Origin of the sequence: Limnobacter sp., from assembly GCF_043511195.1 — a bacterium.
Lineage (GTDB): Bacteria > Pseudomonadota > Gammaproteobacteria > Burkholderiales > Burkholderiaceae_B > Limnobacter.
Map to the genome: position 1 here is coordinate 2,407,685 of NZ_CP121330.1, position 461,373 is coordinate 2,869,057.

General features: G+C 52.3%; 424 protein-coding genes, 6 tRNA genes and 5 pseudogenes (2 of these 435 only partly in view). 157 read left to right on the forward strand and 278 right to left on the reverse strand.

Annotated features, from left to right (window positions below; genetic code table 11):
- Window positions 1–610, forward strand: partial view of a diacylglycerol/lipid kinase family protein gene (locus P0D43_RS11455; RefSeq protein WP_394672467.1) — the 3' portion only. It extends 323 nt beyond the left edge of the window; only the last 610 of its 933 coding nucleotides appear in the window; its start codon lies beyond the left edge, outside the window; it ends in the stop codon at window positions 608–610.
- Window positions 611–645: 35 nt separating this feature from the next.
- Here the strand turns inward: P0D43_RS11455 and P0D43_RS11460 are convergent.
- The 22 genes and pseudogenes from P0D43_RS11460 to P0D43_RS11565 form a co-directional block, all read right to left on the reverse strand.
- Window positions 646–736 (reverse strand) — tRNA-Ser (locus tag P0D43_RS11460).
- Between the two features lie 99 nt (window positions 737–835).
- Window positions 836–2,092, reverse strand: a complete 1,257-nt coding sequence (locus P0D43_RS11465; protein ID WP_394672468.1) for an aspartate kinase — start codon at window positions 2,090–2,092, stop codon at window positions 836–838.
- Between the two features lie 91 nt (window positions 2,093–2,183).
- Window positions 2,184–3,698, reverse strand: a complete 1,515-nt coding sequence (purF, locus tag P0D43_RS11470; RefSeq protein ID WP_394672469.1) for an amidophosphoribosyltransferase — start codon at window positions 3,696–3,698, stop codon at window positions 2,184–2,186.
- A 9-nt stretch (window positions 3,699–3,707) separates the two neighbouring features.
- Window positions 3,708–4,199, reverse strand: a complete 492-nt coding sequence (locus P0D43_RS11475; RefSeq protein WP_159570600.1) for a CvpA family protein — start codon at window positions 4,197–4,199, stop codon at window positions 3,708–3,710.
- On the reverse strand, window positions 4,196–4,891 hold the full coding sequence (locus P0D43_RS11480) for an SPOR domain-containing protein (RefSeq protein ID WP_394672470.1): 696 nt from the start codon (window positions 4,889–4,891) through the stop codon (window positions 4,196–4,198). Before P0D43_RS11480 ends, P0D43_RS11475 begins: the two co-directional genes overlap by 4 nt.
- An 18-nt stretch (window positions 4,892–4,909) precedes the next feature.
- A pseudogene (folC, locus tag P0D43_RS11485) lies at window positions 4,910–6,307 on the reverse strand (bifunctional tetrahydrofolate synthase/dihydrofolate synthase).
- Between the two features lie 6 nt (window positions 6,308–6,313).
- Window positions 6,314–7,192 carry an acetyl-CoA carboxylase, carboxyltransferase subunit beta gene (gene accD / locus P0D43_RS11490; RefSeq protein ID WP_394672471.1) on the reverse strand — a complete coding sequence of 293 codons (879 nt, stop codon included), beginning with the start codon at window positions 7,190–7,192 and terminating at the stop codon, window positions 6,314–6,316.
- 24 nt (window positions 7,193–7,216) lie between these two features.
- On the reverse strand, window positions 7,217–8,029 hold the full coding sequence (trpA, locus tag P0D43_RS11495) for a tryptophan synthase subunit alpha (protein WP_394672472.1): 813 nt from the start codon (window positions 8,027–8,029) through the stop codon (window positions 7,217–7,219).
- Window positions 8,030–8,044: 15 nt separating this feature from the next.
- Window positions 8,045–9,298 (reverse strand): annotated as a pseudogene (gene trpB, locus P0D43_RS11500) (tryptophan synthase subunit beta).
- A 23-nt stretch (window positions 9,299–9,321) separates the two neighbouring features.
- A complete protein-coding gene (locus tag P0D43_RS11505; protein ID WP_394672473.1) occupies window positions 9,322–9,957 on the reverse strand; it encodes a phosphoribosylanthranilate isomerase in 636 nt (211 codons plus the stop codon).
- On the reverse strand, window positions 9,954–10,718 hold the full coding sequence (gene truA / locus P0D43_RS11510) for a tRNA pseudouridine(38-40) synthase TruA (protein ID WP_159570620.1): 765 nt from the start codon (window positions 10,716–10,718) through the stop codon (window positions 9,954–9,956). Before truA ends, P0D43_RS11505 begins: the two co-directional genes overlap by 4 nt.
- On the reverse strand, window positions 10,719–12,848 hold the full coding sequence (locus tag P0D43_RS11515; RefSeq protein ID WP_394672474.1) for a FimV/HubP family polar landmark protein: 2,130 nt from the start codon (window positions 12,846–12,848) through the stop codon (window positions 10,719–10,721).
- A gap of 114 nt (window positions 12,849–12,962) precedes the next feature.
- On the reverse strand, window positions 12,963–14,084 hold the full coding sequence (asd, locus tag P0D43_RS11520; RefSeq protein WP_394673722.1) for an aspartate-semialdehyde dehydrogenase: 1,122 nt from the start codon (window positions 14,082–14,084) through the stop codon (window positions 12,963–12,965).
- Between the two features lie 46 nt (window positions 14,085–14,130).
- Complete coding sequence (gene leuB, locus P0D43_RS11525; RefSeq protein ID WP_159570626.1) at window positions 14,131–15,225, reverse strand: 3-isopropylmalate dehydrogenase; 1,095 nt, start codon at window positions 15,223–15,225, stop codon at window positions 14,131–14,133.
- A gap of 23 nt (window positions 15,226–15,248) precedes the next feature.
- On the reverse strand, window positions 15,249–15,890 hold the full coding sequence (gene leuD, locus P0D43_RS11530) for a 3-isopropylmalate dehydratase small subunit (RefSeq protein ID WP_341236601.1): 642 nt from the start codon (window positions 15,888–15,890) through the stop codon (window positions 15,249–15,251).
- A gap of 91 nt (window positions 15,891–15,981) precedes the next feature.
- Entirely contained in the window at window positions 15,982–16,119 is a 138-nt protein-coding gene (locus P0D43_RS11535) for an entericidin A/B family lipoprotein (RefSeq protein WP_159570632.1), read from the reverse strand.
- A gap of 18 nt (window positions 16,120–16,137) precedes the next feature.
- Window positions 16,138–17,538: a 3-isopropylmalate dehydratase large subunit gene (gene leuC, locus P0D43_RS11540; protein WP_341236600.1), complete on the reverse strand. Its 1,401-nt coding sequence runs from the start codon at window positions 17,536–17,538 to the stop codon at window positions 16,138–16,140.
- A gap of 146 nt (window positions 17,539–17,684) precedes the next feature.
- Entirely contained in the window at window positions 17,685–18,518 is an 834-nt protein-coding gene (locus tag P0D43_RS11545; RefSeq protein ID WP_159570638.1) for a M48 family metallopeptidase, read from the reverse strand.
- Between the two features lie 90 nt (window positions 18,519–18,608).
- Window positions 18,609–19,790 (reverse strand): MFS transporter, encoded by a 1,182-nt coding sequence (locus P0D43_RS11550; RefSeq protein ID WP_394672475.1) that lies wholly within the window; start codon window positions 19,788–19,790, stop codon window positions 18,609–18,611.
- Between the two features lie 27 nt (window positions 19,791–19,817).
- On the reverse strand, window positions 19,818–20,924 hold the full coding sequence (aroC, locus tag P0D43_RS11555; protein WP_341236599.1) for a chorismate synthase: 1,107 nt from the start codon (window positions 20,922–20,924) through the stop codon (window positions 19,818–19,820).
- A 94-nt stretch (window positions 20,925–21,018) separates the two neighbouring features.
- On the reverse strand, window positions 21,019–22,047 hold the full coding sequence (locus P0D43_RS11560) for an NAD(P)/FAD-dependent oxidoreductase (protein ID WP_394672476.1): 1,029 nt from the start codon (window positions 22,045–22,047) through the stop codon (window positions 21,019–21,021).
- A gap of 32 nt (window positions 22,048–22,079) precedes the next feature.
- Complete coding sequence (locus P0D43_RS11565; protein ID WP_159570650.1) at window positions 22,080–22,553, reverse strand: CBS domain-containing protein; 474 nt, start codon at window positions 22,551–22,553, stop codon at window positions 22,080–22,082.
- A 145-nt stretch (window positions 22,554–22,698) separates the two neighbouring features.
- Between P0D43_RS11565 and P0D43_RS11570 the strand changes: the two genes are divergently transcribed.
- Window positions 22,699–23,019 (forward strand): Mpo1-like protein, encoded by a 321-nt coding sequence (locus P0D43_RS11570; protein WP_159570654.1) that lies wholly within the window; start codon window positions 22,699–22,701, stop codon window positions 23,017–23,019.
- Here P0D43_RS11570 and der read toward each other — a convergent pair.
- The 8 genes from der to ndk form a co-directional block, all read right to left on the reverse strand.
- Window positions 23,016–24,341 carry a ribosome biogenesis GTPase Der gene (gene der / locus P0D43_RS11575; protein ID WP_159570657.1) on the reverse strand — a complete coding sequence of 442 codons (1,326 nt, stop codon included), beginning with the start codon at window positions 24,339–24,341 and terminating at the stop codon, window positions 23,016–23,018. The two genes, P0D43_RS11570 and der, sit on opposite strands and share 4 nt — an antisense overlap.
- Before the next feature lie 8 nt (window positions 24,342–24,349).
- The gene (bamB, locus tag P0D43_RS11580) at window positions 24,350–25,528 is read right to left on the reverse strand and encodes an outer membrane protein assembly factor BamB (protein WP_394672477.1); all 1,179 of its coding nucleotides are present in this window, start codon (window positions 25,526–25,528) and stop codon (window positions 24,350–24,352) included.
- Window positions 25,528–26,169 carry a tetratricopeptide repeat protein gene (locus tag P0D43_RS11585; protein WP_159570663.1) on the reverse strand — a complete coding sequence of 214 codons (642 nt, stop codon included), beginning with the start codon at window positions 26,167–26,169 and terminating at the stop codon, window positions 25,528–25,530. Before P0D43_RS11585 ends, bamB begins: the two co-directional genes overlap by 1 nt.
- Window positions 26,166–27,491, reverse strand: a complete 1,326-nt coding sequence (gene hisS, locus P0D43_RS11590; RefSeq protein WP_394672478.1) for a histidine--tRNA ligase — start codon at window positions 27,489–27,491, stop codon at window positions 26,166–26,168. Before hisS ends, P0D43_RS11585 begins: the two co-directional genes overlap by 4 nt.
- Before the next feature lie 50 nt (window positions 27,492–27,541).
- Complete coding sequence (ispG, locus tag P0D43_RS11595) at window positions 27,542–28,789, reverse strand: flavodoxin-dependent (E)-4-hydroxy-3-methylbut-2-enyl-diphosphate synthase (RefSeq protein WP_341236595.1); 1,248 nt, start codon at window positions 28,787–28,789, stop codon at window positions 27,542–27,544.
- Between the two features lie 64 nt (window positions 28,790–28,853).
- Complete coding sequence (locus tag P0D43_RS11600) at window positions 28,854–29,948, reverse strand: helix-turn-helix domain-containing protein (RefSeq protein ID WP_394672479.1); 1,095 nt, start codon at window positions 29,946–29,948, stop codon at window positions 28,854–28,856.
- Window positions 29,949–30,214: 266 nt separating this feature from the next.
- Window positions 30,215–31,354, reverse strand: coding sequence for a 23S rRNA (adenine(2503)-C(2))-methyltransferase RlmN (rlmN, locus tag P0D43_RS11605; protein ID WP_159570676.1), 1,140 nt, complete (start codon window positions 31,352–31,354; stop codon window positions 30,215–30,217).
- Window positions 31,355–31,420: 66 nt separating this feature from the next.
- The gene (ndk, locus tag P0D43_RS11610; RefSeq protein ID WP_341236593.1) at window positions 31,421–31,846 is read right to left on the reverse strand and encodes a nucleoside-diphosphate kinase; all 426 of its coding nucleotides are present in this window, start codon (window positions 31,844–31,846) and stop codon (window positions 31,421–31,423) included.
- 172 nt (window positions 31,847–32,018) lie between these two features.
- On the opposite strand from ndk, the gene P0D43_RS11615 reads away from it, so the two are divergent.
- The gene (locus P0D43_RS11615; RefSeq protein WP_159570683.1) at window positions 32,019–32,723 is read left to right on the forward strand and encodes a Bax inhibitor-1/YccA family protein; all 705 of its coding nucleotides are present in this window, start codon (window positions 32,019–32,021) and stop codon (window positions 32,721–32,723) included.
- Window positions 32,724–32,944: 221 nt separating this feature from the next.
- Here P0D43_RS11615 and rlmD read toward each other — a convergent pair whose 3' ends face one another.
- From rlmD to yaaA, 5 genes are read right to left on the reverse strand one after another with little or no spacing between them, the layout of a single operon-like run.
- Complete coding sequence (gene rlmD / locus P0D43_RS11620) at window positions 32,945–34,318, reverse strand: 23S rRNA (uracil(1939)-C(5))-methyltransferase RlmD (RefSeq protein ID WP_341236592.1); 1,374 nt, start codon at window positions 34,316–34,318, stop codon at window positions 32,945–32,947.
- Between the two features lie 18 nt (window positions 34,319–34,336).
- A complete protein-coding gene (locus P0D43_RS11625) occupies window positions 34,337–35,146 on the reverse strand; it encodes a peptidoglycan DD-metalloendopeptidase family protein (RefSeq protein WP_341236591.1) in 810 nt (269 codons plus the stop codon).
- A complete protein-coding gene (locus tag P0D43_RS11630; RefSeq protein WP_159570692.1) occupies window positions 35,143–35,883 on the reverse strand; it encodes a protein-L-isoaspartate(D-aspartate) O-methyltransferase in 741 nt (246 codons plus the stop codon). The genes P0D43_RS11625 and P0D43_RS11630 overlap by 4 nt, the downstream gene beginning before the upstream one ends.
- 9 nt (window positions 35,884–35,892) lie before the next feature.
- Complete coding sequence (gene surE / locus P0D43_RS11635; protein WP_159570695.1) at window positions 35,893–36,654, reverse strand: 5'/3'-nucleotidase SurE; 762 nt, start codon at window positions 36,652–36,654, stop codon at window positions 35,893–35,895.
- Window positions 36,655–36,656: 2 nt separating this feature from the next.
- Window positions 36,657–37,427, reverse strand: coding sequence for a peroxide stress protein YaaA (yaaA, locus tag P0D43_RS11640; protein ID WP_159570698.1), 771 nt, complete (start codon window positions 37,425–37,427; stop codon window positions 36,657–36,659).
- A gap of 299 nt (window positions 37,428–37,726) precedes the next feature.
- On the opposite strand from yaaA, the gene lexA reads away from it, so the two are divergent.
- The 5 genes from lexA to P0D43_RS11665 all read left to right on the forward strand — a co-directional run bounded on the left by lexA (window position 37,727) and on the right by P0D43_RS11665 (window position 43,624).
- Complete coding sequence (lexA, locus tag P0D43_RS11645) at window positions 37,727–38,389, forward strand: transcriptional repressor LexA (protein ID WP_159570701.1); 663 nt, start codon at window positions 37,727–37,729, stop codon at window positions 38,387–38,389.
- A gap of 24 nt (window positions 38,390–38,413) precedes the next feature.
- Window positions 38,414–39,178, forward strand: coding sequence for a translesion DNA synthesis-associated protein ImuA (gene imuA / locus P0D43_RS11650; protein WP_394672480.1), 765 nt, complete (start codon window positions 38,414–38,416; stop codon window positions 39,176–39,178).
- Between the two features lie 19 nt (window positions 39,179–39,197).
- Entirely contained in the window at window positions 39,198–39,329 is a 132-nt protein-coding gene (locus P0D43_RS11655) for a hypothetical protein (RefSeq protein ID WP_394672481.1), read from the forward strand.
- Between the two features lie 114 nt (window positions 39,330–39,443).
- Window positions 39,444–40,475 carry a hypothetical protein gene (locus tag P0D43_RS11660; RefSeq protein ID WP_394672482.1) on the forward strand — a complete coding sequence of 344 codons (1,032 nt, stop codon included), beginning with the start codon at window positions 39,444–39,446 and terminating at the stop codon, window positions 40,473–40,475.
- Window positions 40,472–43,624, forward strand: a complete 3,153-nt coding sequence (locus P0D43_RS11665) for an error-prone DNA polymerase (protein ID WP_394672483.1) — start codon at window positions 40,472–40,474, stop codon at window positions 43,622–43,624. Before P0D43_RS11660 ends, P0D43_RS11665 begins: the two co-directional genes overlap by 4 nt.
- A gap of 7 nt (window positions 43,625–43,631) precedes the next feature.
- Here the strand turns inward: P0D43_RS11665 and P0D43_RS11670 are convergent, their stop codons facing one another.
- Entirely contained in the window at window positions 43,632–45,593 is a 1,962-nt protein-coding gene (locus tag P0D43_RS11670; protein WP_394672484.1) for a DNA topoisomerase IV subunit B, read from the reverse strand.
- 288 nt (window positions 45,594–45,881) lie between these two features.
- On the opposite strand from P0D43_RS11670, the gene P0D43_RS11675 reads away from it, so the two are divergent.
- Entirely contained in the window at window positions 45,882–46,457 is a 576-nt protein-coding gene (locus P0D43_RS11675; protein ID WP_159570716.1) for an RNA polymerase sigma factor, read from the forward strand.
- Between the two features lie 59 nt (window positions 46,458–46,516).
- The gene (locus P0D43_RS11680; protein ID WP_394672485.1) at window positions 46,517–46,888 is read left to right on the forward strand and encodes a hypothetical protein; all 372 of its coding nucleotides are present in this window, start codon (window positions 46,517–46,519) and stop codon (window positions 46,886–46,888) included.
- Between the two features lie 5 nt (window positions 46,889–46,893).
- Here P0D43_RS11680 and P0D43_RS11685 read toward each other — a convergent pair whose 3' ends face one another.
- The 4 genes from P0D43_RS11685 to P0D43_RS11700 form a co-directional block, all read right to left on the reverse strand.
- Window positions 46,894–47,202 carry a hypothetical protein gene (locus P0D43_RS11685; RefSeq protein ID WP_341236586.1) on the reverse strand — a complete coding sequence of 103 codons (309 nt, stop codon included), beginning with the start codon at window positions 47,200–47,202 and terminating at the stop codon, window positions 46,894–46,896.
- A gap of 44 nt (window positions 47,203–47,246) precedes the next feature.
- On the reverse strand, window positions 47,247–47,456 hold the full coding sequence (locus tag P0D43_RS11690; RefSeq protein WP_159570723.1) for a hypothetical protein: 210 nt from the start codon (window positions 47,454–47,456) through the stop codon (window positions 47,247–47,249).
- A 25-nt stretch (window positions 47,457–47,481) separates the two neighbouring features.
- Window positions 47,482–48,816, reverse strand: coding sequence for a sigma 54-interacting transcriptional regulator (locus P0D43_RS11695; RefSeq protein WP_394672486.1), 1,335 nt, complete (start codon window positions 48,814–48,816; stop codon window positions 47,482–47,484).
- 75 nt (window positions 48,817–48,891) lie between these two features.
- Window positions 48,892–49,500 carry an RNA polymerase sigma factor gene (locus P0D43_RS11700; RefSeq protein WP_394672487.1) on the reverse strand — a complete coding sequence of 203 codons (609 nt, stop codon included), beginning with the start codon at window positions 49,498–49,500 and terminating at the stop codon, window positions 48,892–48,894.
- 220 nt (window positions 49,501–49,720) lie between these two features.
- Here P0D43_RS11700 and P0D43_RS11705 point away from each other — a divergent pair.
- Window positions 49,721–49,795 (forward strand) — tRNA-Arg (locus P0D43_RS11705).
- A 56-nt stretch (window positions 49,796–49,851) separates the two neighbouring features.
- On the opposite strand, the gene P0D43_RS11710 is transcribed toward P0D43_RS11705, so the two are convergent.
- The 3 genes from P0D43_RS11710 to P0D43_RS11720 all read right to left on the reverse strand — a co-directional run bounded on the left by P0D43_RS11710 (window position 49,852) and on the right by P0D43_RS11720 (window position 54,863).
- Complete coding sequence (locus P0D43_RS11710; RefSeq protein WP_394672488.1) at window positions 49,852–52,578, reverse strand: TRAP transporter large permease subunit; 2,727 nt, start codon at window positions 52,576–52,578, stop codon at window positions 49,852–49,854.
- A 132-nt stretch (window positions 52,579–52,710) separates the two neighbouring features.
- Window positions 52,711–53,751: a putative solute-binding protein gene (locus P0D43_RS11715; RefSeq protein WP_341236582.1), complete on the reverse strand. Its 1,041-nt coding sequence runs from the start codon at window positions 53,749–53,751 to the stop codon at window positions 52,711–52,713.
- Between the two features lie 83 nt (window positions 53,752–53,834).
- On the reverse strand, window positions 53,835–54,863 hold the full coding sequence (locus P0D43_RS11720) for a hypothetical protein (RefSeq protein WP_341236581.1): 1,029 nt from the start codon (window positions 54,861–54,863) through the stop codon (window positions 53,835–53,837).
- Between the two features lie 260 nt (window positions 54,864–55,123).
- Here P0D43_RS11720 and P0D43_RS11725 point away from each other — a divergent pair, with 260 nt between their 5' ends.
- Entirely contained in the window at window positions 55,124–56,521 is a 1,398-nt protein-coding gene (locus P0D43_RS11725; RefSeq protein WP_341236580.1) for a response regulator, read from the forward strand.
- Window positions 56,522–56,530: 9 nt separating this feature from the next.
- Here P0D43_RS11725 and P0D43_RS11730 read toward each other — a convergent pair whose 3' ends face one another.
- The 9 genes from P0D43_RS11730 to P0D43_RS11770 form a co-directional block, all read right to left on the reverse strand.
- Window positions 56,531–56,974 carry a thioredoxin fold domain-containing protein gene (locus P0D43_RS11730; RefSeq protein WP_394672489.1) on the reverse strand — a complete coding sequence of 148 codons (444 nt, stop codon included), beginning with the start codon at window positions 56,972–56,974 and terminating at the stop codon, window positions 56,531–56,533.
- Window positions 56,975–56,979: 5 nt separating this feature from the next.
- A complete protein-coding gene (soxB, locus tag P0D43_RS11735) occupies window positions 56,980–58,701 on the reverse strand; it encodes a thiosulfohydrolase SoxB (protein WP_394673723.1) in 1,722 nt (573 codons plus the stop codon).
- Between the two features lie 77 nt (window positions 58,702–58,778).
- Entirely contained in the window at window positions 58,779–59,420 is a 642-nt protein-coding gene (gene soxX, locus P0D43_RS11740) for a sulfur oxidation c-type cytochrome SoxX (RefSeq protein ID WP_394672490.1), read from the reverse strand.
- Between the two features lie 17 nt (window positions 59,421–59,437).
- Window positions 59,438–60,274, reverse strand: a complete 837-nt coding sequence (gene soxA / locus P0D43_RS11745) for a sulfur oxidation c-type cytochrome SoxA (protein ID WP_201301477.1) — start codon at window positions 60,272–60,274, stop codon at window positions 59,438–59,440.
- Between the two features lie 37 nt (window positions 60,275–60,311).
- A complete protein-coding gene (soxZ, locus tag P0D43_RS11750; RefSeq protein ID WP_159570750.1) occupies window positions 60,312–60,623 on the reverse strand; it encodes a thiosulfate oxidation carrier complex protein SoxZ in 312 nt (103 codons plus the stop codon).
- A 21-nt stretch (window positions 60,624–60,644) separates the two neighbouring features.
- A complete protein-coding gene (gene soxY / locus P0D43_RS11755; RefSeq protein ID WP_159570753.1) occupies window positions 60,645–61,118 on the reverse strand; it encodes a thiosulfate oxidation carrier protein SoxY in 474 nt (157 codons plus the stop codon).
- A 29-nt stretch (window positions 61,119–61,147) separates the two neighbouring features.
- The gene (locus P0D43_RS11760; RefSeq protein WP_394672491.1) at window positions 61,148–62,170 is read right to left on the reverse strand and encodes a c-type cytochrome; all 1,023 of its coding nucleotides are present in this window, start codon (window positions 62,168–62,170) and stop codon (window positions 61,148–61,150) included.
- Between the two features lie 3 nt (window positions 62,171–62,173).
- Window positions 62,174–63,538 carry a sulfite dehydrogenase gene (gene soxC, locus P0D43_RS11765; RefSeq protein ID WP_394672492.1) on the reverse strand — a complete coding sequence of 455 codons (1,365 nt, stop codon included), beginning with the start codon at window positions 63,536–63,538 and terminating at the stop codon, window positions 62,174–62,176.
- Window positions 63,539–63,658: 120 nt separating this feature from the next.
- The gene (locus P0D43_RS11770; RefSeq protein WP_341238158.1) at window positions 63,659–64,024 is read right to left on the reverse strand and encodes a hypothetical protein; all 366 of its coding nucleotides are present in this window, start codon (window positions 64,022–64,024) and stop codon (window positions 63,659–63,661) included.
- 116 nt (window positions 64,025–64,140) lie between these two features.
- On the opposite strand from P0D43_RS11770, the gene P0D43_RS11775 reads away from it, so the two are divergent.
- A complete protein-coding gene (locus tag P0D43_RS11775; RefSeq protein WP_394672493.1) occupies window positions 64,141–64,623 on the forward strand; it encodes a DUF1178 family protein in 483 nt (160 codons plus the stop codon).
- Window positions 64,624–64,647: 24 nt separating this feature from the next.
- On the opposite strand, the gene P0D43_RS11780 is transcribed toward P0D43_RS11775, so the two are convergent.
- From P0D43_RS11780 to cyoA, 7 genes are read right to left on the reverse strand one after another with little or no spacing between them, the layout of a single operon-like run.
- Complete coding sequence (locus P0D43_RS11780; protein WP_394672494.1) at window positions 64,648–65,196, reverse strand: response regulator transcription factor; 549 nt, start codon at window positions 65,194–65,196, stop codon at window positions 64,648–64,650.
- A 2-nt stretch (window positions 65,197–65,198) separates the two neighbouring features.
- Window positions 65,199–66,530: an ATP-binding protein gene (locus P0D43_RS11785; protein ID WP_394672495.1), complete on the reverse strand. Its 1,332-nt coding sequence runs from the start codon at window positions 66,528–66,530 to the stop codon at window positions 65,199–65,201.
- Between the two features lie 53 nt (window positions 66,531–66,583).
- Window positions 66,584–67,318: an SURF1 family protein gene (locus P0D43_RS11790; RefSeq protein WP_159570772.1), complete on the reverse strand. Its 735-nt coding sequence runs from the start codon at window positions 67,316–67,318 to the stop codon at window positions 66,584–66,586.
- Window positions 67,315–67,716: a cytochrome o ubiquinol oxidase subunit IV gene (cyoD, locus tag P0D43_RS11795; protein ID WP_394672496.1), complete on the reverse strand. Its 402-nt coding sequence runs from the start codon at window positions 67,714–67,716 to the stop codon at window positions 67,315–67,317. The genes P0D43_RS11790 and cyoD overlap by 4 nt, the downstream gene beginning before the upstream one ends.
- Window positions 67,713–68,348, reverse strand: coding sequence for a cytochrome o ubiquinol oxidase subunit III (cyoC, locus tag P0D43_RS11800; RefSeq protein ID WP_394672497.1), 636 nt, complete (start codon window positions 68,346–68,348; stop codon window positions 67,713–67,715). The genes cyoD and cyoC overlap by 4 nt, the downstream gene beginning before the upstream one ends.
- On the reverse strand, window positions 68,341–70,344 hold the full coding sequence (cyoB, locus tag P0D43_RS11805) for a cytochrome o ubiquinol oxidase subunit I (RefSeq protein ID WP_394672498.1): 2,004 nt from the start codon (window positions 70,342–70,344) through the stop codon (window positions 68,341–68,343). The genes cyoC and cyoB overlap by 8 nt, the downstream gene beginning before the upstream one ends.
- Window positions 70,325–71,371, reverse strand: coding sequence for a ubiquinol oxidase subunit II (gene cyoA / locus P0D43_RS11810; protein ID WP_394672499.1), 1,047 nt, complete (start codon window positions 71,369–71,371; stop codon window positions 70,325–70,327). Before cyoA ends, cyoB begins: the two co-directional genes overlap by 20 nt.
- Before the next feature lie 144 nt (window positions 71,372–71,515).
- Between cyoA and P0D43_RS11815 the strand changes: the two genes are divergently transcribed.
- The 5 genes from P0D43_RS11815 to P0D43_RS11835 are packed head-to-tail and all read left to right on the forward strand — an operon-like array spanning window position 71,516 to window position 76,889.
- Window positions 71,516–72,835: an MFS transporter gene (locus P0D43_RS11815; RefSeq protein ID WP_394672500.1), complete on the forward strand. Its 1,320-nt coding sequence runs from the start codon at window positions 71,516–71,518 to the stop codon at window positions 72,833–72,835.
- A gap of 14 nt (window positions 72,836–72,849) precedes the next feature.
- Window positions 72,850–73,890 carry an NAD(P)H-dependent flavin oxidoreductase gene (locus tag P0D43_RS11820; RefSeq protein ID WP_394672501.1) on the forward strand — a complete coding sequence of 347 codons (1,041 nt, stop codon included), beginning with the start codon at window positions 72,850–72,852 and terminating at the stop codon, window positions 73,888–73,890.
- A 59-nt stretch (window positions 73,891–73,949) separates the two neighbouring features.
- Window positions 73,950–74,609 carry a DUF305 domain-containing protein gene (locus tag P0D43_RS11825; RefSeq protein ID WP_159570791.1) on the forward strand — a complete coding sequence of 220 codons (660 nt, stop codon included), beginning with the start codon at window positions 73,950–73,952 and terminating at the stop codon, window positions 74,607–74,609.
- A 19-nt stretch (window positions 74,610–74,628) separates the two neighbouring features.
- The gene (locus tag P0D43_RS11830) at window positions 74,629–76,095 is read left to right on the forward strand and encodes an LVIVD repeat-containing protein (RefSeq protein ID WP_394672502.1); all 1,467 of its coding nucleotides are present in this window, start codon (window positions 74,629–74,631) and stop codon (window positions 76,093–76,095) included.
- 20 nt (window positions 76,096–76,115) lie between these two features.
- Window positions 76,116–76,889, forward strand: a complete 774-nt coding sequence (locus tag P0D43_RS11835; protein ID WP_394672503.1) for an enoyl-CoA hydratase/isomerase family protein — start codon at window positions 76,116–76,118, stop codon at window positions 76,887–76,889.
- A gap of 7 nt (window positions 76,890–76,896) precedes the next feature.
- On the opposite strand, the gene P0D43_RS11840 is transcribed toward P0D43_RS11835, so the two are convergent.
- The gene (locus P0D43_RS11840) at window positions 76,897–77,724 is read right to left on the reverse strand and encodes an MBL fold metallo-hydrolase (RefSeq protein ID WP_394672504.1); all 828 of its coding nucleotides are present in this window, start codon (window positions 77,722–77,724) and stop codon (window positions 76,897–76,899) included.
- Between the two features lie 68 nt (window positions 77,725–77,792).
- Complete coding sequence (locus P0D43_RS11845) at window positions 77,793–78,644, reverse strand: LysR substrate-binding domain-containing protein (RefSeq protein ID WP_394672505.1); 852 nt, start codon at window positions 78,642–78,644, stop codon at window positions 77,793–77,795.
- Between the two features lie 104 nt (window positions 78,645–78,748).
- On the opposite strand from P0D43_RS11845, the gene P0D43_RS11850 reads away from it, so the two are divergent.
- From P0D43_RS11850 to P0D43_RS11860, 3 genes are all read left to right on the forward strand, one after another.
- Window positions 78,749–79,384, forward strand: coding sequence for a LysE family translocator (locus tag P0D43_RS11850; RefSeq protein ID WP_394672506.1), 636 nt, complete (start codon window positions 78,749–78,751; stop codon window positions 79,382–79,384).
- A 45-nt stretch (window positions 79,385–79,429) separates the two neighbouring features.
- On the forward strand, window positions 79,430–80,053 hold the full coding sequence (locus P0D43_RS11855) for an LON peptidase substrate-binding domain-containing protein (RefSeq protein ID WP_341237968.1): 624 nt from the start codon (window positions 79,430–79,432) through the stop codon (window positions 80,051–80,053).
- Between the two features lie 219 nt (window positions 80,054–80,272).
- Window positions 80,273–80,671 (forward strand): GreA/GreB family elongation factor, encoded by a 399-nt coding sequence (locus tag P0D43_RS11860; protein ID WP_394672507.1) that lies wholly within the window; start codon window positions 80,273–80,275, stop codon window positions 80,669–80,671.
- Between the two features lie 5 nt (window positions 80,672–80,676).
- Here the strand turns inward: P0D43_RS11860 and P0D43_RS11865 are convergent, their stop codons facing one another.
- Window positions 80,677–81,657 (reverse strand): NADPH:quinone oxidoreductase family protein, encoded by a 981-nt coding sequence (locus P0D43_RS11865; RefSeq protein ID WP_159570812.1) that lies wholly within the window; start codon window positions 81,655–81,657, stop codon window positions 80,677–80,679.
- A 15-nt stretch (window positions 81,658–81,672) separates the two neighbouring features.
- The gene (locus P0D43_RS11870) at window positions 81,673–82,512 is read right to left on the reverse strand and encodes an SDR family NAD(P)-dependent oxidoreductase (protein ID WP_341237970.1); all 840 of its coding nucleotides are present in this window, start codon (window positions 82,510–82,512) and stop codon (window positions 81,673–81,675) included.
- Between the two features lie 143 nt (window positions 82,513–82,655).
- On the opposite strand from P0D43_RS11870, the gene P0D43_RS11875 reads away from it, so the two are divergent.
- Window positions 82,656–83,387, forward strand: a complete 732-nt coding sequence (locus tag P0D43_RS11875) for an NYN domain-containing protein (RefSeq protein ID WP_394672508.1) — start codon at window positions 82,656–82,658, stop codon at window positions 83,385–83,387.
- A gap of 27 nt (window positions 83,388–83,414) precedes the next feature.
- Window positions 83,415–84,119 carry a class I SAM-dependent methyltransferase gene (locus P0D43_RS11880; RefSeq protein ID WP_394672509.1) on the forward strand — a complete coding sequence of 235 codons (705 nt, stop codon included), beginning with the start codon at window positions 83,415–83,417 and terminating at the stop codon, window positions 84,117–84,119.
- On the opposite strand, the gene P0D43_RS11885 is transcribed toward P0D43_RS11880, so the two are convergent.
- From P0D43_RS11885 to P0D43_RS11915, 7 genes are all read right to left on the reverse strand, one after another.
- Window positions 84,109–85,359, reverse strand: coding sequence for a TIGR03862 family flavoprotein (locus P0D43_RS11885; RefSeq protein WP_394672510.1), 1,251 nt, complete (start codon window positions 85,357–85,359; stop codon window positions 84,109–84,111). The genes P0D43_RS11880 and P0D43_RS11885 overlap by 11 nt on opposite strands.
- Window positions 85,360–85,383: 24 nt before the next feature.
- The gene (locus P0D43_RS11890) at window positions 85,384–85,593 is read right to left on the reverse strand and encodes a DUF3820 family protein (protein ID WP_138518445.1); all 210 of its coding nucleotides are present in this window, start codon (window positions 85,591–85,593) and stop codon (window positions 85,384–85,386) included.
- 53 nt (window positions 85,594–85,646) lie between these two features.
- On the reverse strand, window positions 85,647–87,536 hold the full coding sequence (locus tag P0D43_RS11895; RefSeq protein ID WP_341237999.1) for a potassium transporter Kup: 1,890 nt from the start codon (window positions 87,534–87,536) through the stop codon (window positions 85,647–85,649).
- Window positions 87,537–87,609: 73 nt separating this feature from the next.
- Window positions 87,610–88,311 (reverse strand): response regulator, encoded by a 702-nt coding sequence (locus P0D43_RS11900; protein ID WP_394672511.1) that lies wholly within the window; start codon window positions 88,309–88,311, stop codon window positions 87,610–87,612.
- Entirely contained in the window at window positions 88,308–89,759 is a 1,452-nt protein-coding gene (locus P0D43_RS11905; RefSeq protein ID WP_394672512.1) for an ATP-binding protein, read from the reverse strand. Before P0D43_RS11905 ends, P0D43_RS11900 begins: the two co-directional genes overlap by 4 nt.
- A 46-nt stretch (window positions 89,760–89,805) precedes the next feature.
- Entirely contained in the window at window positions 89,806–92,121 is a 2,316-nt protein-coding gene (locus P0D43_RS11910) for a TIM-barrel domain-containing protein (protein WP_394672513.1), read from the reverse strand.
- A 14-nt stretch (window positions 92,122–92,135) separates the two neighbouring features.
- The gene (locus P0D43_RS11915) at window positions 92,136–93,485 is read right to left on the reverse strand and encodes a GDSL-type esterase/lipase family protein (RefSeq protein ID WP_341238003.1); all 1,350 of its coding nucleotides are present in this window, start codon (window positions 93,483–93,485) and stop codon (window positions 92,136–92,138) included.
- Between the two features lie 93 nt (window positions 93,486–93,578).
- Between P0D43_RS11915 and P0D43_RS11920 the strand changes: the two genes are divergently transcribed.
- Together P0D43_RS11920 and P0D43_RS11925 are read left to right on the forward strand one after the other, a co-directional pair.
- Entirely contained in the window at window positions 93,579–94,247 is a 669-nt protein-coding gene (locus P0D43_RS11920; RefSeq protein WP_394672514.1) for a TetR/AcrR family transcriptional regulator, read from the forward strand.
- A 28-nt stretch (window positions 94,248–94,275) separates the two neighbouring features.
- A complete protein-coding gene (locus P0D43_RS11925) occupies window positions 94,276–94,848 on the forward strand; it encodes an exopolysaccharide biosynthesis protein (RefSeq protein ID WP_341238005.1) in 573 nt (190 codons plus the stop codon).
- 80 nt (window positions 94,849–94,928) lie between these two features.
- Here the strand turns inward: P0D43_RS11925 and P0D43_RS11930 are convergent.
- The 11 genes from P0D43_RS11930 to P0D43_RS11980 form a co-directional block, all read right to left on the reverse strand.
- A tRNA-Pro gene (locus P0D43_RS11930) sits at window positions 94,929–95,005 on the reverse strand.
- Window positions 95,006–95,032: 27 nt separating this feature from the next.
- Window positions 95,033–95,416 (reverse strand): MerR family transcriptional regulator, encoded by a 384-nt coding sequence (locus P0D43_RS11935; RefSeq protein WP_394672515.1) that lies wholly within the window; start codon window positions 95,414–95,416, stop codon window positions 95,033–95,035.
- A 37-nt stretch (window positions 95,417–95,453) separates the two neighbouring features.
- Entirely contained in the window at window positions 95,454–95,807 is a 354-nt protein-coding gene (locus P0D43_RS11940) for an integration host factor subunit alpha (RefSeq protein ID WP_371717251.1), read from the reverse strand.
- Window positions 95,808–95,853: 46 nt separating this feature from the next.
- On the reverse strand, window positions 95,854–98,286 hold the full coding sequence (gene pheT, locus P0D43_RS11945; protein ID WP_394672516.1) for a phenylalanine--tRNA ligase subunit beta: 2,433 nt from the start codon (window positions 98,284–98,286) through the stop codon (window positions 95,854–95,856).
- 31 nt (window positions 98,287–98,317) lie between these two features.
- Window positions 98,318–99,280 carry a phenylalanine--tRNA ligase subunit alpha gene (pheS, locus tag P0D43_RS11950; RefSeq protein ID WP_394673724.1) on the reverse strand — a complete coding sequence of 321 codons (963 nt, stop codon included), beginning with the start codon at window positions 99,278–99,280 and terminating at the stop codon, window positions 98,318–98,320.
- A gap of 211 nt (window positions 99,281–99,491) precedes the next feature.
- A complete protein-coding gene (gene rplT, locus P0D43_RS11955) occupies window positions 99,492–99,848 on the reverse strand; it encodes a 50S ribosomal protein L20 (protein ID WP_008249959.1) in 357 nt (118 codons plus the stop codon).
- Between the two features lie 16 nt (window positions 99,849–99,864).
- Window positions 99,865–100,062 carry a 50S ribosomal protein L35 gene (gene rpmI, locus P0D43_RS11960; protein WP_008249957.1) on the reverse strand — a complete coding sequence of 66 codons (198 nt, stop codon included), beginning with the start codon at window positions 100,060–100,062 and terminating at the stop codon, window positions 99,865–99,867.
- A gap of 171 nt (window positions 100,063–100,233) precedes the next feature.
- Window positions 100,234–100,755 (reverse strand): translation initiation factor IF-3, encoded by a 522-nt coding sequence (gene infC / locus P0D43_RS11965; protein WP_159571815.1) that lies wholly within the window; start codon window positions 100,753–100,755, stop codon window positions 100,234–100,236.
- Window positions 100,756–100,785: 30 nt separating this feature from the next.
- Window positions 100,786–102,693: a threonine--tRNA ligase gene (gene thrS, locus P0D43_RS11970; protein ID WP_394672517.1), complete on the reverse strand. Its 1,908-nt coding sequence runs from the start codon at window positions 102,691–102,693 to the stop codon at window positions 100,786–100,788.
- An 88-nt stretch (window positions 102,694–102,781) separates the two neighbouring features.
- Complete coding sequence (locus tag P0D43_RS11975; protein ID WP_159570850.1) at window positions 102,782–102,934, reverse strand: hypothetical protein; 153 nt, start codon at window positions 102,932–102,934, stop codon at window positions 102,782–102,784.
- 78 nt (window positions 102,935–103,012) lie between these two features.
- Window positions 103,013–103,089 (reverse strand) — tRNA-Val (locus P0D43_RS11980).
- A 128-nt stretch (window positions 103,090–103,217) separates the two neighbouring features.
- Here P0D43_RS11980 and P0D43_RS11985 point away from each other — a divergent pair.
- The 11 genes from P0D43_RS11985 (at window position 103,218) to P0D43_RS12035 (ending at window position 114,493) form a co-directional block, all read left to right on the forward strand.
- Window positions 103,218–103,487: a hypothetical protein gene (locus P0D43_RS11985; protein ID WP_008249951.1), complete on the forward strand. Its 270-nt coding sequence runs from the start codon at window positions 103,218–103,220 to the stop codon at window positions 103,485–103,487.
- 120 nt (window positions 103,488–103,607) lie between these two features.
- Window positions 103,608–104,540 (forward strand): UDP-2,3-diacylglucosamine diphosphatase, encoded by a 933-nt coding sequence (locus P0D43_RS11990; protein WP_394672518.1) that lies wholly within the window; start codon window positions 103,608–103,610, stop codon window positions 104,538–104,540.
- A gap of 6 nt (window positions 104,541–104,546) precedes the next feature.
- Window positions 104,547–105,686, forward strand: a complete 1,140-nt coding sequence (locus P0D43_RS11995) for a glycosyltransferase family 4 protein (protein ID WP_394672519.1) — start codon at window positions 104,547–104,549, stop codon at window positions 105,684–105,686.
- A gap of 75 nt (window positions 105,687–105,761) precedes the next feature.
- Window positions 105,762–106,547: an enoyl-ACP reductase FabI gene (gene fabI / locus P0D43_RS12000; RefSeq protein ID WP_159570859.1), complete on the forward strand. Its 786-nt coding sequence runs from the start codon at window positions 105,762–105,764 to the stop codon at window positions 106,545–106,547.
- 43 nt (window positions 106,548–106,590) lie between these two features.
- The gene (locus tag P0D43_RS12005) at window positions 106,591–107,262 is read left to right on the forward strand and encodes an ABC transporter ATP-binding protein (protein WP_341238170.1); all 672 of its coding nucleotides are present in this window, start codon (window positions 106,591–106,593) and stop codon (window positions 107,260–107,262) included.
- An 8-nt stretch (window positions 107,263–107,270) separates the two neighbouring features.
- Window positions 107,271–109,829 carry an FtsX-like permease family protein gene (locus P0D43_RS12010; RefSeq protein WP_394672520.1) on the forward strand — a complete coding sequence of 853 codons (2,559 nt, stop codon included), beginning with the start codon at window positions 107,271–107,273 and terminating at the stop codon, window positions 109,827–109,829.
- Window positions 109,826–110,944, forward strand: coding sequence for a lipocalin-like domain-containing protein (locus P0D43_RS12015; protein WP_394672521.1), 1,119 nt, complete (start codon window positions 109,826–109,828; stop codon window positions 110,942–110,944). The genes P0D43_RS12010 and P0D43_RS12015 overlap by 4 nt, the downstream gene beginning before the upstream one ends.
- 19 nt (window positions 110,945–110,963) lie before the next feature.
- Window positions 110,964–112,745, forward strand: coding sequence for an ABC transporter transmembrane domain-containing protein (locus tag P0D43_RS12020; protein ID WP_394672522.1), 1,782 nt, complete (start codon window positions 110,964–110,966; stop codon window positions 112,743–112,745).
- Between the two features lie 66 nt (window positions 112,746–112,811).
- On the forward strand, window positions 112,812–113,606 hold the full coding sequence (gene thyA / locus P0D43_RS12025; protein WP_394672523.1) for a thymidylate synthase: 795 nt from the start codon (window positions 112,812–112,814) through the stop codon (window positions 113,604–113,606).
- A gap of 3 nt (window positions 113,607–113,609) precedes the next feature.
- Complete coding sequence (locus tag P0D43_RS12030) at window positions 113,610–114,191, forward strand: dihydrofolate reductase (RefSeq protein WP_236550875.1); 582 nt, start codon at window positions 113,610–113,612, stop codon at window positions 114,189–114,191.
- Window positions 114,192–114,220: 29 nt separating this feature from the next.
- Window positions 114,221–114,493 carry an oxidative damage protection protein gene (locus P0D43_RS12035; protein WP_008249931.1) on the forward strand — a complete coding sequence of 91 codons (273 nt, stop codon included), beginning with the start codon at window positions 114,221–114,223 and terminating at the stop codon, window positions 114,491–114,493.
- Between the two features lie 89 nt (window positions 114,494–114,582).
- On the opposite strand, the gene phoU is transcribed toward P0D43_RS12035, so the two are convergent.
- The 5 genes from phoU to aceE all read right to left on the reverse strand — a co-directional run bounded on the left by phoU (window position 114,583) and on the right by aceE (window position 122,093).
- A complete protein-coding gene (phoU, locus tag P0D43_RS12040; protein WP_159570877.1) occupies window positions 114,583–115,284 on the reverse strand; it encodes a phosphate signaling complex protein PhoU in 702 nt (233 codons plus the stop codon).
- A gap of 145 nt (window positions 115,285–115,429) precedes the next feature.
- Window positions 115,430–116,083, reverse strand: coding sequence for a ribose-5-phosphate isomerase RpiA (gene rpiA, locus P0D43_RS12045; RefSeq protein WP_159570885.1), 654 nt, complete (start codon window positions 116,081–116,083; stop codon window positions 115,430–115,432).
- Between the two features lie 139 nt (window positions 116,084–116,222).
- Window positions 116,223–118,007, reverse strand: coding sequence for a dihydrolipoyl dehydrogenase (gene lpdA / locus P0D43_RS12050; protein WP_394672524.1), 1,785 nt, complete (start codon window positions 118,005–118,007; stop codon window positions 116,223–116,225).
- Between the two features lie 13 nt (window positions 118,008–118,020).
- Window positions 118,021–119,373 carry a dihydrolipoyllysine-residue acetyltransferase gene (aceF, locus tag P0D43_RS12055; protein WP_394672525.1) on the reverse strand — a complete coding sequence of 451 codons (1,353 nt, stop codon included), beginning with the start codon at window positions 119,371–119,373 and terminating at the stop codon, window positions 118,021–118,023.
- Window positions 119,374–119,387: 14 nt separating this feature from the next.
- Window positions 119,388–122,093 carry a pyruvate dehydrogenase (acetyl-transferring), homodimeric type gene (aceE, locus tag P0D43_RS12060; protein WP_394672526.1) on the reverse strand — a complete coding sequence of 902 codons (2,706 nt, stop codon included), beginning with the start codon at window positions 122,091–122,093 and terminating at the stop codon, window positions 119,388–119,390.
- A 231-nt stretch (window positions 122,094–122,324) separates the two neighbouring features.
- On the opposite strand from aceE, the gene P0D43_RS12065 reads away from it, so the two are divergent.
- The 6 genes from P0D43_RS12065 (at window position 122,325) to P0D43_RS12090 (ending at window position 131,357) form a co-directional block, all read left to right on the forward strand.
- Complete coding sequence (locus tag P0D43_RS12065) at window positions 122,325–124,658, forward strand: PAS domain S-box protein (RefSeq protein ID WP_394672527.1); 2,334 nt, start codon at window positions 122,325–122,327, stop codon at window positions 124,656–124,658.
- Window positions 124,659–124,663: 5 nt separating this feature from the next.
- Window positions 124,664–125,311, forward strand: a complete 648-nt coding sequence (locus tag P0D43_RS12070; protein ID WP_201301478.1) for a response regulator transcription factor — start codon at window positions 124,664–124,666, stop codon at window positions 125,309–125,311.
- Window positions 125,312–125,394: 83 nt separating this feature from the next.
- The gene (folD, locus tag P0D43_RS12075; RefSeq protein ID WP_159570900.1) at window positions 125,395–126,243 is read left to right on the forward strand and encodes a bifunctional methylenetetrahydrofolate dehydrogenase/methenyltetrahydrofolate cyclohydrolase FolD; all 849 of its coding nucleotides are present in this window, start codon (window positions 125,395–125,397) and stop codon (window positions 126,241–126,243) included.
- A gap of 51 nt (window positions 126,244–126,294) precedes the next feature.
- Window positions 126,295–128,340: a M3 family metallopeptidase gene (locus P0D43_RS12080; RefSeq protein WP_394672528.1), complete on the forward strand. Its 2,046-nt coding sequence runs from the start codon at window positions 126,295–126,297 to the stop codon at window positions 128,338–128,340.
- Window positions 128,341–128,348: 8 nt separating this feature from the next.
- A complete protein-coding gene (gene xth / locus P0D43_RS12085) occupies window positions 128,349–129,128 on the forward strand; it encodes an exodeoxyribonuclease III (RefSeq protein ID WP_394673725.1) in 780 nt (259 codons plus the stop codon).
- Between the two features lie 159 nt (window positions 129,129–129,287).
- Window positions 129,288–131,357, forward strand: coding sequence for a Cache 3/Cache 2 fusion domain-containing protein (locus P0D43_RS12090; protein WP_394672529.1), 2,070 nt, complete (start codon window positions 129,288–129,290; stop codon window positions 131,355–131,357).
- 70 nt (window positions 131,358–131,427) lie between these two features.
- Here the strand turns inward: P0D43_RS12090 and ntrC are convergent, their stop codons facing one another.
- The 4 genes from ntrC to glnA all read right to left on the reverse strand — a co-directional run bounded on the left by ntrC (window position 131,428) and on the right by glnA (window position 136,264).
- Complete coding sequence (ntrC, locus tag P0D43_RS12095) at window positions 131,428–133,011, reverse strand: nitrogen regulation protein NR(I) (RefSeq protein WP_341237424.1); 1,584 nt, start codon at window positions 133,009–133,011, stop codon at window positions 131,428–131,430.
- Window positions 133,012–133,034: 23 nt separating this feature from the next.
- Entirely contained in the window at window positions 133,035–134,141 is a 1,107-nt protein-coding gene (gene glnL / locus P0D43_RS12100) for a nitrogen regulation protein NR(II) (RefSeq protein WP_341237425.1), read from the reverse strand.
- Window positions 134,142–134,146: 5 nt separating this feature from the next.
- A complete protein-coding gene (locus tag P0D43_RS12105) occupies window positions 134,147–134,674 on the reverse strand; it encodes a DUF4124 domain-containing protein (protein WP_341237426.1) in 528 nt (175 codons plus the stop codon).
- Window positions 134,675–134,851: 177 nt separating this feature from the next.
- Window positions 134,852–136,264, reverse strand: coding sequence for a type I glutamate--ammonia ligase (gene glnA / locus P0D43_RS12110; protein WP_394672530.1), 1,413 nt, complete (start codon window positions 136,262–136,264; stop codon window positions 134,852–134,854).
- A gap of 336 nt (window positions 136,265–136,600) precedes the next feature.
- Between glnA and P0D43_RS12115 the strand changes: the two genes are divergently transcribed.
- On the forward strand, window positions 136,601–137,071 hold the full coding sequence (locus P0D43_RS12115; protein ID WP_159570919.1) for a rhodanese-like domain-containing protein: 471 nt from the start codon (window positions 136,601–136,603) through the stop codon (window positions 137,069–137,071).
- 16 nt (window positions 137,072–137,087) lie between these two features.
- On the opposite strand, the gene P0D43_RS12120 is transcribed toward P0D43_RS12115, so the two are convergent.
- The 10 genes from P0D43_RS12120 to P0D43_RS12165 form a co-directional block, all read right to left on the reverse strand.
- On the reverse strand, window positions 137,088–137,471 hold the full coding sequence (locus tag P0D43_RS12120; protein ID WP_394672531.1) for a fluoride efflux transporter FluC: 384 nt from the start codon (window positions 137,469–137,471) through the stop codon (window positions 137,088–137,090).
- The gene (gene moaE / locus P0D43_RS12125) at window positions 137,468–137,935 is read right to left on the reverse strand and encodes a molybdopterin synthase catalytic subunit MoaE (protein ID WP_159570922.1); all 468 of its coding nucleotides are present in this window, start codon (window positions 137,933–137,935) and stop codon (window positions 137,468–137,470) included. The genes P0D43_RS12120 and moaE overlap by 4 nt, the downstream gene beginning before the upstream one ends.
- A 1-nt stretch (window position 137,936) precedes the next feature.
- Window positions 137,937–138,194: a molybdopterin converting factor subunit 1 gene (gene moaD, locus P0D43_RS12130; RefSeq protein ID WP_159570925.1), complete on the reverse strand. Its 258-nt coding sequence runs from the start codon at window positions 138,192–138,194 to the stop codon at window positions 137,937–137,939.
- Entirely contained in the window at window positions 138,191–139,411 is a 1,221-nt protein-coding gene (glp, locus tag P0D43_RS12135) for a gephyrin-like molybdotransferase Glp (RefSeq protein ID WP_394672532.1), read from the reverse strand. Before glp ends, moaD begins: the two co-directional genes overlap by 4 nt.
- Window positions 139,404–139,904 (reverse strand): molybdopterin-guanine dinucleotide biosynthesis protein B, encoded by a 501-nt coding sequence (mobB, locus tag P0D43_RS12140; RefSeq protein WP_159570931.1) that lies wholly within the window; start codon window positions 139,902–139,904, stop codon window positions 139,404–139,406. Before mobB ends, glp begins: the two co-directional genes overlap by 8 nt.
- 1 nt (window position 139,905) lies before the next feature.
- Entirely contained in the window at window positions 139,906–142,068 is a 2,163-nt protein-coding gene (locus P0D43_RS12145) for a cache domain-containing protein (RefSeq protein ID WP_394672533.1), read from the reverse strand.
- Window positions 142,053–143,465, reverse strand: a complete 1,413-nt coding sequence (locus P0D43_RS12150; protein WP_394672534.1) for a sigma-54-dependent transcriptional regulator — start codon at window positions 143,463–143,465, stop codon at window positions 142,053–142,055. Before P0D43_RS12150 ends, P0D43_RS12145 begins: the two co-directional genes overlap by 16 nt.
- Window positions 143,466–143,589: 124 nt before the next feature.
- The gene (thrC, locus tag P0D43_RS12155) at window positions 143,590–145,005 is read right to left on the reverse strand and encodes a threonine synthase (RefSeq protein ID WP_394672535.1); all 1,416 of its coding nucleotides are present in this window, start codon (window positions 145,003–145,005) and stop codon (window positions 143,590–143,592) included.
- A gap of 1 nt (window position 145,006) precedes the next feature.
- On the reverse strand, window positions 145,007–146,320 hold the full coding sequence (locus P0D43_RS12160; RefSeq protein WP_159570943.1) for a homoserine dehydrogenase: 1,314 nt from the start codon (window positions 146,318–146,320) through the stop codon (window positions 145,007–145,009).
- Between the two features lie 7 nt (window positions 146,321–146,327).
- Window positions 146,328–147,554, reverse strand: a complete 1,227-nt coding sequence (locus tag P0D43_RS12165) for a pyridoxal phosphate-dependent aminotransferase (RefSeq protein WP_159570946.1) — start codon at window positions 147,552–147,554, stop codon at window positions 146,328–146,330.
- Between the two features lie 117 nt (window positions 147,555–147,671).
- Between P0D43_RS12165 and P0D43_RS12170 the strand changes: the two genes are divergently transcribed.
- The 4 genes from P0D43_RS12170 (at window position 147,672) to P0D43_RS12185 (ending at window position 150,692) form a co-directional block, all read left to right on the forward strand.
- Window positions 147,672–148,049 (forward strand): Mth938-like domain-containing protein, encoded by a 378-nt coding sequence (locus P0D43_RS12170; RefSeq protein ID WP_394672536.1) that lies wholly within the window; start codon window positions 147,672–147,674, stop codon window positions 148,047–148,049.
- Between the two features lie 14 nt (window positions 148,050–148,063).
- A complete protein-coding gene (locus P0D43_RS12175; protein WP_236550878.1) occupies window positions 148,064–148,417 on the forward strand; it encodes an SMR family transporter in 354 nt (117 codons plus the stop codon).
- A gap of 81 nt (window positions 148,418–148,498) precedes the next feature.
- A complete protein-coding gene (locus P0D43_RS12180) occupies window positions 148,499–148,969 on the forward strand; it encodes a peroxiredoxin (RefSeq protein ID WP_159570954.1) in 471 nt (156 codons plus the stop codon).
- Window positions 148,970–149,036: 67 nt separating this feature from the next.
- A complete protein-coding gene (locus P0D43_RS12185; RefSeq protein WP_341237433.1) occupies window positions 149,037–150,692 on the forward strand; it encodes a PhoH family protein in 1,656 nt (551 codons plus the stop codon).
- 62 nt (window positions 150,693–150,754) lie between these two features.
- Here the strand turns inward: P0D43_RS12185 and P0D43_RS12190 are convergent, their stop codons facing one another.
- From P0D43_RS12190 to P0D43_RS12220, 7 genes are all read right to left on the reverse strand, one after another.
- A complete protein-coding gene (locus P0D43_RS12190) occupies window positions 150,755–152,140 on the reverse strand; it encodes a replicative DNA helicase (RefSeq protein ID WP_159570960.1) in 1,386 nt (461 codons plus the stop codon).
- A 120-nt stretch (window positions 152,141–152,260) separates the two neighbouring features.
- Window positions 152,261–152,713 (reverse strand): 50S ribosomal protein L9, encoded by a 453-nt coding sequence (gene rplI / locus P0D43_RS12195; RefSeq protein WP_159570964.1) that lies wholly within the window; start codon window positions 152,711–152,713, stop codon window positions 152,261–152,263.
- 18 nt (window positions 152,714–152,731) lie between these two features.
- Complete coding sequence (gene rpsR / locus P0D43_RS12200) at window positions 152,732–153,001, reverse strand: 30S ribosomal protein S18 (RefSeq protein WP_008249877.1); 270 nt, start codon at window positions 152,999–153,001, stop codon at window positions 152,732–152,734.
- 25 nt (window positions 153,002–153,026) lie between these two features.
- Entirely contained in the window at window positions 153,027–153,377 is a 351-nt protein-coding gene (priB, locus tag P0D43_RS12205) for a primosomal replication protein N (RefSeq protein ID WP_159570969.1), read from the reverse strand.
- 26 nt (window positions 153,378–153,403) lie between these two features.
- Window positions 153,404–153,808 (reverse strand): 30S ribosomal protein S6, encoded by a 405-nt coding sequence (rpsF, locus tag P0D43_RS12210; RefSeq protein WP_138518387.1) that lies wholly within the window; start codon window positions 153,806–153,808, stop codon window positions 153,404–153,406.
- A gap of 138 nt (window positions 153,809–153,946) precedes the next feature.
- Window positions 153,947–155,638 (reverse strand): AMP-binding protein, encoded by a 1,692-nt coding sequence (locus P0D43_RS12215; RefSeq protein WP_159570974.1) that lies wholly within the window; start codon window positions 155,636–155,638, stop codon window positions 153,947–153,949.
- A gap of 132 nt (window positions 155,639–155,770) precedes the next feature.
- Entirely contained in the window at window positions 155,771–156,484 is a 714-nt protein-coding gene (locus tag P0D43_RS12220) for an FFLEELY motif protein (RefSeq protein ID WP_394672537.1), read from the reverse strand.
- A 122-nt stretch (window positions 156,485–156,606) separates the two neighbouring features.
- On the opposite strand from P0D43_RS12220, the gene P0D43_RS12225 reads away from it, so the two are divergent.
- The 4 genes and pseudogenes from P0D43_RS12225 to P0D43_RS12240 all read left to right on the forward strand — a co-directional run bounded on the left by P0D43_RS12225 (window position 156,607) and on the right by P0D43_RS12240 (window position 161,272).
- Window positions 156,607–158,061, forward strand: a complete 1,455-nt coding sequence (locus tag P0D43_RS12225) for a coniferyl aldehyde dehydrogenase (protein ID WP_341237435.1) — start codon at window positions 156,607–156,609, stop codon at window positions 158,059–158,061.
- Window positions 158,062–158,072: 11 nt separating this feature from the next.
- Window positions 158,073–158,588 carry a hypothetical protein gene (locus tag P0D43_RS12230; RefSeq protein ID WP_394672538.1) on the forward strand — a complete coding sequence of 172 codons (516 nt, stop codon included), beginning with the start codon at window positions 158,073–158,075 and terminating at the stop codon, window positions 158,586–158,588.
- A gap of 24 nt (window positions 158,589–158,612) precedes the next feature.
- Window positions 158,613–160,256 (forward strand): annotated as a pseudogene (locus P0D43_RS12235) (GMC family oxidoreductase).
- A 5-nt stretch (window positions 160,257–160,261) separates the two neighbouring features.
- Window positions 160,262–161,272 carry an esterase/lipase family protein gene (locus P0D43_RS12240; RefSeq protein WP_394672539.1) on the forward strand — a complete coding sequence of 337 codons (1,011 nt, stop codon included), beginning with the start codon at window positions 160,262–160,264 and terminating at the stop codon, window positions 161,270–161,272.
- Here the strand turns inward: P0D43_RS12240 and P0D43_RS12245 are convergent.
- Window positions 161,269–163,254: an SDR family oxidoreductase gene (locus tag P0D43_RS12245; RefSeq protein WP_394672540.1), complete on the reverse strand. Its 1,986-nt coding sequence runs from the start codon at window positions 163,252–163,254 to the stop codon at window positions 161,269–161,271. The genes P0D43_RS12240 and P0D43_RS12245 overlap by 4 nt on opposite strands.
- 245 nt (window positions 163,255–163,499) lie before the next feature.
- Between P0D43_RS12245 and P0D43_RS12250 the strand changes: the two genes are divergently transcribed.
- The 4 genes from P0D43_RS12250 (at window position 163,500) to P0D43_RS12265 (ending at window position 166,370) form a co-directional block, all read left to right on the forward strand.
- Window positions 163,500–163,949, forward strand: coding sequence for a phasin family protein (locus P0D43_RS12250; RefSeq protein ID WP_159570995.1), 450 nt, complete (start codon window positions 163,500–163,502; stop codon window positions 163,947–163,949).
- 71 nt (window positions 163,950–164,020) lie between these two features.
- On the forward strand, window positions 164,021–165,274 hold the full coding sequence (locus tag P0D43_RS12255; RefSeq protein ID WP_159570998.1) for a patatin family protein: 1,254 nt from the start codon (window positions 164,021–164,023) through the stop codon (window positions 165,272–165,274).
- A gap of 154 nt (window positions 165,275–165,428) precedes the next feature.
- Window positions 165,429–166,097 (forward strand): TetR/AcrR family transcriptional regulator, encoded by a 669-nt coding sequence (locus tag P0D43_RS12260; RefSeq protein ID WP_138518378.1) that lies wholly within the window; start codon window positions 165,429–165,431, stop codon window positions 166,095–166,097.
- An 18-nt stretch (window positions 166,098–166,115) separates the two neighbouring features.
- Entirely contained in the window at window positions 166,116–166,370 is a 255-nt protein-coding gene (locus P0D43_RS12265; RefSeq protein WP_159571001.1) for an acyl-CoA-binding protein, read from the forward strand.
- Between the two features lie 47 nt (window positions 166,371–166,417).
- Here P0D43_RS12265 and P0D43_RS12270 read toward each other — a convergent pair whose 3' ends face one another.
- Together P0D43_RS12270 and P0D43_RS12275 are read right to left on the reverse strand one after the other, a co-directional pair.
- Window positions 166,418–166,762 carry a helix-turn-helix transcriptional regulator gene (locus P0D43_RS12270; protein WP_159571004.1) on the reverse strand — a complete coding sequence of 115 codons (345 nt, stop codon included), beginning with the start codon at window positions 166,760–166,762 and terminating at the stop codon, window positions 166,418–166,420.
- Between the two features lie 65 nt (window positions 166,763–166,827).
- A complete protein-coding gene (locus tag P0D43_RS12275) occupies window positions 166,828–168,429 on the reverse strand; it encodes a peptide chain release factor 3 (protein WP_159571007.1) in 1,602 nt (533 codons plus the stop codon).
- 256 nt (window positions 168,430–168,685) lie between these two features.
- Here P0D43_RS12275 and P0D43_RS12280 point away from each other — a divergent pair, with 256 nt between their 5' ends.
- From P0D43_RS12280 to P0D43_RS12290, 3 genes are all read left to right on the forward strand, one after another.
- Window positions 168,686–169,666, forward strand: coding sequence for a TAXI family TRAP transporter solute-binding subunit (locus tag P0D43_RS12280; protein WP_159571010.1), 981 nt, complete (start codon window positions 168,686–168,688; stop codon window positions 169,664–169,666).
- A 105-nt stretch (window positions 169,667–169,771) separates the two neighbouring features.
- Complete coding sequence (locus P0D43_RS12285; protein WP_159571013.1) at window positions 169,772–171,961, forward strand: TRAP transporter permease; 2,190 nt, start codon at window positions 169,772–169,774, stop codon at window positions 171,959–171,961.
- A 137-nt stretch (window positions 171,962–172,098) separates the two neighbouring features.
- Window positions 172,099–172,674, forward strand: a complete 576-nt coding sequence (locus P0D43_RS12290; RefSeq protein WP_159571016.1) for a hypothetical protein — start codon at window positions 172,099–172,101, stop codon at window positions 172,672–172,674.
- Between the two features lie 98 nt (window positions 172,675–172,772).
- On the opposite strand, the gene P0D43_RS12295 is transcribed toward P0D43_RS12290, so the two are convergent.
- Window positions 172,773–172,898, reverse strand: coding sequence for a hypothetical protein (locus tag P0D43_RS12295; RefSeq protein WP_256366118.1), 126 nt, complete (start codon window positions 172,896–172,898; stop codon window positions 172,773–172,775).
- A 122-nt stretch (window positions 172,899–173,020) separates the two neighbouring features.
- On the opposite strand from P0D43_RS12295, the gene P0D43_RS12300 reads away from it, so the two are divergent.
- Both P0D43_RS12300 and P0D43_RS12305 read left to right on the forward strand, forming a co-directional pair.
- Window positions 173,021–173,485, forward strand: a complete 465-nt coding sequence (locus P0D43_RS12300; RefSeq protein WP_341237745.1) for a hypothetical protein — start codon at window positions 173,021–173,023, stop codon at window positions 173,483–173,485.
- Between the two features lie 34 nt (window positions 173,486–173,519).
- Window positions 173,520–174,392, forward strand: a complete 873-nt coding sequence (locus P0D43_RS12305; RefSeq protein WP_159571022.1) for an alpha/beta fold hydrolase — start codon at window positions 173,520–173,522, stop codon at window positions 174,390–174,392.
- On the opposite strand, the gene P0D43_RS12310 is transcribed toward P0D43_RS12305, so the two are convergent.
- On the reverse strand, window positions 174,384–176,153 hold the full coding sequence (locus P0D43_RS12310; RefSeq protein ID WP_394672541.1) for a long-chain-acyl-CoA synthetase: 1,770 nt from the start codon (window positions 176,151–176,153) through the stop codon (window positions 174,384–174,386). The two genes, P0D43_RS12305 and P0D43_RS12310, sit on opposite strands and share 9 nt — an antisense overlap.
- Window positions 176,154–176,281: 128 nt before the next feature.
- Here P0D43_RS12310 and P0D43_RS12315 point away from each other — a divergent pair, with 128 nt between their 5' ends.
- Complete coding sequence (locus tag P0D43_RS12315) at window positions 176,282–176,776, forward strand: hypothetical protein (RefSeq protein WP_159571028.1); 495 nt, start codon at window positions 176,282–176,284, stop codon at window positions 176,774–176,776.
- Between the two features lie 13 nt (window positions 176,777–176,789).
- On the opposite strand, the gene P0D43_RS12320 is transcribed toward P0D43_RS12315, so the two are convergent.
- Genes P0D43_RS12320 through cysS form a run of 6 tightly spaced genes read right to left on the reverse strand, consistent with a single transcriptional unit; the run spans window position 176,790 to window position 183,407 of the window.
- A complete protein-coding gene (locus tag P0D43_RS12320; protein ID WP_394672542.1) occupies window positions 176,790–178,469 on the reverse strand; it encodes an ATP-binding domain-containing protein in 1,680 nt (559 codons plus the stop codon).
- 3 nt (window positions 178,470–178,472) lie between these two features.
- Window positions 178,473–179,411: a 3'-5' exonuclease gene (locus P0D43_RS12325; RefSeq protein WP_341237748.1), complete on the reverse strand. Its 939-nt coding sequence runs from the start codon at window positions 179,409–179,411 to the stop codon at window positions 178,473–178,475.
- Window positions 179,412–179,421: 10 nt separating this feature from the next.
- Window positions 179,422–180,390, reverse strand: coding sequence for a tRNA lysidine(34) synthetase TilS (tilS, locus tag P0D43_RS12330; protein WP_394672543.1), 969 nt, complete (start codon window positions 180,388–180,390; stop codon window positions 179,422–179,424).
- Window positions 180,391–181,353: an acetyl-CoA carboxylase carboxyltransferase subunit alpha gene (locus P0D43_RS12335; protein WP_394672544.1), complete on the reverse strand. Its 963-nt coding sequence runs from the start codon at window positions 181,351–181,353 to the stop codon at window positions 180,391–180,393.
- A 9-nt stretch (window positions 181,354–181,362) separates the two neighbouring features.
- Window positions 181,363–182,016, reverse strand: a complete 654-nt coding sequence (locus P0D43_RS12340; protein ID WP_201301480.1) for a DNA-3-methyladenine glycosylase — start codon at window positions 182,014–182,016, stop codon at window positions 181,363–181,365.
- Window positions 182,001–183,407, reverse strand: a complete 1,407-nt coding sequence (gene cysS / locus P0D43_RS12345; RefSeq protein ID WP_394672545.1) for a cysteine--tRNA ligase — start codon at window positions 183,405–183,407, stop codon at window positions 182,001–182,003. The genes P0D43_RS12340 and cysS overlap by 16 nt, the downstream gene beginning before the upstream one ends.
- A gap of 190 nt (window positions 183,408–183,597) precedes the next feature.
- Between cysS and P0D43_RS12350 the strand changes: the two genes are divergently transcribed.
- The 4 genes from P0D43_RS12350 to P0D43_RS12365 all read left to right on the forward strand — a co-directional run bounded on the left by P0D43_RS12350 (window position 183,598) and on the right by P0D43_RS12365 (window position 187,501).
- Window positions 183,598–184,698 carry a tetratricopeptide repeat protein gene (locus tag P0D43_RS12350; protein ID WP_394672546.1) on the forward strand — a complete coding sequence of 367 codons (1,101 nt, stop codon included), beginning with the start codon at window positions 183,598–183,600 and terminating at the stop codon, window positions 184,696–184,698.
- Window positions 184,699–185,994, forward strand: a complete 1,296-nt coding sequence (locus P0D43_RS12355) for a murein L,D-transpeptidase family protein (protein WP_159571049.1) — start codon at window positions 184,699–184,701, stop codon at window positions 185,992–185,994.
- 122 nt (window positions 185,995–186,116) lie between these two features.
- Entirely contained in the window at window positions 186,117–186,608 is a 492-nt protein-coding gene (locus P0D43_RS12360) for a peptidylprolyl isomerase (RefSeq protein WP_159571836.1), read from the forward strand.
- Window positions 186,609–186,673: 65 nt separating this feature from the next.
- Window positions 186,674–187,501: a UDP-2,3-diacylglucosamine diphosphatase gene (locus P0D43_RS12365; RefSeq protein ID WP_341236982.1), complete on the forward strand. Its 828-nt coding sequence runs from the start codon at window positions 186,674–186,676 to the stop codon at window positions 187,499–187,501.
- Here P0D43_RS12365 and cysE read toward each other — a convergent pair.
- A complete protein-coding gene (gene cysE / locus P0D43_RS12370; RefSeq protein WP_394672547.1) occupies window positions 187,498–188,265 on the reverse strand; it encodes a serine O-acetyltransferase in 768 nt (255 codons plus the stop codon). The two genes, P0D43_RS12365 and cysE, sit on opposite strands and share 4 nt — an antisense overlap.
- A 125-nt stretch (window positions 188,266–188,390) precedes the next feature.
- The gene (locus P0D43_RS12375) at window positions 188,391–189,140 is read right to left on the reverse strand and encodes an RNA methyltransferase (RefSeq protein WP_394672548.1); all 750 of its coding nucleotides are present in this window, start codon (window positions 189,138–189,140) and stop codon (window positions 188,391–188,393) included.
- 43 nt (window positions 189,141–189,183) lie between these two features.
- On the opposite strand from P0D43_RS12375, the gene P0D43_RS12380 reads away from it, so the two are divergent.
- From P0D43_RS12380 to P0D43_RS12390, 3 genes are all read left to right on the forward strand, one after another.
- Window positions 189,184–189,951 (forward strand): inositol monophosphatase family protein, encoded by a 768-nt coding sequence (locus P0D43_RS12380; protein ID WP_201301482.1) that lies wholly within the window; start codon window positions 189,184–189,186, stop codon window positions 189,949–189,951.
- An 80-nt stretch (window positions 189,952–190,031) separates the two neighbouring features.
- Complete coding sequence (gene mutS / locus P0D43_RS12385; RefSeq protein ID WP_394673726.1) at window positions 190,032–192,596, forward strand: DNA mismatch repair protein MutS; 2,565 nt, start codon at window positions 190,032–190,034, stop codon at window positions 192,594–192,596.
- On the forward strand, window positions 192,593–193,612 hold the full coding sequence (locus P0D43_RS12390; RefSeq protein ID WP_394672549.1) for a hypothetical protein: 1,020 nt from the start codon (window positions 192,593–192,595) through the stop codon (window positions 193,610–193,612). The genes mutS and P0D43_RS12390 overlap by 4 nt, the downstream gene beginning before the upstream one ends.
- Here P0D43_RS12390 and P0D43_RS12395 read toward each other — a convergent pair.
- A complete protein-coding gene (locus tag P0D43_RS12395; protein ID WP_159571064.1) occupies window positions 193,609–194,157 on the reverse strand; it encodes a peptidylprolyl isomerase in 549 nt (182 codons plus the stop codon). The genes P0D43_RS12390 and P0D43_RS12395 overlap by 4 nt on opposite strands.
- 100 nt (window positions 194,158–194,257) lie before the next feature.
- On the opposite strand from P0D43_RS12395, the gene P0D43_RS12400 reads away from it, so the two are divergent.
- Window positions 194,258–195,409 carry a cupin domain-containing protein gene (locus P0D43_RS12400; RefSeq protein WP_159571067.1) on the forward strand — a complete coding sequence of 384 codons (1,152 nt, stop codon included), beginning with the start codon at window positions 194,258–194,260 and terminating at the stop codon, window positions 195,407–195,409.
- 238 nt (window positions 195,410–195,647) lie between these two features.
- Entirely contained in the window at window positions 195,648–195,872 is a 225-nt protein-coding gene (locus P0D43_RS12405) for a hypothetical protein (protein WP_159571070.1), read from the forward strand.
- An 84-nt stretch (window positions 195,873–195,956) separates the two neighbouring features.
- Here P0D43_RS12405 and P0D43_RS12410 read toward each other — a convergent pair whose 3' ends face one another.
- From P0D43_RS12410 to P0D43_RS12450, 9 genes are read right to left on the reverse strand one after another with little or no spacing between them, the layout of a single operon-like run.
- Complete coding sequence (locus tag P0D43_RS12410; protein ID WP_394672550.1) at window positions 195,957–196,775, reverse strand: MBL fold metallo-hydrolase; 819 nt, start codon at window positions 196,773–196,775, stop codon at window positions 195,957–195,959.
- 5 nt (window positions 196,776–196,780) lie between these two features.
- Window positions 196,781–197,938, reverse strand: coding sequence for an outer membrane protein assembly factor BamC (gene bamC / locus P0D43_RS12415; protein WP_159571073.1), 1,158 nt, complete (start codon window positions 197,936–197,938; stop codon window positions 196,781–196,783).
- Window positions 197,939–197,962: 24 nt separating this feature from the next.
- A complete protein-coding gene (dapA, locus tag P0D43_RS12420; RefSeq protein WP_159571076.1) occupies window positions 197,963–198,841 on the reverse strand; it encodes a 4-hydroxy-tetrahydrodipicolinate synthase in 879 nt (292 codons plus the stop codon).
- Window positions 198,842–199,429 (reverse strand): bifunctional 2-polyprenyl-6-hydroxyphenol methylase/3-demethylubiquinol 3-O-methyltransferase UbiG, encoded by a 588-nt coding sequence (locus P0D43_RS12425; protein ID WP_159571079.1) that lies wholly within the window; start codon window positions 199,427–199,429, stop codon window positions 198,842–198,844.
- A gap of 1 nt (window position 199,430) precedes the next feature.
- The gene (gene trpS, locus P0D43_RS12430) at window positions 199,431–200,468 is read right to left on the reverse strand and encodes a tryptophan--tRNA ligase (RefSeq protein ID WP_394672551.1); all 1,038 of its coding nucleotides are present in this window, start codon (window positions 200,466–200,468) and stop codon (window positions 199,431–199,433) included.
- 6 nt (window positions 200,469–200,474) lie between these two features.
- Window positions 200,475–201,131 (reverse strand): site-2 protease family protein, encoded by a 657-nt coding sequence (locus P0D43_RS12435; protein ID WP_341236987.1) that lies wholly within the window; start codon window positions 201,129–201,131, stop codon window positions 200,475–200,477.
- Window positions 201,131–201,787, reverse strand: coding sequence for an L-threonylcarbamoyladenylate synthase (locus tag P0D43_RS12440; protein WP_159571086.1), 657 nt, complete (start codon window positions 201,785–201,787; stop codon window positions 201,131–201,133). Before P0D43_RS12440 ends, P0D43_RS12435 begins: the two co-directional genes overlap by 1 nt.
- 11 nt (window positions 201,788–201,798) lie before the next feature.
- The gene (locus tag P0D43_RS12445) at window positions 201,799–202,683 is read right to left on the reverse strand and encodes a 3',5'-nucleoside bisphosphate phosphatase (protein WP_394672552.1); all 885 of its coding nucleotides are present in this window, start codon (window positions 202,681–202,683) and stop codon (window positions 201,799–201,801) included.
- Window positions 202,684–202,698: 15 nt separating this feature from the next.
- Entirely contained in the window at window positions 202,699–203,508 is an 810-nt protein-coding gene (locus P0D43_RS12450; RefSeq protein WP_341236989.1) for a ferritin-like domain-containing protein, read from the reverse strand.
- A 78-nt stretch (window positions 203,509–203,586) separates the two neighbouring features.
- On the opposite strand from P0D43_RS12450, the gene P0D43_RS12455 reads away from it, so the two are divergent.
- Both P0D43_RS12455 and P0D43_RS12460 read left to right on the forward strand, forming a co-directional pair.
- Entirely contained in the window at window positions 203,587–204,111 is a 525-nt protein-coding gene (locus P0D43_RS12455; protein ID WP_159571092.1) for a gamma carbonic anhydrase family protein, read from the forward strand.
- A gap of 24 nt (window positions 204,112–204,135) precedes the next feature.
- Window positions 204,136–205,065, forward strand: coding sequence for an Hsp33 family molecular chaperone HslO (locus tag P0D43_RS12460; protein ID WP_394672553.1), 930 nt, complete (start codon window positions 204,136–204,138; stop codon window positions 205,063–205,065).
- Here P0D43_RS12460 and ftsB read toward each other — a convergent pair.
- From ftsB to P0D43_RS12490, 6 genes are all read right to left on the reverse strand, one after another.
- On the reverse strand, window positions 205,062–205,391 hold the full coding sequence (gene ftsB / locus P0D43_RS12465; protein WP_394672554.1) for a cell division protein FtsB: 330 nt from the start codon (window positions 205,389–205,391) through the stop codon (window positions 205,062–205,064). The two genes, P0D43_RS12460 and ftsB, sit on opposite strands and share 4 nt — an antisense overlap.
- A 46-nt stretch (window positions 205,392–205,437) precedes the next feature.
- Complete coding sequence (gene eno, locus P0D43_RS12470) at window positions 205,438–206,721, reverse strand: phosphopyruvate hydratase (RefSeq protein ID WP_394672555.1); 1,284 nt, start codon at window positions 206,719–206,721, stop codon at window positions 205,438–205,440.
- A gap of 47 nt (window positions 206,722–206,768) precedes the next feature.
- Window positions 206,769–207,626: a 3-deoxy-8-phosphooctulonate synthase gene (kdsA, locus tag P0D43_RS12475; protein WP_394672556.1), complete on the reverse strand. Its 858-nt coding sequence runs from the start codon at window positions 207,624–207,626 to the stop codon at window positions 206,769–206,771.
- Window positions 207,627–207,651: 25 nt separating this feature from the next.
- Window positions 207,652–209,298, reverse strand: a complete 1,647-nt coding sequence (locus P0D43_RS12480; RefSeq protein ID WP_394672557.1) for a CTP synthase — start codon at window positions 209,296–209,298, stop codon at window positions 207,652–207,654.
- Window positions 209,299–209,409: 111 nt separating this feature from the next.
- Window positions 209,410–210,054 (reverse strand): 3-oxoacid CoA-transferase subunit B, encoded by a 645-nt coding sequence (locus P0D43_RS12485; RefSeq protein ID WP_394672558.1) that lies wholly within the window; start codon window positions 210,052–210,054, stop codon window positions 209,410–209,412.
- A 12-nt stretch (window positions 210,055–210,066) separates the two neighbouring features.
- Complete coding sequence (locus P0D43_RS12490) at window positions 210,067–210,771, reverse strand: CoA transferase subunit A (RefSeq protein WP_159571851.1); 705 nt, start codon at window positions 210,769–210,771, stop codon at window positions 210,067–210,069.
- A 209-nt stretch (window positions 210,772–210,980) separates the two neighbouring features.
- Between P0D43_RS12490 and P0D43_RS12495 the strand changes: the two genes are divergently transcribed.
- On the forward strand, window positions 210,981–212,633 hold the full coding sequence (locus tag P0D43_RS12495) for an electron transfer flavoprotein-ubiquinone oxidoreductase (RefSeq protein ID WP_341236991.1): 1,653 nt from the start codon (window positions 210,981–210,983) through the stop codon (window positions 212,631–212,633).
- 39 nt (window positions 212,634–212,672) lie between these two features.
- On the opposite strand, the gene P0D43_RS12500 is transcribed toward P0D43_RS12495, so the two are convergent.
- The 28 genes from P0D43_RS12500 to P0D43_RS12635 all read right to left on the reverse strand — a co-directional run bounded on the left by P0D43_RS12500 (window position 212,673) and on the right by P0D43_RS12635 (window position 239,567).
- Window positions 212,673–213,098, reverse strand: coding sequence for a hypothetical protein (locus P0D43_RS12500; RefSeq protein ID WP_394672559.1), 426 nt, complete (start codon window positions 213,096–213,098; stop codon window positions 212,673–212,675).
- A gap of 80 nt (window positions 213,099–213,178) precedes the next feature.
- Complete coding sequence (locus tag P0D43_RS12505; RefSeq protein ID WP_201301484.1) at window positions 213,179–213,481, reverse strand: DUF2818 family protein; 303 nt, start codon at window positions 213,479–213,481, stop codon at window positions 213,179–213,181.
- A gap of 32 nt (window positions 213,482–213,513) precedes the next feature.
- Window positions 213,514–214,983 (reverse strand): NADH-quinone oxidoreductase subunit NuoN, encoded by a 1,470-nt coding sequence (gene nuoN, locus P0D43_RS12510; RefSeq protein WP_394672560.1) that lies wholly within the window; start codon window positions 214,981–214,983, stop codon window positions 213,514–213,516.
- 22 nt (window positions 214,984–215,005) lie between these two features.
- Window positions 215,006–216,487, reverse strand: coding sequence for an NADH-quinone oxidoreductase subunit M (locus P0D43_RS12515; protein WP_159571122.1), 1,482 nt, complete (start codon window positions 216,485–216,487; stop codon window positions 215,006–215,008).
- 39 nt (window positions 216,488–216,526) lie between these two features.
- On the reverse strand, window positions 216,527–218,509 hold the full coding sequence (gene nuoL / locus P0D43_RS12520) for an NADH-quinone oxidoreductase subunit L (protein ID WP_394672561.1): 1,983 nt from the start codon (window positions 218,507–218,509) through the stop codon (window positions 216,527–216,529).
- A 6-nt stretch (window positions 218,510–218,515) separates the two neighbouring features.
- On the reverse strand, window positions 218,516–218,821 hold the full coding sequence (gene nuoK, locus P0D43_RS12525) for an NADH-quinone oxidoreductase subunit NuoK (protein WP_008251215.1): 306 nt from the start codon (window positions 218,819–218,821) through the stop codon (window positions 218,516–218,518).
- A gap of 16 nt (window positions 218,822–218,837) precedes the next feature.
- Complete coding sequence (locus tag P0D43_RS12530) at window positions 218,838–219,470, reverse strand: NADH-quinone oxidoreductase subunit J (RefSeq protein ID WP_159571145.1); 633 nt, start codon at window positions 219,468–219,470, stop codon at window positions 218,838–218,840.
- Window positions 219,471–219,500: 30 nt separating this feature from the next.
- Window positions 219,501–219,992 (reverse strand): NADH-quinone oxidoreductase subunit NuoI, encoded by a 492-nt coding sequence (gene nuoI / locus P0D43_RS12535; RefSeq protein ID WP_159571147.1) that lies wholly within the window; start codon window positions 219,990–219,992, stop codon window positions 219,501–219,503.
- Between the two features lie 13 nt (window positions 219,993–220,005).
- Window positions 220,006–221,055, reverse strand: a complete 1,050-nt coding sequence (nuoH, locus tag P0D43_RS12540; RefSeq protein WP_394673727.1) for an NADH-quinone oxidoreductase subunit NuoH — start codon at window positions 221,053–221,055, stop codon at window positions 220,006–220,008.
- 14 nt (window positions 221,056–221,069) lie between these two features.
- Window positions 221,070–223,346: an NADH-quinone oxidoreductase subunit NuoG gene (gene nuoG / locus P0D43_RS12545; protein ID WP_341236997.1), complete on the reverse strand. Its 2,277-nt coding sequence runs from the start codon at window positions 223,344–223,346 to the stop codon at window positions 221,070–221,072.
- A gap of 20 nt (window positions 223,347–223,366) precedes the next feature.
- Window positions 223,367–224,662, reverse strand: a complete 1,296-nt coding sequence (nuoF, locus tag P0D43_RS12550) for an NADH-quinone oxidoreductase subunit NuoF (protein WP_159571156.1) — start codon at window positions 224,660–224,662, stop codon at window positions 223,367–223,369.
- Window positions 224,659–225,138: an NADH-quinone oxidoreductase subunit NuoE gene (gene nuoE, locus P0D43_RS12555; RefSeq protein ID WP_394672562.1), complete on the reverse strand. Its 480-nt coding sequence runs from the start codon at window positions 225,136–225,138 to the stop codon at window positions 224,659–224,661. Before nuoE ends, nuoF begins: the two co-directional genes overlap by 4 nt.
- 15 nt (window positions 225,139–225,153) lie before the next feature.
- The gene (locus tag P0D43_RS12560) at window positions 225,154–226,407 is read right to left on the reverse strand and encodes an NADH-quinone oxidoreductase subunit D (RefSeq protein ID WP_159571162.1); all 1,254 of its coding nucleotides are present in this window, start codon (window positions 226,405–226,407) and stop codon (window positions 225,154–225,156) included.
- 2 nt (window positions 226,408–226,409) lie between these two features.
- The gene (locus P0D43_RS12565; protein WP_394672563.1) at window positions 226,410–227,021 is read right to left on the reverse strand and encodes an NADH-quinone oxidoreductase subunit C; all 612 of its coding nucleotides are present in this window, start codon (window positions 227,019–227,021) and stop codon (window positions 226,410–226,412) included.
- Between the two features lie 12 nt (window positions 227,022–227,033).
- Complete coding sequence (locus tag P0D43_RS12570) at window positions 227,034–227,510, reverse strand: NADH-quinone oxidoreductase subunit B family protein (protein WP_008251188.1); 477 nt, start codon at window positions 227,508–227,510, stop codon at window positions 227,034–227,036.
- 65 nt (window positions 227,511–227,575) lie between these two features.
- Window positions 227,576–227,935: an NADH-quinone oxidoreductase subunit A gene (locus P0D43_RS12575; protein WP_159571168.1), complete on the reverse strand. Its 360-nt coding sequence runs from the start codon at window positions 227,933–227,935 to the stop codon at window positions 227,576–227,578.
- 87 nt (window positions 227,936–228,022) lie between these two features.
- Window positions 228,023–228,108: transfer RNA gene (locus P0D43_RS12580), tRNA-Leu, on the reverse strand.
- Window positions 228,109–228,144: 36 nt separating this feature from the next.
- Window positions 228,145–228,507 (reverse strand): preprotein translocase subunit SecG, encoded by a 363-nt coding sequence (secG, locus tag P0D43_RS12585; protein ID WP_159571171.1) that lies wholly within the window; start codon window positions 228,505–228,507, stop codon window positions 228,145–228,147.
- Window positions 228,508–228,514: 7 nt separating this feature from the next.
- Window positions 228,515–229,300 (reverse strand): triose-phosphate isomerase, encoded by a 786-nt coding sequence (tpiA, locus tag P0D43_RS12590; RefSeq protein ID WP_394672564.1) that lies wholly within the window; start codon window positions 229,298–229,300, stop codon window positions 228,515–228,517.
- A complete protein-coding gene (locus tag P0D43_RS12595) occupies window positions 229,297–230,337 on the reverse strand; it encodes an NAD(P)H-quinone oxidoreductase (protein WP_394672565.1) in 1,041 nt (346 codons plus the stop codon). Before P0D43_RS12595 ends, tpiA begins: the two co-directional genes overlap by 4 nt.
- Window positions 230,337–232,481 (reverse strand): polyribonucleotide nucleotidyltransferase, encoded by a 2,145-nt coding sequence (gene pnp / locus P0D43_RS12600; protein WP_159571178.1) that lies wholly within the window; start codon window positions 232,479–232,481, stop codon window positions 230,337–230,339. Before pnp ends, P0D43_RS12595 begins: the two co-directional genes overlap by 1 nt.
- A gap of 132 nt (window positions 232,482–232,613) precedes the next feature.
- Window positions 232,614–232,877, reverse strand: a complete 264-nt coding sequence (rpsO, locus tag P0D43_RS12605) for a 30S ribosomal protein S15 (protein WP_008251166.1) — start codon at window positions 232,875–232,877, stop codon at window positions 232,614–232,616.
- 122 nt (window positions 232,878–232,999) lie between these two features.
- On the reverse strand, window positions 233,000–234,541 hold the full coding sequence (locus tag P0D43_RS12610; RefSeq protein WP_159571180.1) for a 2-isopropylmalate synthase: 1,542 nt from the start codon (window positions 234,539–234,541) through the stop codon (window positions 233,000–233,002).
- A gap of 108 nt (window positions 234,542–234,649) precedes the next feature.
- Window positions 234,650–235,468 carry a CDP-diacylglycerol--serine O-phosphatidyltransferase gene (gene pssA / locus P0D43_RS12615; protein WP_159571182.1) on the reverse strand — a complete coding sequence of 273 codons (819 nt, stop codon included), beginning with the start codon at window positions 235,466–235,468 and terminating at the stop codon, window positions 234,650–234,652.
- Window positions 235,469–235,470: 2 nt separating this feature from the next.
- Window positions 235,471–236,115, reverse strand: coding sequence for a phosphatidylserine decarboxylase (locus tag P0D43_RS12620; RefSeq protein ID WP_394672566.1), 645 nt, complete (start codon window positions 236,113–236,115; stop codon window positions 235,471–235,473).
- A gap of 176 nt (window positions 236,116–236,291) precedes the next feature.
- A complete protein-coding gene (ilvC, locus tag P0D43_RS12625; RefSeq protein WP_159571186.1) occupies window positions 236,292–237,308 on the reverse strand; it encodes a ketol-acid reductoisomerase in 1,017 nt (338 codons plus the stop codon).
- 38 nt (window positions 237,309–237,346) lie between these two features.
- Entirely contained in the window at window positions 237,347–237,838 is a 492-nt protein-coding gene (ilvN, locus tag P0D43_RS12630; RefSeq protein WP_159571189.1) for an acetolactate synthase small subunit, read from the reverse strand.
- Between the two features lie 16 nt (window positions 237,839–237,854).
- On the reverse strand, window positions 237,855–239,567 hold the full coding sequence (locus P0D43_RS12635) for an acetolactate synthase 3 catalytic subunit (RefSeq protein WP_341236998.1): 1,713 nt from the start codon (window positions 239,565–239,567) through the stop codon (window positions 237,855–237,857).
- 40 nt (window positions 239,568–239,607) lie between these two features.
- Between P0D43_RS12635 and P0D43_RS12640 the strand changes: the two genes are divergently transcribed.
- The 5 genes from P0D43_RS12640 (at window position 239,608) to P0D43_RS12660 (ending at window position 241,960) form a co-directional block, all read left to right on the forward strand.
- Complete coding sequence (locus P0D43_RS12640) at window positions 239,608–239,739, forward strand: hypothetical protein (protein WP_256366122.1); 132 nt, start codon at window positions 239,608–239,610, stop codon at window positions 239,737–239,739.
- Between the two features lie 219 nt (window positions 239,740–239,958).
- A complete protein-coding gene (locus tag P0D43_RS12645) occupies window positions 239,959–240,519 on the forward strand; it encodes an RNA polymerase sigma factor (protein ID WP_341236999.1) in 561 nt (186 codons plus the stop codon).
- The gene (locus P0D43_RS12650; RefSeq protein WP_341237000.1) at window positions 240,516–241,004 is read left to right on the forward strand and encodes a DUF3619 family protein; all 489 of its coding nucleotides are present in this window, start codon (window positions 240,516–240,518) and stop codon (window positions 241,002–241,004) included. The genes P0D43_RS12645 and P0D43_RS12650 overlap by 4 nt, the downstream gene beginning before the upstream one ends.
- A gap of 26 nt (window positions 241,005–241,030) precedes the next feature.
- The gene (locus P0D43_RS12655) at window positions 241,031–241,447 is read left to right on the forward strand and encodes a DUF3106 domain-containing protein (RefSeq protein WP_394672567.1); all 417 of its coding nucleotides are present in this window, start codon (window positions 241,031–241,033) and stop codon (window positions 241,445–241,447) included.
- 45 nt (window positions 241,448–241,492) lie between these two features.
- Complete coding sequence (locus tag P0D43_RS12660) at window positions 241,493–241,960, forward strand: RDD family protein (RefSeq protein WP_341237001.1); 468 nt, start codon at window positions 241,493–241,495, stop codon at window positions 241,958–241,960.
- On the opposite strand, the gene P0D43_RS12665 is transcribed toward P0D43_RS12660, so the two are convergent.
- From P0D43_RS12665 to P0D43_RS12690, 6 genes are all read right to left on the reverse strand, one after another.
- A complete protein-coding gene (locus tag P0D43_RS12665; RefSeq protein ID WP_394672568.1) occupies window positions 241,957–242,934 on the reverse strand; it encodes an aminotransferase class I/II-fold pyridoxal phosphate-dependent enzyme in 978 nt (325 codons plus the stop codon). The two genes, P0D43_RS12660 and P0D43_RS12665, sit on opposite strands and share 4 nt — an antisense overlap.
- Window positions 242,924–244,390, reverse strand: a complete 1,467-nt coding sequence (locus P0D43_RS12670) for a SpoVR family protein (RefSeq protein ID WP_159571210.1) — start codon at window positions 244,388–244,390, stop codon at window positions 242,924–242,926. Before P0D43_RS12670 ends, P0D43_RS12665 begins: the two co-directional genes overlap by 11 nt.
- A gap of 11 nt (window positions 244,391–244,401) precedes the next feature.
- The gene (locus P0D43_RS12675; RefSeq protein WP_341237003.1) at window positions 244,402–245,658 is read right to left on the reverse strand and encodes a YeaH/YhbH family protein; all 1,257 of its coding nucleotides are present in this window, start codon (window positions 245,656–245,658) and stop codon (window positions 244,402–244,404) included.
- A gap of 28 nt (window positions 245,659–245,686) precedes the next feature.
- Window positions 245,687–247,651, reverse strand: a complete 1,965-nt coding sequence (locus tag P0D43_RS12680; protein ID WP_341237004.1) for a PrkA family serine protein kinase — start codon at window positions 247,649–247,651, stop codon at window positions 245,687–245,689.
- Window positions 247,652–247,850: 199 nt separating this feature from the next.
- A complete protein-coding gene (locus tag P0D43_RS12685; protein ID WP_341237005.1) occupies window positions 247,851–249,650 on the reverse strand; it encodes an MFS transporter in 1,800 nt (599 codons plus the stop codon).
- A 116-nt stretch (window positions 249,651–249,766) separates the two neighbouring features.
- Window positions 249,767–252,262, reverse strand: coding sequence for an acyl-CoA dehydrogenase (locus tag P0D43_RS12690; RefSeq protein WP_394672569.1), 2,496 nt, complete (start codon window positions 252,260–252,262; stop codon window positions 249,767–249,769).
- Window positions 252,263–252,649: 387 nt separating this feature from the next.
- On the opposite strand from P0D43_RS12690, the gene P0D43_RS12695 reads away from it, so the two are divergent.
- Together P0D43_RS12695 and P0D43_RS12700 are read left to right on the forward strand one after the other, a co-directional pair.
- Window positions 252,650–253,114 (forward strand): SRPBCC family protein, encoded by a 465-nt coding sequence (locus P0D43_RS12695; protein WP_159571228.1) that lies wholly within the window; start codon window positions 252,650–252,652, stop codon window positions 253,112–253,114.
- A gap of 53 nt (window positions 253,115–253,167) precedes the next feature.
- Window positions 253,168–254,223, forward strand: a complete 1,056-nt coding sequence (locus P0D43_RS12700; RefSeq protein ID WP_394672570.1) for a saccharopine dehydrogenase family protein — start codon at window positions 253,168–253,170, stop codon at window positions 254,221–254,223.
- Between the two features lies 1 nt (window position 254,224).
- Here P0D43_RS12700 and P0D43_RS12705 read toward each other — a convergent pair whose 3' ends face one another.
- A complete protein-coding gene (locus P0D43_RS12705; protein ID WP_341237008.1) occupies window positions 254,225–254,977 on the reverse strand; it encodes a M48 family metallopeptidase in 753 nt (250 codons plus the stop codon).
- A gap of 166 nt (window positions 254,978–255,143) precedes the next feature.
- The gene (gene bamE / locus P0D43_RS12710) at window positions 255,144–255,983 is read right to left on the reverse strand and encodes an outer membrane protein assembly factor BamE (RefSeq protein WP_341237009.1); all 840 of its coding nucleotides are present in this window, start codon (window positions 255,981–255,983) and stop codon (window positions 255,144–255,146) included.
- Window positions 255,984–256,244: 261 nt separating this feature from the next.
- Here bamE and P0D43_RS12715 point away from each other — a divergent pair, with 261 nt between their 5' ends.
- Complete coding sequence (locus P0D43_RS12715; protein WP_394672571.1) at window positions 256,245–257,387, forward strand: NAD(P)/FAD-dependent oxidoreductase; 1,143 nt, start codon at window positions 256,245–256,247, stop codon at window positions 257,385–257,387.
- Between the two features lie 38 nt (window positions 257,388–257,425).
- Window positions 257,426–259,087: an energy-dependent translational throttle protein EttA gene (gene ettA, locus P0D43_RS12720; RefSeq protein WP_394672572.1), complete on the forward strand. Its 1,662-nt coding sequence runs from the start codon at window positions 257,426–257,428 to the stop codon at window positions 259,085–259,087.
- Between the two features lie 158 nt (window positions 259,088–259,245).
- Here ettA and P0D43_RS12725 read toward each other — a convergent pair whose 3' ends face one another.
- The 10 genes from P0D43_RS12725 to P0D43_RS12770 form a co-directional block, all read right to left on the reverse strand.
- A complete protein-coding gene (locus tag P0D43_RS12725) occupies window positions 259,246–259,614 on the reverse strand; it encodes a hypothetical protein (protein WP_394672573.1) in 369 nt (122 codons plus the stop codon).
- A gap of 287 nt (window positions 259,615–259,901) precedes the next feature.
- Window positions 259,902–260,372 (reverse strand): hypothetical protein, encoded by a 471-nt coding sequence (locus tag P0D43_RS12730; RefSeq protein ID WP_394672574.1) that lies wholly within the window; start codon window positions 260,370–260,372, stop codon window positions 259,902–259,904.
- Between the two features lie 99 nt (window positions 260,373–260,471).
- The gene (locus P0D43_RS12735; protein ID WP_394672575.1) at window positions 260,472–261,326 is read right to left on the reverse strand and encodes a DUF3883 domain-containing protein; all 855 of its coding nucleotides are present in this window, start codon (window positions 261,324–261,326) and stop codon (window positions 260,472–260,474) included.
- A gap of 105 nt (window positions 261,327–261,431) precedes the next feature.
- Complete coding sequence (locus P0D43_RS12740; protein WP_394672576.1) at window positions 261,432–262,106, reverse strand: hypothetical protein; 675 nt, start codon at window positions 262,104–262,106, stop codon at window positions 261,432–261,434.
- Window positions 262,107–262,187: 81 nt separating this feature from the next.
- The gene (locus P0D43_RS12745; RefSeq protein ID WP_394672577.1) at window positions 262,188–263,189 is read right to left on the reverse strand and encodes a hypothetical protein; all 1,002 of its coding nucleotides are present in this window, start codon (window positions 263,187–263,189) and stop codon (window positions 262,188–262,190) included.
- A gap of 89 nt (window positions 263,190–263,278) precedes the next feature.
- Window positions 263,279–264,589, reverse strand: coding sequence for a hypothetical protein (locus P0D43_RS12750; protein ID WP_394672578.1), 1,311 nt, complete (start codon window positions 264,587–264,589; stop codon window positions 263,279–263,281).
- Window positions 264,590–265,061: 472 nt separating this feature from the next.
- On the reverse strand, window positions 265,062–265,556 hold the full coding sequence (locus tag P0D43_RS12755; protein WP_394672579.1) for a hypothetical protein: 495 nt from the start codon (window positions 265,554–265,556) through the stop codon (window positions 265,062–265,064).
- Window positions 265,557–265,634: 78 nt separating this feature from the next.
- Window positions 265,635–266,291, reverse strand: coding sequence for a hypothetical protein (locus tag P0D43_RS12760; protein ID WP_394672580.1), 657 nt, complete (start codon window positions 266,289–266,291; stop codon window positions 265,635–265,637).
- Between the two features lie 48 nt (window positions 266,292–266,339).
- Window positions 266,340–266,600 carry a hypothetical protein gene (locus P0D43_RS12765; protein ID WP_394672581.1) on the reverse strand — a complete coding sequence of 87 codons (261 nt, stop codon included), beginning with the start codon at window positions 266,598–266,600 and terminating at the stop codon, window positions 266,340–266,342.
- Between the two features lie 192 nt (window positions 266,601–266,792).
- Window positions 266,793–267,077, reverse strand: a complete 285-nt coding sequence (locus P0D43_RS12770; RefSeq protein WP_394672582.1) for a hypothetical protein — start codon at window positions 267,075–267,077, stop codon at window positions 266,793–266,795.
- 695 nt (window positions 267,078–267,772) lie between these two features.
- On the opposite strand from P0D43_RS12770, the gene P0D43_RS12775 reads away from it, so the two are divergent.
- Both P0D43_RS12775 and P0D43_RS12780 read left to right on the forward strand, forming a co-directional pair.
- Entirely contained in the window at window positions 267,773–268,075 is a 303-nt protein-coding gene (locus P0D43_RS12775) for a helix-turn-helix domain-containing protein (RefSeq protein ID WP_212746476.1), read from the forward strand.
- Entirely contained in the window at window positions 268,072–269,400 is a 1,329-nt protein-coding gene (locus tag P0D43_RS12780; protein ID WP_394672583.1) for a type II toxin-antitoxin system HipA family toxin, read from the forward strand. Before P0D43_RS12775 ends, P0D43_RS12780 begins: the two co-directional genes overlap by 4 nt.
- Before the next feature lie 12 nt (window positions 269,401–269,412).
- On the opposite strand, the gene P0D43_RS12785 is transcribed toward P0D43_RS12780, so the two are convergent.
- From P0D43_RS12785 to P0D43_RS12820, 8 genes are read right to left on the reverse strand one after another with little or no spacing between them, the layout of a single operon-like run.
- On the reverse strand, window positions 269,413–269,805 hold the full coding sequence (locus P0D43_RS12785) for a cytochrome c-type biogenesis protein CcmH (RefSeq protein WP_394672584.1): 393 nt from the start codon (window positions 269,803–269,805) through the stop codon (window positions 269,413–269,415).
- A complete protein-coding gene (locus tag P0D43_RS12790) occupies window positions 269,802–270,371 on the reverse strand; it encodes a DsbE family thiol:disulfide interchange protein (RefSeq protein WP_394672585.1) in 570 nt (189 codons plus the stop codon). Before P0D43_RS12790 ends, P0D43_RS12785 begins: the two co-directional genes overlap by 4 nt.
- The gene (locus P0D43_RS12795; protein ID WP_394672586.1) at window positions 270,368–272,359 is read right to left on the reverse strand and encodes a heme lyase CcmF/NrfE family subunit; all 1,992 of its coding nucleotides are present in this window, start codon (window positions 272,357–272,359) and stop codon (window positions 270,368–270,370) included. The genes P0D43_RS12790 and P0D43_RS12795 overlap by 4 nt, the downstream gene beginning before the upstream one ends.
- Window positions 272,356–272,763 carry a cytochrome c maturation protein CcmE gene (gene ccmE / locus P0D43_RS12800; RefSeq protein WP_159571281.1) on the reverse strand — a complete coding sequence of 136 codons (408 nt, stop codon included), beginning with the start codon at window positions 272,761–272,763 and terminating at the stop codon, window positions 272,356–272,358. The genes P0D43_RS12795 and ccmE overlap by 4 nt, the downstream gene beginning before the upstream one ends.
- On the reverse strand, window positions 272,756–272,929 hold the full coding sequence (locus tag P0D43_RS12805; protein WP_341238211.1) for a hypothetical protein: 174 nt from the start codon (window positions 272,927–272,929) through the stop codon (window positions 272,756–272,758). The genes ccmE and P0D43_RS12805 overlap by 8 nt, the downstream gene beginning before the upstream one ends.
- Before the next feature lie 19 nt (window positions 272,930–272,948).
- Window positions 272,949–273,641 carry a heme ABC transporter permease CcmC gene (gene ccmC / locus P0D43_RS12810; protein ID WP_394672587.1) on the reverse strand — a complete coding sequence of 231 codons (693 nt, stop codon included), beginning with the start codon at window positions 273,639–273,641 and terminating at the stop codon, window positions 272,949–272,951.
- Between the two features lie 2 nt (window positions 273,642–273,643).
- Window positions 273,644–274,966, reverse strand: coding sequence for a heme exporter protein CcmB (locus tag P0D43_RS12815; RefSeq protein ID WP_394672588.1), 1,323 nt, complete (start codon window positions 274,964–274,966; stop codon window positions 273,644–273,646).
- Window positions 274,963–276,213: a tetratricopeptide repeat protein gene (locus tag P0D43_RS12820; RefSeq protein ID WP_394672589.1), complete on the reverse strand. Its 1,251-nt coding sequence runs from the start codon at window positions 276,211–276,213 to the stop codon at window positions 274,963–274,965. Before P0D43_RS12820 ends, P0D43_RS12815 begins: the two co-directional genes overlap by 4 nt.
- Window positions 276,214–276,342: 129 nt before the next feature.
- Here P0D43_RS12820 and P0D43_RS12825 point away from each other — a divergent pair, with 129 nt between their 5' ends.
- From P0D43_RS12825 to P0D43_RS12860, 8 genes are all read left to right on the forward strand, one after another.
- Complete coding sequence (locus tag P0D43_RS12825) at window positions 276,343–277,158, forward strand: hypothetical protein (protein WP_394672590.1); 816 nt, start codon at window positions 276,343–276,345, stop codon at window positions 277,156–277,158.
- A 6-nt stretch (window positions 277,159–277,164) separates the two neighbouring features.
- Entirely contained in the window at window positions 277,165–278,631 is a 1,467-nt protein-coding gene (locus tag P0D43_RS12830) for a cytochrome c3 family protein (RefSeq protein ID WP_394672591.1), read from the forward strand.
- Between the two features lie 105 nt (window positions 278,632–278,736).
- Window positions 278,737–279,636, forward strand: coding sequence for a heme-binding protein (locus tag P0D43_RS12835; protein ID WP_394672592.1), 900 nt, complete (start codon window positions 278,737–278,739; stop codon window positions 279,634–279,636).
- On the forward strand, window positions 279,633–280,277 hold the full coding sequence (locus tag P0D43_RS12840) for a heme-binding protein (protein ID WP_394672593.1): 645 nt from the start codon (window positions 279,633–279,635) through the stop codon (window positions 280,275–280,277). Before P0D43_RS12835 ends, P0D43_RS12840 begins: the two co-directional genes overlap by 4 nt.
- Window positions 280,274–282,514, forward strand: a complete 2,241-nt coding sequence (locus P0D43_RS12845) for an SH3 domain-containing protein (protein ID WP_394672594.1) — start codon at window positions 280,274–280,276, stop codon at window positions 282,512–282,514. The genes P0D43_RS12840 and P0D43_RS12845 overlap by 4 nt, the downstream gene beginning before the upstream one ends.
- A 16-nt stretch (window positions 282,515–282,530) precedes the next feature.
- Window positions 282,531–286,415, forward strand: coding sequence for a hypothetical protein (locus tag P0D43_RS12850; protein WP_394672595.1), 3,885 nt, complete (start codon window positions 282,531–282,533; stop codon window positions 286,413–286,415).
- A 3-nt stretch (window positions 286,416–286,418) separates the two neighbouring features.
- Complete coding sequence (locus tag P0D43_RS12855) at window positions 286,419–287,753, forward strand: multiheme c-type cytochrome (protein ID WP_394672596.1); 1,335 nt, start codon at window positions 286,419–286,421, stop codon at window positions 287,751–287,753.
- 4 nt (window positions 287,754–287,757) lie between these two features.
- A complete protein-coding gene (locus tag P0D43_RS12860) occupies window positions 287,758–290,235 on the forward strand; it encodes a cyclic nucleotide-binding domain-containing protein (RefSeq protein WP_394672597.1) in 2,478 nt (825 codons plus the stop codon).
- A 16-nt stretch (window positions 290,236–290,251) separates the two neighbouring features.
- Here the strand turns inward: P0D43_RS12860 and P0D43_RS12865 are convergent, their stop codons facing one another.
- The 10 genes from P0D43_RS12865 to P0D43_RS12910 all read right to left on the reverse strand — a co-directional run bounded on the left by P0D43_RS12865 (window position 290,252) and on the right by P0D43_RS12910 (window position 307,859).
- Window positions 290,252–292,516, reverse strand: coding sequence for a CHASE2 domain-containing protein (locus P0D43_RS12865; RefSeq protein ID WP_394672598.1), 2,265 nt, complete (start codon window positions 292,514–292,516; stop codon window positions 290,252–290,254).
- Between the two features lie 13 nt (window positions 292,517–292,529).
- Window positions 292,530–293,981 carry a FecR domain-containing protein gene (locus P0D43_RS12870; protein ID WP_394672599.1) on the reverse strand — a complete coding sequence of 484 codons (1,452 nt, stop codon included), beginning with the start codon at window positions 293,979–293,981 and terminating at the stop codon, window positions 292,530–292,532.
- Between the two features lie 11 nt (window positions 293,982–293,992).
- Window positions 293,993–299,212, reverse strand: a complete 5,220-nt coding sequence (locus tag P0D43_RS12875) for a filamentous hemagglutinin N-terminal domain-containing protein (RefSeq protein WP_394672600.1) — start codon at window positions 299,210–299,212, stop codon at window positions 293,993–293,995.
- Window positions 299,213–299,223: 11 nt separating this feature from the next.
- Window positions 299,224–300,876 (reverse strand): ShlB/FhaC/HecB family hemolysin secretion/activation protein, encoded by a 1,653-nt coding sequence (locus P0D43_RS12880; protein WP_341237466.1) that lies wholly within the window; start codon window positions 300,874–300,876, stop codon window positions 299,224–299,226.
- An 18-nt stretch (window positions 300,877–300,894) separates the two neighbouring features.
- Window positions 300,895–301,674 carry a 3',5'-cyclic-nucleotide phosphodiesterase gene (locus P0D43_RS12885; protein ID WP_159571326.1) on the reverse strand — a complete coding sequence of 260 codons (780 nt, stop codon included), beginning with the start codon at window positions 301,672–301,674 and terminating at the stop codon, window positions 300,895–300,897.
- A gap of 30 nt (window positions 301,675–301,704) precedes the next feature.
- The gene (locus P0D43_RS12890; protein WP_394672601.1) at window positions 301,705–303,444 is read right to left on the reverse strand and encodes a patatin-like phospholipase family protein; all 1,740 of its coding nucleotides are present in this window, start codon (window positions 303,442–303,444) and stop codon (window positions 301,705–301,707) included.
- 93 nt (window positions 303,445–303,537) lie between these two features.
- Window positions 303,538–305,835 (reverse strand): AsmA family protein, encoded by a 2,298-nt coding sequence (locus P0D43_RS12895; protein WP_394672602.1) that lies wholly within the window; start codon window positions 305,833–305,835, stop codon window positions 303,538–303,540.
- Window positions 305,836–305,847: 12 nt separating this feature from the next.
- Window positions 305,848–306,570 carry a DNA polymerase III subunit epsilon gene (gene dnaQ / locus P0D43_RS12900; RefSeq protein ID WP_159571334.1) on the reverse strand — a complete coding sequence of 241 codons (723 nt, stop codon included), beginning with the start codon at window positions 306,568–306,570 and terminating at the stop codon, window positions 305,848–305,850.
- A complete protein-coding gene (rnhA, locus tag P0D43_RS12905) occupies window positions 306,567–307,007 on the reverse strand; it encodes a ribonuclease HI (RefSeq protein WP_201301496.1) in 441 nt (146 codons plus the stop codon). Before rnhA ends, dnaQ begins: the two co-directional genes overlap by 4 nt.
- A gap of 33 nt (window positions 307,008–307,040) precedes the next feature.
- Window positions 307,041–307,859: a methyltransferase domain-containing protein gene (locus P0D43_RS12910; protein ID WP_341237469.1), complete on the reverse strand. Its 819-nt coding sequence runs from the start codon at window positions 307,857–307,859 to the stop codon at window positions 307,041–307,043.
- Here P0D43_RS12910 and gloB point away from each other — a divergent pair.
- From gloB to P0D43_RS12925, 3 genes are all read left to right on the forward strand, one after another.
- A complete protein-coding gene (gene gloB / locus P0D43_RS12915; protein WP_159571340.1) occupies window positions 307,850–308,623 on the forward strand; it encodes a hydroxyacylglutathione hydrolase in 774 nt (257 codons plus the stop codon). The two genes, P0D43_RS12910 and gloB, sit on opposite strands and share 10 nt — an antisense overlap.
- A gap of 119 nt (window positions 308,624–308,742) precedes the next feature.
- On the forward strand, window positions 308,743–309,606 hold the full coding sequence (locus P0D43_RS12920) for a transglycosylase SLT domain-containing protein (RefSeq protein WP_394672603.1): 864 nt from the start codon (window positions 308,743–308,745) through the stop codon (window positions 309,604–309,606).
- 24 nt (window positions 309,607–309,630) lie between these two features.
- A complete protein-coding gene (locus P0D43_RS12925) occupies window positions 309,631–310,035 on the forward strand; it encodes a LysM peptidoglycan-binding domain-containing protein (RefSeq protein WP_394672604.1) in 405 nt (134 codons plus the stop codon).
- A 4-nt stretch (window positions 310,036–310,039) separates the two neighbouring features.
- Here the strand turns inward: P0D43_RS12925 and P0D43_RS12930 are convergent, their stop codons facing one another.
- From P0D43_RS12930 to P0D43_RS12950, 5 genes are read right to left on the reverse strand one after another with little or no spacing between them, the layout of a single operon-like run.
- A complete protein-coding gene (locus P0D43_RS12930) occupies window positions 310,040–311,878 on the reverse strand; it encodes an ABC transporter ATP-binding protein (RefSeq protein WP_159571346.1) in 1,839 nt (612 codons plus the stop codon).
- Between the two features lie 4 nt (window positions 311,879–311,882).
- Entirely contained in the window at window positions 311,883–313,280 is a 1,398-nt protein-coding gene (locus tag P0D43_RS12935; RefSeq protein ID WP_159571349.1) for an ABC transporter permease, read from the reverse strand.
- 13 nt (window positions 313,281–313,293) lie between these two features.
- Window positions 313,294–314,271, reverse strand: a complete 978-nt coding sequence (locus P0D43_RS12940) for an ABC transporter permease (RefSeq protein WP_159571351.1) — start codon at window positions 314,269–314,271, stop codon at window positions 313,294–313,296.
- Window positions 314,271–316,559, reverse strand: a complete 2,289-nt coding sequence (locus tag P0D43_RS12945; protein ID WP_394672605.1) for an ABC transporter substrate-binding protein — start codon at window positions 316,557–316,559, stop codon at window positions 314,271–314,273. Before P0D43_RS12945 ends, P0D43_RS12940 begins: the two co-directional genes overlap by 1 nt.
- 40 nt (window positions 316,560–316,599) lie before the next feature.
- Window positions 316,600–317,235 carry a DUF882 domain-containing protein gene (locus P0D43_RS12950; RefSeq protein WP_159571355.1) on the reverse strand — a complete coding sequence of 212 codons (636 nt, stop codon included), beginning with the start codon at window positions 317,233–317,235 and terminating at the stop codon, window positions 316,600–316,602.
- 64 nt (window positions 317,236–317,299) lie between these two features.
- Here P0D43_RS12950 and gltX point away from each other — a divergent pair, with 64 nt between their 5' ends.
- A complete protein-coding gene (gene gltX, locus P0D43_RS12955; RefSeq protein ID WP_159571357.1) occupies window positions 317,300–318,721 on the forward strand; it encodes a glutamate--tRNA ligase in 1,422 nt (473 codons plus the stop codon).
- A complete protein-coding gene (locus tag P0D43_RS12960) occupies window positions 318,718–319,929 on the forward strand; it encodes an O-succinylhomoserine sulfhydrylase (protein ID WP_394672606.1) in 1,212 nt (403 codons plus the stop codon). Before gltX ends, P0D43_RS12960 begins: the two co-directional genes overlap by 4 nt.
- Before the next feature lie 77 nt (window positions 319,930–320,006).
- Here the strand turns inward: P0D43_RS12960 and P0D43_RS12965 are convergent, their stop codons facing one another.
- The 3 genes from P0D43_RS12965 to P0D43_RS12975 all read right to left on the reverse strand — a co-directional run bounded on the left by P0D43_RS12965 (window position 320,007) and on the right by P0D43_RS12975 (window position 321,832).
- Entirely contained in the window at window positions 320,007–320,336 is a 330-nt protein-coding gene (locus tag P0D43_RS12965) for an H-NS family nucleoid-associated regulatory protein (RefSeq protein WP_394672607.1), read from the reverse strand.
- Between the two features lie 79 nt (window positions 320,337–320,415).
- Window positions 320,416–321,009, reverse strand: coding sequence for an isochorismatase family protein (locus tag P0D43_RS12970; RefSeq protein ID WP_159571366.1), 594 nt, complete (start codon window positions 321,007–321,009; stop codon window positions 320,416–320,418).
- A 73-nt stretch (window positions 321,010–321,082) separates the two neighbouring features.
- Complete coding sequence (locus P0D43_RS12975; RefSeq protein WP_394672608.1) at window positions 321,083–321,832, reverse strand: MBL fold metallo-hydrolase; 750 nt, start codon at window positions 321,830–321,832, stop codon at window positions 321,083–321,085.
- Between the two features lie 151 nt (window positions 321,833–321,983).
- Here P0D43_RS12975 and P0D43_RS12980 point away from each other — a divergent pair, with 151 nt between their 5' ends.
- A complete protein-coding gene (locus P0D43_RS12980) occupies window positions 321,984–322,793 on the forward strand; it encodes a sulfite exporter TauE/SafE family protein (RefSeq protein ID WP_159571372.1) in 810 nt (269 codons plus the stop codon).
- Between the two features lie 15 nt (window positions 322,794–322,808).
- On the opposite strand, the gene P0D43_RS12985 is transcribed toward P0D43_RS12980, so the two are convergent.
- From P0D43_RS12985 to P0D43_RS13000, 4 genes are all read right to left on the reverse strand, one after another.
- The gene (locus tag P0D43_RS12985; protein WP_394672609.1) at window positions 322,809–324,275 is read right to left on the reverse strand and encodes an IS5 family transposase; all 1,467 of its coding nucleotides are present in this window, start codon (window positions 324,273–324,275) and stop codon (window positions 322,809–322,811) included.
- A gap of 133 nt (window positions 324,276–324,408) precedes the next feature.
- Window positions 324,409–325,101, reverse strand: a complete 693-nt coding sequence (locus P0D43_RS12990) for a hypothetical protein (protein WP_159571375.1) — start codon at window positions 325,099–325,101, stop codon at window positions 324,409–324,411.
- Window positions 325,102–325,272: 171 nt separating this feature from the next.
- Window positions 325,273–326,577: a hypothetical protein gene (locus P0D43_RS12995; RefSeq protein WP_159571378.1), complete on the reverse strand. Its 1,305-nt coding sequence runs from the start codon at window positions 326,575–326,577 to the stop codon at window positions 325,273–325,275.
- 179 nt (window positions 326,578–326,756) lie between these two features.
- Window positions 326,757–327,899: an acyl-CoA dehydrogenase family protein gene (locus P0D43_RS13000; protein WP_341237478.1), complete on the reverse strand. Its 1,143-nt coding sequence runs from the start codon at window positions 327,897–327,899 to the stop codon at window positions 326,757–326,759.
- A 104-nt stretch (window positions 327,900–328,003) separates the two neighbouring features.
- Here P0D43_RS13000 and P0D43_RS13005 point away from each other — a divergent pair, with 104 nt between their 5' ends.
- Complete coding sequence (locus P0D43_RS13005) at window positions 328,004–328,609, forward strand: TetR/AcrR family transcriptional regulator (protein WP_159571381.1); 606 nt, start codon at window positions 328,004–328,006, stop codon at window positions 328,607–328,609.
- Between the two features lie 19 nt (window positions 328,610–328,628).
- Here the strand turns inward: P0D43_RS13005 and P0D43_RS13010 are convergent, their stop codons facing one another.
- Entirely contained in the window at window positions 328,629–328,832 is a 204-nt protein-coding gene (locus P0D43_RS13010) for a YjfB family protein (protein ID WP_159571384.1), read from the reverse strand.
- Window positions 328,833–328,895: 63 nt separating this feature from the next.
- Window positions 328,896–329,219, reverse strand: coding sequence for a hypothetical protein (locus P0D43_RS13015; protein ID WP_159571387.1), 324 nt, complete (start codon window positions 329,217–329,219; stop codon window positions 328,896–328,898).
- Window positions 329,220–329,381: 162 nt separating this feature from the next.
- Here P0D43_RS13015 and P0D43_RS13020 point away from each other — a divergent pair, with 162 nt between their 5' ends.
- On the forward strand, window positions 329,382–331,085 hold the full coding sequence (locus P0D43_RS13020) for an acyl-CoA dehydrogenase family protein (RefSeq protein ID WP_394672610.1): 1,704 nt from the start codon (window positions 329,382–329,384) through the stop codon (window positions 331,083–331,085).
- Window positions 331,086–331,094: 9 nt separating this feature from the next.
- Here P0D43_RS13020 and P0D43_RS13025 read toward each other — a convergent pair whose 3' ends face one another.
- Complete coding sequence (locus P0D43_RS13025; RefSeq protein ID WP_394672611.1) at window positions 331,095–331,508, reverse strand: hypothetical protein; 414 nt, start codon at window positions 331,506–331,508, stop codon at window positions 331,095–331,097.
- 186 nt (window positions 331,509–331,694) lie between these two features.
- Here P0D43_RS13025 and P0D43_RS13030 point away from each other — a divergent pair, with 186 nt between their 5' ends.
- The 5 genes from P0D43_RS13030 to P0D43_RS13050 all read left to right on the forward strand — a co-directional run bounded on the left by P0D43_RS13030 (window position 331,695) and on the right by P0D43_RS13050 (window position 336,267).
- Entirely contained in the window at window positions 331,695–331,934 is a 240-nt protein-coding gene (locus tag P0D43_RS13030; RefSeq protein ID WP_159571396.1) for a DUF2798 domain-containing protein, read from the forward strand.
- A 105-nt stretch (window positions 331,935–332,039) separates the two neighbouring features.
- Entirely contained in the window at window positions 332,040–333,470 is a 1,431-nt protein-coding gene (locus tag P0D43_RS13035; protein ID WP_394672612.1) for a hypothetical protein, read from the forward strand.
- A gap of 80 nt (window positions 333,471–333,550) precedes the next feature.
- A complete protein-coding gene (locus P0D43_RS13040) occupies window positions 333,551–334,780 on the forward strand; it encodes an oxygenase MpaB family protein (protein ID WP_394672613.1) in 1,230 nt (409 codons plus the stop codon).
- Window positions 334,781–334,840: 60 nt separating this feature from the next.
- On the forward strand, window positions 334,841–335,671 hold the full coding sequence (locus P0D43_RS13045) for an SDR family oxidoreductase (RefSeq protein ID WP_394672614.1): 831 nt from the start codon (window positions 334,841–334,843) through the stop codon (window positions 335,669–335,671).
- A 5-nt stretch (window positions 335,672–335,676) separates the two neighbouring features.
- Window positions 335,677–336,267: a TetR/AcrR family transcriptional regulator gene (locus P0D43_RS13050; RefSeq protein WP_394672615.1), complete on the forward strand. Its 591-nt coding sequence runs from the start codon at window positions 335,677–335,679 to the stop codon at window positions 336,265–336,267.
- On the opposite strand, the gene P0D43_RS13055 is transcribed toward P0D43_RS13050, so the two are convergent.
- Window positions 336,264–337,139 (reverse strand): sterol desaturase family protein, encoded by an 876-nt coding sequence (locus P0D43_RS13055; protein WP_394672616.1) that lies wholly within the window; start codon window positions 337,137–337,139, stop codon window positions 336,264–336,266. The two genes, P0D43_RS13050 and P0D43_RS13055, sit on opposite strands and share 4 nt — an antisense overlap.
- A gap of 100 nt (window positions 337,140–337,239) precedes the next feature.
- Here P0D43_RS13055 and P0D43_RS13060 point away from each other — a divergent pair, with 100 nt between their 5' ends.
- The 4 genes from P0D43_RS13060 (at window position 337,240) to P0D43_RS13075 (ending at window position 339,629) form a co-directional block, all read left to right on the forward strand.
- A complete protein-coding gene (locus P0D43_RS13060) occupies window positions 337,240–338,157 on the forward strand; it encodes a LysR family transcriptional regulator (protein WP_394672617.1) in 918 nt (305 codons plus the stop codon).
- A gap of 78 nt (window positions 338,158–338,235) precedes the next feature.
- Window positions 338,236–338,664 carry a GFA family protein gene (locus P0D43_RS13065; RefSeq protein ID WP_394672618.1) on the forward strand — a complete coding sequence of 143 codons (429 nt, stop codon included), beginning with the start codon at window positions 338,236–338,238 and terminating at the stop codon, window positions 338,662–338,664.
- A gap of 104 nt (window positions 338,665–338,768) precedes the next feature.
- Window positions 338,769–339,065: an HU family DNA-binding protein gene (locus tag P0D43_RS13070; protein WP_159571466.1), complete on the forward strand. Its 297-nt coding sequence runs from the start codon at window positions 338,769–338,771 to the stop codon at window positions 339,063–339,065.
- Window positions 339,066–339,224: 159 nt separating this feature from the next.
- Window positions 339,225–339,629 (forward strand): FKBP-type peptidyl-prolyl cis-trans isomerase, encoded by a 405-nt coding sequence (locus P0D43_RS13075; protein WP_236550883.1) that lies wholly within the window; start codon window positions 339,225–339,227, stop codon window positions 339,627–339,629.
- Between the two features lie 81 nt (window positions 339,630–339,710).
- On the opposite strand, the gene P0D43_RS13080 is transcribed toward P0D43_RS13075, so the two are convergent.
- Together P0D43_RS13080 and P0D43_RS13085 are read right to left on the reverse strand one after the other, a co-directional pair.
- A tRNA-Asn gene (locus tag P0D43_RS13080) sits at window positions 339,711–339,787 on the reverse strand.
- A 122-nt stretch (window positions 339,788–339,909) separates the two neighbouring features.
- The gene (locus tag P0D43_RS13085; protein WP_159571469.1) at window positions 339,910–341,097 is read right to left on the reverse strand and encodes a pyridoxal phosphate-dependent aminotransferase; all 1,188 of its coding nucleotides are present in this window, start codon (window positions 341,095–341,097) and stop codon (window positions 339,910–339,912) included.
- 236 nt (window positions 341,098–341,333) lie between these two features.
- On the opposite strand from P0D43_RS13085, the gene uvrB reads away from it, so the two are divergent.
- The 10 genes from uvrB (at window position 341,334) to iscX (ending at window position 349,658) form a co-directional block, all read left to right on the forward strand.
- Window positions 341,334–343,397 (forward strand): excinuclease ABC subunit UvrB, encoded by a 2,064-nt coding sequence (uvrB, locus tag P0D43_RS13090; protein ID WP_394672619.1) that lies wholly within the window; start codon window positions 341,334–341,336, stop codon window positions 343,395–343,397.
- A 69-nt stretch (window positions 343,398–343,466) separates the two neighbouring features.
- The gene (locus P0D43_RS13095) at window positions 343,467–343,958 is read left to right on the forward strand and encodes a low molecular weight protein-tyrosine-phosphatase (RefSeq protein ID WP_159571475.1); all 492 of its coding nucleotides are present in this window, start codon (window positions 343,467–343,469) and stop codon (window positions 343,956–343,958) included.
- A 199-nt stretch (window positions 343,959–344,157) separates the two neighbouring features.
- On the forward strand, window positions 344,158–344,640 hold the full coding sequence (iscR, locus tag P0D43_RS13100; protein WP_341237752.1) for a Fe-S cluster assembly transcriptional regulator IscR: 483 nt from the start codon (window positions 344,158–344,160) through the stop codon (window positions 344,638–344,640).
- Between the two features lie 27 nt (window positions 344,641–344,667).
- Window positions 344,668–345,879 carry an IscS subfamily cysteine desulfurase gene (locus tag P0D43_RS13105; protein WP_159571481.1) on the forward strand — a complete coding sequence of 404 codons (1,212 nt, stop codon included), beginning with the start codon at window positions 344,668–344,670 and terminating at the stop codon, window positions 345,877–345,879.
- A gap of 27 nt (window positions 345,880–345,906) precedes the next feature.
- Window positions 345,907–346,287 (forward strand): Fe-S cluster assembly scaffold IscU, encoded by a 381-nt coding sequence (gene iscU / locus P0D43_RS13110; RefSeq protein ID WP_138519366.1) that lies wholly within the window; start codon window positions 345,907–345,909, stop codon window positions 346,285–346,287.
- Between the two features lie 34 nt (window positions 346,288–346,321).
- On the forward strand, window positions 346,322–346,645 hold the full coding sequence (iscA, locus tag P0D43_RS13115; protein ID WP_159571484.1) for an iron-sulfur cluster assembly protein IscA: 324 nt from the start codon (window positions 346,322–346,324) through the stop codon (window positions 346,643–346,645).
- Window positions 346,646–346,656: 11 nt separating this feature from the next.
- Window positions 346,657–347,193, forward strand: a complete 537-nt coding sequence (gene hscB / locus P0D43_RS13120; protein WP_394672620.1) for a Fe-S protein assembly co-chaperone HscB — start codon at window positions 346,657–346,659, stop codon at window positions 347,191–347,193.
- Window positions 347,193–349,076: a Fe-S protein assembly chaperone HscA gene (gene hscA / locus P0D43_RS13125; protein WP_394672621.1), complete on the forward strand. Its 1,884-nt coding sequence runs from the start codon at window positions 347,193–347,195 to the stop codon at window positions 349,074–349,076. Before hscB ends, hscA begins: the two co-directional genes overlap by 1 nt.
- A 32-nt stretch (window positions 349,077–349,108) precedes the next feature.
- Window positions 349,109–349,447: an ISC system 2Fe-2S type ferredoxin gene (gene fdx, locus P0D43_RS13130; protein WP_159571493.1), complete on the forward strand. Its 339-nt coding sequence runs from the start codon at window positions 349,109–349,111 to the stop codon at window positions 349,445–349,447.
- A 16-nt stretch (window positions 349,448–349,463) separates the two neighbouring features.
- Window positions 349,464–349,658 (forward strand): Fe-S cluster assembly protein IscX, encoded by a 195-nt coding sequence (iscX, locus tag P0D43_RS13135; protein ID WP_159571497.1) that lies wholly within the window; start codon window positions 349,464–349,466, stop codon window positions 349,656–349,658.
- Here the strand turns inward: iscX and P0D43_RS13140 are convergent, their stop codons facing one another.
- Genes P0D43_RS13140 through P0D43_RS13160 form a run of 5 tightly spaced genes read right to left on the reverse strand, consistent with a single transcriptional unit; the run spans window position 349,659 to window position 353,933 of the window.
- Window positions 349,659–351,206, reverse strand: coding sequence for a phospholipase D family protein (locus P0D43_RS13140; RefSeq protein ID WP_394672622.1), 1,548 nt, complete (start codon window positions 351,204–351,206; stop codon window positions 349,659–349,661).
- Window position 351,207: 1 nt separating this feature from the next.
- A complete protein-coding gene (gene blaOXA, locus P0D43_RS13145) occupies window positions 351,208–352,011 on the reverse strand; it encodes a class D beta-lactamase (RefSeq protein WP_394672623.1) in 804 nt (267 codons plus the stop codon).
- 18 nt (window positions 352,012–352,029) lie between these two features.
- Window positions 352,030–352,425, reverse strand: coding sequence for a hypothetical protein (locus P0D43_RS13150; protein WP_394672624.1), 396 nt, complete (start codon window positions 352,423–352,425; stop codon window positions 352,030–352,032).
- Window positions 352,426–352,481: 56 nt separating this feature from the next.
- The gene (gene yghU / locus P0D43_RS13155; RefSeq protein WP_159571506.1) at window positions 352,482–353,333 is read right to left on the reverse strand and encodes a glutathione-dependent disulfide-bond oxidoreductase; all 852 of its coding nucleotides are present in this window, start codon (window positions 353,331–353,333) and stop codon (window positions 352,482–352,484) included.
- A gap of 54 nt (window positions 353,334–353,387) precedes the next feature.
- Window positions 353,388–353,933, reverse strand: coding sequence for a pyridoxamine 5'-phosphate oxidase family protein (locus P0D43_RS13160; protein WP_341237758.1), 546 nt, complete (start codon window positions 353,931–353,933; stop codon window positions 353,388–353,390).
- A 59-nt stretch (window positions 353,934–353,992) separates the two neighbouring features.
- Between P0D43_RS13160 and P0D43_RS13165 the strand changes: the two genes are divergently transcribed.
- From P0D43_RS13165 to P0D43_RS13175, 3 genes are read left to right on the forward strand one after another with little or no spacing between them, the layout of a single operon-like run.
- The gene (locus P0D43_RS13165) at window positions 353,993–357,268 is read left to right on the forward strand and encodes a DUF2126 domain-containing protein (RefSeq protein WP_394672625.1); all 3,276 of its coding nucleotides are present in this window, start codon (window positions 353,993–353,995) and stop codon (window positions 357,266–357,268) included.
- A 31-nt stretch (window positions 357,269–357,299) separates the two neighbouring features.
- The gene (locus P0D43_RS13170; RefSeq protein WP_394672626.1) at window positions 357,300–359,873 is read left to right on the forward strand and encodes a circularly permuted type 2 ATP-grasp protein; all 2,574 of its coding nucleotides are present in this window, start codon (window positions 357,300–357,302) and stop codon (window positions 359,871–359,873) included.
- Between the two features lie 4 nt (window positions 359,874–359,877).
- Window positions 359,878–360,795, forward strand: a complete 918-nt coding sequence (locus P0D43_RS13175) for a transglutaminase N-terminal domain-containing protein (RefSeq protein ID WP_394672627.1) — start codon at window positions 359,878–359,880, stop codon at window positions 360,793–360,795.
- A gap of 1,084 nt (window positions 360,796–361,879) precedes the next feature.
- Here the strand turns inward: P0D43_RS13175 and lysS are convergent.
- The 4 genes from lysS to P0D43_RS13195 all read right to left on the reverse strand — a co-directional run bounded on the left by lysS (window position 361,880) and on the right by P0D43_RS13195 (window position 367,511).
- On the reverse strand, window positions 361,880–363,412 hold the full coding sequence (gene lysS, locus P0D43_RS13180; protein ID WP_394672628.1) for a lysine--tRNA ligase: 1,533 nt from the start codon (window positions 363,410–363,412) through the stop codon (window positions 361,880–361,882).
- A 3-nt stretch (window positions 363,413–363,415) separates the two neighbouring features.
- Window positions 363,416–364,520 (reverse strand): peptide chain release factor 2 gene (gene prfB, locus P0D43_RS13185; RefSeq protein ID WP_159571524.1). Its coding sequence is split into 2 segments (ribosomal slippage): window positions 363,416–364,438 and window positions 364,440–364,520, totalling 1,104 coding nucleotides; the frame shifts between segments, so codons are not numbered across the junction.
- A gap of 52 nt (window positions 364,521–364,572) precedes the next feature.
- A complete protein-coding gene (recJ, locus tag P0D43_RS13190) occupies window positions 364,573–366,321 on the reverse strand; it encodes a single-stranded-DNA-specific exonuclease RecJ (protein WP_394672629.1) in 1,749 nt (582 codons plus the stop codon).
- Entirely contained in the window at window positions 366,318–367,511 is a 1,194-nt protein-coding gene (locus P0D43_RS13195) for a hypothetical protein (RefSeq protein ID WP_394672630.1), read from the reverse strand. Before P0D43_RS13195 ends, recJ begins: the two co-directional genes overlap by 4 nt.
- A 73-nt stretch (window positions 367,512–367,584) precedes the next feature.
- On the opposite strand from P0D43_RS13195, the gene P0D43_RS13200 reads away from it, so the two are divergent.
- Together P0D43_RS13200 and P0D43_RS13205 are read left to right on the forward strand one after the other, a co-directional pair.
- Complete coding sequence (locus tag P0D43_RS13200) at window positions 367,585–368,838, forward strand: lipoprotein-releasing ABC transporter permease subunit (protein WP_394673728.1); 1,254 nt, start codon at window positions 367,585–367,587, stop codon at window positions 368,836–368,838.
- A complete protein-coding gene (locus P0D43_RS13205; RefSeq protein ID WP_394672631.1) occupies window positions 368,831–369,520 on the forward strand; it encodes an ABC transporter ATP-binding protein in 690 nt (229 codons plus the stop codon). Before P0D43_RS13200 ends, P0D43_RS13205 begins: the two co-directional genes overlap by 8 nt.
- 131 nt (window positions 369,521–369,651) lie before the next feature.
- On the opposite strand, the gene P0D43_RS13210 is transcribed toward P0D43_RS13205, so the two are convergent.
- The 7 genes from P0D43_RS13210 to P0D43_RS13240 form a co-directional block, all read right to left on the reverse strand.
- Window positions 369,652–370,275 carry a hypothetical protein gene (locus tag P0D43_RS13210; RefSeq protein WP_394672632.1) on the reverse strand — a complete coding sequence of 208 codons (624 nt, stop codon included), beginning with the start codon at window positions 370,273–370,275 and terminating at the stop codon, window positions 369,652–369,654.
- Between the two features lie 86 nt (window positions 370,276–370,361).
- A complete protein-coding gene (locus P0D43_RS13215) occupies window positions 370,362–371,030 on the reverse strand; it encodes a hypothetical protein (protein WP_394672633.1) in 669 nt (222 codons plus the stop codon).
- Window positions 371,027–371,305 carry a hypothetical protein gene (locus P0D43_RS13220; protein ID WP_394672634.1) on the reverse strand — a complete coding sequence of 93 codons (279 nt, stop codon included), beginning with the start codon at window positions 371,303–371,305 and terminating at the stop codon, window positions 371,027–371,029. The genes P0D43_RS13215 and P0D43_RS13220 overlap by 4 nt, the downstream gene beginning before the upstream one ends.
- Window positions 371,302–371,964 carry a hypothetical protein gene (locus P0D43_RS13225; RefSeq protein ID WP_394672635.1) on the reverse strand — a complete coding sequence of 221 codons (663 nt, stop codon included), beginning with the start codon at window positions 371,962–371,964 and terminating at the stop codon, window positions 371,302–371,304. The genes P0D43_RS13220 and P0D43_RS13225 overlap by 4 nt, the downstream gene beginning before the upstream one ends.
- Window positions 371,961–373,052, reverse strand: coding sequence for a DUF2515 family protein (locus tag P0D43_RS13230; RefSeq protein ID WP_394672636.1), 1,092 nt, complete (start codon window positions 373,050–373,052; stop codon window positions 371,961–371,963). The genes P0D43_RS13225 and P0D43_RS13230 overlap by 4 nt, the downstream gene beginning before the upstream one ends.
- Window positions 373,049–373,564, reverse strand: a complete 516-nt coding sequence (locus P0D43_RS13235; protein ID WP_394672637.1) for a PAAR domain-containing protein — start codon at window positions 373,562–373,564, stop codon at window positions 373,049–373,051. Before P0D43_RS13235 ends, P0D43_RS13230 begins: the two co-directional genes overlap by 4 nt.
- Window positions 373,565–373,663: 99 nt before the next feature.
- Window positions 373,664–374,209: a DUF2062 domain-containing protein gene (locus P0D43_RS13240; protein WP_159571551.1), complete on the reverse strand. Its 546-nt coding sequence runs from the start codon at window positions 374,207–374,209 to the stop codon at window positions 373,664–373,666.
- A gap of 15 nt (window positions 374,210–374,224) precedes the next feature.
- Here P0D43_RS13240 and P0D43_RS13245 point away from each other — a divergent pair, with 15 nt between their 5' ends.
- The 5 genes from P0D43_RS13245 to P0D43_RS13265 all read left to right on the forward strand — a co-directional run bounded on the left by P0D43_RS13245 (window position 374,225) and on the right by P0D43_RS13265 (window position 380,823).
- Entirely contained in the window at window positions 374,225–375,010 is a 786-nt protein-coding gene (locus P0D43_RS13245; protein ID WP_394672638.1) for a TatD family hydrolase, read from the forward strand.
- Between the two features lie 240 nt (window positions 375,011–375,250).
- Window positions 375,251–377,536 carry a DNA internalization-related competence protein ComEC/Rec2 gene (locus tag P0D43_RS13250; RefSeq protein WP_394672639.1) on the forward strand — a complete coding sequence of 762 codons (2,286 nt, stop codon included), beginning with the start codon at window positions 375,251–375,253 and terminating at the stop codon, window positions 377,534–377,536.
- Between the two features lie 99 nt (window positions 377,537–377,635).
- Window positions 377,636–379,051, forward strand: a complete 1,416-nt coding sequence (locus P0D43_RS13255; protein WP_341237394.1) for a circularly permuted type 2 ATP-grasp protein — start codon at window positions 377,636–377,638, stop codon at window positions 379,049–379,051.
- Between the two features lie 12 nt (window positions 379,052–379,063).
- Window positions 379,064–380,023 (forward strand): alpha-E domain-containing protein, encoded by a 960-nt coding sequence (locus P0D43_RS13260; RefSeq protein WP_394672640.1) that lies wholly within the window; start codon window positions 379,064–379,066, stop codon window positions 380,021–380,023.
- Entirely contained in the window at window positions 380,020–380,823 is an 804-nt protein-coding gene (locus P0D43_RS13265) for a transglutaminase N-terminal domain-containing protein (RefSeq protein WP_394672641.1), read from the forward strand. Before P0D43_RS13260 ends, P0D43_RS13265 begins: the two co-directional genes overlap by 4 nt.
- 368 nt (window positions 380,824–381,191) lie before the next feature.
- Here P0D43_RS13265 and P0D43_RS13270 read toward each other — a convergent pair whose 3' ends face one another.
- Window positions 381,192–381,959: a 3-hydroxybutyrate dehydrogenase gene (locus tag P0D43_RS13270; protein WP_341237414.1), complete on the reverse strand. Its 768-nt coding sequence runs from the start codon at window positions 381,957–381,959 to the stop codon at window positions 381,192–381,194.
- Window positions 381,960–382,043: 84 nt separating this feature from the next.
- Here P0D43_RS13270 and P0D43_RS13275 point away from each other — a divergent pair, with 84 nt between their 5' ends.
- On the forward strand, window positions 382,044–382,904 hold the full coding sequence (locus tag P0D43_RS13275) for an alpha/beta hydrolase (RefSeq protein WP_341237397.1): 861 nt from the start codon (window positions 382,044–382,046) through the stop codon (window positions 382,902–382,904).
- 30 nt (window positions 382,905–382,934) lie between these two features.
- On the forward strand, window positions 382,935–385,229 hold the full coding sequence (locus P0D43_RS13280) for a RelA/SpoT family protein (protein ID WP_394672642.1): 2,295 nt from the start codon (window positions 382,935–382,937) through the stop codon (window positions 385,227–385,229).
- 1 nt (window position 385,230) lies between these two features.
- Here the strand turns inward: P0D43_RS13280 and ppk1 are convergent, their stop codons facing one another.
- Window positions 385,231–387,372, reverse strand: coding sequence for a polyphosphate kinase 1 (gene ppk1 / locus P0D43_RS13285; protein ID WP_394672643.1), 2,142 nt, complete (start codon window positions 387,370–387,372; stop codon window positions 385,231–385,233).
- Window positions 387,373–387,516: 144 nt separating this feature from the next.
- Between ppk1 and ppx the strand changes: the two genes are divergently transcribed.
- Window positions 387,517–389,016 (forward strand): exopolyphosphatase, encoded by a 1,500-nt coding sequence (gene ppx, locus P0D43_RS13290; RefSeq protein ID WP_394672644.1) that lies wholly within the window; start codon window positions 387,517–387,519, stop codon window positions 389,014–389,016.
- Between the two features lie 21 nt (window positions 389,017–389,037).
- Here the strand turns inward: ppx and P0D43_RS13295 are convergent, their stop codons facing one another.
- The gene (locus P0D43_RS13295) at window positions 389,038–389,838 is read right to left on the reverse strand and encodes a GNAT family N-acetyltransferase (protein WP_201301489.1); all 801 of its coding nucleotides are present in this window, start codon (window positions 389,836–389,838) and stop codon (window positions 389,038–389,040) included.
- A 254-nt stretch (window positions 389,839–390,092) separates the two neighbouring features.
- On the opposite strand from P0D43_RS13295, the gene P0D43_RS13300 reads away from it, so the two are divergent.
- Window positions 390,093–390,302, forward strand: coding sequence for a cold-shock protein (locus P0D43_RS13300; RefSeq protein WP_008251850.1), 210 nt, complete (start codon window positions 390,093–390,095; stop codon window positions 390,300–390,302).
- A gap of 56 nt (window positions 390,303–390,358) precedes the next feature.
- Here P0D43_RS13300 and P0D43_RS13305 read toward each other — a convergent pair whose 3' ends face one another.
- Both P0D43_RS13305 and P0D43_RS13310 read right to left on the reverse strand, forming a co-directional pair.
- Window positions 390,359–392,212: a hypothetical protein gene (locus P0D43_RS13305; protein WP_394672645.1), complete on the reverse strand. Its 1,854-nt coding sequence runs from the start codon at window positions 392,210–392,212 to the stop codon at window positions 390,359–390,361.
- Between the two features lie 102 nt (window positions 392,213–392,314).
- Window positions 392,315–392,983 carry a haloacid dehalogenase type II gene (locus tag P0D43_RS13310; protein WP_159571583.1) on the reverse strand — a complete coding sequence of 223 codons (669 nt, stop codon included), beginning with the start codon at window positions 392,981–392,983 and terminating at the stop codon, window positions 392,315–392,317.
- 103 nt (window positions 392,984–393,086) lie between these two features.
- Here P0D43_RS13310 and P0D43_RS13315 point away from each other — a divergent pair, with 103 nt between their 5' ends.
- The 4 genes from P0D43_RS13315 (at window position 393,087) to P0D43_RS13330 (ending at window position 400,976) form a co-directional block, all read left to right on the forward strand.
- Window positions 393,087–393,989 (forward strand): LysR family transcriptional regulator, encoded by a 903-nt coding sequence (locus tag P0D43_RS13315; RefSeq protein ID WP_394672646.1) that lies wholly within the window; start codon window positions 393,087–393,089, stop codon window positions 393,987–393,989.
- A 136-nt stretch (window positions 393,990–394,125) separates the two neighbouring features.
- Window positions 394,126–397,452 (forward strand): PAS domain S-box protein, encoded by a 3,327-nt coding sequence (locus P0D43_RS13320; RefSeq protein WP_394672647.1) that lies wholly within the window; start codon window positions 394,126–394,128, stop codon window positions 397,450–397,452.
- A 109-nt stretch (window positions 397,453–397,561) separates the two neighbouring features.
- Entirely contained in the window at window positions 397,562–399,190 is a 1,629-nt protein-coding gene (locus P0D43_RS13325; RefSeq protein ID WP_394672648.1) for a methyl-accepting chemotaxis protein, read from the forward strand.
- A gap of 106 nt (window positions 399,191–399,296) precedes the next feature.
- On the forward strand, window positions 399,297–400,976 hold the full coding sequence (locus P0D43_RS13330) for a cation:proton antiporter (RefSeq protein ID WP_394672649.1): 1,680 nt from the start codon (window positions 399,297–399,299) through the stop codon (window positions 400,974–400,976).
- A gap of 194 nt (window positions 400,977–401,170) precedes the next feature.
- Here the strand turns inward: P0D43_RS13330 and aceA are convergent, their stop codons facing one another.
- From aceA to P0D43_RS13345, 3 genes are all read right to left on the reverse strand, one after another.
- A complete protein-coding gene (aceA, locus tag P0D43_RS13335; RefSeq protein WP_394672650.1) occupies window positions 401,171–402,487 on the reverse strand; it encodes an isocitrate lyase in 1,317 nt (438 codons plus the stop codon).
- Window positions 402,488–402,810: 323 nt separating this feature from the next.
- Window positions 402,811–403,302: a ribonuclease E activity regulator RraA gene (gene rraA, locus P0D43_RS13340; protein WP_341237404.1), complete on the reverse strand. Its 492-nt coding sequence runs from the start codon at window positions 403,300–403,302 to the stop codon at window positions 402,811–402,813.
- Window positions 403,303–403,383: 81 nt separating this feature from the next.
- Window positions 403,384–404,388, reverse strand: coding sequence for a helix-turn-helix domain-containing protein (locus P0D43_RS13345; protein ID WP_341237405.1), 1,005 nt, complete (start codon window positions 404,386–404,388; stop codon window positions 403,384–403,386).
- 124 nt (window positions 404,389–404,512) lie between these two features.
- Here P0D43_RS13345 and P0D43_RS13350 point away from each other — a divergent pair, with 124 nt between their 5' ends.
- Entirely contained in the window at window positions 404,513–405,391 is an 879-nt protein-coding gene (locus P0D43_RS13350) for a metal-dependent hydrolase (RefSeq protein WP_394672651.1), read from the forward strand.
- A gap of 259 nt (window positions 405,392–405,650) precedes the next feature.
- Complete coding sequence (locus P0D43_RS13355) at window positions 405,651–406,340, forward strand: hypothetical protein (protein WP_394672652.1); 690 nt, start codon at window positions 405,651–405,653, stop codon at window positions 406,338–406,340.
- Here P0D43_RS13355 and clpB read toward each other — a convergent pair.
- Window positions 406,315–408,903 carry an ATP-dependent chaperone ClpB gene (gene clpB, locus P0D43_RS13360; RefSeq protein WP_394672653.1) on the reverse strand — a complete coding sequence of 863 codons (2,589 nt, stop codon included), beginning with the start codon at window positions 408,901–408,903 and terminating at the stop codon, window positions 406,315–406,317. The two genes, P0D43_RS13355 and clpB, sit on opposite strands and share 26 nt — an antisense overlap.
- 123 nt (window positions 408,904–409,026) lie before the next feature.
- Between clpB and P0D43_RS13365 the strand changes: the two genes are divergently transcribed.
- Window positions 409,027–409,551: a hypothetical protein gene (locus P0D43_RS13365; RefSeq protein WP_394672654.1), complete on the forward strand. Its 525-nt coding sequence runs from the start codon at window positions 409,027–409,029 to the stop codon at window positions 409,549–409,551.
- A 1-nt stretch (window position 409,552) separates the two neighbouring features.
- On the opposite strand, the gene hemW is transcribed toward P0D43_RS13365, so the two are convergent.
- Genes hemW through dinB form a run of 4 tightly spaced genes read right to left on the reverse strand, consistent with a single transcriptional unit; the run spans window position 409,553 to window position 413,502 of the window.
- Entirely contained in the window at window positions 409,553–410,836 is a 1,284-nt protein-coding gene (gene hemW / locus P0D43_RS13370) for a radical SAM family heme chaperone HemW (RefSeq protein WP_394673729.1), read from the reverse strand.
- A 36-nt stretch (window positions 410,837–410,872) separates the two neighbouring features.
- Window positions 410,873–411,502, reverse strand: coding sequence for an RdgB/HAM1 family non-canonical purine NTP pyrophosphatase (gene rdgB / locus P0D43_RS13375; RefSeq protein ID WP_394672655.1), 630 nt, complete (start codon window positions 411,500–411,502; stop codon window positions 410,873–410,875).
- A gap of 21 nt (window positions 411,503–411,523) precedes the next feature.
- Window positions 411,524–412,255 (reverse strand): ribonuclease PH, encoded by a 732-nt coding sequence (rph, locus tag P0D43_RS13380; RefSeq protein WP_341237410.1) that lies wholly within the window; start codon window positions 412,253–412,255, stop codon window positions 411,524–411,526.
- A 38-nt stretch (window positions 412,256–412,293) separates the two neighbouring features.
- Window positions 412,294–413,502 carry a DNA polymerase IV gene (gene dinB / locus P0D43_RS13385; RefSeq protein ID WP_394673730.1) on the reverse strand — a complete coding sequence of 403 codons (1,209 nt, stop codon included), beginning with the start codon at window positions 413,500–413,502 and terminating at the stop codon, window positions 412,294–412,296.
- A 71-nt stretch (window positions 413,503–413,573) separates the two neighbouring features.
- Here dinB and P0D43_RS13390 point away from each other — a divergent pair, with 71 nt between their 5' ends.
- The 8 genes and pseudogenes from P0D43_RS13390 (at window position 413,574) to P0D43_RS13425 (ending at window position 420,730) form a co-directional block, all read left to right on the forward strand.
- Window positions 413,574–414,503: a YicC/YloC family endoribonuclease gene (locus tag P0D43_RS13390; protein WP_159571632.1), complete on the forward strand. Its 930-nt coding sequence runs from the start codon at window positions 413,574–413,576 to the stop codon at window positions 414,501–414,503.
- 81 nt (window positions 414,504–414,584) lie between these two features.
- Window positions 414,585–415,487, forward strand: a complete 903-nt coding sequence (locus tag P0D43_RS13395; RefSeq protein WP_394672656.1) for a hypothetical protein — start codon at window positions 414,585–414,587, stop codon at window positions 415,485–415,487.
- A 70-nt stretch (window positions 415,488–415,557) separates the two neighbouring features.
- On the forward strand, window positions 415,558–416,205 hold the full coding sequence (gene gmk, locus P0D43_RS13400) for a guanylate kinase (protein ID WP_159571638.1): 648 nt from the start codon (window positions 415,558–415,560) through the stop codon (window positions 416,203–416,205).
- 9 nt (window positions 416,206–416,214) lie between these two features.
- Window positions 416,215–416,421: a DNA-directed RNA polymerase subunit omega gene (gene rpoZ, locus P0D43_RS13405; RefSeq protein ID WP_008251793.1), complete on the forward strand. Its 207-nt coding sequence runs from the start codon at window positions 416,215–416,217 to the stop codon at window positions 416,419–416,421.
- A gap of 117 nt (window positions 416,422–416,538) precedes the next feature.
- Entirely contained in the window at window positions 416,539–417,360 is an 822-nt protein-coding gene (gene minC / locus P0D43_RS13410; RefSeq protein ID WP_394672657.1) for a septum site-determining protein MinC, read from the forward strand.
- Between the two features lie 10 nt (window positions 417,361–417,370).
- Entirely contained in the window at window positions 417,371–418,183 is an 813-nt protein-coding gene (gene minD / locus P0D43_RS13415; RefSeq protein ID WP_159571643.1) for a septum site-determining protein MinD, read from the forward strand.
- Window positions 418,184–418,187: 4 nt separating this feature from the next.
- Window positions 418,188–418,442: a cell division topological specificity factor MinE gene (gene minE / locus P0D43_RS13420; protein WP_159571646.1), complete on the forward strand. Its 255-nt coding sequence runs from the start codon at window positions 418,188–418,190 to the stop codon at window positions 418,440–418,442.
- A gap of 59 nt (window positions 418,443–418,501) precedes the next feature.
- A pseudogene (locus tag P0D43_RS13425) lies at window positions 418,502–420,730 on the forward strand (RelA/SpoT family protein).
- Between the two features lie 507 nt (window positions 420,731–421,237).
- Here P0D43_RS13425 and greB read toward each other — a convergent pair.
- Complete coding sequence (gene greB / locus P0D43_RS13430; protein WP_341237693.1) at window positions 421,238–421,795, reverse strand: transcription elongation factor GreB; 558 nt, start codon at window positions 421,793–421,795, stop codon at window positions 421,238–421,240.
- Window positions 421,796–421,897: 102 nt separating this feature from the next.
- On the opposite strand from greB, the gene P0D43_RS13435 reads away from it, so the two are divergent.
- The gene (locus P0D43_RS13435; protein WP_394672658.1) at window positions 421,898–423,622 is read left to right on the forward strand and encodes an EAL domain-containing protein; all 1,725 of its coding nucleotides are present in this window, start codon (window positions 421,898–421,900) and stop codon (window positions 423,620–423,622) included.
- Here the strand turns inward: P0D43_RS13435 and P0D43_RS13440 are convergent.
- The 3 genes from P0D43_RS13440 to P0D43_RS13450 are packed head-to-tail and all read right to left on the reverse strand — an operon-like array spanning window position 423,605 to window position 426,344.
- The gene (locus tag P0D43_RS13440; protein WP_341237695.1) at window positions 423,605–424,744 is read right to left on the reverse strand and encodes a chemotaxis response regulator protein-glutamate methylesterase; all 1,140 of its coding nucleotides are present in this window, start codon (window positions 424,742–424,744) and stop codon (window positions 423,605–423,607) included. The two genes, P0D43_RS13435 and P0D43_RS13440, sit on opposite strands and share 18 nt — an antisense overlap.
- Window positions 424,745–424,755: 11 nt before the next feature.
- Window positions 424,756–425,355: a chemoreceptor glutamine deamidase CheD gene (locus tag P0D43_RS13445; protein ID WP_341237696.1), complete on the reverse strand. Its 600-nt coding sequence runs from the start codon at window positions 425,353–425,355 to the stop codon at window positions 424,756–424,758.
- Entirely contained in the window at window positions 425,352–426,344 is a 993-nt protein-coding gene (locus tag P0D43_RS13450) for a CheR family methyltransferase (protein ID WP_394672659.1), read from the reverse strand. Before P0D43_RS13450 ends, P0D43_RS13445 begins: the two co-directional genes overlap by 4 nt.
- A gap of 180 nt (window positions 426,345–426,524) precedes the next feature.
- Here P0D43_RS13450 and P0D43_RS13455 point away from each other — a divergent pair, with 180 nt between their 5' ends.
- Complete coding sequence (locus tag P0D43_RS13455; RefSeq protein ID WP_159571664.1) at window positions 426,525–428,063, forward strand: ATP-binding protein; 1,539 nt, start codon at window positions 426,525–426,527, stop codon at window positions 428,061–428,063.
- Entirely contained in the window at window positions 428,056–428,685 is a 630-nt protein-coding gene (locus P0D43_RS13460) for a response regulator transcription factor (RefSeq protein WP_159571666.1), read from the forward strand. The genes P0D43_RS13455 and P0D43_RS13460 overlap by 8 nt, the downstream gene beginning before the upstream one ends.
- A 542-nt stretch (window positions 428,686–429,227) precedes the next feature.
- On the opposite strand, the gene flgL is transcribed toward P0D43_RS13460, so the two are convergent.
- The 11 genes from flgL to flgB form a co-directional block, all read right to left on the reverse strand.
- Complete coding sequence (flgL, locus tag P0D43_RS13465) at window positions 429,228–430,205, reverse strand: flagellar hook-associated protein FlgL (RefSeq protein ID WP_394672660.1); 978 nt, start codon at window positions 430,203–430,205, stop codon at window positions 429,228–429,230.
- Window positions 430,206–430,225: 20 nt separating this feature from the next.
- The gene (flgK, locus tag P0D43_RS13470) at window positions 430,226–431,959 is read right to left on the reverse strand and encodes a flagellar hook-associated protein FlgK (RefSeq protein WP_394672661.1); all 1,734 of its coding nucleotides are present in this window, start codon (window positions 431,957–431,959) and stop codon (window positions 430,226–430,228) included.
- A gap of 30 nt (window positions 431,960–431,989) precedes the next feature.
- Complete coding sequence (locus tag P0D43_RS13475; protein ID WP_394672662.1) at window positions 431,990–432,403, reverse strand: rod-binding protein; 414 nt, start codon at window positions 432,401–432,403, stop codon at window positions 431,990–431,992.
- Window positions 432,404–433,549: a flagellar basal body P-ring protein FlgI gene (locus tag P0D43_RS13480; protein ID WP_138519304.1), complete on the reverse strand. Its 1,146-nt coding sequence runs from the start codon at window positions 433,547–433,549 to the stop codon at window positions 432,404–432,406.
- 13 nt (window positions 433,550–433,562) lie between these two features.
- Window positions 433,563–434,168 (reverse strand): flagellar basal body L-ring protein FlgH, encoded by a 606-nt coding sequence (locus P0D43_RS13485; RefSeq protein WP_159571890.1) that lies wholly within the window; start codon window positions 434,166–434,168, stop codon window positions 433,563–433,565.
- Between the two features lie 132 nt (window positions 434,169–434,300).
- On the reverse strand, window positions 434,301–435,083 hold the full coding sequence (flgG, locus tag P0D43_RS13490; protein WP_138519303.1) for a flagellar basal-body rod protein FlgG: 783 nt from the start codon (window positions 435,081–435,083) through the stop codon (window positions 434,301–434,303).
- 13 nt (window positions 435,084–435,096) lie between these two features.
- The gene (gene flgF, locus P0D43_RS13495) at window positions 435,097–435,834 is read right to left on the reverse strand and encodes a flagellar basal-body rod protein FlgF (RefSeq protein ID WP_138519302.1); all 738 of its coding nucleotides are present in this window, start codon (window positions 435,832–435,834) and stop codon (window positions 435,097–435,099) included.
- A gap of 25 nt (window positions 435,835–435,859) precedes the next feature.
- On the reverse strand, window positions 435,860–437,173 hold the full coding sequence (gene flgE / locus P0D43_RS13500; RefSeq protein WP_341237699.1) for a flagellar hook protein FlgE: 1,314 nt from the start codon (window positions 437,171–437,173) through the stop codon (window positions 435,860–435,862).
- A 26-nt stretch (window positions 437,174–437,199) separates the two neighbouring features.
- Complete coding sequence (locus tag P0D43_RS13505; protein WP_341237700.1) at window positions 437,200–437,871, reverse strand: flagellar hook assembly protein FlgD; 672 nt, start codon at window positions 437,869–437,871, stop codon at window positions 437,200–437,202.
- A gap of 13 nt (window positions 437,872–437,884) precedes the next feature.
- Window positions 437,885–438,307, reverse strand: coding sequence for a flagellar basal body rod protein FlgC (gene flgC / locus P0D43_RS13510; protein WP_394672663.1), 423 nt, complete (start codon window positions 438,305–438,307; stop codon window positions 437,885–437,887).
- Window positions 438,308–438,323: 16 nt separating this feature from the next.
- Window positions 438,324–438,776: a flagellar basal body rod protein FlgB gene (flgB, locus tag P0D43_RS13515; RefSeq protein ID WP_394672664.1), complete on the reverse strand. Its 453-nt coding sequence runs from the start codon at window positions 438,774–438,776 to the stop codon at window positions 438,324–438,326.
- A gap of 191 nt (window positions 438,777–438,967) precedes the next feature.
- Here flgB and flgA point away from each other — a divergent pair, with 191 nt between their 5' ends.
- The 3 genes from flgA to flgN all read left to right on the forward strand — a co-directional run bounded on the left by flgA (window position 438,968) and on the right by flgN (window position 440,637).
- Window positions 438,968–439,672: a flagellar basal body P-ring formation chaperone FlgA gene (gene flgA / locus P0D43_RS13520; RefSeq protein WP_159571686.1), complete on the forward strand. Its 705-nt coding sequence runs from the start codon at window positions 438,968–438,970 to the stop codon at window positions 439,670–439,672.
- A gap of 114 nt (window positions 439,673–439,786) precedes the next feature.
- Entirely contained in the window at window positions 439,787–440,077 is a 291-nt protein-coding gene (gene flgM, locus P0D43_RS13525) for a flagellar biosynthesis anti-sigma factor FlgM (RefSeq protein WP_159571689.1), read from the forward strand.
- Between the two features lie 44 nt (window positions 440,078–440,121).
- The gene (flgN, locus tag P0D43_RS13530; protein WP_159571692.1) at window positions 440,122–440,637 is read left to right on the forward strand and encodes a flagellar protein FlgN; all 516 of its coding nucleotides are present in this window, start codon (window positions 440,122–440,124) and stop codon (window positions 440,635–440,637) included.
- Here flgN and P0D43_RS13535 read toward each other — a convergent pair.
- From P0D43_RS13535 to flhB, 7 genes are all read right to left on the reverse strand, one after another.
- The gene (locus P0D43_RS13535) at window positions 440,612–441,052 is read right to left on the reverse strand and encodes a response regulator (RefSeq protein ID WP_008251752.1); all 441 of its coding nucleotides are present in this window, start codon (window positions 441,050–441,052) and stop codon (window positions 440,612–440,614) included. The genes flgN and P0D43_RS13535 overlap by 26 nt on opposite strands.
- A 13-nt stretch (window positions 441,053–441,065) precedes the next feature.
- Window positions 441,066–442,964, reverse strand: a complete 1,899-nt coding sequence (locus tag P0D43_RS13540) for an ATP-binding protein (RefSeq protein WP_394672665.1) — start codon at window positions 442,962–442,964, stop codon at window positions 441,066–441,068.
- A gap of 6 nt (window positions 442,965–442,970) precedes the next feature.
- On the reverse strand, window positions 442,971–443,687 hold the full coding sequence (locus P0D43_RS13545) for an RNA polymerase sigma factor FliA (RefSeq protein WP_159571698.1): 717 nt from the start codon (window positions 443,685–443,687) through the stop codon (window positions 442,971–442,973).
- Between the two features lie 25 nt (window positions 443,688–443,712).
- Window positions 443,713–444,531 carry a hypothetical protein gene (locus tag P0D43_RS13550; protein ID WP_394672666.1) on the reverse strand — a complete coding sequence of 273 codons (819 nt, stop codon included), beginning with the start codon at window positions 444,529–444,531 and terminating at the stop codon, window positions 443,713–443,715.
- The gene (gene flhF, locus P0D43_RS13555) at window positions 444,495–445,832 is read right to left on the reverse strand and encodes a flagellar biosynthesis protein FlhF (protein WP_394672667.1); all 1,338 of its coding nucleotides are present in this window, start codon (window positions 445,830–445,832) and stop codon (window positions 444,495–444,497) included. Before flhF ends, P0D43_RS13550 begins: the two co-directional genes overlap by 37 nt.
- A complete protein-coding gene (gene flhA / locus P0D43_RS13560; protein WP_394672668.1) occupies window positions 445,829–447,949 on the reverse strand; it encodes a flagellar biosynthesis protein FlhA in 2,121 nt (706 codons plus the stop codon). The genes flhF and flhA overlap by 4 nt, the downstream gene beginning before the upstream one ends.
- A 613-nt stretch (window positions 447,950–448,562) precedes the next feature.
- Complete coding sequence (flhB, locus tag P0D43_RS13565; protein ID WP_159571710.1) at window positions 448,563–449,693, reverse strand: flagellar biosynthesis protein FlhB; 1,131 nt, start codon at window positions 449,691–449,693, stop codon at window positions 448,563–448,565.
- 109 nt (window positions 449,694–449,802) lie between these two features.
- Here flhB and P0D43_RS13570 point away from each other — a divergent pair, with 109 nt between their 5' ends.
- On the forward strand, window positions 449,803–450,156 hold the full coding sequence (locus P0D43_RS13570) for an Hpt domain-containing protein (RefSeq protein ID WP_159571713.1): 354 nt from the start codon (window positions 449,803–449,805) through the stop codon (window positions 450,154–450,156).
- A gap of 44 nt (window positions 450,157–450,200) precedes the next feature.
- On the opposite strand, the gene P0D43_RS13575 is transcribed toward P0D43_RS13570, so the two are convergent.
- The 9 genes and pseudogenes from P0D43_RS13575 to flhD all read right to left on the reverse strand — a co-directional run bounded on the left by P0D43_RS13575 (window position 450,201) and on the right by flhD (window position 459,177).
- Window positions 450,201–451,946: a methyl-accepting chemotaxis protein gene (locus tag P0D43_RS13575; protein ID WP_394672669.1), complete on the reverse strand. Its 1,746-nt coding sequence runs from the start codon at window positions 451,944–451,946 to the stop codon at window positions 450,201–450,203.
- A 141-nt stretch (window positions 451,947–452,087) separates the two neighbouring features.
- Window positions 452,088–453,926 carry a chemotaxis protein CheA gene (locus P0D43_RS13580; protein WP_394672670.1) on the reverse strand — a complete coding sequence of 613 codons (1,839 nt, stop codon included), beginning with the start codon at window positions 453,924–453,926 and terminating at the stop codon, window positions 452,088–452,090.
- 37 nt (window positions 453,927–453,963) lie between these two features.
- Window positions 453,964–454,673: pseudogene (locus tag P0D43_RS13585) on the reverse strand (protein phosphatase CheZ).
- 33 nt (window positions 454,674–454,706) lie between these two features.
- Complete coding sequence (cheY, locus tag P0D43_RS13590) at window positions 454,707–455,096, reverse strand: chemotaxis response regulator CheY (RefSeq protein WP_105028596.1); 390 nt, start codon at window positions 455,094–455,096, stop codon at window positions 454,707–454,709.
- A 9-nt stretch (window positions 455,097–455,105) separates the two neighbouring features.
- Window positions 455,106–456,038, reverse strand: coding sequence for a chemotaxis protein (locus P0D43_RS13595; protein ID WP_138519284.1), 933 nt, complete (start codon window positions 456,036–456,038; stop codon window positions 455,106–455,108).
- A gap of 28 nt (window positions 456,039–456,066) precedes the next feature.
- A complete protein-coding gene (gene motB / locus P0D43_RS13600) occupies window positions 456,067–457,035 on the reverse strand; it encodes a flagellar motor protein MotB (RefSeq protein ID WP_394672671.1) in 969 nt (322 codons plus the stop codon).
- Window positions 457,036–457,040: 5 nt separating this feature from the next.
- Entirely contained in the window at window positions 457,041–457,904 is an 864-nt protein-coding gene (gene motA, locus P0D43_RS13605; protein WP_394672672.1) for a flagellar motor stator protein MotA, read from the reverse strand.
- 309 nt (window positions 457,905–458,213) lie between these two features.
- Window positions 458,214–458,777 (reverse strand): flagellar transcriptional regulator FlhC, encoded by a 564-nt coding sequence (flhC, locus tag P0D43_RS13610; protein ID WP_394672673.1) that lies wholly within the window; start codon window positions 458,775–458,777, stop codon window positions 458,214–458,216.
- 82 nt (window positions 458,778–458,859) lie between these two features.
- Entirely contained in the window at window positions 458,860–459,177 is a 318-nt protein-coding gene (gene flhD / locus P0D43_RS13615; protein ID WP_159571734.1) for a flagellar transcriptional regulator FlhD, read from the reverse strand.
- Window positions 459,178–459,709: 532 nt separating this feature from the next.
- Here flhD and P0D43_RS13620 point away from each other — a divergent pair.
- Entirely contained in the window at window positions 459,710–460,573 is an 864-nt protein-coding gene (locus P0D43_RS13620) for a flagellin (RefSeq protein WP_394672674.1), read from the forward strand.
- A 372-nt stretch (window positions 460,574–460,945) separates the two neighbouring features.
- Window positions 460,946–461,373: the 5' portion of a flagellin gene (locus P0D43_RS13625; protein WP_394672675.1), read on the forward strand. Its footprint extends 193 nt past the window's final position; only the first 428 of its 621 coding nucleotides appear in the window; it begins with the start codon at window positions 460,946–460,948; the stop codon falls past the right edge of the window.

Here is a 461,373-nt window from a genome sequence, read left to right on the forward strand (position 1 = left end):
GCTAAAAGCACTGCGCTGGTTGGTTGAACACCAGGCAAACGCCCTTTTACACAGCACACCGCGCTACCCCGTTAAAACCTCGGGCGAACAGTACGGATTTGTATTTGGTTTCGGCGTCACGGTGAACTTCATGCACGCCTATTACAGCCTGGGCAGTGGCCCTGTTGCTGCCGCCAAACTCTTGGCCAAAATTGCCTGGGGAATTATTCGCCAAAGCGAATTTGTAGACAGGCTTTTTTCAACAGTTAAAGGGCAGCAAATCCGCAACGGCGCAGCGCCACAGCAATTTGCCTGGCAGGCCTGCCTTGCGCTGAGCATTCAGTGTTTGCCACTTCGATTTCGTGTATCCACCAGCGGCGGGCCACAGGCCCAACAAGACATGTGCCTGATCGCAGGCGTACCCAACAAACTTGCGCTTGTGTTGAACCTGTTGAGAATCTGGTTCGGGACCATGCCAGCCAGCGTCGGCGTCGAGCGCAGCACCATTTCCAGCATTGAATTTCAGTTTGACGCGCCAACAGCATGGCAACTCGACGGCGATGTGCACCCGCCTGTGAATTCAATTCAGATCAGCAGTGCCCCTGCTGTTCAATTTGTGGCCATGGAATAAAAAAAGGGATCCCAAGCGGGATCCCTTTTTCATTCTGGCGGAGACGAGAGGATTTGAACCTCCGATACCCTTTTGGGGTATGCTCCCTTAGCAGGGGAGTGCCTTCGACCACTCGGCCACGTCTCCAGAAGGCCGAATTATACACGGTTTCGGCCAAAATGTTGAATGCAGGCGCAAATCGCTTTCAAGCAAATTACGCCGTATTCAAACAACTCAAACTTCAGTTCAAGCCGCTTCTTTTTCAAGGCCAAAAGCCTTGTGAAGTGCACGAACCGCCAACTCCATGTACTTGTCATCGATCAACACCGACACCTTGATTTCCGAAGTAGAAATCATCTGGATGTTAATGCCCTCTTCTGACAAGGTTTTGAACATCAAGCTGGCCACGCCAACATGCGAGCGCATGCCAATGCCCACAACCGACACCTTGCACACATTCGTGTCGCCGGCCACTTCACGTGCACCCACGCTGCCTTGAATCTTGTTCTTCAACAAGTCCATGGTTTTGTTGAATTCATTGCGGTGTACGGTGAAGGTGAAATCGGTGGTGCCATCCGAACCCTGGTTCTGAATGATCATGTCCACATCGATATTGGCCTCAGCAACCTGACCCAGAATTTGGTAAGCCACACCGGGCTTGTCGGGCACGCCACGAATGGTCACTTTTGCTTCATCACGGTTGAAAGCGATACCGGAAACAACGGCCTGTTCCATATGTTCATCATCCTCAAAAGTAATCAGCGTGCCGGAAACCTTTTCTTCGTCCAGCGACATCATTGGATCGGTCAGGCTGGAAAGCACTCGGGTAGGCACACGGTACTTGCCGGCAAATTCCACTGAACGAATTTGCAGAACCTTGGAGCCCAAAGAGGCCATTTCCAGCATTTCTTCAAAAGACACCACACGCATGCGGCGCGCCTCAGGCACCACACGGGGGTCGGTGGTGTACACACCATCGACATCGGTGTAAATCAGGCACTCTGCCGCACCCATGGCTGCAGCAATGGCCACAGCCGACGTGTCTGAGCCACCACGGCCCAACGTGGTTTGGTTACCGGCATCATCAATACCCTGAAAGCCCGTGATGATCACAACCTTCCCGGCATTCAATGCCGCTTTCACGCGTGTGTCATCAATCGACTCAATGCGTGCCTTGGTGTGGCTGCTGTCGGTTTTGATGGGCACTTGCCAACCAGAGAAACTGATTGCATCCAGACCCTCTGCTTTCAAAGCCATGGCCAACAAAGCCACAGACGCCTGCTCACCAGTGCAACACAGCATGTCGAGTTCACGGGGATCAGGCTCAGCCTGAATTTCCTTGGCCAGGCCAATCAAGCGGTTGGTTTCGCCAGACATAGCCGACGGCACAACCACCATTTGAAAACCTGCGCGGTGCCATTTGGCGACACGCTTGGCTACATTCTTGATACGTTCTGTGGACCCCATGGAGGTGCCACCGTATTTATGTACTATCAGTGACATAGTCAGATCGCCCTGCACAAATAAAAAGCGCGAACCATTTCGCGCTTTTAAATCAATCAGTTGAATATTTTACCTGAAATTCCCGCTGCACTTATTGATTCGCGGAATAACCCAGGTTCATTTGCAAGCCTGCCGACTCCAGCACCTCCGGGTGCTTGCGCATGTACTCAAGCCGATCCAGATACTCTGTGGTGACGTCGCCGGTGATGTACGAGCCATCAAAACAACTTGCGTCAAAGGTTTGAATTTTGGGATTCAAATCACGCACAGCGCGTTTCATGTCGGCGATGTCTTGATAAAACAAGGCATCGGCACCAATCTCCGCACAAATTTCCTCATCGGTCCGGCCCGACGCAATCAGTTCATCACGCGTGGGCATGTCGATACCGTAAACGTTGGGGAAACGCACAGGGGGCGCAGCCGAAGCAAAAATCACCTTCTTGGCACCCGCTTCACGGGCCATTTGTACAATCTCGCGGCTTGTGGTGCCGCGCACAATCGAATCATCCACCAAAAGCACGGTTTTGCCTTTGAACTCAACGGAAATTGCGTTCAACTTCTGGCGCACGCTTTTCTTGCGAACCGCCTGGCCGGGCATGATAAAGGTACGACCGATATAGCGGTTCTTGATAAACCCTTCCCGGTAAGGCACACCCAATTGATTCGCCAACTCCAAAGCTGCGGGGCGGCTTGAATCAGGAATGGGCATGACTACATCAATTTCACCGGCAGGCATGCCTTTGCGAATTTGATCGGCCAGGTATTCACCCATTTTCACTCGGGCTTCGTACACGCTAATGCCGTCCATCACTGAATCGGGGCGCGCCAAATACACATACTCAAAAATACAGGGGTTCAGTGACGATTTCTCGGCACACTGCTGCGCATGAAGCTTGCCGTCGAGATCTACGAATACGGCCTCGCCCGGATCAATGTCGCGCACAAACTCAAAACCCATACCGACCAGCGCCACAGATTCCGATGCAAACATGTACTCGGTGCCCTGCTCTGTTTCAGCCTTGCCCAAAGCCAGCGGGCGAATACCAAACGGGTCACGGAAGGCCAGCAAACCGTAGCCTGCAATTTGAGCCACACAGGCATAGGCACCACGCGCACGGGCATGAACGCCAGCAACAGCACGGAAAATAGTGACTGGATCAAGCGAGTAGCCCGATGCATTCGATTGAAGCTCGTGGGCCAGTACATTCAACAGCACTTCGGAATCGGAATTTGTATTGATGTGGCGACGATCGTTCTTGAACAGCTCGGCTTTCAAACGCTCGCTGTTGGTCAAGTTGCCGTTGTGGGCCAACACCAAACCATAAGGCGCATTCACATAGAAAGGCTGTGCTTCATCGGAGCTGGCTGCAGAACCCGCAGTGGGGTAACGCACATGACCAATGCCCATATTGCCAGGCAATGACCGCATATTGCGGGTGCGGAATACATTGCGCACCAAGCCGTTACCTTTGGACATCGAGAACGAATTGCTGTGCGCCGTGGCAATACCTGCGGCATCTTGACCGCGGTGTTGCAACAACAGCAAGCTGTCGTAAAGAATTTGATTAACAGGAGAAAAACCGGCAATACCGACAATCCCGCACATTGAAAGCTCCTAGTAGCGCACCCATTTGCCCACACTTTCAGGCAAATGCGGCTTGATTTCTCTCATCGCATCTACCGCCAAGGGGGACAACATGGCGTTTCGCCAAAATGGCTGTTCCGGAAGCGAGGTAAACCCAGCCCCAGTAACCAGCACCAACACAATAAATAAACCACGCGCGAAGCCGAACGTAGCACCCAGGCCACGGTCCGCAAAACCCAAACCTGCTGCAGCAACAATTTTGCCCAACAGTGAAATCAGAATGGCACCCACCAACATGGTTGCAAAAAACGCAGCAGCGCAGCCAATAAGGGCTTTCATGGGGGGGCTCAGCGATTCCGCCCAGTCCATGTACACCGCCAAATCCGCGCCATAGCGGTTTGCAACCCAGAAAGCCAACACCCAGTTGGCCAGGGAAAGCACTTCTTTGACCATGCCCCTGAACACACCCAAAATGACCGACAGCACCACCACGGCAATGACGATGTAATCAAATATCGTCACTGCACCACTCTCCCGGAGGAGTAACCAGCAGCAGCCAGCTTGGCCTTGGTTTCATCCGCCTTGGTTTGACCCGCGATTGGGCCAACCCTGACCCGGTACACGGTGCCGTCGGCAGTGCTGGTGGACTCCACCTTGGCAGGAAAACCCTTGCCACTCAATTCTTTGCTCAATGCATCCGCACGAAGCTTGTCGCTGACCGCTGTCACCTGCACCCAAAACACCTCGGCTTTGGCAAAAGCCGCGATGGGGTCCTCAACCTTAGGTTCCACCTTAGGTTCCACTTTGGCCTCTGGCTTAGGTTCCACCTTAGGCTCTACCTTAGGTTCCACCTTTGGTGTTGGCTTTGGCGCTGCCTTGGGCTCGGATATGACGGGGGGTGGCTCTACAGCGGGTGCAACGGGCGCAATGGCCACGGCTTGCTCCTGAGTAGACTGAGGTGCTTCTATTTTGGGTGACTCGGGTACCTGGGCAGCTTGCGCAGGAATTTCAGCTGAGGGACGATCAGGTACCACCAGCTCAACGTCGCTGCTGGTTTGGGAAGGTTCATTTTCCACCAACGCGGGAACGATGATAATGGCCGCCAGAAAAAGTGCTATGGAGCCTACCAATCGCCTTCTTGATCTGCGTTTTAACTCATCAACTGGATCGTTGTTGACTTTGTTCCTGGCAGTAGAACGCGAATTTGAACTCACCTGCACTCCTGAAAAAAATTAACCGGGACGTTTTCGAAGCGCTTCTTTGGCTTGCATGGCTTGCGCCACAACCAGGAAGGATCCAAAAAACAGAATTCTATCATTGGGCGGCACTGCAGAAGTGACCACCGCATACGCTTGACTCACACTCTCGTAGCTCTGCACACTTTTTTCAGGTGGCTACTTCGCAATACCGCCTTTGGCCAATGCCTGGGAATTGGCCACCCAGTCAAAAGCCGCTGAATCCACACCAGCCAGTTCAAGCTGCTGCTTCAACTGCGCAGTGCTGCGACCACGATCGCCTTGCAGCGGCACCAAATGCCAATGGTCGACCCTGTCTTTCAACGCTTTGACCACCTCCACTGCATCTTTATCGGCCAGCATCCCGAAAATACAATGGGTGTAGGGGAAAAAACCCATGTTGTCGAGGCTTTCACGCAAATGCGCAGCTGCATGCGGATTGTGTCCAACGTCTAAAACAACAGTGGGTTGACCCGGCAACACTTGAAAACGCCCCGGCCATTCCACCAAAAGAAACCCCTGACGAATGGATTGCGCTGGAACCGGCAAGCGATCGCGAACCGACTCAAGCGCAGCCAGCGCAGCCGAGGCATTCAACAATTGATTGGTGCCACGCAATGCTGGATAAGCCAAAGCGGCACGGCGCATGCTGCGGCCACCATAGGCCCACTGCTGCTTGTCCCCGCCGTAGTTGTAATCGCGGGCAAACAACCACAAATCAGCACCGATTGCGTTGGCGTGGTCAATCACGCTTTGGGGCGGTTTGGGGTCGCCCACAATCGCGGGTTTGCCGGCACGGAAAATTCCCGCCTTCTCGCGACCAATGCTTTCGCGGTCTGGCCCCAGAAAGGCTTGGTGATCAATGTCAACGCTGGTACATATCGCGCAATCCGCATCAAAAATATTGACCGCATCAAGGCGCCCGCCCAAGCCCACTTCCAGAATTACAGCATCCAGCTCAAGGCGAGAAAACACCAGGGCGACCGCGAGCGTGGTGAATTCAAAGTAAGTCAGGGAAATGCCGGTTGCCGTGCGAGCCAGCTCCACCTGCTCAAAGGCTGAAATCAACTCGGGCTCAGCCACCTCTTGCCCATCGATTCGTGCCCGCTCGGTAAAGCGAATCAGGTGGGGCGAAGTGTACATGCCCACCTTGTAACCCGCCTGAATCAGAATACTTTCCAACATGGCACAAGTGGACCCTTTGCCATTGGTCCCCGCCACGGTGAACACGACCCCGTTCAACACAAAACCCATGTGCTGCTGAACCACCTTCAGGCGGTCCAGACCCATGTCGATCGGCTTGCTGTGTATCAATTCCAGATAGGCGAGCCACTCGGTAAGCGTGGCGTTGGCTGCTGGTTTTGCGGGTTTCTGTTCGGGTACTGCTTGAGTCATAAGTGTTCAGGCGGCCTGATCAATCTGTTTTTTCAACAACAGCGCCAAAAGGCTGGCCAAGGTTTTTTTCATTTCACGGCGATCCACGATGCAGTCTACTGCACCCTTTTCCATCAGGAATTCAGCGCGCTGAAAACCTTCCGGTAGTGTTTGGCGCACAGTTTGTTCAATCACGCGGGGCCCGGCAAAACCGATCAACGCTTTGGGTTCTGCAACCACCACATCGCCGAGAAAGGCGAAGCTTGCCGACACGCCACCCATGGTTGGGTCGGTCAACACGGAAATGTAAGGGAGTTTGGCTTGGCTAAGTTTGGCCAACATGGCTGAGGTTTTCGCCATTTGCATGAGCGAACCCAAACCTTCTTGCATGCGGGCACCACCAGAAGCAGCAATGCTGATGAACGGCACATTGGCATCTAGCGCAGCCTGTACGCCACGGCAGAAGCGCTCACCGACCACCGAACCCATCGAGCCGCCCATGAAATCAAATTCAAAGCAGGCAATCACCACCTCCATGCCGTTCATGGTGCCTTTCTGCACCACCAGGGCATCGGTTTCACTGGTAGATTCCTTGGCTTCATTCAAACGCGCTGTGTAGCTTTTGCTGTCCTTGAATTTCAAGGTGTCCATGGGCAGCACTTCCTGACCAATTTCCACACGCTCATCGTTGTCGAACAACAAATTCAAACGCTCACGCGAACCAATGCGCATGTGGTAGGTGCACGAGGGACACACCATGGCGTTGCTCACCAAGTCGTTTTGGTACAGCACCGCATCACAGCTTTTGCACTTCGCCCAAATGCCTTCCGGCACGCTTTTTTTGGCAGAGTCGCCGGGAGTTTTCGACGAAATGCGTGGTGGAATAATTTTGTCAAACCAACTCATACACTTTCCCTTGCTGAGGTATTTTTATTTTGAGCCGAACTTTGAATCAAGCGCGGCACGAATCGGGGCAATAAACTTGCCCGCCAAAGCGGCGGCCTCTTGTGGGCTGCCTGCTTCCAGAGTTTGTATCAAGGCTGAACCAATCACCACTGCATCGGCAGACTCGGCCACGCGGCATGCTGATTCAGCATCGCGAATGCCAAAGCCAACGCCCACAGGCACGTTGGTGAATTTGTGGATGATAGGCAATTTGGAGCTGACTTCAGCCGCATTCAGATTCTGCGCACCCGTCACACCCTTCAGTGAGACGTAATACACATAACCACTTGCCACTTTGGCCACTTTTTCAATGCGTTCATCCGACGAAGTGGGTGCCAGCAAAAAAATCGGATCCAGTTCAGCTGCCCGAAGAAACTTGGAGAACTCGATCGATTCTTCTGGTGGATAATCCACCACAAGCACACCGTCTACCCCAGCCTTTTTGGCTTCAGCCACATACTTTTCAACACCCATGCGTTCGATGGGGTTCGCATAACCCATCAACACAATGGGTGTGTGTTGGTTGGTTTGGCGAAACTCGGCCACGTAATCAAGAATTTTGCGTGAAGTAACGCCTTTTTCCAAGGCACGCTCGCTGGAACGCTGAATCACAGGGCCATCGGCCATGGGGTCAGAAAAAGGTACACCCAACTCAATAACGTCAGAACCTGCGTTGGCCAAGGCATGCAACATGGCCACGGTTTGACCAGGATCAGGATCACCACCGGTGACAAAGGGAATTAAACCCTTGCGCCCTTCTTCTTTTAACTTCGCGAAAACTGCTTTGATTCTTGACATGGTGTGTTGTAAAAATTATTTCTTGTTGCAGGCCATTTCTGCGCCTGTTTTGCAATCGGGGTGGCAGTAAAACTCGGCACCACTCAGGCGCGCCACGGTGTGCATATCTTTGTCGCCGCGGCCTGACAAATTCACCAGAATCACCTGGTCTTTCGGCAGGGTTTTGGCCAGTTTGGCAGCATGGGCAAGTGCGTGGCTGCTTTCCAGCGCGGGAATAATACCTTCAATGCGGCAGCACTGGTGGAAAGCCTCCAAGGCTTCTGCATCGGTAATTCGCACGTATTCTGCTCGGCCAGAATCTTTCAACCATGCATGTTCAGGACCCACGCCGGGCTAATCCAGACCAGCAGACACGGAATGAGTTTCAATAATTTGGCCGTCGTCACTTTGCAGCAAATAGGTGCGATTACCATGCAACACACCAGGTGTGCCAGCACTCAGTGATGCGGCATGCTTGCCGGTTTCAATGCCCTCGCCAGCAGCCTCAACACCCACCAGTTTCACACCATCCACGTTCAAGTAAGGGTGAAAAATACCCATGGCGTTTGACCCGCCACCCACACAAGCCAGTACGTAATCAGGCTGCTTGCCCACCATGGCTGGCATTTGCTGAATGCATTCGCTACCAATCACGCTTTGAAAATCACGAACCAACATGGGATAAGGATGCGGACCGGCCACTGTGCCAATGATGTAAAACGTGTCTTCCACGTTGGTAACCCAGTCGCGCATGGCTTCGTTCAATGCGTCTTTCAGGGTTTTGGAGCCTGAAGTAACCGGAATAACTTCAGCACCCAGCAACTTCATGCGAAACACGTTCTGTGCCTGTCGGGCTACATCTTCTTGCCCCATGTACACCACACACTTCATGCCGTAACGCGCTGCCACGGTGGCAGTGGCCACACCGTGCTGACCCGCGCCAGTCTCGGCGATTACGCGGGGCTTGCCCATGCGCTTAGCCAACATGGCCTGCCCAATGCAGTTGTTTACCTTGTGCGCACCCGTGTGGTTCAGGTCTTCGCGCTTGAAATAAATTTGCGCACCGCCAACCAGATCAGACCAGCGCTTGGCGTGGTAAATGGGGCTGGGGCGACCTACAAAATACTTCAACTCACTTTCAAATTCTGCCAAAAACTCTGGATCGTTTTGATAATGTGCGTAAACGCTTTTGAGTTCTTCAAGGGCGTGAACCAGGGTTTCAGATACGAAGGTGCCGCCGTAGGGGCCGAAATGGCCTGTAGCGTCTGGAAATTCATAGGGTTTGTTCATGATGCTGCTCTATCTGGGTTCACTTACAACAGCCCTGCATCGGCCTTCTGGACCGCTTTGCAGAACGTTTCAATTTTCTCGATACTCTTTACGCCACGCGTTGACTCAATCCCGCTGGACACATCGACGCCGTAAGGCCTCAGGCCATGAATGGCTTGTTCAACGTTGCTTGCATCCAACCCTCCGGATAATACCAAAGCCTGCTTCAGTTCATCCGCTTTGGGCAGCAAAGACCAGTCAAAAGTATGCCCTGTTCCACCATACGCCTCGCTCCACGAATCGACAAGGAGCGCCTGCGCTGAATGAAACCGGCTGCTCTCCAGCCTCAAATCCACTCCCGCTTTCATTCGAATCGCTTTGAGATAGGGTCGCTGAAAGCTGCCGCAAAATTCCGGGCTTTCATCACCGTGAAACTGCAACAGCACGTTGGGAATTTCAACAATCACAGAATTCACGAAATCAGCTTGCGGATTCACAAACAAGGCAACTGGCGTTTGCCAGGCACCCAAACAACGGGCAAGCTGGCCTGCCTGCTGCACCTCGACATGGCGTGGAGAGGGCGGATAAAACACAAACCCCACCGCATCAGCCCCAGCCCGAGTGGCCGCACGCACCGTGTCTTCGGTTTGAAAGCCGCACAATTTGATTCGGGTTCTCATGCAAACAATTCCTGTATTCCGTATTGCGCAGGGTATTCAATATTCCACAAGCTTAAACCTTGCGCGGGGTAAGTTTTAGCAGCAAGGCTTCTATTTTTGGATTCAAGAACCTCTTGCAGCCAACCCTCAGCTTGCCGGTGCAAACCCACTTCCATCAGGCTGCCCATCAAATTTCTAACCATGTGGTGCAAAAATGCATTGCCGTGAATTTCAAAATAACTGTGATCACTGGCTTCAATCAGGTTTAGGGCGTGCAAAGTGCGCACCGGGCTGGCTGCCTGGCATTGGGAAGCCCTGAAAGCGCTGAAATCATGGGTACCCAACAAACAGGCACTGGCATTTCGCATGGCTTGCAAATCAAGGGGGTAATGCACCCAGGTCATGAAGCGCTTGAACGGATCGCGAACAGGAGCGCTGTAAAAATAATAGCGATAGGTGCGGGACACTGCACTGAAACGTGCATGAAAACTGGAATCAATCTGCTTGGCGCCTTGAACCGAAATGGATGGCGGCAAGCTGTTATTGACGCCTTTTACCCAAGCGGTCAGTGGTCGGTCGGCCACGGTATCAAAATGCACCACCTGCTGACGGGCATGCACACCCGTGTCGGTTCGGCCTGCACAGGTTAATGCAACTGGTTCTTGGGCAATGGCCTGTATGGCTTTGGTCAAGTAGTCTTGAACGGTGCGGCCATGCGGTTGGGTTTGCCAACCTTCAAACTCATGACCGTCATAGCTCAGGCCCAAGGCCACTCTGTTCATTTAGTTCAACGTGGCCAAAAGCGCCTTGGCCTTGCGAACCTGATCAGCATCGCCCTTTTTCACGATTTCGTTCAACAACTCTTTGGCACCGTCTGCGTCACCAATTTCAACATAAGCGCCCGCCAAGTCCAACTTGGTGGCCACTTCCTGCCAGGTGGCATCGTCCACTTTGGGGTCTGGAACATCCACATCCAGATCAACCAGCGATTTATCAGCTGCCTCTTCAGGCACATCGTCAAGCGCAGCTGCGGTTGCGGAATCCGTGTTATCAGGGTCTTCCGGATCGCCCACCAAATCGTCAAAGGCTGCATCAATTTCACGCACACCCTCTTCCTGCGGCGTGGGTTGCTTGCGCAATTCGTCGAGTTCTTCCTGCGCAGCCAAAGTGCCCTTCTCGATTTCATCCAGATCGTCCAGAATCGAACCCGATTTGGCTTGAACCACATCTTCTTCCGGGAAATCCAGCGTGACTTCGCTGTCCAGCGATTCTTTGTGTTGCTGCGCCTCATCTGACGCTTCGTTCAACTCAGGAATATCTGCAGCAGCAGACTCAGCCGCCACCTCGCTGGAAGCAGCACGCAGTTGTGTTGTTTCCTCTGTGTCAGCTTGCTTGAGTCGATCATTGAGCACTTCATCCAGATCAAAGTCAGAATTCTCAGCCTGATTCAAACTGTTTTCACGTTCAGCCGCAATTCCTGCGCTGGCGGCCGCAATCGCTTCGTCAAACTCATTCACTTCGCTGAAAGAGGATTCATCCTCAGTATCCAGCTCCTCTTCCTGATTCTCGGCTTTGTTCTTGCGGGCACGGGCAATCAGCAGCAAAACAAGCAGTACCGCCAAACCACCTGCACCTGCCAAAATCCAGGGCAGCCAGTCAAAAGGCGTGTCTTCTACCGGGGGCTGCGCTACAGGCGCCTGCACGCCTTCCGTGGGCTCCGGGACCTGATCAGCAACAGGCGCGTCGTCAGTTGCCTCGGTGCCACCATCTCCCAGTGTTTCCGAAGGCACATCGACAGCAGCGGGTTCAGCGGCATCAAGCTGCCCGGCCTCATTCGCTGTTTCAGCTGGCACGGTGGGTTCAGCGCCCAAATCTTTCTGCATGTCGAGCAAACGTTGCAAGTCGCTTACGTTTTTCTCGAGCAGGGCAATTCGCTCGTTGGCCTCAGCAAGCGCTTTGTTTTTCGCCAACAACTCTTCAGCGTTGGTATCGGCGCTGCCTGCACCTTGAGCTGCACCGGGAGCAATCTGCAAACGATCCGCAGGAGCGGCTGCGCTGGCCTTGGGTGCCTGGTCTTGTGGAGTAATACTGCCTTGGCTACTTGTTGAGGCGGCCGCCGCCACCTGATTGTCAACAGTTAACAAGCCAATTTGACGGGCGTAGGCCGAGTAAACGTTTCGGTCATCGTTTTGGGCCAAAACCAGCAATGCCTCGTTGGCATTGCGGGATCGCAGGGCTGCGCGGTTGGGCACCTGAATTTGGGCGCCTTCACGAATCAGGTGCACACTGCCATTGATAAATGAATCTTTGTTGGCCTCGTAAATTGCTGCCATGGCCTGATTCAGCGACACTCCGTCGCCCACAAGCTGCAAAGCAAGCTCGGACAAGGTGTCACCGCGCTGAACATTCAAGGTGCCTTCCGGCGCTGCCGGCGGCGTCACGGCCGGGGCCGGGGCTGGCGCAGAAACAGCGGGGGACTTGGGTAGCGCCGCCACTGGCGGAGGTGTCATGGGTGGGCGAATTTCAGGAAGACTCGTTGCGGGTTCAGCAGCCTGAGCCACGCCAACAGGCACGGTCAAAGTGTATTCACGGGCAACGCGACCGCCCGCCCAGGTCAATTCAACCAAGGTGTCGATAAACCCTGCCGGCAAGGGCTGGGCAGACGTAATCTTCACCGTGGCCGTACCGGGCTTTGGACCATCCTTCACGGCAAACTGAAGGTTCTTCAGGTTTGGATCCATCGTCAGGCGAGCCGCCTTGAATGCCTCGGCAGAAGCAAGCTTGGCCTGCAAGGAAGCGCGTTCCTCTGGCAACACCAAATCAACCAGGATTTCCGCCAAGAAAGGCTCACCTGCACCCGACAAAACCTCGAGCTTACCGAGCTGTGCCGCTTGCGCGAAGGAACTTGCCAACAAACCTGATGCAAAAACAAAGGGCAGAATCTTCTTTTTGGTATGCCTCACCCGTTTACTCCATGAATGTTCAAGCCACCTTCGGCAGCTTATTGTGATCAATATTGGTGCTGCTTAGCGTTCGATCAGAATGCGCAACATACGACGCAATGGCTCGGCCGCACCCCACAACAACTGATCGCCCACCGTGAATGCGCTCAAATAACTACCACCCATGGCCATTTTTCTCAAACGCCCCACAGGCACGTGCATGCGACCTGTTACCGCGGCTGGAGTCAAATCGCGCATGGAAGCATCGCGTTCATTGGGAATCACTTTAACCCAATCATTGGCCTTGGCAAGCATGTCATTGATCTCATTCAACGGAATGTCTTGCTTCAACTTGATCGTCAACGCCTGCGAGTGGCAACGCATGGCGCCCACACGCACGCACAGACCGTCTACAGGCACGCAACCGGACGCGCCCATGGCAGGTTTGCCCAAAATTTTATTGGTCTCGGCACCGCCCTTCCATTCTTCTTTGGACTGGCCGTTGCCCAGGTCTTTGTCGATCCATGGAATCAGGCTTCCACCCAGTGGCACGCCAAAATTATCGCTAGGGTAGGCATCGGAATTGATGTGCTGAGCAACCTTGCGATCAATTTCCAGAATGGCAGACGCGGGGTCAGCCAAGAGGTCTTGGACCGAACCATGAATGCTGCCCATTTGCGAAATCAGTTCACGCATGTTTTGTGCGCCAGCACCCGAAGCCGCCTGGTAAGTCATGGAAGTGACCCACTCGATCTTGTCATTCTGGAACAGGCCGCCCAAAGCCATCAGCATCAGTGACACGGTACAGTTACCACCCACGTAATTCTTGACGCCTTTGGTCAGGCCGTCTTTGATCACGTTCATGTTCACGGGGTCAAGAATGATAATGGCGTCGTCTTTCATGCGCAGGCTGGAGGCCGCATCAATCCAGTAACCATTCCAACCCGCTTCGCGCAGCTTGGGGAACACCTCGTTGGTGTAATCACCACCCTGGCAAGTCAACACCACGTCCATTTGTTTCAGGGCGTCGATACTGTTTGCATCTTGCAAGGGGCCCGCATTGCCGGCGAAAGCCGGTGCCTTGCCACCCGCATTGGAAGTCGAGAAGAAAATCGGCTCGAAATGCGCGAAATCATTCTCTTCCTGCATGCGTTGCATGAGCACGGAACCCACCATGCCACGCCATCCAACCAAACCAACTTTCAACATAAAAAACTCCAGTACTTTTAAATTCTTGAATTGCGATTTCGCTTTAGCGCTGTTTGGCCAGCGCAGCCACAATCGCATCGCCCATGCCCACAGTGCCGGTACGCACCTTCCCATCGCGCCAGATATCGCCGGTACGCGGCCCCGTGGCCAGCACGGTTTTCACCGCATTCTCAATACGGATTGCATAGTCCTCAAGACCAAAGGTGTAACGCAGCATCATGGCCGCTGAAAGCACCGTGGCCATGGGGTTGGCCAAATCCTTGCCCGCAATGTCGGGTGCTGAGCCATGAATTGGCTCGTAAAGACCAAAGTTCGATTCGTTCAGCGAGGCCGAGGGCAACATGCCAATAGAACCGGTCAACATGGACGCTTCATCTGACAAAATATCACCGAACAGATTACCGGTCACGATCACGTCAAACTGCTTGGGGTTTTTCAGCAACTGCATGGCGGCATTGTCCACATACATGTGGCTCAGTTCGACATCGTTGTATTCCTTGCCCACTTCGGTCACGATATCGCGCCAAAACTGGGTTGTTTCCAGCACATTGGCCTTGTCGACAGAACACAGCTTGCCACCGCGCTTTTGCGCGGCCTGAAAGGCCACATGTGCAATTCTGCGAATCTCGGTTTCGGCGTAACGCATGGTGTCGAATGCCTCACGTTCGCCCTTGAATGGACCATCTTCGGCAATTCTGTTGCCACGCGGGGTGCCAAAGTAAATGTCGCCAGTCAATTCACGAACAATCAGAATATCCAGACCAGCCACCACTTCCGGGCGCAAGGTCGACGCATCGGCCAGCTCGTCGTACACCATGGCCGGGCGGAAATTGGCAAACAGGTTCAAAGCCTTGCGAATTCCCAGAATGGCCTGCTCGGGGCGCAGGTGGCGCGGCAGTGTATCCAGCGAAAAATCGCCAACGGCACCAAACAACACAGCGTCGGACGCCTTGGCCAAAGCCACAGTTTCCTCTGGTAGCGGCACACCTTTCTCGCGATAAGCCACACCTCCGATCAAGGCATGCTCGAACTCGATGTTCAAACCGTCAGTTTTCAGTGCTTCAAGCACCTTAACGGCCTGCGCTGTAATCTCTTGGCCAATGCCGTCACCGGGCATTACGGCGATTTTCAATGTCATTCTGATTCTCTGCTTGTTTTTATTTAGATGGTGTTTGCAAGCCAAGGCTGGTTTGCCAGGCGGTTTTTCTCGAACGCAACAATTTCGTCACGGTGCTGCAAAGTCAGGCCAATGTCATCGAAACCATTCACCAGGCAATGCTTGCGGAATGCATCCACGTTAAAACCATAGCTTTTGCCAGCAATACTCACGGTTTGGTGCTCAAGGCTGACTGTGATTTCAATGCCAGGCTTTGAGTCAATTGCCGTCAAAATCTCTTTCACCTCTTGTTCTTTTAAAACAATGGGTAAGAAACCATTCTTAAAGCAATTGTTGAAGAAAATATCGGCAAAACTACTGGAAATAACAGCCTTGAAACCATATTGCTGAAGTGCCCAAGGCGCGTGTTCGCGCGATGAACCACAACCAAAGTTGGGGCCAGCCACCAACACGGTGCCACCTTGAAACTCGGGTTTATTCAACTCGAAATCAGGATTCAAGGGGCGTGTGGTGCAATCCATGCCAGGCTCACCTTCGTCGAGATAACGCCAGCCATCAAACAAATGCTCCCCAAAACCTGTTCGCTTGATGCTTTTCAAAAACTGTTTGGGAATGATGGCGTCGGTGTCCACATTGGCGCGGTTCAACGCAACGGCGATACCAGTGTGGGTTACAAATTTGTCCATAATTAATCCGTGAATATTCCGGATTTACCGGAGTTCAAGCCGCGCTGGAAAAACAACATTGCCAGCGCCACTTCAGAATGCAAGTTAAAAATTACTTCTTGTTTTCATCGGCAGTGCGCTCAATGGCTTCACCACCGGCTTTGATGTCTTTGCCCATGCCTTCAATGGTGTTACAGGCAGACAATGACAAAGCTGACAAAGCGAGCAAAAGTGCGGAAACGATTTTCATATCAAACACTCCTTTGTTTTAAAAAGTTCTGGAATCAGTGAAATGGCCTGCAATCGCCGCCGCGGCCGCCATGGCCGGGCTAACAAGGTGTGTACGGCCGCCCGCACCTTGACGTCCTTCAAAGTTCCGGTTGCTGGTAGATGCACAACGTTCACCACTGCCCAGGCGGTCGGCGTTCATGGCCAAACACATGGAACAACCAGGCTCACGCCATTCAAATCCGGCATCCAGGAAAATTTTGTCCAGACCTTCTTTCTCAGCCTGCGCCTTCACCAGGCCAGAGCCTGGCACCACCATGGCCAACTTGACTGACTCGGCTTTTTTCTTGCCCTTCACCACCGCTGCGGCGTCGCGCAAATCCTCGATGCGTGAATTCGTGCAAGAACCGATAAACACGGTGTCTACATTAATTTCTTCGATTTTCTGCAAGGGTTTCAGGCCCATGTATTGCAAGGCGCGCTCGTAGCCCTGACGTTTCACAGGGTCTGCTACAGAAGCTGGATCTGGCACCACGCCGTGCACATCAGTCACCATCTCGGGTGAAGTACCCCAACTCACTTGCGGCTGAATATCTTCGGCGCGTAGTTCAACCACCTGGTCAAAATGTGCGCCATCATCCGTATTCAAGGTTTTCCAGTAAGCGACTGCTGGGTCCCACATTTCGCCTTTCGGGCTGAACGGACGCCCTTTCACGTATTCAATGGTTTTGTCATCCACAGCCACCATGCCGGAACGCGCCCCACCCTCGATGGCCATATTGCACATCGTCATGCGACCTTCGACGGACAAGCCACGAATTGCCGAACCGGCGAATTCAATCGCGTAGCCGGTACCACCAGCCGTACCAATTTTTCCAATGATGGCCAAGATGACATCTTTGGCAGACACGCCTTTGCCCAAGGTGCCCTCAACACGCACCAGCATGTTTTTGGCCTTCTTCATCAGCAAACACTGAGTGGCCATGACATGCTCAACTTCTGAGGTACCAATGCCAAACGCCAGCGCACCAATGGCTCCATGGGTACTGGTGTGCGAATCGCCACAAACCACGGTCATGCCAGGCAAGGTTGCGCCCTGCTCAGGTCCAATCACATGCACAATGCCTTGGCGCAGGTCTTTGATGTCAAAGTAGGTCAGGCCATGGGCTTTTGCATTTTTGTCCAGGGTTTCAACCTGCAAACGCGAAGTGGGGTCGGCAATGCCCTTGGAGCGATCGGTAGTTGGTACGTTGTGATCCACCACCGCCAGGTTGGCACTGTTGCGCCACAAGTCGCGGCCAGCCAACTCCAGGCCTTCGAATGCCTGGGGACTGGTGACTTCATGCAGCAAATGGCGGTCAATGTAAATCAGTGAGGTACCGTCTTCTTCGGTACGCACCACGTGACTTTCCCAGAGTTTGTCGTAAAGAGTTTTTGCCATTTTCAAGGACCTGCTTCGGGCTGAATCATTCAGATTCGTCGATCTGAATTGACCAGCAAATTGCGTAAAAAATAACCCCTTATTATGCCACAGCCAGCCTTGGGCTTACAGCGCAGCCGACAAGGCGGCACCTCAAATCAAGGCCTTTAACGCTTCTTGGCTTGCTCATACAAGGGTTGAACTCGGGCTGAGTAAACTTCGAGATCCTGAATTCGATTCTCAGGCGAAGGATGCGTAGACAACAACTCGGGAGGTGAACCACCACCAGCCCGGCTCATCTTTTGCCAAACACTGATCGCAGCACGGGGGTTATAACCCGCACGCGCCGCCAACTCCACGCCAATTCGATCCGACTCCACCTCATGAGAACGGCCATACGGCAGAGAAATAGCCACATTCGCTGCCATACCCGCCAAGTCTGATGCGCCGCGGGACAAACCCAAACCTGCAGAGATCAAATCAAGCCCCACCGATGTGGCCAACTGCTGCGAAATTCGCTCGCGACTGTGTTCCCGCAAAGCATGGGCAATTTCATGCCCCATGATGGCTGCGATTTCATCATCAGTCAGGGCGAGTTTTTCGATCAGGGCCGAATAAAACGCAATCTTTCCACCGGCCATACACCACGCATTGAGCTGGTCTGATTCGATCACATTGACTTCCCATTTCCACTGCGGCGCATCGGTTCGAAAGGCCGCTGTCTGGGGAATCAATCGATTGGCGATTGCCCGAATTCTGGCCACCTGCTTGGCGTCCTTATTCAATTTGCCTTCTTTCTGGGCTTTGGCGATCACATCGGCGTAGCCTTTGGCAGCAGCCGCATCGACTTCTGCCGAAGAAACAAGCACAAACTGGGAACGATCAACCCCAACCGCCCCACCTGAGGTGGTTTGAGTAGTTAAACACGCAGTCAACACACCGGTTGAAAACGCAAGGCTTAGTGCCAGGGCTGTGCGTCGCTTGAGTCCAGAAAATACCATTATTTTTCACCTGTAATTTTCAGTAAAACCGTTTCTTAAAAACAGCACACAATGCTGCAAAGTTGACATCAACTACCGACATGAGACAGTTTATCGCGACAAAAGTGCCGAAGGTGCCAGCTTGCTGGCAATCGTAAAACGCCACCCCAAAAGCAAAGCGATCAATCCGCTTAACGACGCCATCGCAAAAGCGCTGGAGGGCCCGCCCAGTTCCCAGGCAAAACGGCCCAGAAACGTACCCGCTGATCCACCAAGCCCATAGGCAATGGTGGCATACATCGCCTGGCCACGAACCACCAGTTTTACCGGCAAATTCTCGCGCAACCAGGAAATGGTGGCGGTGTGGTGCGCCGCAAATGTTAAAGCGTGCAAGCCTTGGGCAGACAACATGATCCAACCGTATTCGGGAAATGCCGCGGTGAGTGCAAAACGGAATGCACAAGCTGCAAAACTGACGCAAAGCCAGGTGTTGAGAGAGAAACGTTTAAAAAATCGTGTTTGAAGGGCAAAAAACACCACCTCATACATCACGCCAAAAGCCCACAAGCCGCCAATGCTCATTTCTGAATAATTGAATTCAAGCAAATAAAGCGAAAAGAAGGCGTAAAAAACCCCGTGGGCAAAAATCATGAAGAACGCAGCCAGCCAGAACAGCGGCATTGGACCGGGCAATAAAAGGCGTTTGAATCCGCTGCCTGTGAAGGCAATTGAGCTTTCAGTTGCGGGCACGCGGGCGGAATCCGGCGCAAACTTCAGCGCAGCAACAAACCCGAGCAACAACATGGCACAGGCCCACACCGGATAAGAAGCAAAACCGAAACGATCGGCCACTGCGCCAAAAACCAATACAGCTGCCACAAAGCCCAAGGAACCATACAAACGCACCTGGCCGTACCGGCCCGTACAGCCGGCACAACGCTCCATGGCGTAGGAGTCGGACATGGGAACCAACCCCGAAATGCTCAAATTCAACAGAAGGATCAGCACGATCAGATACGAGGGCGTTTGCTGATACCAAAATGCCAGGGCTGCAAAGCAAAAGCCCGCAAAAGTACCCAGCCGAATCCAGCGAACCCTGTTACCGGTGTGATCCGCGATCCAGCCCCACGCAAAGGGCCCTACGATTCGCATCAGTTGCATCATGCCCAAGGACAGGGCAATCACATCCAGGCTGTGGCCAATGGACTTTAAGTACGGCCCCAGGAAAGGCGAATACAGGCCAACAAATGCGAAATACGCTGCGTAAAAAAGCGCTAACCAGCCCAGTTGCAAATGCCTGCCCGTTTCGAGATTGACGATTTAATAGTTTGAAATACCTGGTGGAATCTGTGGCGTATCCACCTGCACATCCGCACACTGCGCACGGTGCATCAGCAAATGATCCATGATGACCAATGCCAGCATGGCTTCAGCAATCGGAGTTGCGCGAATTCCAACGCAGGGGTCATGACGACCGTAAGTTTCGACTTCGATCGGATTGCCTGATTTGTCTATCGACTTTCTCGGCAGTCGAATGCTCGATGTTGGCTTGATTGCCATTCGAACTTCAATATCTTGCCCGGTGGAAATGCCGCCCAGAACACCGCCCGCATGGTTGGAGCCAAAACCCTCGGGGGTCATTTCATCGCCATGCACCGAGCCTTTTTGTGAAATACAGGCAAAACCAGCACCAATCTCAACGCCCTTCACGGCATTGATACTCATCATGGCATGGGCAATGTCGGCATCCAGCTTGTCATACAAAGGAGAACCCAAACCCACGGGTACGCCAGTGGCTTGTACACGCAGCCCTGCACCACACGAATCGCCCGACTTTCTCAAGGCATCCATGTAAGCCTCAAGCTCAGCAATTTTTCCATTGTTTGGCGCGAAGAACGGGTTGGTGTGCACATCGTCCCAAGTGGAAAATGGAATGTCCACCTCACCAATTTGAGTCATGCAACCGCGAATCTCGATACCCAGCTTACCGGCCAACCATTTTTTTGCGATGGCACCCGCAGCCACCATGGGCGCGGTCATGCGGGCAGAAGAGCGACCGCCTCCGCGAAAATCGCGAATGCCGTATTTGTGCCAGTAGGTGTAATCAGCATGGCCTGGGCGAAAGGTGTCCATGATGTTGCCGTAGTCTTTGCTGCGTTGGTCCTGATTGCGAATCAGCAAGCCAATTGGTGCGCCCGTGGTAAGGCCTTCAAACACACCGGACAAAATTTCGACTTGGTCAGCTTCCTGGCGTTGCGTCACATGGCGGGAAGTCCCCGGCTTGCGTCGATCCAGGTCGGCCTGCAGATCTGCTTCGGTCAGTGGCAAACCGGGTGGGCAGCCGTCAACCACGCAACCAATGGCAGGCCCATGGCTTTCTCCAAAATTACTGACCACAAAAAGGCGACCCAAGCTGCTTCCAGACATGCGCGTTTACTCGAATAGGCAAAACGTTATTTTATCGGATTATCCCGCACCTGAACGGCGCGGGCGTTGAGCTTGCTCAATTGCAACCAAGTTGCTACTGAATCAAAGTGCTGTCAAATGCATTCGACAGCTGATGACCAAGGGTGTGACCACTCAAAAACGCGTCTTCAACACGCGCACCATTGAGCCAGTCACCGCAAGCACCCAACATGGATTCCTCGCTGAAATAACAGGGCATGCCCACCGGATTGCTGGGCAATGAATACAGCCAACGGTGTGCAGTCAAGGTCAAGGGTTCTTCAATCAATTGACCTGTCACATTGCAAAACACATCCAGCAGCATTTTGCCCACCTCATCGGCTGCATAATCTTGGTGCAAACGGGACCAGTCTGCGGTGGCCTGCAACATCCAGCGATCACCCACCGCCCTGCCCGGTTTGGATGAATCGCGACAAATCCAGCCCAAAGGACTGTCAACCACAAAAGCCCCATCGAAATCGACTTTGACCGCTTCGCGAGGAGTCAGCATAACCGACCACGTTACATTGGACTGAACACCGGAAGCCAGGCTTGCCAAAGGCTTGTGAATTTCATCGAACAGGGGAACAACCTGTTCTGCAGGCACCGCGCACACCACAGCATCAAAACCGGATTCAACCCGCACTGTGCCATCACCAAGGTGAATAGTCAGTTGATAGGCACCATCCGTGCGGGCCATTCCAGCCACTCTGCATTGCAGGCGAATATCCAACCCGTGAGCCATAAAACGCCCCAGGCTAGCCATGCCCGGCGTGCCAACCCATCGTGTTGTGGTGCTGTTGTGTGGAGAAGAAAACCCATAACCGAGATTGACGACCGTACCGGCCCAAGGCGCAACCGCTTGCGCTTTTTGAGCCTGCTCAACCAACTGAACAAAGGCTGGGGTCGATGCCTGAAAATATTGGGTTCCGTGATCAAAACCCAAGGGGGGTTCGACATCACGGTTCAACCAGCGCGTGGGCATGCGCCCGCCCGGACCACGACTTTTTTCAAATAAAGTAACTTCGTGGCCCTGCTGAACCAATTCTCTTGCGCATGCCAAACCCGACACACCCGAACCGATAATCGCAACTCTCTTCTTCAATTTAACACCACCTGTACTGCTTGGATTTCAACTCAGTTACTGCTTTCTTCCATTGGCCAATCGCGAATATAGCCTTTCAGCATTTTGTTCTCGAACCCTTGCTCTTCGAGTACGGCCTTGGCCACATCGTGGAAAGAAATTACGCCACACAGGGTGTTTCCATCCATCACCGGCAAATAACGCTGGTGGTTCTCAAGCATCAATTTTCGAAGACTGTCCACTTCCATATCCAGCGTGGCCACTGTGGGTTCTGTGTTCATCACTTCACGAACCACGATTTCCGCCACTGGCGGTGTGGGGCCTGTGCGGTGCTCTTTTTGCCGCTTGGCCAACACGCGAATTACTTCACGGAAGGTTACGATGCCAGCCAGCACGCCTTTGTCCATGACCACCAAAGAGCCCACGTCATGATCAGCCATGGTGACAACACAATCCGATAAATTGGTTTCGGGAGTGACCGTAAAAAGCGTGTTGCCCTTCACGCGCAGGACTTCTTTAACTTGCATCACAAACCTCCTAGAATATTCTTATGGTCGTTTTATTCATCCTACCCGAAATGCCACAGCTTTCAAGTCCAAATTTCTGGGCAAATACAGGCCTGAAGCGGCAAGGGATGTAAACTACAACGATTAAAAATAAATAAATGGAGACATGGGCATGCCAAAAACCGGAAACAGATTTCAAACTTTTGCTGATTTTTACCCGTTTTACCTGGCCGAGCACAACAACCTGATCTGCCGCAGACTGCATTTTGTGGGCTCAACACTGGCACTGGTGTGTTTGTTCAAACTGATCACCACCGGCCAACCAATGTGGCTGCTGTATGGTTTGTTGACCGGATATGCATTTGCATGGGTGGGGCACTTCTTTTTCGAGAAGAACCGCCCCGCCACATTCAAATATCCGTTGTATAGCTTGATGGGTGACTGGGTCATGTACAAAGACATTCTGACCCGCAAAATTCCGTTTTAATCCTTCTTGTCAAACGGGTTCACGTTGCTTCGGAATTCAACCCGAAGCGGCGTGCCATCGAGTTTGAAACGCTCACGAATGCGGGTTTCCAGGTAACGTTTGTAATTGTCTGGAATGGCATCCAGCGCTGTGCCATGCACAATAACAATGGGTGGATTTTGGCCGCCCTGGTGCGCATAACGCAATTTCGGCCGGAAAATACCCTTGCGCGGGGGTTGCTGGTGCTCAACACACTCTTGAATCAGGCGCGTCAACTTCGGTGTAGACAGTTTTGCGAAAGCGGCTGCGTGCGCCTCGTCCACTGACTTCATCATGGCGGCGATGCCGAAAGGCTTGGTCGCCGATACATAGTGAAACTTGGCATAGTTCAAAAAGGTCAACTTGCGGCCTACTTCTGCCTTGATACGTTCTTTGCGATAGTCGTCCAGACTGTCCCACTTGTTGACAGCCAGCACCAGCGAACGCCCTGCTTCTACAATAAAGCCTGCAATTGACGCATCCTGATCAGAAATATCCTGCTGCGCATCCAGCATCAGAATGACCACATTCGCGTCTTCGATCGCCTGCAGGGTTTTGATCACAGAAAACTTCTCAACCGATTCAAACACCTTGCCACGTTTACGCAAACCAGCAGTGTCAATCAGGGTGTAAGGCTTGTCGTTGCGTTCGAAATCAATGTAAATGCTGTCTCGGGTGGTGCCGGGCAAATCGAAGGCAATCACGCGCTCTTCACCCAGCAAAGTGTTTACCATCGTCGACTTGCCCACATTGGGACGACCGGCAATTGCAACTTTGATTCGTCGCCCGCCCTCATCATCTTCTGGCAACACCGGCAATTTTTCGCAGGCAATGTCCATCAATTGACGAACGCCATCCCCGTGACTGGCAGAAATGGTTTCCGGCTCGCCCAAACCCAGCTCGAAGAAATCGGCGGCAGCCATCGAGTGCGTGTAGCCCTCGGTTTTATTGACCACCAAAATCACTTCTCGCTTGGCTTTGCGCAGCTCTGCAGCAATCACGTGGTCATGAGGGGTTACACCCTGGCGACCATCCACAAGAAACAACACCAGATCAGACTCAACAATGGCCTGCCTGCTTTGCTTGGCCATTTCAGCGTAAATGCCCTCTTTGGCGACAGGCTCAAGACCACCGGTGTCGACTACAAGGTATTCACGCGGACCAATACGCCCCAGGCCATAGTGGCGATCACGGGTTAGGCCCGGCTGGTTGGCCACAAGGGCGTCTCTTGTTCGAGTCAAGCGATTGAACAATGTGGACTTACCCACGTTTGGGCGCCCAACCAGGGCAATGACAGGTTTCATGTTTTACTTTACTGGACAGATATCAGGGCCACACTGCCGCCACGCGATTGCGCAATCAGCGCATCGGTTTCAGCAGGCACCGGCTGGCTGGTCAAGGCGGTTGAACCCACTCTTGTTCGCGCAATGGTTTTGCCGGTGTCTCGATCAATGAAATGAACATAACCTTCGTAGTCACCCACGGCCACGGCACGGCCAATGACGGTCGGCGTGGTGGGCTGGCGGCGCTGGAAATTTTCAATTTTCCAAACCTGCTTGCCGCCACTGCGGGAGAATGCGAATAAATCGCCCAGTTCATTGGGGGCGATCAGATAACGGTCGTCTACGGAGGCACCGCTGGGTGCGGAAAAATCGCTTGTCCAGATAGGGCGTGCACTCACGGAATCCAGGCAACCTACCTTGCCTTGAAACGCAGCCGCACACACTTCGCGGAAGTTGTAGATTGGCGTGCCGGTCACATCAGTAATGCGTTCAATTTCAGTGGTGCCGCTGGGCGTGGCCAGCGTACCTTCCCAAACTACGGTGCCCGCGCTCAGGTCAAGTGCAACCAAACGACCACCCGGGAAACCGGCATACACGCGTGCATTGTTCACATCCACAGGCGTATTGACGCGCAGGGTCAGCGGTGGCAATTGGCGTGTGTACTTCCAGCGTTGTGCACCGTTCGACGCAGAATAAGCAATCACAGAGAAATCAATGCCGCGAACCAGGATAGTGCCGGCAGCACCCACGGGCACACTGCTTACATCGGCACCCACACCGACTTGCCATTTTTGTTTGCCGTTGGCATCAAACGCAACCAGGTTATTGTTCGCGTCGATCACAGCAATGGTGTCAAGCGTCGCGGCAACACCCGATTTCAGCTTCGTGCCTACTTTCACTTTCCATTTTGTTTTGCCCGTGGCCTTGTCAATGGCCACCAACAGACCTTCTTCCGACGCGGCATACACGGTGGAGTCGAGCAACACCGGTGTAAAACTGCCCTGCTCAGAATCACCAACATCCACAGACCAGGCATTTGCAACTTTCAGTTGTGAAGTAAAGGGCTGCAATTCAGCAGGCTTTACGGCGCTGTTACCAAATGGGTTCAGGCTGCTCATGGTCGAACTGATTGCAGCACAACCGCCCAGCAAGGCCAGAACCGTTACAAGGGATGAGACTTTGATGGCTTGCTTCATTGGCATACTCATTATTTGGTCTCCAGTTTGGGCAAGGCGCTAATTTTGCGCTCGATTACTTGCTTCCATGGGCTGTCTGCCTGAATGGTAGCAAGCGCCAACTCATACTCCTTGCGAGCTGTTGCCACATCTTTCTGGGCCAGGGCCAGATCGCCCAAGCGATCATGAAACAGGCCTTCAAAACCAGGGTAATTGTCACTTAAAGCGGCTTTGGCACCGTCGAAATCAGATTGTTCGATCAAAATGCCAGCCAGCATCAGTCGGGCAGTGGCCGCATATTCATCCAGCTTGGCTTCTTCAGAAGCCCACTTCAGTGATTCTTTGGCCTCATCGAGTTTGCCTTCGTCAAAAAAAGCCTTGGCTGCAATCAGGGCACCGCGTTGTGCGTAAGGTGAACCCGCGTGATCCTCGATCAAGGTTTTCTGAGTTTGCCCCACCAGGTCGATATTGCCCTCTCGCGAGGCCGCCTCCAAACGTTCGTAGACCACAACCGCTTCTGTGGACTGGCGCGTTTGCCACCATTTCCAACCGTTGTTCAAGGCAAAGGCACCGAACACAAGAATCAACACGGTCAGAATAAAACTGCCGTATTTGGACCAGAATGCCTTCAAACTGGCCAGTTGTTCTTGTTCTTCAAGGCTGTATCGACTCAAGACTCCTCTCCTTCTCCGTAAAGCAGACCGAAAATGGCTTCGGCCAATCCCTCTTGTTTGAATTCTTCCTGTTTGCTTTCACCACGCAGCAATTTGACTGCCGCAGTGCCTGCATTCAATTCGTTCTCACCCAGAATAACCGCCACAGCTGCGCCGCTGATATCGGCACGCTTCATCTGGCTTTTAAATCCGCCACCGCCTGCGTGCAATACCACCGCAAAACCTGCATCCCGAAGCTCTTCAGCCAGAGTAAATGCGCGGCGGGAGGTGCCCTCACCCTGGTGAACAACGTACACATCCAGATCTGCGGTGTCATCGGGCTGATTCACTTCGAGGTACAACTCGAGCAAACGTTCCAGGCCAATTGCAAATCCAATGGCAGGCGTGGGTTTTCCACCCAGAACTTCGATCAAACCATCGTATCGACCACCGCCACAGATAGTACCCTGTGTTCCCAATGCGTCGGTGATCCACTCGAACACGGTGAGGTTGTAGTAATCCAGACCACGAACCAAACGCGGATTCTCGACGTACTGCACACCTGCATCGTCGAGCAGACGTTTCACACCCTGATAGTGCGCCAGCGATTCTGCGCCCAGAAACTCGGACAGGCGCGGCGCTCCGTTAACCATGTCTTGCATGGCTGGATTTTTGGTATCCAGAATGCGCAATGGATTGCTGTGCAGGCGCCGTTTGGCATCTTCATCGAGCAATTCAGTGTGTGCTTCAAAATAAGTAATCAAAGCCTGGCGATGAGCCAAACGTTCTGGCGCTTCGCCCAGGCAGTTAATTTCAAGCCGCACGTCTTCAAGGCCCATTTCACGCCACAGGCGTGAAAGCATGACGATCAGTTCTGCATCAATATCGGGACCAGCGAAGCCCAAGGCTTCGACATCAAGCTGGTGAAATTGACGATAACGCCCGCGCTGGGGGCGCTCATGGCGGAACACTGGCCCCATGGAGTACACACGCTGGGGCGCTGCATAGGTCAAATTGTGCTGGATGGTGGCGCGTGCAATACCGGCCGTGAATTCTGGCCTCAGCGTGAGTTCATCGCCATTCAAGCGATCCACAAAGCTGAACATCTCTTTTTCAACAATGTCGGTGACTTCACCAATGCCACGGCGAAACAGCGACGTAGGTTCCAGTACAGGCGTTTTAATCAAACGGTAGCCATAGGAAGTCAACCATTCGCGCAGCATGACCTCAAGGTTTTCCCAGTGAATGCCCTCTACAGGCAATACATCGTTCATGCCCTTAACGGATTGAAGACGGGGTTGCTTCTTGGCTTTGGATTGTTCCGGCGACTCAGGATGACTCATTGACGCATTCAACTTAATTTCTCAACCCGGTATTGTCGCCTATTCTTGGGCTACTTGTTGCCGCCAGCGTACCTTTGCTCAACATAACGCTGCACAATTGCCTGAAATTCCTGGGCAATATTCTCACCCTTCAGTGTCACCGTGCGCTTTCCGTCCAAAAACACAGGTGCTGATGGTGCTTCGCCGGTACCAGGCAAGGAAATACCAATGTCGGCATGCTTGCTTTCACCGGGGCCATTCACCACGCAACCCATCACAGCAACTTTCATTTCTTCAACACCCACGTATTGATTTTTCCAAATGGGCATTTGGTCACGAAGATAGGTTTGAATTTGATCGGCCAACTCTTGAAATACAGTACTGGTGGTGCGGCCGCAGCCCGGGCAGGCAATAACTTGTGGCGTAAAGGCACGCAAGCCAAGGGACTGCAAAATTTCCTGACCAACCAGGACTTCCTTGCAGCGGTCGCCATTGGGCTCAGGGGTTAGCGACACTCGAATGGTGTCGCCAATTCCCTCTTGCAACAACACAGACAAAGCCGAGGTCGACGCCACAATTCCTTTGGTGCCCATACCCGCCTCGGTCAAACCAAGGTGCAAGGGAAACTCGCTTCGACCAGCCAATTCACGGTACACAGCAATCAGGTCTTGCACCTGACTTACCTTGCACGACAATATAATTTTATTGGCTGGCAAACCAAGCTCAACGGCTTTGTGGGCACTACTCACAGCCGACTCAATCAGGGCCTGGTACATCAGCTGTTGCGCTGGCAGTGGATCGGTTTTTTTACCGTTTTCATCCATCATCCGGGCCAACAGGTTTTGGTCCAGGCTGCCCCAGTTCACGCCAATGCGCACTGGCTTGTCGTGCTCGGCCGCAATCGCAATCATGGCGGCAAAATTGTCGTCTCGCGAACGGGATGAGCCCACGTTGCCAGGGTTAATTCGGTACTTCGACAAGGCCTTTGCGCAATCTGGATACTTTTGCAACAACAAATGGCCGTTGTAATGGAAATCACCCACCAAAGGTACAGGGATCCGCATTTTGTCCAACTGCTCACGAATGTAAGGCACGGCTTGTGCAGAGGCATCGTTGTTCACTGTAATTCGAACCATCTCGCTGCCGGCAAGATAAAGGGCCTTGATCTGCAAGGCAGTGTTCAAAGCATCTGCCGTGTCAGTGTTGGTCATCGACTGCACCAACACGGGCGCGCCGCCGCCAATGGACACGACGTGTTCTTTCCAGCGGACATCCACTTGATGGGTTTTGTGTCGCTTCAAGGGGGTATTTGGAATCACGATGAACTTCTGGCGAGATAAAAACAGGTTGCTGACAAAATGGGGGCACTACCCCCAAATGATTTTACTGAACAGTAATCCGCGCAACTTCACCGCGAATGGACGAAGTTAGATCAACTGGTTTTCCGTTGCTTGACACATTCACTGCCGTGGCATTGCCAACAATCAGCTTGAATGGAGCCAAGCCCTTCACTTCCAGGTTGCTGCCACCATCGTTAAGCTGGGAAATCAACACCTTGTCGTTTGCATCGCGCACGGTAACCCAGGATTGTTCCTGGAAATTAAAGCGCAACACACCTTCCGAACCGCTGGCCACCGGTGGCACCACAGCGGCAGACGCGGCAGCTTCAGCCGCTGGCGCAGAGACGGCGGGTGCAGGAGCTGCGGGCGCAGCTACCGCAGGCGCTGCAGGTTGACTTTCAGGGGCTGATGGCTGTTGAAGCGCAGGGAACACCGCAGTGCCACCTGCGGCTGCCGGTGCTTCCAGAGCCAATGGCAGTGAACCATCGGCCTGCACCGCACTGTCAGGCGATGGTGCAAGCGCAACAGGTGCCTCGTTGGGCTCAATGACCTCGGCATCGCCCACAGCAACTTCTTGACTCGACATGAACACCGGAATGTAAAACACAGCCATGACAACCACTGCTGCAAGCACAATGCCGTAGCTCAGCGATTTCTTGCCAGTTTTGCGGTCAAAGTTCAATGTGGACAAGCGCTTGGAGCTGTTGGGCATTTTAGGTTCAAACGGCTCTGGGCGACCGCCTTCGGCTTGCCCTGGCCTTGTGGCCTTCATCTGAACACTGCCCTCGGAAAACCCGAAAGACAGGATAACCGGGGCAGCATCCATCTTCAGGGCTTTGCAATAGCTCTTGATGAAAGCCTTGGCAAAGGTTTCAGGCGGCAAACGACCCACGTCTCCGCTTTCAATGGCTTCAAGTTGGCGCTCGTTGATTTTGGTTTGAGCGCTGATGTCGCTCAAGGTATAGCCGGCCTTCTCGCGGGCAGCGCGCAGAATTTCACCTGGGTTTTGACCAGATTCCAGCAGAGTCAAATTGGGGTGCTTTTCGGCCACGGAGCCCATGTTCTGCTCCGATTTAACATCTTGACCTGCACTGGCATCTGATGATTCAGTTTTGCTCATCGCACGATTTTCATTCATTTGGTCTTTCCAAGCGTCGGCAGGCACAACTGGCCCCGATTATTAATTGTAGTTCTTTACCGCCACCACCTTTGCAGCATAATCGATGCTGGCAGATGGATTCAAGCGATTTGTATGAAAATTCAATGTGTTGAGGAGTTTTTTGAGAAATTGCCACAAGTTTGGCAACAAAATATGATTTTCATAAATCAATCAATACAAACCTACACCGCCACAACACAGACAATCCTGTTTTCATTGTATGACAAAGCGTGCAGGGTGTTTGCCTAGCTCCTACGTTTGGAGGAACCCCTCAGTTCTTCAAGCGAAACCGTGCTAACCGATCTTTCCCGGACTTTTGTCCGATCCCGAACTTCGCCAGCCAATTGACCACACGCTGCGTCAATATCGTCTCCGCGAGTTTTGCGAACTGTGGTCACTACACCTGCACCAGCCAACACATCAACAAACGTTTTAATCGCAGGGGTGGTTGACTTGAACAAACCCGATTCCGGAAAAGGATTAAATGGAATCAGATTGAATTTGCAAGGCACAATTTTGGCAATTTCGAGCAGTTGTTGAGCATGCTCTGGTTTGTCATTGACGCCATCGAGCATCACATACTCAAAGGTAATGAAGTCGCGGGGGGCAAATTTCAGGTAACGCAGGCAGGCGTCCAGCAACTCGCGCAACGGATATTTTTTATTCAGTGGCACCAGTTGATCGCGAAGCGCGTCGTTGGGTGCATGAAGCGAAACGGCCAAGGCCACAGGACAGTCTTGAGAAAGCCTGTCCATGAATGGCACCACACCCGAAGTTGACACTGTAACCCTGCGGCGCGACAGGCCATAGGCTGTGTCATCCAGCATCAATTGCAAAGCGGGCACCAAGGCATCGTAGTTCAACAAAGGTTCGCCCATGCCCATCATGACCACATTGGTAACCGGGCGTTCTTGGGCGTAAACGCGATCGCCAGCCTCGCGAAGCAACACATTGGCTTTCCACAACTGGGCGACGATTTCAGCCGTGCTCAAATTGCGCGAAAAGCCTTGTTTGCCTGTGGAGCAAAAGCGGCAATTGACCGCACAACCAGCCTGCGAACTGACGCACAACGTTCCGCGGCGCTCTTCGGGAATAAATACAGTTTCAACCGCATCGCCATTGCCAACATCAAAGAGCCACTTGCGTGTGCCGTCTTTGGAGACATTGTCGGAAATGATGTTGGGGGCCTTGATACAGGCACGGCTATTCAAATTCTGGCGAAATGACTTCGCAAGATCAGTCATGGACTCAAAATTGTCCATGCCAGACTGGTGAATCCACTTGGCCAATTGTTTGGCACGAAATGGTTTTTCACCCAAATTGCCACACCACTGAATCAACTCGGGCACCGAGTAGTCCAGCAAATTGTCGAGTTGTTCACTCATGGTGTGTCCTTTCAAAACAAACGGGGACGCACGTGCGCCCCCGGAATTCAACGCAACCGATTCAGATTAACGTGAAAATACTTGTGACGCTGGGAAGAAATAGGCGATTTCGTTCGCAGCAGTTTCAGGAGCATCAGAGCCGTGAACGGCGTTGGCATCAATGCTTTCAGCGAAATCAGCACGAATGGTACCGGCGGCAGCTTCCTTGGGGTTTGTGGCACCCATCAATTCACGATTCGTGGCAATGGCGTTCTCGCCTTCCAGGGCTTGAATCATGACTGGGCCGGAAATCATGAACTCAACCAGGTCATTGAAGAACGGGCGTGCTTTGTGTACAGCATAGAAGCCTTCAGCTTCAGCGCGTGACAGGTGCGCCATGCGTGCAGCAACTACCTTCAGGCCAGCAGCTTCAAAGCGGCTGTAAATTTGACCAATTACGTTTTTTGCAACAGCATCAGGCTTGATGATGGACAGGGTGCGCTCGATTGCCATGGTGTAACCACTCCGAAAAAATTAGAAAAGCGTGAAAATTAACCCGCGATTATAGCTGGTTTATGTAAAAAACCCAATCACAGGACTGACCCACCCATTGAATTGAAACTTTTCGCCATTACCATTACTCTAAATCCATACAAATTCGCGTTTTACAAAGGAGCGAGTACACATGTCTGAATTCAGAACCGCACAATTTGGCCGCACGGCCGGTGGTGTATCTACCGTAGAAACCAACCGTGTTCTGCGAAACACCTACTTCTTGCTGGCCCTGTCGATGATTCCGACAGCCTTGGGCGCTTTTGCAGGTATTCAATTCGGCTTCTTCCGTTTGTTTGCTGGCAGCCCTATTCTTTCATTCGTGGTCATGCTTGCCGCCATGTTCGGTTTTATCTGGGGTATCCAGCGAAACCGCAACAACTCGTTTGGTGTGGTGCTCATGCTGGGCTTCACCTTTTTCATGGGTCTCATGCTGTCGGGTATTCTATCGGTCGCCCTGAGCCTGTCGAACGGTAGTTCCATCATCATGATGGCTGCGCTGGGTACAGCGGGTATTTTCTTCGGCCTGGCCAGTTACGCTGCGGTCACCAAACGTGATTTCACCAACATGGGCAAAGGTCTGTTGATTGGCTTGGTCATGGTGATTGTGGCTTCTGTGGCCAACATTTTCCTTCAAATGCCAGCACTGTCGCTGACCATTTCCACCATTTGTGTGGGCCTGTTCTCGCTGTTTATTCTGTATGACCTGCAGCGTGTAATGCGCGGTGGCGAAACCAACTACATTTCTGCAGCGCTGAGCATTTACCTGAGTTTGTACAATTTGTTTGTTAATTTGCTGCAACTGCTCATGGTGTTTGCAGGTGGCAGCCGCGAGTAAATACGCGAACCCTGGAAAAAGTTACTGCGAAGTAACTGATTTTTAAGCAGTTTTTTGACACTTTGCAGCATCGAAAGTTGTTGCAAAGTGAATTTCAAAAGCGCAGTATGAAGTTTCAGTGGGTCGGTATCTATACTGACCGCCGAGTTGGTGAGGCAAACGCACCAACGAAAACGGGGCCGCAACGGCCCCGTTTGTTATTTATACGCTCAGTAAAGTAATCACAAATAATCGCTGTAGGCCAACCGCTCAAACACCGCAATTGATTCAACATGCGCCGTGTGTGGAAACATGTTGACCACCCCTGCTTTCATGAGTTTGTATGAACCTAGATTGCACAACACGGCAGCGTCACGCGCCAAGGTGCCAGGATTACAACTCACATACACAATACGTTTGGGCTGAAATTCAGCACGCGCCCCCACAATGGCCTTACAAATTTCCAAAGCGCCATCACGCGGTGGATCGACCAACACTTTGTCGTACTGCCCCCAGCTTTCCCACTCGGGTGTTTCCACTTCGAACAGATTGCGTACATGAAATTCTGTTTTGTCTGCCAGGCCATTGAACTGCGCGTTTTCACCAGCCCGGTCAACCAGGTCCTGTGAACCTTCAAAGCCTTTCACGTAACTGCTTTTTGTAGCCAAAGGCAAAGAAAAATTGCCCAAACCACAAAACAGGTCAAGCACACGGTCTTCGGCCTTTAGGTCGAGCAATGAGACAGCACGGCTAATCATGGCGTCGTTGATCAGGTGGTTCACTTGCGTGAAGTCGGTGGGCCGAAATCGCATACGAATTCCAAAACTGGGAATTCGATAGGTCAGGTCCACTGGTTTGTCTGCTTCCAGACGATGCGCAGTGGCCGGGCCACCAGGTTGCAACCACCAGTCGATTCCCCACTCAAGGCCGAAGGCACGAAGTGTGTCCAAATCGGAGTCACTAAAAGGTTCGAGATGGCGCAACACCATTGCGGTAACGCCATCGCCCACGGCCAACTCAATTTGGGGCACACGCATGTAAATGCTGAGCGTAACCAACATATTGCCAAGCGGCACAATCATGTTGGAGACATGCTTGGGCAACACATGGCATTGCTGCATGTCGGCCACATACGAGGAAGCTTTCTCGTGAAAACCCACAAAAAAGCGATCTTTCTTGATCACGAAACGGGTGCTTAGGCGTGCACGGTGACGATAACCCCAAAACGAGCCGTAAATAGGCGGCATCATTTGTTCAGGGGTTTGGCGGCCAATCCGTTGCAACAGGTCTTCAAGGGCACGATTTTTGATGGCCACCTGGGCATTGGGTTCGATGTGCTGCATGGCACACCCGCCACACACGCCGTAATGCGGACACTTGGGTGTGGTTCGCGTGGACACGCTGTTGAGCACCTGAAGCGTTCTGCCCCTTGAATAACTCGGCTTGACGCGAGTAACTTCAGCAACAACAGTTTCGCCGGTGATGGCACCATCGATAAAATGCACCTTGCCATCGACATGACCAATACCATTGGCATCCAGATCAATCGACTCAATGGCAACTTGCACCTGTGGAAACACCACAGGTGTTCTTTCTTTTTTCTTTTTGCGGCCCATGGCTACTTTCGATAAAAATTAACGGGCTGGCAGGTAATCCATTGGGTCAACAGGTTTGCCCTGCTTGCGAACCTCAAAATGTAATTTGGGGCGATCGGAATCGGACTGCCCTGCTTCCGCAATTTTTTGGCCCTTGGTCACGGGTTCACCTTCTTTGACCAACAAGGTTTTGTTGTGCGCATAGGCTGTCAACAAATTGTTGTCGTGTTTCAAAATGATCAGGTTGCCATAACCACGCAAGGCGTTACCGGAATACACCACACGCCCGGCCTGAGAGGCCATTACGGGGTCACCCACTTTGGCAGCAAGGTCAATGCCCTTGTTCACACCTGCTTTGTACCCTTGAATAATTTCACCCGGGTGCGGCCAAATAAAGCCCAAAGTAACCGCCACTGGCGCAGGCGGCTTGATTTCGGGCGCTGGCGTGGCATCAACAGGTCTTGCGCCACCCGCTGGGGTAATCGGGGTCACTTCAACACCGCTGTCTTCAATGGTTGAGCCTGCCACGACGCCAGGCGCGCCTGTTACACGCAGTTTTTGACCAATACTCAGCTTGCTGGGATCGCTCAAGTTATTGGCTCGAGCCAGTTCACGCCAATCAAGACCAAAATCAAGGGCAATGCTGTACAGGGTATCGCCGGCCTTCACGGTGTAAACACCATCGGTGGCCACTGCAGTATCGGAGGATCTGGACGGCAAACGATCCACAACCGGGGCTTGATTCCCAGTTGTAGTACACGCGCCAAGAAAAATAAGGGTTGCAAACCCAACTGCCAATGCACGTGTGTGACCCAGCAATGGGGTTCTGGTTAATGCGCCACGTTTCATACGATGCGAGTTCCTTGTAACAGGGGTACGAATTTTACCAAGTCTTTTTTCTCACGATGCCATTTATCGACCTTCAAGCGATCAACAATGACCAGATTTTGCTGATTTTGATCAGCCACGGGCACAATAAGACGCCCGCCAATTTTGAGTTGCTTTAATAAAGCTTGCGGAATTTCCAAACCAGCTGCGGCCACAATGATGACATCAAAAGGTGCCTGTGCGGGCAAGCCAGCTAGCCCATCACCATGAATTACTTTGACTTTCGGAAAGTCTGCAAGCTTTAAATTACGCTGGGCCTTGTCATACAACGCCTCAATGCGCTCTATGCTGACCACTTGTTTTGCAATCTTGGCAAACACAGCGGCCTGATAGCCACAGCCCGCCCCCACTTCGAGCACATTGTCGAGCTCAGTCCGACCATCCAGCGCGTATTCCGCAAAACGCGCCACGGTGAACGGGCGCGAAATGGTTTGTTGGTGACCAATCGGTAGTGCTGCATCTTCATAGGCCCGCGAAGCAAAAGCTTCATCCACAAAAAGGTGGCGCGGTACTGTGCCAATCACATCCAGCACACGCTGGTTCGTGATGCCCAATGTTTTAAGCTTTTGAACCAGATGCCCGCGTGCGCGCTCAGAGGTCAGGCTTGACCCACCGAGGCGTTCCGGTATGCGATCCAGTTTGCGCGCAGACTGGGTAATCAGCGCAGGTGCTGGCTTGAAGCGAGGCTTTTGATCCATTTTTTTGTTTTACAGCCAATCGGCCAGGGTTTTCATTTGTTCAAGGTCAGTCAAATCAGCCTTCAATGGGCTGATTGAAATTTTACCCTGCTTCACCGCATAAAAATCGGTTCCAGGGCCAGCATCTTTCGCGCCACCGGGTGGGCCAATCCAGTAAACGGTTTCATCTTTGGGATTCTGGGTTGGAATAACTGGTTCAGCATGGTGCCGTTTGCCCAAGCGGGTGCATTCATAGCCCTGCATGTCGTCGTAAGGAATGGGAGGAATATTCACATTCAGCAAGCAGTGTTCAAGCCCCAGTGGATTGTTCAGAAAACGGTCCACGATTTCAGCAGCAACACGGGCCGCGCTGTCCAGGTGCGCATAACCCTTGCCGGCCAGCGAAAAAGCAATGGCAGGCAGACCACACTGGAAGCCTTCCATGGCTGCGGCCACGGTGCCCGAGTAAATGGTGTCGTCGCCCATATTGGCACCGTTGTTGATACCGGAAACGACAAGATCGGGGCGGCGTTCCAGCAAACCTGTTACTGCCACATGCACGCAATCGGTGGGGGTGCCATTCACATAGCGAAAACCGTTGGCCGCTTTGCGCACAGTAAGCGGGCGATCAAGCGTAAGGGCGTTTGATACACCTGATCGGTCTTGTTCGGGCGCCATGACTTCCAGGTGAACTGTGTTGCCGAATCGTTCTAGCAAGGCACCATGCAGGGCCAGAATGCCAGGGGCGCTGTAGCCATCGTCGTTGCTGATTAAAATATGGGGAATGGTCAAAATCAGGCTTCCTTGCGGCGAAACACCCAAGTGTTTTCAGTGGATTCTTTGGCTGCAAAAGAATAACCGGCGACCTTGAATTTTTTCAGTTGCTCTACATCAGTGATGCGTTGATCAACAATGTGACGGGCCATCAGGCCGCGGGCCTTTTTTGCAAAGAAGCTAATGATTTTGTACTGACCATTTTTATAGTCTTGAAAGGCAGGCTGTACCACACGTGCATTCAAAGCCTTGGTATCGACCGACTTGAAATATTCATCCGAAGCCAGGTTAACCAGCACCGGGTCTTTTTTGCCGAGCTCTTTGTTCAAAGCGGGCGCCACAGTTTGCTTCCAGTATGCGTACAAATCTTTGCCTGCCGAATTGGGCAGCTTGGTGCCCATTTCAAGCCGATAAGGTTGCATTAAATCGAGCGGGCGAAGAATGCCGTACAAACCCGACAAAATACGCACATGCTTTTGGGCAAAGGCCAGTCCATCTTCGTCCAGGGTTTTGGCATCAAAACCATCGTACACATCGCCATTGAACGCCAGCAATGCAGGCCGCGAATTTTTCTTGGTGAACTTGGTTGACCATTCGCTGTAACGCGTTGCGTTAAGCACCCCCAACTTGTCAGAAACTGACATGAGTTTGGAAATATCAGCCGGACTCATAGGGCGAAGAATGTTCACCAACTCGGCTGCCTGCTCAACAAATTGGGGCTGCGTGCTGGTTGAAACGGACAAGGGTGTTTCGTAATCGAGCGATTTTGCGGGAGAAAGAACTACAAGCATGGACATGCATCACCTGGTTGTTACTACGGGTTTATTATCGCAGGATCTGGCAGGTGATTCAGGGACAGGGTGGTGTGAAGCCGGGAAAAATACCCAATACAAGGTATGCAAGACACTGGTTTTTTTGAGGTTGGCCGCGGATGCGACATTGTCGCTCCGCTTCTGGCCGTGTCTCCCAGGCTGTCTCTCCCGAAGATAAATGTATTACCTGTCATATGCACAAATGGATTCAAGCAAATGTGTTGGCAAGTTTTGATTTACTGTATATAATCACAGCATGTCAATTCGAGATTGGTGCCATGAAAGGTTTAACTGCTCGTCAACAAGAAATTCTGGATCTGATTCGCGATCAAATCGCGCAATTTGGCCGCCCCCCTACCCGTGCTGAAATTGCACGGCAATTGGGCTTTCGCTCTGCCAACGCGGCAGAAGATCACTTACAGGCTTTGGCCAAGAAAAACGTCATCGCGCTCGATGCCAGCACCTCGCGCGGCATTCGCCTGCTGGGTGAATATGCTGAAGGTTTGGAAGAAACCGCCAGCAAGGCAGCCGAACGTGCATTCGAGCATTTCATGCAACTGCCGCTGATTGGCCGTGTTGCAGCAGGCAGCCCGATTCTTGCGCAAGAACACGTGGAAAAACAAATTCCGGTTGATCCATCGCTCTTTCCCGACAAGCCCGATTACCTGCTGAAAGTACGTGGCATGTCCATGAAAGACATCGGCATTATGGATGGCGACTTGTTGGCGGTAAAAAAAGCAAGCACCGCACGCGCAGGTCAGGTGGTGGTTGCGCGTGTGAACGACGATGTCACCGTGAAACGTTTTTTCCAGAAAGGCCATGTGGTTGAGCTGCAAGCTGAAAACAGCGATTTCGCCCCCATTGAAGTCGACTTGCGAACAGAAACATTCGCAATTGAAGGTTTGGCTGTTGGTTTGATCCGCCAGGGCCAGTTGCACTAAAAAGCAGTCATTGCACCAAGAGCAATGTCGGGGGTTGTTGTGTCGTCTGATCTTGCCAACATTCACCCTGGCGTTTGGCGCGCCCATCAGCTTGCCAGCGACACCAGCGTACGCATACCTAGCGGCTTTGCTGCCCTGGATCAACAATTGCCCGGGGGTGGCTGGCCCACCCGAAACCTGATTGAACTGCTGTTGAAACACCACGGCATCGGCGAGCTTCGCTTTCTGATCCCCGTGTTACGCAAGCTTTCGCTAGAACAAAAAAAACTGGTGCTGATTGGCGCGCCACTGCTTCCACTTACACCCGTATTTGAACAGTTCGGTGTGGCTTTAAACCAAGTCCATTTAATTCAAACCGACAAACCTCAAGATCGGCTTTGGGCGATTGAACAAGTACTTCAAAGCGATTCATTTGGTGCGCTTTTCATGTGGTTACCCGAGGAAAAAGCATTGTGCAGCCCCACCGTGTTACGCCGCTTGCAATACCAGGCCACACGCTCACAAGGTTTAAGTTTTGTATTTCGCCCTATTCGGGCACAAATTCAGCCCTCCCCGGCTTCGCTGCGTTTGTGCCTGACCGCGCAAAGCCCCAACAGCTTGCGCGTGCATTTGATCAAACGCAGGGGCCCTGTGCTGGAACAAGCAGTATTGATTGATTTACCCAAACCGCAAGGTGCTTTACCCGACACCCCGCACTCACAGGAGCTTGTTCGTGCGCTGGATCGCCCTGAGTTACAAACAAACTTTCAAACAACCCTGCAAGCCACAGGAAACTACACCTCAGTTTGACGCCAATTCACTATTTGAATTGGCAGCACATTACAGCCCGGTGGTGTGTTGGCGACAAGACCAACACCATGAATATGCGGGGTGGTTGGTTGAAGTGCACAGCAGCTTCAGGCTGTTTGGTGGTGCACAGGCCTTGCTTTCGCAATTGTAGCAAAGCGCAGAAGAGTTTCCTGGTGAACTGCAACTGGCCAACCACCACACCGCCACTGGGGCTTGGTGGCTTGGTAAATGTGCGCCTGCGCACACTGAAAGTGATTTTCTGGCCATGCTGAGTTTCAATGACAACAGCTTGTTGTCCCTGCCAACACATGCACTGGATTGCGATTTAAAGTTACAAACCACCTGGCAACAATGCGGCTTTAATCGCATTGGTGATTTGTGGCGTTTGCCGCGCGACGGGTTTTTAAAACGCTTTGGCGCGCAGGCACTGGCAGAACTTGATTCAGGCTTTGGCGTTCAAAACAAATTGGCACCAGGCGCGGTTAGCCACACACCTGCCAACACCTTTGAACAAGAAACGGAATTGCCGTTTCACAGCGACAGGCTAGACCTGATTGAGCACCACGCACAAACCCTGCTTCAAGCAGTGTGCCGCTGGTTAAAGCAGCAAAAACATGGTGCACGTGAATTGCAGTGGTCCTTCAAGCATGCGCATGGTGAAGAAATTTTGCGCCTTCGAAGTGCGCAGCCCACCGACTGCCTTGATACCTGGAAACGGCTGCTGCACCACCAACTGGGGCGAATGCAATTTGAAGATGACATACGCAACCTGCGGGTACAGTGCGCGCACAGTGAATTGCTGCCCAATATAAACACCAGTTTTTTACCCGATCCTGGGAAAAGCTTGCACAATTGGGACAATACCTGCGATGTTCTGCGCGCGCGCCTGGGCGAACAAACCGTGTTGTTTGCAGCCACTGAAAGCGACCCAAGACCGGAATGCAGCGTTGTGTTGCAGCCTGTCCCCTTAATTAAAAATTCAAGTATTGCCTTTAAAAAAGGCGATAAAACACACACCCCTGAACTGAACAACGCCACCTTGCCCTGCAGTGCGCCAAGGCCTTTGTGGTTGTTGCCACAGCCCAAACCCTTGCAAGGTAAAACCCCAAGCTGGCAAGCCGGTGGCCCTTGGCAGTTGCTCAGTGGCCCTGAGCGTGTTGAGTTTGGCTGGTGGGATGCCCAACCTTGCAAGCGCGATTACTATTGCGCACGCGACAGCAACTCGAGTTTGGTGTGGCTGTACCAAGACCTGCTTGAAGACAACACACGCTGGTTTTTACACGGTTACTTTGCATGACTAAAACCATGGAAAATCCGATCCGCTTTGCGGAACCACTGGCATTGAGCAATTTCAGTTTTTTAAAAAGTGCATCGCACCCCGAAGAACTGGTTCAACAGGCGAAACTACTGGGTTACAGCGCCATTGGCATTGCCGATGAATGTTCGCTTGCGGGCATTGTTCGCGCACACCAGGCCGCCAAAGAAAGCGGCATACAACTGCTGGTGGGTGCGCAATTTCTGTTTGCACACAGCAGTCAATTTGCTGGCCAGCGCATTGCCCTGGTTGTGAAAAATAAAACGGGTTACACCCACTTGTGCCGGCTGATTACACAGGCACGCAGCCGTGCATTCAAAGGCGATTACCTGTTTACCCGCGAAGACCTTGCCGACATTCCACCCGGACTGCATTTATTGCTGCTACCCGATGAGCGCAACAAAGAAAACTTGGCTGCACTGCTAAGTTGGTGCGCCAAACGCTTCACTGGCCGAATGCACTTGGTGTGCAATTTGCAGCACAGGGGGTTTGACAAAGCATGGTTGCTGCACTTGCAAACTTTGGCCCACTTGCACCATGTCGAATTAATGGCCAGCAATTTGCCTGTGATGCATTCAAGCGAACGAAAAAACCTGCACGATGTGCTCACTGCCATTCGGCTGAACTGCAGCCTGAACGAGGCCAGACCCTTTCTGGAAACGAATGCGCAACGTTGCCTGCAACCCTTGCAGGTACTTGCCCAAACTTACCCGCACACCTTGCTTGAGCAAACCACGACACTGGCAGCGCAATGTGTGTTTTCGCTCGATGAATTGCGCTACCAGTACCCCCGCGAAATCAGCCCCGAAGACCTGGAACCCGCAGAGTACTTGCGCCTGCTTGTAGAGCAAGGTGCAAAGCAGCGCTACAACAACGCGGTACCCACAAAAGTTCGAGAACAGATTGAACATGAATTAACGCTGATTGAAGAACTGAAATTTGAGGCCTATTTTTTAACCGTTCACGACATTGTTCGCTTTGCGCGTTCGCGCAATATTTTGTGCCAGGGGCGTGGTTCTGCCGCCAATTCCGTGGTGTGTTATTGCCTGCACATTACCGAAGTAAACCCCGACAAAATGGCTGTGCTATTCGAGCGTTTTATTAGCCGCGAACGCAACGAGCCACCCGACATCGACGTGGACTTTGAACACACACGCCGCGAAGAAGTGATTCAATACATTTACAAAAAATATGGTCGTGACCGGGCCGCATTGGCCGCCAGTGTAGTGGTGTACCGGCCCCGCTCGGCATTGCGCGATGTGGGCAAAGCATTGGGATTGGCCACTGACATGATTGAGCAATTGGCCAAGTCACAAGATGGCGGTTACAGCCGCAGCATGCGTGTTGACCACATGGTGCAGGCTGGTATTGATGTGCGTCAAACCGCTGTGCAGCACTGCGTGCATTTGGCCGATGAACTTTTGGGTTTTCCGCGGCATTTGTCCCAACACACGGGTGGCTTTGTGATTGCCCGCGACAGCCTGACTGAACTGGTGCCTGTTGAAAATGCATCCATGCCAGACCGCAGTGTGATTCAGTGGGACAAAGACGACCTGGATGCCATGGGCCTGATGAAAGTGGATGTATTGGCATTGGGAATGCTGAGCGCCATTCGCATGACACTGGATGAACTGAACAAAAAACCCGGCACCCCCCGAACACTGCAAGCCATACCGCCTGAAGACAGCGCAGCATACGACATGATGTGCAAGGCCGACACCGTAGGGGTGTTTCAAATAGAAAGCCGCGCACAAATGGGCATGCTGCCACGCCTGCAACCCCGCAAATATTACGACCTTGTGATTCAAGTGGCCATTGTGCGCCCCGGCCCCATTCAAGGCGGCATGGTGCATCCATTTTTAAAACGCAGACAGGGCCTTGAAGCTGTCAGCTATCCTTCCGAAGCGCTGGAGCAAGCACTGGGACGAACCAAAGGTGTTCCGATTTTTCAGGAACAAGTGATGCAGGTGGCCATTCTGGCTGCTGGCTTTACACCAGGCGAGGCCGATGCACTGCGCCGCGGCATGGCAGCCTGGAAGCGCAAGGGTGGCCTGCACCATTTCTATGAACGAGTGGTGAGTGGCATGTTGGAACGCGGTTACACCCGCGAGTTTGCCGAAAGTATTTTCAGGCAAATGGAAGGCTTTGGCGAATATGGCTTTCCAGAAAGTCATGCGGCCAGTTTCGCGCTGCTGGTGTATGCGTCGGCCTGGCTGAAATGCCACCATCCTGATGCGTTTTTGTGTGGCTTGCTCAACGCGCAACCCATGGGTTTTTATGCACCTTCGCAACTGATTCAAGATGCGCAAAGGCACGGGGTGAAAGTATTGCCCGTGGATGTGCAATGCAGTGCATTTGAAACCCGACTGGAAACCCGGCTGGGCAGTTGCAACGGCACCTTGCTCCCTGTTCGTTTGGGATTGAACCGTGTGAATGGCCTGAAAAACGACGCCACTTTGCGCATTGTTCAAACCCGTGCACAAGGCCTGTTTGAAAGCGTGGAAGACCTGACCAAACGTGCACAGCTTGACCGCGCTGACCTGCTTGCGCTGGCTGATGCCAATGCACTTGAACAACTGGCTGGGCACCGCCGCCAGGCTGTATGGCAAACAGCAGCAACAGAAACAACTGGCGTACGGCGCGGCACAAAAAATACAGACTTGCTGACCCACACCCGAAGCAATGAAACACCGCTTGAATTGCCAAAAGCCAGTGAACTGGAAGACATGCTGGCCGATTACCGCGCAACCAATGCAAGCCTGGAGCACCACCCTATTTCATTTTTGCGCAAGCAACTGGCACCTTACAAAATAAGGCAGGTTGAAGAATTGCGCACCTACCCAAACGGCCGGCTAGCCCGTGCCTGCGGCATTGTGACGCACCGGCAGCGCCCAGCCACTGCGCATGGCACCGTGTTTTTAAACCTGGAAGATGAAACAGGCAATGTGAATGTGATTGTGTGGAACAGCCTGGCAGAAGAACAGCGGCAAGTGTTACGCAATGCGCAAATCATGGGGGTGTTTGGCATATGGCAGCGCGAAGGCGAAGTATGTAATTTGGTAGCACGAAGGCTGGTAGACTACACCCACCTGCTTGCGCAACTACAAACGCCTTCACGCGATTTTAAATAGGCTGAAATCAAATATCAACTTCAACCAGATTGCCTTTGTCTTCCAGCCAGGTACGGCGTGCACCACTTTCAGTGCGGCCCATCAGCATGTGCATCATGGCATTGGTTTGGTCTACGTCCATAGTCCCCAAAGTAACCGGCAACAAGCGGCGTGTGTCGGGGTTCAATGTAGTTTCCCAAAGCTGTTCGGCATTCATTTCACCCAAACCCTTGAAGCGGGAAATCTTGATGTTCGCCTCTTTCACGCCTTCCTTGCCCAGCTTGTCTTGCACGGCATAAAGTTCGGCTTCGTCCAGACAATACAGTTTGCGTGCAGGCTTCTTGCCCTGTGCAGGCACATCCACGCGGAATAACGGCGGGCGAGCCACATACAAATTCTGGCTGCGAATGAGCGCAGGGAAATGTTTGTAGAACAAGGTGAGCAGCAACACCTGAATGTGCGAGCCGTCCACATCGGCATCGGAAAGAATACAAATTTTGCCGTAACGCAAACCGCTCAAGTCGGGGTTGTCGTTCACACCATGGGGGTCTACACCAATGGCCACTGCAATGTCGTGAATTTCCTGATTGGCAAACAGGCGGTCTTTGTCGGTTTCCCAGGCATTGAGCACCTTGCCGCGCAAAGGCAACACCGCTTGAAATTCTTTGTCGCGCCCCATTTTTGCAGAGCCACCGGCGGAATCGCCCTCGACCAGGAATACTTCGTTCAAAGTAATGTCGGTGCTTTCACAGTCGGTTAACTTGCCTGGCAAAATGGCCACTGAAGAGCTTTTTCGTTTTTCAACTTTTTGCGCTGCACGCGAACGGGCTTGCGCTTGTTTAATGGCCAGTTCAGCAATTTTTTTGCCGTCTTCCACATGCTGGTTCAACCACAACTCGAACGCAGGCTTCACCAGTGAGGACACCAAACGCACTGCATCGCGGCTGTTCAAGCGTTCCTTGATTTGACCTTGGAATTGCGGGTCGAGCACCTTGGCTGACAGCACAAAGTTGGCCTTGGAAAATATGTCATCAGGCATCAATTTAATGCCCTTGGGCATGAGCGAATGCATTTCGCAGAATGCCTTGATGGCCTGGAACACAGCCTCGCGCAGGCCCGATTCATGGGTACCCCCGGCAGAAGTTGGAATCAGGTTGACATAACTTTCACGCACAGGCGCACCTTCGGCCACAAAGGCCAAGGCCCAGGCTGCGCCCTCGCCTTCAGCGAAACCTTCGTCGCGCAGCACATCCACGTTCAGGTCGCCACTGAACATGGGGGCGACCAGTTCACGGTCCAGCAACTCCTCGCGCAAAAAGCCACTCAAACCATCCTCAAACTTCCAACGTTTGGCTTCACCGGTTTTCTCGGTCACGAGTACAACTTCCACGCCCTTGAGCAACACCGCCTTGCTTCTCAGCAAGCGATCCATTTCATTGAGAGGCAGCACAGCTGAGTCAAAGTACTGGGGATCGGGCCACACGCGCACCGTGGTTCCCTTTTTTGGATCGCCGCTGGCTTGGGGACGTACTTTCAGGGGCTCGATCACATCGCCACCGCTGAACACCAGTATGCCCACCTGCTTGTCGCGCACCGCGCTCACTTCAAGCCGTGTAGACAAGGCGTTGGTGACAGAAACACCCACACCGTGCAAACCGCCTGAGAAACGGTAAGCTCCGCCATCGGCCTTATTAAACTTGCCACCTGCATGCAAGCGGGTAAACACCAGCTCGATTACGGGTACTTGTTCTTCAGGATGAAGGCCGATCGGGATGCCCCGCCCTTCGTCTTGCACCGACACACTGCCATCGGTGTGAACGGTGACCGTAATTCTTGAACCAAAACCACCTAAGGCTTCATCAGCCGCGTTGTCGATTACCTCTTGAATAATGTGCAAGGGGCAGTCGGTGCGGGTGTACATGCCAGGGCGCTGCTTGACTGGCTCTAGCCCCTTAAGGACACGGATGGACGATTCTTGGTACTGGCTCATGACAACCTGATAGTTCAATGACCGCTTGATGATACCAATAATTTCAGCCCATTTCGGGCCGTACTGGAACCATCTGCGGCTGTGCCAGCACTCATGATCAAGATAGGAAATTTGTAGCGCGTGGTTAGCACACTTTTTAAGGCTAATAAAGCAGCATGTCACCCCACCCCCTATCCATGGTGACACCTCATTCGGACTTTTTGCAGCCTTGATACGCTGTGGCGTTATTTAAACCATTTGCCAAGGCCGACCATGATTCCACTTCCGTTTCAAGTAGAGAGGCTCGACATGAAACCGATTGCCCCCAAGTTAAAGATCACCGCAATTCAAAGGTGCTCGAGGGCGAATCTGGAAACAACCCGCTCGGAGTTCGAGTTGTTGGTGGCCAAGCAGGAAAAGCGGTTACGCAACTTCATCATCAAACATTTTCGTGATGAAAATGCAGTTGAAGATGTGTTCCAACAAACCCTGATTGAGGCTTACTGCTGCTGGGACAGTTTTCGGGGAGACGCAAAAAGAGCCACCTGGCTGTTCGGCATTGCACTGAACATTATTCGAAACACGGCCCGCCGCTCGCCACAGTACAAATTTCACTTCACCTCGGATGAAGACCTTGAACTGGAACAGGCAGAAGGCTCAGACCCCATGCAGCACTGCATGAAAAACGAGTTCAGCATCAAACTGGAATCGGCCATTGGAAATTTACCCAACGACCTGCGTGAGACCTTGATTCTGGTCGTTCAGCATGGCAATTCTTACCAGGAAGCGGCTGACATTCTAGGCATTCCAATTGGCACCGTGCGGTCACGCATTTCAAGATCACGTGCGCAATTGAAATCAATCTACGATTTGTACATGGACTAATGAACGCAAATTTGTCGACCCGATATGGGGCACTCAACAAAATTCTGGAGTCTTTGGGAATGAGTCCCAGCGACACCGAGCAATGTGCGGCCACAGACGGTTATCGAATCGATTTTGAAAAGAATTTCACAGTTGAATTGCAACACTTGAGCGGCTCAGATTGCCGAGTAAGCGCGAGAGTATTCAGCCTGGGGAAATCGCTTCAAGTTCAGGAAAACCAGATCAAATTGGCCTTGGCCTTGTTCGGCGCGCTGAAAGACGACATGCCCGCTGGCGTATCCATTGCAATTTCACACCACGACAACTGTTTGCGGCTGTGCCTGGAAATTGTGAGTGAGAACAACGACATTGTTATGACTCAATTTCAGGGATTTGTTCATGTGGCATTTGCCTACAAACAAACCTACTTCCAGAATAAAAGCGCAACGTAGCGTATTCAATCCCGACTTTGCGCCGCACTAAGTTGATCAAGTAAAACCGCTTGCAGCCACGCTTCGAATTTTTCCCTGGCAGCAAGCAGATTGATTGCAGACATGGCCATGGATATTAGCAAGGTCGAATGCTCAGCCTCGTAAACACAGGTTTGCTCGAGAGACTTTGCTCGCCAACGTTGCGAAAGCCAGTTACGAAGGCAATTACTTTCATAGCTGTTCAAGACAAGCGTGGCTTGGAAATCGGAGGGGCAAGAAGAGGATTGCAACAATTCGCCATGCCCCAAGCCCTCAACAGCCTGCTGATCAATCAAGAACCAGTTTCCGGAAGCGCCAGGCGACATGAATAAACCGGGCCCTACACGATACCAGCGGTATCGCTGTGAACTTGTTGTGCAAGACTGCGGGGCGAAGTAAGGCCCGCAAAACGCTGCATGGCAAGGGGTTTCAGGGGGCGCGTATTCAGCTCGGAAAGAATGGATTTGAAGGTGCTGCGCGCGACCGAGCCAACGGAGTTTGCCGCATTGACTGCACCAGCCTGAATTGACGGGGTATTGGGATTAATCATTTGCAAGATGCCAATAAACTTAGTTTCATGAAAATTGAGTGGCTTTGCCAGCCAAAGGGTTCCCGACTTTCTCAAGAATATCGAAGCGTTTCATGCGGTAGTACAAGGAATGAACAGGTATGCCGAGGCTTTCGCTGGCAAGGCGCACGCACCCCTGATGAGCGTGAAGTGTTTGAATCAACACTGCCTTTTCAAATGCCAGCAGCCGCTGCTTCAAACCCGTTGCGGGCTCAACGCCAACGGCCATGCAAGAAGGTGTACCCAGGCCGATGACATGACGTTGTGCAAACGCGTGCAATTCCCGTACATTCCCCGGCCAGGGTTTGCTCAAGAGTTCATCAATATCGTCATGCTCAAGATCGGGCACCCCGAGTTTGAATTGTGTAGCCACTTCACCAAGAAAATGCCGATACAAGGGAATGATGTCTTCAAGTCGTTCAGCCAAGGCGGGGATGCGCACCTGGGATACGCTGAGTCGAAAATGCAGATCTTCCCGAAACTTCCCCTGCGCCACCAAAGTTTCCAGACTGGCTTTGGTGGATGCAATGACCCTGAATGCAGCGCTGTAAGATGTTTGCCCACCCAGGCGCGTGGCCCCGCGGTACTGCAAGGCATTTAATAACTTGGCCTGACAGGACAAAGGCAGGCTGTCCATTTCATCCAGATACAGCGTGCCATTGTGCGCCTGTTCCAGTTTGCCGGGTCTGTCTTTTTGGGCTCCGGTAAAAGCACCTGCCATCACGCCAAATACCTCGGCCTCGAAAAGTTGTTCTGGCAGCGCTGCACAGTTGACGTGAACAAACTCCCCCTTCACGCCAGACTGCGAATGTAACCAGCGTGCTGCGGTGTCTTTGCCAGCGCCTGTTGGCCCCAAAAGTACAGTATCAACAGGCAGTTGCTTTAATCGTTGAAGCTGGGATACCGCATGGCGCATGGGCTGTGAACGCACGAACTCCTCGCTGTAAGGCCCGGGATGATTGGCATGAAATGGTTTTCGGTCTGATCTGAACGGCTTGGTGCGTGTCAGCTTTTCCAGTACTTGCATGGCAGCCAATGGGTTGGCGGGGTGAACAATCGAAGCAAAAATAGGAATGTCGTGATAAACGTACTCTTGCCAGGGTGTTTCAATAAACCGGATGATCTGGGTTTCCGGATTACGCCCCTGTGCCTTGAAATGCTCGATTAAATCACCAATTGCTTCCAGCCCATGGTCCACCAACAACCAGTGTGCGGGCAGGTTGCGCTTGGCCATCAATTCAGCAAGTGACAATTCATGAACACTGGCCTGCATCAACAAAGCTGCTGCACGAAGTCGGCTTTTAAGTTCTTGCGATTCAATGCAAAGGATCAACTCGGTCATTTGTAGCCTTGGCACAATAAATTGAACAATATTTATTGTGAGGGCTGCTTACGCCAAATGAATCACCCCTTGGGATTAGTCAATGCTGTGATTCTGACTGCGCCATAACCTCCACCCGAAGCATATCCCTTGCACGAGACAATCGGGACCGAACCGTACCAATGGCAAATCCAGCTCAAGTGCGGCGTCCTGATAAGTAAAACCCTCGAGTAAAACAAGCTGCACCACTGTTTGCATTTTGCCCGGAAGTTGATCAATCGCCGACTTCAGGGTTTCCATGCGCTCCTGGCGCATCAAGGACTCTTCGGGCTCGCAGATTGAATCGGCGGGAATCATGCTGATCTGCTCATCGAAATCGTCGCCTTGAAACCGAAAACTGGTGTCGCGGTAGCGAAAGTTTTTCACCAGGTTCAGTGCAATGCCAAACAGCGATGTCTCGGGTTTGGAGTCGCCACGAAAACGGGCCCAGTTGCGAAACGCGGCCATGTGCGTTTGCTGGATAAGATCATCCACATAATCCTCCCGACGAAGGTGCTTGCGAACAAAATGGGTCAAGCGCGATCGCTGCGATTTCAACAAGGCTTCAAGCGTGCAAAGTTGTGCTGCGTTCAGCGGTGCGGGTGTGCTTTCATCAATACCCGACACGGTGATTTCGAACTGTTGAACGTTTGCGATTTGTTCCATGGCCTGCCTCTATTTGCTTGTGTGTGGTAACAAGCGTTGTGCAGTGTGCATGCCAGGGACAGGTAATTTTCAAATGCCTGATTTCATGGTGTATTTATTGATTAGCTCTTGTAAGTTCTTTGATTTTTTATAAATTCCGTACTCAATATGATCCAAAATCTCTAAATCAGAACCCGGTCGGGCTCAGGCTGATGGCAGATGCGGTGTAAAATGCGCTCATCTCGCGGTAGTATAATGGATAGTACGAGGCCCTCCTAAGGCTTAGATACAGGTTCGATTCCTGTCCGCGAGACCAGGCATAAAAAAAGCCCCTGACTTGTCAGGGGCTTTTTCAATTGAACAGCAAATAAATTAGCTGGCTTGCTCAGTCAGAATCTTCCAGCGACCATCTTCTTTCTTCAATCGCAAAGTTTTGCGAACATTGTCAGAATACTTGTCAGCTTTGTAGGCCTGATCAAACTCGGCAGTGGCTTCTTCGCCATTGATTTGAATATTCAGGTTGCTGATGTCAACCTCAATATTCGACTTGTTGGCAATTCGGGCGCGGCGCTGGCTTTCCCACTGTGAACGGCTTAGTGCACCAGGCAGCTCGAAGTTGGCAGAATAAAAGCTGAGGTAACCCTCCACATCGCGGGCACTCCAGGCTGCAGCCCAATTGCTCACTGCTTCTGTCACTTCAATTTGCAGCTGAACCGGGCTGGGGCCAGCAGGTGCAGCGGGTGCCGCCACAGGTGCTGCGGGTGCTGCAGCTGCCATGGGGTCGCTTGCAGCAGGCATTTCACCGTTCAACAAATCGTCCGCAGGCGGCAACGCAGGATCCAGCAAGGTGTCTGCTGCTGGATCAATTGCGGGGTCTACAGCAGGTTCTGCAACGGGTGCAGGTGCAGCAGCCGGTGCGGGCGATTGGTCAAGTACTGCCGGGCGAAGTTGGTCAAGTCCCAGGAAATGACTGACTGGCTTCAAGTTGTCGGCATTGTTGATCAAGGCTTGACCACCATAGGTCACGATCAGCAAACCAATGAACAAGGTGTACACGGGCAGCAACCAGCGTTCGTACCTGTAGTAGAACGGCTTGCCTTTCACTTCGTCGGCAACCTTGTCCATTTCAGCCTCACCCACGACCTGGCGAGTGAGCAGTTGGTTCAATGCCACCGGCGGCGAGAGATAACCCAACTCGAACGCTGTAATGACGATCATCCAGAAGTGGACCGGGTGTATGCCATTGCTGTAGGCAATTGGCGCCACTGTGGCCGACACAAGAATAACCGCGCCGAATGGATCCATCACCATGCCGATGAATACCATCATGATCATGAACAGCGTCAATGCACCCCAAATGCTGGCCATTTCGGCAGGAACAATGCTCATCAAGCCAGAACGTTCAATCATGCCGCCCACGCTAATGGACAAAGCCATCAACATGATCAGGGCACCAATGTGACCAATGGTCTCAGAGGTGGCACTGCGCACCGCCATTTCCAGACCCTGGTTTTTCTTCTTGTCTGCTGGCGTATCACCACCTACTTTGGTGGGGCCGCCGCGCAGCTTGTCGAAAATAATCACGAACAGCATGATCACAGGCAGCATCACGGGCGCTGTGAACTCATCCAGTTTGGTGTCCAGCAAATATTCGTAACCAAATACCACCAGCATCACGATCACAATGTAAGGCGATACGGGTACCAATGCTCGCAGGGATTGTGGCAGTGCTTCCTTCGCCTTGGCACGTTCAGTGACACGCCCTTCTGCTTTTAGCAGCGCGATCAACATGAAGATAGTTGAAGTCAGTATGAATACGAACAGACCCCAGCCATACAGTTCACTGGTGGTCACTTCCTTGTTCAATGCGGCAATTACCACAATCAGCAAACAGGGGCGAAGCACCACACCGAGCGAGCCCGACATGGCTGTTGCGGCCAATGCAAATGGACGACGTGCGCCAGAGGCAAGCACTTCCCGATAAACAATCGCACCGGCAGCGATCACGAACACACCGGAGGCGCCTGTGTAGGCGGTTGGAATGGCCGCTGCGAGCAACACAATCCAGGTGAATATTTCAGGCGGAAGCTTCCAGGGCTTGAGAATGTCCATGAACAAGGACACCACACGGGTCTGCTTGAGCAACATACCGGCCCACAGATAGAGCGCCAGGTTCAGGAAAATGCTCGACAACTCGGTGATCTGGCCAAAGTAAATGGCCAAACCAGCAATGTAGTCGTCCATGAAAAAGTTGATACCCGCATTCAAGGCCATGAATGCATACAGCGGGATACTCAACAGGCCCATGCCGTAGCTTCCGCCCTCTTCAGCCTGTGCTGGAATTTTCAGCACGTCTTTCAGACTGATGAACGACAGGCTGGCAAACAGGGCAATCGCAATAATACTGATCAGCGGATTTTCAACCGCCACACCCGAGTCGTATTGAAGCTTCAGGTAATAGGTGGCTGAAATGGTCATCAACAGGTTTGCACCCAGCATGGCCAACGAATAGACCTGGAAGTCTTTCTTGGTGCGTGGTGGACGCAAACTGATGTGGTGGAACTGCTTGGTGGTTGAAATGGCAGCAATTGCGACCATGATCAACAAAATCAGGGGACGGTTTTCAGTACCGAACTTGAAAATGCCAAAAAAGCCGGTTTCAACTTCTCGAAACACCTCGACTTCGGGTGTGATGGCTTTGCTCACCCTTTCATATACAGCAAATCGCTCGCGGCATTGATCACGGGCGGCTTCCAAAGAAGCTCGAATCTCGTTGGGGTCAACAGCGACATCACCGAATAACAAATCCAGATCAGACTTCGGTGCACTCTCTGCATCGGCGACCTGTTTGGTCACAAGCGCGTCAATGTCGGGATTGGCTTCGCAGGTGGGTGCGGAAGGATCTGCACGCAGCAAAAAGTATTGAACCTGATTTTCAGGATCGCCGAACATGCGCTCGCCTAGCCGCAAGAGCTGACCGTGCACCATTTCACCCGTACCAATAATCAGGGTGAGTAACAACAGGGAGAAAATCGGTAGGCTGGATAACCACTCGGACGGTGTGCGACCCATCCATTTCTTGCCGGCGGAACTCTGCATAACGGATCCTTATCAGCGCCAACTTTGAGTTGGCTGATCAAATAGCGAATTAAAAGTAATAAAAAGGGGGCAACGGCAAGCCCCCATTACTGCAAAGGCAAACAGGCGGGAATAAGCCCCGCCCTGGATCGATTACAGCTCGGTCTTGGTTGCGCACTCGGAGTCAGCGCGGTTCACGCTACAACGAATCTGCTTCATGATATTCAAGGCCTTGGGATCGTATGAACCGCCTTTGGCCAACGCCACGCGTGATTCACGCAGCAAAATAGTGTATTTCACAGAGTCGGCAGCAGGAATATCCATCCACGCTGCGTTGGGGATACCCTTCTCAGCATTGGTAATGATTTGCATGCCTGCAGGGAATTTCTTGAACCAGTAGTCACGAGATTTCTGGGCAAAACCCTCGGGGAACTTGCTCTTGTTCACGATGACCTGATAGGTCAAGACAGCCACCGGGAAGCGAACAATTGCGCCTGCGCTGCCCAAGCCTTTGTAAAGCTCAAGCGGTTTATAAGCGGCGGCGGGCGCAGCAATAATGTCGACAGAACCATTGTTGAATTTGGCACCGAAGTTGGAAATATCGGCTGAAACAGGAGACGCACCTACCTTGGAAATCATTTCCTTTTGGGCAGAGTCGTAGTCAAACGAGGCGATCTTCTTGCCAGCCAGCTTTTCAACTGAGTTGATGTCACGGCTTTTTACATACAGGTATGCAGCGCCGAAAGGAATGATACCGGCCACTTGATAGTTGCCCTGAGTCATCAACGCATCTGCTTTTTCAGTCGCGAACAGTTGAATGGTGCGCTTGACCACTTCATAGCTCAAAGGCATGTCTACCTTACCGTCTTTCACAACAGAGGCCGCCCCCAATGCATCGATTGAACCAGCAACCGAGTTGTAAGCACGCGTGCGAAACGAGGTTGCTACCAACATATCGCACTGGCCTGTTTTGAAGTTCTCAGAGGCGATTTTCTCGTCAGTAAACGCTTCCAGTTCCAGGTCGGCACCGAAACCTTTGGCTGCCAACACGTAGTCTTTGCTCAGGTTAAATACGTCGCCGCCTGCGCCCAGAATGTCGAATACACAAACTTTCTGTTTGGCCAAGGCCGGTGATGCGGATGCCATCAAGGCCAAGCCCAAGCCGGCGGTGATTGCTTTGATTTTCAACTTCATTGTCTGGTCTCCCAAAATTGTGTTTTTGCGAACCCGGGATTTTTTGCTAGAGAATCTAACCCAGGTCTGCTGTGAGCAAAAACTTAGTTCAACAAGTCGTCCACGTTCATGCCTGCTGGCATCGCGGCTTCTTCATCCCAATATTTACCCATGCTGTTCACGGGGGTACGGGTGCCCACGTTTTCTGTCCAGTAACGGTCTGAAAGATTCAGCATGACCGCACCAGCCAAGCTGTCGACCAACGCGTATTGTTGGCTTGATTTGAAGTCTTTCACGTTCGCAAAACGCTTGGTTGCATCGCGGAAACGGGGGGTATCACCCACGGCCAGTGCGGACAAGCCGTACATCACGTGAGAAAGACGCACGCCTTGGCGCTCGCCAATCAACATGGACAAGCGGAATGTTCCCCATACGTCTTTGCCTTCAGAGGCACCTGGCAAAATACTCCAGACCACGGCGCGGGCGGCATTTGGCGCGCCCCACCACTTGGCATTGGAAATACAGGTGAGCGCACGTTCGGATTTTGGCGCGATGTCGGTGGGCACACCCACCATTTGCTGGGAAGCAATGTCGTTCACCACAGCTTGCAAACCAGCAACGGTGCCCAACAAGTAAGTCAGTTCATCAAAATCACGTTCGAACTCGGGGCAACCTTCACCATATTCGAAGTTGTATTTGTCTTCCAGCTTGTTGCGCATGGCTTCAAATGCGCGCAACTGGCGACGTGCGGTAATTTCCAGCAAACGTTTTTGCCCAATACGCGCGTCTTGCGCTTCTACAATATTGTTTTGATTGGAAGCGCGCAGGTAACGCAGTTCTTCTTCCACTGCACGCTGCTCAGAACACGCGGCAGAGGAGACCAGCAAAAGAGATTCGAGCAGTTGAGGATCGCCACCAAAGGCGCGGGTGCCGCCAGAAATCAGGGGAAAGTTGCCTGTGGCAAAGCGACAGGCCATGTCGACATCGTCAATTTCAAGCTGAGGTGGAATAATTCTGCGTTCAATCAGGTTGATCGCGAGGTTTGTAGCCCCTCTTTCGACGCTTGCGCAACCTGCCGCAAATGCAATTACTCCCGAAATGGCCAAAATACGCCATACGCCAGCTCTGATCATTGATGTCTCCGTTGATTTTTCTTTTATACCTTGCCTAGTCAATATTTAGATTTGACCTTTGAGTAACAAGATTTGCGCACGTTATTAAACCATGAAATATTCACCCATCCAAGGGAAAGTAAACAGTTGTTAATAGAAGCGCTATTCTATTTGAGGCACCAAATTTGAAGACAGATGCCTAAACACCCCCCAATTGAAGGCAACGAACTGTTAAAAAGCGTGGAGAATAAAGTATCTTCATTTGTTGCCTTTCGAAATTCATGACGCAGATCGATCTACCGGCAGACAACTCTGATACGGCTACGAGTAACAGCACCGACAAGCCTGACAGGATGAAGCAGGCCGTAAAAGACATGACACCATTGAAGGGCAAAACTGCGCTGGTGGTGGACTCGGCCTTGGCTACGCGGCGTGCGCTTCAGGAGCAACTTTCTCAACTGGGTGCAAAAGCGGTCATTTTCGCCAGTTCGGTTTCCGAAGTTGAACAGCACTTGAGTTCTCGCGAGTTCGCGCTGATTGTGTGCGAATACCAGTTGGAAGGCGACCGCAATGGTCAACAACTGCTGGAAGACCTGCGAGTGAACAAAAAACTGGCGTGGTCAACCGCTTTCATGATGGTGACTGGTGAGCGGAGCTACGGCAATGTGGTGGCAGTGGCTGAATTCGAACCCGACGATTACCTGATCAAACCTTTCACGGCCTCTACGCTTTCAGACCGTGTTGTTCGAGTATTTAACCGAAAAATTCGATTGGCCGATGCATACCGTTCGATGTTTGAAGAACGGTTTCAAGAAGTGCCTGCCATTTGCGAAGATCTGGAATCAAAGTTTCCGCAGTATTTGAATGAGCTCGAACGCATGCGTATTGAATCGTTCTACAGATTGGCGGAATACGAAAAAACCGAACAGGAATTGCAGGCAAAGATTGAGAAGGCGCCAAAACCATGGATGCAACTGTTGCTGGCCAAGGTCAACCTTGAGAAAAAACAGTTTGAGCAAGCCAATGACCTGCTCACTGAGGTGGTAAAAACAAACCCGGAGTACCTGGCCGCCAGCGACTTGTTTGCCGACGTGCTTTGGGAGCAGAACCGCCCGGCCGATGCCCTGGATATTCTTGAAAAAATGGGGGCGAAGGCACTGTCATCGACGACCCGCCTGCGCAAACTTGCTGATCTCGCCGTTCGCATTGGTGACAATACGCGCTCGAAAAACTACCTGACGAAAGTAATTGATCGATCCCGAAACACCTCACTTTCGCAAATACACGACTACCTTCAGTTGTCGAAAATTTACGTGCAGGAAGGTCGACATGAAGAAGCCGAGAAGCTGACCGCAAAAATGCGCAGCACGGTGAATTCCACTGAACTTGATTTGGCGCGTGCCATGATGGCGATTCAAAAAGACATTGCCGATGGGCGCGGGGAGAAGGCAGGTGGCAAACTGCTTTCGTTTTTCGAAGACAACACAGAAGCGTTGCCCAAGCTTGAGCCAGAAACCTTAACCAGTCTGCTGGAATTGTGTTTCGCAGTGAGTATGGACACCAAAGGTTATGAGCTGGCCAGCCAGATCACCAAGCACAAACCGTCCAAAGCCATGCTGGACAGAATTCGAACTGCCATATCGGACTTCAAGGGCAGCCAGAGTACCGCCAACGACTGAATTTACGGTCTACAAGGCCCATGCGGCCTTGATCAACTGGTCCAGATAAGCGCCATAAAACTCTGGCAAACTGGCACCCAACAAGGGTTTGCCCGCCACAGCACCTTTTGCATTGAACACCATGACCGTGGGCGAAAACTTCACATTCAGCGGACTGGCCAGAGATTTGCCGGTGTATCGATTTCCATCAAACCAAATAAAACTGCGCTTGCTGTCTGAAAAATCGATTTCGTAAACAGCCACCTTGCCCCTGTAATTCGGATCGGTGCTGACATGGCGTAATGACTGCTGCCGGACCTTTTCGCAGTAAGCACAATCGGGCAAGGAAAACAGCACCACAACAGCTGGCACTTGCTGTTGTTGAAGATTAACCGGAAAAGAAAGTGGTTCTCCACCTGCACTGTGTGCAGGCGAGAGCCAGGCCAACACGAGAAACACCCAGACTGCTTTCATGCAATTTAGACCACATATCCCGGGTTGTCGTTCATTCCAATCAGTTTTGGTGTGTAAGGCACTTTGGTGGCAATGGTTTTTTTGGCTTTCAAATAGGTTTCAACCACATCCCAAATTGGTGGTTCACCATTGTTGCGAGCCTCTTCGGCCACCGGAGCCCAGCCCGCCACCTTGTATGCTTTTGACGCCTCAATGGGTTTACCGTTCAAACGCATATCGGAAATGCGCTGGCCTGCTTCCCCGTTGGGATTGCAGGTGTAAGTCAAACCACCCACACGCACCATGTCGCCGCCCTGCTGATAATAAGGGTCCGGGTTGAACAAGTTGTCGCACACGTCTTCCAGCACAGTTTTGATGAACTCGCCTTTCATGTCGACCAAAGTAGTATTTGGATAGGTAATCGCTGTTTGGTCCATCAGGTGTTCACGCGTGATGGTTTGACCTGGCAGCAGGCTGGTGCCCCAGCGAAAGCCTGGAGAAAAAGCAATTTCAGCGCCCTTCACTTCCATCAGTGCATCAACAATCAATTGATCCCAACTGCCATTGAAGTTGCCACGGCGATACAGCAAACCTTCACTGACTGCCAAGGGTTCGCTCAGCTTTTCAATGTAGGGTTTGCGCACGTTGCTCACAAAGGTTTCCATCGCGGGGTCGGCGGGCAGCATGTTCGAGAACACTGGCAAGAGGCGGTATTTGAAATCGCGCAATTTGCCGCCACGAATGTCCATGTCAAGCACGCCCAAAAACTTGCTGTTGCTGCCTGCATTGGTGACATAGGTTGTGCCAGAAGAGTTTTTCACGGGAATGGCGTTGGGCACACCGTCGTGCGTGTGACCACCCAAAATGAAATCGATCCCGGTCACGCGGCTGGCCAGTTTCAGGTCAACATCCATGCCATTGTGAGAAAGCAGCACCACCGCTTGCGCGCCTTTTGCCCGCACTTCGTCGACCACTTCCTGCATGCTTTCTTCCTGAATGCCGTAGGACCAGTCTTTGACGAAGTAACGCGGATTGGCAATTGGGCTATAGGGAAAGGCTTGCCCGATGATTGCAACCTTGGCCCCATTGATGGTTTTCATCACATGGCTTGGAAAAACCGGATCACCAAAATCAGTGGTTTTAATGTTTTGGGCAACAATGTCGATTTTGCCTTTGAAATCTTTCTCGGCCACTTCAAGAATTCGATCCGAACCGTAGGTGCATTCCCAATGCAGGGTCATCACATCAACGCCCAGCATTTTTGCAGCATCAACCATATCTTGCGCATTGGTCCACAAACTGGTGGCCGAGCCTTGCCAGGTGTCGCCGCCGTCCAGCAACAAAGCGCCAGGCCGGTTGGCCTTCATCATTTTCACCAAGGTAGACAAATGCGCAAACCCACCTACCTTGCCATAATGCTTGGCGGCTTCTTCAAAATTCAGATAAGTGAACGCGTGCGCTTGTGCGGAACCCGGCTTGATATTGAATGCCTTGAGCAATGACTCGCCCACAAGGTGTGGGGCTTTGCCAAAGGCATCGGCCACACCCAAATTCACATTCGGTTCACGGAAATAAATGGGCACCAGTTGCGCATGGCAATCGGTCATGTGCAACAGGCTGGCATTGCCAAATGGTTTCAGGTCATACAGCTTTTCACCATGGCCACCGGCCAGTACATGCGGTGAGTTGATCGCCATGCCCGCCGCCGAGGCGGCCGCGAGCATGCCCATGAATTCGCGTCGATTCATCTGCATTGAATAATTTCGCTTTTCAGAGAGTTAGCACCTGCACTTTTTTCAAGCACAGGTGATCGGAACAATTGTGTTTACTTGTTGACCGGCGAATCGGTTGCCATCAACAAGGCCATCACGTCTTTCAACTGATCTTCCGTCAAAATGCCTTCCGCGCCAAAACGAGGCATGTTGGAACATGCGTTGTAGGCATGCGAATTCCAGATTTTCGCCCAGGTGTATTTCATGATGGCATCCGAGTTGCCCCGCAACTTGCCATACTGATACAAGGACGGACCAATGTTGCCGTAAGCCAATTCTTGCGGTGCCAACTGGTGACAGGCGTAACAGTTGCCACCTGAAGTGCTGCCTTCTTTGTCATTGAACTGAAAACCCTTTCCGCTTTGCGCGATTTTTTCACCGGCTTTCCAGTCCCCAAGGTACTTGCCATCGCCTGGATATTTCACCGAGGCCAAAGCAGCATTTTGCAGCGCAGTTCGCTGGGTATCGGGTAAACCACCCGGTGCAGTTTCAGCCAGCGAACAGGCTTGCTGCAATTCGGTTTGGTTGAGGCGGTCAATATTGGCTTGCCCTTTTGTCTTGAACGAGGCTAGCAACAGTTGGTGAACCTCTTCGTTGCTTGGCTCTGCGACCACGGGCTTGCTGTCTGTGTTCGCGCATGCCCCCAAAAGGGCAATGAGCAAAACACTGGCCGAATATTTAATTGTGCTGTGCATGTTTTTTCTCCTCGTTGTTAGCGCTTCAGCGATGTGGCCTGCATGGTACCGCCCTCGGCTTTCACGCCCAGGAAGGTAATCAGGTCGATCGACGCTTGCGAGCCATACTTCAACTCGGGGAAACGTTGCTGCCGGAAACAGTCGTACATGCGCCATTGCATGGAACGCACAGCACCCTGAGAAACGCGATACGCCGGCCAAGCAGCAAATGCAGCTTGAGCAGGTTCGGGTTTTGTCAAGTTGGGCAGACCTTGCAAACGAATGCGCTGGTCGTCAGTTGCGTGGCAACTTGCGCAGGAAAAGTCATAAGGGCCTGCACGGTAAAAGAAGATTTTTTCGCCGCGTGCGCGGGATGCCTTTTCTTCAGGATGGCCTTGTGGAACCTTGATCATGGCACCACGGGATTGTGCGTACACATAAGCAACCAAAGACTCCATCTCGGTGGGTTTTTCACCCGCACTTGAGAAAGGTTTTTTGGTTATTTCAGCAACATCGCGCCCTTGCAATGTCACCATGCAATGCACCAGACGAGATTCCACGTCCATGACTTTGCCTGTGTCGCTGAAGAAGCGGGGCATGGTCGCCACTGCCCCTTCCAGCTTGCCGGGGCCTACGCCCAAATCGCATTGCTCAAGCGATGCATTCTTGGGGCCTTGCGGCTTTTGCCAAATGTCTTCGCCGCGCAACTCGACCAACTCGGCAGGATTGCCGTCGGCCAGCATGTCGCGGTATTCCTGAATACCCTGCTCGGTGGTTTTTTGTGCATGTGCGCTCATTGTGAAGGTCGCCATTGCACCTGCGCCCACAAAGGCCACAGCGGCTAGCTTGACCGCTGTTCTTGCTGTTTGCCTCATCTCACACCCCTTCTTATGGTTATGCATTAATTGGAGATTACGCCACTTTGGTCTTGTCAGTTCGGGAGTCGCCCTTGTTGTCAGTCCATGTCACTTCCACTGTATCACCGGCTTTGCCCCCATTGAAAGAGAAGGACAAGAAGGGATTTTTGGATACGGCAGGACCCCAATTGGCCTGCAAAACCACCTTGTCGTTGCACTTGGCGGTCACGTTCTGAATAAACCAGGCAGGAACCAAACTGCCATCGGAGGCTTTGCGCTGGCCAGTTTCCATTTCATGCGCCATCAATACTTTCACTTCCACTTCATCGCCGTTGGCCTTGGCGCGAATTTTCATTGGATCACCCATATTTTTCTCCTGAATTTTGAATTAACCGCCACAACCGCCGAGGGTTACTTTGACCTCTTTTTTGGCAAAGTAATACTTGCCATCGGCCTTGACGAGCGCATAAACATCACTGGACTTACCCATTTTTACGCGCGTGTTTACCTTGGCCTCTGTGCCAGCGGGAATCATGAACTGGGCCGACATCATGGAGGGGTTATTGGCAACCAACAGGGCTACTTCTGTGGTGTTTTTTAACTTGCTGTCAGCGCCAACTGGCACCACTGCGCCGTTTTCAGCGATGTCAGGAGCAATCACTGTAATTTCCTTGCTTTCCGTGGGCATACTGCCGCCCAAGGCTTTCATCAGTTCATCCAGAGACTTGGCACCAAATGCTTTTTCTGGGTACCCAGCGGCTGCGAACACCTCATTGGGTTTGATCAATCCGGCGGCAACTGCCAAGCCCAATACTGTCAGGCCCGACGAGGCTTTCAGCATGGTGCGTCTGTTTTGGTTCATTGACTAACTCCTCCTAAAAATTCCATCAATCACTTCTTCTTGGACAAAAACCAGTCAGAAAGTGCGTTCAAATCTTCTTCAGACAAATGCGACTGCGCCGGCATGGGCATGTCACCCCAAACACCGCTGCTACCTGCCTTGATTTTACCCGCAAGATAGGCTTTTGCATCGGTTTTGTCAGCGTACTTATTGGCCACTGCCACAACAGACGGCCCCAATTTTTTACTGTCCATGCCGTGGCAGGCCACGCAACCATTTGCGCTAAACAGAGACTCACCTGAGTGTTTGCTCACTTTGAGGCCTGCGGATTTTTCATTTGCCTGCGCCACAGTGAGTACGCCCCGAATTGGGCCAACCAAACGATTTTGATCCTTCAAATTGCCATGCGCATCACGTGCGTAATCGGGCAAAAAAGAAATGACTTTCGCGTCAGGTTTGCAGTTTGACATGCAACGTGACGCTTTCACATCGGGTTTACCCGAGGCAAGCCACATGCCATGATTGGTTTGCATGCCGTTGCGGTTCGGCAGCCGGGCTTGAGTTTGCGCCATGTTTTGGTCGCTGAGGACAAAGTCATCACCCACGATTCCACCCATGTTCAAAATATAAGCAGTCACCGCATACACTTCTTCAGTACTCAGGCTTTTGGGTGCGGTCCAAGGCATGGCACGGTTGATGTAGTCCCACAAAGTGGACAGGGTGGGCACTTTCATCAAGGTAGTGCGTTGGGGAGAGGATCCGTCAATCAGCGATTGCACGCGACCCTTTTTAATGTCTTCGGCTGTAGTACCGCCAACGATGGGCGTGAATGCCTCATTGCTTTCGCCAAACACGCCGTGGCATGACGCGCATTGCGATTCCCACACCTGCATGCCTTTGGTGACACTGCCACTGCCTTTGGGTAAGCCCACAAAATCAGGGCGAACGTCGATGTCCCAGGCTTTGACTTCATCGGGCGTTGCCACACGCCCCAAACCCTCAAAACCAAAAGCGTGGGTGCTGATTAAAAGCGTTGCACAAAGGGCGAGCAGGGATTCAAATTTGAATTTCATGCCTTACCCCACATGCACATTGTGCACTTCACCAGCGGCATCGACTCGCCAGCTTTGAATTGCGTTGTTGTGATAAATGCTTTTGTTGTCACGCTTCTCGCGAAGCGTGCGGTAGCTGGGCTGCACGTAACCGGTGCTATCAACCGCCCTGCTTTGCAGCAACACCTCACTTTTTCCATCCCAAACCCAGGGCAAGTTGAAACGGGTCAGCGACTTGTCATGTACAGGCCCCTGCAGTTTGGCAGTTTTCCAGTTTTTACCCCCATCGGTGGACACATCCACCGCAGTAATTTTCCCTCTGCCGCTCCAGGCCAGCCCTGTGATGTTATAAAAACCCGGGCTGAGTAATTGTTGACCACCCGATGGCGTTGTGATCACTGATTTACATTCTTGAATCGAGGTGTATTGACGGTGCGTGCCATCGGGCATCAAGTCAACGTAATGAATGGCTTCGTCTTTGGTGCCATAAGGTTTGTCGCCCACTTCAATGCGTCGCAGGTATTTCACCCAGCTTACGCCTTGAACCCCGGGCACCACCAAACGCAAGGGATAACCATTTTCAGGCCGCAGCATTTCACCGTTCTGCCCGTAGGCCAACAACACCTCGCCGCTTTCAACCAGCTCCATGGGAATGGTGCGGGTCATGGATGAACCATCGGCACCCTCGGCCAGAATGAAGCGACCCTTTTTCAAATTCACGCCGCAGTATTCCAGCACCTTGATCAAGGGCACACCCGTGAATTCGGAACAGCTCAACATGCCATGGGTGTACTGCACGGTGGGCACCGCCACATTGGCCCATTCCATGCCGGAATTTGCGCCACACTCAATGAAATGCACACGCGAAACCGATTCCATGCGCATGAGTTCATCGACTGTGAACACCATTTCTTTTTTGACCAAACCGTTGATCATCAAGCGGTGTTGGGTGGGGTCGATGTCCCACCAACCCTGGTGATGGCGCTCAAAGTGAAGCCCAGAGGGTGTGATGACACCAAACAAACCCTGCAAAGGGCAAAACGAAACGGACGAGCCGCCCACGCGGGTCAAGCCCGGTGATTCACGGCGTTGCAAATTCTTCTCGTACTGTGAGGGCATGCCGTAAGGCATGGTGGCCACGGGCTGACCAAGCCCTTTGCTGTGTGCAGGCAAGTTGAGTATGGCTGGGTCGCCCTGCGCTGCGCGGGCCAAAGCAGGTGTTGCCACCACCGCGCCCGCGGCAGCGGCTGCGAATGCTTTTTTGAAAAAACCACGACGATCCGTTTCACTGGCACGATTGACAAAGGCAATGTCACTGCGGCTTACAAAGTTTTCTGGTGCGCGTCGAACTTGACCCAACGGGGTGTCTGAAGAAATGTCAAACGACACAAATGTCTCCTAGATATGCATGTTTTTCCATACGACGCACTTGATTATTAAATCTTATATGCGCATATGATCATATCTAGAATTTACGCTCTAAAATTGACTTGTGCAAGCAGTTTGAACCTAGGGTTTCTTCTTAGTCTTCTGCACAGATTTCTGCTTTCGAAGACTGTCGTGGTCTATTTTGTACTCGGGTTTGGAAATGCCCTGGCTGGTGGGGTCGGTGGGCAAAACATTGTGCACGGCCTGAGCGCCCACCTTGGCCACCAAACGAACGGTGTCATAGGCAGAATGGGTAATTTTCTTCTCCACCATGTGCACGGCCGATGAAATGGGTGCAATTGGGCGAATCTTTTTCAGCACGGAAAATGGAATGTCTGCAATTCGACGATGAACACCCTCAACTTGCCGGGTGCCTTCGTCAAGTGTGGCGGATACCAAGTCAACAATGCCGCGCAAATGGGGCTCAAGTGACTTTTTTCGGGACATACAAACCTCTTTGGGCCTTGATTGTTGTTGATCGAATTCTAGAAGAGATTCAAATTCAGCAGTAGGCAAACCATTCCACTGTAAAATACCCAAATTCAGAGACAGATTCAAATATTGTGGCAATCATTATTTACGACCTGGAGTGTGAGTACTCCCACCGCTTCGAGGGCTGGTTTCGATCCAACGAGGATTTCGACGACCAGCGCGAACAAAAACTTCTCACCTGCCCCGAGTGTGGCACATCTGCCATTCGTAAAGTGCCTTCAAAAATCAATATTGGCAGCAAGGCCGATCATGCACATGCAGTTACCGGGCAAAAAGCAGAAGAGATACCTGCGGCACCCGCTGTGCAAAAACCAAATTCCGTGGATGTGGCCACTGCTTTTGTCATGGCACGGCAAGCCATACAGGCTTTAATTAATCATTCTGAAGATGTGGGCGACCGCTTTGCCGAAGAGGCCCGAAAAATTCATTACGAGGAAGCGCCCATACGCGCCATTCGCGGACAAGCCAGCCCAGAAGAGTTCGACGAACTGCGCGATGAAGGCATTGAAATTATTGCGCTGCCGGTGTTGCCCAGCGAAGAAGAGTTGAATTAAAACAGATTACCCGACCACCGCCAGCTACTTGACCCTACGCTTTTCAAGCTTGCGGGCCAAGGTCCGGCGATGCATGCCGAGCCGGCGCGCTGTTTCAGAAATATTGAAATCGGTTTCTACCAGCACTTCGTGAATACGCTCCCATTCCAGGTTTTTGATCGAGGTGGTTCGGTTGGTCAGCTCGACGGGTTCACTACCAGCCACATGTCCAAATGCAGCTTCAATGTCGTCGGTATTTGAGGGTTTGGCCAAGTACTGACAAGCGCCCAGCTTGATTGCTTCAACCGCCGTATTAATGCTGGCAAACCCCGTTAACACCACAATCGACATGGCTGGGTTGTGCGCATGCAAGTCTTGAACACAATTCAGGACCGATGAGTTTCCACTGAGCTTCAAATCCACCACCGCATGCGTTGGCGTTTGTTTCAACAACACTGCCTGCATTTCTTCCTGACTGCTGGCATGAAGCACTTTGTAATCGCGCCGCTCAAATGAACGCTTAAGCACGCGGGCAAATGCTTCGTCGTCTTCGACCAGCAACAAAAGCCTTTCCGTACTGCTACTTTGGCTCATGGCTATTGGTTCTCCTGCAAGATCAGTGAGCTTAATGGCAATGTAATCACCACTTCTGCACCGCCCTCTTTGCGATTGTTGACTGTCAATGTGCCGCCCAAGGTGCGCGCCACATTCATTACCAAAAACAGACCCAAACCACCACCTGGGCGCCCCTTGCTTGAGTTGTAGGGCGTGCCCACCTGTTCAAGAATATCAGCCCGGAAACCAGGCCCACGGTCTGAAACAATCAGGAACAATTGCTCCTGGGTTTTGGACACCTCAAATCGCAACCAGTTCGGAGAAACTTCAAGTGCATTGTCCAGTACGTTGAACAGCATTTGTTTCACCGTTGAATCAAAGGCCACGGTGAACTCTTCATCAATGCAATTGTTGTACTCAAAGTGCTGGGCCGGGCGACTACTTTCCCATTCTTCAACCAGACTTTCAAAGAAGTTGTCCAGACTGGTTTTTGATGAGGACTCCCCACGGGTTTCGCCAGCCGACAACAAAATACCGCTGACGATACTTTTACAGCGCAGCAGCTGACCTTCAATTTCTTCGATTTCCTCGAGCATGGCCGCATTGCCTGAAAATTGAGGCATTCGCTTCCAGTCACCCAACACAACCGACATGGTGGCCAATGGCGTGCCCAGTTCATGGGCTGCACCACTGGCCAACAAGCCCATGCGAACAATGTGTTCTTCCTCGGCGGCACGTTGTCGCAAGCTGGCAAGGGCAGCATCGCCAGCGCGCAAATTGCGCCCAATGCGGGTAATAAAGATAACCCGCAAGGCTGCGTTAAGCACAAAGCAAATGAGCAAACCGATGGCGTACAAATCAGCAAGCTTGTATGGGCTGTTGGCTGGCCACACCAGGGGCTTGTTCACAACCGACAGAAAAGCCAGACGCAAGGTGGTGATGGCGACCACCAGCCAGGTGGATTCGGCGCGCAGCAGCACGGCACTTAAAATGACCTGCAGCAAAAACAGAAACACGAAGGGGTTGTTGATGCCCCCGGTGAAGTACAACTGCGCGGTAAGGCTGGCAATATCGACCAGCATGGCCAAAAACAATTCACGGTTGCTGACCACGCGTTCTTCGTGCCAACGCAAGTGGCCACCCACATTGAAAGCAATCAGGCACACCATCACGGCAAGCATGTTGAACAGCGGCAACTGAATGCCAAAACCCCAGGTGGCCACCAGAATTGTGGCGATTTGACCACCCACAGCCAGCCAGCGCAGGTGAATCAAATGCAACATGTTTTTGTGGCCGGTTTCGTTCAATACGTTTGTTTCATCAAACGCACTGGCGCCCTGCCGAATGGAAACAATGTCGGAATTAATGGCCATTGAAATGTGAATCCTGCTGCTGAACCTGTAAAAACGGGGTTGACCTGATCGGACTACTTTCGATTCAACCACACAGTGACACCCGCCACCATCAAGGCCAAAGCATACCAAGTGAAGGCGTACACCAAATGGCTGTTGTGAAACTTGATCACAGTTAATCCATCCACTGGATAAGATTTCGGGGTAAAGCCTGTGATTTCTTCGCCCAGGTTGCGCGGTGTTCCAGCATCGATGAAGTAAGGCGCGGTACCTTCCAAACCATGGTGGGCAGACAGCGCCGCAATGTCGCGAGAATACCAACGTTGACCGGCCGGGTCGTTCTCTCTTAAAAACGCCCCGCCCGCTTCGCTGATTCGCAACAGGCCGCGCACTTCAAACTGCCCTTGGGTGTTTTCCGTTGTCATGGGATCTGCTTCATTGACCGGAATGTAGCCCCGATTGATCCAGACAATGTTGCCCGCTGAATTGCGCAGTGGTGTCATCAACCAGTGCCCCGCACCCAAGGCTGTGGTGGCTTGCACACGGGTGGTGTATTCAGGCAGCAATTCGCCCTGCACTTTCACGTTCAGGTATTCGTGGGTATTCCGGCTAACCGCGGGCCATTCTGATTTGGCCGGTGCATCAACAGGCTGGGCATGCACCCGATTGTCTACCCGCTCAATCAGATCAAGCTTGTAATCCAGCCGATAAACCTGCCAGGTTCCCAGCGCACAAAATGCAAGGAAAAAAAAGGCCGCCAGGGCAAAGCCCAGCAGCCTTTTTACCGTATTGGTCGAGCTGTTTTTCACTTCAGTTGTTGAATCGACTCAATGGCCTCGTGATTCATGCCGGGCATCATGTTCGTGTTCAGGTGATACATCACCCAAATCGAACCGACCAAGGTGATCACCACGATAATCAAGGTGAACATCAAAGCCAGCATGGTCCAGCCACCTTCCGATTTGCTGTTCATGTGCAGGAAGTAAACCATGTGCACCACCATTTGAACAGCACCCAAAGCCAGAATAAGCAATGCAGTGGTGGTCGAGCTTTCAAATACACCACCCATGACCAAAGCAAAAGGGATCACGGTGAGAATGACCGCCAACACGAAGCCGATGGTGTAATCGCGCATGCTGACATGCACTTCATCTTCATCATCGTGGTGATCGTGATGGTCATTTGTATTGTGTGGATGTGCGCTCATGGCAATACTCCCATCAAATAAACGAAGGTAAACACACCGATCCAGATCACGTCGAGGAAGTGCCAGAACATGGACAGGCACATGACGCGGCGGCGGTTTTCAGGAATCAGCCCGTGTTTTTTCAACTGGAACAACAACACCACCAACCAGATAATGCCGAAGAACACGTGCAAACCGTGCGTGCCCACCAAGGCAAAGAAGGCCGTTAGAAAGCCACTGGTTTGCGGTGTGGCGCCAATGCTGATGAAGTGCCAGAACTCGTAGATTTCGACTGCCAAAAAGGCCATACCAAGTACGCCAGTAATTGCAAGCCACTGAATGGTTTTCTTCTGGTTGCGGTTTTGCATGCCGACCATGGCCACGCCATAGGTGATTGAACTCAGCAACAAAAATGCTGTGTTCAGAGCCACCAGATTCAAGTCGAAGATTTCTGCGCCGGTGGGGCCACCGGCGTAGTTGCGACCAATCACCGCATAGGTTGCAAACAGACAAGCGAAAATCAGGCAGTCGCTCATCAGGTAAATCCAGAAGCCCAGCGACGAACCATTTTTCGGATGGTGGTCTTTCACGTAATAACGTGCACTAGGGTCAGCGGATTCGTTCATGGCTGCATTGATTGTTAAGTCAGACATGGGCTTGCTCCAGTTTCGTGCGCGCGGCTTCCGTGTTGGCCACCACATCGGCCTTGATGTAAAAGTCGCGTTTGTAATTGAATGTGTGTGCAATCACGGCCGCCAAGAGGGCCGCTGCACCGCCTGCGGCAAGCCACCAGATGTGCCACACCAAGGCAAAGCCGATCACAGCGCTGATTGCTGAAATAATGAAACCAGCAGCGGTGTTCTTGGGCATGTGAATGTCGACAAAACCACTGCTTGGGCGCTTGTAGCCATTCTTTTTCATGTCGGCCCAGGCGTCGGTGTCGTACACCACGGGTGTGAATGCAAAGTTGTACTCTGCAGGTGGGCTTGAAGTGGCCCACTCCAGCGTACGGCCACCCCAGGGATCGCCGGTGGTGTCGCGCAACTTGGCACGATCACGGTAAGTTGCATAGAACTGCATCAACATGGCCGCAATACCCACGGCAATCATGCCGGCACCCAAGGCTGCGATCTGGAACCAGCTTTGCAGTGAGGGATCGTCAAACTGGCTCATGCGGCGCGTAACGCCCATCAGGCCCAACACGTACAGCGGCATGAAAGCGAAGTAGAAACCAATCACCCAGAACCAAAAAGACACCTTGCCCCAGAACTCGTTGAGCTTCACACCCAGCGCTTTGGGCGCCCAGAAGTTAATGGCTGCAAACAAACCAAACAACACACCACCAATAATCACGTTGTGGAAGTGCGCAATCAGGAACAGGCTGTTGTGCAAGACAAAGTCAGCAGGCGGTACGGCCAGCAACACACCAGTCATGCCACCGATCACAAAGGTGATCATGAAAGCAATGGTCCACATCATGGGCAACTCGAAACTGATTTTGCCCTTGTACATGGTGAACAGCCAGTTGAAAATTTTCGCACCCGTAGGGATGGAAATAATCATGGTCGTGATGCCGAAGAAAGCATTCACGCTGGCCCCGCTGCCCATGGTGAAGAAGTGGTGCAACCAAACCAGGTAAGAAAGAATGGTAATGACCACCGTGGCGTACACCATGGAGCTGTAACCAAACAGGCGCTTGCGGCTGAAAGTAGACACCACTTCAGAAAACACGCCGAACAGCGGCAGGATCAAGATGTAAACCTCGGGGTGGCCCCAAATCCAGATCAGGTTCACGTACATCATGGAGTTACCGCCAAGATCGTTCGTGAAGAAGTTGGTGCCCAAATAACGGTCCATGGTCAACATGCCCAATACTGCGGTAAGCACAGGGAAGGCAGCCACGATCAACACGTTTGCACACAGGGAGGTCCAAGTGAAAATCGGCATTTTCATCAGGCTCATGCCGGGGGCACGCATTTTCACAATGGTCACGATCAGGTTGACACCCGAGAGCAAGGTTCCGACCCCCGCAATTTGTAGCGCCCAGATGTAGTAATCAACCCCCACGTATGGACTCTGGAAAATACCGGACAGCGGTGGATAGGCCAGCCAGCCAGTCATTGCGAATTCACCCACAAACAGCGACGCCATAATCAACGCGGCACCCATGGCGGTCATCCAGAAACTGAAGTTGTTCAGGAAGGGAAATGCCACGTCGCGCGCACCAATTTGCAGCGGAATCAGGTAGTTCATCAAGCCAGTGATCAAGGGCATGGCCACAAAGAAAATCATGATCACACCGTGGGCCGTGAAAATCTGGTCGTAATGGTGTGGTGGCAAAAACCCCTCGTTGCCGTTAAAGGCAATGGCTTGCTGTGCACGCATCATGATGGCGTCTGCAAAGCCGCGCATCATCATGACCAAGCCCAGGATCATGTACATGATCCCGATCTTCTTGTGGTCAATGCTGGTAAACCAGTCGTGCCACAAGGTACCCCACAAACGGTGCTTGTGAATTAGCGCAAGAATCACGATACCCAGCGCCATTGCCACGGCCAGCGTACCCATGATGATGGGGTCGTAGTACGGAATCGCGTTCAGTGTTAGCCGCCCGAATATCGGGCTTGTTTCAATTGGATACTGAGTCATAGCCATTCTTCTTTGATGAAGTGATGAGTGGATTTGCGTCGTCGGTCGGAATGCGGCACATGGCTTCTTCGATCAATGCGGCCAATTCATCGGCAGACAGATCGGTTCGGTTACGCATGGAGTCCGCCATCATTTGGGTGTCCATACACACAGTGCCTTCAATCACGCAGCGGTTGACGATGGCGTGGAACAATTCTGGTTCCACTGTGGCGAAACGCTCGACAGGGTGCTTCGTGCTGGGCTTTTCCAGTTCAAGGTAAGCAGCACGGTCCAGTTCTTTTCCGTACGATTTGTTGCGTGCAACCCAGTTGTCAAACTCTTCCTGGCTTACGCCGTTGTACTTGAAGCGCATGTGGGAAAAACCGGCGCCGCTGTAGTTGGCAGAAAAACCTTCCCAACTGCCCTTTTCATTAATTACCGCGTTCAAAGTTGTTTCCATGCCAGCCATGGAATAAATCTGCCCAGCCAGCGCAGGAATGTAGAAGGAATTCATCACTGTGCTGGAGGTGATCTTGAAGCGCACGGGTACGTTCACCGGTGTGACCAATTCATTCACGGTCGCAATGCCTTGCTCTGGGTAAATGAACAGCCACTTCCAGTCCAGTGACACCACCTGAACCACCAGTGGCTCGTGGTCTACCGGCAAAGGCGTGCTGGCGTTGATTCGGTCAAGCGGGCGATATGGATCGAGTTTGTGGGTGCTTACCCAGGTCACCAAGCCCAACACAATGATAATCAGCAGTGGCGCGCCCCAGATCACCAGTTCTAGCTTGGTGGAGTGGTCCCATTCAGGGTCGTACTCAGCTTGCGTGTTGGCCTGGCGATACTTCCATGCGAAAAAACAGGTCAGAAAAATCACCGGCACAATGATGATCAACATCAAAACCGTCGATAACACGATCAAATCGGCCTGTTGAGAAGCGATATCACCCTTGGGATTCATCACAATGGTGTTACATCCTGCAAGCAGGAGAAGCGGCACCAACAAAAGACTTCGTTTCAGTGGCTTGAACATAATACCCAGCATGGTTAGGAATTGATTTCATGCTAATTTACTGACATGGGTGGCCTATGGGCAGTGGACATATTGTCCCAGTTGGCAAATATCACTTTCAACCCATTGAAAATAAAAATAATATTCAAGCAAGCAAAGATTCGAGGAGAAGTTCAAATGTCCGGCACAAGTTCAATTCATGCGGAACAAGGCGTCACACCGGGCCATCACGGCAGCAACAGCAATGTGTCCCCGGGCGAAATCGCCATCGGGGTGGTCATCGGACGCGCATCCGAGTATTTCGACTTTTTTGTATATGCGATCGCGTCAGTGTTGGTATTTCCTGCAGTGTTCTTCCCTTTTGAAGACCCGCTCACTGGCACCCTGTATTCCTTCCTGATTTTCTCGTTCGCCTTCATAGCCCGCCCATTCGGCACAGTGGCGCTCATGATGGTGCAGCAAAAATTCGGACGAGAAACGAAACTGACTGTGGCCCTTTTCATGTTGGGTATTTCTACAGCCGGCATCGCCTTCCTGCCCACGTACGCATCGCTGGGTGTCGCCTCTATCGTGTTGTTGTCGGTACTGCGAATCGGGCAAGGGCTTGCGTTCGGCGGTTCCTGGGATGGTTTGCCATCGCTTTTGGCCTTGAATGCGCCTGAAAACAAACGCGGCTGGTACGCCATGCTGGGTCAATTGGGTGCGCCCTTGGGATTCGTGATTGCAGCAGGCTTGTTCGCCTATTTGTTGTCTGCCTTGTCCAACGCTGACTTTCTGGATTGGGGCTGGCGTTATCCGTTTTACGTGGCATTTGCCATCAACGTAGTGGCCTTGTTTGCACGCCTTCGCTTGGTGGCCACCAGTGAGTACGCACGCCTGCTGGAAGAACGCGAACTTCAACCCGTCAAAGTGACCGAAATTGTGGGCTCGCAAGGCCATAATATTTTGGTGGGTGCGTTGGCTGCATTGGCCAGCTATGCCCTGTTCCACGTGGTTACCGTATTTCCGCTCTCGTGGATTGCACTGCACTCCGAGCGCTCCATTTCCGAATTTTTGCTGATTCAAATTGCAGGTGCCGTGTTGGCCGCAGGTTCAGTCGTGTTGAGTGGTGTGATTGCCGACAAGCTGGGGTGTCGCAATACATTGGGCTTTCTGGCCATTTTGATCGCCTTGTTCAGCTTTTTTGTACCCCACATGATGGATGGTGGCTACAGTGGTCAAAATGCATTCATCTTGATCGGCTTTGTGTTGTTGGGTCTTTCTTATGGCCAAGCCGCTGGTGCGGTCACCGCCAACTTCAAGGCAAAGTATCGTTACATGGGTGCGGCGCTTACATCTGATTTGGCTTGGCTGGTGGGCGCAGGCTTTGCGCCGCTGGTGGCCTTGGGTCTGGCTGCTCACTTTGGCCTGGAATACGTAAGCTTGTATCTGCTTTCGGGTGCAGTGGGTTCACTTGCCGCGCTGAGCCTGAACCGTGCACTTGAGCTGAAAGACTAACCCTGAAGTTTTATATGATTTTCAACACGAAATACCCGATTGTGCAGGCACCCATGGCGGGTGTTCAAACCAGTGCCTTGTGCATTGCAGTCAGCAATGCTGGTGGCCTGGGCTCCCTGCCCTGCGCCATGCTCTCGGCAGAACAACTTCGTGCTGAACTACTGGCAATTCGTGCTGGTACAGACCAGCCTTACAACGTCAATTTTTTCGCCCACACGCCACCGGAAATTAACGCAGCGCGCAATTTGAAATGGAAAAACGCCCTTGCGCCTTATTACCGTGAATTTGGCTTGAATATTGATGAATTCCCTAGTGGCCAAGGGCGTACGCCTTTCAATGCCGAGTCAGCCGAACTGCTTGAAGAATTCAAACCGCCCATTGTTAGTTTTCATTTTGGCTTGCCAAAACCGGAATTGCTGAAACGCGTGAAGGCCATGGGTGCGCAAATTATTTCATCGGCCACCACGGTTGACGAAGCAATTTGGTTGCAGGCCAATGGCTGCGATTTCATCATTGCGCAGGGGCTGGAAGCTGGCGGGCACCGCGGGCATTTTCTGAATCATGATTTGAACTTGCAAATGGGTACGTTCGCCCTGCTGCCCCAAGTTGTTAAAGCAGTTCAAGTACCGGTGATTGCAGCAGGTGGAATTGCCAATCCACAAGGTGTGGCAGCTGCAATGGCTCTGGGTGCCAGTGCAGTGCAAGTGGGTACAGCCTACCTGCTTGCGCCAGAATGCAGCACCAGCGCCATTCATCGCAAGGCCCTGCAAAGTGAAGCGGCCCGCCACACGGCGCTGACGAACTTGTTCAGCGGTCGGCCAGCGCGCGGCATTGTGAACCGTGTCATTCGCGAATTGGGGGCTTTGTCTGAATCACCTCCCGAGTTTCCATTGGCCACACCTGGCATTGCCCCCTTGCGAGCCAAGGCGGAAAGCATGGGCTCTGGTGACTTTTCGCCATTGTGGGCGGGCCAAAACGCCAGTGAATGCACTGCAACGGCTGCAGCCGAGACAACGCGCCGACTTGTCAGTACTCTTTTGCCCGTAAAGGACTGAATCCAATAGAGGTTTTTTGAAGTAGAAGTGGTATAAACATCACAACAACTTCACGAGACATGCAACACCCCACAAACCCCGCCTCACGCCGAAAAAACGTGCTGATTGCGCTATGCGCGCTTCTCGTTCTGGCGCTTGTCGCGGGTATCTTCACTTACAAAACCACAAGTAAACCAGCCAGCACTGTCAGCGCCATTGACTCGGGCTTTGCACGCAGCATGCTGTTGCACCATGCCCAGGCCATTCAAATGTCGATGATGATGCGCAGCGAAGCGTCTCCTGAAATTCAAGCCTTGGCTCAGTCCATCATCATGAAACAGACGCGGGAAATGGGCGTGATGGAAGGTTGGCTCACAGCCTGGAATGAACCCGTGATGTTGGCAGGTCAGCCCATGGCTTGGGTGGAAAACGCAAGCCATGTGCGCCATCTGGATGACCAGTTGTACCAGGCCCAATGCAAAGCCGACGGTGGCGCCATGGCTGGCATTGCCACACCGGAGCAACTGGAACAACTCAAAAATGCCAAGGGTTCAGAGAAAGAAGTTCTTTTTCTTGAGCTGATGCTGGCCCACCACCGTGCAGCCATTCCCATGGCCTGGTTTGCAAACCGAAACGGCCAGTCCAGCCTGGTTAAAGCCCTGGCCAGCAGCATGATCCGCGACCAAGGCATGGAGATTGGCTGGATCCAATTGAAATTACAACAAATCAAAAATTCCTGAAATGGAGACATTCCCAATCATGTTAAAGAAACCGACACAAGTGGTACTCGCCGCCTTGTTGTTGCCCACGCTGGTCGCGGGCTGCCTGGGCGGCTCAGATTCCAGCAGCAACGTGGGTGCGCGCACCAATTCCAGTCAAGTGGTCAACGGTTTGAATGTAACCGCCACACCGCAAAGCCAATGCGGCCCGGGCTCGCGCCCTGAAACGGGCATGCAAGGCCGCGTTTCGCAGGCAGACCATGACGCAGGCCTGGCCACAGCTGGTTTTACGTGCAACACACAAATGGTGGGCTCGTTCGCGCCTGAACGCGTGATCGGTACCGTAGGTGGCTTCAAAGTGGAACGCTACCGCGACAAAGCAGGTCGCGACTGCGCATTCGCAGACAGCACCTTGTTGTTCCCCACCAATATTCTGGACATGGAACTGGGCGTGAATGTGTTCGACATGAGCGACCCCACCAAGCCAGTGCGCACTACACGTTTGATTACGCCTGCGATGTTGTCGCCGCATGAATCACTGGTGGTAAGCCAGGAGGGCGGCGTGCTAGCCGCGGTGTTGGGTAACCCGGCATTTGGACCTGGCATTGTTGATATTTACGATGTGTCAGAAGACTGCCGCAACCCTGTGTTGAAATCATCCACCCCTTTGGGCCTGTTTGGCCATGAAAGCGGTATTTCTCCCGACGGCAAAACATTCTTCTCGGGCTCGCCTGGTACATCAACACTCGTGGCGCTCGATATTTCCAACCCAAGCCTGCCACGCCCACTTTGGGCAGGGCAATATTCATCACACGGCTTGTCGATTAGCCCCGATGGCAACCGCGCCTATGTGGCCAGCATTGGCGACCCTGCTGGCATGCTGATTCTGGATATTTCTGATATTCAGGCCCGCAAAGCCAACCCGGAAGTGCGAGAAATTTCCCGCGTATCTTGGGACACCGTGAGCATTCCACAAAACGCCATTCCGTTTACCAGCAATGGCAAAAAGTATGTGATGGAAGTTGACGAATATTCAGGTGGCAACAATGGACCCTTGCCAGTGGGCGCGAATGGTCCCAATGTGGGCGCGGCTCGAATTATCGATATTTCAGATGAAACAAAACCCAAGGTCATTTCAAACTTGCGGCTTGATGTACACAACATTGCCAACCGCGAAGAAATTGCCAACGACCCGGGCGCACAAAACCCCACAGGTGGTTACGCAGGGCATTACTGCAACATTCCAACGCGTGTGAACCCCACCATTGTTGCTTGCAGCATGATTTTGTCTGGTTTGCGAATTTTTGATATTCGCGACCCCGCCAACCCTGTTGAAGTGGCCTATTTCAACGCTCCGGTGAAGCCGCGTGTGTTAACTTTGCCAGCACCTGCCAGCAACTGGGCCATGTCCAGCCCGGCATTTGTGCCTGAACGCAAAGAGATTTGGTACACCGATGGTTACCAAGGCTTTTATGTGGTCAAGGTCACCAACAACGCTTGGAAATAATTCAACCGGAATTTATCTCAATGAACTTTCAGTATTTGAATCTTGAAGTAGCAGAACGCGTGGCCACTGTCACAATCAACCGGCCCGACAAGGGCAATGCCTTGGCACCCGACGTGCTTGAAGAAGTAACGGCGATGTTCAACGCGCTGGGTACAAGGCAAGATGTGAACGTGATTGTGTTCACCGGTGGCGAGCGATATTTTTCAGCAGGCTTTGACCTGAACGAAATTCGCAAACTGGAAAAGGTTAACAACGAAGCCTACACTGCCCTGTTTCACCGCGCATACCGTGCAATTTTGTTTTGCGAACAACCCGTGATTTGCGCTGTGGGCGGCGCCGCAATTGCAGGTGGGTTCGACTTGACCATGATGTGCGACATTCGTTACGCATCAACACGCGCCAAGTTCGGGCAGCGTGAAATTGTGCTGTCGCTGACCCCCATCATGGATCCGCTGTGGCGCATCATTGGCATGGGTCGCGCCAAGGAAGTGGCGCTAACTGGTCGCATTTATGATGCGGCTGAAGCCGAGCGCTTGGGCTATGTCAGTAAGGTGTTTCCCGAAGGTGAACTACTAAGCTCGGTTGCGCAAATTGCACGCGACATGGCGCAATACGACCGCGCCTGCTTGGCTGAAACGAAGCGGCTTTCGAATGTGGTGTTGAACCAGGATTTGGACATGTCCATGCGAACTCAAGAATGGCTGTTCAGAAGTTACATCGGTTCAGAAGACAACCACCAGCGCATTGATGCGCTGCAAGCACAATTGGCTGCAGCGCTGAAAGCAAAAAGCTAAATCTGTTTCAACTGTAGCGCGCGTACTCCACGGGGTCGTGCGCACAGAACAGCTCAACTTCATCGCCGCTGCTTTTCACCAACTCACGCAAACGCGCCTGCGTGGCCACGCGCTCTGCAGGCAATGTTTGCACCAGCTTTTCAAAAAATGCCACGCCCGCAGGCATGGGGTCTTCGTGCTTCAATGCCACTTCGCTGCGGTGAAAATAAGCATCGCCACAATGCAGTAGCCACTTACTACCCGACTCGTTGCCCTGCTTCACCGCCACACCCACATGGCCGCGGGTGTGTCCAATCAAGGGCACCATCAGCAAGTCAACACCGGTAACCGGGCGAATGGCTTGAAAGCCATACCAGGTTTCAACTGGTTCTGAATGAATGACCCACTGTGGGCCATGCTCAAACTGCGCTTTTCTGAATCGCATGGAATCGCGCAAACTCGGGTTGATCGCATGCCGGTGTTCTGGCTCAAACACATGCACCTGCGCATCGGGAAAATCGCTCAAACCGCCTGCATGGTCCAAGTCGAGGTGAGTCGGCACAATGTGCTTCACATCACTCGCTTTAAACCCCATGGTCTTGATTTGCTCAATGGCTGTTTCTTCCATTTTCAATCGTGGTGCCAACATGGCCATAAAACCGGTGCCCAAGCGCCTTTTGGGCTCGAGTATATCGCCCGTGCCCACGCCGGTATCCACCAAAACAAGACCCTGCTCGCTTTCAACCAACAAGCAATGGCACACCATGTTCGCCCGTTCAAAAAAACCACCACTGCCGTTGATCAAGCGTTTACAGATCGGGCACATGGTGCCGCAATTCATGTGGTGAATTTTCATCAGTCAGATTCCGTGTGGTTGTGTGTATTCAGTTTAAATTGCAACCCATCCACAATGCCTTAAGCTGTTCAATTCTCCAACTCCTGAACCAACAATTCAGCAAAATAATCACAAGGCGGGCGCTTGGATTTCGAACTTCTGGACAACACCACCTCCACGGGCTGCAACGGTGGCAAGCCCTCCGCTGTACCCAGTCGCACCAGGTGCGAAGGCACGCCACACTGGGCCAAGGGCGCAATTGCAAGGCCAGCGTCTACCATACTCACCAAACCCTGCACGGCCGGGCTTTCGTACGACATGCGATAGGGAATTTTTGCTTGCTGCAAGGCTTTCAGAGCATGGGCACGTGCGGTGCTGCCCTCACCAAACACAGCAAGCGGCAACGGGCGCTCTTTCCAGATATTTTTGTTGCTGGGCGAGCCCGCCCACACCAAGGGTTCCATGCGCAACAATACCCCCGGGCAACCCTTGGTTCGTGTAATCACGGCCAAATCCACTTCATTGTCTTTCAGCATTTGCGCAATGTGCTGGCTGGGTCGGCCCACCACCTGTATTTCCACCCGGGGATAAGTGGCAGAAAATTTCCGCAACACCGGTGGCAGCAAAGACGAAGCATAGTCATCGGGCACACCGATGCTGACACGCCCAGTCAATGCAGGTCGGGTTAATTCTGCAAACGCTTCATCACGCAAAGCCAACATTTGTCGAGCGTAGCCCAGCAAGGTGTGCCCCTCGGCTGTCAACTCAAGGTTTCGGGTGTCGCGCAAAAACAGAGGCTTGCCCAGCAGGCTCTCCAGCCCCTTGATCTGCATGCTGACCGCTGACGGCGAGCGATGTACCAAAGTAGCACCCGCCGCGAAACTGCCCGAGTCAGCTACTGCAACCAACATGGCCAAGGCATCCAGATCGAGTTTTTTCATTTCATCAGTTTTTCTGAATAATTACTTCAATTTAATTCGTTTTACGAAATTTATCCAGCATTCAATAATTCACCTCGCAATTCACTCAACAAGGAATTCTTCAAGTGCAAGACCTGAGTTCACTGTATGCATTTTTAGTGGTGGGCAGTTTGCTGTCCATTACCCCCGGCCCCAACATGATTTACGTGATCTCACGCTCAATAACACAAGGTCGGCGCGCCGGGCTGACTTCGCTGGGCGGCGTCATTGTGGGCTACCTTTTTTACTTGTTTGGTGCTGCATTTGGAATTACTGCCTTTTTTAAAACACAGCCTCATGCTGCGCAAATACTCAGCGCCTGTGGTGCGGTGTACATGGGTTGGCTGGGCTGGAATGCCATTCGCCCCGGCGGTCGTTCACCACTTGAAATTCGCGACCACTTACCGCGCGAACATACAGGCAAACTATTCGCGATGGGTGCCACCACCAGTTTGTTGAACCCAAAACTGGCTCTGATTTTTCTCACTTTGTTGCCGCAATTCATTGATGAAACCCAAGGCGAAGTGTTGCAGCAGTCGCTTTTTTACGGCGGCTTGTTAATCTTCATGTTCGCCTTCGTGAATGCTGGCATGGCCCTGTTCTCGGGCAGCATGGCTGCTTTTCTTGCGCGTAAACCTGGCTGGCTGTTGACTCAGCGTGTGGTGATGGGTGTTACCTTGCTGACCTTGAGCGCAGAGATGGCATTGCAGGCTTTGGGTTGATATGCTGTAGTGTGTTACGGTCAGTTTTACCGAAGGAAGTACCCCATGTCGCAAGCGCCCATGCCACTGTTTCCGTTGGCAACAGTCCTGTATCCACAAGGTGTTTTGAATCTTCAAATCTTCGAGGTGCGCTATCTCGACTTGATGAAAAAATGCCTGCGTGACAACACACCCTTTGGGGTGGTCAGCCTGCTCGATGGCAATGAAGTTCGTCGCCCCGATGAACAAATTCAGTTGGCCAAGTTCGGCACACTGGTCAATATTGAACACCACGAATTCACCACGCCCACATTGATGAATATTTCCACCGTGGGAACACAGCGTTTCAAATTGCTGAATGCCGAACAAGAAAAAAATGGTTTGTGGATGGGCGAGATACAAACCCTGCCCGCTGACTCCGTGGTTGAAATACCCGACTACCTGCAAGGCAGCGCCAATGCCCTGGCCAACCTGATCAACTCAATCGACGAGCAAGGAATTGCCGAGGATCAATTGCCATTTCGCAAACCCTATAAATTGATGGATAGCGGCTGGGTTGCCAACCGTTGGTGCGAACTGCTGCCCCTGGACAAGCCCACCAAACTACAACTGCTGGCTTTGGACAACCCATTGCTGCGGCTTGAGTTGATTGACGACACTTTGGCAGCGCAAGGTTTGCTCAAAAGTTGACCAAACCAGCAATGCGACCTACCATTGCTCCATGCCTACCTTCAAAAAACATGCTGCAGCCGTACTGCTCGCCTTGCTCAACTGCAAGGCACGCTGCCGCGCGCGTGTTTGCCCGCCGGCCGCACATTCTTAAGCCCGGCGATCACCCACCCTACCCAATTCGCGCACACAACACGCATCGCCGGGCACACTTCAAGCGCAACAGCCTGAGAGTTAAACATGAAGAAATTACGCACGCCCGAGCGATTGATGAACGAACTGGATTTGGCTCGCATTTCCAAATTGACTGCTCCATTCCCGCCGGAATTGCTGGAGGCGATTGATGATTCTGAAGTGATCACGCCGCAAGAAATTCCTTCCGATGTGATCACAATGAACAGCCTTTTTACCGTAGTTGAAACAGAAAGTGGACACAGCAACAAACTGATGCTGTGTTACCCCAACGATGCTGAACCTGCGAAAGGCTATATTTCCATACTGTCGCCTGTGGGTGCCAGCTTATTGGGTCGTAAAGCGGGCGCGCTGGCACAATGGGCAACCCCGAGCGGAGAACAGCATTTCGCAGTGGTGAAGGAAATTCTGTTTCAGCCCGAGGCCAGCGGCGATTACACAACTTAAGTTGTTTAAGTGTTGGCTGTGATCACCACCTTGCCCACCACTTTTCTGTCCAACAAATCTTGCAGGGCCTGTGCGCCCTGCGAGAGTGGATACACCTTGGACACCAGTGGCTTCAGTTTGCCTTGTTCGATCAAGGCAAACATTTCACCCAGGTCTTTGATGAAATCGAACAACTGACGATTCACAAAGTCACCCCAAAATACACCCACAATCGCTGCGCCTTTAAGCAAGGGCAAATTCAGTGGAATACTTGGAATTTCACCGTCTGCAAAACCGATCACCAAATAGCGCCCACTCCAGCCAATGCTGCGAAATGCCGGTTCAGCATACTTGCCGCCCACCGGATCAAAAATAACATTCGGACCTTTACCGCCAGTCAATTCTTTCACGCGTTCACGCAAATCGCTGGTGCTGTAATTAATTAATTCATCAGCTCCGTTCTCTTTGCAAATGGCCAGCTTTTCTTCCGTAGAAGCGGCTGCAATCACTTTCGCACCCAAGGCCTTGGCAATTTGAATAGCAGCCAAACCCACGCCACCTGCAGCACCCAACACCAACAGGGTTTCACCTTCTTTTAGTTGTCCACGGGCTTTCAACGCGTGGTAGGAAGTGCCATAGGCCAAGGTGAACGAGGCAGCAGTTTCGAAATCAATGGCCGCAGGCATAGGGATAATCTGCTTGGCTTGCACCAGCACTTTTTCAGCGAAGGCACCGTGTGTGCACATTGCAATCACGCGGTCGCCCACTTTCACGTTCTTTACACCGTCACCCAGTGCAGCCACCACACCAGCCAGTTCTGCGCCCGGCGCAAAGGGCAAGGCAGGCTTGAACTGATACTTGCCCTGGATAATCAAGGCATCGGGAAAATTAACACCAGCGGCTTTCATGTCCACCACCACTTGGCCTGGGCCCGGCTGCGGGTCAGCTGTTTCCTCATGCACCAGCGTGTCGGGCAGTCCCAAAGTTTTACACAGCAATGCTTTCATTGTTTTGTCTCCTTCTTATTTTGGCAGTGTGGGATTTTGTTGCCCCAGAATTTCTTGCATACGGGTTTCAATCACCGGGAACATGTAGCTGTGTGGAATCACATAGAAACGGTTCTCTGAAATTGCATTGAAAGTTTCCACGGCCATGTCATCTGCAGTTAACTGCCCGCTGGCAATTGCCTTGCCAATTCGCTTGTTCAGTTGAGCAGAAAATCCCTCGATTGGCATGGTTTGCGCCACATCACTGGGTCGGTTGCGCTCGGAATTGCCAATGCCTGTCGGTACCCATGCCGGGCACAACAGAGAAACACCCACCGTTGATTGAGTCATTTGAAGCTCAAGGCTCAAGGTTTCACTTAGCGTTACCACACCGTGCTTACTCACGTTGTAAGCCGCCATGCCGGGGTTAGACACCAACCCGGCCACCGAGGCTGTGTTCACAATATGCGCCGCGCCGCCTTGTGCTTGCATGCGGGGAAGAAATTCAGAAATGCCGTGCACCACACTCCACAGGTTCACCTGCAACACCCATTCCCAATCGGCCACGGTGTGTTCCCACGTGGTGCGCGCCAAGGCCACTCCCGCATTATTGAACAGCAAATGCACGGCGTTGAATTTTGAATATGCTGCATCGGCAAGGGATTTTATTTCTGCTGCATGGCGCACATCGATGCGCAACGCCAACACCCGATCAGCCGACAAGTTCAGTTGTTCTGTCGCCGCAAGAAGTGCAGCCTCATCAATGTCGGCCAGCACCACGTTCATGCCCTGTGCTGCCGCATGTTTGGCCAAAGCCAAACCAATGCCACTGGCCGCCCCAGTGATCACGGCGGTTTTGCCGTTGAATTCTTTCATTGTTCACGTCTCCGTTTGCTTTTATTGTTCAGTGTGCCTCTAGCGAGCCAAACCAGATTAGCAGAAGGTGAGATGAATTTGGGCTACTGTGTCGAACTAGAAGCGAACTGCTAATATTGACTACAGATACTTCAGAGAATCATATGACATCAGAAATCAATAGCCAGGAAAGACGTGTCGCAGTGCTTGTGGACTGCGACAACACCACACCGGAAATTCTGGAGTATGCCCTTCGCGTGGTTGCACAATTTGGTCGGGTGGTGGTGCGTCGTGGTTACGGAAATCATTCAACCCTGGCCAACAAGTGGCAAGAGGCCCTGGTTCGCTTGGCATTCACACCCTGTCTGCAATATCAATATGCCTCAGGCAAGAACACTGCAGACATTGCGTTGGCACTGGATGCGGTTGAAATGTTGTTTGATGAACGAGTTGACACTTTTTGCCTGGTGACCAGTGACTCCGACTTTGCCTATTTGTGCAGAAAGCTGAGAGAACGCAGCGCAATGGTTTATATCGTCGGAGAAGAAAAAACACCTGATGCACTGCGCAATGCAACCGATCAGTTTTTCGAATTCCAACCACCAGAGACCACCCCTAGCAAGGATCAGCCTAAGCCAGTTGCCAAGAAGCAAAAACCCAAAATGCTCAAGTCAGCCGTGGCTTTGTTGGTGACGGACTCCCCAGAAGGATGGGTAGGTTTGGGTGCGCTCGGCAATTACTTGCGTCGTAGCGATCCGGGCTTTACACCGAAAAAATTTGGTCATTCCGGATTACTCGAAATGGTAAAGACTTTTCCGGATTTAATAACCAAATACGAGGGCGGAACGCATTGGGTGACGCTCAGAGAATCCAATGAGAACAACAACGACAAATAAATTTATATGCACCAATCAAGCTCGCAAATGCTTAGGCTGATCCTTAGCACACTGCTGATATTTTTTGCGCTGAACACATCAACATGGGCAGCATGCACCTACGCCACCATTGCCAACCCCCACCCCGATGGAATTGGCAAATCGTATTGCGACCGTCAAATTTCAAAAGTAATGGGTTGGCAAGGTGCGCCCTGGCTTGAGCGCCCGCAACGCCTTGAAGAAGAGCGCACCGATTTGCTGATCCAGAAATTGAATTTAAAACCCGGCATGGTGGTAGGCGACATTGGCGCGGGCACAGGGCACATTGCCCAAATGATCGCCGACAAAATTGCACCGAACGGTGTGGTTTGGGCAGTTGATATTCAGCCGCAAATGATCAAAATTCTGCAAAAGAAGGCAGATGGTTTACCCAAAGGCCGCATGCAAATTCGACAATCGGGCGAGAAAAACTTGAACCTGCCCGACAGAATACTGGATGTGGCGATTATGGTCGATGTGTATCACGAGCTTGAATACCCGCGTGAAACGCTTCAATCGCTGATGAAGGCTGTAAAAAAAGGCGGAAAAATTGTGTTTGTAGAATACAGGGCCTTTGACCCCGATGTGCCGATCAAAGCGCTGCACACCATGAGCGTGGCGCAGGTTCAAAAAGAAGCGGAAAACCTGGGGCTGAAATACGACAAAGCCGAAAGTCTGAGCTGGCAGAACATGATTACGTTCATCAATCCGTAATTGAGTCGTAATCCCAGCGCAACACGCCCTGCCCTGCAGCCATTCCGGTTGCAAAACAGGCAGTGAGCAAATAACCGCCAGTGGGTGCTTCCCAGTCCAGCATTTCACCTGCCACAAATGTACCCGGCTTGTTCGTCAGCATGTAATTGCTGTCCATGCCTTCAAAACACACGCCACCTGCTGTGCTAATTGCCTCGTCGATGGGGCGTGTTGCGTGAACAGTAATCGGCAGGGCCTTGATGGTTGAAACCAGTTTGTCAGAATTCTTGAAATCATCTTTACCCAACACTTCATGCAACAGGGCCAACTTCACGCCTGCAATTCCCAATTTACTCTTGAAGTAGCTGGACATGGACTGACTGCTGCGAGCCAAACCCGCCACGTCAGTTCGAACCCGTTCAACACTGCGCCCCGGCAACAAATCGAGCGTGAAAGTTGCGCTGCCCTGCGCATTCAACCGTTGGCGAATTTCACGCGAAAAAGCGTAAATCAAGCTGCCCTCAACACCGTACTGGCCAATCACCATTTCACCTGGCCGCTCGGTTTCCAGACCTTGCAAGTTGGTAAATTTCAAAGCCACCGATTTAAGTGGTGCGCCTGCAAATTTCTCGCGAAGGTAATCGCTCCACTTCACCTCAAAACCGCAATTCGCGCTTTCAAGTTCAGCCACGCCAACACCAGCGCCACGCAAGAGGGGCACCCACGCACCATCGGAACCGAGCTTGGGCCAGCTTGCACCGCCCAGCGCCAGTATTGTGGCCGTGGGTGAACATTCAACTGAACCATTCGGCGTAGAAAATTGCAATTGACCCTGCGCGCCCCAACCTTGCCACCGGTGGCGCACATGCATGCGCACACCCTTGCTTCGCAATCGATGCAACCAGGCACGCAACAAAGGGGCTGCTTTCATTTCCTTCGGGAACACCCGGCCTGAGGTACCCACAAAAGTTTCAATACCCAAACCATGCACCCATTCGCACAATTGCTCCGGTGTCATCAAATCAAGTGTGGCTTGTAAATGCGGTTGCCGGTCTGCATAGCGGGCACAAAACTTTGTGTACTCTTCGCTGTGCGTAATGTTGAGCCCACCAATGCCAGCCAACAAAAACTTGCGTCCAAACGAAGGCATGGCATCAAACACATCCACCTGCACGCCCGCATTGCTGAGCACCTCCGCGGCCATCAAGCCCGCAGGACCGCCGCCAACAATGGCCACTGATTTATTCAAGGTGTCAGGCATGCAGTGATAGGCTTAATTTGAAGTTTAATTGCGAAGTGGTTTGAGCAAGTGGCTTAAACCGTTGTGGTCAATTTCCTGCATCAAGGCAAGCAAACGACCAATTTCACCTTTCGGAAAGCCCTCACGGGCAAACCAGTTCAGGTAATTGCCGGGCAGGTCTGCAAGCAACTTGCCCTGGTGCTTACCAAAAGGCATTTTCATGGTCACAAGCTTTTGTAGATCGTCTGGATTCATTTAAAAATTATAAAGCATGAAACCCGCCGCCCAGCAAGGTTTACCCTTGCGCGTTAAATCTGTACCCGCGTACCCAACTCCACCACCGCATTCGAGGGCAATCTGAAAAAATCCACTACGCCACCCGCATTGCGGCTCATGGTGGCGAACAATTGCTCGCGCCACTTCGCCATGCCCGACCCCGCCGTGGGCACCACAGTTTCGCGGCTTAAAAAGTAAGTGGTTTCGAACAGAGAAACTTTAAGGCCAACCTCGTCAGTCAACTCCAAAGCCTTGGGAATGTCAGGCGTGTTCATAAAGCCATAGCGCACCGTCACTTGCCAAAACCCGCGGCTTAGCGACTTCACCTCAACGCGGTTCAAATTGCCAACCCACGGCACACTTTCAAACACCACCGTCAATATTACATTCGATGCATGCAGCACCTGGTTGTGTTTCAAGTTGTGCAGCAAAGCCATGGGTACTTTGTCAGGGTCAGCCACCGGGTACACTGCAGTGCGGTAAGCACGGTTAATTTGATCCACATTCAGCGTGGGCAAAAAATCGTTCAAATCAATACCGTCTTTCTGAATGCTTTTCATCAGCAACTTGCGGCCACGCCACCAGGTAGACATGGCTACAAACAAGGCCAAGCCCAACACGATCGGAAACCAGCCGCCATCCAGCAATTTGAATGCGCAGCTAACCACCAGCAGTATGTCGATCAGAATGAAGAAGATGGTGGCCCCCACCGACAACCATGCAGGCAGGCCCCAGCTGTGACGAATCACAAAGTAGGTCAGCGTGGTGGTAATCAACATGGTCAGGGTCACGGCAATGCCATATGCGCCCGCCAGGTTGGAAGAATTCTGGAACATCAACACCGCCAGCAAAACACCCGCCAACAACAACCAGTTTACGGCGGGCATGTAAATTTGGCCCGACTCTTTGGCGGAGGTGTACTGAATTTTCATGCGCGGTAAAAAGCCCAGCTGAATGGCTTGCTTGCTCATGGAATACGCACCAGAAATAACCGCCTGCGATGCGATAATGGCGGCCATGGTGGCCAAGGCCAATGCAGGAATTACCATGGTTTCGGGGAACGAACGATAGAATGGATTTTCAATGGCGCTGGGGTCTGCAATCAACAAAGCCCCCTGCCCCAGGTAATTCAAAGCAAGGCTTGGAAAAACAAAGAATGTCCATGCTAGCCGAATTGGTTTTTTCCCGAAGTGTCCCATGTCGGCATATAGCGCTTCTGCGCCGGTTAATGCCAACACAATTGCGCCAAATGCAGCAAACAAACCCCATCCTCTGTCGAGCACAAATTGAACGGCATGCACCGGGTTCAGTGCGTATAAAATTTTGGGTGCACTGGCAATATTGACAATGCCCACCACGCCCAAGGTAATAAACCACACAACAATAACAGGGCCAAAAAACTTGCCCACCACCGAAGTACCGTGGCGTTGAACAGCAAACAGCCCAATCAGGATCAATACACTAAGCGGAATAATGTAGGGCGTTAAGGTGGGCGTAATCAGCGTCAGCCCTTCCATGGCACCTAGCACTGAAATGGCTGGTGTAATTACGCTGTCGCCATAAAAAAGCGTGGCACCAAACACACCCACTAATAACAAAACAGTTTTCAATCCGGGATTTTTTCGCACCGCTTCCGAAGCCAAGGCTGTCAACGCCAAGCCACCGCCTTCACCATTGTTGTCAGCCTTCAAAATCAGGATCACATACTTCAAAGTGACCACCAACATCAAGGCCCAAAAAATGACCGAAATGGCGCCAGTTAGATTCTCTGGATTCAATGGCACGCCACTGTTCTCGCCAAACACTTCCTTAACTGTGTACAGCGGGCTGGTCCCAATGTCGCCGTACACAACGCCGATGGCACCCAAGGTAAGTGCGGCCAGACCAGCTTTGGTTTTGTCTTTTGATTCGGGTTTGTTCATGTTTGCAACGCATCTGCAGTGTGAAAACAGCCTGCATCATGCGCTGCAACATATAAGGAAGTTATAAGGAAACTTATTCGCTGGCTAACATACGATAGCCAACACCGGTTTCCGTCAAAATAAAGTGTGGGTCTGCGGGGTTGTTCTCAATTTTCGCGCGCAACTGGCCAACATACAAGCGGGTGTATTGGGTGTGCTCAAGGTACTCCGCACCCCACACATCAGCCAACAATTGCCGATGGCTTACGGCCTGCCCGGCACTTCGCACCAGGCGAGCCAGTAACTCATACTCGGTGGGCGTTAATTTGATTTCAGCGCCTTGCAGGGTAATTTCACGCTTCACCAGGTCAATGTTCAAACCATCACGCTGATACATCAAAGTGGCTGGCTGCGCCAAATTGCCACGGTGGCGCAAGGCCACACGGATGCGTGCCAATAACTCGCCTACGTTAAAGGGCTTCACCAGGTAGTCGTCAGCCCCGGCATCCAGTAATTCAATTTTGCTGTCTTCATGCGGGCGCGCTGAAATCACAATCACTGGTGCACTGCCTGCCCGGCGGGCCAGTTGTAGAAAGCTTTTGCCATCGCCATCGGGCAAACCCAAATCAAGCAAATACAAATCAAAAGCCTGCCCGTCGGGCTGATTGGCCAACAAGGCCTTGGCTTCAGACAAACTGGCCGCCGTGGCCACTGAATGCCCTTCCGTGCTCAAGGTGTTGCGCAGCGCCCTGCCAAGCTCCCGGTCGTCTTCAATTAACAAAATACGAATGCTCATGCGCGTTGTTCCTGCACAGCGGCCAGAGGCAAGGCAAAAGTGACCAACACGCCTTGCCCTGAATTTGTTGACGAGGAAAAATTCAAACGGCCCGAATGAACTTGCGCCACGGCATGGCAAAGCTGCAAGCCAATGCCCAAACCCCGGAATTCATCACCCTGCAATTTATGTTGACCCTGCATGCCCTGGCCACGGTCTGCCAATTGAAACACCACCTCATTCTGCTGTTGCAACACAAGCAGTTCAACTGAACCGGGTGCGCCCGAATGTTTCATGGCATTGTCAATCAAATTGTCCAACACCTGCTCCACCAGCACCATATTGCAATTCACCAAGGGCAAGCCAGCATCAACTTTCACGGTGGGCAAATACAGGGTCTTGCGTTTTCTCAGGCGCTGCAACACGGCCGCTACCATGTCCTCAACCGATTCCAGTTGCATGGGCACCTGCACCTGTTCACCACTAAGCCGCGCCAAAGTCAGCGTGTTGTCGGTAAGGCGCGCCACCTGCTGTGATTCCTCTTGAATCAACTCAGCATAATGCCGAATTTCATCTTTGCTCAAACGGTCAGTTTGTTCCAGTATCGCCGAGGCGGAAGTCATGATACTGGCCAGCGGTGTGCGCTGATCGTGGGCAATCGATGTTAAAAACAAGCTGCGGGTTTTCTGGGTTTGTGCCGATTCACGTGCACTTTGGGCGCGCAACACATTGTCTCGGCGCTCGCAGGCAAGGCCCATTTGATCCAACAGTGCCTGTGCGTCCCGCACCCACAAGGTCTCGTTAAAATCAATATCACCACCCACACACACGCACACACCATAGGCTTTCGATTTTCCACGCATGGGCAGGTAAAGGTCTTCAAGGTTGTCGTAACGCCCAGTGCTTTTCCCCAGCGCCTTGTTCTCTTTCAGGCAGGCATTGAACGCTTTGATTTGTGCAGCATTCAGTGAATCAACCTCCGTAGCAGTAAACTCCACAACCACTTGTGCACAACCCTCGGCCATGCCAAACAACAACTGCTGTAAATCTGAAAGAAGCTGTTCCGGCTTGTCGACCTCTCGCAGCGTTTCACTCCATTGCATCAGCTGCAAGGTGCGCTGCGCCTGTTGCCGTTCAAGCGCCGCAATTTGCTTTTGCCGTCGCAACAAATAGGTGATTAGCCACGACACGCCCATCATTGTGATCAGCAAAATGCCATGCTCGTGAAGGTCAACATGAAATGTGTGCACGGGGGGCACCATTTGGTAGTTGAACATGAGCACCGCAAGCGCGCTGAGTGCCAGCGAAAGCGCCAAAGGCAATAAAAGGGAATAGATGGAGGACACCAGAATGAGCACCACGGGCGCATTGGAAATCGTAACCCAGTCGTGCGGGTAGGCAAGCACCAACATCAGGGTGGCCCACAGGGCAATGCCCCACATTCCGAATATCAAAGAGTTAAGTCGCATTTGCCCAGTTTATACCGGCACATGCTTCCGAAAATCAAGTGATCATTTAAAACGGATTGCTTCCACAACGGAAAAAATAGGGCAACGAATCAATCGGCGCAGGGACCGTCACATCTCGCGGCCCTTCGTACTGCACACCGGTATCCACATGCTTCCAGCAACCTTTTGGCAAATAAACGTCGCGGGTGCTAGCACCTTGCTCTACCACCGGGGCCACTAACACATCCGGTCCCAACATCCATTGCTGGTCTTCCTGCCGGGCGCGTTCATCCTTAGGGTACTCCACCCACAAACCCCTCACAGGCGGTACACCCGTGGTTTGTGCCTCTTGCCACAGTTTGATGATCAGTGGTGCCGCTTTCAAATGCAGCTCGGCCGCCTTGCGCCAGTGTTGCAAAGTTTCTTCGCCATAAAACCAGGGCATGCGCACGCCGTTGCTGGAAGAATTGTGCACCCTGAACACAGGCGACAAAGCCGCCCAGAATGACCAGCGTGTATAAAGCTCTGCGCTGGCCGGGCCTGTGTGAAAGTCAAAGTAGCCACCAATGTCGGTGTTGTAGCCGTACGAGCCTGTCGCACCACGACTCAACATGTCTGTGGTCAATGAGGCGATGCCCGAGGCGCGCGACCAGTCGCTGGTTTCATCACCGGGAAAATTCGATGACTCAAACCCCGAACTACCCTGCCGCCCCGAATACCCGGCGCGGGTCCAGAAAAAAATGTGTCGCCCGGTTTTACTTTCAATGTCATCGATGATTTTTCGCGTGGTTTGGTGAAACACGGTCGGGTAATGGTTGTGCATGGTCGCGCCGGTACTGCCGTCAAAAAAATGCATGTCCAGCGCAATGTGTTCGCCAAAATCCTGCATAAACCCGTCGGCCCCAAGCTCTTCCAGCATCTCTCGAATGCGACCTTCCCACCAAGCAACCGCCTCAGGGTTGGTGAAGTCGATTGCTGCACCCAGCCCGCCAAAGGGCGTGCCAAACAGGTAGGGCAAACCGGCAGCATCATTCACCACATAACCTTCTTGCAAAGCTTCAGTGAAGGTTTCAGGCCGCTCGGTGTTGGCCACATCAAGCCCTACATAATTTCGAATGTACAAATACGCGCGTATGTTTCTGTCGTGCAAAGCCTTGATGACTGTTTTGCTGGTCTCGCGTGGCAAAATTTCCCAACCTTCAAACACATAACCTTTCACAGGCAATTTGAAAGCATCTATCTGCGCAATGTCGTCCCAAATTTTTGCCTCGTAACTGGTGGCGTCATCCGCCTCAGCAGACAGCACCCGCACTGCACGTGACAGGGTTGGACCAAGGTCAGCTTGCATCGGCACTCGGTGGCGTCCCTGCAAACCCGCCAAACCTTGCAATGCTTTTTTCTCGGTACCGGGTACCAGCAGGTAAATCATCTCGCTGCCCGACACATTCACCTGCCATGCATCAGTATTTGATGCGCCCAGGTCGTAGCGTGAAGGCCGAGTACTGTCCAGCATGAAGCCATATCCGCCCGTGGACGCAAATGCTGTGGAAATGTAGTACGCCGCATCAGGCCCGGAAGGGAACATATAGCCCTCACCCTGCCCGGAAGCCAAATTGGCCACAGGTGCCAAGGGGCCTGCACCAATATTTTGTGCCTGAATAAAATTGGTGAGCAAGTTGCCGCGCTGGTTAACCGCATTGTGCCGCCCACCAAAACCGTAAAACGATTCCTCTTGCTGCAATACAAAACTGTCAGCCACCATTACCACACCCGAAGCTGGCTTCACTGCCATGCGCACTTCAAAACTGTTGTTGTCTGCAGGCGCTATTTCCACATCAATCACACGCCCGGTCGGGTCGTTGGTGGCAATTGTCAATGCCACACCGGTTGCGGTTTTGTTGGCCTCCAACACTTCGGTGCCATGGTACTGCAAGCCCACCAAGGCCTGTGTCAGGTAATTGCCCACCCATGGCGTGGCCCGCAATTGGGGCACAATTTCAGCGCCCACCATGTAACTAAAAGGCGCATTCAACAACATGCGCGGAAGGTAGTCGCTGCCCAACGGTTCATCCACAGCAAAGCCCGGTTCAAACACACCACCACTGCTACTTACCTGCTCAAGCACCAACTCGTCGGCTGCATTAAAAAAACGAATCCTCAACGGGTTTTTCAACACTTCCACCCTGCCATTGGCATTGCGCAAGGCGATGGTTTGCTCGCCCATCTCCACCTGCGCAGCTTGTACGGCGCTGGGGGACGTGCGTACAGCATTGGCCGCCGTTGTGCTGTCGCTGCTGCCCAAACAGCCATTGAGCAGGCCTGCTGTTGCAACCATCAACAAAGGCAATGCAAAGTGGATACTGCGTGTAAACAAAGTGTTCATGCCCATCTCTCAAATCAATTTCTAAATAGATTCAAATTCACGCAGTCCGCCATGGCGGCGTAACCTGCCGGGTTGGGGTGCAGGTTGTCACCGCTGTTGTATTCCTCAGCCAAAAAACCCGCACGGTTTTTATCTTCCAGGCACTTCTCAAAATCCACCACACCATCACTCAAATGTTGACTGCGTATCCAGGCATTGGCTTCATCACGAGAACGTGTTGCGGCTGTAGTACCGTGCAATACAGGCACCAACTCTGTCACCGTTCCTTGCGCAGGCGGTATGGTGCCCAGAATAATTTTCAAGCCTGCATTCCGGGCTTTGGCAATCAACTCTTGGTACCCTGCAATCAGTGCTTCAGATGTGGGTGCTTGCCCTGGTTTGGGGTTTCCGAAATCGTTGGTGCCTATCATCACCAACACATGGCTTACACCCTGGGTTTGCAGCACATCGGCATCGAAACGGGCAAGCAGTGATTTACCAAACTGGGGCAACCAGCCATCGCGCAAAAGCTCGTTGCCACCAATACCCGCATTGGCCACGGTAAAAGGCATGCCCGCATCGTTGAAGCGGCGCTGCAAATGGTTGGGATAACGTTGATCGGTGGCCACCAGTGGCGAACCGCGTCCGCTTAACAACGCCGTGGTTGAATCTGACCCATCGGTGATGGAATCGCCCACTGCAACCACTGTGCTAACCTCGGGCCGCGCCAACACTTCCAGTGCTTCAATCACCAAAAAATTGGCGGTGTAACCCTCAGGCGCAGCCACAAAAACGCTGCCATCTGCATTGGCGGCATGGTCGCCGGGCAGGCTCAGGTACAGCACTTCATTCGCATTCAAATGGCGGGTTACCTGTGGCGTAAGGCCCGGTGCGTAAAAACTAACCCCCAAGCGTTTAAACGCCTGCACCGGGTACACCATCCAGTCGCTCACCACCGTTTCACCGGCCTGTAAAGTTACGCTGGGCTGGCCATTGAAGGTGAGCAAACATTGCGTATTGGGCACCATATCGGCACTGCCCGGTGCGGCTTCCTCAGCCAAATGAATATTGCTAAAAGTAACTGGGAGGCTTGAATACCTGTTGCTTAAACGCAAGCGCACCACATCACCCGCCCAGTGCGGCGCAAACGATTGCCGCACCGTTAAAAAGCTGATGGGGTGCGTAATCAGCGCGTCGCCGGGCGCAGTTTTCCATGAGGTAACCGCGCGGTCCGGTACTGAATTGCCCTGAATGGGCGTGCAAAAGTTGGCGCTACTTGCACGCACCATAGCAGAGCCATTGGCGCCGCTACCCTGCTGGCCACCACAGGCTGCCAGCAACAGGGCACAAACCATGCCCACAACACGCGTAAATGAAATGTTCATAACAAGGAAAAATTGATAAATTTGACACGATTGCGTATCAGAATAAATGTGATACGATTCCGTGTCAAATATTTCAAAACATGCAAAAAAATCGTGACTGAACCCAATCACACCCTGTCCCAGCCGGCCACACTTCGCAGCTATGGCGGTAAATCCGCAGAGGAACGGAAGACCGCACGCAAACGCGCATTGGTGGAAGCTGCCGTTCAATTGTTTGGCACGCAAGGTTTCGCAGCCGTCAGCATTGATGCCATTTGTGCAGAAGCTGGCCTGACCAAACGTTACTTCTACCAAACCTTTCCCAGCCGCGAAGCCCTGTTGACTGCTGCCTATGAATCAGCAACGCGAGACTACATGCAATCCATTTTGGCGGCAGTCTCCCCCCACCTCATGGACGCCCGCAAACTGGTCCGCGCCGGGCTTGAGGAAAGCTTTGGCTTTGTACAGCGCAACCCTGTTAAAGCGCGGCTAATATTGATTGAAGCCATGACCGTGCGTGGCCAACTGGGCGAAATGTACGGTGAGCGTTACGATGCGTTTGTCGATCTGATGCTGCAATTTACCCGGCCGTTTTTAAGCGGCCCCAAAGTGCCCGACAAAGTGCTGCGTGTGATGGCCAAAAGCGCTGTGGGTATAATTATTCATTTGTGCCAAAGCTGGATAGCCACCGACTTTAAACAACCAGTCAAGGAACTGGTGGACGGCACCGAGCGCGTGTTTGGCGGCATGGGCCGCGAACTCGGCGTGAAAGGCTACATTTGAGTGCAATACATCGCAGGTATACTGCCGCATGAACGAATTACTTCTGCGCCTGAAACTGGCAGTTGCACACCCTCACGACGACAAAGTTTCCGTGCGATTTTTAGCCGACATGCACGGCGAATCCGCCCACGGCGCATTGCTGCTTTTTCTCGCAGTGCTCACCCTGCTGCCCATTCCCTTCTCAGGCTTTTTGTTCTCATTCGGAATCTGGGCAATTGCACGCATGATGTGGATCAACGACAGCAGCCACGGCCTGCCTGAATCGGTGTGCCGCGTTCAACTGTCCAAAACATCAGCCACCCGGATGATCAAGATTTTGACGTGGATCTACACCAAAGCTGACCTGGTGTGCAAACCACGGCTTGAAGCACTCAGCAGCCCCGCCCACAGGGGCTGGCTTGTTCCCTTCATCGCGCTAATGGGCTTTATCATTTTTTTGCCCATACCCGGTGGCAACGGCACCCCCGCAGTTGCACTTATATTGATTGGGCTTGGGCTGATGGCGCGCGATGGTATTGCGATCATCGCGGGCATTGTGACTGGCTTGGTGGGTGTCGGTGTGTTGGGGTTTTTGGTGTGGTTGATATTGAGAGTAGTGTGAAATGAAATTTACAGGCAAAGAAATTTGCTCAATTTTAAAACAAAAAAGCCCAAGCTTTTAGACTTGGGCTTTTTCAATTTTGGTCGGAATGAGAGGATTCGAACCTCCGACCCCTTGCACCCCATGCAAGTGCGCTACCAGGCTGCGCCACATTCCGAGAAGGCTGGATTATACCTAGAAACGTTTAAGCTTTCAGGGCTTCACGCAAATTTAGCAATTGTTCTTTCAAAACTTCACGATCAATCAAAATTGGCAACGGTGCATCGCCCGCAGGACCATTTTTTTCTTGATCCAAACGATTGCGTGCGCCGTTAATGGTGAAGCCGTGTTCATACAGCAATTCACGAATTCTGCGAATAAACAGCACTTCGTGATGCTGGTAGTAACGGCGATTGCCACGGCGGGTAATCGACTTCAGCTGCGTGAATTCTTGCTCCCAATAGCGAAGCACGTGGGTTTTAACGCCACACAATTCAGACACCTCACCAATGGTGAAATAACGCTTGGCCGGAATGGGCGGCAAGCTGGCTGAGGGTGGCGTTCCGTCTGGGTTTACGGTTTTTTGCATTGAGTAATTGGCTTATACTTAAATAATTTAGTGAAAATTATTCAACCAAAGCTTTAAGTTTCTGGCTGGGATGAAAGGTTACCACTCTACGCGCTGCAATGGGAATTTCTTCGCCAGTTTTTGGGTTTCTACCTGGGCGTTGTGGTTTGTCTCGCAGCTGAAAATTGCCAAAACCCGACAATTTGACCGAGTCACCACCTTCAAGAGTGGTGCGAATTTCATCAAAAAACGCATCGACGAAATCTTTCGCTTCGCGCTTGTTCAGGCCCAAGCTGTCAAACAGCATTTCAGCCAGTTCGGCTTTGGTCAGAGACCCCGATGCCAGACCGTCTTCAATCAGGTCCATGCGGTCGGAGCGGGCTGTCATCTCGTTACTTCGGTCGTCGTTCAACACAAATTGATCCACAGTGAGTTCTACCTATTAACCAAATATATTTTTATCGCAAACGAGCAGCGCAACGCTGGCTGGCTTGCTCAATCATTTTCTTTAACAATGGCTCGATGTCTGCATCGGTCAGGCTGCGGTCCGCGGCCTGGAGGGTTAACCTGAATGCCAAACTTTTCTCATTTAGATTCAGACCCTTACCTTCTTCTTTCGGTACGAATTCATCAAAAAGGATAACCGATTTCAGCCAGCCAAGGTTGTCATCTTTCACTTCCGTGAAGGCTTTTTTAAGTTGCGCAGCAGCAATTGCCTGGTCCACCACAAACGCCAGGTCACGAACCACCACAGGTTGCTTGGACACCTCTTTGAATGCAGGCAACTTGCGGGTGTTCAGGCCATCGAGCAGCAACTCAAACACAATAGGCGCTTGGGGCAAATCGTACTCTTGTGCCAGCTTGGGGTGCAGCTCGCCGATAAAACCAATGGGCTGCTTGTTCACCAACACGCGGGCACTGCGGCCTGGGTGCAAGGCTGGGTGTGGGTTTGCAGCATCGAATACTTCAAAGTCCACCTTGCGGCCATGCAGCAATTGCTCTACATCGCCTTTTACATCAAAGAAATCGAGTGCGCGGTTATTGCCGGCAGCCCATTGCAGCTGGTCGGCCAAGCCATAGGCCAAGCCGCCCAATTTCCAGGTTTGCTTGAAACCGGCCACGGTTTGCGCACCGTCTTGCACCTTGTCGTCTTTCTCGAACACACGGGCCACTTCAAACACGCGCAAGCGGTCAACACGGTGGCCCAGGTTGTGTTTCAACACCCCAGCCAAGCTGCCTATCAAGGTGGAGCGCATTACGCTCAAATGGCTTGCAATCGGGTTCAGCAGGCGCACGGGGTTGGTGTTGGCATTGAAGTCAGCCTCCCATTGTTCGGGCGTGAAGCTGTAGCTGACCACTTCCTGATAGCCCAGCGCTGCCACTTGACGGCGAATGGCATGGCGGCCAATTTTGCCTTCAGCGGCAGGAAGCATTTTCAGCTTGCCCATGGGCGCGCGCAGCGGCAAGCTGTCGTAGCCAACCACGCGAATCACTTCTTCAATCAGGTCTTCTTCAATATTAATGTCGAAGCGGTAGCTAGGTGGGTTGACCACGTAGCGGATTTCAGCGCCCTGCCCCTCGGTTGAAAACTGAAAACCCAGCTTGGTGAACACATCGTTTACTTGCTCAACAGTGAATGGCATGCCAATCACCATTTCAGCACGCGCATGGCGCAGCGTAACCGGCTTGCGTGCAGGCAGGTTCAACACCTGATCCACCACGGGGCCAGCCTGGCCACCGCAAATTTCAAGAATCAAACTGGTAATGCGCTCAATGTGCTCGGGAATGGTTTGGAAGTCCACGCCACGCTCAAATCGGTGCGAGGCATCGGACGAGAAATTGAATTCGCGCGCACGGCCCACAATGGCGTCGGGGTGCCAAAACGCAGCTTCCACAAAAATATGGGTGGTGCCTTCGTTCACTGCAGTGTGGTCCCCACCCATAATGCCAGCCAGCGCTTCGGGGCCATTGGCATCACAAATCACGCCCATGTGCGGCTTCAGCGTTACTTCCATGTCGTTGAGCAGCTTCAGCTTCTCGCCGTCGCGTGCCCAACGCACGGTAAGGTCGCCCTGCACTTTGTCCAGGTCGAACACATGGCTGGGGCGGCCCAGTTCAAGCATCACGTAGTTGGAAATATCGACCAAGGCGTTCAAGCTGCGCTGGCCTGCGCCTTCAAGGCGATCAACCATCCACTGCGGTGTTTTTGCATTGTTGTTCACACCACGAATAACGCGCCCGGCAAAACGACCGCACAGATCGGTGTTTTCAACTTTCACATTCAGTGTGTCGCCAATGCTTGCGGCCACAGGTGCAAATGAAGGTGCGTTCAGTGCTGCGCCTGTCAGTGCTGCCACTTCACGGGCCACGCCCCACACGCTTAAACAGTCCGCGCGGTTGGGTGTCATTTTCAGGGTGAACTTCATCTCGTTTAATCCGAGAAGTTCACGCACATTGCCACCCACGGGGAAGTCGCTGCTCAGAATGTGAAGGCCATCGACATCGCTGGGCACGCCCAATTCTTTGCCGGAACACAACATGCCGCCGCTTTCAACACCGCGCATTTTGGTGGGCTTGATCTTAAAGCCACCAGGCAACTCGGCACCGGGCAAGGCGCAAGGTACTTTCAGGCCTTCAGCCACATTGGGGGCACCGCACACAATTTGGCGCACATCGCCCTCGGCAACCTGCACTTGGCACACGCTTAAGCGGTCGGCATCGGGGTGCTTGTCTTTTTTAACAACCAAACCCACCACCACGCCAGAAAATTCTGGGGCCAGGGGTTCAAGTTCTTCAACCTCCAAACCCGCCATGGTGAGCTTGTCGCCCAGCTCTTGCGTGTTTAAAGGGGTGTTGACGAGAGACTTCAACCAGGATTCTGTGAATTGCATCTTGAAATATCCAAAACTGGTTTATTTAAATTTAATTGAATTGCTGCAGAAAACGAATGTCGTTTTCATAGAACAGGCGCAGATCGTTGATGCCATAGCGCAGCATGGTCAAACGGTCGGGGCCCACACCAAAGGCAAAGCCCGTATAGGTTTCCGGGTCGATGCCCACATGGCGCAACACATTCGGGTGCACCTGTCCGCAACCGGCAATTTCCAGCCACTTGCCCTTGTTGGGGCCGCTGGTGAATGCCATGTCAATTTCCGCAGACGGTTCAGTGAACGGGAAAAACGAGGGGCGAAAACGAATGGTGATGTCGTCGGTTTCGAAAAAGGTTTTCAGGAAATCCATGAACACCGCTTTCAAATCAGCAAAACTGACACCTTCATCAATCCACAAACCTTCAACCTGATGAAACATGGGCGAATGGGTTGCATCGCTGTCTACGCGGTACACGCGGCCCGGCGCAATAATGCGAATGGGCGGCTTGTTGGTTTGCATGTAGCGCACCTGCATGGGCGAGGTGTGCGTGCGCAGCAGGTTACCGCCGGTGCCTTCAACGTAGAAGGTGTCGTGCATGGAACGCGCGGGGTGATTCTCCGGTGTGTTCAATGCGGTGAAGTTGTGAAAATCGGTTTCAATTTCAGGCCCATCGGCCAAATCAAAGCCAATGGTGGTGAAAATTTCTTCAATGCGCTCTAGTGTGCGCATGGCTGGGTGCAAACCGCCGGTGCCACGCATGCGACAAGACTTGGTGACATCAATGGCCTGTGCCTGCAGCTTGGCTTGCATGGCGGCATCGGCCAGCGCCTGGCGCTTGGCATTCAACACGGCCTCAACCTGCTGCTTAAGCTGGTTGATTTCCGCGCCGCGGGTTTTCTTTTCTTCGGGCGACAGCGCTGCCATGCCTTTGAGCAACTCGGTGACCTTGCCCTGCTTGCCCAAAAACTGGGCCTTGATGTTTTCAAGACTGGCCGGGTCGGTTGCCGATGACATGGCCTGTTCGGCCTCGGTAAGAATGGCTAAAAGCGATGCATCCATGGGTATTGGGTCGATTCTTCTTGAGATTGGAACGGCTTTGCGTAGAGCCCTGAATTGTACCGCCTGAAAACAAAAACGGAGCCCGAGAGCTCCGTTTTGTTTAGTCTTTTCGCCGACTTAAGTGAAATACCTCACTGGTAACACTTATGACAATTATTTGACTAGCTTAGGCCTGCGCTGCACGCACTTGACCCACGATGGCAGCGAATGCTGCTTTGTCGGTCACTGCCAAATCAGCCAACACCTTGCGGTCCAGGCCAATTGCAGCTTTCTTCAAGCCATTTATGAATACGCTGTAGGTCATGCCGTGTTCACGCACTGCTGCGTTGATACGGGTGATCCACAGGGCGCGGAATACGCGCTTCTTGTTGCGACGGTCACGGTATGCGTACTGACCAGCACGCATAACCGCTTGCTTGGCAACGCGGAATACATTGTTACGACGACCGCGGAAGCCTTTGGCTTGGGCGATAACTTTTTTGTGACGGGCGCGAGCCGTTACACCACGTTTTACTCTAGGCATTTGACACTCCTCCCTGTTATGCGTAAGGCATCATGTCGCGAACGCGACCGATGTCTGATTTATGAATCGTTTCCATGCCGCGCAATTGACGCTTGCTTTTGGTCGTTTTCTTGGTGAGGATGTGGCGCTTAAAGGCGTGGCCACGCTTGATCGATCCGCTTGAGCGGACCAAGAAACGCTTGGAGGCGCTCTTTTTGGTCTTCATCTTGGGCATCTTGGTGCTCCTGATACTGTTTGGTAATTGAACCAAACCTGCTTGCAGGTGGCTTCGACGAAGCACTTTTCTGACCTGGTGGGCAATTTGTTGCGCTGTGTTTTTACGCACAATGCAGCAAGCCCGCGATTATAGCGCGGGTTTGCTAATACTGGCAATCTTTTTGGAAAATTACACTTTCTTGCGTGGCGCAATCATCATGACCATTTGGCGGCCTTCCATTTTGGGCATTTGTTCTACCTGACCAATTTCTTCGAGGTCGTTGCGAACACGCTCCAAAAGGCGGGCACCAATGTCTTGGTGAGCCATTTCACGTCCGCGGAAGCGCAAGGTAACTTTGCACTTGTCGCCGTCTTCCAGAAAACGGGTCAAATTACGCAACTTCACGTTGTAATCGCCGTCGTCTGTTCCGGGGCGGAACTTGATTTCCTTGATTTGAACCTGTTTTTGTTTGGATTTGGCCTCAGCAGCTTTCTTTTGCTCTTGGTAACGGAACTTGCCGTAATCCATCAGCTTGGCCACTGGCGGCACCGCCTGGGGTGCAATCTCTACCAAATCCACACCGCCTTCTTCAGCCATCCGCAGCGCGTCTGACGTTTTAACGATGCCTAACTGCTCACCCTCAATTCCAATGAGGCGCACTTCGGGGATACGAATTTCCTCGTTCGTGCGATTTTTCTTTTCTGCTACGATGTCTAGCCTCTTTCTTCTGGTTAAATAAAATCAGGCCCTGCTGTTGATTTCACCCAGCAAGCGCTGAACGAATTCATCAACAGGCAAGGAGCCCAGGTTTTCGTTACCGCGCAGGCGCACAGCAACTTGGTTTGCATCACGTTCCGCGTCGCCGATTACAGCGATATACGGGATTTTCTGCATAGTATGCTCACGGATTTTACGATTGATCTTTTCATTACGCAAATCCGCCTCCACCCTAATGCCTTGTTTTTTCAACATTTGCACCACATTGTGCGCGTATTCATTGTGCGCTTCAGTGATGGTAGCAACCACCACTTGCACCGGCGACAGCCACACGGGCATGGCACCCGCATGATTTTCAATCAAGATGCCGATGAAGCGCTCCATTGAACCCACAATGGCACGGTGAAGCATAACAGGCACGCGGCGACTGTTGTCTTCAGCCACATATTCGGCACCCAAGCGACCAGGCAACTGGAAGTCAACCTGAATGGTGCCGCACTGCCATGAACGACCGATCGAGTCTTTCATGTGGTATTCAATTTTAGGGCCGTAGAAAGCGCCCTCGCCCGGCAGCTCGGTCCACTCAACGCCACAGGCCTTCAAGGCAGCACGCAGGGAATCTTCGGCTTTGTCCCAGGTTTCATCGGTGCCCAAACGGGCCTCGGGGCGCAAGGCCAACTTGACATTGATTTCATTGAAACCAAAGTCAGCGTACACCTGCATGGCCACCTGGTTGAATTTGGTCACCTCTTCGCGAACCTGATCTTCGGTACAGAAAATGTGACCGTCGTCTTGCGTGAAGCCACGCACTCGCATAATGCCGTGCAAGGCACCGGAGGTTTCATTGCGGTGGCATGCACCAAACTCACCATAGCGCATAGGCAAGTCGCGGTATGAACGCAAATCGCTCTTGAACACCTCGATGTGACCCGGGCAGTTCATCGGCTTTAAGGCGTAGTCGCGCTTTTCCGATTCGGTCGTGAACATGTGTTCTTTGTAGTTGTCCCAATGACCCGACTTTTCCCACAGCCTACGGTCCAGAATCTGAGGGCAGCGAATTTCCTGGTAATCACCATCCAGATACACTTTGCGCATGTACTGTTCAATCTGCTGCCACAGTGCCCACCCCTTGGGGTGCCAAAACACCAGGCCTGGCGCTTCGTCTTGCATGTGGAACAAATCAAGCTGCTTGCCCAGTTTGCGGTGGTCGCGCTTTTCAGCTTCTTCAAGGCGGTGCAGGTAAGCGGCCAGGTCTTCTTTCTTGGTCCAGGCCGTGCCGTAGATACGCTGCAACATTTCATTGTTTGAATTGCCGCGCCAGTAGGCACCAGCCACTTTCATCAGCTTGAAGTGCTTCAGTTTGCCGGTGTTGGGCACATGGGGCCCACGGCACAAATCGATGAACTTGCCTTCGCGGTACAGGGAAATATTCTCGTTGCTGGGAATGCTGGCAATAATTTCCGCTTTGTAATGCTCGCCTTGGTCTTTGAAAAACTGCACGGCGTCGTCGCGAACCCATTCTTCGCGGGTAACCACTTCATCGAGCTTGACCAACTCGGCCATTTTTTTCTCGATTGCTTCCAGGTCTTCAGGGGTGAAGGGGCGCTCGTAAGAAAAGTCGTAGTAAAAGCCGTCTTCAATGACCGGGCCAATGGTGACCTGCGCTGTGGGGAACAATTCCTTCACGGCATAGGCCAACAGGTGGGCCGTTGAGTGGCGAATCATGTCCAGCCCTTCCTCGTCCTTTTCAGTGACGATAGAAAGTGAGGAGTCGCTTTCGATGGTGTAGGAGGTATCAACCAGCGTGCCGTTTACCGTGCCGGCCAAGGCGGCTTTCGCCAAACCGGGGCCGATGCTTGCAGCCACTTGGGCGACTGTCACGGGGTGATCGAAAACACGTTCGGATCCGTCAGGCAGGCGGATAACTGGCATATGTACTTCCCTTACGATTGTTTAGGCTTGGATAGACTTTTCATCAACCCTCTATTTTAGCCTTTCAATCGGTGCCTGAATGTTGAAATCAAACCAATTTGGGCTTGTGAATGCCTTCCTTGATGTCTTTTTTCACTTTCTTCGCCGCTTTTTTCTCTTTGGGTGAGCTTAGCGCTTTCTTCTTGTCCATCTTGTTGCTTTTCTGTTCATGGCCCATGGCCAGCACTCCTGAAGGTTTCAAGCATGCAAATGCAAACCTGATTCCTGCATTGTGCAACGGAATGGAGATTCTTGATGATTTAGTTTTGGGGGGAGAATTTGGTAGGACCGACTGGAATCGAACCAGCGACCTCTGCCATGTCAAGGCAGCGCTCTAACCAGCTGAGCTACGGTCCTAAAGAAGAGTGCGAAATATACACCAGTGCGCTTGCGGGGGCAAGTCCAAACGCGCTTGACAAGACTTCTGACAAGAACTATTGTCATATTCAATTTTTCAAGACCTACCTCACCCACAAGGAAAGCAAATGGCCATTAAAGTCAGCCCTCAATCGTTTGAATCCATGCGCAAAGTCATGAACGGCTTCTGGATTGTGGTTCCAGCCTATTTGCTGATTAGCCTGGTCATGCCTTTCCTGTTGGTGCTGGCCGCTTTGCTGCTGGTGGCGCACACGCTGGAATTGCCAATTGCCTTCTTGCGACTGCGCGGTAAAAACTTGCCAACCATGGAAGTGGTGTCAAAAACCCTGCTGTATGGCTTCACCTGGTGGCTGCCGAAAAGCCTGGAAGCAAAATAAAACCAGTCACATTGCTGTTTATGGCTCGGGGTTTTTGTCAAAAAAGAGTCATATAACTGTCACAAGGTAGTCAAATCGAGCGCGTTTAATGGGGCCATGACAAGAACATGGACATTAAAAATGCGCTCGAACCAGTTGAATTTCAAGCAGCAACTTGCCGAACAACTGTTTGCGAAAGCGACAACAACTGAAGAACATTCCCTCAATGCAGCGGCATCCGCAGTTTCTCAGGGCGCTGACCCGGCTGACCCCGCCCCAGAGGAACAAGGTTCCAACAAATACCGCACCATCTGGATTTCAGACATTCACCTGGGCACGCCCGGTTGCCAGGCCGACGCCCTGCTCCACTTCCTGAAACACAATGAAAGCGACACGCTGTACCTGGTCGGGGACATTATTGACGGCTGGCAATTGCGCAAAAGCTGGTTTTGGCCGCAAAGCCACAACGATGTCATTCAGAAAGTGTTGCGCAAAGCGCGCAAGGGCACGCAAGTGGTGTTTATTCCCGGCAACCACGATGAAGCCGCGCGCCAGTTTGCAGGCATGACCTTTGGCGATATTCCGATTATGGAAAATGCGGTGCACGTCACCGCAGACGGCAAACGTTTGTGGGTAGTGCATGGAGATGAATTTGATCAGGTGGTGCGCTATGCCAAGTGGCTGGCCTACCTGGGCGACACGCTGTACACCTTCGCTTTGACCATGAACCGAATGCTGAACAACATTCGAATCAAGCTGGGTTACCCGTACTGGTCGCTGTCCCAGTTCTTGAAGCAGCAGGTCAAGAACGCGGTGAACTTCATTCTCGAGTTTGAGCATGCTCTGATACATGAAGCCAAACACCGCGGCTACGACGGTGTTGTGTGTGGCCATATTCACAAAGCCGAGATTAAAGAAGTCGACGGCTTGTTGTACTGCAACGATGGCGACTGGGTGGAAAGCCTGACCGCCCTGGTTGAACACCCTTGCGGCAAACTGGACATTGTTCACTGGCCACACCGTGACCTGCCGGTTCGCAAACAAAAAGCGCTTGCGCACACAGCAGCGGAGTGAACCACCATGCGAATTCTGATAGCAACTGATGCCTGGGCACCACAAGTCAACGGTGTGGTACAAACGCTCAGCCAGGTGGTGGCACAGCTCACTGCCCGCGGCCACGACGTGCGGGTGATTCACCCTGGTTTGTTCAAAACCATTCCTTGCCCCACCTACCCTGAAATTCGCTTGGCCCTGTGGCCTTTCAACCGCCTGCGCACTGAACTCGACCAGTTTAAACCGCAGGCCGTGCACATTGTGACCGAAGGGCCCATTGGCTTGGCCATGCGTTTGCTGGCCCATGGCCGCAAGTTGCCCTTTACCACTGCGTACCACACGCAGTTTCCCGAGTATGTCAAAGCGAGGTCGGGCATTCCCATTCGCTTTACTGCCGCACTGTTGCGGTGGTTCCATAAGCCCTCCCGCGCAGTCATGGTGCCCACCCAATCAGTAATCACCACGTTGAAAGATCGTGGTTTATCCAACTGCGTGCTGTGGCAACGGGGTGTGGATTTGAAACGCTTCAATCCCGATCAATCGGCCGCCAGCAAGCACCTAAGTTACAGCCCGCGCGATTTGCCTCAAGATGACGCGCAACAAGTAGAACTGCTGCGTCGACTGAATGAATTCACGGAGGAAAAACCGGTGTTTCTGTACGCGGGTCGAGTGGCTGTGGAAAAAAACCTGGAGGCTTTTTTAAGTCTTGAATTGCCCGGCGAGAAGTGGATTGCTGGTGATGGACCTGCCCGCAAGGCGCTTCAAAGGCAGTTTCCCGAGGCCAAGTGGTTTGGCATGTTGAACCATGCTGCCTTGTCTGAGTTGTACAAACGTGCTGACGTGTTTGTCTTTCCCAGCCTGACCGACACGTTTGGATTGGTGCTGCTTGAGGCCATGGCCAGTGGCTGCCCCGTGGCGGCCTTCCCCGTGAACGGGCCGCTGGATGTAGTAGGCAGTTCCGGTGCTGGCGTACTGGACTGGAACCTGAAAACAGCCGCCATGGCCGCATTGAGAATTGAACGAAATGCGCCACTGAAACACGCCAGCACGTTTACCTGGGAAAACTGTGCTGAGCAGTTTCAAGGTTATTTGGCCCCAATTGGACTGGGCAACCTTGCCCCCAAGAAGCTGCCGGGCAACCCCAAACCTTTGTCCAACCGCCCCTGAAGTCGATTGCCCTGTGAATTGCCTATAATAGGTACAAAATGAAAACTCAAAACCTATTCTCGGGAGCAATACAAATTGGGATTCCTAGCCGGTAAAAAAATTCTGATCACAGGCCTGCTGTCAAACCGTTCAATCGCTTACGGTATTGCCAAGGCCTGCCATGCGCAGGGGGCTGAACTGGCCTTCACTTACCAAACCGAACGCTTTATCGACCGTGTAACCGACATGGCTGCCGAGTTTGACTCCAAGTTGGTGTTTCCTTTGGATGTGGCTGAAGACGCTCAAATTGAAAGCCTGTTTGCCGAACTGAGCAAACAATGGGATGGTCTGGATGGTTTGGTACACGCCATTGGCTTTGCACCACGCGAAGCCATTGCAGGTGACTTTCTGGAAGGTATTTCACGCGACGCGTTCCGCATTGCGCACGATATTTCTGCCTACAGTTTTCCGGCACTGGCCAAGGCTGCCTACCCCATGATGCAGGGCCGCGAAGGCGCATTGCTTACGCTGAGCTATCTGGGTTCGGTGCGCATGGTGCCCAACTACAACACAATGGGTTTGGCCAAAGCATCGCTGGAAGCATCTGTTCGCTACCTGGCCGAATCACTGGGCCCCAAAGGCATTCGCGTCAACGGTATTTCGGCTGGCCCCATCAAAACACTGGCTGCCGCTGGCATTAAGGGCTTTAGCAAAATTTTGCACGCCGTGGAAGACGCGGCCCCACTGCGTCGCAACGTGACCATTGACGATGTGGGCAACGCCGCTGCCTTCATGTTGTCCGATTTGGCGCGTGGCATTACTGCTGAAATTACCTATGTGGACGCGGGCTACAGCACGGTTGTAGGTGGCATGGCAGAATAAGGAACATTGTTCCTAAAACGTTTCACCCTAGGGCGGTATTCAGGTGAATCAAGCACATGCAAACACGGCAACCCTCGCTGTAGCGGGGGTTTCAAAAACACTTGGTGGCGTTCAGCTTTTTAAAGACGTCAATCTGCAACTTCAGCAGGGTGAATCTCTTGCAGTGGTTGGAGAATCGGGCTCAGGCAAATCCACATTGCTCCACCTGATGGCGGCCCTGGATCAGCCCGACACAGGCGAAGTGTATTGGGCAGGTAAAAATATCTGCACACTCAACACCAATCAAGTGGCGGCCATTCGCCTTCGGCACGTGGGTCTGGTGTTTCAGGCCTACTACCTGATGCCGCATTTAAGCGCCCGACAAAACGTTGAACTGCCCTTTCTGCTTGCGGGTCAAAAACCCGATTCCGCACACGCATCACTCTTGCTGGAACAAGTGGGCATGGCCCACAAGGCAAATAGTTTCCCCCGAGAAATGTCGGGTGGCGAGCAACAGCGCGTGGCCATTGCGCGTGCCCTGGCTTTGAACCCGCCCCTGATACTTGCAGACGAACCCACAGGAAACCTTGACGAAGACAACGCCGAACGTGTTCTGCAGGTGTTGCTGCAAGCCTGCAATACACATGGCTGTGCCTTGGTCATGGTGACGCACTCCATGAAGGCAGCAGGCCATTTGAATCAACAACTCAGCCTGGCCGAGCACCGACTGGTATGAAATCCGGCATGTTCCTACCTGCGCAACTCGCATTGAAATTTCAATTGTTCTCGGGTGCGTTGCGAGACCAGCCTTTCAAATGGTTGATCGCCACGTTGTCAATTGCAGTGGGCGTGGGCCTTGGCTTTGCAGTGCACCTGATTCACAAACAGGCACTGGATCAGTTCAACAACGGTGTGCGCCAGTTTTCCGGGCAGGCCGATTTGCAATTGCTGCCGCACAGCCAACTGTTGCCGGAAGCCGCACTGGACCAACTCAGTGTGCTGCCTGAAGTGGCTGTGGCATCGCCAGTCATTGACATTTTGGTACCAGTCAGGGACCTGGAAAAACCAGTGCGTTGGTTGGGGCTGGATGTTTTTACCGCTGCCCTGGTAACCCCCAACCTGATTGGACAAACCAATGAAAAAACAGAGAACCCCCCAGAGCAAGGCGACATACCGCTGTTAAACAGCAACAACGTATTCATCAGCCCGGCATTGAAAGAACAGTTGCCCGGCGAACAGCAGACGCTCAGCACACTGCAAGGTAACCGTAGTGCTGAATGGCGCATTGCGGGCAATGTGCCTGCGGCGGGTGCGGGCCAGGTGTTGGCCATGGCGGATATCGCAGCAGTGCAGTGGCGCCTGGGCACCCTGGGACAGATATCCCGAGTCGACCTGAAGCTCAGAGAAGGCGTAAGTCCGGCTGCATTTCAAAAACAATACGAGGCGCAGTTCGCCAGCCTGGGCCGCCTTGAAACGCCCAGTGAACAAGGCACACGGGGTGCCAGTGTGTCACAGGCCTACCGTGCCAACCTGTCAATTCTGGCCATGGTGGCCCTGTTAACGGGTGGCTTTCTCACCTTTTCAACTCAAATGCTTGCCGTGGCGCAACGTTCGCGCCAATGGGCCTTGTTGGCAGCCTTGGGGGCCAAAGCGGGCGCATTGCGCATGCAAGTGCTGTTTGAATCCATGTGCTGCGGCATCGTGGGTGGGGCCTTGGGTGTTGCAATGGGCTGGGGATTGGCCTGGTCGGTAGTGCGCTATTTGGGCGTTGATTTGGGCGCAGGTTACTTTGAAGCAGCGCACGGTGCGGTAAGCCTTGCACCTGTTGACGCGATGCTGTTTGGCGGTTTCGGCGTGTTGGCGACATTACTGGGCGGCTTGTCCCCTGCATTTCAAACCGGGCAAATGGCTTTGCACCAGCGGCTGCGCGCTGGCACCGAAGAGGCAGGCCTGCAGTTTGCCAACAAAGCGCACTGGTTGGGCTTGCTGCTGTGTGCAATTGCGCTTGCCTGCCTGTGGATTCCTCCATATGGCAACATTCCCGTGGGCGGCTATTTGGCAGTTGCCTTCGGCCTGTTTGGCGGCATTGCCATGATCGGGCTTGTGGTGCGCGCATTCATTCGCCACCCCGCGCAGCTGTCTGCCCTTGGGGATCTTGCAAAATCGCGGCTGGCCAGTACGCCGAATTTGCTGGCGGTAGGGTTATCGGGCGTGGTGGCCAGTTTTGCGTTGGTGGTGGCCATGCATGTGATGATCTACAGTTTTCGCTTTTCGCTCGACAATTGGTTAACGCAGGTGCTGCCCGCGCCCCTGTATGTCAAATTAAACACACCCACAATTCCAGCATTTCCGGATGAATTTCAAAACAAACTGGCTGCGGAGCCAGGCATTGATTTGATTGAATTCTGGGGCTCGCAATCTTTGGTGCTCGACCCGAAACGACCTGCCGTGGAATTGATTGCAAGACCGATTGGTGTCGACGCGGCCCGGCAACGCCTGCCAATGACCGGCACCACCCTGGATTCACCACAGGCTGGTACTTTGCCAGTGTGGGTCAGTGAACCCATGACCGACCTTTACGGTTTAAAAGCAGGCAGTCAACTTGTGTTGCAACTGGACCAGGGCACCGTGATACCCACCACGGTGATGGGCGTGTGGCGCGACTACACCCGGCAGCACGGTGCGATCGTGTTGCCCAAAGCTGCACTGCTGAGTGAATTCAATGTGAAATTCAAAGACACTCAAGGCGCTGTATGGCCAAACCAGGCTGTTACGGTGAAAGAAGCCATCACCCGGATTGAAAAGGCAGCCAGCACTACCGCCTTGTCAAATAAAATCGACTTTGCCGAGCCCGGAGAAATCAGACAAATCAGCCTGGACATTTTCGATCGGAGTTTTGCGGTCACCTACCTGCTGGAAATTGCCGCCATAGTGATTGGCCTGTTTGGTGTGGGCACAACCTTCTCTGCCATGGCATTGCAACGCAAGCGCGAATTCGCGCTGCTCGGTGCCATTGGGGCTGGCCCGGGATGGATGCTCAAGCTGATTGCACGCGAAGCCTTTCTGGCCTCGACTTTGGCGGCTGGCGTGGGTTTGACGATTGGCCTTGCATTTGCAGCCATCCTGATTTTCGTGGTCAATCCACAATCGTTTCACTGGACCATGGAATGGTTTACGCCCTGGCGTGATCTGATCTTGATGGTCGTGGTGTTGGTGGCAATGAGCAGCGCAACAGTCACGCTTGCCCTGCGCGGCAAATTGAATACACAACTGGTGGACCAACTCAAAGAGGAATGGGCATGATGCGGCGGAAAATTCTGAAAGCAGGCTTGGCGCTGCCCGTCCTCGCGCAACTGGCCTTGCCGCGATCGGTGCATGCTGCACGCGGCCTTGAACGGGTATACGCGCAGCCAAGCCCAGAGATACTACCCAGGCTGCCACAAGACCACGGCGTGCACCCTGCATTTCGTACCGAATGGTGGTACTTCACCGGGTGGTTTGAAAGCCCTGAATTTGAACAGGCTTTCGGCGTGCGAATTACGTTTTTCAGATCTGCACCCAATGTGAATGTTCAAAACCCCAGTGCATTCTCGCCCCAACAACTGTTATTTGCGCATGCAGCGGTGGCGCTGCCCAAGGCAGGCAAGCTGGTGCATGAACAAATCGTTCGCCGCGCAGGCCGCGGCGGCGCCGAATTGAAAACCAGCAGCACTGAGGTACTGAATATTCGAATGCCAGGCTGGCACCTGCAAAGTGGCAATGGCAGCCAATGGCAATGCCGGGTGGATACACCGCAACTTTCGATGAACCTGAGCATGGCGGAAACCCAGACCCCATGGATACAGGGCCAAGGCGGCTACTCCCAAAAAGGACCAAAACCAGAGCAAGCAAGTTATTACATCACCATGCCGCACCTGAAAAGCACTGGCACCATTCGCATTGAGGGCAAAACATTGCCAGTGCAAGGCACCTTCTGGATGGATCATGAATGGTCCAGCACTGTATTGGCACCCAACGCCCAGGGTTGGGACTGGGTTGGTTTGCACGGTGATCAGGGCGAGTCGCTGATGGCCTTTCAAATTCGCGACCGCGACAACACCAAACCCCCGGTGTGGACCCATGCGGCACTTCGCCAGGCCAATGGCGAGGTACGCAATTTCAGGCAAATCCAGTTCAAGGTGTTGCGCCAATGGAAATCAACCCGAACCGGAATTCAATACCCTGTGGCGCAACAGCTGCAACTCGATGAGCAAACCTTCGAACTTGAACCGCTGTTTGATGATCAGGAACTGGACGCACGCGCCAGCACGGGCACTTTGTATTGGGAAGGCGCCGTGCGCGTGAAAAGCAACAAGGCTTCGCCTTGGGGCCGAGGCTATCTTGAAATGACGGGGTATGATCGCCCCATGCAACTTTAAGTCGAATGCCACACACTGAATGAGCAACACGAACAAACTTCAAACGCTGGGCTCCACACTCGGCTCGCTGATAAGCCCACACAAGTCCTGGGCCGTTGCCGCGCTGGGTGCATTGCTGCTTGGCTCGGCCATGTCGCTGACCATGCCAGTCATGTTTCGCTGGCTTATCGACAGCGGTTATCTGGCTGGTGAAAATCCGGAAGGCTTGAATACCGCATTTGCTTATTTACTGATATTGGTGTTCGTTCTGGCCATGGCCAGCGCTGTGCGGTTTTACCTGGTGACCACACTGGGCGAACGAATTTCTGCCGACTTGCGCAACCGCGTATACAGCCACCTGCTGGTACAACGACCCGAGTTTTTTGAAACGCTGAAAATAGGCGAAGTACTTTCACGACTTACTGCCGACACCACACTCATCCAAACATTGATTGGCAGCAGCCTGTCCTTTTTCTTGCGAAACAGTTTGACCTCATTGGGTGGTTTGGTGATGTTGTTGCTCACCAGCCCCCTGCTCTCGGGTGCGGTACTGCTCTTGGTCGTGGTGGTCATGATCCCGGTGGTGATATTGGCAAGGCGCGTACGCAAATTGTCCCGGGTCAGCCAGGACAAACTGGCCGCCAGCAGCGCAATTGCACAAGAGGTTCTGAACCAGATTACCACCGTCCAGGCATTCAACCAGGAACACACCGAAGCAGCCAAATTCACCAAGTCCAGCGAGCAAACGTATCAAACCGCACGCAGGCGCACAGTGAACCGCTCGGCCTTGTTGTTTGTCGCCATTGGCTTGGCCTTTTCAGGCCTGGGGGTGGTGCTGTGGATGGGTGCCAAGGCAGTGGCCAGTGGTGAAATGAGCGCAGGCGAATTGGCCCAGTTTGTGATGTATGCAGCCTTTGTGGGCGCGGGCTTTGCAGCTTTGTCGGAAGTACTGGGAGAATTTCAACGTGCTGCAGGTGCAGCCGAGCGGCTGGTTGAATTGCTGAACCTGGACACCACCATTCACAAACATGGCTTGCCGCCGCCGCCCAAACAAGGTGGTTTCTTGATCGAGTTCAACCACATTGATTTTGCCTACCCTTCTGCCCCTGAAAAACTCATACTCGAAGACTTCAACTTGAGCATTCAACGCGGCGAGACATTGGCCGTGGTAGGACCTTCGGGTGCTGGCAAATCAACCCTGTTCAGCCTGCTGCTGCGTTGGTACGACGTGAACCAGGGACAAATTTTGATCGAAGGCAAAGCCTTGGAAAGTTTGCACCTGGAGCAATGGCGTGCCAATTGTGCCTATGTATCGCAAGAAGCCGTGATTTTTTCCGGAAGCCTTCAGGACAATGTGCGCTACAGCAAACCTGACGCCACCGCCGAAGAAATCAACAAGGCGCTTGCCGATGCGGCTGCTACCCATTTTGTACGCAGAATGCCAGAGGGCCTGGATACAAACGTGGGTGAAAAAGGTGTGCGCTTAAGCGGCGGCGAACGTCAACGGGTATCCATTGCCCGCGCTGTGCTGCGCGATGCAGGTTTGCTATTGCTTGACGAGGCCACCGCAAGCCTGGATGCAGAAAGTGAGCAACTGGTACAACAGGCCATTGAAAAAAGCCGTCACGGCCGAACCACGCTGATTATTGCTCACCGCCTGGCCACAGTGATGGCAGCCGACCGCATTGTAGTGATGAATGAAGGCAAGATTGTCGAAATGGGCACCCACAAAGACCTGATGGCCCGGCAAGGGTTGTATGCCAAGCTGGCCTCGCTTCAGTTCATTGATGAAAATGCACAGAAAATGATGGCACCAGCTTAGGGTGCATCGGCCCGACAAGGTAAACTTATCGGATCCAAGAACCCTCGAATTTGCAGCGAATACACCATGCAACAGTACCTTGACTTGATGCAGCACGTGCTAAACCACGGCACCGACAAAATGGACCGCACCGGCACCGGCACGCGTTCCGTGTTTGGCTATCAAATGCGCTTCAATTTGCAAGACGGCTTTCCGATGGTGACCACGAAAAAATTGCACACTCGCTCGATCATTCACGAGCTGCTGTGGTTTCTGATGGGCGACAGCAACATTCGCTACCTGAAAGAAAACGGCGTCAGCATTTGGGACGAGTGGGCCGATGAGAACGGCAACCTGGGCCCTGTTTATGGTGTGCAGTGGCGCAGCTGGCCCACAGCCGACGGCCGCCACATCGATCAAATTTCGCAGTTGATGCAACAAATCAAAAATAACCCCGATTCTCGCCGCCACATTGTGAGCGCCTGGAATGTGGCTGAAATCAACAATATGAAGTTGCCACCTTGCCATGCACTGTTTCAGTTTTATGTGGCCGATGGCAAGTTGAGTTGCCAACTCTACCAGCGCAGTGCCGATATTTTCCTGGGTGTGCCTTTCAACATCGCCAGTTACGCCCTGCTCACCCACATGGTGGCCCAGCAGTGCGATCTCGAGGTGGGCGATTTTGTGTGGACGGGCGGTGATTGCCACCTGTACAGCAATCACATGCAGCAAGTGGCCGAGCAACTCAGCCGCAAGCCCTATTCTTTGCCTACGCTACAAATCAAACGCAAACCCGAAAGTATTTTCGATTACAAATTCGAAGACTTTGAAATTCTGAATTACACTTGCCACCCGCACATCAAAGCGCCCGTGGCGATTTAAATCATGAAAGTATCCATTGTGGCTGCGGTAGCCAAGAACGGCATTATCGGCATCAACAACAGCCTTCCCTGGCATTTGCCCGAAGACCTGGCTTTTTTCAAGCAAACCACCCTGGGGTGCCCGGTTTTAATGGGCAGAAAAACCTATGAGTCGATTAATCGACCGCTGCCTGGCCGCCTGAACGTGGTGTTGTCGGGCAACGCGGAATGGACGCCCGCCCCCGCCAAAGACGGCACGCCTCGAAACGTAATCGCCTACCCTGCAGCGCTACCGGAAGGCAGCGCCACTCAAATTGCCACAGCCACAAACTTGCCCAATGCACTGAAATGGCTTGCAGGCTTTGAACAGGTGTTTTTGATTGGCGGCAGCAACTTGTATCAACAGGCACTGAACCAGAACCTGGTCGACGAGTTGATTCTGACCGAGATCCATCACGACTTTGACGGTGATGCCAGTTTTCCAGATTGGGACCGATCCAGGTTCGGGGAAACAGATCGAATCGTCAATCCAGCCACCAGCGAACGCGCATGGGGCTTTGATTTTGTAAAATACGCAAAAGTAGACAATCACCCCGCGAAGAATTAAACCCTTTACAGGGTTAGAAGGAGTAAGAAATGGCACGCACAGTGAACTGCATTAAATTGGGTAAAGAGGCCGAAGGGCTGGACTTCCCCCCCGCACCCGGTGAATTGGGCAAGAAAATTTTTGAAAACGTGTCCAAACAAGCCTGGCAAGACTGGTTAAAGCACCAAACCATGCTGGTCAACGAAAACCGCCTGAGCCTGGCTGATGCACGCGCCCGCAAGTACCTGATGGAGCAAATGGAAAAGCATTTCTTTGGCGATGGTGCCGAACAGGCAGCGGGTTATGTACCACCCAGCAACTGATTGATCGAAGCAAATTTAGCTAAAAAAAAGCCCGCTACACAGTAATGAAGCGGGCTTTCTAGTTTTACTCAGGCACAAACAGTGGTTGATCAGTTCCCCGAGGCTTCTTGGGCAACTGCCTCTGGACCTTGGTGGCGAACGTCACGCCCTTTGACCATGTAAACCACGTGTTCAGACATATTTTTGGAATGGTCGCCAATTCGTTCAATTGCTTTTGCAATAAACAAAATTTCAATAGAACGAGAAATAGTGCGTGGGTCTTCCATCATAAAGGTGATCAACTGGCGCAAAATCGCCTTGAATTCGTCGTCCACCTCGATATCCGCCTTCACCACTTCAGCCGCGGAAACCGCATTCACCCGAGCGTATGAATCCAACACCTTTCGCAACATGGCAATGGCGTTGCTGGCAATGCGGTGCAAATCGACTTTGGGTACAAAGTGCTTACCAGCATCGGCAATCATCATGCCCATGCGAGCCACTTTTTCGGCTTCATCGCCAATGCGTTCAAGGTCGCGAATCATTTTGATGGCCACAATCACGGAACGCAAATCGACGGCTGCTGGTTGGCGACGCGCAAGAATATGGTTACACAATTCATCAATTTCAAGTTCGATGTCGTTGACCTCTTTCTCGCGACGAATCACTTCCTTGAAAATGTTGGTATCGGCCGCACCCAGACCCTCGATTGCTGACACGATCTGATTCTCCACCAGGCCGCCCATCTGTAGAACGCGAGTGCGCAGCGACTCCAGTTCGGCGTCGTACTGTTTGGAGGTGTGTTCAGTCATTTGTCTTCCTTAACCGGATAATTGTTGTAACGATGCAATGTGGCACAAGCACATGACAGGAATTTGTCAAACCGAGCCACATCGTCACTTTATTCTGCCATGTTCTACACAATTATTCAGGCCTTCATCCTGTCTGCATGTGGGATTAAAGGGTTTTTATGCCCTCTGCTGTCGCTATTAGCACCACATCGGCCTTTCGAATCGCAAAAAGCCCGTTGGTTACCACGCCCGGCCAATGATTAATCTCTTTTTCCATGGCAACCGGATCGGTGATTTTCAAGCCACTCACATCCAGAATGATGTTGCCGTTGTCGGTGGTAAAACCTTCGCGCAATTTCACCTGACCACCCAAGGCTTCGAGCTTTCGAGCAATCGCATTGCGCGCCATGGGCAAAACCTCAACTGGCAAAGGGAAAGCCCCCAGCACTTGCACCAGCTTCGATTGGTCTGCGATACAAACAAATTTTTCAGAAATATCGGCCACAATTTTCTCGCGGGTGTTGGCACCGCCACCACCCTTGATCAGGCAATTCGCTGGATCCACTTCATCAGCGCCGTCCACGTAAATCGACAGACTTTCTACATCGTTCATGTCGACGATCGGCACGCCAATTTCACGCAGCTTTTTCTCGGAACGCACGGAAGATGACACTGCACCCTTGAGTTGAATGCCTGACTCGGCCAAGGCATCAATGAAGCAATCCACAGTCGACCCAGTGCCCACACCGAGTACGGTGCCCGGCTGGACATATTCAAGCGCGGCCTTGGCCACCATTTTCTTCAGTGTTAGAGCATCCATGATGGGTGTTTGATATTCCTGATTGATATTGAGTGTGCTGACGGGTAAACCGTATTTTAAAGGCAGAAGTGAAGCGGAAAAGAAAAAACCAACTGCATGCAGTTGGTTTTTCCTGAGTTTACGACCAAGAGGTCTGTGTTTACTTCTTTTTCTGGGCTGGTAAATCGGTACACACACCTTTGTAAACCTCAGCAGCCATGCCCACACTTTCACACAGGGTTGGGTGGGGGTGAATGGTTTTGCCAATGTCGACAGCGTCTGCGCCCATTTCTACGGCCAGGCATACTTCACCGATCAAGTCGCCGGCATTCATGCCGACAATACCGCCGCCCACCACACGCTTGGTTTCCTCATCAAACAGAAGTTTGGTGAAGCCGTCGTCGGCGTTGTTGGCAATGGCACGACCGGACGCCGCCCACGGGAATACCGCTTTGCCCACTTTAATGCCTTGGTCTTTGGCCTGGTCTTCAGTCAGACCGACCCAGGCCACCTCGGGGTGGGTATAGGCCACGCTTGGAATAACCCGAGCATCGAAATAGGCTTTTTCATCCGCAGCGGCTTCAGCGGCCACATGGGCTTCATGCACAGCCTTGTGCGCCAACATGGGTTGCCCCACAACATCGCCGATGGCGAAAATATTCGGCACGTTGGTGCGCATTTGCTTGTCCACCGGGATAAAGCCACGGTCAGTGACAGAAATACCTGCTTTGTCAGCACCAATTTTTTTACCGTTGGGCGTACGGCCCACCGACACCAGCACCATGTCATAAAGCTGGGGTTCTTTCGGGGCTTGCTCACCTTCGAAAGTTATCAAAATGCCTTTCTTGGTGGCCTCAACCCCCACGGTTTTGGTTTTCATCATGATGTTGTCAAAACGCGGTGTATTGCGCTTCTGCCAAACCTTGACCAAATCACGGTCAGCACCTTGCATCAGGCCATCGAGCATTTCGACCACATCAAGGCGTGCGCCCAGCGCGGAATACACAGTGGCCATTTCAAGGCCGATGATGCCCCCGCCAATAATCAACATGCGTTTGGGAACAAACGGCAGTTCAAGGGCACCGGTGGAATCGACAATTCGCGGATCTTCAGGAATAAATGGCAAATGCACAGGTTGCGAACCAGCAGCAACAATTGCCTTGCCAAATTGCACCACTTGTTTGCCGCCATCGGCCGCCACCACTTCCAGGTGATTGGCGCTCAAAAAGCTGCCCACACCTTGCAGGGTTTTTACCTTGCGGCCCTTGGCCATGCCAGCCAAACCACCGGTCAGCTTGCCCACCACGCCTGCTTTGTGCGCGCGCAGTTTGTCGAGGTCGATTTTCGGTTTGGCAAATGCAATGCCATGCTCGCCCATGTGCTGCGCTTCTTCCAGCACCTGTGCAGTGTGCAACAGTGCTTTGGAAGGAATGCAACCCACGTTCAAACACACACCACCCAAGGTGCTGTAGCGTTCAACCAGAATTGTGTTCATGCCAAGGTCGGCACTGCGGAACGCCGCGGAATATCCACCTGGGCCTGCGCCCAACACCAACACATCGCACGTGTGGTCCACTTGACCACTGTAGCTGCTGGCGGGGCCAGCAGATGCCACGGGTGCAGCGGCCACAGGCGCAGCCGGTTTGGACTCCGCCGCAGGTGCTGCTGGCTTGGACTCGGCGGCAGGGGCAGAAGCCGGGGCGGCAGCAGAAGCACCACCACCACTGATTTCGCAAATCTCGCTGCCCTTGGATACTTTGTCGCCCACTTTCACGAGCAGCTTGGTCACCACGCCATCATCCGATGCCGGAATTTCCATGCTGGCTTTGTCGGACTCCACCGTGATCAAGGATTGCTCCTTGCTCACTTTGTCGCCTTCTTTCACCAACACTTCAATAATTTCTACGGAATCAAAATCACCAATATCAGGAACGATCAGTTTCATGTGTTCATCCCCCTTACAACAGCACTTTGCGCATGTCGGCCAACACGCCAGCAAGCTCAGTGGTAAATCGGGCAGCCATGGCACCGTCGATGACACGGTGGTCGTAACTCAAACTCAAAGGCAACATCAGGCGTGGTTCGAACTCCTTGCCGTTCCAAACCGGTTTCATGGCCGATTTGGACAAGCCGAGAATTGCAACTTCTGGTGCGTTAATAATGGGGGTGAACAGGGTTCCACCCACACCGCCAAGCGATGACACCGTGAATGTGGCGCCTTGCATGTCGGCACCTTTCAGCTTGCCATCGCGTGCCTGGGCGGAAAGCTCGCCCAATTCATTGGCAATTTGCGCAAAGCCTTTTTGGTCAACGCCTTTGATCACAGGCACCACCAAACCATTGGGCGTGTCAGCTGCAAAACCAATGTTCCAATACTTTTTCACAATCAGCTTGTCGCCAGCTTCGGTTAGCGAGGCATTGAAAGCGGGGTACTTTTTCAGCACGGCCACGCAAGCTTTCATGACGAAGGCCAGCATGGTCAGCTTCACGCCCTGTTTGGCCAAAGCTGCATTGGTGTCTTTGCGGAATTGCTCCAGATCAGTAATGTCAGCTTCGTCGAACTGGGTAACGTGGGGAATCATGACCCAGTTGCGATGCAAGTTCGGGCCCGACAGCTTCTTGATGCGAGAAAGTTCTTGTTCTTCAATTTCACCAAACTTGGTGAAATCCACTTTTGGCCAAGGCAACAAATCAAGGCCGACACCACTGCCGCCCTTGGCTGCACCGGTCGAAGAAGACCCCACTCCCGCAACGGCTGCTTTCACAAAATTGCGAACATCGTCGGGTGTAATGCGACCCTTGGGGCCAGTGCCTTGCACGGTGGTCAAATTCACACCCAGTTCACGTGCAAACTTGCGCACTGAAGGGCTTGCGTGCGGTGCGTTCACCGGTGCAGCTGTTGGATTGTGCGGCTCAGCACTAACTGGAGCAGCAGGCGCTGGCGCAGCGCTTGCAACAGGCGCAGGCGCTGCGGCTGGTGCTGCAGGCTTCGGAGCTTCCGTTTTGGCTGCCTCGGCTTTCGGTGCTTCTGCCTTTGGGGCCGCTTCAGATTTAGGCGCTGCAGCAGCACCCCCTTCAGCAGGCTCCAGAATCAGCATCAAGGTTCCTTCTTTAACCTTGTCGCCGATTTTCACTTTCAGTTCTTTTACTACGCCGGCTTGCGGGCAGGGAATTTCCATGCTGGCTTTGTCAGATTCCACCGTGATGATGGATTGCTCCGCCGAAACGGTGTCACCGGCTTTCACCAGCACCTCAATGATTTCCACCCCGTCAAAATCGCCGATGTCGGGTACTTTGATTTCGATTGTCATTTCAGTCGTCCTTTTTATGCGTAGGCTGGGTTGGGCTTGTTGGGGTTGATGCCGTATTTCTTGATTGCATCACCCACGGTGCTCAAGGGAATTTCACCTTGATCGGCCAGGGCCTTCAATGCTGCAACGGTTACGAAATGACGGTTCACCTCAAAATGCTCACGCAACTTGGAGCGGAAATCGGAACGACCAAAACCATCGGTGCCCAATACTTTGTATTCACGACCTTTGGGCATGAATGGCCGAATTTGATCCGCAAACAACTTCATGTAGTCGGTTGAAGCCACAATTGGACCTTCGGTTTTTGCCAGCGTTTTTTCGACATAGCTAGGCTTGGATTTTTTCTCAGGGTGCAGCATGTTTTCACGTTCAACATCCAGGCCTTCACGGCGCAGTTCAGTGAAACTTGTTACTGACCACACATCGGCAGCAACACCCCAGTCTTTCTCAAGCAACTCGGCAGCTTCCAGTGATTCACGCAAAATGGTGCCCGAACCCAACAACTGAACGCGTTTCTTACCCGCTTTCTTCAAGGCAGATTCGCGGCACACGTACATGCCTTTCAGAATGCCCTCTTCGGTGCCCTTTTTCAGACCAGGTTGCGCGTAGTTCTCGTTCATCACGGTGAGGTAATAAAACACGTTTTCCTGATCTTCAACCATGCGCTTCAAGCCATGTTGAATGACCACCGCCAGTTCGTGCGCAAATGTGGGATCGTAGCTAACGCAGTTGGGAATGGTCGAAGACAAAATATGGCTGTGACCATCTTCGTGCTGCAAACCTTCACCATTCAATGTGGTGCGGCCAGCAGTGCCGCCCAACAGGAAGCCACGCGCTTGCATATCGCCTGCGGCCCAGGCCAGATCGCCCACACGCTGGAAACCGAACATGGAGTAATAAATGTAGAAAGGAATCATGACGCGGTTGTTGGTGGAGTACGACGTGGCCGCCGCGATCCAGGAACTGAATGCGCCAGCTTCGTTGATGCCCTCTTCCAGAATTTGGCCGGCCTTGTCTTCGCGGTAGTACATCACCTGGTCACGATCCACTGGTTCGTACAACTGCCCCTGTGAGGAGTAAATACCCAACTGACGGAACATGCCTTCCATGCCGAAGGTGCGGGCTTCATCGGGCACAATCGGCACAATGCGCTGACCCAGTTCTTTGTCGCGAACCAATGCAGTAAGTACGCGAACAAAAGCCTGTGTGGTGGAAATTTCACGGCCTTCCTTGGTGGGCTCCAGCACCGATTCAAATGCATCCAGGCCAGGTACTTTCAGCTTTTCGTCGGCCTCGCGGCGACGCTTGGGCAAATAACCGCCCAAAGCTTGGCGACGTTCATGCAGGTACTTGATCTCTGGCGCATCGTCGGCCGGTTTGAAGAAAGGCACTTCGTCGATGATGTCGTCGGAAACCGGAATGTTGAAACGGTCGCGAAATTCCTTGATGGATTGAATATCAAGCTTCTTTTGCTGGTGGGTGGTGTTCTTGCCCTGGCCCACTTTGCCCATGCCAAAACCTTTCACGGTTTTTGCAAGAATCACTGTGGGCTGACCTTCGTGTTTCATGGCCGCATCGTATGCAGCATGTACCTTGTGCGGGTCGTGGCCGCCACGGTTCAAGCGCCAAATGTCTTCATCGGTCATGCGGGCAACCATTTCCAGCAATTTGGGGTGCTTGCCAAAGAAGTTTTTACGCACATAAGCGCCGTCGTTGGCCTTGCAGTTTTGGTATTCGCCATCGACCATTTCCAGCATGACTTTGCGCATCAGCCCGTCTTTGTCGCGGGCCAGCAGTTCATCCCAGTAACCGCCCCAAATTACTTTGAGTACATTCCAGCCTGAACCACGGAACTCGCCTTCCAGTTCCTGAATAATTTTACCGTTACCACGCACAGGGCCATCGAGGCGCTGCAAGTTACAGTTCACCACAAACACCAGATTGTCGAGCTTCTCGCGCGCGGCCATGCCGATGGCGCCCAATGATTCGGGTTCGTCCATTTCACCGTCACCGCAGAACACCCACACTTTGCGCTTGGATGTATCGCAAATACCGCGGGCGTGCAGGTACTTCAGGAAACGGGCTTGGTAAATACCCATCAACGGGCCAAGACCCATTGACACGGTGGGGAACTGCCAGAATTCAGGCATCAGCTTGGGGTGGGGGTAGCTTGAAAGACCTTTGCCATCCACTTCCTGACGGAAGTTGTCCAGTTGATCCTCGGTTAGGCGACCCTCGAGAAAGGCGCGGGCATAAATACCGGGAGAAACATGGCCTTGAAGGTACAACAAGTCGCCGCCGTGGTTTTCATCTTCAGCATGCCAAAAGTGGTTAAAACCCACGCCCAACATGGTAGCCAGGGATGCAAACGATGCAATGTGACCACCCAGGTCTCCGCCATCGGGCGGGCTTTTTTTGTTGGCACGCACCACCATGGCCATGGCGTTCCAGCGCATCCAGCTGCGCAGGCGCTCTTCATATTCCATGTTGCCGGGGCAACGGGTTTCAAGGTGCACGGGGATGGTGTTCACGTACTCGGTGTTCGCCGAAAACGGGATAAAGGCACCGCTTAAACGGGCTTTGGCAATGAGTTGTTCGAGCAAGTAATGCGCGCGCTCCGGGCCTTCGCGTTCAAGCACGGCCTCCAGGGCATCTAGCCATTCTTGGGTTTCTTGGAAATCGGGATCGTCCGATCCGGGGAAATCGAGTTGCGCTGACATTGCTTCCTCCTTGGGTCTCTGGGTTCTTTTGCAGAAGTACGAGCTTTTGGCTGTATTTCCTGTTGATATTAGAGTATCACACCTAATTCATAAAGTTTCAAATTATGATTTGTGTTTTCATATCGTGGAATTTATAAGGATTTTCCCGAATCCCCTTGAATCCAGTCAACCCACCTGCCCGCTTGTTTTGTACACTTCAGTCATCTTCAGGATTTCGAGACCGATTCGACCGTGCGCCTCAGCGATCAACCCCGTACAAGCCCATTGGTTTGGGCCACCCCGCTGGTGGGCATCATTCTGTTTTTGCTCGCCATGGGGGCGTTTTTCTACACCCTGCATTCCGAGGATCAAAATCAAACCCAATTGCGGGTGATCCGCGATGTCGAACTTGCACGCCAAACCATTCGTACCCGCTTGCTGGCCTCGCAAGAACGCCTGAACCAGATCGCCCGTGGCTTTGAACAAAATAGCAGTGATGTTGAGGGGTTTCGCTTTTCCGCTCAAGCCCTGTTAAATGAGTTTCAGGAAGTCAGCAGCGTGCTGATTATTGATGAGGAAAGACGGGTCACCAATTTGGCCCTGCCTGGTTCGCGATCCTCGGAAGTGCTGCATCCCCTATTCCAGACCATCGAAGATGCCGAGAGCTACTGGGCATTCAACACCGCCAGGGAAACTCGCCTGCCCGTGTTTTCAAGACCTTTCCTGGACCCATCCGGCAAGGTTTTTATTGAAGTTCACAGCCCGATCTTCAACAAGGGCGATTTCATTGGCACAGTTGCCGCGACCATTCCCCTTGCCTCTTTGCTCAACGATGCAGTGCCGGAGTCTTTTGTTCAACTCTATCTGGTCAGCATTGTGGACGGAGGGGGCAACCCGGTGGCGTCCAATGTCAGCCGGTCGATCGACAATGCCAAACTAAGCCACGAGGTACCGCTAGACCCACCGGGGCACGGCCTGAAACTGCGCGCAGTGCTTTACAAAACCAACACCGAGCTGTTCTCCAATATGCTGGCGTGGGCCGTGTTTGGACTTTCATTGGTGATTGTTTGGAGTTTTATCTTGCTGTTTCGCCATGCGAAACTTCGCAGTCAGGCCGAGAAGCGATTGTTGGCTGAGACCAAGTTTCGACGTGCGATGGAGGACTCAGTGGTCACCGGGATGCGAGCCATCGACATGCAAGGGCGGATTACCTATGTCAACCCTGCTTTTTGCAAGATGACAGGCTACAAGGAATCGGAACTGGTGGGCATGACGCCGCCGTTTCCTTATTGGCCAGACCGGTCTTACGAGGAACAGCAAACCAATCTGGACTTGATTTTGTCGGGTAACGCGCCGCAGAAGGGCATCGAAGTGCAAGTTCGCAGGCGCGACGGCAGCGTGTTCGATGCGCGCATGTACGTTTCGCCACTGGTCGATAGCGATGGCCAGCAAAGTGGCTGGATGACCTCAATGACAGACATCACCGAACCCCGCAGGGTACGCGATGAGCTGGCTGCAGCCCACCGCCGGTTTGTTCGCATTCTCGAAGAGCTGGATGCCGCTGTTTGCGTGCAAGGCCCCGAGGCCGGGCTTGACGAATATATTTTCGTGAATCGGCTGCATCGCGAATGGTTTGGTAAAGCGACGCCGCCACGCATGTCGAAGAATCGCCGAAACCGTGTGAACCTGTATGAGCCTTTTGAGTGGCTTAATCCCGTTTCACAGCGTTGGTACGAGGTTCGAAGACGATCCATTTCCTGGGTAGACGGCGCAACGGTGGTGATGCAGGTGGCCACCGACATATCTTCGCGCAAGGAAGCCGAGGACATGTCACGTCAGCAACAGGAAAAACTGCAGTTCACCTCCCGATTAATCACGCTGGGTGAACTTGCCTCCTCCCTGGCCCACGAGATTAACCAGCCGCTGGCGGCCATTTCCAACTACAACATGGGCAGCGTCACACGCCTTAAAGCAGGCAAGGTAAGTCCTGAGGAACTGCTTCCTGTGCTGGAAAAGGTCAATGTTCAGGCCCAGCGCGCCGGAGCTGTCATTCGCCGCATTCGCGAGTTTGTGAAGCAACAGGAACCCAAGCGTGGCCCCTGCCCGATCGGAAAAATTATTGAGGATGCGATCAGCTTCTCGCGACTGGAGGCGAAACACCAGTCTGCAAGAATCGAAATGCACCTGCCGGACGCATTGATGTCTGTAGTAGCAGACCCCGTACTGATCGAGCAAGTACTCATGAACTTGATCAAGAACGGACTTGAGGCCATGGGGCATTTGCCATCGGAGCAAAAGCTGATTGAAATCCAGGTGGGCCAATCGGCTCAGTTTACCCTGATTGAAGTTCGGGATCACGGTGTTGGAGTGCCCGAAGAAATTCGTCAACGGCTGTTTGAGTCCTTTTTCACCACCAAATCCGATGGAATGGGCATGGGGCTGAACATCTGTCGTACTATTATTGAGTATCATCAAGGCCAATTGTGGGTAGAACCCGCGCAAGGCCAAGGCAGCGTGTTCAAGTTCACCTTGCCCTTGGCCGAAGACTCGGTGCTTGCGCACATCAACCCACCTGTTATGGAATAAAGCCAATGCTCCACACCCAGCCACGCCCCACCGAAATACAAGAAACCGTGTTCATCGTGGACGATGACGAGGCGGTGCGAGACTCGCTTCAATGGTTGATTGAAACCGAGGGATATCAGGTAAAAACCTATGAAGATCCTGAGTTGTTTCTGGAACAACTGGCATGGCCACAGCCCTGTGTGTTGCTGCTGGACATACGCATGCCCAAGCTTTCTGGCCTGGAAGTTCAAAAAACACTGAATGAACGCGGCATACCCATTCCGATCGTGTTCATCACCGGCCATGGCGATGTCACCCTGGCCGTTGAAACCATGAAAAACGGTGCGGTTGATTTTCTGGAAAAACCCTTTGATGAAGGCAAAATCAAAGACCTGATTCACCAGCACATGCGCCTTGCCCATGAACTTGCACAAACTGCCAAACTTGATGAACAAATCAACAAACTGTATTCCAAGCTGACAACGCGTGAGTTGCAGGTGCTTGAGCGCATTGTTTCTGGCCGTTTGAACAAACAAATAGCCGACGACCTGAATATCAGCATTAAAACAGTAGAGGCCCACCGCGCCAATATTATGGACAAGCTGCAAGTAACCACTGTGGCCGACTTGTTGAAAATTGCCTTGCGTAAATCACCGGAATTGGCACAGTCCTGACGATCTCTCAACAAGGCCCACTGCCAACCTGAAGGTGGGCCTTGTTCAATTGAACCATTTCAAATTTAAGAACTCATTCAACCATGTCTGCACAACTTATCAGCGGCACTGAACTGGCTGCCTCAATTCGTGAAACCATTGCAAAGCGCGCTGCCGAGCTCACCGCGCTGGGCCACCAGCCGGGCTTGGCCGTGGTACTTGTGGGTGAAGACCCAGCCTCGCAGGTTTATGTGCGCAACAAGGTATCTGCGTGCGAGAAAGCGGGCTTTAAATCGGTCATGCACCGCATGCCAGAAAACACCAGCCAGGACGCGCTGGTGGGCTTGGTTGAACAACTGAATGCCGACCCCAGCATCCACGGCATTCTGGTGCAACTGCCTTTGCCCAAGCACCTGGATTCGCATTTGGTGATTGAGTCCATCAACGCCGAAAAAGATGTGGATGGCTTTCACATCAGCAATGCGGGCTTGCTGATGACAGGCAAACCCCTGTTTCGCCCGTGTACGCCCTACGGCGTGATGAAAATGCTGGAATTGACTGGCATTGAATTGCGTGGCGCAGAAGCAGTCGTCATTGGCGCGAGCAACATTGTGGGCAAGCCCCAAGCCATGTTGCTGCTGCAACAAGGTGCAACGGTCACCTTGTGCAACAGCAAAACCAAAGACCTGAAAGCGCATTGCCAGCGCGCTGACATACTTGTCGTTGCGGTGGGGCGCCCCAATATGATTACTGGCGACATGATCAAACCCGGCGCAGTGGTGATCGATGTGGGTATTAATCGCCTGCCAGACGGAAAATTGTGCGGCGATGTGGATTTTGAATCAGCCAAGGAAGTGGCCGGCTGGATTACGCCAGTGCCTGGCGGCGTTGGCCCCATGACCATCACCATGCTGTTGCAAAACACAATTGAAGCGGTTGAACGCAGCATATAAGCGCAACCTTTAAGCATTTTTTAGCAGGACCCAAGACCTATGAACGCGAACATGAGCAACCCCCTACTCGACTTTTCCGGATTACCTCGTTTTTCGGATATCAAAACCGAGCACGTGGAACCAGCAATTGACACGCTGCTTGCGGCTGCAAAAAAACAACTGGAAACAACCGCCAGCACCGCACCAGAACAAGCCACTTGGGAAGACACCCTTATGCCACTGGATGTGGTCTGTGAACAGCTCAGCCGCGCTTGGGGTGTGGTGGGTCATCTGCATTCGGTGGCCGACACCGACGAACTGCGCGCCGCCTACAATGCCTGTTTGCCAAAAACCACCGAATTCTGGACCATGGTTGGGCAGGACGAACGCCTGTATGCCATATACAAAGCCATTGAACAAAGTGATGCAGCCAAGCTGTTCACACCGGCGCGACTGAAAGTACTGGCCAATTCCATTCGCGGCTTCAAGCTTGGCGGTGCCGAACTGCCGGCTGATCAAAAGCCGCGCTACGCCGAAATTCAAGACCGCCAGGCGGCCATTACGGCCAAGTTTTCTGAAAACGTGCTGGACGCGACCAATGCCTTTGAACTGATCGTGACCGACAAAGCCGAGTTGGCTGGCATTCCCGATTACGCAGTTCAGGCCGCCGAAGAGTTGGCGAAATCTGAGGGCAAGGAAGGCTACAAATTCACCCTTCAATTCCCCTCCTATTTTCCTGTGTTGCAGTACGCAGACAAACGCGAGTTGCGCGAAACCCTTTATGAGGCTTATGCAAAGCGCGCCTCTGAATTCGGCCCTGCGGAGCTCGACAACACGGCACTGATCCGCGAGCTGCTCCAGCTGCGCCTTGAAGAAGCCCAAATGTTGGGTTACAAGAATTTCGGTGAATTGAGCCTGGTTCCAAAAATGGCCAACACACCCGGTGAGGTTGTAAACTTCCTGCGCGAATTGGCCCTGAAGGCCAAACCATTTGCCTTGCGTGACCTTGAAGAAATCAAGGCATTTGCGAAAGCCGAGCTGGGCATGGATGAATTGCAAAGCTGGGACATGAGCTATGCATCCGAAAAACTGAAAGAAAAGAAATACGCCTTCAGTGATCTCGAAGTGCGCCAATACTTTCAGGAAGACCGCGTGCTGGATGGTCTGTTCAAGCTGACCGAGAAGCTGTTCAGCGTGCAAATTGTGAAAGCCCAGGCGGACACCTGGCACCCCGATGTACGCTTCTTTGAAGTTCAGAAAGAAGGCAAAGCGATTGCGCACTTTTACCTGGATCCGTATGCGCGTGCCAGCAAGCGCTCAGGTGCCTGGATGGACGATGCCCGTGGCCGCAAACGCACAGACCAAGGTGTGCAAACACCTGTGGCTTACCTCACCTGCAACTACACAAAACCGGCAGCGGGCAAGCCGGCACAACTTTCGCACGACGACGTTCAAACCCTGTTTCATGAATTCGGGCATGGCATTCACCACATGCTGACCCGTGTAGACGAACTGGATGTGGCCGGCATCAATGGCGTGGAATGGGATGCAGTGGAGCTGCCATCGCAATTCATGGAAAACTTTGCCTGGGAATGGAGTGTGGTTGAATCACTGACTGCACACGAGACCACTGGCGAGCCAATGCCCCAAGCCTTGTTCGACAAAATGGTGGCCGCCAAGAATTTCCAGAGTGGTTTGCAAACCCTGCGCCAAATCGAGTTTTCCTTGTTCGACATGCTGGTGCACACCGATTTCGACCCGCACAGCGGAACGAATATTCTGGACCTGCTGGCCCAAGTACGCAGCGAGGTGGCAGTGTTGATTCCCCCAGCCTACAACCGATTCCCCAATTCGTTCGGTCATATTTTTGCGGGTGGCTATGCCGCGGGTTACTACAGCTACAAGTGGGCTGAAGTACTGTCGGCCGATGCATTTGCCATGTTCGAGGAAAACGGTGTGATAAGCCCGGAAACTGGCAAGAAGTTTCTGGAGGAAATACTGTCGGTGGGTGGCAGCCGCTCGGCAGCAGAATCGTTCAAGGCCTTCCGTGGTCGCGAACCCAGTATCGACGCCCTGCTTCGCCACACTGGCATGGTTGACAACAGGCAGGCGGCGTAATGGCCAACATTCAACTTGCAACCTGGAATGTGAATTCGCTGAAGGTGCGTTTGCCGCACCTCTTGCAGTGGCTTGAAAGCAACCCGGTTGACTTGCTGGGCCTTCAAGAGTTGAAACTGACTGACGAGAACTTTCCAGTGGCCGAGCTTCAAGCCGCTGGATACGGTGCCGTATTTGCAGGTCAAAAAACCTACAACGGCGTGGCCATTCTGTACAAAAAAGCCACCATGCCTGAGCCTGCAGATGTGCAGGTGAACTTGCCCAGCTTTCCGGATGAACAAAAGCGGGTCATTGCAGCCACATTCGGTGAATTGCGCTTTATCAGCGCCTATGTGGTCAATGGCTCAGAAGTGGGCTCGGACAAGTTCGAGTACAAAAAAACCTGGCTGGATGCCTTGCTGAAAGACTGCAAAGGCTGGCTTGCTCAATATCCAAAGCTGGCCTTGGTGGGCGATTACAACATTGCCCCCGACGACCGCGATGTGCACGACCCCAAGGCTTGGGCCGGGCAAGTGTTGTGCTCAGACGATGAACGCAGTCGCTTCAATACGCTTCTGGGTATGGGTTTGGTCGACAGTTTTCGCCTGTTTGAGCAACCAGAAAAAACCTTCTCGTGGTGGGATTACCGCATGCTGGGTTTTCAGAAAAACAAAGGCTTGAGAATTGACCATGTTTTACTTTCCAAGCCACTTGCCGAGAATTGCACAGCCAGCGTGATTGACCGTGCCCCCCGCAAATGGGAAAAGCCTTCCGACCACGCCCCCGCAATTGCAACCTTGAATATTTGATTGACAAGCCCCCCCCTTCCAAAAGGGGGAATGCTTGAACCCAACAACTGTACTTTAGACACTGATAGCAGGCGATTTACCCCTCTAATTAGGCAATTAGTCTGGGGTAAGCGATGCGATGATCGAGGCTGTTCATCACCCTCCTAATCGCTCCGAATCATGAACCTAAAGACTCTGCCCCTTTCCAAACAGATCAGCTTTACCAGCGCCGCCTTGGTGGCCTTGATTGTATTGAGTCTGGTCGGCATTACTGCTGCTTACACTTTCAATGCCGCCACTGCGCGCACCGAGCGTGCCGTTTCAACTCAGGCTGAAGGTTTGCGACAAACAATGGAAATTGCCTACAAGCTGTCAGAAGGCTCTGTGACGCAACTTGCTGAATTGTTTGAGGTTGAGTTCAAAGGTGAGTTACTGGTTGATCCAGAACAGCCAATTTCAATTACCCCTGAAATTGACGGCCCCATGGTTACCCTGGATTCTACTTTCATCACCGGCAACTACGGTGTGGTCGATAACTTTACAAAAATGACCGGTGGCATTGCCACGGTGTTTGTTCGCACGGGCGACGACTACCTGCGAATTTCCACGAGTTTGAAGAAAGAAAATGGCGACCGTGCCGTGGGTACCAAGCTGGATCGCAGCCACCCAAGCTACGCCAAGGTGATTAAAGGCGAAACCTATGTGGGTGAAGCCCTGCTGTTCGGCAAGCGATACATGTCCAAGTACCTGCCGAGTAAAAGCACCAACGGTCAACATGATTTGGTGCTGTACATTGGTTTTGACATGACCAATCTGTTTGCCGACGTTCAGAATGCCGTGTTAAGCACGCGCGTTGGCGAAACTGGCATTCCTTACGTGCTGTACACCACAGGTGCCAATGCAGGCAAAGTAATGATTCACTCGCAATTCAAAGGCGATGAATTCAAGGAATTGGCAGCCAAGGAATCTGATTTGCAGGGTTTGCTCGACAAGATGAGCAAGGAAGACAAAGGTATTACCCAAGTCAGCTGGAACGATCCGAAATCAGGTGAAAGCCGCACAGAGTTTGTTGCATTCACCAAGGTTCCCCAGTGGGGCGGTGCAGCCATTGTTGCACCAGCGCTTACCTCTGAAATGTTTAGCACCATTTACGCCATGTCGTCGATGATGGTTGTGATGGGCCTGATCGCCTCTGCAATAATTGCTTTGGCCCTGTTTTGGGTAACCAACCGCTTGACTGCTTCTACCAAAGTACTGACTGCCTTGGCCTTGAAGTTGGGCAATGGCGATATGACCGCACGTGCTGCCGACGATGTGACCAATGGCAGCGTGTCCACGAAAAACGAAATCAGCCTGCTGGCTCGCAGCATGAATCGCATGGCTGAAAGCATGGAACAGGCGCTGGGCGCGGTAAAACGCAGCACAGATCAAGTTCAGTTTGCTTCTGAAGATCTGGTTCAAACCAGCGAAGAATTGAGCAAGGGTGCCGCATCGGGCAGCGATGCCGCCTCGGGTATGGCTGCTGCAGTTGAAGAAATGTCTTCTTCCATCTCCAGCGTGGGTGAGTCTGCAACCGAAGCCAAAGACGTGAGCAACAAGGCTCGCCAGTTGGCTGATGATGGCCTGGGTGCGATCAATTCAGCCACCCAGCAAATGCACAAGATTTCCGAGAACGTTCAGGGAACTGCCAGTGTGATTCAACAACTGGGTGAACAGTCTCGCGAGATTTCTGAAATTGCGCTGATTATCAAGGGCATTGCAGAGCAAACCAACCTGCTGGCCTTGAATGCCGCCATTGAAGCCGCACGTGCCGGCGAACAAGGTCGAGGTTTCTCTGTTGTGGCCGATGAGGTGCGCAAGCTTGCTGAACGCACTCGCAAATCTACCGACGATATTCACGGCATGATTGAAGCCATTCAAAACAGCTCAGGCGTGGCCGTGAACAACATGGACATGGCTGTAGAAAGCGTGAAAAAAGGCGTGGAACTTGTGGACCGTGCAGGCCAGGCGATGAATCAAATTACGGCAGACTCTTCTGCGGTAGCGCATTCAGTTGAAAATATTCACGCTGCCTTGCTGGAGCAAAACCAGGCCTCGGAAAGCATTGGCCAGCAAGTGGAAGTGGTAGCCCAGTTGTCCGAAGGCAACCTGGACATGGCACGCCGCGCGGCCAATGCTGTTTCAGGCCTGAAGGGTGTGGCCACCGATCTGTCCAATATTCTGAAAAAGTTTCAGGTTAAAAACATGTAATCTCACACCACCCGGTGTAACAAAAAAGCCTCTGCATGCAGAGGCTTTTTTGTTGGTGGGGCTGAACCAATCAATCGATGTCTTTTACATCAATGTTCAGATCCTGAATTTTACGGGTAATGGTGTTGCGCCCTATTCCCAAACGCTGAGCGGCTTCAATTCGTTTGCCGTGTGTTGCCTTCAAAGCAGCTTGAATCATGATGGTTTCAAACTGGGCAGTTAAGGCATCCATCACATCAGGTTGGCCGCTTTCCAATGCCTTTTCAGCCTCGACGAACAGCAATTCAAGCCAACTGACACTGCCAACCGGCACAGGTGAATTCGAAAAGGAATCCACCACGCCAGAATCAACAGGATACTTGCCAGCAGACATGCCCAAGTTCAGCGGCAACGCCTGCGCATCTGTTGCAGGCAAGACAGGACTGCCTTCGGCACGCCAAAAACTGGGGCTTGTAGAGGAGTTCTCCGCCATTTTATCCGGCGCTTTAGCACCTTCGTTCTGGAAGGCATTGAGCTCAGGAGGCAAATCACGCGCCTCGACCAATTGGGCAGGTGCCATTACAGTGATCCAGCGGCACACGTTTTCCAGTTGGCGCACATTGCCCGGAAACGGGAATTCACCGATGATTCGAATGGCTGAATCGGACAGGCGTTTGGTTTCAGTACCCAGTTCACGTGCCGACACATTGAGAAAGTGTTTAGCGAGAATGGGAATGTCTTCCTGCCGCTCGCGCAGCGGAGGCAATCGGAGACGAATCACATTCAAACGGTGATATAAATCCTCGCGGAACATGCCAAGCTTCACACGTTCATCCAGATTCTGGTGTGTGGCTGCAATCACCCGCACATTGGCTTTGATCGGTTGCTGGCCGCCCACACGGTAAAAATGTCCGTCAGACAACACCCGTAGCAAACGGGTTTGCAGTTCAGCGGGCATGTCGCCAATTTCATCCAGAAACAGCGTACCGCCCTCGGCCTGCTCAAACCTGCCCTGCCGTTGAGCCTGCGCACCCGTGAAGGAACCACGCTCGTGACCAAACAATTCCGATTCAAGCAAGTCTTTGGGAATGGCTGCCGTATTCAAGGCAATAAACGGCTTAGCTGCGCGCGGGCTGTGGCGGTGCAATGCACGGGCCACCAATTCCTTGCCTGCGCCGCTCTCGCCCGTAATCAATACGGTGACATTGGACTGCGACAAACGGCCGATGGCGCGAAAAACGTCTTGCATGGCGGGCGCCTGACCCAATATTTCAGGGGCTGCCGTATCAGCTTCTTCAACAAACTCTTCAGTTTGCGATTCGCGCACTGCGCGCAGAATCAATTCAACCGCTTTTTCTATGTCGAATGGCTTGGGAAGGTATTCAAATGCGCCGCCCTGAAAGGCAGACACCGCACTGTCCAAATCAGAATAAGCCGTCATGATGATGACCGGCAAATCAGGCTGAAGCTCGCGAACCTTGGACAGTAGCGTAAGCCCGCTTTGCCCTGGCATGCGAATATCTGAGACCAATACCTGTGGTACTTCAGTTTCCAGTCGTTCTAAAACCTCGGCTGCGGACGAAAAAATTTCGCAAGGAATCCCTTCGCGGGAAATTGCTTTTTGCAACACCCATCGAATGGAGTGGTCATCATCAACAACCCAAATTGGACGCATTAATTGTGGTTCCTTCAAACCGCTCAGCTGGTAGCGTGATCAAACTGAAGCGGCAATGTGACTTTAAAAAGTGTTCTTCCCGGTGTGGAGCTGCATTCAATAATGCCTTCGTGTTGTTGCACGAATGTTTGAGCCAACGTTAAGCCCAAACCACTGCCGCCCTCACGCCCGGAAACCAGCGGGAAAAAAATTCTTTCCATGATTTCGGCAGGTATACCGGGTCCGTTGTCGATCACTTGCAAGTCTAATGCCAGCCTGTGTTGTTTGCGGTTTAAGGTTACCCTACGCACCACTCTGGTGCATAGAGTTATTTGTGCGGTGCTTTCTGCGATTTGAGGTGCCAAAGCTTGTGCAGCATTGCGCACTATATTCAGGATTGCCTGAATAAGCTGCTCCAGGTCGCCCAAAAACTCGGGGATGGAAATGTCGTAGTCACGAACGAATTTCAAACCTTTTGGATGCTCAGCCAAAATCACAGAACGGACACGCTCGCACACCTCGTGAATATTCATCATCGAGACAATGTGAGGTTTGCGGTGCGGGGCCAGCAGACGATCAACCAGGGTTTGCAGGCGATCTGATTCCTTGATCACCACCTGCGTGTACTCTTTTAGCTCGGGTGAAGGCAGCTCAATTTCAAGCAACTGCGCAGCGCCGCGAATACCTCCCAAAGGATTCTTGATTTCATGGGCCAGGTTGCGAATCAGCTCTTTGTTCGCAAGCGACTGGTCCATCATTCTGGCTTCGCGATCTACTTTGAGCTGCTGTTCAATTTCACGCAGCTCGATAACGGTGACGCCGTTGGCACCATCGGGACATGAAAGAGTCACGTGCACATGCTCTGAGGTACCGCTTGGACGAATCAGTTCAAACACCTGCCGCTTGACACCAAAGGGATCTATCAGGGATTTGTTGAGAAACTCCCGAAACGCATTGGCCTCGACGAACCACGCGGCCAGTGACTGCCCATCCAGGCTTCGCCGTGACACTTCAAGCAAAGTTTCGGCAGACAGATTGGCGTACAACACCACGCCTTCCGGGTTACTTACCACCACCGCAGTGGCCAACAATTCAAGGCCTTGAAACCGTTCTTTTTTCACTTCGTCCTCGGGTGACCCGGCGGCATTCAAAACAGCTATTTTGAAAGACGGATCAATTCTGTTTTAAGAATTTCAATATTGTCATTGGTCACCATGATTTCCTGCTCAAGTCGTGAAACACGGTCCAAATATTTTTGGTAATTTTTCTCACTGCCCAAGCGATCAGGCTGGCCGTTTTTGTATTCGTCTTGCAAAGACTTCAACTTGCTTTCTTCAATGCGCAACTCTTCTTGCATAATTTTCATTCGATCGTCTTTCGCATTGAAATCAGAGGCTGAACGGTTGTCGTAAGCAGCCGTGGCTCGCCTTCCAGAACCACCGGTGGAGGAGGGCCCGGACATTCCGTTGCTTTTTGAGGCTGAACGGGGAGAAGGCACCACAGTAATCGGATTCAGGTTCAAAGGCACACAGCCGGCACCACCATCCGAGTTTTGATAGGTTCGAACACCGTCTGCGCCTGTACACACAAACATTTCGGTGCCTTTGGCTTGCGCCTTGGGTACAACAAAAACCCCCAGCACCAAGGCAAAAAATAAATGTTGGATGACGCTCGACTTCACCATGGTTGCATCTCTAAAAAATTCCGGACGACTTTCATGATACTCGATCCCCTTCGGAAGCCCCTCCCCATTGAAGGCGAGTGCTGATACCAGACGGGGGAAGACCTTTACAAACTGTTCAAAACAAAAATGGCCCTTTGCAGGGCCATTTTCACATCGGACTAATGCGTACAGTCTGAATTACAGGCCGTAGTACATGTCGTATTCAGCTGGGTGTGGGCTCATGCGCAAGCGCTGAACTTCTTCCATTTTCAAGGCAATGTATGAATCAATCATTTCCTTGCTGAACACGCCACCACGAGTCAGGAACTCGTGGTCAGCCTGCAGGGCTTCCAATGCCTGTTCCAGGCTGGAACACACGGTTGGTACCAATGCGTCTTCTTCTGGAGGCAAGTCATACAGGTTTTTGGTTGAGGCTTCACCGGGGTGAATCTTGTTCTGAATGCCGTCCAGACCAGCCATCAACAAGGCAGAAAACGCCAGGTATGGGTTGGCCATTGGATCCGGGAAGCGCGCTTCAATGCGGCGACCCTTGGGGTTGGACACGTGTGGAATGCGGATAGAAGCAGAACGGTTCTTGGCAGAGTAAGCCAGTTTTACCGGCGCTTCGTAATGAGGCACCAAACGCTTGTACGAGTTTGTAGATGGGTTGGTGAACGCGTTCAGGGCACGGGCGTGCTTGATGATACCGCCGATGAAGTACAGGGCGAAATCAGACAAACCTGCGTAACCGTTACCAGCAAACAGGTTCACGCCGTCTTTCCAGATCGACTGGTGAACGTGCATACCGGAACCGTTGTCGCCCCACATTGGCTTGGGCATGAATGTGGCTGTTTTGCCATAGCTGGCGGCCACGTTCCATACGGTGTACTTCAAAATTTGAGTCCAGTCAGCGCGCTTGGTCAGCGTGGAGAACATGGTGCCGATTTCGTTCTGGCCTGCGCCAGCCACTTCGTGGTGGTGCACTTCAACGGGTACGCCTTGCTGTTCCAGCAACAGACACATTTCCGAACGAATGTCCTGGAAAGAATCGGTTGGGGACACAGGGAAATAACCGCCCTTTACTGTTGGGCGATGACCCAGGTTACCGTGCTCGTAATCGATGCTGGTAGACCATGCAGCTTCTTCTGATTTGATCTTGAAGAAACAGCCAGACATTTCATCACCCCAGGTGATGCTGTCGAAAATAAAGAATTCGGGTTCTGGACCGAAGTAGGCCGTGTCGCCCAGGCCAGAGGACTTCAGATAAGCTTCAGCACGGCGCGCGATGGAGCGTGGGTCGCGGTCGTAACCCTTGCCATCGGTTGGCTCGATTACATCGCAAGTCAAAATCAGTGTGGGCTCTTCGCGGAACGGGTCCATGCGAGCAGTGTCAGCATCGGGCACCAATAGCATGTCAGAGGCTTCAATGCCTTTCCAGCCAGCGATGGAAGAGCCATCGAATGCATGGCCAGACTCGAACTTGTCTTCGTCAAACATCTTAACTGGCACAGACACGTGCTGTTCTTTGCCTTTGGTGTCGGTGAAGCGGAAGTCAATAAACTTCACTTCGTTTTCCGCAACCATCTTCATTACATCTTGGGCGGTCGCCATTGAAAATCTCCTGGTACGTGAGGTGGATAGTGATCTAAAAAAATTCTGGGTTGAACTCTTTGATTTAAGCGAAACAATAGCACGTTCGATACAGCTATATATGACGCTCAGCACGAATTCAATCTTCAACGTGGAGGGGTAAAGCAAAGTTCATACCAAGTCGCAGGCAACACCAAATCAAGGCTTCACGCAGGTCACTTTGAATCCATCCAATCTGATTTGCACCATTACAGTGCAAAACGCACCACAACGGTGCAAATTAGTATTTTGTCTAATCGATCGCATGCTTGTATTACAATACACTCATTGATAATGCCATTTGCGAACAACATCTTGATGCCACCATCCACCTCACAACAATTGATTGACCTGGCCAAACAGTACGCGTCTGAAAAGGGGCTGGGCTATTTGGGCGCGCTCACCCCCCAAGAAGCCTGGGCGTTACTCAATACCGATGAAAATGCCGTGCTGATTGATGTGCGAACAGACGCAGAACTGGATTGGGTTGGGCAAGTGAGTTTTTCAGAGGACCGCTCATTTCACGTGGAGTGGAACAATTATCCCGACGGAATACGCAACCCAGACTTTATTGCTCAAATTGAAGCGCGGGTTGAAAAGCATCAACCGGTACTTTTTATTTGCAGAAGCGGTGCTCGCTCACACCATGCCGCCACATTGGCTGCCAAGCATGGTTTTGAATTTGCAATCAATGTTCTGGAAGGATTTGAGGGTGACAAGAACGACTTTCACCAGCGTTCGAGTACAAATGGATGGCGTTTTCATGGGCTGCCCTGGGAGCAACATTAACGCCGCAATATGGGCATTATTGCCCGAAAAGGCCAAACAACCTGCCAGCCACAAAAAACGCTGCCAAACAGCCCATCACATGCACTGCGGCATGCCCCAAGGCCAGTACAGGCTTGTCGAGCAACAAATTAGCGCCTTCGGCTGTGAAAGCAGAGAAAGTGGTCAACCCACCCAATACCCCAGTCATGAGAAACAAACCCACAGGGTTGGCTTTTAGCCACACGGGTCCCAAAACCGAGAACAAAATACCGGCGACAAAGCCGCCCGCCAGGTTGGCCGCCAAGGTCCCGATTTGAAAAGGTAACCAGGCGGGTTGGATCAATACCAACCCCAGGCCATAACGCCCTACTCCACCCAAGCCTGCGCCCACAAACACTGCCAAGGCGTTCAGCGCACTCACTGAGCCTGCTCCCAACGTGTTTTGGCGGAATCGTCGCTGTCGCGTGCGGACACCCAACGCGCACCGTCAGGCGTGTCTTCCTTTTTCCAGAAGGGCGCTTCTGTTTTCAGGTAATCCATGATGAACTCACAGGCCAAAAAAGCCTGCTGCCGGTGTTCGCTGGTGGCTGCGGCAAACACGATCTGATCCTCAGGATACAGTGGCCCTACTCGGTGAATAATCATGGCTGATGTAATTTCGAACCGTGCATCAGCCACCTTCAAAATGTTTTCAAGTGCCTTTTCCGTCATGCCCGGGTAATGCTCAAGGGTCATTGCCTGAACTTTGCTGTTGTCGTTGATGTCGCGCACGGTGCCAATAAAGCTTGCCACTGCACCAATTTCGGGCAAACCTTGCCGAAGCCAGCGAATTTCCTCGGCCACATCAAAATCTGCCTCTTGAACCAAGACCTTGGAGCGCTTCATTTCAACCCCCTGTAACCGGCGGGAAAAAGGCGACCTCTGCGTGCTCAGCCACGGGGGTTTCATCATCGGCCATGTCCTGGTTTACAGCAGCACGCACACGCCCCACTTCTGAAATGGCCCTGGCGAAATCTGGATACTCGGCACACAAATAGGCACGCAAACCTGCCACGGTTGCAGGTGAAAATATCGCGTTGATCTCCAGACCGTCGCGCCCAACATATTCTTTCAGGCTCGCAAAAAACCGCACTTTTACTTTCATTTCATCAAATCCTGATACGACACGTAATCAACCCAGCCGCCCGGCTCAACTTGCTGCCCTTTTGCCAATCTGATCAAACCGCTGGAGCTGGCCAGCGAAGTCAACACGCCCGAGCTTTGATTCGCAAACAAACCCGCTTTGTCAGATTGTACATCGACCCGCAAAAACTCTTCACGGCGAGAATCGGGCTTGCTCCAGGCAAAATCCGCTTTTACTTTTCGCATGCGCGAACGCCAGTCCACCTCATTTCGGGCTTGGCCTTCCAGCAGGCCCAGAAAGGGTTTCACAATCAACTGAAAAGCGACTGCGCTCGAGACTGGATTACCAGGCAACCCGAAAAACCAGCTTTGCCCACCACCTGGTCGATTGATGTGACCAAATGCAATGGGCTTGCCGGGCTTCATCGCCACTTTCCATGAACGCAGCTGCCCCACTTTTTCAATGGCGGGTTTCACATGATCTTCTTCGCCAACCGACACCCCACCCGAGCTGATCACCGCATCGCAATCGGCCAAAGACTGTAGCGCAGTGCAGGTGGCCTCAAAATTATCAGGAACAATGCCCACCGAGCGCACTTCCATATTCATCGACTCAAGAAGACCACACCACACATACTCGTTGGAGTTGTAAATTTGACCGGGCTGTAAAACTTCTCCGGGGCTTTGAAGCTCGCTGCCAGTGACCATGACACCCACTTTCAGGCGCTTGGTGACCGTCACAGCGGGCACGCCAATCGAGGCCAGTAAACCCACATGAATTGCATCCAGGCGGGTGCCTTTGGACAACACCACCTGCCCGCTCGCAATGTCTTCGCCCGCGCGGCGTATCCATTGCCCTGGCTTTGACAAGGCGTTGAACGTGACGCTGGCGTCGTCATTGACCACAGCGTCTTCCTGCATGATCACGGAATCTGCGCCCGGAGGAATTGGTGCGCCGGTGAATATTCGGGCCACCGTTCCTGGCTGCAAATGTTGCGGTGAAGAACCGGCAGGCACACGTTGAGACACCCTGAACGGTTGACCCGGCTGTAAATCGGCACATCGAACTGCGTACCCATCCATGCCACTGTTGTCGTGCTGCGGTACGTTTAACGTGGACACAACGTCTTCGGCCAATACACGGCTCAAGGCATTCTTCAATTCCACAGATTCAGTACGCATTGCTTGCTGGGCGGCAATCGGCCACACCTGCTCAAGCAAATCATTCAAATCAATCATTCAAAAACCGTTTCAGAATAAATTTCGCAATTGAAGCGGGGTCATTCAAGGGGAGCACCGGCAAGCCGCGGCATTCAATTTCAGTGTCGCAAGCCACAGCCACAATGTTTTGATCCTGAGGATACAACACTGGCTTGCCGTTGGCCTCCCGCCAAATTTCAATTTTTGGAATATCTGCCCTTTTGAAACCTTCAACAATCACCAAGTCACAAGGAGACAGCTTTTCAAGTTGCTCTTCCAGGGTGGGCTCGGTTTCATTGCGCAACTCGTGCATTAACACCCAACGCTTGTTGGCTGTAATCAGTACTTCATAGGCGCCCGCCTCGCGGTGCCGATACGAGTCCTTGCCCGGTCGGTCAATGTCAAAATCGTGATGGGCATGTTTAATCACAGACACCCGAACGCCCTCGCCAATCAAAATGGGCAAGAGCTGTTCAATCAATGTGGTTTTACCCACGCCGGAAAAACCGGCAAAGCCAAACACCTTGGGCACTTCAGTTTCCTTCTGACAGTTGCTTCTCGATCAGCAAAAGCTGCTGACCTGTTTCCTTCAAAATATCCGCGGATGGACGCGCCTTGCAACGCAATACGATTTCGAAACACGCACCGAATTGTGGTTCACCTTCAGGCACCACCGGGCTGGCGACCAACAAATCGCCACCATAACGTTGCACCAACATCCGCGATACTGGCAAACCCAAACCGGTTCCCCGACCAGCCTGTTTGCTGGTGTAAAACATTTTGAAAATGAGTTGCAGGCGATCAGGGGGAATCGCTTCACCGTTGTTTTGTACCAGAATTTGCACTGCTTGCTGACCATCGCTCAAACGAACATCGGCAGTTTTTATGCAAATGGTGGGCCCTTCATTCAAAGCGGCAAACTGCGCATCAAAGGCCCCCTCCAATGCATGGGTTGCATTGATCAACAAATTCACCATGACCTGCTGCAATTCGGTTTTGCTGATTTGCACCGTTTGCTGCGCAGAAAAATCAAACTTCAATTGCGCACGCGCCGTGTCAATTTCATTGCGAACGAACAAAATACTGTCCTGAATGATTTCATTGACACTGACTTCTTCGGTGTAAGAAGCATATTCATCTGGTCTGCAAAATTGCAGCAGCTTTTGAACAATATTGCGCATGCGGTGAACTTGCTCATCGAGCAAACGCAATGTTTTTGCGCTTTCAGGATCGTTCAAGGTGATGCGAATCAAATCCAGATGCCCCATCATGATCGCCAAGGGGTTATTGAATTCATGGGCAATACCCGCAGTCAATTGCCCCAAGGCCGCCAATTTCTCGGAGGCCAGCAACTGTTCCACCGCCTGATGAAGTTTTTGATTGGCCGCTTGCAAATCTGCCGTTCGTTGCCGCACACGCTCATCCAATTGCTCATTCAAGCCAAGCAACTCGCTGCGGCGAGCATCCAGTTGATCCAGCAAAGCATCAAAGTGATTGGCTAGGTCCGCAAACTCATCCTCGCGGCGAAGATCACCCACACGGGCTGCTGTATCGCCCTTTTCCTGCAGACTCATAATGTAGTTCATGCGGCGCAGCGGGTAAAAAATACCCGAAGTCAAGCGCACCACCATCATGGCACCCAACACCATGGCAGCGCCCACCGCCAGCAAAAACAAAATCAGCAACTGGGTTTTGATATTGGCGTAAGGTGCTTCCAGAAAGCCGACATAAAACATGCCGATCCGTGCGCCCTCTGGGCTCAACAACGGTGCGTAAGCGGCCACATACCAGTCGTTCACCACAAAGGCGCGTTCCAGCCACACTTCACCGCGCCCCAACACACTTTGCCGAACCACATCGGAAACTCGGGTACCCAAGGCACGCGACTCCCCATCACGACGAACCGTGGTGGCCACACGCACGTCTTCCAGAAAAATAGTCGTGGTGCCGATCGAACCTTCCAGCAAAGTATTGGGCGAGTAAATCAGGTTATTGATCTCATCCACCAAACTCAGGTTGCCGTTCAACAGCAAGCCACCTTCCAGGTAACCCAGCATGTTGCCGTCGTTGAAAAGGGGTTGCAGAACCTGAACGACCAAACCTCGATCTTCGGTACTTTTGGGTGAAGGACTGGCGTTGGATGTGGGAATAATGGCTTGCACGGCACTCGACGCTAGATCGGGAGAAATGTCCTTCAGCTCTTTGTTCGAGAGCAACACAGTGTAACTGCCCGACTCTCGAAACTTCACCGACTTTTGAACCTCGGGGTCGAGCATGTAGGGCAAGCGAGACGGAAACGAATTCACAACCATGCCAGTTGGACTGATCAAACGAAGGTAAGCAAAACCGAGTCGCTCTGCCTGCGTTTGCAGGTCTTTGTTATTCAGCTTGCCACCACGCTGGCTCAACAAATTTCGAAGAAAGGCGCTCTCGGACCAGGCCTTTAACGCTTGCGATTTACTCTCTTGCACATCGGCAAGTTCTTGCTGTGCCAGCACCAGATCGCTGCGTACCTTTGAAATCAGGATTTTGGTGTAGGCAGCTTGCCCAGCCGACCACACCAACATGGCCACAATTGGAATAAGTACCAGCAAAGGGATACAGGCTGTAACAACCAGTTTGGTTTTGACAGTCCAGTGACTGGGCCAGAAATGCCCGCGTGGCGGAAACGGCCGCTGACCTATTCTTGGCTCCACGCCATGCACTTTCGTTCAAGTGTTTTTCGGGACACGCCCAAGCGACGCGCCGCCTCGGATTTATTTCCGCTGCACGCATTCAACACACGAAGAATGTGGGCCTTTTCAACCTGCTCAAGTGATTCATTTTGTGGGTTTTCTTCGGTTTGCTCTCGCTCATCCAGATCAAGATTCAAAGGCAAGTCTTCTTTGGGGAAGTAGCCTAAAATCAATGAACGTTCAATGAAGTTGCGAAGCTCGCGCACATTGCCTGGCCATTCATAGGCCTGCAAGCGGGCCAGCATGTCGGGGCTGATTGTCAATGGATCAATGCGCAGCTTTTTGGCAAACACCTTGATGAAGTAATTGGCCAACAGTTCGATGTCTTCCGGGCGGGTTCTCAGGGGCGGCATTTCAATCGGCATCACCTGCAAGCGGTAGTACAAGTCTTGCCTGAAGCGCCCTCGCTTAACCTCGACATCCAGATTCACGTTCGTGGCAGCAACAATGCGCACATCCACATCCACTTCCTTGGTACTGCCCACGGGCCGGATTCGCCGATCCTCGAGAACACGCAGTAATTTGGTTTGCATGCTGAGCGGCAACTCGCCAATTTCATCGAGAAACAGGGTGCCACCTTGTGCGTAATAGAGCAGACCCTGATGCGATTCATTGGCACCGGTGAAAGCACCTTTGGCATGACCAAACAACTCGCTTTCAATCAGCTCAGGGGAAATGGCACCACAGTTAATTGGCACAAACGGGCGTTCGCTGCGCAGGCTCATGCCATGAAGCGTACGGGCCAACACTTCTTTGCCTGAGCCTGACTCACCTGTGAGCAACACGGTTGAATCTGTGGGGGCCACTTTGGCCACCAGCTTTCGGAGCTGGCGCACAATCGGGCTTTCACCCACCATTACCTGCTCGTTTTGTTGCAGGTTGGAAACTGCCCGTTTCAATACATAATTTTCGCGCTTCAAGCGGTTTTGATCAGCCGCGCGATCCAGCGCATACCAAAGCTGATCAATTCGAAACGGTTTTTGCAGAAAATCCTGAGCCCCTGCCCGCAGTGCACCAATTGCAGTGTCCATGTCGGCATAGCCTGTGATTAAAATCACATCGCCTTCATAACCACCTTGCCGCAACTCATTCAACCAAGACAAGCCACTTTTACCCGGCAGGCTCACATCGAGCACCACAGTGCTGTAGTCATGGCCGTCAAACAGTGCTTGCGCCATTTCAACGGAACCAGCCGTGTCTACCCGGGCAAAACGGGTTTCCAGCGCTTTTTCCAGAAAGTGGCGCATGCCGGGCTCGTCATCCACCGCCAATGCGGCCAAACCCTTTCTGGGCTGGGCGTCAATGCCTTGGCCTGCGGCAACTTGGGGAAGGTCAACAGTGTTGGATTGAGAGGTCAAAACAGTGGCTTCACGAGGTGTTACTTAACTTTGCCATTGTTCATGATTCCGTTTGTACCTGCAAGTTAGGTAAACCCTATTACTTGCAGGCAAACGATTGTTTGAAATACCGAACTGGAACGATTTAAAGCCCAGTGTTGTCGGTAATGAATGCTTTGACCTGTTCTACTGAAACTGGCATTTCAGTTACACGCTGGGGCAACTTCTCGATGCCCTGGAACTGGGCCGGTACAGGTGGTGTTTGGCCTGTAGCTTCTTCAATGGTTTCGGCAAATTTCACCGCCAGCGCTGTTTCCAAAACCACCATGGGTACACCGGGCTCCACCAGGTCTCGAGCCACCTTGACTGCGTCTGCAGTGTGTGTGTCGATCAAAGTACCGGTGCGGGCATACACTTCCTTGATGGTATCCAGACGATTTTGATGGCTGGATGAGCCCGACTGAAACCCGAAGTCTGATTCGATGTGTTTGAAGCGCGAATCATGGGACAGGTCAAAGTGACCGTTTTTCGCCAAACCTTGCCACAAAGCCTTCAATGCCTTGGGGTCTCGGCCCAGCAGGTCGTACACAAAGCGCTCAAAATTCGAAGCTTTGGAAATGTCCATCGACGGGCTGGAGGTAATGTAGGTTTCCGCAGATTTACGCGGGCGATACACACCGGTTTTGAAAAATTCGTCCAGCACGTTGTTTTCATTGGTGGCCACAATTAGTTTGCGAATGGGCAAACCCATTTGGCGCGCAATGTGACCGGCCAACACGTTTCCGAAATTACCGGAAGGCACGGCAAAACTGACCGGATCACCGATTTTTTCAGCCGTACGCAGGTAAGCGTTGAAGTAATAAACCACCTGGGCGGAAATACGCCCCCAGTTGATGGAATTCACCGTGCCGATTTTTTGACGCGCTTTGAAGACCAGGTCTTCGCTGACCGCCTTTACGATGTCTTGGCAATCATCGAACAAGCCATCAACAGCAATGTTGAAAATATTGGGGTCTTGAAGACTGTACATTTGCGCGCGCTGAAACGCGCTCATTTTACCTGCCGGGCTCAGCATGAAAACACGCACGCCTTTCTTGCCACGCATGGCATATTCAGCTGCAGAACCCGTGTCACCACTGGTTGCACCCAAAATATTCAACTCGCGGTTGGTGCGGGCCAATTGGTACTCAAACAAATTGCCCAACAACTGCATGGCCATGTCTTTGAAGGCCAAGGTGGGGCCGTTGGACAGCTCCAACACCTTCATGCCATCAAACAGCTCACGAATCGGCGTAATTTCTTCGGTGCCATACACCGCCTTGGTGTAGGTTTTGGTGGTCAGTGCTTTCAGATCGGCTTCGGGAATGTCGGTGGCATAGGGCTTCAACACCTCAAATGCCAATTCACCATAGCTCAGGTCTTTCCAGCTTTCCAGCACATGCAGGGGCACTTGCGGATAAAACTCGGGTACGGCCAAGCCGCCGTCAGGGGCCAGCCCTTCCAGCAAAATCTCCGAGAAATCTTGGGGGTCCATTCCCCCTCGGCTGCTGAAGTATTTCATTTCAGCTCAAGTCCTCTACGCGAATACGAGTCAATGGGCCATGTACGCTGTCCAAGGCTTCAATTTTGGAAATCGCTTTGTTGACGTCGCCTTCCACACAACGGTGAGTCAACAGCACAATTTCAGCGGTCTCTTTCTCACTTGTGGCTTGGCGCTGAATCATGGCCTCGATTGAAATTTGATTGTCGGCCAACAGGCGCGTCACTTCAGCCAGCACACCCGGGCGATCGTCCACCGCCAAGCGCAGGTAAAAGGCCGTAACCACCTTCTCCATGGGCAATACTTCCAGATTCTGAATGCCCGACTTTTGGAACGCAAGCACAGGCACGCGGCTGGCCAATGGCCCCTGGCTTGCACGTGCAATTTCGATCAGGTCAGCCACCACAGCTGATGCCGTGGGCAAACTGCCCGCACCTGCGCCGTAGTACAAGGTTGGGCCCACGGCGTTGGACTTCACCAGCACCGCATTCATCACGCCTTCTACATTGGCGATCAGGCGCTTGCCCGGTATCAATGTGGGGTGCACCCGCAGCTCAACGCCTTGATCGGTGCGCTTGGCAATGCCCAGCAATTTCACACGATAACCCAGTTGCTCAGCAAACTGAATGTCTTCCTTGGTCAGTTTGGTAATGCCTTCAATGTAGGCTTTTTCGAACTGCACGGGCACACCAAAAGCAAGCGAGCTCAACAGGCTTATTTTGTGGGCGGCGTCCACGCCTTCAATGTCGAATGTGGGGTCTGCTTCGGCATATCCGAAGGCTTGGGCTTGGGCCAATACTTCAGTAAACGGCAAGCCCTTGTCCCGCATTTCTGACAAGATAAAGTTACAAGTGCCGTTAATAATACCGGCCACGTACTCAATTTTGTTGGCAGCCAAACCTTCCTTGATCGACTTGATCACTGGGATACCACCGGCCACCGCGGCTTCAAAAGCCACCATCACGTGTTTGGCCTCCGCTGCTGCAAATATTTCGTCGCCATGCACCGCCAGCAAGGCTTTGTTGGCGGTTACTACGTGTTTGCCTGCATCGATTGCGGCCAACACCAGTTGCTTGGCGATGGTGTAACCACCGATCAGCTCAACCACCACGTCGATGTCATCGCGCTTGACCGCTTCGAATGCATCACCCAATACCTCAACACCGGGGCCAGCCAGTTCACGGGCTTTCTCGGTATTCAGGTCGGCGATGACTTTGATCTGAATGGGAAAACCCACACGGCGTTCAATTTCACTCGCATTGTCTTTCAGCACGTTGAATGTGCCAGAACCGACAGTACCCAAACCCAGCAGGGCCACTCGAAGAGGTTTATTCATTTTTAAATCAGCCAAGGTGTTGTTTTCGATAACTTTCCAGGAAGCGTGCAATTCTACCAACTGCGTCCGTCAAATCATCGGTGTTGGGTAGGAAAACCACCCGGAAATGATCCGGATTGATCCAATTAAAGCCTGTACCCTGCACCACAAGTACCTTTTCAGCCTCTAACAGTTCAAGCACAAAGCGTTGATCGTTCTTGATGGGGTAAATTTTGGGGTCCAGGCGCGGAAACAGATACAACGCTGCCTTGGGCTTCACACAAGTAACGCCAGGAATGGAAGTCATTAAATCGTAGGCCAAATCGCGCTGACGGGTTAAACGCCCACCCGGACCCACCAGGTCGTTGATACTTTGATAGCCGCCCAGCGAGGTTTGAATGGCGTACTGGCCCGGCACGTTGGCACACAGGCGCATGGACGCCATGATGCCCAAACCGTCGATGTAATCGGTGGCATGCCGTTTGTCGCCGGAAATCACCATCCAGCCTGCCCTGTAACCACAGGCGCGGTAGTTTTTGGACAAACCGTTCATGGTGATGAACAACACGTCGTCGGCCAGCGAGGCAATCGAGGTGTGCTCGGCACCGTCGTACAGCATTTTGTCGTAAATTTCGTCCGCAAAAATAATGAGCTGGTGCTCACGGGCAATCTGGATCAGCTCTTGCAACACTTCCTCGGGGTACAAAGCACCCGTCGGGTTGTTGGGGTTGATAATGACCATGGCCTTGGTTTTTTCATTGATCAGGCTGCGAAGGTGTTTGGTGTCGGGGTACCAATCGCTTTGCTCATCGCAAAGGTAGTGGCGCGGCGTACCGCCAGAAATACTGACGGCAGCGGTCCACAGGGGGTAATCCGGCGCAGGTACCAGCACCTCATCACCATTGTTCAATAGCCCCTGCATGCTCATCACGATCAACTCAGACACACCATTGCCAACGATGATGTCGTCGAGTGTTACACCCTTGATTTTCTTTTGCTGGGTGTAATGCATGATGGACTTGCGCGCTGCAAACAGGCCTTTGCTGTCGCTGTAGCCCGAGGCATCGCCCAGATTCATGATCACGTCTTGCCGAACTTCGTCGGGTGCTTCGAACCCAAAAGGAGCCAGATTGCCAATGTTGAGCTTCAGGATTCGGTGCCCTTCCTCTTCCAGCTGCCGCGCTCGCTGCATCACCGGTCCGCGGATGTCATAGCAAACATTGGCCAGCTTGGCAGATTTGAGAATGGGTTTCATGTCGACCTGTGTGTAGATTGTTAAGGTTGTTATTCTTTTGCTCGCGCAAAGTCTTATAATTTAACCGTTTAGGCCCTTGCCTGCTAGGCTTTGGCCCCATCCTGGAGCATCTTTCGAATGAAATTTCAACCTGAATCGCTCGACAATCAATTCGTCGTTCAGCGGTATGACGAGGAAGGTGTCGTGATCAGCGGCAGGCTTCAAACTGAAAGTGTGGTGTTTGGCACCGATTTCGCACCCCGTATCTGGGAGAACACGGGTTCAGGCCCGCTAACGTTGGCACACTGCGAATGGCTTTACAGCCAATGCCCCGACAGCATGGAAGTGCTGCTGATTGGCACAGGTCCCAAACAGGTTTTTCCGGGCATGGACATACGCAAGTTTTTCGCCAACAAACGCTGCCCGGTGGAATACATGGACAGACAGGCCGCATGCCGCACTTACAACATTTTAATTGGTGAAGGCCGGCAAGTAATTGCCGCGATTCTGCTATGACAAGCTACGCTGCAATGCTAGTACTTTCCGGCGTGGTACTGAATGCGCTGGCCCAGTTTCTTCTGAAAATGGCGACCAATAAAGTGGGGGTGATCGAAGTCTCCAGCGCGCTCAGCCTGGGTGCCATGTCTGCTTTGTTCTTGCAGTGGCCCATGATTCTGGGACTATTCTGTTATGGATTTTCGCTGCTCATTTGGCTGATGGCGCTGTCACGGGTCGACGTAACCCTGGCTTACCCCATGCTGGCCATTGGTTATGTGATCAACGCTTTTGCGGCACAGTACTTTTTGAATGAACCCGTGAGCCTGCAGCGCTGGGTGGCCATTGGGGTGATCGTACTCGGTGTGGCGCTTTTGGCGCGTTCCTGACACTTGCGGCAATTTGCTGCCAAAAGCTGTGGTTATACTGAGCCATCAATATGCAATCACAACACCGTGGGGAGCAGTACCGTGTCTCTTGAAGTCAACAGCAAAGTGCCTGATTTTTCAGCAGCTTGCACAGGCGGCGCCGATTTTACCCTGTCAGCTTGTGCTGGCAAAAACCTGGTCATTTATTTCTACCCCAAAGACAGCACACCCGGCTGCACAACCGAAGGCGAGAATTTTCGCGATCTACACCCCGAATTCTTGAAGGCAGACTGCCTCGTGTTTGGTGTTTCTCGCGACTCACTGAAGTCGCATGAAAACTTCAAAGCCAAACTGGACATGCCATTTGAGTTGATTTCTGATCCCGACGAAAAAGTGTGCACAATTTTCGACGTGATGAAAATGAAAAACATGTACGGCAAACAAGTGCGTGGCGTGGAAAGAAGTACCTTTGTAATCAACAAGAAAGGTGTTCTTGTGCAGGAATGGCGCGGCTTGAAGGTGCCAGGCCATGCGCAAGCTGTGCTTGACTTTGTACACACAATTGGGGACTAATATCCTCACGGGCGCGGGATTGACGACCCCGCGCGATTTATGAGCTTCCTACTTCAGATCGTTGACAATGCCTCTGCCCAAAGAACCCAGCAAACCCGCAACCACACTGAACGAAATTCCTCCAATCACGGCGCCCAAACCCAAGAAGCCGGCCAAGAAAATTGACGTTTCCGACAACACCGAGGCAACGGGCAAAGCGCCCCTGACCCTGGCTGCCGACAACACTGTCACGGCCAAAGCCCCGGAAACAAACCGCACACGAAACATTCCAGCCGCTGCCTCTGGGAAAACGCGAAAATCTGCGGGCACTGCGATTACGAAAACCAAGCGACAGGTCACCCACACTGGCAAGAAAATTTTTGTGCTCGACACCAACGTGTTGATGCACGACCCCACATCACTATTCCGGTTTGAAGAACATGATGTGTTCTTGCCATTGATTACGCTTGAAGAACTGGATAACCACAAGAAAGGCATGTCGGAAGTGGCACGTCACGCCCGGCAGGTTAGCCGCGCACTAGATGCTTTGATGGAGAACATCGAGGACATCGAAAAAGGAGTGGCGCTGAACCGATTGGGCAATGTGGATGCCATGGGGCGTTTGCTTGTTCAAACCACAGAATTGGCTGCCGAATTACCCAAAACCTTGCCAGTGGGCAAGGCTGACAATCAAATTTTGGGTGTGGTATTTGCATTGAGTAAACACCACCCAGATCGCGAAGTCGCATTGGTGTCCAAAGACATCAATATGCGAATCAAGGCGCGTGCCCTGGGTTTGCTGGCCGAAGACTACTTCAATGATCAGGTGCTGGAAGACCGTGATTTGCTATATTCCGGCATCATGGAATTGCCATCCGATTTTTGGGAAAAGAACAGCAAAGGCATTGAAAGTTGGCAGCAAGGTGGCAGCACCTTCTACCGCATCAGCGGCCCTGCAGTAAAAGACATGATGGTGAACCAGTTCGTGTATTGCGAAACCGGCATTCCATTGATCGCCCAAGTACTCGAAGTAAGTGGCCGCACCGCAGTACTGAAAACACTGCGCGATTTCAGCCACAACAAGAACAGCGTTTGGGGCATTACCGCACGCAATCGCGAACAAAACTTCGCTTTGAATTTGCTCATGAACCCTGAATGCGATTTCGTGACGCTGCTGGGTCAAGCCGGTACGGGTAAAACATTGTTGGCTCTTGCTGCAGGTTTGTCGCAGGTACTTGAAAGCAAACAGTACTCCGAAATTATCGTGACCCGTGCCACCGTGCCCGTGGGTGAAGACATCGGCTTCTTGCCAGGTACTGAAGAAGAAAAAATGGCTCCCTGGATGGGCGCATTTGAAGACAACCTGGAAGTGCTGAACAAGCCCGACCCAAGCAGTGGTGATTGGGGTCGCTCGGCCACCACCGATTTGATTCGTACCAAAATTCGAATCAAGTCGATGAACTTCATGCGGGGCCGCACGTTTATCAACAAGTTTTTGATTATTGATGAAGCGCAAAACCTGTCACCCAAGCAAATGAAAACCCTGATTACCCGGGCAGGCCCTGGTACGAAGGTGATTTGTTTGGGTAACCTGGCGCAAATTGACACGCCTTATTTGACTGAAGGCTCTTCCGGCCTGACGTATGTGGTGGATCGATTCAAGGGCTGGCCGCATGCGGGGCACATTACGCTACAGCGTGGCGAGCGTTCAAGGCTGGCTGATTTTGCGTCGGATAACCTTTGATTCGTTGATGGGCATGTGAGCAATTGCATGCCCTCATCAAGGCAGCACGAGCAATACCCCGCTTATTCCCCTTCCGGCTGCATCCCTGCGTAATTCTCAAACTTGGTGTACATACCAAGGAAGGTCACCCGCACCGTACCAATCGGTCCGTTACGCTGCTTGCCGATGATAATCTCGGCGGTGCCTTTGTCGGGCGAATCCGGGTTGTAAACCTCGTCACGGTAAATGAACAGAATCACGTCGGCATCTTGCTCAATCGCCCCCGATTCACGCAGGTCGCTCATCACTGGGCGCTTATTTGGTCGCTGTTCCAGCGAACGGTTCAACTGCGAAAGTGCAATTACAGGGCAGTTCAATTCTTTCGCCAAACCTTTCAACGAACGGGAAATTTCAGAAATTTCGGTGGCCCGGTTTTCTCCCGGCGAGGACGCACCCATCAATTGAATGTAGTCAATCACCACCAATCCGAGCTGGCCACATTGGCGCGCCAAGCGGCGGCAACGGGCACGCACTTCCATTGAAGACAAGGCAGGCGTTTCATCAATAAACAGCTGCGCATTCTGCATTTTCTCGACCGCATAAGTCAGGCGCGGCCAGTCTTCATCGGTCAATCGCCCGGTTCTCAAGCGGTGTTGGTCCAAACGCCCCACAGAACCCAGCAAACGCATGGCCAATTGGGTTGCGCCCATTTCCATGGAGAACACAGCCACTGCATGCCCCTCTTCAACGGCCACGTGTTCGCCAATGTTCAGGCTGAATGCTGTCTTGCCCATTGAGGGTCGACCAGCCACGATAATCAAATCACCGGGCTGCAACCCCGAGGTTTTCCCATCCAGATCAACGAAGCCGGTAGAAATACCGGTAATGTCACTGGTGCTGTCGCGGTGGTAAAGCTCGTCAATACGCTCCACCACTTTGCTGAGTACTGGTTGCAAGTCTTGAAAGCCACCTGCACCACGGGCGCCGTCTTCTGCAATTTTAAAAATCTTGCTTTCAGCTTCGTCCAGAATGGTTTTGGTGTCTTTGCCTTGCGGATTCAAGGCCGTGGTGGCAATGTCGTCGCTAATGGTGATCAAGCGCCGCAGCACTGCCCGATCGCGCACAATTTCCGCGTAGCGGCGAATATTGGCCGCAGACGGCGTGTTGGTGGCCAGCGTGTTCAGGTAAGCCAAACCGCCTACGTCTTCGGCCTTGCCCGAGGACTGCAATGATTCATACACGGTGATGACGTCGGCAGGTTTCGAACCGTCGATCAGCTTGGCGATGTGTTCGAAAATAACGCGATGATCGTAGCGGTAGAAGTCATCGGCACGAATAACGTCGCCGATTTTATCCCAAGCCTGGTTATCAAGCAGCAGGCCCCCCACCACCGATTGCTCTGATTCAAGCGAGTGAGGCGGAACACGCAGGCCCGTCATTTCTTGTTCTGTAAATCGATTCTCGGACATAGTTTCGCAATAGAAAAAGGCCACCCTGAGGTGACCTTTTTGTGGGGTTCAGGCAGATCAAAAGTATAACCGAATGTGGTCAATGCCTTTGATCTTATTCGCCGTAAAACCCGCGGGTACTTAAGCTGCTTCGCCAGCCACTACAACTTTCACGTCTACAACCACGTCGGGGTGCAGGGCTACAGTTACTGTGTGCTCGCCAGCAATTTTCAGTGCGCCGTTGGGCATGCGCACCTGGGATTTCTCAACTTTCAAGCCAGTCGCGTTCAAAGCGGCGGCAATGTCGTTGTTGGTTACAGAACCAAACAAACGACCGTCCACGGCAGCTTTTTCGCTCAACTGAACAGTTGCTGCAGTCAACCTTGCACCCAAGGCTTGGGCTGCGGTCAGCTTTTCAGCGGCTGCTTTTTCCAGTTCAGCACGACGTGCCTGAAACTCAGCAATTGCTGACTCAGTGGCGCGCTTGGCTTTGCCATAAGGAATCAAGAAGTTACGTGCGTAGCCGTCTTTTACGCGAACCACGTCACCCAGTTGACCCAAATTGGGCATTTTTTCAAGAAGAATTACTTGCATGGTGTTCTCCCGTACTGCTTAGTGGTTGTCGGTGTAAGGCAGCAAAGCCAGGAAACGTGCGCGCTTGATCGCTGTGTCCAACTGGCGCTGATAATTCGCCTTGGTACCAGTGATACGAGCGGGCATGATCTTGCCGTTTTCGCTGATGAAATCCTTGAGCGTGTCGATGTCTTTGTAATCGATTTGCTCTACCTTGCCCACTGTGAAGCGGCAAAACTTCTTGCGCTTGAACAAAGGGTTCTGTTGTGGACGACGTCCCTTGCGATCATTTTTACGACCAAAAGCCATAATATTCTCCAACTATTTCAAGTCTTCAACATTCGCGCACTGCGCAAACATGGAATCGAAGACTTTTTGATTTGTGCGAACGAAGCGCTATAAATCCGGACCAGTTTTTCAGGCTTCCCACTTCAAGGCCGCTGATTTGGTTGGCTGCCACCCCCAGCGCGACCGCTGAAACTGTGCACTTCACCATTCTTGGCTTGCTGGCTTCAAGCTGTTCACCTTCGTGTTCAAGCTCAAATTCGCAAATGGGCAAACCTGCCGGGGTATATCGCAATATTGATTTTGCAACCAACGTGGCGGTCAAGGTGAACTGGTTAACGCCAGCATTTCCTTCTTCCCCAAACTTGTTTGAATTTTCCGCTGCTTCCTCCTGATTCATTGATTCAGTGTTTTGCGAAGACGAAATTACTCGTCATCACCCTCGTCTGAATCGGAACTGTCGTCGCTTGAAGACGCTGTGGCAGAAGCGGCTTTACGCTCTTGCTCACGCTGAACTTCCTTCATCATTGGAGAAGGAGCTGTTTCAGCTTTTTTCATCTTCACGGTCAAGTGACGCAGTACGGCGTCGTTGAATTTAAACGCAGTTTCCAGTTCTTCCAGAACTTCCTGGCTGCATTCGATGTTCAACAACACATAGTGTGCTTTGGCCAGTTTCTGGATTGGGTAAGCCAATTGGCGGCGACCCCAATCTTCGTGGCGGTGTACTTTACCGCCGTTGGCTTCGATGGTTCCACGATACTTCTCAACCATGGCAGGCACTTGCTCGCTTTGGTCGGGATGCACGATGAAAGCAATTTCATAGTGACGCATTGATTAACTCCTATGGATTTTCCACAATTGGAAAAGCCGCCACACCCCCGTGGTGCAGCAGCAGGTAACCCGAAATTATAGTGGGTTTTCAGAAAACAGGCAACGAAGTTGATCCATTGCCCACTAAAACCTGGAAAATCAGGCCGTTTGGTCTTGCAGGCGCTTCTTTTCCATGTCGCGAAGCTCCCTGCGCAACACCTTGCCCACCGGACTCTTGGGCAATTCCTTCATGAATTCCACGTGACGGGGAATTTTATAAGCGGTCATGTGCTTGCGACAATGCTCAATCACCGCCTCGGCGGTCAAATCAGCATCCTTTTTGACCACAAAAAGCTTCACGGCCTCGCCTGTCTTTCCGTCGGGCACGCCCACAGCTGCCGCCTCGAAAATACCAGTGAGCAACGTGGCGACCGCTTCAATTTCCTTGGGGTACACGTTAAAACCCGACACAAGGATCATGTCCTTTTTGCGATCGGTGATATAAAAATAACCACTTTGATCCATGTAGGCGATGTCGCCGGTTTTCAACCAGCCGTCCTGCGTCAAAATCTCGGCAGTCTCGCGTGGCTTGTTCCAGTAGCCGCGCATAACCTGCGGGCCTTTTACGCACAATTCGCCCTCTTGCCCAACAGGCAATTCATTGAAATCATCGTCGCGAATGGTTACCTCGGTGGAAGGAACAGGCAGGCCGATCGAGCCGTTGTATTCCTCATGCAGCGGGTTAATACACACGGCGGGTGATGCCTCGGTCAAGCCATAGGCTTCCGACAGGCGGGTACCAGTCACTTTCTTCCAGCGATCGGCCACAGCGGGCTCAATGGCCGCACCCCCGCCCAGCACCAACTTCACATGTGAAAAATCAACCTGCTCAAACCCGGGCGTATTCAGCAGCCCATTGAACAAAGTATTTACACCCGTCAATGCGGTGAATGGCACAGCCGACAAGGTTTTAACAAATGTCTTCATGTTGCGCGGATCGGTAATCAATAGGCAATGCCCACCGACTTTGATGAATACCAGTATGTTCGCGGTCAGGCAGAAGATGTGGTACATCGGCAGCGCGGTAATGGCGATCTCCTTGCCTTCCTCAATGTCCTGATTCAACCAGGCTGATGCCTGCTGCAAGTTGGCCACAATATTGCCGTGAGTCAGCATGGCACCTTTGGCCACACCCGTGGTGCCCCCGGTGTATTGAAGAAAGGCCAGGTCGTCGTGAGTGATATTGACTTTGCGCAGCTCATTGTTGCGACCATGGGTCAAGGCTTTTTTGAAGGTAATGGCGCCGGCAATATTGAATGCTGGCACCAGCTTCTTCACATATCGCACTACAAAATTCAGCAACAAACGTTTGAAAAAGCCGTGCATTTCGCCCATTGAGGCCAGCACGATGTGCTCAACCGGGGTGTTTTTAATGACTTTTTCAAGGGTGTGGGCCACGTTCTCAAACACCACGATCACCTTGGCACCAGAATCGCGCAACTGGTGCTCCAATTCGGTGGGTGTGTACAGCGGGTTTACGTTTACCGCCACAAAGCCAGCGCGAATAGCGCCCAGCATCGCCACTGGGTATTGCAATAAGTTGGGCATCATGAAGGCAACGCGGTCGCCTTTCTTCATGCCGGGCAGGCTTTGAAGGTAAGCCCCAAAGTCACGAGTCAGAGAATCGAGACGCTCATAGGTGAGCGCTGTACCCATGTTGCTGAAAGCAGTTTTGTCAGCGAACTTGCGACTGGCGTCCTCAAAAATATCCCGAATGGAGGGGTACTGATCCAAATCAACCGACGTGGGTACACCCGGTGGGTAGCTCTGAGCCCAGGCTTTATCTGTCACAAATGTCTCCTTCTTGTAGGCACTGCCGTGCTTCGCAACTGTTTTGTATTGATGGAAAACGATACCGGAATATCAAAGAGCATGGATTCTAATGCACTACGATTGTGATGTGTACCTGCCCCGAAGCCGCAATCAAGGAAATTTCGACAAGGTACCTTGTCGAATCCCTTCCAGTATGGACATCTCACGTTCTTGAATCAGTTGGAAAAAAAGGGTTGGCTTCTCAAGAGAGGCAAACGCATCCAGGCCCTGGCTTAAAAAATTGTGGAAATCCTCTAAATTGGCCTTTTGCGCTGCACCACGCGTCATCTTCATCAAAGGTCTCAAAAAAGGCAGACGCATCAATTTGCGCAAGGATTCGCCCACTTCCCGAACCAGCAGAATTTGCTGCTCGCGCAATTCAAACTGCCCTTGTTCCCGAAAGGCATTTATGTACCGCATTTCTTTAAGTGCATTATCAGAAAAAAACTCTTTATTGCTGATAAATAAGGTTATTTCATCATCCAGAAATTCCGCCAAATAGTCCATGTAAATCACTTTTCGCACGGTATCGACTGCGCCTGCGGGCAATAATTTTTCCAGTTTGGGCAACACTCTTTCCACCTGGTGGTCTCGCATGCTGACATCATGTGTGCAGTACAGCTGATCGAGGAAAAAACGGCACGCAGCACGCATGCCATCATCTGCAAGCAAATCCTTATATGTTCCCTCTAATCGACTGTTTTGAAATGCTTTTATTTCTTTCTTTAAATTCAGAAATTCAACTGAACGCCCCTGTCCTTGTCGAAGGGCTGTGATGGCTTTCTGTAATTCCAAGGGAGAACTGTGAATATCGATCATGGCCATTGAATTGCAATTGCGTCATAAAGCTCCATGCTGTTTGCTGCATAGCAGCACAAATCAGACATGGAAAATAGTCAAAATTTATGTTTACATCCGTTAATGTTAAACCAGAGAGTGAGACAACAATGAATGCCCCATCCAAAGCACACGGCCAAGAATTGACAGCAGCAGAACTAAAAGCAACTTTGGAATCGTTAAAGCAAGCTTACCGCATCAATCCCTACCCGGAATGGAACCAGCGCAAAGCCTGGTTGATGGCGTTAAGCGACACGATTTATGACAACAAGCTTCGAATTGCAGACGCCATTTCTGAAGACTTTGGCTATCGCTCGAAAAACGACACGCTTCTGGCCGAGGTATTTCCCTCCCTTGAAGGTATTCGCCACGCGATCAAGCACGGCAAGAGTTGGATGAAACCACGCAATCAAGGCGCCAGCATTTGGTTCAAGCCTGCGAGCACTTGCCTGATGCCTCAACCGCTCGGCGTTGTGGGCGTGATCGTGCCCTGGAATTACCCCCTGTTTTTGTCAATCGGTCCCATGATTGCCGCACTGGCCGCAGGCAACCGTGTATTTATCAAAATGAGTGAGTACACCCCACGCTTCAGCGCTTTGCTCGATGAGTTGTTGGCCAAAGCACTGGGTCGAGAAGTTGTGCAAGTCATCAACGGTGGTCCAGAGGTGGCAGCGGAGTTTTCACACCTTCCTTTCGATCACCTGCTGTTCACCGGTTCAACGCCTGTGGGTAAAATGGTGATGAAAGCCGCCAGTGAAAACCTGGTGCCCGTTACCCTGGAGTTGGGCGGCAAAAGCCCTGTGATTATTACTGCGCCCACCGCAGCCAATCCTGGCCGCTTTGACAATGCGATTGCCCGTACCTTATCTGGCAAGTCAATCAATGCCGGGCAAACCTGTATTGCACCCGACTACTTGATGGTTCCGGAAGGTTGTGAAGAACAGCTGATCCAACACGCCAAAGCAATTATTGACCGTCGCTTCCCGGACGGCATTCTGTCCAAAGACTTCACTGGCATTATTTCTGACCGCCACGCCACGCGCCTGCAACGCCTGATTGACGAAGCTGAGGAACAAGGTGCGCGCGTAGTGTCACTCATGAAAACTGCCGACAGCCCTGGCCGCAAAATCCCGATGACTCTGGTGTTCAATGCCAAGCCCGATTCCATGCTGATGCAAGAAGAAATTTTTGGTCCAGTGTTGCCAGTGATCACATACAAACGCCTGGATGAAGCGATTGATTACATCAACGACCGCCCTCGCCCACTGGCCTTGTATTTGTTTGACGACGAATCAAAAACCCAAGACATGGTCATGAAACAAACCATTGCCGGTGGCGTGTGCCTGAACGAAACACTGTTCCACATTGCGCAGGAAAACCTGCCATTTGGTGGCGTGGGCGACTCGGGCATGGGTCACTACCATGGCAAATTTGGTTTTGACACTATGACCAAACTGAAACCCATTTTCAAACAAAGCCGTTTCCACGTCATGGAAATGTTGTCCCCCCCGTATGACAACAAAATGTTCGCCTTCATGACCAAACTGCTGACCCGCAAGGTATAAACCGCCACCCCATGAACAGACGTAAATTTTTCAAGCTTAGTGCCGCCGGCCTTTTAATGGCAGGCGGCTTGGGCTGGTTGGGCAAGCACTTTGCCCAGGTTGAAATTGTGGCGGGCCAATCGGTAGTCCAGCCGCAGCACCTGCCCATGCTAAGGGCAATTGCAACAGGCTTGCTCGACTCCGCCTTACCGGCTACCGGCCGCGCTGAAGCAATTGAAACGGCAGTGAACACATTTGTGAACGCCAGCAAAATGTTGGCAGCCAGCGCACAGGCTGAACTGGGCCAATTACTGAACATTCTCGAAAACCCGGTGGGAAGAAGACTGATTGCAGATTTGGACAACAGCTGGGAAGATGCCACGCCAGCGCAAGTGCAAGCGTTTCTGTTCGCTTTTCGGGACCATCCAATTCCGGCACTGCAGCCTGGCTATCACGCGCTACACGATCTGATGGTGGCTGGCTGGTACGGCCTTCCTGAGCAATGGGCTGACATGGGCTATCCTGGCCCTCCATTCAAGCTTTCCTGACACGTATTACCACCCTGAAGACCAATGACTGAACAAGAAATCAAGCCCATGAGCACATTGGTGCCAGACCTTTTCACAGCCGGCATTGCCAGTGGCTGGAATGCCTACGAAGCCCACAGCCGTGAAATGCCCAAACAAATGACTGCCGACGTGGTGATCATTGGCACGGGCGCGGGTGGTGGCATTACTGCTGAAATATGCGCCAAGGCTGGCTTGAAGGTTCTGCTGATCGAGGAAGGGCCACTTAAAACCTCGAAAGATTTCAAGATGCTGGAATCTGAGGCCTACCCCACGTTGTACCAAGAAAGTGCTGCTCGCAAAACTGCTGACAAGGCAATCAATATTTTGCAAGGCCGCGCGGTGGGCGGGTCTACTACAGTGAACTGGACCTCCAGCTTCAGAACCCCTGCTGACACACTCGCATTTTGGCAAAACCAGTTCGCCTTGAAGGACATGACCGTAGAGGCCATGGCACCTTGGTTTGAACAGGCTGAACGCCGTTTGAACATTGCTGACTGGTTGGTGCCACCCAATGAGAACAACGATATTTTGCGCCGAGGCGCTGAAGCAAAAGGCATTTCATGGGGCGCGATACGCCGCAACGTGAAAGACTGCTGGAACCTGGGCTACTGCGGCATGGGCTGCCCCACCAACGCCAAATAGTCCATGCTCGTGTCCACCATTCCGACCGCCCTGCAGTATGGTGCCGAACTGGTGGCTTCGCTTCGTGCACACTCATTCAAAATCGCGCAAGGCCGTATTCGCACACTGCGTTGTCAGGTCATGAACGCAGACGGCGTCTTGCCTTCCGGCAAGGAAGTTGAAGTCTCAGCCAAGCATTTTGTGCTGGCTGGTGGGTCCATCAATAGCCCTGCTGTGCTGTTGCGCTCGAATGCGAGCGACCCTTATGACCGCCTGGGCGAGCGTACCTTTTTGCACCCCGTTGTAATTTCCGCCGCCATGATGGAACAGGAAGTGCGCGCAGATGCAGGTGCCCCCCAAACCATTTACAGCGACCATTATTTGCAAACGGATCCAATCGATGGACCGGTTGGTTTCAAACTGGAAGCGCCGCCGCTGCACCCGGTGATTTTTGCATCCACCCTGCCAGGATTCGCGAAGAAGCATGCAGACATCATGAAGAATTTCTCGAAAACGCACATGCAACTGGCTTTGCTGCGCGATGGTTTCAATTCAGGCAGCGTGGGTGGCCAGGTGCGTTTGAACGGCGATGGCAGCCCTGTGCTGGACTACAAATTAACCCCCGCAATTTGGGATGCTGCGCGCCGTGCATTGATAGCCATGGCCGAATTGCAACACGCTGCAGGTGCGAAATCTACCCTGCCCGTGCATGAATTCGCCACACCGGCCAACAACATTGACGATGCATTGAAACAAATCAATCAACTCGACATGAAGCCCCTTAGCATGAAGGTGGTTTCAGCACACGTGATGGGCGGCTGCGCCATGGCTGGCGAAGAAAAACTTGGGGTTACCCGGCCGGATGGCCGTCACTGGCAAATCGAAAACCTGTCCATTCACGACGGCTCGCTGTTCCCCACCAGCATCGGCGCAAACCCGCAGTTGTCCATCTATGGCCTCACCAATAAACTCAGCCAGCAACTGGTGGCCGAGTTGACTGGCCAAGCAGCCACGGCGCTGGCTTAAGTACCATGGTTCGCTATCTGAACAGGCTGTACTGGATTGGCTACATTTCGGTCATGTTCAGCCTTTACTGGGCACTTCACCATTGGCTCGGTGTTCGAGCCGACAACGCTGCAGTGGCCGCCATGGCCCTGGTAGTCGGCGTATTGTTTGCCGCACATGTGGGCTTTAACATCTCGGGCTTCGCCCTTTCTTACAGCGTGCGTCAAATTCCGCAAGTCCGCGACAAGGGGCTTCACTTTCACAGCACCGAAGGGGAAGGATTTCACCGGCTTGGTCTTGCTCGCTGGATCAAGGCCGTGTTGGTAGAAAGTATTACTTCGCTAAAACTGATCACCCTGTTACAACCCTGGGCCCCGAATCCCGACGGCATTCAATTGGCTGGCAAGGCTTGGCGCAGGAAAAAACCTCTACCTGTGCTATTGGTGCATGGCTATTTGTGCAACTCGGCGGTTTGGGCTGGAACCCGAACCCTGCTTGAACGTGCCGACGTGACTACACACGCAATTACGCTTGAACCTACGATTGGCTCGATTCGCAGCTACTCCGACACGATTCACGAGGCGATTGATGAATTATTGGTGGCGACAGGCGCCCCCCAAGTCAAAATAATTGCACACAGCATGGGCGGAGTCGCTGTGCGCTACCACGCCACCGAGTACGGGCACCATCGCATTGCCGGCATGATTACAATTGGCAGTCCGCATTACGGCACAGCCTTGTCTACCTTCGGTATTGGCAAGAATGTGAAGCAAATGGCCTGGGGAAGTTTTTTCTTGAATACGCTGCGGGAACACCCGACAGACCGAGAATTTCAGAACAAGATCTGGTCGCTGTGGAGCCCACAAGACAACATGGTGTGTCCACCGGTTTCCAGCAAACTGGAGTTTGGAAAAAACATCGCCGTGCCCGGATGCGGGCACGTGGCTTTGGTGACAGATTCCACCACGGAAGACCTGATTCTCAACTGGCTTGCAGAAGATGCTCAGGCCTATCCGTTGGCAGAAAACAGGGCTTAGAAGTGGATACCTTGCATCAGGGTTGAGAAGGCAACCTGCTCTGCAGATGGCCCACCACCCTTCTTGCCTTTCGCCGCAGATTCCGAATCCGGGAACATGCGGAACGAGGTATTCATCAAAATTTGCGCAGGCTTCGGTATCAGCGCATGCATTACCTGACCCAACACACCCAGGCGCGTTGCAATTCGAACCGGCTTGTGAATGACCGCTTGCGCAATCAAATCAGCTGCCTGCTCAGGACTCAGCGTGGGCACATTGTTGTACAGCTTGGTGGGCGCGATCATGGGTGTGCGCACCAGCGGCATGTTGATGGTGGTGAAAGTAATGTTCAAATCCGCAAATTCAGAAGCTGCACAACGCGTCCATGCATCCAGCGCCCCTTTGGAAGCCACATAGGCAGAGAAGCGAGGCGCGTTGGTCAACACACCAATTGAAGAAATATTCACCACATGGCCTTTGCGCTTTTCCATCATTTTTGGCAACAAACCGTAGGTAACACGCAAGGCACCAAAGTAATTCAGCTGCATGGTTCGCTCCAGGTCGTGGAAACGGTCAAAGCTGTTTTCAATACCCCGGCGAATTGAACGACCCGCGTTGTTCACCAACACATCGACATGGCCGAAATCAGACAGCAATTGCGCAACGAATCGGTCGCAATCCTGCATGTCCGCAATGTCGACAGAATAAGTGTGCAGCGTGTTGCCTTCTGATTTGATCAAGGCCTTGGCCTCAGCCAGCTTTTCTTCATCGCGGCCACAAATAATGGTAATTGCACCCGCTGCCGCAAATTTTTGCGCAGCCGCCAAACCAATACCGGATGAACCACCAGTAATAAGCACCACCTTGTCTTTCACCTGACCTGTCAGGCTGCGGTCGATGAACAAATCGGGATCCAGGTGACGTTCCCAGTAATCCCAAATGGCCCAAGCGTAGTCTTCAAGACGCGGGCACTCAATGCCACTGCCGTCCAGTGCAGCCAAAGTTTGGCGACAGTCGTATCGGGTTGGCCAGTTAATGTAACCAAACACCTCTTCGGGCAGGGCCAAATCTTTCAGCAAGGCATTGCGAATTCGGCGCACTGGGGTCAGGCTCATCAGCCCCTTCTTCACTGCACCAGGTACAAAACCGAACATGGCCGCATTAATGTGCATTTCCATTTTCGGTGCATGTGCAGCACGCGCAAAAATGTTCAGTACATCGCCAATTCGATTGGGGCTGGGGTCAACAAGGTGGAATGCCTTACCGTCCAGATCAGGCTGGTGCGCAATGTGATCCATGGCATTGACCACAAAATCCACAGGCACAATATTGATTCGACCGCCTTCGATGCCGATCGTAGGCACCCAGGAAGGCAGTAGCTTGCGCATTTTCTGGATCAACTTGAACAGGTAATAGGGTCCGTCAATTTTGTCCATCTCGCCAGTTTTCGAATCGCCCACCACAAAGCCCGGCCGGTACACACGCCATGCGCCTTTTACTTTCTTGCGCACAATTTCTTCTGAATCGTGTTTGGTGCTGAAATAAGGGTGATCCAGGTTCTCGGCCTCTTCGAACATGTCCTCACGGAACACGCCTTCGTACAAGCCAGCAGCCGCAATCGAGGAAGTCAGCTGAAAGCAGCCGGCTCCAATTGCATTGGCCAAATCCACCGCGTTTTCGGTGCCTTTGATATTGGTTTCTTGCTGGCTTTCGGCATCCGCAGCCAAATCATAAATGGCAGCCAGGTGAAAAAAGTGGGCAATATTCTTGTTTAGCTCTTTGATTTCAGTGGCTTTCAAACCCAACTTTGGTTTGGTCAAGTCACCAACCACAGGCACGCACTGTCCTTTCTTGGCACCCCAATACTTTTGGAGTTCGGGCACTTTGTCCAGACTCGATTCGCGAATCAAAAAGTAAATGGTGCCTTTGCGCTTTTGCTCAACCAAGCGTTTCACCAATCGTTTACCGATGAAGCCCGTGGCTCCGGTCACAAAATAATTCATGTATGTCTTCTCCGCGCGGGGTTTTTTATGGAAGATACGTCTCAGGAAGGCTTACTATAACTGCCCGCCCGAAATTCTCAAACTCCATGCGGGCTGTGCGGGTGTTTTGTCAGCACCCTGCTTACGGGAAAACACGAGGTAGGGTTTAGTGTGCCTTCTCTAGTGTGGCCTCGATAAACTACTACAATAATCAAAAAAGGCAGCGACCCGCGACGGGTCACTTTGCCATCACAAGGAGAGACAACATGGCCGGTAAGAAAAAGCCCATCAAAGGTGCAGTCGATAGCGCACAACAATTGTGGACCGCAGGGGTGGGCGCCATTACCAAAGCGCAAGAAGAAAGCAACCGTGTTTTGGAAAACCTGGTCAAGGAAGGCCATGATATTCAGGAGCGAACCGTGAAATTTGCAGATCAAAAAGTAGTTGAAGTCACAGGCAAGGTCAGCAAGCTGGCAGGCTCAGTATCCAGCAAAGCCACCCAGCACTGGGACAAGCTTGAACAAGTATTCGAGGAACGCGTAGCCCGCGCCTTGGGTCGCTTGGGTGTTCCAACCAACAAAGACGTTCAACAATTGTCTGAACGCATTGATCAATTGTCTGCTGCCATTGCTGAATTGACAGGCAAAAAAGCAGAAACCAAAGCAGGCACTGCAAAGCGCACCAGCACCACGCGTGCCAAAAAATCTGCTGAGTAATTGAATCAATTGTTGACCGGGCCAACGACGGCCTAGTCAACAAACGCTTTGGGCTGGAGCACACAACCCGCATGAACAATCACGAATCTGGCCCGAAAATCGGGCTGGCCTTGGCAGGTGGCGGCCCCTTGGGCGCCATTTATGAAATTGGTGCACTGGTCGCGCTTTCAGAGGCCATCGATGGACTCGATCTGAACGACATGAGTGTCTATGTGGGTGTATCTGCTGGCGGAATTGTTGCCACCGGGTTGGCGCACGATCTGACTCCACACCAAATCTACAAGCTGTTCATTGAAGGCGAACCCGAAGAGTTTGCCTTTGATCCGTCGATTTTGTTGCGGCCGGCCTGGAAAGAGTACTGGATGCGCCTTCGAAAGGTACCCAGCCTTCTGGGCACTGCCATTTCAGACTATTTTCTGCGCGATGACGCCACTTGGGTCAGCTGCATTGAACGCTTGGGTGCAGCAATACCCACTGGCTTGTTCAATGGCGACGAATTGCACGAATGGATGGCGGACCTGATCGCCAAAGGCGGTGGTACCAACGATTTCCGCAGTTTGCGCAACCGGCTTATTTTGGTGGCGACCGATCTGGATTCAGGCGACTCCATCCCCTTCGGAATGCCCGGGTTTGATGACGTTCCCATATCAAAAGCTGTGCAAGCCTCTGCATCCCTGCCCGGCTTATTTCCGCCCACGCGCATTGCCAATCGGCACTATGTAGATGGGGCGTTGAAAAAAACCCTGCATGCCTCCACAGCCTTAAAAGAAGGTGTGGAGTTACTGATTTGCCTGAACCCCTTAGTACCGTACGATGACCGGTTAAACCCCAAAAACCATCGACGCAGGGCCAAGGGCAAAGCATTTCAGCCCGGATCGCGTTTATACGAAGGCGGATTGCCGCTGGTGCTCTCGCAAACGTTTAGATCAATTATTCATTCACGCATGGACATTGGCATGGAGCGCTACGCGCACCTTTATCCCAATGCTGACATTGTGCTGTTTGAACCCCAACATGGCGATGGCGAATTTTTCTTCACCAACCCTTTCAGCTACGCAAGCCGCCGACGTTTGTGTGAGCATGCCTACCAACGCACGCGCGAAGAATTGTGGGCACGCCGTTACGATTTGGCCGAGAAGTTTTCGCGACATGGTCTTGAACTGAATCTGGAAGTTCTGAAAGATCCCACCATGCAGCTGGCCAACAAAACCAGCAAAAGACCAGCACGTACTGGATCCATGGTGTCCAAATTTGATCAACTTGAAGACTCGCTCAACGAGCTTGATCGTTACATACGTATTGCAAAAACAAGAAATGCTGCGTGAAGAACGCCATTACTCACAAGTAACAAGGGCAGTGAGGCCCCAAATACTTGATAAAACAACGTAGACTAATAGTATTCAAAATACCAATAACAGACTTGCTGCATGAAGTCTTAAGCTTGATCAGGACTTTGGCCAGACAGGAGACGACCAGAACATGGAACGCAAGCCTCCAAGAAGAACAAGAGAACGAATTCTTGATTTATCGCTTCGGCTATTCAATGAATTCGGGGAGCCCAATATTACAACTACCGTGATCGCTGATGAAATGAACATCAGCCCCGGTAATTTGTATTATCACTTCCGAAACAAAGACGACATCGTCAACAGTATTTTTGCCAGTTTCGAGAAAGAAATTGATGGTCTGCTCGACGTACCCGGCAACCGCCAAGCCAATATCGAAGATGCCTGGCTTTACCTTCAGGTGTCATTTGAGCTGATTTGGCGCTATCGATTCCTGTACCGCGACTTGAACGATCTGCTCTCGCGCAACCGCACACTCGAAATCCATTTCAAACGCATTCTGAAACACAAAGTTGATGTGGCACGCCGCTTGTGTCAAGGCTTGGTGGAATCGGGTGACATGATGGCATCCCAGCCACAAATCAATGCCTTGGCCACCAACATGGTGGTTGTAGCCACTTACTGGCTGTCATTCGAATACGTCAGGGACCCGCGCCACTTCAACGATGAAGCCACCATGAGTGCTGCGCTGGCCAACGGTGTGTATCAGGTCATGTGCCTGCTCGCACCCTATTTACAAGGCAATGCCAAAGAACTGTTCGAAAGCCTTGCCCAATCTTTTATTACTGAAGAAAACACATAACAAGACTTAGGAGAACTTATGAGCGACTTGAAAGCCCGTTTCGAAAAGGCAGTGGCCGAATCAAAATCACTGCCGTCACGCCCCGACAATCAGACCCTGTTGAAGATTTATGCTTTGTTCAAGCAATCAACCGAAGGTGACAACACCGGAAAACGCCCAGGGTTCACCGACATTGTTGGCCGTGCAAAGTTTGACGCGTGGAAGGGCCTGGAAGGCACCAGCAACGATCAAGCCATGCAGAATTACATTGATCTGATTGAGTCGCTGAAATAAATCAAGGCACTGAATTCATAAAAAAAACCGGCCAATGGCCGGTTTTTTTATGGCTGCTTGAAAAAATCAGGCAGCTGCCTGGAGTCGACAGGCACGGCGTCTAGCTTGGCCGCCACATGCACACACACGGTCCGGCAAAGCTCCACCACTGTCGGCTCCTTTACCTGGTATAGCACCAAGGTGCCTTCTTTGCGGCGCTGTAACACGCCTGCACGGTACATCAAGTTCAAATGACGAGAAATATTCGACTGGGTTGAATCAACCTCTTCCACGATGTCGTTTACTGATTTTTCCCCGTTGCACAGGGCGTGGATAATTTTCAAACGCGTGGGTTCAGACAACACAGCAAAGTAGCCTGACACTTGTTCCAGCAGGGAATCCAGTTCACTCATAGCATGACCGATGTATTTTTTATGTTGAAATGATTGTACCCCCGTTTTCACACGGGGGTGGCGGGTCAGTGATTGGCCAACAAAAGCCCTGCATGTTCGCGCATGGGATGAAACTCAATGGTTTCCCAACGCTTTTGCATCACATCAAGATCAAATCTCGATGTCGCCAAAAAAGCGTGTGTGTCGGCAGCATCGGTCACAATGCGACCCACATTGGCATCCATAAACCGGCGCAAGTCATTGGCGTTTTTGCTGGTTACCCAACGTGCGCAACTGTAACGGCTTGGCGCCAGGCGAACTTCCACACCATACTCACCTTTCAAACGGGCTTGAACCACTTCAAACTGCAACTGCCCGATTGCACCCAACAACATTTCCGACCCCAACAGGGGCTTGAACACCTGAATGGCGCCCTCCTGCCCCAGTTCCATTAAACCTTTCTGTAGCTGCTTGCTTCGCATGGGGTCTTTCAATTCGACGGATGCGAACAGCTCCGGTGCAAAAAACGGCAAACCCGTGAATTGCAAACCTTCGCCTTCACTCAAAGAATCGCCCAATTGCAAACCACCGTGGGTGGTCAAACCGATGATGTCGCCCGCATAAGCTTCATCAACCCGATCGCGGCGCTGAGAAAGAAAGGTCACCACACTGGTGGGACGGAAATCCTTGCCTGTGCGCAACACCTTGAATTTCATGCCATGCTCAAAACGCCCTGACAGCACGCGAACAAAAGCAATGCGATCCCGGTGGGAAGGGTCCATATTGGCTTGAATCTTGAACACCACGCCGCTGAATTTGTTCTCGGTAGGCGCCACTTCACGCTCAATCGCTTTGCGCGGGCCGGGGTGTGGCGCAACGTCCACCAAGGCGTCCAGCACTTCCTGAACACCAAAATTGTTCACCGCAGAGCCAAAAAACATGGGCGTTTGCTTACCGGCAAGAAATGTTTTTTCATCAAAACTGGGGGCAGCGCCCGTAACCAGTTCAATTTCCTGCTCGGCCTGTTTGAACTCGTTGCCAAAGCGACTTCTGAGTAACTCGCGATTGTTGCCATCGACCACTTCGTCGTCTTCCCGACGGCGATCTGCACCGGGCGTAAATACCCGCATGTGGTTTTTGCGAATGTCGAAAATACCGTGGAACAACTTGCCCTGCCCCACAGGCCAGGCAAAAGGCACGCAAGGAATACCCAGCGTGCTTTCGATCTCGTCCATCAGCTCAAGGGGGTCACGCACCTCGCGGTCCATTTTATTGACGAATGTAATAATTGGCGTGTTACGCGCACGGCACACCTCGATCAAACGCAAGGTTTGCGGCTCTACACCGTTGGCGGCGTCAATTACCATCAAGGCCGCGTCTACGGCAGTCAACACCCGATAAGTGTCTTCAGAAAAATCCTGGTGGCCCGGGGTATCGAGCAAATTAATCACTTGGTCGCGGTATTCCATCTGCATCACCGAACTGGCCACAGAAATACCACGCTGCTTTTCAATTTCCATCCAGTCCGACGTGGCATGGCGACTCGCCTTGCGAGCCTTAACGCTTCCAGCGATTTGAATGGCGCCCGCGAACAGCAAGAGCTTCTCGGTCAGGGTGGTTTTACCGGCATCGGGGTGGGAAATAATTGCAAACGTTCGGCGACGCTTGACTTCAGATTCAATCGACACAGCAGCCCTTTGGCTCAAAAGCGGTGATTTTACACGCCCGGTGGCTTAAATTCACCCTCTTTAATTGTCATATCGATACATAAACGACCAACCTGATAAAAACCCTGTTGCGGACATCCCGTATTGCTCATTTTGTGTATAAATAAGACATTAGCCAGGTGTATTTGCACACTCGATTCGTTCAATTAGAGAACGATAATAATCACAAAGCCCAATACCCAATGGGCACAGTTTCATCAAATCATAGGGGATACCAATGAAAGCAATTCTGGCAAAATCCGCCGTTGCAATCAGCCTGGCCGCGTTGGCCATGGGTGCAGCTTACGCAGACAAATCCAAATGGCCCAAAAGCTTTACCGTAGGTACAGCTTCTCAGGGCGGTACGTATTACGCATATGGCGCTGGCTGGGCAAACCTGGTTGCAGAAACTGTGGGCATTACCGGCGGCGCGGAAGTTACTGGCGGCCCCACTCAAAACCTGGCTTTGGTACACACAGGTAAACTTGCCTTTGGCATGACCACCATGGGCCCAGCGCGCGAGGCACTGGACGGCAAAAGCCCCCTGGCCCCCGGCCTGAAGATGAACAAGGTATGCGCCATGTTCCCCATGTACCAAACCCCGTTCTCGGTCACCGTGCTGTCCTCCAGTGGAATCAAATCCATTAAGGAGATTCCACCTGGCTCCAAAATCGGTTTTGGCCCTGCAGGTTCTACCTCTGACACCTACTTCCCGAAAATGCTGGAAACCCTGGGCGTGAAATTTGAACGCCGCAACGGTGGCTGGAGCGATTTGGGCGGGCAATTGCAAGATGGCCTGATCGATGTGGTGGCATTTGCAGCCGGTGTACCCATTCCTGCCGTGACCCAGCTTGAGGTGCAGACCGAGATCAATATTCTGGAATTTACAGAAGCTGAACAGAAAAAGATCATGGACACCTACCCCGTGTCGGCATTCCCGATCAAGGCCAGCACTTACAAAACCTTGAAGAAAGATGCACGTGCGGTATCCATGTGGAACTACGCCATTGCCAACTGCGACCTGCCAGAAAGCTTTGTATACGAAGCGACAAAGGCGGTGCTGGACAACAACGAGAAAATGTTGACCATCCACAAAGGTGCCCGCACCACATTGGCCGAGAACTGGGACAAGAACACATTCATCCCATTCCACCCCGGTGCCGTGAAGTATTACGAAGAAAAAGGCATCAAGATTCCAGCGAATCTTAAGTTGAAATAAAAAGCAAACAGCCTTGACGGCTGAATCGGGAAGCGCTGGACTCAACTCAAGAGTTCAGCGCTTTTCTTAAACCTCAATTCTCAATTTTTTTGAATCGGTCAAATCATGTCCAAATCCACCAGCATATCCAGCCATGCCGAAGAGGAACACCTCATCGCGCAAGGCGTCGATGACGAACCAATGGCAAGCAATCAACGCAAATTTGTGCAAAAAACAGCGCTGTTTGTCTCGATCATTTCTGCGGCTTATGCGTTTTGGCATGTGTTTACCCTTAACATCGCGCCGGTGGAAACCTGGGCTTTTCGCATTCTGCACGTTTCAGGCGCGCTGATTATTGGTTTCATCGCCTATTCATCTGCGAACATTGACCAGCCGCAACGTGGCAATCAAATGCTGATCAAGGCCTTGGCTGTATTACTAGCCTTACCCGCCCTTTACTCGCTTTACATTGTGTTTGACATGAACCAGATCATTGCCAATGGTGAAATGATCGCACCCGAGATGGAAGTGAACCAGTTTGGCATTCCCCTGGCCATCGCAGGGCTGGGTGCTATCGTGGCCTCATGGTTTCTACGCCCGGAAGGCCATCGCTTCAACTGGCTGGATGCAACGCTGGTTCTGGCAACAATAGCGAGCACAGCCTATTTGATGGTGCACCTGGACGGCACTGCGCTGCGCATGCGTGCGGGCACGCCTTTCGCCTCACCCGGCAATGCCTGGGCAGCCATGGTAGGTCTTGCCCTGATTCTGGAACTGACGCGTCGCGTGGCCGGAAGCGCCTTGGTGATCATTTCAGTTATTTTCGTGCTCTATTCATTCGTTGGGCCTTACCTGCCCGGCTTTTTGACACACGACGGCTTTGATTTCAGCCGCTTCTTTTCCTACATCTACACCGATGCGGGAGTGTTGGGTGCAACCACGGCAGTGTCTTCCACCTACATTATTTTGTTCATTGTGTTCGCTGCGTTTCTGCAGGCTTCCAAAGTGGGCGACTACTTTGTCAATTTTGCATTTGCTGCCGCAGGAAGAGCCCGTGGAGGCCCTGCCAAAGTGGCAGTTTTCGCGTCTGGCCTGATGGGCATGATCAACGGCACGAGCGCCGGCAACGTAGTGGCCACGGGTTCGCTGACCATTCCACTCATGAAAAAAGTAGGCTACAACGGAAAAACTGCTGGCGCCATTGAAGCCGCAGCCTCTACTGGCGGGCAAATCATGCCGCCCATCATGGGCGCTGGTGCCTTCATCATGGCGGAAATCACGGGCATTCCCTACTCGGAAATCGCGATCGCGGCAGTGATCCCGGCCGTGTTGTACTTCCTCTCGACTTACCTGATGGTTGACTTTGAAGCAGCCAAACTGGGCATGCGTGGCATGCGGTCCGACGAACTGCCTCAATTCTCCAAAATGGTGAAACAGGTCTACCTGTTTATTCCCATCATCATCCTGATCGTTGCTTTGTTCATGGGCTATTCAGTGATCAGGGCCGGCACATTGGCCACGGCTGCTGCTGCTGTAGTTAGCTGGCTCACGCCCTTTAAGATGGGTCCAAAAAGTATTTTCAAAGCCTTCGATCTTGCGGGGGTCATGTCGATTCAGATCATCACAGTGTGTGCCTGTGCAGGCATTATCGTGGGTGTGATCGCCTTGACGGGTGTGGGCGCCAGGTTCTCCTCCATTCTTCTGGACATTGCTGAAAACTCGCAACTGATCGCCCTGTTCTTTGCGATGTGTATTGCAATCTTGCTGGGCATGGGAATGCCAACCACGGCAGCCTATGCAGTGGCTGCTTCGGTGGTTGCGCCTGGCCTGATTCAACTGGGAATTCAGCCACTGGTGGCCCACTTCTTCGTGTTCTACTTTGCAGTAATCTCGGCAATCACGCCACCTGTGGCGCTGGCCTCGTATGCAGCCGCCGGCATTTCAGGCGCAAACCCCATGGCAACTTCGTTCACGTCCTTTAAAATCGGTTTGACGGCCTTTATCGTGCCTTTCATGTTCTTCTACAATGCGGCGTTGCTCATGGAAGGTGAATGGTTTGTGATTTTGCGTGCCTTTGTCACGGCGTGTATCGGCGTGTTTTTCCTGGCGTCCGCCATCCAAGGCTGGTTCTGGGGCGCACACTCGAACTGGGTAGTACGGGGCATTTTGCTTGTCGCAGCGCTTTGCATGATCGAAGGTGGTTTGTACACCGACATTGGCGGTGCTGTACTGGCTATCGTTGCCATCATTCTTAATAAATTCTTTAAAGGAAAACCCGCGCCAGAACCCATGGTTCAAACTCGCGGAATGGATTAAAAACGTAACACCCTGAGGCACCTACACTCTTTTTTAGTGTAGAGCCTCAGGTTCAAACCCTTTCATTGCTAAAGCGATTTCCCTATAGTGCGAAGTGTCACGAAATTTGACTACCCGCTACCCAAGGAGATCTCACGATGTACGCATTTGAAAAAACAGCTGAACTGCTGACCAAAACCAATACCGAACTGAAGAACCAGCACCAAGTTGCTGCCAAGGCATTGAACAGCCTGGTACAAGCACAATTTGGCCTGTTGTCACAAGGTTTGGGTAACGCATTCACTGCTGCTGAAAAGCTGCCTTTGGCTGACAAGTCAGTGGTTGTCAATGCACGCACCGAGATCAAGCAAGGCTTGGAAAAAGTTGTTGGTGTTAGCCAGGTGTACACACAAAAAGGCGTTGAGCTGTTCGAACAGCAATTGCCAGTTGTGATCGACAAAGGTTTTTCATACGCAGCTTTGGCTTTGTCGCAAGCCGAGTCTTTGACTGAAAACGCAATCACCATGGGTGTAAGCGCCTTGGAACAAGCCAAGAAAAACGAAACTTTGAAGCCTGCCATTGAACAAGCCGAGCAAATCGCTTCTCAGTTGTTCGAGAAAATTGGTGTGAAAGGTGAAACTGGCGCGACGAAAACTGCCAAGAAGCCCGCCGCCAAGAAAGCTGCTGCACCACGCGCCAAGCGCGCTGCTGCTACACCCAAGGCCTCGGTCTGAAAAGACATTGCCCAGCTTGAGCTGTGCTTTGACTAAACAAAAAACCCTCGAACTCTCGAGGGTTTTTTTATGGTGACAATGAATTGTTCAGTGCGTTGTCAGAGCAACCAAAGAATCAGGCCGTAGCACACACTGGCACCGAGTACACCGACAAACCACTCTCGTTTGGCTTCCAGTTCACCCAGCATGGTCACATCAAAGCGCTTGTTTGCGAAATCGTCCATGGTAATACTCCCGGTGCATAATGCACATGTGTGTTGATGACTCTATTTAAGAGCAAAAACACAAGTGCGTCTTTCCCACAAAGGGGGCCACCTTATCCGACTACCCCCAAGAGGTAAATACAATGACAATTAGTTCGGCCACCGCCTTTGCCATACTGTCCGCAGGGTTCTTCCTTTTGGTTGGACTTTTCAGTGGATTGTGGAAATTTTTGCAGATGTGGAAAAGCGCTGAAGGTTTGGCACACCCATACGTAGACATCGCCCACCGGGCCAGTCTGCTTTACGGCTTTGCGTGCATCACTTTGGCCGTGTTGGCACATTTCAGTGTCTTCAATCCAGACAACAATCTTTACGCGGCAATAATCGTAATTGCTTTTTTTGTGCTGGCCGTTACCGGCTACCTGATACAGGCTGCACTCAAAGGACCCGACAACCAACTGCGACAACCCCACAAACTTGGAAAACACCCCATGCCCCGGGCGGGCCTGGCTGTATTCATGGTGGCCTTGGTATTTGCGGAAATTGGTGGGACGCTCTACTTGTTTGCTGGTGCGCTACAGAACCCTTTGCTGCAATTCTGGTCTTAAAGAGCAAACCATGCTTACCCGGGGATACCTCACAATGTCTAACCAGTTCACTCGCCGTTTACTGCTTGCCACGCTGACCATGCTGACCATGGCGGCGTGTAGCACAACCAGTCCTGCAAATTCCACTGGTCAGTACCAGGCCAAAGCCAACTGGACCAGTTCATTTTTGAGCCAAGTCTTTGGCGGCCAAACAATGCCCGATGGCGTTAACAATTGGGCGTGTCGCCCCACGAATGATCAAAACCCGGTGGTGCTGATACACGGTACTTTTTCTTCCAGCATGTATTCATTCGGCGCTTTGGGCCCCGCACTGGCCAATCAAAACCTGTGTGTGTATTCGATCGATTATGGTGCAGCCGAACCCAGCGACTGGTTCAAAGGCGTAGGCGCAGTTGATGAATCGGGGCAACGGATCGCTGATTTCATCAAGTTCGTAAAATCAGCCACAAAGCACGACAAGGTGACCTTGGTGGGTCACTCTCAGGGCGGGCTGATTGGCTTTTATTATTTGAAGAAATTACAAGGTGCTGATCATGTTGATCGTTTTGTCGCTTTGGCACCCAGTGTCAATGGCACATCGATTGCAAAAACACCCAACCGTGATTTGGTGGAGTATTGCCTGGCTTGCGCGGACCAACATCCCCGCTCGGCATTGTTGCGTGATTTAAAAGATGGGCCCATTACAATGCCTGGTGTGCAGTACAGCGTGCTGGTCACCAAAAATGACAAGGTCGTGGTACCTGTTGAAAATCAGTTTGTGAAAGAGCCCGGCGTCCAAAACATTTATATTCAAGACTTGCTCCCGGGTAAAAGCGTGTCACACAGCGGCATGTTGTACGACACTGAAACTCTCGATTTGATTGTCAAGCTGGTTCAAGGAAAGCCGGTACAAACCGCCTCAAACTAGCACCGTGTACTCCCGGGTTGCAGTGTCGAAACGATACAAGGGATCGCTCACCACCGCTTGATCAATGCCCTCTTTCTTCAGTTGTACTTTTTGATATTTGAAGGTGCCGGTGGTTTCCACACTTTGAAGTAAGCGCACATACTGCGGCACTGCATACCCGGGAAGTTGGCTAGTCAAATGCTTTGCCAAGGCTTTTAAGTCCAGCTCAACACCCGGTTTTACCGCCACAGCTGCCATGCCAGCCCGGCCATCAACGCCTTCCAGCTTGACGCCATATACCACTGCATGCTCCAGAAATGACAATTTGGCCAACACACCCTCAACTTCCGAGGTCGCTACATTCTCACCCTTCCAGCGGAATGTGTCGCCCAAACGGTCTACAAACTGAATGTGTTGCCACCCTTGCCTGCGCACCAAGTCGCCTGAATTGAACCAGCAATCACCTTGTTTAAACACATTGCGCAGCAGTTTTCCTTCGTTGGCTTTCGGGTCGGTGTACCCATCAAAGGGGCGCAGATCGGTCACTTCACTGATCAGCAAACCCACTTCGCCACGCGCAACTTTTTTGCAGAACCCGCGTGCATTTCGTACCACCTGCTCGGAATCCGCATCGCAGGCGATCACTTCAAATGGCATTGGACAAAAACCCACGGTTTCCTTCAACCCAAAGGCATTCATAAAACCCAGGTTGGATTCGCTTGCTCCGTAAAACTCGAAAATTTGATGAATACCAAACCGGTTCTCAAAGTCATCCCATATTTCCGGACGCAAGCCATTGCCCAATATCAAGCGAATTTCATGGTTTTGATCATCCATGGTGGGTGCTTGATTCAACAGATAACGCAGCAATTCCCCGATATAACAGAACGCAGTGGCGTTGTAATGGGCGATCCGTTTCCAGAATTGACTGGCACTGAATTTTTCGTCCAGCGCAAAGCAGGCCCCCGAGGCCAACACAATACCAAGCGACACGGTAAGCGCATTGTTGTGATACAGCGGCAGACAACAATAAAACACATCATTCGCAGTTAAACGCACAGCCGTACTCATTCCCGAGGCAGCTTGCAACCAACGGTAGTGACTCATCACCGACGCTTTGGGTAAACCGGTAGTGCCTGAAGTAAAGATATAAAAACAGGGCCAGTTCGCTGTAATTTGAGCAGTTTGTGCCAGGTTGTGGGAAGGCTGCGTATACCAGGCACTGCGAAAATCACTTACCCGCAAAAGGCTACTGTCAGTTTGCAGCGAGAGCAATTCGATGCCTTTGAGCAGCGTGGTGTCCTCAGATTCCAGTTCTTTAAGAATATCCAGCCCACGATCGCAGGCCAAAATTATTTTGGGCTTCACCAACTTCAAACTGTGCGCCTGCACAGCACCTTGCTGATTGATATTCAACAGCGCGGCAACAGCCCCCAACTTGGCACAGGCAATTACTGCAAGCAAAGTTTCAGGCCGATTGGCCGACAGCAACCCGACCGTGTCACCGGCCTTGACTCCCATCGAAAGCAGCCCGCGCGCCATTTGATTACACATTGAGTTGGCTTGTCCGTAGGTCCAACATTGCTCGTCACTTTTCAGGAATGAAGATTTCGCATGCTTGCGCGCAGTTTCCTGAAACAGAAGGCCTAGTGAGCGGCGTGAATGCGGCCGGAGAAATGCCAAACTGGCCAACGAAGGTAAAATATGGGGAACGTCAGGCAGAAAACCCAAGGCACCTTTGGCAATGTCAATTGCGGATACTGTTTTGCCTTGAACTGTCATTTTGTGCGGCCTCCGGGCGCTGTCTCATGTTTTTTTATACAGAAAAAGATACACTCTTTGGGTCAACGAAATTCGCTTACACACCGTTTTTATCAATGTCATCAGGCTGCCCAGTTAAGTATTCTTCCATGCCCATAGCCAAAGTACGCTCGAAAACTGTTCTTTGCCTGCTTGCGCTTGCCATGGCACTGCCATTTCATGTGGCCAATGCCAAAAATTTTATCGGTTACACGGGCAAAGGCTGGAACAACGACTTTGGGGTACTGCGTGGGCAATGCGATGCCAAGCTGGTTCAAAACGAGGCACTCAAGGGTGCCCTGACCGAGCAAATGGCCTACGTTGAATCCACCGACGCCTTCAAGACAATCTTCACTGAAACCGAATTGGTTGATGCATTTGCGGTTGACTCCCATTGCTTCGGACACACCATGGAGTTGGTTCCCTCGGGGCAAGCTGTGCGCTGGCTCAACCCAGTGAATGGCGTTGGGGTGTATTTGTCGCCCGGTGCAAAGTCTGACACTTGCCGCACTTACTTGGGCGTCACGATTGTGAATGGTGAAAAAACCAAATTCCGGGGTGAAGTGTGCTCACCCAGCAAAGGGACCTGGCAAATTCAGCAGTAACCGCCCACCAGGCTCAGGCATATACAGCACGGCGTAAACGCTGCAAGGTATCGACCTGCCCTACCAAAACCAACAACAACTTGGCGCGGGTCATGGCCACAAACAGCTTCCTGAAATCCGCCTCGTTGAAGTCAACAAAAGCCAATTCAGTCACTACAACAGCCTGTGCAGCCTGCCCTTTAAAACGATAAACCGATTCTGCATGTACATTGCCTTCGGTAAACACCTGGCTGCCATTGTCATCGTACCGACCCGTGAAATGCCGCAAGCTGTGCGGCCCAAGACTGGCTTGCGCCAATACCTTTGACTTCTCGTGACCGCGCATGCTGAGCACCGCAATTTTGTCGCGAGTAAAACCATGTCGCAAGCAGGCAGTAATCGCCTTGGCGGTCTGACTTAACAAGGACTCATCGCTGTCATACTCAAAAAACTCAAGTGGCAAACCTTCCAGGGGGCATGCCGCTTCAATGTCCAATGGTAGCGGCGACTCAAACCTGAATTCATGTTGAACAAGTTGCAAAGCCTGTACCACGCGTTTGGGGTTGCGGTAATTCATGGGCGTGTGCAGGCTAACCCAAGCTGGCAAACTGACCGCCGGCTTGGCATACAGATTTTGAATGGGGTCCTCCAGCCACAACCAGCGTGTACCGGAATGCGCGCAACGCTGAAGCACAGGCAACCAGCTTTGGTCGAAATCCTGCCCCTCGTCCACCACAATTGAATCAAACACCCAACGTTTGTCCAAAGGGGTGGCCAGCACTTGTTCTGCCAAACGGCCAAACACGCCGGGCGAGGCGTAGTCCACTTCCTGCCCTGCATCTCGCAGCATGCGGTCGCACAGGGCATGAAAATTAAACACCACAGCACCCATCAAACCTGCTTCACGAACCTGCTGCGCCATGTGCGAAGAAAGCGGGCGGTTGTAACACACATACAAAGTTCGCGCTTTCAAGACATGGTTGCGTTGCAATTCACTGAAGGCCAATTGCGACTTTCCGCTGCCCGCAGTGCCCGTTACACGCAAACGAAAAGGCTCGAAACTCAGCCTTGAAACCCATTGTTCCAAGCCATGTGACAAGCGCGTGACCAAGGTTTCAGCGGCTTGTGACAATGCCCCCACTTCAGGAACCAGATTCAGTTCATTGCACAAAAAGGAATGAATCGCTTTGGGATTGGAGTGGCTGCTGAACAGGTCAGCCGTGATATCGATGGTTTGAATCAGTGCGGCCAACTCATCTTTGTGACGTGCGTCTACAATACGCTCGGCATTCACAGTCAGCCCGCTGGCATCTGACACGGTGAAATCCGGGCAATAAAAAACAGGCTCAACCCGAAGGGTGCCCTGGTGTTGTTGACTGAATTTTTGCTTGAGTAAAGCCCCTTGCTCGGCCAAAGCGTTGAACACGTCTTGGCGCTGCTCACCCAATTGCTTCACCACCCGGCCCTGGTCCAGCTTCATCAAACCGGTTTTCATCAAAATGCTGTAAACAATGCCGCTTGGGCCAAGTATCAAAAACTGGATACGGCCAGTGACCGTGAGCCCGTGCTCGATTCGTGACCAGTGTATGCCGTGATAAATGGTGTAGTTGTCGGGCAACTGCGCTTGCAATTGCAGCAAAACATCGCGCTCACGGGCTTGGGCGCCGTCTAGTGCAAGCTCGCTGGTGTCCGATGGATAAACCTTGGCGGGCACGCCTTACACCTCTTTGAACTGTTGTTTCAGTGTGGTGCCAGAGTAACGATCAACCCCAGCCTGAATGCGAAAACCCAGCATGATTTTGCCAGTGGTGCAATACACCTGCTCCCGCAGCCACTCAATGACTTCCTTTCCCTCGGAAAAGCCAACCGCCTCGAATTCCCAAACACGGTCATCCGCATTCCAGCGAAAACCCTTGGACTTTAGAAAATCTTTCTTCTCAAATGGTGCCTTCAGTGCAGCGATTTGGTAAATCGATTCATTGGCGCTGTCGAACAGCACCTGAAAAGGCATGCGTTGTGAAGTCTTCAGGGGCTGTGCCAATACATGAATCAAGGCATTGCAATCTTCAACGGCGCGGTGTGCGCCGTGAAAGTAGCCGCAATCGGACAGCAAATGCTCTAGCTTACGAGCTGAATAATTTTCCTGTGTCCACGGCAATTCACGAAATGTGCAGGCCCAGATTGATTTCTCAAGCCAGGGAAAGCGGCGCAGCATAAAAGGTTTGTCGAATGCGGCGTTGTGTGCCACAAACAATGCAGCGTCATTGCACAAGGCTTTCAAGGCCGCTTCATCGAAATGCTGGTCTTTCACCATGTCATTGGTAATGCCATGAATGGCCGAATTTTCAGGAGTGATCGGTACTTTAGGCTGCTCGAGCCCGCCGTAACTACCCAGCACCGCGCCAATTGCTCCGGTGTCCTGGTCCACCTCGATCAGCAAGGCACCCACTTCAATTACCTCACAAGTCGCAAAATCAAGACCCGTGGTTTCGGTGTCGACCACCAACACTTTCACAGGGCTGCTGATCTGCCCACCGAAACTGTCGCGCATTTGTATACGGCGCAGCACTTTGTAGTTGCCGCTGCTTTCCAGCCATTGGGCCACCGTTTCCGGGTCTATATTGCCCATGCTGTTGTTCAAGTCATCGTTATTCAAACGCTTTGTCCTATGGTTGAGTGTGTTGCAGGTGAGCCTGCTGTCGGCTTACTTTGACATGCCAACCTTTTTTCACCACCCGAATGCCGCCTTTGTTGATCCGCAACTGGCGGGCCAATTCCTGCAATTTCAGCTTGCCGCAGCGCACTCCTTGCCCCAACAGCCAATGCCGAAGGGTATTCAATTGGTTTGTTTCATCCAGTTCCCGCCACGGATTCAATAGCAATGTTCCTGAAGCGGAAACCACTTGCGGCGCGTAAGCCTCGGTATTGGAGTCTTCTTCTGAATAGTGTGCCTGAAAAAATTCGGCCAGTTGCAACAAGGCCTTCGGGCTTTGAGGAAAGTGTTCTTCAAGACTGGGCAACAATTCGTGACGCACCCAATTGCGGCGCAGTGTGGTGTCATCATTACTGGGGTCTTCGATGTGTTGCAAGTGATTCAACCGTGCGTACTCCAGCAGGCTGGCCTTGCTACAGTTGAGCAAAGGGCGGCACAACAGCAATTGGGGATGCAGGTGTCGATCCACCCCCACCGGGCCCACAACCCGCATGGCACCCACGCCCCGCAAACCAGACCCCCGCAGCAATTGCAGCAGCACAGTTTCAAGTTGATCATCCCGGAGGTGGGCACACAGCAATACCGTGTGTTGATTGGTTTTCATCCAGTTGAAAATTGCCCGATAACGCACCACACGGGCCTGGCCTTCAAGGCCCAAATCACCCGGCTCTACGTCGACCCTCAACGCTGTAAACGGTACACCCCACTGTTCGCACTGACTTTTGCAATGTGCTTCCCAAGAATCAGCCTGTTGCTGAATTTGATGGTTCACGTGCACAGCGTGCAGCGACAAGCCCATGCTGTGCAAAGCGTGTAGCAACACGGTGGAATCGACACCACCAGAATAAGCCACTACAAAACTGGCGGGTGTCGGTGTGTGGCGTTTGAGGTCGCTTAAAAAGGCTTCAAGCGACGGCCTCAATTACTTGCTCACCTTGAAGTGACCATAACTCATCAAGCGGTCATGGCGAGCATCCAACAAAGTTTTGGGCTTGTAGGTCACCAACATATTCAAGGCAGCCTTGATGGCGGTTTTCAAATTGTTGGCTGTTTGCGCGTGGTCGCGGTGCGCGCCACCAAAACTTTCTTTGACAATTTCCTGAATCAAGCCCAAATCGCGCAGGCGTTTTGCCGTAATACCCAACGCTTCTGCTGCATCGGAGGCCCGTTCTGCACTGCGCCACAAAATCGAGGCGCAACCTTCGGGAGAAATAACGGAATAGGTGGCGTTTTCCATCATGATGACATGGTCGGCAACGGCCAATGCCAGCGCCCCGCCCGAACCACCTTCACCAATAATTGCGCTGACAATGGGCAGCTGAATTTGTGCCATCTCGATCAGGTTACGACCAATTGCCTCGGATTGTCCGCGTTCTTCAGCATCAATGCCGGGGTAGGCCCCGGGCGTGTCAACCAAAGTCACAATGGGAATACCGAATTTTTCAGCGGTTTTCATCAAACGCAGCGCCTTGCGATAGCCCTCGGGGCGTGGCATGCCAAAGTTGCGCAGGGTACGCTCTTTCACATCACGGCCCTTTTGATGACCAATCACCATCACGCTTTCACCATCCAGCCGGGCCAAGCCCCCCACAATCGAAGGGTCGTCGGCAAAATGGCGGTCGCCATGCAGTTCATGAAAATCAGTGAACGCGTTGGCAATGTAATCCAGCGTGTAAGGGCGCTGCGGATGCCTTGCCACTTGCGAGACCTGCCAAGGGGTAAGTTTGCTGTAAAGCTCTTTGGTCAACACATCGCTTTTGCCTTCCAGGCGTCGAATTTCCTCTGACAAATCAACGGCTGAGCCATCTTGAACCAGGCGCAGCTCCTCGATTTTGCCTTTCAATTCGGCAATGGGCGCTTCAAAATCTAGAAATGTTTGCTTCATGAGGTTCTCTTAATAGTCCACCACAGCTGGATCCAGACTGCGCCACAAATACCACGCTGCCACGGTCCGCCAAGGTTTTAATTTTTCCCCGAATTGTAGTGCTTCTTTCGGTCCGATGGGTTCACCTTCGAAAAATTGGCGCGAGATACCGCGCTGCACACCAATGTCATCCACAGGCCATACATCGGGCCTGCGCAAACAGAACATCAAAAACATCTGCGCCGTCCAGCGCCCTACTCCCTTGATTTCACACAGGTGGCTGGTACAGGTTTCATCGTCCATCCTGTCAAGTAATTCCAGTTTTAACCGCCCCTGCTGTTCGAATTCGCTCAAAGCCCGGGAATAAGCAATTTTTTGGCGGGAAAGGCCTGTGGCCTTCAAAGTGTCATCCGCCAAGGCGAGCAAAGAATGGCTGGTGATTTGACCATTCAAGGCACCAACCACCCGGGCCCACACCGCATCTGCTGCTTTCACCGAAATTTGTTGACCCACCAACGAGCGCAACATGGTTTCATAAGGCGCACCGCGGGACCGCAATGCCCGGTCGGAATGCCGATTGACCAAGTCAGCCCACACAGGGCTTTGCAGGGTCAACGCCATGCACGCCTCCTGCCAGTAGGCAGGCGCATCAGGGTCGTGATTCAGCCTCAGGCTCGCCGCCATTCAGTGGCACCGCCCCGTTTGTCTTCCAGCACGACACCCAAATCAAGCAACTGCTGGCGAATGGCGTCTGCTTTTGCAAAATCTCGATCCGTCTTGGCCTGGGTGCGGGCGTCAATCAGCGCTTGAATCGCTGTCTCGTCGAACGTACCTGCCTGTTCGCCCACCTCCGCTTTCTGGAAGGCCTCGGAGGTTCGACCCAACAAGCCCAACACCTGTGCCAACGCTTTCAATCGCTCGGCCAGTGTCTGATCGGCGCTGCGATTCACTTCATGGGCCATTTCAAACAACACAGAAATCGCACTGGGTGTGTTCATGTCGTCATTCATCGCCTCGGCAAAGCGGGATTCGAAGTCCCTACTCCAGTCAATGGTGGTTGCGGCTTGCACATCGCCCACGGCTGTGTACAAACGGCCCAAGGCTGCCTTCGCGTCTTGAACATGACCTTCGGAATAAGTCAGTTGACTGCGATACTGGGCACGAAGAATAAAAAACCGCACCACCTCGGCATCGTAGACTTTCAAAATGTCGCGAATCGTGAAGAAGTTATTCAACGATTTCGACATTTTTTCCGATTGCCCATTGGTTTCTACCCGCACAAAACCGTTGTGCATCCAATACTGGGCAAAGCTTTCACCGGTCGCACCCACACTTTGGGCAATTTCGTTTTCATGGTGGGGAAACTGCAGATCTGCTCCACCGCCATGAATATCGAACGTATTGCCCAGCAACTTGCAACTCATGGCTGAACATTCAATGTGCCAACCCGGGCGACCTACGCCAAAATCAGATTCCCATTTGGCATCCACAGGCTCATCGGTTTTGGCGCTTTTCCACAGAACAAAGTCAAGTGGATCATTTTTGCTGCCAGAGACGCCCACGCGTTCGCCAGCACGCAACTCATCCAGGCTTTTGCCAGAAAGACGACCGTAGTCTGGAAATGCGCGAACGGCGAAGTTCACATCACCGGAATCATCCCGATACGCCAGTCTTTTGCTCATCAGCGTTTGGATCATTTCCTGCATTTCGGCCACATACTCTGTGGCACGCGGCTCATGATCAGGCCGTTCAATGCCCAATGCATCAGCATCCTCGTGCATGGCTGCGATAAAGCGATCTGTCAACGAACGAATACTTTCACCGTTCTCAACAGCACGGCGAATGATCTTGTCATCAATGTCAGTGATATTACGCACATAGGTAACCGGGTACCCCGAGGCGCGCAACCAACGCTTGAGCAAATCGAACACCACCATGACGCGGGCATGGCCCAGGTGACAGAGGTCATAGACTGTCATGCCACACACATACATCCGGACGTTCTGTGGATCAAGCGGTGAAAAAGCCTGCTTTTTCCTTAGAATTGAATTGTAAATTTGGAGAGACGATTTCATTGGACTCGGATAAAAAGCGGACTCAGCCTGTCAAAACGGTACAATCTGACACAGTAGCACTCAGGAAACCTAGTTCAGAAGCCAACCCGCTCTAGGGCTTGCTACAATAGCGGTCGAGTATATCATTACGCATGATCGAGTTTTTCCCAACCAATCACATGAACGGGTAACCCCGCAAAGGCGCAACCGAATGCAGGCTAAAAAAACAATCACGTCGTCAATCAGTGGCAAATTCAAAAAAAGCAAATATGCGCTGCTGATCGCCCTCATGGGCTTGGCGTTTGCCGGTGGCCCCGGCTATGCCGACGAGGCGGATGAAGTATCCAAATTAATTCAGAACAGTCAGTTCGAACAGGCGCAAGCCCGTGCTGACGCTTACCTGGCCAATCGTCCCAACGATGCACAAATGCGTTTCCTGAAAGGTTTGATCCTGACAGAGCGGAACAAGACCGCCGAAGCGATCACTGTGTTTACCAAGTTGACCGAGGACTTTCCCGAGTTGCCCGAACCCTACAACAACCTGGCAGTGTTGTACGCGGGGCGCGGCGAATACGAAAAAGCCCGTGAATCGCTTGAAATGGCCATTCGCACCCATCCAAGCTATGCAACTGCCCATGAAAACCTGGGCGACGTGTATGCCAAATTGGCGAGTCAGTCCTACGACAAAGCCCTTCAACTGGATGGTCGCAATTCAACCGCTCAAACCAAACTGTCACTGGTGCGCAACCTGATTGCAGGCAAACCAGAAACAGTGGCTGTGGCCGCTGCACCTGCTGCAGCACCAGCCAGCAAACCCGCACCAGCCAAAACTGCACCCGCAGTAGTACCCACACCGCCCGTGGTTGCTGCCGCACCACCCACTGTTGAAGTGGCACCAAGCAAACCTGCCCCGGCAGCAGCGCCAGCAATCACTGCCAGCAAACCAGCCGAGACAAAACCAAATACGATCGGCATGGACAGCCAGGTACTTGCAGCTGTTGAAGCATGGGCCAAAGCCTGGACGGATCAAGACATGGCCGGTTATCTGGGCGCGTACAGCCAGGATTTCGACACACCCGGCAAAATGAACCGTGCCAATTGGGAAAAAATGCGCGAACAACGCATTGTTGGTAAGGAAACCATTCGCGTGGTTGTTGAAAACCCCTTAATCACAATCACTGGCAATGAGGCTGTGGTGAAGTTCAAGCAGAGTTATTTCTCCAACCGCCTGAACAATGTGTCCGCGAAAACATTGACCATGAAACAAGAAGGCGGCACCTGGAAAATTACCAGCGAGAGGGTGGGCGGTTAAATGTGGTTAAGCAATAAGCTTCGAAGAATGTCCAAAGGGTTGCGATTTGCCGCACCCCTGTTGTTTTGGGCATTCACCGCAGCCCCCACTTTTGTTCAATCAGGCTCTGAAGAGTCGTTTGACCTCGCCGCCTACAGTAGCGCCGAACCCAAAAAAGGCTCGCTGGCCAGCAAGCTGTTTGAGTCAGCCAGCTACCAGCCCGTAATCGACACTGCCGTAGAGGAAATTTACCTCGCCTTGAGCAAGCACGAGCTAAACAAGGCGCTGAAATTAACAGATCGACTGCTTGCTGAATTTCCCAATTTTTATCTTGGCCACATGCTCAAAGGCGATATTTTGTCATTGAAGGCTGGGCGTCCCTTAACGCAAATCGGCGACATGCTCGATGTTCCCAAGGGAAAACAGGAAGAACTCACTGAGTTGCGAGACGAGGCCATAGCACGATTCAAAGCAGTTAAAGATCGCCCCCAACGCGACTTGCTGCCTGCCGAACTGGTTGAACTGAATGACGATCAACGTTACGTGATTTTGGTAGACACCACTCGCTCACGGCTTTTTCTTTATGAAAACGCATTTCCCCAGCCACGCTTGGTGACTGACTTTTACGTGTCCCAAGGAAAAATGGGGGCGGTGAAGGTGCGCGAGGGTGACAAACGCACACCCATTGGCGTGTACACAATTACCGAATTACTGCCCAAAGAAAAACTGACTGATTTCTACGGGCCCATTGCCTTGCCCATCGATTATCCAAATGCTTGGGACAAACGGCTAGGTAAAACCGGCTATGGTATTTGGCTGCACGGCATGCCCAAACACTATGTGAGTCGCCCCCCCAAGGCCAGCGATGGCTGTGTGGTGCTGGCAAACCAGGACTTGCTTGCCTTGAAAAAATTTGTCGACATTGGCAGCACGCAAGTTGTCATCAGCGAGAGACTTGACTTCGTGCCCGTGGATGTGTGGCAAAGTCACCGCAAAGCTGCCTTGCGCATGGTGGACACCTGGAAAAAGGACTTAGAAAAAGGCTTTTCCAAAGGAATTTATCATTACGCAAGCGATGTGAAAATAGACGGCCAGGGTTTGATTGAGTGGCAGAAAAATCAGCAAATCGGCAACAAGTCGTTTGGAAAAATTTCCATCGACGACCTCACGGTCATGCGATACCCCAGCGACAAAGACATGATGCTGGTGTCCTTCAAACAAGAGGACAAATTGTCGGGTGAAATCCGCAAGCAACAATACTGGATGAAAGTCGGCACACGCTGGCAAATTGTGCAAGAAGATACTTCAAAACTGTAAAGGACAAGGCTGTGACTCTAGGCAAACGTGTTTTTCTCAAGTGGTCGATGTTCTCGGCGATTGCTGTTAGCATCGGTAATTCTTCAATCTCCTCTGCGTTTGCAAAAGCGAAAAAACAAACCATGGTTAAACTTAAAACAAATTTTGGCGACATTACAATCGCCCTGGACGCTGAAAAAGCCCCCGCTACCGTGGCCAACTTTCTGGAATATGCAAAAAGTGGCTTCTACACCAACACCATTTTCCACCGTGTCATCGGCGGCTTCATGGTTCAAGGCGGCGGCTTTGAACCCGGCATGAAACAGAAGCCCACCAAAGACCCCGTGAAGAATGAGGCCGACAACGGCTTGAAAAACGAGAAGTACACCATTGCGATGGCGCGTACCAACGACCCGCACTCTGCGACTGCCCAGTTTTTCATCAACATGGAAAACAATGAGTTTTTGAACTTCAAAAGCCCTACCCCTCAAGGCTGGGGCTATTGCGTATTCGGCAAAGTGACCGAGGGCAAAGACATTGTCGACAAAATTGTGGCGGTCAAAACCGGCTCTAAAGGTTTTCACCAAGACGTACCGCTGGAAGATGTGATTATTCAGGGCGTCGAAGTACTGTAAAGCTACCCAATAAAAAAAGCCCTTGTTCAAGGGCTTTTTTAATGACCTTATAATCAGGTAACAAGTTGATAGAAATTCCTCAACAAGGTGCTGCATTCTTTGCCTCCGACCTGCACTTGTCAGAACACACCCCCAAAACACTGGACGCCTTCGAGAATTGGCTGGTTAGCGTATCCCAGGAAAACACACTTGTCTTTTTGCTCGGCGACCTGTTCGAGGTTTGGTACGGCGACGACTACAGCGACAGCACCAGCGAGCGCGTTATCAAGGCTGTTCAAAGCGCAAAATCTACCGGCGCGACACTGTATTTCATGCATGGCAACCGTGATTTTCTTCTGGGCGATCAATTCGCCGAAGCAGCGGGGCTCGAGATTCTTCCCGATCCCGAATTTTTGCAGATCAATCACCAAGTCGTATTGATTACGCATGGCGATCAGCTTTGCACAGATGACAAGGCCTATCAAAAGTTCAGGCTTCAAAGCCGTGACGACAAGTGGCAAAAAAACTTTCTGGCACTACCCCTCGAACAACGTCTTGAAATGGCCAAGGCCATTCGCAGCGAAAGCAAATTACACAAGGCCAACAGTGCCATGAGTATTATGGACGCCAATCTGCACGCTGTGGCTGAGTCATTCAAGGGCAATTGGCCCGATGGCTACTACGTGGGAAAAAGCGATGTCATATTGCATGGCCACACCCACCGCTGTGCCATACACGGCACGCTCGATAGCCAGGCACCCCTGGTACCCGAAAGCACTCAAGGACAACTGCAAAAGGGTCAGCGAATCGTTTTGCCCGACTGGAACTTCGATGAACCAGAAAAAAACCGCCCAAAGGGCGGTTTCTTGAAATTACTCAGCACCGGGGAATTCAGCCTGAATCTGTTCAATTAATTGTCCACCAGTTTATTCAAGGCTTTCAGTTCTTCGCAGTCCACGGAATCGCCGCAATCTGGCTCTGCTTTGCCTTTGCTCAGTTGCTTTTCAAGTTGTTCGATTCGCTGCTGCTGAGCGATGGCCTGATCAATCAAACCATGCATCGCCTTGATCAGTGGGTCATCTCCGTTTTTAGACACACCATAGGCCAAAAACTCTTCCTTGGTTTTCGCCGCACCTGTCAACACTTCGTCAGGCGTTCGTTCAGCCGCTTTCAGAATCATTCGGGCGGGATTGCCCACCGCGGTGGCTCCTGCCGGTACTGGCTTCGTGACCACAGCGTTCGAGCCTATCTTGGCGCCCTCACCCACCACAAAGGGACCCAGCACCTGCGCACCTGCGCCCACGACCACGCCTTTTTCCAGCGTGGGGTGGCGCTTGCCCTTGGCCAGTGAAGTACCGCCCAACGTAACCCCTTGGTAAATGGTGACGTCATCATGAATTTCAGCAGTTTCACCAATGACCACGCCCATGCCATGGTCGATGAATACGCGCCTGCCAATATTGGCACCTGGATGAATTTCAATACCAGTAAAAAATCGACCCAAATGAGACAAAAACCGCGCGAGCGTGGTGAAACCAGCCGCCCATGCATTGTGGGCCAGGCGATGCCAAATCAAGGCATGCAAACCGGGGTAGCACAGGAACACTTCCAAACGCCCTCGGGCCGCCGGGTCTTTCCTCAAAATCGTGTCAATGTCTTCTTGTAGTCGAATCCACATGCGCGGAAAACCTTGGATCAATTGTTATTGGTACGTATACACTGGTCGCCGCAGTGTATCACGGCTGAATCAAGGCTTCTTGCGCTCGAATTCATGCGGATAAAGGCGATCGTCTACCACTCGGATCACATCTGAAAAAAACCCGCGCAGCATATCCACTTCCTCTTGTTCCAAAGGGTTTTGGCCAACATTCTGGCCAAACGCTGAACTACTTTTTTCGGCTTGTCCGGGTTGATGAAGTCCACCGCCTGCATTGCCTGTAAACAATGGGCTTGCAAATCAGCTACAGCCTTCACGGTGGCCAGTTTTTCGCCTTTTGCCAAAGTGCCAGCCAAGGAATCTTCTTCCAGATCAAACTGCCCGGCGGCCCATTCAGTGCGCAAGGCGTAAGCAACAATTTGCACCGCTTGTGACAGGTTGAGCGAGCTATATGCCGGATTGGCAGCAATCGTCACCTGTCGGTTACACACCAGCAACTCATCATTGCTCAAACCCGTGCGTTCAGCGCCAAATACAAAAGCAGCGCCTACTGCGCTTTCAGTTAATTTCAAGGCTTCCTGAGCCGCCTCTTGGGGGCTTTGTAAACGCGGGCCCAGGTCCCGCAAACGCGCTGACAAGGCAAATGCAACGCTTCGATCTGCCAAGGCATCGGGCAAAGTATTGAAAATTCGAGCCTTTTCAAGTACATCCGTGGCACCGCTGGCCAGCGAAATCGCCTCATCAGCGCTGCAAATGTCTGTCGTTTTGGGTTCAACGAGTCGCAAATCACTCAGGCCCATGGTTTTCATGGCACGCGCCACTGAACCAACATTGCCCGGATGGCTTGTTTTTACGAGAACAATTGAAATGGATTCGAGGGAAATGGCTGCGGTCATTTATAATGTCGGGTTAAACGTATTCAAATTGAAAGGAAAGGCCATGCATCCGATGTTGAACGTGGCGGTGAAAGCCGCTCGCGCTGCGGGAAAAATCATCAACCGAGCGGAGCTTGACCTCGATCAGGTAAAAATCGGAGTCAAAGGGCCCAACGATTTCGTCACCGAAACCGATCAGGCCGCTGAAAGCGCCATTATCGACGTGCTCAAGCAAGCCTTTCCCGATCACGCCATTCTAGCCGAGGAAAGCGGCGCCTCTGGCAAATCAGATTACGAGTGGGTGATCGATCCCATCGACGGCACGGCCAACTTCATTCATGGCTATCCACACTATGCCATCTCTATCGCACTTCGCGTCAATGGCAATGTGCAACAGGCCGTGGTGTACAACCCAGCCACGAACGATCTGTTCACCGCCTCCAAGGGCGAAGGTGCGTTCTTGAACAACCGTCGCATCCGGGTTTCCAAGCGCAGCAAACCTAACGAGTTTTTGGTGGGTTTTGCGTTCCCGAGCGGCCAGAATGAAGGCTCCCTTGGCGTAAAGCGTAAAATGCTGGCCCTGACTGAGAGCACCGCAGGTATTCGCAAATCAGGCTCAGCCGTTCTCGACCTGGCTTATGTGGCTTGCGGTCGCCTGGACGGCTACATGTGTTTTGGCCTGAAGCCATGGGACTTGGCAACAGGCGTGTTGCTTGTCTCCGAGGCAGGTGGTTTGATTACCGACCCACAAGGCAACGACACCTACATGGCAACTGGCGACGCAGTAGCCGGAAACCCCAAAGCACTTCAATACCTGCTGAGCTTCAAATAAAACAAACAGGGACCCAGTTGAGCAAACAAGCGAGTACAAACAACCAGGCCGCATCACAGGCGTTTGAAAGCCACACGCCGATGATGCAGCAGTACCTCACGCTGAAAGCCGAATACCCAGACAAGCTGCTGTTTTATCGCATGGGCGATTTTTACGAGCTGTTTTTTGACGATGCCCAACTGGCCGCACAATTACTCCGAATCACCCTGACTCATCGGGGTCAATCTGCCGGGCAGCCCATACCCATGGCTGGCGTACCATTTCACGCCGCAGACCAATACCTGGCCAAGCTGGTTGCCTTGGGGCATTCAGTGGCCATTTGCGAACAGGTGGGCACGCCAGGCCTGACCAAAGGCCCCATGGAGCGAAAGGTGGCGCGGGTGGTTACGCCAGGCACACTGACCGAATCAACCCTGCTGCCTGATCAAGAAAACAAAACCTTGCTTAGCCTGTATTCCGAAGATGGCAAGTATTGGGGTGTCGCCTGCCTGGCCTTGTCAGCTGGCTCCATTCGTTTGCTCGAATGTGATTCAGGCGCATTGGCTGCGCACATCAGCCGCTTCAACGCGGCCGAAGTGCTGGTGAACAACCGCAGCTGGGCGCAGCAAAGCCAAATTACGGGTAGCTTTGAGCGGCCCGCCTGGCACTTCGATGCCGGTTTTGCACAAACCCATTTGCAGTCGGTATTACAAGCTGCGAATCTCGAAAGCCTTGAACTACACAAAGCCAAGCTTGCTGGCCCCGCCATGGGTGCAGCTTTGCAATATGCCAAGGAAACTCACCTTAGCATCGATACCTTCAAGCACGTGTCCGATATTCAGGTTGAACACGAGCAAGACTTTCTGGTGCTTGACGAAGCCGCACGCCGCAATCTGGAATTGACTGAAACATTGAGGGGCGAGCCAGCCCCTACCCTGTTTTCACGGATCAACCGCACAGGCAGCGGCATGGGTGCGCGGCGCTTGCGCCAATGGTTGCTAGAACCCCTTCGCAGTATTGAATCCATTGAAGCACGACAAAACAAAATACAGCACCTGCTTGCCACTTTGGGCCAGGCGCCTGAACCGGCCTGTTTCGCACTGGTGAAAACCTTGCGCGCCATGGCAGACATTGAACGCATCAGCAGCCGTGTGGCCATGCAAACGGCCAAGCCTCGCGATTTGCTGGCGCTGCGGGAAAGCCTGCAAGCGCTGCCGCAAGTTGCTGAACTGATTGCAAACTTTGGCGACAATGAATTCAACACTGCACTGCAGGCATTGGAAGCACCCCCACAGTTGCTGGCAGAATTAATGCAGGCCTTGGCCGAAAATCCGCCTGTGCTGATTCGCGACGGCGGTGTAATCGCCGACGGCTATCATGCCGAGCTGGATGAATTACGCAATATTCAAACCGGCAGCGGGCAGTTTTTAATTGAGCTTGAAAAACAGGAACGCGAAGCCACTGGCATTGCCAACCTGAAAGTCGAGTTCAACCGCGTGCATGGTTTTTACATTGAGGTCAGCAGCGCGCAGGCCGAAAAGGTGCCCGCACACTACATTCGTCGGCAAACCATGAAAAATGCCGAGCGTTACATCACCGAAGAACTGAAAGTCTTTGAGGAAAAAGCATTGTCTGCAAAAGACAAAGCCCTGAACCTTGAAAAAGTAATTTACGAAAACCTGATGGTGTGGCTGGGCCAATTCACGCCGTTTTTGCAACGGTGTGCACGTGAACTGTCTGAACTCGATGCACTAGCTGCGTTGGCCATTGTGGCTTTCGAAGCCAACTGGGTGCGCCCGCAGTTGCTGCCCCATGCCTTGCTGAATATTCACCAGGGTCGCCACCCCGTGCTGGAAGTTCAGGTAGAACAATTCACACCGAACGACTGTGCATTACACCCAGGCAAACACATGGCGCTGATCACCGGTCCGAACATGGGCGGTAAAAGCACCTACATGCGCCAAACCGCGCTGATTGCGTTGCTTGCTCACATGGGCAGTTTCGTACCGGCAAGCAGTGCACAAATTGGGGTGCTTGACAGAATTTTTACACGAATCGGCGCATCCGATGACCTGGCTGGCGGCCGCTCCACCTTCATGGTGGAAATGACCGAAGCTGCCACCATTGTTCGCCAAGCCACGCCACACAGCTTGGTCATCATGGACGAAATTGGGCGTGGCACCTCCACTTTCGACGGTTTGTCACTGGCCTGGGAAATTGCCAAGCGCCTGGCCAACACCAACAAATGCTTAACACTGTTTGCCACGCATTATTTTGAAATCACAGCGCTGGGCAACGAGCTGGACAGCGTATTCAATGTTCATTTGTCTGCCACCGAGCACCAAGGCAAGTTGGTATTTTTGCACCGCATCGAGGCTGGCCCTGCAAGCCAAAGTTACGGCCTGCAAGTGGCCAAACTGGCAGGCTTGCCAGCCTTGGTGGTAAAAAATGCACAAAAGCGACTGGACCAACTGGAAGCTGAAAAACGCGCCATGACCACGCAAGTGGATTTGTTCGATCTGCCGGTTGAAACAGACACCGAAGCACCGGCCAGCGCGCAGCATGTGAACCTGATTCTCGAAAAGCTCAACGAGATCGACCCCGATGAGCTCAGCCCCCGAGAAGCACTGCAGTTGATTTTTCAGCTCAAGGGCCTTCATACATGAACTTGCGCCGCACGGTAAGCAAAACCTGTGCGGCTACTTTGCTGGTGGTCTTGTCCATTGCCACCCCATGGATATCGGCCAATTCACATACCGACAGTTTCAGCTTCGCACTCATCGGCGATCAGCCTTACAACAACTTTTTTGAGCCTGCAACCAGCCAGCTGATACAACAAATCGGGCGGGAACGCCATGTAAGCTGGATATTGCACATTGGCGACATCAAAGGCGGCAACGAGCCCTGCTCCGATGACTTGCTTGAACGCAGACTGGATCAACTACAACAAAGCGAAAAGCCCTTGGTGTATGTACCCGGCGACAACGAATGGACTGATTGCCACCGATCATCAAACGGAAATTTTGACACGCAGGAGCGCCTGGAATTTTTACGCAAACAAGCCTTCTCAAAACCTCGCACACTGGGCAAACAAGGCTTCCCGATTCGCCAGCAAATTAAGCACCCCTACCCTGAACACCTGATGTGGACTCAAGGTAGCACGCTGTTCCTGAGCTTGAATATCCCCGGCAGTAACAACGACCTGCTCAACCCAAAATCCAGAAATGCCAGCACAAAAAAAGTAAAACAATTATTCGAGGCACGTTCCCTGGCCATTGAATCCTGGCTTGCGGAAGCAGAACAACTGTTCGACAAGGCAGACCCACGCCTCACGGAAACCGTGATCGCCATTCAAGGCAATCCAATTGATGGATCAGGCGGTGCAGGCAGCAATCCAGTCAAAAATGGATATGCCCGCTTTATGAAAAGCTTGGTGAAATACATCAACACCACCAAGCGCCCTGTGCTGTTGGCGCACGGCGACACACACAGGTTTAAATGGGACAAACCCAGTCTTAAACGATTTGGGGGAACACCCGAAACAGATGCACTGTTCTATCGGGTCGAAGGCTGGGGCCATCCGTTCATGAACGCATGGGTACAGGTCACGGTAACACCCGGCACCAAGATGCCTTTTGAGGCCAGCAGTATTTCGCTACCCGCCCCAGAAGTCAGCAATTAGTTCAACTTGCCTGCACCCGGATTGGGCGCCACGCTGAACAACGATTGGGCTGCTGCGCCTTGCGCCTTTTCTTCCTCGTTGGCTGCGCGAATGTCCAGCACTTTCAAGTGATATCGCAGAGCCATGCCAGCAAACGGGTGATTGCCGTCCAGTACCACCTTGCCCTCGGCAATGTCAGTCACTGTCCAAACCCGGCCAAAACCCGTGTTTTCCTCGGTGGCCTGCTCGTCTGGCTCGTTCTCGTCGTCAACAGGCACTTCTTCCAGTTGCATGCCGATTTCCAATTCTTCGCCAAACATTTCAATGTCCTCAACCCGCATCAGCTCCGGATCAAAGTCACCAAATGCATCCTCGGGCTCTAGCTGAGCAAACACTTCATCGCCAACAGCCTTGCCGAGTACAGCCTCTTGGAGTTTCGGAAATACTTCATTCTCGCTGCCCTGCAGGTAAATGATCGGCTCGCCACCATGTTCCTGAATCAGTTCACCCTGCGCATCACGCAGCTCAAAATCAAGGGTAACCACCGTGCCGTGCTCAACAATCATCGTACATAACTCCAGAAATCAGCGCCCGAACAGTGGGCAGTCTTTTAAGGTGGCCTATGATACCCGTAATCGATAAATCACCCAAATAAAGCTCCCGCAGATGATCAAACCCCTCACCCAAATCGCCAATCTGACCACCGAACAGTTCATGACCGAACACTGGCACGTCAAACCATTCCTTTTTCGTCAAGCGTTCCCAAATTTTGAACCCCTTTGCGATCTGGACACCATCGCCGAGATGGCCTCGGATGAAGACATTGAAAGTCGCTTGATTCAATATGGAAAAAACGGCTGGACACTCGAGCAAGGGCCGTTTGACGAGCTTCCACCCATGAAGAAAAAGGCATGGACCGTGCTAATCCAGGGCATCGACCATCACCTGCCCGAGGCCTACGATCTGCTACAACTGTTTCGCTTTATTCCCGATGCGCGCCTTGATGACATCATGCTCAGCCTGGCCAGCGACGGCGGCGGCGTGGGCCCACATTACGACTCCTATGATGTATTTTTGCTTCAAATGCATGGCAAAAGGCGCTGGAAGATCGGTCCGCTTTTAAACAAGGAACTCGAAGAAGGCGTACCTTTGAAAATACTGAAGGAGTTCGAGCCGACAGAGGAATTTGTGCTCGAACCTGGTGACATGCTTTACCTGCCGCCCAATTATGGTCACGATGGGATCGCAGAGGGCACCTGCTCGACACTAAGCATTGGATTCAGAGCACCCACCCAAGCGGAGGTTCTAAGCGGTATTTTGCGCGACATGGCCGATCAAATTGAACAAGATCCTGGCATGACTCAAAAATTGTTTTCTGACCCAGCGCGAGGGCTACAGAAAAACCCCGCAGAAATTCCTGACGACATGCTGAATTTCGGTTTTAATTTGATTCAGCAGTTTTCAGCGCAATCGCCTCAAATACAGCGCAGCATGGGGATTTTGCTGACCGAACCCAAGCCTCATGTGTATTTTGTAAACAACACAGACGATCAAGATATACCGGAAATAATTAGTGTACTTGGCGTGCGCGGCATTGCATTAAGCATGAAAACTAAAATGTTGTTCAAAGATGAGGTTTTCTATATCAATGGCGACGCTGTCAACCCGACCAGTGCCCTTACCGTTAAACAGCTGCAAAAGCTCGCAAACCAGCGTGAAATGGAGCCAACCGACGCCGCAGAAGCATTAAAAAACCCTGAATTTCAGTATTTTTTAATTGGTTTTGCAAAAGCCGGTTGGGTAGAAACCCTAATATGATTAATTTCATTTAGAATTTGAAACGACTCGGCAAAGTCAATAGAATTTTGCTTCGAAAATAAGGTCGAAACAATGACTTGAATTTGACGGGCTATTCGTTAGAATTTGCAGAGTTTTCCGCTTGAGTGCTTGAACACCCGGCAGGAAAATGGGTGATTCTGGGTTCTCTTGTGAGCCTATTTGCTCTAAAAAAGGCGCTTGAATCGGCGCCTAGTTCGTGACCCCAAAAGGAATAAACATGAAAAACTCAATTTTGATCGCATCTTTGTTTGCAGTTGCTTTGGCCGCTTGTGGCAAGAAAGAAGAAGCAGCTCCTGTTGAACCAGCAGCGCCTGCAGTAACTGAGCAAGCTCCTGCAGCTACTGAGCCAGCAGCTACTGAGCCAGCAGCAATGGAACCAGCAGCAACTGAGCCAGCCGCTACTGAGCCAGCAGCTGCCCCAGCTGAAGAAGAAAAGAAGTAAATTCAATTCGCTTGTAAAAGCGATTGAAAACAAAAGCCCCAGGTGAAAACCATGGGGCTTTTTTGTTGGTTCAGCTGAAAACAATCAAGCGGCTATTTGCCTTGAATCAAGACTGGTCCAACCAAAACCCTCCGCCTGGCAGGCAATGTCAAACGCAATTCCCCGTGGGGTCAGTACCTCGGCCCACATTTGTTGAACCACATTGGGACAATTCGTGGTTTGGCTTAAATGAGCAGCCACCACAAACTGCAAACTGCCCGAATCAAGCCTTCTGAGAATGTCGCAAGCCACCTGATTACTCAGGTGCCCATAATCGCCGCCTACCCTTTTTTTCAAGCTTGGCGGATAAGGCGAATTGGACAGCATTTCAGGGCAGTGATTGGATTCGAGAATCAGGGCATGCGCCCGGTTCAACATGCTCACCAAATGCGGCGTAGCGCTGCCACAGTCGGTCAGAATGCCAGTGACAAACCCCGACTTCGATTCAATCAGCATTTGAATCGGTTCAGCAGCATCGTGAGGCACGGGAAATGGGTGCAAAGTCAGGCTTTTCACGCTAAACGGGGAATGACTGTCAATTAACACCACCCGCCCCGATTGCAGATAATCCTCGTCGGTCAGTTTGGATCTCAACGCGGCACGCCAGGTACCGTGCGTCAAATACACGGGGGTGCCAAATTTTCGACTGAACTTGAACACCCCACCAATGTGATCACCATGCTCGTGGGTGACCACAATGGCGTCTACATCCCCGGGCGCAAGTCCAACGCGCTCAAGGCGCCCCACGGTTTCCTTGACAGCAAAACCGCAGTCCACCATCAGGCGTGTGGGGGCATCAGTCAGCCTGCATTCAAACAGCCAACTGTTGCCCTCACTACCACTGCCCAGACTCGCAAAGCGCACACCAATTACCGGAGTTTACCGGCCAGCTTGGTTGCCGCTTCTTCGGAAATTGCAGCATCAACAGCCGCACCACGCTCGGAAGTAAACTTGACCGAGGTTGATTTGTTACCTTCAGGCGCAACAACCACCTGGAAGCGTTGATCTGCTTTCAGGGTGTTGTCATTGGATGCACCACCGAAAAGTTTTCCGAAGAAACCGGTTTTCTCGCCTTCCGCCGAGGCCGAATCAGGAATGTACTTCACGTAGTACACACCATTGGAGCGATCACGGTCTTCGACGATAAAGCCGGCACGATCAAGACCGAAGCCCACGCGTCGCCATGCCAACGGAAAATCCTCAGCCAATATGATCGACGTTCCTTCAGGTTTCTTCTGCACGGAAATCAACTCTTGGGTGACTGGGCGACCTGCCGCTGCTGCAGCCTTTTCATCGCCTGTCAGCTTGGCCATCAAGCGGTTCAGCATTTCGGCTTCAAGTTCGGGATCAGAAGGACGACTCATCCACACCAGGCTGGACTGAGACTGATCAGTGTAGTTTTCTTCCATACCACGGTGGGTCACGAAAATTTCAACACCCCCTGCAATGGGCTCAACACGGGTACGGTAACGGTCACGGGTATTGCTGGAGTAAATACCATCAAACACAGTACCGATAACCTTGCGAATTCCATCCAAGGGAATGTTTGCCCGGTTTTCAGCCCAGTTGGTTTCCATTAAACCAATTTTGGGATCATCCACTGCCAACTCAAATCCTGTGTCTTTCCAGAATTCACGCAACTTGGGCCACAGTTGTTCCGGAGGCATTTTCACCTCCAGGGAACGCAAATTGCCCACGCGCTTGATTTTTACATCTTCAGAAGCCACCAGTATGGGTTCAGTCTGCGCTTGTGGACGTGCTGCTGCGGGACGAGTACCGCCGCCGCTGTAGAAAGACGATGCCGACACAGAACCTGAACCAGACTCACCGGGAATCAGGAATTGCTCATCAGCCGACTGAGCAGTCAAATCGGGCGGCACTTCAAGGCCCTGCTCCCGCTTTTCAGCGGTGCGGTATGCCGTTTTCTGTCCTTCCACAGCCTCTTTGTAGGAGGCGCAGCCTGCCGCAGTGGATACAGCCGCTACGATCAGCAACAGTTTGAAAGAGGTTGTCTTGTTCAATTCCATTTGTTTCACAGCCTTAAGTCGTCTTTAGTCGATCAACCGGTGCGCACGCAAGGCGGCGTCCACGGTTTGGTGAAAATTGGATTCCAGTCGAGTCAGTGGCAAGCGCACACCCGGTGCCATTTTGCCCATTTTACTCAATGCGTATTTCACGGGAATTGGGTTGGCCTGTACAAACATGGCCTGGTGCAAATCCAGCAAACTCAAATTCAATGCGTGTGCAGTTTTCGAATCGCCTGCAATGGCAGCAACACACAGTTCATGCATCAACTTGGGGGCCACGTTGGCAGTCACCGAAATGTTGCCTTTCCCGCCCATGAGCATCAAATTCACGGCGGTGGGATCATCTCCGCTATACACCGCAAAATCGGGCGCTGTATCGCGGATCAGCCACGCGCCACGCTCAAGGTCGCCAGTGGCTTCCTTGATGCCCACAATACCATCGACCTGGCTTAGCCGTACAACCGTAGAATGCGCCATATCGGCCACCGTGCGCCCTGGCACGTTGTACAGAATAACTGGCAGATTTACAGCCTCGGCCACCTTGCGCATGTGCAGGTAAATGCCTTCCTGGGTGGGTTTGTTGTAGTAAGGCACCACCTGCAAGCTGGCAGCGGCGCCCACCTTGCGTGCAAATTCAGTAAGCTCGATTGCCTCGGTGGTTGAATTGCCGCCGGTACCCGCAATAATGGGTATGCGGCCAGCAGCCTGCTCCACAGCAACGCGGATCAGCTCGCCATGCTCTTCAACGTCCACAGTAGGCGATTCGCCAGTGGTTCCTACCGCTACGATCGAGTCGGTACCTTGTTCAATGTGCCAATCAATGAGCTGACGGTAACTGTCATAGTCCAGCGACCCGTCTTCAAACATCGGCGAAACAATCGCGACAATGCTGCCAGTGATCATTTAGTCCCTTTGAGTGAGTGTTATTGTTCCAGATTGTATCTCAGACCAAGCACCTGTAATGCCCATGGCCCGTTGAATCATTGCAGGGCTTGGAATGCTTCGCAGCCCCTGTTCAAAACGCATTACATTCAATGAAGACATACGGGAAAGTAATTCGCCCGGTTGCAGCAAAAACTGCGGGCTGCGTGGCGAACCGAATTGCGCATTGCCATCCATGAAGGTTTCATAAACCAGCACTGCATTCTGAGACTTCAGGTTAGCCAAAAGGTTCGCAAAATGTGGGCGATGCAGGTAGTTGGTGACCACGATCAAGTCGTATTGCTGCCCGGCCAAAGGCCAATCAGCCTGCTCCAGATCCATGGCCTCAAACTGTACATTGACGGGCCAAATGGTGTCTGGCGTATTTTTGTCAACAGCATGCACCGTGTAACCAAGAGAAGCCAAATACAGAGCGTGGCGACCACCGCCGCAAGCAAGGTCAAGTGCCCTTAAACCCGGCTTGACAGCACCCGAGGCATGCAGGCTTTCCACACAAAGGCGAACCCATGGTGAAGGCGCCATGGCAGGGTTGGCATGGTGTTCAGTCATCTCAGGAATAATCCAGACCCATGTGCTTGCGCACGTCTTTCATGGTGTCGTTGGCCATGGCACGCGCACGCTCACAACCTTCGCTGATTATTTTGCGCACCAGTGTCGGGTTCGCCGTGTACATGGCTGCACGCTCGCGCATGGGAGCCAATTCATCGGTGATCGCTTGAATAATCGGTTCTTTGCATTGAATGCAGCCAATTCCCGCCGATTTACACCCCTCTTGTACCCACTGCTTGGTGCTGGCATCGGAATACACTTCATGCAGCGGCCACACGGGACATTTCGAGGGGTCACCGGGATCCGTGCGGCGCACCCGAGCGGGATCGGTGGGCATTTTCCGCACTTTTTGAGAAATGTTTTCGGGTGTTTCACGCAGGGCCAAGGTGTTTTGGTAGCTCTTGGACATCTTAAAACCGTCCAGGCCCGGCATTTTGCTGGCTTCAGTCAGCAAAGCCTTGGGCTCCAGTAAAATCGGCTTGCGGCCAATTTCGGCACCTTTCGCATTCAGCAACTTTTCCTTGCTGTAAAAGTGGTTGAAGCGCCGCGCGATTTCACGTGTTAATTCAATGTGCGGCACCTGGTCCTCGCCCACCGGCACCTGCGTTGCTCGGTAAATAAGAATATCGGCTGACTGCAACAGCGGGTAGCCCAGAAAGCCATAGGTGCCCAAGTCTTTGTCGCTGAGCTTTTCCTGTTGGTCTTTGTAAGTGGGTACGCGTTCAAGCCAGCTCAACGGCGTGTTCATCGAGAGCAGCAAATGCAACTCGGCATGCTCGGGCACCTTCGATTGAACAAACAAGGTGGCTTTCTCGGGATCTACGCCCGCAGCAAGCCAGTCAACAACCATGTCCCACACGTTTTCCTTGATCACTTCAGGGGTTTCGTAGTGCGTGGTCAGCGCATGCCAATCGGCCACAAAAAACAGGCAGGGAAACTCATTTTGCAGTTTCACCCAGTTTTTCAGCACGCCATGATAATGGCCAAGGTGTAACAAACCGGTTGGGCGCATGCCCGACAATACGCGTTCAGCAAACATGGTGGCTTAAAAATTAAACAAAAGGGTTAGCACGTTCAACCCGACACTAACAACGGGCTGAATGAACATGGGCAAGATACCCAGCATCAAGAGTGCAATGAGCACGATCATGCCATAGGGCTCGGTGCGGCTGAAACTATAGGCTGCAGAACTGGGCAGGAAGCTGAACAGAATTCGACCACCATCCAGCGGCAAAATGGGTAACAGGTTCAAAGCCGCCAACACCAGGTTCACCACGATACCGGCCTTGGCCATTTCAGCGAAAAATGGTTCGTTCAAACCGGTAACAATTTGTAATTTCAGACTGAGCGCCCACATCAGGGCCATGATGAAATTTGCACCTGGACCGGCAAATGCCACGAAACGAATGTCTTTTTTCGGATTGCGCAAATTCCCGAAATTCACGGGTACGGGCTTGGCCCAGCCAAAGAGAAAAGCGCCAACTCCCATTAAGCTCGAAGACACCAAAATTGCGATTGGCACCAGAATTGTGCCCACAGGGTCAATGTGCTTGATCGGGTTTAACGTAATTCGACCCGCGTACATCGCAGTGTTGTCGCCATACATTCTTGCTACATAACCATGCGCAGCCTCATGCAAGGTAATGGCAAACAACACCGGCAGTGCATACACCGCAATCGTTTGAATGATGCTTGAATCCATTACAGCTCTTCCTGTTCTTCAATGTTGACTGGCTCGAGCGGGCCGGTTAAAGGCCCGGCACCCACACGCACTACCACCGGATCTTCGCCAGTCCAGTCGATCACTGTGGTCGGGAAAGCGCCACAATATTCGCCATCGTCCACAATCAAATCGACATCATTGCCCACAGCCTCTTGGGCTTCCCAGCCACTGCGTGCCGGCTCTTCCATTCCCGGAAGTTGCAAAGTCGTGGCAATCAACGCGCCTTCAATGTGTTCGAGCAAGCCCTGCACCACCGCGTGAGCAGGCACGCGCAAACCAATTGATTTTTTGGACGGATGCGAAACCCGCTTGGGCACTTCTTTGGTTGCTTCAAGAATGAAGGTGTAAGGCCCCGGAAAAACCGACTTCAACAGGCGGTATTGAACATTGTTCACTTTGGCGTAGCTACCCAGTTCACTCAAGTCTTTGCATAGCAAGGCCAAGTGCTGTTTCTCGGAAATACCTTTCAGCCTGCGCAAACGTTCTACTGCATTTTTATCATCGAGATGGCACACCAGGGCGTAGCAACTGTCCGTTGGAATGGCGGCAATGCCACCTGAATTGATCAGGTCAGCCGCCTGCTTGCACAAACGCGATTGCGGATTTTGGGGGTGAACGTTGAATAACTGCGCCAATGGGGATCCTGTTAGCTGAACAACTTGCCCCAATTATCCCAGATTGGCACGCAACCATCCGGCAGACGGGGCAATTCACCCAAATTAACCCTGGATTCAGTGGGACCATGAAAATCGGACCCACGCGACGCCTTCAAACCTGAGCGCACCGACTTGCGTGCATAGGTGGCGTACTGATCGGTGGTGTGGCTGCCCGTTACCACCTCTATGCCCTCCCCGCCCAGCTTCACAAACTGGGTAACCAGTTCGTCCATCTGCATGGGATTCAAATCGTAGCGCCCAGGGTGCGCAATCACGGCCTGGCCATTTGAATCGAGAATCCATTGCACCGCCTGTTTCAGGCTGGCCCATTCATGCGGCACGTAGCCGGGCTTACCGGGGGTCAAAAAGCGCTCGAACACTTCACGAATGTCTTTGCAAACGCCCCTTTCTACAAGACAACGCGCAAAATGTGTGCGGCTGATCAGGTTGGGATTACCCACGAACTTCAAGGCACCTTCGTACACGCCATCAATACCAACCTTTTCCAGTTGGCGCGACATTTCCATGGCACGTTCGGTGCGTCCATTTCGCACGCTGACCAAGCCATTCTCCAGGGGTGAATTCACGTAATCAACATTCAAACCCACAATGTGCAAGGTCACCGCAGACCAGGTCACCGAGATTTCAACACCAGGAATAAAAATCATGCCGTGTTCAGCGGCGGCTTTTGACGCTCGGGCCAAACCACCCACCTCATCGTGGTCGGTCAATGACCAAACTTGTACACCGTTGGCGGCTGCGCGTTCTGCCAACTCTTCTGGCGTCAACGTGCCATCCGATGTGGTGGAGTGGCAATGCAAATCCGCATTGATCAAATGCGGGTCGCTCCAATTGATTTGTGCTGCTTTACTCATACTTTTGCAATTGGCTTATTGGGCCGATTGCTCCAATTCAACTTGCATCAACCAGGCCAACTCTTCTTCAGAGAAACCAGCCTGGGCGCGAGCCTTGAAATTGAACGGCGATCGGGGCTGTGGTGCGGTGTATTCCCGCAGACAATATTCGAACGCTTCAATGGGATCGCGTAATTCATTGTTGCACACTTCATTGAACCAGCGGTTGCCAATGGCCACATGCCCAATTTCATCACGCAAAATAATGTCTAGCACTTTGGCGCTTTCCATGTCACCAGCTGCAGCCAGTTTCTCACGTATGGCAGGCGACACATCCAGCCCCCGTGCCTCCAGTAACCTGGGCACCAGTGCAAGTCGCGCCAGCAAACTTTCTTTGGTTTTTTCGGCCATTTGCCACAGGCCGTCGTGTGCAGGGTAGTCCCCATACGTCAATTCATACGCCGCAAGACGGTCGCACAACAACGAATGGTGAAGGGCCTCCTCTTTGGCCACCTTCAGCCAGTCCAGATAAAACTGTTCAGGCATGAAAGGAAAACGAACCAGCAAATCGAGCGCCAAGTTAATTGCATTGAATTCAATATGGGCCAGTGAGTGCAGCAACATGCCCCGCCCCACGGGTTGACTGACTTTTCGTGTGGGCACGCGCGCAGGGTGAACCAGCTCAGGCTTGTCTGGCCGCCCCACACGGGAGCAAAAGCTTGCTTGACTCCCAAGGGGCAAGCTCACATCAATTGCAAGAACAAGACGCACCTTCTCCAGGGAATCTTTACATTCCAAAGCCTGCAAGGCGGTCTGTCTTAAAGTTTGTTCAAGTTCACTGCCCATGAGCACACTGCATAAGGGATCGATCATGGTATTTTAAGGCAAACAAACCATGGCAACACCCCGACACAGGAGACAATTGTGGCCAAGTACAAAATCAACGGCGAAGCGCCCACCGTGCACTCCAGCGCCTATGTGGCTGAAATGGCCAGCATCATTGGCAAAGTGCAGCTCGATGAAAACACCTCGGTTTGGGATTTTGCGGCGATTCGCGGCGACAACGAACTAATCCACATCATGGAAGGCAGCAATGTGCAGGAAGGCGCGGTGCTGCACACCGACATCGGCTACCCCATGGTTGTGGGCAAAAATGTCACTGTAGGGCATCAGGCTTGCCTGCACGGCTGCACAGTGGGTGAAGGCAGTTTGATCGGTATTCGTTCAGTGGTGTTGAACGGTGCGAAGATCGGAAAAAACTGTATCATCGGCGCCGGCGCCCTGATCACCGAAGGCAAGGAAATTCCCGATCGCTCCCTGGTAGTAGGCTCGCCTGGAAAAGTGATCCGAACCTTGAACGACGATGAAGTGGCCCGCCTGATTGGCGCCGCCTTCTATGTACAAAAAGCCAAGTTGTTCAAAGAAACACTTGAAAGAATTGACGATTAATCTTAGCAGCCCCAATTAGTATCCATGACCGACACTCTACGTACCCTGATTTTTGATCAATCCAGTTGCCGCGCGCACTTGGTCCACCTTTCCAAGGCTTGGCAACAAGTGGTTCAAAACAACGACTACCCTAGGCCTGTTCAAAAAGTACTGGGTGAATTGGTCGCTGCCAGCACGATGTTGTCCGCATCCCTGAAGTTTGAGGGATCCTTGATTATTCAAATACAAGGCGACGGGCCAATTCGTTTATTGGTTGCTGAATGCAACAGCCGCTTGGGCTTGCGCGCCACTGTCAAGCTTGCTGAAGATGCTGAAATTCCTGAGAATGCCAGCTTCAAAGACTTGGTCAATGCAACAGGCAAAGGCATTTGCGCCATTATTCTGGATCCACGCAACCGCCTGCCGGGACAAGCCCCCTACCAAGGCATTGTGCCGCTTGCAGGCAGCACCGTGGCCGATTCTCTTGAAGCGTACATGCACAGCAGTGAACAGCTGGAAACCCGCCTGATTTTGAATTCGGACGCAACAACCGCAGCGGGTGTCATGCTTCAGCAAATGCCACAACACGGGGGCATTACTTCAAGCAAAGAATTTGATGCCGATGGCTGGGACCGCTTAAAAGCCTTGATTAACACACTGCAAACGGAAGAACACCTGACAATCGAAACCGACGAGTTGGCAAAGCGGCTTTTTTGGGAAGAAGACCCAGATGGTCTGGCAGAGCGCCAAGCGCACTTTGAATGCACCTGCTCACGCGAAAAAGTTGGGAAAATGTTGCTGACTCTGGGGCAGGCCGAGCTTGACGACGCCTTATCGGAAAACCCGACAGTGGAAATTCAATGTGATTTCTGCAATGCAAACTATTCTTTTACCCGAGACGATTGCAATGCATTGTTCACCGACGAGGCTCAAAACGACGGGGATCAGCCTCCCTTGCCGCCCACTCTGCATTAATTGGCAGGTTTTGCAGCTGCACCAGGCGGTGCGGCGGCAGGCTGTCCGCGGGGCTCAATCAACTGAATAAATACTTCGTCTTTTTTAATCATGCCGAAGTCGTTTCTGGCACGTTCTTCGATCGCCTCAACACCCTCACTCAAACTGCGCACATCGCCTTCAAGTTGTTGATTGCGCAAACGCAATGCTTCATTCACCTGTTTTTGCTGCTCAAGCTGGCCTTGCAGATCGCTAACGCGCAGCATCCCCCCTTTGCCGAACCACAAGGGGTATTGAAGCAAAATCAGCAAAGCAAAAAGGACGAGTGAGATCAGCCTGGGGTTCATATACAAGAAGGCCCCGCTGTGCGGGGCCACCTTTGATTAATACCGATTAATCCAGGTTGTAGAAGGCTGAACGGCCTGGGTAGTAGGCAATGTCACCCAAGTCTTCTTCAATACGCAACAGCTGGTTGTATTTTGCAACACGGTCCGAACGGCTCATTGAACCGGTCTTGATTTGCATTGCATTCGTACCCACAGCAATGTCGGCAATCGTGCTGTCTTCTGTCTCGCCCGAGCGATGTGAGATCACTGCGGTGTAACGCGCACGCTTGGCCATCTCGATGGCTGCAAAGGTTTCAGTCAATGTACCAATCTGATTGATCTTGATCAGAATGGAGTTTGCAATGTTCTTTTCAATGCCTTCGGCCAAAATCTTGGTGTTGGTTACAAACAGGTCGTCGCCCACCAACTGTACTTTGCGGCCCATGGTTTTTGACAAATAAGCCCAACCGTCCCAATCGTCCTCGGCCATGCCGTCTTCGATGGAAATGATTGGGTACTTGTTGCACCAGCTTTCCAACAGGTGCGCGAATTCCTGCGAACTCAGCTCCATGCCCTCACCAGCCAACTTGTACTTGCCGTCTTTGTAGAATTCAGAGGCAGCACAGTCCAGACCCAAAGCCACTTGCGTGCCAGGCTCAAAGCCTGCAGTTTCAATGGCCTGAATGATCATTTGAATGGCAGCCTCGTGATTGGCCACTGAAGGTGCAAAACCGCCCTCGTCGCCAACGGCAGTGGACATGCCCTTGTCGTGAATGATCTTTTTCAAGGCATGGAACACTTCAGCACCATAGCGAATGGCCTCACGGAAAGAAGGCGCACCCACTGGCAAAATCATGAACTCTTGCAAGTCAAGGTTGTTATTGGCGTGTGCACCACCGTTGATCACGTTCATCATGGGCACTGGCAGGCTCATGCCGCCCATGCCGCCAAAATAGCGATACAAAGGCAAGCCGGTTTCTTCGGCTGCTGCGCGGGCCACTGCCATGGACACTGCCAAAGTGGCATTGGCGCCCAAGCGTGATTTGTTCTCTGTACCGTCCAGATCGATCAGGTTTTGATCCAGAAACACTTGCTCTTGTGCATCGAGACCCAGAATTGCTTCAGAAATCTCTGTGTTGATGTTTTCAACCGCGCGCAATACACCCTTGCCCAAATAGCGGGACTTGTCGCCGTCGCGCAGTTCAACGGCTTCACGGGTACCTGTAGACGCACCAGAGGGCACGGCCGCACGGCCCATTGCACCACTTTCCAGCAGCACGTCACATTCCACGGTGGGATTGCCGCGAGAATCAATAACCTCACGACCAATCACGTCAACAATTGCGCTCATAGTTTCCTCTTGGATGGATTAAATTCTGTTTTGAATACTCGGCCTGTTTATTTCATCAGGTCTGTTTCGGCCAGTGGGCCAGACTTCACCAAACGGTCCAGTTCCTGCAAATTAGCCAACAAAGCTTTCATGCGGGGCAAAGGCCAGGCATTGGGGCCATCTGACATGGCCTTGGCCGGGTCAGGATGACTTTCCATGAACAAACCTGCCACACCCACTGCCACCGCCGCGCGGGCCAACACGGGTACGAATTCACGCTGACCACCGCTTGCTGTGCCCTGCCCACCTGGCAGCTGCACACTGTGTGTGGCATCAAATACGACTGGGCAATTTGTGTTGCGCATAATGGCCAGGCTTCGCATGTCTGAAACCAGGTTGTTGTACCCGAAGCTGACGCCGCGTTCACACACCATGATATTTTTGCCATCGCCGCCTGCCTCAATGGCAGCCGCGCGCGCCTTGTCCACTACATTGACCATGTCGCCGGGGGCCAGAAACTGCCCCTTCTTGATATTGACTGGTTTACCGCACGTGGCCACTGCTTCAATAAAATCGGTTTGGCGGCACAAAAACGCAGGGGTTTGCAACACATCCACCACGCTGGCTACTGCCGCAATTTCCTCAATGGCATGAACATCAGTCAACACGTTTACATTCAAGGCTTTCTTCACGTTGGCCAGAATATCCAACCCCTTGTCCATGCCCAAACCACGAAAGCTTTTGCCTGAACTGCGGTTGGCTTTGTCGTACGAGCTTTTGTAAATAAAAGGTACGCCCAACGACTCGCAGATTTCCTTGAGTTGACCCGCAGTGTCTATGGCCATTTGTTCACTTTCAATGACACATGGGCCCGCGATCAGGAAAAAAGGTTTGTCCAAACCCACTTCAAAATTGCATAGTTTCATGAGGTGTCCTCCTGTTGGGTCCAGCTTATAACGCTTTGGCTAATTTGTGTGCCAAACCGGCCTTCACGTACGCCAAAAACAAGGGGTGGCTGTCCCGTGGGGTGCTGGTGAACTCGGGGTGAAACTGCACACCAAAGAACCAGGGGTGATCAGGTAATTCCATGATCTCGGGCAAGTTCTCGGTGGGCGTACGGGCCGATATGCGCAGGCCAGCTTCTTCAAGCTGCGGCACAAAATTGTTGTTCACTTCATAGCGGTGGCGGTGGCGCTCGTTCACTTCGGGGCCGTAAATCGATTCAGCCAAAGTACCCGGCTTGATCGGGCAACGCTGCGAGCCCAGGCGCATGGTGCCGCCCAAATCGCTTTGATCACTGCGCAACTCAACCTTGCCAGTGCTGTCTTTCCACTCGGTGATCAGGGCCACAACCGGAGTTTCTGCCAGGCTGTCAAACTCAGTTGAATTGGCCTTGGGCAAACCTGCGCAATGGCGTGCAAATTCAATAACTGCCAATTGCATACCCAAACAAATACCCAAGTAAGGAACCTTGTTTTCACGGGCGTATTGAATGGCCTTGATTTTGCCTTCTGTGCCACGCTTGCCAAAACCGCCAGGCACAAGGATCGCGTCCAGTTTTTTCAAACTTTCGGTACCGTTGGTCTCAATTTCTTCTGAGTCAATGTAGTTGATGTTCACCTTGGTTCGCGTGTGCAAGCCAGCGTGATTCAGGGCTTCGATCAAAGACTTGTAGGATTCGGTCAAGTCAACGTACTTGCCCACCATACCAATGGTGATGTTTTGCTCAGGATTTTCCTGCGCGTACACAATTTCAGCCCATTTGGACAAATCGGCGCGAGGCACCTCAATGTTCAGTTTCTCGAGCACAATGTCATCGAGTTTCTGAGCTTCCAGCATGGCCGGGATTTTGTAAATTGTGTCGGCATCCCAAACAGAAATAACCGCTTCCAGTTGCACGTTCGAGAACATGGAAATCTTGGCGCGTTCATCATCGGGAATACGGCGATCCGCGCGGCACAATAGTGCGTCTGGGAATATACCGATTTCACGCAGTTTCTGAACACTGTGCTGAGTGGGCTTGGTTTTCAATTCGCCTGCAGAGGCAATGAATGGCACCAATGTAAGGTGCACAAAACACGCACTGTTGCGCCCCAAGCGCAAGCTCATTTGACGCACAGCTTCAAGGAACGGCAAAGACTCGATGTCACCCACGGTGCCACCAATTTCTACAATGGCCACATCGGTTTCACCACCCCAGGCCGCGCGCGCGCCTTTTTCAATGAAAGCTTGAATTTCATTGGTAATGTGGGGAATCACCTGAACCGTTTTGCCCAGGTACTCACCACGGCGCTCTTTGCGCAGCACAGATTCGTAAATCTGGCCTGTTGTGAAGTTGTTGGACTTTTTCATCTTGGTCGAGATGAAACGCTCGTAATGGCCCAAATCCAGGTCGGTTTCTGCGCCATCGTCGGTAACAAAAACTTCACCGTGCTGAATTGGACTCATGGTACCTGGATCAACATTGATGTAAGGATCGAGTTTGAGCATGGTGACTTTCAGGCCACGACTTTCGAGAATCGCGGCCAAAGATGCTGCGGCAATACCTTTGCCAAGGGACGAGACAACCCCGCCAGTAACGAATACATATTTGGTCATAGTGCCAGGCGGCGCTCTGTTCGGCGCTCAGTAGGGCGCACAATTGAGCGAATTGTGCGCTGTTTGAAAGCAGAATTATAACCTGAGCGCGCTTGGTCCATGCCAGTGATCTTAACTAAACTTCAGTTCACACCCTGTTTTTTCTTGGAGTTCTTCTCTAGATACGCCTGGCGCTATTTCCAGCACTTCGAGTCCATGCGCGGTGACGTCCATCACCGCCAAGTCCGTAATAATGCGGTTGACCACGCCTTTACCTGTCAATGGCAAGGTGCATTCAGGCAAAATCTTCAAATCAGTCGTGCCATCTTTCTTGCGAGCCACATGCTCCATCAATACGATTACACGCGACACACCCGCCACCAAGTCCATGGCACCGCCCATGCCTTTCACCAGTTTGCCGGGGATCATCCAATTGGCCAAATCGCCATTCTGACTGATCTGCATGGCCCCCAAAATAGCCAGATTGATATGCCCGCCGCGAATCATCGCAAACGACTCTGAACTTGAGAAGAAAGCTGACCCATTCAGAGTGGTCACGGTTTGCTTGCCTGCATTGATCAAATCGGCATCCACCTGCTCCTCGGTAGGAAATGGCCCAATGCCCAACAAACCATTTTCACTTTGCAACATCACATCCATGCCATCAGGAATGTGGTTACTGACCAAAGTGGGCAAACCGATGCCCAGATTCACATAAAAACCGTCTTGCAATTCGCGCGCAGCGCGTACTGCCATTTCATCGTGATTCCACGCCATTTTTTGTTCTCCTTATTGTGCCGGGGTCGCCAGTGTGCGTTTCTCAATCCGCTTTTCAGGATTGGCGTTCAATACAACACGCTGCACATAAATACCTGGGGTGTGAATAAAGTTGGGATCAAGCGCACCCACTTCCACAATTTCTTCCACTTCCACCACCGTAAATTTCGAGGCTGCCGCACACTCCGGATTGAAATTGCGCGCAGTGAGGCGATAAATCAGATTGCCAGAGGTATCCGCCTTCCAGGCCTTCACCAGCGAAATATCGGCTTTCAGGCTGTGCTCCAGCACATAGTTTTCGCCGTCGATCACCCGTGTCTCCTTGCCATCGGCAATCACGGTTCCAAAACCGGTTTTCGTGAAAAAAGCGGGAATACCGGCACCACCTGCGCGCAGTTTTTCGGCCAAGGTACCTTGTGGCGTGAATTCCAGTTCCAGTTCACCGCTGAGATACTGGCGCTCGAACTCTTTGTTCTCACCCACATACGACGAAATCATCTTGCGTACCTGCCTGGTTTCCAGCAATCGGCCCAAGCCAAAGCCATCCACACCCGCATTGTTCGAGATCACAGTCAAATCTTTTGCACCCGATGCACGAACTGCCTCAATTAAAGCCTCTGGAATGCCGCACAGGCCAAAACCACCCACGGCAAGCGTCATTCCGTCCTTGATCTTGTCCGCCAAAGCCTCTGTGGCACTGGCCGATACTTTATTCATCCCCATTTCTATTCCTCATGCTTTGAATTTGTGCCATTAGTTTAACTTCTTGGCGCACGCAATCTTCTTGCTGCATTGCACAAAAGCAAGTTTCTCAGACTAGAGATCAAAGTCAACTATTTTTTCCCGATATGCAATAAGCTTTCGGCTTAAAATCAAAGCTGCACCTCGCTGTAGCAATCGCGACAAATTTTAAGGAGACGCACCCAATGTCGGCTGTCGAAAGAGACATGATGGAATACGATGTATTGGTAGTTGGTGGAGGCCCTGCCGGCCTTTCAACTGCCATTCGCCTGAAACAAGTGGCCGCAGAAAAAGGCCAGGAAATCAATGTGTGCGTACTGGAGAAAGGCTCTGAGGTTGGCGCCCATATTTTGTCAGGCGCCGTGATGGACCCCCGCGCAATCACTGAACTTTTCCCTGACTGGAAAGAACGCGGCGCGCCACTGAACACAGAAGTCACTGAAGACCAGTTTTTGTTTTTAACTGAAACGTCCGCAAAAAAAGTACCCAATGCGCTTTTGCCCGAATGTTTCCAGAACCATGGCAACTATGTCATCAGCTTGGCCAACGTGGTCCGCTGGCTGGGTGAGCAAGCCGAAGCTTTGGGTGTTGAAGTATTTCCGGGCTTTGCAGGTGCAGAAATTCTGTACGACGAAAAAGGTGCCGTGAAAGGCGTACAAACCGGCGACATGGGCATTGGTAAGGATGGTGAGCATACCCACGCTTACCAGCCAGGCATGGAACTGCATGCCAAGTACACCGTGTTCGCCGAAGGCGTACGCGGCCACTTGGGCAAACGCGTCATCGAAAAATTCAACCTGAACGAAGGTCGCGACCCACAGGTATACGGCATCGGGCTAAAAGAACTGTGGGAAATTGATCCAGCCAAACACAAGCCAGGCTTGGTCATTCACTCTGGTGGCTGGCCGCTCGATTCAAGCACCTATGGCGGCTCATTCCTGTATCACCTGGAAAACAACCAGGTTGCAGTGGGCTTTGTGGTGGGCTTGGCCTACGAAAACCCCTACTTGTCGCCTTTTGAAGAATTCCAGCGCTACAAAACCCACCCCGAAATTCGCAAGTATTTTGAAGGTGGCAAACGCCTTTCCTACGGCGCTCGCGCAATTGCTGCAGGCGGCCTGATGAGCCTGCCGAAACTGGTATTCCCGGGTGGTGCCTTGGTGGGTTGCGATGCAGGCTTTCTGAATGCGTCCCGAATCAAGGGATCACATGCGGCCATCAAGAGCGGCATGCTGTGTGCCGAAGCGATTGCTGATGCCTTGGCTCAAGATCGTGCTGGCGACGAGCTCGAAGCCTATCCAAAAGCTTTCCACGACTCCTGGCTGTTCGACGAACTGTACCGCGCTCGCAACTTTAAACAATGGATGAGCAAAGGTTTGTACACCGGCACCATGATGGTGGGTATTGAACAAAAACTGTTCAATGGCAAGGTGCCCTGGACTTTGCACCACAAGCACGCAGACCATGAATGCCTGCGCCCTGCTTCTGAATTTCAGCCGATCAACTATCCAAAACCCGATGGGAAGATTACGTTTGATCGCTTGAGTTCGGTGTTCATCTCCAACACCAACCACGAAGAGAACCAGCCTGCACACCTGACATTGAGAAATGCAGAGGTACCGGTTGCAACCAACTTGACCACCTACGCAGGCCCCGAGCAGCGCTACTGCCCGGCAGGTGTGTATGAATATGTGAAAAAGGAAGATGGCAAAGACCAGTTGCAGATCAACGCACAAAACTGCGTACACTGCAAAACCTGTGACATCAAAGACCCCACACAAAATATTGTGTGGGTGACACCGGAAGGTGGTGGTGGACCCAATTACCCGAACATGTAAGCAAGTTCAAAACGCCGACTTTTCAGTCGGCGTTTTTTTTCAGGTTTTCAGATCGCTTGAGATTTCGTCTAATCGCTTTGAGTTTTCATTTGCATCGATCTCAAAGGTGTATTCGCCTTCAAGCAGATGAGTTACATAGGCGAATCGACCATTTACGGTCACCCCGTCGAGCGTCAATTCGTAATAGCACCCCGCAACCTTGCCGCACCCTTTTTCAAACAGGGCTCGACTGGTTTTTTCGTCAATCCAGTCCACTGAATATTTTTGATCGGCAATATACACCGTGACCGGTTTCCACTCTGTTTCACAGAAATTCTCGATCACCTGGGCGCCGGCAGACTTGTAAACCAGTTCACAATCGGTTTTGGCGAGAAATTGCAGTTTGCGAGTTGTTTCCGGTGAATTGGTACAAGCAACCAGCAGAACCGCACAGGAAGCGGCGAGAACAAGCAGCAAGCGTTTCATGGCATAGATTCCTGAAAGGACATTTACTTTGAACGCAAGAATGCCGTTGATGGAGTACACAGAACGTGCCGCAGCAAAGATCAGCCTTTGGGCGCACGCCACAAAAAGCGGTAAACGAAACCTGGAAAAGCGAACACCAGAAAGAGACATGCTGTTAACGCATAAAATTCCCAGCGTTGAGGAGTAACCTGACTCAGGCTTGCTTCAATGGCAAAGCCGATCAGACCCACGATAAAGTAACCGGCGATTACTTCGAGTACACGGGTCCAACCGCCTTTTTTAGTCACAGGCAAAACGCCCATGATGCGGTTGCTCACAAAAGGCAGGTTCGCAAACAGCAAGGCCAAGCCAAACAACAACCAATGCCCAATCGTCTGCGTCAAAACCTACCCCTTGAAAGTTCTAAAATATTCAGTTAACCAGCCAGCGTTTGCTGAATGGCTGTCATGCAATATGCCATCAACGGCGCGGGCAACAAACCCAGCGCGATCACAGCCAAACCGTTCAGGCCCAATACTGCGCGTGCATCGTTGCCCATCACGATTTCAGTTTCATCCGCAGGCGCTTCGAAATACATGGTTTTCACAATGCGAATGTAATAGAAAGCACCCACCAAACTGAACATGACGGCATAAACCGCCAACCACACCTGGCCGGTGGCCAACAAGGCTTTCAGAACCAACAATTTGGCAGCAAAGCCCACCATGGGTGGAATACCAGCCAAGGAGAACATCAACAACAGCATGATCAAAGCCAACCAAGGTGCGCGTTTGTTCAAGCCCTTCAAGTCGCTGATGTGTTCCACTTCAAAGCCTTTTCGTGACATCACCATGATCACACCGAAGGTACCCAGAGTGGTCAACACATAAGTAATGCTGTAGAACATGGCCGAAGAATAAGCCTGTGCCGCGTTACCGGTATCTTGCCCTGTTACGCCCGACAAGAAACCCAACAGCATGAAACCCATTTGTGCAATCGTTGAATAAGCCAGCATGCGCTTCAGGCTGGTTTGGGCAATGGCGGTCAGGTTACCAATGGCCAGCGAAGCAATCGCCAACACCATCAGCATGTTTTGCCAATCAAAAGCCATCACAAACAAACCATCAACGAGCAAGCGCATCAACATGGCAAATGCAGCCAGTTTGGGTGCACCGCTAATCAGCAAGGTGGAAATTGAAGGCGAACCCTGATACACGTCGGGAACCCACATGTGGAACGGCACCACGCCCAACTTGAAGGCAAGGCCAGCCACCAGGAACACAATACCGAATACGAAAATAATTGATTTTTGACCCGACACCGCCGCGGTCGCAGCAAATGCAATGTCAGCGTGATTCAGCGAACCTGTTGCACCGTAAATCATCGACATGCCATACAACAGGAAACCTGAAGCCAACGCACCAAGAACGAAATACTTCATCGATGCTTCGGTTGCGCGCACATTGTCACGTTGCATGGCCACAGCAGCATACAGGCTGAGAGACAGCAACTCGACACCCAAGTACACCAACAACAGGTTGTTGGCAGAAATCATGATCATCTGGCCAAGCAGAGCAAACAGCACCAATGCGTGCAACTCACCTTTAAACATATCGCGGTCTTTGGCATAGTTCGCACCCACAATTAAGGTAAATGCGATTGCCAAGGCAGAAAAGCCTTTTAAGATCAGGGCCATGCTGTCGGCAATGTACATATTGGAGAAAGCCAGCTCGGTGCCCGCGGTGGGTACTTGCGCCAGGCAATACACGCCAAGGCCGATACAGAACAACACCACAATGTTATGCAGCATTGGCAAAATACGGCCTTTGGTCACGCTGTCAGCAATCAGAAACGCACAGGCGAAAAGCGCCAGAGCAATTTCAGGAATAGCGAGTGAGAGATTCATCTGATCCACGAACATTCCTCAATTAAAGCTTGGACTGAGCCACATGTTGCAACAAGGCATCGACAGACACCTGCAACACATCAGTAAAGGGTTTGGGGTACAGGCCCATGGCCATCACCAAAATTGCCAGTGCACCCAGCATCAGGAATTCACGGGTGTTCACATCGGTCAATTTTTTCACGTCGTCATTGGCCACTTCACCAAACACCACGCGCTTGTACATCCACAGCGAATAAGCAGCACCGAAAATCAGGGTAGTTGCAGCCAGCAAACCGATCCAGAAGTTGTACTTCACTGCGCCCAGGATCACCATGAATTCCCCCACAAAACCACTGGTTGCAGGCAGACCCGCGTTGGCCATGGCGAACAAGAGGAAGAAGGCGGCAAACTTCGGCATGGTATTGACCACACCGCCATAGGCGGAAATCTCGCGACTGTGCACGCGATCATAAAGCACGCCGATACACAGGAACATGGCGCCCGACACAAAGCCGTGGGAGATCATTTGAATGATCGCACCCTGCACCGCCAAATCCTGGAACATGAAGAAGCCCAAAGTGACGAAACCCATGTGGGCAATCGATGAATACGCCACCAGCTTTTTCATGTCCTTCTGAACCAGTGCCACCACACCGATATACACCACCGCAATCAGCGACAAGGTAATCATGAAACCAGCCAACTCATGGCTTGCATCAGGCGCAATCGGCATGCTGAAACGCAAGAAGCCATACGCGCCCAGTTTCAACATAATTGCAGCCAGAACCACCGAGCCACCCGTGGGTGCTTCCACGTGCGCGTCGGGCAACCAGGTGTGAACTGGCCACATGGGTACCTTCACAGCAAACGCCATGAGGAAAGCCAGGAAAATCAATATTTGCTCAGTCATGCCCAGCGGCAGTTTGTGCCACGCTGCAATTTCAAAAGTGCCCGACTGAAACTGCAGGTAAATGAGTGCGACCAGCGTAAGCAAAGAACCCAACAGCGTATACAGGAAAAACTTGAACGCAGCGTAGATGCGGTTGGGACCACCCCACACACCCACGATGATGTACATCGGGATCAAGGTCGCCTCAAAGAAAACATAGAACAGCAAGCCGTCGGTGGCCGAGAACACACCCACCATCAACCCCGAGAGGATCAGGAATGCGGCCATGTACTGTGCCACTTTTTCGGTAATCACTTCCCAGGCAGCAACCACCACAAAAATGGTGATCAAGGCGGTCAAGATAACAAACCAGACTGACAGGCCATCCACACCCAAACCATAGGAGGCACCAAAGGCCTCAATCCAGGGCAGATTTTCAACAAACTGCAATTGGGCTGTGCTGGTGTCAAAACCAAAGTACAAAGGCAAAGTAACGACAAAGCTGATCAGCGCAGCAATCAGGGACGCTCCCCGGACTGCACCTGCGTTTTTGTCATTACCCAGAGCCATGATCAAAACACCAAAGGCGATTGGCAGCCAGATCGCCAAACTCAGATAAGGAATATTGTTAGACATTGATATTTTCCAATCGTAAGAACCGAAGTTCCGCCTTTGTTATTTGAGTGTGATGAAAGTGATGATCATGGCCAATACGCCAAGAATCATCGCGAACGCATAGTGATAAATGAAACCACTTTGCGCGAATCGAACCACACCCGAGATCAAACCCACCAGTTTGGCGCTGCCATTGACCAACAAACCGTCGATCAGCATGCGATCACCAAACTTCCACAATGCCTCGCCCAAACCACGGGCGCCGCCGGCAAACACTACCTCATTGAATTTGTCCATGTAGTACTTGTTGTCGAGCAAGGTGTGCACGGGCTTCAAGACCCTCATGAACGCTGCCGGAATGGCAGGCACCCACAGGCAACAAACCGCAGCGGAAACCACACCCGCCAATGCCAACCAGAATGGCGCTGTTTGCAGGGAATGCACACCCATGGCAGCTGCGCCATGGAAAATACTGCTCAAGCCAGCCATTGCGCCATGTTCGGGATTAATGGTGAGCACGCCGTCGAAGAATGTACCGTGCAGCATGGGCTCAACAGCAATGTAACCAATGATGACTGATGGAATTGCCAGCAAAATCAACGGCAAGGTAACTACCCAGCGTGACTCGTGCGGTTGAACGGGTCCGTGATGCGCGTGGTCATCATGGCCATGATCATCATGATGCTGAACATCATGGAAACGCTCTTTGCCATGGAACACCAGGAAATACATGCGGAAACTGTAAAACGCAGTGATGAACACACCGGCAACCACGGCAAAGTACGCAAACCCTGCTGCTGGCAAATTACTGAAGTGCACGGCTTCAATAATACTGTCTTTGGAGTAGAAACCTGAGAAGAAAGGTGTCCCAATCAAGGCCAGCGAGCCTAGCAAGGAAGTTAGCCAGGTAATGGGCATGTACTTCCACAGACCGCCCATGTGGCGAATGTCTTGGTTATGGTGCATGCCGATGATCACAGAACCTGCCCCAAGGAACAACAAGGCTTTGAAGAAAGCGTGAGTCATCAGGTGGAAAATAGCAACCGGGTAAGCCGATACACCCAAAGCCACCGTCATGTAACCCAACTGCGACAGCGTTGAATAGGCCACCACCCGTTTGATATCGTTTTGAATAATGCCCAGAAAACCCATGAACAGCGCAGTGATTGATCCAATCACCAAGACGAAGTTCAGGGCGATGTCACTGAGTTCAAACAGCGGCGACATGCGACTAACCATGAAAATACCGGCGGTCACCATGGTGGCCGCGTGAATCAAGGCAGAGATCGGTGTTGGGCCTTCCATGGAATCGGGCAGCCAGTCATGCAGCGGGAACTGGGCTGATTTGCCCATCGCACCAATGAACAAACAAATACAGGCAACTGCCAACAAAGGCCAATCGGTACCAGGCATGGTTTGGGCTGCCAGGCCGTCAGCCTGCGCAAACACCTCCGCGTAATTCATGGAACCAGCCGAGGCCATGATCAGGCCGATGCCAAGAATAAAGCCAAAGTCACCCACGCGGTTTACAAGAAATGCTTTCAGGTTTGCGTAAATGGCAGTCGGTTTGGTGTACCAAAAACCAATCAACAGATAAGAGACCAAGCCAACCGCTTCCCAACCGAAGAACAGTTGCAGGAAGTTGTTGCTCATCACGAGCATCAACATTGAGAAAGTAAACAGCGAAATGTAAGAGAAGAATCGCTGATAGCCGTCATCCTCTTCCATGTAACCAATGGTGTAAATGTGCACCATCAATGAAACGCTGGTCACCACCAACATCATGGTGGCGGTCAAGGTGTCAATCAGAAAGCCAACTTCAAACACCAAAGTACCCACAACAGCCCATTCATAGAGCGTGCCGTTGAAAGTGTTGCCTTCCATTACATCCATAAACACCAGGATAGATGCGATCAGGGAAATGGCAACGCCAGCGATGGTGACTGTGTGTGCGCCTGTGCGGCCGATTTGCTTGCCGAAGAAGCCGGCAAGTATGGAACCGACCAGCGGTGCGAACGGAACGATCAAATACAAGGGATTCATTCGCGCTTACCCCTTCAGCTGGTCGAGGTCTTCGACGTTGATTGAATTCATGTTACGGAAAAGGACCACCAGAATTGCCAAACCAATTGCAGACTCGGCAGCGGCCACTGTGAGAATGAAGAAAACGAACAACTGCCCGGACAAATCGCCCAAGAAGTGAGAAAACGCGACGAAATTCATGTTCACAGCCAGAAGCATCAGTTCAATGGCCATCAGAATCACGATCAGGTTCTTGCGGTTCAAGAAAATACCTATCACGCTGATCGAGAACAAAATCGCGCCCAGCACGAGGTAATGAGATAGTGAAATCATTGTTGTCTATTCCCGGTTAGGCTTGGCGACCGCTGTTGGTGTCGCTTTTGGTTTGTTTGCGGTCCAGATCGGCAGGCATGCTCACCAGTTTGACGCGGTCTGTGGACTTCACGCGAACCTGGTCTGAAGGCACCTGGCCTTTCGTGTCCTTGCGCTTGCGCAAAGTCAGGGCAATCGCCGCAACCATCGCCACAAGCAAAATCAAGGCAGCCACTTCAAACGGATACAAATACTCGGTGTACAGCAATTTACCCAGTGCCTGCGTATTGTTGGCCGCCTGCTCTGGCGTTTCAAGATTGGGGTCCCAAAAGCCACGCAACAACACCACCGACATTTGGAAAGCAATCAGCGAACCGACGATTGCTGCCACTGGCAAGTTTTTCCAAAAACCGGCGCGTACCTTGTCCATGTTCACATCCACCATCATGACGACGAAGAGGAACAACACCATCACTGCACCCACATACACAAGCACCAGTGAAATGGCCAGGAACTCTGCTTCCAACAGCATCCACAAGGCAGAGGCCGAAAAAAACGAGAGCACCAGGTACAAAGCCGCATGTACAGCATTGCTGGCGGTTATCACGCGCACCGCGGCAAACACCAGAATGGCGGCGAACACATAAAAGAAACCGGTTATTGCATCCATTGCATTTAGTCTTCTAAGTTTTGTATCAAGTTAACGGTAGGCCGCATCGGCTTCACGGTTTGCTGCAATTTCAGCCTCGTAGCGGTCGCCCACAGCCAGCAGCATTTCCTTGGTGAAATACAGATCGCCGCGCTTCTCACCGTGATATTCGTGAATGTGGGTCTCAACGATTGAGTCCACTGGGCACGATTCTTCACAGAAACCGCAGAAAATACACTTGGTCAAATCAATGTCGTAACGGCTCGTCCGACGTGTGCCGTCTTCGCGCTGTTCCGATTCAATTGTAATTGCCAAGGCTGGGCACACTGCTTCACACAGCTTGCAGGCAATGCAACGCTCTTCGCCATTTTCATAGCGGCGCAGCGCATGCAAACCACGAAAACGCGGCGACATCGGCGTTTTCTCCATGGGGTACAACACAGTAATTGGTTGGGTGAACATGTAGCTCATTGTGAGCGCCATGCCCTTGAGCATTTCGCGCAACAACAAACTGTTCAAAAACTCTTTAACAACTTGAAACATGGTTCGCTCTCAATTAATTCCAGATGTTCCAGGGGGTCTGCATCCAGGCAGCAACCACTACCAACCACACCAAGGTCAGCGGAATAAACACTTTCCAGCCCAAACGCATGATTTGGTCATAGCGATAACGCGGGAACGATGCGCGGAACCAGATAAACATGGAAACCAGCAGGAAGGTTTTAAGGCCCAGCCAGATCCAGCCCGGTATGAATTCAAGGAATGCAACCGGCGCGTCCCAACCACCGAAGAACATGATTGCAGCCAGGCAAGACAACAAAATCATGTTGGCGTACTCGGCCAGGAAAAATACCGCAAAGGTCATGCCAGAGTATTCAACCATGTGGCCAGCCACGATTTCTGACTCGCCTTCCACCACGTCAAAGGGGTGTCGGTTGGTCTCTGCAACTGCTGAGATCATGTAAATCACCAGCAAGGGCAGCAAAGGCAACCAATTCCAGGACAGGAAATTCAGGCCCATATCGGCAAATTGACCCGTGGTTTGTGTCATCACGATGTCGGTCATATTCAAGCTACCAGCCACCAACAACACGGTAACCAATACGAAACCAATCGCCAATTCATAAGACACCATTTGCGCAGAAGCACGCATGGCAGCCAGGAAGGCGTACTTGGAGTTCGATGCCCAGCCCGCAATGATCACGCCATACACTTCAAGCGAAGTAATCGCCATGAGGTACAACAAGCCAGCATTTACGTTGGCCAACACAGTTTCAGGGCCGAATGGAATTACGGCCCATGCCGCCAGAGCAGGCATGATGGTCATGATCGGCGCAATAATGAACAGGCCTTTGTTGGCGTTCATTGGCACGATGATTTCCTTGAACATCATCTTGACCGCGTCAGCGATTGGCTGAAGCAAACCCATGGGCCCCACATAACTTGGGCCCATGCGAATGTGCATGCGACCAATCATCTTGCGTTCCCAGTAAGTCAGGTACGCAACCAAGCCAAGCAAAGGCAAGGTGATGCACAAGATCTTGATCAATGTCCAGACAGGTACCCAAGCCGAACCGAGCAAACCCGAACCGAAAGTGGTGATCATTTCAACCGGTGAGCTCATGCCTGCACCTCGCTGGCCACCACTGCTTCAACAGCAACGCCACCAAACACATTGCGCAGGCTTTGCGTGTCAGCTCGACCCACAGGCACCAGCACCGTATTTTCAGCAATGGTTTTATTCACTAGAACTGCTGCACACAAGGTGCCGCCCTCGGAGTCAGTCAATTGGATTTTGTCCCCGCTTTTAACGCCTAGAGTCTCTGCAGTTTGCACACTGATTTGCGCAAGAGCAGGTTTGGCTGCTTTTGTCTCACGCAGTGATTCGGCGCGACGAACAAGTGCGTCGGTGTCATAAATTGGCGCAAATGCCGCCAACTCAAGTTTACCGTTCAGTGCGACACCAGCCACTGCTTGCTCCGGAATCGCATTGCTCAACACGGCGGAAAGATCAGCAGGCAAGTATGCTTTCAATACCTCTTCAGAGCTATTGAACTCAAAACCATCGAGACCCAACAAATTGCCCAATACACGCAACACTTTCCAGCCCGGGCGTGTTTCACCCAAAGGACGAACCGCAGCCTTGAAGGTTTGTGCAGTGCCTGCAATATTGATGTAAGTACCGGAAGTTTCGGTGCTTGGCGCGATCGGCAACAACACATCAGCGTACTGCTTTGCATTGCCCACGAACGCACAGGCTTGTACGACAAATTCGGCGTCAATCAGGCCGCGCATAATTTTCTGGCCCTCGACGCTGTCCAGGTCTGGCTCTGCGCCAAAAACGATCGCTGCCTTGGCCTTGCCTTCCAACATGGCTTGCGCGTTTTTGCCACCATTGGCGCTGGCCTGAACACCAGCCACAAATGATCCAACCCAGTTGGCACCATCGCCCAGGAAGCCCAATGTCGAACCAGTGGACTTCGCCAATTCGGCCGCTTTGGCCAACACCTGACCGGCAAACGGGCTCATCAACACCTGCTGGCCAATCAATACAAACTTGGCACCTTCGGGCGCACTCAGTGCGTTGGCCACAGCATCGTGGCTCAATGTTTCAGCCCATTTGGAAGGAGCAGTTTTCAGCCACACGGCTTTGGGCATCAACGGGTCCAATCCACCCGCATTCACGAGCACCACACGGGCGCCCTGCTTTGCAGCCTGTCGAACACGCTGAGTCAACAAGGGTTGATCGTTTCGCGGATCAGTACCCACGATCACGATGGACTCCGCGTCGGCCAATTGTTGAATGGAGCCACCCAACCAAGGTGTGGCGCCGGACAAATTCAAGTTGGCACTGTGACGCAGGCCTGCGTCAACGCTGGATGAACCGATGCCGCTCATCAAGGCCTTGGCCAAAGCCATTTCCTCAAATGTGCTGTTCGGGGATACCAGCATGGCAATGTTGTTCAGGTCAGTCGACTCGCGACGGGCTTTCTTCAAACCTTCAAACGCCACGTTCAAGGCGGTTTGCCAATCGGTTGTCACCCATTGACCATTTTTCTTGATCATGGGTTCTTTCAAGCGATCGGCTGCCTGCAAACCTTCGTAGCTAAAGCGGTCCCGATCTGAAATCCAGCACTCGTTCACATTGTCGTTTTCTTGAGGAACAATGCGCATGACTTTGTCGGCCTTCACCTGTACCACCACGTTCGAGCCCAGGCTGTCGTGCGCGGAAATCGACTTGCGTCGTGCCATTTCCCATGTGCGGGCGTTGTAGCGGAAAGGCTTCGATGTGAGCGCGCCCACAGGGCACAGATCAATCATGTTGCCCGACAATTCGGAATCGACCGAGTTACCCACGAAACTCAGAATCTCTGAGTGTTCACCGCGATTGGCCATGCCCAGTTCCATGACGCCGGCCACTTCCTGGCCAAAGCGCACGCAACGCGTACAGTGAATACAGCGGCTCATTTCCTGTGCGGAAACCAGCGGGCCGATGTCTTTGAAAAACACCACACGCTTTTCTTCCTGATAGCGGGATGAGACACCACCATAGCCCACCGCGATGTCTTGCAGCTGGCACTCACCGCCCTGGTCACAAATTGGGCAATCCAGTGGGTGGTTGATCAGCAAAAACTCCATCACGCTTTTCTGTGCGTTCACGGCTTTTTCGCTCTTGGTGCGAACGATCATGCCGGGCGACACAGGCGTGGCGCACGCGGGCAAGGGCTTGGGCGCTTTTTCTACATCGACCAGGCACATGCGGCAGTTTGCCGCAATCGACAATTTTTTGTGATAGCAAAAGTGAGGCACATAGCTGCCTGCTTTCTCAGCGGCGTCCATGAGCATGCTGCCCTCGGACACCTCAACTTTTACACCATCAATCTCTAGTTCAACCATTTGTATCTACCCGCAGGGAATCAAACGTAAGCCGGCACAATGCACGACTTGTGTGTGATGTGATGCTCAAATTCTTCATGGAAATGTTTCAGGAAAGCGCGAACCGGCATGGCTGCAGCATCACCCAGCGCGCAAATGGTGCGGCCCTGAATGTTGTCGGCAATTGAGTTCAGCATGTCCAGATCCTCGGGACGACCTTCTCCGTGTTCGATGCGGTTGATGATTCGATACAACCAGCCAGTGCCTTCACGACACGGTGTGCATTGACCACAGCTTTCTTCGTAATAAAAATAAGACAAACGCAACAGGCTTTTCACCATGCAGCGTGTTTCGTCCATGACGATTACCGCGCCAGAACCCAACATAGAGCCAGCTTTTGCAATGGAGTCGTAATCCATGTCGGTGGCCATCATCACATCGCCTGGCAGTACGGGCATGGAAGAACCACCGGGGATCACGGCCTTGATTTTACGGCCACCCTTCATGCCACCCGCCATTTCAAGCAGGGTTGCAAATGGAGTACCCAAGGGAATCTCGTAGTTGCCGGGTTTTTCAACGTCGCCGGAAATCGAGAAAATTTTCGTACCACCGTTGTTGGGCTTGCCCAGTTCCAGGAACCAGTCACCACCGTTTTGAATAATGAACGGCACGGCCGCAAATGTTTCAGTGTTATTGATCGTGGTGGGCTTGCCATAAATGCCATAAGACGCCGGGAATGGCGGCTTGAAGCGGGGCTGGCCTTTCTTGCCTTCAATCGATTCGATCAATGCGGTTTCTTCACCGCAAATGTACGCGCCATAACCCTGGTGCGCATGCAGTTGGAAGCTGAAGGTTGACCCCATGATGTTGTCACCAAGGTAACCAGCCGCACGAGCCTGCTCCAGCGCCTCTTCAAAGCGTTCGTATGTTTCCCAGATCTCGCCATGGATGTAGTTGTAACCCACGGTAATGCCCATGGCGTAGGCGGCAATGGCCATGCCTTCAATCACGGAATGCGGGTTGTAGCGCAAAATGTCGCGGTCTTTGAATGTACCGGGTTCGCCTTCATCCGAATTACATGCCAAATACTTTTGGCCCGGAAACTGGCGAGGCATGAAGCTCCACTTCAAACCCGTGGGGAAGCCTGCGCCTCCGCGACCACGCAAGGCCGATTTTTTGACCTCAGCAATGACGTCTTCCTGAGAAATGCCTTCAGTCAGAATTTTGCGCAGGGCCTTGTACCCGCCACGCGCCTCGTAACCTTTCAGATCCCAGTTACTGCCATCAAGACCAGCCAGAATTACCGGGTTAATGTGTCGTCCGTGCAAACAAGTCATGACTTCAACTCCTCTACCAACGCATCGATTTTCTCGGTGCTCATGAAACTGCACATGCGGTGGTTGTTCACCAACATGACTGGGGAATCGCCGCAGGCGCCCATGCACTCACCTTCTTTCAGGGTGAACAAGCCGTCTTTGGTGGTTTCGTTGTAATCAATACCCAGTTTCTTCTTCAAGTACTCAGCTGCATCCGTACTACCCGACAATGCACAGGGAAGGTTCGTGCACACAACAATTTTCGACTTACCAACTTTCTTGGTGTCATACATGTTGTAGAACGTGGCCACTTCGTAGGCTGCGATCGGTTGGATTTCCAGGTATTCGGCAACAGCCTCAATGGCATCGGTAGGCAACCAACCCAATTCCACTTGCGCAATACGCAAGCCCGCCATGACCGCGGAAATCTTCTGGTCAGCAGGATACTTGGTCAGTTCTTTGTCTATCAAACGATAGGTGTTTTCGCTCAACTTCATGATTCAATTCAATCCTTAGCGATCAATTTCACCGAACACAATGTCTTGGGTACCAATAATGGTCACCACGTCGGCCAACATGTGGCCGCGAGACATTTCGTCCAAACCTTGCAGGTGCGCAAAACCAGGGGCACGAATCTTCAAGCGATATGGCTTGTTTGCACCGTCAGCGACCAGGTAAATACCAAACTCACCCTTCGGATGTTCAACCGCTGCGTATGACTCACCCTCAGGCACATGCATGCCTTCTGTGAACAACTTGAAGTGGTGGATCAATTCTTCCATATTGGTTTTCATGTCCACGCGCTTGGGCGGCGTTACCTTGTGGTTGTCGCTCATGACTGGGCCAGGGTTGGCACGCAACCACGCAACACACTGCTTGATGATTTTGTTCGACTGGCGCATTTCTTCAACGCGCACCAGGTAACGGTCGTAGCAATCGCCGTTTTTGCCCACTGGAATATCAAAATCCATGCGGTCGTACACTTCATAAGGTTGCTTTTTGCGCAAGTCCCAGGCGATACCCGAGCCACGCAGCATGGGGCCGGTAAAGCCCATGGACAAGGCACGTTCAGGCGTAACCACACCCACGCCGACCAAACGCTGTTTCCAGATGCGGTTGTCGGTCAACAGGGTTTCGTATTCGTCCACATACTTCGGAAACCGCTGGGTGAAATCGTCAATAAAATCGAGCACGGAACCTTGTCGGTTCTTGTTCAACTCATCCACTTTCTTGGCAGAACGCACCTTGGACGGCTTGTACTGGGGCATGCGATCAGGCAAATCGCGATACACGCCACCCGGGCGGTAATAGGCTGCGTGTAAACGTGCCCCGGAAACCGCTTCGTAGCAGTCCATCAGGTCTTCACGTTCACGGAAGGCATACAGAAATACTGCCATGGCGCCCACATCAAGGCCGTGCGCACCCAACCACAGCAGGTGATTCAGGATACGGGTGATTTCATCGAACATGACGCGAATGTATTGCGCGCGAACAGGCACTTCGATGTTCAACAGCTTTTCAATGGCCATGCAGTAAGCATGCTCATTGCACATCATGGACACGTAATCAAGGCGGTCCATGTAAGGCAATGATTGAATAAAAGTTTTGTGCTCTGCCAGCTTTTCAGTGCCACGGTGCAACAGGCCAATGTGCGGGTCTGCGCGCTGGACGACTTCGCCATCCAGCTCGAGCACCAGGCGCAACACACCGTGTGCTGCCGGGTGCTGAGGACCAAAGTTCAGAGTGTAATTTTTAATTTCAGCCATGATTATTTCGCTCCACCGTATTGAGGTTCGCGAATGATGCGGGGTGTAATTTCACGCGGCTCAATGGTGACGGGTTGGTACACCACACGACCTAATTCAGGGTCGTAGCGCATTTCGACATGGCCAGACAAAGGAAAGTCTTTGCGGAACGGATGCCCCACAAAACCATAGTCAGTCAAAATGCGGCGCAAGTCGGGGTGACCTTCGAATACGATGACATACAAGTCGAAGGCTTCGCGCTCGTACCAATTGGCCGAAGACCACACGTCGATCACAGAGGCCACGGTGGGCAAATCGTCATCGGGGCAACACACCTTCAGGCGCACGCGCAGGTTTTTCGATACAGACAACAACTGACACACCACCCAGAAACGCTGGGATTCGTTCAATTCATTGCCATATTCACTGCGATCAAGACCACACAAGTCAATTAATTGCTCAAACTGCAGGGTTTCGTCATCGCGAAGAATGGTGCAAGACTCGAAATAAGAATCGGCCTTCACCGTCAAATTGACTTCACCGAAAGCAAGCTTGCATTCAACGATGCGATCACCGAGCGCAGCGAGCAGATCAGCGCTCAACTTTTCAAGGCTTAAAGTCTGGTTCTGTGTCATGAATAGAACCCCTTATCGCGCAATGGTGGAAGTGGTTTTGATCTTGTTCTGCAATTGCAGCAGACCATACATGAGCGCTTCCGCTGTGGGAGGGCAGCCCGGCACGTACACATCAACTGGCACGATGCGATCGCAACCGCGAACAACCGAATAAGAGTAGTGATAATAACCACCACCATTGGCACACGAACCCATGGACAGCACCCAACGTGGCTCAGCCATTTGGTCGTACACTTTGCGCAAGGCTGGCGCCATTTTGTTACACAGCGTGCCCGCCACAATCATGAGGTCGGATTGACGTGGACTCGGTCGAAAAATAATGCCAAAACGATCCAGGTCGTAGCGACTGGCACCCGCATGCATCATTTCCACCGCACAACAAGCCAAGCCAAAGGTCATCGGCCAAAGCGAGCCAGTACGGCCCCAGTTGATCAATTTATCAGCCGTGGTGGTGATAAAACCTTCGTTTAAAACACCGTCAATACCCATTTGCTTACTACCTTCACGAAAGTGGGGCGATCATTTGCCCGTAAATAGCCCGCTTATTGGCCAATTTATTCCCAATCCAGCGCACCGCGGGTCCATTCGTAAATGAAACCCACCACCAGAACACCCAGGAAAATCATCATGGCCCAGAAACCAACAGGACCAATTTCCCTGTAAGCCACAGCCCAGGGGAAGAGAAACGCGATTTCGAGATCGAACAGAATAAAAAGAATGGCAACAAGGTAGTAACGCACGTCGAATTGCATGCGGGCGTCTTCAAACGCCTCGAAACCACATTCGTAGGGGGAAAGTTTTTGCCCGTCTGGGCGGTGGGGGGCAAGGATACGACCAACCAGCATGGCACCACCGCCGACACTGATCCCCACAAGGATGAACATTAACACTGGAAAATAAGACTCTAAATTCACTGTGACTCCCGTGTAAACCCTAATAGCCTTCGATTAGCCCGAAAAAAAGCCGGTCGTTATGTACAAGACCGGCTTTGATTTAAACCTTGGTGCCGACGACGAGACTCGAACTCGTACAGCCTGTGGCCACTACCCCCTCAAGATAGCGTGTCTACCAATTCCACCACGTCGGCATATCATTGCAGCGCAATAAATTGCTTTGCAATAAATTACTTTGGAATATCCTGCACGGGCGTTTTTGGTTCAGCCGGTTTGGTCTCCGTAGGGGTTGCCGTTCCCTCTACTGGAGAAGCCTGAATGGCCTCCATTACACCACCGGATTCCGCTTCAACGCCAGCCCTTGAATAAAAGGCCAAACCCAGTGTGCAAAGCAGGAAGATTGTAGCACAAAAGCCTGTGGCCCGGCTCAAGAAATTCGCCGATCCAGTTGCACCAAACAGGCTGCCAGATGAGCCGCTGCCGAAGGCTGCGCCCATGTCTGCACCCTTGCCGTGCTGCAACAAAACCAGAACGATAACGGCGATTGCAGAGATGATCTGCATGATCACCAAGAATGAATTGAATATGCTCATAAATTATTTAACCTCTCGCGGCGCGTATTATTCCAGAGAAATCATCAGAAGACAAAGCTGCACCACCAATTAGGCCACCATCAATGTCAACTTTTGAAAAAATCTCGCTTGCATTGCCCGGCTTTACACTTCCGCCGTACAAAATTCGGGTGCTCTGGGCTACTTCTGGCCCCAACATGGCATTCAGTCGGGCACGAATCATGGCGTGCACCTCTTGCGCTTGCTCCGGACTGGCCGTAACGCCAGTGCCAATGGCCCAAACCGGCTCATAGGCAATCACCAGACTCCAGGCGCCGTTTTCAACAAATTTCGAGCAATGCTCAACAACCGGATCCAATTGGGAGGCGATCACAGCCTCTACCTGCCCGGCTTCGCGCTCTGCCAACGTTTCACCCACACACACAATCGGTGTGATGCCACCTTGAATGGCCGCGACCGCCTTTTGTGCAACAGTCGCGCTGGTTTCTGCGTGGTACTGGCGACGTTCTGAGTGGCCCACCAACACCTGCTTGACCCCAAATTCCTTCAGCATTTCGACTGACACCTCGCCGGTGTAGGCTCCACTGGATTTTGCTGACACATCCTGCGCACCGAAGATAACTGCCTGATCTTCCAGCAACTTTCCTAGTTGGGCCAGATAAGGAAACGGGCAAAATACAGACACATCAACCTGATCGTCTACTTCGGGCAGGAACCCAAGAACAAGCGCCTCATTCGAGTCGAAGTCACCGTTCATTTTCCAGTTACCAGCCACCAATTTCTTTCTTGAATTGTGTTTGGATGTTTCACTCATGCTCTTTCTGATTCCTTTTCTTGATTCTCGATATTGAGCACAATTTTTCCCGAGGCGCTACCTGACTCCATCAACTGGTGAGCCTTGGCAACATCAGCAAGTGTGAAAGTGGCTTGCACCAGCGATTTCAGCACTTGCGCGGAAAAACCCTCTATTAATTCCCGCTCGACCTGCCGCGCCAAATCCGCCTTGAATTCAGCAGAACGGGGCCGCAAGGTAGTTCCAGTCAAAACCACTTGTTTGGTCATCAATTTTGCAGCGTCAATATTGGCGAAACGTCCGCCCAGCAATGCAATCACGATCACCATGCCCTGCGGTTTCGCGCAGTTCAAATCTTTGTTCAGATAATCGCCAGCCACCATGTCGAGAATCAAGTCGACACCCTGTTGCTGTGTATCCTGCAACACCTGCTGCTCCCAATCCTGGGTTTTGTACAGGTAGGCCCTTTCAGCCCCCAAAGCGGTGCAAAAATCTGCTTTTTCCTGACTGCCCACAGTTACAAAAGTGCGCAATCCATGTTTCTTGCACAACTGGATGGCAGCGGTGCCAATGCCACTACTGCCCCCATGAATCAATACTGTTTGACCAGCCCTGGCAGCACCTTTCAAAAACAGGTTTTGCCAAACGGTCATGTACACCTCGGGCAAACTGGCCGCCTCGGTGAAACTTAAACCTTTGGGAATTTGCATGCACTGCCTTGCGGGCACGCATGCATACTCCGCATAACCACCGCCATTGCACAAAGCCATGACGGGTTCGCCCAAATGGCTTTCAGGTACGCCCTGCCCCACAGCCACAACCACGCCCGACACTTCCAGCCCCAAATTGGGATTGGCATCGGCGGGTGGCGGGTACAAACCCAGGCGTTGCAACACATCGGGGCGATTCACCCCGGCGGCCTTGACCTGAATTAGCACCTCACCTGGCATGGGCGAAGGAACCGGTAATTCAATCAACTCAAGCTGATCGACACCACCGGGGGCCTTCACTCCCACTGCCCTCATACTGACAGGCAGTTGCGGGGCTGCTGTACTCATTAACCTTCGCTGGGACCTTCGGCGGCCTGCTCAGCAGGAGCCTCGGGAGCCAACAGGGCTTTCATGGACAAGCGCAGGCGACCTTTTTCATCGGCCTCAAGCACTTTAACCTTCACAACCTGGCCTTCTTTCAGGAAATCGCCAACGGTGTTCACACGTTCGTTGGCAATTTGCGAGATGTGCAACAGACCATCCTTGCCTGGCAATACGCTGACGATGGCGCCGAAATCGAGTAGCTTCAGCACGGTGCCTTCGTACACGGCACCCACTTCCACTTCAGCCGTGATGTCTTCGATCAGCTTCTTGGCGCGCTCGCCTGCGTCACCATCAACAGAGGCGATGGTGATTGAACCATCTTCCTTGATGTCGATACTTGCGCCTGTTTGCTCGGTAATGCCGCGAATGGTTGCACCACCCTTGCCAATTACGTCACGAATTTTCTCAGGATTGATCTTCATGGTGATCATGCGTGGCGCGTAGGCAGACAACTCACCCACATTGCCACCTGTGGCCTCTTTCATGATGCCCAGGATATGCATGCGGCCTTCGCGAGCTTGTGCCAATGCAACTTGCATGATTTCTTTGGTAATGCCTTGAATCTTGATGTCCATCTGCAGCGCAGTAACACCGTTTTCAGAGCCAGCCACCTTGAAGTCCATGTCGCCCAAGTGATCTTCATCACCCAAAATGTCTGTAAGAACAGCGAACTTGTTGTCTTCTTTGATCAAGCCCATGGCAATACCAGCCACCAGCTGCTTCAGGGGAACACCCGCGTCCATCAGGGACAATGCACCGCCACACACAGAAGCCATGGAGCTTGAACCATTGGATTCAGTGATTTCTGACACCACACGCATTGTGTACTGGAAGTCTTCAGGCGCGGGCAACATCATTTCAACTGCACGGCGTGCCAAACGGCCATGGCCGATTTCACGGCGCTTCGGTGCACCCATGCGACCACATTCGCCGGTGGCGTACGGGGGCATGTTGTAATGGAACATGAAACGATCACGGTATTCACCGGCAACCGCATCAATCATTTGCTCGTCACGACCGGTACCCAGTGTAGTGACCACCAAAGCCTGTGTTTCACCACGTGTGAACAAGGCGGAACCGTGGGCACGTGGCAATACGCCGGTGCGAACGGTGATTGGGCGTACGGTGCGGGTATCGCGACCGTCGATGCGAGGCTCGCCATTCAGGATCTGACCGCGAACAATTTTGGCTTCCAGGCCGAACATGATGTCGCTGACGTCTGCGTTGGTAATGCCAGCGCGCTGCTCTTCAGTCAACTTGGAAGGCAGTTCAGCAGCCACTTCAGCAGAAATTTCTTTCAGGCGCTGGCTACGGGCCTGCTTTTCAGTCATTTTGTAAGCAGCGGCCAGTTTCTCGCCAGCCAATTCGGTAACAGCAGCCACCAAAGGCTCGTTTGCAGGTGCAGCTTTCCAGTCCCATTCAGGCTTACCAGCTTTGGCGGTCAGCGCGTGAATGGCATTGATTGCGGTTTGCATTTGTTCGTGACCGAACATGATGCCGCCCAACATGATTTCTTCAGACAACTCATGCGCTTCAGATTCAACCATCAGCACAGCAGCTTCGGTACCTGCAACAATCAGGTCCATCTTGCTGTCTTTCAACTGTGTGGCTGTTGGGTTCAGCACGTACTGCTCGTTGATGTAACCAACGCGCGCACCACCGACCGGGCCATTGAAAGGAATACCAGCGATTGACAGTGCCGCAGACGCGCCGAGCATGGCTGGAATGTCTGGATTGACTTCAGGGTTGATCGACATCACGGTCAAGGTTACCTGTACTTCATTGAAGAAGCCTTCAGGAAACAGGGGGCGCAACGGACGATCGATCAGGCGTGCATTCAGGGTTTCTTGTTCAGTGCCCTTGCCTTCGCGCTTGAAGAAGCCACCGGGAATACGGCCAGCGGCATAGAATTTTTCAACGTAATCAACGGTCAAGGGGAAAAAGTCTTGACCGGGTTTGGCAGACTTGGCGGCTACAACAGTGGCCAATACGACGGTGTCGTCTACGGTTACGATGACAGAGCCACCCGCCTGGCGGGCGATTTCACCGGTTTCCAGGGTCACTGTGTGTTGACCATACTGGAAGGTTTCTTTATGAATTTCAAACACTTTGTCTTTTCCTTTTAGTAATCTCGCCGGGCCAATACCCGGATGCGAGAGCCCGTCAGTTTTAAAACACAAATGCCCACAACCGGGGTTGCAGGCATTTGAGTCAAATCAACGGCTTGTAGCAGCGACCAATTACTTGCGTAGACCCAAGCTGCTGATCAGGTTGCGGTAAGCATCTGCGTTTTTGCGCTTGAGGTAATCAAGCAGCTTACGACGACGAGACACCATGCGCAGCAAACCGCGGCGTGAGTGATGGTCTTTGGCGTTGGCCTTGAAGTGATCGGTCAACGAGTTGATTCGGGCTGTCAACAATGCTACTTGAACCTCGGGAGAACCTGTGTCGCCCTTGGCGCGTTGATATTCGGCGAGAATTGCCGCTTTATTGATTTCTGACATCTTTATTACTCCACTTGCGTGAACTAGCAGCCACTGTTCAGACCGCTGTTCCGTGTAAAAAGACCACCCGTTTTAAAAGGTGGTCACCTGAACCCGCTATTGTAGGGGAAAACCGGTAAAAATCAAACCTGTGGATTCAACTTTTCGTGTTTTGACTGCAATTTGTTCAAAGCTGACAAATAGGCTTTGGCCGATGCGACCACAATATCGGGATCTGCCCCCACGCCATTGACTATTCGACCACCCTTTTGCAAGCGCATGGTGACTTCGCCCTGCGACTCGGTGGTACCGGAAGTAATGCCGTTGACAGAGAAGAGCAAGAGTTCAGCACCGCTTTGCACTTCAGCCTCGATGGCCTTCACTGTGGCGTCCACTGGCCCGTTGCCCTGGCTTTCAGAAATGACCTCCCGACCTTCAATTGAGAACACCACCCTTGCCTTGGGGCGTTCTCCGGTTTCGGAGTGCTGGACCAAAGACACATAGCGATAATGTTCAGATTCGCCACCAGCGCCATCACCCGACACCAAGGCATGAATGTCTTCATCAAAAATTTCGGCTTTGCGATCGGCCAAATCCTTGAATCGCTGGAAAGTATCGTTCAAAGCCTGTTCGCTTTCCATTTCAATACCCAGCGCCTCAAGACGCTGCTTGAAGGCATTGCGACCAGACAGCTTGCCCAGCACAATTTTGTTGGCAGACCAGCCGACATCCTCAGCAGTCATGATTTCATAGGTTTGGCGGGCTTTCAGTACGCCATCCTGATGAATGCCGGAAGCATGCGCAAATGCATTGGCTCCCACAATCGCTTTGTTGGGCTGAACCACAAAGCCGGTGATATTGCTGACCAATCGGCTGGCCGAGACGATTTGCGTGGTGTCGATGCCCACATCCATATTGAAGAAGTCTCGGCGGGTTTTAACTGCCATGACAATTTCCTCTAGGGAGCAATTGCCCGCCCGCTCACCCAAACCATTGATTGTGCACTCCACCTGGCGCGCACCACCAATGGCCACGCCGGCCAAAGAATTGGCCACTGCCATGCCCAAGTCGTTGTGGCAATGAACAGACCAGACGGCTTTGTCGCTATTTGGGGTCATGGTGCGAAGATCGCGCATGAATTCGCCATACAAGGAAGGCACTGCATAACCAACCGTGTCGGGAATATTGATGGTTTTTGCACCCGCCTTGATCACGGCCTCGCAGACTTTGGCCAGAAATGGCAATTCAGAGCGGTAGCCATCTTCAGCCGAAAACTCAACATCATCGGTGTACTGCAGGGCCAGCTTTACAGCCTTGACGGCCTGCTCCAAAACCTGATCAGGCGTCATGCGCAACTTCACTTCCATGTGCAAAGGCGAAGTGGCAATAAAGGTGTGAATGCGGCGGCGCTCAGCTGGAGCCAATGCGTCGCCAGCACGCATGATGTCTTTGTCATTGGCGCGGGCCAAAGAACACACTGTGGATTCTTTGATGACCGAGGCAATGGACTTGATCGCCTCGAAATCGCCGTTGCTGGAGGCGGCAAAACCGGCCTCGATCACGTCAACTTTCAACTTCTCAAGTTGCTTGGCAATACGGATTTTTTCTTCACGGGTCATCGAGGCGCCAGGGCTTTGTTCGCCGTCGCGCAAAGTAGTGTCGAATATGATGAGGCGGTCTGACATGCTGTTCTCCTGATTATGTTCTAAGGATACAACAATGCAGGCGTGAAGCGGTATTGCGGGGAACCCGTGAAGGGCCGAATACAGCGTATCCGGCCTGAATGACACGAATTAAAAGTGTTCGTCTCTTTCGATATCCATGCCCTTAAGGCCCTGCCCCTTCACCTTCCGGACCAGGTAAACGACATAGCCAGAAAGACCGTACAACACAAATACGCCGAACAACACCTTGGGCGGGTCTTGGGACACGAGCGCAAACACGAGGGGAATCAAGGCCAGCACCAAGAAAGGCACACTGCGGCGGAAATGGAAGTCTTTGCCGCTGAAGAAAGGCACGTTGGACACCATGGTAATACCTGCGTAGAAGGTGATACCCCAGGCCAACCAATCCAACTCGGCACCTGCCATTTTGGCGTCGTCCATCACCCACACAAAACCGGTGACCAGTGCCGCTGCGGCAGGGCTGGGCAAACCTTGGAACCAGGCTTTGTCGACGACTGCCGCATTGGTGTTGAAACGGGCCAGGCGCAAAGCGGCACCTGCCAGATAAACAAAAGCGGCAACCCAACCCAGTTTGCCCATGCCGCTGAGCGACCACTCATAAATAATCAGTGCTGGGGCTGCACCAAACGACACCATGTCTGCCAAGCTGTCGTATTCGGCACCAAATGCACTTTGGGTGTTGGTCATTCGGGCAACTCGACCATCCAGGCTGTCAAGTACCAAGGCAGCGAAAATGGCAACCGCTGCAGCAGTGAATTGTTGACCCATGGCCATGACAATGCCATAAAAACCGCTAAACAGAGCCGCCGTGGTAAACAGGTTGGGCAACAAATAAACGCCCTTGTGGGGCTTGCCTGCCGGGCGCGAAGCCGCGTTTGAAAACGCGCGCGGTGCTCCAAAACGGTTTTTATTCCGCTTGAATCGCATAATCAGGACACCAACCCGGCCAACACGGTTGACGAAGCTGAAACCTTGTCGCCAATTGCCACTTTGGGCACTGAATCAGTTGGCAAATAAACATCGACACGGGAACCGAAACGAATAAATCCGTAACGCTGTCCTTTCTCAACAGCCTCTGTGGGTTTGACGTAACAAAGAATTCGACGCGCGATCAAGCCGGCAACCTGAACAGCAGTTACGGTAGCGCCACTTTCAGTGTGAATCACAATTGCGTTGCGCTCATTTTGGGTACTCGCCTTGTCCAGGTCTGCATTCACAAACAAACCGGGGAAATAATCCACTGACTTGATTTCACCACCAATTGGAATTCGGTTGGAGTGCACATTGAATACATTCATGAACACGGAAATTTTCAAGGCTTCACGCTGGGCGTAAGGATCTTCTACGCGCTCAACAGCAACGATGCGACCATCTGCTGGCGACACAACCGCATTTTTCTGTGCGGGAATGTAACGGGGAGGATCACGGAAAAACTGCAGGACAAAGATGAACAGAATCCACGCCACGACCGATAGAAACGTGAGGCCAAAAGACTGAAGGGCAAGCGCCAAAACAGCAACGATTGCAAGAAAAGGCCAACCCTCGCGGGCAATGATGGGATGTGGGTAGTTCATAGCTCTTTGTTGTGAATGGTTATAGTGCAGATTTTATAAGCCAAAATGACCAAGTGCGGTAAGTTTTGTGCGAATTGCTCAATAAGAATCCGAAGTGAACCCCCATTTGGCCAGAAAACAAAAAACCCACAGCACTTTCAGACTGTGGGTTTTCCGTAAAGCAGTCAAGCGGCAGATTAGTTCTTGGACTGGTCAACCAACTTGTTTTTGCTGATCCAAGGCATCATGCCGCGCAACTGCGCGCCCACGATTTCAATGGGGTGCTGCGCATTCAAACGACGACGAGCAGTCATTTCTGGATAGTTGGTTTTGCCTTCCAGAATAAAACGCTTGGCGTATTCACCGTTTTGGATATTGGCCAAACATTCCTTCATGGCTGCGCGGGCCTGGTCGGCGATTACTCGGTTGCCGGTTACGTACTCGCCATATTCCGCGTTGTTGGAAATGGAGTAGTTCATGTTGGCAATGCCGCCTTCGTACATCAGGTCAACAATCAACTTCAGCTCGTGCAAGCATTCGAAGTAAGCCATTTCAGGTGCGTAACCTGCTTCAACCAAAGTTTCGAAACCGGCTTTTACCAGCTCAACCGCACCGCCGCACAACACAGCCTGCTCACCGAACAAGTCTGTTTCTGTTTCTTCGCGGAAGTTGGTCTCGATTACGCCACCCTTGGTGCCGCCGTTGGCTGCTGCATAGGCCAGGGAAATGTCGTGTGCGTTACCAGTGGTGTCTTGGTAAATCGCGATCAGTGAAGGCACGCCACCACCTTTCAGGTATTCAGAGCGCACGGTGTGGCCTGGACCTTTGGGGGCGATCATGATGACGTCGATGTCGGCGCGGGGTACAACCTGGTTGTAATGCACGTTGAAGCCGTGGGCGAAAGCCAAAGCTGCACCAGGCTTGATGTTTGGAGCAACTTCCTTGTTGTACACGTCGGGAATGTTTTCATCGGGCAGCAAAATCATGACCACGTCGGCTTCTTTTACCGCGTCGGCCACTTCTTTCACTTTCAAGCCAGCACCTTCAGCTTTGGACCAGGATGCACCGCCTTTACGCAAACCAACAACTACTTCTACGCCAGAATCGCGCAGGTTTTGTGCGTGGGCGTGACCTTGTGAACCGTAACCAATGATGGATACTTTCTTCTTCTGGATCAGGGAAAGATCCGCGTCTTTGTCGTAATAAACTTTCATGTCATTTTCCTTTTGATTCAGGTATTTAAATTCATCTTTCAGACGCGCAGAATTCGTTCGCCGCGGCCAATGCCGGAACTGCCCGTACGGACTGTTTCCAGAATGGCGGTGCGATCGATCGAGTCCAAGAATGCATCCAGCTTGGATTTGTTGCCAGTCAACTCAATCGTGTAGCTTTTCTCGGTGACATCAATGATGCGGCCACGGAAAATATCCGCAGTGCGCTTCAATTCTTCACGCTCTTTGCCAACTGCACGCAATTTTACCAGCATCAGCTCACGTTCAATATGCGCACCATCACTTAGATCAACCACTTTAACCACTTCAATCAAGCGGTTAAGGTGTTTGGTGATCTGCTCGATGATGTCATCGGAACCGACAGTGACAATGGTCATGCGTGACATGGTTTCGTCTTCTGTGGGGGCAACGGTCAGGGTTTCAATGTTGTATCCGCGGGCAGAAAATAACCCCACCACGCGGGACAACGCACCTGGTTCGTTCTCGAGGAGAACGGAAATAATGTGTCTCATATTTGCCATCTCCTTGTTAAAGTTCTTCCGAACCCAGCAGCATTTCGGACAAGCCCTTGCCAGCCTTCACCATGGGCCACACGTTCTCGGTGCGGTCGGTGATGAAGTCCATGAACACCAAACGGTCTTTGTACTTGCCAAACGCCTCACGCAGGGCGGGCTCGACATCGGATGGCTTGGTGATCTGCATGCCGATGTGGCCATACGCTTCCACCAACTTGACGAAGTCAGGCAGTGCATCCATGTAGCTTTCAGAGTAGCGTGAGCCATAATCGAGCTGCTGCCACTGGCGAACCATGCCCAGATACCGGTTGTTCAAGTTCACGATTTTCGGTGTGAAATGGTATTGGAAGCAGGTGGACAATTCCTGAATGTTCATCTGAATAGACGCTTCACCCGTAATACAGGCCACTTGCGCATCGGGGTTGGCCATTTGAACACCCATGGCGTAAGGCAAGCCCACGCCCATGGTGCCCAAACCACCCGAGTTGATCCAGCGGCGCGGCTTGTCGAAGCGATAGTACTGAGCAGCCCACATTTGGTGCTGACCCACGTCGGATGTCACAAAGGCATCACCATTGGTGACTTCCCACAGCTTTTCAACCACGAACTGTGGCTTGATCAACTCGTCGGACTTTGCGTAGTCCAGACACTTGCGGCCACGCCATTTCTCAACCTGTTCCCACCAGCCCTGCAGCTTGCCTTGATCAACGCGCTTGCCACTTTCTTCAAGCAATTGGATCAGGTCAACCAGCACGTCTTTGATGTTGCCCACGATAGGCACATCCACCTTGACGCGCTTGGAGATTGAGGACGGATCGATATCGATGTGAATGATTTTGCGGGGGATGGACGCGAAATCTTTTGGGTTACCAATGACTCGATCGTCGAAACGGGCACCCACGGCGATCAACACGTCGCAGTTTTGCATGGCAAGGTTGGCTTCATAAGTGCCGTGCATGCCTGGCATGCCCATGAACTTCTTGTCGCTGGCCTTGAATGCGCCCAAACCCATCAGGGTGTTGGTACAAGGTGCACCGACCCATTCAACCAAACGTGTCAGTTCAGCAGATGCATCGCCCAAAATAACGCCACCGCCGGAATAGATCATGGGTCGCTCGGCTTCCAGAATCATTTGCACGGCTTTTTTGATTTGACCCTGGTGGCCCTTGACCACGGGGTTGTACGAGCGCATTTTCACGGGCTCAGAGTAATCAAAAGCGGTTTTGTGAATGGTGATGTCTTTGGGGATATCCACCAGTACTGGGCCTGGGCGACCTGTACGGGCGATGTAAAACGCTTCTTTCATGACACGCGCGAGGTCTTTCACATCTTTCACAAGGAAGTTGTGCTTAACGCAAGGGCGTGTAATACCCACGGTGTCACATTCCTGGAATGCATCCTGACCGATCGCGTGCGTGGGCACCTGACCAGACAAAATCACCATGGGAATTGAATCCATGTAGGCAGTGGCAATGCCGGTTACAGCATTGGTGAGGCCGGGGCCTGAAGTAACGAGACAAACACCCACCTTGTCGCTTGAGCGCGAATAGGCATCGGCTGCATGAACTGCAGCTTGTTCGTGACGTACCAGAATATGTTCGAAGCCGTCTTGCTTGAAGATGGCATCGTAGATGTAGAGTACTGCTCCGCCTGGGTAACCGAAAACGTGCTTGACGCCCTCTTCTTCCAGACATTTGACAACGATTTCCGCGCCGGTATATTCCATTTTAAAAAAATCCTGACAAAATCCACGGGACATTGGTCGGATGCCTTCCTGGATCGCATTGCCGTGGGGCACAGGCTTTTTGAAAATGAACAACCTTGTGGGTATGGACATGTCGCAAAGCGCTGGCGATCACAACCCGATTATGTCGGGCAGGTTGGCCATGGGCTTCTGAACTACAAGTTCAGCGCCCTAGCGCGTCTTTCGCTAAAACAACAAGGGTATGTTGATTAACTAGAGACAAAAACAGGGTAGAACGAGATCTTAGTGCGAAGCCCGCCGTGGGTCAAGAAAAAAGCCTGCGGCTTTGATATCATGCCGTATTGTTAAATATTGCGAATCATTCTCGCCTCGACCCCCAAACCCCTCTGACACCACCTCGACACACACATTTATGGCAAGCACGCGAGAATTAGAGGACTTTTTGAAAGAGGTGTCGCACCGGGCTTATCGCCAGGCGTTTTTTGCCGTTAAAAACCAAGAAAGCGCGATGGACCTGGTGCAGGAAAGCATGATGAAGCTTTCCGACAAGTATGGCGACAAGCCCAAAGAAGAACTGCCAATGCTGTTTACCCGCATTTTGCAGAACACGGTCTTGGACTACCACCGACGCCAGAAGGTCAGAAATACCTGGACGACCCTGTTTTCAAGCTTTCAGAAGAAAGATGAAGAAGATTACGACGTGCTTGAGAACCTTCTCGCACAGGATGAATCTCAGAACGCGAGCGCCCAGGACGAAATTGAACAGTCACAAAATATGGCCGCCATCGAAGAAGCCATCGCAAATTTGCCGGAGCGTCAACGCCAGGCATTCATCTTGCGTTATTGGGAAGAGATGGACTTGGCAGAAACTGCAGAGATCATGGGATGCTCGGAAGGCAGTGTGAAAACACATTGCTCCAGAGCGACAAAGGCATTGGCACTGGTATTGAGGCAACAGGGGTTTCGGGAATGAATGAAGATCGGCTAACCGCAAATGTAGTAAAAAGGCTACTTGATGAGTCGGCATGTCAAGTTCCGCCCCATATCCAAGAACGCTTGAATCTTGCAATCGCCCAATCGGTGCAACTGCACGCCGAAAAACACGGCAGTGCAGTCAAATCCAAACAGACCGGTGCCGGCCCAATCGGTGGTTTATTTCAACAGTTTTCCGAGTGGTTTAATCGCCCAGCCCTGTCCATGGCGGTCAGCGCACTATTTATTGCGGGTGCCGCGTTCGGTGTGGCGCAGTTTGGCCTGGAAAACTCAGATGCTCGTATTTCGGAAACAGCCGATCTGGACGCCGCTATTTTGTCCGATGACCTTCCGCCAGACGCCTACCTGGATCCTGGATTCATCAATTACGCCACTGAATTGCAGAAAAAAAATGCAATTCCGGCTGAAGACGGAATTGAACAATGGATGGATTCACTACCCGCCGACTTCACTACGTCGATCTAGCATTTTAAGGATTGAGGGGTACGATCATGATTAGACTCTATTCCGGATTGATGACTTTGGGCTTGCTTTTGGTGCTGAGTCTGCAAAGTGGTCAGGCTTTGGCTGCGACCGACTGGTCGAAATTGTCGGCCAAACAACAGGAATTGCTCTCTCCCCTGCAGAACGACTGGAACTCAATGACCAACGCACAGCAAGAACGCTGGCTGAAAGTAGGTCGAAAATACGAAAGTGAACCAGCCGAGCGCCAGGCCATTATGCGTGAACGGGTAAGCAGCTGGAGCGAACTGAGCCCCAGAGAAAAAGCGGCTGCTCGTGAAAACTACAAGGCCTTGAAGGAAAAACGCCAAGGTGAGCGAAACTCAAGCTGGAACAGCTATCAAAGCCTGGACAAAAAACAGCTCGATGAATTCAAGGGAAAAAGCAACAAACCCTCGCTGAATTAAAACCCCCGCTCCATTTCCAATGCGCGTCAGCGATAAAATGACGAAATGGAACGACTACTCAACAACGGGCTGATCAGCCCCAGCCGAAAACGCCGACTTGCCAGCATGCTGTATGAAAGCATGCTGTTGTTCGGCGTTTTGTTCATTGCAGGCTACTTTTTCGACACCCTCACCCAAAGCCGGCATGCGCTGTACCTGCGGGATGCTCGCCAGTGGTGGTTTTTCGCAGTGCTGGGCTTGTATTTTGTGTGGTTTTGGCGCCATGGCGGCCAAACCCTGGCCATGAAAACATGGCACATTCGTTTGGTCAAAGAAAACGGCGAACGAGTTGGGCTGGCGCAAGCCATGCTGCGCTACGTGCTTTGCTGGTTTTTCAACCTGACAGGCATTGCATTCATTTATTCGTTTTTCGACAAAAACGGGCAATTTCCCCAAGACCGCTTGGCAAAAACACTGTTGGTTTCAACCAAGCCACGGGAACGCGGCATTGAAGAAGTAATGCGCCACAACTAGTCACCAAGCGAATTGACCGCGTTCTCGAGGCGATGCCAATCGTCCTCCGACCGCGGTACGCCACAACGCAAAATACAGTCCTCTGTGGGGTAGGTTCGCACCAGAATTCCCATGTGTTCCAGGTCGGTCGCCCACTGTTCATTTTTCGGGTGGGTAAAACTGATGTAGTAGCCACCTTTGCGAATTTGAACCTGCTCGTCCAATCGAACTCGCCAAAGCGACTCCAGCCTTTTGCACACTGCATCGAGTCGAATCAACTGCGCTGCTCTCCAGCCTTCGGCAGCAAAATATTGCAGCGCCAGCCACCATTGCGGCGATGACACCGCTTGAGTACCGACCTCGTTGAGCAGCGCTGTACACACGGCCTTGGGGCCACACACAAATGCCAGGTTTGCACCTGCCAAACCAGAAAAAGGTGCCACGGAGCGAAGCACAATGGCGGGTTCGGCTTCGATAAAGGAGGCATAGGACTCTTCTCCGGTCCAGTCCAGATAGGCTTCGTCCAGGATAAGCCAACCGCCCTGTTCCCGAAGCTTTCGTGCAAGTGGCTTGATTTGGGCAATCGTGATCATTTGGCAGCTTGGGTTAACCGGGCGCCCCAACACCACCACATCGCACTCTGGAATTTCGCCTTCGAGCACCAGTTCCACGGGCCAATCGAGCACAACATGATTTGCTCTGCGAAAGCGTTTGTCCCACTGATCGAAACTGGGCTCGGCCAAGACCACCCGCATCGACCCGTACCAAGTTTGAAACAAGCGTGCAAGCGCGGAGATCCCGCTGCCTATGCCTGTAACCGCCAGAACTGACTCGCACTCAAAAAAACGTGCCGCTTCAAGATGAACCCGCGACCGCAACAGGTCGGGACTGGCCCATACAGAAGCAGGCATGTCTGGCAGCTCAAGCTCAAACGGCGCAACAGAGCCAGAGAGATCAAGCTTTGCCTGATGCTTGACTTGGGTTTCAATGCGCATCCGAGGTTTCCAGAAGCACAGGAAATCCCCACAAACGCTCCACTTGGGCCAGTGTTTTCTCGGCCTCATCAATGTTCAGTGGTCTTCCTCGGCGGCTCATGTGGGTCAGCGTTAATGACCGATCTGTCATGCGTGCATAGGAAGTCACCTGGATGTCGGGCACCATGCTTTCGCGTGAATACTGGTTGGCCAACAGGGTGCGGATTCGTTTGTAGCCTTCATCGTTGTGAATACAGTCGATAAACAAGTCACTTTCAGTTTTGTGATCTGCGATGGTAAACAAACGGAAATCACGAATCACCTTGGGTGATAAAAACTGACGAATGAACGACTCATCCTTGAAATTGCGCATGGCAAAGTCAACCGCCTTTAACCAGTTGCCGCTGCCGGCCAATTCAGGAAACCAGCGCTTGTCCTCTTCGGTGGGTTTTTCGCACATGCGGCGAATGTCGCTAAACATGGCGAAACCCAATGCATAGGGGTTCAAGGCACGAAAACGCCCATCGCGGGAATCGGGTTGAAATACCACATTGGTGTGCGAGGTCAGGAACTCCAGCATGAATCCATCGGACACCAACTTCTCGTCGTAAAGGGTATTCAGCAGGGTGTAATGCCAGAAGCTGGCCCACCCTTCGTTCATGACTTTGGTCTGCCCCTGTGGGTAAAAGTACTGGGACATCTTGCGGACAATGCGCACCAGTTCACGTTCCCAATCGCGAAGTTTGGGGGCTTCCTTCTCGATAAAGTACAAAATATTCTCAACGGGCTCTCTTGGGTAGTTGTCTTGTCGGCGTTCAATTTGAGCGGCTTCGACAGGCGATACTTTGGCCATGATTTCGTCATACTGCCGACGCTTTTCTTCAGCAAGGTCATCACGTTTTACTTTCAGCGAGGCCTCTGACTCAAATCGACGCTTGTAACGATCTACGCCGAAATGCTGGATGGCATGTGCTGCATCCAGTACTTCCTCTACCGCATCGATGCCGTACTTTTCTTCGCATTCCATGACGTACTTTTTGGCAAACACCAGGTAATCGATAATGGCGTCGGCCTGGGTCCACTGCCTGAACAGGTAGTTCCCCTTGAAGAAAGAATTGTGCCCATAACAGGCATGCGCAATGACCAAGGTCTGCATGGTCATGGTGTTCTCTTCCATGAGGTAGGAAATGCAGGGGTTGGAGTTAATCACCACCTCGTAGGCCAGGTTTTGCTGACCTGTTTCATAGAGATGCTCATTCACCGAGAAAGATTTACCATAGCTCCAGTGTGGATACATCACCGGCATGGCGCCACTGGAATAGGCATCCAGCATTTGCTCGGCGCTGATCACTTCGATCTGATTGGGAAAGGTGTCGAGCTTGTATTGGTTGGCAGCAATGTCGTGCAGCTGCGTGTCAATGTCGCGCAGCAGATCAAATGTCCACTCATTGCCGGCCAAGTCAAGTTGTTGGGCCATTGTTGCTACTCCTAGCGCCCAAAGGCGACTTCTTTCTTCTCAAACAAGCCACGAAACACAGGGTAAATGTCGCGGCGGTTGAACAACTTGCGCATGGCAAAGTGCCCGGCAAAGCTGTCTTCCAGACGTTCAAAACTTTCCCACAAATCGGACGCACGGGCCATGCCGAACATGGGTGTAGGCATGGTTTCCACGTATGCGTAGTAACGCACATGCGGCATGATTTTGGAAGAGAGATACTCCGCGCTGGCCCGCGCGTCGCGCGAGGTGGCGTCACCGTCAGAGGCTTGCGCCACGTACACATTCCATGCGCTGCCGGGATAGCGGGTTTCGATGATGTGATGCATTAATTCCATGGCAGGCATGATTTCGGTGCCACCACTTTTTTTGCCGTAGAAAAAGTCTTCTTCGCTGACCTCTTCGGCTTCATCGGTGTGGCGAATGAAAACCAGCTTCACCTCTTCATATTTGCGAGTAAGGAACAGATACAACAAGGTATAAAAGCGTTTGGCCAAATCTTTCTTGGCCTCATCCATGGAGGCAGACACGTCCATGAGACAGAAAATGACGGCATTGGTTGACGGCTCGGGATACGTTACGCGATTGCGATAACGCAAGTCGACTTCGTCGAGAAAGGGCACATAAGGTTTTTTCTTGGGATCCTCCAGCAAATCGAGCTGTCCCTTTTCTTCGTCTTCCTCTTCATCCTCTTCGTCGCGAGGCTCAAGCGCGACTCGGCGCATGAGTGAGGCCTTCATGGTGCGCAACACAGAAAGCGAGGTGGGTGCGCCCGTGCGTGAATAACCAGCGTTGCGGCTTTTCATACGCTTTACCGAGGAAATTTCACGCTTCAACAGTTCAGGCAACTCCAGGTCATCGAAGTAAAGATTCAAGAACTCTTCACGAGACAACACGAAGGTGAAACCATCTTCGCCCTCGCCCTTGCCAGGTTTTCCGCCACCCTGCCCTTCACCACCGCCACTGGGCCTTGGAATTCGATCGCCTGGCACAAAGTCGCGATTGCCTGGCACCACATGCTCCACATCGCCACCCTGACCGAAAATGAAAGTGGGCTCGGACACTTCCCGAGTGGGAATCCGCACTTTCACACGTCCGTCTCCGCTGACATCGGAGATGGATGACTCACCAGCCACGTCAGCGACCGCCTTTTTCAGCTGTGTTTTATAACGCCGAATAAAGCGCTCGCGATTGGGCAAGCTTCTGTTTTTGCCGTTGAGCCTGCGATCAATAATGGTTGAATCGCCCATGGCAAACTCCTTTATGCTTTTTGCGTGATCAAGACGCCTTTTTCACGCGCAAATGCCACTCTACCAACAGGCGAACCTGTTTCTCGGTATAACCTTTGGCCACCATACGGTCCACGAAGTTTTCATGCTTTTCCTGACTTTCTTTGGATCCTTTGTGATCGAAAGAAATCACGGGCAGCAAGTCTTCAGTTTTCGAGAACATGCTTCGCTCGATCACTTCGCGCAACTTTTCGTAACTCGTCCATGCGGGCATGGTGCCGGAATTGCTGGCCTGTGCACGCAACACAAAGTTGACCACCTCATTGCGGAAGTCTTTGGGATTGGCAATACCCGCAGGTTTTTCAATGCGGTTCAGCTCTTCGTTCAATGAGTCACGATCAAAAATTTGTCCCGTGGCCGGGTCGCGGAATTCTTCGTTCTGAATCCACTTGTCAGCAAACTGAATATAACGCTCGAACAGGTTTTGCCCGTACTCGCTGTAACTCTCCAGATAGGCTGTTTGAATTTCCTTGGCCACGAATTCTGCGTACTTGGGTGTCAAGTAGCTCTTGATGAAATCAAGGTACTTGCGGGTTTGTTCCTCGGGCAGGTTGTCTTTAATGACTTGCTGCTCCAGCACATACAACAGGTGTACTGGGTTGGCAGCCACTTCATGGTGGTCAAAGTTGAACACCTTGGACAACACTTTGTAAGCCCAACGCGTGGATGATCCATTCATGCCCTCGTCGGGCCCGGACTGATCACGGTATTCCTGAATTGGTTTGGCATGCGGATCGACGTCTTTCAGGTTCTCACCGTCGTACACGCGCATCTTGCTGAACAGGTTGCTGTTGGCAGGCTCTTTCAGGCGAGTCAACACACTGAACTGCGCCATCATGTTCAGGGTTCCCGGTGCGCAGGCTGCCTTGTTCAGGGAAGAATGTTCCAGCAATTTCTCGTAAATCTTCACTTCTTCGGATACACGCAGGCAATACGGCACCTTCACGATGTAGACACGATCAAGAAACGCTTCGTTGGTTTTGTTGTTACGGAATTGCTGCCATTCAGATTCGTTGCTGTGAGCCAAAATAATGCCGTCAAAGGGAATGGAGCCAAAGCCTTCCGTGCCTTTGAAGTTGCGTTCCTGCGTGGCGGTGAGCAAGGGGTGCAGCATCTTGATGGGTGCCTTGAACATTTCCACAAATTCAAGCAAACCCTGGTTGGCCAAACACAAACCACCACTGAAGCTGTAAGCATCGGGATCGTCTTGGCTGAACTGGTTCAACATGCGAATGTCGACCTTGCCCACTAAGGCAGAAATGTCCTGGTTATTTTCATCACCAGGCTCGGTCTTGCTGATCGCGATCTGGTTCAAAGTCGAAGGCATCAGGCGGACCACCCGGAACTTGCGCAGGTCGCCTCCGAATTCGTCAAGGCGTTTGGTGGCCCAGGGGCTGGCAATACCGGTTAGGTAACGACGTGGAATGCCGTATTTGTCTTCCAGTGAAGCGCCAAACTGAACTGGATCAAACAAGCCCAGTGGCGACTCATTAATGGGTGAGCCCTTGAGCGCGTAAATGGGCTGCTGCTCCATCAGCGCTTTCAGACGCTCAGCCAGAGAGGATTTGGCACTGCCGACAGGGCCAAGCAGATAAAGCACCTGCTTGCGTTCTTCGAGCCCCTGTGCGGCATGGCGGAAATAAGCGACGATGTTTTCAATCACTTCTTCCATGCCGTAAAACTCTTTGAACGAGGGATAACGGCGCACCACACGGTTTGCAAAAACTCGGGACAGACGTGGATCGTGGCGGGTGTTGATCACTTCGGGTTCGCCGATGGCGTGCAACATGCGTTCGGCAGCGCTGGCGTAGGTGAGCGGGTCGGCTTTGCACAGGTCGAGGTATTCTTCGAGGCTCATCTCGGTTTGCTGCAAAGCTGCAAAACGGGACTGAAACTGACCAAAAATGTCAGATTCGCTGGAATTCAAATCACGCGGTTCAAGCTCTGTGTTCATGATGTCCTCCTGCACAACGCTTCTTTGCCTTTTACTTCGGCCGTGAACCTATTTCGCGCCCAAAGCAATCAATCTCATCTTCCGAAAAAGTTGCAAAAAACAAGCCAGCTTATTTATTTACATTTTTGTGCTGTTTTGGTGCTTGCAACACTTTCAGGTTAACCATGCCGTTCCCACTATCTCCCTATCGATTGGGGCATTAAACCCCTGAAGCGGTTAGAGCTTCCCTTTTATTTAGACGCCAGACCGTTTGAGAAATTGCACTTTTTTCAAATTTTTGTTGCCCCTGCTCTTCCAGAAACTCGAGCACATTCATGACCACACCCTTTTTGGCCAACACGCCGGGCATGTCATCAAGGCGATACTGCTTGCGCAGCAACTCAAACATGGGTTTGTCGATGGCAATTGACTTGCCTTGTTGTATATGTAACGCAATCGCCTTGATTAATTCCTTCTGGGTATCAATTTCAGACAACTTGCTGAATTCAAGTACGAAGCCATGTTTGCGCAATCGGTTCACAAATCGGGAAGGCTTCAGGCGCCCGGAGAGCACCACAGTCATTTCTATGGGCAAGCCGGCCATGCGCTGCAAATAGTTTTCGTGAAGCAAGGTTGGAAACACGATCAGGCTGCCACCTGAATCGCCCACATGGTCCATATTTTCAATGCGTGGCAACTGCCGACCCGGCACTTTCAAAAGCAACTGGGCACGCAGCACCACATAGGGCTGCTTGAACAACCACAAACCCAAAACCACCACATTGATTGCAGTGACCGCGGTGAATACCCAAAGCACCTCACCTTTCATTGCCAACAAAATTGCAATTGCAAACCCTGCAGACACCACCATAAAGAAGGAATTGATAATGTTATTGGCCGACACCACGCGCGAGCGGCTTTCCTTGGGTGCAAAGGCCTGCATGGTGGCGTACAAGGGCACGCTGTATAAACCCACGCCAATGCTGATCAGCACAAAAAGGCCCAGCACAGACAAATTGTGCAATTGACCAAAGAAAGCCACCACGGTTTGCTGATCGGGATTGGTTTGATAAGCCACCAATACCCAGTGCAACAGGCCGCCAGCAACAATCATCACGACCAGCCCCCACAACACCAAACCCATTTCAATGCGTTTGCGCGACCACTTCTCGCAGAGGAATGCGCCAATACCCAGGCCCACCGTGAATGCAAACAGCAACACTGTGGCCACACCCGGACTTGCGTTGAGCAGGGTTTTCGACAACAGCGGAAACTGGGTCAAATAAGTAGCACCCACAAACCAAAGCCATGAAATGCCCAACAAGGCTGGCCACACCTTGGGCAAATTGGTGGCGAAACGCACGTTGCGCCAGGTCTCTGTGAACAGGTTCCAGTTCACTTTCAAGTCGGGTGAGTGCGAAGGCGTTAGTGGCATTTGCCTGGCTTGATAAACCCCCATCAAAGCCACCACAAAACCAAATCCACAGACGATGTAAACGGCAAGATTGCCTGCGTCTTGACTCATCAAGCTGCCCGCTGCAATGGTGCCGAGCAAAATAGCCATGAAGGTGGCGGACTCTACCAAGGCATTGGCCATGACCAGTTCGCTGGACTTGAGTTGTTCGGGCAAATAAGCGTATTTTGCGGGGCCAAAAAATGCAGACTGTGTGCCCAGTAAAAACACACCGAGTATGAGCAGTTCAACCGAGTTCAGAAGAAAGCCAGCTGCGGTGATCAAAACAATGGGGGGTTCTAACCACTTGGCCAAACGCATGACTTTGGTTTTGTCGAATTTGTCGGCAAGCTGCCCACTGGTGGCCGAAAATAATACGAATGGAAGGATGAACAAAGCAGCGATCAGGTTGATCAACAAACCGGGTGAAAAACTGCCGCGAAGTGCATCGTTGTAAGTGACGGCAAGCGTGACGGCAAACTTCAAAAGATTGTCGTTGAACGCACCGAGAAACTGCGTCCAGAAGAAAGCACCAAATCGTTTGTCACGAATCAATTGAATTGCCATGCATTGAGCATAGCGCAAAATATTCCGTGCGAGAAATAAAAAAAGCCCCTCACGCGAGGGGCTTTCTTTGGCGTTTTTACTACAACAGAAATGTTGCAAAAAACTTGCCTTTAAAATCAAGCAGCTGCTTTGTACTCGGTCACTGGCTTGGCTTCAATGATTTCGTCAGGAATTTGACCATTGGTGCGCAAATAGTCTTTGCTGAAGTCATCGGTCAGGATCGCGTCGAAACGAATTGGCTCGTATTCACGAATGCCTTGGGCCAAATCAGGACTAATCAGGTTCTTGGCCACAGCGTCTTTCAGTTGATCTTCCAGACCTTCACCGATCACTTTGCCCGAAGACACAGCTTTCAGGAAGTTGCTGTAACCAGGCTCAATGGACAACAGCTTGTCAGCAGCTTCAAGAATGCGACCAGTTGGGTCTGACAAACCTTCGCCGACGAATACTTTGTCGAGCAGACGTTCTGCAAATGCATTGCGTGTCATCAGCAACTCGGCAACTTCAGCATTGGTTTTGTCACTTGGGCCTTTGGATTTGCCCATACCCAAGGGGTAGGCCACAAAGCTCAGCAGCTTGCCAATGGCCTTGTTGGGGAAGTTGCGGTTGAACTCGGTGAACGCTTTGTCGATTTCGAACAATGAGTCTTCAATCGCCCACTGTGCATGCGGCAACTCGTCAGCCAAGCGACCGTTGGTTTCAAAATACTTCAGCACGGCTGTGGCCATGTAAAGGTGGCTTAGCACGTCGCCCAAACGGGCCGACAAGCGCTCGCGACGCTTCAGTTCGCCCCCCAATACACCCATGGCCACGTCGGCTGTGAATGCCAGTGCAGCGGAACGACGCTCAATGGCTTTGGCATAGTCGGCCATGGGACCACTGACCGGGCTTTTTGCCAAACGGTTGCCACTCAAACCAAGTACCAGGGCACGCATGGCGCGGTTGAAAATATGGCCCAAGTGACCGAAGAATGCTGTGTCGAAATCACGCAGACCTTCTTCTTTGTTGGGGTTCTGGGCTGCCTGCATTTCCTTCAATACCCAAGGATGACAGCGAATTGCGCCCTGACCAAACACGATGAGGTCACGCGTCATGATGTTCGCGCCTTCAACTGTGATAGCCACTGGCATGGCCTGATAAGCCTGACCCAGGTAGTTGCGTGGGCCAAGAATAACAGTGCGGCCACCGTGCACGTCCATGGAGCGCAGGATGATCTCGCGCATCATTTCAGTCATGTGGTATTTCATCATGGCGGTAACCACAGAAGGTGCACATTCTGCACAGGCTGTTGCGGTCAACACGCGAGAGGCTTCCAGCTTGTAGGTCAGGCCACCGATTTTACCGGTTGCTTCCTGAACACCTTCAAAGCGGCCAATTGGCATTTTGAACTGGCGACGAATGCGTGCATACGCACCAGTGGCCAGGTACATGCCCCAACCAGAGGCTGCCGACAAGGCGGGCAAGGAAATGCCACGGCCTGCTGACAAACACTCAACCAGCATTCTCCAGCCTTTGCCGGCCATTTCACGGCCACCAATGATGGCGTTCAATGGAATGTAGACGTCGTTACCAATGATGGGGCCGTTCATGAAAACAGCACCGGGGAAATGACGACGACCAATTTGTACATTCGGCGTGTCAGCTGGCAACAAGGCGCAGGTAATGCCGTAATCGACTTTGGATTTGTCGCCCAGCAGGCCTTGTGGATCTTTCAGCTTGAATGCCAAACCAACCACCGTGGCCACTGGTGCCAAGGTGATGTAGCGCTTGCTGAAGTTCAACACGATACCCAGCTCTTCTTTGCCGTCGACCACGCGCTTGACAACAACGCCTGTATCGGGAATTGCAGATGCGTCGGAGCCTACTTCAGGGCCAGTCAAACCAAAACAGGGAATTTCACGGCCATCCACCAAACGTGGCAACCAGTAGTCTTTTTGCTCTTGCGTGCCGTAGTGCATGATCAACTCGCCTGGGCCCAAAGAGTTGGGAACCATCACGGTGACCGATGCGGTCAATGAGCGGGTGGCAATTTTCGCCACTACGCAGCTTTGCGCGTAGGGGGAGAATCCCAAACCGCCGTGTTCTTTGGCAATCAACATGGCAAAGAATTTATTCTTGCCCATGAAATCCCAGACTTCTTGAGGCAGGTCTTTCAACTCGAAAGTGATCTTCCAGTCGTCGAGCATTTTGCACAGCTCTTCTGTCTCGTTGTCCAGGTAAGACTTTTCATCGGCGGTCAGCTCGGTGTACTTGACGTTCATCAGCTTGGACCAATCTGGCTTGCCACCGAACATTTCGGCTTCCCACCAGGTGTCACCCGCTTCGAGCGCGTCTTTTTCAGTTGGGCTCATGGCAGGCAGTGCCTTACTGAAGGCCTTGAAAATAGGCGCAGTCAAAACACCACGGCGCAAGCTGGATACGTTCAGTACCACTGCGATGGGAAGGTAAATGGCAGCGAACACGATCAGACCGAGTTCACCCAAGCCGCCCAAGGCGTAGAAGCCCAGCGCAGACGCGCCAATGGCGGCGGTGAAGGTCAGCAGGTTTGCACCGCTGTAGACGAGGCCGATCAGCACAACGGCTGAGAAAACGGCGAAAAGTGAATTTGACATGTTTATACCCCTTGAATGTCATCAAAGTTACTTCTAAGTTACTTAGGCGTAACATGCGCTTTCAGTGAACAACTGTCAACCTCATTGCACCAAAAAAACAGCGACTTTTCTAGAGACTTAGTTCGAAAAAAATCAATGATTTACATTGCAATGCAACATAAGTTTTTTAAAAAACAAACAAGAGCAAGCATAGGCAACAGTTCCAGAAGACCAGAAAAACGGTGCAGCGCAACACAGTTGTTTTTAGTTGAACCCGGTAATTCACCAGATTTCACAAGCCCCCAATGAAGCGCCACCCAGTTGCCTCATCGGGCTAACAAGCGCGCCAATTAACCGATACACTTCAACCCATGCAGTACAACATCCACAATAAAAAGCGAGGGAAATATGGCAGTTAACGTGAATGTAAAAATCGAAAAATCGTTCAAAGTGGCTTGCAGTGCCAAAAAGGCGTTTGACCAGTTGGCGGATGTTGCGGACACCGTTTCCCTGTTTCCCAAGCTGGACAAAATTGTGGATCTTGGCGATGCCGTGTGGCGCTGGGAAATGGCGAAGATTGGCGCAGCAGGTATTTCGCACCAGGTTAAGTATGCTGTGAAGTACACCAACGATGGCGCATCCAAAATTGACTGGAACCCTGTTCCAGGCGAAGGCAATGCCACCGTATCGGGCGGCTGGGTCATTAAAGAAGACAGCCCCAAGGCATGTACAATTTCGTTCCGCTCGACTGGTGAGTTCGAAATGCCAGTGCCTCGCCTGATGAAAGGAATTGCAGAAGGTATTGTGAAATCGGAATTTGACGCGCAGGTTGGTACCTTCCTTGATCGCGTAAAAGCCAAACTGGAATCTTGAACACAACAACAAGGGAGCCCCACTGAGGGCTCCAAAGCGCTTTAGGAGACGCAATGCCCTGGATGATTTACGGTGCCAATGGTTACACCGGTGAAATGATTGCATGTGAAGCCGCCAAACGCGGCATGCGCCCCATTTTGGCAGGCCGCAATGAAGCGGCGGTAACAGCCCTGGCCAATCAATTGAGTTTGCCCAGCCGGGGTTTCTCGCTGAGTGACGAGGCTGAAATTCTGGAAGGCTTGAATGAAGTCGACCTGGTGCTGCACTGCGCGGGTCCGTTTTCAGAAACCGCCGAGCCCATGATGATGGCTTGCCTTCAGACCAAAACACACTACCTTGACATTACCGGTGAAATTTCAGTGTTCGAACTGGCCCAGTCGCTAAGCGGCAAGGCGCGCAAACAGAAAATTGTGTTGTGCCCCGGCGTGGGTTTTGATGTGATTCCAACAGATTGCGTTGCTGCCCGCCTACATGAAACACTGCCCGATGCCACACATTTGGCCTTGGGTTTTGATTCCAGAAGTGGTTTGTCAGCAGGTACCGCCAAAACCACCGTGGAGGCCATGAAACTGGGTGGCCGCGTGCGTGAAGGCGGTGAAATCAAGGCCGTGGGCTTGGGCTACAGCACCCGAGAAATCAATTTTGGCAATGGCACCAAGTTTGCAGTCACGATTCCTTGGGGCGATGTATCTACCGCATTCCATAGCACCGGCATTCGTAACATCGAGGTGTACATTCCCTCCTCGCCAAAATCAGTGCGCATGATGCGCGCCGCTAACCTGGCACGCCCAATTCTTGGCATGTCGCTTGTACAGGGAATTCTGAAAAAACAAGCTGCAAAGGTTGAAGGCCCGAATGAGGAACAACGTGCAAAAATGCCTGCGTATGTTTGGGGTGAAGCCACCAATGCCGAAGGCAAGAAGGTAGTCGCGCGCGTTAAAACCGCCAACGGTTATTCGCTGACGGTGATGGGATCATTGGCAGTGGCCAGCTTTATTTTGATGGAAAAGAATGTGGCTGGTGGTGCCTACACGCCATCGAAATTGATGGGCAGTGATTTGGTAGAGCGTCTCGACGGGTGCGGAAAAATTCAAATTTTTGAACAGTAATTCAAGCCAATTGATTCTTCATACGCTCAGCGCGTGCAGCTGGCGCCGGGTGAGTTGACAACCAACCGGCGCTGGATCCTTCAGATATCTTTGCCAACTTTTCCAAAGCGCTTACCGTGGCCTTGGAGTTGTAGCTGCGGCGTTTCATAAACGCCATGGCGTAGTCATCTGCTTCATTTTCGTTGCCCTGCGAGTGCTGGGCACGAATGACTTTCTCGAACAAATCACCCAACTGAGAATCGGCCAAGGCGGACACATTGCCACCGGTGGCTGAGGCAGCTTCCCGGAGTGCACTGGTTCGTATCGCAGTTTGAATTCGTGCCTTGGTGTGCCCCGCTTTCACGTGACCAATTTCATGGCCAATCACGTAACGCACCTCATCGTCAGTCATCAAATCCAGCAAGCCACTGTAAACTCGAATCGTGCCATTGGCCATTGCAAAGGCATTGACTTCCGGTGTTTCATAGACCTTGAAATTCAGCTTCAATCCGTCTTCAGTTTCAAGACCTTTGACCAGCGTTTGAAGACGTTTTCCATACGCGGATTTTTCATCCGCAATTTTGTTCTGCTTGTCGTACTGAACAGTCATTTGGTCGAAATATGCGTTCAGCTCATCATCGGAAATACTGGCCGACTTGGCCAGACCGGCACCTGCATTCAGCATTTTGCCAAAGTCGAGCGCCAAAGCTGTGGGAGCCAAAGAAGACATGCCGGCAGCCAAAGCGGTCAGCTTGATAAAATCGCGTTTGTTCATAAAAGTTTCTCGGGTGTCAGCAACAGTTGAAAGTCGATGACCTTACGGGAAATCAATGAGAGTGAACAAACTCAATTACAGTGAGTGACACTGATCGGTACCATCATAAAAAATCCCCTCGGAGCAAGTCGCCTCGAGGGGATCTCATCAAATGGAACAACGCAATTTATTTCTGGAATTCTTCGCGTTGAATTTTCCAGGTGCCGCTGGCTTTGGACAAAGTCAGCACTTTAATGCCCGAGTCCTTGTAACGGTTGGATGAATAGTCCTGCTTAAACTTGACCGTGGCCAAGGCTTCGGACTGCACATCAATTTGAACATCGGACACAGTTACCGAAATTGATTCCTTGTCAGACAAACGCGCGCGGCGCTGACTTTCCCAAGCACTGCGAGACTTTTTACCATGCTCAAAGGTGTCCGCGTAGAAACCCAAATAACCTTGAACGTCTTTGGAAGACCATGCGGCTGCCCAATTGCTTAACATGTCGTTGATCGTTGCAGCATCGCCCACATCGGCACCAACAGCCAGGCTGGGCTCAGGTGCCATCACTTCGCCAGCGCTGGCTTCAGGTGCAACAACTGCAGAAGCATCCACTACCGGTGCTTCGGCTGAAGCCTCAGCCACCGGGGGAGGCGGAGGCGTCAATGGCGCAAGACGAACCACTTTCTGGTCTTTAAAATAAACTGCGTAAGGCACGAACTCTTCATTGGCGCCCTGCCCTTTTTTCAAGATGTAGTCCCAGCGATCATCTTGATCCTTTTCACTTAGCATGGGCATGCCCAATCGGTTTTGCACTTGAAGCGGCGACATGCCCAGCTTGATTCGGGCCAAATCAATGTTGGTGATGAATTCGCGTGGGCCGACATGTTCAAAGTCAGAATCAAGATATTCGGGGATGTCTTTGACGCCTGTAATTGATCCGCAAGCGGCCAGAACAGTGACGGAAAGCGCCAAGGCCGCAGTTTTGATAAAACGAGAAGTGCCGATGCGATCAAATGTACTCAAAGTTGTCTCCCTTTGATGTGTATTGTGTGAAAGTCGTTTGATAATAAAGGAATGCAGCAAGCCTACTCTAGATGCAGGCTTGAAAATCGAATGTCTACGCGCATCTTAACCAATGCCACTCTGTTTGGTAAACACCCGTATACATTTGGATTGCGCTTACAATGCCAGTACCCAATGTTTACGATAGCAATTCGTGATCAATAAAAATCAATTATAGATATTGACTATTGCAATTCACGTGCAACACACAGGATTAAAACTATGAACACCACCAACATTGGCAGCGGCGTGGCCGCTTGGACTTTGGTTCGAGAACTTCGCAAAGCCGACCCGGAAGCAGAAATTCGCCTGATCACAGCCGACAGCGGCGACTTTTATTCCAAACCCATGTTGAGCAATGCATTGGCCAGCGGAAAAACGGCAGAAACCCTGGTGATGACGCCCGCTGCAAAATTTGCTGAGCAACAAAAAGTTGAACTGGTGGCCAACACCACGGTGAACTCAGTGGATGCCGCTGCGCGCAAGTTAAGCAGCAGTGCGGGCGAATTCAGCTATGACAACCTGGTATTGGCCTTGGGCGCAGACACCCTCAAACTGCCCATTGAAGGCGATGGAGCCGCCGACGTTATCAGCGTGAACGATCTGAATGATTACGCTGAATTCAGAAAACTGTTGGACGGCAAGCAAGAAGTAGCCGTGTTGGGTGCCGGTTTGATTGGTTGTGAATTCGCCAATGATTTGCTGAAGGCCAACATTCACACCACCGTGTTTGATCTGGCTGATCGCCCCTTGGCGCGACTGCTGCCCGAGCAAGCCAGCACATTCATGCAAAACAAGCTGGCGGAAAAAGGCGTGAGCTGGAAGCTGGGCCGCACGGTCAGCAACATTGCAAAATCGGGCGCAAGCTACACATTGACCGATTCCACCGGTGAAACCACACAGGCCGATTTGGTGCTGTCTGCAGTGGGATTGAAGCCACGTATCGATTTGGCTGCCAAAACAGGATTGAATGTGGCGCGTGGTGTGGTGGTGAACAGCCTTGGCCAAACCAGCAACGAACACATTTACGCGCTTGGCGATTGCGCCGAATACCTGGGCAAGTTTGTGTTGCCCTACATTATGCCGGTGATGCAAGCCGCCCGTGCCATGGCACAAACCCTGGCTGGCAAGCCGACCGACATCAAATTCCCCGCCATGCCGGTGAGCATTAAAACGCCCGATTGCCCCGCTGTGGTCAACCCACCCCTGCCCGAGCATGAAGGTGAATGGGAAATTACAGCCGATGAGAATGGCGTGAAAGCCTTGTTCAAGGGCAAGGATGGCGCACTGCTGGGCATGGCCTTGCTGGGTGAGGCCAGCAAAGAACGCCAAGCTTTAACCCCCCAACTGCCTGCGATGATCTAAAATTGCGGCAACGTTAAACCTATTGAATTGGAAACCGAATGGCCCAGTACGTCTACAGCATGAACCGCGTGGGGAAAATTGTTCCCCCCAAGCGCCAGATCTTGAAAAACATTTCGCTGAGCTTTTTCCCCGGCGCAAAAATTGGTGTGCTGGGCTTGAACGGCTCTGGCAAATCCACCCTGCTTAAAATTATGGCGGGTGTGGACAAAGACATTGAAGGCGAAGCAGTGCCCATGCCCAATTTGAACATTGGGTACTTGAGCCAGGAACCGGAACTGAACCCCGAGCACACGGTGCGCCAAGCAGTTGAAGAAGGCTTGGGTGAACTGGGCATGGCTCAGCAAAAGCTGGAAGAAATTTACGCTGCCTATGCAGACCCTGACGCTGACTTTGACAAACTGGCTGAAGAACAGGCCAAGTGGGAAGCGGTTATTTCAGCCGCAGGCAACGATGCAGAGCACCTGATGGAAATTGCAGCCGATTCACTGCGCCTGCCACCTTGGGAAGCCAACGTAGCCAACTTGTCGGGCGGTGAAAAGCGCCGCGTGGCCCTGTGTCGCCTGCTGATGAGCAAACCCGACATGTTGCTGCTCGACGAACCCACCAACCACCTGGATGCGGAATCGGTGCATTGGCTGGAACAGTTCCTTCACAAATTCCCTGGCACCGTGGTCGCTGTAACCCACGATCGCTACTTTTTGGACAACGCTGCCGAATGGATTCTGGAACTGGACCGTGGATCTGGCATTCCATGGAAAGGCAACTACAGTTCATGGCTTGACCAGAAACAGGATCGCCTGAAGCAGGAAGAAAGCAGCGAAAGCGCGCGCCAAAAAGCGCTGAAAAAAGAACTGGAATGGGTTCGCCAAAACCCAAAGGGTCGCCAGGCCAAATCCAAAGCGCGTATTGCACGCTTTGAAGAATTGTCGAGCCATGAATACCAAAAACGCAATGAAACACAGGAAATTTTCATTCCCGTGGCAGAGCGTTTGGGCAACGAAGTATTTGAGTTTGAGAACGTGAGCAAAGCCTTTGGCGATCGCTTGCTGATCGATAACCTCAGCTTTAAAGTACCACCCGGCGCAATTGTTGGTGTAATTGGCCCCAACGGTGCGGGTAAATCCACGCGGTTCAAAAGGCTGGCAGGCACTGAACAGCCTACCAGCGGCACCATCAAGATTGGTTCTACCGTTCGCATGGCCGTGGTGGACCAAACCCGTGACTCTTTGCCCAACGACAAAACTGTGTTCGACGGCGTGGCTGAAGGTTCCGATGTGCTGACAGTGGGCAAGTTCGAAATGCCCTCACGTGCCTACCTGGGCCGCTTTAACTTCAAGGGTGGCGATCAGCAAAAGTTGATCGGCAATTTGTCGGGCGGTGAACGTGGACGCTTGCACTTGGCCAAAACACTGATTTCCGGCGGCAACGTGTTGCTGCTGGACGAACCCTCGAACGACCTGGACGTTGAAACACTGCGTTCGCTGGAAGACGCGCTGCTGGAATTTGCGGGCACTGTGCTGGTGACATCGCACGACCGCTGGTTCCTGGACCGCATTGCCACGCACATTCTTTCCTGTGAAGGCGATTCACAGTGGGTGTTCTTTGATGGCAACTTCCAGGAATACGAAGCTGACAAAATCAAGCGACTGGGTGAAGAAGGTGCGCGCCCGAAGCGAGTGCGTTACAAGCCTTTGAAGTGAGTGTTTTGGGGTTGATGTAGTTTAGAAAAACCGAACCTTGGGTGACTGGGGTTCGGTTTTTTTATTGGTGGGTTGGGGGGTGTTTGTGCTGAGTAGTGAGAAACTCTAACTTTTGCGTAGCAGGCGTAACGTATTGAGTGTGCTGGTTACTGCACTGGTTAAGGCTTTTGCTTCCAAAATTTTTCCTCTGCTTCATTAACAAATTTCTCGTAGAACTTTAACCCTAGCTCAGCAATTGCGACAGGGTGATGAGAAGTAACTGGTTGATCTAGATGTGACGTCGGGGGGTTATACCAGTGGCCCGAATTTTTTACACGCACGACCTCGACAGTGGGGGGATGGTCTGTAACGACCATTGGATCTCCCTCGTAGCTGATAACCGCACCACCACGCATTTCCATGTGCTTTATAAAACCACCCTTTGGATTTAAGAAGTTCATAGTCCTGTAACCCGACTTTACCTTCGCTACTTCTTGAATAGAGTGGTTATCAGCATCACGAGCTTGCTTTAAATAACGAAGTAACATGTCTTTTTTTCTTAGTCAAGAAAACCTCCCTTGCCATGGTTGAAACTCGTTCCTTACGGGCTGACACCCTCTTTCAGTTTTGTTCCATGCCTTTTCCAAACAGTTTAAAAAATCACGCCACTCCTCATCGAAGACTTCGAATGATGTCGCAGTCTTCATATTGCTTAAAGCACGCTTTGCTGACTCTATTTCTCTCTTTGCTGCATCTAGTGACAAAAGCTACTTCCTATTGGTTTTAATGTTTGAGCTCAGCGGAGCCCCTCATTGCCATTCATTACAGCAAATTATTAGGGGGTGTTACGTACTGAATTCACATAGTCTGCCCTTTTGTCATGGCACTGCCTTATCAACTTTCCGATCAGTTCTGACATCTCCTCGAGTAGAGGTGCTTTACCTACGAGGCTGAAGACAGGGCTAGAAATTACTCCATTCTCTCGATCTAACTTCGTTGGATGATGAGTTATTTCAGCATGAGCCAGCGCTTTGTTCCTGAGCTCCTTACATGTCTCATGAATGTCGAGCTGATCTCGCGATAGGGGTGAAAAGTCCGATAGCTCTAACCTGCTCGCAGCGGCGGAGTTCGGATTTCTTTCATTATTGGTGAACGGCCGGTAGTAACAGACTATTGCCGATAACACCAATGCTTCATGCACCAGGCCGCCGTACTGATGATTTCTTGCTTCCTTGATAAACGCCTCTGCCCTCTCAAAATCCCTGAGTGCGATAGAAAAGCGATTGAATTTTGCCTCGTCAATCATAGCTGGTTCCAACGCGTAATCTGAGGAGCGTTTTATGGAATACCTGTTCTCGGGAATAAAAAATGGGGCACAAGGGAAACGTCTCAGTTACCGCCTTGTTTAATTCCACCCCAGCCTCGCAATAAACTCAGACGGTTCGAGTATGCACCGATCTTCAATATATCCACTCAATCCAAAGAGGCGTGGACCGTTGCGGAACTTGAACAAGCGGTACAGGTAGTACCTCGATGCATTGTCTCGCGAAAACTGAAGTTCATTTGGCGTAACGAAGAATGGCGTGTTTTTTCCATACTTCGTAGTTTTTGCTTCGATGTACCGATCTGTGCCGTTTTCCTCGAAAGACTTGATGTCAAAACCAGCAGATGGTCCAACTGTGATCGAGATTTGCTCGATACGGTCAGCAAGTGAATCCTTACCGGCCTTGATCAGGCGAGCACGCTCAAAATTAAGAACGAACTGCTCGCCTGCTTCCCCGAGAGATTGGTTTCTAGCCTCGCGCTCCAAGTAGTTAGCACCACCGGGGTTGTAGATGGCTCGCGGCTCTGAAATGGTAGGTGTTTTTCGATCTTCCGGTTTGGGTGGCTCGTCCCAGGCCGCCAAGAAGTCTTCCACGCTTGGAATAGCGGGCGTTACCTCCGAATCTGCAGCAAACAGGCGCTGAAGCTCTGGATTAGCCTTGAGGTAATCAGCCACCACCGCAGGCAACAGTGAGCGCTGATAGTTGGACCGGGGCTTGTAGCCGTCGATGTATGGAATACCCATCTCGATCAAGACGGCACTGATGTTCTGATGCTTTAATTCAATTGAGCCATTGGAGCGATTATTTAGCTGCTCCATCAAGGCGCGCCGATGCCCGGTTTTGTTGTATTTATTCCCCGTCAACTCAAGACGAAGCATGTAGAAATAGTCAGCAACTGCTGCTTCGACCTCAGAACCCGACCAGTTGTTAGTCATGATAGTAGTGAAATGTTACGCCCATCTTGAGGCTCGTTTGAGGTAATGCTTGATTTTGCGATTTTAAAGGTGGACAGCAAATCAAGAGTCGGTTGCAATATGTTGTCAGGCACCGGCAACCACCTGATCATTAAAGGCTTTTCCACAACGCACGATAGCATTTTTGACCTCTAAGACGCCCTCTAGCAATTCCCGGAGCCTATACACGGGAAAACTTTGACCGTTGTATTCAAATGCGCCGATACGAATTCCAACGTATGGTTCCTCGATACCCACATGAAACGAATGACGAACGAGCATCCGGTGTTTAGAGGTATTTATAAAGGCTGAAACGTAACCGAACCAATACGATACGGCCAGTTTCTCAAGCTCTTGCTTTAGAGGTGAAGCTGGAATTTTCTGGATAACACGGCTGACATCACAACGATGCTCGGGAATTTCACCATTGAGAAGCATTGCGTTTACAAGAAAAGCGAAAACATCGAACATTGCCCGTGTGGAATGGACAACTCCCAGGATGTGAGCTTCGCTAGCAACCTTCGCCAAGTGGTATTCATCTTGCTGAGACGATACGCCGAATACAATCTCGAGATTCTTTCTGCTTCGGGGATTTTCGGCGTCTCCGATTCCATTCATGACATCTCGAGCTCCTTCAAGATGGAACAGAAAAATTTGGGTGTAACGATCAATGGAGTGGACAATATCGAGCAGCACTGCACTATCCGACCGCGAGCCCCGGATGTATTCACGAAGCTGCTTCAAATTCCATTGCGGCTTCACTTAAGTGCCTAACGTTGGAGGTAAGGTGCCGGTACCCAAAAGCGCAGCTTTTCGGCTGTCCCCTTAACCGAGAGGTTATGTTTAAATAAGGCGCTCAAGCTTTGCTGAAACAATACCAAGGGCAATACTGGCGACCGCGCTAAAAAACAGCTTTATGAAAACAGACCGCTTTCTTTCAGAAAATTGCTCAATCAAATTCGAGTCGCCTTTATTGAGTTTGAGGTAGGACAGTATCGGATAGCTATCAATTGCTTCCTCTATCATGCCTCCGATCGCCCCCATAAGTGGGACAAGTATCAATGCTCCACTACCGTATACAACGAAGAACCTAGCCCCGACTTCCGTTGTGGCTGTAGCCGAAAAGTGTGCCGGGATAGATTGAAGCGCAAACCAAGCCAGTAAACCTCCGGCAATTAGCTTTGATATGCCCGGAGCAAAGTGAGACCACCTGCGTAGAACATTGAGCCAATTGATCGGTGGTGTCTTTCTGCATCCCCCCACCCACTCGTCGACTGCCTCAAGAAAGCCCCGGGCAATCACATAGTCGGAATAGTCAACGGTTACTTCAGCGGTGTTAAGCGCGACGATACCGACAAGGTGCGGCCTGACAAAAGATGGGGCCTCCCGTTCTACTTGTTCAAGCATCGCAACTCGAGATGTCAATCGAACAGTTACTGCATATTCTTGAGGCCGCTCTCGACCAGCAGGAATTATGGAGAAGTTGTATTTCAGAACTAGGGTTACTGTCGGGCTGGCTGTATTTGAGTTATACGCCCTGAATCTTTCAAATGACGTGAACTGCTCTTTCCGTTCCTTCTCATGAAAAACGGAGACGACTTCATTAGATGCAACGATGTTGTGCACATCGCAAAGTTGTTTTATTTTGTGGTGGAGCTGTTCGATCTCTGAAAACTCGACAAGCAAATTTTCAGAGTATCTTTTCTTAATTTGCTCTGTTCTGCCTGTGACTTGATGGTAAATGTCTTGGTAAGTTTTTAGCGATACAGGGGCAGAAGCTTCTCCAATTTTTATAACCTCGATATTTCCATCACCGCTATTTGGGTGCTCGATTATTCCACTCACTGAAGTGCTCCTAATCTTGGTTTAGACATAACGCCCGCGTAATAGGCGCGAGCTTGCGAGCGTCCGAATTGACGCGTTTGTTAACTGCATTATTCCGCCGTTACCACTTTACGTCGAAAAGAAGGCACGCCTTCATAATCGAAATCATCGTCAAATAATTCATCGATACGATTTTTGATCACAACATAGTCTTCTCGCGCTCTGCCGCGCGCATAACATTGTCCATTGTTCTCGATTTGTTCCGCCAAATAAATGAGTGAGTCGCGGTCGAATAGGCCGATGTATTTTGGTATTGCTACCTGAAATCTAGTATCTGCTTGATCAAAGCTATAACTAACTGAATAGTATGCTGTCACGATTCGGCAGAATTTTTTCTGCCATTCCTCTGTGTCAGATATTTCTAAAAGAGCGTCGAATTGGCCTGTAGTGAAATTAGGGTGTTCTCCACCTTTTATCCATTCTTCCACATCGTTTCCATGTGCACCTAAATCGGCTTTTATAAACCAGCCCACAGTCTTACCCACGTCAACATTATTTATGCAATGATCAATTTTTAAACGCGCATCCTCGCTTAACAAAGGGTAAATCTGATGGTTATTCGAAAGGTAAAAGACTAAGTAAGATAGTGGCATTCCAGTTGATGCGATATTGCTGTAATAGTCATTGTCACCCTGAACTTCATTGGGGATTGAAGCTATATTCCGATTGGACAAAACCTCCAAAGCATGAAGATTGATTATTCGGTTCTTTTCGCATTCCTCGTTATCTAATTTGAAAACGAGCTTCCACAAAGATCGAAATATACTTATTTCTACAGACCGTGTGGTTCTACTTAGATACCTACTTTCAATATATTTTTTTACTTTTTTTCTATCATTAAGAACGTCAGAAGACTCAGCGAGATCTTCCAATAGCTCCTTCATTATTCGCTGCGTATAAAATGGCGGCTTAATTAGCAGCCCTTCCAAAGTATTTCTCAGGAGAGATCGCACAGTTTCTTTATTTGGTGAATGAAGCTCCCGCTCAGAATTGAGAACTGGATGCGCAGAAAGATGTCTTTGTTTCTGAAGGTAACGCAGATCTTCATACTCGGAAGAATCTAGCAAGTAAGTTTTATCATGAACCTCATCAAGAAGCTTTATTTCCCATGCTGATGACTTGTAGTCCTCATTTTGGATTGTAGTAACTTCTCGAAGAATTTCCTTTGCCGCTGCATCGTCGTATAAATCTATCAAGTTCTGAAGTTTGTAAACGATGTCGCATATAGCTACTGACCACAGCATAACCACAGCGGATCGGTAGTTGCCGTTATTGTACGAGGACAATACCTCTTGAAAGTAGCCCTTTGTTTTACCGTAATGGATTTGCTCTGAAATCCTTTCTAGAGAAAACTCTTGCATTCTTATGTTCCGATTCCTGTATAGCAGTTAACGTTGAAGGGAACGAGCAGCCGGAGCTGCGCAGCAGCTGAGGGAACCCAAAGCGCAGCTTTGGGCTGTCACGTTGACCGAAAGGTTAGAGCTCTGCATGAATTACAGAGAACGCTTTATCTCCCCGCTTATAACCCTGGCGAGGTCCAGCGAAGTGTTGCGGTAAGACGATTAATGATCGCATCTCGCTGACGTGAAAAATCTTCCAGCCAACAAATTCACCAGACCCACTACCGCCAGCGACTTGATAGGCTCGGAGAGCCTCATGTCCCTTACCGTCAACACCAAGTGTATGTGGCTCTACGGTGCGACTATAGCCATCATAAACGAAGGCAATAAGATTTCTATTTTGAATCGCTGCGGGTATTTGCATTAATAGCTCTAACGTTTGATATGAGAGGCTCGACCCGGCTTGCCGGGGCGAGTCCTCTCGATGGAAGGGTTAGGCCGCACCTTCGACATGGGCAGTGAGGCCTTCGACTAAGAATTGCAACTCGGAGGGAAAGCACTGAACTACAGCTTCGTTGCTCGGCGCACCGAGTGCGACCCATAGCGCGCCGAGCTCGGTTTGTTCTTTCAACGTGTAGTTTTCGTAGAGCTCGTAGTGATAGCGTGCGCGCTCGAATACAAATTGCCACCACTCCAGCTTCTCTTCGAGATTCGACAGGTCTGCGTGGCCGGGCATCCTTGCCGACGCTACCTCTAGAACCTTCTTTCGCACGTGACCGGGAAGGCCTAGCCACAGCTTCTTGTAGTTGTGCGAATTCTTCGGTTCTTGGCCAGAGAGAAGGAGTGCGCACTTCAACAGAATCTCAAATCCAAGGATTCGGAGAATTGCCTGCGAGTCGGATCGCGTGTCGAGAGAGCGCGCAAGAACGTCCGCATCGTGCAGCCGATCCTGGGCTTCGTGAAACATGCGATTAACTTGGTCGTTCATGTGCAGCCTAACGTTTGACATGAGGGGAGGTCGAGGGCGATAGCCCTTGGACGTCCGCATCAATGGAAGGGTTAGGCATCACCGCACTCTGTACTTGAAGCTGTGACCGTATCGGCCCATCTGGGTGCCGGCAAAGAATTGATTGCCGACATTGAATAGACGAGGAAGCTGGAGTAACTCGCCGTTTGCGGCTTCCTGCTCATAGAGATGCAGTACCGCAACGAACAGACCCCCAACTGCGTTAAGGCAGTTCTTCAGCGTGGCGCGCTCAAAGTACTGGTCGCGCTGATGCTTTACCTTGTTGTGATCTGACCACCAAAGTGGAGGTTGATTTGCTGTCCAGCTAATCCACGGCTGATGAGTTACGCCATAGCGCGGAAGCTGAGTCTCGAAGTTGATGAAGTTTGGGCAATTCGCACTCACCTCCGCGTGATACATGCCGATGGACGACGCAGCACTGTTTGGATTGAAGCGCTTACACAGAAGCTTCAGAACAACATCGACCTCGGCGCTAGCACCGAGTAGGAGGCGGGCAATCTCAAGCGAGTAGGCGTCATCGTTTCCTGAAAAATCGACATACCTAGATAAACGATCCAGATCCTCTTCTAAGGCGAGGAAATAGTTCCAATGTGCAAAAGCCGCGGCGCGATGAATTGTCACGATCTCTCCTGTGATGCCTAACGTGAAGGTGACCGGCACGTTGCGGCAAGGCGCCGCGAGGTGCAGGATATCCAACGGCGCCTCGCGGCGCCTTGCCGTAACGTGTCCGAGTCGACCGTTCTGTTAGACCGCATCGGCGTCCTGGAAGTAGAAAGCATGACCTGTTGCTGTGAAGAAGAACAAGTCGAGGAACGACGTCCGCCGAATCCATTCAGTGGACAGCTCCGGAGGGGCACCCAGGTTATTGCGTGCGTACTCCGCCGTCCTCCACTGCGATCCGACCTTCGCGTGTGCTCTCCTCTCAGCCTCCTCCTCTGAAGAGGCACGGACCAAACGCGTCGTGTAGAAGCCAATGAGGTCCTGTCCCGAGGCTTGGCTGGGCATGCGGATTCCGGTTCCATGGAGCATGACGCGGTAGTAAGGCATCGGGTTTCTGTGCGGTCTAACGTTGAAGGTAAGGGGCGCGTAGCCAGCTTGCTAGCGGAGCGTCCCGCTTGACCGCCATGTTAGGGGAATGGCTCACATTGCCAGTGATAGTGGCCGGGATAACGGGATTTGTTGTGGCGTTTGTTTTGCTCATGTCAGTCCGAGCCAGAACGTTAAGGCGGCGGAAATTACTGCTGCGAGGACGGTTATGGCGATAGTGCCTAAAGGCTTTTGCCACCAAGCCAGTTCCTCGATGCGGTCGTTTAGAGCAAATAGCACACGATCCCAACGTTGTATGAATTGTGGGTTGTTTGATGTCGGGGTTGAGCGGAGTAGAACATCACGCTCTTTACGAGCTGATGCCACTGGCATTTTTTCAAGCCCGCCGCTTTTAACGATGGATTCAATGCGCTCAAATTCGGATATGTCGCTCATTGATTCCCCTAACTAGTTTTATCGAACAATAACGGCGATATCCATTTATCCGAACATCACTCCTAGAAGCTCCCCAACCAACTGAGCCCTTTGCACATCGCGACGACCAGGAGATAAACTGTACAAATCAACAGTCTAACCAAAGCCCAAAACTCGCCGCGTTTGCTTAATCAATTGCGTACTACGATTCGCTCTAGACACTTTTCCTGTACAGCCGAAGAAGCTTACGTGTACCGGGTTTTGTTTTGCACTCATTTTCCCAACCCACCATGGCTACCGCAGGCCGGTGCCAAAGCCAATAAAGGTATTCGGGATGCAATTTCAATAGTTTCAAAATGTAAATTAATTGGTATGCAACAGCAAGCAAGCTGATCCGTTCACCCTATTTCTTGGGAAGTAAGCAATGCCCAAAGGCCCGCCCAGCCTCGTTGTACGCAACAAGGCAACACGCGCCACCCTGCATTTGCGGGGTAAGCATGCAAAACTGCACCAGGCATGCTCAATAAAATCCAATAATTTTATTGCGCATAAATACGCGTGTAAGAATAAAAAAATATGCTAATAAGCGTTTATACGCGTTTTACAACATCACATTGACTGAAAATATTCAAATTATTACAATACGCTTAATAGCGCGTATAAAATACAATACATTAATTAAAACGCGCAATAACACGTTTTGGGAATAATATAAATTGACTCAAAAAACGCTAGCAGAACTGGAAACCGCTTTGGGCGAAAACCTGAAACAGCTTCGCCTTAGCCGAAACACCGACCAACGCACACTGGCTGAACAAGCCGGTGTCAGTACCCGTGCGCTGCAAAGCCTGGAAAACGGGGAAGGTTCATCATTGCAAACACTGGTGAAGGTTGTTCGCGCCTTGGGGCGTGAAAGCTGGTTCGACACCATTGCACCTGTTGCCACCATTAACCCCATGGCCATGGTGGCCAAAGCAGCACCTCGCCAGCGCGCAAGGCGCAAGGTGAGTAAGCCATGAATATCAAGAAGAAAACTGCCCGCACAAGAAGCACGGCTTATCAACGCGTGGATCGTGTTGAGGTATTTCTTTGGGGCAAACAAGTGGGCGCGGTAGCGCTAGACCCTGTGTATGGCTACTACGCCTTCGCCTACGCACCTGCCTTTCTGAAAACCGGCATTGAACCTGCCCCACTGCAAATGCCTTTGAACAACGGCGATCCGTATTTGTTCACCGACCTGCCGGTGGAAACCTACAAACGGTTGCCTGCCATGCTGGCCGATGCCCTGCCCGATGATTTTGGCAATGCATTGATTGACCGTTACATGGCCGAGCGGGGTTTGTCTAAAAGTGACATCACTGCACTTGATCGCTTGGCCTACATGGGTAACCGCGCCATGGGTGCGCTCACATTCAAACCAAGCCGCGGGCCTTCAAAGCGTGTGGCCACATCAATTGAATTGAGTCACCTGGTAGAACACGCCAGAAAAGCGGTTACCGGTCAGTTTGACGACGATGAAGATGAATACACCAACGCAGCCTTGCGCAGCATTATTGATGTGGGCACTTCAGCGGGTGGAGCCCGTGCCAAAGCGGTAATTGCCTGGAACCGGAACACTCACGAAATTCGTTCCGGACAAGTGGATACACCGCCAGGGTTCGAACACTGGCTACTGAAATTCGACGGCATGGGCAAAGACAACGAACTGGGTGCATCAGGTGGCTATGGCCGAATTGAATATGCCTATTATTTGATGGCCAAGGCAGCAAACATTGGCATTTCAGAATGCCGCTTGCTTGAAGAAAACAGCCGTGCACACTTCATGACACGCCGTTTTGACCGGGCTGCAAACAATGTGCGGCATCACATCCAAACGCTGTGCGCATTCAACCACCTGGACTACAAAAAGAAAGGCACGAATGCTTACGCGCAATTATTCGAATGCATTGTGAAACTGCAACTTCCTTATGAACAAAAGGAGGAAGCATTTCGACGCATGGTATTCAATGTAATGGGAAGAAACTGCGATGATCACAGCAAGAATTTTTCGTTTTTGCTGAAGGAAGGATCAAGTTGGGAACTGGCACCAGCCTACGACATTACCTTTGCACACAACCCTGAGGGTGAATGGACTCACCAACACTTGATGTCGGTGAATGGAAAATTCAAGAATTTCGCAGAGGTTGATTTGCTGGAAGAGGCGGAGCGCTTTGCAATAGGTTCCGCACCCAGAGTTATTCGAGAAGTTCGCCAAGCCATTGAACGCTGGCCTGAATTCGCATCGCTGGCGGGGGTACCACCTGCGCAGGCAAAAAAAATTAACGAGCAGCTACTGATTCTGTAGCTCCACCAACAGTTAGTTGTCTTTTTTGTTTTTTGTTTTGGTGTACAAGTTTTCTGCCCATTGTGCGCTTGCTTTAGCCGCAGGGGCTTTGCTCTTCCCTACCCTGCGCGCCAACACCACGGCAATGACCAGCACCACAAAAGGCCCCAACCACAGCACTGCATTTTCCATGCTGTAGGCAGGTTTGTAGATTACAAATTCGCCATAGCGGTCTTGCATGTAGCTTTTGATTTCTTCGTTGGTTTTGCCAGCGCGAATTTGCTCAGCAATTTTTTCTTTCAAGTCCACTGCGAGAGAAGCATGCGAATCCGCCAGCGACTGGTTTTGGCAGACCAGGCAACGAAGCTCGCTGGCCACTTCTTTGTACTGTTCTTTCTCAACTGCATTCAGGTCGTTCACATTCATCGGGAAGCCTCGATGGCGGGCAGTGCCATGCTGTCAAAGTAATCGGCTGGTATGGGGCCTACCTGCTTGTGAATAATGGTGTTGTTGGCGCTCATCAAAAAAGTTTCGGGCACGCCATACACGCCCAATTCAATGCCGTACTGGCCTTGCTGGTCTACCAGAATCAAATCGTAGGGGTTGCCGTATTGCGCCAGCCACCGGCGGGTGTTGGCCAAGTCGTCTTTGTAAGCCAAACCCACCAGCTTTATTTTTTTCTGTTTGGCCAAGGCAATAAAGTGCGGGTGCTCTGCCAAACAAGCCTGGCACCACGATGCAAACACATTCAGCACCCATGGCTGGCCTTTTAGGGCATCAATGTTTTGCAGTGTTTGAATGTCGGCAATTTGCACCGCACCCGCCTCAGGCCCGTTAAAGCTGAGCACAGGCAACACCACAGCTGGTGCAGGTTTGCCAATCAAGGCCGAGGGTAATTTCTTAGGGTCAAGCCACAAACCGCGCAGCAAAAAAACACCCAGAAACAACAAAACCAGAATGGGCAAATAGAGGCGCAAGCGTTTTTTGATCATGCTGCCACCGCATTTTTTCTTGGCCGGTAGCGGCGATCAAACACGGTGACCAAACCACCCAGTGCCATTAGCGCACAGCCCCACCAAATCAGGTTGATCAAGGGTTTGTAATACAGCCGCACACCCCAGGCACCTGCGTTGGTGCTGCTTTGAACTGCGTCCCCTAAACCCACATACACATCGGAGAACCAATCGCTGTGAATGGCTGCTTCGGTCATGATTTGTTCGGAACTTTGATAACGGCGCTTCTCGGGTTCCAGCAAATGAATCAAGGTACCGTCGCCACGCGTCAATTCAAACACCCCCAGTGCAGCAACATGGTTTTGCCGCTGCACTGAATCAACGCCGATGAAGGTGACACGCCATGGGCCAATTTCAGAAGTTTCTCCGGGCTTTAGCACGGCATCGGTTTCCGTCTCGAAGGTTTTTACCCAGCTAACGCCCACCACAAATACGGCCACACCCAAATGCGCAAGCACCATGCCCCAGTAGGAAAGTGACAAACGGCGCATGCGATAAAGCAAACCACTTTCAGGCGCAGCGGCACCTGCTTTGCGCGTGGCCGCTGCCGCATGTGCAAGCGTGGCCACTGCCCTGAACACAGCACACACAACACCGGTGGCCCACAACAAGCTGAATTGCGCATTGAACAATGCCGCGCCCAGCAAAACCAGCACCGCGACAAACAATGCAACAACGCCTGGCTTTACGTATTGTGCAAGGCGGGTTTCGCGCCAGCGTGAATCGGGGCCCAAGGCCATGAGCAACACGGCAGGCAACAAGATGGGGGCGAACATGGCCTCAAAATAAGGTTGCCCCACCGACATTTTTCGCCCACCAATTACTTCAACCACCAAGGGGTAAAGTGTGCCCAACATCACGGCCACAAGTGCTGCGCTCATCAACACGTTATTCGACAACAACAGCGATTCACGCCCGGTGGCCTTGAAGTTGCCACCCTGCCCCACCTCGCCTGTTTTAAGCGCATACAAAATGTAGGAAGAACCTACAACGATGAACAACAAGGCAAGAATGAACACACCGCGCTCGGGGTCAGTTGCAAATGCATGTACCGATGTAAGCACACCGGAGCGAACCAGGAATGTACCCAACAGGGACAAGGCAAAAGTGGTGAGTGCCAGCAGCAATGTCCAGCTGCGCAGCGCACCGCGTTTTTCAGACACGGCCAGCGAGTGGATTAGTGCCGTACCTGCCAACCATGGCATCAGGGATGCGTTTTCGACCGGGTCCCAAAACCACCAGCTACCCCAACCCAATTCCCGATAAGCCCACCAGCTGCCCAAGGCAATGCCCATGGTCAGGAAGGCCCAGGCCACATTGGTCCAGGGGCGGCTCCAGCGGGCCCAGGTCATATCGAAACGACCCTCGAGTAAACCGGCCACTGCGAATGCAAAGGTAACCGCAAAGCCCACATAGCCCATGTACAACAAAGGCGGGTGAATGATCATGCCAATGTCTTGCAGCAGCGGGTTCAAATCCCGACCATCAATGGGTGTGGGGTACAGGAATTCAAATGGGTTGCTGGCAATTAACAGGTAAAGTAAAAACCCCACCAACACCAATTGCAAAGTTGCCAACACGCGCACTTTGAAACAGGCCGACACCTCAAATTTGGCCCAGGCCACGGCTTGGGTCCAACCTGCAAACATGAGTACCCACAACAGGAATGAGCCCTCGTGCGAGCCCCAACTGGCAGCCACCTTGTAAAACACAGGCAAGGTCAAATTTGAATTTTCAGCCACATTGCGAACTGAAAAGTCGCTGATAACGAAGGAATAAACAAGACCCAAAAAAGCAGTACCCACCAGCCCGGAAACCAGCAACACATTGCGTTGAATCGATTTCAACAAAGGCACTGCCGGGGCATGGTTGTACACACCGCGCACGGCTGCAAAACCGGCCACTGCACCGAACAAGGCCAACACTGTGGCCAAGGCAAGGCTAAATTGCGAGATAAGCGCGATCACTCTTGCACCCCTGGCGGCATGTAGTCTTCATCGTGTTTGGCCAGCACTTCACTGGCCACAAACGTTGTGCCATCCCATTGGCCATCGGCCACCACACCAGTGCCCTCTTTGAACAAATCAGGAACAATGCCATTGAATTCAACTGGCACCTTGTTATTCAAGTCGCTGACTACAAAACGTACTTTCAATGAGTCGGCCTCGCGTTGAACGCTACCCGTTTCAACCATGCCGCCCAAGCGATACGTTTTCTCGCCCTTGGGCACATCGCCGCTAAGTATTTGGGTGGGGGTGTAGAAGAAAACCAGGTTGTCGTTGAACACTTTGACCAAGGCAATGCCAAAACCCAAAGCCACCACCACAATGGCTGCCAGCCAGGCGGCCCTGTGTGCGCGTGCGTTACTCATTGCCTGCCCCCTTGCCAACTGCTGCCATTCGATTGGCGCGCTTTTGTTCACGAACCAAGTCGGTTTTGCTGGGGCCAGCACGACCGGCCAACAATCCATCCAGACCCAAAACCAACAGGCTTAAAACCACACAAACCCAAATTGTTTGCCATGCATCAAGATTCATTGCTTTTGCCTTTTACCCGTTAAAGCCAACGCCGTTGTACCAACAAACGCCGCGCACGGTTCAACACCGTGCTGGCACAAATCAACCAGAAGCCCAACACGCTAAGCCACATGCCCATGGCAATGTCGGGGTGAATTCGGTTGCCGCTCATCGACACGCTGTAGCCCTGATGAAGCGTATTCCAGAAAACCACTGAGAGGTAAATCAGTGGAATATTGACTGCGCCAATCAACAAGCCCACTGCCAGCACGCGATCGGCCTTGGCGGGGTTGGTGGTCAATTGGCCCAGGGCAATCAGGCCCAGGTAAATAAACAGCAGCAAGAGCTCGGAAGTCATTCTTGCATCCCAAACCCAGTAGGTGCCCCAGGTCGGTTTGCCCCAAAGCGCGCCGGTGATCAAGGCCAAGGCCGTCATCCAGGCACCGGTGGGCAGTAGTGCCCGCATCATGACAGCGGACACATCGCTGCGGTACACCCAATTCATGCCCGCGTACCCACAGGCCACCAGGTACAGGAACATTGACATCCAGGCGGCAGGAACATGCACGTAAATAGCGCGGTAAACCTCGCCCTGCTGCACATCCACTGGCGCGAGAAAAAGCCCCGTGTACAAACCAAAACCCAGCAACAGCCCACCGGCAGCGAGCAGCCACACCCAAAGCCAACTGGCCAAGGCGTGAAATTTGGGGGGTGAAGCCAACTGTGCAAACATCGCTATTCCTGTATTAAAGCAACAAGGCGTTTGGCCACAAAGGGCCCAAGCAAACAACCCAACATACCCAGGCTTGCCAACACGGCAAGCGGTGCAACGGCTGTGCGGCCCAAGCCGCCCGCCTGGCTGGCTTCAAGCCCGAAAATCAGCACGGGTACCAGCAATGGCAAGGCAAGCAGGTAAACCAATACAGCACCGCCTCGGGTCAACATTACCAACAGCGCGATCAAGCCCAACAAAGGCGCCACCGCCCAAATGCCCGCGATCAAGGCGCAAACAAGTTCAAGGGTTTGTACACCGGCCAACCCAAGTTGCAGTGCAACCAGGCCGGTCACTGGCACCAACACCAGTGCCTGGCACAAGGCCAGAAAAACAACCCGTATCAGCCAATAAAACGCAATGTTGTCTGCGTTAAGGTTGGCCACAAAACCCAGCCAGCCTGCACGGTGATCCTCGGCAAACCAGTCTTTTGCACCCAGCAACAGCGCGAGCAACAAACTGACCCACACGGCCACTTGCGCAAATTCGGCACTTGGCTTTCCCAATCCAATGCCAAAAAAACTCAGCACCATCCAGTGAAACAAAGCGCCCCACAACAGGGCTTGAGGATTGCCCCAGGCCACCGCCCAGTCGCGCTTGAGCAGCGCAGACAAAGTGACCCTGGCAGGAAGTTGGCTCACTTCGGAAGGGGCAAATGGATCAGCACTTGCAGGTGCAAAGTTACCCACCAAGCCGCCGTGTTCCAGCCAGCCCTCTTTGACCGGGACAAGGCTTAAGTGTTGACTCAACACTGCCGCATCCACATGCGTGGCCATGAACAAGATTCCGCCCCGCTGAAAGTGGATTTCGATGGCCTTGGCCAAGGTGGCCACACCGTCATGATCCAGGGCATTCAAAGGTTCGTCGAGCAGCCAAACCTTGAATTGCCCTGCCAGCAAGGTACACAAACCCAAACGCGCGCGTTGGCCTGAGGACAAGGTACCAATACGCTCGTATTGCCAATTGCTCAGGCCCACCTGTTCAAGCAGTTGCTCGATCTGATTTGAGTCAGCCCCAAGGTGGTCCATCACAATTTGAAGATGCGTATCAACGAGCAATTCGTCGCGCAAGCCAAATTCAGGCCTGAACAAAATACCCTGTCCCGGCAATGCGTTGCTCATCAACCTCAGCAATGTTGATTTTCCCACGCCATTTCCGCCACGAATGACGTTGATTTCACCCGACTTCAATTCGAATTCGATTGGTCCGGACAAAAGCACAGTGGCCGCCTCGAGAGCTGGCGTTTTAACCTGTAATCCGGTCACTGAAAGTGAAACTTGCATCATGGACTTGCCGGAATATCGGGCAAACTCAATTCGACACCAGAGGCCAGTTGATTGCGGGCAAGCGTTCGCCAGGCCGACTCGATATCTCCGGCACCTGTTTGCGCCATGCCTTGAATCGACAAGCGCGCTTGGATGTGCACGGTATCTGGCAAATTACCAACACCACCTTCCTGAATGAAGTCACCAGGCCCCATTCGCACGACCTGCTCACCAGCGATTAACCGGGATGCAGGCACGCGGACCACTGCCAAAGGCATGCCGGGGCCAGCTTGCGCTTTGAGAAACACAAACAAGGCTGAACTGTCGCCAACGCGTTTCAAGACAGTTGCTGGAATGGTAACGGTGACAGCGGTAAGCACGTTTTCAGGCACGGGCTGGCTGGTATTTTTCAGGCTGGCTTGCTGAACCTGACTAAGAAGTTGCCAGTACACCTGCGCTTTGTCTTGGTCACCTTCCTGCTCCGCTGCACTGGCTGCCAGCGCAAGTGCTTTTTCATGCCTTGGATCGCTTTGCAGGGCCGCTGCAATGTACTTTTCTGGCTCGCCAGCCAGTTGCCGACCTTGCGCCATGGCGGTCATGTCGGCCAAATCGGCAAGAATGTCCGGATGCCCTGGTGTTAACTCCAACGCTTTTTTCAGGGCACTTGCGCTTTCCTGATAATTGGCCATTGAAGCATGTGTACGCGCCAACAACACCCAGCCACGCAAATCATCAGGCTGCTCTGCAAGTCGCAGTTTAAGGCCAGCCAATCTGTCCTCAAGGCTGGCACCATCACCTGGATGCCCTGCTGAAGCGGTCACTGCCTGATCAACATTGGATACGGCGATGTCGGCAGAATTTCCTTGCGGCCATGTAAAAGCGCTGCGGTGTATTGCCCCAATTGAATAAGTGAACAAAACTGCTAGACCCAAGCTGGCAAGAATCAACCAAGGCATGAGTTTGGGCTTGGCCCAGGCGAGACGCTGTGTGGAGGTACCTGCAGGTGCCATGTGTTGCTTGCTTTCGCTGGCCATGCTCAGCCAGTTTTCGATGAGCACCTGCTTGCTGGAATTGTCGAGTGTTGGGTCTGTTTCAATTTCCTGACGTCGATTCAAAAAAGCGCGCCACTCCGGGCTGTCCTCCAGAGTCCCTACCTCGTTCGTGGTTTTTTTCTCATTGGAGAAAAAAAATTCATTCCACGCGAAATACAGGCAAAATACTAGAAAAAACAGGAAGATAAAGCCTACAAAGGCCACGCCAAGACTCAATTGTTAACCCCCAGACATGAAGTAGGGATACTAACATTACCAATGATCACGTAACATTAAAGGCTACACAGAATTAAGCGTAAACCCTGAGCAGCATTACCTCTGACCATTCGCCAAGGCGCTGAACACATGATTCAGGACAACCTGTTTAACTACAAACGATTTGTTTTTCTGAAATGGGCCTTGCTGCTGACCCTCATTTCATCGTTTGCCTACCTTATTGACCAACCAAAAATCAATGCCAATGGTGGCACTTGGCTGGGCTACACCCTGGGAACCATCGGCGCTTTGCTGATTGTCTGGCTGATGTGGTTTGGGGTGCGCAAGCGCCAGTACGCCAATGAAACAGGTAACTTGCGCGGCTGGGTTTCAGCACATATTTATTTGGGTTTGGCTTTGTCTGTAGTAGCCACATTGCACACGGGTTTTCAAATCGGCTGGAACATTCATTCACTGGCCTATGTGCTGACCATGGCCACCATTGGCACAGGTGTATGGGGCTTAAGCTTTTACCTGCGCTACCCCACAGAAATGTCGAATGTGTTGAACCGCCAAAGCCCCGAACAAATTGTGGGACAAATTCAAACGCTTGATCGCGAGGCGCAAAAACTGCTTAAAAACACGACCGACATGGTTACCCGCATCGTCAATGCCTCGCTGAATCAACACATTTTTTCCACTCGCAGAAATCAACGCAAAGGCACTGTGAAAGACTGCGCCACCGAAAAAGCGGTCCATTCTCTGCAGCAGGAAATGACGCGAATTGACGGACTTTCTGACATTTACGGAAATCAGGTTCAGCGCCTGCGCGCCTTGAAACAGCTACGCCGGTATTACCACATGCGTTATTGGCTTGAACTCTGGCTGTCTGTCCACGTTCCCTTGTCGTTTGGGTTGCTGGCAGCACTGATCGCACACGTGCTTTCTGTTTTCATTTACTGGTAAGCGAACATGGCAGAACAAGAAAAAAGCCCGCTTCAACGTGAGCAACTGGCATTGCAAAAGCCCTTGGGGTTAAAACGCCCCCTGTCGTGGATTCTTTTTGTCCCTATTCTTTTCGCGTTTTTGATTTTGCCTTTGGTGGCCATGCAGGCACCTGAATTGTTTGGTGTTGAACAAACAAGTACGAACAAAGACCCACAAACGGTTCGCGCTGAAAAATTGCCCTTAAACGCACACCCGAGCCTTCAAAACACCGCTGCCCCAAACACACGCAACGCCACGGCTCTGGCACTCGATTCAATTTGGAACCCAGGTCCGCTTGCCTCTGCTCATTCGAATCTGGAGGGCGATTGCCAGGCCTGCCACGCCGGTGATTTTTCCCGTGTGAAAGATGAAAGCTGCATGGTGTGCCACAGCAACATGGGCTTGCATGTGGCCGAACAAACCTTGCCGAATACTTCATTTGAAGAAGGCCGCTGCGCCAGTTGTCACCGTGACCACAAGGGCCGTGAAAGCCTTGCCGAACAGAACAAACATTTTGTGGGTGCCGACTGCGCCACTTGCCACGCCGACATTCAAACCGTTGCCCAGAAAACCGAAACGCTGGCTGTCAGCGACTTTGCAGGCGACAAACACCCTGCATTTCGAATTACTGTTGCCACAGGTCCCGAGCCCACTGATTTGCGTAGAATTCGCATGGTGGCAAATACACCAGTTGTCGAAAAAACCAGCCTGAAGTTTCCGCACGATGTTCACCTTGACCCCAAAGGAATCGACAGCCCAAGCAAGAAGGTGGTGATGAAATGCGCCAACTGCCACGAGCCCGCAGACACGGCAACAGGCTTTAAAAAACTAAGCATGGAAAGCCACTGCCAAGACTGTCACAAACTGAGTTTCGAACCAGCTTTGCCTGATCGCCAGGTTCCCCATGGACCTGTTGACGCCGTACTCAGCACTGTTGAGGAGTTTTACAGTTACCTTGCCCTTCATCCCGAAGAGCGCAACAAAGTGAATGCTCAACGCGCTGTATTGCGCGCCCGCCCTGGCGAGAAAAACCCCAACAGGTCTAACCTGCGAAACCTGAGTGGCAATCCGCGTGCACAGGCTGCTTTTGCAACGGTGGAATTGTTTGAAAATACGGCTTGTGCCGTGTGCCACCAGGTAAAAGCTGTGGAGGGTTTGGGCAACACCAAAACCTCGGGCTCTAGAATGCCGCAGTACCAAATAGCAGACATCAACCCAACGCATCCGTGGATGCCAATGGCCAAATTCGACCACAAGGCCCACGAATTTGAAAGCTGTGAGAGTTGCCACAAGGCAAGTCGATCCGAAGAAGCCAGCGATGTACTGATGCCTTCAATAGAAGGCTGCCAAACCTGCCACGCTGGCAGCAAACCCGTGATGAACAAAGTGCAATCCAACTGTGGCGTTTGCCACGAATACCACATACACAACAAAGAAGTGGCAGCGAAGTAAAAACGCCATTCGACGCAGTAACTTGAGTAGACAGACCAGCAGTGAACTGGGGGCGCACAGGCAAGTGGGCCCATTGAACAACAAAGATGAGCGAGTTAGAAGTCGATGCGTACACGCACACACGCCGTGAATGGCGTTAAACAATTCAAACGAATTGCAATGGGAGTTGCCGTTTGTTTGGCCGCACCTTTGACTCTGGTGTCGTGCGGAGGCGGGGGCGGTGGTGACGGCCCGGCCTCCACCACGCCAAGTTTCAACGTTGAGCCTTTGGGAACACAGAGCCTGTCCATCGCAGAGATCAACGACATCGTGAGTCGCGCGATACAGGCTTCCATTTCACGGGGCGTGCAATCCACCATTGCTGTCACGGACCGCGTTGGAAATGTGTTGGCAGTGTATCGAATGACCAACTCCAGCCCCAGCGTAATTATCACCAGTGGATTGAGTGGTGCCGACGGGAAGGGGCTGGACGGATTCACCCCGGTACCCAGCGAACTGGCTGCAATTGCCAAAGCAATTACCGGCGCTTACCTGTCGTCTACAGGCAACGCATTCAGCACCCGAACCGCAAGCCAGATTGTTCAGGAGTTTTTTCAACCGGGTGAAACAGGTCAGCCCAGCGGTCCGCTGTATGGTGTGCAGTTCAGTCAACTGCCCTGCTCTGACTTGAATGTGTGGCTTTCTCAAAACTCAACGATTGGACCCAAACGCTCACCATTGGGTTTGTCTGCAGACCCAGGTGGATTCCCGATTTATCAGGAAGGACGTGTGGTGGGTGGAATCGGCGTGATCGCATCGACCGATGCCGGTACACAAGGCGTGTATGGACTCGATCGCGATATTCTTACCAACGAAGTCGACCTTGAAGAAGAAATTGCGTTTGCTGCACTTCCTGAGGCATTCCGTGCGCCTGAGCAAATACGTGCGATGCGCCTATTTTTGGCACCGATGTCGCCGTTCAAAAAGCACGTTCGGCACTCACATTCAGTTCAGCCGAGGCATTGACTGATTTCACGGCAATTGATGCGGGCAACCATGCAGCCTTTGCCAACGCCATGAACACATTTTTCTCGCAGACTTCGAACGCATTAAACGGTTCAGCCGCCTATTCGGCTCGTGCTATCGGCAATGTGCATCGGCCCTATTTTCCTGACGGTGAAGTTGGCACCCCCCAAGGTCCCCTGTCGTCTCCAATTGCTGAGTGGAGCCCTTTCAACGTTGGTTTTCAGCTGAATATTGTGACCAACAAGGTGTTGGGTACCCTAACGGCAACAACGCGCGTGGCGAATCAGTTTTCACCACCCGCAGCGCTGACCTGTGTGGATGATGGAAACATTCCCGCAGGGCGACAAAGCCGTTTTGCAAATGGAATTCAAATTTTCCCAGGCGGTTTTCCGATTTACAAAGGCGACACATTGGTGGGCGCTGTGGGTGTATCGGGTGACGGTGTCGACCAGGACGATATGGTGGGCTATCTCGGTGTGATCAATAGTGCAGCGGCTGTGGGAAGCACAATGCGCCCATTTCCATCCACCTTGTTGACTGCCAACGAGTTGTCAAATTCCGGCGAATTCCTGAAATACGTGCAATGCCCTCAGACTCCGTTCAACAACAGCAGTGAACAAAACGTGTGCCCAACACCATGAGCAAAAAGAACAACAACATCATGCGTTTAAAACCCTTGGCTGTCGGGCTGACTCTGGCAGGCCTGTTGCCCCTGCCAGCCATGGCGCAAATTCGGGCAGACATTCGAAGCGACACCAAACCAGATGTTGTTGCGCAAGTCACAGAGACCGTTGAGAAAGTGGGTCGCAAAGTAGCGGGTATTCCAGAGCTTGACGAACTGGACAACGCTGAACGCCCTTTGGTGTTGCTGCAGGTCTTTGACAATCGAAGTATTGTCTATTCGAAACCGAACTCGGATTCGCGTGCAATTGGTGAGTTTTTCAAAGGGCAACTGGTGGATGCCTTTGAAGAAAAAAATGGGTGGTACCGTGTCCGAATTCAAGACAGCCTGCTAGGCAGCACCGACGGTTGGGTACAACAAGGCACCGGTCAGTATGGCGAACAATCCCTGGGTATTTTTGCGCCCAGAGCGTTTTCTGCCGATGTGCTGCAAGACCAGGCGGGCACGGGTATTCGCCCTTCGCAAAATGCAACGCCTGGCTTGGTGCCACAAGCCTTACCCCAAACACCCCAGGTTCAACGCGCCATTCCTGGCCGCGACACCCCCATTGTGCCGCGCGACATTGCCATTCCGGTTATCGACCCTAGCCAGGTGCCCCCACCCTTGCCCAACCTGCCACGCGAAACCGTGGCAGTGCCCGATCGCTGGCGGATCATGCAATCGCTGGGCTTCAAGTTTCCGCTGTACGACCCTTACAACCAAAACGTGATCAAGGGCGACCTGCCGGTGTTGCAAAACACATTGGGTCCTGACTGGTTTTTTAACCTGGGCATTATTGCTGACACGCTTTACGAACAACGCAACTTCCCGGTGCCTGTGCCCCCGGCAACTTCTACTACCAGTGGGCAAGCGAATATTTTTGGTAATGGCGAGCAGTCCATTTTTGCGCACAACCTGATCGTGAGTTTGTCACTGACCAAGGGCAACACCACATTCAAACCACCCGATTACGAGTTCCGTTTAACACCGGTATTCAACTACACCGATGTGCGGGTGAATGAAGACCGCTTGCTGAAAATCTCATCCTCTTCAGGCGATGTTCGCCGCGAAGGCTTTGTGGGTATTCAGGAAGCATTTGTGGATGTGCACTTGCGAAACGTATCCGATCGATACGACTTCGACAGCCTGCGCGTGGGTATTCAGCCTTTCATCAGCGATTTCCGCGGCTTCCTGTTTCAGGACCTGCCCATGGGCATTCGCCTGTTCGGCAACCGCAACAACAACATTTATCAGTACAACATTGGCTACTTCAAACGGGTTGAAAAAGACACCAACAGTGGCCTGAACGACATTCGCCAAGACCTGCGCGACGATGATTTTTTTGTCGCCAACCTGTACAGGCAAGACTTCCCGTTCTTGGGCTTCACCAGCCAGGTTTCGTACATTCACAACCGCAATGATGAAGACGGCCAACGGTACTTTGATGCGAATGGCTTTTTGGCGCGCCCTTCCTCGCTGGGTGATCAAAAGCCGTTTGGCTACCACGTGGATTATTTTAGACTCAGCGGTGACGGCCACTATGGGCGGCTAAACATTACAACCTCGACCTACTACGCCACGGGTAAAACAGATCGCCACCGACTGGCCCAACGTGAACAGAACATTGACGCGCTCTTTCACGCCACAGAGATTTCACGCGACTTCGACTGGTTCCGCCTGCGCGGCAGTTTCCTGTATGCATCGGGCGATAAAGATCCGTTCGACGGCAAAGCGGAAGGCTTCGATGCAATTTTCGAAAACCCCCAGTTTGCAGGGGCAGACACCAGCTTCTTCATCCGCCAGAATATTCCTTTGGTCGGTGGTGGTGGCGTGTTTTTATCGGGTAGAAATGGCCTGTTGCCATCCTTGCGTTCAAGCAAGGAACAGGGGCAATCAAATTTCATTAACCCAGGCCTGTGGTTGGTGGGGGTTGGTGCCGATATTGATGTGTTGCCCGAACTTCGTTTGGTTGCCAATTTGAACAAGCTGGAATTTGACAACACCAATGTGCTCGGTACTTTGCGCCAACAACGCCCGCCTTCAACTGATTTGGGTATTGATGCATCGGTGGGTTTTCAATACCGCCCATTCTTTTCCCAAAACATTGTTGTGAACGGCTCATTTGCCAAACTTTTGCCGGGCAAGGGTTACAAAGAACTGTTCCCCGAAGATGAAGATCCTTACTCGTTTTTGTTCAACGTGATTTTAAGTTTTTAAAGCAGGTTGTTTGTTGATGAATTTGAATAATGCCAAAGCAGCGCAAGCCAAACCAGCCAACCAGTTCCGTTGGCAGGGGTGGCTTTCTGCGCTCGGTTTCGCGCTGTTGTTCAGCGCGGGTGTGGCCCATTCAGCAAGCGACAATTTGCCAGAGAAAAGCTACACCATGGCGCCTGCTGCACCGGAGCGCCAAACCGCACAACAGGCCTTTGCAAAAACCGAAGGTTGCATGAGCTGCCACACGCAAACCGACCAGCACACCATGCATGCCAACCCAGGTGTGGTCATTGGTTGTACCGACTGCCACGGTGGTGATGCCACAGTAAAGTGGAATGGGCCGGAGCAAAAGCAAGGTACGCTTGCCTACGACCACACGCGCGCTGCACGCGAAAAAGGATTTGCACCCGAATACCGCGCTGCGCTGGACAATGCCCACATTGCACCCCGCAACGAAAAGTTCTGGAACTACCCTTCTTCGGCCAACCCCAAGCGTTCTTATTCCAAACTGAACAAAGAACACCCGGCCTACATCCGGTTTATCAACCCTGGTGATTTGCGCGTGGCGCGCGAGGCTTGCGGCGCATGCCACCTGCCGGTGATTCAAGCGCAAGAACGCAGCTTGATGAGTACTTCGGCCATGCTGTGGGGCGGTGCTGCCTACAACAACGGCATATTGCCTTACAAACGTTACATTCTGGGCGAAGCGTATACGCAAGATGGTCAACCCGGTTTGTTGAAAAATCCGGTGGAAGCGAACAACGAACTGTTTGTACACAAAGGCATTTTGAATGAACTGGCGCCCTTGCCAGCGTGGGAAACCGCCCCACCCGGTGACGTTTTCCGGGTGTTTGAACGTGGCGGAAAGGTAATCAACAGTATTTTTCCGGAAGTGGGTTTGCCCAACGTGCTGGGTCAGATTCAGCGCCTGGATGAACCGGGCCGGCCAGACATTAAACAATCGAACCGTGGCCCCGGCACAGGCCAACGCATTGCGGTGCCGTTGATCAACGTGACCAAAACCCGCCTGAATGACCCACACCTTTGGTTTTTGGGCACCAACGAACAACCGGGCGATTACCGTTCATCGGGCTGCACAGGTTGCCACACGGTGTACACCAACGACCGCGACCCTAGGCACGCAGGCCCCTACGCCAAGTTTGGTCACGACGGCACCACACAAACCATCGACCCCACCATTGCGAAAAATGAAAGTGGCCACCCGGTGAAACATGAATTCACCCGCGCCATTCCAAGTTCGCAGTGCATGGTGTGCCACATGCACCAGCCCAACGTGTTTGTGAACAGTTATTACGGCTACATCATGTGGGATTACGAAAGCGATGCGCCGCACATGTGGCCAGAAAAGCAGCGTTACCCCACCGATTCAGAAATGCGTGAAATTCTGGACCGCAACCCCGAAGAAGCAGCAGTGCGAGGCAAGTGGAGCGACCCTGAATTCCTGAAGAATGTTTCAACGCTGAACAGCAAATTGAAAGACACCCAGTTTGCGGATTACCACGGCCACGGCTGGAACTTCCGCGCTGTGTTCAAACGCAACCGCAAGGGTGCATTGCTGGATGCGCAAGGCAACATTGTTGCCGACGACGACCCCAAGAAATTCGACAAGGCGGTGCATTTAAGCTCGATTCACCTGGACGTGGGTATGCACTGCGTAGACTGCCACTTTGCGCAAGACATGCACGGCAACGGCCACATTTACGGTGAAGTGGCTGCGGCTGTTGAAGTGGACTGTGCCGACTGCCATGGCACGGCCACCAAGTACCCCACGCTGCGCACCAGCGGCCCAGCCTCGCCCCCAGGCGGCACCGACCTGACCCAATTGCGTACGCAAGACGGCCGCAAGCGGTTTGAATGGCGCGATGGCAAGTTGTACCAGCGGGCGGCACTGGACCCCGACAAAGAATGGGAAATGAGCCTGGTCAAAGACAATATGAACCCGGCCCACCCGCAGTACAACGCCAAAGCCGCACGCGCCAAACTGATGGGTGCAGGCGCGGAAGGACAAGACGGAAAATGGGGCCCGGGCGTGAAGGAACTGGCCCACGACAACGACAAGATGACCTGCTTTACCTGCCACCTAAGCTGGACCACCAGCTGCGCGGGTTGCCACTTGCCGATTCAGGCCAACTGGAAAACCGAACGCTTGCACTATGAGGGTGGGGAAACCAGAAACTACGCCACTTACAACCCGCAAGTAGCGCGGGATGACATGTTCCAGCTGGGCGTACACGGCCCGGTGAAAGGCAATCGCATTGCGCCAATTCGCTCAAGCTCGGCCTTGATTCTTTCGTCGATGAACGCAAACCGCGAACGCATTTACATTCAGCAGCCACCCATTGCTGCCAGCGGTTTTTCATCGCAGGCATTCGCACCACATTACCCACACACCGAGCGCAAAGAAGAAACCAAAACCTGTAGCGATTGCCATTTGTCTCGCGAAGATGACAACAACGCCATCATGGCGCAACTGCTTTTGCAGGGCACCAACTTCGTGAACTTCATTGGTTTCAATGCCTGGCTGGGTGGCAGCGAACACATTGCTGCAATTACAGTGACCGAATGGGATGAACCCCAAGCCGTGTTGGGCAGTTACCTGCACAAATACGCCTACCCCGATTATTACCAAAACCACTTGAACCGCAAGCGCGAACTGGCCGACACCGTGGTGCCAGCGTTAATGGACCACGCCACCAAGGGTGTGGCCAGTTGCATTCAGTTGCGTGGCGAGTACGTGTTTGTGGCCGAAGGCAAAGGCGGCTTCCGGGCCTACGACGCGGCCAGCGTGGCCAACAAGGGCTTTGGTCAGCGTGTAATTACGGCACCATTCAGCCCACTGGGGCACGACACCCATGTGGCCAGCAAAAATGCCACCTGCATGGCCTTGCCCACCAACCAGCCCATCAACCCCGAGAAAAACCAGGGCGATTTGATGCGCATTACCAATATGGAACAGCCCTTCCACCCCATCTACAACTACGCTTTCATCACCGACAGTGAAGAAGGCTTGATTGCGGTGAATGTGAATACGCTGGCCGATGGCGAACCGCGCAACAACTTCTTTGAACGCGCTGTGACCTGGAATGAAAACGGGGTGTTGAATGGCGCAAGCCACATTGCGCTGGGCGGGCATTACGCCTACATCACCACGCCCAAGGGCCTGGTGTTTGTTGATATCAACGACCCGCTAAAACCAAGGCACATCACCACCCTGCCCTTGCAGGACGCACGCGCCACAGCGGTGCAATTCCGTTACCTGTTTGCCACCACCGCCAAAGGGCTGGAAGTGATCGACATTACCCACCCTGAAAAACCGGAACACACTGGCGCAGTAGTGCCCATGGCCGATGCGCAACGCGTGTACCTGGCCCGCACCTACGCCTATGTGGCTGCGAAAAAACAAGGTTTGGTGATTGTGGACATTGAGCGCCCGCGCAAGCCCGTGGTGTATCAACAATTTACTGCTGACGGTCAGCTCAATGACGCGCATGATGTGGTGGTGGGTTCCACCAACGCATCGCTGTTTGCCTATGTGGCCGATGGTGTGAACGGGCTAAAGGTATTGCAGCTTACCTCGCCAGACACACAGCCAAGATTTTACGGTTTTTCGCCTGCGCCCATGCCCGAGTTGATTGCGTGGCGTAAAACCCCAAGCCCGGCATTGTCTGTGTCAAAAGGACTGGATCGGGACCGTGCGGTCGATGAAACAGGTGGGCAAATTGCGGTGTTTGGCCGCATTGGTTCTCGCCCTTTCACACGCAAGGAAATGGAAGCGTTTTACCTGCGGGCCGATGGCCGCTTGTGGACGGTGACCGACAAAGTTGAAAAGGAAAACTACTTGCCCAAGCCCAAAGTGAATTCAGTGGCTTTCAGAAAGGATTAAGCCATGACAGCCCGTCTTCTTTTCTCGCCCGCAATCGCCTTTTTGGTGGGGATGCTTGCCATGCCCCTGACTGGTGCAGCGCAAACCATGCCACACCAGTCGCCCAACCAATCGGTGGGCACCGTGAACTGCGCCAGCAGCACATGCCACGGCAGCATTGCCGAACGCACAGCCACCCCTGTTTTACAAAATGAATACACCACTTGGTTGCGGCAAGACCCACACACCCAAGCCTATGCGGTACTGAAAAACGCGCAATCCCAACGCATTGCAAAAAACCTGAAGCTTGCACAACCTGCGCATGAAGCCAAGGTGTGCCTGGATTGCCACAGCCACAATGTACCGGCCAGCAAACAAGGGCCGCGCTTTGACAAAAGTGATGGGGTGAACTGCGAGGCCTGCCACGGCCCCGCTGAAAAGTGGATTAAAACCCACGTGGAACCGAAAGCCAGCCACGCCAGAAATGTGGAGAACGGGCTGTACCCCACCAGCGACCCCTATGCGGTTGCAAAATTGTGCACCAGCTGCCATGTGGGTGATTCCAGCCGCCCGATCACCCACCAAATCATGGGTGCGGGCCACCCGCGCATTTCAATCGAAGTTGAAACATTCATGGCGCTGGAGCCACCCCATTACCGCATTGATGATGACTGGCGAGAACGCAAAGGTGCATTCGACACCGGAAAAATATGGGCGATGGGCCAGTTCGCCACCAGCGCAAACCTGCTGGAATTAATTGCTGACCCCAAGCGGAATCGCCAAGGCATTGTGCCGGAACTCATGATGTTCGACTGCCACGCCTGCCATTCACCCATGAGCAAGAAAGACTGGAGCAAAGACCTGGCACTGACCCCTGGCCAGCCACGCATCAACAATGCCAGCCTGATCATGGTTCAGGCCGTGGTTCGGGCCGCAGCACCCGCACAAGAACCTGCCTTGAGAGGCCTGATTGAGCAGCTTCACATTCAAAGCACATCGCCTGCGGCCAGCATGCAAGAGATTGAACGCATTGCGCGAAGCCTGAACAGCGAGCTAAACAGGGCCCGTTCTGTTGTGCAAAAGGTGTCATTCACTGAACCCATTATGGAAAAACTTTTGAAAGAATTGGTAACCATGGCCGCGAGCAACCAATACCCCGATTACGCCAGTGCTGAACAGGCCTACATGTCCATTAGCAGTGTAGCCAACGGCCTTGCAAACAAAGGCAATTCGCAACTGGCCAGTGCCGTGAATGCACGCATGGATCGCCTGCTGAAGTTATTGAACAATGACGAACGATATGACCGCAAACAATTCCAGACCGAACTGCTGGCCTTGAAAGCCGCGGTGGGGGGTTAAACACATGTCCGACACAACCACGCGCATTACGCCCACCCCCATGTTCAGCGATCTGTCAGCTGATCTGGATATTGCAATTGTTGGCTCTGGCCCAGCGGGCCTGTCTGCCGCTGCGCGTGCGCAACAACTGGGTTGCAAATACGCGTTATTTGAATCAGAGAAACACGCATCGGACACCATTTACAAGTACCAAAAGGGCAAGCACGTGATGGCTGAGCCCGGCTTTTTGCCGCTTCGCAGTGGCATGTCATTTGATGCGGGCAAACGCGAAAGTGTTTTGGGCACCTGGGATTCTCAGCTGCTTGATCAAAAAATCAATATTCAATACAAGAAAACAGTCAGCAAAATAATCAGGCTCAATGATGGTGCCGGCCCTTTTGAACTGACCTGTGAAGACGGCACTACAACCACAGCCCGCACAGTGATTCTGGGCATTGGTCTACAGGGAAATATTCGAAAGATTGGCACCGCGGGCGACGACCTTCCCAATGTTCAATACACCTTGGCTGATCCTGATGAGTTCAACAATGAAACCATCATTGTGATTGGGGCTGGTGATGCCGCCATTGAAAACGCACTGGCCTTGATGAAAAACAACAAGGTGGTGCTAATCAACCGCAAAGATGAATTTGCCCGGTGTAAAGAAGGCAACCTGAATCAGATTCTTGCAGCAGACAGGAACGAAGACCTGCGCATTTTCTACAACACGAGTACGAGTGCGGTCGAAGAAATGCCGGAGGCCAAAGACGGCGAGCCCACCCTGAACTATCGCTACAAAGGCCCGGAAGGTGAGCAGGCCATGCCGGTGCACCGAATCATTGCCCGCTTGGGAGCGACACCGCCCCGTGGCTTGGTGGAAAGCTTCGGGGTGACCTTTCCCAACAGCGATCCCAATGCAGTGCCTGCGCTTAGCGAAACTTATGAATCCAACGTACCCGGCCTGTTTATTGTAGGTGCCCTGGGCGGCTACCCTTTGATCAAGCAAGCGATGAACCAGGGCCATGAAGTGGTCGACTCGATCATGGGCCTGCCTGTGGTACCTGCAGACGAACCACTGCTCGCTGAGAAATTCATGCCCTTGGGTGATATTTCTGTCTCGGCCGTGCTTGACATGATTCTGGACAACGTTCCCCTGTTCAACCAGATGACCCGCCTTCAACTGCGTGAATTCATGCTGGAATCAACGCTGCATCAACCCAAGAAAGGCTCTGTCATCTTTCACAAAGGCGACTACACCAGTACTTTCTTTACAATTGTGCAAGGTAGCGTGGGCATTGAATTGGTGAACAAGGAAGGCAAGCCTTTTATCCTGAATCTCGACAAAGGCAATTATTTTGGCGAAATGGGTTTGATCTCCGGGCGACGCCGCACGGCCACGGTCTATGCAGGAGAAAACTGCGTGTTGATCGAAACACCCCGCAAAGCGATGTTGAAGTTGATTGCCTCGGTGGATGCGGTGCGCCGAACCATCGACGAAACGTTCGTGCGTCGCGCCCTGTCCACGCACCTTGCCCCACAGCTAGAGCCTCAGGAAATCGAACAACTGATTGCATCGGGCATCAGTGTGACCCGCTACGTACGGGGTGAAAAACTGTTCAGTGAAGGTGATAAAACCGACGGCTTGCACCTGATCCGACGCGGATCGGTGTCGGTGTCCAAATTGCTGGATGATCAGGATTCAGTGCTTTCTTATGTATCCGCAGGCAGCTATGTCGGTGAAATTGATCTGGTCAATGGCACAGACCGCCAAACCACTTGCACCGCCACGGTACTGACTGAAGTGCTGTTGATTCAAGCCGACGCGGTCATCGATGTATTGAGCAAAAACAGCAACTGGAAAAAAGCGCTGCAGGCCAAGATTGGCAAGCGCGTGCACGACGCTATTTTCCGGGAAAGCACGGCGAAACGCGAAAGCGATCTGATTCATTTTTTGATGAAGCAAGGTTTGGGTGACGCAACCAACGCCTTGGTGATCGATGAAAATTTGTGCGTGCACTGTGACAATTGCGAGCGTGCGTGTGCTGAAACCCACGATGGGATACCCCGCCTGGATCGCGACGCGGGGCCCACCTTCCAGAACATTCATCTGGCGCATTCCTGTCGACATTGCGAACAACCGCATTGCATGAAAGACTGCCCACCCGATGCCATTCGCCGCAATGAAAAAGGCGAGGTAATGATTGCCGACACCTGCATTGGTTGTGGGAACTGTGCCAAAAACTGCCCATACAACGCGATTGAGCTGCGGGTCAAACCACCCCCCAGGAAAACTGGCTTATTGTCTTGGTTGCTGTTCGGTTCGGGCGGCCCCTTGGGCGAACGCCCTGTGAAGTACGACGCCAACGCCATCAAGAAAGCGTACAAGTGTGACTTGTGCCATGGCAAAGAAGGCGGCCCGGCCTGTGTTCGCGCGTGCCCCACAGGCGCTGCGTTCCGGATTTCACCCGAGGTGTATTTGAACCAGCAAAACGAACTGATCTAAGCTGAATCAGTTCGTTTTACTTGGTGTCGAACTGGGTTACACCATTCCAGTTTTCAGGGGGTGGTGTTTCTTTGAAGTACGCAATGCGTGCGGCATACAAGTCGTAAAGCACATTGAACTCCGGTGAATGGCCGTGCCATTCATGCAGGCTTTGCAGCGCAGCGTCCCATTGCTGCGCCTTGAATTGCGTCAACATGGTCTCCCACACACGCAAACCGGTTAATTGCTGCTCTGTCACGGCGCTGTGCTCGCCCAAGGGGGCATAAATGAATACGGGCTCATTCTTGCCTTTTACCTTCACAGCATCCAACTCTTGAAAAACCATGCCAGAAACAGCTGCTTTGGTTTGCGGGCCTACGATAACGCCCACACCATAGGTTTTGGTAATGCCTTCAAGTCGAGAGCCCAGGTTCACTGCGTCGCCCATCACAGTGTACGCGCGGCGAATTTTAGAGCCCATGTCGCCCACACGCATTTGACCGGTGTTTACACCCACCCCAATGGCCAGTGTGGGCCAGTTGCGCGCCAAGAGCCGTTCGTTTAAACGCACAGCTTCCTCCTGCATGGCGATGGCGGCTTTGGTGGCCAACTCTGCATGCTCTGCATCGGCAATGGGTGCCCCCCAAAATGCCATGATGGCGTCACCAATGTACTTGTCCAAAGTGCCACGATGGGAACGAATGATTTCAGACATCACCGTGAGGTACTCATTGATGTACTCACGCAATTCATTGGGCTTGAGTGACTCTGAAATGGTGGTGAAACCACGCACATCGGAAAACAGCACGGTGAGTTCACGGCTTTCGCCTTCCATGGAGTAGCGTGTGGGATCCGATGCCATTTCAGACACCAGCTCAGGGGCCACGTATTCTCCAAACAAATCCACCATTTGCCGTTTACTGCGCGATTCAGCCAAATAACCATAGGCCACGTCAAACACAAAAATCGCCAATACCAACAACAGCACAACCGCCACAGGCAACACAAGGCCTGCCTGAAAGTACAACACTGAATTGATGGCCACGCTGGCCACCAACACCGCAAACGCAACCAACAGCGACCAGGTGGCGCTAAGAATGGGCATCATGACGCTGAGCACCACGCCGACAGCCAGCACGGTGATGAAAAGCAAACCTTGGGAATACTCGGGGCGAAGCTTGTAGATGCCGTCGAGCATGCCGCTGATGACATTGGCATGGACCTCTACCCCCGGGTAGGCCGGGTTCACGGGCGTGCTTCGCAAATCGAGCAGACCAGGTGCGGTGGTTCCCACCAGTACAATTCGACCTTCGATATCCTCGGGTTTTAGTACACCCGCAAGTACATCGGCCGCCGAGACATAACGATAGCCGCCCACATTGGGACCGCCCTTGGCGCGAAAATGCACACGCGTCAACAAACCGCGTTCTACAGGAATGTCCAATTCAACTTCTGGAGACCTGAGCGCTATTAATTCAACTGCGCCATAGTCATCGGGTACACCTTCCGGAAAGACCGGAATCACCTGTGGGTTACCCAGCGCGCGTCGAAGTGTACCCAAGGCAAAACTTTGGTAATAAGCTTCGTTGAATTGGGCCAGCAGCGGAATGGAACGCACGGTGCCGTCCTCATCCACAATTGGATTGAAATAACCGCCTTCAGCATTTTTTTGTAGAACCGGGATGTTGCCACCGTAGCCCTGCCAGCTGGTGCTGTCCAGGGTAAGGTCACCCAACTGGCTTTTTTTGAACAATGCGGGTGGAAGTGCTCCAGACAATGCGGTCGCATCCTGATTCAGGTAATACCCCAACACCACTGGGCGATCGGTCAGGACTTTCGCCAGTTGCGCATCACGATCAAATTCAGCGGTAATTTGCCCTTCCAAACTTAGCAACTCACTTTTTAAGGCGGGTTTGCTTTCAAGAATGGACCCAAGCGCCAACAATGCATCACTTTGCTGAGGCTCGGCAAACACAATGTCGAATCCCACTGCAGCTGCACCCAGCCTGTCGGTCAATTCAAGCACCAATTTCGCCACGACATCTCGCGACCAAGGCCAGCGCCCCACTTCACCCAGGCTTTTCTCATCAATATCGACAATCACAATGCGCGGATCAAGCTCGGGCTTTTGTGCCTCGGCCCGAAGTCGCACGTCGTAAACCAGATAATCGAGACGCTTCACCACATCGCTGGGCGCAAAACCCAACACATGCAGCAAGGCTATGGCGGTAAATGAAAAGCCCACGCCAATGCGAAAAGCCTTGCCTGCGATTCTTCGCCAGGACTTCTTGAATGTACTCACGCCTTGACTGCCCTTATGGTGCGCACTGTGGTGCAGAGAAAGGCGGCGAAGACAGGGTAATGTCTTCAACGATAATGTCAGGCGGCGCAGTCAACAACTGAGGCGGCAAATTGGTGGACGTTTGCACAAAAGCACCCTCGCCCCGATTGACTTCCAGCGGAGTTTGATTGGAGTTCGTGATCACGATCACACCATCATTCACAGCCACATAAAGCTGTGCTCCGCCTTCAGAGTCAGCGCCCTGCTGCAGGGACTGCACTGGCGTGGACGACAAGGATTCAAAATTCGCGGGTGTTGTCTCGGGCAATGGTCCGGCATTGGGTACATTACCCAACACATTGGGCAATGAATTGATGACCTGAATTTTCACATTGCCTGCAGGAATGATTGCAGACTGCCCGGCATTAATCACGGAATTCATGTCACCCGAGGTCACAACAATTTGCCCGTTGCGGAGCTCAACAGTGAGGTTGGCGCCGCCAGAACACACGACCAGTCCGCCTGCGGCTGAAGTGCACGAAATATCAATTGCAGTGCCCCGAATACCCACCGTTGCAGTTTCTGTGAAAAACTTCACATTGTTGGGTTCCGCCTTGGCGATTGCGCCCGTAACGGCGCGTACCGCACCCTTCAACAACTTGAACGATGCCACTGATGTTTGGGGCGAAGCGGGTGCATAACGATAAGCCGCCACCTGCATGGAGCTACCCCCCGGCAAGGTCAAACGGGTGGAATCTGCCATGCTGAGCACGGCATAACCACCCTCAGGAACATCCACCGTTTCGCCTGCAAACACCGCGGCGCCCTTTTGCAGGGGACGGCGTTTTCCATTTGACGAAATGGCGAACAACTCGCCGGTCAATTGCGACACGCGTCCTGCTACATCTGAGGTGGAGGTGTTCGTCACAGTGGCTTTCTCAGACTCACCCTTGGCAAGGCGATTACACTCGTTGCCATTGCAAATTCGAGCGGAGAAATCGGTGCCTCGAATACCAATGGTTGCGGTTTCGCTTTTCAGTGCAAAGGCATCTGCACTGCCCCGCTTGCCGATCAAACCAGTCAAGGTGCGCAACCCCCCTTTCACCAGTTTAAATTCTGCCTTGTCGGCTATCGGCTGTTCGGGCTGATACTCGTAGTTCTCAACCACAAAGCGCGTGTTGGGCCGCAAGGCCACTTGCGTGGTGTCCACAAATTCAAGCACCGCCGTACTTTTGGCCTGCGTATTAATGACATCGCCCACGTTCAGTTTGGTCCCTGCACTGGCGAATTTGTTTTTGCCTTCGGCAGTTTGCAAATTCACCAAACCAGTCACCACCTTGATACTACCGACGATTGCCTTGGTCGGTTGATTGCTTGCTGAAGCGCCTGCAGGTGCCAGGTCTTTCGATTGAATATTCTGGGCCAAGGCAGGGTTGGTGCCCGCGAAGGTGAAGGCGAAAAGTCCAAGGGCCAATAATTTATGCATGTTGTAGGTCCTCATTTGCACACTGCCGAAGCACGCTGTGGATCACTTTGTGTGGTCTTCAACTCGATGTCATTGGACTGCTGTGAAATGGTTGTACCCCCGGTATTCTGATTTGCCACCGTTACGGCCTGCTCTTCTTGCTGAGGGGTCGAAGAGCTGCTGGGGCTTGTCGACGTTGTTGATGTAGACGTTGAGGTCGGTGTAAACGCCTGATTCAAATTCTGCCCCACTGTGGAGTCCGAGGTGCCTGTTGTTTGAGTCAAGGTGGTCGGACTTGTGGTTGAATCTGGTTCGGACACAGGAGGTGGCGAACTGAGCGCAACAGTCGTGGTACTCATCTGCTGAATCTGGTTCACACTTGCCACAGTTGGAGACGAGAAGGTGTAAGCAGAACTGGCAGGGGCATTCGAGACGCTGCCGAAACTTCCGTTAATGGCATTGGCTTCCAGAAACGCGTATTGGCTGCCAGCAGTCAAAGTGCCTCCGGAAATATCAATCAGGTTCAATTGACCTGCCAGGTTGGCATTGCCTTGAACAATAATGCAGTCAAAATCAGTGCCTTTTACGCCGCCGTCGCTGGCTATCTCAATATCAATGACACTGGTTGAGTCCAGGTTCAAATCACCGCTGACTGTCGTCAAACCAGGAGAAGCACCAGGAACAATTCGGCCGCCTTGTGCGTTCAAGTTGCCATTGATGCTTGCAAAGCCCCGCAAGGCACCGCCGTTGATATTGACATTGCCATTCAACACGGCGCCGGGTTGCACATTGAGATTGCCAGCGGTCTGAACATAACCACCGCTGCCAAAGGAGAACTGGCCTGCATTGAAGGTTAAGTTACCGCTGTTGAAAAAGCCCGCTGTGCCCGACGATGCCAAGCCATTGAGAACATACGAGCCAGTGTTGCTGATGGAGCCACTGTTCATAATGTTGTTCTGGATCAGACTGCCTGAGCTGTTGCTCAGAATCAGGTTACCGCTGTTGCTCAGCGTGCCCGTACCGGAAAGCAATCCACTGTAGGTGTAATTGCCTTGCAGTTCAAACAAACCATTGTTCTCAATGTTGTTGGTAATTGTCTCGTTGGTTTGATTGGGTCCCAAGCGCACAGTTGAAGAAACACCATTGACAATGCGTCGACCACTTTGCAGATCAGCCGCAGTCACAATGTTCAAGCCCATCATGAACCGAATCTCGTCGATGCTCTGAAATACATACCGCAAACCACTGAGATCGGTTCCAGCGGCGAACGCGACCCCACTGTTGGCCAAAGTGGGGCTGGGCGAGCCGAGCGAGGTCAGTACCATGCCCGAGTAGGCTACAGCCTGGTTCACATCAAACTTCACACAGAAATCAAACACCGAGCAGGTGAATCCGTCTGTCAGCGAATCAGGCGTACCGTCAATTACAAAAGACGGATTTGAAAAACCGGACAACACGGTAGTAACAGGCGTGGAGAATCCATCAAAGTCCTCGTACTCGGCAATCGCCACGGCCTCGGGTGTTAGCTGACCCACCAGGAACACAGGGCGCTGTGGCGCTGGCGTGTTTCCATAGAACAGGCTGAGTGCCGGTGGCAAACTGGCAGCGTTACCGGTCACATTGAGCGTGATTCCACTGCCCACATTCAGGGTCATGGAATCAGGAATTGAATCCACCGCCATTGGGTCGTAGGCGCGACGACCAGCAAGAATCAGGTTGCCCTGCGTACCCGAGCTAATGGTGGCGGTGCCATTCAAATTCGCTACACCTTCGGCATTGGATTCCACAATCAGGAAAGAGTCGCCGCCCATGTTGATGTTGGCACCATTCAGTACCGCAGGTGTGACAGGGGCACCATTTTCATCTTGAGAGGCGAGCAGAACGACGCCCGTAGGCGATACATTGATGGTTGTGGTTACTTCGGTGTTGCGAAGTTCCAGGAAGCCGTCAGGTGCAATATTGATTGAATTGGAAGTGCCCGCGCTGGTGAGCAAGCCACCAGTGACCACCAAGTCTTCAGCAACCAGAATACTGCCCTTGGAAAGCGGCGCAGAAGTTGCTGCATTGGCGGCGTTAACGGCACTGTTGTCCCACACCCCCTCTGCCGCCAATCGACCGCCATTTGTACGGTTTACACCATACAGGTCTGCAGAAACGAAGTTGCCAGACAAGGCGATCAATGAGTTCGTGCCGTTTACATTCAGACTCCCGTCTGTGGTCGAAATATTTTTACCCTCAAGACGCACACGGCCCGAATTCACGGTTAGCGAACCATTGAAATCCAAGTCAACAACAGATTCGAAATCAGAGTTCTGCGTCTCGGAAAACTGAATTTCCCCGATCCTTAAGGAACGTCCGTCACCACCAGCATTCACCTGAATGTTGGCCGATTCGATCACCATGGTGCTAATTGGAGTCGACACGCTGACTTCCGAGTTGAAGTCAAAATTCTCAGTATCGGTTTGAATCGAGTTCAAGAATCCGTTGACCTCGATGGTGACCGGCGCATCCAGGCGACCGTCCAGGCCGGTGATGTCAACAATTGCGCCACCGAAGGGTGAGCTTGAAAAACTTGCGGCTTCAAGGGGGGGCTCTGAGTGAATGATGTCATCGGAGGCGGCCCCGTTCATTACAATGCGCGCACCCTGCTGGGCAACGAATTGCCCTTGTGTGGTCGAAATGTAAGCGCCTTCCTGCTTGGCCAGAACCATTGGTGTGGAGCCAGAGGAAGTGAATGATCTTCCCAACTCAAGATAGGATCCCGCCGACAAATTGATTCGTGAATTGGCACCCATACCGAGCGCCTGAAAACTTGCATTTGCAAAGCCCGGGGCAAAGTTGATGCTTCCATTCAAATCGGTGTCAATCGCGCTCAACGAAGCAGAAGAACCGAATTCATTGGACATCAAATTGAAGGTTCCATCCAGCACTGCCTTTTGGTAGGACATGCTGGCACCCACCAGGTTAATCGTGCTTCCCGTTCCTGCCGCAAGGTCGCCAATTTCGTAAAAACCGAATGGCGAGCTGCTGCTGCCAGAGTTGCTTAGAAAGTTCAGGGTGCCCGCATTGGTATCAATCTCGAAAATCTCGCTGAATCCACCATTGAAGTTCACGGTGCCGCTTGAAACCAGCCTGTTCAACATGGTATTTGGATTCAAATCAAATGAGAATTCTGGATCAAACCGAGTGAATGTAGACACAGTGCTGCCAGCGTCCACGGTCAGGCTGTTGGCATCCATGGAGTTGTATTGCAGATTGCCTTGAATGGGCGCAGGCAAATCGAAATTGTCTACACCGACTCGAATGTCGGTTGCAGGCGTGAATTCATCAGAAAAAAAGCTGAGATTGTTCACCATCAAATTGGCGCCCAACACGTTCAACTTGACTGTTTTGACAGGATCAACATTCAAGCTTTGCTCGGTCATTGGATCTGTGGCTACCGCACTGGTGACATAGATCTGATTCAGCAGCAATGGTTGAGACGTGTTGGCACTGTTCATGCCCGAAAGCAAATTCACACCATCCAGCGGCAATTGCCCAAGTGTATTGGTGGGCAATGTATTGCCGACATCGTAAGGGGACAGAATCAAGCTGCCGGAATTGCCCAAATACAGTGGTGCATCGATATACACAGGCTTTGCAATGTCATAACTCAAGTGCAAATCAAACCCGTCGAATGCAAGTTGTCCGGGGTTTAAACCAACAGCCGAATCAATGTTGATTTCACCCTTGGCTTCAAGAAACAGCAAAGGATTCACGCCCGTAGTTTGTGAGAAATTCTGACTGATCAGAATGGGTGCAGAGATGGTTAAGTTGCCGTCTCCGGGTTGTGTCCCCGATGTGTAAATTTGAACAAAACCGTTGTTCTCAAGGCCACTCACCACGGTGCTGTTCAGCAAAAAGGACTCGGTTGGCGAGAAGGTCGAACTAATGTCGTCTGTCGAGAAAAACGGGCTTTGTTGCCCAGGTTCCAGGTTGAAACCACCTTCCGGAATTTGATCCACAATCGTCAGGTTGGCCGGGTCGATGAGCCACTGCCCGGCCTCACCATTTGCCGCAGAAGTATTGGCCGCTACATTCACCGCCAGGCTTTGTTTGCCCGAGGTTTCTACCCGACCGCCGTTGCCACCCAATGCGCCGCCTTTGGCTTGCACCTCGGAATCAACCACAGTGTGTCCATCGGCCCACACCACCACTTCACCACCGTTGCCGTTGGCAGTGGCATTCGCAGAAATTCGGGTATTGGCCTGCACCACGGTTTGTTGCGCATTGGCAAGACTGGCGTCTTGCCCTTTCCAGCCACCACCCACATGCACTGTACCGCCACCCGTGGCGCCATCTGCGGAAATTCGGGCCCCTTCCAGCACAGCAACTCGCTGACCGGTGATATCGATTTCACCACCTTGGCCGCTGCTGCCTTCGGCAAGCAGCTGACCGCCCACCAACGCATCGCCTTGGGCGATGAATCGAATCACGCCGCCCTCGCCAACCTGCGCGCCAGTGGCTTCAACCACGCCACTGTTTTTCACCAAATGCGAAAACAGGGAGGCGTTTTTGCTGATGATTTGCCCCAGGTTCACCACCTTGTCGCCCTCTTTCGCGCCAACTGTGAGGCCAATCGTGGGGTGCCTCATGTCAACAATCGTGACACTGTGCCCCGCCGCCAACAACACCTCACCATCGGCATGAATAATGCCGCTATTTTCAATACTGGGGGCCAACAAAACAATGGAGCCGCCGGAGTGCGTGGTCAGCGAACCTTGATTCACAATATTGCCGGCGGTGCCTGTGGAGTCGTTGAAACGCAAATGCCCGTTCAACAAATCAGTGTTCGAGGCCGCCAAGGTGCTGGCCAAAAACCCGGCTGTATCAACCACTGCGCCCTGCCCAAAAAACACGCCGGCCGGGTTGATCAAAAACACCTGCCCATTGCTTTGAAGGGTGCCAAGAATTTGGGAAACATCGCCACCTGTGACTCGGTTAAACACCTGGCTGGCTGTATTTTGCTGAATAAACTGTGTGGTTTGCCCCACGTCAATATTGAACTGTTGCCAATTCAGAATGGCACCCGGCGTATTGGTAATTTGCATCAGGTTACCAATGGTTTGCGCGGTGGCCTGCCCTGCAGCCACCGACATTCCAGTGGGGTTGGCATACGCCGAACTTGCAATGGCCATTGCCACGCCCAAAGCCACTGCCTTGCGACGAAACCGGGTATTTGAACTGCCGCTTGAAAGACGATTGGATTTCATGGTGTCTTTCCTTACAGGGAAGTGGCAAAAGTGACGTGCAACATCACGTCACCATGCGGTTGAATGGGTAAGCCCGACACAACTTTGGCCAGGTCAACTCGGAATTGGTGTTTGGGGGAGAATGCAAAACGGACGCCGACACCGTAGGACATCAAGTGCGGCTCAACCGGCGACCCAAACACCGGGTTGTTGAATTTCAATTGGGCAGCATCTACGAAGCCCACGAACTGCAATCGTTCAAACAGTGTTCCAAATGTTTTATTGATATTCGGCCCCATCAACTCGAGAGACTGGCGAAGGCCGCGGTCTGCGGAAACAACGCGTTCCTCGAAACCACGCACCGAGTAAACACCACCAGCACCAAACTGCTCACCAGGGATCAATGAGTAGTCGGTGTGCTGCGCATCCAGCTGCGCGGTCAAACGCCAACCTGGCATGACCTGTTCAGACCAGCTTGCATTGGCGCGAATAACGTCAAAATTGGCTTCGGCTGCAGGGTTGGTCATGCTGTATTGCGCAGTTGAATTATTTCCGCCGGTCACATAATTCTTGAAATAGCCAATTTGAAAAGCCCGCTGGCGAGAATCCTGCGCCTCGGTCAGGGAATACGACACGCCCACAGGCCGACTTTCCAGTTCAGGCACCAGGCTTGGGCCAAAACCATTGAGTTGCACCTGACTGACAAATTCTTTGATTTCATGAGAAAAAGTGAGCCGCGCGTCAAATCCCGCCAAGCGATCCAGTAATTTCACCCAACGAATGGCCACGGTGGTACCCGCACCGGCCACCGACACGGAACTGGCGGATGGGCCAGACCCCACACTCAAATTGCCCGCATCGACGTTGGAATCGCTGTAAGCCATTTCCAGCATGGAATCCAGGGAATAGAACGGCACCTTGTAATTCAAGCCGAAGACTTCGACATCAGACCAGCGGCCTGGCGAGGTCACGTACTGAAACGAGGCCATGTGGCCTTTGTTGAATGCATTGTTGTGTTGCAGAGCCAGGCCCATGCGGAAGTCGCCTGTGGCATTGGTGCCTGAATTGTCGAGTGTTAAATAAGCTGCCAAGGGATTTTGATCAGACACCTGTACTTTGGCATCCACCAAGCCGGGCTTGTCGCTGGGCTCCAGGCGCACGCGTACAATTTTTGCCGGATTGTCATTGATCAGACGCAGGTTTTTGTCCATGTCGACGGTGTTGATCAGGGCACCGGGCTGCAACACCACCAAACTTTGCTGAATGGATTCTGCGGTGAAATGATCATTGCCAGCCACGGTCACCACATCGAGTCGGGCATCCACAATTTGCAGCTTGAGCTTTTCTCCCGGCGTAATTTCCTGCTCAGGAATGAGCACACGAACAACCTCATAGCCCGCCTCGGCGTGTAGTTGCTCCACCGCCACGGTGGCCGCTCGTAAATCAGTAAAGGTGATTTCTCTTCCTGAAAAACCCTGCAATATCGACATCACTTGATCGCGCGGCACCAATTCTGGGCCCAACACCTCAAAACCGGAAAGCTGGAAGCTGGGTTCCTGATATTTGTCGCTGCTGGACTTCGAATTGGCTGTGCTTTCAGGCAAGGGTTGTGCATTCGCGAACTGCAAATGCGAATTGACCAACAGCACCACTGCACAGGCGACTGCGGATAGTTTGAATTTCATAGAATTGTTGTGTAACCGTTAAATGTTAAAAATCATTCCGGCCGATAAAATGCGCAGCGGCTGGCTTCCCGGATACTGCTGTAACTCTTTTTGAATCTGGTCGTGTTCTCTGGGTTTTAGGTGACTAATCCAGATTTCACATGCTGCGTTTAATTTTTGAAGCTCACCAAACAACAAACTTGGGCACAAATGCTTGGCCAAATCTGCAAGCCATTTTTCCTTATCGGGAAAAGCAGCCTCGATAAAGAAATAATCTACCTTTTTTGCCTGGTTGATAAGGGTGAACAACCGGTCTGTTTGGTGTGTGTCTCCAGAAAAGCACCATCCACCTGTGGGCGTATCAAGGAATACACCCACGGCAGGCACCGTGTGGTCCACTGCCACCGTTGTAATTCTGCGTTTACCGAATACCAGTTCTTCTTCAGGCTGTATCTCAACATACTCCAGTACCGGGTTTTCTGCATTCGGAATTTTTGAGAAGTCAGGCCATATTTCCTCATTGAAAATATGCTGTTGCAAGGCCTTGATTGTGGGGGGGGTGGCATAGACCTTCAACGGGCGTTCACGACCAACGCCCACCGTATCGATCAGGAAGGGCAATCCACAAATGTGATCAAGATGTGAATGCGTGATGAAGACATGCTCAATTTGCTCCAAGCGAGCAAAGTCAAGCTCGCACAACCCTGTGCCTGCATCGATCAAAATATCGCTGTCGATCAGGAAGCTAGTTGTTCCTTGTCCGGGGATACCGATACTGCCGCTGCAACCCAACACCTCTACTGTAGAGTGTTTTTGCATCAAAGCCTCGTAAGAATGACGACTGCGTTGTTATGTAATTTTGTGAAGTAAACCCAGTATATCCGGAATTGCCTTACGCCCAGCCTCGTAACCCAAGGCAACGATCTCTTCTCTGCGCTCAAACTCCATCAATCCGATTTGCTCGATCGGAGGTTGAACATACAAATCACTAATCACCTTGGCTTGCCTTGATTTCTCAATGCCACCCAGCTCAATGACCCGCATGAGCGACTTCATCATGCTGGGCATTTGCACGCTGCCCTCATCGACCATGTGCGCGGTGATGTCTTCCTCAAGCCCAACATCCACGGTGAGAATTTTTCGTGCGCCGCGGGCACGCATGCAATCAACAGGCACATTGTTGACCAGTGCGCCATCTACCATGACATGCCGACCCGCCATGAAAGGCTCAAAAAACACGGGAATCGACGTACTGGCGCGCACCGCCTCCCACAACGGGCCTTGTTCAAACAAAAACTGATTGCCCGAGGTCAAATTGCAGCTCACCGCGAAAAACGGAATGGGTTGATCTTCAATCAACAAATCTCCGAATACGCTCTGGTACATGTCATTGACTGCCTTGCTTTTTACAAAACCGTGTTTGGGTATCCAGTAATCAGTCAGTTTCAATGGCAATCCTTTTTTAAAACTGGTAGCCAGCACTTTGTTCACTTCTGCTGAAGATCGACCCGACGAAATCAGGGCGCCAACCAGTGCACCCATGGATGTTCCACCCACAGAGTCAACCACCACACCGGCCTCTTCAAGCGCTTGAAAAAATCCGGCATGCGCAAACCCGCGGGCACCACCACCGCCAAGCACCAAACCAAGAGTCAGCCCCAGCACATGGCGTGCCGTGCGTGCATTGTCTGAATGGTGCCCCCGCCGCACATGCAGCAGTTTGAAACCGCTGCCAAATTCTTTGTGTATACGCTCAACCACCGACTGCTCAACCCAGCCCGCCTCGTGAACAAGGACAAACCAAACGGGCAAATCATCGTTGGCCGATTTCAGTTGTGCCCTCAATAATTCGCAACTGCGCGAATCATTCAAGGTACTTGCGCAGAGCATCACCACCATGCAATCCACTTCTTCGATCAGGCGGTCGTCCAGTTGCTCCAGCGGTTCAGTCTCGATCATTTCCACCAGCCAGCTTGTCGCACTGAGCGAATGGGGTGGCGTCACATCGCTGAGCTGCTTCCATCGCCGCAATTCGCAATGCCGTGCCATGGCAGACTGAAAACCTTCGATCGCCTGCGTGTTAAAACCCTCGGGCCGAACAAATGACTGAAACAAAATAAATTGATGCTGCTTCAAAGGACCGCTGTACCCGAGTTCTCGCTTGAATCGGGACACCAACATTCGGATAAGGTGATGGTAGACCGATCTGCTGTACTCGCCGAATTGTTCCAGGGCAGCCTGATCGATCTGGAGTAGAACACTGTCGCGGCGGGCAGAAATTGTGAGCGTGCGAGGGGCTTGGTCAAAAAAACCAAGTTCGCCGATCATTTCACCTGGATAAAAAGAGAGGGTAATGTCTTGAAAACCATCCGGACGAAAACGCTGCCCTTTCAGCTGGCCTTGTAACAAAAGGTAAAAATGGAGACTGGCCTCACCTTGTTCAAACAAGGTGTCAGCACGGCGCAAATGAACCAGTTTTGCCAACCGAATTAACTGCTCAGCTTCACTTGGCTGAATTTCGAGCTTTTTAGACAAAAGCTCAACGGCATAACTCAGCTCTATCACTGGCAAGTCAGCGGGTTCGGACAAAGGGGCACCGTTATAAGAATAATTTGACTGAATGTTAGCAAACTATTGCCTTGCCAAACACCTACCCCCATGGGGCCCCCGATCCGCGATTGCCTATCGATTCAGAAATCCTTTGAAGGCATCTTTTAATTTTTCCTCCGCCTTGCCTTTCAATTCTTCCTTTTTCTCATCTATTTTGGGTTGCAGTTTGGCTTTTGCGGCCTCCTTGGCCAGTTCTTTGAACTGCAACTCCCATTGAACCCCGGTGAACGGGCCATACAGGCGAACAGGCACGGTCACTCCGTTCAAACCGGAATCAAGTGTTTTGCCATCCTGGCCGGTGCTGGTTGCGACCACGGACGCTTTGGCCAAGTAATCAAGGCTGTTCTTGACCAGGTTCACTTGCCCGGCACCACCAATTCGAAACAGCGGCGCCATCACGCTTAAATCGTTCGAAGTTGCAACGCCATTGGCAATGTCAAAACTAACTGCGAGGGAACTGAAATCGGTTTTCTGGGTGGAATCTGTTTTTTGCGTGGCATTGCTGCCGCTGCTTAGCAGCGATTTGGCATTGCGAAACCGCTCGGCCAGGTTGATGCCTCTAATGGCCCCGTCTTGCAAACTGACAGACACCTTGCCATCCAGCGCGGCCTTCATCTGGTTCACGGTATTGCCGGTGGTGCGAATATTGATTCCCACATTGCCCTTGCCCTCCACCATGTCTTTGTCCAGCAAGGCTTTGATCACCGGTTGAACCTGAACACCGGTCATGTTCTGGTTCACGGTCACGGTTTGGGTGTTTGCATCGGCGGTGATCACACCCTTGGTTGATCCACCATACAACTTTGCATCCAATGGAGAAATAGTCAGCTTGCCACCCCGCGCCACTGCCTTGGTTTTCACTTGCTGAGCCTGAAGATTGGACACCTTCAATTCACCAATATTGGCGGTAATGTCCAGATTCAAATTGCGCAAGGGGCTTAGGTCAACTGGCGTGTCTTTGGCGGTTTCTGCAGGCTTGCCTGAATTGGTGGAGTCAGCCGCTTTTTTGGGCGGCAGCAGCGCATCAATGTCCAGCTTGTCTGCGTTCAGCACTGCAGTAATTGCTGGCTTGGTAAAGTTTTTCACTGCCGCTTTCAAATCGAAACGGGTGGCTTCAAATTTCGAATTCAAATCCAGTTCGGCAGTTTTCTCGGTGTTATTGACCACAAGCCGACCTGCCAAGGGCATGCTGGCTTCTTTTTTAGGCAATGCCGGGTCTTTCACATCCAGCTGCCCGGTCAAGGCAGCCAATTCGATTAACTGACTTTTCATGTTCAGGCTCATGGGGCTGGCCAGCTTCAAATTCACTGTGCGCTCGCCTTCCACCAAATTAACCGTGGTGTTCAAGGCTGCAGAAACCGCCTGCTTTAAATTACCCTGCAAGCCAGTCAAATCGATCGTGGCTTTGATACTGCGTGTGGGCTGCTTCAAATCCGCTTTGAAATTGAAAGCTTCGCCGCGGGCAACCGTTTCACTGAGTTCCAGCGAGGGCGAGTTCAAACTGACATCGAATGCGCCCACATTGGGCAATTGCCCTTTGGCCTTGGCATCCAGCGACTGCGCTTTGACTTCCAGCGTTTTCGGGTTTACGTTCAACGTACTGGCCTGCACATTCACATCAGCCTGTTGTTGATCCAGTTGCCCCAACACGGCAAATTTCAGGTTTTCAAAATTGGCATACAGGTTTTCACCCAAACCAAACTCAAGGCGGGTGTTCAGGTCAATGTTCAAATCAGCTTGTGGTTTGTTGGCTTTCACATTGCCCTTCAGTGCAATGTCGGTTGGCACGCCGGGTTCAATGCGGCCGCTTTGCATTGAGAAGTCATTCAGGGAGGCTTGCAGACCTGTTTGATTGTCTGTGTAGGTCACATTTACTTTTTCAAGCGCGATCGAGTCCACCGAGAAATTCAGTGCTTGCTCACCCGCTTGCTGCGTTGGTTCAGGCTCTGCTTGAGGCTCGTCTTTTTTCTCGGGATTGCTCAAGTCATCGAAATTGAACTTGCCTTCGGCGTTTTTCACCACGTTCACAGTGACACCGCTGGCCTGGACAGCGTCGACAACCACTTCGGAACTCAACAGGGGCAATAAGGCCAATGAAATGCTGACCTTGTCCGCTTTCAGAAATTGATCGGTGCTTTGAAATTCAGAGAGTGTTACGCCATTCAGGTCGGCGCCAATCGAGGGAAACCACTTTAACTGCACAGGGCCGGTGAATGCCAAATCACGCTGCTGTTTTTCCTTGACCACCGCACTGGCTTTATTCAACAAAGCCTGCTGGTCAATGGTATTCACCAAAATCGCTGCGGTGGCTGCCAATACAACTGGCACCCCCACCACAATGCCCACACCCCATGCAATCGCCTTTTTCATGGCGCACCTCCCTTAAGCTGCTTGTTCGTCCGTGGTCTGGCTGATCTTGCTCCACACACTTGGGCCTTTGGCCACTTTTTCAATCTCGGTCAAATAAGCCACGTGCAAAGCCAGCTCATCCTCAGTCGGTTCGGGCTCTGGCAAATCCAGGGCGCTAAGTTTAATGCGCTCTACACCGTCATCGTCATGGTGTGCATTCAGATCAATCACCAGGCTATCTTGCCCGCGTGTCATGGCCAAATACACCTCAGCCAGAATTTGCGAGTCAAGCAAAGCGCCGTGCAATTGCCGGTGCGCATTGTTCACGCCAAGTCGGTCACACAACGCATCCAGATTGTTGCGTTTGCCGGGAAACATTTCACGCGCCATGCCCAGGGAGTCAATGACGCCATCCACATAATCGGCCATCTTGCCCAAACCAAGGCGTTCAAGTTCGCCATCCAGAAAACCGATGTCAAATGATGCGTTGTGAATGATCAGCGTGCTGCCTTGCACAAAGTCGAGAAAATCTTTGGCGATCTGTTTGAATTTGGGCTTGTCCGCCAACATTTCACCGGAAATTCCATGCACCTGAAAAGCGCCCTCATCCACCTCGCGTTCAGGATTGACGTATTGGTGAAAATGATGATCGGTGACTTGCCGTCCGTTCACCTCAATACAACCAATTTCAATAATGCGGTGGCCTTGCCGAACTTCCAGACCAGTTGTTTCAGTATCGAGTACCACGTATCTCATTGTTTCATCACCTTTTCTACACCAAGGTTTGCCAACGCATCGGCCTTTTCGTTACCGGGGTTGCCGGAATGGCCTTTTACCCAGTGCCAGCGAACCAAATGGCGCACGCTGGCTTCGTCCAGTATTTGCCACAAGTCGGCATTCTTCACCGGCTTTTTGTCCGAGGTTTTCCAACCGTTCATCTTCCACTTCGGCATCCACTCCAATACTCCTTTACGCACGTACTGCGAATCGGTGTACACGTCGATGCTGCAGCGCTTCTTCAAAGCATTCAATCCTTCAATGACAGCAGTCAGTTCCATGCGATTGTTGGTGGTATTCAATTCACCGCCACACAATTCTTTGGCATGGTCACCCGATTGCAAAAACACACCCCAACCACCTGGCCCCGGGTTGCCTTTGCATGCCCCGTCGGCATACATCACAACGCTGGCAATTCTCTGTTCACTCACAATAAAATCCTGTTGGCCTTATCCACGGTCGCCTATTGTAGGTGTTTTATTCAGCGCCTTATTGGCCACAGGTTTCAGTTGACGCGCGGATACTTTTTTGTCCTTGAAAGCAGGGCCAATCAAACGCATGCCGCGCACGCGCTTGACTGCGCATACAAAATAGACTGCGCCACAGACGGGCCACCACCGGTCGCCCGCATGCTCCATGAAACCCATGTGGCTCAGGCCCTTCTCGGTGAAGGCGGGAAAGCGATAGCAACCAAAACGACCAAACTCGGGTTCACAGGAAAGCAGTTTCAACCAGTCCTTCAAGCGACTCAAATGAATGGGTTCACAACCTTCTGGCCACACAGGTGCCCAGCGTTTCAGGGCGGCATGGCGCAAGCCCCACAATGACATTGGATTAAAACCGGTAATAACCACGCGCCCTTCGGGCATTAACACCCGCTCTACCTCGCGCAGCAACTGGTGAGGATTCTCAGAAAATTCGAGCACATGCGGCAACACGATCATGTCCAGCGATTTGCTCTCGAAAGGCAATTCTTCAAACTCGGCAAAACAATCCGGGCTGATCACCTCGACACCGGCAGGCTTGTCGGCCACCAAACCCTGCTGCACATAGGCTTTGTGCGGAATGCGGCTTTCTTTGAGACCATCGACCAAGCGGGTGCCAAGTTGCACCGCCCTGAAGCCAAACAGATCGGGCACCACTGAATCGATCCATGCCTGCTCACGACTTGTGAAGTACCGGCCCGCTGGCGTGCTCAACCATGCGTCGAGTGCTAACATTTGAGCTTGTTGTGTACTCAGTTCGTTCAGGGGTTCAGATGGAATCATTCAAGTCTTCTCAAGTTTCGAATTGGTCGGTCTACGGCATTCCGGCCTTTCAGGACAATTACCTTTGGGCGATCGTGCATGAACCCAGCAAGGCCTGCATGGTAGTAGACCCTGGTTGTGCCAAGTCGGTTCAAGATTTTCTGGACGCCCGTGGCTACCATCTTAGCGGTATTTTGATCACCCATCACCACATGGACCACGTGGGGGGAATTGATGCGCTGTTGGGCAAAGCAAAGAAAGACCTGCCGGTGTATGGACCCGCCAGCGGACGGATTGCGCAAATCAATCGCCCGGTGCGCGAGGGCGACACGGTGGATGTTCACTGCCTGGTGGCAAAAGTTCTGGAAGTACCGGGCCATACGCTGGATCACATCGCCTACGTGATCGAGCTCAAAGACACCATGAACAGCGAGGAAGTCTGGATGTTTCCCGGCGACACACTGTTTTCCGGCGGTTGCGGCCGCTTGTTCGAAGGCAGCCCCCAGCAAATGTTCGAATCGCTTCAAAAACTCAATCAATTTCCTGCAAATACCCGGGTGCACTGTGCGCATGAATACACAGAATCCAATATGCGCTTTTCGCGAGCCTACGCACCAGACTCCAAAAAAATTGAAGATCGAGAAAGTGAAGTCCGCAGAATTCGGGAACAAGGATTAAGCACTATTCCGACAACACTGGAGACCGAACGGCTCAGTAATTTGTTTATCAATGCAGCAAACCCCATTGAATTCAAACAAATACGTGAGGCAAAAGACAAATTCTGATCGCAATAATCAATTAACATTATTTTACGATCACACTTATTTGAAATAATTCAAGGGGTATCACTCAAGCTGGGGCATGGGTCAACTCTCGATTGACCTACACAAAAGTTCAACATAGGATGCACTTTCGTTTCGCACTTCGCCCTGCCCGGCACCCATACCCTTTGAAACACGACTCGTTCAAAAATGGAATCAAGCACGCAGTTAAAACGCCCTCCTTGGGACGTTTCAAGGCGATGCTGACGGTTTTGGCCGGTCTATTTCTCGGGCCCAACCTTGCATGGGCCAACACCCAGCAAGCAGAAATTGCACTAAACGGTGGCAACGAAGACGCACAACTGTTTGGACTGGTCGCACCAAACCCTGGACTTGAATTGAAACTGTCAGGTCCTCTGAAGCTGATCACACTTGATTTTGCTGAAGAACCGGGCGATGTGTGGGCCGACATCCGAAAAGGCTTTTCAATACCCGACCTTGAAACACCGGCGATCAAAGTTCGGGAACGTGCGCTGCTGAAAAACAAACGCCTGGTCAACACCATGCTGCAGCGTTCCGAGCCCTATATTTATTTCATCGCCCAGGAATGTGCAAAACGCGGTATGCCCTCCGAGCTTGCGCTGCTGCCTTTCATCGAAAGCCAATTCAATCCGCATGCCCGCTCTCCGTCGGCCGCTGAAGGTTTGTGGCAGTTTATTCCCAGCACAGGTCGTCAGTTTGACTTGAAACAAAACACGTGGGTGGATGAACGCCGGGACCTGGTGGCCTCAACCCGAGCCGCACTGGATTACCTGACCTACCTGTACGACATGCATGGCGACTGGCACCTGGCCTTGCTTTCCTACAACTGGGGCGAAGGATCCGTGTTAAGGGCAGTAAAAAAAGCACAAGAGGCTGGCCTGGAACCCACCCTGGACAATCTTGAATTGCCCCTGGAAACAAAACATTACATTCCCAAATTACAGGCTTTGAAAAACCTGATCTAAAACCCGGAGCGCTTCGGGACCACTTTGCCCAAGTTTCCCAACAAGCCTTACTTTGCGGAAATCAAACGCAGCGCAGACGTTGATCTGCGAGAAATTGCCAGACTGGCAGGCGTTGAACTGGAGATAATTCGCAAATTAAACCCAGGCTTGAACCAACCAATTTTGTATGCAGCCCACAGCAACACACTTCTGGTACCCATTGAGTACAGCGCAAAAATTCAGGCAAGCCTGAGCGTATACAAACCACCCAAACCCCAACGCAGCTACACCGTGAGGAAAGGAGACACCTTGGGTGAAATTGCAGCGCGTTTTGACGTGAGCGTTAAGGCTTTGCAACGCCTCAACGGATTGGGCAAGAAGAAGCTGATCAAACCCGGAATGAAATTGGGCATTCCCAACGCCCCAAAGCCAGGCAACTGGGAATCCTGAATTGTTACAACACAGGTGCAGCGTCGATAAGCTGGCGGGTGTAGGCATGCTGTGGATTGGCAAACAAATGTTCTGCGGAACCTCGTTCAACGACATCGCCGTGCCTTAGCACCACCACTTCATCGGCCAGATACTGCACCACAGCCAGGTTGTGGGTAATGAACAGCAAGGCTACGCCTGTTTCGTTTTGCAATCGCTTGAGCAAATTCAGTATCTGGGCTTGCACTGAAACATCCAGCGCAGAAGTGGGTTCATCACAAATCAAAATCTTCGGCTCAGATACCAAGGCACGCGCAATCGCGATGCGCTGGCGTTGCCCTCCAGAGAACTCATGCGGAAAACGCGCAAGTGCCTCGGCGGGCATGCTGACTTGATCGATCACTTTCGCGATTCGCAAGGCGCGGGCCTGCGCATCCATGTCAGGACGCAAACTCAGCAATGGTTCTTCCAGAATTTCAGCAATTCGGTGGCGCGGGTTCAGCGAGGCAAAGGGATCCTGAAACACGAATTGAATTTTAGAACGCCAGCCTTGGGGGCCGCGTTCGGCCCACTGGCGAAGTGGTCGGCTTTCCATCAGCACATCGCCGTCTACTTTCGCATTGCTGCCCAGCAGGCCCAACAAGGCCCGGGCGGCTGTGGTTTTACCCGACCCTGACTCACCCACCAAGGCCACGGTACGGCCCTGTTGCAAGGTTATATCCAGCTTGTTTAAAACAGGTTTGAATTGTTTTTTCAGCAAACCACCTTTTTCAGGATAGGCCACTGACAGCGACACAGTTTGCAAAACCACTTTGCCCTGTTTACCGATCGATACCGAGTCATCGGCAGCCTGCAAATTGGCCTGTGGTTTCTTGAACGACAAATCAGCATGGTAAAAACAGCGCACGACATGGGTGTCTGTGGCAGCACTCAATTCAGGAGTGCTCTCTTGGCAATTGTCTTGCGCATGCATGCAGCGGGCGGCAAACCTGCAACCCGGCTGCGGGTTGACCAAAGAGGGCACCCGGCCCTCCAGCGCATACAAGGCCTGCCCGCGCTGGGCCTGGCTTGGCAAGGACTTCACCAGTGCGTGGGCATACGGATGCCGCGGCGCCGCAAAAAACTCGGCGGTGCTGGCTTTTTCAACCAGTTGGCCTGCATACATGAGCCCCACCGTGTCAGCCATTTGCTTCACGATGGCCAGGTCGTGCGTAATCAGCAGCATGGCCATGCCCTGCTCACGCTGCAGGGTTTTCAGCAAATCCAGCACTTGGGCCTGAATGGACACATCCAGGGCGGTAGTGGGTTCGTCCGCGATCAGTAAGTCGGGCTTTACACTCAAAGCCATGGCGATCATCACCCGCTGCTTTTGCCCGCCCGACATTTCAAATGGGTACTGTTGCAGGCGTTTTGCAGGCTCGGGAATGCCAACTCGGGCAAGCCATTCCTCGGCCTCTTTCAAAGCCTGTGCTTTGCTGGCGCCTGTGTGCAAGCAAATGATTTCAGTGAGCTGATCGCCCACTGTCATCACCGGGTTCAGGCTGGTACCGGGCTCCTGGAAAATCATGGCAATGCGTTTGCCCCGCAAGGTTCGCATGGCAGTTTCGCTGATACGCAATACGTCCGTACCCTCGGTACTGGCAATGCCCTCACTTAATTTCACTTGTCCGGCCACAATGGCGCCACTGTCGGGCAGCAAGCGCGCAATGCTCAGCGCTGTCATGGACTTGCCACAACCCGATTCGCCCACCAAGGCGAAAGTCTGCCCCTTTTCAATGGCCAGAGAAATGTCGTCCAATGCATGCACCCAACCGGCCTCGCTGGCCAGCCGGGTAGAAAGTCCGTGGATGTCGAGCAAACTCATACGCTTACACCCTTACCAAAGATTGTTTCAACTGGCGTGCGCGGGGATCGAATGCATCACGCACGGCATCGGCAAACAGGTTGGCTGACAGCACAAGCAACAGCATGAATACAAACGCTGCCACCAGGCTCCACCACACAATCGGTTCACGGCTTAACTCCAACCGTGCCGCATTAATCATGGTGCCGTAACTGAAGGTACTTGGGTCTACGCCCACGCCCACATAACTCAGCACGGCCTCGGCCAGCACCAGGCCAGAGAAATCCATCACCATGGCGATCAGAATCAGGTGCATCAAATTGGGCAACAAATGCGAGAACAGAATTTTTACGCTGGAAACACCACTGGCCCGTGCTGCGAGAATGTAATCCTGCTCGCGCATTTTCAATACCTCGCCGCGAATTAGTCGGGCAAGCCCTGTCCAACTGGTCAAGCCCAAAATAGCGCACAGGAAAAACAGGCGAAGGTCTGCCTTTTCAACCGAGGATGCAAATGCTTCGGGGTTGGCATCCAGTGCAACCTGCAACATCAGTACCGTTGCGGCAATCAGCAGCACGGAAGGAATGGAATTCAAGGTGGTGTAGATGTACTGAATAATGTCATCGACCCAACCCCTGAAATAACCAGCGGCCAAACCCATGGCAATGCCCACGGGCAGTGTTAGCAAAGTGGTCAACAAGCCAATCAGCATGGCGGTGCGCAGGCCTTTCAAGGCGATGTAAAACACATCAACACCCACCTTGTCGGTGCCCAGCACATGGTAGGCCTCGGCCCACTTCCACACCACACCGCCGAGAATACACAACACAAACAAGGTCCACACCACAGCCTGATATGCACCACTGCCGGTGAACACACTGATGTTGTTTTGGTGTTCGGCATTGGACATGGCCCGGCGAATAATCCACAAGGCCGAGAGGAAAAATGCCCACAACACCGCACCGCCCAGTGCGCCTTGATACGCCCGTTTCAAGAGGTCCTGGCCTTTCAGGCTTTCATCTTGCAGGTGCGCGCCACCAAACTGCAAACGGGCATAATCGCGTACGGGTTTGCCGTTCAACTCCATGGTCTCTTTGCTCAGTGCTCGAGTGGCCAGGGGCGCGGAATACGATTTTTCGCGCTCGTAAGCCAATGGGCCCAAGGCGACGTCCAGCACCGAAATGATGGGATTGGCATAGCGGCTTTGTTGCTCAACATTCAAACGAAGATGAACACTGTCCAACAAGGTAATGACCACCGCCAACAGCAGAATCACCAAACTGGCACTGGCAATTTTTGATTGAAACACCAAACCCCAAGAAGCGCGCGACAACGGGCTTTTGATCACACTGCGGGCATAGGCCAACACGCCCAAAACCAGCAGCCAAATGAGTACATCAGTGAGCAATAGTGTGGGTATCATCAGCCAGCGCCCTTTAAGCCAAACGAACCCGAGGGTCCGCGATGGTGTAAGCAATGTCGGTCAAAATCAAACCCACCAAATAAAGCACGGAACCTATGAACACCATGGCACGTACAATTGCGAAGTCTTGCGACTGAATGGCCTCGATGGTGTAACTGCCCAAGCCGGGAATGCCAAAAAACGATTCGGAAATCAGTGAACCCATGAACAAAAGGGGAATGACCGTGACGGAGCCAGTGAGGATTGGAATCAGCCCGTTGCGCAACACATGCCGCCCCAGCACTTGCACTTCAGACAAGCCTTTGGCGCGTGCGGTTCGCACATAATCTTTGTTGATTTCTTCAAGGAAAATGGTGCGGTACCAACGCGTACCACCACCCAAGCCACTGACCACGCCAATGAGAACAGGAAGGATCAGGAAACGCCAAGCATCAAGGCCCGAGTCATATCCGGAAATTGGCACCAGTGCCAGTGTTTTCGAGAACAGGTACTGGCCACCGATGATGTAGAACAAACCGGAAATGGACATGGCCAGCACACACAACACCACGCCGGTTAAATCAAGGTAGGTGCCCCTGAAAAATGTCAGCAGCAACGACAGCACAATGTTCAAAAACAAACCAAGAATGAATACCGGAACGGCCAAAGCCAGGCTGGGCCCTGCACGCTTTGCAATTTCATTGGCAATGTTGCGGCCGTCGTCCGAACTGCCAAATTCGCCCACAAACATGGGTACCGACTTTTGAAAGAAAATGGTTTCTGTCAACTTGCCTGTGGCTTGCGCTTCGCTGTTGATCAGCAGTGGCAAGTCGTACCCCTTCTCCCGCTTCCATTGATCCACCGACTCTTGCGAAACCCGCTTGCCACCCAATGCCAAACGGGCCATGTCATCGGGACTGTTCACCTGAAAAAACAACACAAAGGTAATCAGATTGACGCCCAATAGCACCAACAAACCGTACAACACACGGCGCAGCAAATAGTTGCCCATCAGCGTTGCCCTCCGGTGCTTTTGGCCAAATCTTCGCGGATACCCATGGCCTGTTCGCGGCGTTTCCATGCAGCCCAGGCTGGCCAGATAAACAACGCCAGTGCAATCAACAGCACTGGAATGGGCCACCACTCAGGCTGATTCCATTCTTTCCTGGCAGCGTCGCGCTTGGCCGTGTCGATTGTTTTGTATTTAATGCTGTTGCGCGCAAGGTCGTTGGGTTTCACATTCCCGTACCACTCGTGAATCAAGCCGAATTGCTGGGGCACAAAAGCAAACAGCCACGGCGCATCGTCTTGAACCAGATCAGTCATTTGGGAAATAATTTGTGCGCGCTCCTCGTTGTTCGGCATGGTTTTCATGCGCTCAAACATCGCGTCGTACTGCGCGTTGGAATAATTCGATGCGTTTTCACCCGCAGTTTTTGCTCGACTATTGGGGCCATAGAGCAGGAACAAAAAGTTTTCCGGATCGGGGTAATCGGCATTCCATCCCAGGAAGAAAATTTGCGCATTGCCCTTGCGGATTTTTTCCTGAAAACGATTCCAGTCTGTGGCCCGAATATCCAGCTGAATGTTCAATTTGGCAAACTGCTTGCGGTACCAGTCAAAGCGGGCTTTGTCGCCAGGGCCCCCACCGGTGGTGTCTAAAGCCAAAGTCAAAGGTTGCCCTGTTTTCGGATCAATACCGTTGTTGTAGCCAGCCTGTTTCAGCAAAGCCAATGCATCTTCAACGGGCTTGCGCACTGGCTTGCCATCAACAATGTCATACACCTGCGTGTTGTAACCAGCCTCGCCTTCCTCAAAGCCAAATAAACCTGGGGGTACAGGCCCGTGTGCGGGTACAGCACGGCCATTGGTAAATATCTGCGAAAACTCTTCCCAATCCATAGCGATTGCAATCGCCTGACGAAGCAACTTGGCGCGCTCGGCATCTTGGGCAGATTGACCTGGCCCAACCACAGGATCGAGCCAGTTAAAGCCCAGATAAAACATGCTGGTGGACAAAGAAGTTTCCAGACGAATGCCTTTCTCGGCCATTTCAGGGGTCAGGGCCGCGTCACCATCTGCACTAGCGCGAATGGCTTGGTCGAAGGTGTCTGCACTGACACCGGAGGTGTCGTAATAGCCCTGCAAAAACTTGTTCCAGTAAGGAATGCCTTCTTTCTCGCGCGTGAACACGACTCGATCAATGAATGGCATGGTTTTACCAGCATCGGCGAGCAACCCTTTGGTTTCGTCGTCAGGCTCACCTTCTGAAGGATAAGGCTCACCCCGGTGGTTGGGATTGCGGGTGAGCACCATGCGGGAATTCGGATCGTTCTCGGTCAGCATATAGGCGGCAGTACCCACGGGCCACCAATCCAATACCAGGTTATTTTCGATGAACCCTTTTTGGCTGTAAAAGGCATCGGCTTCCCAGGGAATGGGTGCAAAAAACGGCATGGCCAACCAGTAAATAAACTGCGGGTACTTGCCGTTCACACGGATTTCAAGGGTGTGGTCGCCCAGCGCTTGGGCACCAGGCAAATTGAATTCGCGCAAATCAAGCCACGGCAAATCTGCAGTGGCCGGCGGAAACGCGTCGCCAGTTTCCTTCTGGATTTTTTCTTTCAGCGCTTTGTCGTGTTCTTGCAGGGTTTTGGACAACTCGCCCAAACCAACCACGTAGTCACCCATGTGCCCCAAAATTGGCGACACAATTCTGGAACTTGCCAAGCGCTTGATCTCATACACGTAGTCGTGTGCGGTCAGTTCACGCGTGCCCTGCACCTCGAATTGCAGGGGGCTGTTGTACTTGCGGGCTTCGTCGCCCAGTTGGTGATACAAAAAATTGCCTTGCTCATCTTTGGCAAACGCAGGGTGCGGCTGGTATTTGATGCCCGGCTTTAATTGAATGGTGTAAACACTGGTTTTGACGGCGTCCAAGGGCGCATCGTCGGGTAACACATTGCCCGCCTCATCCAGGTAAACGGGCGTTGGCATGGCCGCAGCCGCCAGCGGTTCAAGCTGATAAGGGCGTTTCAGGTAATGGTACTGAAACAGCGGTTCGTAAATTTGGTAGGTGAATTCGGCTTCGTCTGACGTATAGGACTGCGCCGGGTCCAGGTGTTTGGGCCGAGCTGTGAAGGCGGTGTAAAGGGTGTTGAGTTTTTTGTCTGTGGCGGTTTCAACATAGGGATTGTTGGGTGCTTTGCTACACGCGGCCAAGGAAAGGCCCAAAGCCGCCGCCACAACAAAACCACCACCCCACTGAACTGCTTTTGCGAAACGCTGGAAAACTGCCAAAAAACCACCCTCGCACTGTTGTTTTTTTAGATGGCTTTATTTAACCACGCCAAACGCGCTCCGGACCCGTGTCAGCATGAATCCAGCCACCTTTTGAACCGACCCGGAAGTAAAAGCCCACGCCGCCAGCACGGAAACCTTCTACCAACTCACCCAATACCTTGGGGTGCAAGCCGGGCAGCCGGAAATCAACCGCCTGTCCTTTCAAATGCAAAGAATTTCGGGCTGCGGGCAGGCCTTGTTCAATCAGGCGAGAATTGGTTTTGAGGCTACGATAACCCGAGGTGATTTCAACCGGGGCAACAAAGCCATAACGACGAACAAAGGCCTGTGCAGCCCAAAGGGTGTCGATAATTTGCGTGTCCATGCGGAAAATCTGATTTGCCTGCACGTCTCGAAGCAAACCACAAATCTGTTCGTAGGCGATTGGGTTAAGATGTCCGTCTTTCCAGTAAGTAATGTTCAAGCGCTCGCCCGATTGTGGGCGTACCATTTCAAGGGTGCGCGGTTGCAACCAAAATGTCAGGTCAACCAGCCCCGGATCGAACAAATCGGGTGGAGGAAGCAAATCGGAACCTGCGGCCAAAACGCCGCGATTCAGAAATGTGTCTACCGAGCCAATAACGGCCAAAGTGCTTACCGCTTTGAGAAATGATCGTCGGTCGAAATTGTGCATTGCCATAACTTAAGAATTTACTTGAACTTATAATATGAGTTCTTTGAAAAAAAGTCACTAATCCATGTCAACAGATCGCCAAAATCAAACAGTTCGCACCCGTTTTGCACCCAGCCCTACCGGCTATTTGCATTTGGGTGGCGCCAGAACCGCTTTGTACAGCTGGGCTTTTGCCCGCCACCACAAAGGTCAGTTCATTCTTCGCGTGGAAGACACCGATGTTGAGCGGTCTACGCCTGAAGCTGTTCAAGCCATCATGGACGGCATGGCCTGGTTGAACCTGGATTACGATGAAGGCCCGTTTTTTCAAATGCAGCGCATGGACCGTTACCGGGCCATGATCGACAAACTGCTTGAAAAAGGCGATGCCTACCTTTGCTACTGTACGCAAGACGAGTTGAATCAAATGCGTGAAAAGCAACGGGAAAATGGTCAGCGCATTCGTTATGACGGCACCTGGCGACCCGAGGCTGGCAAAGTGCTGCCCGCGCCACCCGCTGACGTCAAGCCTGTGGTGCGCTTCAAAAACCCCTTGAGCGGCGCTGTAAGCTGGGACGATTTGGTGAAAGGGCCCATTTCAATCAACAACGAAGAAATGGACGATTTGATTATCGCCCGCCAGGACGGCACGCCCACCTATAACTTTTGCGTGGTGGTGGACGACTGGGAAATGAAAATTACCCATGTGATTCGTGGCGACGATCACATCAACAACACGCCGCGCCAAATCAATATTTTGAAAGCGCTGGGCGGTGAGCAGCCCGTTTACGGCCACATTCCGATGATTCTTGGCCCCGATGGCGAGAAACTGTCCAAGCGCCACGGCGCGGTCAGTGTGGTGCAGTACCACGAAGAGGGCTTTTTGCCCGACGCCATGATCAACTACCTGGCCCGCTTGGGCTGGAGTCACGGCGATGACGAACTTTTCAGCCGCGAGCAATTGATTGAGTGGTTTGACTCGACCAACCTGTCGAAATCGGCCGCACAGTTCGACCCTGAAAAACTGAAATGGGTGAACGCCCATTACATGAAACAGGCCCCGAAAGAATTGCTGCTGTCGGACTTGCAAACCCGCCTGGAGCAAGACGGTGTGAATGCATTTGAAGGCCCCAAACTGAATGATGTGCTGGATGTGGTGCTTGAACGCGCCTCCACCTTGGTGCAACTGCGCGACGAAGCCGCGCTATTTTACAAAGTGCCACAGGTGAATGCTGAGGAGCTGGCCCCCATGCTGGCCGAAGCGGGTGTGCGCGCAGCGCTTGCCGAATTCAACGAGGGCCTGAACGGTGTGGACTGGAATGTGGAAGCACTGAATGGTTTGGTGAAAGCCACCATTAAAAACCACGGCTTGAAAATGCCCAAGCTGGCCATGCCCTTGCGTTTGATGTTGACGGGCATCACGCAAACGCCTTCAATTGACAAGGTAATGAACTTGCTGGGCAAGCACACTGTACAAACTCGAATTGCGCAAGGATTGCAATCATGAGCAACAACAAACCCAAGGCGAACCCTGCCGACTGGGGCACAGCCACCCAGGCCATTCGCGCGGGCAGCCACCGCACTGAATTTGGCGAACATTCCGAAGCGATGTTTTTAACATCGAGCTTTGTGTTCGACAGTGCCGCACAGGCCGCCGCACGCTTTGCCGGCACCGAAGAAGGCAATGTGTATGCCCGTTTTACCAACCCCAGCGTGCAAATGTTTGAACAACGCTTGGCCGTGCTGGAAGACATGGAATATTGCCTGGCCACATCCAGCGGCATGGCTGCCATAACAACAACCTGCATGGGCTTGCTCAATGCAGGCGACCACATTGTTGCGTCGAAGGCTTTGTTTGGCGCCACTGTGCAGTTGTTTGTGAACATTCTGTCGCGCTTTGGTATTGAAACGACGTTTGTGGATGGCACCAGCATTGAGGCTTGGGAAAAGGCGATCAAACCCAACACCAGGTTGTTTTATAGCGAAACACCGTCGAACCCGCTGACTGAAATTCTGGACATGAGGGCGCTGAGCGACTTGGCCAAAAAGCACGGCATTTACAACGTGGTCGACAACTGCTTCTGTACCCCTGCCCTGCAAAAGCCGGTCGATTTCGGCACCGAAATCATTATTCATTCCGCCACCAAATACCTGGATGGCCAAGGCCGTGTGCTGGGTGGCGCCATTTGTGGCCCCAAAGACTTGTTGAAAGACAAAATTCTGCCCGTACTGCGTACAGCGGGCCCAACCCTGTCTGCATTCAACGCCTGGGTGCTGTTCAAGGGTTTGGAAACGCTGAACATTCGCATGTTGGCGCAATCGGCTGCTGCGATTGAAGTTGCCACGTGGCTGGAAGCGCACCCTGCTGTGAGCAAGGTGTACTACCCTGGCCTGAAAAGCCACCCACAGCATGAACTGGCCATGAAGCAGCAAAAAACAGGTGGTGCAATTGTGTCGTTCGAGGTGAAATCCATGAACGAAGACGACGCACGTGCCAACGCATGGAATGTGATCGACAACAGCCATTTGATGTCGATTACTGCCAACCTGGGCGACACCCGCACCACGATTACCCACCCTGGCACTACCACGCACGGAAGGCTAAGCCCTGAAGCGCGTGAAGCTGCCGGCATCAAGCAGGGCTTGATTCGCTTGGCGATTGGCCTTGAGGATGTTGCCGACTTGAAGAAGGACTTGGCGCGCGGGCTGGGCTGACTGGCCAGGAAGTACGCGAACGGGCAAAAAAAAGCCGCTGATTTTCATCAGCGGCTTTTTCATGACGGAAGTGTGCATTAAACGCGCATTTGGTCTTCGGTCAAACCCTTGGACAAGGCGTCTTTCATCCAGTTTGGACGCTTGCCGCGGCCAGACCAGGTCAATGAGGAATCCTGAGGGTGACGGAAACGCACAGGCGCTGGTCCCAGTTCGCGTTTGCCCTTGACTTTGCCCCCACCCAATTCTGCAAACAATTCCTCAAGCTTCAAACCTTTTGATGCAGCAAGTTTCTTTACTTCTTCAATTGCCTGCAATTTAGAACTACGTTCACCCAATTCTTTTTCAATGTCTGACTTCAATTGTTGAAGCTCAGAAGCACTTAACGCCGATAGATTTAGTTTTTTCATTTTTGATTTTAAGAAAGTTTATTAACAAGCCCGATTGTAATTAAATTTGATATTAACCACAAACCACAACCTAAATTGATTACTTAATCAAGTCAAGCGCGAATTTAAAGTGCTCATTTTCTGCACTTTCCAACCATTCAAACACCACCATTTCGGTTGTGACCAGCTCGGCCCCATTGCCCGCCAGTCGGTCAAACGCGGCATCTCGATTTCTCTCAGTTCTGGATCCACAGGCGTCGGTGACAACCCAGACCTCCATTTCCTCATTCAACAAGTCGAGTGCGGTTTGAAGCAAGCACACATGCGCCTCTACACCAGCAATCACAATACTGGGGCGCTCAGAATCCTGATTATTCTTTTGCAAATGCTTGGGCAAACTGCGTGCATTGCCTGCTGGTGCTTTTGAGGTCAGTAAGTCGACCAAACCTTCCGGACAGGCACTAAAGTGGGTTTTGCGCATTGTGGCTTTGCAAAATGCGCCCAGGGCCGGCACAAACGGACCTATTTTGTCCGGAACATGTTCAGTACCAAAAACAGGCACGCGCAACTTTTTGGCCAAGGAGGCCAAAATTAGTGCATTGTTATAAACATCATCTGCCTGATGAATGGCAGGCATCAACTTTTCTTGATAATCAATTAAAACCAGTTGGCTTGATTCGTGATTCAATAACATTCGATGTGATAAACCAAAGTGCAAAACAAGAGCATACAAGGTTATTCACAACAAAAACACCACAAACATTGAATCAACCCTGTTGACTTTCTGTAATCTGCTGGCAATATTTTTCAAGTTCTTCGGGCAAATGGCTGGGGCAAATACCACAACGGCGATTACCTGGCACCGCATAATCAATAAACTTTGGATAGGGTAAATTCAATTTACCCATGATCTCGATAAACTCCTCAAGCGTTTTTTGTTCACCCAAACGCGGATTTCGACTTTTCTCTTGAGCAATCGAAGAAACCCGCCGGTTTTGATAATCGTGCCCCGGATAAACCAAGGTGTCTTCAGGCAAAGAAAATAATTTTTCCCTCACGCTTTTGTATAAGGTGGGTGCATCACCGTTCTGAAAATCGGTTCGCCCACAGCCATCAATCAACAGCGCATCGCCAGTAAATACCCTTTCCCCCAAGCGATAGGAAAAGTGACCATCGGTGTGCCCTGGCGTGTGCAAGGGCTGAATTTCAATACTGCCAATTAAAAACTGTCGGTCTTCTTCAATACCATGGTCGGTGCACGGCAAACGATCGAAAGCGGGAGCGGCTATCTTGCTGCCCACTTTTTTCTTCAACTCAAGTGCGGCAGTAATGTGATCTGCGTGTATGTGTGTATCCAGGGTATAGGCGAGAGTCAAACCAAGTTCATTGACCACTGCCAGGTCGCGATCAATTGCGGACACCACCGGGTCAATCAACACGGCCTGCCCTGTTTGCTCACAGCCCAACAAATAGGTGTAGGTGCTGGACACCGGCTCGAATAGTTGCTTGAAAATCATATTCCGTCCTCAATATTTTATATATGCGTATTCGCGCATATAATAAATGGCATTCTATATTTTTATTGCCTGTCATGCAGTATGCAAATACGGCAAGGCAAAATGTTCAATACTCAATCTTTACAGGGGAAATCTTGAAGCAGGTATTTGCATGATTGGTACGCTGGCCTTGGGACTTTTGGTGGGGTTGGTCATGGCACTGACGGGCGCTGGCGGTGGCGTGCTTGCTGTACCGCTACTGGTATTTACAACCGGGTTGCCTGTTCAACAGGTGTCTGCCATTGGTTTGCTGGCGGTGGGCTTGGCGGCAACGCTGGGTGCGGCACTTGGCCTTCGCGCAGGCGAGGTGCGCTACAAAGCTGCAGGCCTGATGGGGTCTGTGGGCTTGCTGCTATCACCTGTTGGCTTTTGGGTGGCTCAGCAAGTCAATACCAAAGCGCTGGGCCTTGTGTTCTCGGCGGTGCTGTTGTGGGTTGCATTCAACGCATTTCGGGGTGCTGCAAATTCAGAGCTGAATGTGATTGATGCGCCGCCCGATTCGGAAAAAAGCAAATGCCCTTGTATACGTAGTCCGGAAACCGGGCGCTTTATATGGACCTGGCCATGCGCTCGTGCACTTGTTTTCTCTGGTGCGGTGGCGGGCTTTCTATCAGGGTTGCTGGGTGTGGGTGGCGGCTTTGTGCTGGTGCCCGCCTTGCAGCGCTTCACCAACTTAAGTGTGCAATCGGTCACTGTCACTTCATTGGCGGTGATTGCAATTGTTTCAACATTTGGCGTGTTGAACAGCGCCAGCGCCGGCGCTTTCAATTATGAAATCGGTATTACTTTCGCAGCCGCCGCCTTGTGCGGCATGATGGGAGGGCGGCTGGTTTCCAACAAAATGCCAAGCGCACAATTGAAAAAAGCATTTGGTGTGATGTGCGTGATTGTGGCGGCACTGATGGTGGTGAAGAATATTTAGTCGGTATTGCGAAATTCAGTTTTCAACTGTTACCAGTCTCGCTTGATCCAGCCCGAAACGGCTGGATTGCTCATTTTTCACGGTTTGCATGATGTTTTTCATCCAAGCCATCACCGCAAATAAGGGTAAATAAAGGGCAATCGCCCTCATCAGCCACTTCAGGTTAAAGCCTGCCGCACACAGCACCACATGCAGTGCATCACCAGATGCCCCTTTGAGCCACGTTCTTCGCATTCCGTGATCCGCTTTCAAGTGCCCGATCGTCGGTTCAATGGCCTGCCTGCGTCTCAGTCTCTTTCTGTCCGCTTTGATCATCGATTTGTATTTGCCTCGGTGGATGATTTCCACATCTGGATTTGCATAATCCACCCCACGGTAACCCAAATCCACGTACACCTGCTTGATCGGTGTGTTGTGCTCTTCGGTGAGAATCCTGGCTTGTTCTAGTTGTTCTGCCAGCGTGTGACCATCGAAAGGGTTGCCAGGAAATGTTCTCGCACCAACAATCAAACCCCTCTTGTGAGTCACTGCAAAGCCAGCTTTGACCCCAAACTCATAGGGCTGTCGGGCCTTGCCCTTTCCAATGCACTCTACTTCAGGGGCATGTAAAGCGTACAGCTTGTTCTTGTCTTTCGGTTTCTGATTCACAAGGCGCTGCGCTCGTTCAAGCAAGGTGTTCATTCTTTCCAGTGCCGCTGAGCTTTCCAGATTCAGGACTTTGAGCTTGCGCTGTACTTCCCGAATCACAATGCCCACAACGGTTCGCTGACGTTTCAATGTTCGCCTCAGGCGTCTGAATTGTTTGGCATGGGCATAACCGGCTGCTTTGCGTTTCAGTTGTTTGCCTTCCATGGCAAAGGTCTGCTTGAATTTGATTCCAACGTGTTTGGCGTTCTTGATCAACTGGTACCGGGCGATTTCCAACAGCCTGCTGTCAGTCGGATAGGCCACTGCCTTCTCAACCACAGTGCTGTCGACAATGACTCGTTCAAACTCGCTTGGGCGAATGGCTTTCATCTTCACCGCTGCATCAATGGTCGCCTTGAACAACTCTTCAACCCCAGCCTCTCCAAGCATTTGGCGAAACCGGGTGATCTGGGCCGGATCACATGGAAACTTGGTCTGGTAATACTCCATGCCGCTGAAATACTGCCACTGCACATTCTCGGTCCAGCGCACCACCAACTCCCGGTCACTGACATCATAGGCGTGTTTCAAATACAGCAATGACACCATCAACCGGATTGGCAACCGAGGGCGTCCGGCGTTGCTCACCCCCGCACCTGCTATCTGTAGATTCTGGCCAAACATGTCGTCTGTGAAAAACTGACGACCTTTACGGTCACGATGTTCAAACACCGGCCTCAAAGACTCTTCCAACCCATCCCAGGGCATCTTCTGCGACAACACCGCCAACGGGTGACGAAGGTCAATCATCTGATCCAAACGGGAGCGGAAAAAATCGTCAGTGGCCATCAACATAAAGGGACAAAATCCCTCAGATTTCTAATACCCATATTTTACTTTCTGGGGGATTCGCAACCCACTCAGACATGCAAAACACCAGAAATCATGCGGGTTTCGAACATTTTGCAAGGCCGACTATTTAAGTGATTCAAAATCCCGGCGTAATTCCGAAACCAATCGTGAAAGCTCTGGCCTCTTGAAAAGTGCCATAGTCGCTGCCGTAGCTGGCATCCACTTGCAGAAAATCGGGAATCAACGTGTACCGCACCCCAATACGCCAACTTAAACTGTCATTCACACCTGAATAGGTTTCAACAGAAAACCCGACTCGCTCATTGAACGAATAATCGAGTGCTGCTGCTTTGAAGACACTGTTGTCGCTTTGGATTTGGTCACTGTATTGCAAATAGCCCAAATTCAAGTGAAGCAGTAAATCGGTGCCATGCAGGGGCACAGAGGCAATGGTAGTAAGCAGCGTTTCTTGCGAAGATTCATCGCTGAATTTCAAGCGCCCCCATTCGCGACTAGCTGCCAAGCCAAATCCTGTCGAGTTCTCGGTGAAATCTCGAAGTATGTGTTTGTAACCAAGCGAGTTCAGGGACAGATCTTCCTGATTGCCATGTGCAGCACCAAGCCCCAGACTGAATTCGCCGTTGCCAAGGAAATTGCAACCTCCATTGAAATTGTCCTGTCGGACTTCAAGGGCAGTTTCTGTCCAGAAATCAAGTTGGCAGATTCTGTGGGCAGTGACTGACGCATCATCAGTTTCAATGGGACGGCCGGCTTGTGCCGAATTTACACCCACGGTCAAAGAGACAACTACGGCAATTAATTTTTTCACAAATATATAGGGTCGGTTTTGTAACGATCGGGGACATTCAAACCATCAGCAATCACTGGAAAACCGCAAGGCTGCCATATACCTCCAGCGTAAAGGTTTATATCACACACAATATAAAAAGCCCCCATGGTTACCCAAAGGAGCTTTTTTGTACCACTCAAACTAACCTGATTAGATTGGCAAAGCACCTGTCACTGGATCAAGGGCACCCAAGCCACCGCCGTCCGTAGAAATCGGCAACGCACCGGTGAGCATATCCAAAGGCAAGGCATCTGTACCTGCACTTGAATCGCTAGAACTTGCTGTGTCGCCGCCCAACACCTCGCCGACCGTACCAATTAAACCAGTGGGGTCTTGAGCAGAGGCATCGGTCACCGCATTACCCAAAGTTTCAACTCCACCAGCCAGGGTATCCACACCATCGCCCACGGCACTGGTTACTGGGTCAAGTGGTGCCAACGCTGCGTCTTCAGCGGTCAGGTCGGTAAGGCCCTCACTCACCTCGTTCAAAGTACCAGGCAAACCGTTGGTGTCACTGGTATCGTCGCTGGTACCCACGATTGGCGCCAAAATATCAGATGTAATCGGTGCAAGGGGGCTGTCATCGCCTGCCAGCGTATTGCCCACATCGGCCAAACCTTCTGCAACTCCATCCACCGCGCCAGAATCAGAACCCAGGGTTTCAGTCAGTGGGTCTACAACAGGAGCCAAGGGGGTATTTTCCGTGCCACTGTCCAGTCCGGTTGAAATTGCGTTTACCGCACCCACAACGCCACCGGCATCGGAGCCATCACCGCTACCGGGATCGCCAACCACACCGGCGAGCACGTCCGTCAAACCTGTGGGGTCTTGATCGGAAATCCCTCCGATTGCGCCACCCACGGTACCCAAGCCATCGGACACAGCATCAGTTGCGCCAGCCACGGGTGCCAATGGAGTTTCCTCCAGACCATCGCCAACAGACTCAACGCCACCGGCCAAACCACCAGCACCGGAGCCACCATCGCCAGCACCGCCGTTGTCATCGTCGTTGCCCAGAATGAAAGCACCTGCAGCCACGGCACCCAAGCCGGCGGCTGCGCCACCACCCAAACCACCCGCCAGCAGACCAGCGCCAACAAGCCCAGACATTTCGCCGGTGCCTTGCTCCAGAATTGCAGATGAAATATCGTCGTCAATGTCGTAAAGTTCGACACCTTCGGTCAAGGCAACTACCTTGGTGCGCGAAGCCGCGCCTGCTACGTCAGAGCCAATTTCTTCCAGACGCGCAGCCGCACCCGGCTGCAATACCAACAAGGTATCGCCCTGCCCTGCACCACGTGCCGGAATTCGAATTTCCATGGGAGTTGCAGATGTATTGGAAATCTCATCACCCCATTGGAACAACTCGGCATCGGCCACTGCCTGACCATTTCGGGTCACCGTGGGCGTTGCATTGGGGGTCTGAATTTTGGCAACCGGGGTTTGATCAATCATGAGGTGTACACCTGTAAGTTTTCTGACACAACTAATACACCCAATCGCTTGGAACAGATTCGAATATTGTCACTAAAAATTGTGAACAATATTTAACACACAAAGTATTCATGCACCACCGAATAGCCAGTGCAACAAAAAAACCCGCTCGAAAGCGGGTTTTTGATGGTCAGTTTGCCTTACAGTGACCGCGCGATAATCTCTTTCATGATCTCGCTGGAGCCGCCATAAATACGCTGCACGCGCGCATCGGCGTACATCTGCGCAATTGGATATTCCATCATGTAACCATAACCGCCGAAGAACTGCAGGCACTCGTCAATCACCTTGCATTCCAGTTCGCTCAAATGCAACTTGGCAATTGAGGCTGTTGCCGCATCCAGCTTACCGGCAACCAGTTTCTCAATGGAGTTGTCGATAAATGCACGGGCCACCACAGCCTGCGATTTCAACTCTGCCATCTTGAAGCGGGTGTTCTGGAACTCAAAAATCGACTTGCCAAAGGCCTTGCGTTCTTTGGTGTATTCCAGGGTAATTTCTATGGCCATTTCAATGGCGGCCATGGCGCCCACGCCCAACATAAGGCGCTCGTAAGGCAGTTCAACCATCAACTGCATGAAGCCCATGCCTTCAGCGCCCAACACGTTTTGGGTTGGAATACGCACATTGTCAAAGAACAGTTCGCAAGTGTCTTGTCCTTTCTGGCCCAGTTTTTCCAGAATGCGGCCAACCTTGAAACCTTCTGCCTGCTTGGTTTCAAGCAGTAGCAAGGTGGTGCCTTTTGCCCCGGCGCTGGGGTCGGTTTTCACCACCAGAATAATGACATCGGCGTGATAACCATTTGAAATAAAAATCTTGGAACCATTCACAACGTAGTGGTTGCCGTCTTTCACCGCGCTGGTGCGAATACCCTGCAAGTCTGACCCTGCACCAGGCTCGCTCATCGCGATTGCACCAATCATTTCACCGCTGGCCATTTTCGGCAAAAAGTATTGTTTCTGTGCTTCGGTACCGTGGTTCAAAATGTACTGCGCAGCAATCGCGTGCACATGCACCCCGAACGACCGGTCACCGCTGTAGGCCAGTTCTTCAAACAGTACAGCCATGTGGGTAAAATCACCGCCTGCGCCACCGTATTCTTCGGGAATGTCAGCAGACAACAAACCCATTTCACCGGCTTTGTTCCACAACTCACGGTCCACATACTGTTGCTTGGCCCATTTGTGTTGATTGGGTTTGATCTCTGCTTCAACAAAACGACGAATATTGGAACGGTACAGTTCGAGGTCGGAATTCATCCAGCTGGGGTTGGGGTATCTCATTTGTCTCTTCGCACTCTCAAAGTTATAGGTCAACCGACCGGTTGCAGTGAATCGATTATAGGTCACATGACCGGTTTGTCAATATTTGAGTTAAAGTAACGCCCATGAGCACACACGCCACCACTGACAAAGGTCACATTCGTTCGCAAGAAATATTGAGAACAGCCCAAGCCATATTGGCCGCTGAGGGCTATGCCGGGCTGAGCATGCGCAGCGTAGCCACTCAACTGGGTATTTCACTGAGTACCGTGCAGCACTACTACACCAACAAGGAAGCCTTGGTTGAGGCCTTGCTGATTTATGTGATGGACAATTACCAGGCAGCGGTTGCGCAGGTGATGAATGCGATGAGCGACAAAAGTCAGCTGGAACGATTTACCACCATCGTGGATTTGATTTTGCTGGAAATACGTCGCCCGGAAACCTTTGGCGTACTGGCTGAAATTTATGCGTTATCGAACCGTTTGCCTTTTGCAGCCCGATTGATTGATGCGGTGTATGCACGGGAAAGAAAAGAAATTTTTAAACTGATTTACGGGCTGGAACCAAAAATCAGCAAGTCGGAATACAAGCTGCGGGCAGCCATGATTGTGGTCCAAATTCACGGGCTTGTTTCACAGCTTGCGCAAGACAACGACCCAAGCCTTAGCCGAAAACAACTTGAACAAGCTGCTCGGCAAAGCTTTTTAATGTTGGCTACAAGAGCCTGATGCATTTAACCGTAAACCCTCAGGCGTAGACGTTCAGGCGAGTACCCAAATTGCCGCTGGTTGCCAAAGGTGGTGGTTGTGGAATGGACTGAATCAGCTGGGCAACAGAAGATTCCGCGATGTCCATGGTTTTCTTGAACACTGCAATTTGACCTTGCTGAATATTTTGGGCCTGCTGCATTTGAACCGTGGCATTCACCATGGCGGCTGGGGATACATCCATGCATTTTCTCCATATCAATTCACTTGATAACGGCAGCAGCACACAAAAGTTGAATCGAACTTGCTAAGACCCCTTCTTGGCTCGGTCCAGAATTTGCACCACCAGCTCACTGCGTATCTGTTCACCGCGCTCCACATTCTGGGCGTGTAGCAGCACGTTTTCCTCAATCAGCTTCGCCATTGAACTAAGCAGCACATAAATGAGGTCTTCGGCCTTGAACATGGCCGCATTTTGAAGAATGTTCAAAGCCCCCAGGCAACAAGAGTGGCGCAGCGCCATTTCATCCACTGCAAGATCGCCATAGTCCAGTGGATCCTCCTTGGCAACTTCATTGACCAACATCACTAAGGTGTTCAAATCAATTTCTACTTGATGCGTTGTTGCCATGGTGTTTCTCCGTGGTGAGCACACCTTCGTTCTACCATAGCGCTGTACAGAAAACCAGCACAAAATGGGTCAAAGCCCACCCAATCAATTACAACTATTTGCATTATTGATAAATATGAGTAATTATTGGAAGATACTTCAAGAATTACAGGGATAAACGCCATGAAAACCGCCAAAGAATTGCAAGCCAACCCAATCGTGGGTGAAACCCACCAGGTGCACAATGTGGCCAGTGATTTGCACAGCTACAACCTGTTTACCACTGACGCGGCCCTGCTTGAGGGCGTGAAGCGCGAAGGTGGCGCGTGGGGTGTTGGGGAGGTTGCTGCCTTTGGCGAAAAATGTGGCAAACCGGAATACCTTGAACTGGGTTTTCTGGCCAACAAATACACACCTGAACTGGATACCCATGATCGCTTCGGCAACCGGGTTGATTCCGTGCGCTACCACGGTGCCTACCATGAACTGATGAAATCAGCGCTAGAGGAAGGATTGCACAGCCAGCCCTGGACCCACCCGCGAGAAGGTGCCCATGTGGTGCGCGGTGCAAAAGCATTCCTGCAAAGCCAGGTGGAGGCCGGCCATGGTTGCCCTGTCACCATGACATTTGCCTCGGTTCCCAGCTTCCGTATACAACCCGAAGTGGCTGCAATTTTTGAATCCAAAATTCTGAATCGCGGTTACGACCCGCGCAATGTGCCCATTGATGAAAAACAGTCCATCACCGTGGGCATGGGCATGACCGAAAAACAGGGTGGATCCGATGTACGGGCCAACAGCACCATGGCCACACCGGTTAATCAGCCCGGTGCGGGGCAACTGTATTGCCTGGTGGGCCACAAGTGGTTTTTGTCGGCCCCCATGTGCGACGTGTTTTTGATTCTGGCGCAAACCACCGCTGGTGTGTCTTGCTTTGCCGTGCCCCGCTGGTTGCCCGATGGCACAAAAAACGCACTCAACGTGATTCGTCTGAAAGACAAAATGGGCAACAAATCCAATGCATCCAGCGAAGTGGAATTTCGTGGTGCGCAAGGCTGGTTGATTGGCGATGAAGGCCGCGGTGTGCCCACCATCATTGAAATGGTTAGCCTGACCCGCTTTGACTGCATGGGCGCATCCGCTAGCCTGATGCGCGCTGGCTTGGCCAATGCCATTCACCACTGCAAACAGCGCGCCGCCTTCGGTGCCAAATTAATTGACCAACCCCTGATGCAAAACGTGTTGGCCGATTTTCAGCTGGAATACGAGGGCGCCATGGCTTTTTCCATGCGCATGGCCCGGGCACTGGACATGAAAGACAGCGACGAACACGAAGCCCAACTGGCGCGCCTGGCCACAGCTGTTGGCAAGTACTGGATTTGCAAACGCGCACCCCAGCACAGCTACGAAATCATGGAATGCATTGGCGGCAGCGGTGTCATGGAAAATTCAATTTACCCCCGCCTGTTCCGGGAAAGTGTGATCAACCCGATCTGGGAAGGCAGCGGCAATGTGCAATGTCTGGATGTACTTCGTGCCATTGCAAAAACACCGGCTGTGCTCATGGCATTCAATGCCGAATTGAACAAAGCACGTGGTGGCAACTCCATACTTGATACCTACCTGGATGGCTTGAACCAACAGTTCAGGCAACTGAACCCTGCCGATCTGCATGGCTTGCAGTACAGTGCCCGTACCATGGTCGATCAAATGGCCTTGGCCTTTGAAGCATCTTTGTTGGTGCGCCATGCACCTGCTGCAGTTAGCGAGGCTTTCTGTGCAAGCCGCCTGGCGGCACAAGGGCACCACAACTACGGCGCCTTGCCCAAGGGCATGCAGGTGAAAACAATTATTGAGCGGGCTGACCCCGCAATTAACAAAGCCTGACAGTTGAAATCACGAGAGTTCAATCAACGCCCATTGCCTGGGTGTTGGTTCCTCTCGCGCCTTCACCGACAGGCTGTGCGCCATGTCGTGAAAGGGTTTGCGCATGCGTGGCGTGGGCCAAAACAGTTGGCCCGCCAAACCTGGTTGCCGGGTCAACGCTGCTTCAATTGCAGGTATGCAATCGTTCCACACCAGTGCGTTGGGCCAAATTATCAAAGCCCACTCAATACTTTCCTGCTCGGCCAACACCGAGCTATAGGCCTCACAAGGTCTGCTGCACAACTGCACCACCTCGCCATTTTCAATGCACACCGCCGCCATGCAGTAACGCCCCTGCCCTGCGCCAGACGCATCCACCAACACATGCCTGCCCGTGTTGAATAACTCAGGCCTGCGATCTGAATCAGCGACACGAAAAGTCATTGGCACGGCACCCAGGAAAAAGGCGAATTATAGAAACAAGCCTTTGAGATTGAAAGGATTTCTTTAATCATTCCGTGTGAAGTACGCAACGAATCATCAAGAAAGAAATGAAGGTGTTTACCCTGAGAGCAGGCACCGGCAATTGCCGCTAAAATTCACGAATCAAAAAACCTGTCACAACGCAATATGAACGCAGCACTTCCCGCCCAACCCGGAAAATTATTCCAACTGGTCTTCGCACTCATCATGGGTTTTCTGATGGTGGGCATCGTCACCTTTGTGACCACCGCCAGCAATTTTGGCTTTGGTGGCAACTTTCTGGCCACCTGGGGAAAAACCTACTTCATTGGTTATTTGGCTGCCGTGCCAGCCATCTACATGCTGGCCCCCATCGCAAGGCGGATCACGGCGCAGTTACTGAACTAGCGCACTGAATCGGCATTACCCCTTTTCTCCGGTTTTCAGTGCGGCTACCCTGCGGTTATTCTTTCGGTTAAATGGTTTTAACCCAAAAGGCCACAGGAGCCCCTCGTGACGGAATTCAAACGCAGCCAGGAAATGCACCAGTACTATCGCGACAGTCTGGTGAAAACCTATTTCTTTGAAGAGCTTGGAAAAATCCCGAAAGAAACACTGATTTCGTTGATCGACACCAATGCCTGCGACCCCGTGTTGTGTGCTGAAACCCTGCATGCCGTGCAATCGGGTTTGCCCGCTGCAAAAGACCTGGCACTGAAACAAATGATCATGCTGATTGCGCAATCCCATTTGTCCATGGACAAACACCGCAATGGCATTCAAACACCCCTGCCTGCGGCTTATAAAAAAGGCATTCGCGATGGGCTCATGCGTGTGCTGCAAAAAGTGCCCAGCGTGAAATACCTGATGAACGCCATTCAGATTTTGTACCGCATTGGTGAAATCGATGAGGCCATGGCTTTGGTGCGCAAAAACGAAAAAATTGTTGACACCTCGCCACACCTGCAACAAATCGTCGCCATGGTGTACACCATGGAAGCGCGTTACGAAGAAGCACTGCCTTACCTGGTCAAGCTTGTGGATTCAGGTGCCCACCAAAACAATTCGCTGGTCAAACTTCTCAGCATGACCTGCATGTACGAACTGGGTGCCCTGCCTGACGAACCCGTCGACTTTGCCAGCCTGGCCAATAAACCTGTACAGGCGGAAACAGGATTCCCCTATGCATGGATCATCGAACCAGCCAAAACACAACGCACCAAACCCACTGTGTTGATTGCCTGCGACGACAAGTACTTTTATGAACACGCGCTGACCCTGCTGTATTCCGTGATTGAACACAACAGTGCCGACCTGCTGGTGCATTTTCACCTGTACACACCCAACGCCAGTGTGATTCAACACGTTCAAGACCTTGCAGGCAAATATCCACAACTGGAAATTACTGCCACGCAGGAAACAATCGATTTGGAATCACCCACCAAAGTGGTGGAGTTTGCAACCCGTCGTTTTGCCGCCAGCAAAGCCCTGCTGACACACCTGAATTCACCTGTAATACTGATTGATGCCGATGCCTTGTGGCGCAAGCCCTGGGCGGCCACCCTGGGCGAATTGGCCAACAACAACGATGTCATTGTGTGCCAACCCAAGGCGGCGCCATTTTGGGAACATGTTGCAGCGGGTGTGGTGTACTTGAACAACACACCGGCCGCCCAGCGATACATTGCGCAAGTGGTTGCGTTTATTGAAGACAACCTGAACAAAGGCAAATCAATCTGGTTTCTGGACCAGATCGCCTTGTCAGCATGTCGCCAGGAAGCACACAAGCAAAGTTCGGGCATTCGATTTGGCAGCATCGCCCCCGATCGCTTGATGGACGTCAACCACGGCGAGAACGCATTGATCTGGGTGGTTACCAACCAGAAGCATGCAGCCGGTGTTTATGCCGATTACAAGCGCGAATTACAACAACGCCATGAATAAATACTGGTTTCAAAATGCGACTTGAATGCGACTAAAAATTCGCTTTAGTCTGAGGCATCTTCACAGCCTGCCTCAGCCACATGACCGCCATTGATCACCCCCACCCCACCCGACTACGGCCTTTTCCGCTGACCCAGGTTCACACACCCTGGCCTATCCAACAATTACTGGGTGGGCAGTTCGCTCCAAGCCAGCAACAGTACCTTGATTTGCACAAGGGTTTGTTTGAAGGTGATCCGGTGATGGACCAATACATCGAGGCGCGAATCAAAGCGTCGCCTGATCAGCCCGATTGGCGGGAATTTCACCAAGCCCTGCAGTCAAACAATCCACTGACCTGTCAGGGCAGCGACGCACTTCAAACTGTGTTGCAGTCCACCTGCACCAACCCCGACTGGGCAGACTGGGCGTTGATCGAGGAAGGTGTGCAATTCATTCACAGCACCGGGCGTGCCGCCACCGACGTGCTGCGTGACATGGCCTTGATGGGCGGCTACCTGATGGTCGCTTTCAACAAAACCCTGATTCTGACCGGCGAACTGGAAAAAGGCGCAGCCCCCCGGCTGGCCAGCACAGCGCAATGGTGGCTCAAAGTGGTCAACCCACACGCCAACCACGCGGGTGGCCCCGGTGCCATGTCCACACTGCGCGTTCGCTGGATGCATGCACTGGTGCGCAAGCAGTTGCAGCACAACCCACAATGGAACACCACGCAATGGGGGCTGCCCATCAACCAGGTGGACATGGCCGCCACATACCTGGGCTTTAGCACTGTCATGCTGCTGGGTCTTCGCAAAATGGGCATTGTAGTAACACCACGCAATTCAAGGGCTGTGATGCAACTGTGGAAATTGATCGGCTGGCAAATGGGTGTACAGGAAAAATGGCTGGTTGATACTGAAGCACAGGCGTTGATTCAGTTGCGTCAGTTTTTGTTCACCCACTCCCCACCCGACGAGTCCACCCACCGCCTGGCTACCGCACTGGCTGGCGAACCGCTTAGCCGCGGGTACAACAACTTTCAAAACCTGCGCAGGGCTTATGCCCATCAAAAGCATTTGAGTTCATCGTGGTATTTGCTTGGCCCGCGCATGTTCCGCAAATTGGGGCTACGCGCTCCCTTTGGTCCCTTCATTGCCTTATTGGCCGTACCCGCAAGGGCTGCCCTGCATATGTTGGGGCGATGCACGCCAGGGCTGGCTACATGGCACATTCGCCAAGGCCGAAAATCGCAGGAAATTGCAGTGGCTGAACTTCAACAGCGGCAAGTTCAACAGGCCGTGCCACCTGTTTCCGTCAACGCGAGTTGAATACGAACAATAAGTCGTATTAAACTGAACGATCGTTCGAATAACAAAGGCAGAGGCAATATGGGAAGCTGGTCGAATAAAACAGTATTCATCACCGGCGGCAGCCGTGGCATTGGGCGGGAAATCATTTTGCGATTGGCGCGAGAAGGCGCCAATATTACGATTGCTGCCAAATCAGACACACCCAACCCCAAGCTGCCCGGCACCATTCACTCGGTCGCGCAGGAAGTGAACGAAGCTGGCGGTAGAGCACTGCCAGTGGCCACCGATGTGCGTGACGAGGAACAAATCAAACGTGCCATTCGGGCCACCGTGCAACAGTTTGGTGGCATCGATTTGCTGGTGAACAACGCCGGTTTTTTGGGCATTACCCAACTGGGCATTACCGAGACCAAAAAATTCGACCTGATGCACGCGCTGAACACCCGCGCCCCGCTGATCACCATGCGCGAATGCCTGCCCTACCTGCAAGCCAGCAAAGGCAGCGTGCTGAACCTGTGCCCACCGCTGAACCTGGACAAAGGCTGGCTGGGTGCATTCATTCCCTACACCAGCACCAAGTATTCAATGACATTGCTCAGCATGGGTTTTCAGCAGGAAGTCAAAGCCAAAGGTATTGCGGTTAAAACCCTGTGGCCTGCCACCTTGATCGCCACCGCTGCAGTGGGCATGTTCAGCGGCGAAGAAGGTTTGAATGTGTCGCGCAAACCCGAAGTGATGGCCGATGCTGCATTTGAGTTGATCAATCAGCGTGATCGCTTTGATGCCAAGGTAAGCTGGCTGGATGAAGAAGTGCTGCGCGAAACCGGGGTATCGGATTTCACGCAATACGCCAACAACCCGGTGCGCGTGGATGAAATTCAACGGGACTTCTACATCGGCAAGTTCTAAAATCCATGCGCAAAATTCCACAGCAGCAACGTTCCAAAGAACTGGTTGCGCGGCTGGTTGACGCCACCGCCCAATCCATTCGGGAACAAGGCATGGACAAGTTCACCACGCACCATGTGGCCGAACTGGCAGGCGTCAGCGTGGGGTCGCTGTATCAGTATTTTGATTCACGCGAAGACTTGATTGAGGCCTTGCTGGACACAGTCACGCTGAATCTTCGCGAAGGCTTGAATACGCTGGTACTGGAAAAAACCACCGATCTTCGCGACATGGTGCAACGATCCGTGCACTTCGGCATGTCTTTTTTGCGTGCCGACGATGGCCTTGCAGTTGAGCTGGTGCGCAACTGGTACCGCCTGCCCACCCAGAATGTGGTTCGGCTGCTGCAAGACACTCTGCTGGACTTCATGCGGATGTACCTGCTGAAGAACCCGCTGAGCAACAACCCCGAACGGCTTCAAATTCGAAGTTTCATTATTGCCAACGCCATCGTGTTCACCATGATCCGCGCGATCAGTGAACCCAGCCCTTTCATCACCGACGAGGAACTGGAAATTGAGTTGGTCGAAATGGTAGTCAGCTATTTGAATGCTTAGTTTGGATTCTTGTTTTCATCGTAAATAGTGCCACCAAAGCGCAAAGCAGAATCGTCACGCTTTGAATGCAACACGGGATAAAACATTTGGTGCGCCCAGTGTTCCTGCCCGTGAATACGGTCGTCCATCAAACCGATGTGTTCAGGGTACTTGCGGGTAATGTGAGCTGTTCCAAAAATAACGTCCCACAAAAAAAGCATGTTGCCGAAGTTGCCCGTGTAGTGTCCGATGCCATCCTTGTTGGTGAGTGCATGGTGGGCCCAGTGCGTGGCGGGTGTTGAAATGGTGCGCTCAACAACCCACATCACCGGTTGCAATGCCTTGATTTTGTAAAGTGGTTCGTCCCAACGCCAGGAGCAATGCGCCCCCAAAATGATGGTCAGCTTCAGGGTTAAATAACTGGCGTACACCCAGCCGCCAAACCCCAAGAACAACAAGACACCGGCAATCCACAGGCCAGGCATCATCAGGTAATAAAAAAAGTTGTTGCGAAAAGTCATGCGTACACTCATGTACTGCGCAGAATGGTGGGCACGGTGCAAAGGCCACAACAACGGCGAATGCGAAGCCCGGTGCCACAGGTATTGCGTTAAATCATCGCCCAACAACAACACGCCAAACATGGCCCACCAGGGCCAGTCAGCCCAAATGCCCTGCCACTGCGCAAACCAGGCCTCGCCGAGTTGTTGAGTTGTGAAAATTGCCAAAGGCTGCGACACAGCCACCACACTGATAAACACAAGCAAGTCCAGCTTGGTGTCATTCGCCGTGGCATTCACCGTGGTTTGGTAGCGACGCGTGGCGAACTCCATCAAGGCAAAGCCTGCAATGGCAATCAAAATCAGTACGTTCTGAAATTCCGAGATTTGCATGATGGGTCCGCGTGGTTCAACGATAGCTTGAATTTAACCTTGTACTGAATATACGTCCAATGCATAATTAATTCACTTTCAATGCAATCAGCGCATCACATTGACCAATCTTCATCAGCTTGAACATCTCTTGGCCCTGGACGAAACGCGCCATTTTGCCAAAGCAGCGCAAAAGGTTCACCTCAGCCAACCTGCGTTCAGCCGTAGCATTCAATCGCTTGAAAAACAAACCGGCTTACTGCTGTTCGAACGCAAGGGCGGCAAAATACGCCCCACACCCGCAGGTCAGTTTCTAATTCAACGTGCCCGAATTCTTGTACTCGAAGCCAAATCTCTGAAGCGCGACATTGGTCTTTATCTGCAAGGAGAGGTGGGTGAGCTGGTGTTTGGCGTGGGCCCATTTCCCGCTGTCACGCTGGCTGGACGGGTCATTGAAAAAATTCGCTTGGCGTTTCCAAAAGTTTCGGTTCGCATTGAAATTGACAACCCGGCAAACCTGTTGGCTTTGTTATTGAAAGAAGAAATCGATTTCTTCGTTGCCGACACGGGAGAAATCAATGCTGCGCCCTACTTGAACATTCAGCCATTGATGCGCCAGTATGGGCATTTGTATGCGCACGCCAAGCACCCTTTGGCGGGCAAGACCCACCGGTTCGAAGATGCCTGGGAATATGGGATAGCCTCAGTGAAGTTACCCGACATGCTCAAGGCTGGCCTGGGTCAGCTGTTGGGGCAAAACAGCCGAAACCTGCTGCAACTTGCACTGGAATGCGACGACGTTAACCTGTTACATCAAGTGGCCTTGAGTACCAACACCGTTGTGGCCTCGACTGAACTTGCGGCCAAACCCTGGCTGGACAATGGCAGCCTGGTGAAGCTGGAGATCATCGATTTTCCGCCATTGTTTAGCAATATTGCCGTAGTGAACTTGAGCAGTCGTTTACAGTCGCCTGCGGCCAGTTATGCGATCGAAGATTTTAGAAAATATTCCACAACAGGGCAGCAGAAATCGAAATGACAACGATGAAAGTGAAAAAGTCGACTGCCAGCCAAGTTTATGTCCCGAACGTAAAACCCCTAACACATGAGTGATTGAATGAACAACACCTTCCGCGCACAGTGTCAATGTGGTCAATTGACGCTTACCTTCACCCAGACGCCCGTTGCACAATTGATCTGCCATTGCCGTGATTGCCAAACCATTAGCGGCATGCCTTACGCGAAGGCCGCTTTTTTTAAAGCCGAGGAACAATGCACACAGGGCGAATTCAAGGCGATTGACATGACAGGCGGCTCTGGCAAACCCAAGCAATACCGCAGATGCAGCCAATGCAATGATTTTGTTTATGCCACTGTCGATGCGCTGACTGGCCTGTTGGGTGTGGCCGCAGACAGGCTGGGGCCACCTTTCGAATTCCAACCCATGGCCCATGTATGGACCAGCGAGAAGGCGCCCGAAGTAGATATTCCCCAAGGCGTATTCCAGTTTCCCAAGGCGCCGCCGTTCAGGCCGGGTAAGCAATAAAATAAACCGCCCATAGGGAGGTGAAAACAACCTAAACCCCCTTGCTACATGCGGTTTTCCATGGCATGTTACCTACGCTCATTAACTCTTTGGAACTATAAACAATGAACAAAACCGAATTGATTGACGCCATCGCCGCAAAAAGTGAATGCTCCAAGGCCGCTGCTGGCAAAATGTTGGATGCCTTCATCGAAACCGTGAGCCAGCAAATGGCCGATGGCGACAAGGTTGTTTTGGTGGGTTTCGGTACATTTCAAACCGGCGCACGTGCAGCCCGTGAGGGTCGTAACCCACGCACAGGCGAAACCATCAAGATTGCAGCAGCTGTAGTGCCTAAATTCACTCCTGGCCAAAGCCTGAAGACCAAAGTAAATACAAAGCCAGCAAAGAAAAAGAAATAAATCAAGACACATCATTTATGCCTTAAACCGTTGCTTCCAAGTATCGGTTACGAGCCCCCGCCCGTGAAAACGTTGCGGGGGTTTGTTTTAGGTGTAAATATCGCGTTAACCTTATCTAACCCAACTTCTAATAGCGATTTGATCAACATGAAGCATTCAATGATTTGGTCTGTAATTTCTGTTCTCTCACCCGTGTTGCTCTTCCCGACTACCGCCGCTGCCGAGGAAATCAAACTTCCCTCTGGCGTTGTTGTGGCCATTGATGGGAAATCAACAGGTGCACAAAAGCCAAAAAGTACGTCGACCGTAAGTGTTCACTACGAGGGCGCGTTAACAAACGGCACTGTGTTTGATAGCTCTTACAAACGCGGCGCACCAGCCACATTCCCACTAAGCGGTGTTATTCCGTGCTGGACGCAAGGCGTCAGCACGATGTCAGTCGGCGACAAGGCCACGTTGACCTGCCCTGCAGACACAGCCTACGGCGCGCGCGGCATACCCGGGGTGATCCCCCCGAACTCCGTATTGAAGTTCAAGGTTGAACTGCTTGAAATAAAGCGTTGATGGTTTGAAATTTTCAAAAATTTCGAGACAAGAAAAAAGCCCTTGCGGTTATTCACCGTAAGGGCTTTTCACTTTTTTATTTGGCTCCCCGACCTGGACTCGAACGGGGGACCTGCGGATTAACAGTCCGTCGCTCTAACCAACTGAGCTATCGGGGAAAGAGCCGAGATTATAGCAGCGAAATTTTTTTGTGCAACCCCAAATACCCAAATTGGACAAATGAATTACAAAAACCCCGCTGCCTGCTTAAACCTTAGGCAACTTATTGCTTAACCCCTGTTTAACCCAATGCTTTCGCAATGCGCTCGCAGGCTTTTTCCAGGTTGCCCATGCTGGTAGCAAATGAAATGCGGAAGTAACCTTCAGCACCAAAAGCAGAACCAGGCACCACAGCAACACCGGCTTCCAGCAGGTACGCCGTCAGTTCCAGATCATTTGCTGCCTTGATCTTGCCTTCTGCAGCCAGCTTCTCGATGGCCTTGCGCGCGTCTACAAATGCGTAGAAAGCGCCTTCGGCTTTCAAAGTTTGAATCGTCGGCACAGCATTCAAAGCCTTGGTCACAAACTCATTGCGTTCACGGAACGCAGCCACCATAGGCTTCAAACAATCCTGGTCGCCGCTCAAGGCAGTTTCCGCGGCCACTTGTGAAATAGACGTGGGGTTGGAAGTGGACTGGCTTTGCAGGTTCGTCATGACATCGATCAACTTGGCCGGGCCCGCTGCAAAACCAATACGCCATCCGGTCATGCTGTACGCCTTGGAAACACCGTTCAACACCACGGTACGGTCTTTCAATGCGGGGCAGGCGTTCAAAATATTCACAAACGGCACACCAGCCAGGTTGATGTGCTCGTACATGTCATCGGTGGCCACAATAATATTGGGGTGCTTCAACAGCACTTCGCCCAAGGCCGCCAACTCTTCCTTGGTGTACACAGCGCCCGTGGGGTTGCTGGGGCTGTTGATCATGAACATCTTGGTTTTTGGCGTAATGGCGGCTTCCAGTTGGGCAGGGGAAATTTTAAAGCCCTGCTCAATGCCGGCAAACACCAGCTTGGGCACACCGCCAGCAATTTCAACAATGTCAGCGTAGCTCACCCAGTAAGGTGCAGGAATTACCACCTCGTCACCATCGTTGATGGTAGCCAGCACCATATTAAAAATGCATTGCTTGCCACCCACGCCAACAACAATTTCATTGGCTTTGTATTCCAGCCCGTTGTCGCGTTTTAGCTTGGCGATCACGGCGTTTTTAAGGCCTACGGTGCCACCAACGGCTGTGTATTTCGTAAAGCCGGCATCAATGGCTTTCTTGGCAGCCTCTTTGATGTGGTCAGGCGTGTCGAAGTCGGGTTCACCAGCGCCCAAGCCGATAATGTCTTTACCCTCGGCTTTCAGTTGGGCCGCCTTGGCTGTCACGGCAAGTGTAGGGGAAGGTTTGATCGTAAGTGCGCGATTTGAAAGCATGATTCCGTTGTCTGGGAGTGAAAAAAGAAAAAGTCAAGTCTGGAAAAAAAACTCATTTCCGACGATAATGCAGGATTGGCTTATCACAAAATGCTGCGAATTTTCTGCAGCCAACAGCCCAATGATGCAACTCCGTAATTCTACGGGATTGGCCAGAAGGTTCAACCCGTGGGGTTAATCATTGGCTAAAACCGCTGTGCTTTGTGGTTGCCTCGCATCAAGACTCGTAGTTTAACATGGCCCCTGGATTTATCAGTTACCCCAACAGTCCGTTCGAGCTTTACCAGCCCTACTCCCCGGCTGGCGACCAGCCGACCGCGATTGAAAAGCTGATCGAAGGCGTGAACGATGGCGAGGTGTTTCAAACCCTGCTGGGCGTTACCGGCTCGGGCAAAACCTTCACCATGGCCAATGTAATCGCCCAAACCGGGCGCCCGGCTTTGGTTTTGGCCCCCAACAAAACCCTGGCTGCCCAGCTGTACGCTGAAATGCGCGAGTTTTTCCCCAAAAATGCGGTGGAATACTTCGTCAGCTACTACGACTACTACCAGCCCGAAGCCTACGTGCCCAGCCGCGACCTGTTCATTGAAAAAGACAGCTCGATCAACGAGCACATTGAACAAATGCGGCTTTCAGCCACAAAAAGCCTGCTGGAGCGCCGCGACACCATTATTGTGGGCACGGTCAGCTGCATTTACGGCATTGGTGATCCATCGGACTACCACGCCATGATTCTGAGTATTCGCCATGGCGACAAGCTCAGCCAGCGCGACATTCTGAAACGCCTCATCGCCATGCAGTACAAGCGCAATGACCTGGACTTCACGCGCGGCACCTTCCGGGTTCGGGGCGACACCATCGACGTGTACCCGGCCGAACATTCCGAGTTGGCTGTGCGTATCGACCTGTTCGACGATGAAATAGATGCAATTCAGCTATTTGACCCGCTAACCGGCAAAATTCGCCAAAAACTGCCACGTTTCACGATTTACCCCAGCAGCCACTATGTAACGCCCCGCGCCACGGTGCTGCGTGCCATTGAAACCATTAAAGCAGAATTGCGCGAACAACTTGATTTCTTTGTCAAAACCGGAAAACTGGTCGAGGCCCAGCGCCTGGAACAGCGCACCCGCTTTGACCTGGAAATGCTGGCCGAACTCGGTTTTTGCAAAGGCATTGAAAACTACAGCCGCCACATGTCAGGCGCAGCGCCTGGCGAGCCGCCCCCCACACTGATCGATTACCTGCCCAAAGACGGCTTGATGATCATTGACGAAAGCCACGTCACCATTGGCCAACTGGGCGGAATGTACCGTGGAGACAGGTCCCGCAAGGAAACTTTGGTTATCTTCGGCTTTCGTCTGCCATCTGCCATGGACAATCGCCCCTTGCGTTTCGAGGAATTCGAGTCCAAAATGCGGCAAACAGTGTTTGTTTCAGCCACGCCCTCGAATTACGAGAAAGAGCATTCTGGCCAAGTGGTTGAACAAGTGGTGCGCCCCACAGGGCTGATTGACCCTGTGATTGAGGTGCGCCCTGCCACCACCCAGGTCGATGACCTGCTCAGCGAGATTCACGAACGAACTCGCGCTGGCGATCGAGTATTGGTCACAACGTTGACCAAGCGCATGGCCGAAGACCTCACTGACTACCTCAGCGACAATGGTGTGCGCGTGCGTTATTTGCATTCCGACATTGAAACCGTTGAGCGCGTTGAAATTATCCGTGACCTGCGTTTGGGCGAATTTGATGTGCTGGTTGGAATTAATTTATTGCGCGAGGGCTTGGATATTCCGGAAGTGTCCCTAGTTGCAATACTGGATGCCGACAAAGAAGGCTTTTTGCGCAGTGAACGCAGTTTGATTCAAACCATTGGCCGCGCTGCCCGCAATTTGAACGGCAAAGCCATTTTGTACGCAGACCGGGTGACCAATTCCATGGAATTGGCAATTGGCGAAACCACCCGCCGCAGAAACAAGCAAATTGAGTTCAATACAGCAAACGGCATTACCCCACGGGGCGTGAACAAACAGGTCAAGGAACTTATCGACGGCGTGTTCGATCCAAACGCTTCAAGGCAACGCAAAGCCGATAAGGCCATGGAAGTTGCCCCCTTGGGTGAAAAGCAGTTGGCAAAAGAGATTAAACGGCTTGAGAAACTCATGCTGGAACACGCGAAGAACCTGGAGTTTGAAAAAGCCGCCCAGGCCCGCGACCAGTTGGGTTTGCTGAAAGAACAGTTGTTTGGCAGCAAGGGCGAGTCCAACGTGACCTCGCTGGATGCCAAACGCAGCGCCTGAAGCAAGCAGGCGCGTTGCAAAGATTTGAAGAGTTTTACTTTAATGGGTTCAGGACAATAGGAAGCCAATATGAAAAGCAAAGTTTTGTTTGTGTGCATGGGAAACATCTGCCGCTCACCAACAGCAGAAGGCGTTTTCAGGCAGATGGTAAGCGAAGCGGGTCTTGACCATGAAATTTCTGTTGAGTCAGCCGGCACGCATGCCTACCATTTGGACAAAACGCCCGACCCCCGCGCCGAGGCAGCCGCCGCCAAGCGTGGTTACGACATTTCCAACCTGATTTCACGCCAGGTTACTGCTGACGATTTCCGCGACAGTGACATGATCCTGGCCATGGATTGGGACAACATGAGCCTGCTTCAACAGCAGTGCCCACGCCAGTACGCGCACAAAATTCAATTGATGATGCGCTACGCCACTGAACATGACGAAGCCACCGTGCCCGACCCCTACTATGGCGGCCCCGATGGTTTTGACACCGTGTTGAACTACATTGAAGACAGCTGCACAGGCTTGTTGGAAGTGTTGCGCAAACGTGTATTTCAGTTCGCGGCAGCATAATCTGATCCAGCCCGCTTTCGGCGGGCACTGAAGTCAAAAACCGCTGGCCTTTGCTGGCGGTTTTTCTTTTGCAGATCAAGGTTTCCCCTAGCCATTCAAACCCGCCGAATACTTGAGTAAAACAGTCAACTTTGCTATACTTGACCAAAATAGTAGGAATTAGCCGGAAGGCTTTTAAGGGTGCAATAAAAGGATTGCCATGCGATTGACCACAAAAGGCAGATTTGCCGTTACAGCCATGATTGATCTTGCTTTACAGCAAGACACAGGGCCGGTTTCGCTCGCCGGCATCAGCCAGCGCCAGAGTATTTCACTGTCGTATCTGGAGCAGTTGTTTTCGAAGCTGCGCAGGCACGAGCTGGTTGAAAGCGTTCGCGGCCCCGGTGGCGGTTATCATATTGCCCGCGCCCTGAAGGAAGTCAGCGTTGCTGACGTCATTTTGGCTGTGGATGAACCGCTGGATGCAACCCAGTGTGGTGGCAAGGAAAATTGCACCGATGAAGGCCAGTGCATGACGCACGACCTGTGGAGCAGCCTTAACACCAAAATGCTCGAATATTTGGGCTCAGTCACTTTGCAGTGCTTGGTTGAAAAGCACAAACAAAAAGACGCTGAGCGAACCATTCAGTTTCGTGAAAGGCCAACGGCATCTAATGCCGCAGCCGCACAACATACACATTAAATAGCAGTTGATTGGAGCAAATACACTATGAAGATGCCGATTTATCTCGATTACAGCGCCACCACCCCTGTGGATCCGCGCGTAGCCGACGCCATGATTCCTTTCCTGCGTGAAAGCTTTGGCAACCCGGCATCCCGCAGTCACGCCTATGGCTGGACCGCAGAGGAAGCCGTTGAAAAAGCCCGTGAAGACGTTGCCGCTTTGGTCAACGCCGATCCACGCGAAATCGTGTGGACTTCTGGCGCAACCGAATCGAACAACCTGGCCATCAAGGGTGCAGCGCTTTTCTATGGCGAAACCAAGGGCAAGCACATCATCACCTTGAAAACTGAACACAAGGCTGTGCTGGACACCTTCCGCGACCTGGAACGCCATGGCTTTGAAGCCACTTACCTGGATGTTCAGGACAACGGCCTGATCAGCATGGACGCCCTGAAAGCTGCCATTCGCCCCGACACTGTGTTGATTTCAATCATGTTTGTGAACAACGAAATTGGCGTGATTCAAGACATTCCGGCCATTGGTGAATTGTGTCGCGAGAAAGGCATCATTTTCCACGTGGACGCTGCGCAAGCCACCGGCAAGGTAGAAATCGACCTGCAAAAGCTGAAAGTAGACTTGATGAGCTTTTCTGCGCACAAAACTTATGGCCCCAAAGGCATTGGTGCCCTGTATGTACGCCGCAAGCCCCGTATTCGCATTGATGCACAAATGCACGGTGGCGGCCACGAGCGTGGCATGCGCTCAGGCACCTTGGCCACCCATCAAATCGTTGGCATGGGCGAATGCTTCCGCATTGCCAAAGAAGAAATGGCCAGTGAATTGCCACGCATGAAAGCATTGCGCGACCGTTTGCTCAACGGTTTGAAAGCCATTGATGAAATTTATGTCAACGGTGATCTGAATCAGCGTGTGGTGCACAACCTGAACGTGAGCTTCAACTTCGTGGAAGGCGAGTCCCTGATCATGGGCGTAAAAGAAATTGCGGTATCGTCTGGTTCAGCCTGTACATCGGCCTCTCTTGAGCCCTCCTATGTACTACGTGCATTGGGCCGCAGCGACGAATTGGCGCATAGCTCGATTCGTTTCTCGATTGGTCGTTTCACGACTGAAGCCGATGTTGATTTCACCATCGAATTGATGAAAGCCAAAGTGGCGAAGTTGCGTGAATTGTCGCCCCTTTGGGAAATGCACCTGGACGGCGTGGATTTAAGCACCGTTCAATGGGCTGAGCACTGAAATATTTGAAGATTGAGGAGAAGTACCATGGCATACAGCGAAAAAGTTCTGGACCATTACGAAAATCCCCGCAACGTGGGCTCGTTCGAAAAGGGCGACGACGAAGTGGGTACAGGTATGGTGGGCGCACCCGCTTGCGGCGACGTAATGAAACTGCAAATCAAGGTAGGCGCCGACGGTTTGATTACCGATGCGAAGTTTAAAACCTACGGCTGTGGTTCGGCCATTGCTTCGTCTTCATTGGTCACCGAGTGGGTCAAGGGCAAAACCCTGGACCAGGCTTTGGAAATCAAGAACACGGCGATTGCTGAAGAGTTGGCCTTGCCACCTGTAAAAATTCACTGCTCCATTTTGGCTGAAGACGCCATCAAGGCAGCGGTTGAAGATTACAAAAAGAAGCACGCCTGATTGTTGAAAAGTTGTTGATAAGGAATTGAACACCATGGCGATTACATTGACTGAGCGCGCCGCCGACCACATTAGCAAGTTCCTGACCAAACGCGGCAAGGGAATTGGTTTGCGCATTGGTGTGCGCACCACCGGCTGTTCCGGCATGGCTTACAAGCTGGAGTTTGTGGATCTTGTTTCCGACGAAGACAATGTATTCGAAGCCCATGGTGTGAAGCTTTTTGTGGATCCCAAAAGCATGCCTTACCTTGAAGGCATTGAACTGGACTTCGCACGCGAAGGCTTGAATGAAGGTTTCAAATTCAACAACCCCAATGAAAAGGCGCGCTGCGGCTGTGGTGAAAGCTTCACCGTTTAATTGTCAGCCCAATGACCAACTTAGCAATCAAGTTAAACGACAGCGATTTTGATATTTTTGGGTTGCCCTGCCAGTTTGCTCTGGACAGCGCAGCCCTTTCTGCTTCTTATCTGCGACTTCAAAGCCAAACCCACCCTGATCGCTTTGCGAATGCCGGCGCTCAGGAAAAAAGGCTGGCAGTGCAGTGGGCCACCCGTGTGAACGAAGCCTACAAACGCCTTCAAAACCCGATGGAACGTGCCATTTACTGGTGCGAACTACACGGCGAAAACCCGCGTGGGCAACAAAGTAACCTGCCACCTGCACTGCTGATGCAGCAAATGGAATGGCGAGAATCACTTGAAGAAATCAAGGGCGTAGAAGCACTTGAAGATTTGCTGAGCGAAGTGGCCGCCGAGAAAAAGCGTTGTTTGACCTTGATCGCACAACAAATTGATACAGAAAAGAACGCGCAGGCAGCCAATGGCACTGCACAGGCTTTGCTGTTCATTAACAAATTCATGATTGAGTTGACCAAGAAATTGGAGCAACTGGAGGATGCCAGCTAATGGCTTTGTTACAAATTGCTGAACCAGGCATGTCGACAGCACCGCATGAGCACAGGCTCGCGGTGGGGATCGACCTGGGCACCACGCATTCACTGGTGGCCAGCGTACGCAGCGGCAGCGCCGAATGTTTGCCCGATTCTTCAGGCCGTGTCATTTTGCCCAGCGTGGTGCGTTACGGCGAAACAGGCGTGAAGAACATGGGTGAAGACGCCTTGGCCTGTGCGGACACAGACCCATTCAATACCGTGTTTTCGGTCAAGCGCCTGATGGGGCGAGGTCACAAGGATGTGCAGGGGTTGAACCTGCCCTACCGTGTGAAAGATTCCGGCGGCATGGTTGAAATTGAAACTGACTATGGCACCAAAAGCCCAGTGGAAGTGTCTGCCGATATTTTGCGTGCATTGCGCAAACGCGCTGAAGCCACTTTGGGTGGCGAGCTGGTCGGTGCGGTAATTACAGTACCCGCGTATTTCGATGATGCACAACGCCAAGCCACCAAAGACGCAGCACAACTGGCTGGCCTGAACGTACTGCGACTGATCAACGAGCCCACCGCAGCTGCTGTGGCGTACGGTCTTGATCAAAATGCGCAGGGCCAGTTTGTGGTGTTCGATTTGGGTGGTGGCACATTCGATGTGTCCATTCTGCGCCTGCAAGCCGGTGTATTTGAAGTGCTGGCCACAGGTGGTGATTCAGCGTTGGGCGGTGACGATTTCGACCGCGCCATGGCCGACCACTTCATTGCCACACATGGCTTTGAAGAACTGAACGCGCAACAGCGATCACGCCTGGTCATGGCTTGCCGCCGCGTGAAAGAACAAATTTCTCACGAGCACACTGCATTTCTCAGCGTGGAATTTAAAAGCGGTGAAACCATTGCAGAAACAGTCACCGCCGAGCAGTTTGAGGCCATTGTAGAGCCGTTGGTGAAACGCACCATTCAAGCCGCCCGCAAAACATTGCGCGACGCTGGCTTGAGTACCGATGAAATTGATGGCGTGGTCATGGTGGGTGGCTCTACCCGCATGCCCGTGATTCGCAAAGCTGTGAAAGCGTTTTTTGGCAAAGACCCGCTGGTGAACTTGAACCCGGATGAAGTGGTAGCGATTGGCGCATCCATTCAAGCCGATACCTTGGCGGGCAACCGAAGCGACGACGAGCTGCTACTGCTTGACGTGATTCCACTGAGCCTGAGCCTTGAGACCATGGGTGGCCTGACTGAGCGAGTCATTAGCCGCAACAGCACCATTCCAGTTGCGCGTGCACAGGAATTCACCACCTTCAAGGACGGGCAAACCGCCATGGCCATTCACGTGGTGCAAGGTGAACGCGAACTGGTTTCAGAAAACCGTTCACTGGCGCGGTTCGAGCTGCGCGGCATTCCACCCATGGTGGCTGGTGCGGCACGCATTCGTGTCACCTTTCAGGTTGATGCCGATGGCTTGCTCGCTGTAAATGCCATGGAAACAGGTTCTGGCGTATCGGCCAATATCACCGCGAAGCCTTCTTACGGGCTGGACGACGATCAAATTGCCGGCATGCTTAAAAACAGTTTTGAGTTTGCAGAAGCTGACATGAACGCACGCCAGTTGCGCGAGCAGCAAGTGGAAGCCATGCGCCTGGTGGAATCGGTTGAAGCGGCCATTGCGAAAGACAGTGAATTGCTCGACACCACCGAACTCAACACGATTGATGCCAGTGTGAATGCATTGCGAGAACTGGCTCAAACCGAGGATTTGCGCGCCATTGAAAAAGGCATCGACGACTTAAGCCATTTGACAGCAGACTTTGCCGCACGCCGAATGGATGCAGGTATTCGCAAAGCGCTGACCGGAAAAACCATCGACACTGTGAGCACCACCCTTGGCGGCGCTGCGAAATAAACGCGACACAACAGAACACGAGAGATTTAGAGATGCCAATTATTAAAATTTTGCCCCATGAAAGCCTTTGCCCTGAAGGCAAAACATTTGAAGTACCCGTGGGTGCCCAATTGTGCGAAGCTATTTTGAACAACGACATTGCACTGGAACACGCTTGCGAAATGAGCTGTGCCTGTACCACTTGCCATGTCGTGATCAAGGAAGGTTTCAACAGCCTGAATGAAAGCGATGATGATGAAGATGACTTGCTGGACATGGCTTGGGGACTGACTCCCCAAAGTCGCTTGTCTTGCCAGGTGAAAGTAGCCGACAAAGACCTGGTGGTGGAATTGCCGAAATACACCATCAACCACGCACGCGAAAATCACTGATCAAGGGGGCCACAACATGAAATGGACTGACACGCTGGATATTGCGCTTGAATTGATTGATGCACACCCCGATGTAGACCCAAAGTACATTCGTTTCACGGATTTGCACAAATGGGTGTGTGCCCTGCCCGGCTTTGAAGATGACCCCAACAAGTCAAATGAAAAAATTCTGGAAGCAATCCAGATGACCTGGATTGAAGAGCAGGATTGATTACAACAAGCTGTTGATGGGTAGCAGGGAATAGAAAAACACCACAGTCCTTCGCCACAGCGTGGCCTTGGGCTCCAGATTGTGAACAATTTCCTTCCCGGCTTGCCGCTCTATCCACACCAAAGCATCGTTCTCATCCAGACGCACTTCATAAGCCATAATTGGCAGCGCCTGAAAGCCCAGTTCAATTTGCATTGCCAGCGCGGGGCTTTGAATCAAAAAGCCCATTTCCGTGTTCAAGTTCACAGACCGTGGATCGAAGTTGAACGAGCCCACAAATACGCGAGAACCATCCACTGCGAAAGTTTTCGTGTGCAGGCTTGAAGCCGAACTGCCGATCATCAGGTTGCGTTTGCCTCGATCAGAATTTTTAGCGCCAGGGGCACTTTTCAATTCGAACAGCTTCACACCAGCTTTCAACAACTCCACTCTGGTTTTTGCATAACCGGAATGCACGGCGGCCACATCGGTGGCCTCCAGCGAGTTCGTCAGTACCTGGACATTTACACCTGCTTTGGCCAAGCGGGAAAAGAATGCAACACCACGTTCAGTCGGCACAAAATACGGCGACACCACACTCAGGCTGAACTTGGGTTCTGCAATGAAATCACGCAACTCCGTCACCAGGTAATTTTCTCGGGTGGCTGTGTTCAACCCTTTGGCCGGGTCGTCACTCACCATGCGCACGGAGGTCCACTGAAGTGGCAAAGTGCCATTCATGAATTGGCGCAAAAAAACTGAATTCTCCACCGGAGTCTGATACTCCATGACACGCTCGGTCTGCTCAAAGTTCAGTGCACTTTGATCAATTTGATCAAGAATGGCTGGCTCGGTGGGCAGCAAAATTTTAGCGGATGGATACGCCGAGTCGCTTCGCCAGTAGGCATCGAAATCCCGAGATACGGCTCGGACCACATGGCCCACGCACAACATGTCCAGATCCATGAACACAGCCGCATCGGTTGCACCAAAGTATTCATCCCCAATGTTGCGCCCACCAGAAATGGTAACTATGTTGTCGACCGTGAACGACTTGTTGTGCATGCGCCGGTTCACGCGAGAAAAGTCGGTGAAGTAGCCCAGCCATTTGGGGTTGCGAATGACAAATGGATTGAACAGGCGAACCTCGATATTGGGGTGACGGTCCAGCCGATTCAATTGATTGTTCAGACCGGCAATGCCGTTGTCATCCAGCAGCAAACGAACCCGCACGCCACGGTCGGCTGCCTTGATCAATTCGTTGAACATAAAGGTACCTGTGGTGTCATTGCGCCACAGGTAAGACTGAATATCAATGGTGCGTTCGGCCGCTCGCAGCAAAATCACCCGACTGGCAAAGGCATCCTTGGGGTCTTGTATGGGGTATATGCCTGCTTTGCCGCGATGCTCGGTTTCCAGTGGGCCCAGTGCCCTGCCCAAACTGGTTTGACGGGCCAGTTGTTCACTCAGCGCGCTGGATTGAATGCGGTCATTGAGGAGCGGTAGTGCGCAGCCTTGCAGCAAACCAAGCAGTAGAAACACTGAGGCCCGAACAAGCAAGCGGCTCATGTCAGTTGGCAGGCAAAGCGTTGATGGAACGAAGTACCGCCCGGGTAATTGCTTCTCGCTTTGGCAAGTCGCCGATGCGATTGGGCGTGTCGATATTCAAGGCGAAAAATACGGGCCCATCTGGCCATTCAACATAGCCAACCCACCAGCCAAAGCGACCTTCCCAGCCCGTTTTGCCGCGAAGTATCCAGTCTTTTCCCGCCTCGACAATGATGATGTCTTTCACAAGTCGCTGGTGCTCTAGCTTGAAAGGCAAACTGTTCGTGTAAAGCTTTTGTAAAAACTGGATTTGCTCGAAGGCATTGATTCGAATATTTCCGTCGAGCCAATAACCGTCTTTTCCGCCACTGGGGTCGGCATTGCCATAGCCCGCCTTTTCCAGATAGGTGCGGGCGGCCTTCTCGCCAATTTGTTGGCCAATCCACTGATACACCCACACCACAGAGCCCCGCATGGAAGAGCGAAGGTTGTGATCTGAATTCCAGACATCGAAGTCACGTTTCTTCCCGTCCCATTTGAACACCTGAAACTCGTCTTTCACAACCCCGTGTTCAAGTGCAAACAGGGCATGGGGAATCTTGTAAGTGGAGGCAGGCCGATAGGGAGTGCTGGCACGTTTTGGATTGTGAACCTGAACCATTGCACCGGGAGTGCGTTGGTCCAACACCACTAGGGTGCCCTCGGCATTGTGCTGCTCAAAGAAGGTTTTCCATTCAGGGCGTTCCACTACCTCAAGCGGAGTGGCGCTGTGAACAGTGCTTACAACAAAAGAGAATGCAAGAACTACCGCATTGAACAGGCGCATCAACTCCCCCTTTTTTTCTTATCGAACAGCGGAGTCCTTTCCGATAATTTTATTGATCTCTGCGCTACTTAACGTTGAAGAGTCACATTTCGCATACCCGGTTCGCTCGGTCACCAGATAACGCACACCACTGCTGTTTTGCAAGCCTGTGTCTTTTTCGCCTTCCTGAATACTCAGTTCGTCGTAGGCTGCAGACAAACACGCCCGTTCTGCCCCGTTTCGCCAAGTGGTTCTGGCGGCATCAATATTGGTCCAGGGTGCATGGTTTGAACGCGCATAAATATAAAACAAATCCGGTCCAACTTCTTCCTGTTTGTAACCACCACCCAGCATGTTGTTGCCTTTGGACAAATCATGGGTGGAAGCACAACCCGCCAGGCAGGCCAACGCCACCGCAAACACAAGCTTTTGCAAAATAGAACTCCACAACAAATCAAAGAAAGGGCACATTGTGCCCCAGCCTGCTGACCTTAAATGGCCTTGCCATCGAAATCACTGGCGCTGTGCCGCTCTAGCACCTGCTCATTGCTTTCGCCCCAGGCGCGATTCACCATGCGCCCGCGAATTACAGCAGGCCGTTTGGCAATTTGCTCGGTCCAACGTAACACATTGGTGTAAGTGTGGGCTTCCAGAAACTCTGCGGCGTCATACACTTTGTTGGTGACCAAAGCACCATACCACGGCCAAATCGCCATGTCCGCAATGGTGTATTCGCTGCCTGAAATGTATTCCTGATCGGCCAATTGGCGATCCAGCACATCAAGCTGACGTTTTACTTCCATCGCGTAGCGATTAATCGGGTATTCATATTTTTCAGGCGCATAGGCATAAAAATGCCCAAAACCGCCACCCAACATAGGCGCGCTGCCCATTTGCCAGAACAACCACGACAAGGTTTCTGTTCGCTTTGCAGGGTCAGTGGGCAAGAATGCCTTGAACTTCTCAGCGAGATACAGCAGGATCGAACCCGATTCAAACACGCGTGTGGGTGGGTTGGTGCTGCGGTCAAGCAGGGCTGGAATTTTGCTGTTGGGGTTCACTTCAACAAATCCGCTGCTGAACTGGTCGCCGTTGGAAATATTGATCAACCAGGCATCGTATTCCGCACCGGAATGCCCCAAGGCAAGCAATTCTTCCAGCATTACAGTCACTTTTACGCCATTGGGCGTGGCCAGGGAATACAACTGCAAGGGCTGCTCGCCCACGGGCAAATCTTTCTCATGGGTGGCGCCAGCAATGGGGCGATTGATGTTGGCAAATTTGCCACCGCTTTCTTTGTCCCACACCCAGACATTGGGTGGCGTGTATTTGGAATCACTCATTATTCTGACCTCGCTTTGCTAAATGCTCAAAAAATATCAAGGTTTAGGATACCTTCAGGGAACCATGTTTTGATGAATCCAGTGTCCGGTTTCGTCAAGATCACAGCGAAATCGCACATGGCCCTCCCGCTTCAATTCCAATAATTCGACATTCAAAACTTTCACGTTCAACACCACAAAATTCATGCGGGCCGTGTCGAAATCGTAAGTCAAGCTGTCACCAACAAGCGCATCTCCGGGAGCGCTCAGGGTGGCGTAGTCTTTTCTGGCGTATTCGGGGATTCGATCCCAAAAACCATTCACAATCAATTCACTGGTCTCAGGCTTTGCAATGCCACATACTCTGAGTTGGGTGTTGCTGCGCGGGTTCCAGAACAACAAAGCGACACGCGAGTCGTGGGCCAGGTCAGCCATTTTCTGGCTTCGACGATCGGTGTAAAACACCAGCGCGTGTTCAGCCATATTCACGGCTCGCAAAACAACAGAGCGCGCCTGTGGTCCTTTTGCACCCGCAGTACTGAATGCGACTACACGCCATGGGTGCTTTTTGTCCACTGTGGCCCGCACCAAGGTTTTCCAGATTTCTTCGGCATGGTTCATGCTTCTCTCCACGCCGAAAACGGGTTTTGTTTGTTCGGCTTCATTTTTGGGATTACAAAGTGTCAATTCACGTTGCTCTGCGCCATATTACACGGTACCGATACGACCGCTTGATCAACCTGGGCCCTCAAGTGGTGCGTTTGCGCCCTGCTCCGCATTGCCGTACACGTATTTTGAGCTACAGCATGAAAGTGCTGCCGCAAACTCATTTCATCAACTGGCAACAAGACCCGCAAAGCAACTATTTGGGGCGTTTGATATTCCCTGAGCGCACCGGGATGATGGAAATTGCAGTTGATTTGGTGGCTGAAATGTCGGTGCTGAATCCCTTCGATTTTTTCCTGGAGGAAGCCGCCGAGTACTTTCCGTTTAAATACGATGCGTCGCTGGATCAGGAATTGGCGCCCTACCTGGTGCCCTGCCACACAGGCAAGGCGTTCAATGCCTACATGGCCGAGCTGAATTTGAGCCGTGTAAAAACCATTGATTTCCTGGTGGCCTTGAATCAAGACCTTGCGGGGCGGATCAAATACTTGATCCGGATGGAACCCGGTGTGCAAACACCCGATGAAACCTTGAACAGTGGCTCTGGTTCCTGCCGCGACACCGCTTGGCTGATGGTGCAAATATTTCGGCGTCTTGGCATGGCAGCGCGGTTTGCCTCTGGCTACCTGATTCAATTGACCAGCGATGTCAAAGCAATCGACGGCCCCGATGGCCCGGAAAAAGATTTCACTGATCTGCATGCGTGGTGTGAAGTGTATTTGCCCGGGGCTGGCTGGATCGGGTTGGACCCCACGTCGGGTTTGCTGGCGGGTGAGGGTCATATCCCCTTGGCCTGCACGCCCGAACCCGGAAGCGCCGCACCCATTACCGGCACGCTGGATGAATGTGAAGTTGAATTTGAACATGAAATGAGTGTGCAGCGTATTTACGAATCGCCGCGCACCAGCAAGCCCTACACCGAGGCGCAGTGGAAAGGTATCGAAGCACTGGGCTTTGAAGTGGACAAGGCACTGGACGCGCTGGATGTGCGCCTGACCATGGGCGGCGAACCCACTTTTGTGGCCAACACCGACCGCGGCGCAGCGGAGTGGAATGTGGATGCACTGGGCCCCACCAAGCGCGACTACGGCATCAAGGTGCTGAACAAGCTGGCCAAATACTACGGCAAAGGCGGTTTTTATCATTTTGGGCAAGGCAAATGGTACCCGGGCGAACAATTGCCCCGCTGGGCCTTGTCGATGTATTGGCTGAAAAGCGGTGAGGCAATCTGGAAAAATCCGAAACTGCTTAGCCATGAGCAAGTTGACGGCAAGGCGACCAACGCCACCGCCAAACAATTCATGGAGGAGCTTTGCAGCCGTTTGGGGCTGCACCCGCGCTATGTCATGCCCGGTTTCGAAGACGCCTGGTACTACATGTGGCGCGAACGCAAATTGCCAGTGAATGTGGACCCCTTCGATTCGCGGCTTGACGACCCGCTTGAACGAAAGCGCTTGAACAAGGTATTCACCCAAGGCCTGACTGAGGAAGTGGGATACTGCCTGCCCATTCAATCGGCCAAAGGGCAATGGCGAACAGGGCGATGGTTTCTGCGCGATGAACGCCTGTATCTGGTTCCTGGCGATTCGCCAATGGGTTATCGCCTGCCACTTGATTCACAACCCTGGGTGGCCAAGAAAGATTTTCCGTACACCATTCCTGCCGATCCGTTTGCGCCAGCAGCACCTTCCCGAATGGCGCTGCAAAAGCCAGGTGCAAAAACCGGCGCGGCGGATGACACCGAGCCTGTGTTGAAAGAATCGGCAACCCACGTGGTACGCACTGCCATGTGTGTACAGGTGCGAAATGGACACCTGTATGTATTCATGCCCCCACTGGAAGTACTGGACGACTACCTGGAGCTGGTGGCCCGAATAGAAGACACTGCAGAGGCGATGAACCAGCCTGTGGTGCTTGAAGGGTACCCGCCCCCGCGTGACAAACGCCTGACCATGCTGCAGGTGACACCCGACCCGGGCGTATTGGAAGTGAACGTGCAACCCAGCAAAACATGGGCTGAATTGCTGCACCTGACCAATAATTTGTACGAGGACGCACGGTTGATCGGACTTTCAACCGAGAAATTCATGCTCGATGGCCGGCACAGCGGCACGGGTGGCGGCAATCACTTTGTGATGGGCGGCGAAACACCCGAGAACAGCCCTTTCCTGCGCCGCCCCGACTTGCTGGGCAGCCTGCTGCGTTACTGGCACAACCACCCAGGTCTGTCATACCTGTTTTCGGGTCTGTTCATTGGCCCCACCAGCCAGGCACCGCGAGTGGATGAGGCGCGCAGCGATCAGGTGCATGAGCTGGAACTTGCGCTCACCGAACTGGGCCGGCAAATGCAAAAACACGCGGGTAAGCCACCGCCGTGGATTATCGATCGCTTGTTGCGCAACATTCTGATTGATTCAACGGGCAACACCCACCGCAGCGAATTTTGTATCGACAAGCTGTACAGCCCTGACACCTCAACAGGTCGACTGGGGCTGCTCGAGTTGCGTGCCTTCGAGATGCCACCCAATGCGCAAATGAGCCTTGCTCAACAACTGCTGCTGCGCGCCCTGATTGCCAAATTCTGGAAAACCCCCTACACCGGCCGTTTGGTGAAATGGGGCACGCGCTTGCACGATCAATTCATGCTGTCGACATTTGTAAAAAATGACATGGCCGATGTGGTGGCTGATTTGCAGGCCGCGGGCTTTCCGTTTCAACTGGATTGGTTTGCACCGCACTTTGCATTTCGTTTTCCAAAAATGGGCGACTTTTCCAGCCGGGGTGTGGAGGTGGAAATTTTCAGTGCACTGGAACCCTGGCATGTCTTGGGCGAAGAAGGTGCACCGGGTGGGACGGTGCGATATGTAGATTCCTCACTTGAACGCGTTGAAGTAAAAGTGAAAAACTTTGTGGACGAGCGCTACACACTGACTTGCAATGGCGTGCAAGTGCCCCTGCACCGCAGCGGCACTGAAGGCGAATATGTAGCTGGTGTGCGTTACCGGGCCTGGCAACCACCCAATGCCTTGCACCCCACCATTGATGTACACACGCCCTTGGTGTTTGAACTGATCGACACCTGGAACGGCCGCAGCCTGGGTGGCTGCCAGTATCACGTGGCACACCCTGGCGGGCGCAACTACGATATTTTCCCGGTGAATGCCTTTGAAGCGGAAAGTCGCAGGTTGACGCGCTTTTTCCGCATGGGCCACACCCAAGGAAAGGTTAGTGTAAAAAGCCCAAGTGGAAGACCGGAGTTCCCCATCACACTGGACCTAAGATGGTGTTAGGCATTTACAATAGGGCACCGAACTTTAGGCAATGACCGCTTTGAGCGCGAACCCGAACACCACCCTTGCAAATGTTGAGGTGCCCTGGCAACAGAGCATCCTACAAGGCACCAGTGCGTACTACAGCGAGCTGGCGGCCAAGGGCGTTCTTCGACCCGTCTGGGCTGACTTTGTCAACCGATTACCCACCACGGGGCTTAGCGATCACCTGGACAGCAAACTGAATGCGCTGGCCAAGCAAATTCGCGACAACGGCATTACCTACAATGTATACGCAGACCATGCACAAGGCACGTCACGCCCATGGTCTCTCGATTTGCTGCCCTTCATCATCGACCAAGCCGATTGGGCTGTACTTCAAGCCGGCATTGCCCAGCGCGCGCGCCTGCTAAATGCCATGATGGCCGATGTGTACGGCAAGCGCGAACTGCTCTCCAAAAGCCTTCTACCCGCCGATTTGGTGTACGGGCATTCTGGCTACTTGCCACAAATGCAAGGCACCGAACCTCAAAACGGGGTGTGGCTGCACATGGTGGCATTTGATTTGGGCCGCAGTCCCGATGGCAAATGGTGGGTGATCACCCACCGCATGCAGGCACCTTCCGGTCTGGGTTATGCCCTTGAAAACCGCTTGAGCATTTCGCGCAGTTTCACGCGTGGTTTCCGCGAAATGCACATTCAGCATTTGGCGGGGTTTTACCGCGACTACATCGACGGCATACGCAGACTTTCACCCAAAGGTGACAATGCACGCATTGCCCTGATGACCCCGGGCCCCTACAACGAAACCTATTTTGAACACACCTACCTGGCGCGCTACCTGGGCATATCGTTGGTTGAAGGCAGTGACCTGACCGTACGCAACAACCATGTATTCCTGAAAACGGTAAACGGGCTTGAACCCATCGATGGCCTGATTCGCCGTACCGACGACCAGTGGCTGGACCCACTTGAGCTGCGCGAAGACTCGCAACTGGGTGTTCCCGGCTTGCTGCAGGCCATTCGCACTGGCGGCGTAGTCATGGCCAACATGCCGGGCTCCGGCTGGTTGGAAAGCCCTGCCATTCATGGCTTCATGCCGGGTCTTGGGCAACATTACCTTCAGGAAGATTTGCTGCTGCCCAGCGTACCGAGTTGGTGGTGTGGGGAATCACCCGCCTGGGCGCAAGCCAGCGAAAGGCTGAACAACCTGGTGATTAAATCCACAGGGCCAAACCGGCGCGGGCGAACCATGGATTCGATCATGGGCTCCGAGCTCGATGAAATCGAGAAACGCGCATGGTTGTCGAAGATCAGCCAACGGCCTTCGCAGTACACCTTGCAGGAATTAATACCGCTCTCGCGCGTGCCCATTTGGACCGGCGCAGGTGGCATTGAAGAACGCGCCATGATGCTGCGACTATTCGCAGTGACCGACGGGCAAGGCAACTACACGGTCATGCCCGGCGGACTAACCCGCGTGGCAGGCGACCAAAATGGCATTGTGAGCATGCAAAAAGGTGGCACCAGCCTGGACACCTGGGTGCGCAGTGGCGAACCCGTAGAACGCACCACCAACCTGAAAGAAAAGCTACAAGCCAAAGATTTGCAAGCGTTGCGTAGACCTGTTTCCAGCCGAGCCGCTGAACACCTGTTCTGGTTGGGGCGTTACACCGAGCGCGCCAGTTTTTCCCTTCGCTTGTTGATGCGCGCCCAATTGCTGCTGAACGAGGAAGAATACCTGGACCCCACCACGCTCGGCCTGTTGCATGAATTGTGCGGCAAACAGGGCTTAAGCACAGAGCTGGACCCGGCCGAACCATTGACTCAAGATGAACTGGAAACCAATATTCTTGAAAGGCTGTGGTACAAAACCGGCGTGGATGCACCTGCCGCGGTGGGTTTGGCAGGTCAACTGAATGGACTGGCCAACGTGGCGGGTCAACTGCGCGAGCGCTTAAGCAGTGGCCACTGGCGCCTGTTGAACGATTGCGCCAAAGTGCTGACCGAACCCGAATGGGTTCGTTTCCAGCGCACCTTGCCCACTTCATCACTTGAACAGGTACAGTTGTATTTGTTGGCCATGCACGGTGAACAAAGCGACCACATGACCCGCGACAATGGCTGGCGCTTTTTACAGCTAGGGCGTCAGCTTGAACGTCTGTGCGGCGCATGCGACTGCTTGTTGTCAATGACGAGCATGCCCGGGCGTGCCGGTGAACATGGTTTGGCCCTGGCCATTGCGCTGGCCGACAGCACGATTACTTACAGGTCGCGCTACCAGCACCGTTTTGAATGGTTGCCCACACTCGACCTGCTGATTTTTGACGAAGACGCGCCCTATGCCATTCGCCGAATTCTGTATAAGCTGGACATTGTGATCGACCGTTTGCCTGGCGATACCAGTCAAATACGCCAATTGTTCGACAGCGTGTACCGCAATGGCGACATGCCCAAGGGACTTAGCCTTGAGGGGTTGCAACCACCCTTCCCGGCCGAAACAGGGCGTCAGTTGCGTGTTTGGTTGCAAGAATTACTCGATACTGCCCACAAGGTTTCCGACCTGGTCGGTGCTCAATATTTCAGACTGGCTGAATTGCCCGATCAAGTCATTCAGGGAAGATAAATCAATGACCTTCTCCGAAAGAAGAAAGGTGACCCATGTCACCGACTACGACTATCACCAACCCGCAGAGTGCGCTCAGCAAATTTGTATCCTCCAACCGCAGGAAGGAGTAGGCATGCAAGCAGGCCCCCTGCGCAAGGGGCAAAAGCTGATTTCGCACAGTTTGAAAATTCGGCCAAACCCTTCAAGCGTGCAAAGCAACACCGATGCATTCGGCAATGTGGTTCATCACTTTGAGATGAATTACCCACATGACAATCTGGAAGTGCTCAGTGAAAGTGAAGTCGAGGTGAGCAGCTTTTTGCACACAGGTCCAATCGATGATTTGATCAGCCCAAGCTTGAATGATTTGGTAGACCAGTTGCGCTATCAGGCCGGTCAGGCGATTTCAAGCGATTATCAGTTCAGGTTTGAATCCAAGCATGTGCCGCTGCTCGACTCGCTTCGCGATTACGGCAGTCTTGATTTCTGGCCAGGCCGTCAAATTGTGCATGCAGGGCAAGCGCTCATGCAGCGTATTTTTCGTGAGTTCAGCTATCAAAGTGGATCAACCACCATTCACACCACCGTTGAAGAAGTGATGCAAAGCCGCGAAGGTGTTTGCCAGGACTTTGCGCACGTGATGTTGGGCGTACTCCGTTCACTTGGACTTTCAGCGCGCTATGTGAGTGGTTATATGCTGACTGAACCACCGCCCGGGCAGCCCAAGCTGCTGGGCGCCGATGCCAGCCATGCTTGGGCATCGCTTTGGTGCGGGCCTGATGTGGGCTGGGTCGACTTCGACCCGACCAACAACCAGTTACCGGACACGCGCTACGTGACTGTGGCGATTGGGCGTGACTATGCTGATGTGCCACCGATGCGCGGGGTTGTGCATGGGGGTGGAGAGCATACGCTGAAGGTGGCTGTAACGGTGTTCTGAGTTGCGCGTCGTTCAGCCAGTTGCTTGTTGGCCTCCGTGCACGTTGGATTATTCACCAGTTCGTTTGCTGCCTCCACGCTTGTCGCGTATCCTCCAGCTGCTTTCTTGATGGCCTCCGCTCATGTCGCTTCATCCCGCCTTGGCGGACTTTATTCCCTTCTTGATTGTTGGCTCGGTTCATGCGAAACGCAAAAGCGTGTTCGCATCGCTTCCTATCGGAAGCGCCCCTCGCTGTGCATCAAGCGGGCAGCCCACCTGAACTCGGCGAGATGAATGCAACAAAGCGCGGAGGCCTAAAAATGCCTGTGACAATCCTTTCAAGACGGAATATCCTTGGATGACTGCTTGAACACCTTCGACTGTCCAGACCTATTGACTTCGAAGCCGTATTCACCTTCCCTCATATTGATTCGATACGAAAAGCGGCCGCTCACTCCAGCATCGTTTGTACTCAGTTCATAGAAACACTCATCCGCTTGGGCACAACCTTCCTGAAACAGAAAACGACTGGTCTTCTCGTCAATCCAATCGGATCTGATTTCCCGATCAGCCGTCTTGATCAAGATTGGTCGCTGATCAGTGTCGCAAAAATTCTCGACGATCAACACTTCATGAGATTTGAATATCAACTCGCATGCAGTTTCCGAATGCATAAACAGTTGAGTCGATAGTCGCTGATCAGACGCGGAACATGCAGAAATAATCGGAAGGGAAGCAAGTATTACAACAAAGGCAGAGCAAAGCATAGTGAGCCGAGCAATATTTTGGATGCTCAGTGTAATAGTGCGCTCACAGAACGCAAATTAAATGTTCTGTTGTGCATCACCGGCGCTCAAGTTCACCTCATGTGTTGCACCGTTCCGCCGATTTCAGGTGGGCTGCCCGTTTGATGCGCAGCGAGGGGCGATTGCGCAAGCAATCGATGCGAACACGCTTTTGCGTTTCGCATGAACCGAGCCAGCAATCAAGAAGGGATTAAAGCCCGCCAAGGCGGGATGGTGCGACACATGAGGTGAGCATTGCACTTGCGGTGAACACAAACCGCGCAGGAGACTGAATCACTCCCGCGCGGTGCAAATTTGACTTAGTCCTCGCGCCGTAAGTGCGGAAACAAAATCACGTCCCGAATATTCGGGCTGTCAGTGATCAGCATCGTCAAACGGTCAATACCGATGCCACAACCACCAGTGGGTGGCATGCCGTATTCAAGCGCACGAATAAAGTCAGCGTCGTAGAACATGGCTTCATCATCGCCTGCCTCTTTCGCCTCAACCTGCTTTTTGAATCGATCCGCCTGGTCTTCCGGGTCGTTCAATTCAGAGAACCCGTTGGCAATTTCACGACCAGTAATGAACAACTCAAAGCGCTCGGTAATTTGTGAATTCGCATCGGATGCTCGCGCCAAAGGCGACACCTCAACCGGGTAGTCCACAATGAATGTGGGTTCCCACAACAGGCTTTCAGATGTTTCTTCAAACAAAGCCAACTGCAAAGCACCGATGCCTGCGTTTTTCAATGCAGGCTCTTTGTCCACATGCACACCCTTCTTGGCCAAGGCCTGCTTCAGGTAGTCGATATTCTGCAAATCTTCCGTGCCGTATTCGGGGAAATACTTTTGAATCGCCTCAACAATCGTTAAGCGTGCAAACGGCTTGGACAAATCAAGCTCACGACCCTGGTAAGTCAAGCTTGCACTGCCGGTTGCTGTAGTGGCCACGTGTTGAATCACCTGCTCGGTGAAGTCCATCAGGTCGCGGTAATTCCAGTACGCCGCATAGAATTCCATCATGGTGAATTCAGGGTTGTGGCGCGGGCTGACCCCTTCATTGCGGAAGTTGCGGTTGATCTCGAACACCCGCTCGAAGCCACCCACAATCAGGCGTTTCAAATACAGTTCAGGCGCAATGCGCAGGTACATTTCCATGTCCAGTGCATTGTGGTGTGTGACGAATGGTTTGGCCGAGGCACCGCCAGGAATCACATGCAACATCGGCGTTTCCACTTCCAGAAACCCGTGATTGGTCATGAAATTTCGAATCGAGGACATGCCTTTGGAACGAGTCACAAAGGTGTCGCGTGTTTGCTCGGAAACGATCAAATCCACGTAACGCTGACGGTATTTGATTTCCTGATCAGCCAAGCCATGAAATTTGTCGGGCAGCGGGCGCAGGCTTTTTGCCAACAAATGAATTTCCGTGCAGTGCACGCTCAATTCACCTTTGTTGGTTTTGAACAGCTTGCCTTTGGCCGCAACGATATCGCCCAAATCCCAGTGCTTGAATTCGCCGTGAACGTCTTCGCCCACGCCTTCATTGTTGATGTAAAACTGAATGCGACCAGTGCCGTCTTGCACGGTTGCAAAACTGGCCTTGCCCATCACACGTTTCAACATCATGCGGCCAGAAACTGACACCTCAATGCCTTGCGGATCGAGTGTTTCTTTGTCCAGCAAACCGTAATGTGCATGCAAATCGGCAGCGCGGTGTTCAGGCTTGAAGCTGTTGGGGAAAGGCTGACCTTTCTCGCGCAATTTGCTCAGCTTGCCACGTCGCTCGGCAATAATCTGGTTCTCGTCGACTGGCATTTCGTCGCCAGCGGCTTGTGTTTTGTCGTTCATGGTTTAGATACCTTGCTTCAAGCTGGCTTCAATGAATGGGTCGAGATCGCCATCGAGTACGCGCTGTGTGTTGGAAATTTCAACACCAGTGCGCAGGTCTTTGATACGGCTGTTGTCCAGCACATAACTGCGAATTTGGTGGCCCCAGCCCACATCGGTTTTGGTGTCTTCCAAAGCCTGTTGCTCGGCCATGCGCTTGCGCATTTCGAACTCATACAGTTTGGCTTTCAACATGCCCCAGGCTTCATCGCGGTTGCGGTGCTGCGAACGGTCGTTTTGACACTGCACCACAATGCCTGTGGGTATGTGGGTTAGGCGAACAGCCGAGTCGGTTTTGTTGATGTGCTGACCACCCGCACCACTGGCACGGTAGGTGTCGGTTCGCACATCGGCGGGGTTAATGTCGATCTCGAATGAGTCATCCACTTCAGGGTACACAAACAGGGAAGCAAATGAGGTGTGTCGCCCACCCGAGGAATCGAAAGGCGATTTGCGAACCAAACGGTGTACGCCGGTTTCGGTGCGCAGATAACCAAACGCATACTCACCTTCCACCTTGATGGTGGCCGATTTAACGCCGGCCACTTCACCGTCAGACTGTTCCATCACCTCGACCTTGAAGCCCTTGCGTTCGCAATAGCGCAGGTATTGGCGCAACAAAATGCTGGCCCAGTCTTGGGCTTCGGTGCCACCGGCACCTGCAGTAATGTCGATGAAGCAGTTGGCCGGGTCGGCCGGGTTGCTAAACATGCGGCGGAATTCGAGGTCAGCAATGATTTTTTCGTATTCGGCGACATCGCCTTCAATGGCTTCCAGCGCATCGAAGTCGCCCTCGGCCTGGGCCATTTCGACCAGTTCCTGTGCGTCGCTAATATTGGATTGCACGGTGTTCATGGTCACCACGACGCCATCGAGCATCTTTTTCTCTTTGCCCAGCTCCTGTGCATGTTTGGGATCATTCCAAACATTGGGGTCTTCCAGTTCGGCGTCAACTACTGTGAGTCGCTCGGCCTTGCGGTCGACGTCAAAGATACCTCCGCAACTGGCCAGCACGGTCGGCTTGGTCAGTCAGGGCGTTGATGATGGCATTCAGGCGTTCGGCTTCCATGTTTCTCTAATGTATTCAATGTGCGTAACCCGATATTGTAACGCAAGCCGCCTTACAACACATGCTCCACAATGATTTGCACCGCATCGCCGCCGGTGAAAGTGTCCCGTTCAAACCGGTAAGCCAGTTTCACTTTGGCCGGCAGTGCCTCTACTGCTCGCCAACGCAAGGCCACGAAGGTTTTCCCATCGCGGCGCAAGGTGAACTTGCTGTGTGCGTTTTTCAGCAAACGGTGCTCCAGCACCTCAAATTCATCACAAAACAGAGGAGCCGGGAAGCCCTGCCCCCACACCTGTGTATCCAGCAAATCCACAGCGCTGGCTGCAATGTAGTCGGCGGGAATGGAACCATCGGTTTCGACCACCTGTGTTAGCGCACTGGGGTCGCTTAAATCAAGAATGGCTTTGGCAAATTCAATTTTGAATTGCTCAATGGCGCCCTCGGCAATGGTTAAGCCAGCCGCCATGGCGTGCCCGCCGAACTTGGGCATGCTGCCTTCGGGCAGGCGTTTGCACACCAAATCAAGCACATCGCGCAAATGCACGCCCTGCACGGAACGGCCACTGCCTTTCCAGAAGCCGTCGTCGCCAGGGGCCAAGGCAATGGTGGGGCGATACAGGCGTTCTTTGATGCGAGAGGCTAAAATGCCAATGACACCTTGATGCCAAGTGCCGTGCGCCACCACAATGCCCGCAGCAGGTTCGTCCTGGCTGATGAATTTTTCAATGTCTTCCAGCGCGTCGCGTTTCATGTCGGCTTCTATGCGCTTGCGTTCTTCGTTCATTTTGCCAAGCTGGGCGGCCAGCGCACTGGCCTCAGCAGCGTCGTCGGCCAACAAAGTGCGAATGCCGATCGCCATGTCGGCGAGGCGACCTGCTGCGTTCAGTCGTGGCCCAAGGGCAAAACCCATGTCGGCGGCTGTGGCCTTGCGGGGATCACGGCTGGCCTCATGAAACAAGGCCAGCATGCCCGGTTGGGCGCGGCCTGCGCGTATGCGCTGTAAACCGTGCGCCACCAGGCGGCGGTTGTTCGCATCCAGCTTCACCACATCGGCCACGGTACCAAGCGCAACAAGGTCAAGCAGCGCATCAATGCGGGGTTGGCTGGCGGCATCGAACACGCCGCGTTCGCGCAACACGGCACGGGTGGCCAGCAACACATAAAACATCACGCCCACCCCGGCAATCGATTTGCTGGGAAATTCACAACCTGGCTGGTTGGGGTTCACAATGGCCAAGGCTTGCGGCAGTTGCTCGCCGGGCAAGTGGTGGTCGGTCACAATCACGCCAATACCCAGCTCATTGGCCTCATTCACGCCTTCAACACTGGCAATGCCGTTGTCCACGGTCACCAGCAAATCAGGTTCAAACTGCTGCGCCGCCAGCTGAACAATTTCAGGGCTTAGGCCGTAACCATATTCAAAGCGGTTGGGCACCAAAAAATCAATGTGGTACTTGGCGGCTTCTTCATCGGCGCCCAGGCTTTGCAGCAGCATGCGCAAGCCGCGCACGCCCACCGCTGTCGCAGTTGCGCCATCGCAATCGTAATCACCCACAATCACGATGCGCGCACCGGCTTCCAGTGCATCTGCCAAAATTTCTGCGGCTTGATCAATTCCTTTGAGTTGAGCAGGTGGAATCAAATCAGCCAGTTTGGTTTCTGCTTCAGCTTGGGTATCGACTCCACGCGTGGCCATTAAACGGGCCAACAAAGGGTGCATGCCTTGGCTGCGAAGTACAGCCTCAACTTGCGGACGTGGCGTTCGAACCCGGTGCTGAACCGCATTGTTCAAAGTGTTCATGACCGCCCCTCCCATTCAGCCTGAATGCTGTCCTGGTCGCGCTGGCCTTGTTGCCATGCGGCTTGCAGGTCTTCCTCGGAAGGACCTTCCTGCACTTCGGGTTCACCCAGCACGGCCCAGTTGGGTGTGTTCTGCCAAAATTTAAAGCGGTTCATCCAGTTACTTTTTAAAGTTTTCCATCCATTGTTGCCCAACAGCACCCAGTTAAAGGCCAAGCCCGCCAGGCGCATGGGTTGCAGCACTTCGCTTTCCAGCAGTTTGAACACAGCAATATTGCCACCCCAACCTTGAAAGTTTACGCAATACACATGATCGGGTTTTGGCCCGGAATGGGCGCCCTGTTTTAATACGGGACCCAGCAATTGGGTCCAGAACACAAAGCGGTTTAGGGCTTCATCTGCACCATCGGTCATTTTTACGGCATCAAACACGCCATCCTCTGACACCGATTTCACACGCGGCAAAGGCACTTCCGTTTGCCAAGCCTCACCACCGCCCCAAAACCACAACGCATTCAAAGGCTTTAAGCCTTTGGCCTCGCGGGCCTTGTTGAATTCAGCGTTGTGCAATTCCACCTGCATATTCAGCCACATGCGCCGCCAGTCGCTGCATTCGTGGGTCATGGGCAGGTAATCGGTCAATCGAATGCCTTGCACCGACCAAGGCGAAGCCTGCTCCATAGGCACAGGCACAGGGTTGCTCAACAGGCTGTGCAAACCAGCGGGCGTGTTCAAGGCCCAGCCATGTTTTTCCAGCAGAGGTTTCACCACGCTCCAGAAGGCGTCCAGGTCAGCTTGGCCAACCTGCAACACCTCGGGTGGCGTAAAGCGCACGCCATCGCGTTCAATTTCCAGACAACCCACTGTGCCCCAAAACCGGGTGAAAGGCGTTAGAGGTGCTGTGTTGTCGCCTGCCTCCGGGTTTTGGATCATGGCCCAAGCCGGGTACTGGTCGAACTTTGCCCGGGCTTGTGAATCCAAGTATCGCAACAGCCAGGCTTCGATACGGTCAAGCCCATCCGCATTTTGGTATTCTGGCGCAGCGTTTCTGGCCATGGTTTGCAGCAAACCGGCTGGCAAGCCCGCAAAAGACTGGGCCTGCGAATTGGCAGACAGGCGTTCAAGTGCCATTTCAGGCACAAGAATGTTGGGAACGAACACCCACAAAGGCGCATTGCTTGGTTTGGACACGGTTTTATTCACACTACAATGAGAGCGCTTTGAAACTTCAGAAGCGCATTTGAACAATTCGGGACAATTTGTGATTAGTTTACCCTTTGATGTTGAAATTGCACTGCGTTATGTGCGCGGTGGCGGCCACAGAAGCCGCGACAAATTCATTTCCTTCATTTCCGGATTGTCCATGGCCGGTATTGGGCTTGGCGTTGCCGCCCTGATCGTGGTGTTGTCGGTGATGAACGGTTTTCAGAAAGAAGTTCGAGATCGCATGCTGTCGGTGATTGCACACATCGAGGTACTGGCCCCGCAGGAAGGGTTCGACAACCCCGAGGCGCTGGTGGGTGCGATCAAAAGCGCCAACCCCAAAGTAATTGGTGCTGCGCCTTATGTGGCCGGTGAAAGCATGCTGGCCCATGGCGATTTATTGCGCCCCGCCATTGTTCGCGGCATTGACCCCGCGCAAGAACAGCAAGTGTCGGATTTCAAGGAAGTGATTTCCGGCAGCCTCAGCAACCTGCAAGCTGGCGAATTCCGCGTTGTTTTGGGCATTGAGTTGGCCAAGCAGATTGGTGTCAGCGTGGGCGACCGAATTACGCTGATTGCGCCTTCGGGCCAAATGACCCCCGCTGGCATGATCCCCCGCCTGAAGGCATTCGAAATTACTGCCTTGGTAAGCACTGGCCACTATGAATACGACAGTGGCCTGGTGCTGATGAATATCGACGACGCAGCGCGTTTTTATCGCAGCCTTGGCCCCACAGGCATTCGCGTGAAGCTCAACGACATGGACGCCGCCCCCTTTGTGGCCCGCGACATTGAAAACCAATTGCCACCTAGCGTGTGGGTTCGCGATTGGTCGGTACAAAACCGCACCTGGTTTGCTGCGGTTCAAACCGAGAAACGCATGATGTTCATTATCCTGACCCTGATTATCGCCGTGGCCGCATTCAACCTGGTTTCGATGCTGGTAATGACCGTGAAAGACAAACGCGGCGAAATCGCGATTTTGCGCACCTTGGGAGCAAGCCCATTTGCGATTCAAAGAATTTTCATGTTGCAAGGCGCATTGGTGGGCTGGATAGGCACATTTCTGGGTGTAACAGCGGGTTGGTTGTTGGCCATCAATTTGGGCACCATTGTGCCGGCCATCGAGCGCGCACTCAGCGTTGAATTTTTGCCAAAATCAATTTACTTCATCAGCCAGTTGCCCTCCGACCCACGCGCAAGCGATGTGGTCACTATCGTAACCGTGGCCTTGGTGCTCAGCGTGCTCAGCACCATTTACCCAAGCTGGCGCGCATCGCGTGCCGAACCTGCGGAGGCCCTGCGTTATGAGTAATGTTGTTCTGGAAACCAAAAACCTGAGCAAGGCGTTCAAAGGCATTACTGCGAACGACAAAGCCACACAAGTCATCAAAAACCTGAACTTTCAGGTGCATGCAGGCGAAACCGTGGCAATTGTTGGTGCCTCCGGCGCGGGTAAAAGCACACTGTTGCATGTGTTGGGTGGGCTCGAGAAAGCCGACAGCGGTTCAGTGCTGTGGGCTGGCCAGGCTATTGAGCCATGGTCGGTGCGCAAACTGGGCATGGAACGCAACAAAACGCTGGGATTTATTTACCAGTTTCACCATTTACTGCCCGAGTTTCATGCCTTGGACAATGTCGCCATGGCATTGCGCATTGGTGGTGAGAACAAACAAGTGGCGCGAGAAAAAAGCGCCGTGCTGTTGAAACAATTTGGGCTTGAACACCGGCTAAACCACCGCCCTGCGGAGTTGTCGGGCGGCGAACGCCAGCGCGTGGCGATTGCGCGCGCCATGGTGACCAACCCAAAAGCCATTTTGGCTGATGAGCCCACCGGCAACCTGGACCAGGAAACTGCCGACCAGGTATTTGAAAGCCTGATTCACAGCAAGGCAGCCAACAAATCTGCCTTGATCATCGTGACTCATTCCATGGAACTGGCGCGCAAGTGCAGCAGGGTGTTGAGGCTTGAGAAGGGTGAACTGAAGGCGGAGTGAACTATACGAATCGACTTAGCTCATTTTTGTGGTGCTTGATCCACTGAAACAGATTGTTGTGCACTGTCATCGAATGATGAGTCGATTTGAAATTCCACCAAAGATATAAGCAAGCAAAGTATTGTTTATGTTCACTCCCTGTATTTGCCCATGGAAATAGTGACTAGGTACCCTTTGTTGTCCGGATATCGGGTGTCCTCGTAACAGGTGATCACGATCATGAGCTGGTATAGTTTCCCGGCGTTCCAGTGAGTACTTAGGGCAGCGCACTTTTTAAGCGCTTCGTGCCAAACAGGAGTGTCGTCATATGCTGGAAACTCTTCTGGCTCATCAAGTTCCCACCCCGATTTTCTCCATTGATTCTGCAGATCCAGCACGATCTCTAGGGCTTCCTGGAGTGGAAGTGGCTCGACTTGGGGGGACATCCTAATACTGTCTATTTTTCCCCTGTTGAAACCAACCATGAAAAATTTAGCTGGAGGAGTTTTAAATCCATACTCAGAGTCTGCAAACCTTAAATAAGCAAGTTCTTTGGGCGTGCGGTACCAAATTTCATCGGGTATGTCATCGGCAATTTCTGCGCTTGATCTAGCCTGCATGTCTTTCCAAGGCTCACCGATTATTAATGCAATTTCCTTGGCTGGCGTCAGCATTTCAGCTGCTTTGCAAGCACCAACTACGAGAAGTGTTGTTGTCAACACAGTGAGAATCTTGTGGCTTTTTACCCACTGAAACAGATTGTTGTTCACTGTCATCGAATGTTGTTTCCATTTGAAATTTCGCGAATACTTTGTTCAATCAAGTAGATGGTGTGAGCCACTCAAATCAAGTTCGGTGCTTTTTAGTATGGCTTGTTTGGATCAAGAGGAAAGTTGTATTTCCAAGGCTCATACCATGGCCTGCCTAACGAAAAATTGATCATAAAGCGTTTTTTGTTAGGGTGTTGCTTATCTCCATAACAGGCAATTCCAACAGCGATTTGATACTTGTCGGGAACATGCCAGAAAGTGGCATTCGATCTACATTCTTCAATTCTATTTATCCAATCTAGTGTGTTTTCGTATGCGGGTTCCTCGGGGTCAGTAGGAAGCCATCCGGACTTTCTCCATTGATTCTGCAGATCCAGCACGATATCCAAGGCCTCCTGTAGCGGTAAAGGTTCTACTTGGGGGGACATTCGGACCGATCGAATTGAAGCATCGTCGTCAAACGAAACAGTAAAAAACTTTGCAGGCGGTGTAACAAAGCCGTGTTTGGGGTCAGCAAACCTCAAGTAAGCGAGTTCTTTAGGCATCCGATACCAAATTTCATTGGGTATGTGATCAGCAATTTCTGCTGTTGATCTAGCCTGCATGTCTTTCCACGGCTCACCGATTATTAATGCAATTTCCTTGGCTGGCGTCAGCATTTCAGCTGCTTTGCAAGCACCTACTACAAGAAGTGTTGCGGCAAATACAGCAAGAATTTTGTGGTGCCTGATCCACTGAAACAGATTGTTGTGCACTGTCATCGAATGGCGTTTCCGTTTGAAATTTCACCGAGGCTTTGTTCAATCAAGTGTCGGTTTCCGTTTTTTAGCAGGTTGTGGAATTGCCTCGCTGCACGCAATACAAAAGGCATGCGTTCATCCAGATTGGCAAGGTTTGCAAAAGCACTGGTGCTGAATTCAATGCTGCGGCCATCTTGCAAGGGTACACATTGATTGGCCAGTGTCAGTTGAACGGGTTGTTCAAGCCCTGTGGAAATATTGGTGACGTGCCTGACGAAATCCGGAGTAAATCTCATTTGCCGTGCGGTGTTGAATTGTCAGTATCTGAGTCGTAGTCGATGTATTTGCCAATGGCCATTGTGATCAGGTAACGCTTTTCGTATGGATGACGACTGTCTTTGAAACACCCAATCGAAATTAAAATTGAATAAAAATCTCTAGCCTGCCAATAAGTGCTGTAGGCGGTACATTGTTCAATGGCTTTGCGCCACTCGGTGTTGTCCTCATAGGGTGGATTCTCGATTGGGTCTTCAAGTTCCCACCCGGACTTTCTCCATTGATTTTGCAGATCCAGCACGATATCCAAGGACTCCTGAAGTGGCAGCGGCTCAACTTGGGGGGACATTCGGACTGAGTACACAAAGCCACGGTTAAATGAAATACTGAAGCATTTTGCCGGGGGGGTAACAAACTCATACTTTGGATCAGCAAACTTTAAATATGCAAGGTCTTTAGGCACTCGGTACCAAATTTCATTGGGTATGTCATCGGCAATCTCAGCAGTTGATCTGGCCTGCATGTCTTTCCATGGTTCGCCAATAATCAAAGCGATTTCCTTGGCTGGCATCAGTATTTCAGCTGCCTTGCAAGCACCAACTACAAGAAGTGTTGCGGCAAATACAGCGAGAATTTTGTGCTGTCTGACCCACTGAAATAGATTGTTCTGTACTGTCATCGAATAGCGCTTCCATTTGAAATTTCCCCCAGGCTTTGTTCAATCAAGTGCCGGTTTCCGCTTTTTAGCAGGTTGTGGAATTGCTTTGCTGCGCGCAATACAAAGGGCATGCGTTCATCCAGATTGGCAAGGTTTGCAAAAGCACCGGTGCTGAATTCAATGCTGCGGCCATCTTGCAAGGGCGAGCATTGATTGGCCAGTGTCAGTTGAACCGGTTGTTCAAGCCCTGTGGAAATATTGGTGACATAGGCCAGTGAACTAGCCGCCTGGTTGCTTTGCAACAACCCCCGCATCAGAAAATCCTCGTAAATGGCGGGTTGTAGAATATTCTGTTGCTCATGAAATGCAAGTAAGCGGACGCTTTCAAAAATATCCCCAGCTTCAATGGCTTCGAATGCTGGAATAATTTCGGGGAATCTCAAACCGAACTCGACCTTTTCCTGAATTGGCCACAGCACAGGAAATTTTGGATGCCCATAGATTTTTTCTCGCTTATCCAAACACTTTTTCATTTCCCCAATCCCCCGCTTTTTGTAAAACATGTGCAGCGGGTAAATGTCCAGAAACAAGGCGGTGTTGCCCAGGGCCAGGGTGTCGAACACATACTTCATCGACACCTCTGCACCTTCCATGCCGCCACGCACACCAGCTGATCCAATTTTTGCACCGGGCGGTACCCAAGGTTTTCGTTCAATATTCTCCAGTTCGCGCTGGGTGCGGTTGATCTGTTCCATGCCTGTGGCTGCGTGTAACAGGCCACAGCCCACCTGTTTGGATGCAAAAGCCGCAAGCCCGGCCCATTCAAAGCGGCTGTCGGCTTTCCATAGCGCTGCATATGCCGCATTAATGCGCCTGTTGCGCGCAATGGGGTCGGCAATCAACACGCCGCCGGGGGCAACAATGTGCTGGGCTTCGCGCTGGTAAATGCGCCACAGGCAGTCGCAGGTTAATACTTCAACTTCCGCAATCAGTTTTTCGGTGTTGTCGTAGCGGTCGGTGCTGTAGCACTTGCACTTGTCCAGCGTGCGCGCGCCTTTGTGTAGCAGAAGGTCGTCGCTAAGCAGGTGGGGAAAGCAATTGTTGGTCATGGCATGGTGTGCACAATCAATTCTGCCTGAACGGTTTTGTTGACCACCAGTTTGCGGGTCAAACCTTCGGCGTTGGTGTGCCCCGATTCAACTGCGCCAGTGGACAACTTGATGCTGTAGGGCACGCCTTCCAACGGTTCTTGGGTTTCATGGTGCCGAATTACAAACTGCACCACTTTGTCGTCGGTTTGATTGCCCAAGGGGTTGTCGGGGATTTGCTGTTCCGCAATTCGGGCAACAGAACCTGTTGGCGCGGCGTGGGTGGTGCTGGCTTGCGAGGCAATCAACGAAGCACCGCACGCGGTTTTCATGCCTTCATAGGCCAGGGGCACATTGTTGAATGTGTGAGCTGGGTTGCCCTGCGCAATCGGGAACACGCCCTTGCACAGCGGGCAGGCCACCTTGTGGCCCATGGCGGCCACTGCACGGCCTTCAACGGTGTAAAACGGAAAGCCTTCAAGCACTGTGCCACCATGGCTGGTGGTGTCGCCTTGGCGAATCATCAATGGCATGGTTTTGCCCTGTTCGGTCAATAACCGAACAAGTTAACATGCCGCGTTTTGGATGGAAAAAGGTGCCACCACAAGTGGTGAGAGTGGGTTGGTTCTGGGTTAACCCAAACGCTTACGCCTGCGTATCACCGCAATTCGAACGCCAATGTTCCAGGCCACGCGAACGCTGATGTAACCCAATATTGACAAGGTCACCATGAGTGCGGGCAGCCCCACCGCCAGCGATGGCCCCATGGAGAACATCCAGTCCAGGAAAGCGCGTGACGAATCCAACCAAGCGGACCAGTTCCAGTGTGGTGCAGGTTGAATATTGGCCTGCCCTATCCCGCCAAGAAGAAAGTCACCATAAGCGACAGCAATCAGATAAAGCGGCACAATCGTGATCGGGTTGGTATACAGGGTGACGACAAACGCCACTGGCATGTTCACCTTGCCCACCAGCACCCAAATGAGAGAACCGAAAATTTGAAAAGGCCCGGGGATCAACCCGCAAAACAGGCCAGCAGCCACACCACCCGCGATACTTTTTCGATTCAAGGCCCAAATATTCGGGTGCCCCAAGAAGCGTTTGAATGGCCGTGCCCAAGCCAGGCGATCGAAATGATCGGGCGTGGGCAGGTACTTGCGAATTTTCCGACGAAACATGGCAAACTTTAAAGTATGTGGACCGACACGCACCTACACCTTGATGCTTCTGAATACGACAGTGATCGCACTGCTGTGGTTCAGCGTGCGCGTGAATTGCATGTTACCCGCTTTGTATTGCCCGCCGTGGGCGCATTCAATTTTGATACCGTAAAAAAATTGGCCCACCACACCGCAGGCGCGGTTTATTGCCTGGGCATACACCCCATGTTTGTAGACAATGCGCGCGAAGAAGATTTGCTGACCTTGAAGCAAAAAATTCAGCTATCAATTGATGACCCCAAGTTTGCGGGCATCGGGGAAATAGGTCTGGATGGGTTTGTGCCTGGCCTGAATTGGGAAAAGCAGGTGCGGTTTTTCAACGCTCAATTGAAGCTGGCCCGCGATTTTGATTTGCCCGTGGTCATGCATGTGCGCAAGGCACAAGACCCAGTTTTAAAAAGCCTGCGTGTTTATAAACCACGCAGCGGCATTGCCCACGCGTTTAACGGCAGCTTTCAGCAAGCTGAACATTTTTTGAATTTGAACATGTGCCTTGGCTTTGGCGGTGCAAGCACATTCACGCGGGCACTGCAGCTGCGGCGACTGGCTACCGAGCTGCCCGAGCATGCCATGGTGCTTGAAACCGATGGGCCTGACATTGCACCTGAATGGATCAACAAACAACGCAACGCACCGGAGCATTTGCCCCGAATTGCACAGACCATTGCGCAATTGCGCGGGCTGAGTTTACAAGAACTTTCAGCGCAAACAGAACGAAACGCACAACGCGTACTGCCCGCACTCGCCCTGCAAAGCTAACCAAAACCATCACCCAAATTCGATCACCATTGGTGAACTTGAACACATTGGTGCACGCTTGTGGGCTTGCCTCCACACCAATACCAAGTCGTGCCTTCCCTGCCGTTGTTCACAACAGCTTACTTGCTAAGCCTTCTGCTATTCCACAGCCAAACCACTCTGCCATGGACTTGGGTAAAAGTTCATCAAGCGCTGGGCGGAAACAGTCTCATTCTGTTCGCATGGGCAGCAAGTTTCCTGATGCTTGGTATTCGCGGCGGCGTCAGCAAATCCATCCTCGAGAAAATAAGCTGGTTTATTCTGGGTGCTGTCATGGCGCAAATGTGCGCGGGCCTTCAAGCGGCTGCACATCAACACGCACAGGTCCCCTTGAGTTGCAACAAACAAAAAATCAAATCCGAATTCCGCCTGCTTGAAAAAACATTCCGCGACAACAGCGCACAAACCTGGCTGATTGAACACACACCAGAAAGCCCGTGGCTTAAGAGTGACTGCCTGATGAACGGCGCTCGTTTGCAAGTTTTTGTTGAGAATGCAACCACTTACCAAAAACTGCTACCAGGAGAGTTTTTCCGGGCAATGGTTCGCATCAAATCGCCCAAAGCACCTTTGCAGCTGGAAGGTTTCGATGTTCACCGCCACTGGTTTGCCAATCGAATCGCTGGCACCGCCCAATTGAAAGGCGAGCTGGAGAAATTACCTGAAGCAGCCATGCTGAATCCGTTGGTGTGGATGGAGCGTGCTCGTCTGCATGTTGCAAACACCATTGTGACCGCCCTGCAAAACCACCCCGAACGGGCTTTGGTGTTGGCCATGGTAGTCGGTGATCAAGGCTTGATCAGCGCCGAGGATCGTGAAATGTTCAATGCCACTGGCATTGCGCATTTGGTTGCCATTTCCGGTTTGCACATCACACTGTTTGCCATGCTGGCAGGCAAATTTCTCAGTGCGTTGTGGCGTCGCTCCTCATTGCTTTGTCTACTGCTACCCGCTCCATTGGCGGGCAGTGCCTTCGGTTTGCTGTTTGCAGTCCTGTACGGTTTGATTGCAGGTTGGGGCGTACCCGCCCAACGCACCGTGTTCATGCTGTTTGCATTGTTTGTGGGGCAGGTGCGCGCGGGGCATCAAAGCAGCTGGGACACATTTTTTCTCGCTTTGTTCTTAACCCTGGCGTTCGACAACTGGGCTGTACAGGATGCAGGTTTCATTCTCTCCTTCGGTGCCGTGGCACTGTTGATCCTCGTCACCCAAGGGCATTACTACTTCATTAAACCCCAGCATGAATTCATTGCCAACGCTTTGAAAGCCCAGTACACGGTCACCATTGGTTTGATACTTCCGTGCGCAATTTTATTCAACCAACAATCACTCATCAGCCCTGTGGCCAATGCCCTGTCCATTCCCTGGATGAGTTTTGTGAGCACGCCCCTGGCATTGATTGGCGGCTTGACGCAACAAGCATGGGCGCTGCTGCTGGCAGCCGACAGTCTTTCTGTACAGCGCGAATGGCTTGTCTATTTCAATGAATTGAGCTGGGCCACCGTACCGGTACACAACCAGCCTTGGTGGATCAATGCATTGGTGGCCACGGGTTGTCTGGTATTGATTTTACCTGCCGGACTTATTGCCCGGTGGGTCGGAATCGGGCTGATTGGCTTGCTGGCACTTCCGCCACCGCGGCCAGAACACAATGATTTCTGGATGACCCTGATGGATGTCGGCCAAGGCACAGCCATCAGCATTCAAACCCGGAAACACTTGCTGATTTACGACGCTGGCCCTGCTTTCAATTCGCGATCCGACTCGGCCAGGCGCGTGGTCCTGCCATGGATGGCCGCCCATGGATATCGGCAGGCCAATATGTTCATGCTGTCACATGACGATGCAGATCATTCCGGCGGTGCACCCCTGTTATTACAAAAATCAGTACCCGCTCAGTTTGCGTCGTCCATCGACAAACAACACCATTTAAACTTGCTCGCTCAAACTCTTCAAAGCAGCACCAGCAATTGCCACACCTTGAAGCCGTGGACCTGGGACGGGGTGACATTCACCCCACTCGGACTTCACTCACCCCACGATAAGTCCCAAAAGTTATTGGCAAAGAACAATCAAAGTTGCGTACTGAGAATCAGCAATACGCTGCACAGTGTGCTGTTGACGGGTGACATCGAAGCGATTTCGGAAATGACCTTGTTGGCACAACACGGGGCAAACGCGCTAAGGTCCCGGGTACTTGTAGTGCCCCACCATGGATCAAAAACGTCATCAACCACTCCGTTTCTTCGCGCTGTGCGGCCCGAGTACGCCCTCATACAATCTGGCTGGGAAAACCAGTTTGGTCATCCACACCGACACGTGATTGAACGATACGAAACCATGGGCGTCCAATGGTCCAATACCGCCCAAAATGGTGCAATGAAATGGAAGTTCAACCACATGAACGTTCAGCCTGAAGTGCTCAACGCACACCAGCAACGCCAGCGATACTGGCACATGCACGAAAGCGGTGCAAAAGGTCGTTAACACTGTTAACTTTATGCCTGAGCGCGACACAATCAGCCTGCATGCGCTTGGCATGCTTCTTGTTACTTCAAAACTACACAGAACAGGAATAATCAACTTATGTCAGCAACACCCTTCGACGAAATGTACACGCCCGGTGGCGAAATTCGCCCGCATTACCTGGATTTTTCGCGATGGCTGGAAATACAAACCCCTGAGAAATTGCAAAACAAGCGAGCCGAGGCAGATCTTATTTTCAGACGGGTGGGGATTACGTTTGCTGTGTATGGCGAAGAATCGGGAACGGAGCGATTAATTCCATTCGACATCGTGCCGCGCGTCATCAAGGCGTCTGAATGGAAAACACTGGAAGCCGGATTGCGCCAGCGTGTCCAAGCGCTAAACATGTTTTTGAAAGACATTTACAACGAGCAAAAAATACTGGGCACAGGGCTAATTCCGCCTGAACAGATTTTCAACAATGAACAATACCGCCCTGAAATGCAGGGCGTGAAAGTGGCTGGCGATATTTATGCCCACATTGCAGGTGTGGACGTGGTGCGTGCCGGTGAAGGCGAGTTTTATGTGCTCGAGGACAACCTGCGAGTGCCTTCAGGCGTCAGCTACATGCTCGAAAACCGGAAAATGATGATGCGCCTGTTTCCGGAACTGTTTGCCCGCAACCGCGTGGCCCCAGTGGAACATTACCCCGACAATTTGCTGGAAAACCTGCGTTCGGTCTCACCACAAAACAGCACCGACCCCACAGTGGTGTTGCTTACGCCAGGCATGTACAACTCGGCCTATTTCGAGCACGCCTTTCTGGCCCAGCAAATGGGCATTGAATTGGTGGAAGGAAAAGACATGTTTGTGGATGAGGAAGTGCTCTACATGCGCACCACTCAAGGTCCAAAACGTGTGGATGTCATTTACCGCAGGCTGGACGACGACTTTCTCGATCCACTGGCATTTCGCGAAGATTCACAACTGGGCGTTCCCGGCCTGTTGTCGGTGTACCGCGCAGGCAATGTCACACTGGCCAACGCCATAGGCACGGGTGTGGCCGATGACAAATCGATCTATCCTTATGTGCCTGACATGATTCGCTTTTATCTCAGCGAAGAACCGATTATTCAAAACGTACCCACTTGGCAATGCCGCAAACCCGAGCAATTGAAAGAGGTGCTGGACAAACTGCCTGAACTGGTCGTGAAAGAAGTGCATGGCGCGGGTGGATACGGCATGTTGGTAGGACCGGCATCCACCAAGGCGCAAATTGAAGACTTCCGCAAGAAACTCATTTCTGATCCTGCGAAATTCATTGCCCAACCCACACTGGCTTTGTCGACATGCCCCACCTTTGTGGAACAGGGCTTGGCGCCCCGCCACATTGACCTGCGCCCCTTTGTGTTATCGGGCAGCAAGGTCAGCCTGATCCCGGGCGGCCTAAGCCGGGTGGCGCTACGTGAGGGCTCGCTGGTGGTGAACAGCAGCCAGGGCGGTGGCACCAAAGACACTTGGGTACTGGAACGATAAGGAGCAATCAACATGCTAAGTAGAACTGCTGACCACTTGTTCTGGATGGCACGTTACATTGAACGTGCCGAGAACACAGCCCGCATGCTCGATGTCAACGTACAAACTGCCCTGCTTCCGCAAGACCCGGAGAATGCGGAACAAGGATGGCGAGCCATGCTGTCAATTTGCGAATTGACCGAAGCATTTGCGCAACGCCACGACGAGGTTAGCGCAGAGGCCGTGATTGACTTCATGGTCAAAGACCCCAGCAACCCCTCCAGCATTTATTGCTGCTTGCAAGGTGCCCGGGAAAACGCACGTGCGGTGCGTGGCGCACTCACCACCGAAGTTTGGGAAACCAACAACACCACCTGGCTTGAATTAAAAAAGGTATTGACTGACGGAACTGTAGAACGCGATCCATCCGAGTTTTTTGAATGGGTGAAGTTTCGCAGCCATTTGTCCCGGGGGGTGACCATTGGCACCATGTTGAAGGACGACGCATTTCGGTTTATTCGGCTGGGTACCTTTCTGGAACGTGCAGACAACACCGCGCGACTGTTGGATGTGAAGTTCCACAGCATGCCTTTTAGCCCTTTGGCCAACTTGAATACCGCCGACCCACATGCCGACTATTATCACTGGGCCGCGATTTTGCGTTCAGTGTCTGCGTTCGAAACTTACCGGAAGGTGTATCGGGATGTGATTACACCCGACCGTGTTGCCGAGCTGCTGATTTTACGTGATGACATGCCAAGGTCACTGTTGGCCTCGCTCAATGAAGTGTGTGCCAACCTGGAGATGATTCGAAACGACTATTCCGCATCCACTGAACGCCGCGCGGGTAAGCTGCGTGCAGAGTTGTTGTACAGCCAAATCGACGATATTTTGCAGATGGGTTTGCACGCTTATCTCACCAATTTCCTGGAGCGTGTGAACGATTTGGGCAACCGAATCAGCAAAGATTTCCTGGTGCCGCTTGAGGTATGAAGCTGCGTATTCAACACCACACCACTTATCGCTACACATGGCCCGTGCTGTACAGCATCCAGCATGTGCGCCTGACACCGCAGCAAGACAACAAGCAAAGAATCATCGACTGGAAAATAAAAACACCCTCGAAACATCACAGTGCGCGCGATCACCATGGCAATGCCGTACACACCTTCTCGGTCAATCAGCAACATCGGGAATTAACAGTACAGTCACAAGGGCAGGTTGAAATTGATCCACTTGACGATGGTTATACCCCGGCCCGCCAATTTTCACTCAACCCCCTGGTGTACACGCCCACAACGCCATTGACGCAGTACAGCGATGAGATGCGGGACTTTGCCAGTTTCGTGACCGATACCCACGTTCCATTTGCACATCGAATACTGACACTGGCGCATGCAGTAGCAGACCGGGTTGTGTACACCAAAGGCAGCACCACGGTGGCTGATTCTGCCATGCAAGCCTTCGAGAATGGTCAGGGTGTTTGTCAGGATCACTCGCATGTGATGCTGGCCTGCCTGCGTGCGCATCGCATTCCTGCGCGATATGTGAGTGGTTATTTTTTCAATCCCAATGTGGAGCAACACGACAGCCACGCGTGGGTCGAGGTGTTCGACGAAGATCGGCAGCAGTGGTTGGGGGTAGACGCCACGCACAAATCATTGGTGCAAGGCAATCACTGCCGCCTGGCTGTTGCCAAAGACTTCACGGGTGCATCGCCAATTCGCGGCATTCGCACTGGGGGTGGGCAAGAAAGTTTGGACGTTCAAGTGACCATTGAGCGGGTTGGTTAGATTACCAACTGGTTTTTATAGCCCGATCGGCTTGGGTTCCGCTTTCTAGAACGCTCGTTAACTGCCAAATCGGCTTGGGTTCCGATCTCTCGCCTGAAAACCTGTATTTCCCTTTTTGAAATTCCCCCTGACTCACCTCGCTCGGCAAAAAGGCGGGCCGAGTCTCGGTGCCGGCCGATGGCCGACCGTGGCGGGTGAATTCAAACGGGCAGGTTTTCTTGAAGGCGAAGCGATCGAAACACCGCCGCCGATTGGGCGCTGAACCCAGCGGTGAACATTCAAGTGCGGCTCAAGTAACCCATGCAGAGTGGGCAACAAACCGTGGCGGTGACCCAGAAAATCGGGATCTGCAGCCCACAAAGCGACGCTTACTGCGCCACCCACCCGCCGTCCATATTCCATGCAGCACCACGCACTTCCTGTGCATCGTCCGAGCACAAAAACACCACCAGCCCACCCAACTGCTCGGGTGTTACAAACTCTTGCGAAGGTTGCTTTTCACTCAACAAGCCCACTTTGGCATCTTCCACGGAAACGCCCTCTTTTTCCGCACGCGCATCAACCTGCGCCTGTACAAGCGGGGTCAGCACCCAGCCCGGGCACACCGCGTTGCAGGTAATACCGCTTTTCGCATTTTCCAAAGCCACTACCTTGGTCAGACCCACAATGCCGTGCTTGGCCGCCACATAAGCCGATTTGTTGGCCGACGCCACCAAACCATGCGCCGAAGCAATATTGACAATACGCCCCCAGTTGCGTGCCTGCATACCGGGCAAGGCCAATCGCGTGGTGTGGAAAGCCGCGCTCAGGTTGATCGCAATGACAGCATCCCACTTTGCAGGATCAAAGCTTTCCACCGGCGAAACATGTTGAATACCTGCGTTGTTCACCAAAACATCCAGACTGCCGAACAAAGCCTCTGTACTTCTCACCAAGTCTTCAACTTCAACCACCTTCGTCAAATCAGCGCCGTGGTAACCCACTTTCACGCCATAAGCAGCAATACTTTGCCTGGCCGCTTCAATTTGTTCAGGCGACCCAAAACCGTTGAGCATCACGTTCACGCCCTTGGCAGCCAGGCGCTGGGCAATACCCAAACCGATACCACTGGTCGAACCAGTGACCAACGCATTCATGTTCTTAAAATCCACGGATGAACCTCTTTCGATAATGAAACTCTGAAATACTGATTAAAACAATTCACTGGAGGGTATTGAACAATGCTGACAGCGCGCTTGCACACCGTGCAATGGTTAAGCCCGCAAGGCTTACACAATTTAGCCTACCGCGAATGGGGCGACCCCGACAACCCACATGTGCTGTTGTGTGTGCATGGACTCACCCGCAGCAGTGCTGATTTTGAAGCGCTGGCCCAGGAATTGGGCAAATCCATACGCGTTGTAGCAGCCGACATGCCAGGCCGGGGGAAATCGGATTGCTTGGCTGATCCTGCCCTGTATGGCGTACCCACCTATGTTGGCGCCTGTGTGGCACTGGTGGCCCGTTTAAATGCAGAGACACTGGACTGGTTGGGTACCTCCATGGGTGGGCTGATCGGCATGGGCTATGCTAGCCTGCCCAAAAACCCCATTCGAAAGCTGATATTGAATGATGTTGGGCCAAGCCTGAATTTCAGCGCTTTGCAACGCATTGGCGATTACGTTGGGAAACCCGTTCAATTTCAAACACTTCAAGAAGCACGCCTTTATATTCGAACAATTTCCCAACCCTTTGGCCCACACTCTGAATCGCAATGGAATGAATTGTGCGATTCCGTGTTGATCGAAAAAAACGGACATTGGCAGCCTCACTACGACCCCGCAATCGGCCAGGCATTTCAAAACCTGTCAGAATCCACCACCTTGCTGCATGAAACTGCACTTTGGGCAGCATTTGATGCGATCAAGGCCGACACCTTGGTGGTGCGCGGGGAACACTCCGACCTGCTGTCGAAACAAACAGTGTCGGAAATGAGTCAACGTGGCCCCAGGCCACGCGTTATCGAGGTGCCGGGCGTTGGTCATGCCCCTACTTTCATGCAGAACGAGCAAATTAATATTGTTCGCGACTTTTTGTTTTAAACTGGTCTTAACGAATCCACCCAAGCACACATGGTTTCAGTTTCATCAACACTGGGCTCTGAAAAAAAAGGCAGCGCTTCTGCGCCTGCCCTGGTGTTGTTGAATAAATTTGACGCTGCCCGCGTTGAGGAAGCACTCAACTACGCCCGGGCTCATGCGGCCGATCATCTTCTGGACACCCAAGAATCTGCCATTCAACACATGCTGGCGGTGGCCGACCTGTTGGCTGAGCTGCGAGCTGACGCCAACACCCGAATTGCCGGTGCTTTGGGCCCCTTGGTGTTTTTCGACAAACACCTTGAAAGCCAAATGGAGAAGAAATTTGGGGACGAGGTAGGCCGCATGCTGGCCAGCCTGCGCAAGCTTTTCAAAATGCGATCCATGGTGGGTCCCAGTGCCAGCCGCACCACCATTGAAACCTTGCGCTGGGCCGATCAAATTGAAACCCTGCGCAAAATGTTGTTGGCCATGTCCACCGACATTCGCGTCATCATGATTCGTTTGTGCTCGCGTCTTCAAACCCTGCGGCACTTCACCAGTCACGACGACATCAAAAACGAAAAAGGTCCTTTGTGGGCCTATGCCGTGTCGCACGCGCAAGAAACCCTTGACCTGTATGCACCCTTGGCCAACCGCTTGGGCCTGTGGCAACTGAAGTGGGAACTTGAGGACTTGTCATTCCGCATTTTGCAACCGAACACGTACAAAAACGTGGCGAAAATGCTGGATGAAAAGCGCATTGAGCGCGAAGCCTTCATTGAATCTGCAATGACAAGTATCAAGGAAAACCTGCTGCTTGCCGGTATTCATTGCGAAATCACCGGTCGCCCAAAACACATCTACAGCATTTGGAACAAAATGCGTGGCAAAGGCGTCAGCTTTGACAAGCTGTACGATGTGCGTGCCTGCCGGGTGATTTTAGACACAGTCGATGACTGCTACACAGCCTTGGGAATTGTTCACAACTTGTGGACCCCCATTTCCGAGGAGTTTGACGACTACATCAGCAAACCCAAGCCCAACGGTTATCAAAGCCTGCACACCGTGGTGCAGGACGAAACCGGTAAAACACTCGAGGTGCAAATTCGCACTGAGGCCATGCATCAGTTCGCTGAATATGGTGTGGCTGCGCATTGGCGCTACAAAGAATCGGGCAAAGACGGTTACACCGGCGAAAGTCGCGCTGAGGGTCAGTTTGAGGAACGCATTGCCTTGTTGCGCCAACTGCTGGCGTGGCAAAAAGATGTGACCGACACCATGGGCGAGGCCAGCGACTGGGCGCAGGAAATGAAAACCAGCGCCCTGAATGATCGGGTGTACGTGTTCACTCCGCAAGCCAAAGTGGTGGAATTGCCCACTGGCAGCACACCACTCGATTTTGCCTACCATGTACACACCGAGCTGGGTCACCGCTGCCGGGGTGCCAAGGTAAACGGGCAAATGGTGCAATTAAACACCCCGCTGGACAACGGCCAAACTGTGGAAATTGTGAGCGCGCGGGGCGACGCGGCCACCGGGCCTTCCCGCGACTGGCTAAACCCGACCCAAAAGTACCTGATCAGCCACCGCGCACGCCAAAAGGTAAAGCAGTGGTTTGCACAACAAGAACGCAAAGAAACGCTTGAACGCGGCCGTGCTATTGCCGAGCGCGAACTTCAACGCATTGGGCAAACCGCACAAAACCTGGAGTTGTTGGCCCAGAAGCTGGGATACGAGAAACCCGATGACTTGTATGTTGCGCTGGCCCGTGAAGAAATACGACCCCGCGCGATCGAAAATGCATTGCGGGCCGACCTGCAACCCTCGGGCCCCTTGTCCGACGAAGAACAGATTGAAATTCTTAACAAGCGCAAAGCCGGCTCATTGGGCAACTCAACGGGCAAAGAATCGGGCGTGTTGGTGGTGGGTGTCAGCACCCTGATGACCAACCTGGCCCGGTGCTGTCGCCCTGCTCCACCCGATCCCATTATCGGTTTTGTAACCCGTGGCAAAGGTGTATCCATTCACCGCCTGGGCTGCTCCAACCTGGCCGAGGTCATGCGTCGCCAACCCGAGCGCCTGATTGACACCACCTGGGGAGAATCCTCGGGCCTTCATTACCCGGTCGACATTGCAGTGACCGCGAATGACAGGCAAGGTTTGTTGCGCGATATCACTGAAGTGTTTTCAAAAGACAAAATCAACGTGATTGGCGTGCAAACTGAAACACAACGCGGGGTTGCCAAAATGCAATTCACCGCTGAAGTCAACAGCGGTGAACAATTGCGAGGCGCACTGACACACCTGCTCGAAGTCAACGGGGTGTTTGAAGTGCGGCGACGCTAATTCAACTTGATTCCGGCGGGCTGACAGGTTCCCTGTGTTCCACAAAACTGGCCGCCAGTGTTGTTAACAAATAATTCTGCGAGTTCATGCGGCGCGCTCCCGTGGGCTTCTTGCGGGTGTAATTCCCCTGAGAATCCATGGTCCACGCCAGAATGTTGTCAGCCAGCAAAGCTTTCAATCCTTCGTCAATCACGCGCTTTTTCAGTTTCTTGTCGGCAACCGGTACGGCCAATTCCACACGCCTGAAGAAATTTCTGTCCATCCAGTCTGCGCTGGAAATAAAGACTTCTTCATCGCCATCATTGCTGAAGTAAAACACTCGACTGTGTTCCAGCAAACGACCCACCACAGAGCGAACAGTGATGTTCTCGCTTAGGTTCGGAACTCCGGGACGCAGCGCGCACACACCCCGAACGATCAAATCAATTTTTACACCGGCTTGCGAAGCCGCATACAACTCATTGATCAAATTCGGCTCGAGCAAGGCATTCATGCGCGCCATAATCCGACATTTTTTACCGGCTTTGGCCAGCTCAGCCTCTTTTCGTACTGCTATCACCACATTGCTGTGCAAATTAAAGGGCGAATTCCATATTTTGTTTAACTTGCGGGCACGGCCCAAACCAGTCAAATGGTTAAACACCTCGTGCACATCGTGCCCCAACGATTCATCACAGGAAAACAAACCAAAATCGGTGTACAAACGCGCAGTTTTTGGGTGGTAGTTACCGGTACCCAAGTGAACATACCGACGCAGTATCACCTTGCCGGTCTCGGTTTTTTCACGGCGAACCACCATCACCATTTTGGCGTGGGTTTTCTGCCCCACCACCCCATACACCACATGAGCACCCACGCGCTCAAGCTTGGATGCCCAGTTGATATTGGCTTCTTCATCAAAACGGGCCATCAACTCCAGCACCACCGTCACTTCCTTGCCACTGCGGGCTGCAGCCAACAAGCTGTCCATCAACACCGATTCAGTGCCCGTGCGGTATATGGTCTGCTTGATAGCCACCACATCGGGGTCAGTCGCAGCCTTCTTGATGAATTCCAGCACAGGGCTAAAACTTTGATAAGGGTGATGAAGCAATACATCGCCCTTTTGAATCGCCTTGAAGATATCAGGCTGCTTCACCAGTGCTTCAGGTCGCCCTGGCGCGAAAGGCGCAAACTTTAAATCAGGGCGATCCACCCAGTCTGGCAACTGCATCAAGCGCACCAAATTCACCGGGCCGTTTACGCGATACAGGGCCTGTTCAGACAGCCCGAACTCCTTCAACAGACGTGAAGTCATGTCGGCTGACGTTTGATCGCTTACCTCAAGACGCACAGCATCGCCAAAATGTCGCTGCGACAACTCGCCCTGCAAAGCCACACGCAGATTGGTGATTTCTTCTTCATCCACATAAAGGTCACTGTTGCGGGTTACGCGAAACTGGTACACACCGTGCACTTCCATGCCCGGGAAAAGTTCGGGAATAAAGGCCTGCAAAATCGAGGTCAACATCACAAAACCATGTTCGTAACCCGACAAATTGGACGGCATGCGAACAAGGCGTGGCAAAGCGCGTGGGGCCTGCACAATGGCCACATTCGATGCTCGACCAAACGCATCTTGGCCAGTCAATTCAACAGCAAAATTCAAGGATTTGTTCAGCACACGTGGAAACGGGTGTGCGGGGTCGAGTCCAATCGGCGTTAAAACAGGCAACACCTCGTGCCGGAAGTATTGGCGAGCCCAGTGTGCCTGCTCCTCATTCCAGGTCGCCAGTGTCATCAAGGCAATGCTTTCCTCCCGAAGGGCGGGCAACACCGATTCATTGAGCAAACGGTACTGCTGCCCAACAATTTCTTGCGAGGCCACAGAAACCCGGTGCAATGTTTCCAGTGCGCTCAAGCCGTCTTTGTCGGTGAATTCCGGATTTTGCCGGATTTGTTCTTGCAACCCCGACACCCGGATCTCGAAGAACTCGTCCATGTTGCTGGACACGATGCACAGGTATTTCAAACGCTCCAGCAAAGGCACGCTCTCGTCTTCGGCCATGGCCAAAACCCGACGATTGAAGGCCAATACACCCAACTCGCGGTTCAAATACAATTCTTTATTGGGTGCTACGTCCGTGACGGTTGCTACTTTCAAGCAATACTCCAAGTGTCGATGCGTTACCCTTGATGGTATTTCAAAAATGTGACAAACATTTGAAAGTGGTCAAATGGCCACAAACAAAACCAGGGTGCTTCATTTGTGGCATCCTAGCGCCTGACCCGAATCACAGACCACACAATGTCCAAGCCACGCCAGTTGATTGCCGCCGTTGACATGGGTTCCAGCAGCTTTCGAATGATTGTTGCCCGAGTGGAAGAGCTCAACGGGCAATCCCAAATTTACATCATTGATACCCTTCGAGAACCCGTTCGTTTGGGTGCAGGCCTGAACGCTCAGAAGTGCCTGGACGAAGACTCCCAAGAGCGCGCTCTTGGCGCGTTGAGCCGTTTTGGCGAACGTTTGCGCTCGTTCAAGCCGGGCGAGGTGCGTGCCGTCGCCACGAACGCAGTGCGGGTGGCGCGCAATGCTGCCGAATTTATTGCCAAGGCTGAAGCCGCGCTGGGATTCCCGATCGATGTAATTTCGGGTGTTGAGGAGGCTCGCCTGGTGTACTGCGGTGTTGCCCACCAATTGCCCATTGGACAGGGCAAGCGCCTGGTGGTCGACATTGGTGGGGGCTCCACTGAATTCATTATTGGCGAAGACTACGAGCCCGAAGCCATGGAAAGTTTGTACATTGGTTGCGTGAGCACTGCCCAGCAATACTTTACCGATGGCAGCATCAGCCCCCGCGCCATGAAAAACGCCATCATGGCGGCACGCAAAGAAGTTGCGGTACTGCGCCGCCAGATGCTGGACATGGGTTGGACTCACGCCATTGGATCTTCAGGCACAGCAAGGGCTTTGGCTGAAATATGCATTTCAAACGGGTTTACCCAACATGGCATGTCTGCTGAAGGCCTGAGGCTGATTCGAGAACATGTCACGGCAGCCGGGCACCTGGACAACATTACCCTTGAGGGGCTGAAGCTTGATCGCTTGCCCATGATGCCTGGCGGCCTTGCAGTGATGAGTGCCGTGTTTGAAGAGCTTGAAATTGAACAAATGGATGTGACCGATGGTGCGTTACGCCAAGGTTTGCTCTATGACATGCTGGGCCGCCAGCACAACGAAGACATGCGCGAAATTACAGTTGCGCAGTTTTTACACCGCTACAAAATTGACAGCAAACATGCGGGCAAGGTCAAAGTACTGGCCGAACTGTTATTCAAGCAACTAATGAAACAATTGCCCGAATTAAAAGAGCAGCTACCGATGCTGCATTGGGCTGCCATGTTGCACGAGATTGGTTTGTCGATTGGTCACAATGGTCACCACAAGCATGCTGCCTACATTCTCAGTAACGCAGACATGCCCGGGTTTTCAAAACGCGAACAACAATTGTTGTCGACTTGGGTGCTTGCTCACAACGGAAAACTGGGCAAGGTCAGCGACATCGCCAACACCGCCATTCACTGGGCAGCGCCCATGTGCTTGCGCCTTGCAGCCCTGTTTTTGCGCCGCAGGGAGGTAGAGGCCTTGCCCGAACTCAAGGTGAAGCTGCTTGAACAAGGCATTCAAATAAGTGTGCCTAAAAACTGGCTGATCACCCACCCCTTGACCCAATACAGCCTTGAAACAGAGGTTGAACAGTGGCAACGAATCGGGCTTGAACTGGAGGTGCGGACCCGGCGCTGAACCGGGCTTATTCAAACACGATCAGATAAAACCGAAGTGCCTTGCGTAACGTGGGCTCATCTTGTCGATTGACAACAGCATCATGAAGTCTGCGGTGTTGAAATCGGGATCCCATGCGGGCTCGCCACACACCACCGCGCCAAGGCGCAAATAACCTTTTACCAAGGGTGGCGGCTCAATTTCCACGTCGCAACGCAAGCGCTCAACCGGTAAACGGTTCTTAGGGAATACCTGGCAGCTGGCTTCGGCCAGGTGCGGCTCAAGCTGCTTGAACAGGCTGGCAGCCTGGTGGCCTCCATCGCGCAGGCTGACGCTTGCGCAACCAATCAGGTGCTTGTAGCCACCCAGCTTCATGTATTGCGCAATACCACTCCACAGCAGCATGATGGCCGCGCCATTGCGGTAATCCGGGTGTACGCAAGACCTGCCTACCTCAACGGTGGTTTTGCGCAACCTTTCAATGCGGTTCATGAAAAACTCGGTCTCTGAGTACCAGCATTTCAGGCGTGCCGCATTCTCTGGCGCGAGAATGCGGTAAGTACCCACCACTTCGCCGGTTTGGCTGTTTCTTACAAGAAGGTGATCACAGTAGGCATCAAACACATCATGATCAATCCCGTTACTACCCAGATCTGCACCATATTCTTCGGAAAAAATATTAAAACGTAGTTTTTGGGCCTCAAGCACCTCAGCGGCTGTTCTGGCCAGACAAACCTCCAGCGAAGGGGCCTGTGCGCGCGCAGGAGTACTTAGGTACAAGGCATTTCTCAAGGCATCTTGCTTGGTGACATCGTGCTTGATCGCTTCCATCCAAGGGTCCATTTGTCATTTCGATGACACGAAATGTACGGATTGCATGTGACAGTGCGATAAAAGAAATGTGAAGAAAAGGTGACTGAACTGAAAATGTTGCTTGACAAGCTTCAGGAAAAGCCTAAACTGGCTTCAGCAAAAAAAATTTGGCGCTACTTCAGGTCAGTTCAATTCAGGCAAACCGCTTAAGCAATAGTTCTGTTTCTCGAATTTCACCCAGTTTTTTAGCTATTTTGTTCAATTCAGAAATCCAGGATATTGCTATGTCTGATACCGTAACCGGTCAAGTTAAATTTTTCAACGAATCCAAAGGCTTTGGCTTCATTTCCCGTGAAAACGGTCCTGACGTGTTCGTACACTTCAGCGCCATTCAGGGCAACGGCTTCAAAACCTTGGCTGAAGGCCAGAAAGTGTCTTTCACTGTGACTCAAGGTCAGAAAGGCCCACAAGCTGAAAACGTAACAGCGCTGTAATTCTCGCGTCTACGTGAAAAAGCCGCCCTCGGGCGGCTTTTTTTATACCTGTCGTGTCAAGCCCAGGCCACAGGTTTTCTTTTGCTACCCGCCAGTTCCAGTGGCCTCGCCACGTTGCCATTCCAACCTTCGAGATGACAAGCGCCTTTGGCAGCCCCCATCAAAATGGCGGCTGGTATGGCAACCAAGAGCATTTGCGCAGCAGTGCTGATAATTGAAATTCCCAAGCCAATGGCACCAAAAGGTACATTCAAGGGGAATTTGACCTTGGTCAATGCCTCGGGCCCACCCAAGCCCACACCATTGCCCGCCGCCAGAGAAAGAAAAAGAAACGCATCGACTGCGGCCCAGATAGAGCTGGCCACTGCCCGGCCTATGCTGAAACTCGCCGTGCGGGAATTGGGTATTTTCAGTGCCGACTCGGTAATGTATCCCGCCAACTTGGCGATTGGACGGGTTAACTGATAATTCAGAGACATCAGAATGCCGTGATTAAACACCCTCAGCCCCTCGGACATCCGGGCCAAACTGCGCGTCACCGGCCCATATTGATGCGAGTTGTTCAGCATACTTTCCGCGCTGTAACGCAAGCTGGCTGCGGTTGGCCGAACTTGCGCCTGCCCACCCTCTTTCCTGACAAAACCAAGAACATGCACAAGACTGTTGAACACACCCTTGCGCAACGTCTCTGCGCCCTTCTCAACACAGTGGCGAAGATCCATGAAATTTTCGTGTGGATCAGAATGAACGGCAGAATGTTCGATCAAGTTGGTCAAAGCCAAAAAGTGATTTTCACGGGTCAACAGTTCGGCTTTGGCTGACTTGGCATCGAGAAAGTTGCCTGGTGTACTGCCAGTCGGGCTTAACTCCGTAAGATAAGACCCAATCGTTTTTTCAATGGCCTGCTTGATCTGTGCTTCGTTTTGACAATTGTTGGTGTTCTCAAGCAGCCGATTCAACAACAAAGGCAAACTATTTGCAGCACAGTATTTTTCGCCGATCTTGTATCGCAAGGCTTTTGCCAGCAAGGTGATGGCGCCTGGCTTGTTTTTGACGTCATTTAACAACAAAAAAATACGGTGAAGGTGCTTGTCCTTGTTGAACTGGATCAGGCCCGTCACTGCGCCACTCAAACTGGATTTTGAAGCGACCATGCAACTGCTTGCACCAAGTGCCAGAGACACCATGGCAGAGACCGCCGAAATTGCACTAAAGCTGCATGCAAGGGCGCGCATGTCAGCAAGCAATGCCTGCGACACATTGTTGAAAGCCCGGCCCAAACCCTCGGTGAATACCCCTCGGGAAAACAGTGCTACGGCGCCCGCGACCAAGGGGAGAGCAGCCAGGACACGCAGCTGGCTGGTGAAGGACTTGTCATCCCGATTGGGCGTTATTGCGATTTTGCTGAGTTTCAACAGCAAGCCAGTGGGCGCTGCACCTAGTTCAGTGACACCATTTGCGCAGTGGGCCCAGCGAGAAAGCTTGACCGCACGCTGATCTGGTTTGGACAAACCAAACTGGGGCTCACTTAATTCGGGGTTAAACCTTAAATTGTCTTGTCGGTAAAACCGTGCCTTGAGCAAGGCACTGTCAAAAACATTAACTGGTTTGCCGCCAACAGCATTTTTGTACTGCTCCGCAAACAATGCAGCGGATACCCGCTGGCTGCTTTCGTAAGCCGCCCGGTGATAACGCGCGTCTGCATTGTTACCCTCGATCCAGGCCCGCAGCCTGGATTGCCAGCCTTTGCGAACCAGCTGCCCATGGCCCAGCGATTTGTAGTTCGCTTTGCGAATGGTGTGAGCCCGACAGGCGGGCAAAGAAAAATCATCTTTCCTGGGCGAAAACCTTGATTCAACAGGCACAACCGCGCCTGAATGCGTTGAAACCAATGGTGGGGAGCCAGCCATTACTACTTCCTTTTCTTGAACTCAAGACAAGGATCGACAGTATTTTTTTTATTACGGTGCCACGAATCAACATGGCTGGCAAAATCTTGGACTCTTGCTCCCTCAGATGAGGGACAACACGTCGTTTAAATTGCGGCCAGTCGCCATGGGTTCTACATCCAGCCTTTCCAGAGGCAAACCAGCGCGGTTCACCCAGAGTGTGGGCAGACCAAACCAGGAGGCGCCGCATGCATCCCAGCAGTTGCTGGAAACAAACAAGGCCTCAGACGCTTGTAGCCCAAAGTGATTCAAACCCATTTGATACACAGCGCTGTGAATTTTGAAGGTTTGCAGCGAATCGACGGACAGTACGGCATCGAGCAGGTCCTGAAAGTTCGCCCCACGCACTGCCACGTTCAACATTTCTGTGTTGCCGTTGGACAGAATTGCAGTTTTGATGCCCCGACTTTTCAACGCTTGCAACACCGCTCTGTTCTCGGGATAAGCCGCAAGACTTGAATACACATTGAGCAAACGGCGCTGGCGTTCTTCGCTTAAATCAAGCTTGAGTGCCTCGCAGGCATAACGCAGCGCATCAATGGTGATGTCCCAAAAGGGCTTGTAGCGCCCAGCCATGGCACGCAGGCGCGTGTATTCAATTTGTTTATCGCGCCACAGCACGGATAGCGCTGCGCCCTGCCCGGGAAATATTTGCTCTGCAGTGCTAGAGACTGAATACACATCAAACAAGGTGCCATACGCATCAAAAAGTACCAATTTCGGAGTTGCCATTCATTACACCTTTCATTGCGAATTGATTAATCTCTAGTTTATTGAATTAAACCAGCATACTCTTTCAATTAATTGAAGACATTTTTACCTTTTACGCAAAAGCATGGATCACTTTAAACAAATTACCACCTTTGCGGCAGTGGCCACAAAAGGCAGCCTTTCGGCAGCGGCCAGGGATGAAGGCGTGGCACCGGCTGTGATCAGCAGACGCCTTGATGCACTCGAGGAACGCTTGGGCGTGAAACTTCTGATTCGCACCACCCGCACCTTGAACCTGACCTATGAGGGCTCAGCCTTTCTGGAGGACTGTCAGCGAATATTGAACGACCTGTCCAATGCCGAAGCCAGTGTAAGCCTGGGTGGCATCAAGGCCAGCGGTCACCTTCGCGTATCAGCACCGGGTGGTTTTGGAAGGCAGCACGTGGCGCCGTTGGTGCATGATTTCGTGCGCGAGCATCCAGAAGTCACTGTGTCGCTGGATTTGTCAGACCGGGTTGTGGATTTGTTGAATGAAAGCATGGACTGTGCAGTCCGCATTGGTGTGTTGCCTGACTCCAGCCTGGTCGGTGTGAAACTGGCAGACAACCAACGGCTGGTGGTTGCCACCCCAACCTACCTGCAACGGCACGGTTGTCCGCAGCACCCCAATGATTTGGCCCAACACAATTGTTTGAATCTGGTGAGCTCGGGCGCCCCAAGTGGCTGGCTGTTCACAATCAATGGCGAAGCCACACAAATCAGGGTAAGCGGCAGCCTGGCTTGCAATGACGGCTCATCGATTCTGGATTGGGCACTGGACGATGCCGGGCTGGCTTGGCGCAGCCGCTGGGAGGTGCAACAGCACCTTCGCCACGGCAGCCTGGTCACCGTTCTGGACGATTTCATTGCGCCACCCAATGCAATTTACGTTGTATTCCCTCAAAGGAAACACCTCCCCCTGCGCGTTCGCTTGTGGATCGATTTCCTGAAACACCGCTACAGCATTGACTCGTACTGGAACGCCTGAAACTTGAGGGCGATAAACCGTGAAAAGCCCCCTTTAATCTTTGAATTGATGTACAGGCAGGTGTAACAGAATCGCTATGGGGTGATTTGCCCCCAACACACAGCACTCTTTTTCCACTTGCCACAGGCCTTCTTCGGTGACTACACGCAAAATCCGATATCAATGGATTCTGGCCGCAGCCATGCTATGCGTGCTTGGCTTGGCGTTGCTTGCAATGGCGGCGGCTGATCTTCGTCGTATCAATGATTCAGCCGAACAAAACACACGAACACAGCTCCGATTACTTCACGATATCTTGCATGACGAATTCAGTGCCATTGTGCGATCGTTTGATGAAACCACACACCAATTGTCTGATCAGATTGGACTGAACAACACCAACAATATTCAGACGCGACTGGAGTTGCTCAAGAGTGCACTTCCAGCAATGCAAGCCATTGTAGTCAGGGATGCTGCAGGCAATATTTTGGGTCAGACCGGTGAAGACGCTGAGTTGACGAATAACAAGGCGACGTTTACACCGAATGCAAAACAGCTGCACAACGAACGGCTGGTGTCATTTTCCGAATCATTCACTGCAAACAAGCAGCTTGTATTAATCATTAACTATCAGATCAAAACTGCAAGCGGTGAAACGCTGGGGATCATTCAAGGCAGACTTGATGTCCGATACCTTGAACGCATGGTGACATCGCTTCAACTCGGCGAGCACATGCGCAGTGGGCTGGCCTACAAAGACGGTACCGTACTTCTCATCCAACCCGAATTCACCAAAATCCTGGGCAAACAACTGCCCTATTTCGAATCCTTTCGTGCACAAGCAAATTCTGCAGACGTGACGGGCAATTTGATTGAACACGGGCTGTTCAAGGATCACTACTTCGCTAGCCTGTCGCTTGCAAACTCGGAAGAATTAAATACACCAATTCCCCTTTACCTGATTACCTGGGCGGACGCGGCGCACATGAAAGCCCAGTGGCGAGAGCAAACCATCAGCTTGTTTTTGGGTTACCTGGCTTTTTGCATACTTGCCGTACTCATGATCAAAGCCAGCATGAACCACCAGGCTCAACGAATTCTGGCAAATGAAAAAGTCAAAGCAGACCAACAATTCAATGATGAACGTTTTCAATTGGCCACCGAAAGCGCAGGGATCGGTGTTTGGGAATACAACATTCAGGAAAAGTTTATTCGCTGGGACAGCGCTATGCGCAAAATTTATGGCGTGCAAGACAGCCAGGAATTGGTGTCCTACCGAGAGTGGTTGAATTACGTGGTGCCTGAAGACGTCCACACACTGGGAACAGTCTTGCTTGAGGCGTCCAGGAATCAAGATACGTTTCAATTCAACTTCAATATTCGACGCGCCAGCGATGGCCGGATTCGCCACATTCAGGCCCGTGCAAAAACCCATCGAAACGCCAAAGGCATTCCGTTCAGAATGATTGGAGTGAACGTGGATGTGACCGTGCAACGCCAATTTGAAGATGCATTGCGCGAGGCCGAAGCCCGATTCCGCGCCTCGTTTGAATGGGCGGCAATTGGCATGGCCATGCTGGACTTCAAAGGCCAGTTTTTGCAGGTTAACAAAGCATTGTCAGAAATTCTTGGATACAGCATGGAAGAATTGCTGGGGTTCAATTTTGATGCGATTACACATCCACAGGACACCATGCAACACACCCATCTGGTGCGTGATGTGCTGAAGGGTCGGCGACACAATTATCAACTGGAGAAACGGTACATTCACAAAGACGGACATGTCGTGTGGGTTCACCTTTCGGTGTCGGCCGTTCGCAATGACAACGGGCGGGTGATTTACTTCATTTCCCAAATTCAAGATATTTCAGAGCGCAAGCGCAATGAAGCCACCTTGATTGAACGTGAACACTTTTTGCGCACCTTGTCGGAGTGCTTGCCAGGATTAGTCTCTTACTGGAGCACAGACTTGCGCTGCCATTTTGCCAACCGCAACCATGAAAAATGGTCCGATATTCCTGCTGACAAAATGCGCGGGCAGCACATGCGCAAAGTGCTTGGTGAAGAATTGTTCTTGCATGACCACCACTATGTGTTGGGTGTGCTCAAAGGTGAAAAACAGCGGTTCGAGCGCAGAAAGGCCCTGCCCTCTGGTGGCCATGCCGACATGCTGGTGCATTTGATTCCCGATGTGCTGTACGGCAAAGTTGAGGGTTTCTTCTCGATTTCCACCAACATCACCGACTTCAAGGCTCAACAACGCGAGCTTGAACGAATCAACCATGTATTAACCGACCGTACCCAACAAGCAGAAGCCGCAAGCAAGGCCAAGGGCGCATTCCTGGCCAACATGAGCCATGAGATTCGTACGCCGATGAATGCGATCATTGGTTTGCTGCAATTGCTCGAGGACACAGACCTGCAAGCACGGCAACGCGACTACCTCAGCAAAATCGGTTCCGCTGCCGATGTGTTGCTGAATGTGCTGAACGATATTCTGGACATTTCAAGGGTTGAAGCCAACAAGCTGGAACTAAGCCGCAACCGTTTTCTGCTGGACGAAGTACTTACAAAAACCACCGACCTGTTTGCGTACAGGGCCGAGGAAAAAGCGATTCAGCTGTATTGCACCAAAGACGCCAACTGCCCGGTCAGCCTGAAAGGCGATCGACTGCGTTTGGCTCAGATATTGAACAACCTGTTATCCAATGCACTGAAATTCACCGAGAAGGGGCGAATTCATTTGCAGGTACAAAGCGTGGCGGACGGCAAACAGTTGCAGTTCAGCGTAAAGGACAGCGGCATAGGCATGAACGAGGGGCAATGCGCAGCCCTGTTCCAACCCTTCAGTCAGGTCGATGACAGCTCATCGCGCCGCTACGGCGGTGCTGGATTGGGCCTGTCGATCTGTAAAAACCTGGTTGAGCTGATGGGCGGACGTATTTGGGTAGAAAGCAAGCCAGGGCTGGGCACAACCTTTCACTTCACAGTGGACTGTATTGAGCCCGAATTCAAAGTAAGGGCTGAGGACCAACAAGCCTTGAAATTGCAAACTCAGGACGCACCCGCTGACACTGGACCGGCCATTCCGCCGATGTTGAACAAGCTTGTGTTGGTGGTCGATGACCACAAACTGAACCGCATGGTGGCCTCGGAAATGCTGAAGAAATGGGGGGCACAAGTGCACCTGGCAGAAAATGGCAAGGAAGCCGTGCAAGCCTGTATCACTGCACGCTACGACATGGTGTTGATGGACTTGCAAATGCCGGAAATGGACGGCTATGAAGCCACCGCCAGAATTCTCGAAGAGTTGGGCAATGCAGCACCACCCATCGTAGCCGTAACCGCATCGGCCAGTGAGCAGGACCGCATGGACATTCTGAACGCCGGCATGTGCGAACACGTTATTAAACCATTCAAGAAAGAGACCCTGATTCGGATACTGCTGGATATTCAAGGGCAGCAATCCACAGAATCGCTTTAGTTTCAAAGCACTCAAAAGGGGAATCCCCCAAAACTAGAGATACTTCACTTTGTAAACATTGGCGATACTTGCTCGACTACAACAAATAAACCACCACTAAGGAAGTGCCATGTTTAATACCATACGTGCCAAACTGGGATTTGGCTTTGCTATCGTGATTGCTCTGGGCCTGTTGACGGGCGCACTTGGGCTTTTGAATGCCAAGAAAATCATGGAAGGAGCCCAGGCCAATGAGCACACCCATGAGGTGCTGCGGGAAGTTAGTTTGATACGGGAAAACATGACCAACATTGAAACTGGCCAACGCGGCTTTCTGGTCACGGGATACCCCACTTACCTTGAGCCCTACACCGAAGGCAAAAAGGAAATTGACACGCACTTTGCGGCGGCGATCAAACTCACCTCAGACAACCCCGCACAAACCGAACGATTTAACAGCCTGCGAGAAATGTATTCGAACTGGTTGAAGTTTTCAATCGAGAAAACCATTGAACTGCGCCAATCACTCAACAATCAGGAAATTGATCAAACCGAGTTCATGAACCGATTCGTCTCCTTGTCGGGCAAGCCCATCATGGACAAAATGCGCGAGCTGATTGGACAGGTTGAACAAGAAGAATTGAATTTGCTGAAAATTCGTACCCAAGCGGCCGAGACGACTTATCAAACAGCACTGTGGTCGGTGGCTGCCGCCCTGATTGCCAGCTTCGTGGTGGGTGTGTTTGCAACCATCAGTTTGGTCAAGCTGCTTCAAAACAAATTAGGCACTGCAGGCAAGCACATTAATGCTTTGGCCAATGGTGAGCTGAACAGCCCCATTAACCACCAGAACAAGGATGAAGTAGACCAGCTCTTGGCTGCACTGGCTACCGCACAGGGTAACTTGAGAAAGTTAATCGATGGCATTCGCCAATCTGCACTTGAGTTGAGCAGCAACGCGACACAGGTGAAAGAGTCTTCATCAACCATGGCCAATGCGGGTGTAGAACAGGCTGATGCCACCTCATCAATGGCAGCCGCCGTAGAGGAATTGACTGTCAGCATTTCACAAATTTCAGAGAATTCAAATGACGCCACCACCACTGCCAACGCAGCGCGTGAATCGGCCGACAATGGCATGGTGACTTTGGGTGAGGTTGTTGAGGGTATACAGCGGATTGCAGCATCAGTTCAAACCAGTGCGCAAGCTGTACAAACACTGGAAAGACAATCTGCAGATATTTCAGAGATTGTTTCGACCATTACCGAGATTGCAGACCGCACCAATTTGCTGGCCTTGAACGCCGCCATTGAAGCCGCCCGCGCTGGGGAACAAGGCCGAGGCTTTGCAGTGGTGGCAGACGAAGTGCGCAAGCTGGCTGAGCAAACCAAAGGATCTACCGACCGAATTTCCAGCATGGTGTTTGAAATTCAGAACATCACGCAAGGTGCAGTCAAATCGATGGACACCTCGGTGCAATTGGTACAGGAAGGGATCGATCAAGCCGAAGTGGTGAACACAACCATACAGAAAATCAAGTCTGACTCTGACCGTGTTTCTGAGGCGATTGCCGCCATTGCGGTGTCCATGAAAGAACAATCGAATGTCAGCATCGAAATCAGCCGCAACGTGGAACGTGTTGCACAGATGACTGAAGAGAATACAGCTGCTGCCCAACAAAACACTCAAGTGGCAACGCACTTGTCTGGCGTGTCGCTATCAATGATGAATGCAATCAAGGTATTTAAAACAGAATAAGACGCTTCTTGTTCGCAACTTCGGGGGGAAGTCCTTGTCTATGAGGTGAGTGCATTCTATATGCACTTGCTATCATTAGAACAATACCATTAGGACTGCCCCCAACATGCCCCATGACGTTTCCCTGATTGCCACATTGGCATTTGGCTTTGGCCTTGCGCTCATCTTCGGCTTTATCGCAGAAAAACTGAAAACGCCTGCCTTGCTGGGTTACCTGGTTGCCGGGTTCCTGATTGGGCCGGCCACACCCGGCTTTGTGGCAGACCCAGCGCTCACCAACCAGTTGGCTGAAGTGGGCGTGATGCTGCTGATGTTTGGTGTGGGCATGCACTTCTCCCTGAAAGACCTGTTGGCCGTCAAGAATATCGCCGTGCCTGGCGCCATTGTTCAAATGACGGCAGCCACGCTATTGGGCATGGGTGTGGCCCATTACTGGGATTGGCCCATGGGTCAAGGTCTGGTTTTTGGTCTTGCCTTGTCAGTGGCCAGCACGGTGGTGTTGCTGAAGGCATTGGAAGCCCGCGGCATGTTGACCAGTGCAAATGGGCAAATTGCAGTGGGCTGGCTTGTGGTTGAAGACCTGGCCATGGTGCTGATTCTGGTGCTGCTTCCCCCGCTGGCTGGTTTGTTGAAGGGCGGCTCGCTGGATCCAGAGACCAACCTGGTGTTTGAAATCGGATTCACTTTGGTGAAAGTCGCCCTGTTTGTTGGCTTGATGCTGGTGGTGGGCAAGCGGGTCATTCCGTGGATGCTATGGCACATCGCAAAAACTGGTTCTCGCGAATTGTTCACACTGTCAGTCATCGCTCTGGCCATCAGCCTGGCCTTCGTGGCGGCGGGCTTGTTCGATGTGTCTTTTGCGCTGGGTGCCTTCTTTGCCGGCATGGTCATGCGCGAATCTGAATTAAGCCACCGCGCAGCCGAGGAATCCCTGCCCTTGCGTGATGCATTCGCCGTGCTGTTTTTCGTGTCGGTGGGCATGCTTTTCCAGGTCGACGTGTTATTTGAATACCCGCTGCGCGTGCTGGCTGTGGTGGCCATTATCGTGCTGGGTAAATCGCTGGCTGCGGGTGCCTTGGTGCTGCTGTTTAAATACCCGCTCAAAAGCGCATTGGTGATCGCTGCCAGCCTTGCACAAATTGGCGAATTTTCTTTCATTTTGATTGGGTTGGGTTTGTACCTGGGCCTGGTCGACCTGCAGGTACAAAGCCTGGTGGTCTCGGGTGCAATCTTGTCGATTGCCTTGAACCCGGTCATCTTCTCACTCATCCCGAAATTGAACAGTGGCATGGTCAAACGCTTTCAATGGGTTCGTAATTTGAATGCCCGTGGCCACACCATGGAAGAACTGCCGCAGCAAACCGATGGCAAGTACCTGGGGGGTCATGTGGTTCTGGTTGGCCACACTGAACTGAGTAAACGAATCGCCAAATCACTGAAAAAGAAAAATGTAGCGCATGTGATCGTCGACACCAGCCGTGAGGTAGTGGCCAAGCTGAGAAAGAATGGCCTTGCAGCAGTTTCTGGCGAATATGCGGATCCTGTCACTTTGGTGCAAGCGCACACGACGAATGCCAACAGCCTTGTGATAGCCACTGGCGATACACCGGGACTGACCCAAATGATTGAGAACGCGAAAATGTTGAACCCCAGCATTCGAATATTTGTACAGGCGTACTCGAAAGAGGAAAAAGAATTATTGGGTGCGCTTCAGGATGTTCATGTTTACCGCTGGGAAGACACGCTTTGCGACGCCATTGTTCACGACATGCTCAAGCACAAATAAAAAGCCCGGCAAGTTTCTTACCGGGCTTCAGCACTCGCTGTTGGGCCTTTTGTAAAGGCCCAGCAAGGGGAAAAATACTCTTGAATTGGTTTTTTGAGCTTGTCTCCTCTCCCCCCCTTAGTCGGTCAACCTATCCACCCCTCTTGGGGTGGGAGACTGCCAAGATTGCCGACAAATTCAGTTCAACCAGCAAATCAGTGGAACTGTTCTTCTTCTGTAGAGCCTGTCAAGGCTGTTACTGAAGAAGCGCCACCCTGGATCACAGTCGTTACGTCATCGAAGTAACCTGCGCCAACTTCTTGCTGGTGAGATACGAAAGTATAACCTTGTTCGCGCGCTGCGAACTCAGGTTCTTGAACCATATTGACATAATGCTTCATGCCTTCGCCGTTGGCGTATGCATTGGCAAACTTGAATGTGTTGTACCAGTTAACGTGAATACCGGCCAATGTAATGAATTGGTACTTGTAACCCAAGGCTGACAGGTCTTCCTGGAAGGAAGCGATCTGGCTGTCGTTCAGGTTTTTCTTCCAGTTAAATGATGGTGAGCAGTTGTAGCTCAACAGCTTGCCTGGGTTCTTTTCCAGAACAGCTTGCGCGAATTCACGGGCAAAGCCGATGTCGGGCGTACCAGTTTCGCACCATACCAAGTCAGCGTAAGGTGCGTAAGCGATACCACGGCTAATGGCTTGTTCCAGACCATTCTTTACGCGGTAGAAACCTTCAGGAGTGCGCTCGCCAGTCAAGAATGGCTTGTCGTTTGCGTCGAAGTCAGAAGTCAGCAGGTTAGCAGCTTCAGCGTCGGTACGAGCCAACACGATTGAGGGAACACCCATTACGTCGGCGGCCAAACGTGCAGAAATCAGCTTTTGAATCGCTTCAGCGGTTGGAACCGATACCTTGCCACCCATGTGACCACACTTCTTCACAGCGGCCAATTGGTCTTCGAAGTGAACACCAGCAGCACCTGCAGCGATCATGTTCTTCATCAGTTCGTAGGCGTTCAAAACACCACCGAAACCGGCTTCACCGTCGGCCACGATAGGCAGGAAGTAATCGATTGCGTCGTCGGACTTCATTTTGCCGTCGCAAATGTTCTTCCACTGAATTTCGTCAGCGCGCTGGAATGTGTTGTTGATACGACGAACCATTTTTGGCACTGAGTCGTAAGCGTACAGAGACTGGTCGGGGTACATGGTTTCAGAGCTGTTACCGTCAGCAGCAACTTGCCAGCCTGACAGGTACACGGCTTCCAAACCAGCTTTGGCTTGCTGCATGGCCTGGCCAGCAGTGATCGCGCCGAACGCATTCACGTAGCCTTTCTTGGCTGTACCGTTTACTTTTTCCCACAGCTTTTCAGCACCGCGCTTGGCCAGTGTGTACTCTGGCTGCAGTGAACCGCGCAGACGTACCACGTCTTCAGCTTTGTAGCCGCGCTTTACCAGCTTCCAGCGGGGGTTGGTTTCCCAGTCTTTGTTGAGTTCTTGAACCTGTTGGTCAAAAGATTTCATGGTGATTTCCTTAGAGGCGATAGAGAAAAAAGAAAACGGTTCGCTTGATGGCCTACTTGCGGTGCCCTGCGTGTACAGCTTCGCGGGTATCACTTGGGCAAGTGGTGTCGATCAGGTGATGAGCCGTATCTTACAGATCATTTCGCAGAGCAACAAGAGTTATATCTTATACAAGACTTTTTTTCGTATCATTTAAAATCAATGACTTAACTCCAATTAATCACGATGTGAAATACTTTTTCTCTAAATGAAAAAGAGGATGCACTCTAAATCATGCGGCGCAGCTTAAATTTCAAATGAACTTGGCTGCGCAAATCAGCAAATCAGATCAACGCCTGGTCACTCACCAGCACGCCGTCTTCATCCGCATACACCCAGTTGCCGGGGCGCACGGTGGTGAAGCTGAGCGCAACATCAATGTTCTCATGGCCAATACCCCGCTTCTGACTTTTCATGGGGTGTGTGGCCAATGCGCGAATGCCCACATCGCACTCATCCAGCTCCAGTGTGTCACGCACGCAGCCGTACACAAGAATACCTGCCCAGTTGTTCTTCTCGGCCAGCATCCCAAGGTTGCCACCGACCAGGGCACAACGCATGCTGCCGCCGCCATCCACGACCAACACCTTGCCTTGCCCGTCTTTCTCCAGGGCGCTGCGCACCAGCGAGTTGTCTTCGAACACTTTCAACGTATGCGCCTGGCCCATAAAACTGCTTTTCAGGCCCCAGCTTTGAAACATGGGTTCAACAACACGCAATGTGCCCGCGGCAATTTTGTCTTCGTTTGCATCACAAAGGTCGGTGGTGGGGGTCATGGGAAGCTCCAAAATTAAATGCGATTATTGACAGCCAAAATTTAAACATGAAATACGGGCAGTAAACATGGTCGAAAGGTTTCAGTGCTGATTTCTGAACTCTCTGGGAGAGATACCCTGCCACTTGACAAAGGCACTGGTAAAGCTTCGCCGGTCTGAGTATCCAAGGTTTGCAGCAATGGTTTCGATGTCAAGCACCGAGCCTTTCAACATTTCGCAGGCCAGTTCATGACGCACAGCCCCTAGAATTTCAGCATAAGACTTGCCCTCGCTTTTAAGCCTGCGCTGCAAGGTTCGTGGGTGAATGTGTAGCTCCTCGCCTATCACCTGTATTGGCTCGCTCAGCATACTCAAGCGAGACTTCAACAGTCGCTTGATTTGTATTTCCAGCGTTTGCTCCTGCACATCAGGCAACAATCGGTCCAAAATTACGGCTTGCGCTTTGTGGTGTGCCGAAGGTATTCCGCCAGGCAAAGGCAAATCGAGTGCAGAGGAATGCACCACAAGGCGATTGTTGGCCTGCTGAAACAGGACTGTGGTTTTAAGCACCTCTTGATAGGCGGATTCTTGGGTCAAAGGTGCATGGCGAAATTCAATTCGCTTGATCAAGTGTGATCCAGGGCTGAGAAGGTGAATGAACTTCAACACGGCCGACATGGCAGCCTCTACAAAACCGGGCAGGTCTTCGTTAACCCCAGTCGGGTCGGATACTTTGACTTCCAGCGCTGCCTCATCACCCAGATTCAGGGTTTTGAAATGCAAATTGGGATGCAGCAACTTGGGCGACCAATCCAGCACGCGCATGGCCTCTTGGGGGGTCGAGGCGCTGGTTACAAAAGTTGCCAATTCAGGCAAACCATCAAAATTGAATGAATCGCCAAACACCAAGGGAAAGTGGTGACTTGGTTTGCGTGCATCCACTGCCCCAAACAAGGAGTGAAAGCACTGCAACGACATTCGCCGCCGTGGATCGCCACTCATGTCGATTTCAAGTTTCAGCTCTTGCATGACACTGTTCAAATCAATGTCGCAGCGCCGCGCTGCGTTGGCAAGGCTTGCAAGCATTTGAAAATTGATGGTTTCCACCCTGTCTCCAGTACGTTAAATAATTCAGATTGTCGTGAATTCTTCCTTATTTGTCATTTCAAATCATATCGTGTGCCGTGGTGATTCTGTAATCTTTATTCAAACGAAGCAGCAGGAGGCGGCAATGACAACCTCATCGTTCAAAGAAGACATCGTAGTTCGCAAAGATCTGGACTTTGGGATTACCGACAACGACATCCCCAGATACTGGATGGACGGAGACGCATTCAAAACCCGCGTGATTGATGGCGTGCAAATGAGTTTTCCGGACGGGGAACGTTACTTCATCTCTAGCGTGCGAAACTTCAAAGACAAAATCACCGATCCCGAATTGCTGAAAGCGGTCAAGGACTTTTCTTTTCAGGAAGGCCAGCATGGCAAGGTGCACACCGACTACAACAAACGCCTGAAAGAACAAGGCGTGCCGGTGGACAAAATGCTGCACGTGATCACCAAAATCATGAATCGCCGCCTGCAGGTGCTTTCCCCTGAATACAGCCTGGCCATGACAGCGGCGCTTGAACATTTCACAGCGATGATGGCTGAAATGTTCTTTGCCCGCAAAGAAGTGATGGCCGGTGCAGACCCCCGCGTGCGCGCCATGCTGGCATGGCATGCTGTTGAGGAAATGGAACACAAAGCAGTGGCATTTGACGTGATGCAAAAAGTTGCCAAGGTAGGCTACTTCAAACGCAGCCTGGCAATGGCTCACGCCATGTTCAATTTCACGCTGCACACCTTGGTGTTCACCTGGATCATTTTGGGAACCGATGGATTCAAAGGCTGGACCCGGTTCAAAATGTACGCCAAGGGCCTGGTGTGGCTGCTGGGTCCCAAGGGCTTGTACAGCAGTTTGCTGCCCAAGTTGCTGAACTATTTCAAGCCAGGATTTCACCCCTGGCAAGACCCCACTGTGCACAACTACGGCGTGTGGCTGGAAACATTCAACAAGACCGGCAACCCGGTTGAGGCTGGCGAGGCGATGTACGCGGCCGCACACTAAGGCCTCGACCCAAGGCTATCATTCAGGGCTGAACTTTTTCGGCCCTGAATGACACCGACAGGTATTGAAGCTGCCCGGTAAATGCCAAGTGATATTCAATACGCCCAACGTCAATTCAAATTCCTCCTCCCCGGCAAACACTCAAAGTCAGCTCACAGGCAAGGCAATTTCGGTTTCAGCAAAAGCCATTGCCAGTCAATTACAGCAAGATCAATCCGCCCAAACACTGCAAGAAGTCGACAGCGGAGGAATGCTCGCCATGCTGTCAAAATTTGGCAACTTCAAAGCCTTGCCAAGACTGCTGACAGCCATTGCATGCCCGGCCCGGGTAAAGCGTCACAACACCTCTGCCTGGATTACCGGAAAAATAAGCAACACGGATTACACCTTGGTACACGTTCCAATTGCAGCAATTCGGTCACAACACAGCATTGATGGGGAAGCGATTGAGAAAACAGCGCAACGGGCAAGCCGCATTCTGGCTTGGATGAAAACCAACCCAACAGACAAAACAATTCATCTGGATGCCATGAACTTTCTGGCAGGCTCAACAGGCGCTTTGAAAATTGGTTGCGCAAGCGCCGATCGATTGATCACGCTCGACGGCGTTGGACGCCTTGAGGCCGTTCGACAAGCCAAAGTGGAATATTTAAAAGAAACTGGCCAGCCACACCCGCTGGAAAAAATTGAGTGCTACGCAGCCCGACTAAAAGAAGACGAGTACGAGAGCCTGTACAGAACCAGCAGCTACTTTCGCGATGAAGCAGGAAATCAACTCGACAAACCCGAGCACGACTTGGTGCCGTACTCTGGCCTGCCAAGGCTGGTTGCAGGCCAGGCACTTAACCTGGCCCGCCACTCGATTGAATCAAGCCTGCCGAGTTTTTCGGATAACTTCAGCAGGCAGATTCCCGACGATTACTTCAGTGCACCACACGTTCAAACGTAAATGCACCGTCCTTGAAATCCACGGGCACCACATCATTTGGACCGAACCGGCCTTCCAGAATCATCTTCGAAACAGGGTTCTCGATGATCTGCTGAATGGCCCGCTTCAAAGGCCTTGCACCATACAGTGGATCAAAGCCAGCCTTCACTACTTCGGCCAATGCTGCTTCGCTTACCTCCAGGCGCATGTCGCGGCTTGCCAAACGCTGTTGCAAACGATGCAACTGAATGCGTGCAATGTTGGCAATGTGCGCATTGTCCAGGGCATGAAACACCAGCAATTCATCAACCCGGTTAATGAATTCCGGGCGGAAATGTTGCTTCACTTCTTCCATCACCGCGGCTTTGATCAACTCGCCGTCTTGCCCGGCCAAACGTTGAATTTCATGCGAACCCAGGTTGGATGTCATCACGATTACCGTATTTTTAAAGTCCACAGTGCGGCCTTGCCCATCGGTCAAACGACCATCGTCGAGCACCTGCAACAGCACGTTAAATACATCGGGGTGGGCCTTTTCCACCTCGTCCAGCAGAATGACGCTGTAAGGTTTGCGGCGCACAGCCTCGGTCAGATAACCGCCTTCGTCGTAACCCACGTACCCTGGAGGCGCCCCCACCAAGCGGCTCACCGTGTGCTTTTCCATGAACTCACTCATGTCAATGCGAACAAGGTGGTCTTCTGAGTCGAACAGGAAGCCCGCCAAGGCTTTGCACAATTCGGTTTTACCCACACCCGTGGGGCCTAAAAACAGGAATGAACCCAAAGGCTTGTTGGGGTCGGAAAGCCCGGCACGCGAGCGGCGAATGGCATCCGATACCAAGGTAACCGCTTCGTCTTGCCCCACCACACGCATGTGCAAGGCCGCTTCCATTTGCAGCAACTTGTCGCGTTCACCCTGCAACATTTTGCTGACCGGAATGCCCGTGGCTCGGCTCACCACTTCAGCAATTTCCTCGGTGCCAACTTGCGTGCGCAACAACCTGTTGGGTTTCTTCTCGCCACCCTCGTTGTCTTTCACATCGTTTAGTTTTTTCTCCAGATCAGGCAATTTGCCGTACTGAAGTTCAGACACCTTTTGCCAGTCGCCCTTGCGCTTCCACTGTTCAATTTCTGCGCGAATGTGATCAATTTCCTCTTTGATGGCTGCGCTGCCCTGCACTGCTGCTTTTTCACTTTTCCAGATTTCATCCAGATCGGCGTATTCGCGCTCAAGGCGAACAATTTCCTCTTCGATCAAAGCCAAGCGCTTCTTGGACGCCTCGTCTTGCTCGCGCTTCACAGCCTCGCGTTCAATTTTTAATTGAATAATGCGGCGATCAAGCTTGTCCATTTCCTCGGGCTTGGAATCAATTTCCATCTTGATTCGAGCAGCTGCCTCATCGATTAAATCAATGGCCTTGTCGGGCAAGAAACGATCTGTGATGTAGCGGTGAGAAAGCTCGGCTGCGGCCACAATAGCAGGGTCGGTAATGTCCACGCCGTGGTGCAACTCATAACGTTCCTGCAAGCCACGAAGAATGGCAATGGTGCTTTCAACACTGGGCTCGCCCACCAACACCTTTTGGAAACGGCGTTCAAGTGCGGCATCCTTTTCAAGGTATTTTCGGTATTCATCCAGCGTGGTGGCGCCAATACAGTGCAACTCACCGCGGGCCAGTGCGGGCTTTAACATATTGCCAGCGTCAATTGCGCCTTCGGCTTTGCCTGCACCCACCATGGTGTGAATTTCATCAATAAACACAATGGTTTGGCCTTCATCGGCAGCCACGTCTTTCAACACGGCTTTCAAGCGTTCTTCAAATTCGCCCCGGTATTTTGCACCAGCCAACAACAGCGCCATGTCCAGCACCAACACGCGCTTGTTTTTCAAGGTATCGGGTACTTCGCCATTCACAATGCGCTGGGCCAAGCCTTCCACAATGGCGGTTTTACCAACCCCTGGCTCGCCAATCAGCACCGGGTTGTTTTTCGTGCGGCGTTGCAAAATTTGAATGGCGCGGCGAATTTCATCGTCACGACCAATCACGGGGTCAAGCTTGCCCTTGCGGGCACGCTCGGTTAAATCAATGGTGTATTTTTTCAAAGCCTCGCGCTGGCTTTCGCCATCAGCGCTATCTACGGCAACACCGCCACGCACCTGTTCAATGGCTGTGTTCAGCGACTGGGCATTCAAACCCGCTTCCTTCATCACCCTGGCCAAGCCGGTGCTGTCTTGCAAACAAGCCAACAAAAACAACTCGCTGGCAATAAACTGGTCGCCACGCTTCTGCGCTTCTTTGTCAGTCAAATTCAGGGCGGCTTGCAGCTTGCTGCCAATCTGGATTTGCCCGGCATTGTTGGCCACTTGGGGCAGGTTGTTCACCTCGGCTTCAACGCCCTTGATCAGCACCTGCGGATTGCCACCAGCCTTGCTGATGACACCGCGGACGGACCCTTCGCCCTGCTTAAGCATGGCCAACAACACGTGTGCAGATTCAACAGTGGGGTTGTCCTTCCCCACAGCCAGGCTTTGGGCGTCGGCCAAAGCTTCCTGAAACTTGGTGGTGAGTCGATCTAAACGCATGTGTGCAAACCCTTCTTAACAATTTTGAGTCACAATACCCATGAACCGTATGTGTGGGCGAGCGTGGTGATTTCAAGATAACGCCAACACAAATGACTTGCACTATTTTTCAAGTACGCTGCCATGCAAATCAAACAACTCCAAGTTGCTTACGCGCCGGAACATGATCGCATCCTGATGCGGATCAATTCAGCTGAAAATCAGGAGGTACGGGTATGGCTGACGCGCCGTATGGTGCGCATGCTGATACCCAGCCTGGATGAAATGATGCAAAAGCTGTTGGCCAGCGACAGGCCGCTCAATGATGCGGGCCGCAAAGCACTGCTGGAAATGAGCCGGGAAGTGTCGCTGTATTCTGCCGACTTCAAAAGCCCATTTCAGGACAAAAACACCACAACCCCCTTGGGTTCTGACCCGCTGCTGATCACTCAAATTGAACTTCGCCCCAGCGGCGAGGCGCACAACACCGACCTGGTGTTGAAGCTGGTGGCTGGCAGTGGCAAGGGGTTTGAAATGCGCATGGCCGAGCAGTTGCAACATGGCTTTGCCGATTTGTTGATCAAAACATGTGGGCAAGCCGATTGGGGCCTGCATTTCAAGAGCGTGCCCAGCATTATCGAACGGCCTGAAACGCGCCATTTGAACTAAGCTAGCCAGTCAAAAACATTTCCTGTAGATCATTCAGGAAACGAAAGCCCAATTCGGTGGGTTTGAATACGCCGGGTTGGGTTTCAATCAAACCCTTGTCCAACGCCATTTTCAATGGTTTCTGCGAATCATTTAATGGTCTGCCACAGCGCTCTACAAACCAGCTTTCCGGCACACCATCGCTTAAACGCAAGGCGTTCAGCATGAATTCAAAGGGCAGTTCTTTCACAGCCAAGGTGCGTACTTCAAGGGGCTGCGCTGCGCCCTCCATTTCTTCCATGTAAGCCATCGGGTTGCGGTGACGGGTTTCACGTTCAATTCGGTTGGGGTAGCTGATTTTCGCGTGGGCCCCGGCACCAATGCCCAGGTAATCGCCAAACCCCCAATAGTTCAGGTTGTGCTGGCAACGATGCCCAGGTTTGGCAAAGGCTGAAATTTCGTACTGCTCAAAGCCTGCTGCCTTTGCTGCGCGGTGAACCGCCTCTTCAATGTCGATCAAAGTGTCATCGTCGGGCAACGGTGGCGGTTTGGCAGCAAACAGGGTGTTGGGTTCCATGGTGAGCTGGTACAGGCTCAAGTGGGAACTGTTCAGCGCCACGGCCTGCTCTACATCGGCCAGCGCCTGCTCCACATTCTGGTGGGGCAAGGCGTACATCAAATCAATATTCACTTCATCGAACAAGGCCACAGCACTGCGTACGGCAGCCACCGCCTGTCCGCTGTTGTGCACCCGGCCCAAGGCCTTCAAGTGAGAATCAGAGAAACTTTGCACACCAATTGAAAGCCGGTTCACGCCTGCTTTGCGGAACCCCTCGAACCGGGCTTGCTCGAAAGTACCCGGGTTGGCTTCCATCGTAATTTCGCCGCTTTGCGGCATGCCCAGGCGCGCACGCACCGCACCCAGCAACTCATCAATCAACTCGGGTGCAAACAAGGAAGGCGTGCCGCCCCCAATAAAAATGGAATACAGCTTTCGACCCCAAATTTTGGGCAACTGCTGATCAAGATCCGCCACCAGCGCATTGATGTAGCGGCGTTGCAAGTCGAGTGGCAAGGATTCTGCAAACCCTTGTTCACCCGCGGCAGGCTGCATGTCAGCGTGAAGGGGTATGCCCACTTCGCGCAGCTTGCTTTCCGGGGCCAGGTGGCTGTTGAAATCGCAATAAGGACATTTGCGCACACACCAAGGCAGGTGAATGTAAAGCGCCAGTGGTGGCATGGCAGCGAAACGAAGTTCGCTGGGCATGAACACGCGGCCAACAAGATTGCTGGCCGAGGTTGCCATGAAAGTGGGCTTGTCGTCGCCCTTGCCCTGTTCCACTTAGGCACCCACCTTCTTTAAACCCAGGCGCTGTTGCAACTCAACAAGCAAGGCCTGTGTGGCCTGCGCACGGTGGCTGAATCTGTTTTTCAATTCTTTGGGCATTTGCGCGGCAGTGCATTGGTGTTCAGGAAGCCAGAAATGCGGGTCGTAACCAAATCCATGTTCACCCTGCGGCACGTCGATCACTTCGCCCCACCACATTTTTTGGGCAATGGTGGGTGTGGGGTCGTCGGCATGGGCCACCCAAACCATGGCGCACACAAAATAAGCGCGCCGATCTTCAACACCTTTAAGCTGTTCAACCAGGCAAGCATTGTTGTTGGCGTCGCTTTTTTCCTGCCCAAACAAAGTGGCATAGCGGGCCGACAACACACCTGGTGCGCCAGCAATGGCAGGCACGCACAAGCCAGAATCGTCGGCCAGCGCGGGGCGCCCGGTCAGGCGGCTGGCATGCCGTGCCTTGGTTAATGCATTTTCAACAAAGGTGTGAAAGGGCTCGTCCGCATCGGGAACACCCAGTTCACCTTGGGCAACCCAGTTCACGCCCCAAGGGGCAAACAGGTCCTGAAATTCACGCAGCTTGCCTTTGTTGCCGCTGGCCAGCACCCATTCCTTGTTCAATGCCATGACGTTTTTCCTTCCTGCGGGTCAAGCGGCAAGTGCTGCTTTCTGCAAGCGAACCAATTCAGCGATACCGGCTGCTGCGGAATCGAGCATGCCATTCAATTCGTCCCGGCTGAAAGCCTCACCTTCGGCTGTGCCCTGCACTTCCACAAAACCGCCCTTCTCGGTCATCACCACATTCAGGTCTGTTTCGCAGGTGGAGTCTTCGTCGTAATTCAAATCGAGTGCCACCTGGCCATTGACCACGCCCACTGAAACCGCAGCAACAAATTGTTTGATCGGGCTTTCGGCCAATGCACCACTGGCCATCAATTTGCCGATTGCATCGGCCACGGCCACCATGGCACCGGTAATGGATGCGGTGCGTGTGCCGCCATCGGCCTGAATCACATCGCAATCAATTTTCAAGGTGCGTTCGCCCAGTTTGTTCAAATCAACCGCAGCACGCAGGGCGCGGCCAATCAAACGCTGAATTTCCTGGGTGCGGCCACTTTGTTTGCCACGGGCCGCTTCACGGTCCATGCGGGAATGGGTTGAACGGGGCAACATGCCGTACTCGGCGGTCAACCAACCCTGGTTTTGACCTTTCAAAAAGCCAGGAACCTTGTCTTCAATACTGCAGGTACACAACACATGCGTATCGCCAAAACGCACCATGACCGAACCCTCAGCATGCTTGGTGTAATTGCGCTCAAGGCTGATTTTTCGCAGGGCGTGGGGGCTTCGTCCATCGGGGCGGGCTGTGGTGGTAGTCATTCAAATTCTCCAGTGCATAACCAATTGTCGTGCCCGCATTATGGCGCATCTTCAAGGTCGAGAAATAACTGGGCCTGCCCTTTGCTGCGGCGGTTTTCCTGTGCAGCCTGCTCAAGCGCTGCATCGGCGGGTGTAATCAGGTGACTGGCCTTGATACCGAGCAATCGAATGGTTGAATGTGCCCCTTTCTGTTCAAAAGGAATTTTTTTCAGGCAGGCTCGCGCGGCTTGCAGAATTTCATCCGCTGTACTCGTCGTCAAGCCCGTGGTTACATCGCGGGTTAACGATTTGAAATCTGCAAAGCGCACTTTCACACCGATGGTTTTTGCAAGGCGCTGCTTGCGGGCCAAGTCTTGCGCCAGTTTGTCGGCCAGGTGAGTCAATACCTGCGTGAGTTGGTCCCGATGCCTGCGCACATGCATGTCATTCTCAAACGTGGTTTCACGGCTAATGCTTTTCGGCTCGGAATACAGCGTCACTGGCCTGAGATCAATGCCATTGGCACTTTCATGCATCCACAAGCCATAGCTTTCACCAAAACGCTCCCGAAGCAAGTCAAGGGGTTGGGCGGCCAGCTCGGCAATGCTGTTCACGCCCATGGCTTTCAGCTTTTCCTGTGCCTTGGGCCCCACCCCGTTGATTTTGCCAACGGGCAAGGGCCAGATCATTTCCTGAAACTGATCGGGGCGGGCCACGCTGAGTCCATTCGGTTTTTGAAGGTCAGAGCATATTTTGGACGTCAGCTTGTTTTCAGACAGCCCAACCGAACAGGTCATGCCGCCAGTGGCATTGGTCACGACCGCCTTCAATTGCCGGGCCAAGTCAATGGCCACGTCAAAATCACCCGAAGTTTCCTCGGTTAAATCAATGTAAATTTCATCAATTCCCCGGTCCTCTACGTTCGGAGCCAATTCACGCACAGCGGCCTTGAATTGGCGCGAGAGTGTTTTGTACCAATCAAAATCGGCTGGCAATAAAATGGCGTGGGGCGCCAGCTTGGCGGCTTTCATGGTGGGCATGGCCGAGTGCAACCCCAATGCGCGCGCTTCGTAATTGGCGGTGGTCAACACCCCGCGCCCCTCGTACTGCGCAAGGGTTGGGAATTGCTGACCTGGCAGTGGCTGCATGCCACGGCGACCACCCACAGCCACAGGCAAACCCCGCAAGGCTGGGTTGCGCACCAGTTCAGCATTGGCGTAGAAGGCGTCCATGTCCAAATGGGCAATGATTCGACCCGACAAAAACACCCCCACAGAAAACAAGCACCAGTCCAGAGTTTACAATCCATGCACCACCGACACACACGCACAGGCCGCAAATGAGCAAGGACAGCAAAAACACCGCCGCAGTACACAGCATGACAGGCTTTGCCAACGCGCAAAGCACCACCCGTGCTGGCACCTTAAGCATGGAATTGCGCAGCGTGAATTCCCGTTTTCTGGACCTGAACTTTCGCATGGCCGACGACCTGCGCACGGTTGAACCACTGATTCGCGAAAAGCTGATGAATACCTTGAGCCGGGGCAAAGTGGAGTGCCGCATTTCATGGGGGCGTGCCGAAGGCGAGAAAAGAATTCCCAAAGTAGATCTTGAGCAGGTTAAACAACTGGCCGCCCTTGAAGCCAGCATTCAAAGTGCCTTGCCCAAGGCGAACGGCTTTCGCATTACCGAGGTGTTGAACTGGCCCGGTGTGGTTGAAGACAACAGCCTGAGTGGTGAAGAACTGCAAGAGACCATTTCAGCCTTGTGCGACCAAGCCATTGATGCAATGAAACAAAGCCGCGAGCGCGAAGGCGCTGGCCTTGCCACTGTATTGCTGGAAAAAGTAGACGGCATGGAAACCATTGTGAACAGCCTGCTACCCATGCTGCCCCAGTTTTTGGCCCACTACGAGGGCAAAATTCGGGAACGCATGACCGAGGCCTTCGACAAAATCATCAATGACAAAGCCGGCCACTTAACCGTGGAAGACCTTGAAGAACGCATCAAACACGAAGTGGCGCTGCACAGTGTGCGCATTGATGTGAAAGAGGAAGTAGAACGGCTTCAAACCCACTTCACCGAGGTGCGCCGCATTTTGAAAAAAGGTGGGGTTATTGGCAAACGACTGGACTTTGTAACCCAGGAATTGAACCGTGAAGCCAATACACTGGGCAGCAAAGCCCACGCCATTGCCCAAACCCAAGCCAGCATTGATTTAAAGGTTTTGGTTGAACAGTTCCGCGAGCAAGTTCAGAACATTGAATAAACACTGAATTTGGTACTGAACTGAACCAATCTGAATACTTGGGCACCCAATCGAACTTACCCCTGTTCGAGACCGTGCCCAATGACCACACCCATTTCGCTGCTTAACCAAATCCTGAAACACGTGTTACCCCAAGCCGCCAAAGACCCGCGAATCGCAGGCCTGCTTTTGGTGGCAAAAGGGCAAGCAGGTAGTGCACAGGCTTTGATATTTCACCCTACACTGCGCATGCAACGCAGCGAGTTGACGCAGTTCAGGGTAGGCCAGGAAAAACTGGCAGACATGAACCTCATCAAAAGCGGTCGTTTGGAAATTGGCAATTCCAGCCAGGGTGAAATTCCCAGAATAAAGGTGGGTGATCACTACAAATTTGAGAATACCTTGTCGGCACAAGAGCGAATCGAGGTACTTTCAGCCCCGTCAATCTTGCCCAATGTACCCAAAGAAGGCCCAATTGCGCACCCGGTCAGCACCGCAGAACGGTGCGTGCTTCGGGATTACATCGCAACCGATGGCTACTCAAGTCAAATGAATCAGTTCTTGCGGGGTGAATTCAAGGGTGAGCCTCAATCGCACTCGGACCTGCTGGACCGTAGCCTTGTGCTGGTCAGTTTTCTGAATGCATTGCCTGTGCAGTCCTCTGAAGCGCAACACAATCTGAAACCTGCATCCCCCATGTTTCAGGCCATGCTAGAGGCAGAGAAAACCGGCAAACCTTTTACACCCGACTATTTTCTGAGCATGAGCAAGCGAAATGACTCTGCCGGCCCCCTGATTCCCAGCGTGTTTGGCACAGTCAGTTGCATCGTTCAATCCGAGTTGGCCAAAGACGTATCCGTTTCAAGTGCATTGCTGCCCAATGAACGTGAGTGGATTGCTGCGCCCATTTCAAGCTACAAAGTCAGCAAAGGCTCAGGGTTCGGCGACGAGACATCCACCAAGCCCTGGTTTGTTTTGACCGAGCATGCCAAGCCCGCTGAATAAACGGTCAACATGGCGAGTGCACGGGAAATCCAATAGAATCACGGCTTGTTGATCAATCTGTGAAGACCACATGACTGCCTTGGCCCAACCCCAGCACACGCCACAGTATTCTGGAAGCCTGTTTATTGTCAGCGCCCCCTCTGGGGCGGGCAAATCGTCGCTGGTAAAGGCGCTACTGGCTGAAGTTCAGGGCATAGGCCTGTCCATATCCAACACAACCCGCAAGGCACGCCCTGGCGAGGTGGACGGCAAAGACTACCATTTCATTTCCCAACATGAATTTGAAGCGGTTCGCGACCAGGACGGCTTTCTGGAATGGGCGCACGTACATGGCAACTATTACGGTACATCGCGCGCCTGGGTTGAAGGGCAAATGGCCATTGACCGCGATGTGCTGCTTGAAATTGACTGGCAAGGCGCCGAACAAGTGGTGCGCAAGGTAGAGAATGTGGTGTCCATCTTTATTCTTCCCCCCAGCATCGAGGAACTCGAAAAACGGCTTCGCGGACGGGGCACAGACACGGAAGAGGTGATTTTGAAGCGAATGGGTGCCGCACAACTCGAGATCGAGCAGGCGAGGCGCTTTGATTATGTTATCCTTAACGATGATTTCACGCAGGCTCTGTTGGAGCTGAAATCGATCGTCTTCGCATCCCGTTGCCGTTTCAATCAGCAAATGGCGCGCCACGGGGCGCAACTCAAAAGTATTGGACTGTAAGGACACCAGATGGCCCGCATCACCGTTGAAGATTGCTTGAAAAAGATCCCTAACCGTTTCGACATGGCCCTGTGCGCCACTTACCGCGCCCGCATGCTGGCCCAAGGCCACACACCCAAAGTAAAGTCCGACAAAGACAAGCCAACAGTAACCGCCCTGCGTGAAATCGCTGCTGGTGAAATCGGTATCGAAATGTTGAAACGCGTGCCCATTTAATCCGGGCAAGGTTGCATTCAAAAAAGCCCGAGACCGGCACACGGCTCGGGCTTTGTTCGTAAAATTGACTGAAAACTCAGCTGCCCGATAGCTCAGCATCCCCGGACTTCGATTACCTTGAACAAACCTTCTTCAGCACCGCTGGACATCAAATTCGCCAAAATCAAGGCTGTGACCATTGCCTTGCGCCCTGCGCCACTGCAAGAAAGCCTCGATGCCCTGAAAAAACGACTTGGCCCCACCCCCGGCGTGTACTCTGCCGAACCGGCTGTGCTCGACTTTTCCGCCTGGAATGACACCGAACTGACTGAACATGGCATTGAATTAAAAGCCTACGCTGACATGCTCAAGGCCGCCGGCGTGCTGCTGGTTGAGGTGCGAGGCCAAAACGAAACCCTTGAGGCTCAAGCCGAAGAACTGGGCCTTCGGTTCGAAGTTGGGCAAGCGGATCTTGCCGAGCCAGCGCCTGCTGGGGCCCCAACTGCTGTGGCCGCGCCCGAACCGGAAGCACCTGCCAAAGCAAGCACCGTACAAAAAGCCGATTCCGAGCAAGCCACCCACCCGGCTGTGCCCAGTTTCGACAAGGCCCGCCGCACCATGGTGATCGATCAACCCGTGCGCAGTGGCCAAAAAATTTATGCCCAAGGCGCCGATCTGATTGTCATGGGACAGGTGTCTGCTGGCGCTGAAGTCATCGCAGATGGCAATGTGCACGTTTACGGAGTGTTGCGGGGGCGCGCGCTGGCCGGTGCAGCAGGAGACACCCAAGCCCGCATCATTTCCACCAGCTTCGAAGCGGAACTGGTGGCCGTGGCGGGTTACTACTTAACATTCGAGGGCGGTTTTCCTGAAGAAAACCGATCCAAACCTACATTAATTCATCTTGACCATGGCACCGAGCCGGCAGTATTGCGACTCAAAGCCATCAACATCCGCTAGGAGACCATTTGTGAGTCGAGTCATTGTTGTTACATCCGGTAAGGGTGGCGTTGGTAAAACAACTACCAGCGCAAGTTTTGCCGCAGGCCTTGCCTTGCGTGGTTTTAAAACGGTAGTGATCGACTTTGACGTGGGCTTGCGCAACCTTGACCTGATCATGGGTTGTGAACGCCGCGTGGTTTACGACCTGGTCAATGTGATCAACGGCGAAGCCAATTTGCAGCAAACCCTGATTAAAGACAAACATTGCCCAATGTTGTCGATTTTGCCCGCCTCCCAAACCCGGGACAAAGACGCTTTGACCGAAGAAGGCGTGGAAAAAGTAATCAAAGACCTGATCGAAATGGGCTTTGAGTACATTGTGTGTGACAGCCCCGCCGGCATTGAACGCGGCGCAGTGATGGCATTGACATTCGCCGACGAAGCGATTGTTGTGACCAACCCGGAAGTGTCGTCGGTTCGCGATTCCGACCGCATCATTGGCATTTTGCAGGCGAAAAGCAAGCGCGCCAAAGAAGGCGGCGAACCCGTGAAGGAGCACCTGCTCATTACCCGGTATTCCGCCAAGCGTGCAGCCGATGGCGAAATGCTAAGCTATTCGGATGTGGCCGACCTGTTGCGTGTGCCGCTACTGGGTGTTATTCCTGAAAGTGAAACCGTGTTGCAGGCTTCCAACCAAGGTATGCCTGTAATTCACGCCGAGGAAAACGATGCAGCTTTGGCCTACCAAGACTGTATTTCTCGCTTTCTGGGCGAAACCAAACCGCTGCAGTTTGTGGACTACGAAAAGCCCAGCCTGCTGAAACGCTTGTTTGGAGGTTAAGGTGATGTCATTACTGAGCATGCTGTTTGGCGAGAAGAAAAAGTCTGCCAATGTTGCAAAAGAACGACTGTCTTTGATTATCGCGCGCGAACGTGTAGATCAGGACGGCCCCGACTTTTTGCCCCAAATGCGGGACGAATTGATGCAGGTGATCGCCAAATACGTCAAAATTGATCAAGAAGATGTGAAGTTTAACCTTCAAAAACAAGGCAATATGGAGATGTTGGAAGTCAATATCGTCTTGCCGGACCAGAAGTAAGACTGCACAATAGAAGATCGTAGTTAAAGTTGTAAGAGTGGTACAAAATGCGGGGGGCAATGCAAGCCAGAGAACTTCAACCTGAGCCAAACCGACCCGACGTGGTCTCTATCGCACAGCTAATAGGACTTGCCTCGACATATTTACCCGAGGCAGAGATTCGGCGTGTTCGCGAGGCTTACAAGTTTTCTGACGTTGCACACCTGGGGCAATTCCGCGCCACAGGTGAGCCTTACGTAACCCACCCCATTGCTGTGGCTGAACTTTGCGCCAGCTGGCGCCTGGACAGCCAAGCCATTCAAGCCGCCCTGCTTCACGATGTGATGGAGGATTCTGGCACCACCAAGGAAGATTTGATCGAGCGCTTCGGCGGATCAGTGGCCGATTTGGTGGATGGGCTTTCCAAGCTCGACAAAATGGAGTTTTCTTCCAGGGAAGAAGCCCAGGCCGAGAACTTCCGCAAAATGTTGCTGGCCATGGCCCGCGACCTGCGCGTTATTTTGGTGAAGTTGGCCGACCGTTTGCACAATATGCGAACGCTCGACATTATGAGTCCCGCCAAGAAACGCCGCATTGCCTTAGAAACCCTCGAAATTTACGCGCCCATTGCCCACCGACTGGGCTTGAATGAAATCTTCCGCGAACTGCAAGAACTTAGCTTTCAGCATGCCTACCCCATGCGCTATGAGGTGCTGAAATAAGCGGTGCTGGCAGCGCGTGGTAACCGCCGCGAGGTGGTCAGCAAAATTCTGGAAGCGGTAGAAAAATGCCTGGACGACGCCAGCATTGAGTGCCAAGTGTTTGGTCGAGAAAAAGCGCTGTACGGCATTTACCGCAAAATGATTGAAAAGCGCCTGAGCTTTTCGCAGGTGCTCGATGTGTACGGTTTCCGGGTGGTGGTGAAAGACATGCCCGGCTGTTACATGGCCATGGGCATGTTGCACCAGCTGTTCAAGCCCGTACCGGGCAAGTTCAAAGACTACATTGCGATCCCGAAGCTGAACGGCTACCAAAGTTTGCACACAACCTTGCTGGGCCCTTATGGCACACCGGTTGAATTCCAGATTCGCACCGAAGAAATGCACCAAGTGGCTGAAAAAGGCGTGGCTTCGCACTGGCTGTACAAAGGCGAAGGCGAGGCGCTGAACACCATTCAAACCCAAACCCACCGCCTGCTGCAAAGCCTGCTCGACATTCAAAACCAAACCGGCGATTCAGCCGAGTTTCTCGAACACATCAAGGTGGACCTGTTCCCCGATGCGGTGTACGTGTTCACCCCCAACGGCAAGATCATGAGTCTGCCCCGGGGAGCCACTGTGGTCGATTTCGCGTATGCAGTGCACACCGATGTGGGCAACCATTGCGTGGCCGCACGGGTTAATCAGGTGATCGAACCGTTGCGCACCATTTTGAAAAGCGGCGATGTGGTTGAAATTATTACAGCCCCACACAGCCGCCCCAACCCGGTTTGGCTGGGCTTTGTGCGTTCAGGCAAGGCCCGGTCCGAGATTCGTCACTATTTGAAGTCGATGAATCTTGAAGAAACTGTTCGCCTGGGAAGCCGACTGCTGGAACAGGCTTTGGAAGCGGACCAAATCAAGCTGGAACATTTGAGCAATGAGGTGTGGGACCGTTTGCAAAAAGATTCACAGGTCAGCACCCGCGATGAACTTCTGGCTGATGTTGGCGCAGGTCGCCGTGTGGCCCCTGTTGTTGCCCGCCGAGTGCTGATTGCCATGGGCCGTGCAGATGCGCGGGTGGATGCGCAAGTTGCCAATACCGGTGAGCCGCGAGTGCCGATTATGATTCACGGTGGAGAAGGCATGTCGGTTCAACGCGCACCCTGTTGTTTGCCGATTCCCGGGGATCACATTATTGGATATGTGCGAAAAGGCTCGGGCCTGATCATTCACACCGATGAATGCGAAACCGCCCGCAAACAAATTCGCAAAGAACCCGAGCGCTGGACTGATGTGCAGTGGTCACCGGAAATTACACGCCCATTCGACGTCAATGTTGACTTGCAGGCTGTGAACGAGAAAGGCGCTTTGGCCACTATTGCAGCCACCTTGTCTGATGCAGGTGCCAACATTACCAACCTGACCATGAGCGATGAAACGGCCTACCGCAAGCTGTTGCACTTCACCATTCAGGTGACTGACCGTGTGCACTTGGCGCGCATCTTGATGGCGCTGCGCAGGCTTGAATACGTGGAGCGTGTGACCCGTGTGAAAGGTCGTGCTTTTGCCAAGGTGCGCTTGCCTGTTGCTGACACTGCGACACACTGACCTTCTGGTTTGAATAGCCCGATCGGCTTGGGTTGTCTTGTCGTTCGCTCGAACGCTGGTTAACTGCCCGATCGGCTTGGGTTCCGATCTCTCGCCTGAAAACCTGTAACTCCCTTGCTGAGCCTTTCGATACCTGAGAACGACCCTCCTAAAAAGCGGGTCGGGCTCGTTCTCTGTCGCCCATGCCGGGCGACACCGGCCCTGCTCGGCACGCAAGGGCAGGTTTTCTTGAAGGCGAGGCGATCGAAACACCGCCGCCGATTGGGAGGTTTAAGCCAACTCGGCAGTGGGATTGCTTGGGGCGCACTTCAAGAAAACCGCCCCGTTTGAATTCAACCGCAACGGTCGGCCATTGGCCGGCACCGAGACTCGGCCCGCCCTTTTGCCGAGCGAGGTGAGTCAGGGGGAATTTCAAAAAGGGATTCAGCGGTTTTCAGTGCGGCACAAGTAACCCACGCCGAGGTGGCAAGAAACCACTGCGGTGACCCTTCAAGTTCAGATCAAGAGTCAGTCGATCACATACTGCACTTCGACAATCTCAAGCTCATCCCGACCACCCGGCGTCATCAGGTACACCACATCACCCTCTTTCGCTTTTAACAGCGCACGCGCCACAGGCGAAATCCAGCTGATATGTCCTTTGGCAGTATCCACTTCATCAACGCCCACAATTTTCACAGTGAGTTCATCACCTTTTGAGTTGATATAGGTGACCGTGGCACCGAAGAAAATACTCTCGAGTTCTTGCTGCGTGGCGGGGTCTACCACCTCGGCAATTTCAGTGCGCTTGGTGAGAAAACGAATTCGGCGATCGATTTCACGCAAACGTTTTTTACCGTACAGATAATCGCCATTTTCAGAACGATCGCCATTGGAGGCCGCCCAAGACACCACCGAAACCACCTCGGGTCGTTCAATTTTCACAAGATGAGTCAGCTCATCGCGCAAACGGCGATAGCCTTTTGGCGTGATGTAATTTTTCAAGCCTTGGGGAAGTGCGGGGCCTGCGTCGGGGCCATCGTCCTCAAATTCTGAATCGTTTTCTTTGGTGAAAGCCTTGCTCATGTCTTTTCTCGTGAATTGCCCGACTAGACAGCCTCTGCAGAAGTGTGCAGGATACAGGAAAGCGGCTGTTTCTTTGCCAATAACACCATCATAAAACCTTCAATGACAACAGAACAGGAAGCGCCCAGAATCATTGTTGTCGACGACAGCGACGATGATTTTCTATTGATCAAGCGTCAACTCGTGAAAACCTGGCAAACAGCGATTGTTCGCCATGCGCACAGCGAGGAAACGCTGAAAACAACGCTGAACGACATCGAGCCCGACCTGGTGATTTGTGACTATTCCATGCCCCAGCTGACGCACGAGAAGGCCATTGAAATAGTTCAAAGTCTGCGGCCTGAAACCCCCGTGATTCTGCTCTCGGGTTTGGCGAACGACGCACTGGGCGTGCAAGCCATGCACGAAGGTGTGCGCGATTATGTCGAGAAATCCAAACCCGAACGACTGATTCCTGCGGTTCGCAGGGAAATTCACACGCACAGGCTTCGCCGGGAAAAACTATTGCTTGAGCAAGCCCACAGGCGTGCTGTTTATTTTGATGCCGCCACGGGCTTTTTGAACCGCCAGGGTTTGGTGAAAACTTTGTCGGGTTTGAGTACCCATTCAGGCGATGACAATGACCTGTGCATGCTAAGCGTGAATGTGTCCAGAAACCAGGCACGCCGCCCGGAAGTAGACCCGCGAATTCGGCGCAATATGCTTGAAAAAATCGTGGAGCGAGTTCGGGACACCTTTAAGCATGACATTCTGTGCAGATGGTCTGACAATGTGTTGGTGGTGCTAACCAATAAGCTCGACTGGAGTGCAGACAACACCTTGATCGCCGACACCCTGTGCGAGTTTGAAGCCAACCTGAACCGTGTGTTCACGGTCGACAACATTGCTGTTCGCCCGAACATGCGTTTGGGGCTGGCTCGCCCCGGTGTGCATGGTCAGCATGCAGCCGAGTTGGTCACCCATGCGCTATCGGTGGCGCATGTGATTGAGTCTCGCGGACTTGAACTGTTGAATGTTCTTGATGCCGAAATTCATGACTTGGCCAAGCGACGCAAAACCATTGAACTGGGTTTGGCCAAAGGCATTGAGAGCAATGAGCTGGTGCTCGACTTTCAGCCGATTGAAGACCTTAAAACCGGCCGCATTTGCGGACTTGAAGCCCTGGAGAGGTGGACCCACCCGGAACTGGGTCGGATCATGCCGAGCGAGTTTATTGGAGTAGCCGAGGACTCAGGCCTGATTGATGCGCTAGGCGATTGGGTGATTGAGTCGAGCAGCAAGAAGGTTCTTGAGTTACATCAGCAAGGCCACATGCTGTGGAGCGCGGTGAATTGCTCGGCCGGTCAGCTTCTTAACCCGGAATTTCCAGCCAAAGCGCAACAAACCGTTCGCAATGCAGGCCTGGACCCCAAGTGGATTGAGTTCGAGGTCACCGAGTCCGCGGCCATTGATGACATGGCCCGCACGGTCGATGCTTTGAACCAACTGAAAGCACAGGGTTCGCAAATTGCGATGGATGATTTTGGTACGGGTTACGCGTCGCTGAATTACTTGCGGCAACTGCCTGTGGATGTGTTGAAGATCGACAAAAGTTTTGTCATGGATTTGCTGGAGGACAAAAACAGCCACATGATTGTGAAGGCTGTGATTGATCTTGCACATGCATTGGGCCTGATTGTGCATGCGGAAGGCATTGAAACTGCAGAGCAGCGGGAAAGCCTGATTCAGATGGGTTGCGACAGGCTGCAAGGCTATTGGTTTTCTCGCCCCATGGACATGGACAGCCTGAAAAACTGGCTGTCCACCAGGTCAAATTCGAACGGCTGAACGCCCTCCGATTTTAGAGAGGTAGTCGAGCAGGCGCCTGGCGATCTGGTTCAGGGGAACCACTTCATCGGCTGCACCCAAAGCGATCGCTTCCCGTGGCATGCCAAACACCACTGAGCTGGCCTCATCCTGGCAAATATTGTAGGAACCGGCTTTTTTCATGTCGGCCATGGCCTGTGCGCCGTCTTTGCCCATGCCGGTGAGCATGATGCCCACAATGTTGCGGGGCGACACTTCCTGCCCTGACTTGAACAGCACTTCAACCGATGGCCGGTGACGATTGACTGGCTCAGAATCGGACAACTGGCAAATGTAGTTGGCACCACTGCGACCCAACAACAGGTGTTTGTCACCCGGTGCAATGTAGGCATGGCCGGGCAAAACGCGTTCACCATGCACTGCTTCCTTCACGGTGATATTGCACACCTGGTTCAAGCGGTCCGCAAAACTTTTGGTAAAACCGGCTGGCATGTGTTGGGTAATCAAGATCGCGGGGCTGTCTTTGGGCAATTGTTCAAGAATGACCCGAATGGCCTCGGTACCACCTGTAGACGAACCAATCAACACAAGTTTTTCAGTGGCTGCAAAGCGGTTACCCAAGGCGTTGTTGGTGGGCACAGGCTTGGCCGCCTCGGCTGGAACCACCATGCCAGTGACTGGATCAGCTTGAGCCGTCGGTGCCTGCGCAGCGGGCTTCGAAGGCAATCGATTCAGGCGAAAACGGGCCGCATAGGCAGCGCGAATTTTGTCGGTAATTTCGTTGGCATAATCGATCATGCCTTGGCTAATGTCCAGTTTGGGTTTGGTCACGAAATCAACAGCTCCAAGTTCAAGGGCGCGAAAGGTTACGTCGGTTCCGCGCTCAGTCAAAGTAGACACCATCAACACGGGCGTGGGCCGCAAGCGCATGATTTTTTCCAAAAATTCAATGCCGTCCATTTTGGGCATTTCAATGTCAAGTGTAATCACATCGGGATTGAATTTCTTGATCTGGTCTCGGGCAATAAATGGATCCGGGGCTGTGGCCACGGTTTCCATGTCGCGCTGTGAATTGATGATTTTGCTCATCAGGTTTCGGATCAAGGCCGAATCATCTACCACCAACACTTTGATTTTATTCATCACATGAGCCCTTAGAAAAACACAATGTCGCCATTGACGGGGTCTTTGTTAATCTTTTCGCTGTATCGTTTTTCCTGCTGCAGTGCCGCTGAGTTGGCGCTGGCCACTCGCTCTACACGCACTGCGCTGGTTTGGGTATTGAAACGAATACGGCGGCTGTGTGGCCCACCCAGATCAGACGCAACCACTTTGATTTTGTCTTTCTGTAAAAAATCGATCACGAATTCTGCATTGCGGCGACCCACATGTTGGGTGTTCAAGGCGCCGGTAATATTGGCGCCACCAAATACTTTGGCACTGAGGTGCTCCCGCTTTGCACCCATGGTCAACAGGTCGTTGATCAGGCATTCCATGGCATACAAACCGTAACGCAGCGATTTGGTTTTGTCGGCTAGTGTGCGCGCTTCTGATGGCGAGTCGGGCAACATGAAATGATTCAGACCGCCAATTTTTCGATGACTGTCCCACACGCAAGCTGACACGCAGGACCCCAACAGGGTAGCGATTTCAGCGGGTGCCCATGACACGAAATAATCACCAGGCATGATGATTTTTTTCACCAGGGGCGGTGCAGTTGTTACCGGGGGTGAAATTAACAGCCCTGTGCTCATGCTGTAACCTGACGTGCCTGACCTTCTCCGCCGGTGCTGGTTTTGACTGCTTTGTCGGCATTTACGGTGTACACGGTTTTACCACGCAAGGTGAAATAGTCGCGCGCCATGGCGAAATTTTCAGAGTGCCCTGCATACAACAGGCCGTTCTGATTCATCAGGGGAGCGAATCGCTTGAGGATTTGCAATTGCACATCTTTCTCAAAATAGATCATGACATTTCGACAGAAAATGTCGTCAAAGCCGGGCCTCAGGGACCACACATTGTCCATCAGGTTCAGCTTGCGAAATGTCAACAATGCTTGCACTTCAGGGCGCACACGAATCAGCCCTTCGCTTTCGCCCTTGCCTTTCAAAAAATACTTTCGCAGAATTTCATCCGGAACTTTGTCGACCTGATCCATGCGGTAAACACCCTTTTTGGCATGCTCGAGCACTTTGGTGTCGATGTCTGTGGCAAGGATTCGCACAGGCGGATTCATGCTGTTGAAAGCTTCCATGGCCGTGATCGCCATGGTGTAGGGCTCCTCACCGGTGGACGCGGCACTGCACCACAACTCGATTCGGGCATTGCGCGAGAGCGATTGCAATTGCTTTTTCAGAATCTCGAAGTGATGAGCCTCGCGATAAAACGAGGTCAGGTTGGTTGTCAGCGAATTGGTGAAGTGCTCACATTCCGGATTGCCTGAATTGGATTCAAGCGCATCCAGATACGTGGAGAATCGGTTGTGATTGCAAGCACGCAAGCGTCGGGCCAGACGGCTGTACACCATGCTTTGTTTGCTGGGTGCCAATGAAATGCCCGCAATCTTCAGAATGAGTGCGCGTACACGGGCAAAATCCTTGTCGTTGAATTCAAACTCACGATCGGCATTGTCGTCGCTCAACAAACTGCGGTTCACAGCAACTGCGGCTTGCCTGGCACCTGCAACCATGTCGCTGGTGTGTGTGGACTTGGAGAATTCAAACTTTACGGGTGGTCGGTTCATCAGGGCCTTTGTCGCGGGGTTAACACAATTTGGGAGGTGCCCCGACGTGAATGAGTTCTATACCCTGATATGTTCCGATAAGATGAATAAAATAATGCAAGGATTAAAACCTCGAAAGGGCGTTATCTCTCGCTTTGATCCTGCACACAACAATAAAAACCAACAACAAGCGAACAGACAATGAGTGAATCGAAAGGACTACCCCCTTCATTGTTGGACATCAGCAACTTTTCAGATGGTGGACTGAAAGTTCTGGTGGTGGAAGACAATGATTCGGATTTCGAGCTGATGTGCTACCGCCTGAAACAGGGCGGCTTGAAGTACACAGCAACGCGAGTAGACCGCATAGAAGACCTGAGAAAGTGCCTGGAACACGAGGAATGGCAGGTGGTGATTTCTGACCACAATTTGCCAGGCTTTGGTTCCGAGGAAGCCTTACGCGTGGTGCGCGACTCGGGGCTGGAAATTCCTTTCATTATTGTGTCGGGCAGTATCGGTGAACACGTGGCTGTGGAGGCCATGCGTGCCGGTGCCGACGATTACCTGATGAAAGACAAAATGGCCCGTTTGGTGCCCGCCATTGAGCGTTCGCTAAGGGCTGCGAATGAACGGCGCAGCCTTGCTGCAGCTGAAATGGCCCAGCGTGAATCCGAACGGCGGTTTGCTGCCATTGCAGAGAATATTCCTGGCATTATTTTTCAAATGCAGTCGGGGCCTTCGATGCCCCGCCCCACGGTTCCTTTTGTCAGCGAGGGTGTGGTTCGCTTGTTTGGCGTGCCTCCCCGCCTGTTTCTTGAGAACCCGCATTACTTTTTCGAACAGTTTGAACCCGCCGATGCAGCGGCCCTATTTGAGCAATTGATGGACCCTCCGAAACCCGGTGTGGCCGTGAGTTGGGAAGGTCGGATCAAGAATTACGGCAAACGGGAATCACGCTGGGTTTACATGAATGCAGTGGCCAAACAACGCGGAAACGTGTTCATTTGGGACGGCGTGTTGCTCGATATTTCGGATCGAAAACAGGCTGAAGAACGCCTGCTGAACGCACAAAGCGAATTGCGACTCGTCACCACCGAATTCGAGAAACGACGCGAGCAGGAGCGTGGTGCAATTGCCCGTGAAATTCACGATGACATGGGTGGATCCCTGACCAAATTGAAAGCCGATGTGGCGTGGCTTAACAAGAATTCACCTGGTGACCCCGCTGCGCAGGAAAAGCTCGCTGACATGCTGGAGTTGATTGAGCACTTGCTGGCTAGCAGCCAGCGGATTGCCAAGGATTTGCGACCAGGTATTCTGGACTATGGCCTGATCCCTGCCCTTGAGTGGCAAATGAACGATTTCCAGAAGCGCACGCAGATCGAAGGCCTGTTTCAGTGCAACGTGGATGAACTGGACCTGGACAGCGAGCAAAGCACAGCCCTGTTCAGGATTCTGCAGGAAGCACTCACCAATATCGTGAAACACGCGCAGGCCACAAAGGTTGACGTGGAATTGTTTGTTACAGAAAGTGAATTAACACTGGAGATCCGTGACAATGGTCGCGGAATCGAGAATACTGATAAATTAAAAGAAACATCGTTCGGCTTGCGTGGCATGCAAGAACGGGTTGCAGCCTTCGAGGGTTGGGTCGATGTCAGTGGGTCCCTGGGGGCCGGGACAACGGTCATGGTTTCCATACCAAGAAGCATTCAGACAGGTGAGGCGGGAAATGATTAAGGTGCTGCTGGCAGATGACCATGCATTGCTTCGGGGAAGCCTGAAGCAATTGCTGGATGACACAGGATTTGTGCAGGTGGTGGCGCAAGCGGGTGAGTATTCAGAAATCATGAAGGCCATGAACGGGCATGCCGTTGACCTGGCCATTCTGGATATTTCCATGCCGGGGAAAAATGGCGTGGACATTGTAAAAATTCTGAAAGACAAATACCCCGCCCTGAAAATCCTGATGTTGTCGATGCACCCGGAGGACCAGTACGCCGTGCGCTGCCTGAAAGCGGGCGCATCGGGATACCTGACCAAAAACACAGCACCAGAAAAACTGGTGGATGCCATTCAGGTGATTGCCGCTGGCCGCAAGTACATTACCCCTGAACTGGCTGAATCGCTGGCCAGCCACTTGACTGAAGATTCAGACAAACCTTTGCATGCGACCCTCAGCGATCGTGAGTTCCAGACCATTCGGATGATTGCTGCGGGCAAGAAGCTGAGTGAAATTGCGGATGAGTTGTCGCTTAGCCCCAAGACCGTGAGCGTTTATCGGGCACGGATTCTTGAGAAAATGCGCATGAAAACCAATGGTGAACTGACGCGCTATGCGTTGGAGAACGGACTGATTTAAGCTTGCTCGGCCGCTGGTTTGTTTAGCCCGATCGGCTTAGGTTCCGGTCTCTCGCCTGAAAACCTGTAACTCCCTTGCTGAGCCTTACGATGCCTGAGAACGACCCTCCTAAAAAGCGGGTCGGGCTCGTTCTCTGTCGCCCATGCCGGGCGACACCGGCCCTGCTCGGCACGCAAGGGCAGGTTTTCTTGAAGGCGAGGCGATCGAAACACCGCCGCCGATTGGGCGTTGAACAGCGGTGAGCTGCGCGGGGAGGTGGAGAGACGCTGGCGCCGGTGACGCTAAGCTGAACTTGCAAGTGGTCGCACTCGGGAGGTTTTAGCCAACTCGGCAGTGGGATTGCTTGGGGCGCACTTCAAGAAAGCCGCCCCGTTTGAATTCAACCGCAACGGTCGGCCATTGGCCGGCACCGAGACTCGGCCCGCCCTTTTGCCGAGCGAGGTGAGTCAGGGGGAATTTCAAAAAGGGATTCAGCGGTTTTCAGTGCGTAACAAGTAACCCACGCCGAGGTGGCAAGAAACCGCAGCTGCGACCTTTCAAGTTCAACCAATAAAGTTGAACAAGGTCAGCTGCGAGGTACTCGCAAAGCTTTGCTGCGCAGCCTGAAGCTGCAATTGGCCCTGAGACAGCTCACTGATGGCCTTGGCATAATCAAGCCCCACCGCCTCACCAGCAACGCGTTCAAGCTCCAACTGGGCAGCCTGGTTAATCTGTTGCAGGGTTTCAACCTCACGCAGGCGAACACCCACTTTGGTGCGGGAAATTTGTACCTGGTCAAAAATGTCGTCGAGCTGCGCACCCTTGTCATTGAACGCTTTCAAGTAAGTATCTTGAGGCGTTGCACCCTCCTGACCATTGGGGTAAGAAGGATTGCGCAACAAAGCCACCGCATCGCGAAGAATCGCAAAAGCATCTTCATTCGTATTCGGGTCTACAAAGGCGTCCTGGCCTGTAATGCTCAGGTTTACAAAACGGCCGCTGGCCACTTGAATTTCTCGGCCAATCACTGCTTCACCAGCAGCTGCCGTGGTGGTTTCCAAAAACGTGCCGCTTACACCGCCAGCCGGTGCCTGGAAAGGCTCACGGTCCTGAAACGTACCTGAAAACATGTAGTAACCGTTGGCGTCTGTGCGGTTGGCAATACCGCGCAACTCTTCCATGCGGCCTTCAATGTCTTGCGCAATAATTTCCCGATCGGCACGGCTTAATGTTGCATTTCCTGCCTGCAAAAATGCTTCCTTGATGGACACCATGATGTCGGAAGCTGATTGCAAGGCCACATCCATTTGACCCAACTGGTTGTTCACGTAGGTGATGTTGCTTTGATAGCTGTCGATGGTTTTCACACCCGCTTTGGCACCCAAAGCCACTGACATGGCCAAAGGGTCATCCGAGGGTTTCAGCACCCGCTGCCCTGTTGCCAGTTGCCCCTGTAATTTCACCAGTTCAGTTTGTTGCTTGCTCATGCGTTCAGTGCTGAGCTTGAAGTACTGGTTGGTGCTGATTCTGCCGATTGCCATAATTTTTCCTTGAAACCCGATCAGAACATGCTGAGGATTTGATCAAACAATTCTTTGGACAGTGAAATAACTCGCCCGGAAGCCTGGTAAGCCTGTTGAAACTTGATCAGGTTGGCCGCTTCTTCATCCATGTTGACGCCCTGTAAGGCATCGCGTGAATCGGCCACCTGGTTCAACACGGTCTCGCGTGACTCCGCAGCCAGATTGAATTCACGGGTTTTATTGCCCACGCGGCTGACCAATTGGTTGAACCCGTCCGAAATGGAAACGCCCGCTGAGTTATTGGACTGAGACAGGGTGCGTGCAGTCTGCAACGCAGCGACCTTCAAAATATTTTCGTTGTTACCGATGCTTGGGTTGACGGCAGAAGACGCTGCCACCTCAGAGGGCCGATTGAGCGCAGTGCGCATGTTCAAGGCTGCTTCACGCACTGGCATCAGCACAAAACGATCGCCTTCTTGCGGCGTGGCATTGCTCAACTGGAAGCTGAGCAATGGTGCACCTGCGGGGTCGCGAATTTCATAGTAATCACCGCCTGGGTCAGTCACCAATGCGGCAGGAACAAACGGACCATTTGAGCCCATCTCGCGATAACGGGGCTGGCTGCCCACAATTTGAACTTCGTATTCGGCGGGCCCAAGCTTGGACAAATCAAGACCACGCATGGTGATTTGCGTGGGGTTGGCTGTGCTGTTGTTGATATTGGGCACAACGCGGGAAATGTCAGTTACAAAATTACCGCTGTTGCCGAAACTGAACAGGGCACTGCCTGGGTTGTTGTCCAGGTCTACACCAGTGGTTTGGACGTCATTGACTGCTTGACCAATCCGCGCGGCCAGCAAGCTGATTGTGTTCTGGTATTCGGTCAGTTCATTTTCACGAAAGCTCAGGAAACCTGACAACGCACCGTTGCCTAAACTTTTGGAATCAAAGGCAAGAAGCCGATCCTGACCGTTGACTTTGCTTGTCATTCCAACCAGCAAATTTTGTGGGTCTTGAGGATCAACCTGTGTTTGAACCTTGAATTGGGTCGTACCTACAACCAAAGACTGGCCATTGGCCAGAAACAGATTGGTTGAGCCGTCGGCCACATCCACGCGCGTCACTTGTACCTGTTCGGACAGCCGCAAGATCAATTGGTCCCGGCGATCCATCAAATCATTGGGTGGGCCACCATTGGAGGTTTGGTTCAAGGCGGTCACGATTTGATTGTTCAACGCCGCAATTTGCGAGGTGGCGTTGTTCAGCTGCTCCACCGTGTCACGAATTTTCAGGTTGGTGGCACTGCGCAATTCGTCCATCACCGTATTCAAACCGTTGAATCGCGAAGTCAGGGTTCCAGCCGAGGACAAGTAGTTCTGACGCGCGGCCAGATCGGCCGGATTGGTCGACAGGGTTTGCGCGGCACCAAAGAAAATACTCAGGGCACTGGACAAGCCCGACGCATCGTCGGCGATCATGGCGTCGACACGGGCAATTTGCTGCGCCTTGGCATTGTAAAAAGCCGCATCGGATGTGGCTTTCTGTTCCTGTGCATTGATGAAATCGGAATACACCCGCTGCACGGAGGCAATGTCAACTCCCTGGCCAATATAGCCAATGTCGCTGCCCGTGGAGGGGCGCGACTGTTGAATCACCTGCTGGCGATTAAAACCAACTGTGTTGCTGTTCGCAATGTTGTGCGAGGTGGTGGATAGCCCTGCCCGGGCCGCATTCAGGCCGCTGAGCGCAATTCCGTAAACCGAGTTAGACATGATTCAGGATCCTTTGGTGTCTTGAACGACTTAACGGTCAGTTTTCGGGAAAGTTGAGGGGAAGTCTTTCTTGATCTGCCCTGGCGGGAAAATGGTTTGCTCGCCACCCACGCCTGCACCGGCTTTTAACTGCCGTGCAATTTCGCCAGCAAGGCCCAAACCCTTGCCCGACAGTTTCTGAACCAGTTCCTGGTCGTACATGCCCTGATAGGCTTTGGTGCTGGAATCGGTGAACAAACCGCCCTCGGGTGTGGCATCGCGCATGCTTTTCAAGGCCATCTGCAGAAAAATGGATTCGAACTGCACGGCCACCTTGTCAACTGCTGCATTGAACTCCTCGCTGCCCCGTTCGGAGCGCGCACCGCGTTTCAAGCCTTCCAGGCTACGGGAATCCATCGACAGCATTTGCTGGGTATCAACCGGCTTGTTCGACAATGGCGTCATTTAGATCACCTCAAGTTCAGCTTTCAGGCTGCCAGCGGTTTGCATGGCTTGCAAAATCGAGATCAGGTCGCTGGGCGTAGCGCCCAAGGCATTCAAGGCTTTGACCACATCGGACAACTGAGCGGCCCCCTTGATCTCAATCAACTCGCCACCGGCTTCGGAAATTTGAATATCGGCCACCTCAGTAACCACCGTTTCGCCCTGACCAAATGGCGCGGGTTGTGAAATAACCGGGGTAGAAGTAATTTTGACGGTGAGGTTGCCATGTGCCACGGCGCAGCTTTCCAGCATCACGGCCTGATTCATGACCACCGAACCCGTGCGTGCATTCACAATGACCTTGGCACTGCCCATGGCTTTGTTGATGCTCAGTTCCTGAACACGCGACAAAAACGCCACGCGGTCGTTGGGATTGGAGGGCGCACGAACCTTGATGGTGCGGCCGTCGAGCGCTTGGGCCACGTTCGGGCCCATGTTGTTGTTAATTGCCTCGGCCACGCGAATGGCGTTGGAAAAATCGGTTGTCGTCAATTCCAGCTGCAGGGTTTCTCCCAGCAGGAAGGGCGAAGCCACTTCACGTTCAACCAAGGCACCCGCCGGGATACGGCCTGCCGACAAGTGGTTGATCACTGTTTTGGAACCACCTGCAGAAGCACCTGCACCACCCACAATCAATTGGCCTTGGGCCAGTGCGTATACCTGACCGTCTGCACCTTTCAAGGGGGTCATCAACAACATGCCGCCACGCAGGCTTTTGGCATTGCCGATGGAAGACACAGTGACATCGATGGCCTGGCCGGGTTGCGCAAAGGCAGGCAGATTGGCGGTGACCATGACCGAAGCGACGTTCTTCAATTGCAAATTGGCACCCGGTGGCAAGGTGATGCCCGACTGCTGCAGCATGGAGACAATGCTTTGGCTGGTAAATGGTGTTTGTGTGGTTTGGTCGCCGGTGCCATCCAGGCCGATCACAATGCCGTAGCCATACACTGGGTTGGAGCGCACGCCAGACACGGTGACCAGGTCGCGAATTCGGGTTTGTGCGTCAGCTTGTGTGCCAAACGCCATGACCGCAGCGGCGGTCAAGGCGAGCACAACGCCTTTGATAATTCGGTCTTTCAATTCCGGCAAGGAAATGCGTTTCATGGTGAGGTCCAGTTCAGAAAGGCAACACGGTCAGGAAAAAGCGGCTCAACCAGCCCATGGCTGTGGCAGAGTCCAAGGCACCTTTCCCGCGGTATTCAATGCGTGCGTCGGCGACCTTGGTGCTGGGCACCACATTGCCGGGCAAAATGGTAATGGGATTCACAACGCCGCTGAATTTCAGGTATTCCACTTCACGATTGGTACCAATCTGTTTTTCGCCTACCACTTGCAAGTTGCCGTTGGGCAGCACGCTGGCCACGGTCACTGTGATGGAACCAGTCAGTGTATTGGCGGCGCGGCTGGAGCCTTCGCCAGAAAAGTCTTTGTCGCTGCTGGCACTGCCGTTGATTGCACGCAAGTCACGGCTTCCAAAGAAGCCTTGAATCAAGGGAATATCAATGCTGGCAGAGTCGCTGCGGGAAGCGCTCATGGAGTTGGTTTGCGCGGCGTTGATCTGTTCAATAATTTGAATGGTCAGTGTGTCACCCAAAAACCGGGCGCGCTGGTCTTCAAACAGGGGGCGATAGGTGGCCGGGCTGTACAGGCTACCCGTGGGGGCAGCCATGGCCAGTTGGTCCGGCTGCTGCACCAGTTGCGGCACGGTTGTTTTCTCGGGCATGTCAACTTTCGGTGCGAAAGTTGAACAAGCCCCTAAAGTTATCGAGAACACTGCCGTTAAACCGATTAGAACCAAACTTTTCATGCCATACACTCCATCAGAACACGTTCAGTGTGACTGAGGTTTTAAAAATCAAAGCTGAGATAAGCGCTGTAACATCTGGTCAGATGTGGAGATTGCCTTGGAATTGATTTCGTAAGCGCGCTGGGCCTGAATCAAACCCACCAGTTCTTCCACCACATTCACGTTCGATGTTTCCACGAAACCCTGGGAGATGAAACCCACGCCGTTGGTACCCGCCACAGCTTGTGTGGGCGCGCCAGAAGCGGCTGTTTCTGAATACAGGTTTTGGCCCATGCTGAACAAGCCGGCCGGGTTCACAAAACTGGCCAACTGAATTTGACCCAGTTCCTGAGGTTGTACCTGGCCCTGCACCACGGCAGACACCACACCATCCTGAGAAATGGAAATTTCCTGCACGCCTTGGGGAATGGTGACTGGCCCAAGAACAGGATAGCCGTTGGATGTGACCAGGGTGCCGTTGGCGTCAATCTGAATACTGCCGTCGCGGGTGTAGCTGGTGGTGCCATCGGGCATTTGCACTTGAAAGAAACCTTGACCATTGATGGCGACATCAAGCGTGTTGCCGGTTTGCTGCAAGTTACCCTGCGCAAAATTACGCACCGTTGAAACCGGCTTTACACCAGTACCAATTTGCAGGCCAGAAGGCACTTGAGTTTGCTCGGTGGTTTGTGCACCGGGCTGGCGCAGTGTTTGATACAACAAATCTTCGAACACAGCGCGCGAGCGTTTAAAGCCGTTGGTGGCTGTGTTGGCCAGGTTGTTGGAAATAACATCAAGCTGGGTTTGCTGGGCATCCAGACCTGTTTTTGCAATCCACAAAGAACGCATCATGGTGGGTTTCTCCTTAGTTCATGCCAAACAGGCTGTTGGCGGCCTGGCCGTTTTCTTTGGCCGTGCTGATCATTTTCATTTGGGTTTCATACTGGCGGGCTGCGGTGATCATTTGCACCATCATGTCCACTGCATTCACGTTGCTGCTTTCAATGAAGCCGCCTGCAACACGCACATTCAAATCGGCTTCCGCGGGGTCACCGTTGGCGGCGCGGAACAGGCCGTCGTCGCCCCGGTTGATTTCACCTTCGGGGATATTCACCAGTTTCAGGCGGCCCAGTTGAACCACATTGGTGTCGCCACCCAGCGGAATCGCAGACACCGAACCATCGCCTTCAAACGACAAGCGATGATCTGGCGGCACATTGATCGGGCCATTGCTGCCGATGACTGAATAACCTTCCTGGGTCACCAGGTTGCCTTGGCCATCCAGTTGAAAGGAACCGTTGCGGGTGTAGGCCTCGTTGCCTTTGGCGTCGTTGACTGCAAACCAGCCCTCGCCTTGAATGGCCACGTCCATTTCCCGACCCGTGGACTGGATTTGTCCTGGCGTGGTGTCAAAGCCAATGCTGGTTTCCACCGCAAAGCTTCGGGAACCACTGCCCTCGCCGGTGACCGGCGCACTTTGAAACGCCATGAGTTGTTGCCGAAACCCGGGCGTGTTCACGTTGGCCAGGTTGTTGGCAATGTTCTCTTGGCGAGACATTGTGCCTTTGGCGGCTTGGGCGGCCAGGAAAATCAGTTTGTCCATGTGTGCAATCCCGCTTCAGTTCACATTAACGAAGGTTGGTAATGGTCTGGAAAATCGAGTCTTGTGTTTTGATGGTCTGTGAGTTGGCCTGATAAACCCGCTGTGCGGAAATCATCGCAACCAGTTCAGCTGTCAAATCAATGTTCGACTCTTCCAAAGCGCCCGACTGAATAATGCCGAAGGCAGTGTCTTCACTCAGCGACACCAGTTCGGGGCCAGACGAGTTGGTGGCCAACCAGCCGTTTGAACCCACTGGCTGCAAACCTTCCGGATTCGGGAACCGATACAAACCGATCTGCGCATGGTTTACCAACTGGCCGTTTGCATAGCTGATGGTCAGCATGCCGTTGGCGCCCACATCAAAGCCCGCAAATGGAGAAGACTCAAAACCGTCTTGACCCAGGTTTTGCACCACAAATGAGCTGCCGTACTGCGTGGTGTTGCTCATATTGAAAGTGAACTGGTTGGGTGCAGTGCCAGTGGAAGAAAACGGCACGCCGCTCGCGGTCACGAAACGCGACATGTCCACAGTCAGGTTGCCGGTGTTGGGTGTAGTCAGCAAACCATCGACGCCATATTGCAGGTTGGCTGAAGTGGATTGCGCTGGCGCAGCAGTTACTGCCACGGGGGCGGTACCTACGTCCACTTGAGTGCCATCGACTGTGGCAAATACTGACCAATCGTTTGACGCTTCCTTGCGCATGTACACGGCCATGATGTGTGCACCGCCCAACTCGTCATACACCGTCATCGATGTTGAGTTGTTGAAGGTATTCAGGTTTGCAGGGTCAAACACCAAAGCGGGATCGATGGCTGGAGCACGTGCATCCAGGTTTAATTCAAGACGACCTGAACGTGTTGCAGCGGGAGGAATGCTGCCGCGTGGAACCAGAATGTCCTGAGCTACATCGGATGGACGGCCAGTGGCGGCATCAACCGGGAAACCCTGCAACTTGTCGCCGCGGGAGTTCACGATGAGGCCCGCATTGTTCAGCGTGAATTGGCCGTTGCGAGTGTAAATGTTGTCGCCATTGCCAGCCTGTACCTTGAAAAAACCAGTACCGCTGATGGCCAGATCCAAAGGATTGCCGGTGACGTTGATGTTGCCCTGTTTGAAGTTTTGCGTAACCGCAGCAAGGCTGGTACCCAGACCAATGCCATTGGTGGAACGCGCGCCGTTGAACGCACGGGCGAATACATCAGAGAACTCTGCCTCGGATCCTTTAAAACCCACCACGCTGGCGTTGGATACGTTGTTTGCAATGACTTCCAAACCGCGCTGTGCTGCGTTCAGACCACTCAAACCCTGCTGGAAACTACCACCTGCTGAAAAAGCCATGCTTGACTCCTTGAAAAATCTTTAAATTAGAAAACCTGCTTGATGTCTGCGAAACTGACTTCGCCGCCATTGCTGGTTAAAAGTTTGGTGCCTTCCGCGCCGGCATTGCGCACGCCCTGAACCACAGACAGGGTCAGAGGTGTCACGCTGGCGTCCTTGCCTGCTGCTTTTGCTTCAATCTCGAACTTGTAATTCCCGACTGGCAGGGTGCTTCCATCGTTGCTTTTGCCGTCCCACTCAAACTGATGCGTGCCTTTGGACTGTGGGCCCAGGTCAATGGTGCGAACCACATTGGCACCTGCATCCAGCACATTCACACGCAGAATGTCGACGCTTTGATTCAACTCCATGGAGCCCACGGCGTTGCCATCGACCAAGGTCAGGTCGCTGCCCTCGGTGAGCACCGCACGGCCCAGCATGCTGGTGGCCTGGATGGTTTGGTTTGCATTCAGCGAAGCGGACACACCTTCCATGGTGGTGTTCAGTTTGTTGATGCCGGTGACCGTGTTCAATTGCGCCATTTGGCTGGTGACCTGCGCGTTGTCCATCGGGGCCAGTGGGTCCTGGTTTTTCAACTGGGCCACCAACAAGGACATGAAACGTTCCTGAATCGCTTCAGGGCTGTTCTCATCGACTCTCTTTTTGGCTGCTGTGGCGCCGCTGTTGTTACCCAGTGCGGAAGTTACATCAATCGTCATTTTTCATTGCTCCTTACTGGTTGCCCATGTTCAAGGTTTTCAACATCAACTGTTTGGCGGTGTTCATGACTTCAGCATTGGTCTGGTAGCTGCGGGAAGCAGCCAGCATGTCCACCATTTCTTCCACTGCATTCACATTCGGCATGTACACGTAGCCATCCTGATCTGCCATCGGGTGTTTGGGATCGAACATCTTCTTCGCTTCGGTTTTGTCCTCAACGATGTCTTTGACCTGTACGTTGTCGGCCAGGGCTGCCTTGCCCGGCGCGGCCTTTTGAAGCACGGCTTCAAATACAACCTTGCGGGCCTGATAGGCCGTTTCCGGACTGGAAGCCGCCGTGTCTTCGTTGGCCAGGTTACTGGCCACCGTGTTCAGGCGTGTGGTCTGTGCCTGCATGGCACCACCGGCTAACTTGAAAGAATTAAATAGCGACATGTTGTTTCCTTAAGCCTTATTGGTTGCCCGAGCCCATGGCCTGCTTCAAGGAAGAAATTCTTCCATTGATGGTGCGCAGGGCGGCTTCGTACTTCACGGTGTTTTCTGCAAATGCAGCACGCTCGCGGTCAATGTCGACCGAGTTGCCGTCAATGGCGGCATTGTTGCCACGGCGAAACTGCAACATCTCGGAAGTGGTCATGCCCGCATTGCCTTTGCCAGTAATGTGGCCCTGGTGGGTCACAGCCAATGCGCCAGCGCCATTGCCCAAACCAGGATTCGCCGGTGCACCCATGGAACCCTTATCTCCAGTGGCTGCCTTCAGCGCGCTTTTAAAGTCGAAATCGACTGCTTTGTAATTGGGGGTGTCTACGTTGGTAATGTTGGACGTCAATACCTCTTGCCGACGCGCTCTGATTTTCAGGGCCTCGGCAGAGAACTGCATTGCATCAGTAAGTTTGTCCAACATCGTTGAATCCTTCATACACGGACGGATGAATGGATTATTGAATTGATGCTGTCAAATCAAAGTGAAGATAAAGGGGGGAAAGGGTGCTCTTTTTCTGCTTAGGGTGCAGCAAGCTCCCGCCTAGGATGTTGTCATCGAGGCAGAAATTATTTCTTACAGTGACTTTTACGGCAGCAACGCCCAGAACTTGAATGAAATTTCACACTTTTTTTAAAACCACATTTCAAGCACTGCTGGCCCTTGCGCTACTGCAGGCCGGCTTGGCGCAGGCGGACAGCTCGCGCTGGGTGACAGAGACCCGCTTGAGTGAATTGGTGGACCCCGCATTGCTGCCGCCCGGCGCAAGTGTCGATGTGAAGTTTGTGAAAGCCGATGAACGCATTGGCAGCCTGCAATGCCCTGCTGCACTGTTTGCCAATTCGGCAGGCAACAAAATGTGGGGACGCACCTATGTGCGCGTGCAATGTGTGGGCTCAGACACAGCACCGTTTTTTTTGGGTGTGGATGTGAAAGTGTGGGCACCCGTGCTGGTGGTTAAAGGCACAGTGCAGTCTGGTCAGGTACTTGGCATCAATGATGTTGAGTTCAGAACCATGGATTTAAGTCAGCTTAGCCATGGCTGGGTCAGTGATCTTGCACATTTAAACAACAAAACTGCTGCGCGACAATTGTGGCCCGGCACCTTGCTCAAGTACGACCATTTGCGTGGTCAGGCCTTGGTGAAAAACGGCGACACGGTCAAAGTGATGATGAAAGGCCCGGGCTTTGCCATAGGCGGTACTGCCGTGGCCATGGGCGAAGCCGAGCTGGGCGAGGTGGTAAAAATCAAAACCGCGCAGGGCAAAATACTTCACGGTGTGGCGCGTGATGCGCTTTTGGTCGAGGTTAGTTTGTAAGGGTGATCCTAAAAAAGTAGGAATTCTTTCGAGAATTCGTTAAAGTAAGGTGGAATCGAGCCGTTAAGAAAACATACGAAACCCACTTAGGCTCTGCCCAACGCGGAGGACATCATGAGTATTAATAGAATAAACCCGGGAAGCAACCCGATTGACAAACTGACCAAGCCACAAGGTGGCAGCAAGTCAGCATCGGTTGGTTCCACTGAAAAAGCCAGTTCGGAAGGCGCGGTAGCAAAGCTGTCCGGGCAATCCAGTGAACTAAGTGCCGCTGGTGCTCCGTTCAATGCTGAAAAAGTGGCCGAGATCAAAGAGGCCATCAGCAATGGTGAATTTAAGGTCAACGCCGAGGCTGTTGCAGCCAAGGTGATTGAAAGTGCTCGCGAGTTGCTTGGTCAAAAGTAATTTTTGCCCTGGTGCCTCGGAGCTCAAACTGAGGATAGAACATTATGTCGCACGCTGACGCAGCAAAAAACTTGTACCGAAACCTGGCCTATGAATGTGACATGGCCATGGCGCTGGTTGATATCTTGCTTGAAGAGCAGGCGTGCCTGGTAAAACTGCAAACCACTGAACTGAACAGCCTGGCCCTTCGCAAAGAGGCCATGATGCTGGAGCTGGAAAAACGTTATTTGGCCAATGTACAAATGGCCAAGGCGGAAGGCTTTCAACCCAATATGGATGGCATTGCCTTGTGGACCGATGTGCTTGCAGCACACGAACCCCGCCTGTTGGGCACTTACTCCACCCTTCGCACTACGCTGAGCCATGCACAACGTTTGAACAACACAAACGGTGAGCTGGTTACAGAACAGTTGGCAGGCTTGCAGGAAAGAATTTCAATTTTGACTGCCGCCGCTGTGGCCGAACAAATGCCAACAGCCAGCGACACATATGGCCCCAAGGGCGGTATGAGCCAGTCAGCCTTAACGGGTGGCGCTATGCCCCGCGCGGTAATTCGTTAATCGTTAGCCAATAAGACACCAGTGCAGAAATTCGGGTCAGGTACTGATCAAATTGCACTGGTTTGACTGCAAAGCTGTTCACTCCCAACTCATAAGACCGCTTCACATCGCTGATTTCTCGCGAGGAAGAAAGCACCACGATTGGCATGGTTTTAAAGACATCGTGAGAGCGTAGAAATTTCAATACTTCCAAACCGTCCAGCTTGGGCAGCTTCAAATCCAGCAACACCAGTTTTGGCAAATTCAAGGCAGCGCTGTCTTTGGGATGATCCTCCATCAACTGCTTGAAATATTCGATGGCTCTTTCGCCATCTTCGAGCAGCACCGTGGTGGAGCTTGATGATGTTTTACGCACCACCCGCAGGGCGAGATCGGCGTCATTGGAATTGTCATCAACCAGTACTACATCAGCCATGGCAGAAATCCTTCTAGTCGTTCAGGTCGGCTTGTTCAGGCAGTGTGAATGTAAAGCAGGCACCCTGCCCCAATTCACCCCTGGCGCTGATTTCACCACCATGACGTTCAATAATTCGTTTCACAATGGCCAGGCCCACTCCGGTGCCATCAAAATCTTTTCTGTGGTGCAAACGCTCAAACACATTGAACAGCTTGTCTGCGTATTTCATGTCGAAGCCCGCACCATTGTACCGGACACTGAAGCTGTAAAAACGCCCCAGTTTCTCGCACTCAACGGTCACTTTGGGCTGGTCTGCCTTGCTGCTGAACTTCAAGGCGTTGTCGATCAAGTTCATCCACACCTGTTTTAGCAACACCGGGTCGGCGTAGACCACTGGCAGTTCGCACACTTCGACCACATTTTTACGTTTGGCGTCGAGCTGATCCAGAATTTGATCGAGCAGTTGATGTTGATCAACCCGCACACGCGCAACATCGGTTCGCAACAAGCGAGAAAAGTCGAGCAGGCCATCGATCAAACCACCCATTTGGCGCGCATTGTTGCTGATTCGATCAAGCAATCCACGGGCATCTTCGGGCAGGCCTTCTGCAAAGTCTTCTTTCAAGATGCTGGAGAAACCGTCAATGGCACGCAATGGCGCGCGCAGGTCATGCGACACGGTGTAAGTGAACGCCTCCAGCTCGGAATTGCTGCGGGTAAGCTCAGCGGTTCGATCGTTGATTCGTTGTTCAAGCGTACCGTTCAGGCCCTGCAAATCATCTTCAAAGACACGGCGCTCAACACACAGACCCAACAGTCGAATGGCGGTGAGCACACGCAACACATCATCATGGCCGGTGTTCTCGACACCTTTCTGGGCCACCATGATCCAGTACTCTGGCTGATTGGGCTCGACTGCTTTGCGCAAGGCAAACCACACCGAAGTAACTCCCAATTCACTGGCCCAATTGTCCTCGAAATAATGCTCGGGTTTCATTTTGGCGATCCACACCAAGCCGTGTTGATCGTGACCTTCCAGGGGCTCACACAACTGTTCCGCATTGTCCCAAAATGCTTGCCCCTTCTCCAGCGGCATACGCAGGTCTGGGTGTGTACCGCGAACCCGCCAGTAGTTGTGCTCCGATTTGTCCCGAAAGCCCAGCACCACTTCGGCGTGCACGGTGAGACAGTTTTTCAGGCCCCGTGCGTATGAAGCCGCCAGTTCAGGAATGGGTGCAGAAAGCAACACACCTTGCAACAGGGAACGCTGCAAGGAGAGCAATTGTTCATTCAGGCGTTTCTGCGTTCGATCGGAAGACACCCCCATGTAGCCCATAAAATCGCCTTTGGCGTTGTACAAGGGACGACCGGTGGATTCGAAAATAATACGCTCTGCATCTTGGGGCCAGTATTCAAAACACACCCGGTCAAAGGGTTGGTGGCTGTCAAGCAGTTCTTTGAATGTGTCCCAGTTGTAGCGTGGATCGATGCACTTCAAACCTTCGACATCCCAACGGGCCAGGCCGTCGAATGGCAGCTTGAAGCCGCTACGAGAGTTGTTGTTTTGGTCCCTGCCCCGATAAATGATTCGCACAATGGTGTGGGCGGAGTTTTGATGCCAATACCAGTCACCTGACAATTCCATGAGGCGACGCAACTGGCTTTCAGATTGAACGGAAGACTGGATAATTTCCAGCAAGCCGGACATGAGCTTGTTGCCCATGAACCAGGCACCCAGTACACCCAGTGCCAGGGTGAGCAGAATGGTTAACTTCCAGTTGCCGGGATCAGAGGTGGTGGCCGCCATGTAAAAAGCAGCCAGGGTCAAAGGACCAACGCCAGTGAGGATGACTAAAATCAGGGAGCGGTTGACCCTGGTGCGAGACTGCTCGAATGTTCTCGGTTTTCCCTGGGCTTTGGGATCTGCCATGTGTGCTTAGTGTTCGCGAAGCTTGGCTTTGAGGCGACTGACTGCCTGTGTGTGCAATTGGCACACACGGGATTCAGTGACTCCGAGCACAGCGGCGATTTCACGGAAGTTTAACTCTTGCTCATAATACAGTCCCATGAGCATTTTTTCACGTTCCGGCAGGTCTTCAATGGCTTGAATCAGATTTTCACGAAAACGTTGATCACCCAGCATTTCAAGCGGGTTGGCTTCTTCATCGCCACCAATTTGTCGGTCAAGGTAACCTTCGCCGTCGCCATCATCTGCGTAGTCGTCGTAGAACACCAGCGATGCGCCACGCGAGTCAAACAGCATGTCCTGGTATTCATCCAGGCTAACGCCCATGACTTCGGCGATCTCTTTCTCATTGGCCGAACGCCCAAGCTTTTGCTCGGCTTTCAGGGTTGCAGTTTCAATTTTTCGTTGCGCCTGGCGCACGCCACGGGGCATCCAGTCGGCCGCGCGCAATTCATCGAGCATGGAGCCACGAATTCGCTGGCTGGCATAGGTTTCAAACTGAGCGCCCTGACCTTCCTCAAAACGCGTAATGGCGTCCATCAGGCCAATCAGACCGGCCTGAATCAGGTCGTCGATTTGCACAGACGCCGGCAATTTGGCGATGAGGTGATGGGCCAACCTGCGAACCAACGGAATGTACTGGTCCACCTGCTTTGATTTGTCTAAAGTGCCCTGGGCTGTGTACATGGAGTCTGTGCTTCCTGTCTTGTTATTACGCCAGTGCGTGTTCGTCGAAAGAGCAAATGGCTCTTGCAATTCGGCGACCTGCCGCAATCATCTCCCGACCGACCTGGTTCAAGGCCTTGCCCGAGGGCAAAGCTGGCAAATGCCCCGCGTACTGCAGCGGATTGACCAGAAAGCTCGAAGTGCTTTCCAGCAAATTTGCAAACACGTGATCGGCTTCATCTGTGCTTCTTACACCCGCAACAATAACACGATGGTGAATATTTTCGTCTACCCCTTTGGAAGAACGAATGGCCTGAAAAGCACGCGTAACCGATCTTGCAGTGGGTTGTACGACCCAATACCAGTCGTCTTGCGGGGAAAACGCCTTGGCCAGTTCAACGGCCTCGTAGGGCAAAGTGGCATAAAAGCGATCGCAGCTCACGGGCATGCGGTGAAGCTTGCCCAGCAAAGCCACGGCTTGGGCCGGTTTTTTGGTCAGGGCTTCCAGGCCAATTCGGGCCACCACCAGGTATTGGGATTGCGCAAGCTCGATGACTTGGTCTTCCAGATTCAGCTTGCCATTGAAAAATTCGATCAGATCGGGCCGACCATGGGGTGGCAGCAACTGGGGCAGCCCCGCAACCGAGCCATCAAACAACACCGCGGCACGTTCTTGCCTTGCCTGCTGCTCCAATCCGAATCGGGCCAGGCAGGCCGCATAATCACTGGCCATGTCACCGAGAATCGGATGAATGGTGGCGGCTTTGCGGCCCAACAGGTGTCGAAGTGTTTTAGCTTGATCCATGTGTTCTAGTTGACCATGAAACTTTAAATTCCAGTCGTAGAGACTTGGGCCATTTTCCATTTCAATTCTTCGCTCGAGGCTTGAAACGCCTGACTGCTGCGCGCACGCATGGCGCGGTGCACCAACACGCGAGGATCAGCGGGGAACAAGTCTTCAGGTACGCGCTGGCCGGTGGCAATGTAATGCAAGGCCAGTTTGTGACGCATGACCACATCCAGCACACCACCGATTTTGATGGCTTCGTCGAGTTTGGACAAAATTGCGCCATTCAGACCAGTGCTCTTGTAATGACGAACAACGTCATCCAGGGTCTCTGGTTGGCTGGTGGCATTGAGTAGCAAAACGCGTTTTACATGGCTGTCGGTCAGAATTTTTGTTTGTTCTGCCACGCGTGAGTCACGCTGACCCATGCCCACGGTGTCGATCAAAATAAGGCGCTTGCGTTGCATGGTGTTGCGCAGCTGGTCACGGTCTGAATGAGTTTGTGCGGTGTAAACCTGAACACCCAGAATTTTGCCGTAAATGCGCAGTTGATCCTGGGCACCAATCCGGTAGCTGTCGGTGGTAATCAAGCCCAGCGAATCGGCGCCGTACTTCACCACGCAACGTGCAGCCAGCTTGGCTGTGGTGGTGGGTTTGCCCACGCCGGTGGGGCCAACCAAGGCGAAAGTACCGCCAGTTTCAACAATGTCTTTGTCGGCAGGCACCACGTTCAGGTTTTTCTTGATGACATTCATTACCCAGTCTTGCACCTGGCTATCAGTCAGGTCTGCAGGCAGTTTTTCAACCACGGTGCGTGCAAACAGGGGAGAGAATCCCGATTGTGTTAACTGGTTCCACAATTCGCCACGCTGGGGGTTCTTCTCCAGGGCATCGCGCCAGGTGATCATGGTCATTTGATCTTTCAGCAACTGGCGCATTTGCTTGATTTCTTCCAGCACTGCATTTTGCTCGTTGACCATGGCATCGCTGGCGGCTTGCGAGCGGCGTTTGGCCACATCGGAAATCATGTCCGGTGCAGGCATGGCACCTGGAATTTGATGGGTAACAGCAGGCGCACGGTTAATCAACACATCGCGCTGCGCTGCCACTTGCTGCGCAATTTTCTCTGCAGGTGTGGGCTGACGCGTGGCTTCTTGCGCGGCAAATTGAGTGCGCTCAGTCTTGGTCCAGGACACAGGTGCTGAGGACGCCGCAGGCTTCTCGGTCACGGTGTCGAGGTCTTCCGAAGAAGCTGCCAGCACTTCCGTTCCCGCAGCTGTTTGCTTGGTGGACAGAATGATGGCGTCTTCACCCAGTTCAGCGCGCAGCTTTTGCAAGGCCTCTCTTGTGGTGGGGGCTGTGAATTTTTTCAGCTTCATGCTTTCGCTCCTACGACTTGCGCAACGCGGATAGTACGGTTTTCAGGAATTTCACTGTGCGACAACACCCGCAGATTGGGGGCTGCACGCTTTAACAATCGGGCCATGGACAAGCGCAGGGCATCAGGCACCAGCAACACAGGGCTTTGGCCCAACTGCTCTTGGCGCCCGGCTGCGTCGGCGGTTTGGCGAGCCAGGTTTTCAGCCAGGTTGGGGTCAATGCCCACTTGGTCTTGCCCGGCGGCTGAATGGGCATGTGTAATCATCTGTTCCAGCTTGGGTTCCATCACCAATACGTTCAAATCGTCGGTGGTGCCCGCAAGGGCTTGAACAATTGCGCGACCTAGCGAAATGCGCACAGCTGCGGTGAGTTCCAGCGGGTTTTTGGTGCGAACGCCGTTTTCAAGCAGGGTTTCAAAAATAGTGCGCAAGTCGCGAATGTGTACGCTTTCGTCCAGCAGGTTTTGAAGCACTTTCTGAATCACTGCAACATCCAGCAATTTCGGTGTGAGGTCTTCCACCACTTTCGAAGACGTTTTTGCGCAATGGTCCAGCAACTGTTGGGTTTCCGTGCGGCCCAACAATTGGGCAGCCGATGTTTGCAAAATATGCGACAAGTGCGTGGCCACCACTGTGGAGGCATCCACCACGGTGTAACCGGCAGCGTTGGCCTTTTCTTTCTGATCGTCGGAAATCCACACGGCAGGCAAACCAAATGCGGGGTCGGTGGTTTGTGGACCGGGCAACTGCATGGTGACACGGCCTGGGTTGATGGCCAGGTGTTGGTTCGGGAACACTTCGCCCTCGCCCATGCACACGCCTTTCAACAAAATACGATACACCGAGGGACGCAGTTCAAGGTTGTCGCGCAAATGCACGGCCGGTGGCAGAAAACCGATTTCCTGCGCAAACTTTTTGCGAATGGCTTTGATTCGCTTGAGCAAATCGCCGTCTTGTTTGTTGTCCACCAGGGCGATCAAGCGATAACCCACTTCAAGTGCAATGGTGTCGATGGGCACCAGGTCGTCCCAAGTGGCTTCCTGGGCTTCCGTTGTAGCAGCCTTGATTTTGGCTTGGTCGTCGGTGGTTGCAACCACTTTTTGAACCACGCCTTTTTGCGCGAGATGATACGACAGGTATCCAAACCCGGCCGCCAGCAGCAAGAATGCAAAACTGGGCATGCCGGGAATAATACCCAACAGAGCCATAATGCCAGCGGTGATGCCCACGGCCTGTGGAGACTTGAGCAGTTGACTGGCCAATTGGGTGCCAATGTCCTGGCCCTGCCCTACGCGGGCAACCACCAAACCGGCTGCAATCGAAATAACGAGTGCGGGAACCTGAGCAACCAGGCCGTCGCCAATCGCGAGCAATACATAATTGCTGCCAGCGTCGGCGAAGGTCATGTCGTGTTGTGCAACACCTACCGCAAAACCACCAATGATGTTGATGATCAAAATCATGATACCGGCCATGGCGTCGCCACGAACGAATTTGCTGGCACCGTCCATGGAACCAAAAAACTCTGCCTCTTGGCTGACTTCAGCGCGGCGCTTGCGGGCCTCGTCTTCTGCAATCAAACCAGCATTCAAGTCGGCATCAATCGCCATTTGTTTGCCGGGCATGGCATCCAGGGTAAAACGGGCAGACACTTCAGCAATACGGCCAGCACCCTTGGTGATTACCACGAAGTTGATCAACATCAGGATTACAAACACGACAATACCCACAGCCAGGTTGCCGCCAACCAGAAAGTGGCCGAAAGCCTCAATCACCTTGCCGGCAGCATCGGGGCCTTCATGGCCGTGCATGAGCACCACGCGCGTTGATGCCACGTTCAGACTCAGGCGCAGCAATGTGGTCACCAACAGGATGGTGGGGAAGGCTGCAAAATCAAGGGGACGGGTGGTGTAAAGCGCTGCGACCAGCACCATGAGGCTGAGCGCAATGTTGAAAGTAAAAAACAGATCAAGGGCGAAAGGCGGTACGGGCAAAATCATCATGACCAGGATCATGATGATGAAGATTGGCGCGCCCAGGGTTTTAACCTTGTCGCCAGTCAAGCTTGCCTTTATAAAGTCCAGTGAGAATGCGGTGGTGGCCACAATTCCGCCCATCAAGTTGTTAACGGTTCAATTATGGAAAACTTTAGCTTTTCTCAACGGAGGAATTGAAGGCGATTTACCGCCTTATTGTGGATTGGGTTTCACTTTCTCGACCGCTCGTTAACTGCCCGATCGGCTTGAGTTTCAATCTCTCGCCTGAAAACCTGTATTTCCCTTTTTGAAATTCACCCTGACTCACCTCGCTCGGCAAAAGGGCGGGCCGAGTCTCGGTGTCGGCCTTTGGCCGACCGTGGCGGGTGAATTCAAACGGGCAGGTTTTCTTGAAGGCGAGGCGATCGAAACACCGCCGCCGATTGGGCGTTGAACAGCGGTGAGCTGCGCGGTGGTGGAGAGACGCCGGCGCCGGTGACTTAGAGCGGAACCTGCAAGTGGACGCGCACGGTAGGTTTAAGCCAACTCGGCAGTGGGATTGCTTGGGACGCACTTCAAGAAAACCGCCCCGTTTGAGTTTAGTCGCAGCGTTCGGCGTCACGCCGACACCGAGACTCGGCCCGCCCTTTTGCCGAGCGAGGTGAGCAAGAATAAATTCAAAAAGGGATCAAGTGGTTTTCAGTGCGGAACAAGTAACCCATGCCGAGTTGGCAAGAAACCTCTGCGGTGATCATCAAGCCGCCGGCCCGGGATCCATGCCTTCCGGAATATCCGCTTCTCCCGGCACTTCCACCATGTGGCCTTTGCCTTCCGCAAGCGCATACACATACGCCAGCAACTTGGCCACCGCCGTGTACAAAGCACCCGGAATTTCCTGCTCAAGTTCTACATTGGAATACAAAGCACGGGCCAATGGGGGAGCCTCAACCATGGGCACCTTGTTCTCTTTGGCCACTTCACGAATTTTCAAGGCCAGCGGGCCAATGCCTTTGGCCACCACCCGCGGCGCACCTTTGCCATCCTTGTCGTACTTCAAGGCAACTGAATAGTGCGTCGGGTTGGTCACGATCACGTCGGCATTCGGAACAGAAGCCATCATTCGGCGGCGTGCTGCTTCGCGCTGCATGCTCTTGATCTTGCCTTTCAGGTGCGGGTCACCGTCCGACTCTTTGGACTCGCGCTTGAGTTCTTCCATGTTCATGCGCAAACCCTTGTAGTAACGCCACAACTGGTAAGGCACGTCGATTGAAACAATGAGTAAAAATGCAATCGCAAGGATCAATGCGTCCTTGATGGTGATTCGCGCGGTCTCCGCCATGCCATGCTCAAGCGGCATGGCTGAAAGCTGGGTGAACTCACCCAAATCCTGCATCAACAACAAGTAACCCACGCCACCCAACACCACGGTTTTTAGAATGGCTTTCACCAACTCCGCCAACCCGTTCACTGAAAAAATGTTTTTCAAGCCTTTGATGGGGTTCAGTTTAGAAAGCTTGGGTTCAAGCGGTTTGGTCGACCAGTTAAAGCCACCCACTGCAACATTGGATGCAATCGCAGCCACTACCACCACGAGAAAAAGGGGAACAAGAATAAACAGGCTTTCCTGCAACATGGACACCCATTTCAAGCCCATGTGTTTGGTATCAAATGCCTGGGCACGGTCTAGAACCAATCCCTGGCGCATCAACTTTTCACTTTGGCTGACCAACTCGCCACCCATGGTGTAAAGCAAACCGACACCCGCGAGCAGCACAACGCCCCCGCCCAGTTCTTTGGAACGGGGAAGGTTGCCCTCTTCCCGCGCTTTACGGATCTTCTGTTCCGACGCGGGTAAGTCTTTTTCCTGATCGGTTTCTTCTGCCAAAGCAGCACCTGAAGTGTTGGAATGTTCTTATTATGAAAAGGATACGCGCAATTCAAAACCCCGATTTGAGCGGGTAACATGGGATTCTTCTGGATTCAAGACCAAACACATGCATTACGACCCCCGCGAGGCGCTAGAGCGCATCGACAACGACACCGACCTTCTGGCCATGCTGATCAAGGTATTCATCAAGGAATGCCCGAATTACATTGGAAAACTGCAAACCGCATGCGACAGGCAAGACCTGAGCGCTTTGGGCGATGCGGCACACAATGTGAAGGGCGCAAGTGCTGCCATCGGTTTTGAAGACTGCCGAAGCCTGGCAGAGGAACTTGAAGTGACCTGCCGACAGTCGGGTGTTAAGAGTATTTCGCACTTCGAAAACAGCACTGCGAGGTTGATCGAGATATTGAACACCTGCGAAACACCCCTGAACGACTGGGCAAAAAAAAACCGCGCCTAAGCGCGGTGAGAAACGGACCCCTATCCGTTTTTTAATACTGATCCTTAGTCTTTGATCAACAGCTCAGGGCTGAAGACCAAACGCAGACCACCCCAGTGGCGAACATTGATTTCAATGGGCAAAGACAAATCATTGAGAACCTCGCCGGTATCGCGACGATAAGTTTGCAGCAACCAGGGCGACAGGTTTTGCGCAGCACGCAAGCCAACGGGGTCGCTGAACATGCGTTTGTCGCGACTTTCAACCAAATCGGTTTTCAGGTCACCCGTCAAGGGGCGCGAGTATTTGCTGTTGTGGGTTGGCGCATAACCCTTTCTATCCACACACAGAGAGAACACGGAGCCAGGTACATTGGCCACCAATTGATCGTACGCACTCTGCAATTCACGCTCTACAGCCCTGTCGTAACGGGTACTGTACTTTTGAGGGTTCGAGTTGGGCACTGGCTTGTAGGCTTCATCGAAAATGTCATGTCCGTTGTCCAGCGCTTGAATCAGAATGTTTTTGCACTGTTCACGCACCAGAACGGCCTGCTCGATAATTTGCTCGTAAGCCCCTTTGCCAATTTTGAATCGAGCCACCAGCTCCTTGATTCGGTCTGTGGCTGAAGCCAGTTCAGAGCTTGATTTTTCAGATTCGCTGGTTTGATTGATGACAGACTGGGCGGTTTCACGTATTTCAGAGGCCTTGCCCGACACTTCCATATTGATTTGCTTGACCGACTGCACCTGCTGGGTGACATCGTTGATCTGCGTGCTCATTTCTTCAAAACTGTGCACCATGCCAGAGAACTTGGCCGATGAGTTGCTGACCGTTTCCTGGCCTTTCAAAATGCTTTGATTGATTTCCCGGGTTTCTTGCTGAGTTTCGCCAACAAGTCGAAGCATGGAAGAAATGTTGCCACGAATTTCACCTGTGGCAGACTTTACACGCTCGGCCAGGCCACGCACTTCGTCGGCCACCACTGCAAAACCGCGACCGTGTTCGCCGGCTCGTGCCGCTTCAATTGCAGCATTCAGGGCCAGCAAATTGGTCTGGTCTGAAATGTCATTGATCAACTTGACGATGTTTTCGATGCCTTTGCCGGTTTCTGCCAGTTTTTCAACCGTATGTCCAAAGCTGTTCAAACTGCCCGAGGCTGAGTTCATTTCATCGGCCACAGTCAGCAATTCGCGGTACGAGGAGTTGACTGTTTCCAGATGTTCCTCCGTGGCACGCGACAAATAACTGGCACTGTTGGCCACGTTTTCCATCGCACTGGAGGCCATGTCGGCTGCCTGAAAAATTTCGGAAGTAATGTTGCCTTGTTTGTCAGCCGTGCGGCTGGCGTCTTTCAAGCTGCCAGACACGCGCACTGATTCCATGGACACTTGTGCCGTCATTCGGCGAATCTCGTGAATCAGATCACGCAAACGCACCATGAAGGCATTGTAGTTCTCGGCCAAACCGCGCAGTTCATCTTCAGTGACCGTGGGTAAATTCACCGACAAGTCACCTTCGCCGTTTGCAAGTTGGTCCATGCGCTCGCTCAGCAAATGCACAGGGCGCACAATCAGGTGGCGCAGGTACACAAATGCACCTGCACAGGCCAGCAAGGTAAACCCAAGGGCACCACTAAGAATGAGACGGAAATCACTGATTTGTTCTGGGGCAAGTTTGTCCATGGCCCAGCTGTAAATCACCAGGTATCCGATTAAAACAACAGCGGATATACCAGCCACGTTACCAAACAATTTTCGACTGAGCGTGTAGAAAAAACCTTTCTCAATCGAGCGATACAGTGAACTCATAAGGTCAACTCCTTGCCCCCCGCTTGGTCTGCGAGGTGTGTGTGTAAATGTCATTGGCAACTTGCGCCGATGTATTAATTATCGAAGCAAAACGAGTCAACCATATGGGTTAGGAAACATGGAAAACCATGCTAGTTCAAGTTACAGTTTGCCCTCGATCAACTCTCGAAGTTCAAGCACCAGAACTAGCAAACCCTCACCGGACAATGTCGCCCCGGCAACACCTTTGGGCTTGACGCCGTCCAGTGGTTTGATCATGACTTCGTCCTGACCCACCAGGGAATCAACCGCGAGAATGCAAGACTTGTTTCCACTGATGGTTAACACACCCACTTTTGGCGTGGGCGCACTTTCGCGACCAATCAAGGTGGCCAGATCGAGCAATGGAATGACTTCTCCGCGAACCACCATGGTGGGCTTGCCGCCCACGTATTGCACTTTGTCTTCTTCGATCGGAATAATTTCCCGAACACAAGACAAAGGCAGTGAATAGATTTGCTCTTCAAGCTTCAACATCAACACGGGGAAAATTGCCAAAGTCAGTGGCAGCAAAATGGTGATGGTAGAGCCCTGTCCGGGTTCGGATTGAATTTCAATGCGACCATTGAGGCGTTGAATATTGGTTTTCACCACATCCATGCCAACACCACGGCCTGAAATATCCGAGATTTGATCTTTGGTTGAGAACCCGGGCAAGAAGATCAGTTGCAGGCTTTCCTGCACACTCAACTGCCCTGCTTCTTCGGCACTGATCAAACCTTTTTCAACCGCTTTTTCGCGAATGATTTCAGGACGCATGCCGCGGCCGTCGTCCTGAATTTCAATCACGATGTGATCACCAGTTTGACGGGCAGAAAGATTCACAATCCCTTTCGGGTTTTTACCATATGCGGTACGGTCTGCAATGGTTTCAATGCCATGGTCGACAGCATTGCGCACCAAGTGAATCAAGGGGTCGTTCAACTCTTCGAGAATGGACTTGTCCACCTCGGTTTCTGCGCCTTCAATCACCAGTTCAACGTCTTTGCCCAACTGTCGTGAAACATCACGAGCAAGGCGACTGTATTTCTGGAACACGCGGCCCACTGGCTGCATGCGCGCTTTCATCACGGCCGACTGCAAATCAGAAACCAGCATGTCGAGTTGCCCGACAACCGTGTCAAGCGACTTGATCAACTCATCACTGCTGGCACCCGAGGCGAAGGCCTGGAACAAACAGTTCAAGCGGTTTTTGGTCAATCCGATTTCACCGCTGAGGTTCAGGATTTGATCAAAACGCGCTGTGTCCACGCGAATGGTATTTTCTTTTTGTACGGCCGCTGCAGGCTGCGCGGCTTTGGCTTTCGGTGCAGGTGCTTTGGGGCGCACTGCGGCAGCGGCCTGCCTAGCAATTGCCTCGGTGGCCATGTCACTGCTCAGTGCTGCCTGTTCAAGTTCGCGTGGTGGTACACCCACCACCGCCTCGTACAAGCCCGCCCAATCCAGATCATCCTCGGAAATTTCCGCGAGATCATTGAGTGTTTTGTTCGGCTTCACCGCAGGCGCCGCCGTGGCAACTTCTACAACAGGGGCCGCGGCAGCTGCCACAGTGCGTCCTTCAATTGCAGCAACCAAGGCGTCCAGCAATTCTTGAGGTGCTGCACCGGGCTGATGGCCGTTGCGCATTTCACCAAACATGCGATGCACCTCGCCAGTGGCCGCCATGATGGAGTCCATCATTTCAGCATCCAACACCAGTTTTTTGGAACGCAATAAATCGAACAGGTTTTCTGTTTTGTGACACAACTCAACCAAGTGCGTGGCTTCCAGAAAACCGGCCCCACCCTTGATGGTGTGGAAGCCGCGGAACACGGTGGCCAACAGGTCGGCGTCTTCTGGGCTTTGCTCCAGTTCGACCAGTTTGCTGTCCACGTCTTCCAACAAGTCGCCTGCCTCGGTCAAGAAGTCCTGTAGCAGTTCGACATCACTGAATGCGCTCATTTATTTTCTCCCACGTCAGCCCGGCTGTTGTTTGTTGTTAGAAGCCGAGGCTTTCCAGCAGGTCATCGACCTGACTTTGATTGCTGCACACATCGGCACGACCTTCTGCATTGATGGCCGGACCATTGAGGAATGTTTCTTCAACCTGCTTGCGCTGGTCGGGTGGCGTGGTGTCGAGCAACAACTGCACCAGCTGTTCTTTGCCATCATGATGTCGGTCAGGTGACCACCCAGTTGCCCACTGTACTGGCTAATCTCTTTGATGAATTCGCGGTTTTCGTGGGCATGCGACTTGAACTCTTCCAGACTCATCTCGTTGTTGTAGAGGCGATCCCATTGCTTGTCGAGCTCGGCGGCGCGGGCAGACACATCGTCATTCAGTTTTTGCGAAGCCTCGACTGCGGCCAGCACCTTCTCGGCGGCTTTGCCTGTCAGGTCAGCAATGTAATTCAAGCGGGCGCGCGCATCAGGCAAGGCATTGACTGCATGTTCAACGCTTTTGTCGTAGCCCAGTTCGCGCAGCGCGTCGTGCAAGTTGCGGGTGAGCGAACCCACACGGCGAAACACATCGTGAGGTTCTTCGTCAGCGGCAGCGAAACTCGCCTGGGCCTGAACTTTGATGTCAGTACTCACGGCCGCCTGGGGTTCTGCTGATGGCTCACCATCCCACACACGTTGTTCTGCAATCTCATCAAACAACGCTTCCAAATCGTCGTTATCACCACTTTTCAGATTATCTGGGCTCATCGTTGCGACCTCTCCATTTCTGATTCTTCGTAATTAGACAGACATCTTCGCGACGATCTTGCCCAGCTTTTCTTCAAGGGTTGCCTTGGTAAACGGCTTGACAATGTAGCCATTCGCACCCATTTGGGCGGCGGTGACAATGTCCTCTTTCTTGGCTTCGGCAGTCACCAGCAAAACCGGTAAATGCTTGAGTTCTGCATCGGCACGAATGTTTTGCAGCAACTCAAAGCCGTTCATATTGGGCATGTTCAAATCGCTGACAACGAAGTTGAAGTTGCCGGCTTTCAGTTTGGCCAAAGCCACTGCACCGTCTTCCGCTTCATCGGCATTGTTGTAGCCAATTTCCTTGAGCAGGTTGCGAACAATTCGACGCATGGTCGAGAAGTCGTCAACAATCAGGATTCTTAAATCTTCGGGGTTCATGCTTGCTCCTTACGCTGGGTGAAGCATTGAGGTAACCATCTGTGCCAGCTCTTCAGGGTGGAACTTGCCTACATAGGCATCCACGCCGACTTGCTGGCCCAACTTCTTGTTTGCAACAGACGACAATGAGGAGTGCATCACCACAGGGATTCCCTTGAAGCGAACATCTTCCTTGATGTGACGTGTCAACACATAGCCGTCCATTTCAGGCATTTCGGCATCCACGAGGATGAGAGAAACCACATCGCGAATGTCTTTGTTTTCTTGCTCGGCACGGCTGGCAATATTGCGCAGCTTTTCCCAGGCCTCGCGACCATTGATGGCGCTTTGGTAAGGCAGGTGGAGCTTTTCGAGCACTTCAGTAATTTTCTTGCGTGCCATATTCGAGTCATCGGCAAAGAACACGGGGTAAGGATGATCCGGGCGCATGCTGTCCATGTTGGGCACATCGCCTTCGCCGATCACTTCGCCCAGAATTTGCTCAACGTCCAGAATCGACACCAGCTTGCCATCGGGCAGTTCGGTCAGTGCGGTGATCATGGCGCTTTGCGATTGACCAATGCTTTGAGGAGACTTCACCTGCTCCCAGTCCACGCGCACAATCCGGTCCACGTCTTGCACCAAAAAGGCTTGGGTGTGGGATGAAAACTCAGTGATGATCAGCTTGGTTCGGGTTGAACCATTGTCCATGCGCAAACATTGCGCCAGGTCAATCACAGGCAAGATACTACCGCGCAGTGAAATGATGCCTTCCACGCCAGCGGGCATGTTGGGGGTTCGCGTGATCGGCAAGGTTTCGCACACTTCGCGTACCTTGAACACGTTGATACCGAACACCTCGGTAGAGCCCAGGGAGAACAGCAACAACTCCATTTTGTTGGAGCCTGCCAGTCTTGCCTTCTCGTCAATCATGTTCATCAAGCGATAATCGTTTTGCATCATATTGCTCCTGACAAATAGTCTGTTTCTTTCAATTCGTACTGGCTCCGTTCTTTGGAAACGGTAAACCTTCAACTTTGGGTACGGGCGGTAGCTCGATCAGACCAGGGTCTTGCCCCTCGTCCAGATTGGCCAACGCTCGCACGGCTTCTTCTGCGCGTTTGTTCATGACAACAATCGCAATTCTTCTGTTCACTGCCGCGTAGGGGTCTTTCTCATTCAGCGACACTGAGGAGGCCAAACCCACCACACGCAACATTTTGTTGTCCGGCATACCGGCCATCGTCATTTCGCGACGACTGGCGTTGGCCCGGTCTGCAGAAAGCTCCCAATTGCTGTAACCCTTGTTGCCAAGGGCATAAGGCGTTGCGTCGGTGTGGCCTGACAAGGTCAGCTTGTTGGGCACCTGGTTCAACAACTTGGTCAAACTTCTCAAAATGTCTTTCATGTAATCTTTCAACACTGCACTGCCCGAATCAAACATGGGGCGGTTTCGCTCATCCACAATCTGAATTCTCAAACCTTCAGGTGTAATGTCGAGCATGATTTGATTTTTAAACTGTTTCATCAAATCCGATGCGTCGATTAGGCCCTCTATTTCCCCCTTTAATTCCAGCAAGCGCTTGGCCTCAGCCTTTTCAAAGGCTTCGCTCGACGCCGTAGAGGTGGACGGATTCGTTGCTTTGTCGGCACTTCCACTTTTAATTTGCCCAACAGAGCGCGACAAATCGGTACCACCCGCATCTATTACACTTGTGGCAGTGCCTGAGCCGGGACCCCCAACCAGTGCCCCCTTCAAGGGTGATTTGAAGTAATCAGAGATGCCTTTCAAGTCACCTTCCGAGGTAGAACCCAGCAGCCACATCAGCAGGAAAAAGGCCATCATCGCGGTGACGAAGTCGGCATACGCAATCTTCCAGGCGCCGCCATGGTGACCATGGCCTCCCTTCTTGATCTTCTTGACTACAATGATTGGACGTTCTTCGTCAGACTTCGCCATGATGCTTATTTGCCCTTGGTGCTCTTCACATGCTCTTCCAGTTCAATGAAAGTTGGGCGCTCGGTGGAATAAAGAACCTTCCGACCAAACTCCACAGCCAGCGCAGGCGAGTAACCATTCAAACTTGCCAGCAAGGTGGTTTTCACGCACTCGAAGGGCTTGGATGATTCGGAAATTTTGTGATTGATAATGCTGGCCAGCGGGCCCACAAAACCGTACGCCAACAAAATACCCAGGAAGGTACCCACCAGCGCCGCCGCAATCATTACACCCAATTCAGCATTGCTCACCTGCCCCACTGAGCCCATGACGTGCACCACGCCCATGACCGCCGCCACGATACCGAATGCAGGCAAACCGTCTGCCATTTGCTGTACGGCAGATTGAGGGGTGTGCGCTTCCTGGTGGTGAGTTTCAAGCTCGCCATCCATCAGGTTTTCAATTTCCATGGGGTTCAGGTTGCCACTCACCATCAGGCGCAGGTAGTCGGTCAGGAATTCAACAATGTGGTGATCTGCCAGCACCTCGGGGTATTTCTGAAACAAGGGGCTTTGTTCGGGTTCTTCCACATCGCCTTCAATCGACATCAGGCCTTCTTTGCGTACCTTGGTCAGGATTTCATACATCAACGCCATCAAGGACATGTAAAAAGCCTTGGTGATTGCACTGGGTTTGAATGCGCCGCCAATGGCCTTGCCAGTTGCCTTCAGAATGCTGGGGGTGTTGCTGACAATCATCGCGCCAATGGCACCGCCACCGATAATCAGAATTTCAACTGGCTGCCACAGGGTTACCAAGTGCCCCCCCATGAAGGCAAAGCCGCCTAACACGGAGAAAATCACGATCACGAATCCGATTGCTACTAACATTGGCTGAAGTTCTCTGTCGATGAATGGTTTTTCTGTATAGGTATTGTCGGCAGAATTTGTAAAATCTTTTGTCCGAATAAAGTGGCTTTTAGGGGCGATTTCAAGGCATGGTCAAGATTTCACAATCCTTGGTGATAGCCATTTTGGAGGGGGGTTAAACAAAAATGACCAGCAACATTGGCTGGTCATTTGAAGAATTAGAAACCCCCACTGCAGACCCGGAAGAGACAGAGGGTGGGAGGATGCAACCGGACCTTTTGGTGCAGCGGGGGTAAACGAAAAAGCCCTTCTCCCTTGGGCTTTGCAAACTCAGGCTTCGATACTGGCTTCTTCGTTGAAGAAACGGTCGGCTGCTGACTGGCGGGTTTTTCCAGCACGTGAAGGCATGTGGCACAGGCCGCACACATAGTCGTTCACGAGCTCATAAGTGTGTACTACAAAACGGCCTTCGCAGTCTTTGCACTCGGTGGTGGTCAACATACCTGCATCGAAAAATTTGATCAGGCGCCACGCACGTGTCAGCGAAAGTACTTCGGGCAAACCCAATTGAGTAATTTGCTCCAGGTACATTCTGTAAGCTTTGATGATTGCTTCGATGTCTTCAATATCCGTGCTCTTGATGAGCGTTTGATAGATATTGACGAACAGCGAGGAATGAATGTTGGGCTGCCAGGTCATGAACCAGTCGGTTGAAAATGGCAGCATGCCTTTGGGGGGCGACTTGTGCTTGAGTTCTTTGTAAAGCTTCAGCAAGCGCTCGCGGGACAACTGCGTTTCAGATTCGAGAACTTGCAAACGCGCATCAAGGCGAATCAGCTCGGTGGCCAATTGGATTTGTGCTGCTTCGTCGATGATTGATGTAACTTTAGCCATGATTTTTTTGACCCCTGTCTGATGTCAATTGTGGATGCCTGAGTTTTTGTTGTTGCATCCTGAATACGTGCTTTGTTATTGATTAGGCCGTTGCGTTGACCGCTTTGCCGGACATGATGATTGCTGCATGCATGCCAGAAACGCTGCGGTCTTTGGTGTGACTGGTCAACAAGTTCCACACCACTTCGTCATCAAAACGGAAGCGACACATCAACATATTGCTTGAGGCAATGCGCAACACCTGGGCGGTGGTCAACTGGTCGATCAATTCAGCCACTTCGTCGGAAATGCCCAAACGGAAGGTTGCTTCGGCGCGGTCTTCGCGAATCAGTTGCTGAGCCAGCAACAAATAAGACAGGTTGGTTTCGCGAATTTCATCTAACAGACGTGTACTTTTCATTTTGAACATCCTCCAATTCAATCTCTGTTGTACTGCATCCTCAATTTGTGCTGCTTTATTGATCGCAGCGGCAATTCCCTCATACGTATCTTCGGCTTCTAGCCCGATTACCTGAATCATCCAACTTCCAAACATTGAGTCACCGAGCTGGAATTCGAGACGTAGGAAACTGCCTTACATGATCACAATGTCGCTCAATAGGCTCAAAGGAAGAATCACAGTTTGGGGGGATCCCCCCATTCGATTGGCCCCCACTTCGTGCTGCCCCTTGTGGTGGGCCCCCCGATTGTTAAGTGCTTGTAGAGGTTAACGGACACCTTTGCAAAAAACTTGAGGGAAAAGGACGATTGTTTTGCAGCAAAAAATGTCTCATTACGACAACTGAGCAGCGAACTTAAGGGCACCAAAACAATATTTTTTATTTGCACGGGAAAACCTAAAGTTTCATTTCCAGGCATCGATAACAGGTCATAAGGCGGCGCACAAGATGACGCAGCCAACTTGAAATCAACAAATTGCTTGGAGAAATATCATGCTAGGAATCAACACCAACGTAGCCTCACTGACCGCCCAAAAGAACCTGTCTGGTTCAGGCATGGGTTTGAATAACGCGATTGCCCGCCTGTCCTCAGGCCTTCGTGTAAACAGCGCCAAAGACGACGCAGCAGGCCTGGCCATTGCCGAGCGCATGCAAGCCCAAATCAAGGGCTACGATGTGGCCGCCCGCAACGCCAACGACGGTATTTCACTGTTGCAAGTGGCCGACGGCGCCATGGGCAAGATCAGCGACAACCTGCAACGGATGCGTGAACTCGCAGTGCAGGCCAAAAACGGCACCCTGAACGACACCGACCGTGTAAACCTGAACCGCGAATACGCGGAGCTGGCCAACGAAGTGGATCGCATTGTGACCGGCAGCACCTTCAACGGCAACAACATGTTTGATGCCGCCAACAAAACACTGAGCTTCCAGGTGGGCACCGGCAACGCGGTTTCCGACACCCTGGCACTGAATTTGACTGACGATGGTCTGGCTGCAGGCAATGACCTGAGCACCATCATGGCCAACGGCGCTGCAAGCATTCAGGCCAACCTCAATGGTGTGGACACGGTAGCGAACGCCACCACCGCGATCACCACGCTGGACGCCTCGATTGACGCCATCACCGGCATTCGTGCTGTGGTGGGTGCAGGCCAAAGCCGACTGGAGCAGGTGGCCTCGTTTGCCGACTTGTCCAGCACCAACTTGCAGGCCGCACGTGGACGGATCATGGATGCAGACTTTGCCAAGGAAACGGCAGCACTGACCCGCTCACAGATTTTGCAGCAGGCTGGCACCGCCATGCTCGCCCAGGCCAACCAGTTGCCCAACAACGTGCTGAGCCTGTTGCAGTAATGAAAACAGAATGAGAAAGGAAAGAAATCGAATGTAGTACCTGTGTTGTAGTACTGGTGTAGACCAAGCAGCAGCCTGCTGATCTGATTCCTGATGGCCGGTTGTTTTAGAGGGGGTGGGTTCCACCCACCCCTCCTTTTTTCTTGCGCTTGTACATAATGAAAATAGATTATCTTTTTCTTGAATAAAATCAAGAAAAATATAATCTATTTTTTTATTTAAAATTAATATAAATGAAAAAATATTTTTTAATTTATCCTAAATATTGAAAATCACCAGTCGATATATAGTCATCGGTGATCGATTTACCGAGACGATACAGAAGAAAATCACTTCTGATTAATTTGTCTAAACTTCTTCGGAGTAATAACCATGCTAGGAATTAATACCAACGCCCCATCACTTGGCGCACAAAACAATCTGAGCAAGTCTGCCAGTTCCCTTGAAACTTCAATTGCCCGCCTGTCCTCAGGTTTGCGTGTTAACAGCGCGGGTCGTGTTGCCACAGGCACCACATTCAACGGCAACAACATATTTGAAGCAGCCAACAAAACCGTGGACCTGCAAATTGGTTCGGGCAACGTGGCCTCCGACACCCTGAGCGTGAACCTGACCGACACCGGCGCAGCCGCAGGCAATGATTTGCAAACCACCCTGGGTGGCGCAACTCAGGCTGCAATCGTGACCGCATTCGGTGGCGTGGACACCGTGGCCAACGCCACAACCGCAATTACGGAAATCGACACCGCGATCAACGACATCACCAACCTGCGTGCCACAACCGGTGCCAGCTTGAGCCG

Bases quoted from the DNA above. Each gene is read 5' to 3' on its own strand.
- P0D43_RS11465 (WP_394672468.1), bottom strand. From the start codon at position 2,092: ATGTCACTGATAGTACATAAATACGGTGGCACCTCCATGGGGTCCACA.
- purF (WP_394672469.1), bottom strand. From the start codon at position 3,698: ATGTGCGGGATTGTCGGTATTGCCGGTTTTTCTCCTGTTAATCAAATT.
- accD (WP_394672471.1), bottom strand. From the start codon at position 7,192: ATGAGTTGGTTTGACAAAATTATTCCACCACGCATTTCGTCGAAAACT.
- trpA (WP_394672472.1), bottom strand. From the start codon at position 8,029: ATGTCAAGAATCAAAGCAGTTTTCGCGAAGTTAAAAGAAGAAGGGCGC.
- P0D43_RS11505 (WP_394672473.1), bottom strand. From the start codon at position 9,957: ATGAGAACCCGAATCAAATTGTGCGGCTTTCAAACCGAAGACACGGTG.
- truA (WP_159570620.1), bottom strand. From the start codon at position 10,718: ATGAACAGAGTGGCCTTGGGCCTGAGCTATGACGGTCATGAGTTTGAA.
- leuB (WP_159570626.1), bottom strand. From the start codon at position 15,225: ATGACATTGAAAATCGCCGTAATGCCCGGTGACGGCATTGGCCAAGAG.
- leuD (WP_341236601.1), bottom strand. From the start codon at position 15,890: ATGGACAAATTTGTAACCCACACTGGTATCGCCGTTGCGTTGAACCGC.
- P0D43_RS11535 (WP_159570632.1), bottom strand. From the start codon at position 16,119: ATGAAAATCGTTTCCGCACTTTTGCTCGCTTTGTCAGCTTTGTCATTG.
- leuC (WP_341236600.1), bottom strand. From the start codon at position 17,538: ATGGCAAAAACTCTTTACGACAAACTCTGGGAAAGTCACGTGGTGCGT.
- P0D43_RS11545 (WP_159570638.1), bottom strand. From the start codon at position 18,518: ATGGTATTTTCTGGACTCAAGCGACGCACAGCCCTGGCACTAAGCCTT.
- aroC (WP_341236599.1), bottom strand. From the start codon at position 20,924: ATGTCTGGAAGCAGCTTGGGTCGCCTTTTTGTGGTCAGTAATTTTGGA.
- P0D43_RS11565 (WP_159570650.1), bottom strand. From the start codon at position 22,553: ATGCAAGTTAAAGAAGTCCTGCGCGTGAAGGGCAACACGCTTTTTACG.
- P0D43_RS11570 (WP_159570654.1), top strand. From the start codon at position 22,699: ATGGGCATGCCAAAAACCGGAAACAGATTTCAAACTTTTGCTGATTTT.
- der (WP_159570657.1), bottom strand. From the start codon at position 24,341: ATGAAACCTGTCATTGCCCTGGTTGGGCGCCCAAACGTGGGTAAGTCC.
- bamB (WP_394672477.1), bottom strand. From the start codon at position 25,528: ATGAGTATGCCAATGAAGCAAGCCATCAAAGTCTCATCCCTTGTAACG.
- hisS (WP_394672478.1), bottom strand. From the start codon at position 27,491: ATGAGTCATCCTGAGTCGCCGGAACAATCCAAAGCCAAGAAGCAACCC.
- P0D43_RS11600 (WP_394672479.1), bottom strand. From the start codon at position 29,948: ATGAATGAAAATCGTGCGATGAGCAAAACTGAATCATCAGATGCCAGT.
- rlmN (WP_159570676.1), bottom strand. From the start codon at position 31,354: ATGAGTGAACAACTCGACAATTTGCTGGACTACTCGGTGCCCGAGTTG.
- ndk (WP_341236593.1), bottom strand. From the start codon at position 31,846: ATGGCAATCGAGCGCACCCTGTCCATCATCAAGCCTGATGCTGTTGCA.
- P0D43_RS11615 (WP_159570683.1), top strand. From the start codon at position 32,019: ATGTCTGAATTCAGAACCGCACAATTTGGCCGCACGGCCGGTGGTGTA.
- rlmD (WP_341236592.1), bottom strand. From the start codon at position 34,318: ATGGGCCGCAAAAAGAAAAAAGAAAGAACACCTGTGGTGTTTCCACAG.
- P0D43_RS11625 (WP_341236591.1), bottom strand. From the start codon at position 35,146: ATGAAACGTGGCGCATTAACCAGAACCCCATTGCTGGGTCACACACGT.
- P0D43_RS11630 (WP_159570692.1), bottom strand. From the start codon at position 35,883: ATGGATCAAAAGCCTCGCTTCAAGCCAGCACCTGCGCTGATTACCCAG.
- yaaA (WP_159570698.1), bottom strand. From the start codon at position 37,427: ATGCTTGTAGTTCTTTCTCCCGCAAAATCGCTCGATTACGAAACACCC.
- lexA (WP_159570701.1), top strand. From the start codon at position 37,727: ATGAAAGGTTTAACTGCTCGTCAACAAGAAATTCTGGATCTGATTCGC.
- imuA (WP_394672480.1), top strand. From the start codon at position 38,414: ATGTCGGGGGTTGTTGTGTCGTCTGATCTTGCCAACATTCACCCTGGC.
- P0D43_RS11660 (WP_394672482.1), top strand. From the start codon at position 39,444: ATGCTGAGTTTCAATGACAACAGCTTGTTGTCCCTGCCAACACATGCA.
- P0D43_RS11665 (WP_394672483.1), top strand. From the start codon at position 40,472: ATGACTAAAACCATGGAAAATCCGATCCGCTTTGCGGAACCACTGGCA.
- P0D43_RS11670 (WP_394672484.1), bottom strand. From the start codon at position 45,593: ATGAGCCAGTACCAAGAATCGTCCATCCGTGTCCTTAAGGGGCTAGAG.
- P0D43_RS11675 (WP_159570716.1), top strand. From the start codon at position 45,882: ATGAAACCGATTGCCCCCAAGTTAAAGATCACCGCAATTCAAAGGTGC.
- P0D43_RS11680 (WP_394672485.1), top strand. From the start codon at position 46,517: ATGAGTCCCAGCGACACCGAGCAATGTGCGGCCACAGACGGTTATCGA.
- P0D43_RS11690 (WP_159570723.1), bottom strand. From the start codon at position 47,456: ATGATTAATCCCAATACCCCGTCAATTCAGGCTGGTGCAGTCAATGCG.
- P0D43_RS11695 (WP_394672486.1), bottom strand. From the start codon at position 48,816: ATGACCGAGTTGATCCTTTGCATTGAATCGCAAGAACTTAAAAGCCGA.
- P0D43_RS11700 (WP_394672487.1), bottom strand. From the start codon at position 49,500: ATGGAACAAATCGCAAACGTTCAACAGTTCGAAATCACCGTGTCGGGT.
- P0D43_RS11710 (WP_394672488.1), bottom strand. From the start codon at position 52,578: ATGCAGAGTTCCGCCGGCAAGAAATGGATGGGTCGCACACCGTCCGAG.
- P0D43_RS11715 (WP_341236582.1), bottom strand. From the start codon at position 53,751: ATGAAGTTGAAAATCAAAGCAATCACCGCCGGCTTGGGCTTGGCCTTG.
- P0D43_RS11720 (WP_341236581.1), bottom strand. From the start codon at position 54,863: ATGATCAGAGCTGGCGTATGGCGTATTTTGGCCATTTCGGGAGTAATT.
- P0D43_RS11725 (WP_341236580.1), top strand. From the start codon at position 55,124: ATGACGCAGATCGATCTACCGGCAGACAACTCTGATACGGCTACGAGT.
- P0D43_RS11730 (WP_394672489.1), bottom strand. From the start codon at position 56,974: ATGAAAGCAGTCTGGGTGTTTCTCGTGTTGGCCTGGCTCTCGCCTGCA.
- soxB (WP_394673723.1), bottom strand. From the start codon at position 58,701: ATGAATCGACGCGAATTCATGGGCATGCTCGCGGCCGCCTCGGCGGCG.
- soxX (WP_394672490.1), bottom strand. From the start codon at position 59,420: ATGCACAGCACAATTAAATATTCGGCCAGTGTTTTGCTCATTGCCCTT.
- soxA (WP_201301477.1), bottom strand. From the start codon at position 60,274: ATGAGGCAAACAGCAAGAACAGCGGTCAAGCTAGCCGCTGTGGCCTTT.
- soxZ (WP_159570750.1), bottom strand. From the start codon at position 60,623: ATGGGTGATCCAATGAAAATTCGCGCCAAGGCCAACGGCGATGAAGTG.
- soxY (WP_159570753.1), bottom strand. From the start codon at position 61,118: ATGAACCAAAACAGACGCACCATGCTGAAAGCCTCGTCGGGCCTGACA.
- P0D43_RS11760 (WP_394672491.1), bottom strand. From the start codon at position 62,170: ATGAAATTCAAATTTGAATCCCTGCTCGCCCTTTGTGCAACGCTTTTA.
- P0D43_RS11770 (WP_341238158.1), bottom strand. From the start codon at position 64,024: ATGTCCCGAAAAAAGTCACTTGAGCCCCATTTGCGCGGCATTGTTGAC.
- P0D43_RS11780 (WP_394672494.1), bottom strand. From the start codon at position 65,196: ATGAGCCAAAGTAGCAGTACGGAAAGGCTTTTGTTGCTGGTCGAAGAC.
- P0D43_RS11785 (WP_394672495.1), bottom strand. From the start codon at position 66,530: ATGGCCATTAATTCCGACATTGTTTCCATTCGGCAGGGCGCCAGTGCG.
- cyoD (WP_394672496.1), bottom strand. From the start codon at position 67,716: ATGAGCGCACATCCACACAATACAAATGACCATCACGATCACCACGAT.
- cyoC (WP_394672497.1), bottom strand. From the start codon at position 68,348: ATGTCTGACTTAACAATCAATGCAGCCATGAACGAATCCGCTGACCCT.
- cyoB (WP_394672498.1), bottom strand. From the start codon at position 70,344: ATGACTCAGTATCCAATTGAAACAAGCCCGATATTCGGGCGGCTAACA.
- cyoA (WP_394672499.1), bottom strand. From the start codon at position 71,371: ATGCTGGGTATTATGTTCAAGCCACTGAAACGAAGTCTTTTGTTGGTG.
- P0D43_RS11815 (WP_394672500.1), top strand. From the start codon at position 71,516: ATGTCCGGCACAAGTTCAATTCATGCGGAACAAGGCGTCACACCGGGC.
- P0D43_RS11820 (WP_394672501.1), top strand. From the start codon at position 72,850: ATGATTTTCAACACGAAATACCCGATTGTGCAGGCACCCATGGCGGGT.
- P0D43_RS11825 (WP_159570791.1), top strand. From the start codon at position 73,950: ATGCAACACCCCACAAACCCCGCCTCACGCCGAAAAAACGTGCTGATT.
- P0D43_RS11830 (WP_394672502.1), top strand. From the start codon at position 74,629: ATGTTAAAGAAACCGACACAAGTGGTACTCGCCGCCTTGTTGTTGCCC.
- P0D43_RS11835 (WP_394672503.1), top strand. From the start codon at position 76,116: ATGAACTTTCAGTATTTGAATCTTGAAGTAGCAGAACGCGTGGCCACT.
- P0D43_RS11840 (WP_394672504.1), bottom strand. From the start codon at position 77,724: ATGAAAATTCACCACATGAATTGCGGCACCATGTGCCCGATCTGTAAA.
- P0D43_RS11845 (WP_394672505.1), bottom strand. From the start codon at position 78,644: ATGAAAAAACTCGATCTGGATGCCTTGGCCATGTTGGTTGCAGTAGCT.
- P0D43_RS11855 (WP_341237968.1), top strand. From the start codon at position 79,430: ATGTCGCAAGCGCCCATGCCACTGTTTCCGTTGGCAACAGTCCTGTAT.
- P0D43_RS11860 (WP_394672507.1), top strand. From the start codon at position 80,273: ATGAAGAAATTACGCACGCCCGAGCGATTGATGAACGAACTGGATTTG.
- P0D43_RS11865 (WP_159570812.1), bottom strand. From the start codon at position 81,657: ATGAAAGCATTGCTGTGTAAAACTTTGGGACTGCCCGACACGCTGGTG.
- P0D43_RS11870 (WP_341237970.1), bottom strand. From the start codon at position 82,512: ATGAAAGAATTCAACGGCAAAACCGCCGTGATCACTGGGGCGGCCAGT.
- P0D43_RS11875 (WP_394672508.1), top strand. From the start codon at position 82,656: ATGACATCAGAAATCAATAGCCAGGAAAGACGTGTCGCAGTGCTTGTG.
- P0D43_RS11880 (WP_394672509.1), top strand. From the start codon at position 83,415: ATGCTTAGGCTGATCCTTAGCACACTGCTGATATTTTTTGCGCTGAAC.
- P0D43_RS11885 (WP_394672510.1), bottom strand. From the start codon at position 85,359: ATGCCTGACACCTTGAATAAATCAGTGGCCATTGTTGGCGGCGGTCCT.
- P0D43_RS11890 (WP_138518445.1), bottom strand. From the start codon at position 85,593: ATGAATCCAGACGATCTACAAAAGCTTGTGACCATGAAAATGCCTTTT.
- P0D43_RS11895 (WP_341237999.1), bottom strand. From the start codon at position 87,536: ATGAACAAACCCGAATCAAAAGACAAAACCAAAGCTGGTCTGGCCGCA.
- P0D43_RS11900 (WP_394672511.1), bottom strand. From the start codon at position 88,311: ATGAGCATTCGTATTTTGTTAATTGAAGACGACCGGGAGCTTGGCAGG.
- P0D43_RS11905 (WP_394672512.1), bottom strand. From the start codon at position 89,759: ATGCGACTTAACTCTTTGATATTCGGAATGTGGGGCATTGCCCTGTGG.
- P0D43_RS11910 (WP_394672513.1), bottom strand. From the start codon at position 92,121: ATGAACACTTTGTTTACACGCAGTATCCACTTTGCATTGCCTTTGTTG.
- P0D43_RS11915 (WP_341238003.1), bottom strand. From the start codon at position 93,485: ATGAACATTTCATTTACGCGTGTTGTGGGCATGGTTTGTGCCCTGTTG.
- P0D43_RS11925 (WP_341238005.1), top strand. From the start codon at position 94,276: ATGAACGAATTACTTCTGCGCCTGAAACTGGCAGTTGCACACCCTCAC.
- P0D43_RS11935 (WP_394672515.1), bottom strand. From the start codon at position 95,416: ATGCAAAAAACCGTAAACCCAGACGGAACGCCACCCTCAGCCAGCTTG.
- pheT (WP_394672516.1), bottom strand. From the start codon at position 98,286: ATGCAATTCACAGAATCCTGGTTGAAGTCTCTCGTCAACACCCCTTTA.
- pheS (WP_394673724.1), bottom strand. From the start codon at position 99,280: ATGTCATCGGCAACCGACCCGGCCAGTCTTGAAAACATCAAGGCCCAG.
- rplT (WP_008249959.1), bottom strand. From the start codon at position 99,848: ATGCCTAGAGTAAAACGTGGTGTAACGGCTCGCGCCCGTCACAAAAAA.
- rpmI (WP_008249957.1), bottom strand. From the start codon at position 100,062: ATGCCCAAGATGAAGACCAAAAAGAGCGCCTCCAAGCGTTTCTTGGTC.
- thrS (WP_394672517.1), bottom strand. From the start codon at position 102,693: ATGCCAGTTATCCGCCTGCCTGACGGATCCGAACGTGTTTTCGATCAC.
- P0D43_RS11985 (WP_008249951.1), top strand. From the start codon at position 103,218: ATGGCCATTAAAGTCAGCCCTCAATCGTTTGAATCCATGCGCAAAGTC.
- P0D43_RS11990 (WP_394672518.1), top strand. From the start codon at position 103,608: ATGCGCTCGAACCAGTTGAATTTCAAGCAGCAACTTGCCGAACAACTG.
- P0D43_RS11995 (WP_394672519.1), top strand. From the start codon at position 104,547: ATGCGAATTCTGATAGCAACTGATGCCTGGGCACCACAAGTCAACGGT.
- P0D43_RS12010 (WP_394672520.1), top strand. From the start codon at position 107,271: ATGTTCCTACCTGCGCAACTCGCATTGAAATTTCAATTGTTCTCGGGT.
- P0D43_RS12015 (WP_394672521.1), top strand. From the start codon at position 109,826: ATGATGCGGCGGAAAATTCTGAAAGCAGGCTTGGCGCTGCCCGTCCTC.
- P0D43_RS12020 (WP_394672522.1), top strand. From the start codon at position 110,964: ATGAGCAACACGAACAAACTTCAAACGCTGGGCTCCACACTCGGCTCG.
- thyA (WP_394672523.1), top strand. From the start codon at position 112,812: ATGCAACAGTACCTTGACTTGATGCAGCACGTGCTAAACCACGGCACC.
- P0D43_RS12030 (WP_236550875.1), top strand. From the start codon at position 113,610: ATGAAAGTATCCATTGTGGCTGCGGTAGCCAAGAACGGCATTATCGGC.
- P0D43_RS12035 (WP_008249931.1), top strand. From the start codon at position 114,221: ATGGCACGCACAGTGAACTGCATTAAATTGGGTAAAGAGGCCGAAGGG.
- phoU (WP_159570877.1), bottom strand. From the start codon at position 115,284: ATGACTGAACACACCTCCAAACAGTACGACGCCGAACTGGAGTCGCTG.
- rpiA (WP_159570885.1), bottom strand. From the start codon at position 116,083: ATGGATGCTCTAACACTGAAGAAAATGGTGGCCAAGGCCGCGCTTGAA.
- lpdA (WP_394672524.1), bottom strand. From the start codon at position 118,007: ATGAAACTGATCGTTCCTGATATTGGTGATTTTGATTCCGTAGAAATT.
- aceF (WP_394672525.1), bottom strand. From the start codon at position 119,373: ATGACAATCGAAATCAAAGTACCCGACATCGGCGATTTTGACGGGGTG.
- aceE (WP_394672526.1), bottom strand. From the start codon at position 122,093: ATGTCAGCGCAACTCGATTTCCCCGGATCGGACGATCCCGATTTCCAA.
- P0D43_RS12070 (WP_201301478.1), top strand. From the start codon at position 124,664: ATGCTCCACACCCAGCCACGCCCCACCGAAATACAAGAAACCGTGTTC.
- folD (WP_159570900.1), top strand. From the start codon at position 125,395: ATGTCTGCACAACTTATCAGCGGCACTGAACTGGCTGCCTCAATTCGT.
- P0D43_RS12080 (WP_394672528.1), top strand. From the start codon at position 126,295: ATGAGCAACCCCCTACTCGACTTTTCCGGATTACCTCGTTTTTCGGAT.
- P0D43_RS12090 (WP_394672529.1), top strand. From the start codon at position 129,288: ATGAACCTAAAGACTCTGCCCCTTTCCAAACAGATCAGCTTTACCAGC.
- ntrC (WP_341237424.1), bottom strand. From the start codon at position 133,011: ATGCGTCCAATTTGGGTTGTTGATGATGACCACTCCATTCGATGGGTG.
- P0D43_RS12105 (WP_341237426.1), bottom strand. From the start codon at position 134,674: ATGGTGAAGTCGAGCGTCATCCAACATTTATTTTTTGCCTTGGTGCTG.
- glnA (WP_394672530.1), bottom strand. From the start codon at position 136,264: ATGGCGACCGCCCAAGATGTAATGAAGATGGTTGCGGAAAACGAAGTG.
- P0D43_RS12115 (WP_159570919.1), top strand. From the start codon at position 136,601: ATGCCACCATCCACCTCACAACAATTGATTGACCTGGCCAAACAGTAC.
- moaE (WP_159570922.1), bottom strand. From the start codon at position 137,935: ATGAAGCGCTCCAAGGTCTTGGTTCAAGAGGCAGATTTTGATGTGGCC.
- moaD (WP_159570925.1), bottom strand. From the start codon at position 138,194: ATGAAAGTAAAAGTGCGGTTTTTTGCGAGCCTGAAAGAATATGTTGGG.
- glp (WP_394672532.1), bottom strand. From the start codon at position 139,411: ATGATTGATTTGAATGATTTGCTTGAGCAGGTGTGGCCGATTGCCGCC.
- thrC (WP_394672535.1), bottom strand. From the start codon at position 145,005: ATGAAATACTTCAGCAGCCGAGGGGGAATGGACCCCCAAGATTTCTCG.
- P0D43_RS12160 (WP_159570943.1), bottom strand. From the start codon at position 146,320: ATGAATAAACCTCTTCGAGTGGCCCTGCTGGGTTTGGGTACTGTCGGT.
- P0D43_RS12165 (WP_159570946.1), bottom strand. From the start codon at position 147,554: ATGAAACCCATTCTCAAATCTGCCAAGCTGGCCAATGTTTGCTATGAC.
- P0D43_RS12170 (WP_394672536.1), top strand. From the start codon at position 147,672: ATGAAATTTCAACCTGAATCGCTCGACAATCAATTCGTCGTTCAGCGG.
- P0D43_RS12175 (WP_236550878.1), top strand. From the start codon at position 148,064: ATGCTAGTACTTTCCGGCGTGGTACTGAATGCGCTGGCCCAGTTTCTT.
- P0D43_RS12185 (WP_341237433.1), top strand. From the start codon at position 149,037: ATGCCTCTGCCCAAAGAACCCAGCAAACCCGCAACCACACTGAACGAA.
- P0D43_RS12190 (WP_159570960.1), bottom strand. From the start codon at position 152,140: ATGTCCGAGAATCGATTTACAGAACAAGAAATGACGGGCCTGCGTGTT.
- rplI (WP_159570964.1), bottom strand. From the start codon at position 152,713: ATGCAAGTAATTCTTCTTGAAAAAATGCCCAATTTGGGTCAACTGGGT.
- rpsR (WP_008249877.1), bottom strand. From the start codon at position 153,001: ATGGCTTTTGGTCGTAAAAATGATCGCAAGGGACGTCGTCCACAACAG.
- priB (WP_159570969.1), bottom strand. From the start codon at position 153,377: ATGAATCAGGAGGAAGCAGCGGAAAATTCAAACAAGTTTGGGGAAGAA.
- rpsF (WP_138518387.1), bottom strand. From the start codon at position 153,808: ATGCGTCACTATGAAATTGCTTTCATCGTGCATCCCGACCAAAGCGAG.
- P0D43_RS12220 (WP_394672537.1), bottom strand. From the start codon at position 156,484: ATGGCCATGATCGATATTCACAGTTCTCCCTTGGAATTACAGAAAGCC.
- P0D43_RS12225 (WP_341237435.1), top strand. From the start codon at position 156,607: ATGAATGCCCCATCCAAAGCACACGGCCAAGAATTGACAGCAGCAGAA.
- P0D43_RS12230 (WP_394672538.1), top strand. From the start codon at position 158,073: ATGAACAGACGTAAATTTTTCAAGCTTAGTGCCGCCGGCCTTTTAATG.
- P0D43_RS12240 (WP_394672539.1), top strand. From the start codon at position 160,262: ATGGTTCGCTATCTGAACAGGCTGTACTGGATTGGCTACATTTCGGTC.
- P0D43_RS12245 (WP_394672540.1), bottom strand. From the start codon at position 163,254: ATGAATTATTTTGTGACCGGAGCCACGGGCTTCATCGGTAAACGATTG.
- P0D43_RS12250 (WP_159570995.1), top strand. From the start codon at position 163,500: ATGGCCGGTAAGAAAAAGCCCATCAAAGGTGCAGTCGATAGCGCACAA.
- P0D43_RS12255 (WP_159570998.1), top strand. From the start codon at position 164,021: ATGAACAATCACGAATCTGGCCCGAAAATCGGGCTGGCCTTGGCAGGT.
- P0D43_RS12260 (WP_138518378.1), top strand. From the start codon at position 165,429: ATGGAACGCAAGCCTCCAAGAAGAACAAGAGAACGAATTCTTGATTTA.
- P0D43_RS12265 (WP_159571001.1), top strand. From the start codon at position 166,116: ATGAGCGACTTGAAAGCCCGTTTCGAAAAGGCAGTGGCCGAATCAAAA.
- P0D43_RS12270 (WP_159571004.1), bottom strand. From the start codon at position 166,762: ATGAGTGAACTGGATTCCCTGCTGGAACAAGTGTCAGGCTACTTTGCT.
- P0D43_RS12280 (WP_159571010.1), top strand. From the start codon at position 168,686: ATGAAAGCAATTCTGGCAAAATCCGCCGTTGCAATCAGCCTGGCCGCG.
- P0D43_RS12285 (WP_159571013.1), top strand. From the start codon at position 169,772: ATGTCCAAATCCACCAGCATATCCAGCCATGCCGAAGAGGAACACCTC.
- P0D43_RS12290 (WP_159571016.1), top strand. From the start codon at position 172,099: ATGTACGCATTTGAAAAAACAGCTGAACTGCTGACCAAAACCAATACC.
- P0D43_RS12295 (WP_256366118.1), bottom strand. From the start codon at position 172,898: ATGGACGATTTCGCAAACAAGCGCTTTGATGTGACCATGCTGGGTGAA.
- P0D43_RS12300 (WP_341237745.1), top strand. From the start codon at position 173,021: ATGACAATTAGTTCGGCCACCGCCTTTGCCATACTGTCCGCAGGGTTC.
- P0D43_RS12305 (WP_159571022.1), top strand. From the start codon at position 173,520: ATGTCTAACCAGTTCACTCGCCGTTTACTGCTTGCCACGCTGACCATG.
- P0D43_RS12310 (WP_394672541.1), bottom strand. From the start codon at position 176,153: ATGACAGTTCAAGGCAAAACAGTATCCGCAATTGACATTGCCAAAGGT.
- P0D43_RS12315 (WP_159571028.1), top strand. From the start codon at position 176,282: ATGCCCATAGCCAAAGTACGCTCGAAAACTGTTCTTTGCCTGCTTGCG.
- P0D43_RS12335 (WP_394672544.1), bottom strand. From the start codon at position 181,353: ATGAAGCAAACATTTCTAGATTTTGAAGCGCCCATTGCCGAATTGAAA.
- P0D43_RS12340 (WP_201301480.1), bottom strand. From the start codon at position 182,016: ATGGCGGCGAGCCTGAGGCTGAATCACGACCCTGATGCGCCTGCCTAC.
- cysS (WP_394672545.1), bottom strand. From the start codon at position 183,407: ATGAAATCGTCTCTCCAAATTTACAATTCAATTCTAAGGAAAAAGCAG.
- P0D43_RS12350 (WP_394672546.1), top strand. From the start codon at position 183,598: ATGCAGGCTAAAAAAACAATCACGTCGTCAATCAGTGGCAAATTCAAA.
- P0D43_RS12355 (WP_159571049.1), top strand. From the start codon at position 184,699: ATGTGGTTAAGCAATAAGCTTCGAAGAATGTCCAAAGGGTTGCGATTT.
- P0D43_RS12360 (WP_159571836.1), top strand. From the start codon at position 186,117: ATGGTTAAACTTAAAACAAATTTTGGCGACATTACAATCGCCCTGGAC.
- cysE (WP_394672547.1), bottom strand. From the start codon at position 188,265: ATGTGGATTCGACTACAAGAAGACATTGACACGATTTTGAGGAAAGAC.
- P0D43_RS12375 (WP_394672548.1), bottom strand. From the start codon at position 189,140: ATGACCGCAGCCATTTCCCTCGAATCCATTTCAATTGTTCTCGTAAAA.
- P0D43_RS12380 (WP_201301482.1), top strand. From the start codon at position 189,184: ATGCATCCGATGTTGAACGTGGCGGTGAAAGCCGCTCGCGCTGCGGGA.
- mutS (WP_394673726.1), top strand. From the start codon at position 190,032: ATGATGCAGCAGTACCTCACGCTGAAAGCCGAATACCCAGACAAGCTG.
- P0D43_RS12390 (WP_394672549.1), top strand. From the start codon at position 192,593: ATGAACTTGCGCCGCACGGTAAGCAAAACCTGTGCGGCTACTTTGCTG.
- P0D43_RS12395 (WP_159571064.1), bottom strand. From the start codon at position 194,157: ATGATTGTTGAGCACGGCACGGTGGTTACCCTTGATTTTGAGCTGCGT.
- P0D43_RS12400 (WP_159571067.1), top strand. From the start codon at position 194,258: ATGATCAAACCCCTCACCCAAATCGCCAATCTGACCACCGAACAGTTC.
- P0D43_RS12405 (WP_159571070.1), top strand. From the start codon at position 195,648: ATGAAAAACTCAATTTTGATCGCATCTTTGTTTGCAGTTGCTTTGGCC.
- bamC (WP_159571073.1), bottom strand. From the start codon at position 197,938: ATGGAATTGAACAAGACAACCTCTTTCAAACTGTTGCTGATCGTAGCG.
- dapA (WP_159571076.1), bottom strand. From the start codon at position 198,841: ATGATCACTGGCAGCATTGTCGCGATTGTTTCGCCGATGTTTGAAGAC.
- P0D43_RS12425 (WP_159571079.1), bottom strand. From the start codon at position 199,429: ATGACTGAACACCATGCCAACCCTGCCATGGCGCCTTCACCATGGGTT.
- trpS (WP_394672551.1), bottom strand. From the start codon at position 200,468: ATGTTTGCTGAACGCGTATTGTCGGGCATGCGCCCAACCGGTTTGTTA.
- P0D43_RS12435 (WP_341236987.1), bottom strand. From the start codon at position 201,131: ATGGATTCAAGCATCATTCAAACGATTGCGGTGTATGCACTGCCGGTG.
- P0D43_RS12445 (WP_394672552.1), bottom strand. From the start codon at position 202,683: ATGAGTAAAGCAGCACAAATCAATTGGAGCGACCCGCATTTGATCAAT.
- P0D43_RS12450 (WP_341236989.1), bottom strand. From the start codon at position 203,508: ATGGGCAGTGAACTTGAACAAACTTTAAGACAGACCGCCTTGCAGGCT.
- P0D43_RS12460 (WP_394672553.1), top strand. From the start codon at position 204,136: ATGACCGACACTCTACGTACCCTGATTTTTGATCAATCCAGTTGCCGC.
- ftsB (WP_394672554.1), bottom strand. From the start codon at position 205,391: ATGAACCCCAGGCTGATCTCACTCGTCCTTTTTGCTTTGCTGATTTTG.
- eno (WP_394672555.1), bottom strand. From the start codon at position 206,721: ATGAGCGCAATTGTTGACGTGATTGGTCGTGAGGTTATTGATTCTCGC.
- kdsA (WP_394672556.1), bottom strand. From the start codon at position 207,626: ATGAAACTATGCAATTTTGAAGTGGGTTTGGACAAACCTTTTTTCCTG.
- P0D43_RS12480 (WP_394672557.1), bottom strand. From the start codon at position 209,298: ATGACCAAATATGTATTCGTTACTGGCGGGGTTGTCTCGTCCCTTGGC.
- P0D43_RS12485 (WP_394672558.1), bottom strand. From the start codon at position 210,054: ATGGCGTGGAATCACGATGAAATGGCAGTACGCGCTGCGCGCGAATTG.
- P0D43_RS12490 (WP_159571851.1), bottom strand. From the start codon at position 210,771: ATGAATAAAGTATCGGCCAGTGCCACAGAGGCTTTGGCGGACAAGATC.
- P0D43_RS12495 (WP_341236991.1), top strand. From the start codon at position 210,981: ATGTCGGCTGTCGAAAGAGACATGATGGAATACGATGTATTGGTAGTT.
- P0D43_RS12500 (WP_394672559.1), bottom strand. From the start codon at position 213,098: ATGAAACGCTTGCTGCTTGTTCTCGCCGCTTCCTGTGCGGTTCTGCTG.
- nuoN (WP_394672560.1), bottom strand. From the start codon at position 214,983: ATGAATCTCTCACTCGCTATTCCTGAAATTGCTCTGGCGCTTTTCGCC.
- P0D43_RS12515 (WP_159571122.1), bottom strand. From the start codon at position 216,487: ATGTCTAACAATATTCCTTATCTGAGTTTGGCGATCTGGCTGCCAATC.
- nuoL (WP_394672561.1), bottom strand. From the start codon at position 218,509: ATGAATCCCTTGTATTTGATCGTTCCGTTCGCACCGCTGGTCGGTTCC.
- nuoK (WP_008251215.1), bottom strand. From the start codon at position 218,821: ATGATTTCACTATCTCATTACCTCGTGCTGGGCGCGATTTTGTTCTCG.
- P0D43_RS12530 (WP_159571145.1), bottom strand. From the start codon at position 219,470: ATGGATGCAATAACCGGTTTCTTTTATGTGTTCGCCGCCATTCTGGTG.
- nuoI (WP_159571147.1), bottom strand. From the start codon at position 219,992: ATGTTTCAAGTTGTTAAAGAGTTTTTGAACAGTTTGTTGTTGCGCGAA.
- nuoH (WP_394673727.1), bottom strand. From the start codon at position 221,055: ATGATCACCACTTTCGGTTCGGGTTTGCTCGGTTCGGCTTGGGTACCT.
- nuoG (WP_341236997.1), bottom strand. From the start codon at position 223,346: ATGGTTGAACTAGAGATTGATGGTGTAAAAGTTGAGGTGTCCGAGGGC.
- nuoF (WP_159571156.1), bottom strand. From the start codon at position 224,662: ATGACTTGTTTGCACGGACGACACATTAACCCGGTAATTCTGGCTGGT.
- nuoE (WP_394672562.1), bottom strand. From the start codon at position 225,138: ATGAAGTTGAGCGAAAACACCTATCGTTTGATAGACAAAGAACTGACC.
- P0D43_RS12560 (WP_159571162.1), bottom strand. From the start codon at position 226,407: ATGGCTGAAATTAAAAATTACACTCTGAACTTTGGTCCTCAGCACCCG.
- P0D43_RS12565 (WP_394672563.1), bottom strand. From the start codon at position 227,021: ATGACACAGAACCAGACTTTAAGCCTTGAAAAGTTGAGCGCTGATCTG.
- P0D43_RS12570 (WP_008251188.1), bottom strand. From the start codon at position 227,510: ATGGGTATTGACGGTGTTTTAAACGAAGGTTTTATCACCACCACGGCT.
- secG (WP_159571171.1), bottom strand. From the start codon at position 228,507: ATGAGCATATTCAATTCATTCTTGGTGATCATGCAGATCATCTCTGCA.
- tpiA (WP_394672564.1), bottom strand. From the start codon at position 229,300: ATGAGTGAAACATCCAAACACAATTCAAGAAAGAAATTGGTGGCTGGT.
- P0D43_RS12595 (WP_394672565.1), bottom strand. From the start codon at position 230,337: ATGAGTACAGCAGCCCCGCAACTGCCTGTCAGTATGAGGGCAGTGGGA.
- rpsO (WP_008251166.1), bottom strand. From the start codon at position 232,877: ATGTCAGAAATCAATAAAGCGGCAATTCTCGCCGAATATCAACGCGCC.
- P0D43_RS12610 (WP_159571180.1), bottom strand. From the start codon at position 234,541: ATGTCAGACCGCCTCATCATATTCGACACTACTTTGCGCGACGGCGAA.
- pssA (WP_159571182.1), bottom strand. From the start codon at position 235,468: ATGCGATTCAAGCGGAATAAAAACCGTTTTGGAGCACCGCGCGCGTTT.
- P0D43_RS12620 (WP_394672566.1), bottom strand. From the start codon at position 236,115: ATGAACTACCCACATCCCATCATTGCCCGCGAGGGTTGGCCTTTTCTT.
- ilvC (WP_159571186.1), bottom strand. From the start codon at position 237,308: ATGAAAGTTTATTACGACAAAGACGCGGATCTTTCCCTGATCCAGAAG.
- ilvN (WP_159571189.1), bottom strand. From the start codon at position 237,838: ATGAGACACATTATTTCCGTTCTCCTCGAGAACGAACCAGGTGCGTTG.
- P0D43_RS12635 (WP_341236998.1), bottom strand. From the start codon at position 239,567: ATGGAATATACCGGCGCGGAAATCGTTGTCAAATGTCTGGAAGAAGAG.
- P0D43_RS12640 (WP_256366122.1), top strand. From the start codon at position 239,608: ATGCCTTCCTGGATCGCATTGCCGTGGGGCACAGGCTTTTTGAAAATG.
- P0D43_RS12645 (WP_341236999.1), top strand. From the start codon at position 239,959: ATGGCAAGCACGCGAGAATTAGAGGACTTTTTGAAAGAGGTGTCGCAC.
- P0D43_RS12650 (WP_341237000.1), top strand. From the start codon at position 240,516: ATGAATGAAGATCGGCTAACCGCAAATGTAGTAAAAAGGCTACTTGAT.
- P0D43_RS12655 (WP_394672567.1), top strand. From the start codon at position 241,031: ATGATTAGACTCTATTCCGGATTGATGACTTTGGGCTTGCTTTTGGTG.
- P0D43_RS12660 (WP_341237001.1), top strand. From the start codon at position 241,493: ATGGAACGACTACTCAACAACGGGCTGATCAGCCCCAGCCGAAAACGC.
- P0D43_RS12665 (WP_394672568.1), bottom strand. From the start codon at position 242,934: ATGCGCATTGAAACCCAAGTCAAGCATCAGGCAAAGCTTGATCTCTCT.
- P0D43_RS12670 (WP_159571210.1), bottom strand. From the start codon at position 244,390: ATGGCCCAACAACTTGACTTGGCCGGCAATGAGTGGACATTTGATCTG.
- P0D43_RS12675 (WP_341237003.1), bottom strand. From the start codon at position 245,658: ATGGGCGATTCAACCATTATTGATCGCAGGCTCAACGGCAAAAACAGA.
- P0D43_RS12680 (WP_341237004.1), bottom strand. From the start codon at position 247,651: ATGAACACAGAGCTTGAACCGCGTGATTTGAATTCCAGCGAATCTGAC.
- P0D43_RS12685 (WP_341237005.1), bottom strand. From the start codon at position 249,650: ATGGCAATTCAATTGATTCGTGACAAACGATTTGGTGCTTTCTTCTGG.
- P0D43_RS12690 (WP_394672569.1), bottom strand. From the start codon at position 252,262: ATGTCAAATTCACTTTTCGCCGTTTTCTCAGCCGTTGTGCTGATCGGC.
- P0D43_RS12695 (WP_159571228.1), top strand. From the start codon at position 252,650: ATGGCAGTTAACGTGAATGTAAAAATCGAAAAATCGTTCAAAGTGGCT.
- P0D43_RS12700 (WP_394672570.1), top strand. From the start codon at position 253,168: ATGCCCTGGATGATTTACGGTGCCAATGGTTACACCGGTGAAATGATT.
- P0D43_RS12705 (WP_341237008.1), bottom strand. From the start codon at position 254,977: ATGAACAAACGCGATTTTATCAAGCTGACCGCTTTGGCTGCCGGCATG.
- P0D43_RS12715 (WP_394672571.1), top strand. From the start codon at position 256,245: ATGAACACCACCAACATTGGCAGCGGCGTGGCCGCTTGGACTTTGGTT.
- ettA (WP_394672572.1), top strand. From the start codon at position 257,426: ATGGCCCAGTACGTCTACAGCATGAACCGCGTGGGGAAAATTGTTCCC.
- P0D43_RS12725 (WP_394672573.1), bottom strand. From the start codon at position 259,614: ATGTTACTTCGTTATTTAAAGCAAGCTCGTGATGCTGATAACCACTCT.
- P0D43_RS12730 (WP_394672574.1), bottom strand. From the start codon at position 260,372: ATGATTGACGAGGCAAAATTCAATCGCTTTTCTATCGCACTCAGGGAT.
- P0D43_RS12735 (WP_394672575.1), bottom strand. From the start codon at position 261,326: ATGACTAACAACTGGTCGGGTTCTGAGGTCGAAGCAGCAGTTGCTGAC.
- P0D43_RS12750 (WP_394672578.1), bottom strand. From the start codon at position 264,589: ATGCAAGAGTTTTCTCTAGAAAGGATTTCAGAGCAAATCCATTACGGT.
- P0D43_RS12755 (WP_394672579.1), bottom strand. From the start codon at position 265,556: ATGAACGACCAAGTTAATCGCATGTTTCACGAAGCCCAGGATCGGCTG.
- P0D43_RS12765 (WP_394672581.1), bottom strand. From the start codon at position 266,600: ATGCCCAGCCAAGCCTCGGGACAGGACCTCATTGGCTTCTACACGACG.
- P0D43_RS12770 (WP_394672582.1), bottom strand. From the start codon at position 267,077: ATGAGCGACATATCCGAATTTGAGCGCATTGAATCCATCGTTAAAAGC.
- P0D43_RS12780 (WP_394672583.1), top strand. From the start codon at position 268,072: ATGAATATCAAGAAGAAAACTGCCCGCACAAGAAGCACGGCTTATCAA.
- P0D43_RS12785 (WP_394672584.1), bottom strand. From the start codon at position 269,805: ATGAATGTGAACGACCTGAATGCAGTTGAGAAAGAACAGTACAAAGAA.
- P0D43_RS12790 (WP_394672585.1), bottom strand. From the start codon at position 270,371: ATGATCAAAAAACGCTTGCGCCTCTATTTGCCCATTCTGGTTTTGTTG.
- ccmE (WP_159571281.1), bottom strand. From the start codon at position 272,763: ATGAGTAACGCACGCGCACACAGGGCCGCCTGGCTGGCAGCCATTGTG.
- P0D43_RS12805 (WP_341238211.1), bottom strand. From the start codon at position 272,929: ATGAATCTTGATGCATGGCAAACAATTTGGGTTTGTGTGGTTTTAAGC.
- ccmC (WP_394672587.1), bottom strand. From the start codon at position 273,641: ATGTTTGCACAGTTGGCTTCACCCCCCAAATTTCACGCCTTGGCCAGT.
- P0D43_RS12815 (WP_394672588.1), bottom strand. From the start codon at position 274,966: ATGATGCAAGTTTCACTTTCAGTGACCGGATTACAGGTTAAAACGCCA.
- P0D43_RS12825 (WP_394672590.1), top strand. From the start codon at position 276,343: ATGATTCAGGACAACCTGTTTAACTACAAACGATTTGTTTTTCTGAAA.
- P0D43_RS12830 (WP_394672591.1), top strand. From the start codon at position 277,165: ATGGCAGAACAAGAAAAAAGCCCGCTTCAACGTGAGCAACTGGCATTG.
- P0D43_RS12835 (WP_394672592.1), top strand. From the start codon at position 278,737: ATGCGTACACGCACACACGCCGTGAATGGCGTTAAACAATTCAAACGA.
- P0D43_RS12845 (WP_394672594.1), top strand. From the start codon at position 280,274: ATGAGCAAAAAGAACAACAACATCATGCGTTTAAAACCCTTGGCTGTC.
- P0D43_RS12850 (WP_394672595.1), top strand. From the start codon at position 282,531: ATGAATTTGAATAATGCCAAAGCAGCGCAAGCCAAACCAGCCAACCAG.
- P0D43_RS12855 (WP_394672596.1), top strand. From the start codon at position 286,419: ATGACAGCCCGTCTTCTTTTCTCGCCCGCAATCGCCTTTTTGGTGGGG.
- P0D43_RS12860 (WP_394672597.1), top strand. From the start codon at position 287,758: ATGTCCGACACAACCACGCGCATTACGCCCACCCCCATGTTCAGCGAT.
- P0D43_RS12870 (WP_394672599.1), bottom strand. From the start codon at position 293,981: ATGCATAAATTATTGGCCCTTGGACTTTTCGCCTTCACCTTCGCGGGC.
- P0D43_RS12875 (WP_394672600.1), bottom strand. From the start codon at position 299,212: ATGAAATCCAATCGTCTTTCAAGCGGCAGTTCAAATACCCGGTTTCGT.
- P0D43_RS12880 (WP_341237466.1), bottom strand. From the start codon at position 300,876: ATGAAATTCAAACTATCCGCAGTCGCCTGTGCAGTGGTGCTGTTGGTC.
- P0D43_RS12885 (WP_159571326.1), bottom strand. From the start codon at position 301,674: ATGCAAAAACACTCTACAGTAGAGGTGTTGGGTTGCAGCGGCAGTATC.
- P0D43_RS12895 (WP_394672602.1), bottom strand. From the start codon at position 305,835: ATGAAAAAGGCGATTGCATGGGGTGTGGGCATTGTGGTGGGGGTGCCA.
- dnaQ (WP_159571334.1), bottom strand. From the start codon at position 306,570: ATGAGATACGTGGTACTCGATACTGAAACAACTGGTCTGGAAGTTCGG.
- gloB (WP_159571340.1), top strand. From the start codon at position 307,850: ATGGAATCATTCAAGTCTTCTCAAGTTTCGAATTGGTCGGTCTACGGC.
- P0D43_RS12910 (WP_341237469.1), bottom strand. From the start codon at position 307,859: ATGATTCCATCTGAACCCCTGAACGAACTGAGTACACAACAAGCTCAA.
- P0D43_RS12920 (WP_394672603.1), top strand. From the start codon at position 308,743: ATGCACTTTCGTTTCGCACTTCGCCCTGCCCGGCACCCATACCCTTTG.
- P0D43_RS12930 (WP_159571346.1), bottom strand. From the start codon at position 311,878: ATGAGTTTGCTCGACATCCACGGACTTTCTACCCGGCTGGCCAGCGAG.
- P0D43_RS12935 (WP_159571349.1), bottom strand. From the start codon at position 313,280: ATGATACCCACACTATTGCTCACTGATGTACTCATTTGGCTGCTGGTT.
- P0D43_RS12940 (WP_159571351.1), bottom strand. From the start codon at position 314,271: ATGGGCAACTATTTGCTGCGCCGTGTGTTGTACGGTTTGTTGGTGCTA.
- P0D43_RS12950 (WP_159571355.1), bottom strand. From the start codon at position 317,235: ATGCACAATTTCGACCGACGATCATTTCTCAAAGCGGTAAGCACTTTG.
- gltX (WP_159571357.1), top strand. From the start codon at position 317,300: ATGTCAACAGATCGCCAAAATCAAACAGTTCGCACCCGTTTTGCACCC.
- P0D43_RS12960 (WP_394672606.1), top strand. From the start codon at position 318,718: ATGAGCAACAACAAACCCAAGGCGAACCCTGCCGACTGGGGCACAGCC.
- P0D43_RS12965 (WP_394672607.1), bottom strand. From the start codon at position 320,336: ATGAAAAAACTAAATCTATCGGCGTTAAGTGCTTCTGAGCTTCAACAA.
- P0D43_RS12970 (WP_159571366.1), bottom strand. From the start codon at position 321,009: ATGTTATTGAATCACGAATCAAGCCAACTGGTTTTAATTGATTATCAA.
- P0D43_RS12975 (WP_394672608.1), bottom strand. From the start codon at position 321,832: ATGATTTTCAAGCAACTATTCGAGCCGGTGTCCAGCACCTACACCTAT.
- P0D43_RS12980 (WP_159571372.1), top strand. From the start codon at position 321,984: ATGATTGGTACGCTGGCCTTGGGACTTTTGGTGGGGTTGGTCATGGCA.
- P0D43_RS12985 (WP_394672609.1), bottom strand. From the start codon at position 324,275: ATGTTGATGGCCACTGACGATTTTTTCCGCTCCCGTTTGGATCAGATG.
- P0D43_RS12995 (WP_159571378.1), bottom strand. From the start codon at position 326,577: ATGATTGATCAAACCCCGGTTGCCAAAATTCAGACCCCCAATGCAACG.
- P0D43_RS13000 (WP_341237478.1), bottom strand. From the start codon at position 327,899: ATGAGATACCCCAACCCCAGCTGGATGAATTCCGACCTCGAACTGTAC.
- P0D43_RS13005 (WP_159571381.1), top strand. From the start codon at position 328,004: ATGAGCACACACGCCACCACTGACAAAGGTCACATTCGTTCGCAAGAA.
- P0D43_RS13010 (WP_159571384.1), bottom strand. From the start codon at position 328,832: ATGGATGTATCCCCAGCCGCCATGGTGAATGCCACGGTTCAAATGCAG.
- P0D43_RS13015 (WP_159571387.1), bottom strand. From the start codon at position 329,219: ATGGCAACAACGCATCAAGTAGAAATTGATTTGAACACCTTAGTGATG.
- P0D43_RS13020 (WP_394672610.1), top strand. From the start codon at position 329,382: ATGAAAACCGCCAAAGAATTGCAAGCCAACCCAATCGTGGGTGAAACC.
- P0D43_RS13025 (WP_394672611.1), bottom strand. From the start codon at position 331,508: ATGACTTTTCGTGTCGCTGATTCAGATCGCAGGCCTGAGTTATTCAAC.
- P0D43_RS13030 (WP_159571396.1), top strand. From the start codon at position 331,695: ATGAACGCAGCACTTCCCGCCCAACCCGGAAAATTATTCCAACTGGTC.
- P0D43_RS13040 (WP_394672613.1), top strand. From the start codon at position 333,551: ATGACCGCCATTGATCACCCCCACCCCACCCGACTACGGCCTTTTCCG.
- P0D43_RS13045 (WP_394672614.1), top strand. From the start codon at position 334,841: ATGGGAAGCTGGTCGAATAAAACAGTATTCATCACCGGCGGCAGCCGT.
- P0D43_RS13050 (WP_394672615.1), top strand. From the start codon at position 335,677: ATGCGCAAAATTCCACAGCAGCAACGTTCCAAAGAACTGGTTGCGCGG.
- P0D43_RS13055 (WP_394672616.1), bottom strand. From the start codon at position 337,139: ATGCAAATCTCGGAATTTCAGAACGTACTGATTTTGATTGCCATTGCA.
- P0D43_RS13065 (WP_394672618.1), top strand. From the start codon at position 338,236: ATGAACAACACCTTCCGCGCACAGTGTCAATGTGGTCAATTGACGCTT.
- P0D43_RS13070 (WP_159571466.1), top strand. From the start codon at position 338,769: ATGAACAAAACCGAATTGATTGACGCCATCGCCGCAAAAAGTGAATGC.
- P0D43_RS13075 (WP_236550883.1), top strand. From the start codon at position 339,225: ATGATTTGGTCTGTAATTTCTGTTCTCTCACCCGTGTTGCTCTTCCCG.
- P0D43_RS13085 (WP_159571469.1), bottom strand. From the start codon at position 341,097: ATGCTTTCAAATCGCGCACTTACGATCAAACCTTCCCCTACACTTGCC.
- uvrB (WP_394672619.1), top strand. From the start codon at position 341,334: ATGGCCCCTGGATTTATCAGTTACCCCAACAGTCCGTTCGAGCTTTAC.
- P0D43_RS13095 (WP_159571475.1), top strand. From the start codon at position 343,467: ATGAAAAGCAAAGTTTTGTTTGTGTGCATGGGAAACATCTGCCGCTCA.
- iscR (WP_341237752.1), top strand. From the start codon at position 344,158: ATGCGATTGACCACAAAAGGCAGATTTGCCGTTACAGCCATGATTGAT.
- P0D43_RS13105 (WP_159571481.1), top strand. From the start codon at position 344,668: ATGAAGATGCCGATTTATCTCGATTACAGCGCCACCACCCCTGTGGAT.
- iscU (WP_138519366.1), top strand. From the start codon at position 345,907: ATGGCATACAGCGAAAAAGTTCTGGACCATTACGAAAATCCCCGCAAC.
- iscA (WP_159571484.1), top strand. From the start codon at position 346,322: ATGGCGATTACATTGACTGAGCGCGCCGCCGACCACATTAGCAAGTTC.
- hscB (WP_394672620.1), top strand. From the start codon at position 346,657: ATGACCAACTTAGCAATCAAGTTAAACGACAGCGATTTTGATATTTTT.
- hscA (WP_394672621.1), top strand. From the start codon at position 347,193: ATGGCTTTGTTACAAATTGCTGAACCAGGCATGTCGACAGCACCGCAT.
- fdx (WP_159571493.1), top strand. From the start codon at position 349,109: ATGCCAATTATTAAAATTTTGCCCCATGAAAGCCTTTGCCCTGAAGGC.
- iscX (WP_159571497.1), top strand. From the start codon at position 349,464: ATGAAATGGACTGACACGCTGGATATTGCGCTTGAATTGATTGATGCA.
- P0D43_RS13140 (WP_394672622.1), bottom strand. From the start codon at position 351,206: ATGAGCCGCTTGCTTGTTCGGGCCTCAGTGTTTCTACTGCTTGGTTTG.
- blaOXA (WP_394672623.1), bottom strand. From the start codon at position 352,011: ATGCGCCTGTTCAATGCGGTAGTTCTTGCATTCTCTTTTGTTGTAAGC.
- yghU (WP_159571506.1), bottom strand. From the start codon at position 353,333: ATGAGTGATTCCAAATACACGCCACCCAATGTCTGGGTGTGGGACAAA.
- P0D43_RS13160 (WP_341237758.1), bottom strand. From the start codon at position 353,933: ATGAACCATGCCGAAGAAATCTGGAAAACCTTGGTGCGGGCCACAGTG.
- P0D43_RS13170 (WP_394672626.1), top strand. From the start codon at position 357,300: ATGACCGCTTTGAGCGCGAACCCGAACACCACCCTTGCAAATGTTGAG.
- P0D43_RS13175 (WP_394672627.1), top strand. From the start codon at position 359,878: ATGACCTTCTCCGAAAGAAGAAAGGTGACCCATGTCACCGACTACGAC.
- lysS (WP_394672628.1), bottom strand. From the start codon at position 363,412: ATGAACGACAAAACACAAGCCGCTGGCGACGAAATGCCAGTCGACGAG.
- recJ (WP_394672629.1), bottom strand. From the start codon at position 366,321: ATGAACACTTTGAACAATGCGGTTCAGCACCGGGTTCGAACGCCACGT.
- P0D43_RS13205 (WP_394672631.1), top strand. From the start codon at position 368,831: ATGAGTAATGTTGTTCTGGAAACCAAAAACCTGAGCAAGGCGTTCAAA.
- P0D43_RS13210 (WP_394672632.1), bottom strand. From the start codon at position 370,275: ATGACAGTGAACAACAATCTGTTTCAGTGGGTAAAAAGCCACAAGATT.
- P0D43_RS13215 (WP_394672633.1), bottom strand. From the start codon at position 371,030: ATGACAGTGCACAACAATCTGTTTCAGTGGATCAGGCACCACAAAATT.
- P0D43_RS13220 (WP_394672634.1), bottom strand. From the start codon at position 371,305: ATGAGATTTACTCCGGATTTCGTCAGGCACGTCACCAATATTTCCACA.
- P0D43_RS13225 (WP_394672635.1), bottom strand. From the start codon at position 371,964: ATGACAGTACAGAACAATCTATTTCAGTGGGTCAGACAGCACAAAATT.
- P0D43_RS13230 (WP_394672636.1), bottom strand. From the start codon at position 373,052: ATGACCAACAATTGCTTTCCCCACCTGCTTAGCGACGACCTTCTGCTA.
- P0D43_RS13235 (WP_394672637.1), bottom strand. From the start codon at position 373,564: ATGCCATTGATGATTCGCCAAGGCGACACCACCAGCCATGGTGGCACA.
- P0D43_RS13240 (WP_159571551.1), bottom strand. From the start codon at position 374,209: ATGTTTCGTCGGAAAATTCGCAAGTACCTGCCCACGCCCGATCATTTC.
- P0D43_RS13245 (WP_394672638.1), top strand. From the start codon at position 374,225: ATGTGGACCGACACGCACCTACACCTTGATGCTTCTGAATACGACAGT.
- P0D43_RS13250 (WP_394672639.1), top strand. From the start codon at position 375,251: ATGCTTGGTATTCGCGGCGGCGTCAGCAAATCCATCCTCGAGAAAATA.
- P0D43_RS13255 (WP_341237394.1), top strand. From the start codon at position 377,636: ATGTCAGCAACACCCTTCGACGAAATGTACACGCCCGGTGGCGAAATT.
- P0D43_RS13260 (WP_394672640.1), top strand. From the start codon at position 379,064: ATGCTAAGTAGAACTGCTGACCACTTGTTCTGGATGGCACGTTACATT.
- P0D43_RS13265 (WP_394672641.1), top strand. From the start codon at position 380,020: ATGAAGCTGCGTATTCAACACCACACCACTTATCGCTACACATGGCCC.
- P0D43_RS13270 (WP_341237414.1), bottom strand. From the start codon at position 381,959: ATGAATGCGTTGGTCACTGGTTCGACCAGTGGTATCGGTTTGGGTATT.
- P0D43_RS13275 (WP_341237397.1), top strand. From the start codon at position 382,044: ATGCTGACAGCGCGCTTGCACACCGTGCAATGGTTAAGCCCGCAAGGC.
- P0D43_RS13280 (WP_394672642.1), top strand. From the start codon at position 382,935: ATGGTTTCAGTTTCATCAACACTGGGCTCTGAAAAAAAAGGCAGCGCT.
- ppx (WP_394672644.1), top strand. From the start codon at position 387,517: ATGTCCAAGCCACGCCAGTTGATTGCCGCCGTTGACATGGGTTCCAGC.
- P0D43_RS13295 (WP_201301489.1), bottom strand. From the start codon at position 389,838: ATGGACCCTTGGATGGAAGCGATCAAGCACGATGTCACCAAGCAAGAT.
- P0D43_RS13300 (WP_008251850.1), top strand. From the start codon at position 390,093: ATGTCTGATACCGTAACCGGTCAAGTTAAATTTTTCAACGAATCCAAA.
- P0D43_RS13305 (WP_394672645.1), bottom strand. From the start codon at position 392,212: ATGGCTGGCTCCCCACCATTGGTTTCAACGCATTCAGGCGCGGTTGTG.
- P0D43_RS13310 (WP_159571583.1), bottom strand. From the start codon at position 392,983: ATGGCAACTCCGAAATTGGTACTTTTTGATGCGTATGGCACCTTGTTT.
- P0D43_RS13315 (WP_394672646.1), top strand. From the start codon at position 393,087: ATGGATCACTTTAAACAAATTACCACCTTTGCGGCAGTGGCCACAAAA.
- P0D43_RS13325 (WP_394672648.1), top strand. From the start codon at position 397,562: ATGTTTAATACCATACGTGCCAAACTGGGATTTGGCTTTGCTATCGTG.
- P0D43_RS13330 (WP_394672649.1), top strand. From the start codon at position 399,297: ATGCCCCATGACGTTTCCCTGATTGCCACATTGGCATTTGGCTTTGGC.
- aceA (WP_394672650.1), bottom strand. From the start codon at position 402,487: ATGAAATCTTTTGACCAACAGGTTCAAGAACTCAACAAAGACTGGGAA.
- rraA (WP_341237404.1), bottom strand. From the start codon at position 403,302: ATGACCCCCACCACCGACCTTTGTGATGCAAACGAAGACAAAATTGCC.
- P0D43_RS13350 (WP_394672651.1), top strand. From the start codon at position 404,513: ATGACAACCTCATCGTTCAAAGAAGACATCGTAGTTCGCAAAGATCTG.
- P0D43_RS13355 (WP_394672652.1), top strand. From the start codon at position 405,651: ATGCTGTCAAAATTTGGCAACTTCAAAGCCTTGCCAAGACTGCTGACA.
- clpB (WP_394672653.1), bottom strand. From the start codon at position 408,903: ATGCGTTTAGATCGACTCACCACCAAGTTTCAGGAAGCTTTGGCCGAC.
- P0D43_RS13365 (WP_394672654.1), top strand. From the start codon at position 409,027: ATGCAAATCAAACAACTCCAAGTTGCTTACGCGCCGGAACATGATCGC.
- hemW (WP_394673729.1), bottom strand. From the start codon at position 410,836: ATGGCAACCTCGGCCAGCAATCTTGTTGGCCGCGTGTTCATGCCCAGC.
- rdgB (WP_394672655.1), bottom strand. From the start codon at position 411,502: ATGGCATTGAACAAGGAATGGGTGCTGGCCAGCGGCAACAAAGGCAAG.
- rph (WP_341237410.1), bottom strand. From the start codon at position 412,255: ATGACTACCACCACAGCCCGCCCCGATGGACGAAGCCCCCACGCCCTG.
- P0D43_RS13390 (WP_159571632.1), top strand. From the start codon at position 413,574: ATGAGCAAGGACAGCAAAAACACCGCCGCAGTACACAGCATGACAGGC.
- P0D43_RS13395 (WP_394672656.1), top strand. From the start codon at position 414,585: ATGACCACACCCATTTCGCTGCTTAACCAAATCCTGAAACACGTGTTA.
- gmk (WP_159571638.1), top strand. From the start codon at position 415,558: ATGACTGCCTTGGCCCAACCCCAGCACACGCCACAGTATTCTGGAAGC.
- rpoZ (WP_008251793.1), top strand. From the start codon at position 416,215: ATGGCCCGCATCACCGTTGAAGATTGCTTGAAAAAGATCCCTAACCGT.
- minE (WP_159571646.1), top strand. From the start codon at position 418,188: ATGTCATTACTGAGCATGCTGTTTGGCGAGAAGAAAAAGTCTGCCAAT.
- greB (WP_341237693.1), bottom strand. From the start codon at position 421,795: ATGAGCAAGGCTTTCACCAAAGAAAACGATTCAGAATTTGAGGACGAT.
- P0D43_RS13435 (WP_394672658.1), top strand. From the start codon at position 421,898: ATGACAACAGAACAGGAAGCGCCCAGAATCATTGTTGTCGACGACAGC.
- P0D43_RS13440 (WP_341237695.1), bottom strand. From the start codon at position 424,744: ATGAATAAAATCAAAGTGTTGGTGGTAGATGATTCGGCCTTGATCCGA.
- P0D43_RS13445 (WP_341237696.1), bottom strand. From the start codon at position 425,355: ATGAGCACAGGGCTGTTAATTTCACCCCCGGTAACAACTGCACCGCCC.
- P0D43_RS13450 (WP_394672659.1), bottom strand. From the start codon at position 426,344: ATGAACCGACCACCCGTAAAGTTTGAATTCTCCAAGTCCACACACACC.
- P0D43_RS13455 (WP_159571664.1), top strand. From the start codon at position 426,525: ATGAGTGAATCGAAAGGACTACCCCCTTCATTGTTGGACATCAGCAAC.
- P0D43_RS13460 (WP_159571666.1), top strand. From the start codon at position 428,056: ATGATTAAGGTGCTGCTGGCAGATGACCATGCATTGCTTCGGGGAAGC.
- flgL (WP_394672660.1), bottom strand. From the start codon at position 430,205: ATGGCAATCGGCAGAATCAGCACCAACCAGTACTTCAAGCTCAGCACT.
- flgK (WP_394672661.1), bottom strand. From the start codon at position 431,959: ATGTCTAACTCGGTTTACGGAATTGCGCTCAGCGGCCTGAATGCGGCC.
- P0D43_RS13475 (WP_394672662.1), bottom strand. From the start codon at position 432,403: ATGACGCCATTGTCGAACAAGCCGGTTGATACCCAGCAAATGCTGTCG.
- P0D43_RS13480 (WP_138519304.1), bottom strand. From the start codon at position 433,549: ATGAAACGCATTTCCTTGCCGGAATTGAAAGACCGAATTATCAAAGGC.
- P0D43_RS13485 (WP_159571890.1), bottom strand. From the start codon at position 434,168: ATGCCCGAGAAAACAACCGTGCCGCAACTGGTGCAGCAGCCGGACCAA.
- flgG (WP_138519303.1), bottom strand. From the start codon at position 435,083: ATGATGCGTTCTTTGTGGATTGCAAAAACAGGTCTGGATGCCCAGCAA.
- flgF (WP_138519302.1), bottom strand. From the start codon at position 435,834: ATGGACAAACTGATTTTCCTGGCCGCCCAAGCCGCCAAAGGCACAATG.
- flgE (WP_341237699.1), bottom strand. From the start codon at position 437,173: ATGGCTTTTTCAGCAGGTGGTAGTTTCCAGCAGGGTTTGAGTGGTCTG.
- P0D43_RS13505 (WP_341237700.1), bottom strand. From the start codon at position 437,871: ATGACGATTGATGTAACTTCCGCACTGGGTAACAACAGCGGCGCCACA.
- flgC (WP_394672663.1), bottom strand. From the start codon at position 438,307: ATGTCGCTATTTAATTCTTTCAAGTTAGCCGGTGGTGCCATGCAGGCA.
- flgB (WP_394672664.1), bottom strand. From the start codon at position 438,776: ATGTTGGACAAACTTACTGATGCAATGCAGTTCTCTGCCGAGGCCCTG.
- flgA (WP_159571686.1), top strand. From the start codon at position 438,968: ATGAAATTTCACACTTTTTTTAAAACCACATTTCAAGCACTGCTGGCC.
- flgM (WP_159571689.1), top strand. From the start codon at position 439,787: ATGAGTATTAATAGAATAAACCCGGGAAGCAACCCGATTGACAAACTG.
- flgN (WP_159571692.1), top strand. From the start codon at position 440,122: ATGTCGCACGCTGACGCAGCAAAAAACTTGTACCGAAACCTGGCCTAT.
- P0D43_RS13535 (WP_008251752.1), bottom strand. From the start codon at position 441,052: ATGGCTGATGTAGTACTGGTTGATGACAATTCCAATGACGCCGATCTC.
- P0D43_RS13540 (WP_394672665.1), bottom strand. From the start codon at position 442,964: ATGGCAGATCCCAAAGCCCAGGGAAAACCGAGAACATTCGAGCAGTCT.
- P0D43_RS13545 (WP_159571698.1), bottom strand. From the start codon at position 443,687: ATGTACACAGCCCAGGGCACTTTAGACAAATCAAAGCAGGTGGACCAG.
- P0D43_RS13550 (WP_394672666.1), bottom strand. From the start codon at position 444,531: ATGGAAAATGGCCCAAGTCTCTACGACTGGAATTTAAAGTTTCATGGT.
- flhF (WP_394672667.1), bottom strand. From the start codon at position 445,832: ATGAAGCTGAAAAAATTCACAGCCCCCACCACAAGAGAGGCCTTGCAA.
- flhA (WP_394672668.1), bottom strand. From the start codon at position 447,949: ATGGGCGGAATTGTGGCCACCACCGCATTCTCACTGGACTTTATAAAG.
- P0D43_RS13570 (WP_159571713.1), top strand. From the start codon at position 449,803: ATGCATTACGACCCCCGCGAGGCGCTAGAGCGCATCGACAACGACACC.
- P0D43_RS13575 (WP_394672669.1), bottom strand. From the start codon at position 451,946: ATGAGTTCACTGTATCGCTCGATTGAGAAAGGTTTTTTCTACACGCTC.
- P0D43_RS13580 (WP_394672670.1), bottom strand. From the start codon at position 453,926: ATGAGCGCATTCAGTGATGTCGAACTGCTACAGGACTTCTTGACCGAG.
- cheY (WP_105028596.1), bottom strand. From the start codon at position 455,096: ATGAACCCCGAAGATTTAAGAATCCTGATTGTTGACGACTTCTCGACC.
- P0D43_RS13595 (WP_138519284.1), bottom strand. From the start codon at position 456,038: ATGATGCAAAACGATTATCGCTTGATGAACATGATTGACGAGAAGGCA.
- motB (WP_394672671.1), bottom strand. From the start codon at position 457,035: ATGGCGAAGTCTGACGAAGAACGTCCAATCATTGTAGTCAAGAAGATC.
- motA (WP_394672672.1), bottom strand. From the start codon at position 457,904: ATGTTAGTAGCAATCGGATTCGTGATCGTGATTTTCTCCGTGTTAGGC.
- flhC (WP_394672673.1), bottom strand. From the start codon at position 458,777: ATGGCTAAAGTTACATCAATCATCGACGAAGCAGCACAAATCCAATTG.
- flhD (WP_159571734.1), bottom strand. From the start codon at position 459,177: ATGAAAAGTACACGTCTGTTAGATGAAATTCGCGAAACCAACCTGTCT.
- P0D43_RS13620 (WP_394672674.1), top strand. From the start codon at position 459,710: ATGCTAGGAATCAACACCAACGTAGCCTCACTGACCGCCCAAAAGAAC.